Annotated in this window: 282 protein-coding genes, 2 pseudogenes, 1 riboswitch and 1 other annotated feature (2 of these 286 cut by a window edge); of the genes and pseudogenes, 59 read left to right on the top strand and 225 right to left on the bottom strand. The window is 46.0% G+C overall.

The annotated features are described in order from the left end of the window. The 13 genes from MKY66_RS14055 to MKY66_RS13995 form a co-directional block, all read right to left on the bottom strand. A protein-coding gene (locus tag MKY66_RS14055; RefSeq protein ID WP_076211906.1) for a class I SAM-dependent methyltransferase crosses the window boundary here: on the bottom strand, window positions 1-154 show its 5' portion. The gene continues 611 nt to the left of window position 1, outside the view; the window shows 154 of its 765 coding nt (coding positions 1-154); the start codon lies at window positions 152-154; its stop codon lies off the left edge, out of view. A gap of 704 nt (window positions 155-858) precedes the next feature. Further along, window positions 859-1,938 (bottom strand): low specificity L-threonine aldolase, encoded by a 1,080-nt coding sequence (locus MKY66_RS14050; protein ID WP_076211904.1) that lies wholly within the window; start codon window positions 1,936-1,938, stop codon window positions 859-861. Then, the gene (locus MKY66_RS14045; RefSeq protein ID WP_076211902.1) at window positions 1,935-2,357 is read right to left on the bottom strand and encodes a MarR family winged helix-turn-helix transcriptional regulator; all 423 of its coding nucleotides are present in this window, start codon (window positions 2,355-2,357) and stop codon (window positions 1,935-1,937) included. The genes MKY66_RS14050 and MKY66_RS14045 overlap by 4 nt, the downstream gene beginning before the upstream one ends. Before the next feature lie 417 nt (window positions 2,358-2,774). Beyond that, a complete protein-coding gene (locus tag MKY66_RS14040) occupies window positions 2,775-4,493 on the bottom strand; it encodes an ABC transporter ATP-binding protein (protein ID WP_076211900.1) in 1,719 nt (572 codons plus the stop codon). Between the two features lie 2 nt (window positions 4,494-4,495). After that, complete coding sequence (locus MKY66_RS14035; RefSeq protein ID WP_256704248.1) at window positions 4,496-4,870, bottom strand: hypothetical protein; 375 nt, start codon at window positions 4,868-4,870, stop codon at window positions 4,496-4,498. Between the two features lie 234 nt (window positions 4,871-5,104). After that, complete coding sequence (locus MKY66_RS14030; protein WP_076211898.1) at window positions 5,105-7,195, bottom strand: serine hydrolase domain-containing protein; 2,091 nt, start codon at window positions 7,193-7,195, stop codon at window positions 5,105-5,107. A 34-nt stretch (window positions 7,196-7,229) separates the two neighbouring features. Next, on the bottom strand, window positions 7,230-8,432 hold the full coding sequence (locus tag MKY66_RS14025; protein ID WP_339807164.1) for an alpha/beta fold hydrolase: 1,203 nt from the start codon (window positions 8,430-8,432) through the stop codon (window positions 7,230-7,232). A 291-nt stretch (window positions 8,433-8,723) separates the two neighbouring features. After that, window positions 8,724-9,707, bottom strand: coding sequence for an alpha/beta hydrolase (locus MKY66_RS14020; protein WP_076211886.1), 984 nt, complete (start codon window positions 9,705-9,707; stop codon window positions 8,724-8,726). 126 nt (window positions 9,708-9,833) lie between these two features. Beyond that, the gene (locus MKY66_RS14015) at window positions 9,834-10,820 is read right to left on the bottom strand and encodes an alpha/beta hydrolase (protein WP_076211884.1); all 987 of its coding nucleotides are present in this window, start codon (window positions 10,818-10,820) and stop codon (window positions 9,834-9,836) included. A 215-nt stretch (window positions 10,821-11,035) separates the two neighbouring features. Next, window positions 11,036-12,406 (bottom strand): HAMP domain-containing sensor histidine kinase, encoded by a 1,371-nt coding sequence (locus tag MKY66_RS14010; protein WP_076211881.1) that lies wholly within the window; start codon window positions 12,404-12,406, stop codon window positions 11,036-11,038. After that, window positions 12,403-13,077, bottom strand: coding sequence for a response regulator transcription factor (locus tag MKY66_RS14005; RefSeq protein WP_076211879.1), 675 nt, complete (start codon window positions 13,075-13,077; stop codon window positions 12,403-12,405). Before MKY66_RS14005 ends, MKY66_RS14010 begins: the two co-directional genes overlap by 4 nt. A gap of 28 nt (window positions 13,078-13,105) precedes the next feature. Beyond that, complete coding sequence (locus MKY66_RS14000) at window positions 13,106-13,639, bottom strand: GNAT family N-acetyltransferase (RefSeq protein ID WP_076211877.1); 534 nt, start codon at window positions 13,637-13,639, stop codon at window positions 13,106-13,108. 45 nt (window positions 13,640-13,684) lie between these two features. Then, entirely contained in the window at window positions 13,685-14,290 is a 606-nt protein-coding gene (locus MKY66_RS13995) for a TetR/AcrR family transcriptional regulator (RefSeq protein WP_076211875.1), read from the bottom strand. A 282-nt stretch (window positions 14,291-14,572) separates the two neighbouring features. Between MKY66_RS13995 and MKY66_RS13990 the strand changes: the two genes are divergently transcribed. Next, complete coding sequence (locus MKY66_RS13990; RefSeq protein WP_076212129.1) at window positions 14,573-16,012, top strand: DHA2 family efflux MFS transporter permease subunit; 1,440 nt, start codon at window positions 14,573-14,575, stop codon at window positions 16,010-16,012. Window positions 16,013-16,113: 101 nt separating this feature from the next. On the opposite strand, the gene MKY66_RS13985 is transcribed toward MKY66_RS13990, so the two are convergent. The 3 genes from MKY66_RS13985 to MKY66_RS13975 all read right to left on the bottom strand — a co-directional run bounded on the left by MKY66_RS13985 (window position 16,114) and on the right by MKY66_RS13975 (window position 18,988). After that, entirely contained in the window at window positions 16,114-17,346 is a 1,233-nt protein-coding gene (locus tag MKY66_RS13985) for a cytochrome P450 (RefSeq protein WP_076211873.1), read from the bottom strand. A gap of 215 nt (window positions 17,347-17,561) precedes the next feature. After that, window positions 17,562-17,849, bottom strand: coding sequence for a hypothetical protein (locus MKY66_RS13980; RefSeq protein ID WP_076211871.1), 288 nt, complete (start codon window positions 17,847-17,849; stop codon window positions 17,562-17,564). Further along, window positions 17,846-18,988, bottom strand: coding sequence for an FAD-binding oxidoreductase (locus tag MKY66_RS13975; protein ID WP_076211869.1), 1,143 nt, complete (start codon window positions 18,986-18,988; stop codon window positions 17,846-17,848). The genes MKY66_RS13980 and MKY66_RS13975 overlap by 4 nt, the downstream gene beginning before the upstream one ends. Before the next feature lie 296 nt (window positions 18,989-19,284). Here MKY66_RS13975 and MKY66_RS13970 point away from each other — a divergent pair, with 296 nt between their 5' ends. Beyond that, window positions 19,285-20,100 carry an AraC family transcriptional regulator gene (locus MKY66_RS13970; RefSeq protein WP_076211867.1) on the top strand — a complete coding sequence of 272 codons (816 nt, stop codon included), beginning with the start codon at window positions 19,285-19,287 and terminating at the stop codon, window positions 20,098-20,100. Here the strand turns inward: MKY66_RS13970 and MKY66_RS13965 are convergent. The 34 genes and pseudogenes from MKY66_RS13965 to MKY66_RS13800 form a co-directional block, all read right to left on the bottom strand. Continuing rightward, a complete protein-coding gene (locus MKY66_RS13965; RefSeq protein ID WP_076211865.1) occupies window positions 20,097-20,738 on the bottom strand; it encodes an HAD family hydrolase in 642 nt (213 codons plus the stop codon). The two genes, MKY66_RS13970 and MKY66_RS13965, sit on opposite strands and share 4 nt — an antisense overlap. 39 nt (window positions 20,739-20,777) lie before the next feature. Then, the gene (locus MKY66_RS13960) at window positions 20,778-21,371 is read right to left on the bottom strand and encodes a DUF1349 domain-containing protein (protein ID WP_076211863.1); all 594 of its coding nucleotides are present in this window, start codon (window positions 21,369-21,371) and stop codon (window positions 20,778-20,780) included. Between the two features lie 95 nt (window positions 21,372-21,466). Next, complete coding sequence (locus MKY66_RS13955) at window positions 21,467-22,693, bottom strand: MFS transporter (protein WP_339807163.1); 1,227 nt, start codon at window positions 22,691-22,693, stop codon at window positions 21,467-21,469. Window positions 22,694-22,803: 110 nt separating this feature from the next. Further along, window positions 22,804-23,835, bottom strand: coding sequence for an alcohol dehydrogenase catalytic domain-containing protein (locus MKY66_RS13950; protein ID WP_076211861.1), 1,032 nt, complete (start codon window positions 23,833-23,835; stop codon window positions 22,804-22,806). Window positions 23,836-23,877: 42 nt separating this feature from the next. Continuing rightward, on the bottom strand, window positions 23,878-25,185 hold the full coding sequence (locus MKY66_RS13945) for an aminotransferase class III-fold pyridoxal phosphate-dependent enzyme (protein WP_076211858.1): 1,308 nt from the start codon (window positions 25,183-25,185) through the stop codon (window positions 23,878-23,880). 37 nt (window positions 25,186-25,222) lie between these two features. Then, a complete protein-coding gene (locus MKY66_RS13940; RefSeq protein ID WP_017688647.1) occupies window positions 25,223-26,377 on the bottom strand; it encodes a glycosyltransferase in 1,155 nt (384 codons plus the stop codon). A gap of 352 nt (window positions 26,378-26,729) precedes the next feature. Further along, window positions 26,730-27,296 (bottom strand): helix-turn-helix domain-containing protein, encoded by a 567-nt coding sequence (locus MKY66_RS13935; protein WP_036608234.1) that lies wholly within the window; start codon window positions 27,294-27,296, stop codon window positions 26,730-26,732. A 150-nt stretch (window positions 27,297-27,446) separates the two neighbouring features. After that, a pseudogene (locus MKY66_RS13930) lies at window positions 27,447-28,160 on the bottom strand (ATP-binding cassette domain-containing protein); the annotation flags it as partial. Between the two features lie 84 nt (window positions 28,161-28,244). After that, the gene (locus MKY66_RS13925; protein ID WP_076211856.1) at window positions 28,245-28,628 is read right to left on the bottom strand and encodes a hypothetical protein; all 384 of its coding nucleotides are present in this window, start codon (window positions 28,626-28,628) and stop codon (window positions 28,245-28,247) included. Between the two features lie 137 nt (window positions 28,629-28,765). Beyond that, on the bottom strand, window positions 28,766-29,371 hold the full coding sequence (locus MKY66_RS13920) for a pentapeptide repeat-containing protein (protein WP_076211853.1): 606 nt from the start codon (window positions 29,369-29,371) through the stop codon (window positions 28,766-28,768). A gap of 252 nt (window positions 29,372-29,623) precedes the next feature. Continuing rightward, window positions 29,624-30,232 (bottom strand): N-acetyltransferase, encoded by a 609-nt coding sequence (locus MKY66_RS13915; RefSeq protein ID WP_076211851.1) that lies wholly within the window; start codon window positions 30,230-30,232, stop codon window positions 29,624-29,626. Window positions 30,233-30,264: 32 nt separating this feature from the next. Then, window positions 30,265-30,627, bottom strand: coding sequence for an Asp23/Gls24 family envelope stress response protein (locus tag MKY66_RS13910; protein ID WP_076211848.1), 363 nt, complete (start codon window positions 30,625-30,627; stop codon window positions 30,265-30,267). Between the two features lie 164 nt (window positions 30,628-30,791). Continuing rightward, on the bottom strand, window positions 30,792-31,265 hold the full coding sequence (locus MKY66_RS13905) for a hypothetical protein (RefSeq protein WP_076211846.1): 474 nt from the start codon (window positions 31,263-31,265) through the stop codon (window positions 30,792-30,794). Beyond that, the gene (locus MKY66_RS13900) at window positions 31,262-33,280 is read right to left on the bottom strand and encodes a S9 family peptidase (RefSeq protein ID WP_076211844.1); all 2,019 of its coding nucleotides are present in this window, start codon (window positions 33,278-33,280) and stop codon (window positions 31,262-31,264) included. The genes MKY66_RS13905 and MKY66_RS13900 overlap by 4 nt, the downstream gene beginning before the upstream one ends. 21 nt (window positions 33,281-33,301) lie before the next feature. Continuing rightward, window positions 33,302-34,207: an ABC transporter permease gene (locus tag MKY66_RS13895; RefSeq protein ID WP_076212125.1), complete on the bottom strand. Its 906-nt coding sequence runs from the start codon at window positions 34,205-34,207 to the stop codon at window positions 33,302-33,304. A gap of 34 nt (window positions 34,208-34,241) precedes the next feature. After that, window positions 34,242-35,159 carry an ABC transporter permease gene (locus tag MKY66_RS13890; RefSeq protein WP_017688654.1) on the bottom strand — a complete coding sequence of 306 codons (918 nt, stop codon included), beginning with the start codon at window positions 35,157-35,159 and terminating at the stop codon, window positions 34,242-34,244. Window positions 35,160-35,260: 101 nt separating this feature from the next. After that, window positions 35,261-36,826, bottom strand: coding sequence for an ABC transporter substrate-binding protein (locus MKY66_RS13885; RefSeq protein WP_076211842.1), 1,566 nt, complete (start codon window positions 36,824-36,826; stop codon window positions 35,261-35,263). After that, window positions 36,823-38,034 carry a M20 family metallopeptidase gene (locus tag MKY66_RS13880; protein WP_076211841.1) on the bottom strand — a complete coding sequence of 404 codons (1,212 nt, stop codon included), beginning with the start codon at window positions 38,032-38,034 and terminating at the stop codon, window positions 36,823-36,825. The genes MKY66_RS13885 and MKY66_RS13880 overlap by 4 nt, the downstream gene beginning before the upstream one ends. After that, window positions 38,031-38,783, bottom strand: coding sequence for an FCD domain-containing protein (locus MKY66_RS13875; protein ID WP_076211839.1), 753 nt, complete (start codon window positions 38,781-38,783; stop codon window positions 38,031-38,033). Before MKY66_RS13875 ends, MKY66_RS13880 begins: the two co-directional genes overlap by 4 nt. Before the next feature lie 285 nt (window positions 38,784-39,068). After that, a complete protein-coding gene (locus tag MKY66_RS13870; RefSeq protein ID WP_076211837.1) occupies window positions 39,069-40,496 on the bottom strand; it encodes a VanZ family protein in 1,428 nt (475 codons plus the stop codon). Between the two features lie 187 nt (window positions 40,497-40,683). Continuing rightward, window positions 40,684-41,781, bottom strand: coding sequence for a Gfo/Idh/MocA family oxidoreductase (locus MKY66_RS13865; RefSeq protein WP_076211835.1), 1,098 nt, complete (start codon window positions 41,779-41,781; stop codon window positions 40,684-40,686). Between the two features lie 12 nt (window positions 41,782-41,793). After that, window positions 41,794-42,717: a helix-turn-helix domain-containing protein gene (locus MKY66_RS13860; RefSeq protein ID WP_240767998.1), complete on the bottom strand. Its 924-nt coding sequence runs from the start codon at window positions 42,715-42,717 to the stop codon at window positions 41,794-41,796. A 231-nt stretch (window positions 42,718-42,948) separates the two neighbouring features. Continuing rightward, entirely contained in the window at window positions 42,949-43,953 is a 1,005-nt protein-coding gene (locus tag MKY66_RS13855) for a Gfo/Idh/MocA family oxidoreductase (protein WP_076211833.1), read from the bottom strand. A 253-nt stretch (window positions 43,954-44,206) separates the two neighbouring features. Next, the gene (locus tag MKY66_RS13850) at window positions 44,207-45,577 is read right to left on the bottom strand and encodes an MFS transporter (RefSeq protein ID WP_076211832.1); all 1,371 of its coding nucleotides are present in this window, start codon (window positions 45,575-45,577) and stop codon (window positions 44,207-44,209) included. Between the two features lie 82 nt (window positions 45,578-45,659). Further along, on the bottom strand, window positions 45,660-46,250 hold the full coding sequence (locus MKY66_RS13845) for a TetR/AcrR family transcriptional regulator (RefSeq protein WP_256704246.1): 591 nt from the start codon (window positions 46,248-46,250) through the stop codon (window positions 45,660-45,662). A gap of 441 nt (window positions 46,251-46,691) precedes the next feature. Continuing rightward, window positions 46,692-49,484 carry an alpha-mannosidase gene (locus tag MKY66_RS13840; RefSeq protein ID WP_076211827.1) on the bottom strand — a complete coding sequence of 931 codons (2,793 nt, stop codon included), beginning with the start codon at window positions 49,482-49,484 and terminating at the stop codon, window positions 46,692-46,694. Window positions 49,485-49,502: 18 nt separating this feature from the next. Beyond that, window positions 49,503-50,327 carry a carbohydrate ABC transporter permease gene (locus MKY66_RS13835; RefSeq protein ID WP_076211825.1) on the bottom strand — a complete coding sequence of 275 codons (825 nt, stop codon included), beginning with the start codon at window positions 50,325-50,327 and terminating at the stop codon, window positions 49,503-49,505. A 22-nt stretch (window positions 50,328-50,349) separates the two neighbouring features. Beyond that, window positions 50,350-51,216 carry a sugar ABC transporter permease gene (locus MKY66_RS13830; protein ID WP_036608294.1) on the bottom strand — a complete coding sequence of 289 codons (867 nt, stop codon included), beginning with the start codon at window positions 51,214-51,216 and terminating at the stop codon, window positions 50,350-50,352. 67 nt (window positions 51,217-51,283) lie between these two features. Continuing rightward, entirely contained in the window at window positions 51,284-52,663 is a 1,380-nt protein-coding gene (locus MKY66_RS13825) for an extracellular solute-binding protein (RefSeq protein ID WP_076211823.1), read from the bottom strand. Between the two features lie 79 nt (window positions 52,664-52,742). Then, window positions 52,743-54,044, bottom strand: a complete 1,302-nt coding sequence (locus tag MKY66_RS13820; RefSeq protein ID WP_076211821.1) for a glycoside hydrolase family 125 protein — start codon at window positions 54,042-54,044, stop codon at window positions 52,743-52,745. A gap of 222 nt (window positions 54,045-54,266) precedes the next feature. After that, on the bottom strand, window positions 54,267-55,439 hold the full coding sequence (locus MKY66_RS13815; protein ID WP_305956066.1) for a GntR family transcriptional regulator: 1,173 nt from the start codon (window positions 55,437-55,439) through the stop codon (window positions 54,267-54,269). 308 nt (window positions 55,440-55,747) lie between these two features. Further along, window positions 55,748-60,994, bottom strand: a complete 5,247-nt coding sequence (locus tag MKY66_RS13810; protein ID WP_076211817.1) for a S8 family peptidase — start codon at window positions 60,992-60,994, stop codon at window positions 55,748-55,750. 683 nt (window positions 60,995-61,677) lie between these two features. Further along, window positions 61,678-62,658 carry an exosporium glycoprotein BclB-related protein gene (locus MKY66_RS13805; RefSeq protein WP_339807177.1) on the bottom strand — a complete coding sequence of 327 codons (981 nt, stop codon included), beginning with the start codon at window positions 62,656-62,658 and terminating at the stop codon, window positions 61,678-61,680. Between the two features lie 6 nt (window positions 62,659-62,664). After that, a pseudogene (locus tag MKY66_RS13800) lies at window positions 62,665-62,982 on the bottom strand (collagen-like repeat preface domain-containing protein); the annotation flags it as partial. Between the two features lie 27 nt (window positions 62,983-63,009). Here MKY66_RS13800 and MKY66_RS13795 point away from each other — a divergent pair. Further along, window positions 63,010-63,180: a hypothetical protein gene (locus MKY66_RS13795; RefSeq protein ID WP_339807162.1), complete on the top strand. Its 171-nt coding sequence runs from the start codon at window positions 63,010-63,012 to the stop codon at window positions 63,178-63,180. Between the two features lie 182 nt (window positions 63,181-63,362). Here the strand turns inward: MKY66_RS13795 and MKY66_RS13790 are convergent, their stop codons facing one another. Continuing rightward, a complete protein-coding gene (locus MKY66_RS13790) occupies window positions 63,363-64,823 on the bottom strand; it encodes an alpha-L-fucosidase (RefSeq protein ID WP_076211815.1) in 1,461 nt (486 codons plus the stop codon). Window positions 64,824-64,945: 122 nt separating this feature from the next. Between MKY66_RS13790 and MKY66_RS13785 the strand changes: the two genes are divergently transcribed. Then, the gene (locus MKY66_RS13785) at window positions 64,946-65,791 is read left to right on the top strand and encodes an AraC family transcriptional regulator (RefSeq protein WP_076211813.1); all 846 of its coding nucleotides are present in this window, start codon (window positions 64,946-64,948) and stop codon (window positions 65,789-65,791) included. 32 nt (window positions 65,792-65,823) lie between these two features. Here MKY66_RS13785 and MKY66_RS13780 read toward each other — a convergent pair whose 3' ends face one another. Together MKY66_RS13780 and MKY66_RS13775 are read right to left on the bottom strand one after the other, a co-directional pair. Continuing rightward, the gene (locus MKY66_RS13780) at window positions 65,824-66,909 is read right to left on the bottom strand and encodes a glycoside hydrolase family 99-like domain-containing protein (protein ID WP_076211812.1); all 1,086 of its coding nucleotides are present in this window, start codon (window positions 66,907-66,909) and stop codon (window positions 65,824-65,826) included. A 61-nt stretch (window positions 66,910-66,970) separates the two neighbouring features. Beyond that, window positions 66,971-67,963: a hypothetical protein gene (locus MKY66_RS13775; protein ID WP_143760326.1), complete on the bottom strand. Its 993-nt coding sequence runs from the start codon at window positions 67,961-67,963 to the stop codon at window positions 66,971-66,973. 308 nt (window positions 67,964-68,271) lie between these two features. Here MKY66_RS13775 and MKY66_RS13770 point away from each other — a divergent pair, with 308 nt between their 5' ends. Then, window positions 68,272-68,679, top strand: a complete 408-nt coding sequence (locus MKY66_RS13770) for a hypothetical protein (protein ID WP_256704245.1) — start codon at window positions 68,272-68,274, stop codon at window positions 68,677-68,679. Between the two features lie 111 nt (window positions 68,680-68,790). Here the strand turns inward: MKY66_RS13770 and MKY66_RS13765 are convergent, their stop codons facing one another. From MKY66_RS13765 to MKY66_RS13740, 6 genes are all read right to left on the bottom strand, one after another. Further along, a complete protein-coding gene (locus MKY66_RS13765) occupies window positions 68,791-70,140 on the bottom strand; it encodes a glycoside hydrolase family 30 beta sandwich domain-containing protein (RefSeq protein ID WP_076211806.1) in 1,350 nt (449 codons plus the stop codon). A gap of 20 nt (window positions 70,141-70,160) precedes the next feature. Then, the gene (locus tag MKY66_RS13760; protein ID WP_076211804.1) at window positions 70,161-71,804 is read right to left on the bottom strand and encodes a sugar ABC transporter substrate-binding protein; all 1,644 of its coding nucleotides are present in this window, start codon (window positions 71,802-71,804) and stop codon (window positions 70,161-70,163) included. A gap of 37 nt (window positions 71,805-71,841) precedes the next feature. After that, a complete protein-coding gene (locus tag MKY66_RS13755; protein ID WP_076211802.1) occupies window positions 71,842-72,729 on the bottom strand; it encodes a carbohydrate ABC transporter permease in 888 nt (295 codons plus the stop codon). A gap of 15 nt (window positions 72,730-72,744) precedes the next feature. Beyond that, window positions 72,745-73,734: an ABC transporter permease subunit gene (locus tag MKY66_RS13750; RefSeq protein ID WP_200868492.1), complete on the bottom strand. Its 990-nt coding sequence runs from the start codon at window positions 73,732-73,734 to the stop codon at window positions 72,745-72,747. A gap of 117 nt (window positions 73,735-73,851) precedes the next feature. Beyond that, window positions 73,852-74,874: a LacI family DNA-binding transcriptional regulator gene (locus MKY66_RS13745; protein WP_076211800.1), complete on the bottom strand. Its 1,023-nt coding sequence runs from the start codon at window positions 74,872-74,874 to the stop codon at window positions 73,852-73,854. Window positions 74,875-75,054: 180 nt separating this feature from the next. After that, a complete protein-coding gene (locus MKY66_RS13740; protein WP_076211798.1) occupies window positions 75,055-75,399 on the bottom strand; it encodes a thioredoxin family protein in 345 nt (114 codons plus the stop codon). Window positions 75,400-75,517: 118 nt separating this feature from the next. Here MKY66_RS13740 and MKY66_RS13735 point away from each other — a divergent pair, with 118 nt between their 5' ends. Next, window positions 75,518-75,655, top strand: coding sequence for a hypothetical protein (locus MKY66_RS13735; protein ID WP_167350856.1), 138 nt, complete (start codon window positions 75,518-75,520; stop codon window positions 75,653-75,655). Window positions 75,656-75,734: 79 nt separating this feature from the next. Here MKY66_RS13735 and MKY66_RS13730 read toward each other — a convergent pair whose 3' ends face one another. After that, window positions 75,735-76,028: a DUF3817 domain-containing protein gene (locus tag MKY66_RS13730; RefSeq protein WP_076212121.1), complete on the bottom strand. Its 294-nt coding sequence runs from the start codon at window positions 76,026-76,028 to the stop codon at window positions 75,735-75,737. A gap of 205 nt (window positions 76,029-76,233) precedes the next feature. Continuing rightward, window positions 76,234-77,202, bottom strand: coding sequence for a LacI family DNA-binding transcriptional regulator (locus MKY66_RS13725; protein ID WP_076211796.1), 969 nt, complete (start codon window positions 77,200-77,202; stop codon window positions 76,234-76,236). A 156-nt stretch (window positions 77,203-77,358) separates the two neighbouring features. Here MKY66_RS13725 and MKY66_RS13720 point away from each other — a divergent pair, with 156 nt between their 5' ends. Further along, complete coding sequence (locus MKY66_RS13720) at window positions 77,359-78,792, top strand: glycoside hydrolase family 1 protein (protein ID WP_076211795.1); 1,434 nt, start codon at window positions 77,359-77,361, stop codon at window positions 78,790-78,792. A gap of 183 nt (window positions 78,793-78,975) precedes the next feature. Here MKY66_RS13720 and MKY66_RS13715 read toward each other — a convergent pair whose 3' ends face one another. The 3 genes from MKY66_RS13715 to MKY66_RS13705 form a co-directional block, all read right to left on the bottom strand. After that, on the bottom strand, window positions 78,976-79,539 hold the full coding sequence (locus MKY66_RS13715; protein ID WP_076212119.1) for a sugar O-acetyltransferase: 564 nt from the start codon (window positions 79,537-79,539) through the stop codon (window positions 78,976-78,978). A gap of 238 nt (window positions 79,540-79,777) precedes the next feature. Then, window positions 79,778-80,941 carry an MFS transporter gene (locus tag MKY66_RS13710; protein WP_076211793.1) on the bottom strand — a complete coding sequence of 388 codons (1,164 nt, stop codon included), beginning with the start codon at window positions 80,939-80,941 and terminating at the stop codon, window positions 79,778-79,780. A gap of 128 nt (window positions 80,942-81,069) precedes the next feature. Continuing rightward, a complete protein-coding gene (locus MKY66_RS13705; RefSeq protein WP_036670754.1) occupies window positions 81,070-81,822 on the bottom strand; it encodes a helix-turn-helix domain-containing protein in 753 nt (250 codons plus the stop codon). 206 nt (window positions 81,823-82,028) lie between these two features. Here MKY66_RS13705 and MKY66_RS13700 point away from each other — a divergent pair, with 206 nt between their 5' ends. The 4 genes from MKY66_RS13700 (at window position 82,029) to MKY66_RS13685 (ending at window position 84,808) form a co-directional block, all read left to right on the top strand. Then, a complete protein-coding gene (locus tag MKY66_RS13700) occupies window positions 82,029-82,157 on the top strand; it encodes a DUF4023 family protein (protein ID WP_076211791.1) in 129 nt (42 codons plus the stop codon). 95 nt (window positions 82,158-82,252) lie between these two features. Beyond that, window positions 82,253-82,513 carry a hypothetical protein gene (locus MKY66_RS13695; RefSeq protein WP_076211789.1) on the top strand — a complete coding sequence of 87 codons (261 nt, stop codon included), beginning with the start codon at window positions 82,253-82,255 and terminating at the stop codon, window positions 82,511-82,513. Window positions 82,514-82,761: 248 nt separating this feature from the next. Further along, window positions 82,762-83,427 (top strand): TrkA family potassium uptake protein, encoded by a 666-nt coding sequence (locus tag MKY66_RS13690; RefSeq protein ID WP_076211787.1) that lies wholly within the window; start codon window positions 82,762-82,764, stop codon window positions 83,425-83,427. Then, entirely contained in the window at window positions 83,411-84,808 is a 1,398-nt protein-coding gene (locus MKY66_RS13685; RefSeq protein ID WP_076211785.1) for a TrkH family potassium uptake protein, read from the top strand. The genes MKY66_RS13690 and MKY66_RS13685 overlap by 17 nt, the downstream gene beginning before the upstream one ends. A 134-nt stretch (window positions 84,809-84,942) precedes the next feature. Here the strand turns inward: MKY66_RS13685 and MKY66_RS13680 are convergent, their stop codons facing one another. Continuing rightward, the gene (locus tag MKY66_RS13680) at window positions 84,943-88,680 is read right to left on the bottom strand and encodes an alpha-L-arabinofuranosidase C-terminal domain-containing protein (protein ID WP_076211783.1); all 3,738 of its coding nucleotides are present in this window, start codon (window positions 88,678-88,680) and stop codon (window positions 84,943-84,945) included. Window positions 88,681-89,065: 385 nt separating this feature from the next. On the opposite strand from MKY66_RS13680, the gene MKY66_RS13675 reads away from it, so the two are divergent. Further along, a complete protein-coding gene (locus MKY66_RS13675) occupies window positions 89,066-91,483 on the top strand; it encodes a family 43 glycosylhydrolase (protein WP_076211781.1) in 2,418 nt (805 codons plus the stop codon). 135 nt (window positions 91,484-91,618) lie between these two features. On the opposite strand, the gene MKY66_RS13670 is transcribed toward MKY66_RS13675, so the two are convergent. After that, a complete protein-coding gene (locus MKY66_RS13670) occupies window positions 91,619-92,173 on the bottom strand; it encodes an XRE family transcriptional regulator (protein WP_076211779.1) in 555 nt (184 codons plus the stop codon). A gap of 130 nt (window positions 92,174-92,303) precedes the next feature. Here MKY66_RS13670 and MKY66_RS13665 point away from each other — a divergent pair, with 130 nt between their 5' ends. Continuing rightward, window positions 92,304-92,885: a LysE family transporter gene (locus MKY66_RS13665; protein WP_076211777.1), complete on the top strand. Its 582-nt coding sequence runs from the start codon at window positions 92,304-92,306 to the stop codon at window positions 92,883-92,885. Window positions 92,886-92,936: 51 nt separating this feature from the next. Here the strand turns inward: MKY66_RS13665 and MKY66_RS13660 are convergent, their stop codons facing one another. After that, a complete protein-coding gene (locus MKY66_RS13660; protein WP_076211775.1) occupies window positions 92,937-93,914 on the bottom strand; it encodes an MBL fold metallo-hydrolase in 978 nt (325 codons plus the stop codon). 394 nt (window positions 93,915-94,308) lie between these two features. On the opposite strand from MKY66_RS13660, the gene MKY66_RS13655 reads away from it, so the two are divergent. After that, window positions 94,309-95,286 (top strand): alpha/beta hydrolase, encoded by a 978-nt coding sequence (locus tag MKY66_RS13655; protein WP_076211773.1) that lies wholly within the window; start codon window positions 94,309-94,311, stop codon window positions 95,284-95,286. A gap of 80 nt (window positions 95,287-95,366) precedes the next feature. Here the strand turns inward: MKY66_RS13655 and MKY66_RS13650 are convergent, their stop codons facing one another. The 4 genes from MKY66_RS13650 to MKY66_RS13635 all read right to left on the bottom strand — a co-directional run bounded on the left by MKY66_RS13650 (window position 95,367) and on the right by MKY66_RS13635 (window position 99,511). Continuing rightward, complete coding sequence (locus MKY66_RS13650; RefSeq protein ID WP_076211771.1) at window positions 95,367-96,212, bottom strand: lipase family protein; 846 nt, start codon at window positions 96,210-96,212, stop codon at window positions 95,367-95,369. A gap of 37 nt (window positions 96,213-96,249) precedes the next feature. Continuing rightward, window positions 96,250-97,077 (bottom strand): lipase family protein, encoded by an 828-nt coding sequence (locus tag MKY66_RS13645; protein WP_076211769.1) that lies wholly within the window; start codon window positions 97,075-97,077, stop codon window positions 96,250-96,252. A gap of 296 nt (window positions 97,078-97,373) precedes the next feature. Then, on the bottom strand, window positions 97,374-98,855 hold the full coding sequence (locus MKY66_RS13640) for a DHA2 family efflux MFS transporter permease subunit (protein ID WP_076212118.1): 1,482 nt from the start codon (window positions 98,853-98,855) through the stop codon (window positions 97,374-97,376). A gap of 68 nt (window positions 98,856-98,923) precedes the next feature. Further along, window positions 98,924-99,511: a TetR/AcrR family transcriptional regulator gene (locus MKY66_RS13635; protein ID WP_076211768.1), complete on the bottom strand. Its 588-nt coding sequence runs from the start codon at window positions 99,509-99,511 to the stop codon at window positions 98,924-98,926. A 260-nt stretch (window positions 99,512-99,771) separates the two neighbouring features. Here MKY66_RS13635 and MKY66_RS13630 point away from each other — a divergent pair, with 260 nt between their 5' ends. Then, window positions 99,772-101,232 (top strand): hypothetical protein, encoded by a 1,461-nt coding sequence (locus tag MKY66_RS13630; RefSeq protein ID WP_076211766.1) that lies wholly within the window; start codon window positions 99,772-99,774, stop codon window positions 101,230-101,232. A gap of 205 nt (window positions 101,233-101,437) precedes the next feature. Here the strand turns inward: MKY66_RS13630 and MKY66_RS13625 are convergent, their stop codons facing one another. Next, on the bottom strand, window positions 101,438-104,677 hold the full coding sequence (locus MKY66_RS13625) for a bifunctional cytochrome P450/NADPH--P450 reductase (protein ID WP_076211764.1): 3,240 nt from the start codon (window positions 104,675-104,677) through the stop codon (window positions 101,438-101,440). Window positions 104,678-104,975: 298 nt separating this feature from the next. Further along, entirely contained in the window at window positions 104,976-105,896 is a 921-nt protein-coding gene (locus MKY66_RS13620; protein ID WP_076212117.1) for an NAD(P)/FAD-dependent oxidoreductase, read from the bottom strand. 463 nt (window positions 105,897-106,359) lie between these two features. On the opposite strand from MKY66_RS13620, the gene cyoE reads away from it, so the two are divergent. After that, entirely contained in the window at window positions 106,360-107,289 is a 930-nt protein-coding gene (gene cyoE, locus MKY66_RS13615) for a heme o synthase (RefSeq protein ID WP_036608378.1), read from the top strand. A gap of 116 nt (window positions 107,290-107,405) precedes the next feature. On the opposite strand, the gene MKY66_RS13610 is transcribed toward cyoE, so the two are convergent. From MKY66_RS13610 to MKY66_RS13600, 3 genes are all read right to left on the bottom strand, one after another. Beyond that, window positions 107,406-109,175 (bottom strand): ABC transporter ATP-binding protein, encoded by a 1,770-nt coding sequence (locus MKY66_RS13610; protein ID WP_076211762.1) that lies wholly within the window; start codon window positions 109,173-109,175, stop codon window positions 107,406-107,408. After that, complete coding sequence (locus tag MKY66_RS13605) at window positions 109,172-110,917, bottom strand: ABC transporter ATP-binding protein (RefSeq protein WP_076211760.1); 1,746 nt, start codon at window positions 110,915-110,917, stop codon at window positions 109,172-109,174. The genes MKY66_RS13610 and MKY66_RS13605 overlap by 4 nt, the downstream gene beginning before the upstream one ends. Before the next feature lie 601 nt (window positions 110,918-111,518). Beyond that, the gene (locus MKY66_RS13600) at window positions 111,519-112,754 is read right to left on the bottom strand and encodes an MFS transporter (protein WP_076211758.1); all 1,236 of its coding nucleotides are present in this window, start codon (window positions 112,752-112,754) and stop codon (window positions 111,519-111,521) included. Between the two features lie 145 nt (window positions 112,755-112,899). Between MKY66_RS13600 and MKY66_RS13595 the strand changes: the two genes are divergently transcribed. Next, the gene (locus MKY66_RS13595; protein WP_076211756.1) at window positions 112,900-114,666 is read left to right on the top strand and encodes an ABC transporter substrate-binding protein; all 1,767 of its coding nucleotides are present in this window, start codon (window positions 112,900-112,902) and stop codon (window positions 114,664-114,666) included. 78 nt (window positions 114,667-114,744) lie between these two features. On the opposite strand, the gene MKY66_RS13590 is transcribed toward MKY66_RS13595, so the two are convergent. From MKY66_RS13590 to MKY66_RS13570, 5 genes are all read right to left on the bottom strand, one after another. Next, window positions 114,745-117,372: a PAS domain S-box protein gene (locus tag MKY66_RS13590; protein ID WP_076211754.1), complete on the bottom strand. Its 2,628-nt coding sequence runs from the start codon at window positions 117,370-117,372 to the stop codon at window positions 114,745-114,747. 271 nt (window positions 117,373-117,643) lie between these two features. Continuing rightward, entirely contained in the window at window positions 117,644-120,025 is a 2,382-nt protein-coding gene (locus MKY66_RS13585; protein WP_076211751.1) for a polyprenyl synthetase family protein, read from the bottom strand. A 187-nt stretch (window positions 120,026-120,212) separates the two neighbouring features. Next, window positions 120,213-121,010, bottom strand: a complete 798-nt coding sequence (locus MKY66_RS13580) for a sulfite exporter TauE/SafE family protein (RefSeq protein WP_076211750.1) — start codon at window positions 121,008-121,010, stop codon at window positions 120,213-120,215. 488 nt (window positions 121,011-121,498) lie between these two features. Beyond that, window positions 121,499-122,254 (bottom strand): SDR family NAD(P)-dependent oxidoreductase, encoded by a 756-nt coding sequence (locus MKY66_RS13575; protein WP_076211740.1) that lies wholly within the window; start codon window positions 122,252-122,254, stop codon window positions 121,499-121,501. Window positions 122,255-122,580: 326 nt separating this feature from the next. Then, complete coding sequence (locus tag MKY66_RS13570; protein WP_339184736.1) at window positions 122,581-123,021, bottom strand: DUF6376 family protein; 441 nt, start codon at window positions 123,019-123,021, stop codon at window positions 122,581-122,583. Between the two features lie 171 nt (window positions 123,022-123,192). Here MKY66_RS13570 and MKY66_RS13565 point away from each other — a divergent pair, with 171 nt between their 5' ends. Beyond that, entirely contained in the window at window positions 123,193-124,161 is a 969-nt protein-coding gene (locus MKY66_RS13565) for a bile acid:sodium symporter family protein (protein ID WP_076211736.1), read from the top strand. Between the two features lie 262 nt (window positions 124,162-124,423). Here the strand turns inward: MKY66_RS13565 and asd are convergent, their stop codons facing one another. From asd to MKY66_RS13535, 6 genes are all read right to left on the bottom strand, one after another. Continuing rightward, window positions 124,424-125,509 (bottom strand): aspartate-semialdehyde dehydrogenase, encoded by a 1,086-nt coding sequence (gene asd, locus MKY66_RS13560; RefSeq protein ID WP_017688716.1) that lies wholly within the window; start codon window positions 125,507-125,509, stop codon window positions 124,424-124,426. Between the two features lie 170 nt (window positions 125,510-125,679). Then, window positions 125,680-125,956, bottom strand: a binding site (T-box leader). Between the two features lie 191 nt (window positions 125,957-126,147). Next, complete coding sequence (locus tag MKY66_RS13555; RefSeq protein WP_076211734.1) at window positions 126,148-126,993, bottom strand: class I SAM-dependent methyltransferase; 846 nt, start codon at window positions 126,991-126,993, stop codon at window positions 126,148-126,150. A gap of 148 nt (window positions 126,994-127,141) precedes the next feature. Beyond that, the gene (gene galU, locus MKY66_RS13550) at window positions 127,142-128,014 is read right to left on the bottom strand and encodes a UTP--glucose-1-phosphate uridylyltransferase GalU (RefSeq protein WP_076211733.1); all 873 of its coding nucleotides are present in this window, start codon (window positions 128,012-128,014) and stop codon (window positions 127,142-127,144) included. 17 nt (window positions 128,015-128,031) lie between these two features. Continuing rightward, entirely contained in the window at window positions 128,032-128,427 is a 396-nt protein-coding gene (locus MKY66_RS13545; RefSeq protein WP_076211731.1) for a GtrA family protein, read from the bottom strand. After that, the gene (locus MKY66_RS13540; RefSeq protein ID WP_076211729.1) at window positions 128,420-129,406 is read right to left on the bottom strand and encodes a glycosyltransferase family 2 protein; all 987 of its coding nucleotides are present in this window, start codon (window positions 129,404-129,406) and stop codon (window positions 128,420-128,422) included. The genes MKY66_RS13545 and MKY66_RS13540 overlap by 8 nt, the downstream gene beginning before the upstream one ends. Window positions 129,407-129,683: 277 nt before the next feature. After that, entirely contained in the window at window positions 129,684-131,849 is a 2,166-nt protein-coding gene (locus MKY66_RS13535) for a glycosyltransferase family 39 protein (RefSeq protein ID WP_256704309.1), read from the bottom strand. A gap of 225 nt (window positions 131,850-132,074) precedes the next feature. On the opposite strand from MKY66_RS13535, the gene MKY66_RS13530 reads away from it, so the two are divergent. Both MKY66_RS13530 and MKY66_RS13525 read left to right on the top strand, forming a co-directional pair. Further along, entirely contained in the window at window positions 132,075-132,758 is a 684-nt protein-coding gene (locus tag MKY66_RS13530; protein ID WP_076214890.1) for a response regulator transcription factor, read from the top strand. Then, window positions 132,758-134,275 carry a HAMP domain-containing sensor histidine kinase gene (locus MKY66_RS13525; protein WP_076214887.1) on the top strand — a complete coding sequence of 506 codons (1,518 nt, stop codon included), beginning with the start codon at window positions 132,758-132,760 and terminating at the stop codon, window positions 134,273-134,275. The genes MKY66_RS13530 and MKY66_RS13525 overlap by 1 nt, the downstream gene beginning before the upstream one ends. Window positions 134,276-134,554: 279 nt before the next feature. On the opposite strand, the gene MKY66_RS13520 is transcribed toward MKY66_RS13525, so the two are convergent. Both MKY66_RS13520 and MKY66_RS13515 read right to left on the bottom strand, forming a co-directional pair. Continuing rightward, window positions 134,555-135,025, bottom strand: coding sequence for a GNAT family N-acetyltransferase (locus MKY66_RS13520; RefSeq protein WP_076214885.1), 471 nt, complete (start codon window positions 135,023-135,025; stop codon window positions 134,555-134,557). A gap of 258 nt (window positions 135,026-135,283) precedes the next feature. Next, window positions 135,284-135,994, bottom strand: coding sequence for an SDR family NAD(P)-dependent oxidoreductase (locus MKY66_RS13515; protein WP_076214882.1), 711 nt, complete (start codon window positions 135,992-135,994; stop codon window positions 135,284-135,286). A 102-nt stretch (window positions 135,995-136,096) separates the two neighbouring features. Between MKY66_RS13515 and MKY66_RS13510 the strand changes: the two genes are divergently transcribed. Beyond that, complete coding sequence (locus MKY66_RS13510) at window positions 136,097-136,456, top strand: MerR family transcriptional regulator (protein ID WP_076214880.1); 360 nt, start codon at window positions 136,097-136,099, stop codon at window positions 136,454-136,456. A gap of 178 nt (window positions 136,457-136,634) precedes the next feature. On the opposite strand, the gene MKY66_RS13505 is transcribed toward MKY66_RS13510, so the two are convergent. The 6 genes from MKY66_RS13505 to MKY66_RS13480 all read right to left on the bottom strand — a co-directional run bounded on the left by MKY66_RS13505 (window position 136,635) and on the right by MKY66_RS13480 (window position 142,633). Next, entirely contained in the window at window positions 136,635-137,216 is a 582-nt protein-coding gene (locus MKY66_RS13505; RefSeq protein WP_076214877.1) for a GNAT family N-acetyltransferase, read from the bottom strand. A gap of 34 nt (window positions 137,217-137,250) precedes the next feature. After that, a complete protein-coding gene (locus tag MKY66_RS13500; RefSeq protein ID WP_076214875.1) occupies window positions 137,251-138,708 on the bottom strand; it encodes a S8 family serine peptidase in 1,458 nt (485 codons plus the stop codon). Window positions 138,709-138,829: 121 nt separating this feature from the next. Further along, on the bottom strand, window positions 138,830-139,405 hold the full coding sequence (locus tag MKY66_RS13495) for a GNAT family protein (protein WP_076214872.1): 576 nt from the start codon (window positions 139,403-139,405) through the stop codon (window positions 138,830-138,832). Window positions 139,406-139,571: 166 nt separating this feature from the next. Continuing rightward, window positions 139,572-139,871, bottom strand: a complete 300-nt coding sequence (locus MKY66_RS13490) for a hypothetical protein (RefSeq protein ID WP_076214871.1) — start codon at window positions 139,869-139,871, stop codon at window positions 139,572-139,574. Between the two features lie 159 nt (window positions 139,872-140,030). Then, the gene (locus tag MKY66_RS13485) at window positions 140,031-141,794 is read right to left on the bottom strand and encodes an ATP-binding cassette domain-containing protein (RefSeq protein WP_076214869.1); all 1,764 of its coding nucleotides are present in this window, start codon (window positions 141,792-141,794) and stop codon (window positions 140,031-140,033) included. After that, window positions 141,779-142,633, bottom strand: coding sequence for an ATP-binding cassette domain-containing protein (locus MKY66_RS13480; RefSeq protein ID WP_076214866.1), 855 nt, complete (start codon window positions 142,631-142,633; stop codon window positions 141,779-141,781). Before MKY66_RS13480 ends, MKY66_RS13485 begins: the two co-directional genes overlap by 16 nt. Before the next feature lie 112 nt (window positions 142,634-142,745). On the opposite strand from MKY66_RS13480, the gene MKY66_RS13475 reads away from it, so the two are divergent. After that, on the top strand, window positions 142,746-143,336 hold the full coding sequence (locus MKY66_RS13475; protein WP_076214865.1) for a biotin transporter BioY: 591 nt from the start codon (window positions 142,746-142,748) through the stop codon (window positions 143,334-143,336). Window positions 143,337-143,478: 142 nt separating this feature from the next. On the opposite strand, the gene abc-f is transcribed toward MKY66_RS13475, so the two are convergent. From abc-f to MKY66_RS13450, 5 genes are all read right to left on the bottom strand, one after another. Further along, complete coding sequence (gene abc-f, locus MKY66_RS13470; protein WP_076214862.1) at window positions 143,479-144,948, bottom strand: ABC-F type ribosomal protection protein; 1,470 nt, start codon at window positions 144,946-144,948, stop codon at window positions 143,479-143,481. 490 nt (window positions 144,949-145,438) lie between these two features. Next, window positions 145,439-147,328: a beta-glucoside-specific PTS transporter subunit IIABC gene (locus tag MKY66_RS13465; protein ID WP_076214859.1), complete on the bottom strand. Its 1,890-nt coding sequence runs from the start codon at window positions 147,326-147,328 to the stop codon at window positions 145,439-145,441. 211 nt (window positions 147,329-147,539) lie between these two features. After that, window positions 147,540-148,370: a PRD domain-containing protein gene (locus MKY66_RS13460; RefSeq protein ID WP_076214857.1), complete on the bottom strand. Its 831-nt coding sequence runs from the start codon at window positions 148,368-148,370 to the stop codon at window positions 147,540-147,542. A 424-nt stretch (window positions 148,371-148,794) separates the two neighbouring features. Beyond that, complete coding sequence (locus MKY66_RS13455) at window positions 148,795-150,237, bottom strand: 6-phospho-beta-glucosidase (RefSeq protein WP_076214854.1); 1,443 nt, start codon at window positions 150,235-150,237, stop codon at window positions 148,795-148,797. Window positions 150,238-150,602: 365 nt separating this feature from the next. Further along, window positions 150,603-151,433, bottom strand: a complete 831-nt coding sequence (locus MKY66_RS13450) for an amidohydrolase family protein (RefSeq protein ID WP_076214852.1) — start codon at window positions 151,431-151,433, stop codon at window positions 150,603-150,605. 321 nt (window positions 151,434-151,754) lie between these two features. Between MKY66_RS13450 and MKY66_RS13445 the strand changes: the two genes are divergently transcribed. After that, window positions 151,755-153,482, top strand: a complete 1,728-nt coding sequence (locus MKY66_RS13445) for a cellulase family glycosylhydrolase (RefSeq protein ID WP_076214849.1) — start codon at window positions 151,755-151,757, stop codon at window positions 153,480-153,482. Window positions 153,483-153,610: 128 nt separating this feature from the next. Further along, window positions 153,611-154,510, top strand: a complete 900-nt coding sequence (locus tag MKY66_RS13440) for a manganese catalase family protein (protein WP_076214846.1) — start codon at window positions 153,611-153,613, stop codon at window positions 154,508-154,510. A 188-nt stretch (window positions 154,511-154,698) separates the two neighbouring features. On the opposite strand, the gene MKY66_RS13435 is transcribed toward MKY66_RS13440, so the two are convergent. The 18 genes from MKY66_RS13435 to MKY66_RS13350 all read right to left on the bottom strand — a co-directional run bounded on the left by MKY66_RS13435 (window position 154,699) and on the right by MKY66_RS13350 (window position 190,171). After that, window positions 154,699-156,681, bottom strand: a complete 1,983-nt coding sequence (locus MKY66_RS13435) for a sucrose-specific PTS transporter subunit IIBC (protein ID WP_076214844.1) — start codon at window positions 156,679-156,681, stop codon at window positions 154,699-154,701. 26 nt (window positions 156,682-156,707) lie between these two features. After that, window positions 156,708-158,183 (bottom strand): sucrose-6-phosphate hydrolase, encoded by a 1,476-nt coding sequence (locus MKY66_RS13430; RefSeq protein ID WP_076214841.1) that lies wholly within the window; start codon window positions 158,181-158,183, stop codon window positions 156,708-156,710. Window positions 158,184-158,529: 346 nt separating this feature from the next. Then, entirely contained in the window at window positions 158,530-159,513 is a 984-nt protein-coding gene (locus tag MKY66_RS13425) for a LacI family DNA-binding transcriptional regulator (protein ID WP_076214838.1), read from the bottom strand. 244 nt (window positions 159,514-159,757) lie between these two features. Further along, window positions 159,758-161,437, bottom strand: coding sequence for a ribonuclease J (locus MKY66_RS13420; protein WP_179088567.1), 1,680 nt, complete (start codon window positions 161,435-161,437; stop codon window positions 159,758-159,760). Between the two features lie 152 nt (window positions 161,438-161,589). After that, on the bottom strand, window positions 161,590-162,861 hold the full coding sequence (gene rhaA, locus MKY66_RS13415) for an L-rhamnose isomerase (RefSeq protein WP_076214835.1): 1,272 nt from the start codon (window positions 162,859-162,861) through the stop codon (window positions 161,590-161,592). 19 nt (window positions 162,862-162,880) lie between these two features. Next, window positions 162,881-164,950, bottom strand: a complete 2,070-nt coding sequence (locus MKY66_RS13410; protein ID WP_076214833.1) for a bifunctional aldolase/short-chain dehydrogenase — start codon at window positions 164,948-164,950, stop codon at window positions 162,881-162,883. Window positions 164,951-165,129: 179 nt separating this feature from the next. Continuing rightward, entirely contained in the window at window positions 165,130-166,110 is a 981-nt protein-coding gene (locus tag MKY66_RS13405) for a glycoside hydrolase family 5 protein (RefSeq protein ID WP_076214831.1), read from the bottom strand. A 365-nt stretch (window positions 166,111-166,475) separates the two neighbouring features. Then, entirely contained in the window at window positions 166,476-168,815 is a 2,340-nt protein-coding gene (locus MKY66_RS13400; protein WP_076214828.1) for a beta-galactosidase, read from the bottom strand. Between the two features lie 51 nt (window positions 168,816-168,866). Beyond that, entirely contained in the window at window positions 168,867-172,205 is a 3,339-nt protein-coding gene (locus tag MKY66_RS13395) for a DUF5107 domain-containing protein (RefSeq protein ID WP_076214826.1), read from the bottom strand. Between the two features lie 173 nt (window positions 172,206-172,378). Then, window positions 172,379-173,089: a trehalose operon repressor gene (gene treR / locus MKY66_RS13390; protein WP_076214823.1), complete on the bottom strand. Its 711-nt coding sequence runs from the start codon at window positions 173,087-173,089 to the stop codon at window positions 172,379-172,381. Window positions 173,090-173,215: 126 nt separating this feature from the next. Further along, window positions 173,216-180,718: a fibronectin type III domain-containing protein gene (locus tag MKY66_RS13385; RefSeq protein WP_076214821.1), complete on the bottom strand. Its 7,503-nt coding sequence runs from the start codon at window positions 180,716-180,718 to the stop codon at window positions 173,216-173,218. Window positions 180,719-180,876: 158 nt separating this feature from the next. Further along, a complete protein-coding gene (locus tag MKY66_RS13380) occupies window positions 180,877-181,899 on the bottom strand; it encodes an SDR family oxidoreductase (protein WP_076214819.1) in 1,023 nt (340 codons plus the stop codon). Window positions 181,900-181,995: 96 nt separating this feature from the next. Beyond that, complete coding sequence (locus tag MKY66_RS13375; RefSeq protein WP_017688751.1) at window positions 181,996-182,421, bottom strand: cupredoxin domain-containing protein; 426 nt, start codon at window positions 182,419-182,421, stop codon at window positions 181,996-181,998. Between the two features lie 395 nt (window positions 182,422-182,816). Further along, entirely contained in the window at window positions 182,817-183,770 is a 954-nt protein-coding gene (locus tag MKY66_RS13370; protein WP_076214816.1) for a DMT family transporter, read from the bottom strand. A 106-nt stretch (window positions 183,771-183,876) separates the two neighbouring features. Beyond that, window positions 183,877-183,987, bottom strand: a riboswitch (purine riboswitch). Between the two features lie 77 nt (window positions 183,988-184,064). Continuing rightward, window positions 184,065-186,284 (bottom strand): DEAD/DEAH box helicase, encoded by a 2,220-nt coding sequence (locus MKY66_RS13365; protein WP_076214813.1) that lies wholly within the window; start codon window positions 186,282-186,284, stop codon window positions 184,065-184,067. Next, window positions 186,281-187,624, bottom strand: a complete 1,344-nt coding sequence (locus tag MKY66_RS13360; RefSeq protein ID WP_076214811.1) for an ATP-binding protein — start codon at window positions 187,622-187,624, stop codon at window positions 186,281-186,283. The genes MKY66_RS13365 and MKY66_RS13360 overlap by 4 nt, the downstream gene beginning before the upstream one ends. 6 nt (window positions 187,625-187,630) lie before the next feature. Next, window positions 187,631-189,208, bottom strand: coding sequence for a TerB N-terminal domain-containing protein (locus MKY66_RS13355; protein ID WP_076214808.1), 1,578 nt, complete (start codon window positions 189,206-189,208; stop codon window positions 187,631-187,633). Between the two features lie 372 nt (window positions 189,209-189,580). Beyond that, window positions 189,581-190,171: a biliverdin-producing heme oxygenase gene (locus MKY66_RS13350; protein ID WP_076214805.1), complete on the bottom strand. Its 591-nt coding sequence runs from the start codon at window positions 190,169-190,171 to the stop codon at window positions 189,581-189,583. Between the two features lie 346 nt (window positions 190,172-190,517). Between MKY66_RS13350 and MKY66_RS13345 the strand changes: the two genes are divergently transcribed. The 4 genes from MKY66_RS13345 (at window position 190,518) to MKY66_RS13330 (ending at window position 193,314) form a co-directional block, all read left to right on the top strand. After that, window positions 190,518-191,315, top strand: coding sequence for a Nif3-like dinuclear metal center hexameric protein (locus tag MKY66_RS13345; protein WP_076214804.1), 798 nt, complete (start codon window positions 190,518-190,520; stop codon window positions 191,313-191,315). Window positions 191,316-191,641: 326 nt separating this feature from the next. Beyond that, window positions 191,642-192,067, top strand: coding sequence for a DMT family transporter (locus tag MKY66_RS13340; protein WP_036608521.1), 426 nt, complete (start codon window positions 191,642-191,644; stop codon window positions 192,065-192,067). Window positions 192,068-192,112: 45 nt separating this feature from the next. Continuing rightward, a complete protein-coding gene (locus MKY66_RS13335) occupies window positions 192,113-192,811 on the top strand; it encodes a cyclic nucleotide-binding domain-containing protein (protein WP_076214801.1) in 699 nt (232 codons plus the stop codon). Window positions 192,812-192,825: 14 nt separating this feature from the next. Continuing rightward, window positions 192,826-193,314, top strand: a complete 489-nt coding sequence (locus MKY66_RS13330) for a DMT family transporter (RefSeq protein ID WP_062834134.1) — start codon at window positions 192,826-192,828, stop codon at window positions 193,312-193,314. An 85-nt stretch (window positions 193,315-193,399) separates the two neighbouring features. On the opposite strand, the gene MKY66_RS13325 is transcribed toward MKY66_RS13330, so the two are convergent. The 4 genes from MKY66_RS13325 to MKY66_RS13310 all read right to left on the bottom strand — a co-directional run bounded on the left by MKY66_RS13325 (window position 193,400) and on the right by MKY66_RS13310 (window position 198,614). Further along, entirely contained in the window at window positions 193,400-194,116 is a 717-nt protein-coding gene (locus MKY66_RS13325) for a YebC/PmpR family DNA-binding transcriptional regulator (protein WP_036608916.1), read from the bottom strand. Window positions 194,117-194,394: 278 nt separating this feature from the next. Beyond that, window positions 194,395-196,116, bottom strand: coding sequence for an assimilatory sulfite reductase (NADPH) hemoprotein subunit (gene cysI / locus MKY66_RS13320; protein WP_076214799.1), 1,722 nt, complete (start codon window positions 196,114-196,116; stop codon window positions 194,395-194,397). A 53-nt stretch (window positions 196,117-196,169) separates the two neighbouring features. After that, a complete protein-coding gene (locus tag MKY66_RS13315) occupies window positions 196,170-198,005 on the bottom strand; it encodes an assimilatory sulfite reductase (NADPH) flavoprotein subunit (protein ID WP_076214796.1) in 1,836 nt (611 codons plus the stop codon). Window positions 198,006-198,224: 219 nt separating this feature from the next. After that, complete coding sequence (locus MKY66_RS13310) at window positions 198,225-198,614, bottom strand: winged helix-turn-helix transcriptional regulator (RefSeq protein WP_305956075.1); 390 nt, start codon at window positions 198,612-198,614, stop codon at window positions 198,225-198,227. Window positions 198,615-198,791: 177 nt separating this feature from the next. Between MKY66_RS13310 and MKY66_RS13305 the strand changes: the two genes are divergently transcribed. Further along, entirely contained in the window at window positions 198,792-199,352 is a 561-nt protein-coding gene (locus tag MKY66_RS13305) for an NAD(P)H oxidoreductase (RefSeq protein WP_036608534.1), read from the top strand. Between the two features lie 192 nt (window positions 199,353-199,544). Here MKY66_RS13305 and MKY66_RS13300 read toward each other — a convergent pair whose 3' ends face one another. Both MKY66_RS13300 and MKY66_RS13295 read right to left on the bottom strand, forming a co-directional pair. After that, a complete protein-coding gene (locus MKY66_RS13300; RefSeq protein WP_339807161.1) occupies window positions 199,545-204,710 on the bottom strand; it encodes an S-layer homology domain-containing protein in 5,166 nt (1,721 codons plus the stop codon). Between the two features lie 447 nt (window positions 204,711-205,157). Then, entirely contained in the window at window positions 205,158-206,714 is a 1,557-nt protein-coding gene (locus MKY66_RS13295; protein ID WP_017688769.1) for an ABC-F family ATP-binding cassette domain-containing protein, read from the bottom strand. A gap of 196 nt (window positions 206,715-206,910) precedes the next feature. Between MKY66_RS13295 and MKY66_RS13290 the strand changes: the two genes are divergently transcribed. Beyond that, window positions 206,911-207,384, top strand: a complete 474-nt coding sequence (locus MKY66_RS13290; protein ID WP_076214791.1) for an SET domain-containing protein — start codon at window positions 206,911-206,913, stop codon at window positions 207,382-207,384. Window positions 207,385-207,614: 230 nt separating this feature from the next. On the opposite strand, the gene MKY66_RS13285 is transcribed toward MKY66_RS13290, so the two are convergent. The 7 genes from MKY66_RS13285 to MKY66_RS13255 all read right to left on the bottom strand — a co-directional run bounded on the left by MKY66_RS13285 (window position 207,615) and on the right by MKY66_RS13255 (window position 214,395). Further along, window positions 207,615-208,223, bottom strand: coding sequence for a DUF1349 domain-containing protein (locus MKY66_RS13285; RefSeq protein WP_036608539.1), 609 nt, complete (start codon window positions 208,221-208,223; stop codon window positions 207,615-207,617). Between the two features lie 57 nt (window positions 208,224-208,280). Further along, complete coding sequence (locus MKY66_RS13280; RefSeq protein ID WP_076214788.1) at window positions 208,281-209,627, bottom strand: NAD(P)/FAD-dependent oxidoreductase; 1,347 nt, start codon at window positions 209,625-209,627, stop codon at window positions 208,281-208,283. Between the two features lie 50 nt (window positions 209,628-209,677). Next, window positions 209,678-211,192 carry an osmoprotectant update ABC transporter permease/substrate-binding subunit OpuFB gene (gene opuFB / locus MKY66_RS13275; RefSeq protein WP_076214785.1) on the bottom strand — a complete coding sequence of 505 codons (1,515 nt, stop codon included), beginning with the start codon at window positions 211,190-211,192 and terminating at the stop codon, window positions 209,678-209,680. Beyond that, window positions 211,185-212,159, bottom strand: coding sequence for an ABC transporter ATP-binding protein (locus MKY66_RS13270; protein ID WP_076214783.1), 975 nt, complete (start codon window positions 212,157-212,159; stop codon window positions 211,185-211,187). Before MKY66_RS13270 ends, opuFB begins: the two co-directional genes overlap by 8 nt. Before the next feature lie 222 nt (window positions 212,160-212,381). Continuing rightward, a complete protein-coding gene (locus MKY66_RS13265) occupies window positions 212,382-213,242 on the bottom strand; it encodes an ergot alkaloid biosynthesis protein (RefSeq protein ID WP_076214780.1) in 861 nt (286 codons plus the stop codon). Beyond that, window positions 213,232-213,678, bottom strand: coding sequence for a nuclear transport factor 2 family protein (locus MKY66_RS13260; protein WP_076214777.1), 447 nt, complete (start codon window positions 213,676-213,678; stop codon window positions 213,232-213,234). The genes MKY66_RS13265 and MKY66_RS13260 overlap by 11 nt, the downstream gene beginning before the upstream one ends. Before the next feature lie 132 nt (window positions 213,679-213,810). Next, entirely contained in the window at window positions 213,811-214,395 is a 585-nt protein-coding gene (locus MKY66_RS13255; protein WP_076214775.1) for a TetR/AcrR family transcriptional regulator, read from the bottom strand. 167 nt (window positions 214,396-214,562) lie between these two features. Between MKY66_RS13255 and MKY66_RS13250 the strand changes: the two genes are divergently transcribed. After that, entirely contained in the window at window positions 214,563-214,925 is a 363-nt protein-coding gene (locus MKY66_RS13250; RefSeq protein WP_076214772.1) for an iron-sulfur cluster biosynthesis family protein, read from the top strand. Between the two features lie 463 nt (window positions 214,926-215,388). Further along, a complete protein-coding gene (locus tag MKY66_RS13245; protein ID WP_076214769.1) occupies window positions 215,389-216,162 on the top strand; it encodes a M15 family metallopeptidase in 774 nt (257 codons plus the stop codon). 134 nt (window positions 216,163-216,296) lie between these two features. Here the strand turns inward: MKY66_RS13245 and MKY66_RS13240 are convergent, their stop codons facing one another. Next, complete coding sequence (locus MKY66_RS13240) at window positions 216,297-216,536, bottom strand: hypothetical protein (RefSeq protein WP_017688780.1); 240 nt, start codon at window positions 216,534-216,536, stop codon at window positions 216,297-216,299. Between the two features lie 130 nt (window positions 216,537-216,666). Between MKY66_RS13240 and MKY66_RS13235 the strand changes: the two genes are divergently transcribed. Both MKY66_RS13235 and MKY66_RS13230 read left to right on the top strand, forming a co-directional pair. Continuing rightward, window positions 216,667-217,299: a nitroreductase family protein gene (locus tag MKY66_RS13235; protein ID WP_076214767.1), complete on the top strand. Its 633-nt coding sequence runs from the start codon at window positions 216,667-216,669 to the stop codon at window positions 217,297-217,299. 187 nt (window positions 217,300-217,486) lie between these two features. Then, a complete protein-coding gene (locus MKY66_RS13230; RefSeq protein WP_076214764.1) occupies window positions 217,487-218,590 on the top strand; it encodes an endospore germination permease in 1,104 nt (367 codons plus the stop codon). Between the two features lie 14 nt (window positions 218,591-218,604). On the opposite strand, the gene MKY66_RS13225 is transcribed toward MKY66_RS13230, so the two are convergent. After that, on the bottom strand, window positions 218,605-219,795 hold the full coding sequence (locus MKY66_RS13225; RefSeq protein WP_076214762.1) for a Ger(x)C family spore germination protein: 1,191 nt from the start codon (window positions 219,793-219,795) through the stop codon (window positions 218,605-218,607). 1 nt (window position 219,796) lies between these two features. Then, the gene (locus MKY66_RS13220; RefSeq protein WP_076214759.1) at window positions 219,797-221,377 is read right to left on the bottom strand and encodes a spore germination protein; all 1,581 of its coding nucleotides are present in this window, start codon (window positions 221,375-221,377) and stop codon (window positions 219,797-219,799) included. Between the two features lie 246 nt (window positions 221,378-221,623). On the opposite strand from MKY66_RS13220, the gene MKY66_RS13215 reads away from it, so the two are divergent. Then, window positions 221,624-222,082, top strand: coding sequence for a GyrI-like domain-containing protein (locus MKY66_RS13215; protein ID WP_076214757.1), 459 nt, complete (start codon window positions 221,624-221,626; stop codon window positions 222,080-222,082). A gap of 89 nt (window positions 222,083-222,171) precedes the next feature. On the opposite strand, the gene MKY66_RS13210 is transcribed toward MKY66_RS13215, so the two are convergent. From MKY66_RS13210 to MKY66_RS13200, 3 genes are all read right to left on the bottom strand, one after another. Beyond that, on the bottom strand, window positions 222,172-223,416 hold the full coding sequence (locus tag MKY66_RS13210; RefSeq protein WP_076214754.1) for an aminopeptidase: 1,245 nt from the start codon (window positions 223,414-223,416) through the stop codon (window positions 222,172-222,174). Between the two features lie 242 nt (window positions 223,417-223,658). Further along, window positions 223,659-225,251 (bottom strand): acyl--CoA ligase, encoded by a 1,593-nt coding sequence (locus tag MKY66_RS13205; protein WP_179088566.1) that lies wholly within the window; start codon window positions 225,249-225,251, stop codon window positions 223,659-223,661. A 265-nt stretch (window positions 225,252-225,516) separates the two neighbouring features. Continuing rightward, complete coding sequence (locus MKY66_RS13200) at window positions 225,517-226,521, bottom strand: aldo/keto reductase (RefSeq protein WP_076214752.1); 1,005 nt, start codon at window positions 226,519-226,521, stop codon at window positions 225,517-225,519. 201 nt (window positions 226,522-226,722) lie between these two features. Here MKY66_RS13200 and MKY66_RS13195 point away from each other — a divergent pair, with 201 nt between their 5' ends. After that, window positions 226,723-227,568 (top strand): AraC family transcriptional regulator, encoded by an 846-nt coding sequence (locus tag MKY66_RS13195; RefSeq protein WP_076214750.1) that lies wholly within the window; start codon window positions 226,723-226,725, stop codon window positions 227,566-227,568. Between the two features lie 69 nt (window positions 227,569-227,637). Here MKY66_RS13195 and MKY66_RS13190 read toward each other — a convergent pair whose 3' ends face one another. From MKY66_RS13190 to MKY66_RS13135, 12 genes are all read right to left on the bottom strand, one after another. Further along, window positions 227,638-228,036 carry an Asp23/Gls24 family envelope stress response protein gene (locus MKY66_RS13190; RefSeq protein WP_076214747.1) on the bottom strand — a complete coding sequence of 133 codons (399 nt, stop codon included), beginning with the start codon at window positions 228,034-228,036 and terminating at the stop codon, window positions 227,638-227,640. A 28-nt stretch (window positions 228,037-228,064) separates the two neighbouring features. Beyond that, complete coding sequence (locus MKY66_RS13185) at window positions 228,065-229,144, bottom strand: AI-2E family transporter (RefSeq protein ID WP_076214744.1); 1,080 nt, start codon at window positions 229,142-229,144, stop codon at window positions 228,065-228,067. A 35-nt stretch (window positions 229,145-229,179) separates the two neighbouring features. After that, entirely contained in the window at window positions 229,180-230,637 is a 1,458-nt protein-coding gene (locus MKY66_RS13180; protein ID WP_076214741.1) for a HAMP domain-containing sensor histidine kinase, read from the bottom strand. Next, window positions 230,615-231,322, bottom strand: coding sequence for a response regulator transcription factor (locus MKY66_RS13175; RefSeq protein WP_076214738.1), 708 nt, complete (start codon window positions 231,320-231,322; stop codon window positions 230,615-230,617). Before MKY66_RS13175 ends, MKY66_RS13180 begins: the two co-directional genes overlap by 23 nt. A 149-nt stretch (window positions 231,323-231,471) precedes the next feature. Beyond that, the gene (locus MKY66_RS13170; RefSeq protein ID WP_076214736.1) at window positions 231,472-233,430 is read right to left on the bottom strand and encodes an ABC transporter permease; all 1,959 of its coding nucleotides are present in this window, start codon (window positions 233,428-233,430) and stop codon (window positions 231,472-231,474) included. After that, window positions 233,405-234,175 (bottom strand): ABC transporter ATP-binding protein, encoded by a 771-nt coding sequence (locus MKY66_RS13165; protein WP_076214733.1) that lies wholly within the window; start codon window positions 234,173-234,175, stop codon window positions 233,405-233,407. Before MKY66_RS13165 ends, MKY66_RS13170 begins: the two co-directional genes overlap by 26 nt. 317 nt (window positions 234,176-234,492) lie before the next feature. Then, window positions 234,493-235,476 carry a sensor histidine kinase gene (locus MKY66_RS13160; protein ID WP_076214730.1) on the bottom strand — a complete coding sequence of 328 codons (984 nt, stop codon included), beginning with the start codon at window positions 235,474-235,476 and terminating at the stop codon, window positions 234,493-234,495. Then, window positions 235,473-236,177: a response regulator transcription factor gene (locus MKY66_RS13155; protein ID WP_076214728.1), complete on the bottom strand. Its 705-nt coding sequence runs from the start codon at window positions 236,175-236,177 to the stop codon at window positions 235,473-235,475. Before MKY66_RS13155 ends, MKY66_RS13160 begins: the two co-directional genes overlap by 4 nt. Window positions 236,178-236,218: 41 nt before the next feature. After that, a complete protein-coding gene (gene nagZ, locus MKY66_RS13150; RefSeq protein ID WP_256704307.1) occupies window positions 236,219-237,559 on the bottom strand; it encodes a beta-N-acetylhexosaminidase in 1,341 nt (446 codons plus the stop codon). Between the two features lie 398 nt (window positions 237,560-237,957). Further along, the gene (locus MKY66_RS13145) at window positions 237,958-239,061 is read right to left on the bottom strand and encodes an NADH:flavin oxidoreductase (protein WP_083657290.1); all 1,104 of its coding nucleotides are present in this window, start codon (window positions 239,059-239,061) and stop codon (window positions 237,958-237,960) included. A 233-nt stretch (window positions 239,062-239,294) separates the two neighbouring features. After that, the gene (locus tag MKY66_RS13140; RefSeq protein WP_076214723.1) at window positions 239,295-240,608 is read right to left on the bottom strand and encodes a hypothetical protein; all 1,314 of its coding nucleotides are present in this window, start codon (window positions 240,606-240,608) and stop codon (window positions 239,295-239,297) included. A gap of 181 nt (window positions 240,609-240,789) precedes the next feature. After that, the gene (locus MKY66_RS13135; protein WP_076214720.1) at window positions 240,790-241,839 is read right to left on the bottom strand and encodes a 2,3-butanediol dehydrogenase; all 1,050 of its coding nucleotides are present in this window, start codon (window positions 241,837-241,839) and stop codon (window positions 240,790-240,792) included. Between the two features lie 387 nt (window positions 241,840-242,226). On the opposite strand from MKY66_RS13135, the gene MKY66_RS13130 reads away from it, so the two are divergent. Beyond that, window positions 242,227-243,264: a LacI family DNA-binding transcriptional regulator gene (locus MKY66_RS13130; protein ID WP_076214718.1), complete on the top strand. Its 1,038-nt coding sequence runs from the start codon at window positions 242,227-242,229 to the stop codon at window positions 243,262-243,264. A gap of 181 nt (window positions 243,265-243,445) precedes the next feature. On the opposite strand, the gene MKY66_RS13125 is transcribed toward MKY66_RS13130, so the two are convergent. Both MKY66_RS13125 and MKY66_RS13120 read right to left on the bottom strand, forming a co-directional pair. After that, window positions 243,446-244,414, bottom strand: a complete 969-nt coding sequence (locus MKY66_RS13125) for a D-2-hydroxyacid dehydrogenase family protein (protein WP_076214715.1) — start codon at window positions 244,412-244,414, stop codon at window positions 243,446-243,448. 348 nt (window positions 244,415-244,762) lie between these two features. Then, window positions 244,763-245,344, bottom strand: a complete 582-nt coding sequence (locus tag MKY66_RS13120; protein WP_076214713.1) for a TetR/AcrR family transcriptional regulator — start codon at window positions 245,342-245,344, stop codon at window positions 244,763-244,765. Window positions 245,345-245,630: 286 nt separating this feature from the next. On the opposite strand from MKY66_RS13120, the gene MKY66_RS13115 reads away from it, so the two are divergent. Further along, the gene (locus tag MKY66_RS13115; protein ID WP_076214710.1) at window positions 245,631-246,854 is read left to right on the top strand and encodes an MFS transporter; all 1,224 of its coding nucleotides are present in this window, start codon (window positions 245,631-245,633) and stop codon (window positions 246,852-246,854) included. A gap of 1 nt (window position 246,855) precedes the next feature. On the opposite strand, the gene MKY66_RS13110 is transcribed toward MKY66_RS13115, so the two are convergent. The 13 genes from MKY66_RS13110 to MKY66_RS13050 form a co-directional block, all read right to left on the bottom strand. Then, window positions 246,856-247,017: a hypothetical protein gene (locus tag MKY66_RS13110; protein ID WP_155985038.1), complete on the bottom strand. Its 162-nt coding sequence runs from the start codon at window positions 247,015-247,017 to the stop codon at window positions 246,856-246,858. 32 nt (window positions 247,018-247,049) lie between these two features. Then, entirely contained in the window at window positions 247,050-247,505 is a 456-nt protein-coding gene (locus MKY66_RS13105; protein WP_076214708.1) for an SRPBCC family protein, read from the bottom strand. A gap of 160 nt (window positions 247,506-247,665) precedes the next feature. Next, window positions 247,666-248,751, bottom strand: coding sequence for an HD domain-containing protein (locus tag MKY66_RS13100; protein WP_076214705.1), 1,086 nt, complete (start codon window positions 248,749-248,751; stop codon window positions 247,666-247,668). 283 nt (window positions 248,752-249,034) lie between these two features. Further along, window positions 249,035-250,870: a UbiD family decarboxylase gene (locus MKY66_RS13095; protein ID WP_076214703.1), complete on the bottom strand. Its 1,836-nt coding sequence runs from the start codon at window positions 250,868-250,870 to the stop codon at window positions 249,035-249,037. A 213-nt stretch (window positions 250,871-251,083) separates the two neighbouring features. After that, complete coding sequence (locus MKY66_RS13090; protein ID WP_083657289.1) at window positions 251,084-252,427, bottom strand: HAMP domain-containing sensor histidine kinase; 1,344 nt, start codon at window positions 252,425-252,427, stop codon at window positions 251,084-251,086. Then, complete coding sequence (locus MKY66_RS13085) at window positions 252,424-253,092, bottom strand: response regulator transcription factor (protein WP_076214698.1); 669 nt, start codon at window positions 253,090-253,092, stop codon at window positions 252,424-252,426. Before MKY66_RS13085 ends, MKY66_RS13090 begins: the two co-directional genes overlap by 4 nt. A 28-nt stretch (window positions 253,093-253,120) precedes the next feature. Further along, window positions 253,121-255,085, bottom strand: a complete 1,965-nt coding sequence (locus MKY66_RS13080) for an ABC transporter ATP-binding protein/permease (protein ID WP_076214695.1) — start codon at window positions 255,083-255,085, stop codon at window positions 253,121-253,123. Between the two features lie 198 nt (window positions 255,086-255,283). Further along, a complete protein-coding gene (locus MKY66_RS13075; protein WP_076214693.1) occupies window positions 255,284-257,233 on the bottom strand; it encodes an S-layer homology domain-containing protein in 1,950 nt (649 codons plus the stop codon). Between the two features lie 91 nt (window positions 257,234-257,324). Further along, window positions 257,325-258,353 carry a dockerin type I domain-containing protein gene (locus MKY66_RS13070; RefSeq protein WP_076214690.1) on the bottom strand — a complete coding sequence of 343 codons (1,029 nt, stop codon included), beginning with the start codon at window positions 258,351-258,353 and terminating at the stop codon, window positions 257,325-257,327. Between the two features lie 192 nt (window positions 258,354-258,545). Further along, on the bottom strand, window positions 258,546-259,838 hold the full coding sequence (locus MKY66_RS13065) for an amidohydrolase (protein WP_076214688.1): 1,293 nt from the start codon (window positions 259,836-259,838) through the stop codon (window positions 258,546-258,548). A 78-nt stretch (window positions 259,839-259,916) separates the two neighbouring features. Beyond that, window positions 259,917-260,210, bottom strand: a complete 294-nt coding sequence (locus tag MKY66_RS13060) for a hypothetical protein (RefSeq protein WP_076214685.1) — start codon at window positions 260,208-260,210, stop codon at window positions 259,917-259,919. Window positions 260,211-260,284: 74 nt separating this feature from the next. Continuing rightward, window positions 260,285-261,382, bottom strand: coding sequence for a saccharopine dehydrogenase NADP-binding domain-containing protein (locus MKY66_RS13055; protein WP_076214682.1), 1,098 nt, complete (start codon window positions 261,380-261,382; stop codon window positions 260,285-260,287). Continuing rightward, complete coding sequence (locus MKY66_RS13050) at window positions 261,366-262,073, bottom strand: class I SAM-dependent methyltransferase (protein WP_076214680.1); 708 nt, start codon at window positions 262,071-262,073, stop codon at window positions 261,366-261,368. The genes MKY66_RS13055 and MKY66_RS13050 overlap by 17 nt, the downstream gene beginning before the upstream one ends. Before the next feature lie 129 nt (window positions 262,074-262,202). Between MKY66_RS13050 and MKY66_RS13045 the strand changes: the two genes are divergently transcribed. Beyond that, entirely contained in the window at window positions 262,203-263,312 is a 1,110-nt protein-coding gene (locus tag MKY66_RS13045) for a LuxR C-terminal-related transcriptional regulator (protein ID WP_256704306.1), read from the top strand. A 240-nt stretch (window positions 263,313-263,552) separates the two neighbouring features. Here the strand turns inward: MKY66_RS13045 and MKY66_RS13040 are convergent, their stop codons facing one another. The 10 genes from MKY66_RS13040 to MKY66_RS12995 form a co-directional block, all read right to left on the bottom strand. Beyond that, a complete protein-coding gene (locus MKY66_RS13040; protein WP_076214675.1) occupies window positions 263,553-264,566 on the bottom strand; it encodes an iron ABC transporter permease in 1,014 nt (337 codons plus the stop codon). After that, on the bottom strand, window positions 264,563-265,588 hold the full coding sequence (locus MKY66_RS13035; RefSeq protein WP_076214672.1) for an iron ABC transporter permease: 1,026 nt from the start codon (window positions 265,586-265,588) through the stop codon (window positions 264,563-264,565). The genes MKY66_RS13040 and MKY66_RS13035 overlap by 4 nt, the downstream gene beginning before the upstream one ends. Before the next feature lie 117 nt (window positions 265,589-265,705). Then, window positions 265,706-267,673 carry an AraC family transcriptional regulator gene (locus MKY66_RS13030; protein ID WP_076214670.1) on the bottom strand — a complete coding sequence of 656 codons (1,968 nt, stop codon included), beginning with the start codon at window positions 267,671-267,673 and terminating at the stop codon, window positions 265,706-265,708. 358 nt (window positions 267,674-268,031) lie between these two features. Next, window positions 268,032-268,769, bottom strand: a complete 738-nt coding sequence (locus MKY66_RS13025; RefSeq protein WP_076214667.1) for an ABC transporter permease — start codon at window positions 268,767-268,769, stop codon at window positions 268,032-268,034. After that, the gene (locus MKY66_RS13020) at window positions 268,762-269,679 is read right to left on the bottom strand and encodes an ABC transporter ATP-binding protein (protein WP_076214666.1); all 918 of its coding nucleotides are present in this window, start codon (window positions 269,677-269,679) and stop codon (window positions 268,762-268,764) included. Before MKY66_RS13020 ends, MKY66_RS13025 begins: the two co-directional genes overlap by 8 nt. Window positions 269,680-269,765: 86 nt before the next feature. Next, complete coding sequence (locus MKY66_RS13015) at window positions 269,766-270,806, bottom strand: HAMP domain-containing sensor histidine kinase (protein WP_076214663.1); 1,041 nt, start codon at window positions 270,804-270,806, stop codon at window positions 269,766-269,768. Beyond that, window positions 270,799-271,506, bottom strand: coding sequence for a response regulator transcription factor (locus tag MKY66_RS13010; protein ID WP_076214661.1), 708 nt, complete (start codon window positions 271,504-271,506; stop codon window positions 270,799-270,801). The genes MKY66_RS13015 and MKY66_RS13010 overlap by 8 nt, the downstream gene beginning before the upstream one ends. A 66-nt stretch (window positions 271,507-271,572) precedes the next feature. After that, a complete protein-coding gene (locus MKY66_RS13005; RefSeq protein WP_339807156.1) occupies window positions 271,573-290,805 on the bottom strand; it encodes a non-ribosomal peptide synthase/polyketide synthase in 19,233 nt (6,410 codons plus the stop codon). A 69-nt stretch (window positions 290,806-290,874) separates the two neighbouring features. Further along, window positions 290,875-298,695, bottom strand: coding sequence for an amino acid adenylation domain-containing protein (locus tag MKY66_RS13000; RefSeq protein ID WP_339807155.1), 7,821 nt, complete (start codon window positions 298,693-298,695; stop codon window positions 290,875-290,877). Between the two features lie 170 nt (window positions 298,696-298,865). Next, window positions 298,866-314,696, bottom strand: a complete 15,831-nt coding sequence (locus tag MKY66_RS12995) for a non-ribosomal peptide synthetase (protein WP_076217152.1) — start codon at window positions 314,694-314,696, stop codon at window positions 298,866-298,868. Between the two features lie 223 nt (window positions 314,697-314,919). On the opposite strand from MKY66_RS12995, the gene MKY66_RS12990 reads away from it, so the two are divergent. Further along, window positions 314,920-316,152: a cytochrome P450 gene (locus tag MKY66_RS12990; RefSeq protein ID WP_076217153.1), complete on the top strand. Its 1,233-nt coding sequence runs from the start codon at window positions 314,920-314,922 to the stop codon at window positions 316,150-316,152. Between the two features lie 76 nt (window positions 316,153-316,228). Here the strand turns inward: MKY66_RS12990 and MKY66_RS12985 are convergent, their stop codons facing one another. From MKY66_RS12985 to MKY66_RS12920, 14 genes are all read right to left on the bottom strand, one after another. After that, window positions 316,229-328,423 (bottom strand): SDR family NAD(P)-dependent oxidoreductase, encoded by a 12,195-nt coding sequence (locus MKY66_RS12985; RefSeq protein WP_076217154.1) that lies wholly within the window; start codon window positions 328,421-328,423, stop codon window positions 316,229-316,231. Window positions 328,424-328,433: 10 nt separating this feature from the next. Further along, entirely contained in the window at window positions 328,434-348,395 is a 19,962-nt protein-coding gene (locus MKY66_RS12980; protein ID WP_339807154.1) for an SDR family NAD(P)-dependent oxidoreductase, read from the bottom strand. 111 nt (window positions 348,396-348,506) lie between these two features. After that, window positions 348,507-358,526: an SDR family NAD(P)-dependent oxidoreductase gene (locus tag MKY66_RS12975; protein WP_339807153.1), complete on the bottom strand. Its 10,020-nt coding sequence runs from the start codon at window positions 358,524-358,526 to the stop codon at window positions 348,507-348,509. Next, the gene (locus tag MKY66_RS12970) at window positions 358,523-370,207 is read right to left on the bottom strand and encodes an SDR family NAD(P)-dependent oxidoreductase (protein ID WP_339807152.1); all 11,685 of its coding nucleotides are present in this window, start codon (window positions 370,205-370,207) and stop codon (window positions 358,523-358,525) included. The genes MKY66_RS12975 and MKY66_RS12970 overlap by 4 nt, the downstream gene beginning before the upstream one ends. A 13-nt stretch (window positions 370,208-370,220) precedes the next feature. Beyond that, window positions 370,221-376,913 carry a beta-ketoacyl synthase N-terminal-like domain-containing protein gene (locus tag MKY66_RS12965; protein WP_076217156.1) on the bottom strand — a complete coding sequence of 2,231 codons (6,693 nt, stop codon included), beginning with the start codon at window positions 376,911-376,913 and terminating at the stop codon, window positions 370,221-370,223. 47 nt (window positions 376,914-376,960) lie between these two features. Beyond that, window positions 376,961-383,176 carry a type I polyketide synthase gene (locus tag MKY66_RS12960; protein WP_076217157.1) on the bottom strand — a complete coding sequence of 2,072 codons (6,216 nt, stop codon included), beginning with the start codon at window positions 383,174-383,176 and terminating at the stop codon, window positions 376,961-376,963. Next, window positions 383,173-387,114 carry a beta-ketoacyl synthase N-terminal-like domain-containing protein gene (locus MKY66_RS12955; protein ID WP_083657442.1) on the bottom strand — a complete coding sequence of 1,314 codons (3,942 nt, stop codon included), beginning with the start codon at window positions 387,112-387,114 and terminating at the stop codon, window positions 383,173-383,175. The genes MKY66_RS12960 and MKY66_RS12955 overlap by 4 nt, the downstream gene beginning before the upstream one ends. Before the next feature lie 30 nt (window positions 387,115-387,144). Then, on the bottom strand, window positions 387,145-390,432 hold the full coding sequence (gene fabD / locus MKY66_RS12950; protein ID WP_076217159.1) for an ACP S-malonyltransferase: 3,288 nt from the start codon (window positions 390,430-390,432) through the stop codon (window positions 387,145-387,147). A 20-nt stretch (window positions 390,433-390,452) separates the two neighbouring features. After that, the gene (locus MKY66_RS12945; RefSeq protein ID WP_076217160.1) at window positions 390,453-391,133 is read right to left on the bottom strand and encodes an MBL fold metallo-hydrolase; all 681 of its coding nucleotides are present in this window, start codon (window positions 391,131-391,133) and stop codon (window positions 390,453-390,455) included. Between the two features lie 15 nt (window positions 391,134-391,148). Further along, window positions 391,149-391,892: a hypothetical protein gene (locus tag MKY66_RS12940; RefSeq protein ID WP_076217161.1), complete on the bottom strand. Its 744-nt coding sequence runs from the start codon at window positions 391,890-391,892 to the stop codon at window positions 391,149-391,151. A 170-nt stretch (window positions 391,893-392,062) separates the two neighbouring features. Further along, entirely contained in the window at window positions 392,063-392,899 is an 837-nt protein-coding gene (gene bacA, locus MKY66_RS12935) for an undecaprenyl-diphosphate phosphatase (RefSeq protein ID WP_256704411.1), read from the bottom strand. 370 nt (window positions 392,900-393,269) lie between these two features. Continuing rightward, window positions 393,270-394,151, bottom strand: coding sequence for a membrane protein insertase YidC (gene yidC, locus MKY66_RS12930; protein WP_076217163.1), 882 nt, complete (start codon window positions 394,149-394,151; stop codon window positions 393,270-393,272). Further along, window positions 394,088-394,438: a hypothetical protein gene (locus MKY66_RS12925; protein ID WP_256704410.1), complete on the bottom strand. Its 351-nt coding sequence runs from the start codon at window positions 394,436-394,438 to the stop codon at window positions 394,088-394,090. The genes yidC and MKY66_RS12925 overlap by 64 nt, the downstream gene beginning before the upstream one ends. Window positions 394,439-394,530: 92 nt before the next feature. Continuing rightward, window positions 394,531-396,150 carry a DUF4173 domain-containing protein gene (locus tag MKY66_RS12920; RefSeq protein WP_076217164.1) on the bottom strand — a complete coding sequence of 540 codons (1,620 nt, stop codon included), beginning with the start codon at window positions 396,148-396,150 and terminating at the stop codon, window positions 394,531-394,533. A gap of 134 nt (window positions 396,151-396,284) precedes the next feature. On the opposite strand from MKY66_RS12920, the gene MKY66_RS12915 reads away from it, so the two are divergent. Further along, complete coding sequence (locus MKY66_RS12915) at window positions 396,285-398,096, top strand: ABC transporter substrate-binding protein (RefSeq protein WP_076217165.1); 1,812 nt, start codon at window positions 396,285-396,287, stop codon at window positions 398,094-398,096. Between the two features lie 163 nt (window positions 398,097-398,259). On the opposite strand, the gene MKY66_RS12910 is transcribed toward MKY66_RS12915, so the two are convergent. Beyond that, window positions 398,260-399,489, bottom strand: a complete 1,230-nt coding sequence (locus MKY66_RS12910; protein WP_076217166.1) for a permease prefix domain 1-containing protein — start codon at window positions 399,487-399,489, stop codon at window positions 398,260-398,262. Next, a complete protein-coding gene (locus MKY66_RS12905) occupies window positions 399,486-399,821 on the bottom strand; it encodes a helix-turn-helix transcriptional regulator (RefSeq protein ID WP_017688825.1) in 336 nt (111 codons plus the stop codon). Before MKY66_RS12905 ends, MKY66_RS12910 begins: the two co-directional genes overlap by 4 nt. Before the next feature lie 284 nt (window positions 399,822-400,105). Between MKY66_RS12905 and MKY66_RS12900 the strand changes: the two genes are divergently transcribed. Then, a complete protein-coding gene (locus tag MKY66_RS12900; protein ID WP_076217167.1) occupies window positions 400,106-400,690 on the top strand; it encodes an AAA family ATPase in 585 nt (194 codons plus the stop codon). A 260-nt stretch (window positions 400,691-400,950) separates the two neighbouring features. After that, window positions 400,951-402,069, top strand: a complete 1,119-nt coding sequence (locus MKY66_RS12895) for an IS110 family transposase (RefSeq protein WP_076217270.1) — start codon at window positions 400,951-400,953, stop codon at window positions 402,067-402,069. Window positions 402,070-402,854: 785 nt separating this feature from the next. Here MKY66_RS12895 and MKY66_RS12890 read toward each other — a convergent pair. The 11 genes from MKY66_RS12890 to MKY66_RS12840 form a co-directional block, all read right to left on the bottom strand. Next, window positions 402,855-403,820: a TIM barrel protein gene (locus MKY66_RS12890; RefSeq protein WP_076217016.1), complete on the bottom strand. Its 966-nt coding sequence runs from the start codon at window positions 403,818-403,820 to the stop codon at window positions 402,855-402,857. Window positions 403,821-404,109: 289 nt separating this feature from the next. Next, window positions 404,110-405,828, bottom strand: coding sequence for a hypothetical protein (locus tag MKY66_RS12885; protein WP_076217017.1), 1,719 nt, complete (start codon window positions 405,826-405,828; stop codon window positions 404,110-404,112). A gap of 205 nt (window positions 405,829-406,033) precedes the next feature. Beyond that, on the bottom strand, window positions 406,034-406,906 hold the full coding sequence (locus MKY66_RS12880) for a carbohydrate ABC transporter permease (RefSeq protein WP_047842693.1): 873 nt from the start codon (window positions 406,904-406,906) through the stop codon (window positions 406,034-406,036). Between the two features lie 38 nt (window positions 406,907-406,944). Further along, window positions 406,945-407,847, bottom strand: a complete 903-nt coding sequence (locus MKY66_RS12875; RefSeq protein ID WP_062834078.1) for an ABC transporter permease subunit — start codon at window positions 407,845-407,847, stop codon at window positions 406,945-406,947. 112 nt (window positions 407,848-407,959) lie between these two features. Beyond that, on the bottom strand, window positions 407,960-409,561 hold the full coding sequence (locus MKY66_RS12870; RefSeq protein WP_076217018.1) for an extracellular solute-binding protein: 1,602 nt from the start codon (window positions 409,559-409,561) through the stop codon (window positions 407,960-407,962). A 395-nt stretch (window positions 409,562-409,956) separates the two neighbouring features. Next, on the bottom strand, window positions 409,957-410,106 hold the full coding sequence (locus MKY66_RS12865; protein WP_339807151.1) for a hypothetical protein: 150 nt from the start codon (window positions 410,104-410,106) through the stop codon (window positions 409,957-409,959). Window positions 410,107-410,426: 320 nt separating this feature from the next. After that, window positions 410,427-412,670, bottom strand: coding sequence for a helix-turn-helix domain-containing protein (locus MKY66_RS12860; RefSeq protein ID WP_083657422.1), 2,244 nt, complete (start codon window positions 412,668-412,670; stop codon window positions 410,427-410,429). Window positions 412,671-412,691: 21 nt separating this feature from the next. After that, window positions 412,692-413,915, bottom strand: a complete 1,224-nt coding sequence (locus MKY66_RS12855) for an MFS transporter (protein ID WP_256704398.1) — start codon at window positions 413,913-413,915, stop codon at window positions 412,692-412,694. A 49-nt stretch (window positions 413,916-413,964) separates the two neighbouring features. Then, window positions 413,965-415,017, bottom strand: coding sequence for an ROK family protein (locus MKY66_RS12850; protein ID WP_076217020.1), 1,053 nt, complete (start codon window positions 415,015-415,017; stop codon window positions 413,965-413,967). Window positions 415,018-415,053: 36 nt separating this feature from the next. Further along, entirely contained in the window at window positions 415,054-416,256 is a 1,203-nt protein-coding gene (locus MKY66_RS12845) for an ROK family protein (protein WP_076217021.1), read from the bottom strand. A 507-nt stretch (window positions 416,257-416,763) separates the two neighbouring features. Continuing rightward, window positions 416,764-417,603, bottom strand: coding sequence for a YitT family protein (locus MKY66_RS12840; RefSeq protein WP_017688839.1), 840 nt, complete (start codon window positions 417,601-417,603; stop codon window positions 416,764-416,766). Window positions 417,604-417,975: 372 nt separating this feature from the next. Between MKY66_RS12840 and MKY66_RS12835 the strand changes: the two genes are divergently transcribed. The 3 genes from MKY66_RS12835 (at window position 417,976) to MKY66_RS12825 (ending at window position 420,866) form a co-directional block, all read left to right on the top strand. Further along, entirely contained in the window at window positions 417,976-419,034 is a 1,059-nt protein-coding gene (locus MKY66_RS12835) for a fatty acid desaturase (RefSeq protein WP_076217022.1), read from the top strand. Window positions 419,035-419,121: 87 nt separating this feature from the next. After that, on the top strand, window positions 419,122-420,270 hold the full coding sequence (locus MKY66_RS12830; RefSeq protein WP_076217023.1) for a sensor histidine kinase: 1,149 nt from the start codon (window positions 419,122-419,124) through the stop codon (window positions 420,268-420,270). Further along, window positions 420,267-420,866, top strand: coding sequence for a response regulator transcription factor (locus MKY66_RS12825; protein ID WP_036608692.1), 600 nt, complete (start codon window positions 420,267-420,269; stop codon window positions 420,864-420,866). Before MKY66_RS12830 ends, MKY66_RS12825 begins: the two co-directional genes overlap by 4 nt. A gap of 187 nt (window positions 420,867-421,053) precedes the next feature. Here the strand turns inward: MKY66_RS12825 and MKY66_RS12820 are convergent, their stop codons facing one another. The 5 genes from MKY66_RS12820 to MKY66_RS12800 all read right to left on the bottom strand — a co-directional run bounded on the left by MKY66_RS12820 (window position 421,054) and on the right by MKY66_RS12800 (window position 424,353). Next, window positions 421,054-421,962 (bottom strand): hypothetical protein, encoded by a 909-nt coding sequence (locus MKY66_RS12820; protein ID WP_076217024.1) that lies wholly within the window; start codon window positions 421,960-421,962, stop codon window positions 421,054-421,056. 42 nt (window positions 421,963-422,004) lie between these two features. Beyond that, window positions 422,005-422,745: a polysaccharide deacetylase family protein gene (locus MKY66_RS12815; RefSeq protein ID WP_076217025.1), complete on the bottom strand. Its 741-nt coding sequence runs from the start codon at window positions 422,743-422,745 to the stop codon at window positions 422,005-422,007. A gap of 470 nt (window positions 422,746-423,215) precedes the next feature. After that, the gene (locus MKY66_RS12810; RefSeq protein ID WP_076217026.1) at window positions 423,216-423,719 is read right to left on the bottom strand and encodes a ferritin; all 504 of its coding nucleotides are present in this window, start codon (window positions 423,717-423,719) and stop codon (window positions 423,216-423,218) included. A gap of 156 nt (window positions 423,720-423,875) precedes the next feature. Then, on the bottom strand, window positions 423,876-423,995 hold the full coding sequence (locus MKY66_RS12805) for a hypothetical protein (RefSeq protein ID WP_017688846.1): 120 nt from the start codon (window positions 423,993-423,995) through the stop codon (window positions 423,876-423,878). 100 nt (window positions 423,996-424,095) lie between these two features. After that, window positions 424,096-424,353 (bottom strand): YolD-like family protein, encoded by a 258-nt coding sequence (locus MKY66_RS12800; RefSeq protein WP_036608707.1) that lies wholly within the window; start codon window positions 424,351-424,353, stop codon window positions 424,096-424,098. Window positions 424,354-424,695: 342 nt separating this feature from the next. Here MKY66_RS12800 and MKY66_RS12795 point away from each other — a divergent pair, with 342 nt between their 5' ends. Then, on the top strand, window positions 424,696-425,835 hold the full coding sequence (locus MKY66_RS12795; protein WP_076217027.1) for a GGDEF domain-containing protein: 1,140 nt from the start codon (window positions 424,696-424,698) through the stop codon (window positions 425,833-425,835). A 103-nt stretch (window positions 425,836-425,938) separates the two neighbouring features. On the opposite strand, the gene MKY66_RS12790 is transcribed toward MKY66_RS12795, so the two are convergent. Next, window positions 425,939-426,460, bottom strand: a complete 522-nt coding sequence (locus tag MKY66_RS12790) for a hypothetical protein (protein WP_076217028.1) — start codon at window positions 426,458-426,460, stop codon at window positions 425,939-425,941. A gap of 71 nt (window positions 426,461-426,531) precedes the next feature. Next, a complete protein-coding gene (locus MKY66_RS12785; RefSeq protein WP_076217029.1) occupies window positions 426,532-428,172 on the bottom strand; it encodes a diguanylate cyclase in 1,641 nt (546 codons plus the stop codon). A 301-nt stretch (window positions 428,173-428,473) separates the two neighbouring features. Between MKY66_RS12785 and MKY66_RS12780 the strand changes: the two genes are divergently transcribed. The 6 genes from MKY66_RS12780 to mnhG are packed head-to-tail and all read left to right on the top strand — an operon-like array spanning window position 428,474 to window position 434,382. Continuing rightward, window positions 428,474-431,428, top strand: a complete 2,955-nt coding sequence (locus MKY66_RS12780) for a Na+/H+ antiporter subunit A (RefSeq protein WP_076217047.1) — start codon at window positions 428,474-428,476, stop codon at window positions 431,426-431,428. A 1-nt stretch (window position 431,429) separates the two neighbouring features. Next, window positions 431,430-431,768 carry a Na(+)/H(+) antiporter subunit C gene (locus tag MKY66_RS12775; RefSeq protein WP_036608715.1) on the top strand — a complete coding sequence of 113 codons (339 nt, stop codon included), beginning with the start codon at window positions 431,430-431,432 and terminating at the stop codon, window positions 431,766-431,768. After that, complete coding sequence (locus MKY66_RS12770; RefSeq protein ID WP_076217030.1) at window positions 431,761-433,239, top strand: Na+/H+ antiporter subunit D; 1,479 nt, start codon at window positions 431,761-431,763, stop codon at window positions 433,237-433,239. The genes MKY66_RS12775 and MKY66_RS12770 overlap by 8 nt, the downstream gene beginning before the upstream one ends. A 6-nt stretch (window positions 433,240-433,245) precedes the next feature. Further along, complete coding sequence (locus MKY66_RS12765) at window positions 433,246-433,722, top strand: Na+/H+ antiporter subunit E (RefSeq protein WP_047842677.1); 477 nt, start codon at window positions 433,246-433,248, stop codon at window positions 433,720-433,722. After that, entirely contained in the window at window positions 433,722-434,006 is a 285-nt protein-coding gene (locus tag MKY66_RS12760) for a Na(+)/H(+) antiporter subunit F1 (RefSeq protein ID WP_017688855.1), read from the top strand. Before MKY66_RS12765 ends, MKY66_RS12760 begins: the two co-directional genes overlap by 1 nt. Then, window positions 433,990-434,382 (top strand): monovalent cation/H(+) antiporter subunit G, encoded by a 393-nt coding sequence (mnhG, locus tag MKY66_RS12755; protein WP_017688856.1) that lies wholly within the window; start codon window positions 433,990-433,992, stop codon window positions 434,380-434,382. The genes MKY66_RS12760 and mnhG overlap by 17 nt, the downstream gene beginning before the upstream one ends. Before the next feature lie 134 nt (window positions 434,383-434,516). Here mnhG and MKY66_RS12750 read toward each other — a convergent pair whose 3' ends face one another. From MKY66_RS12750 to MKY66_RS12725, 6 genes are all read right to left on the bottom strand, one after another. Next, window positions 434,517-435,635 carry a GDSL-type esterase/lipase family protein gene (locus MKY66_RS12750; protein WP_256704402.1) on the bottom strand — a complete coding sequence of 373 codons (1,119 nt, stop codon included), beginning with the start codon at window positions 435,633-435,635 and terminating at the stop codon, window positions 434,517-434,519. A 368-nt stretch (window positions 435,636-436,003) separates the two neighbouring features. Continuing rightward, window positions 436,004-437,098 (bottom strand): alpha/beta hydrolase family protein, encoded by a 1,095-nt coding sequence (locus tag MKY66_RS12745; RefSeq protein WP_256704399.1) that lies wholly within the window; start codon window positions 437,096-437,098, stop codon window positions 436,004-436,006. Between the two features lie 120 nt (window positions 437,099-437,218). Then, window positions 437,219-439,459 carry an MMPL family transporter gene (locus tag MKY66_RS12740; RefSeq protein WP_076217033.1) on the bottom strand — a complete coding sequence of 747 codons (2,241 nt, stop codon included), beginning with the start codon at window positions 439,457-439,459 and terminating at the stop codon, window positions 437,219-437,221. 108 nt (window positions 439,460-439,567) lie between these two features. Next, window positions 439,568-440,722, bottom strand: coding sequence for a type III polyketide synthase (locus MKY66_RS12735; RefSeq protein ID WP_076217034.1), 1,155 nt, complete (start codon window positions 440,720-440,722; stop codon window positions 439,568-439,570). A gap of 234 nt (window positions 440,723-440,956) precedes the next feature. Continuing rightward, on the bottom strand, window positions 440,957-441,577 hold the full coding sequence (locus MKY66_RS12730) for a flavin reductase family protein (RefSeq protein WP_076217035.1): 621 nt from the start codon (window positions 441,575-441,577) through the stop codon (window positions 440,957-440,959). Between the two features lie 169 nt (window positions 441,578-441,746). Then, window positions 441,747-442,739, bottom strand: a complete 993-nt coding sequence (locus MKY66_RS12725) for an iron-hydroxamate ABC transporter substrate-binding protein (protein ID WP_256704400.1) — start codon at window positions 442,737-442,739, stop codon at window positions 441,747-441,749. A gap of 233 nt (window positions 442,740-442,972) precedes the next feature. On the opposite strand from MKY66_RS12725, the gene MKY66_RS12720 reads away from it, so the two are divergent. Continuing rightward, on the top strand, window positions 442,973-443,623 hold the full coding sequence (locus MKY66_RS12720; RefSeq protein WP_076217037.1) for a hypothetical protein: 651 nt from the start codon (window positions 442,973-442,975) through the stop codon (window positions 443,621-443,623). A gap of 137 nt (window positions 443,624-443,760) precedes the next feature. Here MKY66_RS12720 and MKY66_RS12715 read toward each other — a convergent pair whose 3' ends face one another. After that, window positions 443,761-444,996 carry a multidrug effflux MFS transporter gene (locus MKY66_RS12715; protein ID WP_076217038.1) on the bottom strand — a complete coding sequence of 412 codons (1,236 nt, stop codon included), beginning with the start codon at window positions 444,994-444,996 and terminating at the stop codon, window positions 443,761-443,763. Between the two features lie 6 nt (window positions 444,997-445,002). Next, window positions 445,003-445,746: a GTP pyrophosphokinase family protein gene (locus tag MKY66_RS12710; RefSeq protein ID WP_036608962.1), complete on the bottom strand. Its 744-nt coding sequence runs from the start codon at window positions 445,744-445,746 to the stop codon at window positions 445,003-445,005. 244 nt (window positions 445,747-445,990) lie between these two features. Between MKY66_RS12710 and MKY66_RS12705 the strand changes: the two genes are divergently transcribed. Continuing rightward, on the top strand, window positions 445,991-446,869 hold the full coding sequence (locus MKY66_RS12705) for an alpha/beta fold hydrolase (RefSeq protein ID WP_083657423.1): 879 nt from the start codon (window positions 445,991-445,993) through the stop codon (window positions 446,867-446,869). Window positions 446,870-446,955: 86 nt separating this feature from the next. Continuing rightward, entirely contained in the window at window positions 446,956-447,672 is a 717-nt protein-coding gene (locus tag MKY66_RS12700) for a YoaK family protein (protein WP_076217040.1), read from the top strand. 117 nt (window positions 447,673-447,789) lie between these two features. Here MKY66_RS12700 and MKY66_RS12695 read toward each other — a convergent pair whose 3' ends face one another. After that, complete coding sequence (locus MKY66_RS12695; RefSeq protein WP_076217041.1) at window positions 447,790-448,686, bottom strand: LysR family transcriptional regulator; 897 nt, start codon at window positions 448,684-448,686, stop codon at window positions 447,790-447,792. Between the two features lie 137 nt (window positions 448,687-448,823). Between MKY66_RS12695 and MKY66_RS12690 the strand changes: the two genes are divergently transcribed. From MKY66_RS12690 to MKY66_RS12680, 3 genes are all read left to right on the top strand, one after another. After that, complete coding sequence (locus tag MKY66_RS12690) at window positions 448,824-449,528, top strand: O-methyltransferase (protein WP_076217042.1); 705 nt, start codon at window positions 448,824-448,826, stop codon at window positions 449,526-449,528. Between the two features lie 77 nt (window positions 449,529-449,605). Next, window positions 449,606-450,916, top strand: coding sequence for an MFS transporter (locus MKY66_RS12685; RefSeq protein ID WP_076217043.1), 1,311 nt, complete (start codon window positions 449,606-449,608; stop codon window positions 450,914-450,916). Between the two features lie 16 nt (window positions 450,917-450,932). Then, window positions 450,933-451,100, top strand: a complete 168-nt coding sequence (locus tag MKY66_RS12680; RefSeq protein ID WP_143760408.1) for an AbrB family transcriptional regulator — start codon at window positions 450,933-450,935, stop codon at window positions 451,098-451,100. A gap of 128 nt (window positions 451,101-451,228) precedes the next feature. Here the strand turns inward: MKY66_RS12680 and MKY66_RS12675 are convergent, their stop codons facing one another. The 8 genes from MKY66_RS12675 to dctA all read right to left on the bottom strand — a co-directional run. Beyond that, the gene (locus tag MKY66_RS12675) at window positions 451,229-451,432 is read right to left on the bottom strand and encodes a hypothetical protein (protein WP_076217044.1); all 204 of its coding nucleotides are present in this window, start codon (window positions 451,430-451,432) and stop codon (window positions 451,229-451,231) included. A gap of 77 nt (window positions 451,433-451,509) precedes the next feature. After that, on the bottom strand, window positions 451,510-451,773 hold the full coding sequence (locus MKY66_RS12670) for a YkgJ family cysteine cluster protein (RefSeq protein ID WP_076217045.1): 264 nt from the start codon (window positions 451,771-451,773) through the stop codon (window positions 451,510-451,512). Window positions 451,774-452,184: 411 nt separating this feature from the next. Next, window positions 452,185-453,471 (bottom strand): IS110 family transposase, encoded by a 1,287-nt coding sequence (locus MKY66_RS12665; RefSeq protein ID WP_339806924.1) that lies wholly within the window; start codon window positions 453,469-453,471, stop codon window positions 452,185-452,187. Window positions 453,472-453,681: 210 nt separating this feature from the next. Further along, window positions 453,682-454,530: a chemotaxis protein gene (locus tag MKY66_RS12660; protein ID WP_076217269.1), complete on the bottom strand. Its 849-nt coding sequence runs from the start codon at window positions 454,528-454,530 to the stop codon at window positions 453,682-453,684. A 228-nt stretch (window positions 454,531-454,758) separates the two neighbouring features. Then, on the bottom strand, window positions 454,759-456,777 hold the full coding sequence (treP, locus tag MKY66_RS12655; RefSeq protein ID WP_076217268.1) for a PTS system trehalose-specific EIIBC component: 2,019 nt from the start codon (window positions 456,775-456,777) through the stop codon (window positions 454,759-454,761). Between the two features lie 28 nt (window positions 456,778-456,805). Further along, a complete protein-coding gene (treC, locus tag MKY66_RS12650; RefSeq protein ID WP_076217267.1) occupies window positions 456,806-458,527 on the bottom strand; it encodes an alpha,alpha-phosphotrehalase in 1,722 nt (573 codons plus the stop codon). A gap of 327 nt (window positions 458,528-458,854) precedes the next feature. Further along, window positions 458,855-460,033 carry an IS110 family transposase gene (locus tag MKY66_RS12645; protein ID WP_076217271.1) on the bottom strand — a complete coding sequence of 393 codons (1,179 nt, stop codon included), beginning with the start codon at window positions 460,031-460,033 and terminating at the stop codon, window positions 458,855-458,857. Window positions 460,034-460,492: 459 nt separating this feature from the next. Then, a protein-coding gene (gene dctA / locus MKY66_RS12640; protein ID WP_036670619.1) for a C4-dicarboxylate transporter DctA crosses the window boundary here: on the bottom strand, window positions 460,493-461,373 show its 3' portion. The gene runs 475 nt beyond the window's last position; 881 of the gene's 1,356 nt are visible here — the last part of the coding sequence; its start codon lies off the right edge, out of view; the stop codon is at window positions 460,493-460,495.

Here is a 461,373-nt window from a genome sequence, read left to right as displayed (position 1 = left end):
TCAGATCGCCATTACCGCAACCTACATCAAGAATACGTTCACCTTGGGATGGCTGGAGCAATGATAAGATAGGTGTGCCCTGTAACGTAGCAAAAGGAGCGGAATGACCACTCGATGATTCGTTCACTTGACCGGATGAATGTCCGTTATTCATAGATTATAATCTCCTTCTCAATTAAGGATCTAATGTATCTATAATAACTTTAATATAAGAGAATTGTCAATTCACTCATCAGATCACTATAAAAAAAAGCCGCCGAATGGCGACTTTAACATTAAGAATTCGGATCAACTAAGATTTCTTGTTAGCCCACATATTCCATATTTCACACTCTCCTTGAATTTGTTCTGTAAATGGAAGTTGTCTCGACCTCTTCGGTAACTAGCTCTAACCAGCATGTGAAGTATATCTCTCGATGTACGGAATTTTCTTCATACTTGATCTGTGATACGAGCCTGTCAATCAAAATTTGCCTCACATGGTTCGATAACCACTTCATCACCCTGTTCACCCAACTTTTCGAATAAACTTTAATCACTTGGCTCTGTTAACATACTCTTAGTATGCCGAGTCATGGGCTGCAAGCGGTATATCAATCGTCTTAATTGATTGCCTGATCCTCTCAGGCCTCCTTTTGATTCTGTACGGTAAGCTTTATAATGTATGTAGGTTAAATCTGTGAGGAGGTAACCGAGTATGCACTCCCTATCTCACAAAAAGGCAAACCCAAAAAAGGACAACCACAATGGATTGTCCTCTTTTCAATATCAGAATTCTGCGTAATATCTTTTGGAATTTTCAAAATACTCGTATTTATGAAAGGAAATCGGAGCTGTTCTCCTTAATTTTGAACAAGATTAGACCAATGCTTCGACCCGTTCTGGCACGTGGATCTCTCCGTGCAATAATTGAGCGATATCACGAGTCAGTGCATCCACATTTTCCTGCTGAGTTGCCCAGCTGGTACAGAATCGTACCGCACTGTGTGTATCGTCAACCTTTTCCCAGAAGGAGAAGGTATAACCGCTGCGTAATTTCTCAAGCAAACGATCAGGCAGAATCGGAAACTGCTGGTTGGTTGGTGAATCGTACAGGAAGCGTACCCCCTGCTGTTCGAGTGAGTCATGAATTCTCAAGGCCATATCTACGGCATGGCGAGAAATATCGAGGTACAGACCATCTTCGAACAATGTTTCGAATTGGATTCCCAGCAATCTGCCTTTGGCAAGCAGGCCACCTTTTTGTTTGATCATATAACGAAAATCCGGTTTCAGCGCTTCATTCAGGATAACAACCGCCTCTCCCATCAATGCGCCAATCTTGGTTCCCCCGATGTAAAATACATCGCACAAGCGTGCAAGGTCAGCAAGTGTCATATCGCAATCGCGTGAAGCGAGTGCATATCCAAGACGTGCTCCATCCACGAAAAACGGAAGACCACATGCTCTGCTCACTGTATGCAATGCTTGCAGTTCTGCCTTGCTGTACATCGTTCCATTCTCCGTTGGTTGGGATATGTAGACCATTCCTGGTTGAACACAGTGTTCCGGTGACGACTCATTCATGTGCGCATCATAGACTGCTCTAACCTGCTCTGGCGTGATCTTTCCGTCCTCGCTTGGAACCGTGAGCACCTTATGTCCCGTAGCTTCAATAGCCCCCGTCTCATGAACTGCAATATGTCCAGAGATAGCAGCAATCACACCTTGATGCGGTCGCAAAATAGACGCAATCACTGTTGTATTCGTCTGTGTACCGCCAACCAAGAAATGAACATCAGCCTGCTCATTGTCGCAGGCCTGACGAATAAGCATTCTCGCCCGTTCGCAATGCTCATCCGTGCCATACCCGCTCGTCTGTTCCATATTGGTTTCCATCAGTCTTTGTAAAATTCGTTCATGCGCACCTTCATTATAATCACATTCAAATCGTATCATCGTGTGGTCTCTCCTGCCTTCTTGTTCAACTTCTCTTGTATGTTCATCATGGAGGTGTATACCTCTTGAATCTCTTCTTCATTCAATTCTTGCATTAACTTCAGGATCTGTTGGTCGGATCGAGCATTCAATTGGGCATACAGTTCCTCACCCTTGGCTGTCAGACGAATCAAACTGACCCGGCTGTCGGCAGCAGAATCCACTTTCACCAGCAGTCCTTTCTTGGACAGCTTGTTCACGATTCGGCTCATGTAACTGCGATCAATGGTCAGTGTATCTACCAGATTATTCGCAATGCTCTCTCCCCGAATTCCAATCTCAATAATGACTCGTACTTCTGCAAACGAATAGCCCGTTCCGAGAATATGCTTATCGAGTACACCAAGAATATTAGTATAAAAACGGTTAAAACGTCGCATGTCAGCGAGTATATCTGGATTTATGTATCGAGAGTCGATGTCAAACCCTCCTTTTTAGTGGACATTGTCAACATTATAATAATCACGTTAGTGGACGTTGTCAACATTATATGCTACATAGCATTTTATAACTTCATTTTTTAATCCAATCAATAAAAAAAGCCGCGCATATGCGCGGCAAGGTTTACTTGTTTTAGTACTTTATCCAGATACTTAGTCAACTGCTTAAGTTTCTATATAAATTGACTAAACATTTACACAAAACGGAGAGGACAGAAAGAACCTGAAGAAGCGGAGCGTTCGCCTTTATCCCCGGATTTCCCCTTTAGATAAGAGGAATAAAAAAATCTGGGGATAACAGCGATCGGAAGGTTGTTCTGTCATCGGAGTGGCTAGTGTAAATTCAATTTACATGGATTAAGAGTGACTATATTGCACCTGATGAAGACGGCTATATATCCCTCCAGCGGCGACCAATTCCTCATGGTTACCTTGTTCAGCGATACCATCTGTGTTCACCACGATGATTCGATCCGCATTCTTGATGGTTGTCAATCGGTGTGCAATCACAAGTGTTGTTCTACCCACCGACAATTCAGCGAGTGATTGCTGGATCAGCGCTTCCGTTTCCGTATCCAGCGCAGAGGTTGCCTCATCGAGAATAAGAATGGGTGGATTTTTCAAGAACATACGAGCAATGGATAACCGTTGCTTCTGTCCTCCGGATAGCTTGACGCCACGCTCGCCAATGACAGTATCCATACCGTCCGGCAACGTAAGAATCAATTCCTCCAATGAGGCACGGCGAGCGGCATCCCAGATCTGTTCGTCAGTTGCACTCAAATCACCATAAGCAATATTCTCCTTAATGGTACCCGAGAACAAAAATACATCCTGCTGAACGATTCCGATATGCTTGCGCAAGGATTGAAGCTTCACGTTACGAATGTCGACGCCATCTACAGTGATTCGTCCCTCTTCTACCTCATAGAATCGTGGGAGCAGGCTACAGATGGTTGTCTTGCCTGCACCCGAAGGACCAACAAAAGCAACGGTTTCGCCTGGTCGAACGGACAGACTGATATCATTCAGAATACGCCGACTGGATTCATATCCGAACGAGACGTTCTCGAAGCGAATATCACCCTTAACACTTTCGAATTCAACGGCGTTTTTGCTATCCGCAATCTCAGGTTCTGTATCAATGATCTCCAGATACCGCTTGAAACCAGCGATGCCCTTTGGATAACTTTCTATGACGGCATTGATTTTCTCAATCGGGCGGAAGAAGATATTGGACAGTAGCAGGAAGGCCATAAAGTCACCCATATTGATCCTGCCATCGATATAAAACCAGGCCCCGCTGATCATGACAAACACCGTAACCAGTCGCATCATCATATAACTGACCGAGATACTTTTTGCCATCGTTTTGTAGGCAAGCAGTTTGGTTTTACGGAAATTCGCATTGTCCACGGCGAAAAGTTCTTTCTCATGTTCTTCGTTAGCGAACGATTGCACCACACGCATACCACCAACGTTATCTTCAATGCGCGCATTGAAATTGCCTACGTCTCCGAAAAGTCGCCGATAGGTCTTTGTCATCCGGCCACCAAATACGATAATGACCCAAGCCATGATTGGGATAATGATAAAGGTAAGCAGCGCAAGCTCCAGATTAATGTTAGCCATCAGCCAGAACGAACCGATTAATGTCATTACTGCGATGAATACATCCTCAGGTCCATGGTGAGCGACCTCTCCGATGTCATTCAGATCATTCGTAAGATGACCAATTAAGTGGCCTGTTTTACGATTATCAAAGAACCGGAAGGACAGCTTCTGCAAGTGAGCGAACATCTTCTCACGCATGTTGGTCTCAATGTTAATGCCCAGCATATGTCCCCAGTATGTAACTACATAGTTCAATACCGTATTAAGTGCATAGATGGATAACAACACAATACAGGCAAGCATAATGAGAGGCCAATCCTGACCTGGCAACAACTCATTAATGAATTTGCTGACAGCAAGGGGGAAAGCCAACTCCAGAAGACCTGCGAGTACAGCGCATCCAAAATCAATCAAAAACAGTTTTTTATAGGGACGATAATACGAAAAAAAACGACGAATCATACTTATTCACTCTCACTCTCCAGATCCTTATTGGGGTTTACATCTTCATTTTGCAGCTCGAACAGATGGATATACTCGTCGATGACCTGATCAATAGCTTTTAACTCCCCACTGATCACCGGGCGAATATGTTCGTACTCCTCCTGTCCAAGTTGTCGGACAAGCGTTGTTCTTCGATTCTGCATTTGTTCCAGAAATACAAGAATCCGGCCGCGACGGAATGTTTGCGCACCATGGCCCCGTTTCCCCTGATGTTCACCATGTCCTCTGCCACGTCTGGAACGCTCTCCACGTTGCTCATTGTCACTCACATCACGTTTCGGACGTTCACCTTGACTTACACTTCCATCGATTGCATTCAGATCACGATCTCTCATCCTGCCACCTCCATTATGTGTATACGTTTGTATACAGTATATTCATGTATACGATTGTATACGTGATAATAATGGGTGTCAACCTAAATTTTCCATATGGCATATGCGTGTATATCCGTTTTATCTTTACGTTTTATTTTTAACAGAAAAAAAGCCGCATTTTTGCGGCTTTTTGTTCTTCACTGTTCTTACTTCTTCGAAAATCATCATCATCCATGTACTAAATTAATTTTACTATTTCAATGAAATTTCAAACTTTGAACCCACGTCACCTGCAAATACAATGCGGCCGTTTTCTGGTAAAACAACCTCATTCTGACCGCTGACTACGGTGTGATTAATACAAATACCCTTCTGATCATATACGGCAAAGCCGCCAGTTGCAGGCATTTTAACCGTCATGACTTTTCCTTTCACCGTTGCTGGTATCGAAAACCATCTGGCATATCCATCTGCTTGAATCGTTGCTAGAGATTGTTTACCCGAATAGAGTGGTTGTACCATTTCCTCATTGGCGTATATGCTACCAACCGCTGTAATGTACTCTACTCCGTTCTTTTTAGCAAAATAAATCTCCTTTGTATCACGTCCAGCCATGCCAGGGATTTGCAGCTCCGTGACTGCTTCGTTTGCTCCAATAATCTTAGTGTTGGATATATACCCCGGGGTCTCTTTGTCCAAATGAATCGGGAGAATTGGTGCTGAATTGAGATAAACCGTTGATGTGTAGTTCTCATTCACCAGGTAATATTTTTTAGCTTCACGCTGCCCCCATGAGGCCGTAATATCCTGGGATAATTCATTGACTTCCAGCTTCTCCGCTTTATATTCTGAGAAAGCCAACTGACCAAGTCCTGGCAAAGATACATAAGATCGAGACCACAGATAAGTCCTTCCATTCTTCTCCTTAACAAATTTCAACTTTTCCGTGCCTTCATCGTTAACAAAAGTACCATCCGCTGTATAGGTGTATGTTTGAGCCGGATTACTTGGAGCTGTGAGTGTGGATACAGTCAGTTGTCCAGCATGATTCATTTCGATCTTCTTAACCGAATTAGTGGCACCATATATACCGGCATACGTGGATATTTCTTCAGGCATATCGGCCTTCACTGGCACGCCAAATGATTTTTCCGGCTTCCGTTCTGTGATAATCCCCTTTTCCTCAAGTGCGCTGAGCAATAATTCACTCGCAATGAACTGATCTTTGGCACTTGTCCCACCAGATGAGGTAACGGCTGCAGCCAGTTTGTATTCCGGCAGTACCACTAATGATGAATGATACGATATCGTATCTCCACCTTTCGTCACGGCCTTGATGCCATATTCACTGAATGGGAACAAGTTCACACTATCCCACCCTAAACCGTAAGATATAGACGTATCGCCATCCTCTGGCCACATGCCTTTTTTGTACTCTTCTTGCGCCATGGCTTCTACAGACTTATCGGTAAGAATGCCTTGGACCTCTCCCGTGAAGATTTGTGAAAACTTCGCAAGATCTTCAGCGGTGGAATAAATGCCTCCAGTAGCGATGATATTATAATTCTCTTGTGGAAGCTGTCCCTCATACACAGGAGAATAGATTCCCGCCATTGCTGCCGGGTCAACGACATCCTGTGGTGTTTTGGTATGTTGCATGTCCAAAGGTTCCGTAAAATAGTGGTGTATGAAAGCCGTAAAAGTCATGCCGCTAACACGTTCAACCATAATCTCGGCCAACGTAAAACCGTCGTTACTATACACCGAGTAAGCTCCAGGATCTGCCTTCAGTTTTTGATTCGCCAATTGCTCCAGAAACGTATCGTGTGAATACGTGTCATTATCCCCGTACAATGTGGCATTGCTGCCAGTACTGCCCAGCAGACCGGAAGAATGATTCAACAGCATGCGTGGTGTGATTTGGGCGAAGCGCTGATCTTTCATCTTAAAATCGGGGATATAGTCCACAACAGGAAGATCCAAATCTACCTTTCCTTCGTCAACCAGCTTCATCACAGCCGCTGTAAGCATCATTTTGCTAGTTGATCCTACGCCATAAATCGTATTTGAAGTAAGCGGTACTTTACCCTCTAAATCGTTCTTGCCTGTCTGACCGGACACCACAATCTCGCCACCATCGATAAGGGCATATTGCAGGCTTGTGATTCCATGCTTCTCGGTGAGTAACTTGGCTTTATCCGCTACTATTTTCTCTGTTGGTTCATACTTCAGGTCGCTGCTGTTACCGGCAGTTGGTGCGGACATGACTGACATTGGAGCCAACAACGTTAACACCAGAGTTAAGGCGGTGATTGAAGTTCGTTTTCCCTTTTGTCGTCCCATTCACATCATCTCCTGAATTTTATATGTTTTGGTATTAGAGTTCTTCTGGGTTTACAAATTTCACCTCCGGATACTTGTCGCTCGGTCCCTGAATCAGATCTCCACCCGTTCCTTTCAGTTGCTTGTTAAAGAAATCGAGTACATATTGATTTACGATGTTTGATCCTCTTTTACCATTGATATCTCCTGTGATACCGGACAGTTTAACCAGCTCTGAATAGAACTGAAGGTCCGTAAAATTGAAGTGCTGGGTTCCTTCTACATAGATCACATTGCCCCCATGATTGATAACATTTTTCATAATGTGCAGCTCATCTGAAAGAGATTTAGTTACTTCATCATCCGAATTTCTATCCATCTCAAAATTGGCGAACCAGTCCTCAAAACTTCCCGATCGGATGAACATAAACGGCTTGTTTATATCATCTCTATTTTCCACTTCATATAGTGACCCATCCATATTAACTCCGGCCTTGATTCTCTGATCTAAATACGTTGCATTAAACGCGGTTGCCCCCCCAAAAGAATGCCCCATCGCGCCGATGTGATCAAGATCGATTTTTCCTTTAAACTGACTTTCGATTGCACCTGAATTCAGCTTTTCGATTTGATCGATTACAAACTCCACATCTTTCGTCCATATACTCCCTGTTTTTGTACGTTCATCTAGTGTAGTTGTACTTTTTTTATAATCCGTTACACGGCCATCTGGAAAAAGGGTAGCAAAGGTGCTATACGTGTGATCGATGGTGAACACGATATACCCATGACTGGCCAGATTCTCGGCCTGTGATACATGTAGAACTCTACTGGTTCCCATACCATGAGATAGTAGTACCACGGGATAAGGACTTGTAGAAGGTAATATTTCAACATTTTCATAAGAGTTGGTTTGACTATACTTCAAGTAGTCGAGCAAAAATTCGGGCAGTTTTAAAGAAGCAGAGAAGCTCTGAATATACTTTTTGAACATTTCTTTATCTTTTGGAAACAGCGTGTCACGCTTGTTATTATTGCTGTTTTCAGTTGGGTACCAAATTTGAACCATTAGTTCTCTCTTATCGCTTTGATCTTCAGTGAAGATTTCGTCTCTGTTCTGGTCTGTTAAATGAAATGTTTGAGTACCCACCTTCTCTGGACCATCAAGCTTCGGCAGATTAAAAACAGGTAAGTATACAGACAAGACGGTAGAACCAACCAGCAGAATGACAATTAGGGAAGATAAACTATATTTCAAGAACTTCCCTATTTTAAGATTCGCCATCTTATCGGAATGTCTGAATAAAACGATGATTATGAATAGAGCCGTCATGATATATACCAAAAGCAACTGCCATCTGTATCCCTCAACAAACAATTGAACTAATAATATAACGCTACTTCCTATACCCAAACCCAAGCCTATTTTCTTTGCACTTCTTTTAATAAATAGTAGGTCTATGAGTAACGCGAAACAGGATAGAACTAACAGTATCTCAAATAATCTCAATTGAATTCCTCTCTCTCATCACGGACTTTTACAGAATTGTTACTTCGCTTCGTTCATAAATGCTCTAACATCTTCAGCTATTTCTTTGAATAACGTATGGTGCAAATAATGTGAACCATCCATAGTGATGACTTTCCCATGTACGGAATCTTTGATCTGCCCTTCATGCAACGGAATCCATCCTTCAACACCTTCATTATTTGCTTGTACAAAGAGAAGAAGTGGAAGGTCTTTAGGGAAGGTTAAACCTTGAGCACCTTTGAAATTGGAATAAATATGCCCCATCTCATTTAATGACGTGGGATTATACATGTTTTTATTCGAGATCATTTTCATCTGCTCAACTGTGTGATCGTCAAATGCCAGTCCCTCATAGGGGTCTGCATTCACTTTCATCATTAATCTTAAGAGACCTGTATTTCTGAGAAGCGCAAACGTTTTTAATGGGAACTTCGCATCTGTAATACTCGGTTGAGTGGATACACTACTGTCAATACCGACAAAAGCAGTCACCTCATCCGGATATTTGTTCACATAATCAATGCCGTAAATGCCTGCAATAGAGTGACCCATGAGCATGTACTGATGAATATCAAGTTGTTGCAGAGCTTCATGAATTTCACTTACGATATTCTCTGTGGTTCTTTCTTTTTCAGTTTCATCACTTAATCCATAACCGAATGGCTCAACAGCAACCACTTTGTAATATGGAGATAATTCATCAATAAGCAACTTGAAATCAAGCGCAGGTGTTGCTGTTCCATAACCGGGCAGAAGCACAATCGTTTCCTTGCCTTCACCTTGAATGAGCACATTCATATTTTTCCCGTCTACAGATACATGCTGACCGTAGGGCTCTATCTTTTTCGCCTCTGAATTACTACTAATCACATTGGTGATATAAACAATCCCTAGAAATAGAATAATTGCAATTAGGATTGCGCCCAGTACTTTAAGGATAATATTTCGTACCTTCTTGAACCTGGTTCTGTTCTTGGCTTTTTTTCCTTCTGGTTGTGTCACTCTGATCTTCTCCTGTCTTGAACTGTTTGTTCAGTTGTCTTCTCTGCTGCTAATGAAATCTTATCCAATGAAAATGTACTCTCCGTGACGTCAATATGAACGGATTATGAACAAGCTTATTAATATTTACCGCTGCGTCATAAAACCCCTGAATTTTTCAGCGATTTCTTTGGCATGGGAACGGTACAAATAATGATTTGCTTCCAGCAGCACCATTTCACCATGTATAGAGTTCTCTATTAACTTCTCGTGTTCGGGAACCCAATTGTCCACTGCCGGATGATTCTTTTGAACAAAGAAAAGAACCGGGAGATCGACTGGGAACGTTAACTGTTCAGCTGCTTTAAAATTGGAATACATGCTTACAATCTCGTTTAATTGAGTTGAATTAAACATGTTCTTTTGTATCAAAATGTTCAATTGTTCTTTGGTTTGTTCATCATACGGTAGCCCAGCATATGGATCATCACTCATTTTCAATTGCAAACGTGGGAAACCCAAGTTACGGTACCATGTAATCGGTACGATTTCTGATGCTTCAACCTTCTGTTCACTAATCGCTGGAACACTGGTGTCCAGCCCAACGTATGCACTTACTTCATCTGCATATTTGTTCACATAGTCCAGACTATAAAGCCCTGAAATGGAATGACCCATTAAGATATACCGATCAATATGTAGACTTTGCAGCGCTTCGTGGATTTCACTTACGATATTTGCTGTGCTGCGTTCCTTTTCAGTTTGATCACTCAATCCATAACCAAAAGGTTCAACCACAACGACTTTATAATAGGGGGATAGTTCTGAAATGAGTGGCTTAAAATCAAGCGCTGGTGCCGCTGTTCCAAAACCAGGCAGAAGCACAATCGTTTCCTCGCCTTCGCCTTGAATGAACACATTCATATTTTTCCCGTCTACGGATACATGTTGACCATACGACTCCATTCTTTTTTGCTCCGAATAACTACTGATTTTATTGATGGTATATACGATAGCTACAAAAAGTAAGATTGTTATAATGATTGCGCATAGTACTTTAAACAAAATGCTTAATACTTTCTTTGTTTTGCTTTTACTCTGTACTTCTTTGTCTGCTTGTTGATTCACATTCATCTGCTCCTATCCTCATCTGTATATTGGCCTAACAGGCTGCTAATGCAATCCTAATCAACAAAGATGTACTCCCCATGACCGTAATATGAACGGAATATGAACAAGCAAAAAAATACCATGTGTAACATACAAGGAAACTTGCATGTTACACATGGCATGAACATTCGGTTTAGATAATCCGATGGATATTCTATTCATTGGCCTAACCTGTGAGCCTAACTATCCGTTGGTGGATGGATGGGCAACGTGATCATAAAGGTCGTGCCTTGACCAGGTTCGCTTTCCACTCGGATGTCACCCTGATGAAGCGATACGATCTGTTTAACGATTGCTAGTCCCATACCACTCCCGTCGTATTTACGACTGTGGGAACGATCTGCCTTGAAAAAGCGGTCGAATATACGCTTCTGGTCTTCCAGGGGAATTCCAATGCCCGTGTCGGATATTCGAACAGTCACATTTTTGAAATCCTCTTCAATACAGACTTTAATCATACCGCCATCCTTGGAAAACTTGATGCTATTTCCGATGATGTTTGTCCATACCTGATTTAACTGGTCGTGATCAGCCGTTACCTTCACGTTCTCCAAATCAAGCTCGAAATGAATGTTGCGCGCAGACCATTGCGGCTGAAGTGCCACGATGACCCGCCGGATCTGTTCATCAAGGCTTAACGTGGTGAGCCGTAGTTGCTGTGACTGCGATTCAAGCAAACTCAGCTTGAGCAGGCTATCGCTCATTTTGGACATTCGTTTTGCTTCAGAGATGATAATATCCAGGTAACGGTTTCGCTCTTGTTCTGAGAGGTTTACTTGCTTCAGTGCCGAAGCGTAACCGGATATCGAGGTGAGCGGAGACTGAACCTCGTGTGAAACATTGGTAACGAATTCCCTGCGCATCTGCTCCAACTGCTTCAAATCATGCATCATTTCTTCAAAGCTGCGAGCCAACGTACCAATCTCAGTCGTTTGTTTAATGTTCAACTTGACGTTGAAATCTCCAGCTGCAATTCGTTTGGTTGCTTGTGTCAACTTCTTGATCGGTCTCACCAGATATACAGAAGCAACCAGGATTAACAAACTTCCTGTCATCAACGAACTGATTGCAAAGATCAAGCCCCACTTGACCACAAACGTGGCTGAGGGAGGTGAGAGTGTTTCCAAAAACATCGCTTTCGTTCCCATCTCCGTTTTCAAAGGCAACCCTAAAATCACCGTAGCGATCCCATCCCTCGTATCTTGAACAACGCCACCAGCTAATACTTTCTTTAGTTGCTCACTCGTCACAGCAGCAGACTTATGTCCGTTAAGTTTTCCGTAAGACTCGAACTGACCGGAAGCTTCGTAAATTCGGATATGATAGGAATTGAGCTGCTTCATTCCACTTACGTACAAGTCCGCTTCACGTACTGGGAGGATCTTATAGATCTGCACAACGTCTTGGCCAAAATTACGCAAGTTAATTTGAGCGTTTTGGTTCAATTTGTCCTCAAATATCCAGGTAGACACAAAAAATGAAATGACCGTACCAGCGATGACAGACCCCAGAAAGGTCAGGACCACACGAATATATATGGATCGGATCATTCGTAGACCTCAAGTCTGTATCCTAGCCCACGCACCGTTTCAATTCGAAAATCAGGTGTAGTTGCAAATCGTTCGCGCAGACGTTTAATATGTACGTCTATCGTTCGATCATCTCCGGCGTAATCAATACCCCATATCTGATCGATTAATTGCTCACGTGTATAGACTTGGCCTGGTGTTCCAGCAAGCTTATACAGTAATTCGAACTCCTTAAGGGGCAACGTAAGCGACTCCGTACCTCTCATCACCTTATACGTCTGACGGTCCAGAATGACGTTGCCAAACTGGATTGTGTGTGTGGAGCCGATTTTGTATCGTTTCAGCAATGCTCGGACACGAGCGGTAAGCTCCAATGGATCAAACGGTTTGGTCAAATAATCATCCGTTCCCAATTCGAATCCTTTCACCTTCTCCCAAGTCTCTCCTCTCGCGGTCAACATGAGTAGCGGGAGGTCTGGATTGGCTCTTCGGAGTTCCTTACACAGTGCCCAACCGTCCATAACAGGCATCATAATATCAAGCACAACCAGATCCACTGGAGTTTCGCCATACACGGTGAGAGCTTCCTTACCGTCCGCAGCTTCCACTGTTGTGAATCCATCGTTTTTGAGAAATAGACAGACGAGTTCACGAATGTTCGCATCGTCGTCTGCAACGAGTATAGTAGCCATATGTTTTTTCTGTCCTCTCCGTTCTTGCTTATAGTATATCCACAGCAAACATCATATGTTCTTTCAACGTTCCCTGGATTGGCACAGGCTGTGACCCATTCTCCTTAAATCCTGCTTTTTGAAGGACACGGATGGAACCTGTATTATCGGGCACAGCGCCAGCTTCGATTCGATTAATTTCAGTTTCGTGTTTGGCAAATTCCATTACACATTGCAGGGCTTCGCTCATATATCCTTTTCCTTGATGCAGAGTATCCGTCACATAACCAACGATCCATTTTGGGGTAGAATCCAGTATGATCTCAAACAAAGAAATTTCACCGACGAGTTCATCCGTTGTATGTAGAAAAATACCAAAAGAATAGCGATTTCCTTCTTCTCTCTTCTTGTTCCAGCTCTCAATGAGTGACCTTTGCCCTTCCAAGCTGTAGAAAGACTCGTCCCGATCACTTGCTGATATGTTCTCGATTTCCGCACGGTTGCGAACCTGTAAATCCAGAAGCAATGAAGCATCATCCACATTCCAAAATCTCACATAGATACGTTCTGCACTATATTTCATCACATTATCCCTCCTCTATTAACGTTAGGTGCAATTGTAGCATGATTATATCAGGTCATTATAAGAGTACGAGCGAATCAACGAGAATTGTTTCGCCAGGAAATGTGGTGAATATGGCATATCATTACGCAACCAGGCAACGATGGTTCCAATAAGGGCCGAAGAACCGTACCAGATTGCAATCTCTTTGTGAATGCCGGATTCTTCGAGTTCATCTTCCATCTCTACCCGATCAATCTTAGCTTTGACCAGCGTACTTAACAATTTGAGCAGTCGTTCGGTAAAAATCGGTGTGCGTTTTGTAGCAAGAACCACCTGATAGAACGAGGCGTTCTCTGCAAAATGCTCCAGTAACTTGACTAGAACAGGCCAAGACTCTTCCGTTCTTTGTTTCTCAAAATGAGGGGCATATTCATCCACGATCCGTTCAATATGCTCAATCATCTCATCCGCCATCTTCTCCATCATATCCGTAATATCACGATAGTGCAGGTAGAAGGTTACCCGATTGATTGTCGCTCGTTCGGCAATTTTGTTGACTGACAACTTCTCAATATCCATTTCCTGCAGCAATTCAACAAATGCACCTCGAATTAACTGACGTGTTCGCAATATTCTTGGGTCCACGGCTGATTTCTTCTCGTCTTTCACGTGTATCCCTCCCATCAGATTTTAAACATTACAATTTTAAACAAACAGTCGTTTATTTTTGATTTACACAACAAATTCATTTTATTTGTAAAATAAACGACGAAAACACGTCATAACGTAAATTGTAATCTGTCCGAATATGTATATAATTCAATAAATACAATGTAAACTATACAACATGTTGTAAATTTAGTCACGTGTGGATTGAAAGGATGAAAAGGATTGAGTCAGGCTAGAGTACAAGAAGAATTATCCGTAAAGAAAGGCCCCATCCTGTTTATCATGATTTTGGGAGCCTTCCTTGCAACGTTGAATCAAACGATCATGAGTGTCGCTACACCGGAACTGATGGGTGATTTTAATATCTCCGCGGCAACAGCACAATGGTTAACGACAGGTTACATGCTGGTGAACGGGGTGCTTATCCCGATCACGGCCTACTTCATGCAACGCTTTTCAACCAAGCAATTATTCCAAGCTTCCATGTTTATTTTCCTGATTGGTACCATCGTATCTGCTCTTGCAGATAACTTTGGCACATTACTGACAGGACGTATGATTCAAGCAGCGGGTGCCGGCATTATCATGCCGCTCTTGATGCACGTTATTTTGACCTTGTTTGCTCCTGAAAAACGAGGATCTGCAATGGGTATGGTTGGTTTTGCCATCATTTTTGCCCCTGCAATCGGGCCTACCCTTGCCGGTTATATCCTCGAGAACTACTCTTGGCAAACGATGTTCTATGGCATGATTCCCTTAACTCTTATTGTCATTGCTTTTGCGTTTGTATACCTGAAGAATGTATCCGAACGGGTCAACACAAAGTTCGACACAATCAGTGTGGTGCTCTCCACGATCGGATTTGGCGCATTACTCTATGGTTTCAGCAGAGCAGGAAGTCTGGGATGGTCAAGTGCAGAAGTTCTTATCTGCATTGCGGCTGGAATCGTTTCGCTTGCCCTGTTTACATGGCGTCAGCTCGTGTCTGAAACTCCGCTGCTTGATCTGCGGGCTTTCAAGTACAATATGTTCTCCCTGACCACGGTCATCAGTATCGCGATTACAATGATCATGTATGCTGACATGATGTTGCTTCCCTTGTATCTCCAGAACGCACGTGGTTACACTGCACTGGAGTCCGGATTATTGCTTCTGCCAGGTGCGCTTGTCATGGGCTTCCTAATGCCAGTAGCTGGAAAATTGTTTGACCGATTTGGAGCGAAATGGCTCGCTGTTATCGGGATGGTGATCACCATCGTAACAACAATTGGTTTCATCGACTTAACGGATTCAACCAGTTATGGTTACCTGGTATTGATGTCTACCGGCCGCCGAATTGGTATGGCTCTGCTCATGATGCCGATTCAGACTGCGGGACTTAACCAACTGCCACCAAGACTTGGTGCACACGGTACAGCTATCTCCAACACCGTCAGACAAGTGGCTGGTGCTGTAGGTACTTCATTACTCGTAAGTGTCATGACCTCCCGTACAACGGCACACGTACAGGATATGATGGCGACTGGTGCAGCCAATGGTCTCAGTCAAAAACAGCTTGCTACAGAATCCATGATCCAGGGTATCAATGATGCTTATGTTGTTATCATCGGTATCGCTGTTGTGGGATTGGTCCTTTCCTTCTTTATCAAACGCACCAAACAAGCCAAAGAGGAAGAAATCAAACAGGTGGTAAGACAAAAAATTTCCATGAATTCATATTAAGGTGTCCAGCTTCATACTTGCCTGCATAACAAAGCGGCAGATCTAGACGTATACGTCTGATCTGCCGCTTTTCGTTTGTATCCTCCGTATGAACCTCTCTTCTACCCAACGATCTTCACTGGCAGATGGGTCAACGACTGCCCCGGAGCTGACGTGGCCAGATTATTCTCCAGATCAAAGGACTCCACCGGTTCAATCCGAGCAATCTTCTCCACAAATTCTGTCAAGGCAATGCTGAGTTCCATTCTTGCCAGCGGGGCCCCTAGACAAAAGTGTGGGCCATTACCAAAGGTAAGATGTCTTTTGTTATTACGACGATGAATATTCAGCTCAAAGGGGTCTTCAAACATCTGCTCATCCATATTGGCTGCACTCATCCAGGAGATGACAACATCTCCTTTTTTCAAATCCACTCCGAGCAGTTGATTATCCTGCTTTACTGTCCGATGCCGCTTGGCATTATGGAACCTATAACGAAGCATTTCTTCCACTGCGAGCGGAACCCATTCGGGGCTCTGCCTGAGTTGGCCATACAAGCTCGGGTCATCGTAGAGGAAGGAATAGAACGTATTTGAAACCATATGACTCGTTGTCTCTATGCCGGCTCCGAGCAGAAGCATGGTCGTGCGAACAACCTCATCCTCCGTGAACTTTTCACCTTCAACATCGACATTTAACAGATCGGTAATGATATCCTCACCAGGATGAGTCCGTTTATGAACCACAATAGGATACAGGAATTGATAATACTCTTGCGCGGCAGTTTGTTTTTTCAGTTCACTCTCTTCAGCCGTCTTTGGATTGGTGGGTTGAAACAGAATATCTACCCAGTTCTTGAAGCGATGGCTGTCTGTAAGAGGGATGCCGAGCAGATCCGCCATCACCATGGAAGGCAGCGGAGCAGCTAATGCTTGTACGATATCAATGGTCGTATTCGGCTCAATATCGGCTACCAGCTGCTCTGCAATGTTGCGAATTCGTGGCTCCCAGTTTTTCAGACTACGCGGTGTAAAAGCAGCCGATAACAACGAACGACTTTTTTGATGACGGGGAGGATCGATACTTGATATGTTTAATTTGTCTGGAGGTGTACCTTCATTGTTCTTTGCTCCAACGGCAATGGTTGTCCGGGTTCCTTCGGCTGAAAAATACTCATGATTACTGAGAACCTGCTTCACATCATCGTATCTGAACACATTCCAGGTGTCTGTATCTTCGTGATAGTACACAGGATGCTCGGACAGCATTTTTCGAAACCAGTGAAGTGGGAAAAACTCTTCAGATCTGGACTGAAACCCCGTGATGTCCTCAACACGTATCACTTCTTTATACATTTGGAATCCACCTCTCAGCATAGTTTCGTGATTGGTTACATGGGTACCTGAATTGACAGTTCAGCACCTGATTCCATTTTATACCATGAGTTCATTTATTGATATAAACCATTTGAACAAAATCAGAAAAACCCCTTAATATAAGGGGTTTTCGTTTTATACGTATCGTATATTATTTCTGTCGATGTCTCAGAGAGATAATCCATACGAGTCGATCAATCGCCTAGTTTCGCTAATGCTTCCTGTAGTTGCTCCAGTTGTTGAGACAGGGTTTCAATCAAGTTCTTCGTTTGGCTTGCCTTCTCCATTAAGACTTGCTCTTCAGAATTGTCTTCGGATACATTCCTGATTAGTGATGACTTCAATTCCGACAATTCGCTTTTGTATGTTTCTTGTTTCTCCAAAGCTATGCGCAGTTTTTCTTTTGTCGTACCGATCTGATGCTCCAGATATACGATATCGGACGAGTTCGCTCCAGCGGATACACGTTGTGAATATGTCATGACTCACCTCTTTCAATTTCATCCATTGCTTTGCCAACAGTGTAGGGCTCAATATCGATATCCAGCTCCATGCCGAGAGCTAGTTTCGCCAGTTGACTCCCGATAAAAGGACCCATGGTCAATCCAGAGGCTCCAAGTCCATTTGCGGTAATCAGACCTTGCCATCCTGGAACACCCCCCATTACTGGTAGAAAGCCAGGTGTGAACGGACGGAACCCAACCCTTACTTCTTGGAATGTGCTATTGGCTAGCCCCGGTGCCAGTTCCAGACCTTTATTCAAAACTTCCTGCATGCCCCCTGCAGTTACTCTTGTATCGTAACCTTCCACATCATTTTCATGAGTGGCACCAATCACAATCTTCTGTTGATCAAAGGCCAGCAGATATTGGTCAGAAGGTGGCATGATCACAGGCCAGCGGCCTGTATCCTCCCCATCCGTGACATGTAGATGCATAATTTGTGCCTTTTGATAATGCACTTTAAAGTGTATGCCGAGTGGCTTCAGCAGTTCGTTGGCCCATGCACCTGCACAGACAACGACTTCATCTGCCAGGAAACTCTGATCATTAACACTCACACCAATGACCCGATTTTCTTCGAATTGAAGCATGGCGTCTCCATGGATCACTTCCGCTCCATTTCGCTGTGCAGACCGGATCAAGGCATCGCGCAGCGCCCTTCCATCTATACGTGCAGCACCGCTGATATGTACCGATTGATAACGTTCATCCAGTAGAGGAAAACGATCACGGGTTTCTTTGGCATCAAGAGGTGTAATGTCACCAATCTCCGGTGCATCTGCTTTGCGTAGATGGGCCCGCTCTTCCATCTTGTTAATTTTGTCCACATCCGTATGAATACTAAGCGCACCCACTTGAGCATAACCAGTTTCCGTTTCTCCTTCGCCTTCAAGCTCCGCTATGATGCCAGGATAGAACCGCGCACCAGCCTTGGCAAGCTGATACCAGTCCTGATTACGTCGCTGTGACAGCCATGGACAGATGATACCGGCAGCTGCATCCGTAGCCTGCCCTATATCTTTTCGGTCTACGATGATTACCTCTGCGCCCCGCTTGGCTAATTGATAGGCTGTTGATGCCCCCAGAATACCCGATCCGACTACGATGACTTTCTTCATGTTTGCATCCCTTTCTTTAATCACTCATTCCTTATAGCGTATACCGTTTCGCATTCTGTTGGCAAGGCAGGCCATACTTTTAGATCCATAAATAGAGGATGATCAGACCACAGTTCATACTCATTCATCCAATTAATAATCGTTGAAGCATTTATATGAAAACGTTTTATATATTGCCCGTCATTCAATTAAAATTATTCCATTTATGTAATATAATTCTTTCTAGGTTTCTTTTAACGCTGTAACCACGCCACTTACGCACATGATCCTTTAACGAAAAGAGGAATAACACGACGATGCCGAAACCTAGTATGGGGAATCCGCTGGATACCGATATGCCGCTCATGATTACAGGGCAAAACCAGTTGACCGTTGATGAATTGATGAATTGGAGCGACCATTCACGGGATTACAGCATTGTACAGTGCATCGGAGGAACAGGGCGAATCGCAGCAAAGAATCATGAATTTTCGATCAAAAAAGGGACCGCTCTCATTTTGTTCCCGGAGGTAACCTACCGTTACCACAATCTGAGTGATTCATTACGATTTGATTGTCTGTCTTTCAATGGCTATTTGTTGCCACGGTTCTTGCATACCTTGCAGATCGGGGAGCTGCGCGCCTTCAAGCCGGATGGAATGCTTCATATCCTGTTGCGTGAAATTACGTTGGCGCTGCAGTCCCGGCACAAGGATCAGATCTGGCACGTATCCGCATTACTGTACATGCTTTTGGTCAGATTAACCATTGAAGGTGAACGCTATAGTGCTTACGAACGTTCTGATGCCCGATTAAGATTGGATGAACTCATTACTTTTATCAAACAAAATTATCATCAGGATATCTCTCTCCCCATGTTGGCTGAGCAGATGGACGTTACCGAACAGCACCTGAATCGGATATTCAAAAAAGAATTTCAAATGACTCCATTGGAGTATCTGATGCGATATCGGTTGTTGAAAGCCAAGGAAATGCTCATCGAAAATGCCGCTACTACCGCTCATGAAATAGCCAAAGCCGTTGGTTTCAACAGTGCCAGTTACTTTGGATCAGTGTTCAAAAAATACGAAGGGATCTCCCCTATCGAGCTACGCAAGCAGTATCTGGATTAAAGCGCCTCCATATCGATCTCGGCCAGCGAGGATAACCGCAGTTCATGCATGGCGAATTCCAGACCACGCGTTACCTCGTTAGGCACGATGATACAACGAATACCTGCTGCATTGGCTGCCTTCAAGCCATTAGGTGAGTCTTCGAACACAATCGCTTCGGAAGCCTCGATCCCAAGACTCTGGAGAGCAAGAAGGTACAGTTCAGGGTCCGGTTTCACTCGTTTCACATCCTCGGATGTATGAACGACTGTGAAATAATCGAAAATGCCCAATTTCTGCAAGTAACCATGCACCCAGTCCCGTGTAGAGCTGGAAGCAACCGCAAGCTGAATCCCCTTTTCCTTCGCAGACTGAAGCAATTCATACACCCCTGGAAGAATGGTGGCCTGTCCCAAATAGACTTCGTATTTTTGTTCAGAGAGCAGTTTGATATGATCATGATCTATCTTTTTTTGGAGCGCTTGCTCCAGATACAGAAATGGATGAAATTCCTCAAAGGATGTCCCCACATTTTTCGACCATAGCTCCAGACCAAGTTCAACTCCGTGCTCTTCATAAATATCCCGAAACGCATAATACCAAGGTGTCTCTGTATCCACAATGAGTCCATCAAAATCAAAGATAAATGCTTTTACCATGAACCTGTTCTCCCTCCAGTGATCGGCCAGGGGAGCGGATTAGAAACGTGCGGTCAAGTCCGGATGAGTAACGTTCACGGATAAAAAGTGACACGTACAGCCCGTTCCAGTCGGCGACTGAACAACTAATCCAGCTCGAAGTTCCCCTTGTAACGGCATGCCGAAATAACGAATTAGTTTCCACTCATCCCCATCGGGTGAATAAAAGAATGATATGCAGCCCTCTACTTTGCGTATACGCAGATAGGGATTAGGTACGGAGACTTCCACCGAATTGCAATCATCGGATGAACCATCACGTGTGACCACTGACACGATGGTAGGTGCTTTTCCATCATACTCAAAACAAATTTTGCACCAGTTACGATCATCCGCCATCACCATCAGACATCCGGAATCATATTGATTTTTCATATCCACGGTTAACTGGGTTGTGATCTCGAAGTCCTCAGGTACAGGCATGGACAGGAATGGTGCTGTTGCACGAATGTGCTTACCCGCAGGGTCCTGGAAAAAGTCGGTGTCCGCCTTCGCTTCCACCAGCACACCTCCCTGATCGGTATAGGACCAGGTTTCGGGCTCGTTCATCCAGCTCCATTGTTTCCGTGCTTCTGTTGTCATTACGTTAGTCATTTGTTAGCAGCCTCCCAAGTTAAATACTTTTTAGTTCATATGTTCTAGTTTTTTCTGTACTACATATTCGCTCCAAATACAGTAAACCCCTTTTTCTACATATTTTTGTAAGTCTCCAGCACTTGGGAGTGCTTTTGCGGATCTGGCAGGAAGAACATGATGACCATGAGTACGACATATAGACCAAGAATGACACTGAACAACAGTGTTGGATTGTGATGGTAGAGCAGGCCCGTCAGGTATCCGGATGGAATGGCTGTAAGCGTCATGACGGTCTGTACGGCCGAGAACATATCCGCTTTCTCATGCGTACCCAATCGGTTCATCAGCAGGGAATCCCGGTACGTCTGCAAAATGAAGTTACCCGCAGCGAGCACGATTAGCGTGAGAAACAACATGCCTATATTCCCCACAGGAATCAACAGAAACAGAATGGCTCCAGCCGTGCTAAGCACGATGGAAAAACCAACATACTTTTCTTCGGAACGCCGTTTCAGTCTCGGAATGATGACCAGATAGAGCAACATGACGGTTACCGCAGTCACTACTGGGATAAACGAAATGACACGGTCATCAAACTTTAACTGTTCCTTGAAGAAAATGACCTGAAAGAAATTCAGCTGCAAGATCAGATTGGATAACACCGTGATCAGAATAATCGGAAAAAGTCTTCGTTTGTAGAACGATTTGCCAAACAGGCGCAGACTGGAACCCAAGCTCTGAAGCACGCGGGTTTTACTATGCAATCCCATAAGTTCCTTGCCGACCTCGGTCTCATCCGTGTATCGGTTACGAATGAAGAACATGGCGGTCATGAGAATGCCTCCGACAAAGTAAATGCTGGCGAGTGTAGGCACAATACCATAATCAGCAATGACCACCCCGGCAATCGGCGTGAGTACCCCGGCCCCTGTAATAATCATGTTGAGAATGGCAAACACCTTGGATCGTTTGTGTTCCTCCACATCCTCTATGATCAGACAGTTAAAGGCGACCGTTACAAACTTGGATGTTGCATTCAGTAAATAAGCGATCAGAAACAGCCAGAAGTTCTGGGAGAAGGCCCAGATGAACATGGGAACACTCCAGGCAAGCAGATCAAAGATCAGTGTTGTTCGTTTCCGGCCCAGCTTATTCGTAATGGAACCCGCAAACAATTGAAAGATAAAGGCAAAATAAAGATTCACCGAATTGATTAAACCGATTTCTATGTCCGAAAGTCCGGCTTCCTTCATATATAAAGGAGCGTAAAAGAGAACGATCGTGCCCGGAATGGCCCATACCGGTTCAAGTAAAATGGAGTAGCGTGGATTCTTCGGCAAATCTTGAAGCAATTTCAATCGATATCCCTTCCTTCTGCGGTTTTCACCGCTGCGAATTCCAACTTCTCGCAGCGGCAAACCCGCTAATGTCTACATGCTTATAGTACCTCTTATAGGATAAGAGCTGTTTTGACCGAATTCATCGGTAACTTCTCTCCAGTATGCATGTCATAACCAATCGTTCCATTAAAGGCCTGTTCATAATCACTCAGCAGTTCCTTGGCTGTCACCATCTGTTCCAGTTCCGGGATGCTTTGGGCAAATTTTAGTGCCGTACTGATCATCGAGTGATTTGCCACCGCGCCAATGATACTAATGCCATCATTAATCACGGCTGTTGATTTGAACGTCACCTCATAGCTGTCGTCATATCCCATCGGAATAATTTTGCCGCCTTTGGCAATCAGCTCAAACCCTACATGAAGTTGGTTACCAACCGCGTCCACTACAATATCAAACTTTTTGTTATTATTGATCTCGTATACTTTATCCAGTGTCAGATCCTGAGGATAAAACACATGATCCGCGATCCCTGAAGCGAACTCTTTGCGGTATGGATCAACTTCCGTGCCTACGGTAAGCCTTGCCAATCGTTTGCTAACTAGCTGACACAGGGAACCGATTGCACCCGAACCGAGGACCAGTACAGAGTCACTTGGCTTAGTCCCTGCTTTCATGAACGTCTGAAGTACACATCCCAGTGGTTCGATCATCATGGCCGTTTCCCAGCTCATGGAATCCGGAATGGCATAGATATACTTTTCGTCCCCAACAAAATATTCAGCAAAGGTTCCGTGTGTCGTCATCCCTACTTGATAGTCATCAAAATTCTCGCAGTAGATGAACAGACCCTCGCGGCAGTATGAGCAGGTACCGCAAGATTGCGTGGGATCAACCAATACCCGATCACCGATCTTGAAACCACGAACTTCGTCGCCCACCTCAACCACTGTGCCTACGCCTTCATGACCAATGATCGTTCCTTTATTTGCCGGCACTTTGCCTTTGACAATATTCAGATCTGTCCCGCAGATGCCGGAACCATAGATTTTAATTTTTACCTGGTTTGGCTTTTGAATAGTTGGCTCATCAATCTCCTGGTAAGTCACCTGTTTGAGATCCTGATATACGAGTGCTTTCATTGAATAATTCCTCCTAGTCGATTGTCGATTATGATCTATGGATTAAGCTTCAAACGTTTTCGAAAGTTGCATCGCATGAAGATGTTCCTGCTTCTGAATCTCTTTCCAGTCTGACAGGATCTGCAACAGCGCTTCCTCGACCCACAGCAATTCTTCCCGTGTATGGGCATCGGAGAAAATAAAGTAACCTTTGGTGAAAATGCCGAAGTGAGCCATTCTCTTCACCATGAACTCGCGGAAAGGATCTGTCTGGAAGTTATCTTCAGCCAAGGATTGAATGCAGAAGCTTGCATACGTCCCCTTCACTTCCAATTGATCCGTCAATCCGAGCAACACAAGTTCAGATGCCAGACGATCCATGATCCGGGTTGCCGGATCTCGCCAAGTCGGCCATACTTTCGCATTTTTCATTAATCGTTCACAGGCGATAGCTGCCGCGAGCGCTGTCGTTTCGCTGGAATGGGCATTACTGAATCTGACCTGTCCTGACAAAGACATCAAGTGCTCCGGACCCATAACCGCTGCGAGCGGTAAACCGTTGGCCATACCTTTAGAGATACAGAGCAGATCAGGCCAGATGTCATATTCTCCTGCTGTAGCCTGCTTGCCCATTCGAATACCGGACGTTACCTCATCGAATATGATAATGATGTCCAGAGACCGACATAGGTTTACGGCTTGCTCCAGCGCGTCCTTTTTCCACTCGTTGGGGCATAGAACAATACATGCGATATCCTCGGGAGATGAGGTAATCTGAGCCTCAATTCGCTCCGTAGTTGGCTTGTTAACCCAGATCGTTGAACGCTCGATATCCACCGGTATGCCACGTTCTTTCGTCTGGCCACCATAATAGCCATAGGCAGACCAGTCGTGCCACCCATGATAAGCTGTCGCAATAACCTTGCTTTTGCCACTAGCGGCACGGGCCAGACGCACGGCCCCACTCACTGCATCGGCACCACTCTTGGTGAAGCGCAGCGATGGATAACGACCCTCGAACCGCTCCAAAATCAACTCCGCACATTCAAGCTCAATGTCGGCAGGCAAAGAAAAGCTTGTCCCTTTTTTCAACTGGTGAATGACGGTTAATTGGACTTCATGTCTGGCATGGCCCCATGGCGCCGTACCCATGGCCATCTCACAATCCAGCCATTCATTCCCGTCGATATCTGTAAATCGGGAATTATAAGCCTCTGCACAACATACGGGGGTATGGCCCGGAAATAAACGTTCAGGTGCTTTGGCTAAAGTGCTGCATCCGCTCGGAATTACCTTTTCGACTTGTTCCAACCACTCCAGATTACGGGTAAATCGTACGGCACGATCGAGCGTGCTCTCTTTTTCTTTCACCTTAAGTACCTCCCTGTTTTTTTTCGTTGTGAGTGAATTACCGAACTTTGGTTCCAGGCCAGCATCCATCGTAGATGCGATCCATCGTGATCACATTTCCATACAGGTCAATGATCAGATCCTTGGCTCGATGAGCATGTCTCATCTCAATCCAGTAGCGGTTCTCCAGCAAACGGGCGAAATTGTCCACCAAAAACAGTAACCGGTTCTCACTATGAATCAGTTCCTTGCCCAGTACCTGTGGCAGCCAGATGGCTCCGTTGGAATTAAAGCGGTTTGAATAGTCCCGTACTTCGGCTACATTTGCAAATTCGGCTTCCTCCAGCTTGGTCCAGAATGTATCGGCATCACTTCGGACCTCGGCAAGGTCAATCCCGACAATCGGCAGATGCTGGTATTCTTCTTGGCTTTCCAGCTGTGCTTTCAGATGACTGAAAACGAAAGGCCACACATCAGCCTCGATTTGACCGCCCCACTTTTTCCAGAAGCGTGCCAGATTGTTCTTGCGGTTGAAGTTGCGGTGAATGCCGCTGCTGCGTTCCCAGTGATATGCTTGAATATTCGGGTTAATAACCGTATCGTATCCGGCAGCTCGTGCCCGCATCTGATAATCAAAATCCTCGTACCCGTTAAAGAACTTCTCATCGAGGTTGCCGATCGTCTCGTACACCTCCCGCTTCATGCCAAACATGGCAAACACCACCAGTTGAACAGAGAAGGTTTCTTTTGGGATATCATCAGGAGATGCGTTCAGGAACAGGTGTCGGCCGATGGTGTCCGCAAAAGCAATGCCGCAATGCTGCACGCCTCCTGTTTGCGGATACAACAGAACGCCTCCAATCATGCCAATCGTAATATCGCTGTCCAGTGTCTCTTTCATCATCGGTTGCCAGTTCGGTTGAAGAATGGTGTCGGAATCCAGGAAGAAAATATACTCTCCCTTGGCAAGACTGAGTGCGCTATTAATCGACACGGCGCAACCGAGTGGAAAATCATGCTGAAGAATCTCGATGGTCACACCTTCTCTTACTTCTTGCTTCAGTTTATCCAGATGTTGAAAGACTGCTGAGCCGGAACCATCGTTGATGAAAATAATCTGAGTGGATGGGCTTACCGTCCGGAGTAGCGAATCTGTGAACAAGTTCAAAATGTTATAGTCCTGGTTGACTGGCACAATAATGGTGTAAAGCATGGAATCCCTCCTGATTTGGGTTGATGGAATGAGTACATAAGCTGATTCGAACTGCACAATTGCTGGTGTTTCTGTCCGGCCCCCTCACTTGAATATTTTGTCTTTATTTGGTAATGATTTGAATCTACTAGAAATTTATATCATTTTTTGTAAACTGGAAATCTTAAATTCTGAACGCTGTTAATATTTGAATATGTGAGAAAATCAAGTCTTTGCAGCTTGCGCACTGAGAAACGCTGGTGTGAACGCAAAAAAACACCCTCAACGAGTCTGTGTATCTACCGATACAGTTGACTTTTTTGGGGTGTCATTCGTATTAAAATCTATTGTTTTTCATTGGATAGGCCCTGACCTAACGCTGCTTAAATCCATGATAAAACGTATCCACCACAAGCGCGGGGGCTGCTTTTCTCGCGATATGACCACTTACAACCTGCTGCCACGTCAGGAACATGATGGAATACAGCACATCGACAATCCAGGTTTTATCAAGATCGGAGCGGAAATAACCTTTCTGTTGTAACAGACCGACCGCATGGAGTACAGGTTCTCTCAGTTTCAGATCCGCTCCCTCAATCTCGGGATTATAGTTAATGGTGGTGTCATGAGCCAGAAAATAAATTTTGTCGCCTAATGGAATCAGCGCCTCGATCAGCTCAGGTATGTACTTTTCACAGTGCTCCTCATCCAGTTGGATTTCTTTCATGGTCTCACTGACCACCTCGATTGCGCGTAATCCGAGATATACCATAAGCTGTTCGCGGCTTTCCACGTATCGATGTAACGTAGCGATCCCGATTTTTGCAGATTCTGCAATCTCATTCATAGAAGCATTCGGTTTTTCAATCAGCAATTTGGTGGCCTCGTCCAAAATGGAATGAAGCCTGGTTTGTTTGATTGTTGTCATTTCCTTTTTCATTGTATTACACCTCTTGGCGAATTAGTCTACAATTGATCTAGTCATCCATCAAATGATTGGATGAGATTATAAAATTATAGCATACTTCCTCACGAGTAATACTAAAAGCCGCCATTTGGCGGCTCTTAGCATCGTTATTTTTCCCGTTACTTACAGTTCGATGATTCTCGTTGCAATATTTGCACAAAATTCACGATCATGCTCTACAAAAAGCAGGGTTGGCGAGTATTCCAAGAGTAAGTCTTCGATCTGCATACGTGAAATGACATCTACAAAGTTGAGTGGTTCATCCCAAATATGCAGATGAGCTTTCTCACTAAGACTTTTGGCAATGAGCACTTTCTTTTTTTGACCTGCGCTAAACGTTGAGATATCTTTCTCCAATTGCAGTCTGGAAAAATCCAACTTTCGAAGTATCGATTTAAACAGGCTTTCATCAATCCCCTGTGTGGCCGCATACTCAGATAAATGCCCTCCGAGATCAGATGTGTCCTGCGATACATACGAGATTTTAAGCTGATGATCCTTACGGAAAAGACCTGTATATGAAATATCTTCACCACAGATCAGTTTAAGAATGCTTGATTTGCCAGATCCATTTTTACCGTACAGGGCAATACGATCCCCTTTTTCAACCGTGATACTGACATCCTTACACACCGTATTGGAGTCGTATGATATCGACACATGTTCCAATTCGACAAGTTCATGCTTGTGAAAATCCAGCTGATGAATCTGTAGACGTTCTGCACTCTCGATATTTTTGAGAAGTTTGGATTTTTCTTGAATCGCAGATTGCTGCCTTTGTTCAATATTTTTGGAACGTTTCATCATCTTGGCAGCCTTGTGCCCAATATATCCTTTACGACATGGGTCAAGGCAGCGCAGCCTCGATCTCATCTTCCATCCCCGTACCGTTAAACCACTGTGTTTTCTGGCTTACACACCTCACGGAACATAGGCATCCTGTACCTCAACTTTTCGTTCATTCCCCATCGCAATGTATCTTACGTTAATGACATTTCCTTTCTGAAAGTGGGGAATATGTGTGATTGGAATATAAGTCTCTACAATTGTTGGGAAGGTGCGGCCGTCAACTTGGGTTACAGTCAAATCCAATCGCACGCCAGGCCTTCCATCCATACTGGATGAAGTCTGTACAATATCATGAATTATTGCTTCTGCTGGAATTCCGTCCATCAGAATGCTCTTGCGAAGATGATGTTGCTCTTTATTGTTACGTAGCAGTCTAAATGCCATAATTGTAGTGATCGTGCCGGTTATAAGCCCAATGACAATAATAGCAACAATAAAAATTAATGTGACTGTCATGATAACCTCCTTTTAGTTGAAACTTATGTTAACTACTTCTTGTTTAGATCTCTTATTCCTGCCAATTTGTTTGAATTTGGAAAGCTTAACGTCAAAAAAGCCGCCTCAAGGGCGGCTTGCTGCTGTGTATGTTCAACTTAATCTACTTTCGCACCATACGAGCGTACAAACAGAACAGCTTGTTCGCGATCCAAACGTACGCCTTTGATATCCAGCGATTTCAGATCGATTCCTTCCAGATTAGCCCCTCTAAGATCGGCCCCTTGCAGCTTGGCTCTGCTTAATATAACTCTGGTAAGATCACAGTCTCTCAAATCCGCTTTGGTGAAATCCGTGTCCGTAAAGTCAGCCTCAAAGAAACGAATTCCTCGCAGATCCTGTTTCCCCAAACGTGTATGTCTCAGATTGGTATAGGACCAATCGCCGTGACTTAGGGTGATGCCATCCATTTGCGCACCTGAAAAGTCTGAGCCTGTCATCTTGCAGGAGCTGAATTTGGAAGCAAAGAGATTCGCACCACCGAAGGTGCAATTTTCAAAAGCCGATTCCGTATGAATCGAACCATTCATGGAAGCCCCTTTGAAGTCACACTCGATAAAACGACAGTTACTCGTTTCGATTTCTTCCATAGAAGCGTTCATAAATGTACACTGCTTGAAAACACAGCTTATGAGTTCTCCATAGCGCAGATCACGTCCCTCAAAATGTACTGCTTCATATTCCTGATCCTTATATTGATACACTGGTTACACCCCACATTGTATATTTCTCCGTCTTCTTCATTAAAAGAACTTTTTATACTATACCACACCCCTGTCAAGTACCTGCTTAATCACACACAAAAGTCAAGTTACTTTTTTTATGAGAAAAATCTGAAAACTAAAAAAAGGGACACATAAAGCGCCCCTCCAGCTCACACTTTTAACCGTTCCAATGTGGGCTTATATATGTGAAACTCTTCAGTTAGCTGCTTTTTCTATTCGTATCTGAAAACATTACACCAGTTTTTTGGACATTCTGTACAGGGATAACGAAGGTTTATTGATTTCCCCTACTCTCTGGTATCCCAAACGCTCGTAGAGTTTAATAGCTAGTATATTTTCCTTTTTAACCGTAAGTGAAGATTTGGACAGACCTTGTGTTATAGCTTGCTCCTCAGCAAATTGAATGAGTCGTGTCCCTACACCAAGTCCTCTGCTTTCAGGCAAGGTAGCTAATGTTCCAATGTGGTACTCGTCGTTCTCCGCTTCTTTTAATGTCACCATGGAGTAGAACTCTTTCCAGTGTTGGAGATTATACTTGATCAGGCTCCATTTACGAAGTTCAAACAGCTTGGAGAACGTTGGTAAAGCAAGTTTGTTCATGATAGTGGTCGGATAACATACGATCATGCCCAGCGTTTGGTTACCCATTTTAGCTTCATAAGCATATTGGTGACTGAATCGGTTCTGATTCGAACGCCATAACTTGTTAAATGTTTTCTCTATAATGCCTTTATCCTTGGTACCTGCAAGCGAATAGGCCATATATTCAAGTGCCATCTGATTTAGCTGCCCGCCGACTAATGATTGTGGACTGGCTTTTGTTATGGAAATCTTATTCATCGCTGTCACTCCTCTAGGTAGCTGAAATTGAATTAAAGCTGGGCAGCAGGTTGGTTGAATGATAACCCCTCAACGATCACATTCACCGTATCAATGGTTAATCCGGTCAGCTGTTCCACATGCAATCTCACATTGTTTTGCAATTCCCTGCAGACTTCATGCACTTTCGTTCCATAACACACGACAACCTTTACGTTTATCTCCAGTCTTGATTCTACCTTGCGGATAGCTATGCCATTTTGCAGACTTTTCCCGCTCCACTTTTTGGTGATGCCTTCTACAAGTCCTGTCGACATGGAGGAAATCTCACTGGTAGTATTTGCAATCTTGCCGACAATTTTGGAGATCACATCATCCGATATTTGAATTTTTCCCAAAACATTTTGAATGGACATCCTAGGTCCCCCTCTTTGCGCCCGTATTTTTGATAGATAATATTATCATTTAATACAAATATAAATCATACGAAGTCCGATTTCAACTTTTGAATTCAGTCATCCACATTTCTACCTGTACATAGCAAAAAAACCGCGATCATCGCGGCTTCTTCTGGTCCATATTAAGGGGATTTTAATTGAATACGGACAGGAATGCAGGAAGATAACTCCCTATCTGTTCTGCCCTCTTCTGCTTGCTCTGTTTCTGCTTGCACGAGCCATTGCCTGCCAATTAACGTTTGTAGCAATTCAATCTCTTCTACGGTCAGTTGAATATGCTTCAGTGACAGTTCATCTTGAACGTAATCCCGATCCACCTTACGGTCAAACCGGAAATCGAGCAATCGCTTCAACCCGTTAATATGCAAAAACTTGAACTCATAACCTTGACGTATCGCCTTTTCCCAATCGTCTCCGATATCAGCTGCTGTCTGTAGTCTTTCATCAAAATCCATCGTGGATTCCTTAACCAGAGGCAACAACCGGGAATAGTCTCGACGTTGCAAACATTCAATAATCACTTCTTTTGATTCCCCGCTTGTCAGAACATTTTCTACAAGGAGGCCTACAGGAATGGACAGCTGAGTCTGACTCATTGCTCGCCCTCCTCATTCCCGAGGTACTGATTGAACCAGGCATTCACCTGTTCGAAGCTATCAATCCGAAGTGAAGGTTTACCGCTTTTCAGCAAACTGTGGTTGGAACCTGGATAACGAATCAGTTTGGTCTTTTTGCCATATCGTTTTAGCGTAGTATATAATTCCTCCGCTTGCGCAATCGGTGTCCGATAGTCCTGCTCTCCGTGCATGATCAGAAGTGGCGTCTCAATGTGATGTGCATGGGCAAGAGGTGAACGGGACCACAGGAATTCAGCGTTTTCCGCCGGATTACCACCAATGACTCCCTCGACATAGGAAATTCCAATATCGCTCGTTCCATACATGGACAACCAGTTGGAGATGCAACGCTGGGTTACAGCAGCCTTGAAACGGTGGGTATGCGCTACAATCCAGTTGGTCATCACTCCGCCATAACTGCCACCCGCTACACCCAGACGTGATGCATCAAGGAAATCGTATGTAGCCAGGGCATAATCAACAGCTTCCATCAGATCCCGGTAATCCCCTCCGGCAAAGTCACCACGGCAAGCTCTGGCAAACTCCTGACCGTATCCCATACTTCCGCGAGGATTGATCCACAGCACAGCGTACCCTTGCGCAACGAGTGTCTGCATTTCATGACTGTATGTACCCGTATACATCGCGTGCGGTCCACCATGAATCTGCAAAATCAATGGTAATTTCCCATTGGAGTCACGTATTGCCGGTGTGGCTAACCAACCTTGAAGCGGCCATCCATCAGAGGACTTAAACTCTACACGGACTGGCACATTTACAGCCAATTCAGCCATGAATTCATCATTTCGCCGGGTGAGTCTGAACATTTCACCACTGTCGATATCCACGCGATATAACTCTCCAGGGTGTTCAGCAGTCAACGCAGCGATTACCAGCGATGAACCATCTGGTGTTAAGGTATACTGATACACATCCTTCTCACCATCGCCCGTAACGGATTTACACTCTCCATTATCTTGAATATGATACACATCCACATTCCCGTTCTGTGTCCCAAGTACAAATACACCAAGTTCCGAATGCTTATTATCCGTGAGCGGAGAAGGAGACGCACCTGCTGACTTCATATCACCAAGCGCCGCGTTACCCAGCTGCATATCTACTTGAGGTGCGATTGGCCTGGGTATACCTCGATGAACGGGGACAGCGTATAAGCTGTTGTGGCTCCCACTTCCATACTCACGATCACTGGCGATCAGGATCAGCTGCTGCCCGTCGGGCGAATAGGAGAACTGGCTTATCGCCAGACTGGAATCCGTCACTTTGAAGAGATCACGCTCTCCCAATCGAACGCTGTATATATCCGTAAAGTACAGTAGATCTGCATCAAGTTCCTCATCCTCTACTTGCTTCGAAATGAAAGAAAGCTGCTTGCTATCTGGCGACCACGCTGGAGCACTGATATTCCATAGCCCGGAAGTCACCTGCGTGATCTCCCCGCTTTTACTCTCATATACAAACAACTGGCTGTATTGACCATCCCACCAGCCAGCCCCTTCAGCCTTCGGCGTTGTACGCTCAAAGACTTTACCTCGCAGTGCAGGTGCAGGCTCCTGTTGGACGTCAGCTTTCTTCTGTTGGTCCTCCGGTTGTACTTTGCTGGTAAACGCAATGTACTGTCCGTTCGGAGACCAGATATAACTCAATATTTTACGTGCGGGAGATATCAGCATGACTGGCTCTTTTTGATCTGAATGGAGCGTCCATAGTCCTTTGCCCCCATCCACTGAGCGAATGAATGTGAGTTGTGTGCCATCAGGCGACCAAGCAGGTGAGGAATCCTTTGTTCCATCCGAAAGTGCAATATCTTTATCACCATCGAGCGAAATTCCTCGAATTTGTGTGTTATATTCGTTTTTATCCTGATCTATGGTCTGTTCCACATAAGCTACTTGTCCGTTAGGACTGATCACCGGCTGACTGATCCAACGGTAGTGACTCAGATCCTCCGGCATAATTGGTCTTTGATTCATATTGATAGCTCCCTTCTCCGTTTATTTATGGGTTGTCTCCGTACGTGGATCAAGCACATCACGCAGCCAATCTCCAAGGAAAATAACACCGAGTACGGTAAATGTAATGGCTAGCCCCGGAAATGTAGCAACCCACCAGCTTGTAGCAACATATTGTCTGCCATCACTGAGCATCCCTCCCCAGGACACATCGGGTGGTTTGATACCCAGACCCAGAAAACTGAGTGAAGCTTCCATAATAATCGTTGTGCCGACATTCATACCGCAGATGACGATAAAGGATGAAAGGATATTCGGCAGAATGTGTTTCAGAATCAATCTTCCATTTTTCGCGCCAATTGATCTGGCCGCATGAACAAAATCCCGCTCCTTGATACTAAGAACCTCACTTCTTACCACACGGGTGAATGGAACCCAGTTCGTTACACCGATGACAAAGATCAGCGTTGTAATACCCGGACCAACAATCGCCATCACAACAAGCATGAACAGAATGGTTGGAATGGCCATGAATGCATCACCTACACGCATGATGACAGCATCCAGCCATTTCCCGTAGAATCCGGATACCAGCCCCAGAATCGCGCCAATGATTCCTGATACAATCACGGCACCCATCCCCACGATTAAGGAAACTCGAGCACCATATACAATTCGACTCCACATGTCTCTGCCGAGATTATCGGTACCCAGCCAGTATTCGGCCGTTCCGCCCTCAAGCCATGCTGGTGGTTTAAGTCGGTTGAGCGGATTCACCGCTGCCGGATCATGACTCGTCAATAGAGGTGCACCTATGGCAATTAACACAACCAACAATACAAGCACAGCACCAAACATTCCGGTCTTGCTGATGATCAGTTGTTGCCAGATATAACGAAATCCCGTTGGTGCACGCCCATGTTCCTGTTCTTTACCCGGAATTGGCATTTCATTGCTGCCTGTCATATGATTGCACCTCCTTCTAGTCGTATTTGATGCGCGGATCAAGTAGCCTGTAAGCTACATCCGTCAAGATGTTGATTACCACAACGATAAAGGCAATGACAAACACCGCTGCCTGTACAATCGCCATATCATGTGTGTTGACTGCAACGACCAGCAATTGCCCCAGTCCAGGCCAGGAGAATACCGTTTCTGTAATCAAAGTCCCCCCGATCAGACTTGTAAACTGCAAACTCATAATCGTTACGACAGGAATCAATCCGTTCCGAAACGCATGTTTCACAATGACAACCATTCGGCCAAGCCCCTTGCTGCGAGCTGTTCGAATATAGTCCTGGTTGAGAATCTCCAGCATGCTGGAACGAATCAGTCGGGTCATCTGCGCAGCCAGTCCAACGCCAAGTGTAAATGCCGGCAAGATCAGATGTGACAATCCTCCGCGACCGGATACCGGCAATACGCCCAGCATGACGGAGAACAAGAGGATAAGCATAATCCCCATCCAGAAGTTTGGCATCGCCTTACCAATAACGGATATTCCTGAAATAATGAGATCGGTAAACGTATTGCGTTTCACAGCTGAAATGACACCAAGTGGAACAGCCATAAGTACGGCAAAAAACATGGCCGCTACCGCCAGTTCAAAGCTGGCAGGCAACCTCTCCAGCACAAGCTCCAATGCAGGCTGATTGTAGCGAAAAGATTGACCAAAGTCTCCCTGTATTGCACTGCCCAGAAACTTCACGTATTGCGTATATAAAGGCTGGTCCAAACCAAGTGCCTGCGTCAAGACAGCACGATCTTCAGCGGTAGCCGTTTCAGGCAACATTAGCGCAACCGGATCACCGGTGACTCGAACCAAAATGAACACAATTAATGAAACAATGAACAGTACCGGAATGATCTGCAGTAATGACTTAAGTACGTATTTGCCCATTCCTTGTTCACCTCCCTTATTAAAAAGAACGGCAGGAACATGGTTATCCAGTCCCTGCCGTTCACGGCCTATCTTTTCAATGACCGGTGTTATACCCGATGTTACTGTGCAACAGGTGCAATCTCGTCAGCATAGAACATCTCGTCACTGCGCGGCGCGAAGTTCACTTTATCATTTGTTCCGTATACACCTTCCATTTGGTACAGATATACGGCTGGACGCTCTTCAGAGAAAATCTGTTGTACTTGCTGATACTCTTTCTCACGAGACGCAGGGTCCATGTTCACCAATGCAGATTGAAGCAGTTTCTCTACTTCAGGATTGTTGTAATCCGACTCACCTTTCGCTTCTTCCAACATATAACGATTGTAGTTATTCGAAGCATCGAACAAGGAGTTACCAATACCAATCATGAAGATTTCTTTGAATGATTTGGAGCTGTAACGTTCACTGAATGCACTTGCTTCCAGGACATCCAGGTTGATTTTGAATCCGGCTTGTTCCAGCATCGCTGCGACAACTTCAGCCTGTTCTTTGTACTGTGCGGAAACGGAGATGGTCATCTCAGCTTCACCTTCCGCATAGCCAGCTTCTTGCAGGAGTTGTTTGGCTTTTTCCTGGTCATAGAGTGACGTTTTGTACAATGAAGGATCAGCACCGAAGTTGCCTGGTGTTACGGATGTGCGGGTTACGATACCTGCTCCGCCGGCAATGCTGTCCACAATGCCTTGTTTGTCGATAGCCAGGTCAATGGCTTCACGTACTTTTGGATCAGCTGTGATACTGCCTTCTGTCTGACGGAAGATCAACTGAAGAACACGCTGGATTGGCGCTTTGACAATCTTCTTATCTGCTTCGCCTTCGATCCGGGCAATGTCAGTAGACGGAATGGAAGACGCAACATCTACACCACCAGCAAGCAATTCGGATACACGTGTGGAGGCTTCAGGAATAACGCGGAATACCACTTCATTCCATTTTGGTTCACCGTCGAAGTAGTTCTCGTTTTTCACCAGTTCCACACGATCATCTTTGGTCCATTTACTGAACTTATAAGGGCCTGTGCCTACCGGTTGTTTCAGGAAAGCATCGAATCCTTTATCTGCAATATATTTTGCTGGCAGAATGCCTGCTCCCATTTTGGACAGACGATTCAGGAGCAACGGATCTGGACCATCCGTGATGATGTCTACGGTATAGTCATCCACCACTTTAACTTCTACGATATTTTTGAAATAACTGTTTTGTTTCAGTGTCTCGTCCTTGGCTACGCGCTCCAGCGTGTATTTTACATCTGCTGAAGTGAATGGATCGCCATTGTGGAAGGTAACACCTTCACGCAGCTTAAATCTCCACGTTGTATCATCAACCTGATCCCATGATGTCGCAAGTCCCGCAACTTTTTTCTGTTCACTGTCATTTTTGATCAGATAATCAAAAACGTTGACCAGAACCGCCTCACTGGAAGTGTTGTTGTTATTGTGCGGATCGAAACTCTCAATATCGGTTGCTGCAGCAACGGTCAGTGTTGTACTTGCGCTTCCACTGCCCGTTCCTTCTGTTGCGGAACCATCATTTGTGCTTGTCGATTTTCCTCCGCAAGCGCTGAGTACCATTACGACTGCCAGTAACGTGATCCACAAGCCTGTCCATTGTCTTTTTTTCATTGTGATTGCTCCCCCTCAGAAGATGTATTCCGTACCAAAAATTCAAGTGCTACTGCAGACAACATGCCAACACCATAAGGCATCGCTGTCTCATCAAGATCAAACATGGGATGGTGGAGTGGATAGCGAGTACGTTCCTCATCATTCCCAGATCCTAGTCTGAAAAACACACCCGGAACCTGTTCACAATAAAAAGCGAAATCCTCGCCCCCTGTGGAGGGTTTGATATAAGTCCATCCCTTCTCCGCATTAACCTGATCACAAGTCTCTGTTAGCAGGTCAACCATGCCGAGATCATTCACGACAACAGGGTATCCATCGCCGTAGACAACTTCGCATCCAGCTCCGAAAGAATCGCAGACCCCTTTAACAACCTGCTCGATCAAAGCTGGCATCCGTTCACGAATGGCAGGTGAGAGTGTACGAACCGTACCGATCATCTCCACTTCCGGGGCGATGGCTGTTCCCATATAACCTCCGGTGATTTTGCCAATCGTGACTACTGCCGGTTCAAGTGGATCAACCATCCGACTGACGATATTTTGCAATGCGGTGATGACCTGAGCGGATACCGCGATCGCATCAATACCCTCATGCGGACGAGCTGCGTGCCCACCCTTGCCAAACACCTTGATAATCAAGGGATCAGCCGAGGCAAACGCAACGCCTTGACTTACACCCAGGGTTCCCGTGTTCTGTCCAGGTGTCATGTGTAATCCTGCGATGGCATCAACCTTCGGATTCTCCAGAACACCGTCCTGGATCATGGCTCTTGCCCCTGCAAGTCCCTCTTCCGCTGGCTGGAAAATGAATTTGATGTTGCCTGATTTCGGTCTTCCAAGACCAGTAAGCAGTTGGGCAGCTCCCATCAGGATGGAGGTGTGAGCGTCATGTCCACACAGATGCGCTTTGCCTTCCACTTGCGAGCGATATTCCACCGCTTTCTGATCCTGGATGGGCAGAGCATCCATGTCTGCGCGCAAGGCAAAGGTTGGTCCATCGGTCTCTCCGCGAAGCAGGCCTGTAACCCCGGTCTTTCCGACATTGCGTGTAACTTCGAGTCCCAGGCTTTCCAGATGCTCGGCTACGATAGCAGATGTGCGATGTTCCTCATAGCCGATTTCAGGATGCTGATGTAAATCTCTGCGCCAAGCGCTTAACTGGGCTTGTAGTGGCTGAGCCAGCTGTATTAGTTCTGAACGATTCATTTGCTGTCATTCCCTTCATTTTCTTCCGATTCAGAAACCAAACGGGCATAGATCGCGTCAGCCGAGAATTCGATATGTCTTTTCATCGTCTCCTTGGACTTGATGCTATCATGGGCTTTCAATGCTTGAAGAATCTCCATATGTACACCGTGATTGACGGAACGTATCCGGTCATCATAAGGCATCAAGTCCAGCGCCGGATTAATTTTGGTCCGAATCTGTCTGACGGCTCTCTCGCAGTATGGATTCCCCGAAGCCTTGGCGATGGTCAGATGAAATTTTACATCCAGTGCCCTGAACCATTCCCTTGTACAGTCCGGTTCTATGCTTTGTGCCATATAGCCATCAAGCAACTCCAGTTCGCCTGCGGTGATCCGCTCAGCAGCGAGAAAAGCTCCCTCTGGCTCGATGATGGTTCGAAATTCAAACACCTTCAGCATCTGTGACCAATCCCGTTTAATTTCTTCTCTCGTGCGCTTATGCGAATTGGCTGTCAGAGGCAGTACAAATGTTCCACCTTTGGCACCCACCCTTTTCTCAATCAAGCCTTTCTCTTCCAGTGAAGAGAGTGCCTCACGAACGGTAATGCGGCTTACGTTAAAAATCGCTGCCAGATCTCGTTCGGCTGGAAGCTGTTCTTCACTCATTAATTCTTTCAGAATAATGGCTTCTTCCAATTGTTCCCTAATGAATTCACTAACCTTTTTGGTAGATACTTTCTCAAAACGAAATGAAAACGTACTGGACATCTAAACACTCCGATCTGTATATGGTCTAGACCTTATACCATTAATATAATTCCGACTAAACTTATATGCAATACTTTTTTTTCAAGTAAATTCATATTTTTTTCTAACCACCTCCAAATTGAAGCATTTTGGCACAAAAAAGACGCATCTACACGCAGTAGATGCGTCTTGCCCTTCATTATTTACTCAGGTCATTACGATGATAGTACAACCTTTATCAGTTCCATATCTTCATTGAAGCCGGAGCTGCTGTCCATGCTTCATCAAGGCACGTAGAAGCTGAAATCAATTCATTACTGCTGGGATCAAAGCATTCCAATTCACTCCATTGACCTCTCCTTCGAATTGATAAACTGGCTGATAATAGCCTTTCGAATCGTAGGTGTAAGTCAGTTCATACTTGTCTACATTCAGTTCGTCCCCTTTTTTTAAGTTGTTATAGATCGAAAAGTTCCCCTTGAGAATTTCTTCGTATGCCTCAGCTGGACTGATAATATCAACCACTCGTACATAAATATTTTTATTCATAAAATAAAATAAATTCTGCGGAATCATAGGTTCTGCTGATGGGACAATCATAATTAGTCCGGTATCATAATCGCTGTCACCCTTTGCGATATCTGTTACTGTTTTTCCGATATCCCATCGAACCGTGTCTCCATTTTGTGTGCTGAATATCGCTTTCTGAGGCAATAAGCCATTCTGAAACAACCAGCTGCCATACTCTTCTCCTTGTTTGATTAAATCATCCGGCTCTACAGGAGTGCTTGTTTCGATAGTAGATGACAGCGACCATGTACCACTATTCACGTCATAATTAAATATATATTCTTCCCCTGCATTGTCAACAAAACTCCAAACTCGGTTGTATCCATCAATAGATATGCTACCTTTCTGATGTAATTCAAAATAATCCTTCATTAAAGAGGAAACTCGTTTGGCATATTCCATGTTGTGAATTTCACTGCTGTGATAAAGAGACACTTTCTCGGCCTCATCCGGTAACTTTGTGTTGAGCGTTACTTCGACTTGATTCATATTTTGAGAAATAGCTGGACGGATGGAGAGATTACCAAGTTCTTTGTTGTAATAAATGATAAAAGCACTAGAAAAAAGCAGCGTAAAAACTAATGGTATGCAGAGTGCCTTCGATAGTGACCTTACGGTGATCTTTCTTTGCTCAATACTGTCGAGGATGGCTCTCATCAACAAATATCCTGCAATACTGCCGAGTGTATTATGTAGAATATCATCAAGTTCAAATATTCCCCTGCCGGTGATCATCTGAAAAATTTCGATACTCAGCGTTACCAACAGCGATATGAGTAACACAGGCTTAACGTGACGCGTTTTCATTCCGATATGCGGAAGTATGAAACCGAGTGGTGCGAACATCAACATGTTAAAAATGATGAGTTGGAATTCGCTCACCGACCATTTATTCCATGCGTTTATATAGCCACTGAATAGCTCTAAATTGATCCAACTCTCATAATTAGCTCCTCTGCTAAATGTGGTTAATGTCATGACAATGACAAACCAACCCAAGATCAAAAATGACGCTATAAATTGCCTACTGGTTATGCTTCTTTTACCCCCTCTTTTCCTGTATACAATGTATACTGAATAAGTAATACCGATTACAACAACTCCCGCGGCCAATGCAATAGCTAAGATAGGTAATAATCTGCCTATAACTTGTATTAAATCCATTTGTTACCCCTCCATTTGTTCATTATCAGCATCTTGTTTGTTTAAAGTATAATCACTGTTGGTTTTATCTCCTATTTATCTATCTTTCACGAATCTTTCAAAAATGTAAGATTGCATGAACAAAAAAAACCCTCTGTCCCCAAATAACAGGACAAAGGGTTCTGTAATCTATTGTTGTATATCTTTTCTATGCTTCGCTAGCGTTATTCAGGTATACAGCCTTGCCTGTGCGAGCAGATTCATAGAGTGCTTCCAGGATCTGAGATACAACCAGCGCTTGTTTTGGTGTAACAACTGGCTCCTGATCGTGCTCAATCGCTTCAATCCACTTTCTCATCTCGACATCCGGTGCGCTCTCGCTCTTACCGTCGTAGAAAGCTACCCCGCCTGCACTCAGTTCAATCTCATTGGTGTATAGACGGCTGAATTTCTCACCATTGATGCGCAGTCCGTTCTTCATGTCCGCACCCGCTTCGCTACCGCTCAAGCTACATTTCGCCTCATCCACATCCAGTGAGTTCAGTGCCCAACTGGATTCCAGCATGATCGTTGCCCCATTCTCCATCACAATCATGCCAAAGGCCGAGTCTTCTACGGAGAATTGTTTTGGGTCCCATGGGCCCCAGGCATTGGCCGCATTTTCACGTTGCGAAAGCTCATGATAGGTCGTACCCAGCACAACTTTTGGTTGATAGTTATCCATCATCCAGAGCGTCAGATCGAGTGCGTGCGTACCAATATCGATCAATGGACCGCCACCTTGTTTCTCCTCATCCAGGAAAACACCCCAAGTCGGTACTGCTCTACGTCTAATTGCATGTGCTTTGGCAAAATAAATATTACCCAGGTCACCAGCTTCGCACACCTTCTTCAAATACTGACTGTCTTCTCTGAAACGGTTGTTGTATCCGATGGTCAATTTCTTGCCGGTACGCTCCGCCGCTTCCAGCATGAGCTGTGCTTCAGCAGATGTCTTCGCCATTGGCTTTTCACACATCACGTGTTTGCCTGCCTCCAGAGCAGCAATAGAAATCTCGGCATGAGAAATATTCGGTGTAAGCACATGCACAATATCCAAAGACTCATCCTTGAGCAATTCCTGATAATCCGTGTAGACTTCGGCTTCAGTAGTGCCATATTTCTGTTTGGCTTCATCCGCACGTTCCTGAACGATATCACAGAAAGCCACCAGTTCAACATTATCTAATTTACTCAGACTCGGCAGATGTTTGCCATTCGCGATTCCACCACAGCCAATAATTCCGATACGATATACTTTACTCATATATATTCACCCTCACTTAAGTATTGGTTGTTTCATTTTACGAAAAGCCGACGGGGTCATCCCCAGACGTTTGCGAAATACAGCATGCAAATAGTTGGCATTATTGAATCCTGAAGCAAGAGCGATCTGTTCAATGGATACGTTACTTTCTTCCAGATTGCGGCACACGGCGCGCAGACGAATATCCTCCAGCACACGGCTGAACGGCATCTCCGGCTGTACTTGGTAGAAGATTCGCTGCAATTGTCTGCTGCTGATATGAAGTTTCTCAGCTACATGCTCCAGCGTGACCACTGTAGGGTGATTCGCTTCCATATACTGCACTGCATACTCATAACGATACACCGACATATCCCGCACAGGGGCTTCTGGTCGATTCCCCCCGGTGTCGTATGCTCGCACGGTTTTGAGTAATATGCTGATAACCAGTTGCTTGATCGACGTATAATAACCTAACAATTTCTGATCACATGCCTCATAGGCTTCCAAAAAACAATGCATCGCCCGATGATAATCATTCACCGGAGTAAGCGGAAGCGTTCTCAGCTTTTCAATCGTTTCCTCGGATTCTGCTGCTTCCCAGGGATCGACATGTTCTCTTGGCTTGTGAACGATATCCACATGAAGACATAGTTCATCCATGTCCTCTTTGGCATCCGCCTCCTGATAATGAACGACACCCGGTCCAGTCAAATACAGCATTCCTTCAGAGAGAGCATGTGTCTGATCATCGAGTATAACTTTGCCTTTACCTCTCGGGATAAAATGAAACTCAAACTCCGCATGATTATGGAAATCCACAACTCGGCCCGCTGGAAAAGAAGTCAGATGAAATCGCATCACGCGAATCTCATAATGTCCCCAAACCATTAGAATATCCAGTCTCTCCAGGAGATCCTGCCGTTCAAGCATTTTCTCATAAGGATACAGGCTCAAGATGCACACCTCCTTGTTTAACCTATATAAACTGAACTACAGAATATTTACACTTGCCACTACGATGACAGAATAACCTTCCAATCGCTGTTATCCCCAGATTTTTTGATTCCTTTTTTAAAGGGGGAAATCCGGGGATAAAGGCGACCGCTCCGCTTTTTCAGGTTATTTCTGTCCTCTCCGTTCATGTGTAATGTTTAGTTCAATTTATATAGTCTTTCAACATTGAACCTATCCCTTTAACTCACTTAGTGTAATTCTGCGCCCTTCCTTGGCCGAGAGATTTGCAGCTTCCATCAACCGGGTTAGCGCCATAGCGATCTGCACGTTTTCGGTTGCATCCGTATCATTCTGTATATGTGCAACCCATTGATTGAATGCGCTTTCTCTTTGATCTGCCAAAGGGAGTTCTGTCCACTCTTGATACTGTCCCTGTGCTGCTTTTGTACGAATCAATAACTTGTCATCAGGTGTTCCATACAGAAGTGTACCTTCCGTACCATGAACCTCAATCGTAAACGGAGAATGGCTGTTCACAAAACCAGCTTCAACAACGCCGACTGCTCCGGAATCCGTAAACAAGGTTGCAACTGCATTATCTTCCACTTCTTTGCCTGTAATATATCCGAAGTTCGCATTAACCGCTGTTACTTCCTGATCCAGAAACAATTTGGCAAGATACATGGGATGGCAACCCAGATCAATCAGTGCCCCGCCCTGACAATCCTTCAGATCATAAAAGTGTTCAGGCAACCAGTTGGAAATTGCTCCATCATGCGATAAACGCGCTCTAACATAAGTCACTTTGCCAAGTAATCCTTGGTTAAGTACATCCTGAATCGTTAACGTATACCCTGCATTCAGACGTGGTAAGGATACTGTCATTTTGACTTTGTTTGCCTTTACCACATTAAGGATTCTGTTGGATTCCGCCTGTGTTGGTGCAATAACCTTCTCCGTGAAAATGTGTTTACCTGCTTTTGCAGCAGCGGTGATCACTTCTTCATGAATGCGGGTTGGCGCATCTACAATAACGGCATCGATGTCATCCTTGGCCAGCATATCTTCGAGTGAAGCATAGAACGGTACGTTTAAATGTTCAGCCGCTTCCTGCCCCCGCTTGGCATCGTCATCCCACACAGCGGCGATGACTGTATCCTCATGTTCCTGTGCCTGCTTGATGTAATCCCATGCGTGAACATGCCACAAGCTAATTTTTCCAATTCGAATGGTCAATGTGTCTTACCTCCATACTATATAATATTCTGACATTTATCTATAAGTTATCACAGACTTAATCTATTTTTAATAGAAACTCACGACAATAAATGTATAAAATCACGACATGAATGTTATTAGATATTTATACATCGGAATCGTGTACATAAGCAGATCGCATGATAAATCTCGTTATTACACAGAATGGTATACTGGCCTGATCATTAGGGCCTAGTCCACAGAAGATATTCTTTCAATTCCAATAAGATGTTTATTTATTGTTGGATTTACGTCCAAATTGAAGAGCATAAAGTACTGCTATTACAACGACTATTAAAGCCAGCGCCAGCAATATGTTACTGTACACAAAAGCAACCTTATCATGAACAAACGGATTAAAGTGAACAGTAGTTGCTCCACCGTCAAGTAGCTTACCAATCGCAGTCGTGGATACTGCTGCTGCAATAAAGTTAAACATCGATAACAATCCCATACCGATTCCGACCTCATCTTTGGGCAAAGTTCGTGAGATGGTGTTTGACATAGCAATTTGTATATAAGATTGACCCAGTACACCTAAGGTAAGGAATATTTGAATATACGTAGGTGACATCCCCACGACTGACGATAGAATAATGAAACCTCCAGCAAGAAGTGTTGATGCGATATACAGTAGAAATGGATTCCCTTTCTCATCCGCTAATTTTCCACCCTTACGTCCAAGAATGGCGGTAATAAGAGCTGAAGGTAACATAATGAGCCCGATTGATGCAGGTGACAGACCATTAACATCCGACAACATGAGCGGTGTCAGGAATGGAATGCCGAATCCAACAGCGACTAATACAAATGCAATCGCCATCCCTATAGAATATTGTTTATTTTTAAAGATCGCTGGATTCACAAAGGGGACAGAAGCATAGCGAATTCGAATGATAAACAAAACTAGGATAACTAATCCAGTTACTAACAACCACATATTGGATTGTGTAAGTGCGAGTAAGAATGTAGCAACCGTTCCTGCCAATAAAATTCCGCCAATGTAATCAATCTTTTCGTTTGTCACTGGCTCATCATCCAGATACTTTCTATACAAGGGTAATGTGATAAGAGAAAGCAGAGGTATGACAAAGAGAAATTTCCAATTTAAAGCACTTGAGACAAATCCCGCGATAATTGGACCAAGTGCTGCTCCAAGAGCCGTACCTATTGCAGAGGTTCCCAAAGCGCGCCCACGCTTCTCAGGTGAAAAAAAACGAACAGGAATTATCATAGCCAACGCAGGTATCACAGCCGCACCAGCGGCTTGCAAGATACGTGCAACGATGATCATCCAATATTGTGTAGCAACTACTCCCACAAGAGATCCAACTGTCAGAAGTAACAGACCAAACGTAATTAAACTTTTAATACTAAATTTATCTGTCAGTTTCCCATAGGTAACTGTACCTATCGCATACACAATCAAATAGCCTGAAACAATCCAAGTTACTTGTGATGCAGTGAGTTGGAATTCTTTGCTGATTACTGGCAAGACCACATTAAACATGGTACCGTTCATAACTGAAATGATAAGTGTGAAGACTAGCACACGCAGTAAAAGTGGGCCTGTTTCATTTGTTGTAGCAGCTTTGGTGTTCATATCATTTTCCCCGATTCTTTGTATGCATTGAATGAATAATCAAATGACAGTCAGTACTTACTGTAATTTTGTTGAAAAAAAACTAGGGAGTTAACGCCCTAGAAAACATCCATACAGTCTCTTTAATTATATCTTCCAATGAGAGGGTTGGAAAATTAGATTGTTCATCTAGATGATTTATAAACGTACCATAATTCAGTGCCATGAAAGAAAAAGCTTGTAATTCAGGATTCGTTTCTATCAACTTCCCTTTGTCATACATAGCCTTAAAATAATCAGTTAATACCTCCATTAGTTGACGAGGATGTTTTATTGTTCGTTCTCTGAAACCAGGTAAATTATCTTCTTCTTTTAAGCTAATCATAATCATTTTTCGATTACGATTCATAATTTCATGATATGTTCTACAGATCAACAACAAGTCCGTTTGTAGATCCCATACTAACCTTTCATTAAATATCTTTGCCATTTCTTCTGAGTAGTGATAATGGTCAAAAGCTGTTTCTAATAAGTTTTGTTTCGTCCCAAATTGTCGAAATAATGTTTTCTCACTTAAACCAGCAGTAGTGGCAATTTCTTGAGTTGTTACAGAGCTATAACCTTTTCTCGAAATTAAATCGATAGCAGCCGTCATTAATTTCTCCTTGCTGCTTAATTTTGTATTGTTAGACAACTTGATTCCTCTTTTCATTGATTCCTCTTTTCAAAGAATGTCAGTGATCACTGTCGTTTATGCTATAGTATCTAAAGACAAAAAAATTGTCAAACAAAAATAGACCATATTATAATTAGTCCATACAAGGAGAGAAATTCGGTTGAACTCTAAAGAAATAAAGATTATCCGTTCACAGTTATTGGGAAACTCTTACCCAAATTAGAATGTGGGGTATGGAGTTATCAAGAAGAACTTTACGAGCAACTATATTGTTTTACTTAAAAAATAATTCTGAAATTGGTGCTGTAGATACAAAGTTATATTCGAATTCAAAATTCAAAGATGAAACTGCAATATTTTTTGATTTGATATCCCCAATTAGAAGAAAACATCCAAAAACCTCCTGTCCACACTACCGTGAACAGGAGATTTCTATAGTTATGATGTTCAAAAATCAACTCACCGTAACGCATACCCTTGTGTAACAATCTTGTACCCAGATACCGTCTGGCTTTGCCCCTCCAACGTGTTCTTAACCCGTTCCAGCACATCGCTCTCATAAACGGAGGCAGTTTCGAATCCAGTTTGCACGTTCAACTCAACGGGTTCGGAGTTTAGATTATACCAGCGAGCAATCAAATCTCCTGTTTCCTCTGCGATCTTCAGTGTGGAGAAAGCTAGTGACGAACCTTGTGCATTCCATGCCAGCCATTGCTTCGACAGAGGCAGTTCAACCTTTTTCCCATCAGTTCCGGCATGACTTTCTCGCTCAAACGTGCGTGCTAGTGCCCCTAGCTGTACAGTCGTCCACGGAATCGGATACACGTATGCGGATGCACATGCACCTGACTGTGCCGCATCACCTGCAAATGGAATAATCGCATATTCCACACTCTGAGGTCCCAGACATTGGGCTTCCGGTGTTTCAAACACACCCCAATCTCCCAGTTCCGAAGAGGCACGCAGCAGCGTAACCGCAATCGTACTGCCCTCTTCATGCTGTAAAATCTCGTACTCATTCAGCCCTTTGTTTGCAATCATCAAGCCATGATCACCATCGGTCACATGTACAAACGCTTGCTGATGCTGCGCATTACTCGGATTCACCCATTCTTTGGCTGGTGTATTGGAACGTTTCGCAATTTCAAAGATGGAATCTGCATAATGATCCTCTGTCACCAGTCCTGATGGAAAGAGTGCGCGCAGTCGATGATCCTTGGCCAGATTGTTAAAGTCAGATTTTACCTTGACCATATTACTGCCCGCTTCCAACGTATACGTTGTCGTGATCACCAACGGAACAGTGTTCTTGACTCGCTGTGCCTTCCGTTCTGTAAAAGGAACCATTTGGCGCTTCTCCAGCTCGAACAGTTCATCTGCTCCAGCAGGAATATCCCAGCGTAATACACTTTCCATGACCACCCGATACGGAGACTGCTCCACAATCCGCAGGTCTGCCTTCAGATGCTCCGTGGTCAGCGTTGTCTCTCCATCAGGCTGACGATAGACATATTCATTGCCGATATCACCAGTATTCTCATATGAATTCAATCCCCTGTATACAGCACCTGAGACCTTATCTTCAATTGTTGCCGTTCCATTCTCTTCAACCGTCACCCGCAATCGACCGTTCTCCATCATCATTCCCTGAACCTGGATGAGTTCGCTCATATCGGGCACTTCAGCAATCTCTGCTTGCTTCTCGACTGGAATGAGAGCATACGTCTTATAACCTAGAGAAGGTACATCCGCCTCTTGGAAAGTCACTCTTACTTTACGAGCCATATAGGGCTGTCGGAAACGATCCTTCGGAAGTTCATAGCCAAAATGCGCCCCCAGATCCTTGATTTCTGCCGAATATGTGCGTCCATCCGAATCGACCAGCTGATACACTGGCAGTGCATCTTTTTCCACTTTCTGCGCAAGTGCCTGAGGGTTAGGACCCTCTGGGAAAAATGCTTTGTCCACAATCAGGTCCATCTCAATGATTCCATTTCGATTCCAACCACTCGTGTTAAACACAGTGAACGGCACCGCTTCCTCTCCCCAAGCCTCAGCAGGTTGGACATGAATGGACTCAGCAATCGCTTGCGCGCTCTGGAAAACCAATTTTTCTGCAAGCTGTCTGCTCTTAGCAAAGCGGGTAACCATCTCACGGTGAACCTCATCCACACTGCATCCGCAGATGCTATCATGTGGGTGGTTCTGCATCAGCATCTTCCATGCATGTGTCAATAGATGATGCGGATAATCTTTTACCCCAGCTATATGGGCCATGGCGGCGAGTGGTTCGGCTACTTTTTCAAGCAACATCTGCCCCTGCTGATTCAACTGTTTCAGATAAACCCGTGCGGATGCCGTATTCACCAGTGTTCCCCAACCATCCGTGTGCTGACTGCGAAGCTCGCCTTCAATGGTCGCCAGATGCTCAGGCACATCCTTCGTAACCGCTTCAATGTAATCGTCAAAATTGGAGTGGATAAATTCTACATCAGGATACAACGCAGCCGCCGTACGTAAAGCCTCGGGCAGATCCGTCTGGATCGGCTGATGATCACAACCATTCATGAACAACAGATGTGGAGTCGAGGCAAACTTCTCGGCATCCGCCAGATTTTTATCCCAATAGGCTCGGGCTTTCTCCGAATCAACCGGAACCTCCATCCCATTGCAGTACCAATTCGCGAACAAAATGCCGAGCACTTCCGAGCCATCCGGCGAACGCCAGATCATCTCGGAATAGGGAGATTCGTAACTATCCGCATCAACCACGGCATTATTGAATCCGGTAGGCTTTACCCCGCGCCCGAAGATTGCGTTATGAATGTCCGCCTGTTGCAGAATCTGCGGTGCCTGTCCCATATTGCCGAACGAGTCTGGGAAGTATCCCGTCTTGGATATCACGCCCAAAGGTCGAGCATCACGATGACCGATGAGCAGATTACGCAAGTTGGCCTCGCTGCTGGTCAGAAACTCATCCTGTAACACATACCATGGACCAAAATGTATGCGTCCTTCACGAATATAACGGTCGAGCCTCTCCTGCTGTTCGGGACGAACCTGCAAATAATCTTCACGAATAATCGTCTGCCCATCCAGATGGAAATAGCGATATTCCGGGTCCTGATCAAGCGTGTCCAGCAGTTTATCCATCAGCTCAATGAGCAGTACATGATGGTGTTCATAAGGCATATACCATTCGCGGTCCCAATGGGTATGCGAGATGAGATGTGCCGTCTTTTTGGTTGTCATGTTGCGTACCTCCTGTCATTAACCTTTGGTTGCCCCGCCCATGCTGAATCCTTTGGACATGTAACGCTGGGAGAAGATATATAGCACAACCGAAGGCATTGTATAAAGTAGTGAAAATGCAGCCAACCTGCCGTATTCAACCATACCGTGGCTGCCGAAGAATTGATAAATCGTGACCGATGCCGGAAGTTTCTCCGGTGTCTGGAGCAGGATGTATGGCACGAAGAAGTTGCCCCAACTTCCCGAAAAGGTAAATATCGCTATCGTTGCAATACCAGGCAACATCAATGGAGCCACGATTCGCCTCAATCCGTTCCACACGGATGCACCGTCGATCCATGCCGATTCTTCCAGATCAATAGGCACTGAATCCATGAAGTTTTTCATCATCCAGATGCCGTAAGGAAGTGAAGATGCAGTCAGGAACAGCATCGTGGCAATGATGCTATTTTGCATTTTGAAGAACAGAAACATTTGAAATACCGGAACCATCACGGCAGTAATCGGAAGAGCTGTCATGAACAGAATCGATAACAGGAAGCTTTTTTTAAATCTCATTTCATAACGGGATAAAGGATAAGCAGCAAGAACAGATACCAGTACAACCAATATCGCTTGCCCTCCCGACAGAATCAGGCCTACACCGAATGAACGAAGATTGCTCGAATCCCCGAGTACATCCTTGAAATTTTGAATGGTCCAGGTACTGGGCATTTTGATACCTTGTTGCGCGTTCGGGTCAAATGAAGCCAGAATGATCCAGAGCAGCGGCAATAAAAAACAGAGCCCTAGAAAAACTAGAATCCCGTACTGGATTTTGCGTTGAAGCCCATGTTTGACCATAGGGATCGAACCTCCTTCATGGTTACACTTTCACTTTCATGGATCGCATGTAGAACAGGCTGGCGATAATACCGATGAACAACAGAACCAGAGATATGGCTGTGCCGTATCCAAATTGATAGTTCACAAAGGCCTGGTTGTACATGAAGATCGGCAAGGTTTGTGTTGAAGTACCCGGGCCACCACCGGTCATCGTATAGATCAGCGTGAACACGCCCAGTGTCTGTAGGGTAACCAACATCATGTTGGTCACGATGGACCCTTTTACCATTGGAATCGTAATGTGTCTGACAATCTGGAACCCGGTGGCACTGTCAATAATCGCAGCTTCTTCAACTTCCTTCGGGATATCATCCAGTGCCGACTGATAGACCATCATTGAAAAGGCTGTGCCGTGCCAGATATTTGCGATAATGACACTCACCATAGGGAAACTGAACAACCAGGAGACTGGATTCGCTCCAAACCAGCCGAGGATCTGATTCAATGAACCATTGTCACTGAAAAAGGCGACCATACAGAATGCCACAACAATCTCGGGTGTCACCCAACCGGCAATGACGATGATGCCAATGACCCGGCGGAAGGTCACATTTTTCTCCTTCATTAGAAGAGCCAGAATGAACCCAAGCAATACCTGACCAATCACTGCGGAGAAGATGAGAAAAACCAGCGTGCGCCAAACACTAATGCGGAAATCCGGATCATGGAACATATTAATGAAATTCTGGAATCCGACAAACTCCAAACTCTTGGCTGCCGCCCCGGTCAGAGCCATATTCGTAAAGGCAAAACAGATCGTCAGAATGATGGGAACAATGAAAAACACAAGTAATAACAGTACGGAAGGCATTAGAAACAGAAATGAACCTGGTGCTTTCCTTTTCATAAGTCACTCTCCATTCGAACCGGAAAAAGGGGAGATTGTGCCTCCCCCTCCGAATATATCGATATCCTTATTTCTCTTCGATGCTGTCCGCGCCAAGGGAACGGGATACGTTGTCCTTCAATTGCGTAACTCCCTCTTCCGGCGTCAGCTTGCCAGAGGCAATACTCTCAACAATGCTTTGCAATTGTGCGGATACCGCTGCATATTGATCGTTCGCTGGACGGAAGTGGGCCACATTCAAGAGTTCCTGTGCTTCTTTGGTATAAGGACGATCCGTATAACCTTCAACTTCTGTGGAATCATTACGTGGGCTGAGGCTGCCTTCCGCTACTACGCGTGCAGTCGCATTTTCCTTATTCATCAGAAACTCGATAAATTTCCAAGCTGCTTCCTTGTTCTTCGCTTGTGCAGGAACAGACCAAGCCCATCCTCCAGACATCGTAGTTGCTCCAGGTTCTTCCCCATTTTGTGTTGGGAATGGTGCAAAGCCTATTTTCTCTTCAACGTTGGCGATTGGAGCAGCACCGTTCTCGGCCCATGTCGAACCTGCCCAGCTACCATCTACAGCCATCGCCAATTTGTCTTGCGGGAACTGTTGCTGGAATGCAATACTGCCAGCTTGTCCATTCAAGGCAACCTGCATGGTTGGACCTGTTTTATCCGTGTTAAACACTTGATCTATGAATTTGAAGGAATCCAGCAGCCCCGGGCTGTTAACAACCCATTTCTTGCTGGTGTCGTTATATAGCGTATCCGCCGTACCATAGAGCAGCATTTCCAGCGTTTGCATGGTTACACCTTCACCGTTTGCTTTGCCCACGATCATATTAAGCGGCGTCACACCCGGCAGCTTTTGCTTGATGGTACGTGCTGCTTCGAGTACTTCTGCCCAGCTTGCAGGTTTGAACGGAACTTCAAGTCCCGCCTGTTGAAACAGTTCCTTGTTGTACCAGATTCCGCGTGTATCCGAGGTAGCCGGAACGCCGTACACTTTGCCGTCTTCTCCGGTAACCCCTGCCTTCAGGTTGTCGATGATGTGATCTGCCCAATCAGACCATCCCTGAACCTGTGTATCCAGCGGCTCCAAATATCCCGCAGCAGCATCGGATTTGATGATGGATGTATCTTCGGCAATAACATCAGGTGCCGTATCCGGGGATTTCATCTGCAGAACCATTTTGGACGTATAATCACCCTCACTTGCCAAGACAGGCGCAATGTTGATTTTGATATCCGGATTTTCTTTCTCAAATTGATCCACCAAGCCTGATTGGAAGAATTTCGTAAGTGTATCTTCAGATCCTGAAGAACGGAATGATACGGTTACTTCCTTCTTGCCATCACTGGTTGTGCCTGTACTTGAACTTCCACCTGAACAGGCTGTAGTAAGAATGAGCAAGGATGTCATAACTGCTGCTACCGGCATTTTCAATGATATTTTTCTCATGATTCGCTCTCCTCTTGTCGGAATTCAATGAACTCCGAACGTTATGATGTACTCGCAGGTTATCTCTTGCTTTCCTATCCTATTTCTGTACGCGGAATCCGCAATAATCCATCATCAGTTCACTAAAGAGCATGTTGGACCATGAAAACCATGGACGTGTATATTCGTGTGGATTGTTGGCCGAAAAACCTTCATGGGTCAGTCCGGTATCCGCATCCGTCTTATGGATGAGCTGAAGCAATCGTAGTTTTTCATTGCGATCCTCCGTAGTCAGCCCCTGCATCGATAAAGCGATATGCCAGATGTACCCTTCCGGTGTATGCGGACTACCAATTCCCGCTGCTGCTGTTCCCTCATAAAAATACGGGTTGTGCGAGGATAGAATGAAACGGCGTGTATTCTGATACACCTCGTCGTTCTCCTCCACATATCCGAGATAAGGTAAAGACAGCAGGCTCGGCACATTGGCATCATCCATCAGATTGTAATTGCCTTTCCCATCCGTTTCGTATGCATATATGGTTCCATATTCCGGATGTTCAACGGTGCCATAATCCTGAATACCTTTGTTGATCTGTTCCTCCAACTGCTGAGCAGTCGCTGCCAGCGTTTCATCTTCGAACACCGCTTCAGCAATTTCCTTTAGATATCGAAGCGCCACCACGGCGAACATATTGGATGGAATCAGATATCCATATTCACAGCGATCGTCGCTGGGACGGAATCCCGACCAAGTCATGCCTGTGTATACCGTTTCAGTACCTCGTCCCTCTCGGGTGAGCGTATCGGTCTCAGGAGCATCCAGACGTTGGAACGTGTAGGGTGATTTCGTCTCATGATGCTGTTCCACTTGCCATAACTGCATGATGATCTGGGCTGCTTTACGGAACGTATCATTGAATTGAGTTGTTCTTCCCGTGTTCTTCCACAAGAGATAACTGAGCTGAATCGGATAAGCCAGTGAGTCGATCTCATACTTCCGTTCCCAGATCCAATCATTCATCTGCGTCAGGTCTTCCTGATGTCCTTTTCCACTCTCCGTCTCATTAAAAGCGTTTGCATAAGGGTCCAGGAGAATATAATTCAGTTGACGTTCAACCAGTCCAGCGATCATGTCGGCAATATCTTCATCCTCTGAAGCGAGAACCAGATAAGGTCTGACCTGAGCAGCAGAATCACGTAACCACATGGCAGGGATATCTCCTGTAATCACAAAAGTTGTGCCATCTTCTTTGCGCTGAATTGTGGTCGCCATTGTATTGGTAAAACAATTTTTGAACATTTGGTTAAGTTCCGGATAATCCGGCATACGTTTGTTAACCCGATCAATCATGTCGTATATCGAGGGAGAAATTTCTTGATCATCTCTGGGTGCCAGCATGTTGTCCTCCTTATGTAATCCAGTTTGTTAACCGCTTTCATCATCCTAAAACGAATATAATGTTATGTCAATATATTTATTTGTATATTAGCATGTTATTTTAATTCAATAACACTAATTAACATACCATTTAAAGCAATTCTCCCCATTTTATCCACACAAAAAGAGGCCTCGTTTATACGAAGCCCCTGATTGAACACAATGAATATTAAGTTGCTATAATTAACCCTTTTGTTTCACCATACTCGTTGACTTACCCTTCACCAATCGGGCAGGCAAAATAACCCTGTTCACTGCCATTTCGTTGTTCTGCATACTTTGAAGCACCATCTCAAATGCCTGTTTTCCCATATCAAACTGGCTTTGTCTCATATGGGTTACACGGCTTCCTTCGGCAGCGTTTGGACTGTCAAAGCAAATGATGGACAAATCCTCCGGAATCTTCAATCCAAGCTGATCGGCTGCCTGTTCTGCAAGTAAAGCAATGTGATACTCCGCAGCAAAAAGTGCAGTAATCTGAGGGTATTTCTGTAAATGTTCCACCAGTGTCTCCACATCACGGACCTCGACTTGAGGATCAAACACACTTGGCAGTGTCGAAAGAAAAGATTCTAACCACAGTTCCCTGTTCACCAGAACTCCTTGATCATGATGAGCCTCAATGATTCCTTCAATTCGTTCTTCAATCGGTGTGGTGTTCGCCGGAGGCTGCGTCAGAAAAGCGATATGTCGGTGACCGAGATCGAACAGATAATTCATCCCTTCTCGCGCCGCGCCTACGTTATCCGTACTGACAGATGAAGCTGGAATACCTTTCAGGTACCGGTCAATCAGAACAAACGGGAATTTGTTAACGACCAGTTTAAGAATCTCATCGCTGAAATATTCACCCTGTGCCGGGAAAATAATCAATCCGTCCACCCCCAGTTCCAGCAGTTCCTGAATGCTTTGTTCCTCCTGCTCAGGAATCCCGAAGGAGCGTCTAAGTACGAGAAAACAATCATGCTCTCGCGAAGCTTCTTCCATCCCATATAACAGTTCTGTACCATACATATCGCTGAAATTAGTAATGACCAGACCAATGAGCAGCTTCTTCTCTGGATCTTTGATCGCAGAACGCGGAGCAGGTCTGTTAGATCTTTCCTGTAACACATCTGCTGTGTCGGCTACAAAAGAACCCCGTCCCGGCTGACGAACAATTAATTGTTCACTCGCCAGCATCTCAAGCGCTTTTTTAGTTGTAATCCGGCTCACTCCGAATTCATCACATAATTCTTTCTCCGAAGGAACACGCTCACCCACTTGATATTGATGAAGCTGTATCCGTTCGCGCAAGGATTCAAAGATCTGTTCATACATCGGCTTGGATGCCGAATCTTTCCCCAATACAAGCACCTCCATAAATACCCATACTTCTCATGTTCTACATCCTAATATATCATGTTATATCATTAATGTGAAGAAAGGAGACAACTCACCTGCTTTCATGTGTGCGCAAAAAAAAAGCACCCCCCGATGGATGCTTCATTTTCAAAAGTTCATAATTAGATTTATTTGGTGAAAATAACCATAGCGGATTAATCTTAGGCGTCAGATGTGAATCGAGATACAACAAAAAGCCGACAAGCCCTGATACGTCGGCTTATCGGCTTCTTGCTTAGATGGTCAAAACGTGGTTATCCTCCATGTCACACTTTGCATAATTAAGGTTGCAGACTCTCAGCGGACGGTGGACCTACTTCTGTTTCAGTCTCTTCAGGGCTCGAATCTGGTTCTGGAACGGATTGTTCTTGTGCTGCGCTGACGAACAATCGTCCAGCTGCTTCCGCCTCTACTTTGTTGCCTGCTGCATCCTGAGCACGAATCACAATGACTCCACCATCCAGAACAAGGGATGAAGGTGTTGTGTACGTACCCGTGTAACGACCAGGTTCAGTCTCCAGCAATGGAATCTCTCCTGCGCCTTGGGCATTCAGATTCAAAGGTAACTGAATACGGAAAGATGCTTGCAGACCAGGTTTACTGTCAAATGAAACGGTAACACTCTCCCCTGATGTGATTCGAACATCCTCAGCCGGAGTAATATTCGTAAGTTCTGGCAACGCCGTTTCCACATAGACGGTGCGGGTTACGGTTGTTTTGTTACCAGCGATATCGGTTGCTGTAATGGTAATTGTGTTCTCGCCTTCATTGACCAATACACGGTGACTGAAGCTTCTGTCTTTACCCACTTGTACGGTTTGTCCGTTAACGGTTACCTTATCGAGGAATTGTTCCACGACATTACCCGTTACGTGAACCACTTCTGCATTGATGCGATCCCCTTGAGCTGGCGTGAGAATCGTTAACTCTGGTTTGGTCTGATCCAGAATAATGACTATGGGGAGTGAACGGTCCGTTGTTTTACCGTCTACCACTGCCTCCGCAGTAATCGCATTAATGCCAGAACGGAGCTTCACACCGTATGAGAACTTCCCATTTGCCACTGTTGTGGTGCCAGCCAGATCCTTGCCGTTGTAGATCTTGATCTGAGCTCCAGATGCCGGAGACGTTCCCGACACAGTAAAGGTCGATTGATTCGTATACGTGTTTGCAGGTACTGTGAGCACAGGTGCATTTACCGGATATCTCACGACTGCACGAATCATGTAATTGCCTTCTTCTACCGGTGAAGTACTCCATGCTCCGCTTACACGCTGCCAGCTTCGACCAGCATTCGTACCATTCTCATCGGTAGCGAGTCCCGGAGCACTTGTTCCGGCTACGCTTTGTACATACACGATATAGAAGTCACCCGTTACAATGACCGGTTCTGGGAATTCAACGGTTGTCCATTGATCGTTACGAAGTGCAGTACCGTCGAATGGTCCAGCCAGCTGTCGTCCTGGAGCTCCACCCGCACCCGATGCATCATATACGGCATATTGGAACGTTGTACCTCCAGGCACAGGCCACTCTGTGTTCCAGAATCGGAACGATGCACCTGTCAGTTGAGCGGTCTCCAGCTCTGGTGTCATTCGAACTGCCCAAGCGTTATCCGCAGCGTTAAAAGCTCGTGCGTTCTCTGCTGATCCATCATCATAAGCAATTTCCCCTGGGAAACCGATGAATGGTTTCAAGGCAACATTTGCCTCTGCTGTCCCATTACCAGGTACAGTTACAGTTACGGTTTTACTGTAATAATCCGCAGCCCGGATGGACAGGGTATAACTTCCTTCCAATACCTGAATATTGAAGCTGCCATCTGAACCTGTGCGAACTTCACCTATATTGGCATCTTCCACCACGAGGACGGAAGCATCAGCCAATGGTTGGCCTGTCCGCTCATCGGTTACTACACCTTCAATCTGCCCATGAGGGATTTCCTCCAGATTAAAGTTGGCTTTGGCACCATTGCCATCCGTGATCGTTACCTGCTGAGTTTGAGGATAATATCCATATGCTTCAGCTTTTAACGTGTAATCACCTGCTACGTGTGTGAAATTATACTTGCCTGTAGCTGGATCTGTCTTCACCGAACGTCCGGTTTCCAGTACGGTAACCGTTGCACTTGCAGGCAGGCTTTGTGGATTAACCGAACCTGTTTCTGGTTTTTCAACTTCCGGTTGTTGCTGTTTCGTTTTGTTAAATTCCGCTTTGTCTGTCCGCGAAATTTTGTACCATGGATTATCATAGGACGGTTTTGGTTTGTCATTGTTAAGCACAACCGCACTGTCCTCCGTTACCGTCTCCGCAGCAACTCCCAGTACACGGAAATCATCAATGAACCAGCCTGTCTTCACAACACTGTTGTCTGAGGTCAGGCGGAACCGGAATTGAACTTCATTACCGGTAAGTGCATCCAGATCATAAAATACGGGTGTCCATTGTTTACCGTTTGTAGTATGAGAGAATTTGCCCAGTTCTGACCATGTGGTCCCACCATCCTTGGTGACTTCCACATATCCGTAGTCGTATCCACTCTCAATCTCGTACCAATGATTAAACGTAAGTGTTCCTTCGGATACATCCGTCAAATCAATGACCGGAGATACGAGTGAATAGTTGGAACCACTCTCGTACGTATTGTCGAGATCGGTCGCCCAGACATTCGGTGGAGAAACCGCGCTGGCAGGACCCGTTACCGGAATACCGCGTTCCCACTCATCTTTGGTTCCTGAATGAGTCCAGCCATTATCATCACTGCCATCGAAATGATCGATGTAGATATCCTGAGGCACCTCTACTGTAATGGAGACCTCATTCGATTTGTCGCTTTCATTGCCACTATAATCAAGTGCGGAAACGGTATAATAATACGTCGAATCTGTCACCGTAGCCGTATCTGTAAACGTTGTTCCTGTTGCAGTTCCAATGGATTCATAACCTGAACCTGCGGTTGTGGAGCGATATACGATATAGGATTCGAGATCCTCATCACTCGGACCCGTCCAGCTCAAGGCTACATTACCAAGAATATCGGCCGTCGCAGACAATCCGGCAGGTGCGCCCGGAGCAATCTCATCCAGCTCTTCTACAGCGAAATCATCAATGTACCAGCCAGCTTTTTGCAATGAATTATCGCTCGTCAGATTGAACTTGATGAACACCTGCTGTCCCGCGTATTCGCGAAGATCAACATATTGTGTCTTCCAATTGCCACCTGTACCCGTGAAGGTTAACAGCTCTTCGAACACATAATCGCTATCCTCGGAAGCGATGTATACCTTGCCGAAGTCGATGTTATTCTCCAAGTCATACCAGTGCTTGAAGGATAACAATGCCCCTTCCGGACTCTCGGTGAGATCAATTGGCGGCGCAAGCAAATATGCATTGCTATTCGCCACATAAGTTCCTTGCAGATTGGTTGCAATCACCTTGTCACCGGAGTATGCACTTCCAGGACCACTGGTTGGTGCTCCCCATACCCAAGTACTTCCGGTTCCGCCAGTCGTGAAGCCCAGCTGATCTTCTTCAAAATCCTGAAGGTACCCTGGCTGAACACCATTGGACACAGCCACTTTATATACCTGACTTTCGAATCCGTTGTTGCCGTAATCATTTACGCGGATATAATACTCTACACCTTGTGGCTCAATGAGAAAAGCAGGGATTGTCGCTGTATATGTCCCATCTTTGTTATCCCCAGCAATCCGGTTCATCGGTAGATAAACGTACTGGTTGGTACCTGTCGTTTTGGCAAAAGCCTCGACGGAGACTACTGCGACGTTATCTGTCACATGAGCGGTTAATGGTATATCAATGCCTGTAAAGGCTGAATTAACAGGGGTATGTACCAGTACTGGCTCTTCCAGATCATCTCCGGCTGTAACCACTCTGCCGGATACTGTGCCGATCCCTTCGAGTACAGAACCCACAGCATCAAGGGCATTAATAATGCCGTGACCGTAGCCGTTATTAGGAGAGGTCGGATACTGACTATCCGTTCTCGGCGTGGCTGTATCTGTAATGATCTGCTCCAGCTGATCCACCGTAAGGGAATGATTGGCCTGAAGCAGCAGTGCAGCAAGTGCAGTTGTATGCGGGCCTGCCATGGATGTTCCGTTCCAGCCTCCCTCATATACTCCGCCCGGAACTGATGAACGGATATTCACCCCAGGGGCAGATACTTCCGGTTTGATCTCATCATACGGGGATGGGCCCAGCAGGGAGAAGGAACCCAGATTACCATTGATATCTGTGGCTCCCGTTGCGAAGCTTTCGGGATAATTGGCCGGGTTCGCAACGGAGCCGGGACCACCCGGATTCGTCAGTGTTACATTTCCCGCAGAGAATTCGGGAAAAATCTGCGCATCACGCCAGGCTTGAACCATAGGTCGGAACCATTCATCAAGTCCCGGGCCGCCGCCCCATGAGTTGTTGACGACATCCGGTGCAAGTTCAGGATGCAGATTGCCTTCCGCATCAACCGGAGCGATCAACCACTGTCCGCCATCCAGAATGATGGCATCTGTTGTCTCCGGATTGAATATCCGCACACCAATCCACTTCGCACCGGGAGCAACCCCGATCTGGTTGGTGCCATCTGCTTCAGAGCCAACCATCGTACCCATCGTGTGCGTACCATGCCCGTCTCCGTCCGCAGGGAGGGAAGCATTACTGTGCGGATCATACCAGCTCAGTTCGGGATCAACGATATTGCCTGAAGCATCCAGTCCCCGCCATTTGCTGCGAAGCGCCGGATGGGTATAATCTACACCACTGTCCAGATTGGCAACAACAATCCCTGTTCCATCGATGCCCCGATCCCACACGGCTGGCGCATTGATGTAATCCAGGTTCCATTCCACGTTTTCTGTCGCAAGCTTGTCTTTTGCAGCAGGCTCTTTGTCTTTGACTCCGACTGAAGAGTCTTTAGCTGGCGTTTGGACAGCATCTTTGCCTGATACCGCATTCGCCGGTTCTTTACTCACTTCGGCTTTCTGTAAGTATCGTGTCTCATTCGGTAGAATCTTCTCCACCTCAGGCAGCAGCGCAATCTGTTCCATGACTTCTTTGGTACTCGTTACTGCCAGTGAATTGACAATAAAATAGCTTTTATATTCTTTGACCTTGCCCAGGTCAACTTCCTTTTCCAGATAAGTTTCCAATGGATATTGTGTACGTGAGGCCGTTTCCCGCAGAGAGCTGACGACCGAATTCCGGACGGACAGCTTCGTTGCTGAAGCCGTTTGTTTGGCGATAGTCGCCTTTTCCAGGGCCTGTTTGGAGACTGCTGCTGTATCCACCTGTTCCTTCATTTTCACCAGATAGGTAACATATTCACTACCATCAAATTCTTTGGTCAACTTGGCGTTTACTTTGGACTCCGTAACTTTGGCAAGTCCAGATTTCATATCCAATTTGGATGATGTGGAGTTTTCAGCTGAAACCGGATGAATGATCGAAAATGCAAGGAGAAGCGAGAGCCCCATGGAGATGGGCTTGCGTAACCGATTAATCTTTATCAAACTTTTCCACTCCTTTTACCCGGTTTTTTAATTTAGTCTGGTACATATGCCCTTCTCTGCAGAATAAAACGGTAAAATAACCTTTATTGCGGACGAAATAGATACCCTGGATTTCACATAAAGCCTCACCTCCTTTACAGGTCTGGTTAGGAATCAATATGAGTCAGAAGAGATAACAGATCAGTCTATGTTTTTTTACTTGGAAGTTTAGGAGATTGAATGAATCGGACCATGTGAGTGAATAGTTTGGGTGTTTGAATAATGCAATGTGAGTGAATGTCTATAAGCATTCATGTGGAAGGGTAATCTGGAGCGTTAGCAGAACGCTTGCTAAGGAGTGGTGGATATGAATTTCGATCGTGATTCGAGTGAGTAGTCCAACATTTTAATTACATATAATAGTCGATTAGGAATTTAATTGGATTTTATTGGTATAGTATAAAATCATTATTCGATATATACAAGCATTTTATTGAAAAATATAGAAAATAAGTCTATTTAATGCTTTTATGTGTCTCATGTCGCTTACACATTTCAGCTTATTTTTCGTATTCATGCATCTTTTTGATGAATAATAGTTTGTAGTAGTTCGATATAACCAAGACCTGATACGCAAAATTTCAAATCAAGAAAAAGAACGACATGAGAACTCTCATGTCGTTCATCTCAAAATTTATATCTCATCATGTAATGTTCACGCCGCCACTTGCATAACCAACAACGGTATTCACAAGAGAAAGTCCAGTTGCCGTTGCGGAGAATACAAGCAGAAGACGTGTCTGTGCACTCACAGGTATAGCCAATCCGGTTGTTATGCCATTGGAAATACTACCCAATGCAATAATACCGGTGAGTGGAGGTGCCAGTGTAACGACCGCCCCCGGAACCGCAGTAAATGCATTATCAGGAGTAGGTGAACTGAATAATTGCGCAGTGATGGTCACCGTTGAACCGACCAAAGCCAAGGCTGCTGTTGTACTAAAATAAGCAGCAATGGAAGTTATAACGCCATCCCGTGGAACAGAGAACGCAAAGTTAATGAGTGGTCCAACAATCGTCCCCGTTAAATCAATGGTGCCACCCAGAATGCTGACTCCGGTTGCCGAGCTTCCGAAACCAATGAGACTTGTGGTTCCTACCAGTCCACCAGCAATGGTTGTCAATATGGCAGGTCCGCCAGAAGCAAACGGTATAATGGCGCCAGAACCCGTAGCTCCTGTAACACCAGTGCTGCCAGTTACTCCCGCAATCCCAGTTGCGCCGGTAGCCCCGGTTACCCCTGCAATTCCGGCTGCACCCGTATCTCCTGTCACACCCGTTGCCCCGGTAGCCCCGGTGGCTCCTGCTACGCCAGGATCACCTGTTGCTCCTGTAACGCCCGCTGCCCCAACAGCTCCTGTACTCCCCGTTGCACCTGTGGCTCCTGTTGCGCCACCTGCTGGGCCTGCCGCACCCGTAGCGCCAGTAGCACCTGTCGTACCTGCTGGTCCCTGAGCACCAGCAGCTCCCGGTGTACCCGCTGGACCTACACCACCCTGAGAACCAGCAACGCCTGCCGGGCCTTGTGGACCAGGTACGCCCTGAGGACCTGCTGGTCCTGCTGGTCCTGCTGGTCCTGCCGGACCTTGACTCCCTACGTTTCTAAGCCCTGTTGTGATAGCCAATTCGGTCGCCCGGATCAAAATGACCAGTTGATCTTTCTCAGCCGAATCGATATTCCCCTGTAAAATGACAGATAGAAGCACATCCAGCAATTGCTGCAAATTGGTTCCCACACTGATCGGAGAAAATGGAACGGCCTCTGCAGATACAATGGTAAGCTCCAAGACCGCTTCGAGGTCTGCCTTGGTTCCCTTTTTCAAATCCGAATGATGAACCAGAGCCAGTAATTTACGCAGTACCTCAATCAGCAGTGAAACATTGTGAGGCGAGGGATTCGCAAAAACCTGTACAATTGCTCCTTTCAACTCACCAATTAATTTGAGAAGGAATTCGGCTTCTTTGTCAAAACACTTATGATGGTGGTTATTGTGGTGATGATTGTGGTGGTTATGATGGTGCTCGTGGTGGTGTTCTTTGTGCTGCTCTTGGGGAAGGTCACAGTCCTCAGGTTTTTTTTCTTAAATCCGCTCCAACCATATCTGATGCGTTTCTTTGGTTTCATCTTTTTTGCAGATCCTCCTTAGTGAGTCTCAATCGTTCCATTACAGGCGAACATCACTGGTTTGATGATATCAGTATATTAGCAAGTAAGAATTTCGTGATTATTATATGAGTAGTAGCACAACCAAAAGAGCGCTATCCGATGAGTACAATACTCCTGGATGCGCCCTTTTTATATTTACAGTATTCAATTTATCTTTGTTGATTAGTCCAATTTAATTTTGAAAACGATAGGCGCATTACTTTTCACAGTTGTCGTTGTGATCATCAGTGCGTCCGCTGTTCTCTCCCATTGCGGTTGTTCTTCATAGCCAAGTACTTGAATATCTTGAATGACCCCTTGAAAATGATGAGAATTTTCCTTCAGGGATTTAATCTGCACCACCCCGTTATCTGGATAGGCAAGAACCGTGGCATACAGACTGCTTTCTTTTAACGTAAACCGTATATCTTCACTCGTAAATATCTTCGTATCCCCATCCGTGAATTGCCCTTCCTTCACCTCTGTCGGACCCTCGCCAAACGTACGCCAGAATGACGTGTCATAGATCGCTTCTCCATTCACTTCCAGCCACTTGCCAATGCTCAGTAAAATCTCACGATCTTCTTCCGGTATGCTGCCGTCTGCTTTGGGACCAATGTTCAGCAGTAAATTTCCGTTTTTGCTTACAATATCGACGAGATCCCGAATGATCTCCTCAGCCGTTTTATAGTTATTATTTTCCGTATAACACCATGAGTTTTTAGCGACAGCTGTATCCGTTTGCCAAAAATAGGGCTTAAGCTCAGCGAACTGTCCCCGCTCCACATCCGGAACGGCACTACCAAACATGTAGGCCTCATGTTTATAATTGATAGCTACAGGCACACCCCATTCTTCACCTTTGTTATAATAATAGGCAGCAAATTTTTTAAGATAGGGTTTGAACGCAACCGTTTGAATCCACCAATCGAAATAAAAGACCTTTGGCTGGTATTGATCAACCAGTTCACAGCAGCGAATCAACCAGTCCTCCAGATACTCCTCGGTTGGAGGGGAGTCATACAAGTCGAAGTGATCCTTGGGTTCAGGCATGGCAGGCCAATAGAAATCCCCACGCTCCAGTGGTTCCTTAATATCTGAATCAAACTCCTTCCCATGAGACATGAAGAACCAGTGCTCGGCGCGGTGAGACGACACACATAAGGTCAGCCCCTGCTTCTCGTATGCAACCTTCATCTCACCCAGAAGATCCCGTTTGGGGCCCATTTCATATGTGTTATAGTGAGAGATAGAGCTTTTGTACATCTGAAAACCATCATGGTGCTCAGCCACAGGCATAACATATCTGGCTCCAGCCTGTTTGAATAACGTTGCCCATTCGTCTGCATCAAACTTCTCTGCACGAAACATCGGAATGAAGTCTTTATATCCAAAGTCCTTATGAGGTCCATATACCTCAAGGTGATGTTCATAAGCTTTGGTGCCTTGTATGTACATATTTCGCGAATACCATTCGCTATCATAGGCCGGTACAGAATATAGCCCCCAGTGAATGAATATGCCGAATTTCGCTTTTGGGTACCATTCGGGAACTTGGAAGGCGCTAAGCGAACTCCAGTTGTCCTTGAATTTACCGCGCTCAATCGTTGCTTCAATATGTTGCAAATATTCGTTTTTGTCCATGAGATGTTCTCATCCCTTCTGTTATTGTCTGTAGTTGTATTGTAGTGCTACGGCCGAAAGATAGACATGCAGAACACTAACTTTTAGATGGACAATAATAACCTTGTATGGAGATGAAAAGTATGAATCACCAAACTTTGCTTACGAACTACCTGTCCAATCTCCAAGTCGAATTATTCATGGTCAATTACAATCGGTGCGATACGGATTGGCGGGATCTGGATTACACGCCCGATTACAGCAAGTTTTATTTCATATGCGAAGGTGAAGGTTGGCTCAAAATTGGGGATGAGGAGTATTATCCTGCGCCTAATCAGCTTATTTTAATGCCAGAGGGGATCCAACAGTCCTACTCTGCCATTAATGACCGTCCTTTTCTCAAATATTGGTGTCACTTTAGCGCAAAGGTTGGGGGAATCAATTTGTTCCAAATTCTGAAATTCCCACACATCTGTACGATAGATCAACCTGAGTTGATTCAAGCAATCTTCAGCAGTATCCTTACATATGCAAAATCCGATGAAGTCTATGCCCATATGATGGCCAAGAGCAAACTGACTGAGCTACTATCCCACTATCTAATGAATCTGGATCTGGATCAGATCTCTTTTATTAACGTTCCTGTCATGGAGAAACTGTCTACCATCCTGGCTTATATTGATTCCAACATCGAAGAGAATATTTCGGTTCAGGATCTGGCCCAGATCGCCTACATGCATCCAAATTATTTCATTCGATTCTTCAAGCAGCAGATCGGAGTTCCTCCGATCCTCTATATTACTGGCAAAAAAATCGATAAGGCCAAGGAATTGCTGGCCTGCACCCCGAACACAATAACTGCCATCGCCGAGCATCTCGGTTTCAGTGATTTGTATTATTTCTCCAGACAGTTCAAAAAGCATACAGGGTTAACTCCAACGGAGTACCGCAAACAAAAAACGGTACTTACAACGAAACATGGTTTATAAATAAACTCAAAGCAGAGAGAGAGAGAGTTCCCTCATTCGGAACTCCCTCCTACAGACTTGTTTCTGTTCGATTCATGCTGAGTTACTTTCTTGAGTTCGCTCAAATAAGCATAACCATAGTTTTGATCCGGCTCAAGATATGCCCCTTCCGCCCACTCGTTCCAGGCATTAACAAAAAGATATTCACTTTTGTACAGCGTCCTCGCTCGTTCCATCTGTCTGGATAGATACAGCCCAAACTTCTCTGGTGTGGACCCAAGCGTACTCTGTCCATCAACGCCTCTCCGCGGTGTATTATCCCAATTGACAAAAGCACCTGGATAGACAATTTCTCCGTTACGGTGTGGTGTTCGTTCGAGAATGGAGGACCATACTTTGTCGTAATTCACAGCAATATGCTGCTGTCCCTTGATGTTCATTTCGATCCAGATTCCATTCATATGTCCATGTGCAAACGTATAATGTGGTTCAAATTCCATACTCGCATCAAAGATCTGACGATTAAATGTAGGGAATCCACCAATGGTCTGCACAACATGGATCCCTTGCAGGCCGTGCTTCAAAGCCAATTCACGCCAAAACTGAATCATTTCCTCACATTGCGGAATACTGGCTGGCCGATAGATCAGAAATAATGGCTTACCTTCCACTCGAATATATCGTTTGTCCTTAAATACCTTTACCAGATAATTAAAATGTTCTTCCCAATCCTCTCGCTCCCCGTAGTTCTGGGCCATGAGAATATCGGATTCTTGCCCATCCCATTTTCTTGTCCATGTCTCATTGGCCCAAGACAAACAAAAAGGAAAATCAGGCTCCCCACTATCCAAAATTTCATTCACCGGTTTTTCCAGCAAACGCTTGCCTTTGAACCAATAATGATAATAACAAAATCCATAAATGCCATGCTGTTTAGCCGTTTCCGCTTGCCACTTTCGTACATCTGGATCGGAAAGATCATAATATTTCCCCTGAAATGGCTGCTTAGGCTGATGATGACCCGAATATAAAGGCGTGGCTTTTTTTACATTCGTCCATTCGGTAAAACCGTCCCCCCACCATCGGTCGTTCTCCTCAATCCGATGAAATTGGGGCAGATGCAGAGCAATTACCTTCAATCAGAACTCCTCCAATGCAGCAACATGATGCAGCCTACGCTCCTGTGATTTTTGGGATGATTTATATGAAAATGATATCCAGCAGTCGCAATGTTTTTTGTAGATGGGATTGATTATATTTCATGTATGCCAGAGCATGGCTAGCGGCCAGTCTCCTTGCATCAACACTCTGCCAGTAATGTTCAAACTTCTGAGTGAGTTCTTCACAAGAGTTGTATTGTTGAAAGTTACTAAGGTCAATCCCGTTGCTCTGATTCACAGATGGCCCTATGAGTTGAAACGTCCCACATGCGGCAATTTCCATCACGTTTTTGATTGATTCGGCACTATGAATAACCAGTTTGCTTCCGTTATATAACATCTGACGAGCTTCATTTGTATGAACAGGATTGAAATCCCCGATCTGTGCCCAACCCTTTCCATCTACCCGAACCTTTTTGTTATCCAAAAGACCCGATTTGGCAATAGCGGTGACCATGCCATCCGGTTCTGCATCCCCGATGATATAAACATCCGATTCGTACTCCAGAGGAACAGCTTGCGGACAGAATATATGTGGATCAGGCGGCATTAACAGTTCATGACTAACCGTGCTTCCCATATGATGCTGATCATCGCTTATTTGGGCTGAATGTTGTGTAAACACGTGATCAAAAATCGATAGAATAGTTTCGCTTTGATTCCCATGTTGATCGGCAGACAACCAGATTACCTTCTTCACGGTGGATGTCCTTAATGCTGCAATATTCTCATCCGTCAAGTTTTCTTCGCTTCCGATGACCATAATTAGATCAACATCATAGGAAGACAAACAGGCTGACACAGATTCGATATATTTAATCTCATTCACATTTCTCACGAGATGTTTCAGACTCTGTTCAATCAGGACGCAATGTGATGACATTTCTCGGTCATTACAAGGAGTAATCAGAAGCACATTTAACTCCTTATAGATCACTTTTGGCACTTCGCGGGTAGGTATGCTTCCCACCTGCATCATTTTCAGCCATTGCTGATTCAGTTCCAATTGCTGTACTTCCATATGTTTACGCATGGATTTGAGTTTCCTGTTCAGCACAACATTCATCTGTCTCAGGAATAACCGGTTCGCATCATGAACTGAACGTTTCTTTTTCGCGGACTTAACCTGCGCTCTTGACTTCTTTCGGATAACAAACCCTCCTGTTCCATGCGAAAACATTCTCTGCCTACAATATGCTCGAAATAGTGGCGTGGTTTCTTCTATTGAGCTTTTCTCTAACTCTCTTTTGCAAAAAGGGCTTTATGCCAGACATATAATGTGTGGTCACCCGGGTCATTCCAGATCTTGTCCCCATAGAATATATGAATACTATATAGGAGATGATATCTTTGCCAACTTTTGATAGCATCCTTGTCACCGGTAATCAGACCATTAACCAAGATCTGCAAGTTAATGGTAATCAAACCGTTGGTGTCGACCTAAACGTCAATGGCAGTCAGACCATAACAGGCAGCCTTCAAATCAACGCCAGCTCCTCGATTGTCAACCATTTGGGTGTAGGCGGAGTGATTGAAGCTGGAGATAGCATTAAGGCCGCTACACAATTAATGGCACTTAATCAACCTACTCTTCCACTCTCCCTACCCGTTTTGCAACAACTCAGATATTACAATCCTGGTGTTGCAGGTCAACCCGGTCTGGTCTTAACAGGGACTGCTGGCAATCAATATATACTGTTCGTTGATGAAAGTAGCGGGACACCCCATCTCGCCATTCAACCCGTATAATATAACCCTGAACTAGATGAATTTCACCAAAAGAAGCGATATCCGAGTACATTCCGGATATCGCTTCTTTTGGTTTCTTTTCTGATGAAGCCTGGTTATAACTCCATCCTTTTATAAATCTGTGATCAATACGGACAAGACACTCTTGCTTTCCAGCTGGAACTTCATCAATACATCGTCGCGCAGCTTAACCTGTATGTTGCCCGTCTCCTCCCCATCATTGAAGAGGACTAATGCTACGGAACCATCGGCATTTTTAAAAGCCACAGAACAAATTCCATCATCACTGGATGTTGATTCGATCCGAACAGCCTTCGGGCGGATCACAGCACTGAAATGAGCCAGAGCATAATAATCAAGTGTATACGTAAGTTCCTTTGTTTGCTGATTCACTTGCACGATACCACGACACGTACTGCGACCAAAACCAGGAACCGTAGGCCCATTATTCTCATCTAGTGCCATATTCCAAAGTACAAAGGACTTGCTATAATTGCGAAGAATCTGAATTCCCGTTCGCATCACATTTGAAAAAGCCTGCTCAAACGGCGGAATCCACTCTCCACCTGAACCTTCAGTGAAATGCACTTCTTTTCCTGCAAAAGCTTCATAAACCTTCGTTTGAGCAGAAGCATCGCCCCCGTACCAATGCCAGGCTACGCCGTCCACTTCTTCTCCCGCTTGTTCCAACACGGTCAGCGGATAGTCCGGTTGATCCCAGTTGTGATCGTAACAGAGAATCTTGGTTTGAATATCGTTTTGCACAAAGGCTGGTTTAAGATGGTTTTTGATAAAATCTGCTTGGGCCTCGGCTGGCATCAGCATACCAGGATAGTGCCCTGGTTCATACAGCGCCTCATTCTGCGGTGTGATGGCATGGATCGGTAATTCATGTTTGGCATAGGCTTGAATGTATCTCACAAAATATTGCGCATAAACCGGATACCATTCCGCCTTCAACTGTCCGGTAATCATCGATCCGCTTGTTTTCATCCATCCCGGTGCACTCCATGGTGAAGCAAACAGTTTCATTTCAGGATTCAATGCCAAAGCCTGTTGCGTCAAAGGAATAACATCCTCTTCATCATGTGAAATGCTGAATTGGGTTAATTCTGCGTCTATCTGTTGTTCGGGCATATCGTTATAACTGTACACTTTTCTCGCATAGTCCGAAGCCCCCATTGGATTACGGATGACTGACAGCCCAATCCCTTTCTCCGGATGGAATAGACGGGTCATGACCTCCTCCCGTTGCTCATTATTCAAGATTTGGTTAATCAAATAGGCAGATGAATCGGTAAAAGAAGCACCAAATCCGTCCATCTCCTGATACGTTAGCTGATCATCCAGAAGGATGGTCGTTGTCTCCTTATCAGCATCCAGAGGCTTTAATTGCTCTTGGGATAGAGATACGAATAAATCTTCTTCACCCGTGGATTTGTACATTTTGAATGTAGTCATAGGATTCTCCTTTGTATTTATTATTGAATGCCTAGTTTCTCTTTGTTCAATTTCATCTTTTCACTGCGTACCTTAACAATCTCTTCCCAACGGTTCTCACCTAAAAATGACTTGTAAGAAGCCAGTGCATTGTCATACGAGGCATCATCCTTGGACCGTACCATACTGACCAGCGTTGTATTCCACTTCGTATTGATTGCTGACAACGCACGAGCTTCAGGTGTACCTTGATCCGGGCTAATGTTCTCCAGAATAAAGTGTGGTTTCAGCTTGCCTTTGCCCCACTCCTGCATCTGTTTAATCGCTTCGGGAAAAGCATCTGCACTGAGTGCTTTGTGGCGGTCATGACCGAAGAACATAAACTCACCCATCCGATAATCCTTTTTGAATTGATCCGCGTTATTGAGTTGCAGGTCTTTCACGGCTGGCAGTAATTCTACACTACCGTCGGCTTTGGTTTGGTAGGTTTCCCCCTCGATCCCGTAATTCATAAGCGTCTGTCCTTCTTCACTCAGCAAGTATGTGAATATCTGAATGGCCTTGGCCGGATCTTTACAGTCCTTGGAAATGAAATTGATCATCCACCCGGTTATTCCGGATTGATTCAATGTTGGTGCATTGCCTTTGGTACTCTGCGGTCCATCGATAGCAACATATTCTTTGCCTGGATTCGCACTCATGTAGATTTGCAAGTTTCCTCCTTGTTGAGGTGTACCGTCAAGCAGCATGGTTGCATATTTACCGGACTTCACTTTTTCCTCAAAAGCGGTTCCATCATCGGCAAAACTGTCATCACTGATATTGCCGTCTCTGTAAACGGTGTTCAATGTTTTCAACCACGTGAGGTAATCTTCATCCAGATTGCGATCATAGAATTCTCCTGATTCGGTCTCCAACGGAACACCGATGAAATCTTGCAACGTATCCCCCAGTGAACCTGTTCCTTCACCAATGGAGTTGAATCCAAACGGGATCAGCGCAGGGAACTCTTGCTTAATTCGTTTCATCACACTCTGGAATTCTTCTGGCGTTCCAATGACCGGACTACCCAAAGCTTCGTACACATCTTTACGAATGATAAATGCCGTTTTGGCAGGAATGTTACCGCTATCATAATCCTCTTGCGTATTGGAATAGTTCGGGTAACCATAGGTTTTACCATCCGCCAATTGGAACCAGTTCAATGTATCGGCAGCCGCAACTTTATTAAAGTAAGGATCATATTTTTCCGCCAGATCGTTCAGCGGCATCGCCCAGGTTGCAGCTTTTTGTACCACAGGAGAATTGGAGTCAAATACGGTCAGCAAGTCAGGCATATCTCCACCAGCGAAAAAGGTGTTTAACTTGGTATCATCACCCGTGATGAATTTAATATTGATGTTCAGATCCTCTTTGATTTTCTTGGTAACAATATCCTTACCAAAATCAGTGTTCCACCAGTCTGCATTGACGTACCACGTCAGGTCAGTAGCCTCTTCCTTTTTATCCAACTGCCAAGCCGGCTTTTCCGGGTCAACCGTATAACGATCTTCAATGGATACCCAATTCCCTTCACTGGAGCCCCCCGATCCACCGCTGCAACCTGTAATCATAAGTACGGCTGTGAGCAGTGTTGCGAGCAATTTAATCCCTTTTTTGCCTGATGCCTTATTCAACTTCAACATATTTTTGTTCCTCCTCAAAATGGGGTATTGGTTGCTCCTATTCCTTGACCGCTCCGAGCATCATTCCCGAGATAAAGTATCTCTGAACGATGGGATAGATCAGCACGATAGGTAGTGTCGTAATGACAATGGTGGCTAGCTGCACGCCTTTGGTCGTTGTTTCAATGACAGCTGAACCTCCGACATTTTGCATGGATTGTGTCTGTGACTGAACGATAATCTCGTACAACATCATCTGGAGTGGATACAGTGACTGATCGGTAATGTATAACTTGGTTGTCATAAAGTCGTTCCATTGCCCCACCCCATTAAATAGCGCAATTGTAGCCATAGCCGGCATAGAGAGTGGGATGAATATTTTCAGGAAAATATGCCAATCCCCTGCGCCGTCAATCTTGGCCGATTCTTCCAGAGAATCCGGGACATTCCGGAAGAAATTCATCAGAATCACGACATCATAAAAGCTGAATAACGCCGGGATAATGTACACCCAGAAGCTGTTAAGCAAGCCAAGTGATTTGATTAACAGATACGTCGGGATCATACCGCCCGAGAAGAACATTGTAATAACACCCATGGCAACGTATAATTTACGGCCTCTTATGTACTTTTTGCTCAGACCGTAACCAACCATGGCACAGAAGAACACATGTGTAACAACGCCAATCGTTGTTTTGGAGACCGATATGAAGAAGGCCTGCCAGATTCCCTGATCGTTGAATACAGCTCTGTAATTCTCCAGCGAGAATTCCGGTGACCAGAAGATGAATCCACCTTCCGCCAGCGCTTTGCCTGAACTAAAGGAAGAGATGATGACATTCCAGAGCGGAACGAGAATAACGACCGTACAGATGATTAGCAAAATCATATTTAAGGTATCAAAGATCCGACTATCGAGATCTTCTTTTGCCACCTTTCCATTCACGCGGGCTACCTCCTTCTACAACACAGATTGATTATCGTTTAATTTGCTTGTAATTTTGTTTGCCGTGACGAGTAGAATGACAGAAATGATGGAGACACCCAAGCCAACGGCCGTTGCATATGAAAAGTCACCCTGAGACATACCCATACGGTACACGTACGAATTGATGACTTCCGCTTTGTCGCGGTTCTGGGAGTTCATGAGCACCAAGGTCTGATCCAGATTCGACCCTAATAAACCGCTTACAGTTAGAATCAGATTTAGGCTGATGATGGATTTCATGTTGGGCAATGTGATATTCCAGATCTGTCTCAGACGGCTTGCACCATCAATTTTGGCAGCTTCATAGTATGTTGGATCAATCTTTGCCATGATCGCCAGATACAGAATCGTTCCCCAACCTGCTTCTTTCCAAATATCAGATAACGTAGCAATCCACCAGTACTTGCCTGCATCCAGCAAGATGTTCTGCGGTTGGGAGATCACTCCCAGGCTAAGTAACAACTGATTAAATAACCCCGTTGTTGAAAACCAGGTGATCAGCATTCCCCCAAGTACAATCCAGGACAAAAAGTGAGGTAAATATGAAACCGTTTGCACAAACTTTTTGAAGCGTCCGCTGTTTAACTCGTAGATCATGATTGCAAGAATGATCGGAATGACGAACCCGATTCCCAGTTTCAAAAAACTGATCCCCAGTGTATTCACGACTGCATCCCAGAAATATTTGTCTGATAAAATGATTCTGAAATTATCCAGCCCTACCCATGGAGCGGTAGCCAGCGTATCAATGACCGTGTAATTTTTGAAGGCAATCGTCAAACCGTAAATCGGGATATAACAGAAAATAATCATAAAGATAATGCCTGGGATAATCATCGATTGAATCTCCCATTGTCTCCGATAATCGACTATGAATTCTTTAATCCGTTGTCCGATGGGTTTCTTCCCATTGGGACTGATCGCATTTTTACCGGTTGATGTCTCTACGGCTAATTTATCCACGTTTTTTTACTCCCCTCCATCATGCATGCATGTTTATAAAAACGTTTTTATTTTTCGACATAAAAAACCCCTTTGTTTATGTTTATGTAAAAAAAAGACCGGAGAAGATGAGTCAGCTTATGTACGATAATCTTTCCGGTCGATCTTCACATGGCTTGAACCTCTCACCACCAGCTCACCCGCCAATTTTTGTGCAGCCCCTTGTTCTTTCTCCTTGATCATACCCACCAGTTGATTAATTGCCAGGATACCCTGTCTTGCAATTTGATTTCTTACCGTTGTGAGCGGTGGAGAAAAATACTGTGCGATATCAATATCGTCGAAACCCACGACACTAACATCTTGAGGTACTTCAAAACCCTCAGACTTCAACGCATGCATACAGCCAATTGCACTCAAGTCATTCCCTGCAAGAAATGCATCAGGCCGCTTGCCGGGGTGCAAATGAAGAAAAGATTTTATCGCACTATACGTGCTCTCCTCCTCAAAATATCCTTGTATAATGTAATCTTCATCGATTGGAAGCTGGTATTCACGCAAGGCAGCCAAGTAGCCATCTCTCCGTTGCACACTGTCAAACATCGTGTCCACGCCCGAAATATAAGCAATGTTCTTGTGCCCCAGCCCAATTAAATACTTGGTTGCTTCATAAGCCGCCACGTAAGAGTCAAAAATGACACTTCCCATCGTATCGCTCTGATAGACCCGGTCCAGAAAAACCGCCTTGATCTTGTCTTTCTCCATAGCGATAATATCTTGCTCATCGATCCGAAGTTCTTCGTAAATAATGACACCATCCACCCGCCGACCCAGAATATTACTCATAATTACGTGTTTATCCTTGGTCACAAATACATTCAAACCATACCCAAGACGATCACATTCGCGAGACATCGACTCAACCAGCTTATAGAAATACGGACCCGATACACTTGTGGTAAAAAAACCGAGCATTTTGGTTTGACCGGACTTCAACAGCTTGCCATTCAGATTGGGCACATAATTTAAACGCTCTGCTACCTTTAGAACATGTGATTTCGTCTCCGGGTTCAAGACATCTACACCATTCAAAGCGTTGGAGACCGTCGATATGGATACGCCCGCTTCCCTTGCTACATCTTTAATCGTTATCTTTGCCATAAGTTTTGTTCCTTTACTATAAAAACGTTTTTATAATGTTTAAATTATCATAAAACCGTTTTCATGGCAACACTTTAATTTGTGAGTTCAGGCATCATGTACTTTATTCATAGCTATACGCTACTGCTGGCGCAAAAAAACGGCTCATGTATGAGCCGCCGTTCATGAAGCTTTAGCTTTCTATTCCTCATCTTGGATATACATGGAGTGAATCTGTTGCAGCTGCTCCTCCAGACGTTCCAAGCGAACAAAACGATCCGCTCGAATATATTCCTTCTGCTCCACAAGCATGATCATTGTTGGAACGGTAAAAATAAGAAACTTGGACGCAACCTCTTCCACTTCATTAGCATTAATGTGACCCAGGTATATTGATGGATAAGGTTCAAGCAACGTCCTGATCTTGGGGAGTAAGGCGTGACATACACTGCACTCTGGCCGAGATACATACAAAAAAACCAATTCATGTTGTTGAATAACTTCTTCAACCATTTCTATGGATGTTAACTCATGAATATCTTTCATAGAAGCTCAACCCTTTCAGTTATTCAATAGCTTGCTCATTTAAACTTTTTCTTTTCAAGTATAGCCTATGTGGGTTAGAATCAAATGGAATATATCCCCATATGAAAGAGGTTATGGTATGAAAAAATCATTCCTATTTCTGTTCACTGCCCTGGTTGTTGTTACTTCCTTCTCGGCGTATGCACCTGTGTCGAATGCCTCTGGCGATATTGGAGTCAGCTTGTTGTCCGATCGTCAACAAGGTACAGTAAAGTAGTACTTGTACAGAAAGTAACAGGCGACAATTCGGATAACATCTGAATTAGTCGCCTGCTTTCATTTATTCTTATTGATTTTTATTTCCAATTTCTTTTCCGAAGATAAGATTCAAATACAAAAGTTCCAAACGGCAATAGACCGGCCAGTCCACCCATCAGCCAACGTGTTATCTTCCATTTTTTGACCAAAGCCAAATGCACTAGCGCAATAAGGTACAAAGGAAACAAAATACCATGAATCATGCCCATTACGGCTACAGCGGAAGAGATATCTGCAAAATATTTCAGAGGCATAGCAATAAAAATCAATAGAAGTAAGGATACGCCCTCCCATATGCCCGCAATTCTGAATCGGCCTGTCACTGTCTTCATAAAGTTCATTCTCACCTTTCCCGCAGATCGTTTGTGAAATATGTAACTTGTAACATGCTACAAAAACTTCACGCCACATCTCCGTACAGATATGTCGTTCTGAAGCTCATCTTCAGTATAACGTATGAGTTTGAGTCGAAGATGCTTCAAATTTGAATAATTATTGAATCCATTAAACCTTATTCCCACATCGGGTCTTACGAATTCAAGTCGTCTCACGCTCAATCAGCTGGTATGTCAGCTGTTCGGTCCGCAACTCTGTTTTACCCAATACAGCCCACAAGTGATGGAAAGCCTGGGTGGCTTGCTCCGCAATCGGATTGTGTATGGTCGTGATTCCAAGAACGCGGGAAAGCTCGATATCATCAAACCCCACAATGGCGAGTTGTTCCGGTACCTGAATATTCCGTCTACGTGCTTCACTCAGAATGCCGATGGCTGCATAATCATTGGAACATAATACGGCCTGTGGAAGTTCTGGCCCCTCAGCCATTCTTCCCATCGCTTCTTCGCCATCGGAGGAGCTAAATACGGAATATTGATATGCTTCAGTCCACACATGCAACCCTCTGCTCTTCATGAAAGATTCATAGGCTTCTCGGCGGCTCTGGGTATTCAAACTTTCAGCCCTGCCAAATGCATTCGCAATTCGGGTGTATCCTCTTGATACCAGATGCTCCAGAGCTAACTTATACCCTTCTGCCTGATCCATCGCAACAGACGGAATCTCGTCATTCCCCATTCGCTGCCAGGAGACAATCGGACCGTATTCCATATACGCCTTTAATTTCCGAGGATCATTGACACAAGCAATAATAACTAGCCCATCGACTCGTTTACTGCGCAGATCTTCGAACGCCTGCAATTCAATCTCCGGATCTCCACGGGATGTATAGATAATCGTCTGAAACCCAAAATCCATGGCTGTATCAATGAATTGATTCATGAATGTAAGAATGATCTCACCTGTGGTAGAGGTCACAATTCCAATCTGTTTTGTCTGCCCTGTAGATAACGATACCGCATTCCGGTTGGGAATATAATTCAACTGTTTCATAATATCCGTTATGATCTGTCTTGCTTCATCACTAACATGCGGAGAATGATTAATCACGCGTGACACTGTCGCTTTTGAGTAACCGGACCGCTTCATAATTTCATCAAACTTGGACATCGGAGACTCCCTTCTTGCTAACGAACTATAGAATAATAGTATGCCTCAGATCTGGGTCAAAAGTAAAACTTGACGTGTAACCCGTTACAACGTTTAAGCTTTTTTTATGTCATATATGAATCATCTTAATATAATTTGATGAATGGAGCGATACACATGAGTAACTCTCAAAATCACACCTATCAATTCCCGGAAAATTTCCTGTGGGGTGGCGCAATTGCAGCCAACCAGGCTGAAGGTGCATACAATCAAGGCGGCAAAGGATTATCTACTCAGGATGTAGCTCCCAAAGGCATCATGGGGCCAATCACGGAAGAGCCAACCGAAGATAACATGAAACTAATCGGTATCGATTTGTATCATCGCTACAAGGAAGATGTGAAACTGTTTGCCGAGATGGGCTTCAAGGTATTCCGTACTTCCATTGCCTGGTCCCGGATTTTCCCAAAAGGGGACGAGCTGGAGCCAAATGAAGAAGGATTGCAGTTCTACGACGATCTGTTTGACGAGTGTCACAAATACGGGATCGAACCACTGGTTACGCTTTCCCACTATGAGACACCTCTTCACCTTTCCAAAGAATACGACGGCTGGGTTAACCGGAAAATGGTTGGATTCTATGAGCGTTATGTAACTGCCGTATTTAAACGTTATAAAAACAAAGTAAAATACTGGCTTACCTTTAACGAAATCAATTCGATTCTTGAAGCACCCTTCATGAGTGGAGGCATCTACACGCCTAAGGAAAAGCTTAGCAAGCAAGATCTCTATCAGGCGATCCATCATGAGTTTGTAGCCAGTGCTTCCGCTGTGAAGCTCTGTCATGAGATCATTCCTACGGCACAGATTGGTTGTATGATGCTCAGTATGCCTACCTACCCGCTGACACCAAATCCGGACGATATGATTAAAGTCATGGAATTCGAACATAGCAACTATTTCTTCGGCGATGTACACGTAAGAGGTCGCTACCCTGGTTATATGAAACGTTACTTCCGTGAAAATGGAATCGAGATTCAGATGGAAGCTGGCGACGAGGAAATGTTGCTGAATACGGTAGACTTTATCTCTTTCAGTTATTACATGAGTATCTGTCAAACAGCAGACCCGGAGAAGCAAATCGCAGGTGAAGGTAACCTTCTTGGGGGTGTACCTAACCCTTATCTGCCAGCAAGTGAATGGGGATGGCAGATTGACCCGCAAGGATTGCGTTATGTGCTTAACATGTTCTATGACCGCTATCAAAAACCACTGTTTATTGTAGAGAATGGTCTTGGTGCTGTTGATGAATTGATCACGGGTGCGGACGGCGAGAAAACAGTTGAAGATGACTACCGAATCCAGTATCTGAATGATCATCTGGTTCAAGTTGGTGAAGCGATTGAAGATGGCGTTGAAATTATGGGTTATACTTCATGGGGTTGCATTGATGTTGTCAGTGCGTCTTCTGCCCAGTTGAAAAAACGTTATGGCTATATCTATGTGGATCGTCATGACGATGGATCAGGAACACTCGAACGTTATCGCAAGAAATCCTTCCATTGGTACAAAGAAGTGATCAGCAGTAACGGGAAAAGTTTGCAGCGTTAAGGTTTTTTAAGCAAATGTAACAGAACCATTCTTCTAGCCCTCAGACAAATCACATGAAAAAGTGTCGGTCATACGATACCTTGGCATGTTTTCTGTCTGGGGATTTTATTTTAATTTTCAAAAAGAAACACCCGATGTTACGCATCGGGCATTCTCATTAGCTACTATCACATTGTTCACTATTTATTCTTCCGTTATCTTGCGAAGGACCCTGCAAGGATTACCCGCAGCAATCACACCAGACGGTATACTCTTGGTCACTACACTCCCTGCGCCGATGATCGTATTATCTCCAATCGTCACTCCGGCAAGAACCGTCACACCGCCACCGATCCACACATTATTGCCCACCGTGATGGGTCCAACGATCTCCAGACCTTCATTGCGCTGCTCAACATCATAAGGGTGGCCTGCGGTATAAAATCCACAATTGGGAGCAACAAAAACGTTATCTCCAAAACTGATTTTCCCTCCATCCAGCATGATAATATTATGATTGCTATAGAAGTTCTCACCAATTTCAATATTATAGCCGTAATCACATACAAATGGCTGTTCAATCAGGAAACGATCCGTCGTTTTCCCCAGCAGTTTCTTGATTAACGCTTCTCTTTCATTGATCTTGGCTGGATGAAGCTGGTTATAATCGTAACAAAGTCCTTTGGCATGTAAACGCTCTTCAATTAACTCTTGATCATAATTGGCATTATATAAAAGCCCTAATTGAGATTTCTCTTTTTCAGTCATCATTTAGTAAGCACTTCCCATCTTCTATCTATAAATAAGTTAAAGCTCAATCTCTCTAAAAACACTTTTTAAAACTCTTTTAATTATATAGATTACCATGAATAAAGCAAGTTTTGCTCGATATGAAAATGGTTTATTCTACTGACGCATACTCTAGCGTATCAACAATAAAAAAACCTCTACACCCATTAGACTATGGGAATGCAGAGGTTCAAGCTTTTTGTCTAATTTCTTTATTCTAAGCAACCGCCTGAACGGTTTTTTCCTTAACGCTAATGGCATAGATGGCAGTCACCAAACCAAGCAGAATCAGAACAGAACCAACCCATCCGGTGTTCAGAATCGATGAATGATCGATCACCATGCCGCCGATATAGGTACCCAGTGCAATACCTGCATGTGCAATACCTGAGTTGGTGCTGATTAGCGTTTCGGCTGTTTCCGGCGAAGTTTTGATAATGAGACTATTCTGCACAGGCGTAACGGTCCAACTCAGTGCACTCCAGATGCTTAACAATAACAAGAAGGCGATCAAAGGCAATCCCACACTGAACGGAATGACAGCCATACTCACGATAAAGGGAATCAGCACAATGATAATGGCTTTAGCAGGATGCAGACGATCGGATAACATGCCCCCGATTCCTCCCCCTGCAACAGCGGCGATCCCAAACATCATATAGATAAAGGTGACCATCGTCGCACTGGCACCCAGCGTTTCTTGCAAGAATGGCGTGAAATACGCATATAAAGTCAAATGACCCGCAAGCACAAGCAAAGTTGTAGCATGGATTGCCAACATTTTTGGATTCCACAGTGCCGTAAGCTGTTTCTTCAGGGATACAGCAGGAATAGGCTGTACACGATCCATCGCAATCCAGATGGCCACCATAACCACTGCTGTGAGAATAGCGATCAACATAAACACCTCACGCCAGCCTGCCAAGTTACCTACAAAGATTCCAAGAGGTACACCCAAGATAAGTGATGCACTGCCTCCCATGGTAATAATCCCCACGGCGCGTCCTTTATATTGTGGTTCCACAATACGTGCTGCAAGGGTCAGGGAGAGCACAAAAATAAGTGAACCCGTGGCGGCTCCGAGTGCTCTGCCTGCCATCAGCATATAAAAACTGGAACTAAATGCAGAGATCAGGTTACTGATCAGAAAAACAAACAGCGTACACATATATACCTTTTTACGCTCGAATCTGGCCGTCATATTTAATAAAATCGGTGCAGACAACGCATAGACAAGTGAGAAAATAGAGATTAAATACCCCGCTTTGGCCAGGGAAAGATGAAGATCCGTAGCAATCAGGTCCAGAATTCCGCCCAAGATCAGTTCAACGGTTCCGACCACAAATGCTGCGATAGCGAGCACATATACTTTCTTATTCATTTTTGAATCCTCCTCAAAAAGTTACAACTACGATAGTAACCCATAAGAATGAAAGTTTCAATAGTTATTTTCATGATTGTTTTCAAACAAAGATATAACAAAAAAAACTATCCTCCGAGAGAATAGTTTTAATAGATCAACCTGGTGAGCAGTTTCTCGATTTCAGCATCCTGTAACAGTTGGTCACCGTATTTTTTGGTAATCTGAGTAAGGGCAACATCATGGTAGAAATAATCCGTCATCGCTTTGACAATCGGTTTGGACATCGTCTTGATCGCTCGCCATGAATCGTGCTCCACACCGGCAAACAGCAAATACGCATGATCCACAATAAGCAGCTGTGAAGGTTCTGGCGCATCAAGCAATGGAATCAACGAGTATATCCGGTTTAAGGATGTCTCCATTCCCCCAACGGCAAGCACTTCAACGTACACGCCCTGCTTTTCCTTCTGCTCCAGCAGTTCACGATATTTCTCCATTCGCTCATTCCAGGCCAGAAAAAGAATTGATGAATCTGCTTCCTCGATCAGCTGTTCGATATTTGATGCGATGGAAGACTCATCTTTTAACGTCCAGATATGTTCATCGGTGAATGTACGTTTGATTTTGTAACTCTTCAATTCCTCAATATCTTTCTCAAAATCAGCTTTAATCTTATGAATAATGGACTGAAGATCCACAGCCATATATAGTTTCTTCTTCCCATCCATCGTTGTCAGCACCGTTCCCTTGTCGATCAGACGGTTGAGCACTTCATAGATTTTGGCTTTGGGAACGTTGGAGTAATTTACAATCGATGTGGCATCAAGCGGTTCATCCTGCGCGAATATAGCCTCGTATACCTGACTTTCATATTGTGTAAACCCGAATTTCTGCAACATGGTATGGATCGGCGCATCCCTTCTTAGTGTGTCTGATCTATCTAGTTTAGATGCATGAACCTCCCATGTCCAGTATGTCCCAACTGACCTAGGCAGGTGGAATCAGAATTAAATTTAGCGATGTCACCAAAATAAAATCACTTTCCAGTGGTTATATTAACAATCGGGAATACACATTTTGCTTGTGAAAGGAGCTGTAATTTAAAATGGAAAGTACTCAAGATTTTGTGAAAAAAATTAACGAAAATGCCGAAAAAGCGCGTCACAATAAAAACAACGGCAAGGGAACGCCAGGGGACAAGCTACCATCCAAACAGCACTCAACGAATAAGTAGAGTCTATTTATTAAACAGCATGACTTCCGTCTAACACCCTTTCCTCTACTTTTCATCTACTATTAAGAACCTTTAATAGAAAAGAGATGATTAGTATGGCTCGTGTCAATGCTGTTCGACAACCAGATCTGGTGTTAATCTACTGGTCTAGAAATCCGCTCATTCCCGGTTCTGCGCGCAGAATCCAAAGTGTACGTGTGATTGGTAATACGTCTCCATGTACATTCACACTGGTTCCTGGTGCACGGTTGATCAATGCATTAAACTGTTTGCTGGACAATGATATTGGATTCAAAGTGGTCTACCGCTACAAAACGTCAGCAATCAGCGGGGTTCTGTTATTGAAACGAAAATAATTTGCCCCAAAGAATGGTGCCTCTCCTTATGGGAGCGCACCATTTTTCATTTTGGAATTAATTTGTTGCAATTCTATTCTTGAGCCATTAGAATGAACTCTTTTGAAGATATGCATAGACATAGACATGTTGGACCAAGGTTTGCTAACTACGATATGAAACCTTGCAATCCTGAATACGTAAAGTAATATTTACCTATTAAGATATAGAGAAAACCATTATTTATTTTGATTACAATGAGGGATATTATGAAAAAACAGTTTATGGTACTTGGTCTTGGACGATTCGGTTCAAGCTTGACACACACACTCATTAAAAACGGGCATGAAGTGCTCGCAGTAGACAAAAGCGAAACTCTTGTTCAGGAAATTTCAACGGTGGCAACCCATGCCGTACAAGCAGACTGTACTGACAAATCAGTCCTTATGGAGCTTGGGGCAAGTAACTTTTCACACGCCATTGTTGCGATCGGCGAAGATCTGCAAGCAAGTATACTGACCACTCTATTGTTGAAAGAACTTAATGTGCCCAAAGTAACAGCCAAGGCCAAAAATGATAATCACGGTAGTGTGCTTAGCAAGATCGGTGCGGATCAGATTGTTTACCCTGAACGTGACATGGCCACGAGACTGGGGAATCAGCTTAGTTCAGACAACATCATTGATTCCATTGAATTGTCTTCAGATTATAATCTGGTCGAGATCAGAGCTCCCTTAAGCATGAATCAAAAGACATTGCTAGAACTCAATATTCGAGCTGAATATGGATGTACCGTTATCGCCATCAAAACGGGGAATAACTTAAATATCTCACCCATGGCAGAAGACATAGTCCGTGCGGGAGATATGCTCCTGTTAATAGGCAGTAACGATGACATTCGGAATCTGGAGAGTGATTATGAACCAAAGAAATAAACGTGTAATGAAAACTTCGGCCCTAATGAACATTGAATCAATTGTGAACAAGTTAAAAAATAATATGAGCCCTCCTCAACTTATCATGATGATCTTCTTCACTCTCATCTGGATCGGAGCTATATTGCTTGCACTGCCGATATCTTCACGTACCGGGACTTCCATCGGTTTACTTGATGCCTTGTTCACAGCAACCTCTGCTATATGTGTAAATGGGCTGATTGTCTTGGATACAGGGAGTGTCTTTTCAACATTCGGACAGGTCATTATCATGATTTTGATTCAGGTTGGTGGACTAGGGTTCATGACACTAGGTGTAATGGTAGCTATTATTCTGGGGAAACGGATTGGCTTGAAACAGAGGCTTCTTATTCAACAAGCCACCAATACCTCCTCAGCTCAAGGTCTGGTTAAGCTATCCATGTATATTGTACTTATAGCCTTTGCTTTTGAAGCGCTGGCTACAGTGGTTCTTACATTGCGCTGGCAGAGCGATTTGGGATGGGGACAAGCTTTCTATTACGCCATATTCCATTCCATCTCTGCCTTCAATAATGCGGGTTTCTCTCTTTGGAGTGATAGCCTTACCCCATTTGTTGGTGACCCGATTGTTAATCTTACGGTCATTACGCTCTTTATCATTGGCGGCTTGGGTTATATTGTGGTTGTGGATGTATTCCGCAAACGTTCATGGAGAAAGCTCTCCTTGCATTCAAAGATAGTATTAATCGGCAGTTTTTCTCTATACTTGTTCGGATTCATCACCATCTTCTTAATCGAGAGTTGGAATCCTGCTACGTTCGCTGATTTATCTTTCGGTGAACGTATATGGGCTTCTCTATTTCAGGGTACTGCTCCTCGAAGCTCCGGATTCAACACCATTGACATTGGAAGTATGTTGGCCACATCCCAATTTTTCATTATTATTCTAATGTTCATTGGGGCTTCTTCCGGCGGAACAGGTGGAGGAATTAAAATCAATACTTTTGTGGTTCTTGTTCTTGCGACCATTCAAACATTTCGAGGCGGCGGACAAATTCATGCTTTTGAGCGTAAAATTGCAGAAGAAACAGTGATGCGCGCACTCGCTGTTGTCTTAAGTGCCCTTGCCTTTGTACTTGGGATCTCCATTTTGTTATCCATATCCGAAGGCATTCTTGAAAATCATTTTCTGGATGTTCTGTTTGAAGCCACTTCGGCTTTTAGCACTACAGGACTATCGATGGGTCTGACAAGTGAGTTGAGTGTTGCGGGTAAAATTATAGTCACCATTACGATGTTTGCAGGACGATTGGGACCACTAACTCTGGCTTTTGCATTGGCGCAGAAGAAACGTACATCCAAAATCGGTTATGCAGAGGATCATGTCCTCATTGGTTAACATACGACGAAGAACATGTTATCCTATTGCGGAACAATGATTGCTTTTTATTTCCCAACCATGTTTCCTAGCAAAACGCCCCCTTAAGCAAACGACAGTTGTCTGCTTAAAGGGGCATTATTTATATATTTTTCTTACAGAAGATTCATAATAAGTACATTTACCGAATGAGCAGGCAAACATACAATCGCTGATTCACCATTCAACTTAATCTCCTGTTCTTGGGGAACCACTTTCTCATCATTCTTCTGATTCACATTCGGAATATGCACCAGATGATCTTCTCCAGTAAGTGTGATCAGCCTGGCTGAAGTATCCACCTTCAGATCCTGAAGGCAAATCCGGGTTGATTTATCCACACCATCTGCATTGACCAGTTTCACATACACATGCCGTGCGTCTTTTGTAACAGAGTGGAACACTTCCCGGTTGTAAGCTTCCAGCTTGTAATCCAGAACCTTGCTGGTATTACGTCCGTCTGTATAGGAGCAGATCAGATTCTTTCCTGTATCCCCACCATAGTTAACCGTGATTGTATAATTAGTCCCATTCTCCAGTGGTTCATAGTTGGCCGCTCTCAGGTTACCGGCTGCCGAACTGGATGAATAGTCTCCCAAGGTGTAACCCTCAATCCCTTGTTTGTACACCTTTACGCCTGTTGCGTTCCCGCCATAACTGATTGCGTACTCAATAACATCCTTGTTCTCAGGTGAGATATCCGTCAGTCCCACGCCAATGTAAAAACCATCCTCACCTGAAATTCTTTCAGCCTCAACGTGAACTTGGTAGTTGGTCCATTCGTCATTTAGCAGATACAATCCATTCAATCCACTTGATTGTGCCTTCAAAATGAGTCCTTTTCCTGCGGTTAATGTGTATCCTTCCGATCCGGGAATCTGTCTCCATGCGTCACTTGGCTCTGTACGTTCCCTGAAATCTTCATCTAGCAGTATCGTTCCATCCACATTGGACGTCACTGTGACTCGTTTCACCACGATGTCTGCATGACCTGTTGCAATCTCGATGCCTCCACGAGGAATGAGATTCAACGGTTTGCCTTTGCTATAGGTGGAGAATGAAGTCTCAAGCACCTGATCCCCTACATATTTTGCAAAAAGCTGCTGTACATAATAATTCGGTGTATACCATACTGTTTCATCATCAAACCAGATGCAGTCTGGCGTCCAGCGGTAAGTACCATCCGTTAGTACTTTGTTGAACAATGGCGCATAGGCAGCCAAACGAACAACGTCCGCGTTATTTTCAAATCCAGTCATGATCGCAGCTTCTGCTACCGCTCCTGCCAGCGTGTTTTTGTCCGTGGAAGCATATTCTCCCACAAATACTTTGGATGTTTCTTTCCAATCGATACTTCCGTCTTCAAGATAGGCCCGGTCATAGTAGTTGTACCGATCTACGTTATTCAGCAAATATTCATTGGAGCGGTAGTAGTGCTCATCTGCAATGGTGTCCATGTAATTGTCCTGATTCTCATACCAAGTTACGGTCTCCTCAATCACCTCAGTGCCATCTGCAAAAGCAACCTGAGCTGACCCGGTCAGATTCCCGCTGAGGAATTTCCATCCTTCCTGGTACGCATCATCATCCGCCTGAGCTCCAACCGTCGAGATAATGTGCAGCTCATGATCAGGATAGTTCTGTTTCATGTACTCATCTATTGAACGTTTGAATACTTCGAAGTTGGCAAAAAATTCAGTGCCCCAGTTCTCATTGCCTACGCCCAGATAACGAAGATCAAACGGTTCAGGATGTCCCATCTGGCTTCGTACCGCCGCCCATTCGTTGTGTTCAAAGTCTGTACTGAGCGCAAAGTCAATCAGGTCTGTAAAGTTGCGGATATAATAATCCCTTAAAGCGCCACCCGCAGGGTGAGCATAATCCGAGCGTGCCTGACACAACACACCACAAGCCATGACTGGAACTGGAGCGGCATTCAGATCTTCCGCCAGTTGGAAGTACTCCATATAACCAAGGCCCATCGTCATCATGTAACCCCAGACATTATAATTCTCTTTGCGGAGCTCAACCGGACCCACAGAATCCTTCCAGTCATATACGTTATCCCAGATAAAAGATCCCTCCGAGATACATCCTCCCGGAAAACGCAAGAACTTCGGATGCAGATCTGCAAGTGCCTGGATTAGATCTTTTCTCAATCGATAGTTCGGGTTACCTGTGTAGTTGGCATGTGCTGTAGCCGATATCCCTTCTTCTGTCGGATCAGCTCCCCATACATTTTGAGGGACTAAGGACACCATATCGATGGAGATGTCACCTGCAAACGTAAGTGCCAGTTGACCAAGTACAGTCTCCGTTCCGGTTAGAGACAGACCGTATTTCTTCCATGTGTTCCCACCTTCAACATGCAGCGTTACCGAATCACTGATGGAAGTGTCTCTTCCATCCTGCAATTGAACAGTGATCGTTCCTGCCGATTCTGCTTTTGCCCATACGGTAAAGTCATATGATTCGCCCTGCTTGATGGACATGGCACAATGCTGGTTGGAGTCGGAGAATCCACGATTCCGAATCGTAGCCCCATCCTGAACCGTGACATAATAAGCATTTACTTCAGGGTCTTCCACGTTAAAGTGAACGTTCAGTCCGTCCGTATGCTGTACGAGCATTTTCTCGGTATCGCCTGACCAGGCAAACAAAGGTTCACGATTTCGACCTGTCGAACAACCACATTCTCCAGAGTCATGCGAGTACGTATCAAATGCAAAAGACTCAAATGATCGATTCTGAACAAGCTCTGCATAGATTCCGCCATCTGCCGCGTTGTTAATATCCTCGTAAAAAAGTCCATACATGACTTCACTGATGTCAGCCACCTTCTGATCTCCATGGATGGTCACCGTATAAGGCGGGAGATGCGCTGGCACAACAGACACGTTAAAGCTTTGGCTTATCTTACGATCACCTCTGTTCAAAAGCGCACGGAGCGTAACCTCCTGTGCCGATGTGATTGCCTGAACCCCTCCGTTCTCAGACAGAACTTCTGGAGCACTGGAGCTCCATTCAACAGACACTTTACCACCCAGCAAGTCTGCAGGTAATGATACATCCTTGGTGATGATTTGGTTGGGGAAGGACAAGTACTTGTCCGCCGCAAGCTTCACAATCGCTTCATCGGTCAGTGACTCACACATCACTTCAATGACTTCATCCATGGTGAGCGCTGCCCCATAGATCCGGAAGTCGGATAACGAACCTGCAAAATCCACATCCGCTGCATACTGGGAACGTCCAATATAATTCTGGCTATAATTCTCAGGATCGGTGAACGAATCAAACCATTCGCGCAATTTGGCATAATTGCCGCTCGACGTCTGACTGATCGAACCGTCTGCGGCCTTCTCCCCATTTACATACACAATTGGTCCCGCACTGCTCAAAGTCCCCCCTTGGCTGCCTGCCACGGAGAGTGCAATGTGCATCCACTCTCCACTTACAACTCCCCGGCTTGGGTGGACAACCAGATTATCACCAGCATATAACGTACCCAGAAGCTGACGTGTCAGAAATAAATACGGCCCCTTCTCCCCTTTGCCAAAGTCAAAAATGCGTTCCCACACATTAGACCCCTTGCCCAGAAACACCCAAGTGGCAATCGTAATTCCCGTGTTATCGCTTACATCACGAAGCAGATTCGAGGGTAATTGCAGATAAGAAGTTCCATTCGCTCCACCGTTGAAACTCACCGCCGTTCTGCCTTTTAACTCGGATATCACAGGTAGAATCTCACCTTTGGCTATACCATCATGTCCCTTACCGGAACTGTCCTTCCCGATCTGAACGGTATCTTCGAACGTGTATTGTGCGATTAATTGATTTTGATATGTGCCCATGTTCTTACCTCCTATGTAGTTGGAAATTGTCAGTTCACGCTTTTTGTTCGTATTAATATAAAATGATTGATAAATAGTTAAACACATTTCTTAAACGTAATAATAGCGCATCATCGATCCCCATTTCAATCCTAAATTTGAGAAAGACAACTGGTTTATTAGAATGTGATGAGCCTTATCAGTTCTTCCCGTCTCTCTTTATTTATTCATTTTAGTCTTATAAGCATTATATTTATGGTTTACAAACATATAAACCAATTGATAATATAACAAATGAAAGCGCTTGATATAATGAAATACCCAAAGGAGGTCTGTCGAACCTTATATCGTGTGTTGCCAAGTATCGGGTTATTTTTCATTCCGGGAAATAGGAAAGGGGAAACGTATGAAACGTTATTGGGTACGCGTACTTAACATTTCTGTACTAAGCACCACATTACTTACTGCAACAACTTTGGCACCGGTCTCGGTGTTCGCAAATGGTTCAGAGGCACCCGTGGGTAACTCGCAGACTTCCACCACAACTATCGCAACTCCTGCTCCATCATTCAAAAATGTTTCTGTGCATGACCCTTCCGTCATTAAGGTGGATGATACGTTTTATATTTTTGGTTCACACCTGCAAGTAGCTAAGTCCAAAGACTTTTTGAACTGGGATCTGGTCGCCTCCGGCGTTACGGATAACAACCCTGTTGTCCCCAATGTAACCCAGGAATTCGCTGAAGCGTTGGAGTGGGCGCAGACGGATACGTTATGGGCGGCAGATGTCATTCAGCTCGCGGACGGCAAATTTTATATGTACTACAATGCTTGTAAAGGGGACTCCCCGCGATCAGCGCTCGGCATTGCTGTCGCAGACAATATCGAAGGCCCTTATAAGGATCAAGGCATTCTGTTAAAATCCGGCATGTGGGATCAGATCAGTGAGGATGGTACCATTTACGATGCAACGATTCATCCCAATGTGGTTGATCCTGATGTCTTCTATGATAAAAACGGCAAGTTATGGATGGTGTATGGCTCGTATTCCGGAGGGATTTTCATTCTGGAGATGGACGCAACGACAGGCAAACCACTGCCAAATCAAGGGTATGGCAAAAAGCTGACCGGAGGCAATCATAGTCGTATTGAAGCCCCTTATATGCTCTACAGTCCAGAAACCGATTATTATTATCTGTACCTGTCTTACGGTGGACTAGGTGCTGATGGAGGATACAACATTCGTGTTGCTCGCTCCCAATCACCGGATGGGCCTTTCCTCGATGCGGAAGGAAACGATATGATCAACGTTAAAGCGGACAAGGATAAACCATTGTTTGATGATCGTTCTATTGAGCCTTTTGGAGTCAAATTGATGGGGAACTTCCTGTTCGAGAGACAGATCGGTGATCCGGGCACAGGCCTAGGTAGCGGCTATGTATCGCCAGGACATAACTCTGCTTATGTTGATCCGGAGACTGGCAAACAATTTCTCATCTTCCATACTCGCTTTCCAGGGCGTGGCGAAGAGCATGAAGTTCGCGTACACGAGATGCATATGAATGCAGATGGTTGGCCCGTTGTTTCTCCATATCGCTATGCGGCTTTGGGAGAAGATACCACGCAACTGACAACTCAGGATATCGCCGGTCAGTACCAATGGGTGAATCATGGTAAGGACATCACGGCGGACATCAAGCCATCCCAGACCGTTCAGTTCACGGCAGATGGGCAGATTCATGGTGCCGTGACAGGAACGTGGAGTCTTGGTGCAGACAACAAGATTCAGATCACTTCGAATAATGTTGTGTACAAAGGCGTTTTCACAGATGAATGGAATTCGGAATCTCAGAGTACAGTTCTGACCTTTAGCGCCCTCTCCTCCTCCGGGATTGCCATCTGGGGAACTCAAGGTGTTGAACGGAGTGATCAGGACATTGTAGATGCGGTGAAAAAGGACCTGAGCATTAGCAATACGGATCAAGTGTTCTTTAATCTGTCTCTGCCTACCAAGGGAACAAGTGATGCAGACATTACGTGGAAAAGCTCCAATGCTTCGGCTCTATCCACTACAGGTGTAGTGCAGCGACCACGCGCTGGTAAGGGCGATGCCAAAGTGAAATTAACCGCAACGATTCGTAAAGGAACTGCGGTAAGCTCCAAAACGTTTAACGTTATCATTCCACAGCAAGCGGTAAGCCCATTGCTCGGGGAGTATACTTTTGAACACAAGAAAATTGGCAAAGTCGCACAGGATTACAGCAAAAACGAATATCACGGACAAGCCTTTAACGTGGTCAGTTCTGCTGCAAGTGGCAAAAATCAGGCTGCTGCATTCAATGGGACAGACAGTTTCATCCAGTTACCTGGACTCATTACAGATACAACGGATTTCACGTTTAGCGCTTGGGTCAATTGGGACGGCGGCGGGTCCTGGCAGCGTATTTTCGACTTTGGAAATGGTTTGACGAGACATATGTTCCTCACACCCTCCCAGCATAATGGAGCATTACAATTCACCATTCATAATGAGGGACGGGATCAGAGCCTGATTGCAGCAAATCCACTGCCTTCTAAAGAGTGGGTTCATGTCGCTGTAACCCTTCAGGGTGATGTGGGCACTATGTATGTGAATGGTACATCGGTTGCAAGTAGCTCTGAAATTACTTTTAACCCGAAAGATCTCCAGGTAACGGAAGCTTATGTAGGCAAGAGTCGTTTTACGGCTGATCCGTTCTACAAAGGAAGCCTCGATAATGTAAAAGTATATGATAAAGCTTTAACAGCCAAGGAAATCCAGCGTCAGGCCAAAGAAAAGCCTTAACTTAAGGTCTCCTATCGCAAGCAGTTGGGCTCCATAGTGCACACATCAATAAAGCAGCCAATGTATTGAACTGAACCCTTTGTGAGACATGACTAACAAGGGAGTTGCAGTTCATTACATCAGGCTGCTTTATTGTCACTTCGAATAATGAATAACCATGTTTAATCTGTTCGTCTTAGCACCGGGATTAATATAGGCATGGGGCCTGTCTGCTCGGAAACGTATCGACTCCCCTTGGTTCACCATATATTCTTCCGTCCCTACCCGAATCGTAACTTCCCCTTCAAAGACCGTGATAAATTCTTCCGTACCTTCGATATGCGGTTCAGCATTCAACTCAGACTTAGAGTCCATCTCCATCATATATATTTCAAAACGACGACCCTCTTCAAAAGGAAAATGCGGATATATTCGAATCCTGCCCTCGTCTTCCATCAATACTTGAATATCATCGCACGTTACAACGGTAGTATCTGACTTCGGCTCGTGAATCAAAGTAGTAAATGAGGTTTTCAGGCCATTAGCAATCTTCCATACGGTTGCAATCGATGGATTGGATTCACCACGTTCAATCTGACCAAGCATGGTCTTGCTAATACCAGACATTTCGGCGACCTTGTCCAGACTGAGTTTTCTTTGTTCCCTAAGCTGTTTCAGGTTCTGAGCGAGAATACTATTAATGTTTTTCAAAAATCCATCCTCCTCGTTTTATAATTATGTTGTGCTATATAACGCACATGTTGTACAATAATAAAGACCGTACGTTATAACGTACATTTCCGGTCATTATATCACACAACCAAGAAAACGTGGAGGAACCATGAACATTATACCTTTAGTGACCTATGCAATTATTGCTTCATTTACACCCGGACCCAACAATATCATTTCCATGACGCATGCCAGAAATCAGGGGTTCCGCAAGACCCTTCCGTTTATTAGTGGAGTCGCAGCCGGCTGCCTGCTTATTATGTTTCTGTCCAGTTATTTCAACCTTATTCTTCATCAATATATTCCCAGGATCACACCCGTCTTAAACGTGTTAGGATGTGTGTATATGCTCTATCTGGCGCTCAAAATCATGCGAAGTAAACCTGCAGATGGGCAAGAAAACAAGGTCAATCATTATTCATTTCTATTTGGGTTCACCCTGCAATTCATCAATCCCAAAGTCATTCTGTATGGGCTTACTGCCATATCTGTTTTTGTTCTGCCTCTTGGGCAGTCCCATGTTCATTTAATTGTATTTTCCTTGCTGCTCACCTTCATCGGTATTAGTGCCAATATGACCTGGGCGTTCGGTGGCATGTTATTCCAGAGCTTTCTATTAAGATACGAGCGTCCTGTTAATATCGTCATGGGTATGTTGTTAATTTACAGTGCACTATCAATCCTGATGTAAAATGCAATAGAAAAAGCGTCCACTCATTCGATGAGCTGAACGCTTTTATTTTTATCCTAATTCCGGTCTCCACCATGGATGTGTAGGGTAATCCTCCGTATGAAGAACAACCTTCTCGCCGATTTTGGGAGTTGCAATCTTAACGTTCAAAGCATGTGCAGCCTTCGTAATCCGTTCAACCGGTTCATTCCAGGCATGATAGGCCAGCGTGAATGCGGCCCAATGAATCGGGATGAGCAACTTACCCCCTACATCCAAATGCGCTTGCACCGTTTCTTCCGGCATCATGTGAATGTTGGACCACCGCTCGTCATATTGCCCACATTCCATCATGGTGAGGTCAAATGGACCGTATTTACTGCCAATTTCCTTGAAATGAGGACCATATCCGCTGTCACCACTAAAGAATACCTTTGTATGTTGTCCAGCGATGACCCACGAACACCATAAGGTAGAATTACGGTCAAATAAACCTCTGCCTGAGAAATGTCGCGCTGGCGTGCAAGCGAATGTTAAACCTTTGAACGATAACTCATCCCACCAGTCATGCTCGGTAATCTGTTCCGAAGGCACACCCAGTTGAATCAGCCGTCGACGTACCCCAAGCGGTACGATAAATCGCTTTGTTTTATCCTTCAATCTGCGGATGGAGTCATAATCCAGATGGTCATAATGATCATGCGATATAATGATTGCATCCAGCGTTGGGAAATCTTCCGGTTGAATCGGTAGATTGGTGCTGTAACGTTTGGTACCCACCCAGGATACAGGTGATGGACGATTGCCCAGCATCGGATCAAAGAGTAACCTATGCCCTTCGATTTCAAGTAAAAAAGCCGAATGTCCGAACCATGTAACCTGTGGATTATCGGATGCACTGAAGGTTTCAGCAGGTTCACATATCTCCATAGGCATCGTGCCAGATGGCCTCCGCTCGACATTGCCACGCATGGAATCTCTCAATATACTGATCAGGGACTTGAAGTTCATGCCTGCCGATGTCGGGAGCTGATTTTCGTATTTTGTCATTATACATACCTTCTGTTCTATATAATCATTCTGTGTCTCAACATTTGAATAATATAAATTCAACTATATCAGGTGAACTACACATTAACACTAGAACGCAGAGGACAGAAATAGCCCTGAAGAAGCGGAGCGTTCGCCTTTATCACCAGATTTTCACCTTTATAAAAGTGAATCAAAAAAAATCTGGGGATAACAGCGATCGGAAGGATATTCTGTCATCGGAGTGAGTAGTGTAAATATTCTTTAGTTCAACTTATATCGTAGCTATATCTTAATTCATTAGCCGTTGATATACAATTTTCGGTTAATTAAGATAGAATTAAGACTCTGTTTTCTATCCTATAAGATTGGGCATATATGATAGAGAAAATACATGGAGAGTATGTGAGAAAACATGAAGAAATGGCGCAAAAGATTAGTTAAATTTTTGATATTCGACCTGGCGGTAATTCTGTTGCTTCTAGGTACTGGTGTGATTTACCAACAAGTGGGTTTAAGGCAGGATGCCAAAATACTCGTACCCCCTGGAAAACTGTACAACGTACATGGTGACAATATGCATCTATATACTGGTGGAGAAGGCGATGTAACAGTCGTGCTCGCCTCCGGCTGGGGTACCGCTAATCCCTATGTAGATTATTATCCATTATATGAAAAGCTTGCTCCCAACACAAAATTCGCTGTATATGACCGATTCGGCTATGGATATAGCGATCAGACCGATAAGAAACGTGATGTCGATACCGTAGCTGAAGAATTACACGAGTTGTTGCAGGTATCTGGACAGAAGCCACCTTATGTATTAGTTGGACATTCACTCGGCTCGCTGGAAACCATCCGTTTCGCACAAAAATACCCGGATCTCGTCAAGGGTATCGTCATGATTGATGGCGGAAGCCCCGAATATTATTCGAATGACGATGACACTTTGGCAGACACAATCGGTGGTTTTGCGAATAAATTACGTATCCAAACCGGACTATTCCGCCTCTCGATGCAATCTGACTTGGTTGTCGAAACCTCCAATGCCAATCGTAATGAACTGAAACTTGTACCCGATGATCTGAAAAAATTGGATACAACAGCGCTGTTGCACAACTATGGTAATGTGAACACGTTGGATGAATTACGTGAAATAGCTGCCAATGCCAAAGTGGTTGTAGATCACAAGCAAACCTTACCGTTTCCACTCACCATACTGACGGCTGATTACCTTGGTGCAAGTGAACCCGAATGGGATAAATCCCAATTAGAATTCAAATCTTGGTCAGATGAATCTAAACAGGTAACCATTAAAGATACCGATCACTACATCCATCAATATCGCCCTGACCTCGTTGCGGACGAGATATTGGCCCTGGTGAAGAAGTAACGTACACCCAATTAAAGTACAACTGCTCTATATCAAGAAAGAAACCCCAAAGAGTCTCCAATATCTTTGGGGTTTTGGACTTATTCCTCGTCTTCTTCCTGCGCACTGCATATCCCTATAAATGGAACACATAATCCCGTATCAGGACAAAACCCCGGGTTATCCGTACATAACGCTTTTGTATAACCAGGATTCTGCCGGCTGAGGAATTTGAAATAACAGACAATCTCATGATTGCGAACGGGCAAACTGTTCAGCTGGAAAGAGAGCGGAACCTTTGTATTCACATGCCGATAAAATAGTCCGTTCTTTGTAAGTGGAGGCGGATAGGTCTTAGCTGGCAAAGTCGGAATGATGTCGTGCACATTCACTATACGAAAACTGTTTTTTACCGTTTCGTTGAAAGAGGATGCAAATTCCGGGTCTGCGACACGTGGGCTGCCATATGTATACACGACCGGATGTTTAAACCTGGTGTTCACCGCAATATCCAAAGCAGTCAATACGGCTAAAGCTCCTCCCAAGCTGTGGCCTGCAACAAACAGTCGTTTGTTCGTAGAAAGCTTGTTCAATTCCTCGATCATTTTTTCTCTTGCTGATTGGTAAATACATGTAAATCCGCGATGAGTCTTTCCAACATTTCTGACAAAAGGATACGGAATCTGAAAAAGGTCTTGATCTGACTCATTGTCCTTAAAGGTTCGGGTTCCTCTATAAATAATTACAACCTTGTCTTTCGACTCCGCGATGAAGCCGAATACTTCTAGTTCGGGCTCCTCGACACCGGCCAGTGCGAGAATGTTGAATCGAAGAGTATAGCCTTGTGGCAGAATAACCTTTTCCTTCTCAAAAAGTCGGTACGCCTGATTGAGCATTGCCGCAAGCAAAATCGCATCCTCGCTACTGTACTTGCCTGGAAGTTCCATAAATGTAGCTCCTCCTTATATTTCAAGGCTTCAAACTCTAGCATCCCTGATACGGAAAGCACATACCGGTATCGGGACAGAAGCCCGGGTTTTTGTGGCATAGCGCTTTGGCAAATTCGAGATTCTTTTGGCTGAGCTTGTTAAAATAGCAAGCAATCGAGTCGTTGCGCGACACATTGTTCAGTTGAAAAGAGATGGGTACCTTCGTTTTTACATGCTGATAAGTAATCCCTCTCTTTGTAAAGGGAGGCGGATACCTGCGGGCCGGGAACGTCGGGAAAGTGTCATGAATGTTGACGATTCGCGCACTGTGTTTAACTGTACTGTTAAAGCGGGAAACGAATTTGGGATCTCCGATGCGCGGACTGCCGTACGTATAAACGAACGGATGTTTAAACCCGGTGTTTACCGAAATATCCAAAGCGGCAAGCGTGGCCAAAGCTCCGCCGTAGTTGTGGCCGGTAATATACAGCCTTTTAGCTGTCGAGAACTTTTTTAATTCACGGATCAAGTCGTTTCGGGTTGAGCGATACAAGCATGTAAAGCCACGCGAGGTTTTCCCTCCGTTTTGGACGAAAGGATACGCGATCTGAAAGATATCATACGAAGCAAGAAGGTCCGCCGGATACGAAGCGTACCCTCTAAACGCAACAACGATTTGATCCCGTGACTCGGCAATAAATCCGAATACAAGCTCCGTAGGATTCTCGACGTCGGCAGAAGCGCGAATCGTAGATCGAAGCTTAAATCCTTTCGGTAAGACCAGCTTTCCCTCAAAAAATAACGGGTACGTCTGATAGCTCATTGCGGCCAGGAATATGGCCGTTTTGCTGTTAAAAACAGTTGTTTTATAAGCTATACCCATCTGTACAACTCCTTTCCCCATGAGAGCTTATTCTTCGTTTTCTTCCTCTGCTTGAACAATCCGTGACGTATCGACAGTTGTAAAACATTTGTGCTGGGAGCTGTTCCTTGATTATTAATATGAAACTCATGCCTAGATGATGTCGCAGACTGGCGAGAAGCGAGTATATCAGCATAGCAAGTGTTACAGAACAGTAGAACCGCAGGATGAATAAATACAAAAAAAGCGATGCGTCCTTAAAGTTAGGGGACACATCGCTCTTATACAATATCTAATTATTATTGTTAGTTAATGGATTAATGCATAGGACCTTGTTGTCCTGGCGTTGATCCTACTTTGACCCGTTTCACAAAGAGTGAAGTAATCAGACCGATAATCGACAGAACTAATGCGAATACAAACGCATTCTGTACACCTGACGTGAAACCTGCCAGTTGATTCTCAGGACTTTCCGGGTTCGCCACTCCGCTCAAGAAGCGGGATTGACCTGCGCTCAGTATACTTACCGCAACAGCCGTACCGATCGCTCCGGAAACCTGTTGCAACGTATTCATGATGGCAGTACCGTGAGGATAGTACTCACGTGGCAATTGGTTCAGACCATTCGTCTGTGCAGGCATCATAATCATCGAGATTCCAACCATCATGAACACATGCAGCGTAATAATTTTGGCCAGTGTCGTTGTTGGTGTAATTCCAGTGTACATGAAGAGTACCACCGTTACGACAGCCAGACCAATAATCACAAGCCACTTCGGACCGAACTTGTCAAACAGTCGGCCCATGACCGGAGACAGTAAACCATTCAGCAAACTGCCCGGCAATAGAACCAGTCCGGCAGTTAACGCTGTAACGGCCATACCTTGTTGCAGATACATTGGCAGGATCAGCATGGATGACAGCATCATCATCATACAGATGAATATCAGGATCAAGCCAATCGTAAACATCGGATATTTGAACGCTCGCAGATCCATCATTGGCTGTTTCATTCTCAACTGACGGATACTGAATAACAGCAAGGACAACACACCAATAACGAGAGTGGCAACAACGACCGGACTCGTCCAGCCTCCGCCAGTTTCCCCGTGTCCCCCTGCACTACTGAAGCCGTATACGATACCACCAAAACCAAGGGTAGAAAGGATAATGGACAGTATGTCAATTTTGGGCTTGGTCAATTTCGAAATATTCGGCAAGAACAACAAGCCGCATACCAGTGAGATCAGGAAGAACGGCAAGGAGATCCAGAAGATCCAATGCCAGCTCAGATTAGCCAGGATCAGACCGGAGATACTCGGACCACTTGCTGGCGCAAACATGATAACCAAACCGATCAATCCCATGGCCGCACCACGTTTTTCAATCGGGAAAATAACCAATATAGTGTTAAACATCAGTGGCAACAATAGCGCTGTACCTATCGCCTGCAGCACCCGTGCCACCAACAAAATTTCGAAGCTAGGTGCAAGTGCAGCAACAAATGTTCCTGCAATCGAGAAAATCAAAGATGTTGTAAACAACTGTCTTGTGGTAAACCACTGCAACAGCATACCGGATACCGGTACCAGGATTCCCAACACAAGCAAGTAACCTGTAGTTAACCATTGAATCGTTGTAGGACCTACTTCCAGTAGAGCCATAAGTGGCGTCAATGCCACGTTTAATGCCGTTTCTCCAAACAGACCAATAAAGCCGCTCAGCAGCATCGCGAACAAAATCGGAAATACCTTGTATTGCTTTGTTTCTTGTTGATTCTGTGCAGAACCAGCCTTCATGGAAACCTCCACGATCCCATCCTCCTCAAACGTATCGAACTTTCTTTTTCTCTGTCTCTTGGTATAAATTATTGAATCTGTTTGGCGTTCTTCGTCACAACCGACAAATACTCAGCAGCCGTCAGCAGAGGCTGTTTATCCTGATTCGTCAGGCTGATAATCAGTGCTCCCTCCATCAAAGAAATGATCAGAAGTGCTGTCTCCCGCGCCTTCTCTTCACCAACACCATCCAGAATCAGATGTTTCTTAATGACATCCTGCCAATCTGCAAATACACCCTGACATGCAATACGCAACTGCTGACTAATACACGAGGTCTCCACCGCTGCCCAGAAGCTGAATGGCAGAAATCCGGTAAACCCGGCTGCTTCTGTTTCATGAGCCAAATCATGAATAAATCTCTGAATGGCGTCCCCCGTATTATCATGGGCTGCAAATGTTTTCTCAAATGTCAGCAGGATATGTTCATTGGCTTTTTGAATACACTCGTGCGCGAGCTCTTCCTTGCCTTGCGGGAAATAATGATACAACGACCCTTTCGGCGTACTACTCTCTTTGATGATCTGATTCAGACCGGTCGCATGATATCCTTGTGAAAAAAACAGTCTCGCTGCTGTGCTGACAATAGACTCTCTAGCATTAGACTTTTCACTCAACGAAAGCCACTTCCTTCAAATAATTATAACAATCGGTCTATATAATTAAACCCGTTCAGATCAGTACTGTCAATCATAATATTTCACTTTTTATTTGAAAGCATTTTCATATCAGAGTCATCATAACAACCTCTTTTTTAATTATTACCTTATATACATTTGATTCTGAGAAAGTAGGGAACTTTTCCCTGTCTCCGAATAAACATAACATCAGTGTGAATCACACTTAATTTCAATTTTTGAGAAAAGGAGTGAAAAACTTGGCAATACTGCTAACTGGCCCTATTGATAATAACCTCGTAAATGGGGTAAGGCCAACTCAGATCGTTTCCATTAAAGTTGAAAATCAGAGTGCCGTTAACGCCGCAACTATACTCATTCAAGGATATTCATTAATTACAACCAGAGCTTTATACGTAAGTGAACAATTCACAATCTTACCCGGTGCAGTAGCTACACGAACTTATTTTGCCGATCTTAACAGTTTCGAATACGTTATTACAGTTACAGGAGCAACCCCTGAGGACATTTTGGCTTCTTTTTGGGGGAAAAATAGTACCGGCTCTTTGGTTGCTGCTCACCGACTCGTTTATTCCGAATTATTTGGCAGCGAGAATTTTAATGGAGCTACGGGGACGACAGGTAGCACTGGCTCCACAGGTTCCACAGGATTCACCGGTGCTACGGGAACAACAGGCGCTACCGGAATTACAGGGGCGACGGGTGCCACTGGTGACACTGGCGCGACAGGTCCTACCGGGGCTACAGGCATTACCGGCTCCACTGGACTTACCGGAGTCACAGGCGTGACAGGAACCACAGGTGCCACGGGTGACACAGGACCATCTGGCGGTCCAGAGGGCGCTACCGGAGCGACAGGTGCGACGGGGGCTACGGGCGATACAGGTGCCACTGGAGCAACTGGCCTCGCTGGAGCAACTGGAGCGACAGGTGTTACTGGCACCACGGGGGCAACCGGGGCAACCGGGGCAACCGGGGCCACGGGCACAGTCCAGCCCAATCCCTTTGATGTATATGTTTTGCAAGGCGCAGTTGGCGGCGACGGAACACAGGCCAGTCCTTTTGGAACGATTCAACAAGGTGTAACCGCGGTATCTCCAACAGGAACCGTTCATATTCTTGGTGGCACATACCCAATCACTGCGAACATTACCATTAATAAAGCAGGAATAACTCTAAAAGGATATCCTAGTACAATCATCCTGTTACAAGCTGCTGTTATCCCTTTCACCATCATTGGAAGCGGAGTAACTGTAGACGGATTAACGATCACGAGTGATAACCCTTATGCTGTTGAATTTATTCAATTAGGCGGAACCAATCATACCGTAATAAATAATACGATATTCGGTCCTCCTCAAGCTGGCCCTTCTTCAGGTTGGGTTGTCAATCGTGGTCTCGTGAGCCAGATCGGTAATATGACCGGCTTGCTTGTACAAAATAATATTTTTTATTCCTTACGTCAACCAGCCTACTTTAACCCTAATACGACCGGAGAAGTTATTAGCAATGTTGTTTATAATACGAGAGGATTTGTTAATGACCAGGCCGTTATGGTCTTCTCTGGAAATTCATGGGGCAGTCCGGTCAATGCGGTGGATATTGCACTGCTCGTAGGTACAATAACAGGCCCCCCTTTCGATCCGATTTCCGCCTTGAGCGCCAACAACAGTACAGCAACGATTCAGGATTCCAGATAAGAATCATTACTCGTTCTTACAAAACGCCTAATCAAAACAGCCGCCGATTTGGATGTGAAACTCCAGATGGAACGGCTGTTTTTGGATGATTAGTATTATTTCATTATTAATTAATAGGTTACATAACCTCCGTAGGTCACGGTCCATGTATAACCTGTCTGACCATCAACGGATTGAAGTTGAAACTACTCTTTCATTTTAAGTTTTAATAGATAAGTTGAGAGGATTCAACCGTTCGTTTACCTGCCCACACGTCTTGCACATAGCGTCCTTCGGCCTGAAGCTGAATGAGCCAGTCTTTCGCTTGCTGCATCGTTGTTCCCTGCACCTCCTGATATGCTTGCTGTAAAGTCTCTTCTACCGCAGGAGCCATCTGGCTTCCATCCCCGCATACGTAGAGTTTTCCTTTGTTCATCAGCATGTGAATCAACTGCTCGGAATCCTCCTTCATCAGATGCTGTACATACGTTTTGGGCTTGCCATCCGCACGAGAAAAAGCAGTGTGTAGCTTAATGATCCCTTCCCTTTCGTATTGCTCAAGCTCCTGACGATATATGAAATCTGATTCATTCCTGCACCCAAAGAACAAATGTGCCTCACTCAGTGGCAAACCTCTCTGTTTCATGACAGCTCTCGCCTGGAGGAAACCTCTGAAAGGTGCAACCCCCGTCCCCGGTCCCACCATGATCATCGGAACATCAACCTCTTCCGACAGATGAAATTTGGATTCAGGTTTACTTACAAACATCAGAATACGTGCTCCGGATGGACAATCGGCGAGATACGATGAAGCAACTCCCTGGTATTCGCCTTTGCCACTCCATGCAGGCTCTCTTACTACCGATACGGTTATGCTCGCTTGCTTGGAATTCTGGCTTGGCGAGCTGGATATTGAATAATATCTGGGCTTGAGTGGCGGCAATAGTTCAAGGAATCTTTCGAATGGCAGTTCACACGCCTCATACTTTTCTAGCAGGTCCAACATGGTGATTCGATTGGCAAGAATATAATCCCTGTAGCTGTTTTCGTCCAACATGCCTTCCAGTTCACGCTTATGAGGTGGACATACCGTATGATTAGCTAACTCCTGCAATTGTGTTCTGGTAACAGGTGTCTGCAATTCCACACAGTGAGTGAGCAACTCATGAATCTTGACGGGTCTGTTCAGTGGTAGGTGTGTAAGATGGTTGACGTCCGAAGTTAATTGGATCGGAGTATCGCCACTTAGTCCGAACCGACTGAGTATCCGATCCACATTCTGCTTCTGATTGCCAGGTAACACGCCGAGATGGTCACCTTCTCTATAACTCATGCCTTCAGGCAGTAACACTTCGATGTGACGTGTGCTTCTTCCACTTCCCAGCGTCTGAAGCTCTTTATTGACTACAACCGTGGCATAGCTGGCATCATAAGTTCGTGCAAGTGGCATATCCGTTTTCTCGCGGACAAACTCCATTTGAAGTCTGCTGGTGCTTGGTATGGATTCCTTTACCACTTCCTCGTTGATCCCCAAGACACTCAACACCTGAGGCCACAACATATGTTGCCACGCCTCGACTTGTTTCTCCATATCACCTCCGGCATCGGCTTCACCGCGGGATAACAGTCTTTTACCTCCCCATTCTTCAAGCTTCTCATCTATCCATCGAGGAATGCTCTGGTACGTCCCGGACCAACTCCGATCTCCACAGCCCAGAACGGCATAGTTCACATCCTGAGCTTCCTCTGGCTCTGCTCCCTTCAACCAGTCTACAAATGCCGTAGCATTTTGCGGAGGTTTACCGTTATACGAAGCAGTGACGATGAGAACGACACCATGTCGAGGTATCCGGCCAACCCACTCATCCAGAGGGGCTACTTCACTTGGGATTCCATAAGAACGGCCTTTCTCCGCAAGCTCTCGGGCAATGCCTTCTGCCGTTCCCAGATTGGAACCATATAACACCAGGAGCGAAGGTTTACCATCTGCTTCAACGGCCAGGATTTCTCCCCTCTGGCTGTCACTTGTTATATTTTTATAAACAACAGGAGCAGGTTTCTCTTTCGCAGATACGGTCGACTTATTCCTTGTTTGCGAAGCCGCGCGCGCTTTCACTTGAATCCGGAAGTCCCCCGGTTTCAACGTTAGTGTCTGTTTAACATCTAACTCATAATTGCTATAATCGATCAGCTCAAAATGTTTAAGGACCATGCCAAGCACAAGTGTTGCTTCATATAAAGCAAACTGCATGCCGATACACGCTCTCTCCCCATTACCAAAAGGTTTATACGCATGATGAGGCACTTTCGCCGTATCTTCAAATCGCTCCGGACGGAAAAGCTCCGCATCCTCTCCCCATGCCTCTCTGTCACGGTGAAGCTGGGGCAGGAGAATACTGCAACTTTCCCCTTTCTTCAAGGGATATTTGCCACCTATGACGGTGTCTTCTTTGGCATATACATCAAATCCCGGGGCTGTTGGCCAGAGACGAAGCGATTCACTCAGAATCATGCGAATATAGGAAAGCTGAAGAACTTCCTCGTACTGTGGTGAGTCACTGACCAATATCTGATCCACCTCGTCATACGCCTTTTGAAGCGATTCCGGATTTTTCAGTAGAAAGTAAAGAGCAAAAGATAACAAACCACTCGTGGTTTCATGTCCTGCAATGAGAAACGTAATAATCTGATACCGTATGTTCTCATCATCCAGCATTTCTCCAGTCTCCGGATCTTTGCCATTCAACATACGTGCGAGCAAGTCGACCTCTTCAGATGCTGAACTCGCTTTACGTTCCTCTATAATCTGATCTACCAGAGAGAACATCGTCTGTATATCCTCCTGGAACTGTCGTTTGGTTTTCACCATAAGCAGATTCTGAATTTTCAAACGTGAGCTCTTCTGCATTGCTTCATTTAATGCCCGAACCATGCTTTCAATAAAAGGACTGTGGTCCTGTCTGTAAAAACTGTTAAACCGATAATTGAATCCACATAGTCCAATGGTATCCAACGTAAGGCGTGTCATATCATCCGCAACATCAATCGTATCGTTGGAATTGAGGCGTGCCCATTTGTTGATCAACTGTTCGGCAATATCAACCATCATGGGATGATAACCTTTCATGGCCTGTTTGCTGAAGGTGGGAAGCAGAATGTTATGGGCCTTTTTCCAATTGGGCTCCGATGTTCTGCTTGTAAATAAACCATCGCCTCCAAAGGCACGTACATTTTCGAGTTCATTGTATACATATTTGTCAAACCGGGACACATCGCACAACTCAGCCACAAGATCTGGTCCAGATACGATTAAACCGGAATAACCGGGAACGGTAAGTCGATATATTGGTCCATGCTGTTCAGCCAGCACACCTAGCGACAACGTTGGTTTATCTTTATCTATCAAAGGCAGGTTGCCAAGTGGTCCATACATTTTGGGCTGTGGAATGTAAGCTGCATCACTCATGATGATCACCTCTTATCTGTACGCCGTGAAGCAAGGTATTCGTTAGCCATATGATGGCTGTTCTGCTTTCATTCATAAGTGATCTCTCCTTTGATGATTTTATAAATGATAGTAATATATATCATTTGATAATACAATAAACCATAATTGATTTAATATCAAATTTTCTTCCGGCTGAATAACTTTCAATTGAACCGGTCAACGTTTAAGTTGAATAACAGCAAATAGAGGATTGCATATGCAATCCCCTACTGTATGAAGCAATGACGCTATGATTCTATGAAACTTTTAATTTATTCTAATGATGACTTGGCCCATCCCAGTTCTCGAAATTCAATTCATTATTAATGCTTACCGCAGACAATGCCCCCAGAGACGCAGCCGTGATTGCCTGATATATCTCGGATGCTGCATCACCAGCACTGTATACACCCGCTACGGATGTTTTGCCTGAAGCATCAACAATAACCGTTCCTGATTCTGTAATTTCACAACCGATGGCCTTTGGCAGTTCTGATCCGGTAAACAGTTTAGGTTGGAAGAAAACTCCTGTGCAAGGAATCGCTGTACCGTCATTTAGTACAACTTGCTGTACCATCCCTTCTTCAGAGTCAATGGATTGAATCGGTGCATCGAATACAGTAACATGATGCTGCTTCAGCTCTTCACGGTGCTCATCGGTTAAGGAATCTGATCCATTCGTACAGATCGTATAACGTTCTGTCCAGCCGGATATGACTTTTGCCATATGTAATGCGTTAACTCCACTAACGATGATGACCAGCGCTTGGTCTCTTAACTCCCATCCATCACAATATGGACACACAAACGCACTTTTACCGTAAACTTCTGTTAATCCGTTAATATCCAAGGGAAGGTCTTTCTTGCCTACCGCAAACAAAATCTTTTTCGTGCGATAACTTGCCCCCTGAGTAGTCTTAACTACAAAATCACCATCGCTACCTGTTATTACAGTTGCCGTATCGGATGCAAATTGAACTGAAGGATACGCTGCAATCTGTTCTTTGGCAGCTTTCCGGAATTCACGTGGACTTGCCCCATCTCTTGTCACAAACCCATGAGTCTCCCTTGTAACCCAGTTACGTGGTGTCTCATCATCAATGACCACAACGTTCTTGCGGGCCCTGCCAAGTACTAGGGCTGCATTAAGCCCCGCTGGTCCTCCACCAATAATAAGTACATCCAAGAGTTGATCCATATTACTCATATTATTCACCCTTTCCAGACATTTAATATCTCTAATTGAGTTTTAAAAATAACCTCCGTTTTCTCTTAAGAAAGTAATTTCGGAGATTTACAAGAACACACCTTAAACAAGACTATTAAAGATATCTTATATCTACAATAAACAAAACCTAACCATTTTGCAACATATATCTTTAACTACCTTCTTCAATCCAGCCTGTGTGAGTTGAATAAAAGATTATTTACACTTACACTACAATGACAGAACAAACTTTGAATCACTGTTATACCCGGATTTTTCGATTTTCTCCTGTAACACAGAAATTATTATTTAACAATTAAAAACAACCTTGTTTTTAAATTGTTCACAATCAAATGACATTATTTTAAATACTAAAACGTTAATTAAATCACATAGTGTATTGAGTGGTATAATAGCAACATAATATATAAGTATAGATATAGGAAGTGAGTTCTTGAAAACATTGAATAATGGTTCACAGACCAATATCAGCCTGGAGTACAGCTCGATTCCGAAAGTATTCTTTGATACGATCAAAATCGGAATCATCAAGTCCAACCTGATCGCCATGTTTGCGGGTTTAAGTTTGGCTTTATATGTATTTGATGCTTCAATCTTAGCTAATATTGTACCAATCATCCTTTCCTTTATTGGGTCTTCTCTCATTATTGGAGCTGCAGGGGTGTTTAACAACTTGTATGATCGTGATATCGATGCGATCATGGAACGTACGAAGAAACGTCCTACCGTTACGGGACGCGTAGATACCAAGTCGGGTCTAATTCTCGGTATTGCAATTACCATCATCGGGGGCATCATGCTGTATATCGCTTCCCCATCCGCTGCTGTATTTGGTATTTTGGGTCTGTTGCTTTACGTGTTCCCTTACACGATGTGGACCAAACGTACAACGATCTACAACACGGAAGTGGGAAGTCTTTCGGGTGCTGTTCCTCCGCTCATCGGTTGGGCAGCCATTTCACCGGAACTGGGTCATTTTGAGATCTGGGCATTGGTTGTTACGATGCTCTTATGGCAAATGCCTCACTTCTACGGGATTGCGATTCGTCGTTTTGACGAATACAAAGCTGCTGGTGTTCCCATGCTGCCCGTTGTTAAAGGCATCAGACGGACATACATTCAGACAAATGTGTATCTGGTACTGTTACTGATCTCCAGCTTTTTATTCTGGCCGATGAGTCCATTTGTCGCTATTGTGGCATTTCTGGTTAGCTTGGCTTGGCTCATTCTTAGTGTGGCTACCTTTGATAAGAAAGAAACAGAGAAATGGTCCAAACGGATGTTTATCTTCTCCATTAACCATATCACTATTATCTTCCTGGTCATCATTGCGTATTCCTTGATTGCTCAAATGATGAGATAAAAACATTCAATCTTTCCACTCGTTATAACGATAAAAAGCCTTACAGACTGTACTCTTTCAAGGAGTCGTCTGTAAGGCTTTTTTGTTTTCTTATTATCTTTTCTAAATTTTTAAAGCTATCCAACTTTGGCGGGGGTTTGTTCCCCTTGCCACAACAGCTGCATCTCTTCATTGGTGGCAAGCAATTCGGCCAAACTTCCCTCGGCTTCAATGCGTCCATCTTTCATCACGATAATGTGATCTGCTTTGGAAAGTGCTGCCCTGCGGTGAGAAACTGCAATGCAGGTGACATCCGGCTCTTGGAACAGCCCTTCCCATACTTGTTGTTCTGTCTCCACATCCAGTGCACTCGACAGGTCATCAAAGATAAACAGGTCCGCCTCCGTCATTAACATGCGTCCTGTGGCCGCGCGCTGAATCTGCCCGCCTGAAAGCATGACTCCTCTTGGACCAACCGAGGTCTCAAGCCCCTGATCCAAATGTTTGATATCCTTCTCCATCACAGCCAGACGAATGGCTTTTTCAAGGGCTTGCTCGGTGTTACCCTGTTTGCCTTGGACGATATTTTCTTTCAACGTATCACTGAACAATCTTGGCACTTGAGGGGTATACGCGGCTCTAGGCGGCATCAGGAATGTGGCTGGATCAACAGCCGCTCCATTCCAGTGAATGTCCCCTTTTTGTTTGGGTAACAGTCCAAGAAGTGTTCGTACCAGCGTTGATTTACCTGATCCGATCCGTCCCGTAATCACAAGAAATTGTCCACGTTTCAGACGGAAACTGATCTCTTCTATGCCATTTGCAGAATTCGGATACTGATAAGTCAGCTTATTCACCTCAAGAGATTGCAACTTCTCCTTAGGGTCCCTCTGTTCACTTACAAGCTCCGGCGGATCTTCATACAGATAGATTTCCCTCGAATCCATGATCTGGTCTTCTTCCCCTGGGCGAAATAGCTTACGCATACGATCATAGGATACCTTGAGCCTTTTGTGCTGAAACACCATATAACCAAACAGTGAAATGCTAAATCCGATATTGGCCAGATAACTGGTGAATAAGGCAAAATCACCTACGGTAAAGTTCCCTGCTTTCATCTCAGCTGCACACATCAGTAGAATCAATCCGGTACAGATACTTAGAACATGCTGATTCATCGATCTCATCCACTGCTTGAACAGATTGTCTCGAAGTGCAGCCTGGCGACGATCTTCATTCAACTGGTTAAAACGTGTAGAGACATTCTCTTCGGCCTGACCCAGTTTCAGGGCTTGCACTGCTCCAAACGTTTCCGCAATAAAACTGGTAATTCGCCCAGTCGATTCGCGATTAACCTGTGCATATTTCCGAGCCCGATTTCCGGACAGATTGTTAAGTAAGGTCACGACCACCAATGGCAGCACAGCAACCAACGTGATCTGCCAATTAATGTTCGCCATAATGACGATGGACACAACAGCAAAAACAAGCCGTCCCCAGAAGTCTACCCATGATTCTACATACTCGACGACTTCATCCACATCATCCCGAAAACGACTCATCGCCTCCCCTGGTGAAGCCGGAAGATTACGCCCAGGCCAGCGCATGATCGCTGCGAGCATGTTGGTTCGCAAAATCGCCTGAACATGATACAGATACGTAACCCATGCATAGAAGGCTACAAAAAATGTGCCCACCCGTGCCATTCTGACCAAAGCAATAAAGATAAGTGGCACAGCAAGCCACATGTAGTCATTTGACCCCACTGTTGTGCGATCAAAAAACCACTGCATCCCAATACCAATAGCTAACGGCAAGGAATGAAATATACACCATAACAATCCGTTGATTATAAACAACAAAGGCCTGAATCGAAACAAACGGCCTATAAATCCTGCTACAGTCATGCCAATTCCTCCTCTCTGCCTGTAATCAGCAGTCTGGCATAGTGAGATGCAGGGTTACTGGCAAGTTCTTCTCTCGCTCCAAACTCCAGTACCTTCCCATCACCGAGCACCATAATCCGGTCCACTTTCTCCAGCGTAGCCAGTCGGTGAGCAATAATCACTCCTGTGGATTGTTTCATTAACTGGTCAATTGCAGATTGCAGCATACCTTCGGTCGCAGCATCTAGACGCGATGAAGGCTCATCCAGAATAACCAGACTCGGTTCGGTCAGGAATACGCGGGTTAAGGCAAATAACTGTGCTTCCCCTGCCGACAATGAAGCTCCGCCTGCAGCCAAATACGTATTAAGTCCTTCTGGTTGTGAATTAATCCATTGGCTAAGTCCAAGGCGATCCGTCGTCTCCTTGATCATCTGATCCGATACATCCCCATTAAACAGGGTCAGGTTATCACGCAGCGTGCCATCAAACAACTGCACATCCTGTGTCACCATTCCCACCCGGCGATAGAGCGCTTGTAATGAAAGTTTTGTGATATCCGTTCCACCCACACGGATCGTACCCCGATCCAGATTGTACAGTCGGAGAAGAACACGACTAAGACTCGATTTACCGCTACCTGTGCGACCGATGATTCCCAGACGTTCTCCAGGTTTAATAGCAAAAGTAATATCCTGCAATACCGGTTTATCCTGGTTATAACTGAAGTGCACCTGACTGAATTCCAGACCAAGAGGTCCTTCCGGCAATTGCTCCTCTGTACCCTCTTCAATCACACTATGCATGGACAACAGCTCTCTGGAGCGCAGCATGCCTGATTTTGCTTTTTGGAACTCCTGCACCTGATCTCCAAGCATCTCAATCGGATCATTCAGCATCTGCGTATATTGGTAGATCAGAAATAATGTTCCGATACTAATTAGACCTTCCATATAATAATGCACACCCAGCAAAAGCACCGCAGTGACCGCCAGTGCGAACAGAACTACTGTGGTATTCCACGGAATAACCCGTAGCAGCCAGGCTTTTCTCCCCTTAAGGAATACCGTGCGCATTGTGCGGTAAAAGCGGTTCATCACATACGGCACATGACCATTCGCTTGCACATCTTCAATCCCAGCAATACGTTCTTCAATTAATCCGAACAGAGAGGCACTTGCCGCACGTTCATTTTTGGAAGAGTCCACGCCTAGATTTCGGATAAAGACCATGAAAAGGATCGATAATAATGTGAACACGGTCATCACCAAAGCAATGGGCACATTAACACTGAACATGAATCCGAGAATTCCGGCCAGCAGCACAAAACTCCCGATCACTTGCACAATGAACATCGCGAAAAAATTGGAGATACTCGTTACGTCACCATCTACACGTTCAATCATCTCTCCAGGTGTTTTCACATTATGAAAACGCATATCAAGACGCAGGCAGTGCTTCAGCAGATCTCCGCGCAGTTGATTCGTGGCCCGCCAGGCCACGTCGTTCCCCAAATAACTGACCGCTACCGTGATGAGTTGATTAAACACGGCAACAACCAGAAATATTCCTGCGAGCTGAACAAGATTGGTGAGGACTCCCCCACTTGCTGCTGTATCAATAAATCGTTTAATAATCTGTGGATTCAAGAGCTGAAGCCCCGTTGATGTGAGCAACATGATTAAAAGTAAGGCCAGCCGTCCTTTAACTGGTTTTAGATAACGCAGCAGCCATGACATGGAGATTTTCTCTGTTTTGGGCACAGGTCCCACCTCTTTATCGGTTTATTTAATTGTTCTTGGCTATTCATATTTGTTGATGATCTTAACGACAGCAAATTTGCGATCACTAGGATGAGTCATACATAATAACATTAAAATCGGGATTTCCCGCCCATAATTGATATGTAGAACGTAAGTTGACCATTGTACATTCTCCTTTTAACAAGTTAGTTTTTTATAAAATAACGCTCCAAACGCTCCTTTCCATGTGAACAAATTGGGTGGAATGCATGCAAAAAAGCCATAGATGAACTAATGTTCATCTACAGCTTGTAGCCAAAAGAGATCGAATGAAATGCAAAGCATTTCCCGTATCTCCTCTGCATCGCAATAATGATGAGCGTCCACGACAGAGGTGCACAAACATGACTGTCCCAACGCGATCATTGCAAAAAAATTGGATTAATGTCACTATGCTCATGCGTATTCAGTTATCGATTTGAAATCTGTATAGGCATAAACATAATCATCATCCCACCCGTTTCACATATTTGTTGTTTATTGTATTCGCTGGACTAACATCCGTCAAGATAATTTTAACTGAATTGTTATTTAATTCATGTCATTACCTTTTCTATTCTCGCTACATACTTAATGATGTGGACTCGGTTTGCTTCTCTCTAACAACAAGACGCCTATGTGCGATCAGAAGAAAAGGTACTCCCAGGGCAGTCGTCAGTGCAATCGGTAGAAAGACAGCAAGCCCATTCTCCGCTCCAAATTGACTTAACAACACACCTCCCATGACAGGAGCAATGACACTACCGATATTATTGAAGCCGATAGTCCCGAAATACGTCCCTTTCCATTCCGGCTTTGCAATCCGGTCAATGAGCATATCCATCATGGTGAACAACAACACTTCCCCAATGGTAAATAGTATGACACTCATCATCATCATGAGTACACCTTCAGCGATTCCAACCATCATTAGACTGGTTGCGACCAGCAGGTTACCCACAATCAGAGGAACAAGCGGTGGGAAGTTTCGGAAGGTTCGCACAAGAGGATACTGAATAATCAGTACCGTCACGGCATTCAGGGAAAGCATGTACGAGAACATCTGACTTCCGTTCTCAAAGATCGGGCTCCTCGCCAAGTACTGTGCCAACGTAGAACTGAAGTGTCCGTAACCCAGCACACAAAATGTGGTACCGATTAATACCGGCAGAAATACCCGGTCGCGACCGGTGGTCATGAGTGCTTCACGCAAACGTGGGGCGGTAGTCTGGTGACGCTCCGGCAGATTGCCATGCTGTAGCTTGAATTGCAGAAATAATACAAATCCATAGGCTATGTATACCAAGCCGGAAATCACAAACGGAAACGTCGATTCAGATGATCCCAGCTGAAATCCGATAATTGGTCCAAAGACCACACCGAGATTAATTGCAGCATATCTGAGGTTGAACACCAACAATTTGTTCTCCGGAGAAGTAATATCCGATAACAGTGCTCTGGAGGTGGGCTCAAATACTGCGCGGCATAATCCGTTTAACGTATTGGCAACAAAGAACACCCATAGATGCTCTGCTGCTGAAAAAATGAAAAACACACCTGCCCAGCTAAATACCGAGATTAACATCACGATTTTGCGCCCGATCCGGTCCGAAATATAACCTCCATAAAAGCTGACCATGACACCTGCCAGCGAGCTAACGGCCACAGTAATACCGGTCTGGGTCGGTGTAGCATCTAGTACACGTGTCAGATAGATGGATAGAAACGGGATACTCATTGACGTCACAAGACGTCCAAACATGGTTCCGATAATGATCGTCCATGCCAAGGGGTGAATTTGCCTTAAATATTGCTTCATGCGAACTTCTCCTATTCTTTCTAAGTGCTTCAAAAGCGGACTTTTTGAACTACCTCTACTAATGTATAATTGTAAGGATAAAAGGGGGAAGTAAAAGTGTAAACATATGATCACACTTTTCACCTTTAATAGAGGAGTCATGGCCATGGATACCCTGCATACACACTTTATAAGGCTCGCCGGGGCGGAACAACTTTCATTCAAACTTCATGAACCTGTAGCGGTAACGATTGACAGCCTGTCCGCTGCCTTGTGCTGCACCCCTCGCAATGTGAAATTCATTCTCAGAAAATTGGAGGAACAAGGCTTTATTCATTGGCAGCCTGGGCGTGGTCGTGGACATCATTCGGCGTTAACGATGCTTCGTAGCATGAATGAAGCGCTGGAAGCGAGTTTTACCGAACTTCTAGCTAAAGGCAAAATGAAAGATGCCATTGAACTCATCGGAACCGTTCAGATGGATGATACATTGCGAGAACAGCTCATGCTCTCCCTTCATCAACAGATGGGATTTCATAGCCACGATGAAACTGCCTCTGGTCAGGATATCCTGCGCATCATGAGGTCACGCCAGTTAGGTGATTTGGACCCAGCCTTTGTGTATACTGCATTTGAAACCTACCTATTAAGCCAGGTCTGTAATACGTTGATCACTTATGATGCCAAGACGGAATTATTCCTGCCAGCACTGGCTCACATGTGGGAGTGCAGCGAGGACCATCGCTTATGGACCTTTTATCTCCGAAAAGGTGTACGTTTCCACAACGGCCGTGTCATGACGTCCCGGGATGTGCAAGCGACGTTGCAACGATTGATTGATGTACATAGTCCGTCCATCTGGTTATATCGGGATATTCAACGTTCGGAAGTAGCTGGTGATTACTGCATCAAGTTTGTTCTACATCGTCCTAATCGGTTTTTCTTGCATCTGTTCAGTTGTATTCGGATGACAATCCTGCCCTACGATTACAATGTAGCCAATACATTGATAGGTACCGGTCCTTTTCAGATCTCTGAGCTGAATGAAGATGTGCTGGAGCTTACCGCTTTTGATGCTTACTACGGCATCCGGCCACATCTGGACCAAGTCCATTTCTGGTTTGTGCCTGAGCTGAGTCCAAATGATCGCTATTATGAGCTACCAGGTACAGATCGATTGAGTCTCGCAACAGGCTGTGATCAGACGAACAGCATCAATTATCCGGCGCTAGGTTGTCAGTATATGCTGTTCAATTTTCACAAGGAAGGCATCCATCATCATCCCCTATTTCGACAAGCCCTGCGTATCGTCTATGATTCGGTCGCGCTTGTCCGAGATCTCGGTGGGAATCGGATCACACCGGCCAGCAGCTTTCTGCCGTGGAAAAGTGCAGCCCAAGACTGGACCGTTGCCTCTCTTGAGCATGCTCGTGAATTGCTGTACAACTGTGGGTACCAGGGTGAGACGGTAACATTATCGTATAAACATAATAAGGATGCAGACGTTGCGCAGTGGTTCCAGTGTCGGGCAGCGTCCATCGGTCTGAACATCAGCATGCAGGCCGTTGTGGATTATTTCAACTCAGAGGAAACCACGAACGCGCAATTGATCCTCGCTGAAGAGATACTGGAGGAAGATTGGCAGTACGGCATGATTCACTTTTTCAAAAACCTGTCCAACCATTTTCATATGTGCATGTCTCCTGCATTCCAGTCTCTACTGGATGACAAACTGGATCATTTCGCAACGCTTCATCGGGCAGACCGTACTGTGCTCCTGGATGAAGCTGAAGCCTTGCTACGTGATCACTGCTGGATCTTGCATGGCTGTCACATGAACAAGCAGGCTGAACTGGATCAGAGCATCTTCGGCATGCAGATAGCAGAATTCGGTTATCTGGACATCTCCAAATTGTGGATCAAAAATCCTTAGAGATTTGTGCACAAAAAAGCTGCTAGCCTATTTACGATAAGCTAGCAGCTTTTGCTCATGAATCCATTTTCAGGACACTCAGAGATTATTTTTGATGTAATAGGTCTCCAATGCTTGCATAATAGATTCGATTTTAATCGGTTTGCTGACATACGCATCCATGCCTGCCTTCAAGCATTTATCCATGTCACCTCTTAACGCATTTGCAGTTACCGCAATAATGTATGGACAACTCTCGGGGTGCAAAGCATTTTTAATCGCTTTTGTCGCTTCGAATCCATTAAGCCTTGGCATATGCACATCCATGAAGACAATATCATATGAAGTGTGTTTGACCGCCTCGACTGCCTCAACACCGTCCGCCACACGATCCACGAAGTGCCCTTTTTTCTCAACGATTCTGCTAAGGACGAGTTGATTCACCTCATTGTCTTCTGCAATTAAAATTCGTAAGGCTGATGTTCTGCTCTTCTGCTGCTGTTGATCCAACCTGTTGCTCTCTTCACCGTTATTTAATTTAAATTGGGCGGTAAATATAAATATTGTACCCGGTTCATCCGATTCCTCGATCCAGATCTCACCCTGCATAAGCTCCACCAGTTTCTTGCTAATGGCAAGGCCAAGACCGGTACCTTGAGGTTTGCGGGTCATAGAATTCTCCAGTTGGTAGAAAGGTTCAAATAATTGTTGTTTCCTCTCAGCCGGAATGCCAATGCCCGAATCTTTTACCTGAAAATAAAGCTGCACGTTTTTGCCGCACTGCTCCTTAACTCCCACTTTAACTTCCACGCCGCCTTCTGAAGTGAATTTGACTGCGTTGCCAATGATATTGGTAAGTACCTGTTTAAGACGATAAGCATCACCATACACCGGAGTTGGAATAGCATCTTCTACGCACATACGAACATCCAGCTTCTTTTCACGAGCCAGTGGTTTTACGATCTGCACCGTCTCGGTCACGATTTCTACGAGATCAAAAGGATCATCTACCAGATCGGTTTTGCCTGATTCGATTTTGGAAAAATCAAGTATATCATTAATGATGGCCAGCAAAGAATCTCCACTCTTCTGGATGATTTCGATATATTCCTTCTGTTCCCCGCTAAGTCCAGGAGTATCCAGAAGCAAATCCGTCATCCCAATTACACCATTCATAGGTGTGCGGATTTCATGGCTCATCATCGCCAAAAATTCACTTTTGGCCTTATTCATTCTCTCCGCTGTTTCTTTGGCTACCAGCAGTTTTTTCTGCTCCGTAATATCCTTCGCAATCAGGTAAAACCCGACATTGGATGTATTAATAATAATTGGAGCAAGCGTAGCCAAGACTTCTGTCTCAGATCCATCCGTGTGCCGAACAGCATTGATTTCCTTTTCAGCCATCTCATAATTACTGCCCAGAATCAGAGCCAGATTACTGGCTCCGATAAATCTGCTTATGCTTGTACCAATCATTTCAGCCACGGGACAACCCGTCATTTTCACCGCTACTGGATTTGCATTCATAATATTACCGTCCATGTTAAACGAGATAATGGCGTCATGATTGTATTTCTTAAGCGAAGTGTATCGCTCCACAGATTCCTGCAATTTAAATTCGATACGTTTGCGTTCAGTGATATCCTGAAGTGTTCCGTTCAGCTGAACTGGCTGCTGATATTCATCGAGCGTGATCAGCCCGCGTAAGTGAAGATACTTCTCACTTCCATCAGAACTGATGTGTTTGTATTCAAAATCAAGCGATTTTCCTTGTTTTACCCATTCCATTTGTTCTTGTAAAGAAGCTCTGTCTGCAGCATTCATAACTTTAAAAACATCATTTGCACAGTATGATTTACGGGTGCGTTCAAGTTCAAAAATCTCAAAAATCTGATCGGAAAGTGCGATCTGGTCTTTGACCATATCCCACTCCCAACTGCCAATTAAAGCGATGCGTTCAGCCTCTGCACTGATGTCTTTATGTTTTTTTCGTTCGGATACATCTCGTCCAATCGAAAGAATCTGCTGTCCAAGCTCAGCATCACCAAAGACCTTGTATGTGGTCTCGAACCACAGATAATGTCCCTCTTTATGACGGACCCTGATATTCAACAGATTTCCTTTAGTCAAGTCCATCTGTGAGATCCGTTCCACATCTTGTGGGTGGAAATATGCATCATTATTTTGACCAATCACTTCTTCTGGCGAATAACCCAATAAATGTTGGACTGAGGGAGAGCAGAATCGACAAACGCCCTCCTGATCAGCAATATAGATGATCTCCTGAGCGTGATCTGTAATCAGTTTGAACATCTCTTCACTATGCAGAAGTTTTTGTTCAGACATTTTGCGGTCAGTTATATCAACAATATGGCAAATGAAGTAAAGAGGTTCATCCGTAATTTCGCTACGAACCAATGAAACATGCAATGAAATCCATAAGATGTTACCATTTTTATGGATATAACGCTTTTCATATTGATACTCTTTAGATTTACCTTCGAATAGCTCACAATTATAGATCACATCTTGTGGTGAGTCATCCGGATGCGTAATATCCTGGTAGGTGAGCTTCGTTAATTCCTCATACGTAAAACCCAGCATACAGCAAAATGCGGGGTTCACTTTTCTCCATTCTCCTGTCGGAGCAACGAGTGCAATTCCAATAGGTGCTTGGTTGTATATCTGCTCGAACAATTCGTGATGGTCGACCTTTTGAACCTGCATTGTAAACTCTCCTTTTGGCATATAAACTCATGTTATAAATAGTCGAAAGTTAATTTTAATTGGAAGGAAGTTGTTCCACAAAGGATCGGTTCGTTTTAAAACCACAGTACCAGCTTAGTACCCAAAAATTGAGTTATTGAAACATATCTTTTCAAAAGTTTGGTGTCTACAAAGTCAAACAAGGCCTGGAATCCATCCATATGGAATCCCGACCTTTGTCATCATATATCATTATAAGTCATATGCAGTAAGGCATCGCGAGAAAAATGGATTAGCGCTCGCGGCCAACAAGATAATCCAATAAATGTCTCAAAAATGGAATAGGTTTCGGCATCTCGTTCAATGCATCTGTAGCAAGACAATAATGCTCCCACATCGCTTTCTTCGCGCCTTCATCACCCAGAATAGACACAAAGGTTGAATTGTTGTTCCGCACATCCTGACCTGCAGGTTTCCCAAGAATGAGGTGATTCCCCTCGAAATCCAGCAAGTCGTCCTTGATCTGGAAGGCGATCCCTGCATGATAAGCGAACTTTTTCAGCGCAGCCATCTCCGGTTCCTTCACTTGGGCAAGTATCGCTGGCATGACCAGGGCAGCTTCGAAGGCAATGCCTGTTTTGTAAAAACAGATCATGTTCAACTGCTCCAGCGTCAATGCCTTACCTTTGGAGTTCAGATCCATGGCCTGCCCCATACACATATCCTCTGCTTTTTCAGCCGAATACTGAATGAGTCTGAGCACGGTTGCCGCATTAAAACGATCCAATGAGGATTGCTCTCCAATCGCCTTCTGAATGAGAAACAGACCCGTAAGCTCTGCTGTGGCACTATTGTGCACATGGTGCAGAGTGGAACGTCCACGCCTTGTCGAAGCATTATCCTGCGTTGGCAGATCATCAAAGATCAGGGAAGCGGTATGCATGTACTCTAATGATCTCAGCAGCGGAACGATGGATGATTCATGAAGACCATACTCGCGCACGCCCATAACCCAAGTTAATATCGGACGTAGCCTTTTTCCGTCTCCCTGCAAGCTGTAATTGGCCGCATCGATCAGCGTTTCTTTCATCTCATGAAGGCCACCAGGCTTCGCAATCTGCAACTCCACATTAATCTGTTCGCGAACTGTTCGAATGGTCTGCTTGAACTCGTCTTTCTCCTGCTTGTCTTTTTTCAATTGAAGCACGACCTGATCCCGTAACAATTTATCAAGGAAATCAACGTCATCTGCTTTTCGCACCATCTGTTGAACCAGTTGATTAAATTCAGGCTGCCCGGAGGCAAAGATCGTCATCACTTCATCATATTTTTGCTGTCCCAACCGTTCTTTACAACGCTTCAGCCCGTTGATGGCACGATCCAGTATGACCTCACGGGTCTTGGCATCCGAGTTGTACACATCATGGATTAGATGAGAGATGACTGCCCAATACAATTCATATGGATTAATCAAGTCGGGACGCAAATCTCGATACTTCAAATAGTACGTATACGGAGTTACTGCCCCTTCTTCCATATCGTCAAACATATCGGCAAAATCATCGGCCAACTGATTATATATCCCGTAATAGAACGTCCGCAGATCAAATCCTTCATCCACTGGTGCACTGAGAACAGACCGGACGATTAATCGGGAAGAAGAAGATTTGATAATAATCGGAATGTACAATTCTTCATTCGTATAATTCGCATTGGCTAATTTCTTGTTGCGATCGATCTCCTGAGACTGAAAGAATACATAGGATTGCTCTAAGAACGTGCGCTGTTTCTCTGGATGCTGATAGTCCTTAATGTACTCAAATGCTTCCCGAAGCTCGGAATGTACATATTCGATCACTTCCAGATTGCTACCTTTCCACTCTCCCAGATCAGGTACAACCCCAGTAAGAAGTGCATCACGTATCATCAGGGAATATTGTTCTTTTTCCTGAACAGTCAAAGCTTGAGAATCCAGCAGATCATCCACAAATGGATATGTCAAACCGTACGAATAACCAAGTCGGATCGCCGCATCAAATCTCCGGGCGCGTTCTTCAGGTGGTGTCTGCTCATTCATCTCATCGTCCACATGAAGGACCACGCCGAGAATGATCTTGATGAGCTTCCGTTGCGCCTGCTCTGCATCCAGCTCCTTCGGGATGTTGGATGCTACATTCTTTAATTTGTTCATCACCCAGATGACAGCCGTTTCAATATGTTCCTTCTGTCCCCATCGGTACAACGCAGCCAGACTGATATAATCAGGCTGGCCTTTGCGCCCAGTAGCGGAGCCCATAAAGTATTTTTTGGTATTCTGGACAACGTGCTGAATTCGGGCCTGCGTACCCGGAGAATCAAGGGCTTGCCCCAGATCCCGCATATAAATATAGGAGATACTCCGATCCAGGTAATCCTCCAGCTTTCCTGTAGTATTCAGCCAGTGGATATATCTATGAACATCCCGGGGATCCGGTTTTCTTTTGCTAGGTGATAAAAGAGAAAGCCAGGCAAAACGATGAATATGTTTTTTTTGCCATACATGAATATCTTGGGTAAGTGCTGTTGTATACGTATTATCCATAAGTTGCTTCCTAAGAGAAGTAAAATACTGAGATGCTTTCTGCTCAGCTAGCCGATATCCTGCATCAGCCTGTTCTGTAAGTACGTTATTCATAGGGTGGATACCTCAACTTCTATTAATGTTAAACATGTATCCATGAAAGGAGATGAGGTGCTCCATGGACGAAAACTGAACTCATTTGATGATGTATCTAACGCTTCAGCTCATGTTCATAACCTTTATACGGCGATCCAACCGTTTGGTTACGAAATCGTCACTGTTCATTCCCATATACGTGGTTTTACAGAATGGATGACCAGACTTTAACCGCTGTGATGGCGATAAGTACGATTAATGCATATCGAAGTACCCTCACATTGATCATCGAACTAACCCGTGAACCAAGGGATGCCCCTAGCAGACTGCCGATCACCGTATAGATGATGGGTTCCATCGGAATGTCTCCACCCGTAATTTTCCCTATAACGCCGCCGATTGCGGAGATAAATACAATCGCCAGTGAAGAAGCAATCGTCGTTCGTACGGGGATGTTAAGAATCGTCAGCATGATAGGAATAAGGATAAAGGCACCACCCGCACCAACAATTCCTGATACAATGCCTACTGCAAAAGCAGTGCCTGCTGCAAACCATCGGTTAAACACCAGTGGAGCTGAGGTATCAAGCTTTCCCTTTCCGGGAATCAGCATAAGCACAATCGCCATGATCGCCAGAATGCCATAGATCAGATTAATAACCCTTCCGTCCAGATGACCGGATATGAACCCGCCGATCAGACTGCCAGCAAGAATGCTGGAGCCCATGTATAGCACCAATCCGCGGTGAACGATCGCCCCACCACTTCTACCCGTTTTTACTTTTCTGCGGAATGCAATCACACCGGCAAGTGAAGCAAAAAATACTTGAAACATACTAATCGACGATACCTGATGTGCTGAGAATGGCTCCAGTCCCATCCAGGATGGAACATATAACAGCAGCGGATAATTGATAATGGCCCCACCAATACCCAACAAACCGGAGAAAAATGAACCGACCAGACCCAGTATAAACATGATGACAAAAAGCAGAACATCCATCGGTTATGCGCTTCCTTTCGTGCAATATAAATCTCATCTCGATACCACTTAAAAGTGCTATACAAGGAGAATATTATCCGTTATAATAAAAACCAAGTAAATTAATCCGAAATGAGTGATTAAGCATGTTTAACGTGTTGAAGACTCTTTTTGAAAATAAATGTCCACAGTGCAACGAAAAATTACAAGTTCATAACGATGCGTTATGTTCGACCAAAACCTGTTCTCAATGTCATTACAAAGAAGAGAGTTATGGCTCTCTTGGCGTTCGAATTGTATATGACACCACAAAATGATAAAAAGCTATAGCCTTGTTAATTGTATCACGATCTCTGAATTTTCGGGATAATTCGACAAACTTATTTCCATCTCAAATGCCACGATTACTTTATAACGAAAATACAAAAACGGTGCAAAACGAATAAATCGTTCTGCACCGTTTTTTTTCTGTTTTTTTGAGTTGAGTTCTCTTAATTTTAGAAGGTTACTTATTTGGTTTTGAAGCTGAGGAATCCATCATCTACGGCTACGGTTGTACCGTTCACTGCGCTGGCTGCATCACTGAACAAGAATGTAACCACACTGGCTACTTTCTCCGGTTGAATGAGCTCTCCACGCATATGTTGAGTAGCAAGCGCATCTTTCATGGCTTGGTCATCACCCAGAATCGGTGTCTCGATAAAGCCAGGTGCTACACCAACTACACGAATTCCATGCTCAGCAAGTTCCAATGCACCGGATTTGGACATCATAACAACCGCTGCCTTGGCAGCGTTGTAGTTGAAGCTGCCTACTGCAGCAACACTTCCATAGATCGAAGCTGTATTTACAATAGTACCTTGTACATTTAATTCAACCATTTTTTTCGCACCATAATACATACCGTAGTATACGCTGTGCTGATCTACATCAATGACTCTATGATAGGATTCCGGGTCCATCTCCAGAAATGGCTTCACAAGTCCAATGCCGGCGTTATTGAAAATACCGCTTAATGTACCATATTGCTCTACGGTCCAGTCGATCAGGGCTTTGATCTCGTCCCCTTTGGATACATCCACTTTGTACGCGCCCGCTGTTCCGCCAGCTGCTTCAATCTCTGCCGCAAGCTTCTTCGCTCCGTCTTCATTATAGTCAGCGACAACAATAGTCGCACCTTGATCCGAAAGTTGAAGTGCTGTCTCTTTGCCAATACCACTCGCTCCACCTGTAATAATGATTACTTTTCCATTGTGCTCCGTCATGACTCCGTTCTCCTTTGGCAAAATATATTAAGGTACAGTTAAAAACTTATAGTTAGTAACTATATTTTATTAACTCATATACTTTATCATACGCCTCTGTCCCAACCTTGTCAAACCATAGTTCATCTTCACATAAATATGAGATAAATGTCATATACATCTCCTATTTACATGATATAGTCTAGCTCCTGTGGTATTAAATATGCATCCCGTTTCGGAAAATAAAAAAAGCGAGCATAACGGTAATTCAATCATTCCGATATCTCGCCCTTCTCAAGTATTCGATTCCAAACTGGATTGTCTTAATGTGGTAAGATCAATTCAACTTATTCACCCTGAAGTCCGCTAAGCGGATCTTTCAAATTATTGATGTTGGTGATCAGTTCAGGAATGCCCGTCTTCTCCCAATTTTCTGCCGTAAAACCTTGCTCTGCAATTGTATTCTCAAAATTGTCTACAACTTCTGTTAATTGAGTATTGTAACTAACCAGATTTTCATGAATGCTCTCTCCTATTGCAGGAGCAGTCAACTGAGAAAATTCACTTGCTTCTGCTTGGATCAGATCGATTTTCTCCTGAATCTGCGTTGTAATCTCCGGATTATTCACAGCACTTGATGCGAGCTCTTGCAGATCAGCCCCGGCGTTTGATACCTGTTCTATATAATCAGTAGCCCCACTCACATAATTTAAACTTTGATTGGCTTGTTCCACGACAGAACAGGCTGAAATCAGCAGAATACTTGATGCAATAAGGCCTGTCATCATTAATGTGTGCTTTCTTTTTCTTATAAACATGATCATCTCCCCTTCTCCTAATCGGAATCCTTGTTCCAAGTCCATGATACCTGTTGAGACTGCTTCATTGCAAATGGGTCTGCAGCCAACGTTATTAAGATGTATAATAGTAAAATCACACGGTAAAGGGATGTCATGATTATGCTTCAAGCCTTGAACCAACGCTTGAACCGCATCATGCCACTGATTACCCCAATCAGCATTATTATTGGCGTGTTATGCGGGAGTTTTCTTTCTTCTTATACCTTTTTATCTCCTTGGCTTTTTGCGTTCATGACGTTCGCTGGAAGTATCAGTCTGGGGATACGGGATTTTGTGAACGTGCTGAAGAAGCCGTTCCCCCTGTTTGTATGTCTGTTTATTTTGCATTTGGCGATGCCTCTAATTGCTCTTGGTATGGGTCATCTGGTTTTCCCTACAGATGCGTATACCATAACGGGCCTGGTTCTGGCAGCCGTGATTCCGACAGGAATCAGCAGCTTCATCTGGGTCAGTATCTATCGGGGCAATATCGCACTTACGCTTTCCATCATCCTGATTGATACCATGCTTGCTCCTTTTGTAGTGCCCGGCGTGTTATCCCTGTTAATCGGAACCAGTGTCACACTGGACACAGCAGCCATGATGAGCAGTCTGTTCTGGATGATTGTGGTGCCTTCCCTGCTCGGTATGCTGCTGAATGAGTGGACCAAAGGCGCCATTGTCCCGGTATGGGGACCAAGGTTGAATCCGTTGTCCAAATTGTTCATGGCATCAGTCGTTGCGATTAACGGGTCTGTCGTTGCGCCCTACTTGGCTGATTTCAACTGGAAGTTGGCTGGTCTTGCAGTCATCATTATTTTCCTGGCATCATTCGGTTATGCGCTAAGTTACTTCATCGCCCGATTGTTGGGCTGGAATGAGGCTGATCAGGTCGCTCTGGTGTTCAATGGAGGTATGCGTAATATCAGCGCAGGCGCAGTACTGGCTGTTTCTTATTTTCCGCCACCTGTTGCTGTCCCGGTTGTGCTTGGCATGGTATTTCAACAGATGCTCGCTTCCCTGACAGGTTATCTGCTCGGTCGTCGCTCTCAGCTTCCGCATAAGTCGGATAAGACATCTGCGGCATAACAAAATACTGGAATGTAAAAAAACGCTGACATGATTGTCGGCGTTTTGATTTGTGTTGCTATTATTACTATTATTGCCAAGATACTGCTACGTTTCGTAAACCTAGTAATTTGTTTGTGAAAACATTGCTGTTAGACCTGTAGCTACGATAAGAATGTAGATTTACCAATGCTTGTCCACAATAGAAAAACCATCAACGAGTGATGGTTTTTCATGAAATATCCTGTTCAGAAATCTGATACTGCTCATGATGCATTGATGCTTATTTCGGTTGAATATATCCTTCAGCTTTAAGCAGTTCTGCGATCAGAACCGCACCACCTGCCGCTCCACGGAGCGTGTTGTGGGACAATCCCACGAATTTGTAGTCATAGAGTGAGTCTTCGCGCAGTCTGCCTGTGGAGACACCCATTCCGCGTTCGATGTCACGATCCAGTTTTGTCTGCGGTCTGTTCTCTTCTTCAAAATACGTAATGAATTGTTTTGGCGCACTTGGCAGAGCCAGTTCCTGCGGACGGCCTTTGAACTGCAACCAACGCTCCAAAATTTCGTCTTTACTTGGTTTTTTCTCGAAGTTTACAAACACGGTCGCCAGATGTCCATCCGTTACTGGAACACGAATACATTGGGTTGTAATTAATGGAGCCGATGCTTTGACGATCTCATTATTTTCGATGCTACCCCAGATCCGCAGTGGTTCCTGCTCACTCTTCTCTTCTTCGCCACCGATGTATGGAATGACATTATCAAGCATATCAGGCCAGTCCGTAAAGTTTTTACCTGCTCCGGAGATTGCTTGATACGTGGAAGCAACAACCTGAGTCGGGTTGAACTCACGCAAGGCGTGCAGTGCAGGCACATAGCTCTGAATCGAGCAGTTTGGTTTTACAGCAATAAATCCTGTTTTTGTACCCAGACGTTTGCGTTGAGCTTCAATCACGTCCAGATGTCCCGGGTTAATCTCAGGGATTACCATAGGTACATCTGCTGTCCAGCGGTGAGCGGAGTTGTTGGACACGACAGGTGTGCCTGTTCTAGCATAAGCTTCTTCGAGCGCTTGAATTTCATTCTTTTTCATATCAACCGCACAGAAAATAAAATCAACCTGACTGGCAAAAGCTTCAACTTGGGAAGCATCCTGAACAACGATTTTCTTCACAGCTTCCGGAATAGGAACTGCGAGTTTCCATCTGCCTTGTACGGATTCTTCATATGTTTTACCTGCCGAATTGGCGCTTGCAGAAATAGCTGTTACTTCAAACCATGGATGTTGATCGAGCAGGTCCACAAAACGCTGACCCACCATTCCTGTTCCTCCGACGATACCAACTTTCAATTTTGCTGACATTCAATCATCATTTCCTTTCGGTTTAAGTCATTCTTCTCTTCAAATCAATGTCATAACTCACTAAAAACGTATCATGAAATTGACTTCCTAATTAACACTATTCAGGCAATTCCAAAGCGTGTAGTCACAGCCCCGGAAAAACCAAAAAATCCCATCCCCAAGACAATAGTCTCAGGGACGAGATTGAACTCTCGTGGTACCACCCAGATTCGCTGATATGTCACCATATCCGCCTCTTCAAGTAAAGGAATACAACCATGTTGCTAGCTGTAGACCGTTCATACTCTAGCTCTGTAACAGGAGCTCCTGTCACACCATCCCTTAATGCTAAGTTCCGATGTGCTGCTCTGAGTCTTTATTCAATAAAAAGTTCTTTACTCCTTTTCAGCTACCGGAGCTCTCTTTGAAAGAATGATTTTTATCTACTCGTCTCTTCGTCGCATTTGATATTGCGATTATAATATCAAAATTACCGTGATGAAGTAAACACATTTTTTTAGATCATGGAATTTATATGTTTCCAGCGGAGCTGAACCATTCAATTATCGCAAGAAAAACTTCAGCTACATGCGGTCAATCTTCTGTGATAGCACGTCGATAGACATTTTTATTATAACATACTACAAATAGCTATTTCCTTACTTCTTTTTGGCAACAATCGCATACGTTCCCAGTGGGCTCCCAGGCCCCGAGACATGAAGTGTCTTAAGTAATTTCAGTTCGGAAAGAAGAAGTGTTTTTACTTTGTCCGGGATCGGAAGCAGTTTCAGTTCCACAGGCGCTTCTGCCAGTGTCATTTCGGTTTCCCAGTGACCGTCCTGTAGCTCGGGAGAATAGATCGAAGTCTCTTCCTTAATCTTCCAGCCTGCTGCAGAGACAAGCTCTTGGATATCTTCCGGTGTAAAAAGCGTGCGCACATTGGAGAAGCTGTTCTCCTTGTAACATTCGACCTGAGACTGAATCAGAACGGATAACCAATGTGAGAGCTGGCTCACATCTGTAACTCGTGCATCCCATTCGGCAAAACATAACTGATGTCCCCACACCCTAACCTTGCTAAGAATCTGGGCGAGTTCGTCAAATGATTTCAAGTACCAAGAACAATGGGATAGCACAATCACATCAAACTCATTCTCAGAGAATTGGGCTTGATCACTTAGAATGTCGAAATCATAATCCATTCGAATCCGATCACCCAGTGGAGATCTCCGCAGCTTGGCTGCCGCTTCGCCTACGGTCAGCGGTGTACCATAATCCTCTGGTGCAATATCAACACCATGAACGTACCCGTGCTCCCCCACCAGATGTGCAAGCACGGCCGTTGTATCTCCCTGACCACACCCGATTTCCAGAACCCGGCTACCTTCCTGTATCCCCCAAAAGAGTCCCAGTTTCATCCGATGCTCTGTCTGAATGTATTGAATGGCGGCGTTGTCCTCCACGTCCATATACTTAATAAGGTCCCTGATGATAGATTCATTCATGATTCCTCACTCCTCAAGAGCAACTTGAACTTCTTGCTAATTGTAGCGTTACTGGAATAATTGTACAACACTAGAGTCTATGACAGAACCACGGCACGGAGGAGAACCCGTCCTACAGCAGATCTAAACCTCAGCTATATATCAATTCCTATGCCCACTGGGTTGCAAGCTTCTGAAGATAGGGTGTCAGCATGGGCTGTAATTCCTTGCGCATCAGTCCGATCTCCAAGATCGCCTGAATATATCCGAATTGATCACCAATATCGTAGCGGCGCCCCTCCAGTTCAAGGGCCAACAGTTCCTCCACCTGACTCACTTCTTTCAAGGCATCCGTTAACTGATATTCCCCTCCAGCCCCTCTCTCGATCTGATCCAGAATGGGAAAGATAGAAGGTTTCAATATGTATCGTCCCATTACTGCTGTAAGGGATGGCGCTTCCGCAAGAGAAGGTTTTTCGACCAGATTGGTGACCCGGTGAACCCGGTCCTCTGCACCCTTCGAATCAATGATGCCATATTTGCTCACATTTGCCGCGTCTACCTGACGGACACCAATGATCTGGTTGCCTGTCTTTTCATAGAGATGGACCATCTGTGCAAGTGCAGGCGGATCAGACACCATAATGTCATCTCCCAGCAATACAGCGAAGGCATCATCTCCTACAAATTGCCGTGCACACCCAATGGCATGCCCCAGACCCAGCGGTTCTTTTTGACGAATAAAATGAATATTTGCCATCTCGCTGATGGCCTGCACCTCTTCCAGTAAAGACTGTTTGCCCTTGGCATATAAAGAGTGTTCAAGTTCAACCGATTTATCAAAATGGTCCTCTATGGATTTTTTGTTGCGTCCAGTCACAATGAGGATATTCTCAATGCCTGATTGCACTGCTTCTTCAACAATGTATTGGATGGCCGGTTTGTCTACAATCGGTAACATCTCTTTGGGCTGTGCTTTGGTCGCTGGCAGGAAACGGGTTCCGAGACCCGCTGCCGGAATAACTGCTTTTTTAATTTGCATATCATCATAGACTCCTTTCATATGTTCGTTGTACGAAACACCCAATATCTGCTGGCCATATAGTTCAGAACCATCCCCATCAAGGTCGCCAGGATTTTACTCATCACGAGACTCCAACCCAGCATGTCTTGCAAAGTCATCAGAATGAGAGCGGATATAGCAAGAACGATAAGATTGGTGATTAAAAAATGAACAAGTTTCGCTCTATCGCCGCCCCCTCGTGCCGTATCTCGAAAAGTCCACCTGCCGTTCAGCCAATAACTGTTCGCAACACCGCAGCTGTACGAGATTACTTGTGCCATCAGAACCGGTACACCGACCACTGCAAGCAAAGCAAACACCACTGCATCCACTGCCGTATTTGCAACACCCACAATACCGAACTTAAAGAGTGTCACCAGACGCTTAGTCATGATGAGCAACTCGGGCTGTCAATCGGGATTGTGCTTGCTGGCCCTCGGCATGAACCACATCTCTCACAATGTATAGTGGACGCGCCTTGGTCTCATCATAGATGCGGCCCACGTATTCGCCCAGAATGCCCAGCATGATCAGGATGAATCCGTTAAACATCAGCATGATACTCACAATAGATGGCCATCCCTTAATGGTTGAATCCGTAAAGATGGCCGAAATAATAACCGTTAACATATAGATAAATCCGCCAACCGACAGGATCGCACCTACATAACCTGCGAGTTTGAGCGGTTTATACGAAAATGAAGTAATGCCATCCAGGCTCAGTTTCAACATGCGTTTCAGCGGATATTTTGTTTCGCCTGCCAGACGTTCATCGCGTTCATATTCAATCGCAGTCTGACGGAATCCGACCCAACTGACCAACCCCCGCACAAATCGGTTTTTCTCCGGAAGACGTTTCATCTCATCACATACTTTGCGGTCAATCAGGCGAAAATCTCCGGTGTCTACCGGGATATCCGTATCCGTTGAAGCACGAAGTACACGATAGAACAGACTCGCCGACCATTTCTTAAAGCGAGTTTCCCCACTTCGTCTGGTGCGACGGGCATATACGACTTCATAGCCCTCTTTCCATTTGGCGATCATATCCAGTATCAGTTCGGGAGGGTCCTGCAGATCCGCATCAATAATAACCACCGCATCCCCCACTGCATAATCCATACCAGCTGTTATCGCAATTTGATGTCCGAAGTTACGGGCAAAATCTATCAGCTTCACACTCTCGTCCCAACGGGCGTAATCACGGATCATCTGTGCACTTCGATCCACGCTGCCATCATTAACAAACAACAGTTCATAACTCTCTCCTGTGCTGCCCATGACCTTCTTCAGACGCCGATAAGTCTCCTCGATCACCGCTTCCTCGTTATACATGGGAATAATAATGCTGTATCGGTACGCGTGAGCCATGTTTGTCCCCTCCCTTTTCCCATAGATTTCGTTCGTTTGAGATTTTTCCTATCAAATTGAACTAATGAATATACACTGCACACTTCGATGACAGAACAACCTTCCAATCGCTGTTATCCCCAGATTTTTTTGATTCCCTTTATAAAGGGAAAATCCGGGGATAGCGTATGCTTCCGATGTAGCTTTCTTGCAGAAAGCTTGTAGGCGAACGCTTCGCTTTTTCAGGTTTTTTCTGTCCTCTCCGTTATCGTTGAAATGATAAGTTCAATTTATATAGCTACGATTTCACTTCGTACAAGGTCGTCTGTCCGCCGAATCCAAATCCAGCTCTGTTTCCGGTGTCTCCGTTATCCGTAGATCCGCTGTCGGTGCCTGTCTGCCATTCTGAGGCTGGAATTTCGGTTCCGTGCTCTTTGATCCAATCGCTAATGTCCGAGTTTCCTCCGCGGCCACCCATGCCACCAACCATGAAGTATTTCACTTGCCCGCTCTTGACGAGTTGCTCAAGTTCCTCTGTTGTGTACACCGGGTCTGATCCGGAAAAACCTCCAAGCGTAATGACCGCTGCTTTCTCATCGATAATATAAGGTGCTGCCTGATTATAGTCCGTAGTAGCGAAGAGATACGTTTCGCCTGTATTGTGCTCCTTCAGATAATTCAGTGTGGCTGTATCCACTCCTTCGTTACGGTTGCCCATTCCGCCACGGCCACCCATTGTAGGCATTTCTGTGTCTCCTGCACCGTTACCCATCGGCATGCCCATTCCTGCTCCACCAAACATACCATTGGAACCAGTAGGTCCTGCTGCCGGAATCATGCTGTTGCCACCATAAGTTATTGGGGTGAATGCCCAGTAGATTGGACCAATCAGCATCACTATGAATCCCGCGATAATGAAGCCCTGTTTCCAACGATGTGTGCGATGAAGCATAACGACAAGGATGACCGTGACCAGAATGCCTGCGATCAATTCACTAATGGACCAGCCTGCACCAATCGTATCGTTATACACCTGCATGATATACCAGCCAAACAGGGTCGTCAGTAGCACGGACACCGGAAGCAACCAGGCCAGCCAGCCATTGCGATCACGATATAACTTCCACATCGCTACAAAGCCTGCGCCAGTCAGCGCCGCAATTGGAGGTGCAAGCATAATCAGATAATACTGATGGAAGAAACCTGCCACACTGAAAAAGGCAGCAACGGGAATCAACCATGCCAGCCAGAACAAGGCTTCCTTGTGTTTTTTCGTAATATTTCTCCGTCTTAACCCTGCAAACATGGCAATGCATCCAAGCAATACAACTGGCAGAAGCCAGCTGGCTTGACCTGAAAGTTCCGTCTGGAACAGACGCAAAGGACCTTTCTCCCCTGTACCAAACATTCCTCCCATGCCTCCGCCACCATTACCGCCGAAATTTCTTCCATTTGGCATTTCCATATCATTTGGCATCTGCCCGTTCGGGAAATTGCCATTCGGCTCATTCATGCCGCCCATGGCGTTCAAGCCGTTCGAACCATTCATATTATCGTTATCCGGTGCATTGACATCTTGCCCAGCGCCAGGGACACCACTGTCTGTCTGATTAGGGCCTGAAGACAAGTCTCCTCGATTGCCCCGATTATTTCCCTGTCCCATACCATTTGGCATACCTGCGCTACCTGCAGTATTCTGCTGACCCGTTAGGCGAGCCAGACCATTGTATCCAAAGGCGAGTTCCATGACCGAGTTTGTTTCACTGCTGCCAATATAAGGCCGCTCGTCTTCAGGGATAGAATCCACAGTGACCGCCCAGGATAAGGAAACGACCGCCAGAACCGCCGTGCTGCCGATCAGCAGGATGATCTTCCTTCTCCATTTCGCCTGAAATGCAAGCAGATAGAACAAGTAAAAAGCCGGGAGAATCATGTAGGCTTGAAGCATTTTCATATTAAAGGCTACGCCTATTAACCCAAAGGCAACCAGAATGCGCCAAGTACTGCCTTGTTTGCTGCCTTTGAACAAAAACCATGAACCCAGCAGTAGTGTAAACACCAGCATGCTGTCAATATTGTTGGTCCGACTGACTGCCGCCACGACAGGCACAGTCGCCATCGTAAGTGCCGAGATTCGTGCTGCTGCAAGACCATATGTAGGTTTCACCATGAAATAGATCAGGAGCACCGAACCGATTCCCGCTAATACCTGCGGCAAAATTACGCTCCATCCGTGCAATCCAAAGACATAGGCAAAGGCCGTCTGGATCCAGAAGACAACAGGTGGTTTATCTACAGTGACCGAGCCTGCCGAGTCTAGTGAAGCATAGAAAAAGTTATGGAAGTTGCTGAGCATACTCCCAACGGCAGTCGTATAATAGGAATTGGCATATTGATCGTTCCAGATGCCGTACCCATTCAGAAATGCCGTCAGTAATACAATCGGCAGAAGGACAAGATCCATCCTTCTTTTGGTGTTATTCAATGTTAATCACTCCTTCAAAGTTCTTCATGTCTAGTATTGTGACATGCCAAAATAAAGCTGGGATGAGTGCCCGCTGAATGTTGTCTGAGGATAATTCACAATCCTTTCAGCTAAATTTCAGTTTGGCAAGCGATAATACTACATACAGTCCCTCCGAAGTGAGGGAGAAGTCTAGATGAAACGGGCAGGGAGAGAAAGCACATTATGAAGCTTAGCAGCGGAATTAAAATACTATTGGCTGATGATGAACCACATATTTTGCAATTTCTAGAGCTTGGATTAAGCAATGAGGGCTTTGATGTGCGCACCGCACCGGATGGAGCGGCTGCGCTTGAGTTGGCGCTTGAATTCAAGCCGCATATGGCTATTCTGGATGTCATGATGCCAGAGATGGATGGATTCGAAGTGGTCGAGCGTCTGCGTAAGACCGGTGCCGAGGTTGGCGTGATTATGCTGACAGCGAAGGACGAAGTCGAGAATCGGGTTAAGGGCCTTTGGTTAGGTGCTGACGATTACATGATCAAACCCTTTGCCTTTGATGAGCTGCTCGCCCGGATTCAGGCCAGACTGCGTAATCAATTTCCTTTATTAATAGGAGCCGTCACCCACGGTCCCTTCCGAATTAATGATCAGCGCAAAGAAATCACCTATCAGAATCAGGTTCTGGAGCTATCTCCTACCGAATACGAATTGCTAAAATTCATTGTGCTTAATCATGGGATTGTACTGAGTAAAGCGACCATTCTAAGCCGGGTGTGGGGGTATGATTTTGGCGGGGAAGAAAATATTGTGGAGGTATACGTTCGCTCCTTGCGCGACAAACTCGGGGATAAACAGCATAAACTCATTCGAACACTTCGAGGTGTCGGGTACAGGGTGGATCTCTGATGAACTCGCTACCTAAGAAAAATAAACTTCGTTTAAGACGTCTGCACCAATGGATATGGCCTCGTTCATTACGTTCTCAATTGCTCTCACGTTCACTGTTCGTGCTTGCTGGGTTACTATTGTTAATCGGTATCCTGCAATTCTGGATCATGGAAAGCTTTCTCTACCGGAATCAGGCAAAAACCATGGAAGAACAGCTCATGTCCATGCCCCCGGTTTGGCTCGGAATCCAGTCACGTAGCGGCTCTTCCAACAATCCTTTCGGTGGACAGGCAGGAAACGGTTCTGGTAATCGGGTGTTGTTTATTCCTGACCGTTCACTGGCCCTGTTTGATAACGAAGGTACGTTCGTGGATGTTTTTGGAGAAGATGGTCTGAAAGCCCCTCAACTATCAACCCCTGAATATCAGGACATTACAGATGAGTTGAAAGAACAAAAACACATTCCCTACCGGATCGTCACGGATAGCCAAGGGAATGAGCAATTGATTGTATTCGCTTCACCCGGTCCACGCAATCGTGGCTTACCGATGGTCCAGATGGGTACGGCTACGAAACCACTGAGAGATCTCATTATCAAACAGCTTCTGATCTTCCTCATGTTATCGCTGTTGGCCATGGTAGCCGGTCTGATTCTATACACTAAGGTATTACGCCGGACGCTGGTTCCCCTGTCCAATATGGTGAATAAAGTACAGCAGATCGATGCAGGCAGCCTCGCAGATCGCCTTCCCGTCGTTCAGGGACAAGAGGAAGTGGATCAGCTCGCAGTTTCCTTCAATGGCATGCTTGAAAGGCTGGAGAACTCGTTTGAAGCGGAGCGGGAATCGAAAGAGCAGATGCAGCGTTTCTTGTCCGATGCTTCCCATGAGCTTCGTACCCCGCTCACCTCCATTCACGGCTTCATTGAAGTTCTGCAGCGGGGTGCAGCGACCAATCAAGATCAATTGTATAAAGCATTAGACAGCATGCACGGCGAATCCGTCCGAATTAACAAGCTGGTTGAAGATTTGCTGTTACTAACCAAGCTGGATCAGGCTCCAAAGCAGGAGCGGGAGGTCATTCAGCTAGACAGTCTCCTGCTCGAAATGCAACCACAACTTGCCATGATGGCTCAGCAAAGATCCATTCATCTCGACCTGACGGCTGAGGTACATGTACTGGCTGACCCTTACAAGGTGAAGCAGGTTGTGCTGAATCTGTTCCATAACGCGGTGCAGCACACCGATCCTGAACATGGAGCTATCTCCATAACGTTATATGCCACGCATCATAAGGCTGAATTATCAGTGAAAGATAACGGAACAGGCATTGAACCTGAACATCTGCCCCATATCTTTGAGCGATTTTACCGCACAAGCAGTTCTCGTTCGCGCAAACAAGGTGGCGCAGGTCTCGGTCTCGCCATTACCCGCTCGATTGTGGAGTCGCATAGTGGGAAAATTACCGTACAAAGTCAGGTAGGCTTGGGAACTGACTTTATGATTTTGCTGCCGCTGTCTAAGGCAGATGTCTAAGTTAAGCGTCGGCTCTACGTAAGATAAGTTGGCTATAAGCAGCTCTACGTAAGATCTACTTGATCATTACGCAAGCTCTAGGCAGGCTCTCCAAACGATGCTCATCTTCCATTTTAATTCCGGCTTTTCATTGCATGACGAATCCCCCCTCTCATTTCGGTTAAGAAATGAAAGGGGGATTCGTTTTTGTATCCAATGGTAGAGTGGTAGCCCATTTGGTTGAGGCTTTCGGACTTTCAGGCTAACAAATCTGAGGCGTCTTATTCAAGGGTTTGAAGCTTATATATGCTTTTCATAAAATACCATTGTCATTTTGTCGTTAATTGCTTTTGTTACACCCGTTTTTTTGTAGCCTATCTTTTCATACAAATAACAGTTCCCTTTCTCTTGTAAGATGGTACCCAATTTCCATGACTTTGCATCATCATATATCTGCTCAACCATTGTAAAGACTTTTTGTGCAATTCCTTTTCCTTGATGTTCTGGCAGTATAAAAATTGGGCTAATACTATAGATTTGATAATCTTTTTCCACGACTCTAATCCCACCAACAGCAACCTCAAGATGATGAATTATGAAATAATCTGTGAAAGATTGATTGATTTGAGTAATAATGCTTTCTACGGTCTCATTGGCAGGGCTTGTTGCAAAATCCTGATATTTTTCCAACAAGGACATAAATGCTTTGACTTTCATTTCATGAATAGTCACTGCATCTTTTAAATCGGCTTTATATAGTGAAACCTCCATTAAATATATACCTCCGATTGATACGCTTGTTAGAAATATAATTTATAGTACATGCTCTGTTAACTTAGTACAAGAAAGATGTTCGTCTACGTTTGGTGTTTGTTTCATTTACAGCATACAAACAAGATAAACTATCATTTTTTTATTCGACGTTGTATTCTCATATTCCTTGATATCTAAGTAACGGAACCACGCCAATACTTCATCTAACTTTCCGCTATCATCCGGGGGACAAGATCATCCAGTACGAACGTTGGATTACCAAGGGTACACGCCATTCTCATCTAGGAACTCCCCATTATGGCGTTTACCATCCGTCGCATAGCGCACGATAATCGCAGCACCTGCTTCTTTTGATTTACCGCCTTCGGCATTGCCATTAAGATCTGTTGATGTGAATCCGGGCGTTACCGCAAAGACTTGAGCCCTGCTGTTTTTGACTTCATAAGCCATCGAAAGTGTCATGGCGCTGTTGGCCGTTTTGGATGAATTATAGTCGAAGGCATTTAAAGTAGATTCCTCATTTTGCATATGGTCTAGAGAAGCCATGTCGGTTGATACATTAATGATTGTGCCTTCATTATCTTTGATTAACGGGAACAATCGCTGATTCAAACGGAAGGTGCCGAAAAAGTTCACTTCAAAGGCGTTCCGCAGATCTTCCTCTTTTGTATCCGTGAAGGAATGAGAGAAAGCACCCGGCATACCCGCGTTATTGATCAGAAGGTTTATTGCGGGATAAGTCTTCTGAATCGTATCGGCTGCCTGCTCAATGCTCTTCAAGTCGCACATGTCGATCTGTACAAACTCTACATCTAACCCCTTGGAAGTTAACTCGGAAATAGCTGCTTCCCCCCGTTCAACACTACGAGCACCAAGGATAACTTTCCAACCTGCTTCACCTAACTGCTTGACGATTTCATATCCAATTCCTTTATTTGCTCCGGTTACAAAAACAGTCTTTTTCATGCGAATCCTTCTTTCCATAATTTGATTTATATTTAACAATGTATAAGTTACTATGCTACACTTAGTGTAGGTCAAATTATTTTTATAAAAAGAGGGATTAACATGTTAACGATTGGAGAAGTAGCGAAAAAAGTTAAAATCTCCATTGGAGCCATCCGCTTTTATGAGAGAAAGGGATTGCTGAAACCTGCTGCACGAAATGAGCAGAATAACCGTCTTTATTTGGAGGATGATCTGAACTGGCTGGTTTTTATCAAATGCCTTCGCGAAACCGGGATGAGTGTGGAAGACATCAAAAAGTATTATGATCAGGTCAATGAAGGAACTTCCACGCTGAAGGAAAGAACCAAGCTGATTGAGGATCAAAAGCAAAAGTTGCTGAATGATATCGAGGAGAAAAAAGCGCAGCTTGTTCATTTGGACAACAAACTGGAGCGCTATTATCGCGGAGAAAATTATTAACATAAGCCTTGTCCAATAGGCCAATTTTTTGCGTTTTATGTAAGAGAACACGTATCCTAACAAGGTTTCCTCAGTAGCTTCTTAAAATAAATACAAAAAAATCAGGCAGCCAGCATTAACTGTCTAACCTGATCCGAAACTTTCATTTTATAGCCCTTCACTATGGGACTACGTTCTATTAAAATTGGCCTTGTTGCTTACGCAGGTGGTAATGGTTATACTTTTCATCCTCGATCTCGATCAAATTTAACCGTTCAAAATTACATTTCTGTATCACCTTATTGGATGCATGATTGGTAGTCAAAGCGATGGCATTTAACACTTCTACGTTTGTATGTTCAAATAAATAATCTGTCATTCCTTTGAGCGCCTGCGTTGTGTAACCACGATTTCTGAAATGCTTGGAAATACCATACATAATCTCCCGATTGGGCGCTGGCAGTTCGTCCTTGATCCCTGAGCAACACCATCCTATGAACTCGTCATTTTCTTTGAGTACGATAGCCATACGTAAGTATAACTCTCCGATATCTCCTCCCGCCACCACAGCTTGTTTAAAACGCTGATTCTCAGGAATTTCATATTCGGTGAGCCACAGGCTCCTATCTTCAATCGTAGCGTTCCATCCCGGTAGGAATTCATACACCTCAGGTTGCCACGTAATTTCTTGCAGTTTCTCCAAATCTTCAATTCGATACTCACGCAAATAAATATCCTTGCAATCGATTATTAACTCATCACTAGAATTGGTTTGTTTCATAAGTTGCCTCCACATACTGATTTACGTTACATCATTATAGAGCCGTGTACCATTGCCTTAAAGGCAATGCCTTGATATGTATAGCGTCAGGATCTTGGGTTTTTTCAAGTTGGGGAAAACACTCTGGATATTGAGCCAAATATTCGCTAACACACCATCGGACCGACCAGTTAATATCTGTTGACCAATTTATCCAATGGTGTATTTCTTCCTTTGGAGCATTCTGCAATAATCCATGCATATACCATCCACGCACTCCTCCTTCTGTTTCATGCAGTAATGACACCCAATACAACTTTCGCTCTTGTTCGTTCATCGGTTCTCCGAGGGTCGATACTGCAATTTTACGAACAATAGCGGATAAATCCTTCGTGAAGTTCCATAACTCTTCACGTGATAATTCGCCCCTCTCAACTAAAACAGTTAAAGAGAGCGCTCTTTCGATATCATCCATTGAATGAATTGCGCTGTATGGATTTTGATTTTTTATACTTATCATGGGTAGAGTTTTTGATATGTACCTTGGCTTATCTGCCCTGTTCATACAACGAATTGTATTCTCAACGTTAATTCGAGGAGCAAGGTTATCATCACCCTCAAGCGGTTCTCCATACTCGACTAATAAGTTTCTCAGCATCTCGGAACTTAAACTCGGAAATTGGGAGAACAGATGGGCCGCAACACCAGCCACAAGCGCAGCTGCTCCAGAGGTGCCCCCATAAAAAGATACGCGCTGACCAGAATCTTCAGTTTCATAAGAGGGGATTGTAAGGTGTAGTCTGGGCGCTAATATATCTGGCCTAAAGTGGCCATCTCCATTTCTACCATAAGGTTCATCAGGGAAAGGAACGTGTAATGAACGATCGTCCTTTCCACGATCAACGTAGCCTCCTACTGCTAGATATTGTATTGGAGGCATGATGTTATTTAAACGTGTATTTCCATTCGAACAAATAACCAAAATGCCCTGTTGCACAGCTGTCGCCAATGCTTTAACCGTTGAGTTTTCACTCGTATTTTTAAGATAAACTTCATTATCTAATGCCTGCCAACCAGTACTTAAAATAATTTTTATATTCCATTCGACCCCATGTTCAAGAATCCATTCCATTCCTTTTTTCAGACGTTCTCCTTCTCCAGTTGTAAATGCGCCATGATCTAAAACTATAAATGTTGCTGCTGGTGCAATCCCGACGTGAATTTGTTCCTTTAACAGAATAGGTTCATGGGCTAAAGCCAGTACACTCATAAGGCCATGTTCACCTTTCCGATTATCTCCCTCGCTGTTCATAGATGAGATGTCTCGCATGGTGACAGTCATATTTTCATGTACGGCAACACATTTGATTCGTGTATTTAAGTGATTTAAGAGATGATGTGGTTTAATTGAATCGATAATTACAATCCCCACACCCAGACCAGAAGTATGAAAATCAGGTTGTTCAGCAAAACCTAACCTTTTCCATGTCGGATCGGGTATTGCTCTATCCACACGATCACCTCAGATTTTGATATCATTAGAATACTATCGCCTTCCGCTTAATGTACATTATCATTCATCCAACTAAAATTGGCAGATTTCGAGCTCTCTGGCGATCTTATTTATACTAGAATCATACAAGGCCCTCTTTTTCCATAAACTCGTCTTTGGTTAATCCAAAGAGGATCAGATCCTGGTATTTTCCATCCGTATAGATCACTTGGCGACGCACACCTTCCTGAACACATCCGAGTTTTCTCATCATGGCTGCGGAAGGTTCATTTCCCTCGAGTACATAATCATTAAATTTATTGAGCCTGCGCTCGAAGAAGGCATAGTTCAGCAAGATTCGAACGGCTCTGGTTCCGTATCCTTTTCCTCGATGATTCCTGTCAATTTGAATGCCAATGCTAAAGGTACCGTTTCTCTCATCAATGCTGTTCAGATTCACACCTCCGACATTTTCACCATCCATGTTTACAATTGTAAACATGATCCGTCCTTTGCCTAAAGAAAAATCAGAGAAGTTTTCCGTGAAATTCTTAGCCTCAACATGAGTTGGCGGCAACTCTACTGCACACTCCAATAACCGACGGGCAGGTGTATCAAAGCGGTTATAATAATGATCTTCCCAATCTTCCTCACGCAAAGCACGCAATCTAACCTTGTCATCCTGCCAGAAATATTGACTATAATCGATCTCTCTCATTCCAAGTCCCCCCGCATATACCACCAAATTTTTACTTAGAGCTACAAATATGATAACCCATAATGTGGAATTGGAGGAGATTTGTTTTCATTAAACACAACGAAAATAACCCCCGAACAGGACAAAACCTGTTGGAGGCTACGCTCTACTTCATATCAAAATCTAACTACGATTCTTCCGTATATTGAGGCTTGGACACGTTATCCGGAATCGTTTCGTCAAAAACATCCTGACCCGGATAATCCCGTACTTCTCCCTCGTGAAGCTCATGATTTTCATAATCAAAACGATGTGCAGACCTCTGATCCACCCGCCACGGAGAACTTTTCCCGAGAGACTCCGATATTAAAGATGAACCGTAAGGACCCTCCGGGAATTCCTCGAGTGTGATATCGTTTCGCTGCGACTCCACCGTAGACACATCGGTATATTCTTGCCGTTCTTCACGTAAAAACTTATCTTTCATCGTTTATCCCTCCTGATCCACTTCAGATGACCAACGTCCACTTATTGTGAGCGAGGACAAACGCATTTATGCATGATCTTTGGAAAACACTGCGTTTATTGTTCTAATCCATCGTCTTATTCATCACCGGATTAATCACGTTAATCATCGCCATCACAATTAGCGAATCCATATTAATAGTACAAAAACAATGAGGCCAGCCATGCTAAACCAGGTATCACGTTTGGACCATACCAATAACGATGAACGTCCTCCGAGCGTAGAGTGCTCTCTAACTTTACGCATTTCCATCGCAATGGTCATATCCTCTGCACGTTGGAACAGTGCCATTAACAAGGGAATCACCATCGGACCCAGGTCACGAATTCGAACGGTATTGGGTCTCAAAGCTGCCTTTCCACGTGCCCGTACGATCAGTGAGAATCGCTGCCACTCACTCCAGATCATCGGGATAAACCGAAAGATTAACGATACAGCAAGAGCAAACGAAGCTACGGGCAACCTGATCTTTTTACCGATACCGAGTACCCAATTAAGCCCCTCTACCATTCGCCCATAAGGTGTCGTCAACGAAAACCAAAGGCTTGCCAATGTGACGATAAACAAACGATACACATTCAGCAAAGTGCCCTCCGCCTGCATCAGGGAAAAACCAAAGTGCAGACCTCCTCCCTCTGTTGAAAGGGTTGTTCCAGATAACGCCGTCGATATGATGAAAAAGAATAATAATGGCTTCATTAACTTCATACATCCAGCCAAAGTCTGACGCGGGAGCACGGCAAGTGCTGCTACTACCGGCACCAGTGTTAACGTCAATCCCAGCCAGCGCTGTTGAAGCATAGCTGCGGTGACCAGCAAAATATACAAAATCCATTTCAGACGCGGGTCCATGACGCCATATAATCCCCCCGAATGAGTCAAGGTGTTCGGAAGAAGCTTTGGATCATCCTCCGTTTTAATGGACGATAGCATCAGTGCTTCTTTTTCATACTTCATTGCATCACTCTTGACTTCCATCGTTACCGTCCCTAATGCTTCTTTCGATCCGTTCTGTATCTGTATTTCAACTAACGTAGACTGAACAATGCATTCAGCCATCTCCTCTGGCGTCATCGCGGTCAAAGGCAGCTCAAGACCCGCTGCTCTGAATTGCTGTGCCAGTCTCATCGATGGTGGCAGTCCAATCCCTGTTTGCTCCAGCAGTTCAGGTCTTTTGTGAAGTTCTCTCGGCGTAAGATCAGCGATTAGGCGGCCTTCCTGCAACAACAATACTCGATCCGCACAAGGCAAAAATGTATCCAGATCATGGGTTGCTACCACACCCCCACCACCTGCCAGACGATGTTGCTCCAGTACATCCAGCAAAAGCCCGACACTTTGCGCTTCCAACCCGGCGCTCGGCTCATCCAGCAGAAGCCAGTGTGGGTTGGTCACACTTCCGAGAGCAAGTCCAAGCCTGCGCTTCTCTCCCCCACTTAGAGCAAATGGCGACCTGTCCAGATGAAAACGCCGGTCCAACTCCGAGGATACTGGCGGGTCCCATTGGTTCAGTGCTTTTGTGATCTGCTCTTGTTGCTGTTTCTCTGAAAGTCGATAGGGATGCAGAGAATATGTGAATTCACGCTGAATACTTCGGCCAAACAGTTGTTGTTCCGGAAATTGAAACAATAGTCCCGTTTGCAATAAAATCGACTGCGGCACTTTTCCTTCTTTCCAGAAAGGTGTGCCATCCAATGTGATACTTCCTGCATCGGGCGGTCTCAGACCAGCCAACGTCTGTAGTAAAGTCGTTTTTCCTGAACCCGTACAGCCCAACAGCAAGGTGATTTCCCCACTGTTCAACTGTACGCTCACATCTTCGAGCAGTGCACGTTTGCTCGATTCCGATGCTTCTATACGTATATTGGTTAGCTCGATCTCCAACGTGCGACCTCCTTAGCCAGTTGCTCAGGTCGCAGTGGCATGGCTTCTGGCATCATACCTTTTTGCTTGAGCAATAACGCAGTTTTTACAGTAAAAGGAGGGTCCAATCCTAACCGTTCACAGGGGGATAGCTGTACATTTTCCCGTGTAGCCTTCTCATTCAGCTCTGTTTCATAGAAAAAGGACTCCGGCGTCCCGTTGTACACACAACGTCCCCTCTCCATAGCAATGATTCGATCACACAGGGTTGCTTCCTCCAGATGGTGTGTAATCCAGATCACCGTTGTCCCCCGCTGGGTAATCTTCTGAACGATGGCCTCGATACGGTCTCTTGCTCCCGGATCAAGCATGGCTGTTGGCTCATCCAGAATCAATATATCCGGTTTGGCTGCGAGCGCTACAGCAATATTAAGCAGTTGTTTCTGTCCACCGGATAATTGTGAGACAGCCTTCTCCGGGGGATATTGAAGTCCTACGGTATGTAATGTATCCTGCCTGCGCTCCAATTGCTCTTCTACAGATTCCATCAATGGTGACAGCGCAAAATGAAACTCCTCTTCAATCGTATCGCCTAGTACCTGTGCATCCGGTTGCTGCAGTACACCCCGAACGGTAAGTTCATCCGAGATATCCCGTACCCCTCCAGATAGTGGAATGAATCCAATCAGTAGTCCAGCGAGTGTGCTTTTTCCACTGCCATTCGCCCCTACAATACTAATCCATTCTCCTTGGTGCAGCGTAAGTGAGACCCCATCCAGTGCTTTTCTCACCTGACTACCTTCGGAAGCATAATGCACTCGAACATCTTCTAATGTAATTATAGGCAGGTTGCCTTGCATCGTAAATTAGTCCTTTCCCTTTCTATTATTCTGTGGTACGATCCTAATCGTTAACCACATTCAATTAATTGGTTAACAATTATATTACCAAAATGGAGAGGATTGTTCAAACATGAAATTATCTTTGCGAGGCATTGTATTCAGCGCACTTATGGCCGCAATTTTAGTACTTTTTGGTTACATAAGCATTCCCATTGGCTTCTCCCCAGTACCGATAACATTACAAACCTTGGCTGTTATGCTGGCTGGAGGATTGCTTGGTCCGTTGTATGGGTTTTTAAGTGTCACGATGGTTGTTCTGCTCACCGCTCTAGGATTCCCCTTGCTACACGGGACCGGAGGACTTGCAGTACTTCTTGGACCTACCGGAGGATATGTGATGATGTGGCCAATCTCCGCATTATTAATTGGACTGTTGCTTGCACGAATCAACATCAAAGGTGTAACAGGATTCATGCTCGCTTTTGTTGTATTTGAACTATTTGGCTCACTGCTCGTGTATGTCTCGGGTGTCCCTTGGCTTGCCTATGCATACAAAATGGACTTACCTGAGGCCATGATTCAAGGGTTCTATCCTTACATTATTGGTGATCTGATCAAAGCTGTATTTGCTGCCATCATCATTGCGCCCGTGCGCATGGTATTCCCACCTCAACGTCTCACAGGTAACATGCATTCCACGGTTATAAAAGCGGATTCTTAATAGAAGCTACATAAGGTAACTGATCTGCCTATCTTTGAAAACGACGAAACCGCCAAAATCACTTTGGCGGTTTTCGTTACTTCTCTTCCTCTAAGGTTGTTCTGTCATCGGAGTGATCCGTGTAAATCTTCTTTAGTTCAACTTATATATTCACCTGAATTAATTGACGCTCTGTAATCTTAAATTGTTGATCCGCTGTATTTTCAATAAACCTCTGATCATGAGATACATACAGAATCGTTCCTTCATACGCCTTGATAAAACGCTCCAACGCTTCCAGTGCATGCATATCAAGGAAATTCGTCGGCTCATCCAACAATAGAATGTTGTATTGTCCAAGAAACAAGTGACATAATTGAAGACGAATCGCCTCTCCTCCACTTAATGTCCCCACATTCTTCAGCAAGTCATTACCTGTAAACTGCATCGCATGCAACGCACTTCTGAGCTCTGATTCCTCATAATCTGAACGATTTTTCAGGAATTGTAATACGGTCTCTTTTGTTGTGAAACGATAGCTCATTTGCTGAAAATAACCGAGCTTTGCTTTTGGAGACATTGTGATGTGATCCCCAGCATGGAAAACATGGTTAAGCAATTTACTTTTCCCGCTGCCATTGGCTCCGGTTATCGCTATTTTTTGTTTTAATGGAATTTGAAAACTTACATCCTCCAACAATATGTTTCCATCCACCTCAAGTGTAAGGCGATCTGCCATAATCGGAAATCGATTGTGCAGCTCCAGTGTCTTTGGCTGACGAAAGATCATTGGCCGTTCCTCTTGCACTGCTTTTACCTCATGAAGTTGTTGCATCCGCTGTTCAATCGCTTTGGCTGCGCGGTGGACCGCTTTTTGACTAGTGCCTTTGGATTTTGTTTCAACCATACGATTTGCTTTTGCTTTGGATTCTTTTTTGGACATGCTTCCGGCCTGCGTTATTTTTTCAGCTTTCTTCATCTTTTCCCGAGCGGCCAGCTCCAATCGTCTTTTCTCTTTGGAAAACTGCTCATGCGCCTGGTTTTGTTGTTCACGCTCCAGCCTCTTCTGTGCCTGATAATCACTATAGTTACCGGAATATACGCGAACCTCACCTTGATGGATTTCCCAGATCGTGGTTACCAGCTCATCCAGTACCGCACGATCATGACTGATCAGTACAAGCGCCCCATAGTAATAACGCAATTCATCCAGCAAAAATGTAATGCCCTCTTGATCCAGGTGTGTTGTTGGTTCATCAAGTAATAGTACTTCATGATAATGAGTGAACATTTGAGCCAGTTTTAAACGGGTCTGTTCTCCACCACTCCATGGCTGATCGTGTTGAGGTATGGCTAATTTACTGAGTAAAGCCCCGTCAACTTCGATATTTTCGTTAGGCTGGGGAGGTTCCACTTGTTCCAAATAACCAAACTCTGCAAAACGTTTTACCTTTCCGGCTGTTGGCTGGATCTGCCCCGCAATGAGTTTCAACAATGTACTTTTACCCTGACCATTACCACCTACTACACCGATGCGATCCAGTTGATGCACAGCCAGTCGCTCAATGTTCAGTATTACTTTATCCATATAGGTCATCTCAACCTGTTCTAATTCAAAACATATCTTTTCCATATTCGCTACCTCCGAAATAAGATTTATTTCGTATCGATAGCGAAGCACGCTTCTATCGATACGAGCTTATCGTGCTAGCTCGTATCAATAGAACAGTAACGTCATCATAGCGGTTACCTCCAGTAGTCTGTATTGAGCGCCTTTACCTAATTATTTAACTGATATAGATAATCAGAAGAAAAACAAAGAATCACAGGCCACGGCCTGTGATTCAACGTAAACGAGAAAGCGAGTATAACACTTATTTTAAGGTGGTCAGGATGATTGAAAATGACAGACTGATCCCGTTTACTCTGAACCAATAGTCAGAGCCTTTGAACGTATTCAATTACCGATTCAAAGGAAGGAAGCGCAGTCTCATCGCATGTGTCATGTTCAATAATCCACCTTTCATTAACATGTATAGATGTACAACTCCAATTATAATTTTCCAATTCCACCATGTCAACGGAACGATGAAAATACTATACCATCAGATTAGTACATCAATCTACTTTTGTTCCTGGCCATTTCCGCTACTTAATTTCAATAGAAGTTCCTGGCTATGAACCTGACCTGTAGCCTGTGGAATCACTTCTTCGTAGTTGGCTGAGTTGGTTACTATAATTGGCGTTACCGTATGATAACCAGCAGCCTTAATCTGTGCAATATCGAATTCAAGCAACAGATCTCCCGCTTGGACGCGATCGCCTTCTTTGATATGGGAGACAAAATGCTGCCCATCCAATTTAACGGTATCCACGCCAACGTGAACCAATATTTCAGCACCGGTGTCTGATACTACAGCCAAGGCATGTTTTTTCTTGAATGCAACGGTAACTGTACCGTCAAAAGGTGCTACGACTCTGCCCACAGCTGGCTCAATCGCAATCCCTTTACCCATGGCTCCCGATGCAAAGGCCGGATCTGGAACTTCCGACAATTCAACAATCGTTCCCTCGATTGGGCTAAATACAACCTCGTCTGAAGCATTCGTTGTACGGGCAGGTTGCTCAGCAGATACAGTAGGTTCAGTTTTTGTTTCTTCTTCTACCGGATCTTTGAAGCCCATGATGTACGTCAGTGCAGCCGAAACAACAAACGATACTACGATACCCAGAATCAATCCAGGGAAACCTTGTCCACCTGGTCCGTAGAAGATTGGCAAGGTCAGTAACCCTGGTGCACCGGATGCAAATGCCAATGTACCCGCTTGACCAATGATAGCTCCACCAACAGCACCACCGATTACCCCTGCAATGAATGGACGTTTTAGTGGTAATGTTACCCCATAGATGGCCGGTTCAGTAATACCGAATAATGCAGTCAACGTGGATGATCCAGCCAGCGTTTTCAGTTTTTTGTTCTTGGTTTTTAGCATAACCCCAAAAGCAGCACCCGTTTGAGCAAAGATCGAAGCTGTCGCAGCCGGTTTAACGCCATCCTGTCCATACACGGCAACGTTGTTGATAAATACCGGAATCAGACCCCAGTGTATTCCGAAGATAACGAGCAGCTGCCAGCTTGCACCCATAACGGCTCCAGCGAGCAATGGACTGAATCCAAATGCGGCAACCAGTCCAGCTGCAATTCCATTACCAACGTATACGCCAAATGGTCCGAATACAAGCAATGTCAGAGGTACCATAATCACTAGCAAAAACAATGGCGTAACAAAGTTTTTCACACTATCGTGAAGTGTCTTATTAAAGAATTTCTCCAACTTGCTCATAACAATGACAGCTAAAATGATAGGAATAACTGTAGATGAATAGTTCATCAAGATGACAGGGATACCGAAGAAATCCGTTGGTGTTCCTTCTGATTTCAACGTGACGATGGACGGATAGATCAGCGCTCCTGCAATCGTCATCGCTACAAACATATTTCCCTGGAATTTACGGGCTGTTGTAACCGCTAACAACAGAGGCAGGAAGTAGAAGAGACTATCTGCTGCTGCATACAGGATCGTATATGTTGTTTCTGTCGTTTCCAGCCATCCGATATTGCTTGCAATCAACAATAACCCTTTTAGAATACCAGCTCCCGCCATAACACCCAGAAGTGGTGCAAAGATGCTGGATATGATATCGATAATACCCCCGAGCCCTTTGGCTGCTTTGCGAGGTTTTTCTTTATCTGACGAATCTTCCAGAATGTTACTGATCTGTCCAATGGCACTATAGACTTCAGGCACCTTGTTACCAACAACCACCTGGAACTGTCCTCCATTTTCTTTGACTGCGATGATGCCTTCTGTTTTCTCCAGTTTGGCTTTGTCTGCCTTGGCATCGTCCTTCAATACAAACCGTAATCGTGTTGCACAATGAACCAGTGATTCCACATTTTTCTCACCGCCAACCAATTCTACAATCTCTTTGGCCAGTTTCTCTTGACTCATAATCTGCACCCCCACTTTTTCTCAAACAGGCCTCTTACCGATTTTTTTGCACGCAAAAAACCTAAGCCTTGAGCAAGGGGACACAATGGTCCTGTCCTTCTCATGACTTAGGTTTTGCCTGCATAACCAGTAACAATCCCAGTTAAATCGTATTTAATTCCTGTTAATCACATATTATTATAATTAAACCATTTTTGTCAACATTTAAATATTATCGATTAACCACTCGTTCGATATGAACCGTCAGATACAATTTTTCTTCATTGGTCAACTCATGGTTGTATTCCTTTTTGACAAACAACTCAATTTTCTCCGTGCACGCTGCGGCATCCGGATGTTTCTCCTTGATCATGTCATAGAAATGATCATAGTTGTTGTCGTAATGCGTGCCACTGAGCACACGCTGGGAGAAGAACTTCAGATGTGTGATAAAGCGAAAATAACTGAGAGAGTCCTCATCAAATTCCATTTTGAAATGATATTTCGCTATATTAATAATCTGCTGGATAAACTTCGTAATGTTCATCGTTGTAATAACTTCTTCGTTCATCTCTGCGTTGACAATATGAAGGGCAATAAAAGCGGCTTCATCGGGTGGAAGGTCAATATTCATACGGGTGTTGATCTGTTCCAGCGTCCTCAGGCCCAGTTCGAATTCGGGCTTGTACAACTGTTTGATCTCCCACATTAATGCATTCTTGATCTCCACGCCTTCCCGATAGCGTTCAATCGCGAAGTTAATATGATCCGTAAGGGATACATAGATGTTCTCATTCAGCTTTCGGCCCAAATTCTCACTTGCATACGTGATGATCTCTTCCACAATTTCAATCAGTTCCATCGGAACTTCGCGCAACAGCATTTTGAAATTATCGGATGTTTGTTTGTTTTTCAATGCAAATACTTTCTGGATGCGGGTCTCGTCTACTTTATCCCCCGGCTTTTTCTTAAAGGCAATCCCACGTCCCATCACCACAAGCTCTGCTCCATCCGCCTGATAGATGCTAATGACGTTATTGTTGATAACCTTTGCTATTTTCACTTCAATCCCCCCGTCACGTTCCACTCTCTTGGCAGTTATACATCGTCTTTTGGGCATACAAAAAAAACCTGAAGCATCACAAAATAAACAAGACATGGTGGTCTGCTTTTTTTGGTGCTTAGGTTTTGCCTACTTCGAGTAGTAACAATCCCAGAAACGATATAATTGCGTCAAGTATAGCGCGAACCTGACTATATGTCAACGCTTTCAATGTGGGGACAAACGGAAGTCCCATGGTTATATAAATTGAACTAGATAATATTTACACTAGCTACTCCGATGACAGAACAACCTTCCGATCGCTGTTATCCCCAGCTTTTTTCTGTCCTCTCCGTTTTGTGTAAATGTTTAGTTCAATTTATATAGATGAAACTTCCGATGTTTTATTGCCGTAAAAGACCATTTTAATTCAGAAAAATATAAATTACGCGTCACCCAGGTTTGTTCCGTTGGATTCGATCACATTTTTGTACCACTCAAAACTCTTCTTCTTCAGTCGTGTCAGCTCACCTTGACCTTCATTATTACGATCCACGTAAATGTAGCCATAACGTTTTCTCATCTCACCTGAGGAGGCACTTACAATATCAATAGGTCCCCAGCTGGTGTAACCGATGATGTTCACCCCATCCTGAATGGCCTCACCCATTTCAGCTACATGTCGTTTCAAGTAGTCAATCCGGTACGCATCATCCACTTCACCTTCCGGTGTAACCTCGTCATGGGCACCAAATCCATTCTCAACAACAAACAGCGGCTTCTGATAACGATCATGTAGTTGATTGGCGGTAATACGGAATCCTTTAGGATCAATCGTCCAGCCCCACTCGGACTTCGCCAGATATGGATTGGCTACCGAGCCAAATACATTACCACTGGTCATATTTTTGATAACTTCCGGATCGGTACTGGTTGTACGACTTGAATAATAACTGAATCCGATATAATCTACGGTATGATTCTTCAAGATTTCCGCATCACCCGGCTGCATAACAATGTTCAACTCGTGATCTTTGAAGAAACGTTTGGCATAACCCGGATATTCACCACGTGACTGCACATCGATGAAGAAATAGGACTCTCTATCTTTTTCCATGCCCTGGAACACATCTTCCGGATTACAAGTATACGGATAGAAGCTTCCTGCGGCGAGCATACACCCAATCATGGCACCAGGAATAATCTCATGACATGCCTTGACTGCCAGTGCACTTGCAACCAGTTGATGGTGAGCAGCCTGATATTGAATTTCCTTGATATTATCCCCTTCATTAAACGCCAGTCCCGCCCCAAGGAATGGAAGATGTAACAGCATGTTGATCTCATTAAATGTCATCCAGTATTTCACCTTGTCCTTGTACCGTGTGAATACCGTTGTAGCGTAAGTCTCGAAAAGCGTTACCAGTTCACGACTTCTCCAGCTGCCATACTTCTCGATCAGATGCACAGGCACATCAAAGTGAGCCAATGTAACCACAGGTTCAATGCCGTTTTTCAACAATTCATCAAATAGGTTATCGTAAAATTGTAATCCGGCTTCATTTGGCTGTGCATCTTCTCCTGTCGGGAAAATCCGTGCCCAGGCAATGGAGACACGCAGTGCTTTGAATCCCATTTCGGCAAATAGAGCAATATCTTCAGGGTAACGGTGATAAAAATCGATTGCTTCATGCGAAGGATAGAACTCGGTAGCAAGCGGCGTAAAAGCTGGAACATTGCCTTTCATAATACTTCTGCGGTTCTCTCCTGTCGGAAGCAAGTCAACAATACTCAGCCCTTTGCCATCTTCCAGATACGCGCCCTCCGCCTGATTGGCAGCAATGGCTCCACCCCACAGAAAATCTTTAGGAAATTTAAAATTCGTCATCATCATTCTCCTTCCAAATATGTAATTCAGCTATCCGCTCAAATCCTGAAAAATATTAAAAAGACAAAATATTTAAGTTGAACTACACAATTACACATAAACGGAGAGGACAGAAAAAATCTGGGGATAACAGCGATTGGAAGATTGTTCTGGCCGCGCAGTCGTCTCGTGTAAAATCGGTTGTTCAACTTAAATAGAAAAAACCCGAACCAGCCTGGGTACACGATTACGTGTAAACAAGCCAGCTCAGGTTATGCCCATATCGGTAACATTCCCAGATCATGATTATGCGGATTGGATAAAACTTTAGCAAGAATCAGAACAGTTGTCAACTTCTTGAAACTGGTTTAGCTTCGGATTGCTCACTACGATATTTGATAGAACGCAGCACATGTGCCGCCAAGAATCATCTGTTGTTCTGATATAGGTAGGGCATTAATGTGACTTACAATGAGACCGTATACTTCAGAATATGGAGCTGAAACGTTGCACACGGGCCAGTCGGACCCGAACATTAACCGTTCCGCACCAAAGGCTTCTATGGCGATATTCAGATAGGCTGTAAAGTCGCTAGCAGTCCAATTTGCCCAATCTGCTTCCGTCACCATCCCTGAAAGTTTACAATACGCATTAGGTTGTGCGGCCAATGACTCAAGTGCTTCTTTCCAGGGTGAGATTATACCTGATTTTATATCGGGTTTGGCTAGATGATCAAGGACAAATTTCTGTTCAGGAAACGTCTTAACCAATTCAACGGCATAAGGCAGTTGCTCCTTGGATACCAACAGATCGTATGCCAAATCATACTCCTTAAGCAATGAAATTCCGCGCTGAAAGTCTTCTCTCAATACATACTTCAGATCAGGTTCATCCTGTATGACATGTCGTACGCCCTTCAGATACGGATTAGACGCGAACAATTCAAGCTGATTCCGAACTTCATCCGAACAAAGGTCCACCCATCCGACAACACCTTTGATACATTCATGCCGATCTGCCAGCTGCAGAAGCCACTCGGTTTCTATCAGTGATTGTCTGGCTTGTACCGCAATACATCCCTCCAGTCCGGATTGGATCAATAAAGGTTTAAGATCTTCCGGAAGAAAAGATTGACGAATAGCTTTCATCTCTTCGCCAATCCATCCGTACTCGGCGACATTGTATTCCCAGAAATGTTGATGTGCATCCAGTTTCATATTAGATCCCTCCCAGGGTATTTAAATCTAATTATCATTAAAAAGCAACCACATGATTTTTATTTCAATGAAATAAACGCTTACTACACAATCTATCAATATGACAAAATCACTGATTTTTACATGATTTTTATTCCAATTGTGCAGGTATTGTCCAATATTAAATCATGATATAGTAAATTACGAAAACGCTTTCAGTACATAAATCGGTGGTGATTCCAGTATTACACAAGTGAATTTTTGTTTGCGTTGAGCTCTATTTCCACCCTGCTTAACCGCTATTCACGTTTAACCATTCTCTATTCGAAGGAGACTATATTAATGAAAAAAAACCGCAAATCAGTCCTTTCTCTTACGCTTGTGACTGCCATGATTCTATCTCTATTCTCCTCCGCTATGGCTTCAGCTGCAACTGACAACAGCGAACAGGCCAGTGCATCACCCGCTCCAAGCAAAATGCAGACCTACGTAAACGCCATGGAGCCTGGCTGGAATCTGGGTAACTCTCTGGACGCCGTTGGTGAGGATGAGACAGCCTGGGGCAACCCGCGCATTACAAAGGAACTAATTCAATCGATCGCAGCTGAGGGCTACAACAGTATCCGTATCCCTGTGACCTGGGAAGCCCATATCGGTGACGCACCCGACTACACAATTGATTCCGCTTACATGAATCGGGTTCAAGAAGTGGTAAACTGGGCCCTTGATGCGGATCTCTACGTCATGATCAATCTTCACCATGATTCCTGGCGTTGGATCAGTTACATGGAGAAAGACCATGACAACGTGCTTGCACGTTACAACGCTGCTTGGACTCAGATTGCGGACAAATTCAAAGATGCATCCGATAAACTCATGTTTGAAAGTGTTAACGAACCACGTTTCTCCGAAGGCGGCACAACGGATGCAGCGATTGGATATCGCATGCTGGACGAGTTGAATACTTCTTTTCACAAGATCGTAAGAACTTCGGGTGGAAACAACGAGACACGTCCACTTGTGCTTCCAACGATGCATACCTCTTCCGCTCAACCTGATCTGGATGAACTGAATAAGACCATTCAAAAATTGAATGACACCAATATTATTGCAACCGTTCACTACTACGGGTTCTGGCCATTCAGTGTGAACATCGCAGGTTACACCAAGTATAACGAGGAAGTACAAAAAGACGTTACCGACACATTTGATCGAGTATACAATGCTTTTACAGCGAAAGGCATTCCGGTTATCGTCGGTGAGTATGGCTTGCTTGGTTTTGACCAGCACACAGGTGTCATTGAGCAAGGCGAAAAACTGAAATTCTTCGAATTTGTTGGACAATATCTGCGTCAAAAACAGATGACAACGATGTTGTGGGATAACGGACAACACTTCGGTCGCACAAGTTTTACTTGGTCTGATCAGGAACTTTTCGATACCATGAAAGCCAGCTGGACAGGTCGCTCATCCACAGCCGAAACGGACCTCGTATATCTTAAACAAAATGAAGCCATTCAAGATAAAAAGGTAAAGCTCAATCTGAATGGGAACAAATTCAATTCGTTGAAAAATGGCACTACCCCTCTTGTAAGAGGTAAAGACTATACGATCAAAAAAGATGTACTTACGTTAAAATCCAATCTGTTAACCAAATTGACAGCCTCTGGTGATTTGGGCGTAAATGCCACACTCACGGCTGGATTCAATGAAGGTGCTGACTGGAACTTTAATATCATTAAATATGACACACCTAAGCTGAACGACGCAACTGGTACAACCAGTGCATTTGCCATTCCGACTACGTTTAACGGCAATCAGCTCGCCACGATGGAAGCAACATATGCAAACGGAGAGAACGCCGGCCCACAGAACTGGACTCCATTCAAAGAATTCTCCTACACATTTAGCCCAGATTACGAACGTAATGTGATTGAACTGAAACCTAACTTCTTCAATGAAACCAATGATGGCGAAGTCACGCTTAAGTTCCATTTCTGGAACGGAGATGTGCTGACGTACAAAATCACGAAAAATGGAACAAGCGTTGTTGGCGTAACTTCCAAATAAGAACTCATCTAACGTTCTGTTCAGAGCTTTAAGCTCTGGCAGAACGTTTTTTTGTTTCACCAACGACCGAATAACGTACAAGTAACCCTTCATACTTTTACAATAACTAGGACTGAGGGGGAAATGTCATGTTTAAGCGTGTAGACCGTCTTGCCATCGAATTACCCATATCCAATAATCCGGATCCTAATGGAGCTAGTGCAGTTCAGGAGTTGTTGGGTGGAAAGTTCGGGGAAATGTCAACATTGAACAATTATATGTTTCAGTCATTCAATTTCAGAGGCAGATCCAAGCTGCGTCCATTTTATGACATTGTTGCAAGTATTACCGCGGAGGAATTCGGCCATGTCGAACTTGTCGCCAATACGATTAACCTCATGCTTGAAGGTTCAACTTCACCAGGCGCCCCGGACTCTACCCCGCTACGTGTAGGCAAAGACGCACGGATGACTTCACATTTTATCGAATCGGCTCAGACAGCGCTCCCGTATGACTCCATGGGAAGACCCTGGAATGGTTCATATGTTGTGAGCAGTGGCAATCTGATCTTCGATCTGCTGCATAATTTCTTTCTTGAGTGCGGAGCCAGGACCCACAAAATGAGAGTCTACGAAATGACCGACAACAAAACAGCCCGAGAAATGACAGGATACTTGCTTGTACGCGGCGGTGTGCACGTTCTTGCGTATGCCAAGGCACTGGAAATTGCAACGGGTGTGGATGTAACGAAGATGTTCCCTATTCCACGACTGGATAACAAAGCTTTTGAAACGACACGTAAGTGGGAAGCGATGGGAGAACATCGCAGGCTGTACACGTTCAGCGACAAGGATTATCAGGGCATTGCACAGATCTGGAAAGGGACACACCCAACCGATGGCGGTAAACTGGAGGCTTTTGCCGGCTTGCCGGGTTATGGAGGGCCGGTACCTGAGCTGCCTGATCTGCCGGAAGAATTTGCGCCAGGGATATCCGCGGAAGATCTAATGCAGATTGCAGAGCGACTGAAACGGCATGCTGGTCTGTAGGCCGACGATTGCCATTTGTTTATTCATAGGGCGTCGATTGGATAACTGTAAAATGGTGCTCTCTTGCGTGCTAACTCACTTGGATTACTCAGATCACCGATGATCTGTTTCTTTAATTTCATACGATTGTACACAAAAAAGGGAAACGGGTGAGATGAATCTCTCCCCGCTTCCCACTTCACACGCCTCTATTGTGGCTCAGTAAATTTCACTACAAGTACCACTTCCCCATTGGCTTGCACACGACCGGTTGAGGTTGCTGTAACCGTTGCTATGGTTTCATTCCCGCTCGGAATCAGCACAGGTGTAATCACTGGCAGACCCGCAGCCTGAATGACATCCATGTCAAATTCAATCAACAACTGTCCTGCAGTTACACGATCTCCGCTATTCACATGCGCGGTAAAACCGTTTCCTTTCAGTCCAACCGTATTAATTCCGATATGAACCAGCATCTGTACACCTGTCTCATGCTCCAGAATCACCGCATGTTTACTCTTGTTCATGACATGTGCGATGACACCATCAAACGGTGCATACACTTTGCCTTCTGATGGCTCAATGGCGATACCCTCACCCATGTGTTTTTCCGAGAACGCCGGGTCAGGAACCTGCTCCAGAGCAACGACGGTACCATTCATCGGCGAAGCTATTTCGAGCAGTTCTACCTTAGGACGATTGCTTGTAACGGCATCCGTAACTGAATTAATATGCGGATTAGATTGCTCTGCTTTAACTTCAGTTGATGTTACTCCACTGTTTTCATGGCTCACCGCTTCTTCTGCAACCGGTTGATCCTTATATCCGAAGAACCAGGTAAGTGCAAATGCAATCGCCATGGCAACCACGTTGGACAAGATATACAACGGCAGTTGGCTGTTCAGATAAAGCAATGTTCCTGGAATAACCGTTACAGCCATACCTGTACCTTGCAGATGGAACAAGGAAGCGATGAAACCACCTACACCACCACCAACCAGTCCCATAATAAATGGTTTCATATAACGCAAGTTAACTCCGAAGATGGCTGGCTCGGTAATGCCCAGAAATGCGGACAAGGAAGAAGGTAATGCGAGTGCTTTGAGTTTCATATTTTTGGTCTTCAGACCAACTGCGAGACAAGCCGCTCCTTGTGCTGCCATGGCACAGGTAATGATGGCGTTGAACGGATTGAATCCCGTTTTCTCCAGTAGCTGAATCTCCAGGAAATTAAAGATGTGATGTACACCGGTAACAACAATAATCTGATGGAAGAATCCAATGATAATACCTGCGATGCCAAACGGAAGATCCAATACAGCAGTTGTTCCATGCAGCACCCACTCTTCTAGGGAATGGAATACGGGACCAATGGCGAAAAGGCCAAGCGTAATCATGACTGTCAACGTAATAAAAGGAGTCAGAATTAAATCCAATGCCTCTGGTACCCGTCTTCTTAATACCTTTTCAAACTTGGCTCCAATCAAACCTACAAAGAACGCAGGCAGAACCGATCCTTGATAACCCACGACAGGTATAAAACCGAACATATGCAGCGGCTGTGCTGATCCATCTGCCACCGCGTAAGCATTGGGTAATGCGGGATTGACCAGCATTAGCCCCAGTACAATACCTAGTACCGGACTTCCGCCGAATACACGGAACGCAGACCACGCTACAAGCGCAGGCAGGAATGCAAAGGCCGTATCCGTCAGGATTTGAGTGAACAACAGGAAATTGGCCGAGATATCATCCGGTGTTGCACCGAATAACGCCAGAATTTCATTCTGGGTAAGTAATCCGCGCAATCCCATGAACAGTCCTGTAGCTACCAGAACGGGAATGATGGGTACAAATACGTCACCAAACGTGCGGATCGCCCGTTGAAAAGCATTTCCTTCTTTTTTCCCCTGGCTCTTCACATCATCCTTGGACGTTCCTTCGATTCCCAGCTTCTCAACCTCTTCAAAGATTCGATTCACTGTTCCCGTACCAAAGATAATCTGGTATTGACCTGAGTTGAAAAAAGCTCCTTTCACCTTCTCGATGTTCTCGACCGTTTTCTGATCAATCTTTTCTTTATCTTTCACCATGATGCGAAGACGTGTTGCACAATGTGCAAATGATGCGATATTCTCTTTGCCCCCGATGGCATGAATGACTTCCTGGGCAATGCGTTGATTCTCCGACATGTTGTCTCATTCCTCTCACGTAATACTTAAAAACGCCATTTTGTTGCTTCAAAATCAGCTTTGCCGCCGTGTGCAAAAAAACGAATGTCCACGCTGTCCCGGTTTGGGAAAATGCGGCTGGTAAAGACCTCTTCCCCATCGTTCACAAAGATCTCGACGGAAGATGCATCTATGAACAGATGGAACTTAATCACTTCCGCAGTAAGTGTGCACTGTCGTACAACTCCGTTCTGTTCTGCCAACTTGGCACCAGACATCGTCCGATCCAAGACAACTTTCTGCTGAATCCGATCATACAGAATCACCGTCTTTTCAGTTCCATTTGCCCGGAATTCGATGCCTACAACCTCTGCTTCTACATTGCTTATCTCACATATCAGTTCATAGGTAATCCCATTAAAACCAGTGAAAGATCGGCTTTCATTGTTAATCGTTGCGCGAATATGAGTCCCTTCCTCTTGCAGACGCAATTGCATCATCTCTGTAACAGGTAACTGGATTAACTTGCTGTCTCGGAGTGACAATTGCCGAGGAATGGTCAGACAATGAGCCCAGCCACTATCGTCTGTCGGATATTCCAGATCGGGAAGTCCCATCCATCCAACCAGAATACGTCTTCCGTCCGGAGCCAGCATCGTCTGCGGAGCATAGAAGTCGAATCCACGATCCAACTCCTGAAATTCACCATGATTGAACTCTCTTGTCTGTAGATTGAGCGGCTCACCGATCAGATAACCGGATTGAAAAATATTCTGATAATGATCTCCCGCAGCGTCTATTCCTTGTGGGGAAAAGACAAGCACACCTTTCCCGTCCATCTCCATATAATCCGGGCATTCCCACATGTAACCAAAGGAGGTTAATTGCGTACGAATTTCACCAAGAAACTCCCAGTTTCTCAGATCAATGGAGCGATACAGCACCGTACATCCCGTCTCGTCTGTTCTCTGCGCACCAATTACACCATAATACGTGTCTCCTTGTTGCCACACCTTGGGATCTCTGAAGTGTTCCGTGTATCCGTCTGGCACAGATGAGATCACTGGATCATTCAGTTTGGATACTGAACCGCTTTCATCCATAACTGCCAAGCATTGATACGGATGTCTGACCCAAGCCTCATCCCTCGTATTGCCCGTGTACAGCAAGTGCAGCTTGCCGTCTTTTTCAATCGCGCTACCGGAATAAGCTCCGTGTGAGTCATACCTGCCACCCGGTTCGATTCCAATCCCGACATTTTCCCAGTTCACCAGATTCTTCGAGCGGGTATGATACCAGTATTTCATGCCATGTTCTGTCCCAAGTGGAAACCACTGATAGAACAGATGATAATAGCCTTGATAATATGCAAAGCCGTTAGGATCATTAAGCAGACCTGTTATCGGCTGAATGTGATAACTCTGTCGCCAAGGACATACGGATATCTGTGCTTCAAGCTTCGCAATCTCTCCAGGCTCCGCTTGCTCAATTCGTCTGTAGCGTTGCTCTCTAGTCATTTTCATAGCTGTTCTCCATTCTTGCTTATATAAGTTAGACCAAGAAATTTCACACTGGGACTACGATGGCAGAACAATCCTCCGATCGCTGTTATCCCCAGATTTCCTGATCCCTTTTCTAAAGGGTGAAATCCGGTGCTAAAGGCGAACACTACGTTTCTTCAGATTTTTTCTGCCCTCTCCGTAAATGTTTATTTCTTATTTAACTTATACGAAAATCAAATATAGGAACCGGTTCCGTTGAATGCAAAAAAAATAATTCCATATGGCATTAGTGCCTGCCCGTGTTCGCAAATCCGCATTGGATACTCATAGTGGAACCGGTTCGATGGAATTATCATAAAGGATGTTTTTATAATTTGTCAACGCTTTCTCGAGGAATTAGTTCTACGTCCAGTGTTGTTCGTTCCTCCACCGACTCGCCTTTGACCAGACGAATAATGTGATTAGCCGCTACTTTGCCCGCCTGCAAATAATGATATTTCACAGTCGTCAGCGTGGGGTGAATCATCTCCGTAATATCGTATCCGCCAAATCCGGTAACAGACAAATCTTGCGGTATGCGGATTTTATTGGAGAACGCAATCTTCATCACACCCAGTGCAATATTATCCGTAGCCCCGACAATGATCGTTGGTGTGATTTCTTTCAGAATGGCTTCAGCGGTAATGATGGCTTCCGACATCTTGAAGCTTGTCTCATAATACTTCACATCACATCCACCACACTCGGCGATTGCTCGCTGGAATCCTTGTTTACGATAGATCCCTACCGCCCGATCCTTCTCGCTAACTCCGATATACACGATCTTGCGATGACCCTGTTCGACGACATATCTGCCCATCTCATAACCTGCCTGGTCATCATTGTGAACCAGACTATGTAGTTGCTCATGCTGCTGCCCCACCAACAACACGGGGATACGTATGTCCTCCACTGCTTTCAGATGTGCTTCAGTCACTTCAGCAGCCAACAGAATAATACCCGATACCTTCTGTCGTGCAAAATCATAGATGGCATCAATCTCGCGTTGCATGTCCTGACTTGTATTTGCGATCAGCATCTGATACTGATTACTCCGCAGTTCTTCATCAATTCCGATCAATGTCTGTGATGTTGCAAAAGAATCCAGTCGCGGCACTACCGTACCGATAATACTGGTCTTCTTAGCCTTCAGACTCTGTGCAAATGTGTTGGGAACATAATTGTATTGTTTGATGATGCGCTCAATCTTCTGGCGTGTATCTTCACTAACCGATCCGCCGTTCAGGAAGCGAGAGACCGTGCTTTTTGCCACGCCTGCCATCTGAGCGATATCAGAAATCGTTTTATTCATAAAGACTCCTCTTATTTTCATTAGCTAGTTTACCTTATATTATACTTCGAATCGCAAACCCATGGCGAATTTGATTCAACTCCATTTATCGTACATCTATTGTACATTCCCGATGTAATAGCAAAAGCCCGATGGCAATGTGACGTTCATACCGAAGTATGATCCACATTCATCAGGCTGTTAAGCTTCCATATACACGTTTGCACAGACCATTAAGGCAAGGATAATCCCTATCCCTGCTGACTCAGACCTCAATAATAATTGGCAAGATCATAGGTCTTCTCTTTGTTTGCGCGTAAATATAGTGACCGATCTCGTCTTTCAGCTTTCTTTTGATCACATTCCACTGATTCACCCCAGCCCCGGTCAACTCATCCATCCGGTTTAGAACAAGCTCATGGATCTCATGCATGAATTCTTCCGAATCCTTAACAAATACAAACCCTCTGGAGATGATTTCGGGTGAGGCAACCATTTGTTTCTCCGTTTTGCTCAATGTGGTTACGATCACCAGCATGCCATCGGAGGACAGTTGCCTGCGGTCGCGAAGTACAATATTGCCGACATCACCCATGATCAGACCGTCTACGAGACTATTTCCTGATGCAATTTTTGGACCCAGCGAAGCAATGCCGTCTTTGTACTGGACCATATCCCCATTATTCACGATAAACACATGATCACGTTCTATGCCTACGGATTCAGCAAGCAGTCTGTGTTGATACAACATGCGAAATTCACCGTGGATCGGAATCAGATAATCCGGTTTCATCAGGGTAAGCATCAATTTGAGTTCTTCCTGACTGCCGTGCCCGGATACATGCATCCCAGCAGCACCACTTGAACCATATATCACACGTGCTCCGAGAACATACAGGTTATCAATTACATGTGCAAGATTCCGTTCATTACCCGGAATGGCACCGGCAGCAATAATGACCGTGTCCCCTGCGTTTATTCTTACGTGAGGATGTTTACCGGATGCCAAACGTGACAATGCTGCCATCGCTTCACCCTGGCTACCAGTGCATAATACAACAACTTGTTCAGGTGGAAACTGATCCGAATCGATAGCTTCAATCAGCAATCCGTCAGGAACTTGCAAATACCCCAATTCACTGGCCACCGATACCACATTCACCATACTTCTGCCCAACAGTGCCAGTTTGCGGCCCGTCTCGAATGCTGCATTCACAATCTGCTGTACCCTGCTGACATTCGACGCAAAGGTCGAGATGAATACTTTTTGTTTTGCACGGATAAAGGCATCCAGAATGTGGTCTCCCACAACACGCTCGGAAGGTGTAAATCCGGGTCTTTCTGCATTGGTACTCTCGGAGAGCAAAATATGGACACCCTGTTTGCCAATCTCGGCCATACGGTGCAGATCTGGGAAAGGTCCATGTACAGGCGACATATCAAATTTGAAATCTCCGGTATGCACAACATTGCCTGCTGGGGTCTGAAAAAAGATACCAAGACAATCCGGTATACTATGGCTGGTTGCGAAAAAGGAAACCTCGATTCCTCCCAGCGTAATGCTGGAGTGAGCATCGATCGTATGCAGATCCGCCTTGCGCAGCAGCCCATGCTCCTTCAGTTTTAGTTCGATCAGCCCACGAGTGAGCCTGGAGGCATACACCGGGATGTTCATTTGTTTTAACAAATAGGGAATGCCACCAATGTGATCTTCATGTCCATGGGTAACCACAAGACCCCTTACTTTATCCAGATTGTCCAGCAGATACGCTACATCCGGAATGATTAGATCAATACCAGGCAATGTCTCATCGGGAAACTTCGAACCACAGTCAATCACGATGATGTCCTGATTGTACTGGATGAAATACATATTCTTCCCTATTTCATTCACGCCGCCAAGTGCAGCGATATACAGTTTGTTGTGGGATAGATTCAACTCCATTATTCCTCCTCTGCGTGGCAATCGTATACGATACAGATCCATATTCCTAGTATGGAAGCAATCGCCTTACTTATGCATTTCAATGTGATTATGCAAAAAAAACCACCACGGAATTTTCATTCCATAGTGGTTTATACGAAACTTAAATACAGTTACACCAATGATTTATCACGCTGTAGTAATACGTCTTGTTCATAGGATTTGATATCGGTGATCCACTTTTCACGAACTGGAACGCCTTGCTGAGCACAATAGTAGTCCCAGATCGCGCCAAACGGATAGGATTTGAACTCTTCCGTTAAGGCAAGGCGCAACGTGTAATCCCCTTCCAACTCGGCTTGTTTCAAAGCTTCCACCGGTTCGAGCATCGCTCGGAGAAGGGCTTTGATCGTGTTGCGAGTACCCACAACCCATGCAGCTACACGGTTAATACTTGCATCAAAGAAATCCAGTCCAATATGTGTGGTCGCAAGCAGATCATGTCGAACCAGTTCACGGGCAATTTCCAGCAGCTCATCGTCCATAATTACCACATGGTCACTATCCCAACGCATCGGGCGGCTTACGTGAAGCAGAATGCCACTTGTAAACAATGACAAGGAAGACAGTTTATTGGAAATAACCTCTGTTGGATGGAAATGACCCGCATCAAGACAGATCAACGTATCATTTTGCAAACCGTAACCCATATAGAACTCATGAGAACCCACCACATATGCTTCTGAACCCAGACCAAACAGCTTACTCTCTACCGCGTCTAAGTTGTGCTCTGGGTTAAGTGGTTCGCCAAATACTTCATCCAGCGATTCTTTGAGACGTTTACGTGGTGTCAACCGGTCAACTGGATTATCCTTGAATCCATCCGGGACCCATACATTGGTTACACAAGTCTGACCAAGCTGTTCCCCGAAATAAGCACCAATCCGGCGGGATGCCTTGCAGTGATCAATCCAGAACTTGCGAATCTCAGGGTCTGGATGACTGAGCGTGAACCCGTCACTTGATTTTTCATGGGAAAAGCATGTTGGGTTGAAGTCCAGACCGAGTCCTTGTTCTTTGGCCCACTTCACCCAGTTCTCATAATGCTTTGGCTCAATCTGATCCAGTTCAACCTGCTCGTCTGTATCCGTGTAGATCGCGTGCAGATTGACCTTATGTTTGCCGGGAATCAGAGCAAAAGCTTGCTCCAGATCGTTACGAAGTTCTGCCGGGGTTGTCGCAGCGCCCGGATATTGACCTGTAACGGAAATACCACCTGTTAACTCCCCATCTTTATTCAGAAATCCTTTGACATCGTCGCCTTGCCAGCAGTGTACGGAAACTTTGATCTCCGCGAGTTTGTTCAGTACCTCGTCCGTATCAATTCCGTGCTGGGCATACAATGCCTTGGCTGCTTCATACGCTTGCTTGACTTGGTTATCCATCCGCAAGAACCCTCCTATTTTAACGTGTAAATGCTGCCGGTACACCGCCATCAATGGTCATCATACAACCGGTTGTTTTTTCGGATTTCGAAGAAGCAAAGAATGCAATTCCTTCCGCAATATCTCTTGGATAGATATTCACGAGCAATGTCGTCCGTTTGCGATAATACTCTTCCAATTGATCCGGTTCAATCCCATATGCCGCTGCACGTTCGTTTCTCCAGGAACCGTTCCAGATCGCTGAACCCTGTAGAATGGCATCTGGAAGAATCGTGTTGACACGAATGCCATACTCTCCACCTTCTGCTGCAATACAACGTGCCAGATGTGCTTCCAGCGCTTTCGCTGAGCTGTAAGCCGAGGCGCTTTTACCTGCATACACCGAGTTCTTGGACCCGATAAATACCATGCTTCCACCAATACCCTGCTGTTTCATCAGCTTGAACGCTTCACGAGCCACGAGGAAATACCCTGTACCCAGTACATTCATGTTCAGGTTCCATTCCTTCAGGGACGTTTCGTCAAATGGGCTGGATGTCGCCAATCCGGCATTGTTCACGATGATATCCACTCCGCCATATTGCACTGCAACATCTGCATACGCAGATTGAACGGCTTCCTCATCGGTTACGTCCATTTTCAGCGCATAAGCACGATTTGCACCGTACTGATCATTGATTTCCTGCGCTACCTTCTGTGCGCCCTCCAGGTTGAGATCAGCAAGCACCACATGTGCGCCTTCTGATACCAATCTACGTGCTGTTTCACTTCCGATCCCGCCTGCTCCACCTGTGATAAACGCCACTTTGCGGGAGAATTCGGTTTCTGCCGGAGCCAGTGACAATTTGTACAATTCCAACGGCCAGTACTCCACATTGTAAGATTCATTTGCACTGAGTGATACGAATTGACCCAGGCTAGTAGCTCCACGCATAACGGCAATCGCTCTGTGATACAACGCTCCGCTTACTTGGGAAAGCGCCCAGCTCTTACCTGTGTTGATCATGCCCACACCTGGAATGAGGATTACGCGAGGTGCTGCTTCGAACATGACATCACCTTCGTTTTTGTTGCTCTCAAAATACTGCTGATATTGCTCTTTGTAGGCAGCCACACCTTCCACCAGCTTGGCTTTTAAGCCTTCGATATCTTCGGCATCTGGTGTCCAATCAATGAACAGAGGTACCACTTTGGTATGTACCAGATGATCCGGGCAAGCTGCGCCCACCTGAGACAATTCCGGGGAATCTGCTCCGCCCACAAAAGCAAGTACGTCCTCTTGATCATCAAAGGACAAAATCATTTTTTTGCTATCGGATACCGCTCCACGAATCGTTGGCATCACGCGTGATACGATCTGACGACGAACATCAGCGGCAAGTGCCGGGTGTTTCACACCACCGAACAAACTTCCTTCGTCCACCCGTGCTTCGATGAATGCTTCTGCTTCATTGATAATTTTGATGGTCTGAGCGTAACATTCCTCGGATGTTTCTCCCCAAGTGACAAGTCCGTGTTTTTCCATCAGTACGAGTTCGGCATTGGGATTCGAGAATACGCTTTCAGCAATCATTTTAGATAACGTAAAACCTGGACGTACGTAAGGCACCCATACAAAACGATCACCGTAGATCTCTTTCGCTAATTCCTTGCCGTTATCCGCACAACACAGGCTGATAATGGCATCCGGGTGCGTATGATCCACATGTTTATATGGAAGGAACGCATGCAGCAGAGTCTCGATGGAGGCACGCGGGTGTTTGGCATCAATCATGCAATGTCCCAGATATTCAACCATCTCTTCATCCGACATGGATTCACGTTCAATTAATGGTCGAATGTCTTCAAGCCCAAGTCCGGTAAAATGTTTTGCTTCCATGGAACCGAGGTCAGAGCCGCTTCCCTTCACATACATTACTTCTACATCACGACCACGAAAATCCTTCACTGTCGTTTTGGTAGACGTATTGCCACCGTAGATGTTACATACGCTGCGATCAGATCCAATCAGATTGGATCGGTAAACCAACTGCTCAAGTCCTGTTGTTTTCTCAGAAGCCTGCGATGCATCCCATAAACTCTGTACCATTTGTTTCCCTCCGATAATGTTTGTTTTATTCCTAATCCGAGTTTAACATCTTTGTTTTATTTTGAAAACAAAATATTTTAAAACCAAACGGAAATATTCAAAAGTCATTATAGATTGAACTGTTTTATTAAAAAAACACCCTGACGTGAACGTCAGAGTGTTCCTGTTTCATCCGCGGATTAGAAAATCCCCGCTTTTTGGGAAGTGTTTTTAATACCATAGGTATCATTAACTACGGTGTTGCCAAAACTCGTTAAGCTTCCGTTCGGACCTGTGGCCATGTCCAGATAGTTCAGACCGGAGCTGTTTCCGTACCAAGACCAGGCAAGCCAGCCTACCCCTTTTTCCTGACCATATCTCATGATGGCATATTCGTCCACATCACCGTTTGTGTGATATCCCCCGAATTCACCAATGATCAGAGCCAATCCTTTGTTCAGCACATTTTCCATATTGGCTTTGACCGTTGCAGCATCTTTGCCAGCATACTCATACATATGAATGGAGAAGACCGTATTTTTCTGAGAATCGGCTGCAAATACACTTTGTCCATAATCCACGATGGATTGAGGGAACTGTCCCCATCCGGCTGCATCTACAATTAGCGTATTTTTAATTCCCGCATTTCGGAGTTTCGGAATGGCTTTTTTGTAACCATCAGCCCACGCACTTCCATTCCACGTTCCATACCATTCATTGGCGATGTTGACGATGACCCGATCTTCTTTGCCAATCAAAGCTTCCTTAATACTAATCCAGTAGTTTACTGCCGCATCCAACGAATTATAGTCATCTTTCCCTGTGGCGTCATGGACCTCGAGTACAGCTATCATTTTATTTTGGTTAACCACATTAATAATATTTTTAACAGCGTTCAGATCATCTTTGGTGTACAGGCTACCATTCGAAAGAACAATGCGTACCGTATTGGCACCTGTTTTGGCGATTGAAGGGATAGCGGTATTCAAATCATTTTTGAACCAGGAATGGCCGTGATTAACACCTCTCATGACAAAAGCCTTGCCTGTGGAATCGTACAACTTGTTACCGCTTACATAAAAACCTGTAGCAGCAGAAGCTTTGGGGGCTGCACTCCCTAATACCATGAACATAAGAGCAGCAATAACCGTGAAGATTGTACACTTTTTCAGATTAACCATTCGTTTGGAACCTCCTGTATTTGTTTTTTTTATTTCAATTAACCCTGCTCCAGGCAATAAGTTAATTAAAATCGTTGGTAATAGAAGTTCTTTTGTTAGCAAACAAACAACAAATAACTTTGTTATAGTTACGTTATTTAGTTTAAATAAACTTTATCGTTAAGGTTATGAAGTTATAATAAATTGAAAACGCTTACCAGTCAAGATCTTTTTACCATGATTAGGAATGATTTGTTTTTACATAACACAGCAAAAAAAAGGCTCTCTCCCCTCACAATCGTTCGGAGAAAGAACCCTCTGTATTATAAACGTCAGTTAACTCTTGTTTAAGTCTTGTTTAACTGTTGTTTAATCCCTGCTTTAGACTAAGTGTCTTCTCTAAGTCCCGCCAATACCAACCCAACCCGGTACTGTGGTCTCACCCGAATCTCATTAAACTTTCCAATCTCCACACCCTCAAACCGCTCCACATAAGCCTGATTCACATAACTCTCAGTCGTCCCTTTTCGAATTGGGGTTATAGACAGACGAAGCGCGTAATCAGCCAACAAATGACGGGATTGCTTCAAACCAAGCATCCAGCTGCGTCCATAGTTAATATGATCCGTTAACATCTGATGATGAATATGTGCTGCTGCAACGTCTCCTTCATAATCAATCTCAACCCACACGTCATCTACTTGTTCCGGCCACGCTGTGTCCAATCTCAGTGTTGCTGCATACTCTTTCGGATAATCAACCTCTACAGCAGGTTCGTAAGGCGAAACTTGGAATGTATACGTATCGAATACTCCTTGCTTAGACTGGGTTAAGACGGCATATTCAGAAGCTGAAACATGCTCTGGAGCCGGATAGAAGGATACCTCCATCTCTGGTTGCTCCACAGATGTACATAGGAGCATCTCATTCTGTACATACAGATGACTGCTGCTAATTACAAGCCTTTCTTCTCCGCCCACACGGAAACGGTAGGCATGTAATGCCTCTTCACGGGTCAATGTAATGATTCGTATGACCATACCGTCCGATGTTGTGATTTGCAGATGATGGTCCTTGCCGGCAATCGGATGTATCACAACTTCATTCCCCTGCTCCGATACTGTACCTTCAGGCATCTCCACATTTGTAACAGATGATGCATCAACAACATACTCAGGCGCCATGCCTTCATGGGCATAAAAGACAGCCGTAAGCTCCTGATTTACCATAAATCGGGTCAGTGGCTGAACGGTAGCACTAATGATCTTCATTCCACTCAGATTCATATGGAAAGGCAGAATGGCCGGCATGCCGGATTTCAGCTGCATCGTTCCTTCTCTTGGATAAAAAGCAGTCCCTTTGCTGGTATGCAGTTCCAATTGTATATCTCGATCAGGCATCGCCACATGATCCTGATAATTATTCATGAACAGGAATCCTGAGCCATCTTGTTGGCGAACAGACCAACGCAGATCCATCGTGTTCTCCGGTGTTATCGCATGTTGACCATCCGGTACAACACAGCCCATCGGTGCAAGCAACTCACCGTATGCTTCCAGGAACATGGACAAGCTTCGAATGCGGTCATACGATTCACCAATACGCCCAAATTCCCCGAGTGGCGATTGGTAATCATACGTCATTTTCGGCAATGCCTGCTCATTCATATATGAATTTTTGCCTATCGGATTGGTCCCCCCGTGATACATATAATACCCAACCAGATTGCTGCCGTTCGCAAGTTTCACAATGGTCATCGCCTCAACACTGTCCGCATCAACAACCGGACGAGCGTGATAACTGACCTGCATGCCTCCAGCAAGCTCGCAATACGCAGCAGGGTACTCCAGACTGTCATAATCCACTTCTTCCACAGGATTCATATGCAGATCCCGGAACAAATACTCCCGGCTTGGAGGCTGATTGGGAATCCATGGTGTGTACGCATACCCCGCTAGCATCGGTAATGTTCCTTCTTCAGGCACCGCAGCATTACCCCAGGCCGTGGCAGTATAGAACATCGGCTTCATACCGACTTCTTCGGCAATATGGCGAAGCATCTTCAGATGTTCTCGCCCGTCCCGGCCGGAGGTAATGTATTTTTCGCGGGTATATCCCCAGGCATCCATGGGTGCGCCAGCGTGCATATACTCATTTTCTAACTGTACCCCGATAACAGGGCCACCCTCCTGATAAAAGCAGCCGTTGAGCTGACGGGCAATCTCCTGATATAATCGCTTAGCGTAATACAGATATCCTTCATCGTTCGACCTGACTTCGAATGGATAACTGAATAACCAATCCGGCATCCCACCATTACGAACTTCCCCATGACAGAATGGACCAATCCGCACAATCAGAGGCAGCTCATGTTTGCCACACAGATCCACAAAGTGCCGCAAATTCAGATTTCCTGACCAATTAAATTCGCTTTCCTGCTCCTCGTGAAAATTCCAGAAAACATAGGAAGCGACAATGCTCACCCCGCCTGCCTTCATCTTCAGTAATTCTTCTTCCCACTGCAAGTAAGCGAATCTGGAGAAATGAAACTCACCTACCACGGGAATATGGGGTTTAGCATTACGAGTCATATAATAGTTGGTAAAATCATACGATTCCCCTCGTGGGCTTTTGCCGCCACTGCCAGTCATGCGACCCGCACGAATGTCCTTATCTTCCGCGTCCAATATAAAGCGAATCTGGCTACCTGCTATATTATCATTCATGGATTATATAACTCCTTCGATATAAATGGGATGGGTTGAAACGATTATCAATTATCGATGGATGATTGCCCCTTGATGATTCGGGTTTTTCTCCAATACCCGGTCCAACTCAAGTTTGGCTTCACTTATCCGCCCCAGCCCCAGAAGACCCAATGCCCGCATATACCGGCAATGTTCTTTATTTCGTTGATTGAGATCGTCGTCGAATACTAGAAAATCGGGCAGAGATACCGCAAAATAATCCATTCGGATATGATCATGCATATGTCTTTCCGCATAGTCAATGAGTTTGTTAAAGCGTCGGTTTGCTTCCTTCACATTGCCAAGCTTCTGCCAGGCCAGACCCTGATAATAGATGGATTCCGGCGGTTGGTCATTATAAAACATCGCGCTTGCCGGTTCATTCAAACCGATGGATGCTCTGTGGAAATTCTCCTCTGCCGCCTGATCATTCTTCAGTTGCTGGTAGGCACAGCCAAGATAAAAGTAAACGGGGTTGTCTCCGGCTCCCTCCAATTTACCTTCACCTAAGTTCTCCGGGTAAACCAAAGCCTTCTGCAACAGCTCCATTGCTAGTTCAGGTTGTTGTTTCTCCAGTTTTCGCTTTGCCAGTTCTGTCAGTGCCGTAACATATTGTCCTGTTACCTTACCTTCTCCACCCTCCCATGGATGAAACCGCCGGGTCTGAAGGGCATTCCATGCTTCTTGATGACTACCTTGCATATTCAGTAAAGTCACCCACTCGATATACAGATCATCACGGTGGTGAACCAACTCCATATGTTGTTCCAGCAATTTGATTCGATGCTCGCAGGAATACCCTATTTTCTTGTGCAATTGATCCAACTCGTAGAAGATTCGGGCATCCTGCGAATCCAACTGGAATGCTTCCTCTAATGATGCCAGTGCAAGATCGGGACGATTCAGCTTGTTATAATAAGCCAGTCCCAGATTCCGATGTACAGTGGAATATGCAGCATCCACCTCGCGTGAAGTTTCCCAATGGGTAATTGCTTCCTCGTAGCGTTTATGATCATATAACCAATTTCCCAGGTAATAGTGAGCACGCGCATCATTCGAATCCACTGCCAATGCATCCTGAAGCACCATGAATTCAAATAACGTATTAGGAAAACAATAATCCGTTGGAGCAGCTTTCCCCTGCTTTTGACATTCCCGGGCCTGCTCCACATCCCCCAGCTGACGATACAAGTAAGCCTGAGCATAACCAACCATAGGATACGGCTGTGCAATTTCGGATTCAACATAAGAGAGTACCGTCAGTGCTTCTTCCCACAATCCACAATCCGCGTAGTCTGCGGCTAGATTCAGATAATTATAAACGTCTCCTCGCATCAGACGATGGAAATGCTCACGTGTTTGCCGCGCTTGTTCTCTCTCTGAAGGTGCAGTTGCTCCACTGTAGATCAGGACTAACTCATGTGCGGCTCCAAATTCAACGGGGTCCAGTTCCAATGTCTCACGCGCATATTGGATCGCCTGTTTATCTTGACCCAATCTACGTAACAGAGCCACCTTCAGATGGCGAGCCTTATAATTTCTGGTGTTACGAATCAGCGAACGTTCGATGTGATCCAAAGCTTCGATGTCCCGTTGTAACGCCGTATCGATCTGAGCAAGCATGTAATAACCTGTATCCTGATACTGTGCAGACCATACGGCTTTATACAGTGCTGCGTAGGCTTCTTCCTGTTTCCCCTGTAATTTCAAACTCAGACCGAGTTGGTAAAAAGCTTCACTATCATATGGATTCGTATTTTTCAATGTCAGCGATTGAATGGCCTGTCTGAAATGCTTCTCTGCATCTTGGAACAATCCTCTACGCAGCAGCAATGTGCCATACGCAATGTTTAGACGAATATCCGTTGCATCACGCTTCAAACCTTCCAGATAATAAGGTTCCGGTTCATACGTGGCATGCCGATATTGCTCCAAATGAAGACCCGCCAGATATAGTTGTTCATTCGTACGAATCTCGGATGGTAGCGGGAGTGGTGTGGCCGGATCTGGAACTTCCTGAATCTCAGAACGTTCAGGTTGATAGGCTACAAGTACTCTTCCTTCCGCAGTTCGAACACTTAACTTCAACTGATGCCATTCATCTTGTCCGCTCCACGGGAATGAAGATTTATATAGTTCCGTAGGTGAGATATTACATCTCTCATGGAGATATACCGTGGTTGGACCTATCGCTTCAACGGTCACTTGTTCAAAAACCGACGTCGCATATACCATTACGGTTACCATTCCGGTCGTTTCGTCCATTTCCAGATTAACCGCTGCATCAATCGTTGCATTTTTGACCATACCAATTCCTTTATACGGCATAAAATACTGCGAGAATGATTTCGCTTCATAGGGCTGTAACCATGTAAAATCAGGCTGATTATCGGTATAGATCCCGGTCATTAATTCAATATAAGGTCCATCCTCGTCCGTTAACTGACGATCCCAGGCTTGCCCGAATTCCCCGTTCCCCCAGGTCCATTGCTTCTTGCCCGGAGAAATATGATGATTGGCTACATGCAACAAACCTGCCTGAATCCCATGGTCATAACCCCCTACAAAATTATAATTCGACTTATACGCCATATAGGATGTTGGAACCGGTATGTTTTTGTATCGGGAGATATCTACACCTTCGGAATAGTCCATCTTGTAATAGGTGCCAGTTGCGATGGGAAAGCGGGATACATCCCGTTTTCCATGGTCCAGCACAGCCGTTACATCAGGTGGAAAAACGGATTGTGTATGATCGTTAACAGCTACAGCCGGGTTGGCCCACCATAGAAAAGTTTGAGGTGCGCTGGTGCGATTGTATACCTCGGCATGGATTTCAAGATAGGCTCTGCCGGGATGTAATGTGAAGCCAGCGGTCATTTTGGTACCATACATGCGATCAATCTCACCCACCCACACGGTAGCGCTTCCATCTTCATTACTGCCAAATGTATAATCGACTGGACCAAACGTGTTGGGCCGATGATGCTGTGGCCAGTTGAATTCAATTCCTCCGGAAATCCATGGCCCTGCCAGACCCACGAGCGCAGGTTTAATCACCCGGTTATAATATACAAAATCGTAGTTGTTGGTCCGATCCAGCGCACGATAGATCCGTCCACCGAGTTCGGGCATCATCTCGATACGTACATATTCATTTTCGAGAATAACTAATCGATAAGACTTCATTTTGGCCTCATCTTCAATGCTGTCGATCACGGGATGCGGGTACACCTTACCCGAACTTCCCTGGTAGATTCTCTTTTCAAGAAACATCGGATTTTTGTCCGGTTTACCTGTACCATAGGTTGGAATATCTCTGGTTTCTTCCCATATGCGAACATTTGATTTCGCTGTCACGTGATTCAATTCCCTCACTCCTCGGCCTCGTATATATTGTGATCATACGCTCCGACATGCAGGAAGAACATTGACATTAAGCGGTTCTTGATGGACGATCTTCGGATTCCCCCATAACCAAAGAGAGCACCGATCCACTGAATAATGCAGTGAAAGGTACTCTCTGATTGATCTTGATTAACTTATCTACGACGTGCAAAATCCACAAATCTGAACTTATCCGGCCGATGCCTCGACTCCGTATACTGAAATTGACTGGCATCCTCCAGGTACACCTGGCTCCTCACCACAACCACATTATGGAACCCTTCAAGATCAAGTAGTTCCCTGTCCTCGGCGGTGGGTTCTTCCACCAAAATCTCTTTTTTGGCAAACGAAATGGAAAGTCCCAGCTCTTGCTCAATGTACTGATAAATGGAATCATTACAGATCTCTTTGCTGAGCCCAGGAACAAGCCGCTGGCTAATGTAATCTTTGTCCAGTATGACATGCTCTCCATCCACTTTGCGCACACGTCTGATCTCCCAGACCTGTTCATTCAGACCAAAGTTAATCTTCTTGTGCAACACCTGATCCACCTGCTGCTCCTCGAAAACCTTCACATACGTTTGAGCACGATGTCCCATTTTTTTGGCCAATTCCTTGAAGCTAACCAGACCTGAGATGGGAAAATCGATCTTGCGTATATCCAGTACAATCGAGCCCTTGCCTTGAATCTTCTGAATATAACCTTCTTCGTACAACATTTTCAATGCTTTGCGAATAGTCTCTCGAGACGTTTGATAACTTTCCGATAGATCCAGTTCCGATTGAAGCAGCGTCCCTGCCTCTATCTCTCCGGTCCGAATACGATCTGCAATATCTTCATATATCCGGATAAATTTATTATTCATTATTCATCACCATTGTTCATTACCCTTTTTTATCATATTGGCAACTATTATAACATTAAAAACCAATCAAGCGGTAATGTCGTTACTGCCAATGATTGCAGTATCACATGTAAGAATCAATTCAATCTAGATATGACGATCAAGCGCTGACGCTTTCTCCACTTGATCTGTACGGTTCTCATCCATAACTTGAATCAGCTTATTTAAACGGAAGATCAGCGCTGCAGCTTCGGATCTGCTTAAGTGCTGCATGGGACGGAAGCTGCCGTCTTCATATCCGGTAATCATGTACAAACCTGCAAGTTCCTGAACTTCTTCTTTGGCCCAATTAGATACATCAGTCTGGTCGGTAAACGCTCTTGGGGAAGTCAGCGGTTCCGGTCTGATTTTACGAACAACATTTGCTATAATCTTGGATGCCTGTTCCCGTGTCACCAGCGCATGTGGAGCGAATTTGCCGTTTCCCATGCCTTGAACCATCTCATGATGAACGGCTGCCTTAATCTCAGGAGCAAACCAATCCTCATCGTTCACATCCTGAAATCCATGTTGTTCATTAACCGTTGTGTCCACACCCATCAGACGCACGATTAATGCGGTAAATTCTGCACGCGTGATCGGACGACGTGGCTCGAAGCGAGTTTCACTCACACCTTGAATGATATTTTGTTCCGCCAGCCAGGTGATCTGATCTTTATTGAATGTTTGGCTGATATCAATAAATTTGATAATTTTTTTCACAGGTACATCAGGCTGCTCAGACGGTTCTGGTTGTGAACTCACCTCATCGGCTTGTTCCGATGTACCGTTTGGACTCGGGGTTGCACCGCCACCGCTCCAGGCGGATGGTGGATACGGAAAAGTCATGGCTGCGGCCCGTTTGCTTTCACTTTTCTCACCCGCTGAATTCTCCGTCCATACTTCCACCTCATAATGCTGCTCGGCATTCAGTCCTGTCCATACATAACTGCGCTGCGTGCCACGGTAGATCTCACGATCTTTATGGGTGATCACAATCACCTCATTTATTGAATCCAGTTCCCAAGTGAGCTTAATCGCACTTGTGCCTTGCGCTACGGCTGCAACTGTCAGATCCTCGGAAGGCAACGTCTCGAATTCCGGAACCTGGAGCGCTTCACCCTCCCCTGCCTCATTAAATGGAATGATTGCAAAGTCAGTATAACGCTCTGCACTATTTAATTGAGATACATGTATGGATGTCTCCGTTGTCGTTCCCACAAGCTCCTCATTTCGATAAACTCGATAACCCGCAGCACCAGGAATCAGTTCCCATACAATGTCTGCACCATACATGGAACGCCCCTCTACTACAGGAGGAGAAGAAGCACTACCGGGCAAAGTCATTGCTGGAAGGTAATAACCACCATCACTACTGCCCGAGGCATTCATGGTCTTCACTGTATAAATATAATTCACGCCCGGTTCGAGTTCCTTGTCGTCATAGAACAGTTCGTCTGCAGGAACACGAGCAATCTCCACACCGTCACGCTCAATGATAAACAACTCGGCACCTTCGACCCGGCTCTGTTCCAATATAAGACGAATGTGGTCCTTCGCCGAATGATACTCCACTTCGACAGGAGCTGCTGGTTTGGTCAGGACAGAATACACGAGCTTCTCCGATGAATCTCCCTGGTCATTCTCTGTGTAGATTTCAATCGGGTACTGCTTTCCTGCATCCAGTTGATCAATAATAAACTCTTTTTGTTTGCCTCGGTATACTTCTGTACCATCCAGTAATATAACGAAAGTTTCGTTCCCATAAGGGAAGTCCCATTCTAGTTTGGCGTGATCTGTCTCTGGGAGTATCATCATTTCCAGTGAATCAACATGAGGCAAGGTGTAAAAAGGAGTCACGATCATTGGGCTTCCTGAACCAGCCGTATTATAAGGAATAATCTGTACCTGATCATATTGGGTTGCACTCTCCAGATGAGTTAATCTCACCTCTGTGATATCCCCTTCTTCAATCGTGGTGATGATCTGATCTCCGATACGTATGGTATATCCCTCCGCACCTTGTACCTTTGGCCAAGAGATCCATCCCTCCTTTTCCCCAATCTTGCTTGCATGTAAAGGTTCGTTAATGGTCGCAGGCAACGTTCGCAAGTGAACTTCGAAACCGGAATCACTCTCTCCCGTTGCATTGGATGTTTTGATCGTATACGTGTAATGCGCTCCTGGTGTCAGTCCATCATCTTCAAATGAAGCTTGATCTGCTGGAACCTTAGCGACTTCAACACCATCCCGCATAATGATGAATTGCTCTGCTCCCCGTGTTGAGCTTCCAGTCAGGTCCAATACCGCAGTCTGATCTGTGATGTGTGTTATGCCTGCCGTCTGAGGTGATATGGGTTTCGTTAAAACCTGAATCTGAGTAGGCTCTGACCGATGACCATCTTCATTAATCGCAACAAGTTCGAATTCATATGCTGTGCCATCCAGCATGCTATTGAGATGTACAGAGGGTTCAGACACGCTCTGCACATCTCCCGTTACCCGATTACGAATCTCATATGCAGCCGCTCCCTTAACAAAATCCCAAGCCAGATCCACCGCATGTGTTCCGGCTTTCACTGTTATACTTTCTGCAACCAATGGCAACGTTTGAGTCATTACACTGAAAGTAAGCGGCGCACTCGTTCCACTCGTATTGACTGCCCGAATCACATAAGTGTATTTCGTTCCTGGCAACAGATCCTTGTCTACGAAATGGGTTTCACTTGAATCCATCTGAGTGATCTCTCTTCCATCCCTTTCAATGACATAATGATCTGCCCCTTGGACACCAGTGTTACTGAAATCCAGACCCAGGCTGTTTTTTGCCACATCATATACCGCAATCTTAACGGGTTTCTCAGGCAAAGTCAGCAGAGATACATCCGTCGCTTCAGAACGAGTTCCCTGTCTGTTGACCGCCCATAGTTGATAGCGATGCCACGTTCCATCCTTGAGTCCTGTAATCGTTGCTTCATTCTCCATTCCTCTATAGATCTCCTTACCATTCTGCTCAATCACGTATTCAGCGGTACCTTCCACGACAGACCAGGAAACTTTTGCATGATGTACTCCTGAATCAACAAGTACTTCGGCAGGCGACACAGGTTTGGACAATCGGATGAGCTGAGCTGTTTCACCTGATCCAGAAGCATTCACAGCCTGAACTTCCAAAGCGTACTCTGTACCTGGCAACAATCCCTCAAGCATGTAGGCCAGTTCTGATGTTCTGCCCATTTCTGTTCCATTGATTTTCACAATATAGAGATTCGCCGTATCTACAGCTTGCCATGCAAGTCCCATACTTGTCTCACCAGTCGATGTGACATTAAGTCCTTCCGGCCTGCTAGGTAGCGTAAGAATTGTACTACTGGTAGATACACCGTACCCGGCAGCATTGCCCGCCTGTACTTCATAGGTATACTCATGACTGCTTGACAGGTGGTGAACAGCGAGTTGTGTATCTGATATCTCATGGCTCTGTCCATCGATGATCACCCGATATTTCGTTGCCCCAGCTACAGGCTCCCAGCTCAATATCGCTCCCTGTTCTGTTACTTGAACGACGTGAAGTCCCGAAGGGCTATCTGGTAGCGTTGTTCCTGATACCGAACTGCGCATCCCCTGTCCACTTCCGTTCACTGCTTGTATATCCAGTTGATAAGATGTTCCTGAACTCAGTCCCGCAAAGACCCATTCTTGGGTTCCAGCAGGAACCGTTCCCGCCTTCTCTCCATTCAACCATAACTCATAACGATCGGCTCCTCGTACTGCCTCCCAATTCAGACGAAGGCTCGCGGTGGAAGCATCTGATACCTGTAAGCCGGACACCTGTCCAGGTAACGTCTTGAGCAAAGGTAATTCTGCCAACGGTCCTGGTCCTGTCTCATTTCCGGCAATTAACGCATAGCTGTACTCCATTCCGCTATCCAGACCCGAGTCCAGATACTCCGTCTGCTCTCCTTCATATATGGCTGTTCCATCGCGTGAAAGACCATAATACGTTGCAGAAGTTACTGTCTCCCATTCTAATGAAATATCATGCTCCTGAATTTGAACGGCCATAAACTCACCGGGCATTGCCGGCAGTGTGAGAAATCCGGTCCTACTGCTACCACCTGCGCCACTTTCATTCATTGCCGTTACCGAGATGTTATGAATGGTTCCTGGAACGAGGTTGCTGACATAGGGAAGGCTACCAGGATCAGATACCGTCTGATCAAATACGGTGGCACCGTCCGAAGTAGTCACGATGATGCGGTAAGCATCTGCTCCTCGTACTGAATCAAATTGAATTTCGGCTAAATTGGGCTGTGAATCTACTTTTCGAACGTGCAACGTTCCGGGATCTGCCGGGGTAGTTAATACTTGAACACTTACTGCATCACTTACTCCGGTATGGTTTCTCACTCTAACTTCATATTCATAGACCTGACCACCGCTTAGGGAGTGATCGATTATACTGTGGTTAGGATAATCGAGTGTCCATGACTGCCCTGTAGTTTTGTTCGTTATCTCATACTGATATCCATCGGTAAACCTTTCCCCCGTTGGCAAATCCACTGTAAGTTCAGCTGAAGTCTCAGCGATCTGTGTCGTTTTCATATGACTCGGTTGCTGGGGCTTGCGTTGAATATGGTAAGGTGATGATGTTGTCTCATATGTATTCCCTGCTCTGTCCATGGTTTTCGCATGGATGTACCATATACCTTCCGATTCGATGGATATTTTATGCTGGTCAGAGCGGGCTTCAAGCCAATGCTCCGGTGATTCTGCACTGTTCGTAACTTGATAGAATCGTTCCAATTCCTGAATGCCTGAGTGGGAGTCGGCATACTGAATGGTAGTGGATATGTCCGTGTCCGTCCAGCCATGCCCGTTCGGTGCAAATGTAATCGTTGGTGCCATCTGATCCACATAGGCGATTCGACTCACTTCCTTGCTTACATTGCCAACAGTATCCCTTGCTCTAGCCCGAATGGTGGTAGCGCCATTTGTGCTTACTGTACCGCTATTTCCTGTCATATACGGGGCATCATTCATGCTGTATTCATAGGATATCGCTCGTTCATCCACACTTCCTGCGATAGTGAATTGCACATGTTCTTTACTCCATCCAGAAGGACTTAAACTAATCACCGGCTCGGTTGGAGCTGTCTTGTCAATTCGAACTGTAGCCTGAGCGGACGTGCTTATGTTCCCTACACGGTCAATTGAGCGTGCATATACGATCGTTTCTCCCTCGTCGGCAACCGTCACTTCGCCCTTGTAATCGATCCAAGGACCTTCTTTGTTAAGTCGATATTGGCTCTTGGCAAGCCCACTGCCCGCATCTTCACCACTGTTTATCGCAAAAGTTACATCCTGATTCGTCCAATCCTCTTCACTTAACGTAATCGTTGGTTGCTCAGGCCCGGTCTTGTCGATTCTGGCTGTTGCCGAAGTGGAAGCACTGACATTGGCGGCCCGATCAACACTACGTGCGTAAATCTCGGTTATCCCTTCTTCATTCAGTGTAAAAGGATTCTTGTAATCGATCCATTCTCCCTCACTTCTCAGCTTGTACTGTGTCAGACTAATGCCACTTGCTTCGTCCGTACCCTCCGTTAATGTCACGATTACCGCCGCTTTTGTCCATTCTGGCGGATTCAGCGAGATGACGGGAGGCGTTGGTGCCGTCCGATCTACCCTGGCTGTCACAGCCGTTTCCTGTCCCGTATTACCAAACGCATCAATACTGCGTGCCACAACAGTTGTGTTGCCTTCACTGTTTACGGTAAACGGATCGCTATATTCACGCCATTCTCCTGCCGGACCGACTTTCACTTCAGTCTTCTGAGTTCCGCTCAAAGCATCCTTGCCTTCTTCAACCGTGACCAGAACACCTTCTTTGGTCCAAGTGGATGGAGTGACTGTAACGGAAGGAGCAGTTGGACCCGTTGTATCTTTAATCATCTCTCCAGCGGATATAAATGGGGTCTGTATCCCTTCTCCATTCAGTGCCGCCACAAATACTTCATATTTTCCATCCGCGAGTCCGGTCAGGGCGAATTCTGTACGTGTGGAAGCTGTTGTTCCCGTTGCGAGGACTTGCCCACCTGGACTGCGTATTTCCGTTTTGTAATGGGTGCCCGCAGGATTTCCATTATTATTCCAGCTCGCTGTAACAGAGTTGCCTGATTGTGTCACAGCCGCAGCAGCCGGTGGATTCGCCAATGTATATTTGGTGGATGGACTGGAGTACCCCGTGTAGGAACCACTTGAATTTTTTGCTCGTACAGCAAAAGAATAACTCGTATTCGGAGTGAGCCCAGTCACCTGCAGACTGTTTGATGCACCTGTATCCACGATCTGATTCGTCGTCATATTTTTCAGTTCATACGTTACGGATGCATCATTAGCTTTCTTATCCCAGTTGACCGTCAAGTTATTAGAATTAACCAATGTGTATGTCGGTGTTCCGGGCACAACAAAACTTCTTACTGTAAAGTTAACGGTTCCTGCCGAGGATACTCCACCTTTGTCATCCATGACCCATACTTGCAACGTGTGTGTGCCATCTGGCAGGGTGTCAGGCAATGTGTAATTGGTGTTGAAAGACTGATTTGAACCCGTTGCGGTCATCTGGGTCAAAATGTTCTCAGACCCACCATCGATGGACCATTTCACGGTCAACAGGTCACCTATATCCGTATCCCGCGTTGTACCAGAGATCTGAAGTTGCTCACCTTTGTAATAGGTTTGACCCGAAGAGGGTGCTGTTAAGGTAAATGAAGGTGGAGCATTTTTGGGGCCAATCCCCACGATCGTTGAAAATTTGCGTGAAGCCTGATTCGCTGTTGCTTTGGCATTCCACCAGAATTGCGCTGCTGTATCACTCGCCGTAACGGTCTGGCCTGGAGTGAATGACGAAGGTGAAGAACCCCCTGTTAGCTGCGCATTGTCCGGACCGCTGTACTGTCCCATGTATATGCGATCTGCATTCACAACATTGTACGTATTCGCATAAAAAGCCGTGACCTGAACGCCGCCGCTGTAATTGCGCCATCCATTCTCGATGACTTCAAACGGAGATGCATCATTGCCATTCACCATCGTATCCCAATAAAATGTTCCACCCAAATTCAGTGCCGATCCACTACGGTTGATGGCTTCCAGTTCAACCTTCATGTATCCACCTTGTGAGGTAGCATTAACGATAGATACACGCAAAATATATTCGACATTGTCCTTTTGCCGGGACATTTCAATCACATTATTGTTAATTCGGTAATAATTAAGCGGCAATGTTTTGAAGTTCACGGGTGATCCATTATGGTCGATAATCGTAGATACATTCCCTGTATCACCACCGTAAAATACATTTGTGTTTGGTAGTAATACGATTCTGTATTTACCGTCACTGTTCATCTCCACTTTCACCTTGGAGGACTGTACAGCCTTCATGCTGGACGTATCGGATACAATTCCGATGGTTTCAACCGTTTCAGCCATTACCGTCGTTGCGCCCCATTCAAGCAACAGGGCTTGAGGTGATAATAACGCAAATGCCAGTACCACTTTGGTTAACTGTTCCGCTTGTTTCTTCACACGTTTTCCTGATTTCTTCAACGTCTACTCTCCTTTTTGGCACACACAAAAAAAAGGAGGCACCCCAACAAAGGAACGATGTCCTAAGTTGGGGTGCCTCCCCTAACAAGTGTCATTTTTTCTTGATTATAACGATTAAGCGCATGAATGTAAACACTTGATCATGAACGCCTTACTTCTCATTTCTCATCTCTGATCTTTAATAACGCTTCATCCAATGCACCAACGACCTTGTCAGACCATACATCAAATTCCGGATCTTCGGTCTGTAACTCAGGATGCGCCAGAATGTGCTCAATCGTACGTCGAATGCCCTGATCGGCTCTTGTCGTTGCTACAAATTCCGGAACAAGCCGCTTCAGCTTGCTGTTATCAAAGACAACGGTATTGGCTTTGTCACCCAGCAATCCGCCGCGAAGATCCTGATCACTGCATGCGGCCAAGAACTCAGAGGGTACATGTACCGCATGAAGCTTAACTCCCAACACACCAGCTATAATCTCATGAATCTGATTCCAGGTGACGGATTCATCTGAGGTGATATGTACCGATTCACCAATGGCATGGATATTTCCCATCAGCCCGATAAACCCTTTGGCAAAATCAGTATTGTGCGTGATGGTCCACAGTGAGGTGCCATCTCCGTGGATGATAACGGGTTTGCCTTCACGGATACGCTTGAGAACCTGCCAGCTGCCTTGAGTACCATGAACACCGAGAGGTACCGATTTGTCGCCATACGTATGGCTCGGACGCACAATGGTCACCGGGAATCCATGCTCGCGGTATTGTTTCATCAGATAGTCTTCACAGGCAATCTTGTTGCGTGAATACTCCCAATATGGATTCGATAAGGGCGTCCCTTCCGTGATCCGGTAATCAGCCAAAGGTGTCTGATATGCAGATGCCGAACTTATAAAAATAAACTGCTTGGTTTTATCCTTGAACAAACGGTAATCTCGCTCCAATTGAGACGGTACAAAAGCGATAAAGTCTGCCACAACATCAAATTCCAGATCAGCTATCAGTTCCGCTACACGTGCCTCGTCATTAATATCAGCTTGAAGTACCTTAACTTCTGCTGGCAACTCATCGTTCCGATTGCCGCGATTAATTAAATACAGTTCACAGCCTTGCTGTGCAAGCATCTCCGTAATGGCCGTACTGATGGTGCCTGTCCCTCCAATAAATAGCGCTTTCATTTCGCCACCTCCTGATCGATTTTACCCACTTTCCCATGATATCACGCACCAAAAAAAGGAGCAAAGCTCGGTGACCCGAAACCTTGCTCCTTCTGCTTATACGACCTTAATCGTTGCATATATCATGTACATGCCGCAGTGAATCTCGTATTCGCCCTTCGGCAGATCTTTGTCGACCGTATAATAATTAGGCCCCTTTTGCATGTATAGATCCATGCCTAGCTTTTGTGATCCCACTGATTTCACATGTGTCACCGACCGGGTCAGAATAAAGTTGATTTTGGTCGGTACGCCAGCTTTCACCTCGATGACGTCTGGTCCAAAACCATCGTTGCTCACGTCCACATCAATGACTTCATATCCCTTCAAATCCTCCGGAGTCTCGGCTTGTGCTGTTACCGCACTTCCCGATCCGGGGGATACGTCTTTGCCCATAAAATAAACCAAAAATGATCCAAGCAGTACAACAACGGTCAGACCCAGCGTTAACCAAGGCCATGTTTTTCCAAACCAGCTTTTCATATAAACACTCCTCATTCGATGTCCCATCAATATTCAATCAACAGACGGATGTATTCTTTAAGCATATCTGATTCGCATGACAATGAAAATGACCCCTCTGGGCTATTGCGATTGAGCTATATAAGTGGAACTAAAGAATATTTACACTGGACACTCCGATGACAGAACAACCTTTCGATCGCTGTTATCCCCAGATTTTTTTGATTTCCTTTTTCAAAGGGTAAAATCCGGGAATAAAGGCGCACGCTTCGCTTCTTCAGGTTATTTCTGTCCTCTCCGTTTTGTGTAAATGTTAGTTCAATTTATATACAATATTTCAATCAAAAAAGCCTGATTTCTCAGGCTTATCTACGGGTATTCCCGTTCATGCTTCGCAATATTCCTTTTCGTATTAATCAGGAATATATCGGTGTATTCCGACTTCGTCTCATGCGTAATTTATACAACTCTGGCAGGGCTACACCAATGAGCACAATAATAACTCCGAACCATTGCAATCCGCTGACATGCTCATGGAGCACGATTGAGGATAACAGTACTGCAATTGGAAGCTCAACTGCACCCAGGATTCCGGCCATGTCACCACCAATATGCGGAACGCCGATAGCGAACAGTACTGGTGGAATGAATGCCCCGAAGAATCCAAGCAGCAATCCAAATACAAGCAACTGGCTCCAGATCAATCCGTTAAAGAGGAATGTCGGTGGGAACAAAATGCACAGCAGGATCAATCCGCCTGTAACCATCCACGCACTGCGGAAGGCTGGATGTGCTGAAGGAACCGCTTTGCCGCTGAACAAGACAAACAGGGAATAACTTACGGCTGCCATTAGTCCAAGAGCAATACCCAGACCGTTGAACTCACCCAATCCTTGTTCTAGGAAACCCGCTGCCAGCAAGGTTCCACCAAACAGAATGATCAACGTCAGGAACGTGACTTTGTCTGGACGTTGACGTTTGCTTATCGCCTGAATCAATACGCTAATCCAAGTGAACTGGAACAACAGGATAATGGCAAGTGAAGCCGGGATATAACGTAAAGACTGATAATACACGAGACCTGTAATTACCGTTGGTGTTCCAGCAGCCATCAATATCAGACGTTGTTTCCACGTCAACCGCTTGAATACCTGTACCACGGTTCCTGATGCTTTGCCATTTGCCTGTGACTTACGTTTTGTTCTAAATTTTGTGTATAGCGCCAGCATCCAGGATAGAAGAAAACCCGTGATCAGCTGTGCTCCCACAACCTCTCCAAGTTTATATCCTTCGCCGTACGCCAGAACCACAATCGTGGATAATATGCCATAGCTCATCGCTCCCGCGAGAACGGACAGATAATATTTCATTGTGAATAAACCTCCTGATGATAAGAAAAATACGCCCGCATGTTGGTTCATGCCAAGGTCACAGACACCATCTAAATGCAAAAAATCCTAACTACGAGCAAGGAATACATTGATTCCTTGGCATCGTAGTTAGGAAGTATAGGCTTCCCGTAGAGACCCTCGCCCTGTGTACACTTTCGGCCTGCGAGGTTATACGAAATGATATATGCAATTTGATGTAATTCGTGTGTGACGACTTTTCATATATTACATGGGAGGTGAGATGGTGTCAACCCTATTCAGTATAAAAAAACGTCATGTCCGATTGGAGCCTGAGGAGTCCCACTCCAATGTTTGCTGTAAACCTGCCTTCAATCCATCCAGATCCAGCCCATCCACAGCAAAAGCCTCACGGATCAAAGGCGGCGCGACAAATTCATCATACTTGCCCAGATAAGGCGCTTCATCTTCAGCCAGTAACGCAGATGCGTCTTCAGCCGTTCGACACTCACTCATGATCTCGGCTAACAATGTTCGTTCGTCGACCTTGCCGGACACTACAAAATAATATGGCTCCATGGGTACAACTGAACGCAAGGCAAGTTTCTTGGACAGATTATGCTTCATCAGGCGCTCCAATGTACGGAATGATTTACTTCCCACCCAAGGAAGAACATACATCGAATCTCCCCCTGCCGGAATCACGACCTGCTTCAACAGTCCGCTTTCACGAGCTAGGCGGCGCGCCCGTTCAAGTCGATTGACGGCTTGTGGTGACAGATAGGGATAGATGGTCGAGTCGGACAACACTTCACGCATTTTCTGTACTACCGACGTATGAATATCTCCTCCCGCTCCAAGCCATAACGTATCCACCTTACCTTTTGCAGACTTCACATACACAGCCTTGTGCTTGTGATCAACCTCTTCCACTTTCCACAGTTTGCCTGCGAGCGAGAAGCAATAGCCAGGTGGGGGCACGGTTGTAATTGAACCAATCTCTTCAGAGCCGTTCAGTACTTTATGTTCCTCATCGTCCTTAAACACGGCGTAGAAGCGATAATTATTCACAATTTTCTCACCTGTCAGACCGATGATCAATGTTCGATCCTCTGTCCATTGCAGATGATCCGTCTCAATGAGGTAATTCAGGAATACCTGATATTGATCAGGTCTAATCAACGCAAATGGAGCCAGCGAAAGGATGGCTTCTGCAAGATCTCTCGGCTCCGCCTCCCCCATACTTTTCAACATGCTCATCGTCTGATGATAGAGCACACCTATGGGCATTTTGCGGGCTTCAAGCGGCTCGACCCATTTCGTTTTTACATATAGTTCAATAACAGCAATCGCACGCATCAACGTCCACGGCATGCGCGCTGGCAATTGCGCTTCCTCATCCTCTTCCTCTGGACATACAAAAAGCATCTCTGATGCCATGTCCTCTCGTCTCCCTGAACGTCCCAGACGCTGTACAAAGCTGGACGCACTATACGGTGCACCGAGCTGAACCACACGTTCCAGTTCGCCCAGGTCGATGCCCAGTTCAAGAGTGACCGTTGCCGCAGCAACCGCGGGCCCCGATCCTTTGCGTAGGGCAGCTTCCGTCTCTTCCCTCAGCATGGCCGAGATACTTCCATGATGCACATGGAACACATCACGCTCTTGCCTGCGAGCCGCGACCCGCCGCATCTCAAGAATGGTGACTTCTGCATCGGTACGGCTGTTGGTGAAGATCAGCGCTTTTTTGCGATGTGTACTCTCATAGATGAAGTCATAGTATGCTTTACGTGCGTTATGAAGCTGCTCCGCCTGCTCCTCGTCCTGTGCATCCGGAAAAGAGAAATGTTCCACCCGCAGTCGCAGCTTGCGACCGCCCGGGGAAGAGACCACATCCACTCCCTGCTGCGTTCCCGCAGCAAGCCAAGATGTAGCCGTATCATAGTCACTAAGTGTAGCGGACAAGCCCACTCTTCGCGGTGCACAGCCAGCCATACGCTCGATTCTGGCAAGTTCGCTGAGTACTTGAATGCCCCGATCCGCTCCCATGAAAGCATGCACCTCATCGATGATGACATATCGCAAGTCATGAAACAGCGCCGGGATTGCATTCGGTCGATTCATGAGCAGACCTTCCAGCGATTCTGGCGTTATCTGGAGCACACCGGACGGATTTTTCATCAGTTTTGTTTTCTCCGCCTGAGGTACGTCCCCGTGCCAATGCCAAACCGGAATATTTCCTTCGGATAACAGATCCTTAAGACGTACGAATTGATCATTAATCAGGGCTTTCAGAGGTCCAATGTACAAAATACCAACCGACTTGGAAGGCCGTTCATACAGCTCGGTCAATGCAGGAAAAAAAGCCGCCTCCGTTTTGCCGGAGGCCGTTCCCGCCGCAATCAGCATATGATGCGGGGTATGGAAACAGATATTGCAGGCCTCAATCTGGGCAGGACGAAGCGATTCCCATCTTTTTTTATATATAAATTCCTGAACAAACGGAGCCAGCCGATAGAACGGATTATCACTCATAATTCAAACTCCGCCAGGAAATCGTCCAGATCATCTGTATTTGCGGAAGCATCTGCCCCTTTACCCGTTTCCTGAGGTTTGGCAACCCGCTCGCCAAGTAATTCAGTATAAGTCACTTCAGGATTCTGGTGTAACGTATGCAGTACATCCATAAAGTCGCGTACCACTTCACGCGTGGTCAGCAATTCATCCGCACCCAGTCGGTTCACCGCCGTTTGCATAAAATCAACCAATTGTTCATCCGTCAGACTTGCACTGTATCCAAAATGCAGAGCATGAATCTGCCGCAGCTTCTGGAGCAGAATCAGAATCTCTTCATGCGATAACATCGCCAGCTTCAGGATCGGACCTGTGTAATTCGCATACGCTTTGGCTGCATAACGACCATCAATAAGCCTGGAGCGAAGTGCTTCATAGCTGTATAATCCGCGCCGTTCATCCTCCACAAACTGTGGCGTACCGCCTACAAATATGCCCAGGTGCTCTGCCTTGCCCTGCATCGTATCATTGAACATGGTCAGCAATTTCTCATAGTTGCTTTGACGGGAGACACTGTTTGTAATTTTGTACAGATTCACCGCTTCATCAATGAACAACAGCAACCCTCTGTAACCAATGCGCGCTGTGAATTCAGACCATAGTTTGAAGTAGTCATACCAGTTGTCATCGTCAATGATAACGCCAACAGCCAGTTCTTTTTTCGCTTCCGTTTTGGTTGCAAATTCTCCTCGAAGCCAGCGAAGGGCCGCCTGTTTGCGATCATCATCAGCCAGCTTGTACCCGTTCCAGTACGACGCCAGTACTTTGGCAAAATCAAAGCCGTGAACCAGATTCTGCATCTCCCCCGTCACCGCATAGATCTGCTTCTCTACTTCCAGCGGCAAAGCGGGATCATCCGGGCGCAAGTTCTGACTCTGCATCGTGGACTGTTGCAACCCTGCGATCCATTTTTGCAAAATCGGCTCCAACGCTCCCCCATCCGGGCGTGTGCGTGTAGACAGACGAGTCATCAGTTCGCGGTATGTCGCAAGTCCCTGCCCTTTGGTTCCCACCAATCGACGCTCTGGTGAGAGATCGGCGTCTGCCACAACGAAATCCCGATCCATCGCATAATTACGAATCATTTGCAAAAGAAAGCTTTTACCGCTGCCGTAACGACCCGTAATGAGTTTAAACGCTGCGCCTCCCTCGGCGATATTGTCCATATCCCGCAGAATGGCCTCCACTTCCGGTTTCCGACCGACAGCAATCTGCTCCAGCCCAATTCGTGGGACAACACCAGCTGTCAACGAATTTACAAGTGCGGTGGTCAGCCGCTTTGGTATTTTAAGTTCTGTCACTGCGTATCACCTCTTCACATGTTCGAACACATCTATATAATCAGGAACAATCCGATCACCATCAATCAGAAGATCACCGATCGTTTCCATAGCCACATCATTAATTTCATCCAGCAGAAGCGTAGGCATCGTTCCATATTGCTCAGCCAGACGCATCAGCTCCATATCTGGACTTGCCCCAAGTAGAACATGAATCGTTTGCACCTGCTGAGTGGAGAGTTCATTGGCAAAGAGCAGCCATTCTTCATCCAGATCAGCCTCAGCAGACTCGTCCCACTGCAACTCAATCGATTCTATTTGCGCTCCTGTTGCAATCTCTACTGTGAATGGCTCCGACTCCGTGGAACCTTCAGTTGGAGTGATCTCGTCCCTTACTTCCAGTACATCGAATGGATTACTTGTAACAATTGCGTTGTTAACCTCTTCATCCTTCACTTCACAAGGGTGATCATCCTCAATTGTAAGCGCCAATCGCACGTACTCACTTTCCTGCTGTAACGAAGCCAATTTCTCTGTATCAATACGAATCATTGGTTGCTCCACAGTCTCAGCCTGCTCGATCGCATAAGCCTTGTCCAGGTAACGTTCAATCAGATTTGCAAGTTCGGGTTCAAGAGTCTGTCCTCGCAATCGGCCTCTGAATCCAAGCAGTTCACGAAGTTTATTTTCAGTACATCGATAGATCCGCGTAACCATCTGCACAAATTCAGCCTGTTCACCTATGGGCATATATCTGAACGATACCGATCTTCCATAGATCGAATCATCATAGACTGCTTTGCGAAACAGAATGCGCTCCATCGTGCGTTCATCGTTAGGATCACACTCAGGCAACAGTCCAACTTGTCGCGTACGTTCCAGGTACGAATCAACCAAGGCCATGACCCGCGGGATGTACTGCTCCATCACTTCTTTGCCGCCATCTCTATAGAATTTACTGAGTGTAATATCGTAATCATAATATCTTTGCAGCATATTCAGCGAGATATCCGATACCTTATCCTGTAAAATACGTTGCAGTTCCCTATCCAGCATCTCTGCTGGCAGGTATCCGCCTGAAAGGATCATAACCTCGGATAAGGACATCTCCAGCTGATGGACCAGCACATAATCGACCATCCACTCTTGCATATATATATTTAATTGGGGCAGCCGTTCACAGTAGTTCACCCATAGCTGCTTCAATTGATCATAACCATCCTGAGGATTCTGCCAGCCAATGCCGTTAATTAACTCGTAGATATGAACAAATAGATAGGACAGATCGGTATCCGGGTATCTCCCCTGACGTACTTCCTTCCTCCAAAACATATACCACTTGCGCTGGGCTTCATTCATCACGCCATACGTTGGCCAGTAACTCATAAAGGGAACCCACGGGGATACATCCCCCTCCATCTCTGCCCACTGCTTTCCTTCCTCTACAAAACGTTTCTCTGAGGACAATATGCCTCCACGATGCTGCATCGTATCATGTGCAGACTGCACAATGGTTGAACGATCAGGAACTGGCACTGCTGCTGTTTCAGGTTCTTCACTCAGATCTATCTCCATAAATTCCAATTGTCTTGAGTTGTCTTTCATAGAACGTTATCTCACCCTCCTCCAAGACAGAATACGAACAAGTGTATCCATAGGGATCATTATATCACTTGTCCTGTGTCTGCGGTGACGAAATTTAGACATTCCTGGACACAAAAAAGAAGGCATTTCTGCCCTCTTCTCATCATGATGTTATATAAGTTGAAATAATGATTTTCACATTGCACTACGATGACAGAATAACCTTCCAATCGCTGTTATCCCCAGATTTTACCGATTCCCTTTTCTAAAGGGAAAAATCCGGTTATAAATGCGAACGCTTCGCTTTTCCAGCTTTTTTCTGTCCTCTCCGTTAGGTGTAAATGTATTATTTCAACTTATATAGATACCTTTTAAATATGAAAAAAGTCCGCCCTACGTATTAATCCATTGATCCAGTAGTCGGAATGTCTCTGATGCACTGTGTACCATGTTGTCATGATCTTCTGGAGTGCTGATGGACTGCTGCAGCAAACCCGTAAACTCGCTCCATCTTGTTCTTGTCTCTGAGCCGTAAGCATTGAAATATTCCAAACCACGATCGGCCTTAATGGGTAGGAACTGCGACAAACGCTTGGTCATGATTTGGCCACCGTTCGTGGACCCCTCAATTACATACAGATATCCGAACAAACGCGCAGGTGTTGAAATATCCGGCAGTTCTTCACAGAGCGGAAGTTGAGTGATCTCTTCTTCACCGGCACCCAGATTTCGTAAATCTTTTTCCAACAGTCCAGCCTTGCCTCTAATCTCGATATCCAATCCCGTACTTCCCCAGAAAGGCTGTTGTACAGCCTGATCTTCCAGCGGTTTCAGGAATCCATAAAATTTCTCTAAATATGTTCTATATTCTTCTATAGTCACGGTTTGATTCATAATGGCTTTTGCATAAGGGTTCTGTTCTACTTGTCTGTGATAATGAGCTGTCTCGCTCTTCAGACGTTCCATAATAGTTGTTGCTGTCATCGTAGTTATCCCCTTTCACAATCTGTTCTATTGTTGCAAATGAACGCTTATCCTCAACTGATTCTCAGTATATTGAAATGGAAACTGCTTTCCTTGCACTCAGCTCCATTTAATACAAGCAAAGACTCTATGTAAGTATACTTATTCTTGTTTGAGAAAACTATATGAATCCAACGTCCATGTACAGCCAATACATTTCTCCGTTGTTATCTTAACCGACTGTAATCTGTATGTTTAAGTATTAACCGAAAACAATAAAAACGACCCTATAATCTGGTAGGCAGTAGATTTCAAATGTCAACATGGTACACTAACTTTATATCCTGTCATTGGAGGAATGCATTCTATGGATCTTACAGTTCAAGACGTTGTACTTCATCTCACAGATAACATTCAATTGCCGGAAAACACGGTAGATCAGCTCATTACGGGCTCACTTGATCGTAAGGTCACAGGGATTATCATTGCTTTTATGCCCACACATTATGTTATTGAACAAGCCATACAGCAAGGTGCTAACTTAATCATCGCGCATGAATCTCCGTTCTATAACCATCACAGTCATACGGATTGGCTTGCAAATGATTCGGTTTATATGGACAAAAGAAAGTTGATCGACGAAGCAGGCATTTCCATCTATCGATGTCATGATATCATCCACCACTTCCAACCGGATGGCATTACCGAAGGACTGATTCAGGCCTTGGGGTGGTCCTCTTATGTAGAGCAACGAATACCAGAAGCAGACATCCTTTCTTTTCCAGAAGGAAGCACCGCCCAAGCTATTGCTCACCATGTGAAAAGTTCCCTAGGCATCGATTATGTACGCGTTGCAGGCCATGCGGAAATAGTCTGTAGACGCGCAGCGGTACTGGTAGGTTTTCGTGGTAATGGACATGTGACGATTCCCTTGATTCAGAACGAGCAAGTGGACCTCATCATTGCTGGAGAAGGATTCGAATGGGAGACACCGGAATATATCCGTGATGCCGTGCAACAGGGCAAGTCCAAGGCACTAATCATGATGGGACATGCCGAGAGCGAGGCTCCGGGCATGAAACTATTGGCAGACAGGTTGGCAGAACGTTTTCCCGAGTTGTCTGTTCGTTTTGTAGGCGAGAAGCCTTTGTATACAGTCATCTAATGATATGAATTTGATGTGTACGGAGAGGATCTAGCTGATTGGTTCTAATCTCATTGCCTATCCTACCCCGGAGCTTTGGATACTTTCTATGCTCCGGGGTACGCTGGGCAGACTCTCGTTACATTTCTTGGATAGCTAGCTATGATGAAAAATGAGTACTGAGCACATATGCCACGCATCTCTTCATGCCCCATCTGGATTTTCCGAGTTCTTTTATTGTACTCTAAATGCTGTGACTTCAAAGCTCAGGACATTTGTCCTTGGCGTTCAGAGTTAATTTATCATTTAATAATAGAAGTCGAAGTGATTGAATAAGGAGCGTACATATGAGAGGAATTATTTTTGCATTACTGGGCGGCGCGTGTATCACACTCCAAGGGGTTGCCAATACTCGGATTAGCACCGACATGGGCACATGGCAGGCCGCTACGATCACACAACTGACAGGATTCATCTTAGCGGCGCTGATCCTAATGTTTGTTAGAGACACCAACCTTCAAGGACTCAAACAAGTAAAACCTATGTACCTGGCGGGAGGTGCTTTTGGCGCCGTCATTATTTTCAGCGAAGTGACAGCAATTCAGCAAATTGGGGTTACATTCACGATCTCGGCTCTGCTCATTGCTCAGCTGTTCCTGACTTTTCTGGTGGATAGTAACGGATGGTTCGGCGTGGTGAAACAAAAGATGAAACTGCCGCAATTTCTAGGCATTGCCTTAATGGTGACTGGTGTCATTATTATGAAACTATAGTTTTTGAAGAAGGATTGAAATATATCGTCGGGGGTGAATCACAGCGTGCAAGAGATCCATAACGAGCAACAATTAATGCAATATCTGAAGCAATATCAACTCGAAACTGTATTTCACGAGCCCCTGCGTGCACATATGACGTTATGCCACTTTGAGAAGTGTGAACTGATCTGTCGTGAAGGGGAAGTTTCCGAATATTTGTACGTACTGGTTGAGGGGAAAATCAAGATTTTCACCACATCCGCACAGGACAAAACGCTGGTGCTTTGTTTCAAAACACCGCTTGAAGTGGTCGGTGACATAGAGTATGTCCGTGAAAGCGATATTGTTAATACGGTTCAGGCCGTGTCACCTGTGGTGATGCTTCGCATTCATTATCAATGGCTCGCTGAGCTTGCCAGCGATTATGCACCTTTACTTAAATTTTTGCTCAAAATCATCTCACACAAATTCTACATTGACTCGAACTTTTCCAATTTCAACCTGATGTATCCCGTTGAGGTTCGTCTAGTCAGCTACCTGCTCTCCATCTCAACAGAAGAAGCGGGTAACGTCGTTCACGAAGAGTTGGACGCGTTCAATCTGACCGACATCGCGAATCTGATCGGCACCAGTTACCGACACCTGAACCGGGTCATCCAGAAGCTCTGTGCAGACGGATTAATCGAGCGACATCAGGGATTAATTATGATCAAGGACCGGGCGGGTCTACGTGAAATAACAGGTCACAACATTTATGAATAAGGAGTTCGACAACCATGTTAATCACAGGTATTTCGCTTGCACTACTGGCAGGTGCACTTGTCAGTCTGCAAACGATTTTTAATAGCAAAGTCAATGAACGCACCGGTTCATGGTCCACAACAACGATGGTGCTTTTCACGGGATTCATTGCTTCTTTCCTCATCTCTCTGCTGGTAGAGGGCAAAAATACATTCAGCTTCCAGCATATGCAACCCTGGTACTGGCTCAGTGGAGCCATCGGCGTTGGCGTGGTCTTCTGTCTCGTGCAAGGGATGAAGCTACTTGGTCCCACATATGCCATCTCAATCGTGCTAACATCCCAACTGAGTTTTGCGCTACTATTTGATTCCATGGGATGGCTCGGTCTGGAGCAAATTCCTTTTTCGTGGAATCAGCTGCTCGGTGTACTTGTCATTGTTGGTGGAATTGTGTTATTCAAGTTCGGTGGGGGTAAATCGGAAAAATCAGAGCAGTCCCCTGGAACGTTGCAGTCTGACTCATAAACGAACAAAAAAGAGTGTCTGTCCAATCCCGCAGATTGGTCAGACACTCTTTTTATGCAATCAAACCACGTAACGCCTCGTTTTCTTACACGAACTCTACGTTATGGTAGACCTGCTGAACATCTTCAAGATCCTCAAGCGCATCGATCAGTTTCTCGAACTGAGCTTGTGCATCCTCTGGAAGTTCAATATGGTTTTGCGCAAGCATCGTCAGCTCGGCTACTGTGAACTCGGTAATACCCGCAGCTTTGAATGCTTCTTGTACAGCGTGGAATTGATCCGGTTCTGCATATACAATCACAGCGTCGTCTTCGTCCACAATATCACGTACATCCACGTCTGCTTCAAGCAAAAGTTCAAGTACTTCTTCGGAATTCTTGCCTTCTATACCGATAACCGCTGTAGGATCAAACATGTAAGCAACAGAACCACTGACACCCATGTTGCCAGCGTTTTTGTTAAACGCAGAGCGCACTTCCGGCGCTGTACGATTCACATTGTTAGTGAGTGCATCAACGATGACCATCGCACCATTCGGTCCGAAGCCTTCATAACGCAGCTCTTCATAGTTCTCATCCCCGCTGCCTTTAGCTTTTTCCATCGCACGATCAATGATGGCTTTGGGTACATTATACGTTTTGGCACGTTCCAGCACGACTTTCAGTGCACGGTTCGCTTCCGGGTCCGGTTCGCCCTTCTTGGCAGCTACATAGATCTCAACGCCGAATTTAGCGTAGACCCGGCTCGTGTTTGCATCTTTTGAAGCTTTCTTTTCCTTGATATTATTCCACTTACGACCCATATCGTTTCCGCTCACTTTCAACATGTAATCTGCTTTCTACTATGCCATTATATCTTGTTGAGCGTACTTCAACAAGTTAATACACACGAAATAATGGGAATAACTGCGGTGATTATCCCTCTCCATTTGAAGATTAGCTTCAGTTTATCCTCTCATAAATCTCTCAGCAGCAACTAACGTTACCTCTATTCACTCCATATATAACAAACAAGAAGCACCCCATAAGGAATGCTTCCGTCCCTAAATCTGTCCTAACTTCGTTCATCTGACCCGGTCAATTAAGCGTGGAATTGTCGACCATCCAACACTTCAGGAACATAGCCTGCACGAATGACAAAGTCTCCGAAATGTTCACCTTCATTGCGCTCTTTGGCATACTGATTCACCATTGGAGTTAACGTGTCCAGAATCTCAGTTTCACCAATGTTTTCTTTGTACAGCTTATTCAAGCGATGTCCAGTGAAGCTGCCACCGAGATACATATTGTATTTCCCTGGTGCTTTACCGATAAATGAAATCTCTGCCAGCATAGGTCTTGCGCATCCGTTCGGGCAGCCGGTCATCCGAATGACAATTTCTTCGTCTCTCAGCCCGGCTTCGTCGAGTACAGGCTCCAGTTTGTCGATCAGGGACGGCAAGTAACGTTCGGACTCAGCCATCGCAAGGCCGCAAGTCGGAAGCGCAACACAAGCCATCGAACTTCTGCGTAGTGCAGAGTAATGTGCACCATCGGTCAGATTGTACTGCTGAATCAGCGCTTCAATCTTTTTCTTTTTCTGGCTGCTAATATTACCGATGATTAGATTTTGGTTCGCAGTGAGACGGAAATCACCCGTATGCACTTTGGCAATTTCACGTAAACCCGTCATGAGAGGATATCCATCAACATCCTTTACACGACCATTCTGAATGAACAGCGTGTAGTGCCATCTGCCATTATTACCTTTTACCCAACCATATCGATCTCCGTTAGTCTCAAAATGATACGGACGTGCCACATCCAGTTTCCATCCCAGACGGCTGGTCAGCTCTTCGACAAACCACTCCACACCACGATCATCCAGCGTATATTTGAAACGAGCATGTTTACGAACTGCACGATCTCCATAATCACGCTGAATCATAACTGTTTTCTCTGCAACATCAATCATTTGCTCCGGAGTACAGAAACCAATGACTTTAGACACCTGAGGATAGGTTTTGGCGTCACCATGAGACATTCCCATGCCGCCACCAACGGAAACGTTGAAGCCTTGCAGCTTGCCGTTCTCCACAATAGCAATAAAGCCAAGATCTTGTGAATAGACGTCCACATCATTGGATGGTGGTACAGCAATACCGATCTTGAACTTCCGTGGCAAATACACTTTGCCATAGATTGGTTCAACTTCTTCGTCGGAGTCCTGGGAATCAATCACTTTCTCTCCGTCCAGCCACAGCTCATGATAAGCCCGGGTGCGAGGGTCCAGATGATTGCTCACCTGACATGCCCACTCATACACTTCAGCATGCACATCAGATTGATTCGGATTCGGGTTACACATCACGTTACGGTTTACGTCACCACATGCAGCCAGTGTGCTTAGCAACGAATCGTTCACTTCGCGAATGGTGTTCTTAAGATCCCACTTCAGTACGCCGTGCAGTTGGAAAGACTGACGTGTGGTCAGACGAATCGTCTCATTCGCATATTTATGCGCTACCCTATCCATCATCAACCACTGCTCCGGGGTTACAATCCCACCGGAAGCACGTACACGCAACATGAATTGGTACGCAGGCTCCAGCTTGGATTTGTGACGCTCATTACGCAGGTCGCGATCGTCCTGCATATAACTGCCGTGGTGTTTCATCAGACGGTTGTCGTCCTCTGGAATAGCCCCCGTGATACGATCAGCCAACGTCTCGGTCAGACTTCCGCGCAAGTAATCACTTTTGATCTTTATATCTTCCACATCGCTATTCGTGCGCTGTGGGTTAAGTAAGTTATTATAAACCATGCTGCTTTCTCCTCTCGTCTCTGCGGGATGGTGCAATCCGGCTGGGCCGGTAATTAATAGACGTCCCGCTGATAACGTTTCTCCTGCTGTAACCGTGTCAGATATTCCGATGCCTGCTCAGGCGATAAACCGCCTTCTTGTTCAAGAATCGTGGTGAGCGCAGCATGCACATCATGTGCCATTTTTTTCTCGTCACCACAGATATATACGCTTGCACCTTCCTGAAGCCACTGGTACAGTTCTTTGCTGTGTTCCAGCATGCGATGTTGTACATACACTTTCTGTTCCGTATCACGTGAGAAGGCTACATCCATCTTCGTGAGCACACCATCTTTGAGCCAACGTTGCCATTCCGTCTGGTACAAGAAGTCAGTGGCGAAATGCTGATCTCCGTAAAACAGCCATGTCTTGCCCTCTGCTCCTGTTTCTTCACGCTCACCAAGGAAAGATCTGAACGGCGCCACACCTGTACCTGGGCCAACCATGATGATTGGTGTATCCGGGTTCTCAGGCAGCTTGAAATTCGGGTTATGCTGTATATATACAGGCAGGGTGTCGCCAGCTTCGATTCGTTCAGCCAGATGTACCGAGCATACACCGTAACGTTCTCTGCCACGCGCTTCATAACGTACCGAGCGAACAGTAAGATGAACTTCATCCGGGAAAGACTTCGAACTACTCGCTATGGAGTACAGACGTGCCGGAATTTTGCGAAGAGCAGCTACAAATTCTCCGGCAGGAATCCCTTTCAGATTATAATCCTGAACCAGATCCAGCAGATCACAGCTATTCATGACTGTACGGAATTCGGAATCATCTGCGAGTAACGCCGTCAGGCCACTCCCAGGATTCAGTTTCGCAAGTTGCTCCACGACCGGTTTCGTCACAGCTGTAATTTCAAAATAACGCAGCAACGCTTCATGCACAGATGCCTGATCCCCGTTTTTATTCACGGTCACGCGTTCATCGGCATTCCATCCCATGGCTGCAATCAATTCATCCACAAGGCGCGGATGATTCTCAGGGAATACCCCGAGGCTGTCTCCCGGCTCATAATCCAGGTTGGAACCTTCCAAAGACAACTCAATATGGCGTGTTTCACGGTCCGATCCTCTGCCATTCAGATTGAGATTCTCCAACACTTCAGCTTTGAATGGGTTCGTGCGATCATATTCGGACTCCCCGCCGCTCACCGCAGCTGTAACAGCCTCAGTGGTTACCGTACTCGCACCAGCAGATGTACTGCTTAAGGATGCCAGTACTTCATTCATCCACTCCGCAGCTGCTTCATCAAAATCAACATCACAATCCACACGCGGTACAAGAGCTGTACCACCCAACTCCTGCAACCGATTATCGAAGTCCTTACCTGTCTGACAAAAGAACTCATAGGAGGTATCTCCCAGAGCCAACACCGAGTAACGAAGTCCTTCAAGCTTCGGAGCCCGTTTGCTGTTCAGGAATTCATGCAGCGGAATCGCATTATCCGGTGGTTCGCCTTCGCCATGCGTACTGACGATGATGAGGAGATTTTCAATTTTCTTAAGTCCGTTCGGTTTGAAATCTCCCATCGATGACAACGTGACCTGAAGACCTTGCTCTTCAAGTTTCTTGGCCAGCTTCTTCGATAGGCCACTGGAATTCCCGGTTTGTGAACCAAAAAGCACGGTAACTTCCCGGGATACTGGCGGAGCACTGACAGGTGCAATACCTGTAGTTGGTGCAGCCTGTACCAGGTTAGCTGGAGCTGTTATTGTCGCGCTTGTCTGAATTGCTGCAATATATCCGCTCAACCAAGTACGTTGTCCATCGGTCAATGTAGGAATAAGACGATTAAGCAGTTCAACTTGTTCTTGATTAAAAGGGCTGTTTGTCACTTGAAGTTCCACTGTTTGCCACCTCGCGCATTGCTTCGATTTTAATTCCGACTAAAATCATCACATTAATTTAATTTCTTCTCTCTAAAACCTAACACACCGGGTGTTGAGGGTCAATTTCAATGATTTTATAGCATTTATCAGTTTCGCTGATAAAGGACAAAAAACAACAAAAACCCTCCTTTTCAAATCAAGGACGGTTTTGGTTTATTTTTAAATTTGGCGGCCAGCTTAAGTTGAAGTTGAAAGTGGAATATAGTCACTAAAATGATTTCCCAGCACTCTGCTTTTATCTCCGTATACTCTGTCCAAATGATTTTCTCCCCACAGACATATGCGGTCAATGATGTCCTGTAGTGTCAAGCCGTACTCTGTCAGCTCATACTCTACCTTGGGCGGAATCTGGGGATGAATGATCCGATGGATGATTTCATTCTTTTCCAGTTCACGCAGCTGCTGGGTTAAGACCTTCTGGGTAATGCCAGGAATGGCTCTGCGAAGTTCGCTTGTTCGTTTTTTACCTGATATCAGCTGATGCAGAATAAGAATCCTCCATTTTCCACCGACCAGTTCCAGCATCGCCTGCACGCCACTCTCATATTTTTTCATTTCTTGTTCCACTTGTACTCCCCCATAATTCACATATATGTATATCCATTATTAAAAGTAACCGAAGAACCCCAAAGTATCTACAGCACTCTCAGGTGCGTACTTCTCAAGAAGATGTCATGAAACTTATAATAACATTGGTCAGAATGTTTAACCAAAATAAAAAGAAAAAAGGATGGTTACTCCTACATGAAAGTTAAACTGGTCGTTACTCACCCAAGACAGGATTCCCTAACATTTGCCGTGATGAATCGTTTTATAGAAGGTATGCAGGAGAATTCCCATGAAATCGATATCCTCGATCTATATCATGACGGATTCGATCCCCTATATCGTGTAGAAGATGAGCGAGACTGGCAAAATCCCGACAAACAGCATGCCCCTGTGATTCGCAAAGAGCTGGATCGTGTGCTTGCGGCTGATGCCATTGTATTTGTTTTCCCGATCTGGTGGTACAACGTTCCCTCCATGCTCAAAGCTTATCTGGACAAGGTATGGAACATGGGGCTGCTGAACAAGGCAAACTCCAAAAAGGCACTCTGGATTGCACTAGCTGGAGGAACGGAGGCTTCATTCCATAAATACGACTATTACAACATGATTTCGAATTATTTGAATAATGGGATCGCGGGTTATGCAAGAATGCAGGAATCCCGAGTCGAATTCCTCTATGAAACCATCTCAGAATCCAAAGAACATATCGAAGGTTTGTTGGAGCAAGCGTATCAAATCGGCAAACATTACAATTAACAATTTGCAGACATTACAATTAATAAATCGCATTCATTACAGATAACAACTGCAAAACAACATTCAATTACTCTTTCTTTGAGTAACTGACTTTTAGCCCATGACGGGCGTGCAATCAAGAAGGCTTACTCCAACCTGGGTTCCAGGTCAAAGTAAGCCTTCTTTTTCACACGTTACGATTCTGGTGTATCATCATTTCTGCCATACCAGTTTGCTCATCATCGCATATAACAACGTAGCCGATTCGGCTCGGGTTGCTTCGGCAAGTGGTTTCACCTGACCGTTGTACCCGTTGGCGATGCCCAGATCCACAAGTAATGCCACACTATCCCGGGCATAAGAGCGAATCTCGGAAGCATCACGGAAACGAGTAAGCTTATCTGTTCCAGCCTTCTCGGAGTCAACCAGTCCAGCCGCTGCAAGTGCCCGAACTGTCAATGTCATCATCTCCTGACGAGTGATCGTCGACTCTGGCAAGAAGCGCCCGTCACCGGTACCACTGGTGATACCTAGCGAACGAGCAGCTGTAACTGCTTGGTAATACGGAGCCATTTCGTTTACATCAGAGAACGCATTCACGGAAGTAACATTCAAACCCAGTGCAGTCATCAACCATTGCATGTATTGGCCGCGGGTCATCTCCTGTTTTGGATGTAACTGCGTGGAATCACCGCTTGCCTCAGCATCAATTACACCTCGGACAGCCAAAGCCTCCATTGCTTTCTTGGCCCACTGCACTTCTGCAAGATCTGCGAATGTCTGCTCCACAGGCACAACAGCATAATTTCCTGTGAGTGATGTTACGGAAAATACAAGCTGCCCGCTTTTTTGATCGTAGTAACTTTGCGGCAACGGGGTTGCCACACCGTTCGCACCAATGGCAAATGCTACAATCCGATCCTGCTGAGCATTTTGTGATGATTGGAAAGGCAGACGAAGTATTAACTGGCTTTCCGATGGCCATGGTTGACCATCCAGTTGAAGCTCAAGCTGGACTCCATATGGCGTGCCAAGCTGATCTGCGACTGTTTTTGGCAGCTCCGTTCTGACCAATCGGATTGATGCAATCCCATCAACAACTATATCCTTTGTTAACAGTGTCGCAGGAAGCTCCAACGTTCCCAGCTCTGTAACAATGTTGAACACATGTGACTCTCCCTGATCTATCAACGCAGAGGTAGGCAGAGATACTTCATATGCCGTTGCTCCCGAAACCGGCTTCAGCCGAAGTTCGACCAAGCGCTGACCCGCATCCGTTGAGGGAGAAACTTGAAAAGCCTTTTTAATCGTTGAAGCATCCACGTTGGACTGCACTACACCCTTCTGATCGGACTGTCCCTGCAACTCCAGAACAGAACGGTCCTTCTCCGGTTTAGGTTGTGGTACCGCATTCTCTGCACTTGGGTTACCATTTCCTGAATTTCCACCGGAATTGCCGCCTGGATTGCCGCCCGAACCAGGGTCCGTGCCTCCAGGGGAAGGAACAGATACCGGCACCTTCACTGTCAACGGTACAGTCAAGGCTTTACTGTCGTCAGAAGTTCGAGTAATTTCCAACTCCAGGGTTACTGTTGTTTCCTTAAATGGTGGGACAATCGTTCCATCAGTTTGAATGACCGACGGTACCGAACTGGAAGCGATCTTCACCGTGAAACCTTGTGGCACGGATGGGAACTTCAGTTTTTTTGCACCTGCGGAAGGCTGTTCCAAAGCTGTAATGCTTGTAGCTACATCAGCAGCGCTCTGCTGAGCCGTGTGAACCTGATAAGCAGAAGATACACCTCTTAAGGATTGCCCCGTGGCATCCAAAGCTTCCACTTTGTAATAATATTCCGTGCCGGGGTTCAGTTCACTGTCCGTGTACTCCCGCCCATTGCCACTGTAGACCACCTTGTACTCACCTTGCTCACGATCTGAGCGGTATAGCTTGTAGCTTGCTGCACCAAGATGAGCATCCCAGTGAAGCGTTGCGCTCGTTGAATCCAACGTATCAGCATTAAGGCCAGCACTATCATTTGCAGGTGGCGCGGCGTCAGGATTAACGATCATAATCCAACTAATCATCGGGTCCTGCGATGCCGTATTGCGCACGGTCAACTCCAGCTTGTTGTCCGACACGCTGATGCCTTTATGGGCTCTAACACTGGCAGGAGTAAAAGTAACTGCTCCGGTATTGGTGCCATTGATGATTAAATTCGCTCTGCGCGATGTATTGGTCCACGGATCGTTGAATCCGGCGTACACATCGTATGTCCCGTTTGGCACATCAAATCTATAGGTTAAGTCCGTGCCTTTAGGGGAATTGCTGACATTGCCACCGTTCAGATAACGTACGGTCGAGAATATATCCCCGCCATTCGAACCGGATGCCAGTGCATCTGCACTGACATAACCCCAATTACGTCCCTCAGCCGGAGCGTACATCTGGTCCGCCGTTCCCGGGTTCGCAAGCGTTCCTTTCATATAAGCACCCATGAGACTATAATCAGCCGTTTCGTAACCTCCGCTATTCACGAAATATAGTGTATTCTCCGGAATGACGTTTACGCGAACTGCCTGCTTTTTGTTGTTATATTCCGGTGTCGTTACCTGTAATGTGAGCGGTCCTGGCTTAGCAAAATCTTCTGCCGTCATCTCCCGGTTATCAATCGTCCATACTGCTGGCGTTGATACCAGTGCTCCACCCTCGCGCACATTCAATGTTGTTGGCAGGGATGGTACTTTGCCTAGCGCCACGGCTTCTGGCAACGGATCAGCAATATCTACCTTGCCCATCGAATTCAGCAGATCAGGTGTCCAGCTGTTATACCACTTGATCGCGATGTCGGAGCCTATTCCAAACTCAATTGGCAAGAACACGTATTTTGCAGCATCATTCGAGAAATTGCCACCATTCCACATATCCCCCACGTAAATGAATTTGCCTTTTTCCGGATCGACCGGAATGACGGAAGTGGTCTGTGTGCCAAATGCCTTGCCTGGATCAGGATCGGTTGGCAACGTACGCACGAACGGATTGGTCTGCGTTGACCACGGGCCAAAAATGTTATCCGCCACCGTCACTTTGTTTTCGTTAGGGGCCCAACCGGAAGCTCCGGAAGTCAAAATATAATATTTCCCCTGATACTTGAACATCGCCGGTGCTTCACGTTGCCCTCCCGGGAACACTCGCACGTAATCTACGCCGTATTCCGCCTGATAGGTGGAATCTCGTACCGGATTGCCTTTGTCATCCGTTCGTCCTTCCTTATGCCACCCTGTTACGTCACTGTAGTCTTCATTCAGTTTGGAGATATACAGCGTCAGGTTTTCCTCACTGGAATAGATCAGATACCCAGTGCCGTCATCGTCCTTGAACAACGTCATATCACGTGCCATACCCCGGTCGCTTGGGAAGAAATCTTTCTCCCCTTCGGGAGCTCTGTCCATCCGGTAACTCTTCTGATACACAAAAGGCCCTGTTGGAGAGTCGCTGATCGCATAACCAGCCCGTGCCTTACCATAATTCGCATTATCGTTATAGGGATCTTTGTCGCCGTCCATGTGGGCCCACATCACGTATTTCTTTGTTTTGTCGTTGTAGATGACCTTTGGTCGTTCAATAATCCGTCCTTTGCGGATATCTCCCCAGATATCCACACGGTCTTCACGCCCCGCATACAATTTGGAGATCAACGGGTCATGGTCAAAATCATCCATGGATTGAAGTGTCGTTAGAGCCATGCCTCGGTCCGTCCAGTTCATTAGATCCTTGGATGAATACACACGCACACCAACAGCTGGCCATCCGCCCGTGTGGTATTCACCATACCAGTAATACATCTCCGTCTGTTCATCATAGAAAAAACCTGCCCCATGCGCATCAATCGGCTTACCGTCCAGATCCGGCCACAATTGCCCCGGTGTAATGCTTGTACGAATCGTCGTAACACCCAACGGTGCGGATGCTGGAGAAGTTACGCCGTCCACGGTCGCCTGGATGATGTAAAAATATCCTGTGCCCATCGTCAGACCGCTATCGTTATACGTGCTTTCATTGCCGCTGTAGACCTGCTGATACGTACCCGTAGCACTGGTTGCACGGGACACGGTATACGTTACATCAGATCCAGGCAGGACATTCCACCCCAGAGAGATTGATGTGTCCGTCACAGCTGTCGCAGCGAACTCTGCTGGAGAGTCAATGGAGTATGTCGTGGCTTCTGCAACAGTGAATGCTGACTCTCCAGCTGCGTTAAAGGCTGTTACGCGATAGTTGTAGCTGTTGCCAGGCTCAAGCTCCAGATCTGTAAAAGTAAGCCCTTTCCCTTCGTATATCTGCTCATACTGGTCACTGCCAGCTTTGGCCCGAACCACGCGATAACCAGTTGACTTGTCCACGGCGGACCAAGATAGCTTCACGCTTGTGGCATTGAGTGCTTCAGCCTTTAATTCGCCAGGAGCCTGTGGTGCCGCCGCAGTTGTCCGAACTTCCAGCGGAGCAGTCCATAATGATTCGGTTAGGCCTCCGTATTCATAAGCGAGCTTGTAATAATACACCGTATCTCCGCTTAATCCTTCATCCGTGTGTCCCAAAGTCCCGGTATTGGTTACCAGGGAATAACCGCCTTCAGGCGAAGAGGAACGATACAAGCGATAGGCTGATGCACCTGCGATTTCAGACCATTGCAGTGAAACCGAAGACGCCGTCTGCTCAGCAATGGAGAGCTGAATATCGTTCCCAGGCGGCTGCTCGGCAATGATTACGTCATCTGCATGTACCGACTGCCACTTATTCCGAATGCCCACGGTCCCTGACCCGTATGTAGTATCGACCAGATCAAATACCAACTGATCGGAGCCGTTTTCCGCGATATACCCGCGAATGGTGCTATCTGATAACACCACTTTGAGTGTGTACCATGTATCTTTGGCAAACGCATAGTCCACCGTTTTCAGAGGTGTATCTGTCCCGTTCACCCTTTTCGAGAAAACGAGTTTATTGTTGGGTACCTGCATTTGAAAATAGTAAAAATTGCTCTTATCTTGGAACCGCGGCAAAATGCCCGGATATCCTTTACCTTCTCCTGTATAAAAGCGCATGGACACGGTCATGTCCGAGATGGATTCTCCAGTAGAGATGATGCCTTCATTGGTATCGCTCTGGAAAAGCGTGGAATTGGACGCATCTGTCGGGTCAGCGAACACTTCCCAGTTGCCTGAGCTTACGTTCCACACGGGTGATTCCGTGTAATTCCCATCCGAAAAATCGTCCTGCAACAACGTGGCGGGTATACTGTTCAGATCGGCATACGCCTTACTCGGCAGCATCAACGGTCCGGAAGACAGCGCAAGTGTTGCAGATAACATAAATATCATGGGTTTCCTGAGTTTATCCAATGTTCATTCTCTCCTTTGGCATGAAAGATGAAAGCATGGTTCATGTATACGCGGTGTTGTTGTTCAGCCTATCCTCAGCAACCAGTTGTCAGTAACGAGCGTTTGTCCACCTCCTCATTTTAATGAAACCGGTTTCATTGGAGTGCAAAAAAAAGACCCGTCTTCCCTTCTAAGTGCAATGATACCCATACGGAATACCATGTCTTACTTGCCCCTATGCAGTGAAACAGGTTTTTAATATATAAATGTAATCGCTTTCCTGAATTATATTATTGCCTTATTCAAGCTGTCAACTGTGAATTGAGCTCAAACATTTTTCGTTAAAACCACGCAAAAAAGGCGCGAGTTCTGCTTGTTTTGCAAGCAAAATTCGCGCCTTTTCTCACGCTTCGAGCTTGTTCGCAAGCTCGCACGTATTGTATTACCTTAGAATACTTTTGTTGTCCACGACTCACAGTTCCACGTCTCCGTAACGACATCACGGTAGAATTCCGGTTCGTGGGAAATCAGAAGAATACTGCCTTTGTAAGCCTTGAGCGCACGTTTCAACTCTTCCTTGGCATCAACGTCCAGATGGTTCGTCGGCTCATCGAGCACAAGCAGGTTGGTTTCATTATTGATCAGCTTACAGAGACGGACTTTGGCTTTCTCGCCACCACTTAGTACAGCTACCTTGCTCTCAATGTGTTTTGTAGTCAAACCACACTTTGCAAGTGCAGCACGCACCTCGAATTGGGTATAGGAAGGGAATTCCTGCCAGATCTCTTCAATACATGTATTGTAGTTGGCATCCTTCATCTCTTGCTGGAAGTAACCAATCTCCAGATGTTCACCACGTTGAACGGTTCCTTCCAGAGCTTGAATTTCACCCAGAATACTGCGCATCAGGGTTGTTTTACCGATTCCGTTCGCACCAACAAGGGCAATCTTCTGTCCGCGCTCCATACGCAGGTCCAGTGGTCTGGACAACGGTTCGTTGTATCCAATTACAAGACCTTTGGTTTCGAAAATTAGCTTGCCAGATGTTCTTGCATCACGGAAGTTGAACTGCGGTTTCGGTTTCTCCTTGGCGATCTCGATGACATCCATCTTGTCGAGTTTCTTCTGTCTGGACATCGCCATATTACGTGTAGCTACACTTGCTTTGTTACGCGCTACAAAATCCTTGAGGTCAGCAATCTCTTGTTGTTGGCGTTTGTAAGCCGACTCCAACTGCTGTTTTCTCATCTCATGCACTTCCTGGAAATGATCATAATCGCCCACATAACGAGTTAGATTCTGGTTCTCCATGTGATAGATCAAGTTGATTACACTGTTCAGGAACGGAATATCATGAGAAATCAGAATAAAAGCATTCTCATATTCCTGCAAATAACGTTTCAGCCATTCGATATGCAATTCATCCAAATAGTTCGTAGGCTCATCGAGCAGCAAAATATCGGGTTTTTCCAGCAGCAGCTTGGCAAGCAGGACTTTGGTACGCTGTCCACCACTCAGGTCATTGACGTCTTTATCCAGACCGATATCCGTCAGACCCAGACCACGTGCGGTTTCATCCACTTTGGCGTCAATCATGTAGAAATCCTGGTTTGTCAGTGTATCCTGAATCGTACCCACATCTTCAAGAAGTTGTTCAAGCTCCTCAGGAGTCACATCTCCCATTTTGCCATACATATCATTCATTTCCTGCTCCATGTCAAACAAATACTGGAACGCGCCGCGAAGTACGTCACGGATTGATTGGCCTTTGTTCAATACAGCATGCTGGTCCAGATAACCAACACGCATCCGTTTGGACCACTCTACCTTGCCTTCATCCGGCTGAAGTTTTCCTGTAATAATGTTCATGAAGGTGGATTTCCCTTCACCATTGGCCCCGATCAGACCAATATGTTCGCCCTTCAAGAGGCGGAATGAAACGTCGTTAAAGATAGCACGGTCACCAAAACCGTGACTTAATTTTTCTACATTTAATATGCTCATTCATGACACCTTTTCTATATAGACTTAATTCTTTGTATATTATAAGCGTTATATCCTGCACAACTCAACGCCATATTAAAAATATTGCACCTTTTTGTCTGAAATTTGCCTTATATGAAAGTATGGGTTAAAATTTTGCCTTAACGAATTACTATTATATAGAACGGAGCTCTTCGAAGAGCATCAGGTGAACAATATGATTGAAGTGAAACAATCCAAGTTGGGTGATGGTGGTGAGTTTAACCGCGGGGTATTTGCTACCGTTGATATTGCCAAAGGAACGCTTATCCATCAGGCACCCGTTGTGCCTTACCCAAATGAAGATCATGAGCATGTGGAAAAAACGATTCTGGAAGATTACGTGTTCGAATATGGGGCGAATCATACCGCTATTTTGCTCGGTTACGGCAGTCTGATCAACCACTCCTATGAACCCAACGCTACCTATGATATCAATTTTGATAACCACACCTTTGACTTCTACGCGTATACAGACATCAAGGCTGGCGAAGAAATCGTCATCAATTACAACGGTGAGGAAGACAGCATGGACCCGTTATGGTTCCTGGACGATTACGAGGAGCGTATGCTGGAGTTCAATAAGTCCAATGATGATGAGGGTGAAAAAGAGACTGAACCCCATTCCCTGGATACGGACACGAGTAAATAAACGTTAAACTCAAGTAAAGTTCGCAAGCACTCTGTTGTATGTGCGAAAAGAACTCACTGTACCCGGTGAATGATGAAATGAGTAACTGGAGACTTTTCACAGTCCAAAGTTTAAACACACAAATAAGCAAGTCCTCCGTTAATGGAAGACTTGCTTATTTGTGTTGTCTTGCTTTCTAAGCCAGATACACCTGTTCATGTTTCATTGTTTATCGTGCATCTGAACTTGTTTTAATCTGTAATCGGCGGATCTGTATGCAAGTCTTGATCGGGTGTCGTGGATCTCCACTTGGTAAAGGCTACCTCGAACCCTGCACGCTTTGGTGAACACAAAAATGGACCTGCGTGTTTGTTCGTCGGATAGGCAAACCGTGCAACCCGAATCGTACGCCAAGGATGCTCATCTGTGCGAGCACGAATGACAACAGCCTCATTGCTGTAGGAGGCTCTGATTGTTACGATTCGTCCACCCCACTCTGGCACAGGAGAGAGTGACCAATCCGAATACGTATCCGTCACGACGGCTCCAACATGTGCCACGCCATCATTGACCTCAACTCCGGCCTTGATCCATTGGTCTTCTCCGTACCATAACATTAGTCCCGCCTGATCATATAACTCGGTGAATGAGCTTAGATCAAACGATACCTCAATCGCTTCCGTTCCGTCCCATGGAGCAAGCATGGCGTGTCCATCCCGATGACAGAACCCGTAGAATGTGTTCTCCCAAAAGTCACTGCCTTCCCGAGCTTCCACAACGAAACGATCCCCATCCATCCGTGCAGCAACGGGTTCCTTAGTCCACTTGCCTTCATGAAGCCCAATAAAATCCGATGACATCGTTATTTTCATCCTTTCTTCCGTCCCAAAGGGGGGTTCATCCTCACTTCATCACTTCTAAATTAAAGAACCCAGATCCGATGCAGCAGTAGGATATGCAAAATTCATGGTGTTTAACTGATCGATAGTCAGATTGAACTGAATCGCCATTGCAAAAAGGTTGATCAATTCTTCTGTTTTGCTCCCGAGCACATGCGCACCCACAATACGTCCGGTTGATTTGTCGATCACCACTTTGGCCATGGCAAATTTTTCATGAGTTCGCTTGTAAGTATACCATTTCGACATATCATTTACCTGCACCTCGTAGCCATCCTTCTTGGCTTGTTCCGTGCTCATACCTACAGCTCCAAGGGCAGGGACAGTAAACACAATGGACGGCATCACTTTATAATTTGGTTTGTGTTGATTTCCCTCCAACAAATTGAACGATACAGCCCGGGATTCCTGACCTGCTAACGGGGTTAAAGGTAACCCTTTTGTATCGGTCACATCGCCAGCAGCATACACTCTCGGATTACTTTCACTTTGCAAGTACTCGTTCACCGTAATCCCCTTTTTGCTGTAGCTGACGTTACCTTTCTCCAATTCCAGCCCATCCACATTGGGAATGCGCCCTGCTCCATGCACCACAAGTCCGCACTGCCACTGGTGGTCTGCACCATTACGTGTGCCATGAACGACGTAGGTGTTCCCTTCTTGCCGTATGGACTTCACCTCCGCGTTCAAGTGAACATGAATACCGATCTCTTTCGATTTTTGCAACAAAGATTCTACCAGATCCGCATCAAACGATTTCAGAGGCTGTTCACTCCGATGCAGGATATGGACTTCCGTCCCGGCTCTGGCCGCAATATGCGCAAACTCAAATGCAATGTATCCACCGCCTACCAGAACTAAACGATCCGGCAACCGTTCCAGATCCAGAAAGTCATCACTATATATGAGATGCTCTGAGCCCTCAATCTCAAGTGGTGCTGGTCTTGCACCAGTAGCAATCAGGATGTGTTTGCCATGAAGGATTTCTTCTCCCACTTGAATATGATTTTCATCGACAAATGAAGCTTTACCATGGAACGTATCCATTCCGGCCTGTTTGAATTGATCTTCACTTGCTCTAGGTATGCTTTCGGTAAAGGTGCGTTTAAAGGCCATAAGTTCAGACCAGTTGATGGTCGCCTGTCCCTGAATTCCTTTCCCTTGCATCCGTTCATTCCAGTCAATCAGCTCAGCCGCTCCAGCTAGCACTTTCTTGGGATCACAGCCACGTAGTGCACACGTTCCGCCGAACTCACGTTCATCAATTACAGCAACTCTCCAGCCAGCTTCAGCGCAACGGGTGATTACAGAGCTTGCCGCGCTTCCTGTGCCAATCGCAATCAAGTCATAGGTTTCTTGTGTCATCATGGTTCCTCCTCGTCCTTTTGGTACATCTATTGCAGGGATACCTGAAGTTACAGCAATCCAGCTTGTTTAAGGTATTCTCTTGCCACCTGTTCAGGATTCTCTCCCTCTACGTTCACGTCATAGTTCATCTGACGCATCTCGTCATCCGTAATTTTGCCAGCCAGCTGATTCAGCACCTCAACCAGTTGTGGATATTGATCTGCCGTTTCTTGACGAAGCATCGGCGCGCCTTGATACGGTGGGAATAACTCCTGATCATCCTCCAGCACAACGAGTTCATACTGTCTCAACTCACTGTCTGTGGAGTAAGCATCAACGAGATTGATATCTCCGCGCTGAAGAGCACCATAGCGAAGCTTGGGTTCCATTGTTGCAACGTTCGGGAATTCAATCCCATACTTCTTCTGAATGCCAAGGTATCCGTCTTCCCGATCCGAGAATTCAAGTGTGAATCCTGCTTTGATCTGCTGCTCAACCGGTTTGAGATCCGAAATGGTCTTGAGATTGTATTGATCTGCGATGCTCTTTGGAACAGCCAACGTATACGTATTGTTGTAATCCATAGGGTTTAGAAGCACCATGTTGAACTGGCTCAGCATTCCATCTCTTGCCTGTTCGTACACCTCTGTCCGATCGGTGCTGACTGCTGTTTCCTTCATGAATTCGGAGATCGCTGTCCCGGTGAATTCGGGATAGATGTCAATATCACCTGAGTTGAGTGCATTGAAAAGGAATGGCGTTTTGCCTAATCCGGGTTTTAGTTCAACCGTCAGGTCTGTGTCTTTTTCGATTAACAATTTGTACATATTAATGAGAATTTCGGGTTCCGCCCCCAATTTCCCGGAAATGACGAGATCCTTCTGTCCACCACGTGCCACGAAGGGAATGGTAATCACAAGTATTGCGATTATTGCCAGCGAACCAAGGGTAACCAATGTTTTCTTAAAGGATAACCGCTGGAACTGACGCAATAGTACATCAAACAAAATAGCCAGCAAGGCGGCCGGAATGGCTCCAAGGATGATCAGTGCCGTATCGTTCCGATCAATGCCCAGCAAGATTAATGCCCCCAAACCTCCTGCGCCAATCAAAGCAGCAAGTGTCGCCGTTCCTACAATCAGGACCATCGCGGTCCGAATTCCGGCCATAATGACAGGCATCGCCAGTGGCAGTTCCACTTTGATTAGACGTTGCCAACTATTCATGCCCATCGCATTTGCCGCTTCGACCATGGATGGATCAACTTCGGATATGCCTGTGTACGTGTTGCGAAGTACGGGAAGCAGCGCATACACCACCAATGCAATAATTGCAGGAAGTGTTCCTATGCCGAATAACGGGATGAGCAATCCGAGAAGCGCCAAGGAAGGTATCGTCTGCAACACAGCCGTAACCCCTATAATTGGTTCAGCCACTCTTGGTTTGCGTGTAAGGTATATACCAAGCGGAATAGCGATGAGGACAGCAAAGAACAAGGCGATAAATGAGATCTGAATATGTTCCAGCAGAGCAGACAACAACTGACCTTTGCGCTCACTGAACACCTCCGTGAATCTATTCATGTCCTTCACCTCGTTCCTGTAACTGACCAGACCAGTATTTCATCAGATCAACTCGACTGATCTCGCCAATAATCTGGCGGTTATTTTCAACCAGCAGATGGTCATGGGAAGCCATGATATCAACTAACTCCATCAACGTAATGGATACAGGAACGGCAGTTTTGGCTGATTTTGGCACATGACCCGGTGAGAGTGGTGACATGATGGATTCGAGATCAAAATCAGATTGTGAACTCGTATCCGCGTTAGGACTTCCAACAAATTCACGTACGAAGTCATTAGCTGGCTGTCGGATCAGTTCTTCCGGAGTGCCTACCTGCATAACCTGTCCATCCTTCATAATGCAGATGCGATCCCCCAGCTTCATCGCTTCCTGAATATCATGGGTGACAAACACAATTGTTTTTTTCATCTGACGCTGGATATCCAGAATATCGTCCTGCAATTTCTCCCGACTCATTGGGTCGAGTGCACTGAACGGTTCATCCATCAAAACAATCTCGGGATCGGCAGCGAGTGCACGCAATACACCAATTCTCTGCTGTTGTCCTCCGGATAACTCGGACGGTTTACGCTCACTGTACGTATCTCCGTGCAAACCCACCATGTCCAGTAACGTATGTACACGCTCCTTGATTTGATCTGACTTCCATTTTCGCAGTTCAGGAACAACTGCAATATTTTCGGCAATGGTCATATGCGGGAATAGTGCAATCTGTTGCAGCACATATCCGATATTCCAGCGCAATTCGTGAATGTTGTATTCATCGATTGGGCGTTCATTAATGCGCACGGTTCCATCTGTTCGTTCAATCAGGCGATTGATCATTTTGAGCATGGTGGTTTTGCCACATCCACTCGGACCAATCATGACAAACAATTCTCCCTTGTTAATGTTGAGGTTAACCTGACGCAAAGCCGTTGTTCCATCAGGATATTGTTTCGATACATTTTCGAACTGAATCATTCGCTCTCTTCGCCCCTTTATCTAGGGCGTGTTTCAGACACGCCCTAACATTCATTCTCATCTATTTCCCCAAAAGTGTGTTCGTATAATCACTGCTTTCCGTAGTGACCCTGGTTAGAGAGAGATCCATATTCGAATCAACGATGTCAACATGCTGGTAGACATGCAAAAAGACGGGCACTAGGCACCGTCTTCTCATTGAATATGAAAATATTTCTTCCATTATTCCCATACTCCCATATGATTTAGAATAAATTGCTCGAATGAAATCGGGTTATTCCCCGTTAATTTTTTCACCGTATTCGTCCTTTGATCTTCTCTCCCCTCCTCCCGGATAGGCACATCCAGTCCTGCGAGGGCAGCAGCGTATTCTTCTGACATTCCTGCGCGAATCATGCTGTTCCTCAATTCATTATCGGACAAAGATTCATGCTGAATGGACTGACCCAGTACACGGCTCAAGACGTCTGCAACCTGTCCATAGGACAACGTCTCTGGCCCTGTAATGATATGCTCCGTATTATGAGGGACAACATCTGTCAGAGCATGGAAGGCCACCGCTGCGATATCATCTGCACTAACAAATCCAATTTTCCCGTCACCCGTAGCACTGTATATTTTCCCGAGTTGCTTCGTCGTCTCCCGATGCGGTCCCTCCGTAAAGTTCTCCATAAAATAGGAAGGCTGCAATACAGCCCACTCAGGAGCATAGGCTTTTATATACTGATGTACTTTGCCAAATATAGGACCATCTTCATCAATTGAAGCACTGCCAAGTAAAACGAATCGCTTAACGCCGTTCCACAATGCTTCCTTGATGAACGGAATGATGACGTCTTCTGGGTTCATATCCATGACTGGCATGACAAGGTACACCTGATTCACATTTTTCAGCGCCGGCGCATATGTCTCGGAATCATACCAATCAAAATAGACATAATGATCGGCAGAACCAGAAAGAGATGGTTTAGTTCTTCCTGCCAAACACACCGGATATTGATGCTTTTGAAGTATGGCCGCAACACGGCTTCCTGTCTTTCCATTAGCTCCCGTAATAAGTGTCAACGGTTTATCATTGATCATGCTTGCTTCCTCCTAAGTCCGATTCGAGTACGACCATCGGATTCCAATAGTCTTTATAATGTGTAATTTTCCCATTAGAGTGGCTCACTACAGAGATGTAAGTTTGGTTGTATGGCTTGCCTGTAACTAATGAACGCCCTTTACAAGTAAATTCAGCCACAAACTGTTGTTTCGTGGAATCAGCCAAGATCACCGGTTCAGAAAACTGCTGAATTTCAATCATCCCCAGCAGATTATGAAGATGATTCGTAATTGCGGCTTTGCCTTCCAGTTTCTGAGGATATCCTGCTGGTGCATATGGGAATTCGAAAATAGCGTCAGATGTATATAGCTCCAACCATTGTTCCAGTTTTCCCTCCAGTAGCAATTGAGTAAATCCATGCATGATCCGATACGGTATACTATTGCCCGCTTCCAACTGTTGAGATTGTGTCATCCTTATTTCCTCCTTCAGTTTGTTTGGCGTTCTTTTTCCAGACCAATCGGTCTATAATAGTCAAAAAATAAACGCCCTAAGCGTTCATTTTCAAGAAAACGTAAAGAATTCTTACTCGAATCATGCAAAACGTTAATCCATAGCCCTTAGGGTCATCTGTACAAAATCCCGCAGCACTTCTGTGCTTGCACCGCTCTTCGCCGTAAAGGTCAATGAGAGTCGGGAATAATTCAGAAAACGGGCAAGCCCGGGCAATTCTTCCTCTGCGTGCCTCAGTTCGCCACTCCTCTGGCCTCGTAACAGCGCAGTATGAAAAACATCTTCCATTTGTTGGTTAGTGGTTTGAATAAAGGCCGCGATTTCGTGATTTTGTGGTGCCTGTTCAACCGCGCTATTAATGATGAAACATTCATTACGACGTTCGTTGTCTGTCAACACGTTAACCGCTTCGTTGAACAACTCCGTCACGCCTTGCCTCACACTTGTGCATTCGTTTAATAGTTTGATCCCCGCCTCTGTCTTCTGCTGAATATAGAATTTAAGAGCAGAGACAAATAAATCATGTTTAGTTCCGTAGGTGTCATACAGGCTTTGCCGCGCAATGCCAAGTTCACTCAGCAGTAAGCTCAAAGATGTACCTTCATAACCGTACGCTCCAAATACAGACGTTGCTTTTCTTAGAACAGTCTCCGTGTCAAACTCCTTGGCTCTTCCCAATTTAAGACCTCACCTCCCTATTCATTAACTAAAGAATACCTTTTCCAGACTGATCAGTCAAGAAAATAAATGCTTTGATTTTTGCCAAAGTGGTATAATGTGAATAGAAGCTGAATGAATTCTTTTACCACTTACAACCATGACCACATATAAAGGAGTGTACCTATATGTATATTCAAATTACAGATTTGGCTGCAAAACGATTGACGGAAAGCTTGAATGACCAACCCGGATATTTCAAAGTGATCTATGACTTGGAAGGTTGCGGATGTAACGGAGTTATCGCTATTATCATTGTTGATGAACTTGCGGCTCTCGATGCGCAGATTGAAACCAATCTGGTTCCGTTCTATGTTGATCCGAAGCAGCAGCTGAACCTAGAGCAACACATGAAGCTGGATACAGAAGAGAATTATCCTTCTTTCAAATTAAGCAGTGATTCTGGTGTGCTCAGCGCCAACGTTCGCGTTCGTGACACCCGTGCAGTAACTGCGGGAAGCTCCGGTGGATCCGACGCCTGCATGCTATAACACAGTCTCCAGCATACTTGAAGTAATCTAGCATTATCTCTCTTCACATCAAAAGCCGTTGCATCTAATGCAACGGCTTTTTTAACGTGCTTTTCTTTATATGCCTCTATCAGAGTTGCAAAAAAGACTCTATAAAAGATGAACTAAACATTTACACGAAACGGAGAGGACAGAAAAAAACCTGAAGAAACGAAGTGTTCGCCTAAAAGCTTTCTGAAAGAAAGCTGCATCGGAAGCATACGCTATCCCAAGATTTTCACCATTATAAAATTGAATCAAAAAAATCAGGGGATAACAGCGATCGGAAGGTTGTTCTGTCATCGAAGTGGCAAGGTAAATATCCTCTAGACAGATTTTATAGCAAACTTTGTTTACAACTCGGAAACAATTGGAGAACCTATGGATATAATCCTCTAGTATACTCGGTATATAGATTCATATATTCCGAGGAGGAACACACATCATGAAACCTTTTACTCGTAAATCCATCATATCTACAATTCTCATAGGTTCTGTTGTAGCAGGTTCTGCTTTTACTACGTTTCCCATCACTTCAAGCCTGAATCCCGTCGCGTCTGCGGCAAGCTCTAGCTTCACTCAATTTCTGCATGATAATGCACCTGGTCGTACGATCAAAACGATTAAAAATGTGGCAACCGTGACCAATGTGTCCAGTACAGTTGTACTTGTCAATAAAAAGAGAAATCTGCCTTCAACTTATGCACCACAAGATTTGGTTGTACCAAATATTCCTTTTAGCTTCTCAGGTTCAAGTCCGAAGAAACAAATGCGTAAAGTGGCTGCAACCGCGATTGAAAAATTATTTGCGGCTGCCAAAAAAGACGGCATCGATATCAAAGCCGTGTCGGGCTATCGCTCTTATGCGACCCAAAAATCGATCTTTGACCGTAATGCCAGCATCAAAGGTGAAGCTGTTGCCAATAAAACAAGTGCTCGGCCAGGACAAAGCGAACATCAAACGGGTCTAGCCATGGATATATCAAGCGCTTCGGCCGGTTATGATCTTCAGCAAAGCTTTGGCAACACCAAAGAAGGCAAATGGCTGAAAGCCAATGCCCACAAGTATGGATTCATCATCCGTTATGGCAAAGATCAGGAGAAATTGACTGGTTACTCCTATGAGCCATGGCATGTACGTTATGTAGGGGTATATATTGCTGGTGAGATTACCAACCAGAAACTTACGCTCGAGCAGTATTTGGAACGTGCCAAATAAGGCAGGTTTGAACCCAAAGCTTAGACAGTTATTAGATCAGATAAAAGATGCGTGACTATAGATAACATGGCTGAAGGAGAAGATGGGGCCGCAACTGGCCCTCTTCTGCTTTAATTTCTCATTTACACACTTCATCATGTCCCAACGATTTTTCTAAAGACCAGTGGCAGTCTCTTCAGACCTTCTGTTCCAGCCCAAGAGCCTACTCCAGCAAGTATTGCATTATGGCACAAATAAAGTGCGACATTGTACACGATAGGGCCTAGAATAATCTCCACGACTACAAAACGTTTTAACGTCGAAGATTGGATCACATATACCCGAAATTCATGAGGGTCATGTCCTCCCATATACCTTGCGATCAATGCTTTCATGAATCACCTCTAGTGTTTTATTTTAGCGTATGGCAGACAATCCTTGTCTTATTCTAAAATTATACTTACATAAAGTAACTAAGTGTGTTATAGTCAGTTTATAAATCATACATAAGCGAGGGAAACTACCATGAGTGAGTTGGAGAATCTAGTCAAAAACCGTAGATCGGCCGTTATTTTTGAAGAAGGAATTGAAATTTCAGATTCGGAACTGCAAGAGATGTTTGCCCTTAACAAATTTGCACCATCTGCCTTTAACCTACAACACACGCACTATCTTGTGATTAAAGACGAGGAACAGAAAGAGAAAGTCTATGAAGCTTCCCAGCAATATAAGGTAAAAACAGCTTCTGCGGTCATCGTGGTACTGGGCGACGTCAACGCCCATCATCATATCCGCACGATTAACGAAGGCTTGCTGAACCTGGGCGCGCTTACTCCATTCCAATACGAGCAGGAATCCCAAAGTGTCACTGAATTTTACGAATCCCGCGGCAGATTCTTCCAACGTGAGGATGCGATTCGCAATGCCAGCCTGTCTGCCATGCAATTGATGCTGATCGCTCAGGATCGCGGTTGGGACACTTGTCCAATGATTGGCTTTGACTCGGAAGAACTGCAACGGAGTTTGGAAATCCCTAACCATTACGTACCCGTTATGCTGATCACCATCGGCAAAAAGTCGGAAGCCAAACAGCGCCCACGCGGTTACCGTAAACCGATTAACGAATATGTTAGCTTCAACAAAATGCACGCTGAATAACATAAAAGTAGTTAAATGACACAGCAAAAAAGCCACGTTCTCGTGGCTTTAATACGTTTCATAGATCAACGTATCCAACGTGTATCCTGTGCATGACCAAAAGTTATAACCGTAGTTTACCCTTCCTCTTACTTGTCGATAATGAGAGAGAGATCTCGAAGATCAACAAGAACAGGAGATTTTAGCAATGATCAAGTTATCCGGTTATCAGCTATTTTGCCTTACGTTTTTATTTCAACTCGGTACAACCGTTATCTTTGGCTTTGCCGCCAGTGCGGGACGAGATGCATGGATTGTCGGTTTGATATCGGCTACCTCCGGTATTCTTCTGATTCGGGTATACATCTCAATTATGAACATGAACCCGGGGCTTACACTTGTCGAGTGGTATCCCAAACAATTCGGTAAATGGATTGGCTTGCCCATTGCCTGGCTATATCCACTGTTGTTTTTGTTTGATGCAGGGCGTATCCTCGCTGATCTGAGAGACCTGATTCCGACAACGATTCTCCCGGACACCCCACCAATGGTCATCATGCTGTTATTCCTCGTTATCATCGTGTATGGCCTTTACCTGGGTCTGAGTAATGTTGCTAAGGTGGGGGAATTGCTTGTTCCGTTTATTATTGTTCTGTTTGTTTTGGAAATCACTTTACTTCTGTTTTCCAATATTGTTTCTCCCAAGCTGCTTAAACCGATCCTGTGGAATGGCTGGGCGCCTGTGCTGAAGGCCACTTTTCCAGAAGGCATTTCACAAACCTATGGAGAAACGCTGGCAATGGCGATGATTTGGACCCAGGTTGCACGACCGGAAAAGATATGGAAATATACTTTGCTGGCAACCATAATCGCTTCAATCAGCTTTCTTTCGTTCGACCTGCTGGCAGTTACCATCTTTGGTGGTGTCTTGTTTGAGAAAAGCTTGTACCCGTTCTATTCCCTAACCGGTATGGTGAATATCGGTGGATTTATAACAAATCTGAATCCGTTCGCTGTAATCTATTTCATCATTACTGCATATTTCAAGCTCTTTCTTAAAATGTATACCGCCCTGGCCGCACTTCAAATCCTTCTCCCGTTTGTTGGTAAACGCGTGTTGATCTGGGCAGGTGCGCTCATTGTTTTTGTGTTAGGTTTTATTGTTTCAGATAACATCGCAGAACATATATATGTGTTGGCTATCAAACAGATTACCCCCTATGTCTGGGTGCCTTTGTTTATATACCTGCCGCTCATGCTCTACCTCGTTTCACATATCAGATTATGGATGGAGGCAAGGCGGAAGCTTTGAGGCTGTTTTTGCAGTCACAGGGGATCTTTGACCTCCTCTTTTTTGAGATATCCCGATGCTCCGGTTAACCCAAAACGTGTGAACTTCAGACGAACACTACAAGAGAAATCAATAGCAGGAAACGTGTTCTGCCATTCATCCATGACCGTTCTCCAATGTTGGGGATGATTACGATAGAGGTATTCACCAACACCGATGGCATCAATGTGGAGATCATGCTGAAATTTGCGGATGAGTAGCTTCATCTGCCGTTCTATTTCTTGCTCCAGTTCCTTTTTGATTGCGTCCAAATTTTCAGTATTAAGTAAATCGAGATTGGATGTGTTCTCAACCAGAGTAATGTTCGCACTCATATTCAGTTGCATATTCTTTATGTCATTTTTCTTCATTTTCCACTTGCTTTTCGTCCCCCTTAACTGAATAGTAATTGTTCCAGTTCCATCTGGCGTAGTAACCGTGATTAGATGTCGATGGGGCCAATTAACGATCCACAGACTGTTATTCGTCTCCTCCAGATTCAAGTACCCCAGTAGTTTCGCATCATTATCCAAAACAGCAGAACCGGCAAACCGGTATACAGCCTGTTTCGGATCATCTATCTTTTCGGATCCTTTTTTTGATACCTTTTCCATTGCAGGCATGAAATTCCCTGAATGAGACAGCTCATTCATCATTCTGATCATATCTGTAAAAGTAACATCGACTGCGCCATAGTTGGCTTGATGCAGCTTGTAATATTCCCGCAGGGATTGGCCGCCAAATGGTGTTGAGCTTTTAAGCAAATCGGATGCATCCCCTTTTTTTACAATAAACAGATCCACACGCATAGGAGATTCAGCATTACGCAAAATAAAGTCCAAAATATCCTTGAATCCTCTTCGTGCAAGCTTATCCCCGATGACTAAACTGCGTCGCTGGCCCCGGTTAATTATCCGCGTGACCTTGGATTGCATGGCAGCAAGTGCAGCCATTGGAGTCTTACCTTCAGCGATTTCAGTGTAAAACCCGGTTTGCGATTTCATATCGCTCTGACCGGCTTCCGGATTTCGGGCAAACTGATTACTCACTATATACGTTTGATCCTCAGTCCAGTCCAGGCCCGCTGCCAATTGTATCGCCTGATCATTCAATTCGCGGTTGTCCCAGCATCCGGAGATCAGAGCCATGACCAGACAACAGGCTAGCATTTTTTTTGCCTTTCCCATGTTACGCCTCTCCCTCCCCTTTCTCTCTCGAACCGGGTGCCTGCCCCCGGGGTGTGCGAAGTGATCCGGCAGCCGCCGTTTCTTCCGGACGACTATACATCCTCCATCGCGGGGAACGCCATATCGCATCTTTAAGATCCGACCTGACCAGAGGAGCGATGGGACTAAAGTAAGGAACACCGAACGAACGCAGTGAAGTGATATGGAGTAATGTTGCCAACGTCACAATTGCAATACCGTATAAGCCTAATATACCCGCGAAAATGAGCAAAACAAAGCGCAACATCCGCAAGGGATGACTCAAGTTCAAGCGTGCAATCGTAAAAGATGCAATGCCTGTTCCTGCAACTACAATGACAATGGGAGCAGATACAATACCAGCCTCCACCGCAGCCTGACCAATAACCAGTGCGCCAACAATGCTTACCGCAGATCCAACTTGCTTGGGTAATCGGATGCCCGCCTCTCTCAATCCTTCAAACAAGATCTCCATCAGAATGGTCTCAATCACGGTAGGAAACGGGCTATTCTCTCGGGCTGCCGCAAAATTCAAGGCCAGACTGGTTGGAATCATCTGGGAGTGAAAATTAACGATGGCTACGAACAAAGAGGGCAAGAACAGCGAGATGAAAATGAAAATAATTCGAATGAAACGAACCGCAGAAGAATACAAGCTCGGATTATAATAATCTTCGGCGGACTGCATTCCCGTCCAGAATGTAAAGGGCACAATTAATACAAACGGCGTACCGTCGGTGATTATGGCTACCTTTCCTTCCAGCAAGCTGGCCGCTACTGTATCCGGACGTTCCGTATTTTGAATAGTAGGAAAGGGCGAAGGGATCTTATCTTGTATAAATTCCTCAATGTATCCCGACTCCAAAATACTGTCTGTTTTTATGTTTTTCAAGCGGGTCCGGACCTCATCAAGGATCGATTCCTTCGCAATCCCCTGAATATAAGTGATCACCACTTCGGTCTGTGTCACATCTCCAATTGTAATCGACTCTGTTTTCAGTGCATCCGACTTGATTTTCCGTCTGATCATGCTGGTATTAACGCGTAAGGATTCGTTAAACCCTTCCCGGGGACCTCGAATAACCGCCTCTGAGGCAGGCTCTTCCACGCTTCGAGTCTTCGCACCTTCCACATTGGCTACCATGGCTGTATCATGTCCATCCATGATAACTACAACAGATGAATTAAGCACACCCTGAATCACGTCAGAGAGCGTGGAGACCTTACGGGTGCGAACCATGGCTAGACGCTCGCTCTGGATCAGCTGACTGGCATGCTCTTCTTCCAAATCCTCCTCATTCTGCGCTTCAAAGAGAGGTTTGAGAATGGCTAAGTCTATAATATTTGTGTCTACCAAGCCATCCATAAAGAGCAACAATACGTTGTTTCCTTTTGCGAGCGTCACTGGTCTGAACACCACATCGGAACACTGATCAAAACGTTCTCTCAGCATCTGTTCATTCACGTTCAATTGAGTTGATAAAGGGACATTTGGTTTTCGGTTCAGGAGGAACTCTGAGCGTTTGAATTGTTCCTGTTGTACTTGTTCAGCGTTCTTTTTCATTAATTGAACCTCACCATTCTGATTTTGGGAGACTGGTCTCACATGAATGCCAACGCTTGTCATTCTTTGAAATTGTTCCCGACAACCCTTGAGTCTATTCGGCAAACTTCCTAGCTTAGTATATAGATTCTTCTGCATCAGCCAAAACTAATTGTTCTACATCTCTTCAAAAAACTTATGAAATATTTTTTATACCATGTTAGCATCCAATATGTAAGAGAAAACCATAATGAGAGGAAGAATTCCATGCAAATGTATATCGAAAACCTCCCGGCGTGTCGCCTTGCCTATGTTCGACAAGTGGGGCCTTACGGTCCAGCCAATGCACAAGCGATGAATACACTAAAACAATGGGCAGACAAACACCAATTGCTTCATGAATCAGCAACTTTACTGGGTATTCCCCAAGATGACCCGGCTACCACACCACCCGAGAAATGTAGATATGATGCATGTATTGTTATTACTGAACCTGAACGACTGGAAGATGATTTCATTGAGTTTGGCGAGCTTTCAGGCGGAGATTATCTCATCTGTAAAGTGAAGCACACGGCAGAAGCTATTCAGCAGGCATGGAATATGATCATCCCTCATTTGCAAACAAGTGGTTATCGGATGGACAACAAACCAGTTATAGAACGATATCGTTGGGAACTGCTCAATCAGCATTGGTGTGAAATATGTGTGCCTGTAAGACCTGTGTAATCCGCGTTACAAAGAAACGAAAAAAAGTGACTTCAAGTTGAAGTCACTTTCTCGTTCAGTAATATTACTGCTACTAGCTAGATTAGAAATTAAAATGCCCAGTTGCCTTTACGGAATACCGGCTCGATTGTACCGTCTTGTAACTCACCATCGATATCCAGTTCTGCGGAACCGATCATGAAATCAACGTGAGTCAAGCTCACATTGCACTCATGCTTCAGTAACTCTTCATTCGACATGGTTGTGCCATCTTTCATGTTGAACGGATACGCACTTCCCACAGCCAAGTGGCAAGATGCATTTTCATCAATACCTGTATTGTAGAAAATACGATTCAGGTTGGAGATTGGGGAGTCATGTGGTACGAGTGCGACCTCACCCAGATAACGTGCTCCTTCATCGGTGGCAAACAGGTTCTTCAAATGCTCTTCACCGGATGCTGCCGTAAACGCTACAACCTGTCCATCCTTGAATGTAATTCTCATCTGGTCTACCAGTTGCCCGTTCAGGTTCAAAGGCATGGTGCTGCTAACATACCCATTCACTCCGCTACGCTTAGGCATGGTGAATACTTCTTCAGTCGGCATATTGGCGACGGTGTATACACCTTGTTTATTTTCGCTACCACCGCCACCCCAGATGTGGTTGTGGACCAATTCAATTTTCAAGTCTGTACCTGGCGCACGGTAATGCAGGCTCTTATAGTTCTTTTTATTCAACAAGTCTCCCATTGCAGTTAAGGTATCCAGATGCTTTCTCCAATTTTGCACGGCGTCTCCGCCATCTACACGGTTCATTTTAAAGATGGTTTCCCACATCACGTTGATTCGGTCTTCTTCCGGGATGTCGGCGAATACTTTGTTCGCCCAAGCCTTGGTTGGGGCCTTGATCAGACACCAGCTAATTTCATGGTTGCGTGTGTATTTGGCATAACCGCGACGTGCGTGTGCAGCTGCCTTGGTAGCACGGGAAACGCTGTCGGAGTCAATTCCGTTATACAGTTCAGGATCTGGAACTTTGATCGTCAGGGTGGCGCCGCCTGCTTCTGCAAATTTCTCCATCATATCCGCTTTCCACGCTGGATAATAATCAAAGCTGTCATTGGAACCATGCTCAAAACGACTGCGGGTAATGTTGTCGTCATCAAAGTCCACTTGTACATAGTTTGCACCAGCCGCATAGGCTTTTTGCACAATCAGACGTGTGAATTCAAGCGTTTCAATGGGAGCAGTGACGAGCAGATCCTGTCCTTTTTGGATATTCACGCCGACTTTAACAACCAGCTCTGCGTATTGTTCCAATGACTTTTCAAAGGTTTGTTCAAATTGACTCATGGTTGTGTTCACTCCTGCTTCATATATTATGACATGGATTGCAAATGACTTGGATTCTGTTGAGTGGCCGTTACAGCGAAGGATCGTTCTTTAGATCGTCGTTGTCTCCAAATTTTCTTCATCGTATTTTTCAAAGGTTAAAATTAGGAGACAAATACGAACGCTATCGCTTCTGCAGAATCGATTCCTTCTCTTTCACTACTTATACTATTATTTTTCAATCATTCGTTACCTAATCTCATTTAACCATTACGTTTTTCTTGTTCGCGTAACTCAATCCGGCGGATTTTACCAGAGTTGGTCTTTGGCAGATCCGTAACAAATTCGATCTTACGTGGATATTTGTAAGGTGCTGTGATTTCCTTGACGTGATGTTGCAATTCACGCATTAATTCTGGTGAAGCAAGTGAATCATCTCTCAGCACGACAAAGGCTTTAACAATATTTCCACGGATCTCATCCGGACTTGCAACCACCGCACATTCCTTCACACTGGCGTGTTTCATGAGTGCTTCTTCCACTTCGAATGGTCCAATCGTGTAACCCGAACTAATGATAATATCGTCACTGCGGCCTTCAAACCAGAAGTAACCTTCTTCGTCTTTGCGTGCACGGTCCCCAGTTACAAAATAATCGCCACGCTGACTCGCTTCCTTACGTCCCTCATCCTGATAATAGGACCGGAACAAAGCTGGCATCTCTTTGTGTACCGCGATATCTCCTACTTCACCCGGAGGCACAGGTTGTCCCTCATCGTCAATAATTTCAATCAACCCAGGTGTAATCGACTGACCCATCGAGCCAATACGTACAGGCGCATCTTTGAGACTGCCGATTAACAACGTGCTCTCGGTCTGTCCATATCCGTCTCGAATAGTCAGGTCAAAGTGACGCTGGAAGATTTCAATGACTTCCTGATTGAGCGGTTCACCCGCTGATACAGCACTGCGCAGATGAGACAGGTCATAATGTCCAAGATCATCGGCTTTGGCCATCAACCGATATTCCGTTGGTGTGCAGCAAAGGACATTAATATGATGTTCCTGCATCAGTTCCAGATAACGCTTGGGCTGGAATGATCCATTGTAGACCAGTCCAGTCGCGCCTCTTCCCAGTACGGACAGGAACGGGCTCCAGATCCATTTTTGCCAGCCAGGTGCAGCCGTTGCCCATACGGTATCTGAAGGTTGAATATCCAGCCATAATGAAGAAGCGATCCGCAGGTGGGCATATCCCCAACCGTGGCTATGTACAACTCCTTTGGGATTACCTGTTGTGCCCGAAGTATAAGCAAGGATAGCCGTATCATCACGATGAGTCTCCACCGCAGCCATCTCTTCGGGTTGATTCTGCATTAACTGATGCACATTGACCCAACCTTCAGCAGGTACGCTAAATTCCCCATTCGGTGATGCCACGATTCGATGTGCCAGTGACTGCAGATCCGCGTCCATCTTTTCTACCTCTGAGGTCGTCTCGGACCATACAATAACAGCCCGCGCCTCAGAGTGACGCAGACGATATTCCAGATCTTTTGCCCGTAACATCTCGGAGGAAGGAATAACGGCAATCCCCAGTTTCAGACAAGCAATATAAATGACATAGGCAATAATACGGCGTGGTACCATGACCAACACCCGATCACCCTTCTCTAGTCCAAGTTCACGCAAACCTCCAGCAAGACGATTCGCCTGCTTGAACAAATCACCATACGTAATCTCTTCCAATTCTCGTTGATCGCTGAGCCATCTAAGTGCAATCCGGTCTGATGGATGATTCTCCATCTCGGATGTCAGGTTATAGCTTTCAGGCGAAATCCACTGTTCAAAGTTCAAATGGAGCCTCTCCTTCGTAGTTCAATTGTAAAGCTTCTATATATTATACCCTAAATCCTAGGACCAGGTGCTATGAACTAGGTTCATTCTGAAAAAATAAACATAGGTCAATTAATGAACTATTATAATAGATCTTATCCTATAAAGAAAATGACATATACAAAATGGCGCCTTCCTGATTGATCAGGTAGGCGCCATTTCATTCTTCATTTACATTACATTAGTCTTACCTAACTATAATTTTCACACAGCTATACTGTGTATGTTACCACGGATAATTACCCATTCCGTCCAAAATGCTTTCGATCTCATTCAACTCTTCCGTTGTCAGATCCGGTGCCTGGAGGGCAGCCACGTTTTCTTCAATCTGGGACACACGGCTTGCACCAATCAATGCAGAAGTTACACGGTTACCGCGCAAGATCCAGTTCAGAGCTAGTTGGGAGATCGTCTGCCCTCTTCGCTCCGCTACCGCCTGAAGTGCATCGAACTTGGCAATCCGTTTGTCTGTGTAAGCTTCTTTTTTCAAATTGCCTGTTGGATTGGCGCGTTCTTCCTTGATCTTATCGACATATTTATTCGTCAACTGACCGCGGCCGAGTGGACAGAACGCAATGGAACCTACGCCTTGCTCATCCAGTACGTCCTGCAAACCGTCTTCAATCCAGCGATTCAACATCGAGTAGTTTGGCTGATGAACCAGACATGGCGTACCCAGACGACGCAGAATGGTTACCGCTTCTTGTGTCTGTTCTGCATTATAATTGGACAAGCCCACATACAGCGCTTTACCTTGCCGCACGATATGATCCAGCGCCGTCATCGTTTCTTCCAATGGCGTGTCCGGATCTGGACGGTGATGATAGAAAATGTCTACATAATCCAGTCCCATCCGACCAAGACTTTGATCCAGACTGGCAATCAGGTTTTTGCGGGAACCCCACTCGCCATAAGGTCCACTCCACATATGGTAGCCTGCCTTCGATGAGATGAGCAGTTCATCCCGGTAAGGACGCAGATGTTTTTTGTAAATCACACCAAAGTTCTCTTCCGCTGATCCTGGAGGTGGACCATAGTTATTCGCCAGATCGAAATGGTTAATTCCGAGGTCGAAGGCACGTAAAATCATTTCTTCCTGAATATCCAATGTGCGGTTGCCACCAAAGTTCTGCCATAAACCCAGCGCAATTTGCGGCAGTCTGATTCCGGATTTGCCGGAACGTACATATTTCATCTCATCATATCGTTGTTCACTCGCAGTATAGGGCATCGTTATTCTCACTTTCCTGTAAGGTTTGTTGAATTCCTTTTCATCTTAGACATTTTCCTGGATAAACGATATGGCATTTCACTTTGAACATATGGAATAATGATTGTTATCCATATATACTAATGTTAAATAATTAATCTTTTCAGCTATTTAGTATGTTAAAATGCAAGATGAGACGAAATCGTACAGGAGTGAATACCCTTGATTACGTATATGTTCAAAAACAATCATTTTCAGGAGCTTCAGTTCCTTCATTATGGAACCGAAGCCTGTACACCAGGTCATCACTTTGGCCCTGCCATGCGAGACTATTATAAAATTCATTATATTCTGAATGGCAAAGGCACCTTCGAAGTTGGTGGCAAAACGTATACCCTGCATAAAGGTCAAGGTTTTCTAATTGTTCCGCACTCTGTTGTTCATTACGAAGCAGATCAGGATGACCCTTGGGAATACAGCTGGGTTGCTTTCCAAGGCAGCAATAGCCAATCCTTTTTACAGCAAGCATGTCTGTCCGAGCATCACCCGATTTTTGAGCTGGGCAATGAGGATGACGAGATGCGATCCTGCCTGCACCGAATGATCAATTCCCGCAATACTCACAAAGGCTGGGAGATTAGCATGACTGGTTTGCTGTATCAATTCTTCTCCATTTTGATTGATCAGGCCAATTCAGAGCATCTTCAACCCATGCAGGATTATTCGAAGGAAACGTACGTAACGCAGGTAATGGACTTCATTGAAATGAACTATGCCAATGCCATTACCGTTCAATCCATCGCGGCCCATGTCGGTTTGCAGCGCAGTTATCTGTGCTCTCTGTTCAAGGACCAGATGGGAAGCAGTATTCAGTCGTATCTTGTTCATTACCGGATGCGCAGGGCAGCCGAATTGACCCTTGATCCCGGTCTGACCATTGGTGATATTGCCCGTTCTGTGGGCTACACCGATCAATTGCTTTTCTCCAAAATGTTCAAAAAAGTGATGGGCGAAGCGCCCACCTATTATCGCAAACATAAAACAGCACCCTCCCAGTTAAGTTGTTAATCGGGAAGGTGCTGTTTTTGCCAATCGTTTATCTTTACAATTGTTATTCCTTACATTCTTTTCATTGGTTTATACCATCTCCGGCATGGATATGCCAACAACTTGCACTTTGATTTCATCGACCATGACGCCGGCTAATTGTTCTACAGCCTGTTGAACATTATGTTGAAGTTCACGGCAAACCTCGTGCATCTTGTTGCCATATTGGATATTAATTCGCAGCTGGATGGTTGCCTGATCGTCTTTGACGTGTACGTCAATCCCTTTTTGCAGACTCTTGCCGCTAATACTCTTGGCAATCCCTTCAGTCAGTCCAACGGACATGGAGGATACACCAGCCGTTGATTGAGCGGCCATCCCCACGATCTTGGATAACACATCGTTCGAGATGTGAATGGTACCCATTTGAACAGATTGAGGTGCGATATATTCAGGTTCATTGTATTGTTTTTCGATAATTTCAGACATGTGCTCCACTCCTTCGAATAATTAAATTCTATGCATTCTGCCATTTGTCCTTGAAGAACATGTTATAGATTCGAACCAAAAGAATTTTAACGATCATATAAACCGGGATAATAATCAGGATGGCAATAATTCCACCCAGGTCCCCTGCACCCAACACCAGAATGATGGTCGTGAGCGGGTGAATATCCAGCTTTTTGCCGAATACGTACGGTGCAACCAGGTTGTCCTGAATCTGCTGAGCGACAAGAATAATAATCAGAGACCAGATGGCAACCGATGGTGATACCACGAGACCCATGATCACAATAGGCACGGACGACACAATCGCTCCGATAAACGGAACAAAGTTCATGATGACCGCAATTACCGTGAGCAGTAATGCGTACGGCAGTCCAATGATCAAGAAACCGATATACATCAGTACCCCCAGTGCCAGATTCACCAAAACTCTTCCCACGATAAAACCACTCAATGCCTGATCAATCTCAATTACAACTTCACGGCTGTCCTTTTGGAAACGTTTTGGAGCGATATGTGCCAATTTACGACCAAATTTCTCGCCTTGTAACAGCATATAGAACAAAAGGATCGGTAGTGTAAACAAGATGATCGCAAAACTGGAAACGAGTGAGAAAAATCCACTTACGTAGTTGGTCACAAAGTTAAATCCTTTGTTGATATACTCCGTGATCTGGGAGAAAGGTGTCGAGCCCTCAGGGAACAAGGCCTGAATGGCACCATTCTGCTCCAGCTCTCTCAGCTGTTCACTTAATGAATTGATCAGATTCGGCGCGTTATCAACCAGATTGATCAGTTGCTCACGTAACGATGGCCATAAGCCAATGATGAAGAACACTCCCAGAATAGCAATAACCAGATAGATTAGCAAAATACTTAGCGTGCGATTTATTTTCTTCTTCTCCATATAATTCACAAGCGGCCTTAGCAGATAATAAAAGAACACCGACAACATCATCGGCACGGTAATAACCGTGATCATGGTGACGAGCGGCTGAAAGATGAAGCTTACACGTGATAATAAATAGATATTAACCAATATCAGCGCCAGTGCAATACTGAACCGGACAAACGTATTTACTTTGAACAAAATATTTCCCTCCACATGGACATTTCTTCTCTTATTTAATTTGGAATTTCAATGGTAAACACGGTGGTCTCTCGCCCACGCCGGGAAAGGATCAGCCGTCCGCCCATTTTCTCCGTATTACGTCGTGCGATGGACAAACCAAGTCCGGTGCCTCCGGTCGCTGTCCGCGCCTCATCCCCTCGTACAAACGGGTCAAAGATCGTTGACCACAGTTCTTGTGGTATGCCCACTCCGTTATCTGCCACCTCTATCACCACATGGGTATGAAGCGGAATGAGTTCGACGCGCAGTTCGGTCCCGATTGGATTATAAGACAGAGCATTGGTAATCAGGTTCTGGATGACTCTGGATAACAGCTCCGGATCATACCTCGCGTAGATCACCTCATCAGGAACAAGTACATGAAGGACAAACTGTTTCTGTTCAATCTCCCCATAGGTATCTGCCATAATCTCGCGCACGAATTCTCCAATCTCTCTTCTCTGAATATGCATGCGAAAATCGGGCGAATCCACCTTAAGCAACTCCAACATATTCTGTATCATGCGTGCAACTTGAACGGACTTGTTATAGATGTATCCCAGATATCTTTGCTGCCTGTCCTTGTCCTCCCCACGTCCTTCCACCAATGCCTGCGCATATCCCTGTATGGATGTTATCGGTGTCTTCAGATCATGTGATAAATCTACAATCAGTCGCTGTTTGCTCTCTTCGGCGTAACGTTTCTCTGCAGAGGTGTTCTCAATGACATCCGCCATGTAGTTAAAGGTCTCACCAATCTGGACAAATTCCCTCTCGGCCGAGATCGACATCCGTGTACTATAATTCCCTTGTATCATCTGCGTAAGACCCGAGGAGAGGATACTAAGTGGTTTTTTGATTCTCCGTGCGACCCAATAGCTGTAGACAAAGATCAATAATAAAACCAAACCGATGCCAATCATAATGTAAAAGGATAATGGATGTTTCAGATTGGTAATCAACTGATTATCATTAATTCGCACGCTGACCAGATCACGCGGGATTTTGAGCAATACATACGCTGCCGCTCCTTCTGTCGAGAGAGGAGTGATCGAATAATAGTATTCCTGGTCACTCCGATTTTCCAGTCCATCATACAGATCGGCTTCACTGTATTGCGTGAACGCATCTTGCTTGTCTCCCACATGACGAATGATTTTGCGATTCGCATCCAATATTTCAATCCAGCCACCGCTATCCTTGAGACGTTGAATCTCTGTGTCTTGGCCTTTCGACACCGAACCTCCACCGGAGTAAAATTCGTTCTCCAGCTCTGCTACATACACGTGGGCTTCAACATTCAGATCCGGATCAACCACCTGATCCGAAATGCGAAAATCCACGACATCCAGTGAAACCATAAGGTACACAATCAATACCAGTAACAGCAAAAAGAAGTTGAACAGCAAGAAGTCCAGTGTCAGGGATGTCTGCAACAGTCGCTTTTCTCTAGCTTTCCATGGGCGCTTCAATTTTGTATCCCAGTCCCCTTATCGTTTTGAGATATTCCGGTTGTCTGGAGTCACGCTCGATCTTCTCCCGAATGTTGCTGATATGTACCATAATCGTGCTGTCCTCGTGCGCATAATAATCGTCCCAGACCGCTTCGTATATTTTTTTACGGGTGAACACTCGGCCAGGTTGATCAAGCAACAATTCCATAATTTTATACTCTGTAGAGGTTAATGTTACAGGACTTCCTGAACGAAAAAGGATACATTGGGATCGATCCAGCATCAGATCACCTAAAACCAGATTCTGTTCTTTCGCTGCGGGGATCTCCGCTGCATCAAAATGATTGACTCTTCTGAGCAACGCCTCTACCCTGGCGACAATCTCAAGCGGGTTGAATGGCTTTGCTATATAATCATCTGCCCCAAGTCCTAATCCAAGGATTTTATCGTGATCCTGACTTTTGGCGGATAGGAACAATACAGGCATGTGATGTGTAGCTCTGATCTGTTTGATCAACTGCAATCCATCCATTACAGGCATCATGATGTCCAGTATGACCAGATCGATCTGTGTTGAACGTATGGTTTGTAGCGCCTCGGCTCCATTCACCGCAGTTTTAATGGTATAGTCCTTCTCCAGATATAGTTGAAGCAGTTCAACAATCTCTGGTTCGTCATCTGCAATTAATACGGTGTATCTCATGTTATTCCTCTCATTTCCTATACTCTATGCCTATCTCTACATTATTACTATATACTACGTCTCTTAATTCAACCTAAATCATTTCTAAAGATAATCTAAATAAATAGAAATAGAGCCCTGGCTCTCAGGCCAAGGCATTAAGAAAGGTTCTAAACTAATTTGGAATACATGTGACGTAGATACCGCCAGCGCACAAGTGCAAAATACAGAATCTGCATGGAAGCAAACACCAAGAAAATGCGCAGGCTGTATCCGAAGACCGAGAAGTCAACCAGTTGCTGTAACGCTACAAAGGCAACCGAACTGTGGATGACCGCCACCAGAATTGGCAGGAAAAACATAAGCAATAGCTGCCTTGTTACGATCTTACGGAGTTCGGGACGACTCAGTCCCATTTTGCCAATCATGCGATACTGCGCTTCATCCCGTTCTAGATCTGCGTAAAGTCTGAAATACGTGAAACTTGCTGCAAAGGTGAAGAAAACAATGCCAATCAGGCCGCTCAAAATTAGAATGATGCCATTGGTCTGCTTGGAATTAAGCCAATCCACCACAAGCGCGCTGACCTCGTAATAACCTCTGTCGGAATGATCATCTTGAATGGATTTGATCAATTCAGGAGCAAAGCTGCGTGTACCCATCCAATCTTTCACGATAAATTGTATCGTTCGACTCGAATAGAAACCTTCAGGCATGCCAACTTCCTCGTTATACGCCGGGCTCAACTTCTCAAACAATTCGTTGGTTACAACGTAGAGATTAATTTCATTTTGAAAAGGAATCACAATATCGGTACCAGGTGTCACTAGCCGAATCTGTTCCGACCGATTATCAATCTCCAGATCGACCTCCGTCCCTGAGAATCCTTGTTCAGCCTGATCACGGTACTTCTTACGAACCGCCAAATTGCTAGGTGTCATAAATGACTCATCGACCTGTTTCAACGTACGTTCTTCGTACCCAAGTGCCTTCGCCAGACGGTTATAATCACTCAGTTTGATAATCCTTCCATTATTATTTTCAGGTATATGAGCATAACTGCCCTTCACGTAGGGAACTTGATGATCAATCAACGTTTCTTCAATCTTCCGAATATGTCGCTCGGAGTTGGGAGTATCCCAGTTATTCATATAACTGAATGCGTACGGATTCGACATGGACGACAACCCCGGGTCAGCAATAGCAAGCATGGTGCCAATTCCCGTAAATGAAGAAGCTGAAATGATACTTACCATGAAAAACATGATGGCGTTATCTTTCATTCGATAGGTAAGTTCAGATAAAAAGAGCAGATTAGTTTTACGGAAAAACAACCTTGGATTTCTTTTCAGTGCCCGAATGATATATACACTGAGCTGTGTGAACAAAAAGTACGTACCTGCAATAACAACAACGACACTTGCGAGTAATAACGGAAAGGAGAAGCTTATCCATACAAAAGTAAATACTCCTGCATAACCCCCGCCAATTAACAATACCGATAACAAGGCGAGCAGACGTGATGCTTTGGGTTCCGGTTTCGGTTTCTCCTCTGATTTCACAAGGTCTATGAGAGTTCCTTTACGAATGAGCAAGGATGATGACATCGCGATCACAACAAACAGCAGCAGAAATGCACCAGCCGTCAGGGCAATGCCTTTCAGTGGAAAATAGAATCGAAGGCTGTTCTCAACAGCCAGCATGGAGCCACAGATCAGCAGAATCAATTTGCCGAAAATAATTCCGAGTCCGATACCGGTAATAATGGAAGCTAATCCGATACACATGTTCTCCATAAACAGAAGCCTGTTCATCTGTTTACGTGTCATACCAATGATCAGGAAAATACCAAATTCCTTCTTGCGTGTCTTCAGGAATGAACCAACGGAATAGAGCAGGAACAGGAATGAAAAAATGAATATAATGATCTCTGCAATCATAAACCCCTGATTCGCAAGCAACGTAACCGTACCACTTGATCCCTTTAACCCCGCTTTCAAATCAGGATGGAACAGGAGCAATGCGTAAGTAAAAAAGATCATAACGGAAAATGTACTGCTCAGAAAATGAGCCAGATAAATTCGTTTGTTGCGAACAACGTTATTAATGGCGAACTGGCGAAAATTCATGTCCTGACCCTCCCATTAGGGATAATACATTAATAATCTTCTGGTAAAAAGCTGCACGATTATCGCCGTAGTGAATTTCATTGTACAGTTTGCCATCCTTGATAAAGACAACCCGACTGCAATAACTTGCGGCTACTGCATCATGGGTGACCAATAGCATCGTAGCCTGATCCTCCTGATTGCGGGTTTCGAGAATCTCCATCACATCTCTTGCCGCCTTCGAATCCAGGTTGCCTGTTGGCTCATCAGCCAGAATCAGCTTCGGGGAATGGATAAGCGCTCTGGCAATGGCCGTACGCTGTGCCTGTCCTCCTGATATCTCATATGTCCGTTTGTTCAGAATACTTTCGATCCCGAGCTTGCTTGCCAGTTGTTCCACACGTGTGTTCATCTCTGCTAGCGAAACACCGTCAAGAGTCAGTGGCAGCACAATGTTTTCCTTGACTGTCAGTGTATTTAACAGATTGAACGATTGAAAAACGAAACCAAGCTCTTTGCGCCGGAACAGCGCGAGTTCATCCTGATCCAATTCAAACGGATTCTTCCCTGCAATTCGCAGTTCTCCTGATGTTGGATGATCAATGGTTGAGATCATGTTCAGCAGCGTTGTTTTTCCACTACCCGATGGTCCCATGATGCCAACAAACTCACCTTCCTGAATACTGAGGTCAATACCTGATAACGCTTCATAAGATACGATGCCTTTGTAGATTTTACTGATCTGTTTCACAGAACAAATCTCCATGGTTACAACTCCTTAGTGATGTATGAATTCAAAATCAAGTTACATTCATGCTGTGTGCATGCGTATTGTGCGTAGCCTTTCCTGTGATCTTCTGACTACAGTCTATCGAAGTTTCGGCCATTCTCCTATGGTTTAACCTTTCATCAACATGACAATGTTGTAAGGTTACATCATGGTAACCAAAAAAGACGTCTCTGCCCCGACCAGGCAATAGACGTCTACACTTACACTTACACTTACACTGTAATTCATACTCCACTGACACTTCTTCAACAAAAATACACAGCTCACGTCCAATCTTATCTTCAACCTGCCTCTCAGGAGTTGAATGTAATTCGGACGATCGTTCCTTCACCGTACACGGATTCAAGATCAATCCGATGATTCATCCGTGTTAACACTTCTTTGGCAATATACAGCCCCATGCCTGTGGACTCTTTGAAATGTCGCCCGTTCTCCCCGGTGAAGAAAGGTTGGAATACCCGGTTAAGATCAGACTTCGGAATCCCGATGCCTTGATCCTGTACTTCCAGCATGATGGAGCGTTCCGCTTCATACGCACGCACATAGATCTTTTGCCCGCTGCCCGCGGAGTATTTGATTGCGTTCGACAGTAACTGTACCAATACAAAACGAATCCACTTGGTATCGGATTGCACAACCAGCGCAGAATCGATATGCATCTCTGGATAGACGTGATTGCGAATAAAGAATCGCTTGAGTTCATGGATCGCTTCTTCCCCAGCGGTCTTCAGTATCACAGGTTCCACACTGAAATCCTGCTCGAAGGTATCCAACCGCGCTACATACAGCACAGTCTCCAAACCTCGCCTCATCTGGTCCGCTTCCTCCCGAATGCTTATGAACCGAGGATCGTCATCCTCCTGATCTTCCACGGTCAACTCAATGACGGATAACGGTGTCTTCATCTGATGGACCCACTGGTTCATGAATGTCAGATATTCTTGCTGCCGTTGTTCCAGCCGATGGAGATGAGCATGGTACTGTCCGTATTGTGAATCCAGCAGCTTTTCCAGCGCCAGTGATAAAGGACTTGTTTCGTTCAATGGTACAAATTCCTTCAGCGAATCCATTGATCGTGACATCCGGGTATAAAAGGAGCGATGTGAATAATAACGATACACCAAATATCCGATGTATAAAAATAATCCCAACGCTACGGCATAACCAGCCGTGATCCAATCGTTATAGCCGTCATACCAGAACACTGCAACAACGGTGAACAAGATAGCAACAACCCAGCACGTTAAAGCGAGATGTTCTCGTATAAACAATCTCATGATGGTGAAGAGGCCTTCCAGGTATTGTTCAATCGGTAACCAGAACCTCTGACCGTTTCCAGTGCATCCGTAATACCAAGCTCAGCTAATCGTTTACGCACCCGAGTAACGTTAACGCTGAGAGTATTGTCATCCACAAAAGAGTCATCCCACAGCTTCTCCAAGATAGTCTCTCTGCTCACCAGCTTGGGACTGCGGCGCAGTAACGTTTCCAGCAGAATCGTTTCCTTCTTTGTCAGCTGCACTTTGCGATCACCAAGCTGAATCTCCAGTCTTTCCAAGTACACGACCAAGCCGTCCAGTTCCACCTTGCGCTCTTCATCACGTGTAGCATAGTCCCCATATACCCGGCGTAGCTGACTTCGAATTTTCGCTATAACAATCTCATGCTCAAATGGCTTCGTGATATAATCATCTGCCCCGTTCTCCAGTGCCATGACCTGATCCATTTTTCCGCTCCGCGCGGAGATAAACAAAATGGGGCATGTGGACAGCGTACGAATCTGGCGGCACCAATAGAAACCATCGTAACTGGGCAAGTTGATATCCAGAAGTACCACATGTGGCTGTACCTGCTCAAACTGTTGTACAATCATCTCAAAATCCTCGACCAGAACGGCACGGTCCCCGTAGCGTTCAATATGAGATTTCAATAACCCCGCAATCTTGGGATCGTCCTCTATTATCATAATGGTATACATTATTGGATCTCACCTCTGGCAAAATCATAACACAGGATTTATTATCTAGCATCGATTTGCTTACGCCAATCCACAATATCTGCATTCAATTGCTTCAGGTCTCCGGAAGCTTTCTGATCATCCGATAACTTGTATTGTTGCTTCAATGCCAGGATACGATATACACTTTCATCAATTCGGGACTCGGTGATCTTGCCTGACTTAACTGCACTTATTAGCGTATCAAAAATTGTCTTGGCACTCTCATAACTGTGAGCTACCAACAGAATGTCACTTCCTGCTTTAACAGTTGCCAGGGCTGCCTGGTCCAACTTGAAGTTCTTCGCGATTGCACCCATACTCAGGTCATCTGTGATGACCACACCATCATACTTGAACTTCCCACGCAAATGTTCACCAATTATGACATCGGATAAGGATGCCGGATGATCCGGGTCCAGCTTCGGGAACAAAATGTGTGCAACCATGACCGCCTCTACCTGCTCCTTCACTGCGGCCTGGAATGGAATCCATTCAAGCTCGGCCAGTTGTTTTTCCGTTTTGTTCACAACAGGCAGATCGAGATGGGAGTCCACGGACGTATCACCATGACCCGGAAAATGTTTCACTACCGGAATAATGCCTTCATTACGTAATCCCTTCATCTCTGCAATCCCCATACGTGACACCAGTTCTGCCGAGCTGCCGAATGAACGATCTCCAATCACCGGGTTCTTCGGGTTACTGTTCACATCCAGCACAGGAGCAAAGTCCACATTAAAACCCGCAAGCTGAACTTGTCTGGCCAGCAATTCGCCCATCGTTTCAGCAAGCGCGCTGTCTTTCGTCTCGCCTACTTTTCTACTGGAAGGAATGGATTCCACCGTCTCCGGCATACGACTGACTTTGCCGCCCTCCTGATCTACACTCATGAAGATCGGTATCGGGTTGGACTGATTCGCTTCCTTGATGGATTGCACAAACTTGGCTGTTCCCTCAAGTGTCGAAACATTGTTGGCATAGAAAATAATGCCCCCTACCTTTTGATTCGTAATCATCTGTTTGGCTTGATCATCCAACGTTGTCCCTTGAACACCGGCCAGTATCATCTGTCCAATCTTCTCTTCTAACGTTAATGAATTGAGCTGCTCCTGCACCGGATCGACTTCTTCTTGCGGTTCCTCTGGTACTTCTTCCTGCGGTGGAGCGGTATTCTGCTCCGGCGATGAGGAAGATTGCCCTGAGTTGGAGCTAGCGTTCGATCCGGTATTCGAGTCCGTTGCGGAGGAAGGTTTCTGTGCTTGGCCACATGCCGATAAAAGCAGAACGATCCCCAGCAGAAGACACATCATATGCAGTGGTTTTCTCCATTTATTGTTCGAGGTGTACCTATAGTTGTACAAGGATATTCATCCTCCTTATGTAATGTCATCTTGGTAATCTAAAGGTTCAGGCCTAACCTTATCACAAGGTGAATGATTTTCAAAATGAGCGCTTCTGAAGATCGAATCGTTGTTCAGACACTTAAGTGGTAAAAAAAGTGGTTGCACTGGAACCTGAGATGTGGAACTTAATGGTGTTGTGACTAGGCGCGTGTGCGAGGTATGTGGAGAGTAAAAAGGAGTAACGGTGCAGGAAATGATTTTCTATTATGAATTTTTCATATGTTGAAATTATTAGTATAGGTAGATCAAAAAGCCGCCCAAAGGCGGCCTATTTGTTGGTTTTTGTTTTACTTTTCGTTGTAAATCGTTGCCGTTCAGTGTTAGTTCACCTTTCACCAAACGTTCTTAGGCTTCTATTAATGGAGTGTTTGCAACACTTCCGTTGTAAATGGAATGATTTCGGATATGCGACCTTCACGAACTTTGGCAGGCCATTCGGGATCACTAAGCAGAACACGACCCAAGGCGATCAGGTCAAATTCATTGTTCTCCAGCTTCTCATTTAATAGATCCAGATGGGCATCCCCTGTTCCCTGGTTCTCGGTTGCTCTATCTACAAATTCAGCTTCAAGACCTACCGATCCAACGGAAATAGCTGGTTTACCCGTTATTTTTTGCGTCCAACCCGCGAGATTCAGCTCAGATCCTTCGAATTCCGGTAACCAGAACCGGCGTGTAGAGCAATGGAATATATCCACGCCAGCAGCACTGAGTGGGGCCAGGAATTGCTCCAATTGTTCTGGCGTCTCCACCAGACGTGCCTCATAATTCCCCATCTTCCATTGGGAGAACCGGAGCACAATTGGGAAATCAGGACCAACCGCCGCACGACAAGCTTTAATCACTTCAACCGCAAATTGAGTTCGCCGTACCAAATCACCACCATAATTGTCGGCCCGTCGATTCGTCTGCTCCCAGAAGAATTGGTCAATCAGGTATCCATGGGCGCCATGCAGTTCAATGCCGTCAAACCCGATTCGCTGTGCATCCGCTGCCGCTTGGGCAAATGCCTGTACAAGCCCTTGAATCTCCTCTTCCGTTAATGGTTCACGTGATGGTTCACCCGCCATGCTAACCCCTGACGGACTTACAGGCTCAGCTTCTGCGTTAGGCAAGTCACCGGAACGACGTGCTGTACCCACATGCCACAATTGTGGCATGATTTTGCCACCCGCTTCATGTACTGCTTTCACTACATTAGCCCATCCTTGCAACGAATCTTCACCATGGAATAATGGAATACTCACTCCACTAACCGAAGATGGATGATTAATGCCTGTACCTTCTGTTATGATGAGCCCCACTCCACCTGCTGCTCTGCGACGATAGTATTCAGCAACTTCCGGTCCAGGTACGCCCTCTGGTGAGAATCCGCGAGTCATGGGTGCCATAACGATTCGATTAGACAATGTTAGCTTGTCCGAGGTGAAAGGTTTGAATAATGCTGAAGGTACGTTCATAGTACATTGCTCCTTTGCAATTGGAAGTGTGGAACTCCGCATCCACATGAAATGCGACATGCTTTTGTATATTGTAACACGTGTAATCCAGTTGACTGGTTTAGGATTATTTCTCTATCCATTTTATAGTTTCTTAATTTTATTTTCAAATTTTTGAAGTTGGGCGTTCAAACTTACCGGTCACCAATAATGTGGATGTAGCATAGTATATAATCCATAATCTTCCTTCGAATTTAATTAGCATTCACGGGGATATCACTGCGGTTCACTCGAAGCAATTTCCCTGATGAAGTCGATAACACATCCGGATCGGTACCCAGACCAAAGTAAAAGTCACCCTCGTTCTCTTCGAAAGACTTGGCATAGGTGTCCTGGTTAAAACGTAAAATCTCATTCCATGTGGTCAGATCCGTGGATTGGTAGACCCGATTGATATACAGATTGGCACTTTGGCGAGTGTACGTAAGCACATACACCTTGCCATCACGCAACAGCACATCGGTTGGGAGCGCCTTGGCATCCGGGAGATTAACTCGCCTTGCCTGATTAATGTCGGTCATGACATTCAAAGATTTGGGCAGCAGCTGCCCATCATTAAACACACCACCTGCTATATAGAGCAACTTGTTATTGAAGTTAACATTTTTGCCTATTTTATTATAAGGAATCGTGCCCGTTTGATAGGTTAGTCCTGGCAGCATTTTGCTACCATAGATGACAACATCGCGTTTCTCAAGCTTTTCGTTTATTTCCAGAATATTAGTTTTGTCATTCCATATTTTATTGGCAGGATACATCATGCCAGATGCATATAATTTGCCATTAAGATGGAACATGGTGTAGGCCCGGAAACCAAACGTATTGATCGTCGCATATTTCTGCCAAGTTTCACCTCCATTATGAGAGATTAATATGGTTGGTTTGGACTCCGTACCCAGCGCGGCAAACATCTTGCCCTGATAAGATGCCAAATCGTATACGTGTACACCCAGCGGCAGATTGCGATATTTGGTCCACACCTCTCCATCCAAACGATAAAAATTGCCGAGTTCCCATTTCTCACTATCCGAATCATTGCCAGGAATATATAACTTGTCGTTTAGTACTCTGTAGATATCAATCTGTTCCTCATCCACATACATCTTCGTTGACGGCAAGATGCCCGGGTTGCTGTTAGTCACCGACTGGGTCTTGAATTTCGCATTTGCTGTATCATAATAAATGACTGGAATAGGGCCTGAATTCGGCGCTACACCCAGATTACTACTGTTCCCGTGGCCCAAATAAATCTTGCCGTTGTACAGTTGCATGTCCCAGACGTTATTGGCATATGGTGTTTTGGTAAAAGGTCTGCCTAACAGTTCGATCTTCGATGTTACATCAGCTGAATTGATCCGTGCATTCGACACCTTGGCAAGCCCACGTTCCGTCGCAGGGGGTTGACTCGTTGAGGTGGCGTTTTTCGGCTTGGAGTTCCCCATAAGCATCCAGCTCATTCCTGCGACAATGGTCAAAATTACGGCTGTCCATTTGGTATGTCTCTGCATGTCCGCTTCCTCCTTCATTTTTTCATCATCATTACCTTCACACCAAAATGATACAATTTGTATCTTTTTATACTATGTAAAACTACCTGTACATGCAACAAATTCCGCCCTATTTATACAAAAAAAGTAGACAATCACATCTGTTGATGTGCTGTCTACTTTTTGTTACTATCTGTGATTTCTATTCAGCTTTTACCAATATCTTAACCTGATTTTTCTCTTTCAACAGTGCTTCAAATCCCTGCTCTACCACTTCATCCAACGAAATTCGTTTGGTCACCAGCTTGTCAGCCGGGAAGAAACCTTTATCCATCAGACTGATCACCGCCGGGAACACATCGCGATAACCAATAATGCCATTAACTGTACGTTCTTTCATGACAATTGAGTTCGGGTAAATCGGTGCTTCCTGTTCAAAAATACTGACGATCATCAACTCTCCACCAATACGTGTCGAATCGATGGCTTGTTGCAGAACACGTGGAACACCGGTTACTTCATAGGCTACGTTAACGCCGCCTTGTGTACGTTGATGGATCTCTTCCACGACATTAAACTGCATTGGATCAATCACAATGGCACCGAGCTCTTCGGCTTTTGCTTTCCGTTCATCTGATAACTCCACTACATAAATATCCGACGCTCCCGAAGCTTTAAGCGCTTCGATGACCAGTAGTCCAATCGGGCCTGCACCAAACACGGCTGCCGTATCTCCCACTTTCAGTTTACTTTGACGCACAGCGTGGAGTGCTACAGCTGAAGGTTCAACCAACGCACCTTGCTCATACGAGATTGAATCCGGAATGGCATGTACCATGTTTTCTGCAGCAGTTACATACTCGGAGAATCCTCCTCCGCCTCCAGCGAGTCCGAGGAAACCCATCTGATCGCACAGATTGTATCTGCCCTGTTTACAAGCTTCGCAGTGTCCACATGCATAGATGGGTTCTACCACAACACGATCGCCCGCCTTGAAACGCGTAACACCTTCCCCTACTTCAACCACCTGTCCTGAGAATTCATGCCCCATAACTATAGGCGCTTGTTCCCCTGTTAGCGGATGCGGTGCTTGAGCGGGAATGAAGATTGGACCTGCTGTGTACTCGTGCAAATCACTGCCGCAGATACCGCACCATTCCACTTTTATTTTGACCTTTCCTTCTTCAGGCTGAGGTTCATTAATATTTTCGAGACGTAAATCTTTGACTCCATGCCAACGTAATGCTTTCATTCATTTCATCTCCCAGATCATAATTTGTGATATAATCGGAAACGTTTCCGTAAATTAAATATGTCACATTTTAGATACGCTGTCAAACATATTTCTCCACTAATATGTCTATTTCGTGATCATATCGAGTTCACTTTAAGAATGCTTATACTATAATTCAAGTGATTTTAGCAGTATTACAAACGATGTAATCCTTGTCATTAACATATATTATGGAAAATATTATTGTAGTCCTATTGAAATTTAATCAGGCCTCGCTATAAATCTGGTCCTTTCATGGGATACTTCATTGTTCAAATGTTATAATCAAGTTATATACCTATCGTGAAGTTCTTACATATTCCTAATAATTCGGAATCGTTTCCGATAAAGTGAGGTAACTGTACATTGAAGAAAGAACAGAAACTTACGATCAAGGACGTTGCAGAGCGTGCCGGCGTGGGCATCGCTACCGTATCCCGGGCCATCAACAATTCAGAAGGCATCAGCAGTAAAACACGGGATAAAGTGATGCAGGCCATTGAAGAACTGGGGTTTGTACCCAACACCTCGGCACAGAGTCTGAAAATCCGGCAAACGCACCAGATCGCTCTTGTTGTACCCGACATACGAAACGCCATCATTCCGGAAATCTCCTGGTCTGTAGAGCAAACGGCGAAGCAGCATGGGTACCATGTCGTGCAGATCAATACGGCAGGCAATGCCAGAACGGAGCTTGAAACCATTCGTAATGTCAAAAAATTGCATGTGGACGGACTGATCTTCATGCCTCTGGCGTACCCCAAAACGTTACCCGGACTGATTGATAAAGCGCCGCTCCCTATCTCCATGATTAATTACGGCAAAAAACTGGAACCGGGCATAAAGGCAGATATCGTCTCTCTTTCTCAACCCGAAGGCAAACTGGTGATGGAGCATCTGTTCAAAATCGGCCGGACTCGAATCGCATACGCCGGTGCACCGAAGGACATTATTGAAGAACGCTTTCGTGCGTATGAGCAAGCTGTAGGCCATGTGGACATTTCTCTCGTCTACTTTGGTGAGGACTTTTCATTGAATACAGGTGCCAATGCTGCAGATTATTTCTATGGACTTACGCATATGCCAGATGCCGTCTATGCCATTAATGATATGGTTGCCATCGGATTGGTTAATCGGTTCAAGGAGTTAGGGGTTCGTGTACCTGAAGATGTGGCTGTTGTGGGTGTCGATAACAATCAATGGACAACCGTCACGTCTCCGCAGATTAGTTCCGTGTCCATTATGGGCGAAGAAGTCGCCAGACTTGCTACCGAGCTGTTGTTAAAACGAATTCGGGAGATGAGCACGACCGATTACGAACACATCCAATTTGAACCGCGCTTAATCGTTCGTGAATCAAGCGTTGCCATGATTCATTCTTCCCAGCGAGGGCCACACCGTTAAATTTGGTGAGGGGATGGGTCATTAGGATAGAATATATTTTACGGCTATCCCTTCATTTGTTCTGTTACACAGATATACTAAAAAGGTGTTGCTCAGGTCTAACTTTTTCCTGGCATCACCTTATTTATCGTTGATTCTGTATAACTATAGCAGAGTCATACTCCGTCCGCATACGTTCATTCTAAGAAAGCAGTTGCCTGATCGGCGTTCCCTTCAGGAACATCGCTATATTCTCTACGGTATGATTATAATAGATCTCATAATTGCCACGAGTCACATAACCCAGATGCGGTGTGGCCAGGACGTTGGGCAATGTTCGCATCACATGGTTAACGGGTAGCGGTTCCTGCTCATATACATCCAGACCTGCACCAGCAATCACACCACTCTGCAATGCCTCCACCATGGCTTCCTGATCAACAATGCCCGCTCGCGACGTATTGATGAGTAGCGCACTCGATTTCATTAGTTGAAAATCGGCTTGTCCGATCAGATTCCGCGTACGATCACTTAATACCAGATGTATGGATACGATGTCGCTCTCTGCAAGCAATTGCTCCTTGGTCTCGGCCCAGATCACACCATGTTTTTCGGCTTTCTCTTGTGTTAGATTCTCGCTCCAGGCCATCACATTCATGCCAAATGCTTGTGCGATCTCAGCCATGCGAGTACCTATCTTGCCCAAACCAAGCAATCCCAGTGTTCTCCCATGCAGATCCAACCCGACTGTGCTCTGCCAGTTACGATTGGAGCGAAGTGCATTATTTTCCGTAACCAGTTGTCTGGACAGCCCCAGAATCAGTGCCCATGTAAGCTCCGTCGGCGGATTAGAGCTGCCCTCGGTTCCACACACAATAATCCCGTTCTTCTCTGCAGCCTTGAGATCTATCGACGCGTTGCGCATACCACTTGTAATCAGAAGTTTTAGCTTAGGGAGTTGCGAAATGACCTTCTCCGGGAACGGTGTACGTTCCCGCATCAGAACCACAATATCAAAATCCTGCAATTCTTGAATGACTTTTTCTTCCGAGCCCATATAGTTGTTGAATGTCTGAATCTCCACCTGATCCATCAACGGACTCCAATCCGCCGACGTCAGCGCAACGTTCTGATAGTCATCCAAAACGGCACAGCGCAACTTTGTATTCATTCCTGATCTCCTCCTATATCTGCTCACTTCTTAAATATATAAATTAAACTAAAGAATATTTACACTAGTCACTCCAATGACAGAACAACCTTCTGATCGCTGTTATCCCCAGATTTTCTACGATTCCTTTTTATAAAGGAAAAATCCGGGGATAAAGGCGAACGCTCCGCTTCCTCAGCTTATTTCTGTCCTCTCCGTTTTGTGTAAATGTTAAGTTCAATTTATATATATTGTAGCAACTATGGTTTGATCTGCCCAATGCCATCAGACACATAAGAGCAGGGAAACAACTTACATAATCCTTGTAAAATAAGGTATTCCGCATCACTTTCAAAAGTATCATTCCGATTACTGTAACAAAGACAACGTAACCTGGATGCTCTGTTCTACAAATAAGCGGTCCGGTCCTGATTTCATCAGAACAGTCAATCCAATCATGGATACCACCAAAGACTGTGCGACCGCACTCGCGTTCATGTCAGTGGACAACTCCCCGCTCTGTTGCCCTCGTTCTATCGTTTCTTTGAAAAGAACACCCAGGTACATCTGATGCTCCCGTGTAAGGACAGCGAATTTGGGATCATGTGGAGCTAGCTCAACCATCGTATTAATGCAAAAACAGCCGTGACTAGGTTCGGTCACACTCCCCTCTGCTCCAATATGTTCAAACAATCCACGAAAGGCTTCCCGCACGGAGGAGCTCTGTTGAAGTCTGGCTCTGACTTGAGCCGCATGCTGAGTGGTATACCTGCGAAGTGCTGTTTCGAATAATTCCTTTTTATCGCCAAAAGCCGCATACAGACTGGGACGTTGTATGCCCATTGCGGTCGTCAAGTCATTTAAAGATGACGCTTCAAACCCTTTGTCCCAAAACGTGTGCATCGCTGCATCGAGTGCTTTATCCGTATCAAATTCCCGTTGTCTAACCATACAATTCACCTCTTTATGTATCGATCAGTATATTTATATATTTTAACCTCACTCTTATTACAAAGTCAAAACCTAATAACAGGAAAGGAGTTTTTAGCTATAAATGAATCGAAAAATCTGGAGTAGAAGCGATCACATGGTTATTTTGTCGTCATATTCTCTGGGTAAATAATCTTTAGTTTAACCCTCAACTAAATCTCTGTTGACAGAATTCACGCAAATAAAGTATGGTTATTCCGAAACATAACATACCGATCAGTACATAATAGAAAGGTGATAAATACTCATGCAAACTTCTTCTTCTTCAGATGCACAATTATCCAATAAGGATCGTCCAGCCATGTCACGGTTAGTTGCTCTACTCTTTGCCGTGTGCAGCGGACTTGCGGTCGCCAATATCTATTATGCTCAGCCTTTGCTGGACTCCATCGCTCAAGAATTCAGCCTCTCTCCATCATCCATAGGGATTGTCATCACAGTGACTCAAATATGTTATGCCTTGGGGCTGTTCCTTCTCGTTCCCCTTGGTGACCTCTTAAATCGTCGCAAGCTGATCATCATTCAAATGCTCTTATCCGTGCTTGCACTGGTTCTCGTAGGAACCGCACAATCCAGCTCACTTTTATTCACGGGCATGGCTGTCGTAGGTCTACTCGCGGTCATTACGCAAACGCTCGTTGCCTTTGCTGCACACTTGGCAGCCCCTTCCGAACGTGGTCGCATTGTCGGGTTGGTAACCAGCGGAATCGTCATTGGCATTTTACTTGCACGAACGGTTGCAGGTACGCTGAACGATTGGCTCGGGTGGAGATCGGTGTATCTCTTCTCCGCCAGCCTTACATTACTCGGAATTGTTGCCTTATTTTTTGTTCTCCCAAGGCAACAATCACCACAAGTAAAACAAAGCTATACCCAATTACTCGGTTCCGTCTTGCAACTGTACCGTGAGTTGCGTGTGTTACGAGTACGAGGTGTGCTGGCCATGCTGATTTTTACAGCCTTCAGCATCTTATGGACTTCCATGGTACTGCCACTAAGTAGCCCCCCACTGTCCCTGTCTCATACAGTCATAGGTGCATTCGGTCTCGCAGGAGCGGCGGGAGCATTGGCTGCTGCCCGTGCAGGTAAACTTGCCGACCGGGGCCTTGGGCAGAAAACAACCGGTGTCGCCCTTGTCATTCTGCTCTTGTCCTGGCTGCCCATCGGTTATGTCCATCATTCTCTCTGGTTTCTGATCCTGGGTGTTATCCTGCTCGATCTCGCCGTGCAGGCCGTACATGTTACCAACCAGAGCCTGATCTACGAAGTTCGTCCCGAAGCGCAGAGCCGCCTGACGGCAGCTTATATGATCTTTTATTCCATCGGCAGTGCAACCGGCTCCATCGTTTCTACCCAAGTGTATGCATGGGCGGGCTGGACAGCCGTATGCTGGTTAGGTGCTGGCGTTAGTGCAGCAGCCCTTGTGTTTTGGATAATCGATCGTTATATGCATCGGAATCTCGATCGTTGAATTAGTCCAGTTTATTCCACACCACAATAAAGAGGGTTGCCAACGGACCAAATAACAGGGAAATCAGAAACCAGTTCCGACCACTTCTGTTTTTTCCCTGAGCCAGTCCGGCATTAATCAAGGCAAGTGTGCCCCAACCTACAAAATATTCATTATCCATCAAATGTCTTCTCTCCTCTATCCCTTCAATTCTGGCTACTGCTCAAGCATATCTTTGAGCTTACGATTACGATCCTCCAGAAATGCCTGCATGTATCTCTTCAGCACAAATCGCTCCGTTGCCCATCCCAGTAATCCAAGTGGAGCTTCGAATCGAAGTGTGTCTCTCATGCAAGTCATCTGATCCCCAATTACGCTGAAATGATGTTCATGTCGCATGCTCTTGAAAGCCCCTTTCTCCATCTGATCCACAAAAAGGAAAGGTTGTTCAAACTGTACGATCCGGGACTTCAACTTCTGTCTGACCCCAAAATGAGTAGCCTGAAATGTAACGGTATCCCCTGCTCCAATTCTTCCTGTTGTTACCCCTGCAACTGCTCGCTCTCTCGTATGTTGCCAGACGGTCTGAGTATGTACATCAATATCCCGGGCATAGTCAAAGCACCGTTCAATCGAGGCATGTATCGTAATCTCGGTTGAAACTTCAATCATGGCGATCGCTCCTTGGCAGGAAAAATAAGGTCTTTGCAAAGTATACGCTTGCTTCCTTGGTCGAACAACACATCTAGATGATATAACAAAAAACGGGTCCCCTGTCTTCGTACAGGAGGCCCGTTCTCAATATAAATAAGGAATACAGATCATATTTAGATTAAATAAGCAATTCATCAATGGCAAGCGTACGCTCTTTGGAGAGATCGCGATATTCTTCAGACTCCACTTTGATCAGTGGTTTGAAGATATCAGATGTATTGTTCATGACAATCACACCTTTTTCTCCATTGCTGAGCAGAACCTGTTTCCCGATGAAATTAGGAAGCAAATGCTGCATCAATGCCTGAACGGGTTTTTCATTCAATTTACCAAATCCCATTCCATAGATATCTCTAAGGTTGTTGATCAGATTTGGATTGCTTCCTCCGTGGTTCCCGGATCTCATACCTATATAGATATCCGCTACAGATACAATCTGGGTATAGGGATGAATTTCACTTTTCTCCAGTTGCATCGGATAACCCGATCCATCTTCCCGCTCGTGATGCTGCAGAGCAACCAGTGCTGTCACTTCATCCGTCATCGAATTTTTGATAATTTCATGGCCATATATGGTGTGACGCTGCATTTCAAGCTGCTCATCCACCGTCAACGGTTCTGTTTTGTTCCGAATCCGGTGGGATACTTTGCACTTTCCAATGTCATGCAGATAACCACCGCGACTAATCTGATAACTCTCCTTCTGAGAATATCCAAGCCAGTTCGCAAGGTAGAAGGACAACAATCCTACCTGGATTGAATGTGTATAGTTATTGACGTCATCCCGCTCCAGCATCATCAGGAGATGAACGACATCTTTTTGCTCATCCAGTCCCTCAACCATCGGTTGCAGTGCATCATCCACCATGGTGGCGTTGAACTTGCCAACGGTCAGAGCTTCGAGAAAAGCATTTTGATAATTATGTACAGTCTGAATAAATTGGGACTTCAGCTCTTCTTCAGGCGGTTCTTCCTTCGTAGTTATCCCGGAAGCATGTTTTGCCGCTGCAGCAAAAAATTCTGCTTCAGTGATTTCTTCTTCGCGTGATTCAATATCTACATAATCTACACGGTGCTGCATAAGCAAGGTGATATCCTCACCTTTGATCACAGTTCCCTTCCCGAGAACGTGTAATCCTGCATCGCTGAATGTATCCGCAGTTAGACGGTCTCCGTCTTGCAGGTTCATAATATGGATTCTCAAATCGGTATTCCCCCTGAACAATTCATTATAGTAACAGCACCCAACGGAACGGGGCCACAAAAATACCTATACTTCTTTATATCGTTATAATTCTTCATTTCATACATAGTTCAAACGACCTTAATCACAATGGTAAATACGAACGCCTAAGACTTTATCCTCATTCCAATATCCAAATTAGTCCCGGTTTTAAACTTTTACACACTTTTGTGCCTCATTGCCGTATCAGAGTAAGCCAAAGAAGTTCAAACGCTCCGTTTGAACTTCTTCAAAACATCTCAAATTAGATTTTGATCGAACCCAGACTAGCACCTTTAACAAAAAATCGTTCAATGCTCTTCTCGACCGAAGCATCGGGAATCAGCGGCGGTGCCTGATGGGGTTTGGTACGTGCATCAATAATCACCTGATCACAGCCCCAATGCTTGTGGTCATATCCGCTATTAACCCCATACATATCATGTGAAGGGTTGCTGCGAGTAAAGGTTTCCCATAAGAAGTTGCTGAGGTTAGCACTCAGGAACGAACTGTCGTCACATAGAATGATCATCGGACACGAGTCCAGGCCTCCCTGTTCTTTCAATAGAGACGTGAATGCTTGCATCTCCTGTGCTGTATCCGCATAACTCGTGAAGGCCGATGTCTGGATCGAAACGATACCCGGCATGATGAGCTGTGGATTCTCATAACCACGAATGTTTTTCAAAGACTCCGGCACTTCCGTGCACAGATCACGAACCTTGTCGCCATATGCTGCAAAAACGACCTTGCTGCCGCTGTTCAGCCCTGTACCCGAATAATCGAGTGTATCAATCGTTGTATGGGTATGGAAATGAATATCCCGCTGCATATCCATACGCTCCAAGATATAGGTCAGGAATTCAACTTCCTTGTGGGTATCCAGAGGTTGCTGATCCTCAGCAGTAATAAACAGGTACTTCGCCAGACTGAGCTGACCCGTACCCAAAATACGATTGGCAATCGTAAGCAACTCTGTCGGCTGCTTCACCGCCTGATACGGCGTGTAACGTTCACTGCCGATTGCAAACAGTAATGGATGGACCCCTGCCGCATCGACCGCATGCACTTCTTTGACACCTGGAATCTCCTGTTTGATCGCGTCTCCCGTAATCTCATGAATCAAATCGCCAAACGCCGTATCCTCTTGCGGCGGACGACCAACAACCGTAAACGGCCAGATGGCATTAGGTTTGGCATAGACTTTATGCACACGCATTAACGGGAATTCATGTGTCAGACTGTAATAACCCAGATGATCACCGAACGGCCCTTCGGGTTTTGTCTCGCCTGGGTAAATATCACCTGTGATGACAAAATCGGCATCATTGCTAATGCAATACCCATCTTTGTAACTGTACCGGAAACGACGTCCAGCGAGCAAACCGGCAAATGTCATCTCACTTAGTCCTTCAGGCAAAGGCATAACCGCTGAAAGTGTATGTGCAGGTGGACCACCAATGAAAATACTCACTTTAAGCGGTTCTCCCTTTTTGACAGCTTTGGCTTGATGTATACCGATTCCGCGATGAATCTGATAGTGTAATCCAATTTCCTTGTTCATTTCAAAATCATTGCCATCCAGTTGAACCCGGTACATCCCCAAGTTTGAATTCATGATACCTGGCTTATCTGGATCTTCGGAATACACCTGCGGCAACGTCACAAATGCCCCACCGTCCATAGGCCAGTGTTTGATGAGTGGCAAGTCCGAGATTTGAATCTCTTGCGCCGACACCGGCAGGCTAATAGACTTCTGTTTTGGCAGTGCCTGCCATGCAGCTAGACCTGTTTGGACATGCTGAAATGGCGTCTTAAGCGCCTTCATGGGATCGTCACGAACAGCCATGACCCGTTGTACGCCTTCCAGCGTACCGCGGAACATGAACTTGCTTCGTTCCACCGTGCCGAACAGATTCGATACGGCCTGGAACTTTGAGCCTTTTACATTTTCGAATAACAATGCCGGGCCTTTAGCCTCGTGCACTTTCATGTGGATCGCTGCCATCTCCAGATGAGGATCAACCTCTTCTTTGACCCGAATCAAATGACCGTGCTGCTCCAGATCGTTAATACAATCTTCCATGTTGCGATATTTCATTGGATGGCTCCATTCTGTGTATGATAAATTGATTAAGTTCATAGATTCACATAACGTCTCTTCTATTTTAACAAATGATCCTCTGCTAAACAAAACTATATGTGAAATTTTGTCGCGAATACAGATATCAAAAAAAGCAATCTGGCAGCAATCTGAATCCTGAACGCACAGGGACCGATTGTTTCCATATTGCTCTCTCTGTTCTGGCTTGCCTTAAGGTGTAGGTGTAATGGTCGATCTGGGAATCGTGACAATAAACTGCGTTCCTTTTCCTACTTCGCTCTCTACATCAATTGTACATTGATGCAACTTCAATATTTTAATCACAATGGACAACCCTAATCCATTCCCTCGAAGCGAGCTGCTCCGTGCTTTGTCCACCATGTAGAATCGATCAAAGATATACGGAAGGGCGTCCTCAGGTATACCTTGTCCTGAATCTCTAATCAATATCTTCACATGTGTAGAAGACGTCTCAATTTCGACATGAATGGTACCTTTAGGACCTGTGTATTTGATCGCATTGTTTATTAAATTTTGCCAGACCTGATCAAACAAATCTTTGTCCACTGTGATCTCGCAGGGCAACAAATCCAGTTCGATCTGTATGTCCTTCTGTGACCACTGCGGCTCTGCCAGTAAAATCGCCCTTCTTAATTGTTCATCCAACTGGAATGTGGTGAAATGAACCGGATGATGCTCCGAATCCAGCGAGGCTAGCCGAAGCAGATTATCACTGAGCCTCGATAAGCGCAGCGTTTCCTCATAGATGATATCCAGATGCTCTTTCTGCTCTTCTAGTGGAATAACGCCGTCTTGCAGCGCTCTGGTAAACCCTCTAATCGATGTCAGTGGAGACTGCATTTCATGAGAAACGTTACTGACAAAGTCATCACGAACCGAATCGATTTTTTGCAACTCACTGGCCATATGATTAAAGCTCTCCATCAGTTCGCCGAACTCATCCTGGTTATTATGTTTTAACCGCACCGAAAGATCCCCTGATGACATCTCCTTCGCAGCAACGGTTAACCTCTTAATCGGTTTCACAATGAACCCTGACATGAACAGGATTAATAAACTCCCAATGATCAGAACCGTTAACAATGAGGTTAAGAGCGTGTTTCGCAGCGTATGAAAAAGAGAGGAAAAATCGCTTTGAATCAGAAATGTGCCTATCCCCTCGTTTGTTCCGGGAACACCTATGGTCGCGATGCCATCTTTACTCGATAGAAACATAGCATCGGTTGTACCCGAATCAAATAACGAATGAACTTTGTCCTCTGGCAAGGAAGATAACACTTCACTTTGTTCATTCACGGGAGTGATATTTAAGCCGTAGCGAGCAAAAATATCCAAGCTTGATTTCACTTTTTCCGGATCATCGATCAGGTTAATCAGTGTAGCGAGGTCTTCAGCAAAAGTAACCATAAAACGATTCGGTGTCTTTTCCTGGGACCCGTTATTTATCATAAAGGAAAGAATTAAACTAACCAGAACAATCCCGATAAACGTAGCTACGATGCGAAGTCGCAGGCTCTTCCTAAACATTTTCATGCCCGCTCCAGGCGATAACCGAGTCCTCTGATAGTTGAGATCACTAACTCAGGTACAGGTTCAAGTCGCTCCCTTAACCGCTTGATATGTACATCAACCGTACGCTCATCTCCTTCGTAATCGATGCCCCATATGTCATCTATAAGCTGTGTACGTGTGAATATTTTCCCTGGCGAACTCGCCAGAGAAAATAACAATTCACATTCCTTCTTTTTCAATTCGATAGTTTGTCCGTCCGCAATGACCATCAGATTGCCCAAATCAATCGTTACACCGCTGACCTGAATCATGTTTGATGAACTTTTGTTATATCGTTTCAGTAATGATTTTACACGCAGGATTAACTCCACAGGATCAAACGGTTTAACCAGGTAATCGTCTGACCCGGCATTAAATCCTCTGACTTTGTCCTTGGATTCTCCCTTGGCAGTCACCATCAGAATTGGGATATCCAGATAAGACCGAATATCTTCCGTCAGTTCAATACCGTCTATTCGTGGCATCATCACATCCACAATCGCCAGATCAACTTTCGTATGCGAGAGGATATCTAACGCCTCTTGACCGTCTGGTGCTTCCAGCACGGAGAATTGATTCTTTTCAAGATAGATTCGGATTAATTTGCGGATATGGGAATCATCGTCCACCACCAGAATTGTGTTCATGTAGCCATTATCCTTTCCGCAATTGGTTTTATTCGTATCGTAAGGATTCCATCGGGTCCAGCTTCGCCGCTTTTGATGATGGCATCAAACCCGCAACAATACTAATCGCTGTACTTACCACGATACCAAACAAGATATAATATCCCGAGAGATTAATGAGTTTGGCTCCAAACGCATTGTCCAAAAGAATGTTTAATACATAACTGATGATCACTGCAAAGATTACCGCAATAATACCACTAAATACGCCTAATAAGGCAGATTCGGAGAAGAATATTCGCTTGATATCTTTTTTTCTTGCTCCAATCGCCCGGAGAATTCCGATCTCCTTTGTCCGTTCCACGACACTAATATAGAGTACAACCAATATCATAATACCGGATACGATCAACGAAATGCCTGCAATACCCGCGAGTACAATGGAAGCCATACTTACATATGTCGTGATATTCTCCATGACCTTGGCCATTTGGGAGCCTGCGAAACCAGCGTCAACAGCAGCTTCATTGATATCATTTACATATTTCATATCGGTTGCATAGGCGTTAACCTGAATCGGCCCGATTGTTATTCCCTTGTCTGTATACATTTGCTCCAGCGTCTCTGATGAAATGTACCCCGGGGATTGTTGCATTGGAGATTGCGGATCTGCCGCTTCGTAGATCCCTGAGATCGTTACTTCTTTCTCCAAAGTCACTGGTTTATTATTGCCATCCATCTCATTGATATATAGAAACACGGACTTGCCGATCATGGATTCAGCTTGGTCATTTCCGCTTAATTGTTTCGCCGTATCGAGAGGTAACAGCATCTGATTTTCTAACGGCAGAACACCAGTTGTCATCAGTGCTGGATCAAAAGCATCCGTTAACGTTGTTAACTGTGTGAGTCCTACACTTTGTTTTTCATTCACCATCGTGGATTTGCCTGTAATGGTCGTGATCGTCTCTACATAATCCACATTGGGAAAATTGCGAATCGTCTCAATATCAGCTTCGGTGAACGGTTCACCAGGTGCCATCAAGGCCTCAGGACCTTGCATGTCCTTGGCTTCTTCACTGGGCTTTGTTATATCCACGAGCAAAGGGTCCATACTTGAATTGATTTCGTCATTCATATACGTCGTTATTCCATTCCCCAAGGAGAGCATCAGGAGTACACTTAATATACCTATAGATCCACCTAAAGCGACCAATACATTACGCTTGCCGTTGAGTTTCATATTTTTAAGTGCCATCTTGAATGAAGCAAGCAGGCTCAGGCTCCGGGAAGAATCCTGACCACTCTCGTAAACAGCCGCAGAAGGATCTTTCAGGTGAATATCGTCACTAATGCGCCCCTCTTCAACCTTCACAATACGTGTACCGGAGTCAGCGACTTTCTGCGAGTGAGTTACGGCAATCACCAGCATTCCCTTTTTAGCAATGCTATCGAGCAGAGCGAGGATTTGATCTCCGTTCTCCCTATCCAGAGCACCCGTCGGTTCATCCGCGAGAATAATATCCGGATTGTTGGACAAAGCCCGTGCGATGGAAACCCGTTGCTTCTGCCCCCCGGATAACTGGTTGGGACGTTTGTTCAGATGATCTTTCAGTCCGACTTCTGTTAATATATCAACTGCACGTTTATTGCGATCCTTCTCATTGGTATCTGTCATTTGCATCGCAATCGTCACATTTTCGAGGACAGACAGATGCGGGATCAGATTGAAATTTTGAAAGACAAAGCCGATATTATTCTTCCGATAATCATCCATTTCCTTCTCCGTCATGGAACTTAAGTTCTTGCCACGAACAAGGACGTCCCCTTCATAGTCGGAGTCCATGCCACCAATGATATTCATCAGGGTCGACTTACCGCACCCAGATTCGCCAAGGATCGAGACAAACTCTCCCGTCTCAAAACTCAGATTCAAACCGTGGAGTACCGGAACTTTTTCTTTTCCATATAACGTGTATGATTTCTTCACATTTTTAACTTCAAGTATTTTCATATGGATCTCTTCCTCTCCTGATCATGCACAATATCTATCTATTTGATGTTCATATTGTAACAAATCAGTATGAACTGATAATGAACTGGACCATTGTACCTATAAGAGGAAGTTCGAACACAAGTTATATGTAAAAAAACACCTACAGCTTGCTTGAAATAAATCATTTCAAGTAAGTGTAGGTGTCCAGAAATTTGATTAGATTAGTCCAGCTTTTGCAAGTAACCTTTTCACAATCGCCGCCGACTGTGCACGACTAATGTCTGCATCTGACATCAGTTTGCCATCAGCACCTTGTACCAGCTCTTGTTTAATCGCCGATGCAACCGGCTCTGCTGCCCATGCCTGTACTTTAGCGCTATCGCTGTATGTGCTCAGCAGACTTGTTGTCTCTGACGCGTCGGCCTGTGCCAGACCGACCAGTTTCATCGCACGTGACACAATGGTCAGCGCTTCAGCACGAGAAATTTCGCTGTTCGGACGGAAGCTCTCGTCAGTATAACCTGAGATCAATCCGTAGGACACTGCCGTCTCAACCTCATCCTCATACCAGCTGCCTGTCTTCACATCCGTGAACGATGCCGATTCTGCACTGCGCGGTGCGTGCAGACCCAAGCCTCTTAACAAAACAGCCGTAAACTCCGCCCGCGTAATACTCCGGTCTGGCGCAAACACGTTCTCACCAGTACCTTGTACGATCAGACGGGATGCCAGATCCTGTACGTCATCACGACTCCAGTGACTTGATACGTCACTGAATGTTGCCGGATGATAGATCAGCGCATAAGTACTGTTCGTCAAGCTGTTAATAATAGCAGAATCTTGCACGTTACCTTTGATAACCTTGGTCGGTACATGCAGAAGGCTGCCATCTGGCTGAAGCACAACCCCTGTCGTGATCTTTGAACCATCGACACCCTCTGGCAAAGTAATGGAGCGCTCTACATAAGAGTTGAAACGATCTACATTAACTTGCTGTCCATTCCAGATCGCTTTTACCTCAAAATCAATCGGAGCTGCGATCACCGTTGTGTTCTCCAGCTTATCCGCTGCGGCCTGAATTGCTGTTTGCTTGGATGTGGCACTAGGCGCAATAGCGATTTGGAATGTGATATCTTCCAATGGAACCGTGCTTCCGAATTGGTTCAGAATCTGATCCACTTGAATCTGGTTAGCTGGAAGTGTGTACGTACCGCTATCAGTCTGAATGACAACTTCGGCATTACTTCCTTCCATCGTTTTGACCAACTTGCCGTTCAGTTCACCAACAACTGCACCTTTACCAGTACCTGTAATAGGCAACAGTAACGTTTTTAGTCCACTTCCAATCTGATTGATGACTTTGTCATTATCCACATGAACCGTGGTGGTAACCTGATTGTTTACCGTTGATGTGGTGGCCGTTGCAGATTGTTCCTGTTTCTGACCGTTCACATAGATGTCTACACCTTTGGTTACCGCCGGAGTCGATGGAACTGGGGTAACCACGGGTGTAGTTGGAGATACACTTCCCCCTCCACCTGAAGAGTTACCAGGATTCGGTGTAGGTGTCGAGCCAGAATTGTCGCCACCTGAGTTTGCTGCTGTAATTGTGATGGTTCCACCGGACAACTGAGCACCACTATTGTGTTCTACATTTGTAAAAAGCCAATGTTCTGAATCGCTTTGTACCACAGTGAGCTGTTTTGTTCCAGGAGAAGCATTACTTTTGGCTTTGACCTCAATATCAAATAATTGCTGTTCGTCTGAAATCAGACGTTCACCTGCATTAAAATCAACCCAGATGATCCGTACCCAGCCTTCTTCGTTATTAATTACGTACTGGAAGTCCCCTGTACCGGTTTCTTCTGGGGATGTGCTAATGGTACTGACAGATTTAGGCGTGATACGGATAACTTCCAGTGCAGATGTATCATAATCAATCTGCATATTATAAGCGCTAACCTGAGAATAGGACTGCTTTAATGTAACAGGGACATGAACCGTCTGCCCCGCCTGTACACTTACATTTGCAAATTGAACCTGTGATGGTTCTGCCGGCTCTGCCCCAGCAATACTCGGGAATACGAGAGACGAGAGTAGCGTCAGTGCGATGAGACCTGACATTGTTCTTCTGATTCTTGGACGTTTCTTTTTCGGTTGAAACATGTATTAGCCTCCATGTCTGTATCAATTGATAGATCGTTTGGTAACGATAGAAAAAATATTGTTATTCGTTATCTAAATTAAGAAATATGAATTAATCAGGGCGTTGTATTTTTTCTTTTCCAACAATGTATACTCGTCTAGGTTTCGTATTCGCGTCCGAAGTGGAATGAGCAGTCACTTCGAGCACAAGATAATGATCCTCGTCCTCAGATGTAACGGTATGCTGTTCTAGTGTCTCCCCTTCTATTGGAACCATATCTTCTCCTGAAGGGTCTGTTGCGCGATACCACTGATAAGAAGGAGTAGCAATAACATCACCATCAACATCCATTAAATCATAATCTGTGGCAATTGCGTTCTCCATGTAATTCTTCAATTGACCATTCAGCACATACGGTGCATCGTCCACTTGTTGAAAGGTCAACACATAGTCATTGTTTTTTGCGCCAAGTGTTTTATTGGCATATCCGTTTAACAACGCATTCATATCCCCCAAAGTGGGTTCCGCATTACGATCCACGTCCATTCGGTTCATCTCTACATAAGAATAACCGCGGCGACTGACCATATTACGAAGATAAGTCAAAAGTTCTGCTGCATCCGCAGAATTCACTTTTCCGTCTGCATTTACATCCCCTTTTTTACTAATGTTAAGTTCAAAGTTATCCGTAACCGTTTCCGGTACATCAGATACAGTATATTGAGCTTTCAATTCGATGTTGATTTTGCCGCTCTTGTAAGGAATAACAACCAATATATTTTCATTTTCTATCGTTTCTACATACACCCTAGCTATACTGTTATCACTTGAGTTGGCTGTGAGCATACTAAACTCATCAGATCGTAAATGGGTACTCAAATCAATTCTAACTCTATTGTTCGTTACCTCGATGGGTACACCGGACACAAAAGAAGGATCGTTTTGTTCCGATGAATAATTTAACCAATGGATGCCGTCGTTGAGCACAGGCCGTGAAATGTTAATCTCTGGGCCAATTTCTCCTGCGTTAGCTTGAGGAAGCGCTCCACCTATAGGCAACGCAATGCCCAACCCGAGTGCAGTCAACATGCTTTTTTTCAATATCGGCTTAAGCCGTTTTTTGTTTTGTTTCCCCTTCAATTCATGTTCCTCCTCGTGTACATTTCAAATTTGAACAACTACATGCTCAGTATAACGAGCCATTCTGAACCGATTCTGAACAGGACCGTGGAACTATTCCCAGTTGTAATTCGACAAAAAACGCCATGGAGTATGCCTCCATAGCGTTTTGAACACAAATCATTTTCCAGTTTGGATCAAATTCAGCTAAAATTAAATTCCTTCTACAATTCGTTTGGCTCTAACCTTCACCTCACGGTAAAGTTCATCCTCATCGATCGTGAGCAGCTTTCTGCCTCTCATGAGGATCTGACCATTCACGATCGTGGTGTCCACATCCGCCCCATTTACACTGTAGGCCAATAAGGATTCCACCTCATGTACCGGTTGAAGATGTGGTTTCGCCAGATCGATCAGGATCAGATCAGCTTTGCGCCCCACCTCAAGCATCCCTACTTCATCCTGTAGACCAAGCAGACTGGCACTTCCGCGTGTAGCCATGCTTAGTACGTCCTTGGCTGGCAAGCGAGTGGGATCGCCATAATCCAGCTTTTGCAGCCAGGTCGCGGCTTTGATCTCCTCGAACATATCGACGGTTGTGGCACTTCCCGCTCCATCCGTTCCGATTCCCACATTAATTCCCTGAGCCAACATCTCGGTAATTGGAGCAATTCCACACCCCAGCTTCAGATTACTGACCGGATTGTGTGCTACACCGCCGCGCATGCCCTTCAATCTGCCGATGTCCCTGCGATTGAGGTGTACACCATGCGCAAGCAACACATGTGCCTGTTCGAACATCCCCGCCTCTTCCAGATACTCTGTCGGTGTCATGTCATAGCGCTCACCAATCTTCACAACTTCTTCCTTTGTCTCAGCCAGATGAATATGTAGCGGAATATCCTCCGTGACAGCCAGAGCAATGACTTCACGTAGCGGCTCCATGGGACAAGTGTAGGGTGAGTGGGGTCCATACATCGTTGTAATCCGCCCATCGGCCGCTCCAGACCAGCGTTGCACAAGATCGATCGCCTCTTGCAACCTGCGTCCCCCATCATCCTCCATGAATACCATCCCACGTGTAAGCGATGCCCGCATACCTGTTTGCTTAACCGCTTCTGCTATCTCATTCATATGGATATACATATCCGCAAAAGCAGTGGTACCCGAACGGATCATCTCGGCGATGGATAACTTGGCACCCCAATAGATGTCTTCCGGGTTCATTCGTGCTTCGGCAGGCAGCATTTTACGTTCGAGCCAGTCCATCAGCTTCAGATCATCCGAGAATCCCCGGAGCAGGCTCATTGGTGTATGTTGGTGTGCATTGATTAGGCCCGGCATGGCAACCTTATTGCGGCCATCGATAATCTCATCTTCAGGTTGAGGAGGAATGTGGTTCGCAATCTGTACAATGCGATCTCCCTCAACACGAATATCCCCCATAAAGGGGGCATCGGCATCTTTCATCGTTAGAATCGTAGCTTGCTGAATCAATATACTCATGACGTTCACGGCTCCTCTGAATTGGTTGTCGTTCTTTCCATATCCGAGGGTAAGCCTTTACGTAACGGCAAGGTCAAGTCATTTTAATTTTTGGATCGTCATCTTTCTGAAACTTTGTATAAACGGTTTAGGATCGATTTCGACCATATAGGGATATACTCCTGTGCTTGTGTGCAGATAGAAAAATCCACCTTCATCACCCATACGGCGAAATGACATATCAAACACTTCCGTGATGTTGAACTCGCGGTATTTGGTCACGATTTTATCGGAATACAGAATCATGGAACGGGCATTCATCTCAATCTCTTGGGCGAGACCCGTCACTTCTCTCTGCACTTTGTAATAAGGTAATACAGCAACGCAGTTCATGATCTCCCTCCATTCATGCCATGATTATTGTTCCATCATAGCAGATCGGAGGTTCCCAGCAAAAGAACATGAAACTAGGTGATCTTGGTCGTCACCTTTAGTGGCGTATGAAGTGCATCCTGAATGTCCTGCAAAGAGAGACACTGTTCAATATGAAATACACCATGAGGCAACTCTGTTTTATACACACGTTCTGCCACGGCTGCAGCTACCGCTGCTGTTGCATCTGCTTCCTTTGCGCCGACCAGTAGTTGTTCGACGCGGATTTGCTCACCATTTTCCCATCCTGCGGCATCGACCTTGACCGCATACATTGGCTCTCCCCCAGGAATAAGGCCAAATGCCTTAACCGTTCCATTCCGAATAGACGGGATACGCAGCAAGGAAAACAATCCTATACTTTTGGAAAGCGCCATGGATCCTGTGATCCAGCGGGAGTCCAGACAGAGTCTGGTAGATACGGTTGGAATACGTAACGTCCGAGCAACCACATGCTGATCCGAAAAGTTAAATCGATAGGCCTTCCGCTGCCCAAGTTTTGCTCCAAAATCAATCCTTTTGCCATCACCGAAACTTTGTACCTCAGCAGGTTTGCCCTTTTGCATCACTTGGTAAGTGGCATTCATCTGATCAACGGTCCACTCCACGGCAGCTTTTCCGTGCTTCTCACCAAGTCCCAGCATGACGGTAATGTCTGCTTCCTCCACCTGATCCATATGCATGGTCGCTTCGCGTACAAGCAAATTAGTCACTCCGGGTGATAAGCCAACGCTGAGGATCGCGGTCGATTGGGAACGTTGCATTTTGGTGTGCAGCTGTTCAACCTGAGCGAGAAAATCATATTTTGCAGAAATATCAATATAATCCGTTCCGGCTTGTGCGCAAGCTTCAACAAACCGTGTATCGCTCTGATCCACACACATAATGACCAGCTTCACAGGCCTTAACATGGATGGCTCTACAGGTCGTGTTACATCCAGTTGAAGTGGCAGCACAGCACCACCAGTAGACCTGCTGAATTCTTCCGCACGGTTCATGCGTGTACCCGCAGCCCATACTTTACCCGGGAACAATTTCCCAAGTTGAGTACATATCATCTGCCCCACTTGACCATAACCGCCAACCACCCAGATCTGATCTTTCATAGGCTTCACGTTAGTTTCGAATTGCATAATACCCCTCCACCCAGAACGCCCCGAAGTAACGTGTAATATGTGAGAAACCGCATTCGGTCAGTAGCTGAGTCATCTCTTCAGAGGATATTGGATCGGATTCACGGCCCAGGGAAGCAGCAAAGCGCTCCCACTCTTCAGGAAGGACGCCCACACTCAACATGTGATCCTTCCAAGCTTGCATCATGATTGGATGTGCAGGTGAACGAAGATCGGCATTCACAGCCGCAATGATCAGTGGTGCACCCGGTTTAAGTCTCGTTGCGAGGCTGGTCAGAAACGTTCTCTTGGCCTCCATACCCTGAAGGAAATGTAACATGAGCATGCTTGTCGCCCCATCATATACAATATCCTCCGGCAATTCTTCAACCGTGACAGGTTGCAGCTTCACTCTGGAACCGATGCCTGCTTCCGCGACTCGTTTCTCAGCAAGTTGCAGCATGGGCTGTGAAGGATCTACTCCAGTCAATGTCCAACCGGCATGACGTGATCCGAGCAGAGCAATCTCTTTTCCCCCTCCCGCTCCGGCAACAAGGATATGAATATCGTTGTTATTCGCAAAAGATGCTGCAAGCAGCCGTTCCATTAGATCATGCATATGAGAATAACCCGGAATTTTCAGGGCTATCGATTGTTCGTAACGATGAACATCTGCTGTTTCCCAGCTCATCGGTGATAGATTGTGATTCATGGACACCGCACTCCTCTTGAATTGAAGTTAGACTTGACTCGTTGTTCGTCTAATTTCATTATAGAAGGATACGGCGAGCCTACAATCCCAGAACATTGGGATATGCGCACAGAGAGAGGAGTAATCTTGTTGACATCACGTATTGATCGGAACCACAGACTTATCACTTCTCTTGAAAAAGGAACCTGGACCTCACGTACCTATCGGGAAGCTGTTCTCAAGCAGATCCATACGGTTATACCTTACGACGCATACTGTTTCACTACCGTTGATCCTCTGACTCTTCTCTCCACAGGAGCTGTGACAGAAGATGGCATTGAGGCCATTCATGATCGGTTATTCATCAATGAATATATGGAAGAAGATATACATAAATACGCTGAATTAGTTCGCAGCGGTGAACATACAGCTACACTCCACACATCCGTAAACGCACAGCCTGAACAAAGCCCACGTTATATCAACATTCTTCAGCCAGCGGGGTTCGGTGATGAACTACGTGCTGTATTGGTCAATGGAGACGCTTGCTGGGGATATCTGACCCTATATCGTAAGACAGAATGTGCTGTCTTTACAGAAGAGGAGCGGATGATGATTCAGTCCTGGACCGCTTCTATTGCATCGATGCTGCGGTCCACGAGCTTGACACTGATCGATGAGATCACGAGTGAAAGTCCCGAGGAACCCGGAATTTTGATCACCTCAGACACGTTCCAGCTCTTATCCCTGAACGCCTCCGCTCAATATTGGCTGTCCCAATTGCGCATGCTGGAACATGTAGGGCCAGACATTCTGCCCCGTCCGGTACGTGCAGTGAGTTCCCACTTGCAGCGCAAGAATCGGGCAGAACTGGTCGTGGGTGCTCAGATTGCAACCGACTCACCCTCCAAAGTTTGTATCCAACTTCCGGATGGGCGTTACCTCATACTTCATGCCAGTATTATGCAACAGCTTACAGGGCCGGATCAGATTGCTATCCGTTTGGAGCAGGCGATGCCACAGGATTTACTGCCCTTGCTCGCTGAAAGCCATGGATTATCCAGTCGAGAGCGGGAACTGCTCGGATATGTGCTCCGCAGTTATTCGTCCAAGGAAATTGCTGCTGCGATGCATATTTCTGTCTACACGGTTCAGGATCATTTAAAATCCATTTTTGCCAAAACTAAGGTATCCTCACGTCGCGAGCTCATCTGGTATTTCGTTTCCCGGTTCCAGCTATCGGATGAACCTGCCATATAATCCCCAGTAATTTCCTAGTAATCCACTTGACTATCAAATAATGAGAAAAAATCAAAAGATGCCAATACGATATCCTCGTAATGGCATCTTTTTCTATAGCTATTGCTTAAGAAGCATAACGGTAACACAGCGTAACTTCGATGTTTGAACTTTTGATATCGTGCATTCTGCTTTAAAATGCAGCGCACAGTCCTGCCAAGCCGTTTTCCACAAAAAATTCAGACTATATCATTGATTGTGTTATTTGGCTTTTGCTAGTAAATAAAGAAAATACGGAACACTAATGACTGTAATTACGATTCCTGTCGGCACATCTCCTGCGAGGCTAACCGTGCGCGTAATCGTGTCTGCCAACACCACGACTAGTCCTCCGGCCAAGCTGGCAGCCGGAATGAGCAATTTGTGATCGGGACCGACCAGTTTTCTGGCCATATGCGGAGCGATCAATCCAACGAAAAAGAAGCTGCCTCCCACGGCCACACTTCCAGAGGATAAAGCAACAGCAGCGATTGACAACCCCAAGAACTGTCGTTTCACGGAAACACCAAGCCCCTGTGCTGTCTGATTGCCCAGATGGAGGGCATTCAGTATGCGAGCCTTGTAAAAAATATAGCCGAGTAAGATCAAGACCCATGGTGTCAGTATGGAAATATAGCCCCAATCATCGCCCCATAGGCTCCCCGCCAGCCAATACAGCATGAAGTTCATCTGTGAATCATCCAGCTTCAGTGTCAAGAAGGTCGTCAGCGCCCCATATCCGCTTCCTAGCGCGACCCCGGTCAAAATCAAACCGATTGGTGAGATGTCTCGTCCGCGGCGATACGATAATAAGAAGATCAAACCCGCCGCCAATAGTCCGCCAACAAAAGCCAACAGAGGCAGAGCAATGAAGGAACTCTTGCCTGTGGATGCAAAGAATACAACGAAGAACAGGACAAACAAACCCGATCCCGAACTAATTCCCAGTGTCCCCGGACTAGCCATGTCATTACGCAGCAAACTCTGCATCACGACCCCCGCCGCTCCCATTCCCAGACCTACCAAAATCGAAAGTACAATTCGTGGCAAACGAAAATCAAACACAATCAGATTTTGCTTATCGGTACCGTTTCCTATGAGAACGTTCAGCACTTCCAGCGGTGAAAGATTCATTTTGCCAGAATTCATGCTAATGATCGCAAACACAAGGATGAGCACCATAAGCACTACATTGATGATAATGCCTCGTTTCATCGTATAACGCCGCTTGATCATTCGTATTCCCTCCTTTGTCTTCGAGCCAAGAAGAGAAAATACGGCACACCAATGATAGAAAATATAATGGCAATCGGCGTTTCAAACGGTTTATTGATCAAACGTCCAGCCAAATCGGCCGATACGGTCAGCAACGCACCATATAACGCAGCTGCCGGAATAATGTATCGATAGTCGACACCTACCATATATCGCACAATATGCGGAGTGATCAGACCCACAAAACCAACCGGGCCAACCACAACAACAGCCAATCCAGTCAGCACAAGTACAATAATTGTCGACAAAATCTTGACCAGTCCGCTACGAATGCCGAGTCCACTTGCCACATCATCTCCCAAACTGAGCAATGTAACGGAAGGGGACAGCGCTAGGGACAGCAGTATACCACCAACAAAGAGCGGTGAGATAATCAGCAATTCTCCCCATTTGACCCCCGCTGTGCTACCCGCCGTCCAGAATGTCAACGCTCGCCCCAAATCATAATTGATCGCCAAGTACTGACTGAGTGCGCCAAACAACATTGAAATAGACAGACCTGCCAGTACAAGTCGCTGAGGCGTCATTCCACGATTGCCCAGTGATGCGGTAAAGTAAGTCATACCGGTAGCGATCGCTGCTCCCAGACATGCAAACAACATCATCTGCCAATACGAATAACCCGGCAGAAAGGCCAGGCAAAGTGCAATTGCAAATGCTGCGCCAGAGCTAATCCCCATGAGCCCGGAGTCGGCCAGCGGATTGCGCGTTGTCCCCTGCATGATAGCGCCACATACCGCAAGGCTGCACCCAACGATCAGATCAGCTACGGTACGCGGAAGACGCATGGTTTGAATAATTTGATGTTCAGTGCGCATTGGATCAAATCGGAAAATAGCCTCCCATACCGTCGCTAACCTCATATCAGCAGCACCAAACATAATAGATGCCGCCGACATGAGAACCGTTAATCCAAGCCCTACTAGCATGTACATGGTGAAGTTCATCGCCCCACGGCGTTTTTGTTCAGGCTTGCTTTTCATCTCGTTTCCCTTTCATCACCTATTTACAATCCAAACGCATATGGATATTAACGTCCATAAATTCGACTGGTCATGTTTGAAAATTTGGAGTTCTCAATTAAAACTTCGTTCCAACTCTTATTTAGCTAATGCCAGCAATTGACTAACAATATAATCAATCAATGCACTGGAAGTCATTACGTCCGTAGACCAAGATAGCGAAGAATCCACCTTCACGATCCGATCATGTTGCACAGCAGGTATGGAGTTCCACACTGCATTATCAGCAGCAACTTTTCCATCTCCTAAGAAGATCATATAATCCCCAGAGTAAGCGGGTAATACTTCCATGGAGACATCGCCCCAATATTTATCTGCATCGATAATATCCGTTTGGACTTTTGAAGGTGCCTGCAATTGAAGTTCATCATAAACAAGCTCGCCAACGGCATGCTTGGCTCCAGCTATGTAGTTACTTTTATCACTGAATTCTCCAACCGTAATCGTTACATCGGATAGGCCCGCATTCTGAAAGGCTAACTTTGCTTCTTCGATTTTTCCGTTATACGCATTCAAAACATCCTTAGCCTCTTCCTGTTTGTTCAAAACATCGCTAATAAATTGTATCCGCTCTTCTGTAGTCATATCACCATAGGGAACATAAATGGTCGGGGCAATTTTGGATAAATCATCATACGACTCATCACTCCATGCCAAAATGATAAGATCCGGCTCAAGCGTCATGATATCTTCCGGCTCCATGGCTACTTTTATGGAGTCTGTAATCTGGTTAGCATAAACAGGCTCTGTCTCTCCCCGTGCAGCTCTAGCCACACCTAAAGGAGTTACACCTAGGGCTACCACATCACCAACCAAATAATCAACTACAACTCGCTGAGGGTTGTTAGGTACCTCAACATCACCCTTAACTGTGGATATCGTTCTGGTCTGCGAGACTGCTTCTGAAGCTTTTGTCTCCGACCCTTCCTGTTGTGTCGTTTGCTGTGTCTGCGCAGGTGTTGTATTTGCCGTTCCCCCATTATTCGCTGGCGTCTCTGACGTACATGCCGTTAATAACAGCATCATGCTTATCGCCGCCGCCAAAATCATTTCTTTACTTCTTAATGTTCCAAACATCATTGATTCCCCATCTCTATAAGACTTGACTAGACTCGCTAGTTCCCTCTCATCGTAAGGGAGATGAGAATCATTATCAATACCATCAACCTGCATGGATAGTGCGTTTATTTTCCGATAATCACTTGGCGTCATCTTGTAATGCTTCTTAAACATGCGGAACAGGTTTTTCTCATCTGTGAAACCAGCTCCAGTTGCGATTTCTTTAACCGTCGCCTCTGTATGTTTCAAGTCATGACAGGCTGCTTCAATCCTTCTCTGAATGAGATACTCCTGTAAGTTCATCCCTTCCCTTTTTTTGAACAACCGCGTCAATTGTCCACCACTGATCCCAAACATATCAGCAATTTGCTGAAACATGATCGGCTCCCTGTAATGTTTATCGAGATATACCTTGGCAGAACAGGCTGGATCTGGCTGGAGATACCGAATCTCACCACCCTCCAAATCCCTGAACACCTCATGAATCAATTGATATAGAAAACTTTTGGCCTGTAGCTGATCCATCGCTTTGCCACGTTTCCAGCCATTCATCAGCCGTTGGAACCAATCGCGTAGCAAGATGGGATTACTTGGCGTATAACCAAACTGTTGAACAAATGGATTTACTTGCTCTAGTAATTGCTGCAGATGTTTCTTGAAAAAGAGAGGTGATTCTGCTCTATAAAACACCATAAAGGTTTTCACAATCTCCCCTTTAGGCGTAATACTGAGCAGGCTCCCCTTCCCGCCGTGAACTAAACCGAAACGTTCCATTGCAAATGTAGTTTCATTCAGTTGAATTTGCGCTTCTCCCCCATATGCATAGATAAACATGCTACTAGGCATTTTGTAATGCTCCAACGGGTATTGTGACGCTATATTCTGTAAGCGTACATCTATTAATGTAATGATCGAACGTGTCCAGATACTGGCCATTGTATCAATCATCTCCGGTGTAAATCCTTGTGTCGCTTCTTTCTCTTGCATCTATACGCGCCCCTCGTTTCACTTTTTCCAATGTATACATCACTCAATAATTGATATTGATAATCAATATCATATTCCATCAGGTAAGTATATATCATTAAGTGATATTGGGGAACAGGCAGTGGACGTTATGCTTTCCATCCGCTTTCGTAAAACGAGAACAAAAAAGGCCAACCCGTAACTACGGGTTAACCTGATCATTGAAAAAGAAGCCCTGATCCATACTGATCATTGAAAAAGAAGCCCTGATCCATACTGATCAGGGCTTCTCCATTATGTTTTTCGCAGTCATATGCGACCGACTTGATTAGGATTTTGTATGTTTCGGAGAAGGTTTGGATAAGTTTGAAGACAAGATCTAATGAATATCTATTTTCTTAAAATAACCAATGGCCAGTCCAAGACAGATGATGAACGTCGCAGCGATCGAAATATAAGAATACTCTGGAGGATATTTGGCTTCCAGTGTTCCATTCGCGATATCCAGTGCTGCGGTCCATGGAAATAGTCCGCGATGTTCACTTGTAGCCAGCATCACATTCACCAGTGTAATAATAATGGTTACGATAATCGCTGGCACAAAACTTTTTAATACGAGCGTAATCAGAATGATCGGGGTGGACAACAGAAACAACAGCAGTCCTGCCACTACATAATTGCTGAGCGAGTTAAGCACAAACTGTGGAGTAAGACCTGCAAATTGACCCAGTGAACCAAAAATGATCGCCAGCGCCCACGCTGATAATGTAAGCAACATAATCCATCCCAGCAACATAATCCATTTGGACATTAGCAGAGCGACTCTGGAAACCGGAATGGTCAGCAGATTCTTCATTGTATCCTCCGCATATTCCCTGTTATACAGATAAGCGGTAATGACACCATACAACGGAACTCCAATGACCAGTACAGCATATATGCTTGTGTTGGACATAAGCACACTGAATTGTGCGACAAGATAAGGCTCCTTTGTTTTCATTTGTACAAACATGGCAGCAGCTACCATCAAAGGGGCAACGGCCGCTCCGATGATACTAAGCAGAAACATTTTGGAGCGTTTCAGCTTGAGAAGTTCAGTGTAAAGCAAATTAACCAATGGTTCCACCTCCAACCAGCTTGGTGAAATAATCTTCCAAACGATCCTCACTCACCATAATTTTGGTTACATTGATGTCATTCTCCATAAAGATTCTGTTTAACTTACCTTGTTGTCCCAAATGGGAATACACCCGGATATTGCGTTCATCATGAATTTCATATTCAGCCTGATCCAAACCGTCGAGAATGACCGCAGCCTTATTATCATCTGAAACTTGAAATTCGGTGTATTTACGGTTCCTTTTCCGAAGCTGCTCAAATGAAATTTCCTCCAGCAGGTTCCCTTCATGAATAATGCCCATGTAATCAACCAGTTGTTCAATTTCCGATAAAATATGGCTTGAGATCAAGATGGTAATATTTCTCTCCGTGGCCAAATTTTTAATCAGCCTGCGAATTTCTTTGATCCCAATCGGATCAAGTCCATTGGTAGGTTCATCAAGAATCAGTAATTCTGGATAGTGCAACAGGGCTCGGGCAATGCCTAACCTTTGTTTCATTCCCAAAGAATATTTGCCAACCAATTTTTTGGTTTCATTTTGCAGACCTACGATTTCGAGCGAGTCCTCAATTGCATTCTTTTTGTATATCCCCATAATTCGAGCGTTGATGGATAAATTTTCGCGGGCAGTCAGGTTCTCATAAAACCCGGGTACTTCTACAATCGAGCCGGTTCTTCTTAATATTTCTTTTTGATTGGTAAATAGGTTCTCTCCAAATATCTCAATCTCACCATGCGTTGGTTTGATTAGACCGAGCAGCATACGGATTGTCGTCGTTTTCCCTGCCCCGTTGCGTCCAAGAAAGCCGTATATCCCACCTTGTTGAACGGTCATGTTCAGTGAATTAACTGATTTTTGAGTCCCGTATTGTTTGGTAAGATTTGTTGTTTTGATAATTACACTCACGTCTAGCGCACCTTCCTTCCAAGAACTGATAATTTCATTCTAGGTTTCAGATTTTAAATAGCGCTTATCCAAATCTTAACTATCTCTTAATTGTGCTGTGACTTTGACAGCCGCTTATACTTGGGGATTGTGAATATAAAGGATGTTTTCACGCCAGGTTTGCTCTCTGCCTGCAAATACCCCTCATTTTTCTCAGCCAATGTCCGGGCAATTGAAAGCCCAAGCCCGCTTGCCCCAAAGACAGGGCTACGTGAGTGGTCACTGCGATACATACGTTCAAACACCAGATTTAGCTCTTTCTCTGATATCCCTGGTCCCTGATCCCATACGGTTAATTGGAAATTAAGATGATAACATGTTATCTCAATTCCCAGAACGCCCCCTTCATGTCCATACTGGATAGAATTTTGAATCAGATTACTGATGAGGCGATTGATACTCAGCCTGTCTGCCATAACGAAACAAGGATAATCCGGGATCTGAATTTTTAGATCCATCTCTGCTTTTTTGAGACTGGGTATAAATTCAATCAAAATCTCCCTGGTCAATTCGGCCAGATCCAACGGCTCAGCCTGCATGGGCATCTCGTCTGCATCCAGTTTGGCCATGGTGAACATCTCATCTATCATTTTTTTCAAGTCCTTCGATTTTCGCGACAAAATATCCATATAGTCTCTTCTCTCTTCTTCTGTCGAAGCAATGTCATCCTTGAGCGCATCCACATAACCAATCATCGAAGTTAGAGGTGTGCGAATATCATGAGAAATGCTGGAAAGCAGACTCTTTCTTACTGCCTGAGAGCGCTGGGCCTCGATATTTACGCTTTCAAGCTGCTCCATCAGGTCATTTGCTGCAAAAACGATCTCATCCAGCAGTACATTCCCTTTGCTTAATATTCTTCTTTTTCCTTCTCCATTGACCGCCCGATGCAGTTCAGAAGCAATCGATTGCTGCTTGCTTCGAATCTGATATTGATTAACGAGTACGCAGATGCTGGTGAAAACAAACGCTGCAAACAACCACATTCGTGAACCATGCGTCAAGCTCGTGTAGTATTCCAGAGCAAGTGCCCCAGCTCCGATGATCAACTGTAGACCGGATAAAATCAAGATGGCATCTCTATTCATCCCGTTCACCTACAAATTTATAACCGATACCCCAAACGGTTTTTATAAACTGTGGATTCGAAGGATCGGATTCAATCTTCATTCGTAGCTTTCGGATATGTACCATGACGGTATTGTCATCATCCAAATACCCATTATCCCATACATTCCTGAATAATTGGGCTTTGGTGAACACCTGGCCAGGATTGGACATCATAAATTTGAGCAATTCTGTTTCTTTGCCAGTCAGATCGGTCTCTTTTCCCTGGACATCAACTGTGTATGTTTTCAAATTCATCATCAATCCTTTGAAGCGAATGACCTCACTATGGTCAGGAACCTCCGTCCCAAGAACCATAAATCTACGCATGAGTGCCTTAATTCTAGCAACCAGTTCATGAATGCTAAATGGTTTGGTAATGTAATCATCTGCACCGATGCCAAGACCTATAATTTTATCTGTTTCGTGGTCTTTGGCTGTCACCATCATGATGGGTACATTACTGATACTGCGAATTCTTCGACAAGCCTCCATACCGTCCATCTGAGGCATCATCAGGTCAAGAATGACCATATTATATTTGTGCTGTTGAAACAGCTGCAGCGCTTGTTCACCATCTGCGGCAGTATCTACGGTGTACATCTCCCGCTCCAGGTATTTTCGGATCAGGTCTCGAATCTCCTTATCGTCATCCGCAATGAGTACACGAATATTTTGCATGATTTCAACCTTCTTTCTAAAAAAAAGGTTGGCGTTTCTGACTCACGAAACGCCAACCTTGAAATATTATTTAGTGCTTGTCAGCAAGAGTTCGTTGATGAGCGTTGCATTCTGTTTCACAATCTCCGGATAATTTTTGTCAATCATCTCCATATGTTTGCCGTAACCTTTCACTTGTCTGAATTGTCCTGTGGTGGATTGGGCCCACAATGCAATCGAAGCATTGGCATCCAAAAGTCCTGAAGTCACATAACTGATGTTACCATCAATCGTACCAAAGGTTATGGCTTCATGAACATACAGGTAAGACTTCGTAATCAGCTCCAGCAAATAGTCATTCGCCAATTTCTCAAGGTCCTGATATTGACTCATGTTGAACTTTTGCTGAATCTCCTGCCTGATTTCTTCTTCAGTCAGACGATGCTCTTCCACTTCTGTTCGGTATTTTGAGTCCAGTATAATCAGGTCACGCACTTCATATCCTCTGCGGTTAAGCTCTTTGGCTACATCGAAGGCCAGCACTCCACCCGAGGAGTAACCCATCAGCGTGAATGGGCCCTCCTTTTGAATATCAATCATCATTTGAGCGTAACGAGCAATCCGATCTTCTGAAGTGATGAAATTAAAGCTGTAAACTCCGAACGAGTCCAGATGCTGAGCAAGTGTCATGTAGGCAATCCCCATGGAAGCAGCGGGAGGAAAACAGAAAACGATCCGATTATTCTCGCTTGTCCGGGTTAGCTGCATGCAATCTTCGGTGTAGTCCTCCAGCAGATCTTTGGCTTTCTCAACAAAGGCCGCCAGATCAGCAATGGTCGGTTTTTCAAAAATATCCTTAAACGGAATTCTAAAATTCAACAGACTGTACAATCGGGATACAAAAGACATCACATTTAACGAATTCGCACCCAGTTCAAACAGATTTGCATGTATGCTAATCGGCTTCACTGGAAGAACGTCCTCCCAAATATCTGTCATGTGTCGTTCCAGTTCCGTTTCCGGTGGTGTGTAGGATTGCAGAGCTGTCACACTACCCTCAGGCTCAGGCAATGCCTTCAAGTCCACTTTTCCGTTCACCGTCAATGGGAGCTGATCCATCACAACAAAGAATGCAGGTATCATATATGCGGGAAGCTCGTCAAGCAATCCCTGTTTCAGTTGAACGATGTCCATCTTTTTACTCAGGTCCACAGGTACGATGTACGCACAGAGATAGCTTTGCTGAGAATCGTCTTGCCGCGAGGTCACAATTGCATCCTTAACTTCCGGTTGTTGCAGCAAACGATGTTCAATCTCTCCCGGCTCAATACGGTATCCCCTAATTTTCACCTGATGATCAATTCGACCGAGGAACTCCATGTCTCCGTTTGGCAACCATTGCACCAGATCACCTGTCCGGTATAGGATAGTCCCTTCTTTGAACGGATTGGGTACAAACTTCTGCATCGTTAGTTCCGGACGTCCGAAGTATCCTCGGGATACTCCGTCACCTCCAATGTATAGTTCCCCTGGCGAACCAGCCGGAAGCAGTTGCTGATGTTTATTCAGCACATATAACTGCACATTTGCAGCAGGTTTCCCAATAGGTACTGAGATTCTCGTGTCCGTCTCGGGATTATACGGATGGATCATGCAGCCTACAACTGTTTCCGTTGGCCCGTATTCATTAAAGATCTGAACCTTGCCTCCAAAACTCTCATATACTTCCCGAGCCAATTCCGATTTCAGGTCCTCACCGCCTACAATCAGGCACTTGATACTAGATCGAGTGTTGTCCATATCCTTAATTAGATTCAGATGTGATGGTGTCAATTTAACTACGCCTGCTTGCCGATCCCTGAATACATTCAGGATCACTGGTTCATCTCCGCTGGTTGGATATACCACTATTTTATTTCCAGTAACCAGCGGTGTAAAGATGGAAGTGATCGTCAAATCAAACGCAAACGAGGAGTACAGGGCAAAATCAAGCTCCCGATTCTGCAAATAAACGTCCTTCGCCCAGAAAATATAGTTGATCAGACCGCTGTGCGGAATCATTGTGCCTTTTGGTTTCCCGGTCGATCCTGAGGTATAGATCACATACGCTACATCCTCTGGTCCAGCATGCTGCTCCAATGGTTCTGCTGAATAATGGCTATAATCCGCATCAATCGCTACGGATGTTCTGCCCGACACGGTATGGCCTTCTTCCCTTTCCAATATGATCGATGAACCGCTATCCTCCAGAATAAATGCAATCCGTTCTGCGGGATATTCCGGGTCAATGGGCACATACGCTCCGCCCGCCTTCATAATAGCCAGAATGCCAACAATCATCTCGGGTGAGCGTTCAACCATAATGCCCACCATGGAATTGTAACCAACACCGATAGCTTTTAAATGTCTTGCCAACTGATTCGATTTTATTTCAAGATGTCTGTAGGTCAGCACATCTGAGCCCAACGCTACGGCGACATGTTCAGGGGTTTTGAGGACTTGTTCACTGACCAACTGATGCATCGTTTTGCCCTTCGGATAGGCTGAACCCGTATCGTTGTACTGATCCAACAGGATGATCTGCTCTTGTTTCGTCATGATTTGAATGTCATCGACCCGCATGTTTTCATCTGTCACTATTCGTTTCAACAGAGTCAGCATATGGTTTTCCATGACTTTCATCAAGGATTCATCATACTTGCCGGAATCATAGGCAAACTTGATTACTAGCTCTTCACCAGGTATTGCAATCAGATTGAATCCATAATTCGTCTGTTCCTGACTATGGACGTCCTCAATGACAAACCCAATATCATTCGCGCCTTGTTCAACGAGACTTGAATCCACCGAGTAATTTTCAAAAACCATGATATGATCGATCAAATCTCTTTTTAGACTGCTCAAAGATGCAATTTCAGCCAGACCCAGATGGTGATGCTGACTTCCTTCAATCGATAAGGCCTGCATATCTCCAACCAGTTGTTTGAAGGTATGTCCCTCATCCCATTGAATCCGTGCAGGAATGGTGTTGATAAATAAACCAACCATGTTTTCGATCCCGCTTACCTGCGCTTCTCTCCCGGATACCACCGTTCCAAATACGACATCGGAAGTATCGTTGTACTTGGCAAGCATGATTCCCCAGACACACTGCATAACCGTATAAAATGTGACATGGTTCCGGTTGGCAAGGTCATTCATTTGCTTCGTGAGCTGTCTGGAAATGCGGAATTGATGCTCCTGTGGAGTGACCCCATCGTTCAATGAACGAGAAATTCCTGCTGGCAACTGAACCTTGTTCTCATATCCGCCCAGAACATTCTTCCAGTACGAGATGGCTTCATCCTTGTTCAACGCCTGCAACCATTCCACATATTCACTGTAAGGTACAGGCTCGTGGAGCTGAATGTTTTTCCCAGTACGTTTGCATTCATACAGATGGACCAGCTCTGCAAGAATGATGCCTCTTGCCCAGCCATCAAGCAAGATATGATGGTTACTCCAGATTAACGAGTATTGCTCCTCATTGGTCTGCAACAATTCAAATCGAACCAGTGTATCTTTTCCAAGATCAAAACCTTTTCTTTTGTCCTCCATAGCAATTGACAATACACGAGTGTCTCTGTCCTGTTCTGGTAATCCTCGAAGATCCCGGTATACAAAAGCAGCCCCTCGGTTTTGACAAATAATATTCCGTGGCTCTTCCGTAACTTGGTATTCAATGGAAGCACGAAGCATTTCGTGACGTTGCATCAACAGGTTCAGACTCTCCTGAAACCGATCAATGTCAAGATTTCCTCTGATGTTCATGATCAGCTGCTCAAAATAAACCCTGTCTCCGCGATTCTCAAGTGCATGGTACAGCATCCCGCGCTGCATGTTGGCCAAAGGATATATTTTCTCAATTCGCTCTGGGCCGAACTTTTGCGTAATCACTTTCAAATTTTGCAGCGTTACATATGGATCTCCATAATCGGATGGCGTTTTTTCGGCCTGCTGTTGCTGCGCGCAATGTTCAATGATCAGCTGGAGCATTTTTTGGTAGGATGTCGCAAAGTTCTCTACGATGGAGTTATCAAACAACTTGTGGTTATAGGTGATGTTAATCATCAATTGACCTTCAGCCACATAGGCAATAACTTCCATTGGATTGGCACGAATGACATCATCACCAACCGAATTGCCCGCTGGCAACCAGGACGAACGAAACAGACCACTGTTAATATCCTGATCCATTTGTCCCAAATAATTAAACAACAGGAGTGGTGTCTGCTCTTTCAACTTTGGCAATTCAGTAGTCATATATTTCAATATTCCGTAACCAATTCCTTTCGCAGGAACCCTTCTTAGCTGCTCTTTTACCTCCTTGATCGTTGTACCAAGCCCTTCCTCATTCCCGAGATGGATACATACCGGATATTTGCTTGTAAACCAGCCAACCGTACGACTGATATCCAATTCGTCTCCCATAAGCTCGCGACCGTGACCTTCCATCGTTACCTTAACTTTGCTCGCTCCTGCACATTCCTTGATGGAGAGAGCTAGAGCAGCCAGCAGAATGTCATTAATTTCAGTATAGTAGGCCTGGTTTGTCTCTCTCAAAAGCTGAGTTGTCATCTCTCGGTCCAGCGATACGCTGCTCATTCGATTGTCTCCGTATCGATATTCGCTCAGATGAACTTCATTCCGAGGAAGAAAGCCGGCTTCTTCTTGATCCGTCTTGATCCAATACGCACGCTCCTTGGCGAGACGACCTCCCTTCGCATAGTCGCTCAGGAAAGCTGCATAGTAGGGGTACGAATCTGTAACCGGATAAAAAGAAAGATCTTGTCCTTCCAGAAGCTGCTGGTATCCTATGGCCAAGTCTTCCAATAGAATTTTCCAAGATACCCCATCAATCAGCATATGATGGATTACAATGACCAGATGATCTCCCTGATCGGTCCTGAAAATGACGGCTCGCACCAGAGGTCCCTCGAAAATTTCGATGGATTCTTGTATCTTGGAGGCTGCCTGCTGCACCCTTGTGTACAGTTCCTGCTCATCAAGAGCGTTCATGTCCTGTACATCCAACTGGAAAAGACCTGCTTCATAATCGAGATGGGTCTGCACCACCTTACCTTGTTCCTCACGATAGGACATCCGCAAGACATCGTGATGCATCATTAACCCTTCCATGATCTGCCGGACTATCTCTGGATTGAATCCCTCCTCGCGGTACAACATCAAGGACTGATTAAAGTGGTTCATTCCTGTACGTTGATGCTGCAAGAAATAAGACTTCTGGATGGGTGTAAGATCAACCGGACCCGTCACACGCTGCTTCATCCGGTCTACATGGGAATCTTCTCTAACATAACGCCCCAGCAACTTGATCTGTGGATTAGCAAATAGCTCTTTCATGGTCAGCTTTTTGCCAGCTCTGGACAGTCTGGATATAATTTGCAATGCTTTAATGGAATCACCACCGGAAGCAAAGAAGTGATGGTTGATGCCGATTGGCTTGAAGCCAAGCACCTCTTCCCAGATGGAAACGAGCAGGCTCTCTGCCTCGTTTCTCGGGGGCTCATAGACCATCTCTCCACCCATGCTTGCATCCGGTTCGGGAAGTGCACGTACATCCAATTTCCCATTGCCGGTCAGCGGCAGGGTATCCAATTGCATAAAATGCGTAGGAATCATATATTCAGGCAATTCGACACCTAGATGAACGCGAATTTCGTCCAATGGTATCGATCTGTTTGCGGTGAAATAGGCACAGAGCACGGTAGCCCGTTCCTGGTTTGCTCCAGGTACGATAACGGCCTCCCGTACACCTTCCAGAAGCAGCATTTGTTTTTTGATTTCATCCAGCTCAATCCGATAACCACGCACTTTCACCTGATTATCCTTCCGACCTGCCAGTTCCAGCTCATCATCATGTGTCCAACGGGCAAGATCTCCTGTTTTGTACATGATCTGCCCCGGCTGGAATGGATCTTCAACAAACTTCTCCCGGGTCATTTCAACCTGATTGAAATACCCGCTAGACACTGCTTCACCCGAAACACAAATTTCACCGAATACACCCCGGGGCACCAGATGGTTATGCTTATCTAGCACGTATACCACAGTGTTATCAATCGGTCTGCCAATAACCGGATGATCTATAAAGGAACGAACATTCACAGACGATATGTTATGAAAAACTACACCAATCGTCGTTTCAGTTGGACCATAATGATTCATGATCCGGCTGTTTGGAAACTCTTGAAGGTACTTTTCCACATCCGTTGTATTTGTCTTCTCCCCACCAAGCACAACCAGCCTCAGCACAGGCTGCCATTCTGCAAATGCAGCATCATGGAGCAGCAGATTGAATAATGAAGGGGTCAGTTTGATGAATGTGATACGCTGTTGAGCCATTATTTGTAATATTCTAGCCGGATTGGTGTAGTCTTCCTTGCTTGGAACGTGAAGCTCACCGCCTTGCAACAAGGATGAAAATACACCTGTGTATCCCAGATCAAAAGCACTGGAAGACATCAACATCGTTCGATCTGCCGCAGAAACTCCCGCTTCGCGGATGAACCATTGTGTGTAATTAACAATATTTCGGTTGCGAACCATTACCCCTTTCGGAGTACCTGTCGAACCTGAAGTATAGATCATATAGACCTGCTGTTCAGGCGAAATCGGCAGAGATAGATCCGTGTAGTCAAAGCTTTCGATACTGCTGTCGTTAACCTGACACACATCCCCACTGAAAGATAACTCCTTGGACAACGGATGATCCGTCAACACAAGGATAGCCTGGCTATCATTCAAAATAACATTGGTCCTGTTCACAGTCTGCTCAGGATCAATCGGTAAATAGATGGCTCCCGTTTTAAGAACGGCCAGCATGCTTATAATCAAGTCCACAGATGGATTCATGCTTACTGCGATAACCGAATTCGGTGCAGCCCCTCTTGATCTTAGCGAGCGAGCCAGTTGATTAGCTCTACGATTCAACTCTTCATAAGATAATTCGTTTTCCCCTGACACCACTGCCCGTTGCCCGGATGACTTCCTTACTTGCTCCTCGAACAGTTCGATCAGGGCTGCATCTGTTCTGAATTGCACAGGCTGACCACAGGATACCTGCATAATGGACTTTGTCTCTTCTGATGTGATGAATTGAATATCCTGCAACCGCAACGCGGCATCGTTACTGATATTATCCAGCAACTCCGTCAGGTGGCCTGCCATACGCTCTATTGTTTCAGGCTTAAACAACTCCGTAGAGTACGTAAACACACATTTGATCCGGCCCTCAGCTTCCATTGCGGTTAAAGTGATATCAAATTTGGATCGGATGTTGCTTGGAGGAAGTGAACTGAATTGCACACCCTCTATTGCAAGCTCCTCACTGTCATAATTCTGGAATACCAGCATCGTATCAAACAAGGCACTTCGGCTCATATCTCTTGTCAAGGCAAGCTGTTCAACCAGTTCATCAAATGCATAATCCTGGTTTTCATAGGCCTGAAGTGTATTCTCTTTGATCTCGTTAAGATACTCCTTGAACGTAAACGTGCCTACCGGACGATTCCGAAGTGCCAGTGTATTAATGAACAAACCGATTACATTTTCCAGTTCCGGCTGTGAATTACCTGCTACCGGTGTCCCCACGATGATATCCTCTTGCCCGGTGTATCGATGTAACAGTGTTGTATAACCAGCAAGCAGAAGCATAAATAAGGTTACGCCCTCTTGATGAGCCAATTGAGACAGCCGTTGCGACACACCCTCAGATAACTCGAACGGAAACAGTTCGCCTTCATAATTACGGTGTTGTGGTCTTGCATAATCGATAGGCAGATCCAGGAGCGGGACTTCCTCTTGATAAGCACTGAGCCAGTAGTCCTTCTGTGCCTGCATCACTTCCGTTGTTCTGGATAGTGCCTGCCACTCGGCATAATCTCTGTATTGCAATTGGAGTGGTTCAAGCGTTTGTCCTTCATACAGGGCGCTCAGCTCCCTGGTCAAGACGCCCATGGATGCACCGTCCGCAATAATGTGATGCATATCCATAATCAGACTGTATTCAGCCGGTCCCATTTGCACAAGTTCCACCCGCAGTAACGGAGCCTGAGTCAGATTGAATGGACGTACAAATCTCGCCTGCCACGCTCCTAAAGTCTGGTCACCCAGCTCGAGAGATGTGATCCTGAATTCCACCTGTTGATCAATTCGTTGAACAGGCTGTCCATCAACCATATGGAAGGAAGTCCTGAATGATTCATGACGCTTGATCAGATCCTGAAAGGCTCTTTCCAATTGGCGTACATCCAGATTGCCAGATATTTTCATAGCATAAGGCATATTGTAGGCCAAGCTCGAATCTTCCAGCTGATGCATAATAAAAAGTCTTTTTTGTGCTGACGAGAGCGGGTAGTACTCCTTGCTTTCCGCTTTGGTTATGGTCACATATTTGCTGGAACGAGCGGAATCGATCCACTTGGACAAGGCTCTGACCGTAGGCGTTGCAAATACTTGTCTCAATGGTATGGCCACACCGAATGCCTTGTGGACGCGAGATACGAGAGCCGAAGCCTTCAGCGAGTGTCCTCCAACTTCAAAGAAATTGTGGTTTACGCCAATACGGTCATTATTTAGAAGCTGATGCCAGAGTGCAAGTAATTCCGCTTCCACCCTGCTTCCCGGAGCTTCATAACCCCCAAGTGCAGACATGCCCGCTTCCGGGGCTGGTAGCGCTTTACGATCCACTTTCCCGTTGGAGGTCAGTGGCAATTGATCCATCTTTACAATGTAGGCTGGCATCATATAATCCGGCAATTGAAGAGACAACTGTTGTCTGATCTGTTGCGTAACCGCATCATCTGCTGCCTCATTCAGGGTGATATATGCACATATAAATTGTGTATGCTCTTCATCCGCCCTGGCTACAACGAATGCATCCTTTACGATATAAAGCTGAAGCAATTGATGTTCGATTTCACCCAATTCAATTCGATATCCCCGAATTTTGACCTGATGATCCATTCGGCCCAAGTACTCCATGTTGCCATCTGCACGCCATCTGGCCAAGTCGCCTGAACGATACATTTTCTCACCAGGATAGAACGGATCTTCGACAAATCGTTCTTCCGTAAGACTGGATCGATTGAGGTATCCTCTGGCAAGCCCTTCTCCTGCAACGTATAGCTCACCTGCACATCCTACAGGCTGCAATTGGCGATACTGGTTCAGAATATATGCCCTGAGTGTAGGGATAGGCTGACCTATATTACTTCTGCCCATTTGCATATCAGACAGGGTAATCTCCTTATAGGTAACATGAACCGTAGTCTCCGTAATGCCGTACATATTAATTAATTTTGTAGATGGATAACGCTTATGCCATGCTGTCAATAATGACGGACTTAACGCTTCTCCGCCAAAAATGACTTTTCGCAAACTCAATTCCTTCCTCGGACGTTTTGCCTCCTCATGCATCAATCGGTAGAAGTAAGATGGCGTCTGATTCAGAATGGTTACCTTTTCACGGATTAATAATTGCAGGAATTCTCCAGGCTGTTGGGCGACCAGATGTGGAACGATAAGTAAGGTCCCTCCGTACAACAGTGCTCCATACATCTCCCACACCGAAAAATCAAAACAGAAGGAATGGAACATCGTCCATACATCATTCTCGCTGAAATTAAATCGATTACGGTCATTGATCAACAAACGCACGACATTTTTATGCTCAATCAGCGTTCCCTTCGGATTCCCAGTCGTACCTGAGGTATAAATGACATAGGCGAGATCATGTGACTGAACGGATATCTCCAGATTTCCTGCATCCAGGTGATACGAGTTCTCTTCCTCCAAGACAACGCATAAACCCCGGTGAAGTCCGCGATCCATTCCTTTTTCAGAAACCACCAGCAGGCGGATGCCCGAATCCTCCAGCATATAGCTAATACGGTCATCCGGATAGGTGGGATCAACAGGTATATATGCGGCTCCCGCTTTTAACACTGCCATAATGCCAACGATCATATCGACTGACCGATCCGCCATAATCCCAATGAATTGCTCTGTTCCTCCTGTAAGAGAAAACAACGTACGGGCCAGTTGATTGGAACGCTCATTCAGCTCCATGTACGTCATATGACGATGCTCATCCCGGACAGCAATTCGATCAGGCGTACGTCGAACTTGCTGCTGGAACAGCTCATGAATGGTCATATTTCGCGGGTAATCCGCATCAGAGTTATTGAAAGAATTCAGGAGCACCTCACACTCTTGACCACCCACAAGTTGAATGTCAGCAAGCTGATGATGATCCGCTGAAGTAACTTGTTCTGCCACACTCCTAAAATGTTGATCCATACGCTCGATGATGGATGAATCATATTTATTACCATCATACGTAATCACAAGGGTCAGGCTGTCACCAGGTGTTGCCGAAATCAGGAATCCGTAGTTGCTCTGTTCCTCCGCATGCAGTCCGGTAATTTCAAAACCAACCCCAGTACTGGATTGTTGAACGGCTCCATGATCCAGGGCATAGTTCTCAAATACAAAGACATGATCCATTAATTCCTTATTGAGATCACTCAATGCCTGAACCTCAGCCAGATTCAAATAATTGAATCGCTGACTTTCAACGGCTTGTTTCTGAACGGCCTGGAGTACGTCGCCAAAATGCTTTTGATGCTGGTAACCAATCCGAACGGGAATCGTATTGATGAACAACCCTATCATCTCTTCTATGCCTTCAACTGGCGCTTCTCTGCCAGAGACTACGGTTCCAAATATGACGTCCTCCGTATCATTGTATCTGGCCAGCACCAGACCCCAGATACATTGAATGACGGTATTCAACGTCACCCCATTACGAGCACCTATTTCATTTAATTGGCGGGTTAACTCCTGACCCAAAGATATCGTCTGTTCTTTTCGCAAATACGGAACATCATGCTCTGTAAGAAGCAAACCTGGAACACTCGACTGTGTATCATAATTCTCCAGATAACGTCTCCAATACGCTTGGGCCTCATCCTTGTCCTGACGAATGAGCCATTCAATGTAATGATGATATCGTTTCGGCTCCTTCAGGTTGTGCGCTTTATTCTCAAGTTTGGCCTTATAGATCTGGAACAGCTCCGATAATATAATTCCCAGACACCATCCATCCAGCAAAATATGATGATGGCTCCATACAAGGGTGTAGGATTCATCTGTGGTGCGAAACAGAGCTGCACGCATAAGCGGCTGTGTATCCAGACGGAAACTGCGAGCCTTATCCTGCTGAGTAAAAGTTTCCAACTGAGCTGCTGAATGATGTGCTTCCAAAGCTGTCCAGTCTTGAAATTCAAATTCAATGGTGAGGTTTTGCATAATGACCTGTCTCGGTTCTTCCAAATCATGATGCATAAATGAAGCTCTCAATGCTTCATGTCTGTTCATGAGCTCATTGAAACTGGATTGCAAGTAATCCGGGTTCACTTCCCCGCGAATCTCCATGACCGTTTGCTGAAAATACGCAGTTGATGTCTCATCTTCCATTGCGTGAAAGAGCATGCCTTGCTGCATATTGGTTAACGGATAAATCCTTTCAATGATCACGCCCGGACAGGCAGATTTGATAAGATCCAGCTCCTCAAGTGCCAGACTTGGATCACCATAGTCGGAAGGCGTATATGTCGTTTCACGCTGACACAAGCAATGGTCCACAATTTCCGTTAATTGCTTCAAAAACGTCTCTGCAAATCGACTTACAAGCGGCATGTCCACCGCAGTTTGGTTTGCTGTTACGTTGAGATGTAACTTCCCACCAGATACGAAGGTGTTCAGTTCAATCGGGTTATTTCGGGCGATATGGCCACCAATCGTTTGTCCCGTGGAGAAACGGGACTCCCGGAACATGGCTTCCCCAATCATGCCTCCATCCATCTCACCGAGATAGTTAAACGAAATGGATGCTGGACGCTCCGCCTGCAACTCTGGCATCCGGGCCACATATTTCAGCGCTCCATAGCTAAAGCCTTTATGCGGTACCTTTCTTAATCCCTCTTTCACCCGTTTGATGGTCGTCGAAAGTTCGTCCTCCGCTTCTCCCTCCAACAGAACAGGGTACAGGGTCGTAAACCAGCCCACGGTGCGGCTGAGATCGATGCCTTCCAGCACATCCTCCCGTCCATGGCCTTCCAGGTTCACCTTCAGCTTCAGCTCACCCGTCAGCTTACGCACGGAGAGGTACAGCGCACTAAGCAGCAGATCATTGATCTCCGTCTGGTATGCCCGGTTGCTCTCCCGCAGCAAATGCCGGGTGACCTCCGCACTCAGGGTGTTTTGCACGGTATGGCTGTCCGCAAATCGATCCGGGCCTGCCGCTTCCTCCCGTTCTCCCAGGTTCAGTCCAGCCCCCTCCGCTGCAAGCCTACTCCAGTAGGCTCGCTCCTTCGCGGCCTGCGGGCTGTTTGCGTAATCCTGCACAGCTTCTGCGAAGTGCTGGTAAGAGTCGGTCTTCTCGCCCGCATCCAGCGCTTCTCCCCGCTCCGCCTGCTGATACAGCACTTCCAGGTCCTCCAGCAGGATTCGCCAGGACACCCCGTCCACGACCAAGTGATGAATCGCCAGCAGCAGATGGTCTCCGTCCTCGGCTTCAAACCACCCGACCTGCACCAGCTTGCCCTCTTCCAGGTTACATGCCTGCTGCACCCGGGTAGCCGCCTCATAGACCTGACGCTCCGGTTCATCCCAGCCCCGTGTATCAAATCGGTGCAGGGTATACATCCGCTCTCCAGTGTGAACCGGACGGTTGAATTGGCGGATGCTACCGTCTGGTTGTATCTCATACCTCATGCGCAGCGCATCATGATGCTCCAGCAACCGATCCAGCACCTGTTCCAGCACGTCCGGCTTGAACCCGGCCGCCCGATGCAGCATGAAGGACTGCGTGAAGTGATTTCGTTCCGTCGTGTTGTTCGCAAAAAACCACTGCTGAATCGGGGTCAGTCGCACTTCTCCTTCCACAGGCTCCTGGCTCCGGCGCTCACGCTGATCCCATTTCACATACGGGGAGAGATCCCGAATCTTTGGATAGGCAAACAAATCCCGGACCTCCATCCGCAGTCCCGCTCGGGCCAGACGTGATCCGATCTGGAGTGCCTTGATGGAGTCTCCCCCGGAGACAAAGAACTGGTGATTGATGCCCAGCTCCTCCATGTTTAACACGTCACGCCAAACTTCCACCAGTAGGCGCTCCACCTCGTTGCGCGGTGCTTCCGTCTCCGGCCCGGCAGGCAGATGGTGGTCCGGCTCTGGCAACGCCTTGCGGTCCAGCTTGCCATGGGACGTCAGCGGCAGCTGATCCAGCTGCACCACATAGGCCGGGATCATATAATCCGGCAGTTCCGCTTCCAGCCAGTCCCGAACAGTAGCAGCTGTCCACACTGCTTCGCCTTCGGCTACAACATAGGCGCATAACGCCCCATTTCCCTGCGGGTCCTGATGAGCCAGAACCGCTGTTTCCCGGATGACCGGATGTTTCAGCAGTTGTTGCTCGATCTCGCCAAGCTCAATCCGGTATCCACGGATTTTCACCTGTTGATCGGTACGCCCCATAAATTGCAGGTTGCCACCAGGCAGCCAGCGCACCAGATCACCTGTCCGGTACATTTTGCCGCCGGGTTCATGCGGGTTGTCTACAAATTTCTCGGCTGTCAGTTCTGGATTATTCAAATAACCCCGTGCCAGACTTTGACCGGTAATGTACATCTCCCCGGTCACACCTGTCGGACAGAATTGAAGATGATCATTCAGAATAAAAATTCTTGTATTCGTGAAAGGTTTCCCTATAGGAATGACACCGTCTATGGAATCAACTTCATGCAGAGTGGTAACCACCGTATTTTCCGTTGGCCCGTATGCATTGATCAGCCTGTAATTCGGAAGGGCATGAAGTTTAAGCTGCTCTCCCCCCGAAACTAGCAAACGCAAAGAGGAATTTGGCAGTTCAACAAATGATTCACATACTTTGGAAGAGAACGTTGCAGCCGTTATTCCATACTCCGATAAGTATTCATTTAGCCTCGATACATCCAATCTCAGCTCGGTCGGAATGATATGAAGTGTAGCCCCTGACATTAGTGCAGGGAAAATTTCACTAATCGAAGCGTCAAAGGTCATTTGGAGATAGTTTGCCACCCGGTCTCTCTCTGTTAACTGTAGAGCATCTATATATCCACAACAGAAGTTGGTCAAGGCGCATTGCTCAACCTGTACCCCCTTTGGCATACCTGTAGAGCCTGACGTGTAGATGATATAGGCCAAATCATCAGGGTTTGTTGTCATCGTTGCCGAATCAGCCACAGACGGAATTAGGAGTGATGCCGCAGCATTCCAATCCTTCAATGCTGCCTCATCCAGTATGAGTGTCACACATTCGGAATCAGCAGCCCTGAGCCGATCTGACCAATGGTTCTGGGTCACTATCAACCTTGCTCCGCTGTCCCGAAGCATATACCGGATTCGCTCAACCGGAGTTGATGGGTCCAGTGGTAAATAAGCCCCTCCTGATTTCATAATACCGAGAATGCCCGCAATCATTTCTACAGACCGATCCATCATAATACCAACGACCATTTCTCTGGTTACACCACGCTGACGCAGACGAGCTGCGAGTAAATCCGCCGCTTCATTCAGCTCATGATAGCTCATGCTTCTGCCGTTATGCACAACAGCAACCTGATCAGGTGTCCGCAGAGCATTTTGCTCAATCCACTCGTATACCCGCTGGTGCAGCGGATAAGAGCAGGTGTTATCATTATAGACATACTGCAGCGTCTGCTTCTCTTCCTCAGATACGACTTCAAACTCACCCAGCTTGCCTTGGGGATTGCTTAATATCCCTTTTAATAATTGAATAAAGTGATTGCCCATGTTTTCAACCGTTTGAAGGGAAAATAGATCACTGCAATATTCCAGTTCAAACTCAAGTTGGCCATTCTGTTCAACAGCAGCAAGAGTCAGATCAAATTTGGCAATGGGTAGCTCCGTCTCATAAGGCTCAACGTGTAAATCACCCCATTGTTGTCCGTATGCACGCTCAAGCTCCAGATTTTGCAACACAAACATCGTATCCACCAATGCGTTTCTGCTTCTGTCTCTTGAAACATGAAGTTTGTTGATGAGCTCATCAAGGGGATAATCCTGATTTTCGTAAGCCTGTAATGCATTCTCCTTCACTTCTCCAAGGAAATCATTAAAGGACCGTTCCGCTACAGGATAATTCCGCATGGCAAGTGTATTAACAAACATACCGATCACCTGTTGGAGATCTGCGTGTTTGCGCCCCGCAATCGGAGATCCCACGACAATGTCATCTTGTCCTGAATATCTGGAAAGTAAAGTTGTATAAGCCGCCAGCAGTACCATATATAATGTCGCTTCATGATCTCTGGCCAATTGATGCAGTTCATGTGTGAGCTGTTCGTCACAAACAAATCGCACCCGGTTTCCTTTAAAAGAGTACACTTGCGGTCTTGGCCAGTCTGTTGGCAATTGAAGAACCGGAATTTCTCCCTCAAATCGATTAAGCCAGTAGGTTTCCTGTGTCTTCAGTCCTTCGCTATTAAACCAATCCTTTTGCCACTCGGAGTAATCCTTGTACTGTAACTTCAGCTCAGGCAGAGATTTCCCCGCATACAATTCATGAAACTCCTGAACAAGCACACCTGTTGACACACCATCTGCGATAATATGGTGCATGTCCATCACGACTACATGTTCCTGTTCACTGATTTTCACAAGTTCGATCCGCATTAATGGGGCCTTGCCCAGCTCAAATGGACGAATTCGATCCGAAAGCGTTTCTTCCAATGATCGGCTTCCCGGTTCAATATGTTCAACAGCAAACGGAACATGTGAATGAATCCGTTGGACGGGTTCGCCATCCACAATGACAAAGGACGTCCTGAATGACTCATGTCTCTGTACCAATTGCCGGAATGCCTCTTCAAATCGCGCCACGTCCAGTTTTCCAGATACTCTCATCACTGCAGGCATATTGTATGAAGTTCCGGTATCCGAAATCTGATGCAGCATATGAAGTCTGCGTTGAGCAGACGAAAGTGCATAATAGGGCTTTGATTCGGCCGGTTGGATGGAAAGATAGTCCTCTTTGGCAGCAGATTCAATGTAATTGGCAATACCTCGGATGGTTGGAGCAAGGAAAAGCTGTCGGATCGGCACCATCACCTGAATCTCTTTGTGAATTCGTGATGTCAGTGCTGTCGCTTTGAGTGAATGACCGCCGGACTCAAAGAAGTGATCATGAACCCCCGCAATCTGCACTCCCAAAATTTCTTTCCATATGGTGCAAATGCGATTCTCCAGCACCGTACTTGGTGCTTCATATTGGTCATGCTTCAAATGTTCTATGCATTCTGCCGGTTCAGGCAGCGCCCTGCGATCAACCTTCCCATTTCCTGTTAAGGGAAGCTCATTGAGCAGGATAAAATAGGAAGGAACCATGTAGTCCGGCAGGCGCTCCGATACATACGTACGAATTCCAGTGATTGTCAGCGCTGGATCAGCCTTTAGATATGCAATCAATATGTCCTGATCGGCTGCATCTTTTCTCGTCACTACGACCCCTTCACGAATCCCTTCATGCTCCAGCAGAACATGCTCAATCTCTCCCAGCTCAATGCGGTAACCGCGCAATTTAACCTGGTGGTCCAAGCGTTCGAGAAACTCAATATCTCCGTTTGGGAGCCGGCGTACCCGATCACCTGTTCGATACATCCGTGTTCCCTCAAGCAAGGGATGTGGAACGAATCGGGAATCGGTTAGTTCCTTGTTATTCAAATACCCCAAGCTCAAACCATCTCCGGAGATACATAACTCTCCTGGAATACCAGCTGGAACGGGATTCTGGTACCGGTCCATAACCCAGACCGAAGTATTGGCAATTGGTTTTCCGATGGGAAGATTGGTAACCGCTGCTTCGATGGACCTGATGGGATAAGCTGTAGCAAAAACCGTGCTTTCTGTGGGTCCGTATACGTGAATCAGGCGATCCGCTCCGAGAATATCCAGTCCTTTCCTGGCCTGGGCCACGGATGCCCGCTCGCCCCCAAACAATATTTTGCGGAAGCCACGGAGACATTCAGGCTCACGATCAACAAGCAGATTAAACAGTGCGGTCGTCATGAAAGAAACCGTGACTTTCTCACGAACGATAACTTCGGCGAGCGCTTGGGTGTCCAGAACCGTATCCTGCTTGAGCAGAACCAGACTGGCTCCGTTCAATAGTGCGCCAAAAATATCAAAGACAGATCCGTCAAACGCATAATTCGAAAGCTGCAAAATCCGGTCTTCCGGGCAAATATCGATGTAATCCGTCTCACATACAACCCGAATTACGTTTGCATGAGAGATCATCACTCCTTTGGGCAATCCGGTAGAACCAGAAGTGTAGATCATGTAGGCCAGATCATCCATGCGGCTCTCCTTGTCAGGTTTCACTTCCATTACCTGTGTGGCAGCCGCCATCTCCATGACCGCAGGCATATGATCCATGTAGTCCACATACAGCGGTAACATTGGAAAATTCAGCGGTGCCTGGCTGATCCATTCGGGCTGTGTCAAGAGCACCGCAGCCCTGCTATCCTGAAGCATATGACTTATTCTTTCTTCCGGCCAACCCGGGTCCATGGGAAGATAAGCCGCCCCTGCTTTCAGAATCCCGAGTATGCCCGCAATCATCTCTATCGAGCGGTCTGCCAGCAGTCCTACCACTGCCTGCTTGGGTAGCCCAAATTCGTATAACCGGGATGCCATTTGATCCGCTTTTTCCTGCAATTCACGGTAGGTGATATGCACGTCATCCATAATAAGGGCGGTGGCATGAGGCGTTTTCTGGACTTGTTCATCAAAAAGCTGGGATATGGTTTTCCATTGAGGATAATTAGTCACAACCCCCATGGAATGCTGCTCAAGTATCGGAAGTTCATCGTTCAAGACGAGAGTAATATCCTGAATATGAATCCTCTCATCTGACGTAATTTGATGGATAATCGCTTTCATATGCATCTCAATCTGATCCATCAGAGCCGGTTCATAAACATGTTCATCATAAATGAGCAGCAGCGTCAATTTCTCTCCAAGTCCAGCAGCCATTGTAAACGGATAGTTGGTTCGTTCCTCTCCAGTAATCTCGTTGATTTCAAAACCCAGATTGGACCGCTCTGCCATCTTCCTCGTATCCAGAGCATAATTTTCGAAAACAACGACATGATCAAGCAGATCATGTTTGAGTTCAGTGCGGGCCTGCACCTCAGCCAGACTTAAATATTGATACGCCTGACTGTTCAATGCGTCCGACTGAATCTTTTTCATAAGCTCCACAAATGGCTGCTCTCCACAAAAGGTAACACGTGTAGGAATGGTATTGATAAACAAACCAACCATATTTTCAATGCCATCAACGGCTGCATCCCTCCCGGATACAACGGTCCCAAAGACAGCATCTTCGTTATCATTATATTTAGCGAGCAGAAACCCCCATATCGCTTGAATGACGGTGTGGAGTGTCACGGCATGTTTCTGCGCCATCTCTTTTATTTTTGTGGTGAGAGCTTGAGAAAACTCTATTTTCTTCTCTCTTCTGGAGAACGACATCTCACTTGTTGATCGGTTTATCGAAGGCAAGCCGGTCTTCTCACTGTATCCTGACAGATAATGCTCCCAGTACCCAAGGCCCGATTCCTGTTCCTGCTGCTGGAGCCACTTCATGTAATTGCTATAAGGACGGGTATCTGCCATTTTAGACGGTAGGCCATTGGATCTATCAGCATATATATCCAGCAATTCATTGAAGAGAATGCCCATGCTCCACCCATCCAGTATCATATGGTGAAACGTCCAGATCATCTGGAAATGCTGTTCACCATTACAAACAAGAGCGATTCGAAGCAGGTTATCCTTGGACAAATTAAACCCTTTTGCACGATCCTTCTCCATAAAATCTTGCATTAAGGCAGCGACTTCATCGTCTGACCTGCCCCTCAGATCGTGAAAGGTAAACCCGATCGTCCGCCTCGCAAGAACAACATGAACGGGTTCCTCCAATTTGGTATGAACCGAGGCTCTCAATATTTCATGTCGTTCAAGCAACTGATTGAAGCTTTGCTCCAGAATTTCGGGATCAATCTCCCCGCGTATATCCAGTACCGTTTGTTCAAAATAGGCATCTTCAGACGGATTTTGGAGCGCATGAAACAGCATTCCTTTTTGCATCGGGGATAATGGGTATATTTTCTCGACTTTTGCCTTCATGGACCGATATCATCTCCTTATTGGATCGTACCTAAGCTGTCCTAAACATGGGATGAAAATAGACAAATATTAATCCTCAATCAGCTCATATTCGCTTAATAAATCTTCAAGATCCTCTAATGACAAGTCACTAAATCCATAGTCGGTAGATGTCTTCTCCGTATGTTCTTTGCTGATACAGTGATTAATCACTTGTTCAATTGCTTCGATATAATAATGGTTTAAATTAAGAATCATTTCTTCTGAAAACGCAGACTTGGTATAGGTTGTGCTAAGGGCCAGGCTTCCGTTATAGATGGCTACATTCAGCTCAATCGGGTTCATGCGTGCAATGTGCTCGCCCATGCTTTCTCCCGGTTTAAAATGCGAAGCATGAACCCACCCGGAATTTGCGGATGCTCCGATCTCTCCCAAATAGTTAAATAGAATTGGAGCCTTCTTCTCCGCCTGTAACTCCGGTATCTGGGCCACATATTTCAGCGCTCCATAGCTAAAGCCTTTATGCGGTACCTTCCTTAATCCCTCTTTCACCCGTTTGATGGTGGTCGAAAGTTCGTCCTCCGCTTCTCCCTCCAACAGAACCGGGTACAGGGTCGTAAACCAGCCCACGGTGCGGCTGAGATCGATACCCTCCAGCACATCCTCCCGGCCATGGCCTTCCAGGTTCACCTTCAGCTTCAGCTCACCCGTCAGCTTACGCACCGCAAGGTACAGCGCACTGAGTAACAGATCATTGATCTCCGTCTGGTAGGCCCGATTGCTCTCCCGCAGCAACTGTTGGGTGACTTCCGCACTCAGGGTGCTTTGCAGGGTATGGCTGTCCGCAAATCGATCCGGTTCCGCCGCTTCCTCTCGCTCTCCCAGGTTCAGTCCAGCCCCTTCCGCTGCAAGTCTACCCCAGTAGGCTCGCTCCTTGGCGGCATGCGGGCTCTTCGCGTAATCCTGCACGGCTTCTGCGAAACGCTGGTAAGAGTCAGTCTTCTCGCCCACATCCAGCGCTTCTCCCCGCTCCGCTTGCTGATACAGCACTTCCAGGTCTTCCAGCAGGATTCGCCAGGACACCCCGTCCACGACCAGGTGATGAATCGCCAGCAACAGATGGTCTCCGTCCTCGGCTTCAAACCACCCGACCTGCACCAGCTTGCCCTCTTCCAGGTTACATGCCTGCTGCACCCGGGTAGCCGCCTCATAGACCTGACGCTCCGATTCATTCCAGTCCCGTATATCAAATCGGTGCAAGGTATACATCCGCTCTCCAGTGTGAACCGGACGGTTGAATTGGCGGATACTCCCATCTGGTTGTAGCTCATATCTCATGCGCAGCGCATCATGATGCTCCAGCAACCGATCCAGCACCTGTTCCAGCACGTCCGGCTTGAACCCGGTCGCCCGATGCAGCATGAAGGACTGCGTGAAGTGATTTCGTTCCGTCGTGTTGTTCGCAAAAAACCACTGCTGAATCGGGGTCAGCTGCACTTCTCCTTCCACAGGCTCCTGGCTCTGGCGCTCACGTTGATCCCATTTCACATACGGGGAGAGATCCCGAATCTTTGGATAGGCAAACAAATCCCGAACCTCCATCCGCAGTCCCGCTCGGGCCAGACGTGATCCGATCTGGAGTGCCTTGATGGAGTCTCCCCCGGAGACAAAGAACTGGTGATTGATGCCCAGCTCCTCCATGTTCAGCACATCACGCCAAACTTCCACCAGTATGCGCTCCACCTCGCTACGCGGTGCTTCCGTCTCCGGCCCGGCAGGCAGGTGGTGGTCCGGCTCCGGCAACGCCTTACGGTCCAGCTTGCCATGGGACGTCAACGGCAGCTGATCCAGTTGCACCACATAGGCCGGGATCATATAATCCGGCAGTTCCGCTTCCAGCCAATCCCGAACAGTAGCAGCTGTCCACACTGTTTCACCTTCGGCTACAACATAGGCGCACAGTGCCCCATTTCCCTGCGGGTCCTGATGAGCCAGAACCGCTGTTTCCCGGATGGCCGGATGTTTCAGCAGTTGTTGCTCGATCTCGCCAAGCTCAATCCGGTATCCACGGATTTTCACCTGTTGATCGGTACGCCCCATAAATTGCAGGTTGCCACCAGGCAGCCAGCGTACCAGATCACCTGTCCGGTACATTTTGCTGCCAGGTTCATGCGGGTTGTCCACAAATTTCTCCGAAGTCATGTCCGGATTATTAAGGTAGCCCCGGGCTACACTGTTGCCGGCAATGTATAACTCTCCTGCTACACCAACTGGACATAGTTGATGATCACTATTCATCACGTACGTCCAAATGTTGGGGAGCGGCTTGCCGATCGGTATATTGCCGTGAACCTGATCTACCCGTTGGTAGGTGGTAGCGACTGTGTTCTCGGTAGGCCCATATGCATTAATCAGCGGGTAGTCAGGAAGAAACGAAAGTTTCAGCTGTTCTCCTCCAGCAATTAGCAAACGCAATGAGGTATTAGGTTGATGGATAAAAACTTCACACACCTTAGGCGGCAACGTGATCAATGTAATGGAGTGTGCATTCAAATATGCATTTAGCCGTGACATATCCAGGCGCAGCTGAGATGGGATGATGTGCAGCTCGGCCCCCACCACCAATGTCGGAAAAATATCGATAATAGACCCATCAAAAGTAATTTGCAAATAATTAGCTGCACGATCTCGTTCCGTGATCTGCTGAGCTTCAATGAAGCCATAACAGAAATTGGCGAATGATCCATGCTCAATCAATACACCTTTGGGCAATCCGGTTGAGCCTGAGGTATAGATGATATAGGCCAGATCATGTTCATCATGTTTTATTTTTGACACGCCATGCCGAGCCAATCTTCCACCCTTCTCCCGAATGCTCTGTATTGGGGAGCAATGATCGTCAACCACCAAGGTTTCACAGGAAACCCCGACTCTGTTCACTTGGGATAACAAGTGTGCTTGAGTTACAACCACGCTGGCACCGCTATCCTCCAGCATGTAGCGAATACGTTCCTCGGGAAAGGCAGGGTCCAAAGGCATATATGCCCCACCCGATTTGAGAATACCGAGTAAACCAACCATCATTTCCAATGAACGATCCATCATAATGCCTACAGGCATTTCTTTATGCAATCCAAGATCCAGCAGAGCTTCCGCAACATCGGTAGCCCGTTCATTCAGTTCGCTATAGGTTAGTTGTTGCCCGTCATATACAACAGCTACTTTATTGGGAAAATGAATTGCATGGTCTGCAATCTGTTCCGGAACGGACTTTCGTTGGGCGTAGTCCCGAACATTGTTGTTGAACTGGTACAGCAGCAGCTCCCTTTCCTTTTCCGTCACCAGGTTGATCTCACCAATGGTGCGTTGAGTATCTTTTACAATCTCTTTCAAAATTTCGTTATAATGCCCGGCCAGTTTCTCAATGGTCTCTTCTTTGAACAGCCTGGAGGCATACCCGTAAAACATCTCTATACCCTCCGCTGTCTCCAACGCGGTTACGCTCAGATCAAACTTGGCTGTGGGATGACTGAACGGATAGTATTCAACCAGCAAATCATTAGCGTCCATTCCCGTTGTCTGCTCAGCCTGAAGAGTAAACAGTGTATCGAATAGCGCACTCCGGCTTGCATCCCTGTTCACTTCAAGTTTGCTTACCAGTTCATCAAACGGATAGTCCTGATGGGCAAAGCCCTCAAGCGTAGTATCCTTAATATGATGAAGCAACTGCTGCAAGGACATATCGGGTTCAGGATAGAAGCGTAATGCCAGCGTATTAACAAACATACCCACCATATCTTCCAATTCCGGATGCTCTCGTCCTGCCACCGTAGTCCCTATAATGATGTCATCCTGGGAAGTGTACCTGGCAAGAAGTATCGTATATGCGGTTAACAGCAAAACAAACAGCGTTACACCGTTTTCGGCAGCCAGCAAACGCAGTTTTTGTGTCAGTTCGGAATCCACTGCAAATTGAAGCCGGTTTCCTTCATGACTCTGAATCGCAGGTCGTGAGAAATCGAGCGGCAAATTTAACACGGGCAATTCACCTTTAAGCATGTCTGTCCAGTATTGCTGGTGCTCTTGCCTTTGTTCTTGTTGTTCCGGGGCCAGAGACCATTCAGCATAATCTTTATATTGAAGGGTTAATGGTGCCAATTGTTTATGTTCATAGATTTGCCCTATTTCCTGGATAAGGTTATCCATGGACACCGCGTCTGAAATCAAATGATGCATATCAAGACATAAATATTGGCTGGTCTCTGTTCGCCATAATGCAGCTCTGAACAAAGGGGCTTTCTCCAGATCAAAGGGTTGGATAAATGAATGTATGAACGGATCGAAATCCTTTTGCAACCCGTTACCTACAAGAAGATTGAAGTTCACTTGGGCATGAATACGCTGCACGGGCTCACCATCGATTTCTGTAAAAGAAGTTCTCAGCCCTTCATGTCTATGAATCATTTCAAGCAATGTCTGCTCCATTCGTACCTGTTCAGCTTCTTTGGACAAACGGATAATAAGTGGCATGTTATACATCAAACCCGTTTGCTGCACCCGATCCAGAATGTAAAGTCTGCGCTGTGCTGCGGACAATGGATAATACGGCTTTTCGTTTGCCTTTTGGATTGGGCAAGTGCGCTGTGTCTCCACTGTTAGAAGCCATGCAGCCAGCTGCCTGATTGTAGGCATGTTAAAGATATCCTTGAGTGTAATCCGAAGCTCTAACTTTCTCTGAATGGCTGACATCATCGCAAATGCTCTCAAAGACTGACCACCCAGTTCAAAAAAGCTATGATCTACACCAATCGGCCGAAGTTCCAATATCTCTTCCCAGATGGATGCCAATATACATTCCAGCTCATTGCTTGGGGCCACATACGTCGTATTGGTCATGCTGTCCACATCGGGATGGGGCAAAACGTTAAGGTCTGCTTTACCATTGAGGGTACGCGGAATTTGCTCCAAGCTCATAAACCATGAAGGAATCATGTAAGCTGGCAATCGTTCTCTCGCATGTGTTTTCAGTTCATCAAAGCCATGCCCATGTTCTGGCGAATTCCAGACAATATACGCGCATAGGCAGAGCTGACCCTGTTGGTCTTTTTGAGTTATAACCACAGCGTCGCTTACATCGGGATGATCTGCCAGATGATGCTCCACTTCCCGAATTTCAACGCGATATCCTCTGATTTTAATCTGTTCATCATTTCTTCCAAGAAACTCGATATTTCCATCCGGAAGCCATCTCCCCATATCCCCGGTACGGTACATTTTGTTCCCCGATGCAAGCAGATGATCTACAAAACGGGATTGTGTGAGCTCGGCAAGGTTGAGATATCCCTTAGCGACCCCTGCTCCGCCGATATATAATTCCCCTGCTACACCAATCGGAACGGGTTGTTGATGTTCATCAAGTATAAACACCTCATAGTTACCAAGAGGACTGCCAATGGGAATTGATACTCTTCCTTCGTCCTGTGGCATCACACGATAATATGTAGCACATACCGTTGCTTCGGTAGGTCCATATGAATTGTACACCTGAGCCGAACCGACCATATTCCGGATATATTCGTATTTCAGGACATCCCCGCCACTGATAAATTTCATGTTGGCATGTGGACGCAGATGCCTGTTTTTGTCCAACTCGTTTAGAAGGAGCGGGGAACAGCTTAAGACAGTGATGTTCTCTTTTTCAATCTGCATAACCAGGTCATCCACATGCGTTTCGTTTAACTTGTCACTCAGGACAATACGCCCGGATACAGCCAGCAACGGAAATACTTCCTCAGTGAACGCATCGAAAGAAAAGGACACCACCTGAAGAACCGCATCCTCCTCTGTTAGCGGTACTCTGTCCAAAAATGTAGAGATATAGTTCAATACATTTCCATGAGTCGTCATAACTCCCTTCGGCGCACCTGTCGAACCTGAAGTATAGATCACGTAGGCCAAATCACCTTGGTGATTCACTCGTTCCGGGTTGCCTGGCTCCATATGTTCAATCTCCGGATTGTCCATCGCCAGCTCGGATGTGACGTGGAGCTTGTCTCTCAAAGGACACCCGTTCAAAAGCAACACAGCCCCGCTATCCCTGAGCATGTATGATACCCGGTCATCAGGCAATTCAGGATCAATGGGCAGATAAGCAGCCCCTGCCTTGAGAACTGCCAGTATTCCAACAATCATGTCCAAGGATCGCTCCACCATAACACCGATGATCGAATTGGGCTTTACCCCTCTCATTCGAAGCAGGCGTGCCAGCTTGTTTACTCGTTCATTAAGATGCTTATACGACATGGATTTTTCCCCGTGGACTACTGCGATCCGTTCAGGTGTAGATGCAGCGCGTTCTTCAAACCAATCATTTAAGGTACCCTGGTACGAATCCACTCGCTTGCTGTTAAACTGAACCAGCACCTGATCCTCTTCCTGACTGGACAACATGCGAAGCTGACTTACCTTTTGCGTGACGTTCAACGCAATCTCATTCAATACATTCATCAAGTGACTTAAAAAACGTTCCATGCTATTTTTGGCAAACAATTCGGAAGCATACTGCAGATCCAGTTTCATGTGACTTCCGTAATGAATTACGGTGAGACTGAGATCAAATTTGGAGACCGGTAGATCGAATTCACACATTTCCGCTTGAAGCTGACCAAGTTGGAACACATAATCCTCGGCGTGCTGCAAATCAAACATTGTATCAAACAGTGTGTGTCTGCTCCGATCCATAGGTAAGTTCAGTTTTTCAATCAGTTCATCAAAAGGATAATCCTGATTCTCATATGCAGATAAGGTATGCCTTCTCACCTGATTCAAAAACGCGACGAATGTCTGCTCCGGGTCGATGTTATGTCTTGTTGCTATTGTATTGGTGAACAAACCGATTACTGATTTGAGATGATCATGCGACCTGCCTGCGATCGGGGTACCCACGATAATGTCTTTCTGTCCAGTATATTTAGATAAAAGGACTGCGTAGGCTGATAAAAGCATCATGTACATCGTTACGTCATGCTCATCGGCAAGCCGCTGCAAATTTCTCGTTAATGCCTGATCCAATTCGGTAACCAATCGTTGACCGGCGTAATTTTGCTCTGGGGGGCGAGCATAATCCAGAGGCATTTGAAGTTGTGGCAGTTCCCCACTCAGCGTATCCAGCCAATAGGTCTCCTGCTTCTTCAGATCACCTGAACGTTCTTTGGTTTTCTCCCATGCTACATAGTCCTTGTACTGGATGGAAACAGGTGTCAACGGTTTTCCACTGTATAGTTCAGCCAGTTCATTCAAAAACAACGCAAATGACATCCCATCGGATACAATATGATGCATATCCATGAGCAGTACATGCTGATCTTGATCCAAGCGAACCAGTTCCGCCCGCAGCAGCGGAGCCTGCGTTAGATCAAAAGGTCGAATAAATTGTTTGATCTTGACCAAAATATCTAAATCATTCCGTTCACTGAAATCAAGCTTAAACCGAATTTTAGGGTGAATCTTCTGAGCAGGCTCACCCCGATCATCCACAAATGACGTTCGAAATGCTTCATGTCTCTCCATCACGCGCCCAATCGCTTCTTCAAGTAAATCCAGTTCGAGATGACCCGTCAGCTTCACCGCCATTGGAATGTTATAAGCAATTCCCTGATCGTCCATTTGATGCAGAATATACATTCTTTTCTGAGCTCTGGACAGGGGGTACATCTCGTTGGTCGATTCTTGAGCCTTTGGAATAGGCGCATTCCATACTTCTTCCTGATGGACCAGAAACTGAATTAGAGCCTGTTTGTGTTCTTTAATCTGTGATTTAAGATCAGCATTGATTTCCTCACGCGGTCCAATCATTTTGATTTTCCCGTCTTGATGGTACAATTTCACATTTCTTCTCTGTAAAAGATTCATAAACTCCGCAATGTTCATAGGAATTCACCATTCCTTTCAGTATGACGCCTAAGACATGGAATTCCGGGAGAAACTGCACCTTTACATCTCGTCTAATTAAGGGGCAATCAATACGTGATGCAGTCTCTCTCGGATCATTGAGTCATTTATTGAACTTAAAGAACGAACTGTTAAATCTCTTCTTCCACATATTCATTCACATCAGGGCCAGCTGTACTACCGCTCAATATATGAATGGCCTGTTGTTTAATCGTTGGATATTCAAAAAATTGGCTGATTTTCAATTCCATTTGGAACTTTCGGTTAGTCAGCTGAACTGCATGCATCACTTTCAGGGAATTCCCACCGCATTCAAAGAAATGGTGGGCGGTGCCAATTGGCTTCACATTCAGTACCTCTTCCCATATGTTTATTAACTGTTCCTCCACATAATTGGAAGGCGCTTCATACGTTGTCTCTGATTTGACTGCTATCTCAGGTCGAGGCAACGCTTGGCGATCTATTTTCCCGTTTGGCGTAAGCGGAAACTGCTCCAATACCTTGAAATAGGATGGGACCATATAACCAGGCAAACGGGCTTCCATAAAGGATTGCATATCCATCCGGCTGACTTCCTGCAGGACGGTAAGGTAAGCACACAATGCATCCTGCCCACCCGAATCTTTGACAGCTACAACCATGGCTTCACGGACATGCTCATGTGAAATCAGGACCTGTTCGATCTCCCCAAGTTCGATCCGATAACCTCTCAGTTTCACCTGATGATCCATCCGCTCCAGGAATTCAATCGTTCCGTCAGACCGTCGACGCACCCGATCTCCAGTGCGGTACATTCGTCCATGGAGCTGATAGGGGTTGTTGACAAATTTGGCTTCGGTCAGCTCTGCATTGTTCAGATAACCGAGACTTAATCCATCACCTGAGAGATAGAGCTCTCCAGGTACTCCATTTGGAACAAACTGTTGTTTGTCGTCCAGAATCCATGCAGATGTGTTCGCAATGGGCTTGCCAATCGGAAGAATTCCATCATTGTCACCTATAGCTTGTACAGGGTAACTTGTTGCAAATACTGTACTTTCCGTAGGACCATATACGTGGATCAGTTTATCTGCTCCCATATGGGAAAGAGCTCTCTGAGCATGGGAGACAGAAGCCCGCTCCCCTCCAAACAGGAGTTTCCGAAGTCCCAGCAAACAATGAGGCGCACGATCAACCAGCAAGTTAAACAATGCAGTCGTCATGAAACAGACCGTAATTCTCTCCTCTGTCATCACTTTAGACAATTGGTTGATATCCAGCAGGGTCTCCTGTTCAATCATGACCAGCCTCGCGCCGTTTAATAGCGCTCCAAAGATGTCAAATATCGAGCCATCAAAAGCATAATTTGAGATCTGCAGTATTGAATCAGAGGAAGAGATCTGAATATAATTCGTATCTTTCACTACCCGAATGGCATTGGCATGGGAGATCATTACACCTTTTGGTTTCCCCGTAGAGCCCGAGGTGTAGATAATATATGCCAGATCGTCTCCCTCCTTATCCTCGGATGCCAAGGTTGGTGCTGATTCCTTCATGCCTAAGTTCTCTAATCGGATGGTTTCTTCAACATCTGCACGTACATTCATGACTTCAATGACGTCTGTGAAATCCTCCATCCATTGTTTTTCCGTAAGCAACAAGGCGGCACCGCTGTCATGCAGCATGTGCACAATTCGTGCTCTTGGCCATTCGGGATCGATCGGTAAATAGGCTGCTCCGGATTTGAGAATTCCAAGAATACTTATAATCATCTCGGAAGAGCGTTGTACCATCAGTCCTACGATGGATGAATTTTGAATACCTCGCATGCGTAAACGTTCTGACATCTGATTGGATTTCTCCTGCAGCTCCAGGTAGGTGAACTGTTTTTCTTGCATTACCAGTGCAACTGCATCTGGAGTTCGCTCTGCCTGTTCGTCGAATAGCTGAGATAATGTCTTTTCTTTGGGAAATGGTGTCATCGGGCCATGGGATAACAACTCCATCTTATGGCGGGCCTGCTCGCCAATAAGAGCAATTTCGCTTACACGAATATTCTGGTTTGCACTAATTTGCTCCGCCACATAGAGAACATGATTACCCAGACCATTCATCAGATCTGAATCCAGTACGTTACTGTTATAAGACCATTTAAGTCTGAATGTATCGTCCAGAACAGCAGTCACACTCAAATCATAGTGTGTATGCTCATTGCCATAAACTCGCTCCAGCGTGACTCCTGTCCCTTGTTCCACCACTAGACCCGCAGCCTGTTCATTCCCAAAGTTTTGGAACACCAATACATGGTCAAGCAAATCGGCTTTTAATTCACTTTGATCCTGTATATCTGCCAGGTTTACGTAGCCATACTTTTGGCCTTCCATCCCTTCCTGTTGAACCCTGCGGAGAGCATCGGCAAAAAGTTCTTCCGGTTCAAGCTTAATCCGGGTAGGAATGGTATTAATAAATAGCCCCACCATGTTCTCTATTCCTTCAACGTCAGCGTCTCGCCCGGAAATGACTGTGCCGTATATGACATCTTCTGTACCACTGTATCTGCACAAAACCATGCCCCATATCGCCTGAATCAACGCATTAAATGTAACCTGATTGTTCACAGCGAATTGTTTCAGCCGACTTGTGAGTTCACGCGGGAATTGAATTTCCTGCTCCCGCAACGTTGGCGCTGCTGTATCCAGGTTAGTCCCTGTTTTGGGCAAAGAGACTCGTTCATAGTAGCCTTGGAGATACTGTTTCCAATACGCCAGTGCTTCCTCCTTGTTCTGTTGATCAAGCCAGTCGAGGTAGTCCCCCAGCGGCCTGGTTTCTTCCAACATTTCAGGCTGCCCAGCCTGCTGACTGGCATAAATCTCAAACATTTCACGAATCAGGATATCCAGACACCAGCCGTCCAGCAAAATATGATGATGACTGATGACCAGCGTGAACGCATCCGCCCCTCTGGAGATCAGACAAAATCTAATTAATAACTCCCGGCTGAGATCAAACCCTCTTTCCTGATCATCAGTCATGAACTGCTCCATCCGTTGAAGCTGTTCATGCTGGCTCTTTCCGCTCCAATCCAGCATCAACCATTCAACCTGTTGCTCGTCAATAATAAGCTGGCGAGGTCGCTCTACAAGTTGATATTCAAATATGGAACGAAGCCCTTCGTGGCGCTGTACCACCCGTCCTAAACTGTATTTCAATATCTCCAAATCAACGTTACCCTTTAATTCCACAAATACCTGCTCAAAATAGGCGTGTGATGTTTCTTGCTCCAGCGAATGGTACAACATGCCGGATTGCATAAGGGTCAACGGATAAATTTTGCTGATCACAAGTGGATCAACTCTATTTTGTATGGCTTCCAACTCCGCTATGGATACAGGATGCTTCCCATAATCAGATGGGGTTCTCTCTGCGCCCTGCTTGTTCCGGCAGTGTTGAACGATTTGATACAAGTTATACATGAACAACCGATTAAGCTTTTCAGCAATCCCAGCTTCGTATACTCCATCACTGTAAGTCGTATGAATGGTGAACTTCCCATCTATTACAACTACATTTATTTCAAAATCATGCGCTCTGATGAGTTGCCCACCCACCGTTTGTCCTACCGGGATATATGACGAACTGAACAAGCTCCGTTCCAGACTGCTGTCCAGTTCACCCATATAATTGAACAAAATAGGTGCTTCCTTTTCATCTGCAAAACCATGCTGATCAGCCATATGCTTGAGAATTCCGTACCCGATGCCTTTATTAGGGATGGTTCTCAGTGTTTCCTTGACTGTTTTAATTGCTTTAGGCAATTCCAGCTCTTGACACAGGTCAAATACTACCGGATATACCGATGTAAACCATCCGACCGTTCTGCTGACATCCAGCTCGGTTTCAAGTCCTTGTCGGCCATGCCCCTCCAGCATGATTTTGAATCGGGATTGACCGGTCATTTCGGTTACACTTAGCATAAGTGCAGTCAACAGAATGTCATTAATCTCCGTTTGGTAGGCTCTGTTTGTCTGTTGAAGAAGCCAGCCGGTTTGTTCACGATCAAGCTCAGATACAAGGGTAGCGCTATGACCATGGTCATGGACTGTGTCCGTTGTTTGGCGCTGAGAATCCAGGAATGGCGTATACACACTGGACACGTTTTTCCAGAACGCCTGCTCCTTTTGCAAAAGGTGATGTTTGGAATACGACTTTAATGCAGCAGCAAATTGCTGGTAAGAGACGGTTTTGTGTCCCACATCAAACGGCTTTTGTTCAACCCCTTGCATGTATAACCATTCAAAATCTTCGAGCAAAATTCTCCAGGACACACCATCCATGACCAAATGATGAATAGTAATTAACAGGTGTTCTCCTTCATCAAGCCTGAAGAGCCGGAGTTTAACAAGTTGTCCCTCATGAATCCGCATTTTCTTTTGCAACAACGATGCCTGCTCTTCAATGAATACTTCCGGTTGTGCTACGCCTCTGGCATCCACAACGCTGAACTCAAACATACCCTCTCTATAACTCCGAATGGTCTGTGTCATTTCTCCAGAAGAGTTGTATTCATAAACCATTCTTAAACCGTCATGATGCTCCATCAGTTTCTCGAAACTAAGTCGAATGGTGTTCTCATCAAACCCTTCCTGCCTGAATAACATAAAAGCCTGATTGTAATGGTTATGCTCTGTATGATTTCTCGCAAAAAAGCGCTGCTGAATAGGTGTTAGGAAAACCTCACCTGTCACCTCAACATTCCCAGTAGAATGGAACTGTGACTGTTTGACATATGGACTAAGCTGCCGGATGGTCGGATTGGCAAAAAGATCCTTCATCTCTACTTTTAAACCCAGTTTGGACAATCCCGAAATCGTCTGGAGTGCCTTAATGGAGTCTCCACCCATGACAAAAAAGTTATGATGAATTCCAATACAATCCAGATTCAAGATGTTCTCCCATATCTGAACAAGCTTTTGCTCTTTGTCATTCCTCGGCGATTCATACTTCGAGTCATCCAGTATGCTGTTGCCCGGTTCAGGGAGACGGGAGCGATCCACTTTTCCGCTTACCGTTCTCGGCAAGTGGTCCATTTTGACAAAATGGGCTGGTATCATATATGAAGGAACCTGTAGCTCAAGTTTCTCACGCACGTCCATAATGGAGATCCCCGGATCAGTAATCACAATATAAGCACAGAGATAATCGTTACCGCTGTCATCCTGACCTGCGTTAACAAACGCCTCTTGAATTACCTCCAGACGGGTTAACTGATATTCCACTTCCCCAAGCTCGATTCGATAACCACGGATTTTAACCTGATCATCCTGTCTGCCAACAAATTCAATGGTTCCATCCGGCAGCCATTTGGCGGTATCCCCTGTACGATACATTTTTCGGTCACTTTCTACAGGTGAATCCACAAACTTCTCTCCCGTAAGATCCGGTTGATTCAAGTACCCGCGTGCCACTCCCTCACCCGAAATGCACAACTCACCCGGTACACCAACCGGCTGTGGACGATTGTAACGATCCATAATCAGGATGCTTGTATTTCGAATCGGTCTGCCGATCGGAATCGTTCCTGATCGCTCGCCTGTCCCATACATGATTCTGTTCCAAGCCGCGTCCACCGTGCATTCCGTCGGTCCATATACGTTTGTAACGTTTGCTCTCATTCCAGGGAGCGTGGTATATACTTCATCGAGAAGGTCAAAGGTCAGCACGTCGCCACCGATAATCAGCTCTTGCAGTTCATACTGCTGTTTGCATCCGGCCGAGGCCAGGGTGAGCAATTTCAGATGAGCAGGCGTACCATCGGACACATGAATATGATGATGAGCATAATAATTCAGCAAAAGATCTGCTTCCCAGACTGTGCTCTTAGGCACGATATGCAGTGCATGTCCGAGCAGTAAAGCAGCAAAAATCTGCTTTACGGATGCATCAAAGATATATGGAGCAATTAATGCAATATTCAAAGGGGTCTCATAGTGCTGATATATCGCCTCCACCAATCCGTCCACCAGATTGTGAACATTGTAATGTTCAACAACGACTCCTTTGGGTCTGCCAGTAGAACCCGAAGTATAAATGACATAAGCCGCATCGTTGGAATGGTTGATCATGTCCGGTTCACGTACTGGTTCACGTACCCCTGAACGATCCAATCCATCCAATAAAATAACTGTACCTTCAAACACAAGGTCATCCACCATGGAATGATCTGCTGTACATAATAAACGCGCACCACTGTCAGTCAGCATATAACGCTTACGCTCAGTAGGAAGTTCAGGATCGATCGGCATGTAAGCCGCACCTGATTTGAGCACACCTACAATCGCAACGATCATATTTATGGAGCGCTCCACCATCACAGCTACAATGTGATTTGGTCCTGCTCCTTCCTGACGTAACTCGCAAGCCAGGACATTCGCCCTCTCATTCAACATACGGTAGGTCAGCTGTTCATTCTCGAAAACTAAAGCGATGTTGTCCGGATTGTGTTCAACCTGCTCCATAAACATCTGGATCAATGTTTTGTCCCGTTCATAAGCCTGTCTCGGCGGGTTGAACCCTGTCAGAACGGTTTTCTCAGGTTGCGTCAGAATATCCAATTGATCCAGTCGTACTTCTGGAGCAGCAGCGATCTGTCTCAATATCTCGACAAAATGTTTAGCAAAGCGCTGAATACGCTCCGCCCGGAACACATCCGTGTTATATTCCAGTTCGAGATTCCAGCTCAGGTTGGTTTTGTTCATTCTGGCCGTCATATCAAATTTGGAACGTTGGATGCCATCTTCAAGCAAAACGGCCTCTACATCGTTCATCTGGAGATCAAGATGATCTGTATTTTGAACAAGCATGACGTCAAACAGTGGATTGCGTGAAGGATCACGCTTCACATCAACCTGTTCCACCAAACGTTCAAATGGATATTCCTGATGCTCATAGGCCTGAAGTATGTTCTCCTTCACCTGTTCCAGATATTGCCGGAAGGTATAATGGCCCAGCGGCGCATTTCTGAGAACTATTGTGTTTACAAACATGCCGACAACACGGTTGAGATCATCATGATTCCGACCTGATACCGGCGTACCAATCAGGATATCTTCCTGTCCGGTATATCTGGAGAGCAGTGTTGTAAATGCAGAGACAAACAGCATATACATGGTGGCTCCCTGATCATTGGCCAGCTGCTCAAGCGCAACCGTCAGTGTTTCATCCAGATGCAAACGAATCTGATCACCATTAAACGTCTTAGTCTTCGGCCGTGGAAAATCCAAAGGCAGGTCAAGAACCGGAACCTCTTCCTTCAACACATCAGACCAATAATTTGCATGCCGGACCGAGTCACTGCTTGTTTGCCGTTCATGTGCCCAGAGGGAATAATCCTTGTACTGCACAGCTACAGGTGGCAATTTTTTGCCATTATAGAACTCGGCCAGGTCATGTAACAGAATTCCGATCGAGATCCCATCTGAAATCATATGATGCATGTCAAACAAAAGGACATGTTCATCTGCTTTGATTTGCACAAGTTCAGCCCGCATCAATGGGGCTTGTTCCAATGAGAAAGGTTGTACCCACTTGGATAGAACAGGTGGTTCCCCTGCGGTATGGAGGGAACTGTAATGAACTTCAAAGTCGACACTTGGCATAACTCTTTGAGCAGGCTTACCCTGATTCATGACAAATGAAGTTCGAAGGGATTCATGTCTTGCAATCAGGCGGGAGAACGCCTCATTCAATTGTTTTTTATTTATGCTCCCCTTCAATTTCATAGCAAGAGGCATATTATAGGCTGTACCCGTAGGGTCCAGATTGCTCAAAATATAAATTCTTTGCTGCGCTGCTGATAAATCATACAAGGACTGCAATGGCGCATGGGGAATAGATGTATATTTGCTTTTTTTATGATCCAGAATGAATTGGGCCATGCCCCGGATTGTAGGCGTACGGAATATCTGTACCAATGGCATTTCTACCTGCATCTCCTTGTGTAATCTGGAGATTAGTATGGTGGCCAGCAGGGAGTGTCCGCCAATATCAAAGAACCGTTCATGGACACCCAAATTGCCAACCTTTAGAATATCCTGCCAAAGAGTGACCAGTGCAACTTCAACCGGATTCCTTGGTGGTGCATACCCGATAGCTGCCCGGTTGTCCGATAATGTCGGAATCGGCAATGCTTTGCGGTTCACTTTACCGTTAGCTGTTAAAGGCAAGCGATCCATCGTCACGAAATGGGCAGGCACCATATACGAAGGCAAACGCCGAATCAATTCTTCTTTGATCTCATCGATAACTTCCACAGGATACCCCTCATGACAAACGACATAACCACAAAGAAACGTCGAGTCTGTCGGGTCCATTTGCGCTACAACTGCCGCCTCTAACACCCTTGGGTCCTGCAACAGCAGATGTTCAATTTCTCCAAGCTCAATACGGAATCCGCGTATTTTCACCTGATCATCCATGCGACCCAAATATTCAATATTCCCATCCGGTAGCCAGCGCACCCAATCTCCGGTCCGATACATCCGTTGTTCTGGATTAAACGGATGTTGAACAAACTTCTCTGCCGTTAACTGGGGCCTGTTCAAATACCCTTTTGCAAGTCCGGCTCCACTTATGCACAATTCACCCGGAACCCCTATGGGCGACAGCTGGTCACTGGCACTCAGAATAAACACGTTGGTATTCGGCAGTGGTCGACCTATAGGAATATTGGAATACATCTGATCGATGGTAAAACTGGTAGTGACGACGGTATTTTCAGTAGGGCCATAATTGTTCACAATTTCATACTTTCGGGATTCGAAATAATTCAGCTTGTCTCCCCCCGTCAGCAATGTTCGAAGGGAACGATTCTCCTGCCGGATAAACTGCTCGCAAATCGCTGTAGGCAGGAACGCAATACTAATCTGATGCTGATGGAAGTAATCATTGATGCGCATCACATCCAGCCTGATTTCATCCTGAATCAGATGTACGGAAGCTCCTGACAACAGGTATGGGAACAATTCCCACACAAAAGCATCAAAGCTCAAGCTTGCATAGCTGGCACTGCGATCAGCATCGGTGATCTGATACCGTTTACGATGCCATGTACACAAATGAACAAGCGATTGGTGTGAAACCATCACTCCCTTGGGCTGACCTGTGGAACCTGATGTGTAAATGACATAAGCCAGATCCCGGCTTTGTCCCCGTATTGGTTGCAAGGAAGAGGAGACCCGAAATTCGTCCGTTTGCAAAAGTTCAGTCTGCAAATCAATGAGATGGACCGAGCTTTCTTTTCCCTGAACGACATGTTCAAACCGTTCCTTCGGTGTTAATACCCATTGGGTCTGACTGTCTTCAAGCATGTAATGGATACGATCATTTGGATAGGCCGGGTCAATGGGCAAATATGCTCCGCCTGCTTTTAGAACCGCCAGCATTCCGATCACCGCATCGATTGAACGCTCTGCGAGGACCCCGACGATGTTGTTATCACGCACTCCTTTTTTCCGTAGTAGATCAGCAAGCTGTTCACTTCGTTGGTTCAACTCGCGATAGGTTACATGATTTTCGCCCATCACCAGAGCAACATGATCCGGTGTACGTCTCACTTGCTGTTCAAAGAGCTCATCCACAGTTTGATGCAACGGATACTCCATGGATGGTGGATTAAAGGTATGAATCAACTGATCTCTTTCTCTCGGAGACACACTTTCAATCTCGCTAAGCGGCTGTTCCAGACCGGATATCATGTTGCCTACTAAGGCAATATAGTTGTCACTCATGCGCTGAATGGTTTCCTGACCAAACAAATCGGTGGAGTACTCCACGTTAAGCACGATTTCATTTTCAAACTCAAGGATGTTGAATGTCAGATCAAATTTTGCATTATCCAGATTAAACATGACAGGCGACACCTGGATACCCTCTTTTTCACGAGTAAACAGCGAAGCGTTCTCCAGCGAAAACATCGTGTCAAACAACGGATTACGATTGACCTCACGCTGCGCACCTGTTTTTCGCACCAGTTCATCAAATGCATACTCTGAATGTTCAAAGGCTGCTACGGTTGATTGTTTGATTTGCTCAATAAACTGTCTGACCGTATCCGATTCGTTCATCTGGTTTCGCAATGCAATGGTGTTCACAAATACTCCAAACATATGTTGTAACGGCTCATGCAGACGGCCAGAGGCAGCCGTACCCACAACCAGGTCTTTCTCATGTGTATACCGGTGCAGTAAGAGGAAATAGGCACTAAGCATCACCATATACAACGTTGATCCGGTATCCTTGGCAAGCTGCCTGATGTCGCGGGTCAGGCTCTCGCCCAAGTGATTGTAAATGTTGTTTCCCTCATACCTGTTAACTTCAGGTCGTTTGAAGTCGTACGGAAGCTCAGGCGTTGGCGGGGTACTACTATAGATATCCAGCCAGTAAGCCTCCTGTTTCGCCATCTCATCCGAATGACTGTACTGTTCCTGCCATGCCGTATAATCCTGATAATGCACATCAACGTCTGGCAGAATTGAGCCACTGTAGAGCTCCAGCAATTCGTTCATCAATATGCCTTGAGATGTACCGTCAGCCACAATATGGTGGAAATTTATAATAAACAAATGACGTCCATGGCCAATTCTCACCAGTTTTGCCCTCATTAAAGGAGGCTGGCGGAGATCAAAAGCTTGAGTGGACTGTTTGCACAGGTTACTTGTCAAACGAACGAGTTCATGGTCATCTGTATCGAGTTCTCCGAGATCATCATATTCAAGTTCAAAGGCTACGTTTGTTTGAACCGTCTGGACAAGCTCATCCTCTATCACTTCAAATCCAGTTCTCAGTATTTCATGCCTCTCAATAAACGTTTGAAGCGCTCTCTCAAGCCGTACGAAGTGTACTTCTCCTTCCATAAGCAGCGCCATGGGAATGTGATAAGCGCCCCTATTATTTTCAAGCAGCGAGAGGGTATACATGCTTCTCTGGGCTGCAGAAGCCTTATACCGGTCACGGCGACTTAACTTCTCAATGATCACAGCAGGTTTGACATGTGCTTTGGTAACCAAGTATTGTTCCAGGCTGTATATCGTATCATTTCGGAACATTTCGCCAATGGGAACTTCAACATGAAGACGCTTCTTCACTTCAGCCACCATTGCCATAATTTTCAGCGAATCTCCGCCGAGATCAAAACAGCTTACGTTCAGGCCAATCTGCTTCAAGCCAAACACATCACTCCAGATCTGAAGCAGCTGTTCCTGAATGGAATTGACAGGCTCTGTATCCACTACAGCATGTTCACGAACAGTGAGTTGATGCTGCCTTGCCACTTGTTCAAGTGTCGCTTTGTTGACCTTGCCATTGGCAGTAAGCGGAACTTCATCTACATTCAGGAACATGGACGGAACCATGTAATTTGGTAATTTACTTTGCAAAAGAGCTTTCAGTGGCAGTGTGTCCACATCCTGATCTGTAACAACAAAGGCAAAGAGGCTTTTGACTCCGTTCTCGTCAGCAACATCAATTACGGCTGTCTTTTGCACATCTTCAGCTTGCAAAAGTACGTTCTCAATTTCACCAAGTTCTACCCGATAACCTTTGATTTTGACCTGGCTATCTTTTCTGCCCAGGAACTCCACATAACCTTCGGATCGAAGGACACCAAAATCTCCTGTCTTGTAGATGTACCCGAACTGTGGATGAACAATGAATGACTGTCTTGTTTTTTCCTCGTCATGAAGATAACCGCTTGCTACACCGCTTCCACCAATGTACAATTCCCCCTCAACATCTAGAGGGCATGGTTGAAGTTGTCTGTTCAGCACATGAATTTGTTGATTGGCTAGTGGTCTACCATAAGGGATACTCTTCCATTGCTCAGACACTGCCGTGATTGGGTAATAGATGGACCATATCGATGCTTCAGTGGCTCCTCCCAAACTAACCACCTCAGATTCAGGAAATACGTCAACTATTTTCTGAGGAAGCCGTAGAGATATCCAGTCACCACTAAGCAATACCAGACGAAGGTCGTTGTTCTTTTCTCCCGGTGAATACAGATCAACACACATGTCCATAAGAGCAGGAACCGAATTCCAAATGGTGATTTTTTCTTGTTCCATCACGTTCTTGAGCTGAAACATGTCACGCTGATCATCAATAAGAACCAGACAAGCCCCGCAGCTGACTGCGCCGAAAATATCATAGACGGATAAGTCAAAACATAATGAAGATATGCCCATCATTCGATCACTGGAGGTTACGTTGAATCTTTCATTCATATCCAGGATCGTATTGGCTGCTGCGCCGTGCTTGATCTGCACACCTTTGGGCTTGCCCGTGCTGCCAGAAGTAAAAATAACATAGGCCATATCATCATTCGTCACTCCGCTGTTTATGGATTCCGCAGAGTAGGTTTCTAACGATTCCGTCTCATATAGCTCTGGCATGATGAAAAATTTACAGTTGGCCTTTTCGCGAATATATTGCTTACGTTCCTCCGGATAGTCCGGATCAAGCGGAATATAAGCTGCTCCCGCTTTGAGCACACCAAATATATTCACAATGGTGTCAATGCATCTCTTGCCATACACACCAATATAATCGCCCCGCTGTACTCCCTGATCGATCAAATACCTGGCAATCTGATTCGATCTGCGTTCCAACTCTATGTAACAAATGGAACGTTCATGATGCTGAATCGCCACCCGATCTCCTAATCTGATCGCTGTTGCAGTTAACAGGTCATGCAGAGGCTTCAGAGTAAACGGCTTGCTTGTATCGTTATACTGTTTGATGAGTTGCCTGCTCGCTTGACTCAACTCAAGCTTGGTAACTTGTGTTGCAGAGATCACTTGGTTCAGAATGTTCAGATACTGCTGGAACATAGATTCAATCACTTCTTTTTCAAACAATTGATCCACAAAGTCCCATGTGATATACAAACCGCCATTGATTTCATAGACCTGATTATCAATATAAACCTGTGAGGTTCTTGTACTGAAATACTTGATCTGGTCAAAGTTAAACAAAGCGTCAAATGAATCTTCCACATTTTCATTTAAGACACTTGTAAATACAATTGGCATGACTGCTCTCTTGTGCATATCATGTTTTTTGCCCAATTGTCTTATAAAATCAACGCCATCATAATGTCTGTGATCCAATGCATCCAGCAATGAATGTTGCACCGACTCTGTAAATGTCCAGAACGAATTCAGAGATTTTTGGGCATCAATATCCAGCAACATCAGCGTTGTAAAGTCTCCCGCCATCCTCTTCACATCTTCATGAAACGGAATCCGATTAAATACGGTCAGGTTGACCCCAAATCTCTCCTGGTTTGACCAATGCGCAAGTACATAGGCATAGGCTGCGCATAAAATGGAAGTTGGGGTAACGTTATGCTGCCTTGCCTGCTGTTTAAGCTTGTTCCAATGTTCACCCGTTATAAAGTTCGAGAATTTGCTGAATTGGGGAACGTTTATGTCTGCCGGATTACATTTGAGCGGCAAAGCCGGAGAACCCGGAAAGTCTCCCAGCTTGTCCATCCAGTAGCGCTGATCCTTGAAATAACGTGCAGACTGTTTGAAACGTGCCATTGCCTGAACGTAGTCCCTGAAATTATATTGAAGCTCCGGCAGCTCCTGATCCCCGTTTGCATAGAGCCATTTGAATTCCTTGATGAGCAGTTTCAAGCTGCTGTCATCACAGATGAGCGGGTCCAGATTCAGATAAAAATAATATTGATTCTCTGACATTCGGTAAGCTTTCATTTCAAATAATGGCCACTCGCTTGGAACAATCACTTTTGTCATCATTCGTTGTCTCTCTGCTTCCATTTGCGAGCTACGATATGTCGTATCCCATTCTGACACGTCTATCACTTCTACCGTGTATAACGGTGGACTTTTCAATATTTGCTGTGTCCCGTTCTCGTACACAACTGTTCGTAATATAGGATGCCTATTGATCAATTTCTGCAAAGTTGCATTAACCAAATCCATATCCGCCTCGGCCTCGAATTCGACCGTAAAATTCGTTGCAGCTCCACCCATCTCAAATGCAGGGTCACGTCCAATCAAATAAGCCAGCTGAATACCCGTAAGACCAAATGGCTCAAGCATATTGGCAGGATCACCTTGATCCGTAAAATAAGCCTCCGTGTTATCCTCATCATTATTTTCTTCCAAAAATGTTGCTATATTTTGGATCGTTCCAAGACGAAAAAGCTGGTTTAATGGCAGACTTGCACTTAAATCCTCATTAATCCGTGCAATCACTTCAATGGCATTAAGGGAATGACCCCCCAGATGTGCAAAACTGTCATTTACACTCAATTGCTCGATTTGTAGTACATCCTTCCAAATCAAGGACAGGTGTTGTTCCAACTCTGTTGTCGGAGCAACGTATTCCCTGCCTGAATGGATGCTGCTATCCGGCTCGGGTAATTCACTTTTGTTAATCTTGCCATTAGCAGTCAGCGGAAGCAGCTCCAGTTTGACATAATAGCTTGGCACCATATACTCCGGTATTCTCTGTTCCAGGAAAAGACGCAGCTCCTCAATTGAGGTTTCTTGGGTCAACACCATATATGCACACAGATAGGCATGGCCTGCATCGTTTGTTCGCATCATGACAAATGCCTCTGCTACCGCATCATGCCGGGACAAATGGGTTTCAATTTCACCCAGCTCGATCCGAAAACCACGAAGCTTCACCTGTTGATCCATTCGATCCAAAAATTCAAGGGTATGCTCAGGCGTCCAGCGAACCAAATCACCCGTGCGGTACATCCGTTCTGATGTAAAGAAGGGATGCGGAATGAATTTTTGTTCTGTGAGTTCATCGTTATTCAAATAACCGAGCGCAAGTCCATCACCGGATATGCATAATTCCCCGGCTGTTCCAACAGGGACGGGATGATCATGCTCATCCAATACCAGAACGGAGGTATTAGCGACTGGAATGCCAATTGGTACTGTAAGCGCTTCCTTTTTGATTTCATTTACAGGATAATATGTGGCAAAAACCGTGCTTTCCGTAGGTCCATAAACATGAATAAGCTTATCGCTCCCCATACAATCAAGCGCTTTTTTTACATGTGTTAACGAAACTCTTTCTCCGCCAAAGAGCACTTTGCGAACCGATTGGAAGCAGGATATTTCACGTTCCACGATAGCATTAAAAAAAGCAGTTGTGATGAACATAACGGTAATCCCATTTTTTTCAATGGACCGGGCCAGGCTGGGCATGTGAAGTGCCTCTTCCTTCTGAATAATGACCAAACTTGCTCCGTTCAGTAGGGCTCCAAATATTTCAAACACCGATGCATCAAATGAATAGTTGGACATCTGAAGCATGCGGTCCTGTTCCGTAATGGTGATGTAATTGGTACTACATACAACACGAATGGCTGATCGATGAGAGATAACCACTCCTTTGGGGAGACCCGTTGATCCCGATGTATAAATGATGTAAGCCGGATCTTCTGCCTGATTAATATCCGTCAATGCATCGGATGGAAGGTCACAATAATCCTCAATGGTGGGATGAATAACCTCCAAACCGATACATTCTATGTAATTCTCTTCAGGATGAGATGTCAGTAGCATACATGCCCCACTATCCTTGAGCATATAATTCACTCGTTCCCCAGGTGTTTCGGAATCAATCGGTAAATAAGAAGCCCCTGATTTGAGAACGGCTATTAAAGCAATTATCATTTCAGGGGATCTCTCTAACATAATACCGATTATTTTGTCGCGGTCTGCTCCCTTCTGACGAAGAAGTGCGGCAATCTGGTTTGAATACTGATCTACTTCCTTGTACGTATATTGAATGGTGTCTGAGGCTACCGCAATGGCATCGGGATGCAAGCGGGCCTGTTCTTGAAATAACTGATGGATGGTATGATTGCGGGGATAGTCTGTTCTATTCTCATTCACTGTCGGATTCTCTCTGATATTGGAATGTCCAGTAATCATAACGATATCCTTCCTTTGCAAGCAGAATACTTTTATTATATTATCCTAAAATTTCCATGTCAATCTATTTACTTATTTGCTTTATTAAGTAAAATGAAAGTAAAATTTGGCGAATATTCTGAGCATAACTCGACAGATTCTAGTATACATGCTACTCTATTTTTGTATAATTTCCTTTATTTTTCAAAAAAAGCGAGTGATAAAAGGAGGAAAACACTTGTCAATGCCTGTCATTGATGTAAATGATCCAACCACATTCTATAATGAGAACTTCTTCGGTAATCCGTATGACGTGTATCGACAGCTGGTTCAGCAAGGCGAAATTCACAAAGTGAATCTGTATGGAGGACTTTGGTACATCGGTGGATATGAAACCGTAAACAAGTACATTGCAGACCCACGCATTTCCCATAACACGGCACAACAATATTGGGCAGTCCAGTTTTCGGAGCAACAGCTCTATGGAATTCTGGAGTTTATTCGTCTGTTCTCAATGTGGATGTCCCTTCAGGATGGCACTTCTCACATCAGATATCGCAAAATGTTAACCCAGGCCTTCTCCGTGTCGGTCAAAAATCTGGCTCCCTACATTATGGATCTGATCGACGACTCTCTTGATGAAATGGAAGGAAAAGAAGAGGTGGATTTGATTCGGGATTATGCTTACCCGCTTCCCACCAAAGTCATTATGAAACTGCTGGGTCTGCCTGAGGAACAGTATGAACGTGTGGCCGAATGTGCAGATAGTCTCGTTCACTTGTTCGGTTCCATGACGGTTACATATGAGGATGTCACGCGTGCACAAAATCTTTTGGTTCTGTTGACTGCCTATTTGACAGATGTGATTGAAGAACGAAGAATACATCCTCAGGAAGATTTTATTACTTATCTTATAGAAGCAACTGATGATGATGGTGTGCACCTGACAATTGAAGAAATTCATGCGCAATGTGCCATGCTGCTCTTCGCCGGACATGAGACCACACGTAATCTGATTGGGAATGGCATGTTTACACTGATGAAACATCCGGAACAACTTCAGAAATTGAAAGACTCTCCAGGTCTGATTAAAAGCACCATCCAGGAAGTCCTTCGCTATGAAAGCCCTGCACAGATTACCGTAAGAACCGCCCTTGAAGACATGGAAATTCTGGATCAGCAGATTAAAAAGGGAGAATTAATCATGTTCTGCTTCGGTTCAGCCAATCATGATCCGCGAAAATTTACCGATCCTCATCTATTTGATATTGAACGCAATGAAGCGCGAAATCTGGCCTTTGGTGTAGGAATTCATTCTTGCATCGGTGCCCAGTTGGCGATGATGGAAACAGAGATTGCCATGAGCCGCCTAATCGCAAGGTATCCCCATATGGAATGGATTCAGGATGAGCCCGAATGGCTTCCCAATGTAGGCTTTCGTGGTCTTCAACGACTGCTTGTCCGCTTGAAACAATAGACGACCATTATGTAAGATCGTAAGATCATCAAAAAAAAGCGTCGCTCATTCATGAGCAGCGCTTTTTTTGATGATCTTATTTAATCTGGTTTTTGGAACTCTTGCGTGGGACTCTTGCCTTGGTACTTTTTTTGAAGGATTGAATGTCTTTTTCCGTAACCCCTTCACTTGAATACAACTGCTTGCAGAAAGCACCTATTCGATCAGAGCTTGCGGGATTGGACAACAGTAACATATGGTTGGAAACATCGATGTCAAACAAATTAAAATTCGGAATGTTCTCCGCCCATATGCTCCAATAGGTTGAGTTGTTCAGTTCGATGCAATCTTCCTCCGTGACAAAGTAAGGCTCAAGTTCACCAAAGAAATGTCCGCTTTGATTGCGGAAATAATAACATGCCACAGCATCTCGATCTGCAAGCGATTGAACTTGGTACTGATCTGCCTGATATGCCTGCTGAACCTTGACACATTGCTCAATGAGCTGCTGTAGATGCTTCTCATTTTTGAAAAGCCCTCTGGATTTCGCAATTTCTGTTAAGTGTTTAAGAAAATCCTCATTACTTAGTTCCATATTGATTTCATCGCGGTGAATTAACGTGTCTGCAATTTTCTCCGGTTGATGAAGAATCGAAGACATTAGCGACATATTCACGGATTGTAAAATATAACCTTTGTCCGACGAAGTCATTTCGTCTTCATCAGAGAGATGGATGGAATCGAGCATCACCACGCTGTTTACCTGGTCACCCTGATTCTGAAGTAACCTGCACACCTCATATGCAATCAGGCCGCCAAGAGAATAACCGCCAAGATCATACGGCCCTTCCGGCTGAACGGTTTTTATGACATGCACATAATACATTGCCATGCCTTCGATCCCGTATAACGGAGAGCGGTCAGTCATCCAGCCTCTTGCCTGGATACCGTAGAAGGGCCGCGTACACCGGGATGCAATAACCTGATAACCTTCCACCCCACCCATTGCGGCGTGAAACCAGAAGATGGGTCGACCTTCAGAAGCATGATTCAGCCGAACAAGTTCGGGGAATTGTGACCATGACTTAACAATCGAATTCAAAGAGCCATTTGTCTTCTCCTCCGGTCGGGTGACGCTAAAACTTGTTGGCTTGCCCTGAAGCATAGGGGTCTGATTTATTCTGTCTGTCAGACTTGCTATGATGTCTGCCAAAGTCAAACAATGTTGCAAATCTGCTGCATTGATTTCAGGATTCAGCTCGGTTTGCAATCGTTGAATCAACTGAATAAACACGATGGAGTCCATTCCATATTGCACAAGAGGTGTTGATTCCTGAATCTCACCGCTTTCCAAACCAAGCAGATTCAGGATGATGGCTGTGATCCTGTGTTCCAGTAATGTATTCCCGGCTACATCTATACTGGAATCAGGAGCTCCTTCCTCCAGGCTGGAAACGACTACAGATTTAGCATGAGTAAGGTCAACCCAGCATCTTCTCTTTTCAAATGGATACCCAGGCAATGAAATGATTTGAGCAGGCTTTCCTTCATGCAGACCTTCCCATGAAACGTTGCCTCCTTTGGACCAATAAAGTGCAATTTTATCAAGGCTGCCATCAGCCATGAAAGCTCTCAATATTTTTTCGCCAGCCCTTCCTGACAACAGCTCCTTCACTGCCGAATCTTCTTCTGCCCTTCCAGTAAACATCGGACAAGAATCAACCCAGTTTTTATTTGGCTTTTCCGCTTTCAAAAACTTCTTCAGCCCGGTAATGAGCTCTTTTTTATGACTCACAATTAGAGCCAAGCGATCCGGCATCGCTTCTCTGCCCACTTGTAGCGTGTACGCAACATCCCTCAGGCTCATCTCGTTATTTAATATGACTGTATTCAGGAGTTGCTGCGCAGCGGCCTGCAAGCGTTCCTTGTTCAACGCCGATAGAATGACAACTTGGGCCACCGAATCTTCGCTCACTGCATCATTTTGCTCTGTTTCAGCGGCAACGTACTCTTCGATAACCACATGTGCATTTGTCCCGCTGATGCCTGTGGTGCTAATCGCTCCTATTCTTGATGCATTCAACGGCGTTCTCCACGGTCTGTTTTCTTTATTGATATTGAGGTTGCTGCCCATGCTCATGTTGATATGCCGATTAGGCTCTTCATAGGAATGCAAAGCCGGAATTGTTCTATGCCTCATGGCCATCAACATCGTTATGAGGCTAACCAAACCGGATGCCGCAAAGGTATGTCCGATTAAAGGTTTGACGGAGCCAATCGCCACGGATATGTCCTGATCGTTGTAAGAACCATATACGTTGGATAATGCCTGCATCTCAATTGCATCTCCTATCGGTGATCCCACACTTTGCGACATGATGAACTGCACCCTGCGTGGATCAATCCGATACCGTTTGTACACCATTTTCATCAACTCTGCCTGTGACTCAGGATCAGGCGAAGTCAATCCATTGGTTCGTCCGCTGTAATTAACACCACTGCCTCTAATTGTGCCATAAATATGGTCTCCGTCCCGAATGGCCTGTTTCAAAGGTTTGAGCATCAACGCGGTCACAGCCTCACCAGGCACCATTCCGTTAGCATGTTCGTCAAATACGCGGCACTGGCCGTCGGGGGATAACATGCCTGCCCGATGGAGAGCTGTGTGCAGCATGGGAGACAGTATCAGACTCACAGCCCCGGCCAATGCTGTGTCGCACTCTCCGCTTCTTAACGCCTGACACGCCTGATGTAGAGCTACCAGCCCTGAAGAACATGCGGCGGTGATCGCCATATTGGGCCCTTTCAGATCCAGAACATATGCAATACGGGCCGCAAGTGTGGCATTTTGATTACCGTTAATCGATCCTTTCTCTGCTGTCAAATAACCATATTCACCTTCTTCAACCCCAACGTATACCCCACAATTCTGGCCACGAATACGATCCCCCATATAACCGGCATCCTCCAGAGCATGCCACGCCTCTTCCAGAAACAGACGTTGTCTGGGGTCCATCATCGCTGCTTCGTTCGGTGAAATCTGGAAAAACATCGGATCAAAACGATCGATATCCGCCAAATAACCTCCCCATGCAGGAATATCAGCATCATCATTGGTTATATCCTTCCCGCCTTTTGCGGTCCAACGACTGCGGGGCAATCTCGATATACATGAAGAACCTGATTCAACATTTGTCCACAAATCCTCGATGTTGCCTGCCTGCGGAAACCTTCCGCTCATGCCGATGATGGCTATGGGTTCTTCCCTGTGAAGTTCAGTAGGTTCAGGGACAGGATGATCCATAGATCCGTCAAGCTCCTCCATTACAGATGGATTGGTGTTTCTGTCTGTATAGGAGTGATCCTGTATTTGTGTTGGATATGCGGTTGACATCATGCTGTACCTTGCTTCCATTTCTTCGGAAAAGGACGTGATCAGATGCTGCGAAAGTTTGTTCAGGGTTGCATGTGCAAAAAAGACGGTCGGTGACAATTCAAGCTTGAATTGCTGGCTCATAAGCTCAGCGAATTCTGCCAGACTGATCGAATCAAAACCATAATCCGCCAGATTCCGGTCCGGGTCCAGCTTGGTTGCTTCCATTTTCAACAGTTGGGCAGCCCAGCCTCTCAGTTCTTGCCCTACACATTCCTGTAAAGTCTTCCCTAATGGAGAATGTGAATTCCTTATTTGGGCCTGATCCTGATTTCTCGCTTTTGTGCGCAATCCAGGGGAAGACTGCTTGAAAGCCGGCATGTCCAAACCTAAAAAACGCTGTATGCGGCTTGGCCTTCCCGCCAGAGCAAGCTGATGTGTACCGGATTGTCTGATCACCTGATCAAAAAAAGCGATCCCCTCATCTTTTTCCAGAAAACGCAATCCACTTGTTCTAAGATACATGTCCGTACCTTCTGACGTCCTGGAGCCCATTCCACCTTCTCTCCAAAGTGGCCATAAAATGGCGATTGTACGAATATTCTGATCCTGCATCTGGGCGTACGCCATCTGAAAACGATTGGCCACAGCGTAGTCACAGGAACCAAAGTCCCCCAGCAGCGCCGACGAGGATGAAAAATAACAGCGAAAAGCCAGAGGTTCGTTTTGCAAAGCTTCATCCATCACAAGTAATCCTTTAACTTTGGGACGTAACACTTGATCGAACTCTTTTATGCTTTTGGACAGCAAGGTTCCCTGACTTTCCATTCCGGCGGCATGGACCCATCCGTGGATATCGCCACATTGCATTTTTGCGGATTCCAGAGCCGATGTTACTTCCGCCGCTTCACTCACATCTGCCTGAACATATATGACCTTACTTCCATTTTTTCCAAGGTCCTTGAGCAATTGCCTGTTCATCTCATCCAGCGGAGATCGCCCCATCAAAACAAGATTGATTCCCTTTGAAGCCCAGACTTTTGCGAAAATAACACCCAATCCGCCAAGTCCACCTGTAATCAATACAGTCTGTCCAGGCTTCGGATAACCGGTATACTCATCAGCATGTTCCGTTAAATCTACTTGCTTCATTCGACTTACCAAACGACGTCCATGCTCAAAACGAACATTTTGTGGCGATCCCGATAAAAGTTCATCCCACAGCAGGTTCGACCAGTCCGCAAATGCCAACATATCCGAGTTCTGTCGTGCCTGCGAGCTGCATACGGTTAATTTCGTCTTCTTCATACTCAGACTTATTGAACGTTCAAAGCCAATCCATGAGTCGAGGTAACACTGATCCAGCGCAGTGGCATGTTCTCCAGCCAATAAAATACGTTTGGGTTGTATATTCTCCATAACCATCGCTTGGATCATGTGTACAATCGGACTTGTATCACGTAAATATTGGGCATCATCAAACGGCCACAGATACAGAACCGCATCAATATGATCTCCTTGCTTGGCGATCATGCGAAATTGTTGACAGTATACTTCCCGATCCATTTCCCCGGCCTCCAGGCCTGCCTTTTCAACAAAATAGACCTCGGTATCTGGACTGCGGCGAGCCAACATTTCGCGAATGATAGACTGTTTGTTTTTATCCGATAACAGACATATCAGTCCCCTGACATTTTCTCTGGCCAGCTTGGCCGAATCTGAGTCAAGGTGAGCGGATTCTTCCCAAATTTCCTGGAAAGAAAAAAGTTCCGTTGCTTCTTCCGATGGTACGTGCTGACTCTCAGAACCAAATTGTTGTCTTTCGGCCGGGGAACCCGATTCGAATTTATGGGCGAACTGATACGGCACCCAATACTTTTCCTTGGCAAATGGATACGTGGGCAAGCTTAACCTGGAAGGTTTATCTTGATCATCTTTATATAAATGCTCCCAACGAACCGGATATCCCTTGGTCCACAGATCCAGCACCTTTCCATAGGAACCGTTTTGCAGCCATTGGTTTACGATTTCCTCTGTGCCTTCGTCCATGTTAAACAATAATGCTTCTTTGCCACCTTGCAGTCCCGCTTGGTACATTAAACCTTCTGGTAGTTGTTCCATGCCTCCACCCAGTGCTGCGCTCAACTTTTCCTTCAGATCGGCGATGCCGGAAGTCAGCACACCCAACCGCTCCTCCATCGCATTACGTCCCACTTGTAACGTATAGGCCAGATCGCGGAGATCAGTATCCATATATGAATCGTACTGCAATCTCTTCAGCAACAAACGAACCTGCTCCTGAAGCTCACCTTTATTCCGTGCAGACAGAACAATCATTGTCGGATATTCAGGTGCCGCTGAGTGATTCGCCTCTTTTTTATCCAATTTTCCCGTATACTCTTCAAGAATGACGTGAGCATTGGAACCGCCAAAACCAAACGAACTGACCCCCGCTCGTCTTGGCATGGCCTTTCCGTCCGCGTTTGTAATCGGCTTCCATTCTTGCAGATCACGAACAAGGTAGAACGGACTGTCCTCCAGTTCCACGTAAGGATTCACTTCATCCAGATGAAGATTTGGAGCCAGTTTTTGATGTTTTAATTGCAGCAGCACTTTGATTACACCTGCAATACCAGCAGCCATCTCCAAATGTCCTATATTGCTTTTTACCGAGCCTAGTCCGCAATGCGCCTCACCCATTTGTCTATCCCCTGTGTGTTCATACAGATTCCTAAACGTCGCTTTAAGCGCATTAACCTCGATCGGATCGCCCAAAGGAGTGCCTGTGCCGTGTGTTTCAATATAACCTACCGTTCTCGGATCAATTCCCGCTTTTTTGTACGCTTCGAATAACAATTCCGTCTGAGCTTTGGGGTTGGGTGCCGTTAATGAATTGGCGCGGCCTCCATGGTTTTCGTTTGTTCCACGGATAACGGCATAGATATGATCTCCTGCTTCCTCGGCATCCTTGAGAGGTTTGATCATCAACATGCCGACCCCTTCACTTCGAACATATCCATCAGCCTGAGCGGAGAACGTTTTACACCGACCATCACTGCTCAACATACCTGCCTTAGTTAAGCTAATATATCCTTCGGGTGTCAAAATGGTATTAATACCGCCTACAACGGCTGCATTGCAATCCCCGTTCCTCATCGCCGTGACTGCGCGATGGATCGCAACCAGCGAACTGGAGCATGCGGTTTCAATCGGCTCGCTCGGGCCATGGACGTTAAGAAAATAACTCATCCGGTTCGGTCCAACCGAAGGTACAATTCCCGTGGACGTATAGCTATCCATAGCCATGCCTGAAGACGCGATGAGATTGCTGTATCCCGTACCAGCCGTTCCCACAAATATGCCAAGCTTGCTGCCAGAAAGGCTTTGCGGAGCATATCCGGCGTCTTCAATCGCTTTCCACACATACAGCATTAGAAGCCGCTGCTGCGGGTCCATAAGTTCCGCCTCACGGGGAGAAATACCAAAGAATCCGGGATCAAATTGATCCACACCCTCAATAAACCCTCCCCAGATCATGTCGAGTTCCCCAGCCTCGTTAAAAGAGTCCTTTTGATAAGCATACTTTTCCCGCCGAGACCGAGGAATTTCCGTAATGCAATCCCGCTGGGCTGCCAGATTGTCCCACAGCTCATCCGGGTCAGCAGCCATCGGGAAAATACCACTCATGCCTACGATTGCAATGCCTTGATCCTCCATGACATTTGTTGGCTTCACCCTTCCCACGTCCGAGGCATGTTTACTTGTAAATTGTCGGAAAACAAGAGGTTCAGCTCGTTCAGTCCCACTCTTTGCTTGTATAGGAAGCATTTTGGATGAGAATCTAGTCAAAAATTGTTGTTGATAGGTACGTGTTACATATTGCGAGAAGGCTTGCAGCGTCGAATATTCAAAAAACAGTGCCGGGGTGAGACTCATGTTGAAATTCTCGTTAAGTGTGTTGGTCAGTTCCGTCAGCATGATGGAATCAAGTCCATACTCCCCAAGTTCAACCTCGGGATCAATGTGTGTAACCTGCACCTTAAGAAGTGACGAAATCATGGAAGCCATCGCTTCCCTGACCTTATGTTCAAGCCAGGCTGTATCCTTCTGTTCCTCTGGGATTACTGGCTGCCCAGAATTCCGTGAGCCAAGAGCATCGGGGGAAGACAAAAACTTCTGTCTCAATCGAGTCACTTCACCTGCCGCAACCAGCACCTGACTTCTTCCACTTGCCAGTGCCTGATACAAGGCTGCGGTTCCTTCTTCCTCGCTCAGAGGATGCATGCCTGTCTGTTTTTTCAAGTTACGTAATTGCTGTTCATTAATCTGCATACCTCCCGATTTCCAAAGAGGCCAGTTCACCGATAACGTTTGTCCAACCCGCTCTCCTCTCTGGACAAGCGTATTGCGATAAGCAGCATAACGATCCATGAATGCATTGGCAGCCGCATAGTCTGCCTGTCCAATGTTACCCGTCACACCTGTACCGGAAGAAAATAAAATCATGACATCCAGGTCATCCATCCGTGTTGCTTCATCCAGATAAACCGTCCCTGCAACTTTGGATGCCAGCACCTCTCTGCACTCTGCACCTGTTTTATTTTCAAGCAGACGGTCCCGGGTAATGCCGGCTCCATGCAGAACGCCGTTTACTTTCCCATAAGTATGACGAACCATCGCCAGCACTGTCTGAACATTCTCTTCATGAGTTACATCCATAGTCATGTATTGAATATTGGCGGGCAGTTCCTGAACCCTCTGTCTGGCAGCAGTTGATAATGCTGGAGCCCGGCCTGTCAAAATGATTGTTGTCCCGGTCGCCTTAAGTGCGATATCCTGCGCAAAAATGGTTCCAAGACCACCGCCTCCTCCAGTGATAACGTACACGCCCCCATCCTGCCAAGGATGAGCTGGCAGATGCTTATGGCCTTCCCGATTAGAACGCTCCCCGATGGAACTCACTACCTCGGTGGACACGTCCTGAACAAGTTCCTTCCATGATGCACAATACAGTTGGTTCTCCATATATCGCAAGTGATCCTCATTCTGCATATTTGCACAGGACTTAAGCCGTTCCACCCATTGTTCCAGTGACGTATCACGCTGCATTTCAACAAGCTGGCAGCGTACCTGCGGATGTTCAAGCTGAACGGTACGGAGCAGGCCAGACAGCCCTGTCCACAGTCTGGATTGTTCTGCATCGTCAGGTATGACAACCTGAATGAATTTGCTTCCTTCATGACGAAGGCTCTCACTATCTTTGAACTGCTCCAGCAGGGCAAGCACATATGCTTCGTAACGTTGTGCAAGGGTTCCTGCTGAACCGAGTCGTATCAGGGAAACCCCTGGCATTTCTTGTTTCAACCTTTCGGTCATCGTAAAATCTGCCAACTCACCACACAGGATAATCCGGTGTTCGCTGTATGAAAACGGTACGGAAGAAGACATGCGGTTTGGGGCCGTTTCCCAGTATGGCTCCAGAAGGATTACGCCTTCTACCTCGGGCATACTCACGGTGACTTGTTCCATCCAGATCAGAACCTGACCAGCGTCATTGGCTATGGCTACATCCAGTCTAAGATCGGATCTAACCGCTCCAGTCGAATCATGATATGGCGGCGTGCCCAGGCGAATCCATACCCAAACAGGTTGTCCATCCTGCAAAACCTCCAAGGAATGGACTGATTTTATGGTAAAGGCTCCCCCGAGGTTCACTTGACCCTGTTGCCCACAAAGTTCACATAATCCAACTTGAATGACGTCTTTCAGCATTTCTGGATCAATGAACATGTTGGTAGATCTTGTAGTTTCTTCGGAACTGGAGATGTGTAGCAGTACTTCTCCATTCCCCTTATAACTTTGTTTCACACGGCCCGTCGTCTGTCCGCCAGACCATGCATTATACGCGTCCGATTTAGCTGAGTTGGAATCCAACTCACACCGCTTGCGTATAACTTTCAGGTCAAACCTTGTCTCGTCATAGGTGGAGCTTTCCAGTTGGGAAACTGTTCCCGTTGTTAATAGCTGCCGTTCCTTATTGTTGCTTACACTACAAATTTCGAAAAGAAGAACATCCTGATCTTCTTCAGGGTAAATTTCAATTTGAATCTGTAATGGAAACTCCGTGTTCAGGATGTTTGTGTCATGCTGCACCCACTTCACATCGGATAATCTGAGCTTCATCACCGATTGCCCATCCCCGTCTGACGACTCCATGGCATGCTGCGCCGCCACACGAGCCATTTCCATACAGGCTACATCGGGAAAAGTCCGTTTGCCCGATGTAGCAGAAGTTTGCAAAAATGACTCGGTTCCAGTAAAAATGGAGCTATAGCGCTGTGAGTATAAATTAGAAATGTTACTGTGTAGAAGGGGATGCAGAACCCCTGCCGAGTTCGAATATTCATCTTCGAATGGCCGCGGCATTCGGGAATCCGGGATCGGAACCCAATACTTCTCTTGGGCAAACGGATACGTTGGCAGACTGATTCTGACTGGTTTCTTCCCATCATACAGTGCTGACCATTGGACAATGAACCCTCTTGTCCAGATCTCTGCGACCTTGCCCAGCTTGCCACGCAGGTACCATTTATGGACCAGATCCTGCATTTCCTCATCTTCTGTTAGTGACAGGAGTGTATCCTTGCGTTTGGCTTGCCCTCTGTACATTTCAATCCCGTCATGACCTGTGACTGCTCCTTCATGCATGTAATGAGTCAGGCCAGTCGCCAATTCAGCCATAGTCCCCACAATCAGTGCCAATCGCTCCTCCATAGGCTCGCGTCCGATCTGTAACGTATAGGCCATATTAGCCAAATCGTTCTCTGCATACTTTCCTTCACGCAAGGCCTGAAGCAATAGATTCACTTGTTCACGCAATCGTGCTTCGTTTCTGGCGGACAACACTACGATCGCAGGGTGTTGTCCGGAGATTGCTGTTGTATTTTTTTCATGATTCTCCCGATTCGGAATATACTCTTCCAAAATAATATGTGCGTTCACGCCGCCAAAACCAAAGGAGCTCACTCCCGCACGTCTAGGCATTTCCCTGCCATCGCTATCTCTCGAGGCAGCCCACTCTCTTGTTTCCCGCACAATATAAAACGGGCTGTTGTCCAATTGGACATAAGGGTTAATCTGATCCAGATGCAAGCCTGGCACGAGTTTACGATGCTTCATCTGAAGCAATACCTTCATGACACCCGCCACACCAGCAGCCATCTCAAGGTGTCCAATATGAGACTTTACAGAACCCAAACCGCAATGCGGTGTTCCAAGCGGTTCATCTCCTGATTGACGAGCCAGCTCTTTAAAAGCGGCCTTCAGCCCATTCACTTCAATTGGGTCACCCAGAGGTGTCCCCGTTCCATGGGTTTCGATATAACCGACGGTTCTTGGATCAATATCGGCTTTGCGATAGGCCTGGATCAATAGGTCAGCCTGTGCTTTCGGATTAGGTGCCGTTAAGGAGTTGGCCCGTCCACCATGGTTCTGGCTTGTACCACGAATCAGCCCATAGATGTGATCTCCCGCTTGTTCTGCATCTTTCACCCTCTTTAACATCAGCATGCCGACACCTTCACCGCGAACATACCCATTAGCCTGTTCGGAAAAGGTTTTGCAGCGTCCGTCTTCACTCAGCATCCCTGCACGGTTAAAGCTGATATGCCCTTCCGGGGTCAGGATGGTATTAATACCGCCAACGATGGCTGCATCACAATCCCCATTTCTCATCGCTGTTACTGCCCGATGGATAGCAACTAGCGAGCTTGAACAAGCCGTCTCTATCGGTTCACTAGGACCATGCACATTCAGAAAATAGCTCATTCGATTGGGTCCTACGGATGGAACAATTCCGGTTGAGCTATACCCCTCAATAGCCATTCCGGAACGGGAAATCAGACTGCTGTATCCCGTTCCGGAGGTGCCCACGAATATACCCAGGTTACTTCCAGACAAGCTTTGAGCAGCATAGCCCGCATCCTCAATGGTCTTCCATACATAGAGCATCAGCAGACGCTGCTGTGGGTCCATAAGTTCCGCTTCCCGCGGGGAGATGCCAAAAAATGAAGGATCAAATTCATCCACCCCATCTATAAATCCGCCCCATTTAATGTTGGTTTTATTCGATTCCTTTAGGGGATCACCATAAATGGACTTCCAATCCCAGCGTGACAATGGAATTTCGGTGATACAGTCTCTTCCTTCGATTAAATTTTCCCACAGCGCATCCGTATCCTGTGCCATCGGAAACCTTCCTGTCATGCCTACGATCGCAACAGGTTCAAACGTTGTTATCGCCTTGTCTGCTCGCTGAAAGGTTGGAGAGTTTCTTTTCTGAGCTTGATGAAAGCTTTCATCATTTACGGAAGTTCCAGCATTCTCAGCGTTCTCATACTGGTGAGCCATTTCAAAATTTTCGGCTGACTTAAATCTGTTCTTCATTGTGGATTCAGACGAAATATGTGTTTTCTGGACATCTCCTGCCGAGGCAGGAGATGTCCAGATTTCTGCAAATTGATCAACATAAGTTTCCAAAGCATAGTCTGTAAATTGCGCTAAAGTTGAATGTTCAAAAAAAACGGCCGGGGTTAGATTCAGTCTGTAGTTCTTGTTCAGGGAGTTACTCAGTTCGGTTAACATAATGGAATCAAATCCATACTCACTGAGCTCCACATCGGCTTCAATTTCCTCCGGTCGTACCTTCAATTGATCAGCCACAGCCTTAGTCAACAATCTGCGTGTCTTTTCATGTAACTCGGTATCAGCCTGATGCGTGTTCCCGGATTCCTGAGACTCGCCGGAAGTCTGGGTGTGTTGATTTTGCGCCATTAAAGAGGTTAGTTGATTGGCAGCATCTTGCGGATTTAGTTTACGTGTTCTGATATCATTGTATATTTGATACAAGTCGTCTTTCATCCGATCACTCCTATTCCTTCATGAACGCTTCAACAAATTGTGACTCCGTTAGTTCCCCGTCCAGAACACGATTAACCAGTTCCGAATAGCGGTCGTCCCTGGGCTTATCCCCTTTGGGAGAAGCTGTATACATTGGGGAGGAAATACCTAGTGTTTGTGATTTTACAGTTCTGATCTTGCCCCGAATTCGTTCAGGGTTCCCTGCCATGACCATCACTCTGGAAGAAGTGGATGATAGTGCAAGGGTTAATGCCTCTATTCCCTGATTCGAATGCAGAGGTCTCATTCCCATTTGCCGCCACATCATTTGTTTGACAGATGAGTCCACCTTCATGCCGCCATTTTCCCATAGTGGCCAGTTTAAGGACAGTGTCCTGCCGCTTCGTTTGCCCTGACTCACCATCGTTTCCCGGTATGTTGCGTATAGGTCCATGAATGCATTCGCTGTAGCGTAATCACTCTGCCCCATATTGCCGAGCACGGCAGTTCCAGAGGAGAACAGAATGAAGAAATCCAATGCTTCCTTATGTGTAGAACGATCCAGGTGTATAGTGCCCGCCACTTTAGGTTTCATAACCTGACGCCATTCTTCCTCTGTCTTGGCAAGAAACAAACTGTCTCTGATTAATCCTGCTCCATGAATAACGCCGTGGATAGCGCCATAGACTTGTTTGATGCTACCAACAAGGTTCTCCACGGCTTCACCATCCGCTACATCAACCTGCAAATAGTCCACCCGTGCTCCCTGCTCTCGCAATACTTCAAGGGATTGTTCCATCAGACCGTCCATCGGTGATCTGCCCACGAGAACAAGTGTTGGATGCTTGGCTTGTGTGGCGATCTCTTGCGCAAATACAAGTCCAAGCCCTCCCATACCACCTGTAATGAGGTAAACACCATGATCACGCCAAAACCGTTTTTCAAGAACAGTGGACGGTTCAATCTCTTGCCAGTCTGCCAATTCCCGTCGACGACCCGTATAACGAATCCAGTTATCTTTAGGCTCGCAAACGTCCAACTTCAATAGCTGTAAAATATCTGCGTTATCCAACTGTTCGTCCATTTCAATCAACTGTCCCGCAACAGCCGGATATTCGAGTTTAATACTTTGCAACATACCCGACAGCGCAGCATACAAACGCTGCTCTCCATCATTAGGCACGACGGCCTGTATAATTCGCGGTTTATTCGATTCACTGGACAGTATCGTTTGAAGTTTACCAAACACCTGCAAGGCACCATCCTCAAACCACTTTTCGGCTGTGGCCATTCCCTGATCCAACCCAATCGGTATAAACGATGCTGACGGAAATTCAAGCTGCATCTCACTCAACCTGCAAGCGAGTGCACCACATAAAATAACGATATGCTCAGCGTCTGGAGTCTTCCAGCTCCGACCGGCTCCTTCCACCTCCATCTCCCGCCAATACGGCTTTAACAGCAGCATTTCAGACCGAGCGGTTGTGTCAGCACCTGGCGCTGTGGATTCTGGATCGGGAAGCTGTCTGGAGGAAAAGCCAATTAAACGAACACAGACATTTCCTTCTTGATCAAACAAATCAATATCAAACGTCATTCCTTTCCCATCCGAACTGGAATCGGAGCTGTAGCGCACCCATGCCCACATGTCCTGAGCACAAGCTTTATAGATCCGAACTTTCTTTAACGCAAAAGGAACCGAAGGCTGTGGTCCACCTGAACCATGTCCCGCCTTTTTCCCATCCACTTCAGGATGCTCCAGCATCATGCCAATAGAGGCCTGCAACGCGGAGTCCAATATACAGGGATGAAGGACATATGAGTTCATTTCCGCCAACAAATGCTCAGGCAGCTTCAGTTGAGCCAAAACTTCCCTTTCACCGATGAACAATTGCTGTATTCCCTCAAATGCAGGTCCGTACTGGATACCGGCTTGCCTAAATACCTCATAACAGGCTTCACCCGTCCAGGTCGATCGGCTGCATGCAGCCATGAGTTCGTTCAGGTCATGAATTGGAGGGGATTCAGCTTCTTCATTCCATCCAAGCTGTCCTTGACTGTATACATGACGTTTACCCTCAACCTGCTGGTCTTGCCGGTATATCTCATAACTTATAAGTTGAGGATTTTCTGTGACAGGATGTAATCCGATTCCTACCTGAATGCTGTTAGGGATTGCTGCATCTCCATCCATGACTACGGGACTGATCCACACCACATTTTGCAGAAAAACAGGTCTTGTGCCGGCAACGGTAAGCTGCAATGCAGCCCGAGCCATTTCCAATTGGGCCACCCCTGGAAGTACGGAGACTCCATGAATAATATGATCCTTAAGGAAGAATTCTCTTCCATTGAAGACCGAGCTGAACCTTTGCTCAGTGAAATCAGACGTATTTTGTTGCACCAGGGGGTGAAGAGAAGCCCATGAGCGCTCCCGCGATGGCTGCTCTTCCTCTTGCTCTCTTTCCTTTGACGCCATCCAATATTCCTCTCGGGCAAAAGGATACGTTGGCAGGCTGATGCGTGATGGTGGTACATCGCCATACATCTGTCCCCAGTTCAGATCATAGCCCTGGGCATACAGATCAGCCAGTACATGGAGTATATCCCTCTGTTTCTCCGAGGACAAACTTCTTTCGGTGCTTTTGATAATCCATTCATCCCCATGTTCCTGTAACAGCTTTTGTCCAGTAAACCTTCTTGGCACCACGCCCTCAAACAAAACCCCTGACTTGGATTGCCCCCGCTGTTTCAACATGTATACGGCATCTTCCCTGGACTGCACAACCACCGCACAACGGTGTCGGAAATGCTGTCGTCCCTCCAGCAGCGTGTAGCTCATTGCCGTCAGATCCGGCATCTCTTCCCGTTCCAGTACAGCGATCATGTCCTCCACCTTGCGTTGTAGTGCTGCTTCCGTTTTGGCCGACAGTGCCAGCAAATAATAAGGTGACGCATAACCAGCCGTTCGTTTTTGTCCGCTGCCTTCATAACTTTCCACCACGACATGCACGTTGGTTCCGCTCATGCCAAAGGCACTTACCGCTCCCAGTCTCGCCTGCTCTGTTCGTGGCCAAGGGCGATTGCTTTTGTTCACATAAAACGGCCCCTCCGACCACCGGATATATTCACTTTCCTCTTCACAGTGCAGACTTGCCGGGATCGTCTCATGACGCATCGCCTGTACCAGGCTAATCAGGCTCACCACTCCCGAAGCGGCGAGGGTATGACCCAAATTCGTTTTTACCGACGTCAGCGCACAGGAGCCTGGCTCCATATTTCTTGATTTGTAGGCTTCCTGCAAAGCATTGATTTCGACTGGGTCTCCCAGACGTGTTCCCGTCCCGTGGGTCACAATGTACTGCATGTTCTCCGCCCGAATGCCGTACCGTGTATACACCTCATTCATTAGTGCTGTCTGTGCCACACCACTCGGCGCGGTGATTCCATTCGTTTTGCCATCATAGTTCATGCCGCTGCCCCGAATGACCCCGTAGATCGAGTCTCCATCCGCCTCAGCCTGAGATAAGGTCTTTAATACAACAACCGCTATCGCTTCTCCCGGAACCATGCCATTGGCACGCTGGTCAAACGCATAACAGCGCCCATTCTCAGACAGCATGCCCGCCTGGGACATCGCTTCGAGTCCCTGCTCGGTAAGTAGCAGGCTCACCCCTGCCGCAAGAGCCGTGTCGCACTCTCCGGCTCGCAGGCTGGCACAAGCTTGATGAACAGCCGCCAGCCCCGAAGAACAAGCCGTATTAATCGCCATGTTGGGACCATTGAGGTCCAGCAGATAGGCTAATCTGGCGGCCAGAATGGCATTGTGGTTGGATGTAAGCGGCCCGTCCAGACCGACAACTTGCAAATACTCGTTATTCTCCACCCCGACAAACATACCTACCCGGCCGGAGGAAAGCTGTCTTTTCCCATAAGCGGCATCTTCAAGCGCTCTCCAGGATTCCTGCAATAGCAATCGCTGACGCGGGTCCATGCTCTCGGCTTCACGCGGAGAAATTTCGAAGAAGCGTGGATCAAACTCCCGTACTCCTGGTACAAGACCGCATTTCCAAGGCTCACGCCCATTGTGGGTGGAAAACCGGTCCTCCGGTGCCCTTCTTATCGCTTCCTGACCCTGACTGATCATGGACCACATCTCGTCCACATCTCGTGCTTCGGGGAACCGTCCGCTAATACCAATAATGGCAACAGGTTCCGTGAATTGATCCATTTTATCCAGATTACGTGCAGTTGGACGAAGATCGGATGCAGGGAAGGATTTACCGCCAGCCCATCTTCCGGAACGTCCAGATCGGTAACCTCGGTCCGTGACATTGGATTTCATGTCGGTCACGGCCTTCCTTTCCTCGTACATGCCAACTAGAACATCCCGATGTTCATTTTCCAGATATTCAGCCAATCCTTTCAATGTGGAATGTCCAAAGAAAATGGATGGTGTCAATTCTGCTCCGTAATGACGGCTCAACCGTGCTGCATACTCTGTCAAGCTGATGGAATCAAATCCAAACTCTGCGAGATTGGCTTGAGGGTCCAATTCTTCATGAGGTATCTTTAATAGCTCGCTTGCTATTTCTCCTAGCTCCCATTGAGCGCACTCAGCTACCGTTTTACCACGCAACTCCACACGCAGCCCTAACGCAGGGGCCGCCTCATTCAAGACTGGATTCCCGACCTCATACGAAGTATAAGATGTGCTGGCCGGCTCCTCAGGTGTGAATTCAACACCCAGAAAACGATGTATGCGTTCCGGTTTCCCCGCCATAACGAGTTGGTGAGCATAAGGTTCATTTAGAATTTTTGGAAATAATGCCACCCCTTCGTCTTTTTCCAGAAAACGTTGACCGCTGGTTTTGAGATACATAGCCGAAGCATTCTTTTCGCCTGTGCCCATTCCGCCCTCTCTCCAAAGCGGCCAGTTGATGGATACCGTGTGAATAGGACCCGTGCGATGCTGTTCTTGAGCATAGGCCATCTGGAATCGATTCGCCACAGCATAATCACAGGAGCCGAAGTCACCCAAAATAGCCGATGAAGAAGAGAAATAACTGCGGAACTCCAGCGATTCATTACCCAGTGCTTTGTCCAATGCCAATGTTCCACGAATTTTGGGAGCAAGCACACGTTCAAAATCAGCTGCTGATTTATCCAGCACACTTACCCGACTTTCAATCCCGGCGGCGTGGATCAGTCCGTGAATTTCGCCAAATTTGTTTTTGACAGCCCGCACCGCTTCTTCGACTTGTTCCAGTACGGCAACATCAGCCTGAACATACATAGCCTGACTTCCCGCCTCGATCAATTCATCGAGCCTATGCTGCTTCACGGAATCCAGAGAAGATCGGCCCATCAACACCAGATTTACTCCCAGCGGAGCCCATGCTCTGGCAAAAGCGAGGCCAATTCCTCCCAATCCGCCCGTAATCAAATATGTCTTTCCTGGCAACACGTATTCTGTCCCCTGTTTGTAATGCTCGGCAGGCGGGATTGGTCTGATACGGCTTACTTTGCGCAGATCATTCTCATACCGCACGCTACACCGCTGGTTCGACCTTAATTCTTGCCACAGCCGTTCACTCCACCTTTTCCAGTTCACTTCGTTACTGGATGGTTTATCGCTGCTGATCACTTGTAATTTCGTATGGGGCATAACAAGCCCAAGTGAACGCTCAAAACCAATCCATGCATCCAGGTAACAACGTTCGATTCCTGTTCTATATTCCCCGGCGAGCAGAATTCGGCCAGGCTTGATCTTCTCTGCTGCCAATGCCTGAAGCAAAAGTAAAATCGGCTTCGTGTCTTGCAGCAGTAGTGGCTCCTCCAGTGCCGACAAATGTAGTACCGTATCCACATTCCCATATTGCTGGCTGATCTCCTGAAGCGCTTCCCTGTACTTCGCATGATGATCAAGATCCGTCTCTTTTTCCCACATTCCCGGATCGATGAAGACCAGCTGGATCTCAGGATTGTGATGTTTCATCAGTGAAACGAACCTCTCCTGATTCTCCTGACGGGAAAGTACACATAATATGGTCTGTGGGTTCTCTTCATGATGAAGTTCTGGCTTCGATTCTTCCCAGATTTCCTCAAAAGCCATCAGAAGGCTATCAGCGACCTCACGTTCTATCTCCTTTCTTTCCATGTCCTCCGGCATATCTTTTGTCATCAAATTCTTTTGGACCTGTAATCCCGCCATGTGTGCAACTACCTGTTCTTTCTCATCACAGAAAGTAACATCCAGCCCGGAATCCAACTCCCTGATCCACATCCACAGCGGATGCTGCCAGTGATCTGCCGTAAACTCCATGGATTCCATAGAGAGCCAAGTATGTTTTTGTTGTTCATTCAGCACTTCATGTACACTCGACTCGCCGGCCTCTCTTGTTGGCATGGCCTCGTTAAGATAATCTGCTGCCTTTACTGATCTTGTCTCAAAGATGTTAGCTGCCAGTGATACAGCTTCAGTCAGTAACTTTGGAGTATATAACAAAGTCCGATCCTGAGCATTAATTTCAGCTGAAAGCTTTATTAACACTTCATTTTCACCGGTATAACAACAAACAATGGATGATCCTTTAAGTTTTGAAGAGAGGTTTGCAGTCTCCAAATGTGTGCATCTTTCAGTGATGGACTGCATGTCCATAGGCGGACTCACGAATTCCTGTGATTCATATTCAATACGGCCCCTGCTCCACAACTCTTCATCACCGTCAGCTCGTTCACTGAATATTTCATAGATTAAAGATTGATCTGATTCCGGAATAATGGCCAAATGAACTTCCAGCGCCTGCTCTGTCACCACAACCGGATTGACCCATTGATGCTCGGTCAGCTTCATCCGGACCGGGGCCTGGTTCATCTCGCCCGCTCCCTTTAACGCATATTGCGCAGCAGCCCGGACCATCTCCAAGTGGGCTGAATCCGGCAAACATTGGTAACCCGATTCCATAGGGTCATGTAACAACGGATCTTCCTGTGCAAAAATAGAGCTATAACGCTGTTCGCGCAGCGTTGACGTATTCCCGTGTACAAGCGGGTGGAGCTTTGCTGTAAGAAGCTGCTCGTTCAACCGGCTTGCTTCAGGTGATGACTGGGTCACCCAGTATTCTTCCTGGGCAAACGGATATGAAGGCAAATGAATGCGTTCAGGAACAGACTCACCGTACATATTCATCCAATCCAATGCGTAACCCTGACAGTATAAATCCGCCAGCACATGAAGAATGTCACGGTATGCCCCGGTTGCGATCGCTTGAGTTCCATGCTGAAGTTGATGCAAAAGCTCATGACCGTGTTCCCGAACAATGCGCTGTTCAGTGAACTCCCGGCCCACTGTCCCGCGAAACATCTTCCCGTTATTTTCTTTCGTACCGAACTTTTTCCAGACATGCACAGCATCCGCCCGGGACTGTACAACCACCGCACAACGGTGACGGAAATGCTGTCGTCCCTCCAGGAGCGTGTAACTGATTGCCGCCAGATCCGGCTCATCTTCCCGTTCCAGCACGGCGATCATGTCCTCCACCTTGCGATGTAGTGCCTCTTCCGTTTTGGCGGACAGTGCCAGCAAATAATAAGGCGCTGTATTTCCAGCCATTTGTTTTTGCCCGTTGCCTTCATAACTTTCCACCACGACATGCACGTTGGTTCCACTCATGCCAAAAGCACTTACCGCGCCCAACCTGCCCTGCTCCGTTCGTGGCCAAGGCCGTTTGCTTTTGTTTACATAAAACGGCCCATCCGACCACCGGATATATTCACTCTCTTCCTCACAGTGCAGACTTGCCGGGATCGTCTCATAACGCATCGCCTGTACCAGACTAATCAGGCTCACCACACCGGATGCAGCGAGGGTATGACCCAAATTCGTTTTTACCGACGTTAACGCACAGGAACCTGGCGCCATATTCCGTCCTTTATAGGCTTCCTGCAAAGCCTTGATTTCGACCGGGTCTCCGAGGCGTGTTCCCGTCCCGTGGGTCACAATGTACTGCATGTCCTCCGCCTGAACGCCATACCGGGCATATACCTCATTCATTAACGCCGTCTGTGCCACACCACTTGGCGCGGTGATTCCATTCGTTTTGCCATCATAGTTCATGCCACTGCCCCGAATGACCCCGTAGATCGAATCTCCATCCGCCTCAGCCTGTGATAAAGTCTTTAATACAACAACCGCGATCGCTTCTCCCGGCACCATGCCTTTGGCACGCTGATCGAACGCATAACAGCGACCGTCCTCAGACAACATGCCTGCTTGGGACATCGCTTCGAACCCCTGTTCAGTAAGCAGCAGGCTTACTCCTGCCGCAAGAGCTGTGTCGCACTCTCCCGCCCGCAGGCTGGCACAAGCTTGATGAACAGCCGCCAGACCCGAAGAACAAGCAGTATTGATCGCCATATTCGGGCCATTCAGGTCCAACAGATACGCCAACCGGGCGGCCAGAATGGCATTGTGATTGGACGTAAGCGGTCCATCCAGGCCGACAAACTGCAAATATTCATTATTCTCCACTCCTACAAACATGCCGACCCGACCGGAGGAAAGTTGTTTTTTGCCATAAGCGGCATCCTCAAGCGCTCTCCAGGATTCTTGCAATAGCAATCGCTGACGCGGGTCCATGCTCTCGGCTTCACGCGGAGAGATTTCGAAGAAGCGGGGATCAAACTCTCGTATCCCTGGCACAAGACCGCATTTCCAAGTAGCATCCTTTTTACTGCTGGTGAATCGATCCGAGGGAACGGTCTTAACAGCCGTTTGTCCATTTACGAGAATCGACCACATCTCATCTACATTGCGCGCTTCAGGAAATCGTCCGCTGATACCAATAATGGCAACAGGTTCATCGGCCGCTTGCATTCGTCGTGTATCTCCCAAACGCCAGTACTTGCCAGATGCTTGTCTCTGGGCGTTAGGCTTTCGGGCTTTGGAACGATGCTGTGCCACTTTGCTTTTTAACGGTGCGGCTTGCTCTGTATGTTTTTCTCCCGTTTGAATATCGTGATCTGCATATTGATCCGTGATGGTCTGCTCGAATTCTCGCTCCATATAATGAGCCAATTCATGGAGTGTGGTGTGATCGAAAAATATGGATGGTGCCAAATCCACTCCAAAATGCTGATTAAGAACCGTTGCATATTCAGTCAGGCTAATGGAATCAAATCCATATTCGGCAAGATTTTCATTGCCATCAATCAGTTCCCTTGGAATTTTCAACGTTTGGCCTGCCAGTTCCTTTAACTCCCACCTTACACACTCAGACGTTGTTAGGCCCAAGAGCTCCGGTCTCCGGCGAGAAGCCATGGAAGCAGATGAAGCTTCTTTGGAGAGGATCACGGTTTCTTTCTCGGATTCACCGAATGAAGATTCAAGTACAAATGCACCTGCACTTGTAGTTGCAGCATTCGAATGTACCGCTATTCCGTCGTTTTCTGTCCCCTGCGACATGGCTGTAAAGCCTGCTTCTAATCCCTGAATCTTCAACACTGCGCGTCCTTCTGATGAATACAAACGAATGTCCAACACTTCAAGTCCTGACGCCCCATTCATCCGTTCTCTTCTGTCTACTCTCGCCCAAGAAATATTTGATGCGCCTATTGCATCAAGTCTTTGAAGGGATTGAATGTAAACAGGACGTGAAGCAGGCATATCCAACTGCTGCTTTGCTTCATTTTCAATTTCTGTCCAGCCTAGCCCCCCATAAACGGCAAGGTGAATTGCATCTACTGGCAGTTTGTACACTGGTGGTATAGATAGCACATCCGTTACATGTTCAAACTTGATCAGAACATGGTCTTCCCCCACATATATACGTTCTACCGCATAAGGAGATGAGGACAAGGCTGACTTTGAAGCATGGTTCGCAAAAGCAGTGATTGACGAATCCAGCTCAGCGGTGTAGAGCATATCGATAGAATCAATCTCCAGAGCATCTGATCCTGTGAACTCTGAAGCCACCTTTTTGGCCATTCCGCTACTATATACGGGTTGAAATCCCCCTACATTTTCACCATATATGACGTATCCCACTGTTAAATGTGATTCGGATTGCAATGAGATGTGTAACGGAAGTGTCTGATCAGACACGTAAACAGAGCTGTCCCATACCACATCCTGCAATTGGATCGATAATGCTGATTCTGCTGAATCATGATTATCAGGTATGGCCAAATCCAGAGCTGCATAGGCGATTTCCAGATGAAGCAAGTCGGGCAATAATTTTGTTGTTTGCTCTTTATTGATATCCATAAGCATAGGCGAGTCCATTGTAAAGAGTGAAGTGTACCGCTGCTCTTGAAGATCCGAAGTATTGCTATGCAAAAGTGGATGGAGCATGGCTGATCCGTTCGTACCCACCGCGCTGGACGATACCAACTCGGTTTTCTTTGGAGCCCAGTAGCGATTTCGTGCAAACGGATACGCCGGTAGACTGACTGGGCGCGGGTGCTGCTGTCTGTTGTCCCCGTATAGCTCCATCCACTGAATCACTGCCCCTCGTGACCACGCGTCCAGTACATGCTCATAACGACCCTGGGACAGCCAGCGTTTCACATTCTCTTTCATGTCTTCCTCATCGGTTAACCAACCCGGATGCTCCTGCCCTTGCTTCACATGCCCCTGATAATACAAGCTTCCTTTGCCTGCTGGTTCCGCCTGACCCACCTGTTCCACATAGCTGTCCAGCTTGGCAAGCAGCTCCTCCATCGTTTGCGCCAGCACACCCAGCCGTGCCTCCATTGCTTCACGTCCGGTTTGCAGTGTATAGGCGACCTCCCTCACTTTCCAGCTGCTCTGCCCGGTACGGAGTGCATCTCGCAGCTGACAGGCCTGCACGACCAGCCGTTCCTCGTTCTTCGCTGACAGCACGATCATCCCTGGCACTTCATTTTGCTCGTTTTGCTCATTCATCTTTTCACGCGTCAGGTCGGGTTCCCGGTATTCCTCCAAAATGAGATGAGCATTCGCTCCACCTGCACCAAACGAGGAAATTCCCGCCCGTCGCGGTACAATCTGACCGTCCACCCTTGGACGTTCCCAAACATCTAACTCTCGCTGGACCGTGAATGGGGTTTGACTAAAGTCAATATGCGGGTTGGTCTGCTTCACATGCAGGGACGGCGCCAGCTCTCCATGCTGTAATTGCAGCAGCACCTTGGTGACTCCCGCGATGCCTGCTGCGCTCTCTGCATGTCCGATATTGGATTTCGCTGAACCAATCGCACAGTAGGCCTCTTCCGAAGGTTCTTGCTGAAAAGCTTTACTCAGCCCCGCAATCTCGATCGGGTCGCCCAGCGACGTGCCTGTGCCATGGGCTTCCACATAACTGATCGTCCGCGGGTCAACGCCCGCCTCACGCAAGGCCCGGCCGATGACGTCCGCCTGGGCGTTGGGATTCGGCACGGTATATCCGTTTGTTTTTCCACCGTGATTCAAGGCCGACCCTTTGATCACGCCGTAAATCCGGTCCCCGTCTGCAACGGCTCGTGCAAGCGGTTTTAACAGGACCGCGCCCACGCCTTCCCCCGGCACATACCCGTCGCCCCCTTCACCAAAGCTCTCACAGCGGCCTTTGCTGGACAGGAATCGTCCTTGAGACAACATGATATATTTGTTCGGGTGGACCGACACATTCACCCCGCCTGCGACCGCAACCTGACACTCATTCTGTCTTAAACTCTGGCACGCCAGATGAATGGAAGTCAGCGAAGATGAACACATCGTATCCACCGCCAGACTCGGTCCGCGGAAATTACAGAAATACGACACCCGGTTGGCGATGGACGCCGGATTACCGGAGAGCGCAATTGAGGACTCGGCCCCATACAATTGATATTCCTCGTACATGACGCCGACGTACACACCCACGATGTCAGCAGCCAAACGCTCCCGCGTATACCCCGCATCCTCAATCGTCTCGTACACACACTGCATGAACAATCGTTCCTGCGGGTCCATCATCTCGGCTTCCCGAGGAGAAATCTGGAAGAACAACGGATCGAATTCGTCCACACCATCCAGAAATCCGCCCCAACGTCCATAGGTCTTGCCCGGTGTGCCCGGCGCTGAATCATATACCTTCTCCTGGTCCCAGCGTTCAGATGGAATCTCGGTAATGCTGTCCGTTCCACTGCGCAGATTCTCCCAAAACTCATGGATGTTCCGCGCTCCCGGGTACCTTCCCGCCACACCAATAATGGCAATATCCTGCTTCTCCTCATCCTCTTGAACCCGATTGGATGATTCAATGGGATTCAAAGATTTCAATGAACCAACGTTCTTCGACTCTGGATTAGTAGCTTGTTGATTCTTTAACGTCCTCTTTTGGCTTAAAATGCCCTTGGATTTAATGTCCTCTATTTCTGGCTTCTGTACAGCAACCGAGGTCGGAGATATACTAACGGACTCCTCAGAACGTCCTCCCCCTACAATGAGTCGCAGTTGTTCATGATGGTGCTCAAGAAAATATTCGCTCAGAGCCCGAAGGGTCTGATACTCGAAAAAAAGTGTTTTGGGCAAGAGACCAAACTGTTCTTCCAAATTGGTAGTCATCTGCATAATAAGCAGCGAATCTATACCGTATCGATCCATGGCTGTATCTACGTCAATCCTTGATTTCGGAAGACCGATGACACGGGCTAAACGCTCTTGTAGAAATTGAACTGTTTTTACTCGCAAATCAGCATCATTCTTCTGAATAAGGCCAAGGTTCTCTTCTTTTTTATGCAGGTCCATTCGCTCCTTCCCCATCGGGTGGATCTGACCGGTAACTTGCTGGACAGTTTGACTCATGTTCAAGTGTTCCAAGAGTGTCTCTGCAGAAATGTCCCATCCATGCCGGGCCAGCAGTCTGCGGGAAAGTTCACTCCATTGCACCGGGTCCAAACCATATTCACTCCAGTCCATGTCCGGGTCCACGTCCTGCTCCCCTACGTTCAACAAAGCGGCCACTTCCAACGTGAGCACCGCTATAGCTTCCTGCCGAGTCATGCCTCCCGCCAGAGGGGCTCCAAGCTTGGTGGATACCCATTCCGACACCGGTTCAAGCTTGTCTGCCTTTACCGGCTCGATCGGTTCAGATGACCCCGAATCTCCCGGCTCCAGCAGGCTTCTGCGCAGCACCAACAGATTGCCTTCCGCCACTGCTACCTGACTGCTTCCACTCGCCCAGGCCTGATACAGCGCCTTCACACCCGACGCGGTTCCCAGCGGTCTTAACCCATGCTGTTTCCACAGACGTGCCTTCCCCTCTTCCTCCAGCTGCATCCCGCCTTCTTCCCACAACGGCCAGTTGATGGATAAGGTTCGCCCTTGACACTCCCCGCGTTTCATCCGCGCATTTCGGCTCACCGCATACGCATCCATATACCCATTCGCGGCGGCATAATCGCCCTGCCCTGCATTCCCCGTCACCGCTGCACCCGAGGAGAACAGCAGCAGTACATCCAGCGCCTCTGTCCCGATCGCTTCTTCCAGGTTCCGTGTGCCATTTACTTTCGGGGCCAGCACCGCCTGCCAGTCGGGTTCCGTTTTGTAGCGAATCAGACTGTCCCGGATCTCTCCAGCACAATGCAGCACTCCGTTCACCCGACCGTATTGCTGACGAAGACGCCGAAACAGTGCATTGACCGCCTCTCTGTTGGTGACGTCCACCGTTTCATAAAGTACCCGGGCCGGAAGCTGCGCCATCTCTCGCTGTACCGTCTCTGGCATCGCCGGAGATCGGCCAGTCAAAATGAGCGTACTGCCTTCTGTTCGAGCTGCAATTTCCCGGGCCCAGATCCGCCCCAGTCCACCGGCTCCACCTGTAATGACGTACACGCCTTCGTCCCTCCAGGGAGACAACCGTGGGACACCGGTCTTCGGCTTCATCTCCGTTTCCGCATGTACATTTCGAATCCAATTTTCATCCATGTCCACGTTGAGCGCCTGCCAGCCCGTTCGCTTCAGCTCACCTGCTTCCCAACGCAGATGAGTTTCCTCCGCATGGAGCGCACACTGATACAGCTGCTCGGTCAACATTGCGGCGGATGTCTCTGGCTGGACTTCGACCAGCTGTGCCAGACTGCCCGGATACTCCAGCCGGACCGTCCGCAGCAGCCCACTCACGCCAGCGAACCGTCTTCCTTCTTCAGATCCCGCCACGACAATTTGCAAGGCCATTCGGCCTCTTTGATGTTTTGTAAGTTGCTGCTGCACATGATGCAGGATGGCCTGAACAGCCTGTCCGTACCGCGCCTCCAACGACCCCGTTAACGTCATCCGCTCCCAGGACACCTCCGCATCCGCGAAGTCTTGCGGGGCCCAATCACACAACAGCACCGCGGGTTCAACCCCCACAGCTTCAGCCGGTAGGGAGCGCTTCGGCAGCTCCTGCCACTCGGGCTGCACCAGCAGCACACCTTCCCGGCTTTCGGGTACACGCGAGGTCACGCCCCGCAGTCGAATGCAAACCTGTCCCTCTGAATCGCACAGCATCAGATCCAGTTTACGGACTCTCGCCTCCGCAGCGGAAGATGCCGCTGGCTCGGGGCGAACACGCACCACCGCCCACATGTGCGCCTGGCAAGGGGATATCACTTCCGCCTCCTCCAGCGCAAAAGGCAGCGGTGGGTTCCCATACCGTTCTGTTGCGCTCGCAAGGGGCGCGCTCTCCAAGCTTACTGCACCCTCCAGAGCAGTGAATCTCAGCACTTCCGCGATCTGATCTCCGGCCAGCAGGGCGATGGATGCTTGCAAGGCCCCATCCACCATACCGGGATGCAGCACGGTGTCACCTTGCCCTTCGAAGAGCACTTGTGGCAGACGCAGCTGCGCCAAGGCCTCGTTTGCCCCCCATTGCAATTCGGCAATGGTCTGATGGGACGGACCGTACTCCAGACCCAGTTTTCGGAATGCTTCATAACAAACTGCTCCACTGGCCTGTCCCTCTGTACACCGGCTGCGCACAGCCTGCAAATCCAAGGTTTGCACGGCTTCTACGAGAGGTCTTCCCACACTTACACGCCCTTGACTATACACCGCTTCGCTGGACTCAATTGATGACGCTGCCGATATTTTATAGGACAAGCTCTCATCTGCCTCGGCCTCAAGCACGAGATGAACCTCCAGAGGCTCCTCTCCAACAACGAGCGGCCTGCTCCACATTACATGCCGCAGCAGCAGACTGTGTGTGAGCGGAGGCCAATTCGCTGCATGCGCCGCTGCTGCCCGGGCCATCTCCAGCTGAACAACAGCTGGAAGCAGCTTGTGCCCCTGTACCACATGATCGCTTAGGAAAGGCTCATTGCCATTGAACTGACTACTGTACCACTGGCCCCGCAGCAGATCCGAACGGTTGTGGTGCAGCATGGAGTGCAGTAATATGCTCTCATTTGATGGTTTAACTATTGTTGGTTTTTCTATTAATGGTGAGCAATTCATTTCTTCGTGCTCCACCCAATACCGCTCTCTGGCAAATGGATAGGTGGGTAAGGATATGGTCCAATAGTGACCCTGCTCAAACAACAGATCATAATCAAGTTCATATCCCTGGATATACAGATCCGCTGCAGTACCCAGATGTTCTAAATATTCGCTTGCATGTGTCGTCTTCTGACAACTCCGCAAACATTCATTCCCATATCGCTGTAATGAGGAGTGCTCATGTGAAGTGTCCGGTGTTCCTTGTGAAACCCGAACCTGTGGTGCACTTCCCTTATCCAACCAGCGTTGAAGTATAGTCATCGCTTCATTCAGACTTCGGGTCACACAGGCGAGGCGGAAATCCATATGTTTGCGTCCCAATAACAGCGTGTAGCTCAAGTTACCGCAATCCTGTTCCGGCAATTGTCTTCCGTAGGCGGTGAGTTGTTCAACCTGCTGACGCAATTGTTCGGCGGTACGGGCTGAAAGTGCAATCAAATATCCCGGCATCGGCTCTGACGCTCTGGATTGCAGAGGTCCCTCCTCAATGACCATATGTGCATTCGTACCACTGAAACCAAATGAACTGATTGCAGCACATCTTTTGCCACTTGACCCGGCTTTCCATTCCATCGTGTCTGTAGGGATATAGAACGGGCTGTCATTTAAGACAATCTGGCTGTTGGCTTGATGAAAATGAATGGAGGGGGCTATTTTTTGATGACGCATCCCCAGCATAATTTTAAACAAACCCGCTACTCCAGCTGCCGTGGCCGTATGACCGATATTGCTTTTTACCGAGCCGATCGCACAGAACTGCTTTTCGTCCGTATGTTTTCTAAACGCCTGCGCCAATGCATTGAACTCAATCGGGTCTCCCAGCCTGGTCCCTGTCCCATGAGCCTCGACCAGCTGGATGTGTTCAGGATTAATATTAAAAGTCTCATATACGTTCTGCTCAAGCCGTTCCTGGGATTTCGCACTGGGAGCCGTAATTCCATTGGTGGACCCATCCTGGTTTATTCCGCTCCCTCGAATGACTCCGTAAATCTGGTCACCGTCATCCAGCGCCTCGCTAAGCCTTTTCAGGATAACAACCCCTGCGCCTTCTCCTGGAACAAAACCATCTGCAGCTTCATCAAAGGTATGACACCGTCCTGTTGGAGACAGCATTCCCGCTCGATTGGAGGCAATGTAGAATCCAGGGGTGGACTGGATGAATACACCTCCGGCAAGAGCCATATTCGTCTCGCCTGACCATAATCCTTGACATGCCAGATGAATGGCCACCAATGAACTGGAACAGGCTGTATCCACTGTAATGGCCGGACCGTGCAGATTCAGGTTATAGGCTATGCGAGCAGGCACAATAGAATTGGCGTTCCCCCAGAAAGCCTGCGGAGGGCCCTCATGTCCAAATATGCTTTGATAATCCATGCCGCTGCAGCCTACATAGATACCACATTGAAGGCCCTCGGCCTTTTTGCCAGCATAACCGCCATCTTCAAGCGCCTTCCAGGACTCCTCCAAAAAAATGCGCTGCTGCGGGTCCATATAGGTGGCTTCCACGCCGGATATATTAAAAAACAGAGGATCGAAACGATCAAAATCCTCTATAAAGCTGCCATGTCGACAATAGGACTGCTGATCCGCGTAATAAGCGTCCAGATCCCAACGTTTTACCTCTCCAATCAGATCATTCCCGGCTTGCAAATGTTGCCATAACTCCTCAGGATTGCGACTTTTTGCAAATCGGCCACTGATTCCAATAATCGCTATTTCCTCCCTGACGGGCGGTGTTTCTTGATTCATTATGGCCTCTTCTACCACAACGTTTTGCTCCCATGGCTTAGCAGAATACGGCTTAAAACGTTGTTCTTCAGGGATATGTACCACAATTTTGCCGATATTACTGCGGTTTCCCATAGCCTTATATGCTTCTTTCACTTGCTGAAAAGGATAAGTGGCATATATCGTCGGACGAACGATGTTCTGGTCAATTAGGATCGCCATTTCCTTCATATAGGTTCGAATTATAGAAGGATCACGGAAGGCCATGCGTCGTAAATCTACCGAATAAAATGCCTGATTGTTCGATAACAAGGATAAATCAATATTTTTGGCTGATTTGAGGGCAGTCATAGCAATTTCAATATATCTGCCACCGGGAGCAAGACAAGCCATCCCCTTTTGAATCGCATCACCTGATAAAGTATTGATAACAATATCTACACCTTGCCCGTTCGTAAGACGGTGGATCTCCTCGGCAAAATCCTGCTCCACATACTGAATGGTATGGTGCACACCCTGTTGTTGCAGATAGTTCAGTTTCACATCTGAACCCGCTGTGGCATAGATTTCCAGACCATAATGCTGCGCCAGCTGTACGGCAATAAGACCCGTCCCTCCGGCCGCCGTCTGAATCAATATTTTTTCACCTGGCTGCGGTTTGGCTTTGTGGAACACATCAAGCATGGTCATAGTGACGGCCGGCAGTGAGCAGGCTTCTTCAAATGTTAACTTTTTCGGTTTGGTTACTGCATGAGCTGCCGGACAGATCACCATATTGGCATGACCACCCATCTGCTCACCCATCATGGCCACCACTTCTTCACCACGTCGAAGGTCTGTAACCTCGGAACCTGTTTGAACAACGACCCCGCTGACTTCGAAGCCAGGGGTAAACGGATATGCGGGCATGGTTGGATACAGTCCTCTTACACATAACAGGTCTCCAAAATTAAGTGAAAAAGCATGTACAGCAATTTGCACTTCGTTTGACTGGAGTGAACGCGATTGATCCTGAATCAGTTTAAGTTCATCGGATTCTCCAGGTTTCTCCAGCAGCAATCGATAATATGAACCTTCCAAAATGGATCCCAGCTTTTCGTTATTAACCATTGTGCTTGTCCAAGTCGCATTAGGATTACTCCTCTCATCCCGAACTGGCAACCGATCCTCATTCCTATGCACAGCAGGCTTATCAGCCTTACGATTATCGTTGCTCATGTCCAAAATGATGGCTTGTTCGTCTTTCCTCTGTGGAGATGTAGCAGGGTCAGGCAGCATGTACGCCACAATCTCTTGTCGATATTGCTCCAGCATGTGCTTGCTTAAGGCATGGACCGTGTTATGATCGAACAGCACTGTAGTCTGCATCACTATTCCACATTGCTCGTTAATAAGATTGACCAGATTGACGGCAACAATCGAATCGACGCCATATTCAGAGAAACTTTGATGATTATCGATCCGGTTCTGACTCATCTTAAGTGAAGTTTCTATGCTGTCCCGGATGACCGTAATAATATGATCCCGGATCAGGTGGTCAGGAATATCTGCTGTAGGTTGAATGTTTCTAGTCTCCATAACCGGGGATGAATTGGGTCTCCATTCCACGTCAGGAATCGCTCTGGTTTGTGTCTGTACAGGATGAGATACAGGACTCTGTTTTATTTCATGTATAATGATGCCGTCACTTTGAGATACAACGATTTGTTGTCCCCACTCTTCAGCATTTAATGCCGGAAAACGAACATTTCTGAACCCCTCTTTGGCGAGCACCTTTTTCCATGTATTAGGTGTAAGTCCTGGGCAGCCCGGAATACGCAGTGCCTCATCTTCGTATAACCACCAGCCCTCCAACAAACCAAACGTAATATGGGCAAAAAGTGTATTATCGGTTATCTCGTTCAGGAGCAAATGCCCCTGTTTTTTGATCGCTGCCTTGATATGTCCGAGGGTTTGACGGATATTGGGTGTAGCATGCAGCACATTGGACGCGATTGCTATATCATAGACAGCTTCATTAATGGATTGACCCTGCAGTTGTTTGGTCACATCTATTTTTCTGTAGGTTAAATATGGGTGTTCATTTCCATAGCGCTGCTCTGCCTGCAATAGAAAAGAGGAAGAGATATCCGTATAACAATATTCCTCAATGTACTGCTCATACGGTCTGAGCTTATCAAGCATAGGAGTACTGGTTCCGCCAGTACCCGCGCCAAATTCAATGATTCTCAACCGAATGGTTGCATTCTTTTTTATTTTTTCTTCAATAATTGTTATAAGTTGCGATCCCATAACCTCATTGAAATAGTCGGCGATGGGATTGTTTTGGTATATGCCTTCGACAAGTGTCATGCTTGAATTGGGGAAAAGAACATCCGTTGCCTGCTTGTATCCCCGAAGAATATCAGGCAGGTGTTTTAATGCCGTTTCTGCCAAAAGGACCTGGGATCGAAGGTGGCCCTTTTGCAGCCATTGCTGTTTAACTTCATCCCATTTCTGCCACACATTCTCGAAGGTAGTAGCGGTTTGCCCGCCCTCAGCGCCATTCCCCTCTTCTTTGGCTAACACAGCAAGTGTCTCTTCCATCCAGCGATGAAACAAAACGGGTATCCCGTTTTTCTCTAACCATTCCCTGGTGTTGGAATAGCTTTTTTCAAATAACCCCATTGCCTTTAATTCCGCTGACAATAATGCGACAAGCCACCCGTGTAACTGATCTGTCTCACTGCGAAGTCCCTCGGGAATATGTTTTGTAATCGGAATATACACCTGATCATCCATTGTTTTAACCTCCCTGTGGTGGCAGATGCCCATTCATTGGAAACATTTATGTTCCGCTGCTCTCCCGTACCGTGCAAAACGGTTCATGCACCCTGTCAACACATCGTTCTGTTAACCATTCAGGGATGCAACTTTGTTCAAGTTCAGCTCTTGCATAAAAAGAGGTCTGGTCGTTCTGACAAGCCCCAGTTGATCCAGTGATCCTGTCAAAAGGATTTCCAGTGCTTTCATCGCTTCAGCTACTTCAATAGAACCGATACCGGCATTGCTCATAAGGGTGTTGTATTCTTCCGAGGCTACACTTCCCACACTTCCCCAATAACCCCAATTTATGACTTTGACATCATAGGAACGCTCCATCGCAAGCTGATGAGCAAACGCATCCTTGAAAGTGCAGCCAGCCGCATAATTGCTTTGCCCAGGAGACCTGGTAAACGAATTAAAGGACGAGAAAAACAGCATGAAGTCGAGGTCATCCTGTCCAAATACCTGAGCCATGCGTGCACTTACAGCGACTTTTGCAGATAAGACAGCTTGAAAACGATCCTCCTCCATATTGGCGATACTCTGATCCTGCAATACAATCGCAGAATGAATTACACCTTGAATATGGGGATGTCTTCGCTTGATCTGTTCATAGGCCTTCTGGAGGGAATCTGCATTTGTCGCATCTGCCACAATGTACTCGGGAGCACTGCCCAGGGACTCCAAACGTTCTATACAACGTTGAATGCTTGAATCAGGTTCCCTGCGCCCGATCCAGATAATGCGTGCATTGTACTGCCGGATCATGTATTCGCTCCACACCTGTCCAATGCCACCTGCCCCACCAATGACCACATATACTCCCTCTTGGCGATAAGCATCCTTAATTGCATGTTCATTGTGCACATTTACCGGGATCAACTCCTGGCGTAACCACTCGTTATCCCTATACAGATAGGCGTTCCCTTGCCCATTCCAAGGAAGTTCTTGCATTTGGGTCTCCGCCCATTCAACCTCATGCTCCAGATCGAGCAGTTTTATGCTCCACCGGGAGTATTCTTTGGCCAAAGAGCCCGCAAAACCATGAATGCTTGCATGGGTAGGATTAATTTCGTCCATTGGAGAGGATGGGATCGCATTTGTCGTAATGAGGGTCAAACTCAAGCTTCGATTACCGTATCCAAGCTCTAGTAGACTCTTGATCATTCTGAACAGTTGAAGAACCCCCTGCTCCTGTCCCTCAACAATCGAATCATCTGCCATGCAAACATTACCGGGGGAAGGAGCGTGCCATATGATATGATCCAGAATGACAAACTCCGACAGGTTGTCCTTCCAACCAAGTACGCTGTTATGGGGCAACATGTGCATTGCGCCCGGATATAGTTTCAGAGCTTGCTTATGACTTGTATCGTTGTCACTAATGATGAGCACCTTGTTACCAACGGATAGCGGAAGCGCTATCTCCTCCGGCGTAAATACACTCCATATGGGTGTCATCAGAACATGTCCAACAGGAGGTATCCCCCCGGTCGTCAACGGATTTTGAAATAAAGGAAGCTTATCCGCTGTGGGAGCTTTACATGCCAATTCTGTCATCCGAATGCATAACTTTCCGTCCGGACTATACATCTCAATCTGAAACTTGATCAGCCCCTGTGCCCCAGAAGAGTGATCCATCCGTTGGACACGCACCCACATCTCTTCTGTGCAAGGATACAGGAGTTCCAGCTGATCTAGTGTAAACGGCAGTGGCACTGAATCAGGACTTCGGCCCCCCTCCACATGTTGCTTCAGCAAAAGACCCATGGAGGCCTGGAACGCCGCATCAAGCAAATATGGATTCATTACATATTGCTCTGTATGTCCGACTGCCGGAGACAACCGCAACTGTGCCCAAACCTGATGATCCTGGATGAACAGCTGTGTAAGTCCCTGAAAGGCGGACCCGTAGGATAGACCCAATCCGTCAAACAAGGAATAACACTCCTTACCTGCTAGGACACGTTCTGCCTTCTCAACCAGCCAAGGTTTGTTTCCGTTTGGTTGAACGGATGCCTGTATTCCCCCCAGCAGAACGGAACCCTTGCAATGTGTTCGTTTGAGTTGCTCAGATCCATGAGTGAAGCTATAGATCTCAAAACCTACGATTCCATCATTCTGCTGTTTAAGTTCGATGAGAACATCAACCGGCTGATCCACCTGTAGAGGTGTCATCCATGTGACTTTCTGAATACACCGTACCTGCAACGAATCATCGAAAAGTCCAACAGCTTGCTGAACCGCCGCTCTGGCCATTTCCAGATAGGCTGTACCCGGAAGCCATTTCTCTCCATGGACCTGATGATGGGCCAAAATCGTTTCCTCGCCCGTAAACGTACTGGCATATCGTTGCAAACCAAAGCTGGATGTATTGCGATGTACGAGCGGATGTAAAATAGGTACGCTTGTATGTTGTATTACTTTGCTCCTCTGTTCTCTTGAGACAAGGGGTTCAGGTACCCAGTAACGTTCAGCTGCAAACGGATACGCGGGCAGACTGATTCGGCGCGGGTGCTGCTGTCTGTTGTCCCCGTATAGCTCCATCCACTGAATCACTGCCCCTCGTGACCACGCGTCCAGTACATGCTCATAACGACCCTGGGACAGCCAGCGTTTCACATTCTCTTTCATGTCTTCCTCATCGGTTAACCAACCCGGATGCTCCTGCCCTTGCTTCACATGCCCCTGATAGTACAAGTTTCCTTTGCCTGCTGGTTCCGCCTGACCCACCTGTTCCACATAGCTGTCCAGCTTGGCAAGCAGCTCCTCCATCGTTTGCGCCAGCACACCCAGCCGTACCTCCATTGCTTCACGTCCGGTTTGCAGTGTATAGGCGATCTCCCTCACTTTCCAGCTGCTCTGCCCGGTACGGAGTGCATCTCGCAGCTGACAGGCCTGCACAACCAGCCGTTCCTCGTTCTTCGCTGACAGCACGATCATCCCTGGCACTTCATTTTGCCCGTTTTGCTCGTTGGGCTCATTCATCTTTTCACGCGTCAGGTCGGGTTCCCGGTATTCCTCCAAAATGAGATGAGCATTCGCTCCACCTGCACCAAACGAGGAAATTCCCGCCCGTCGCGGCACAATCTGACCGTCCACTCTCGGACGTTCCCAAACATCTAACTCCCGCTGGACCGTGAATGGGGTTTGGCTAAAGTCAATATGCGGGTTGGTCTGCTGCACATGCAGGGACGGCGCCAGCTCTCCATGCTGTAATTGCAGCAGCACCTTGGTGACTCCCGCGATGCCTGCTGCGCTCTCTGCATGTCCGATATTGGATTTCGCTGAACCAATCGCACAGTAGGCCTCTTCCGACGGATCTTGCTGAAAAGCTTTACTCAGCCCCGCAATCTCGATGGGATCACCGAGCGACGTACCCGTGCCATGGGCTTCCACATAACTGATGGTCCGCGGGTCAACGCCCGCCTCACGCAAGGCCCGGCCGATGACGTCCGCCTGGGCGTTGGGATTCGGCACGGTATATCCGTTTGTTTTTCCACCGTGATTCAAGGCCGACCCTTTGATCACGCCGTAAATCCGGTCCCCGTCTGCAACGGCTCGTGCAAGCGGTTTTAACAGGACCGCGCCCACGCCTTCCCCCGGCACATACCCGTCGCCCCCTTCACCAAAGCTCTCACAGCGACCTTTGCTGGACAGGAATCGTCCCTGGGACAACATGATATATTTGTTCGGGTGGACCGACACATTCACCCCGCCCGCGACTGCAACCTGACACTCATTCTGTCTTAAACTCTGGCACGCCAGATGAATGGAAGTCAGCGAAGACGAACACATCGTATCCACCGCCAGACTCGGTCCGCGGAAATTACAGAAATACGACACCCGGTTGGCGATGGACGCCGGATTACCGGAGAGCGCAATTGAGGACTCGGCCCCGTACAGCTGGTATTCCTCGTACATCACACCCACGTACACACCCACGATATCGGCAGCCAAACGCTCCCGCGTATACCCCGCATCCTCAAGCGTCTCGTACACACACTGCATGAACAATCGTTCCTGCGGGTCCATCATCTCGGCTTCCCGAGGAGAAATCTGAAAGAACAACGGATCGAATTCGTCCACACCATCCAGAAATCCGCCCCAGCGTCCATAGGTCTTGCCCGGTGTGCCCGGCGCTGAATCATATACCTGCTCCTGGTCCCAGCGTTCAGATGGAACCTCGGTAATGCTGTCCGTTCCACTGCGCAGATTCTCCCAAAACTCATGGATGTTCCGTGCTCCCGGGTACCTTCCCGCCATACCAATAATGGCGATATCCTGCTGCGTATCGACAGGTGTGTCCTGTCTGGAGACATTAGTCTGTGATTCATTCATCCGTGGTGCAGTTGTTTGAGTCTGTCCAAAAGTTAGATAGGGCGATCTGGTCTCTCCAGGGATGGATAAGACAGATTGCACTAAGGTCTGCTGTACTTTGACATGCTTGGCTTCCAAAGGTATGGATGCTGCATCTGAAGTTGTGTCGGGATCTCCCTCCCTTAGCAACCTGTCCAGTTTTTCGCCTTGCTCCTGTAGAAAGTAACTGCTCAAATCCCCGATCGTCTGGTATTCAAAAAATAATGTTTTGGGCAGTGGTCCAAATAAACTTTCCAGTTTGTTTGTCATCTGCATGATCAGGATTGAATCGATTCCATACTGCTCCAGAGGTGCATTCGCTCGAACGCGAGACTCGGGCAGTCCAATAACTTCGGCAAGAGTTTGGATCAAAAATTGAACCGTTCGTTTGGGTTTGTCAGCTGCCTGTGATCGGTTTGATTCCCCCACAGGAGAATTTATTTCTTTCATCGTTTCCAGTCTTTCGCTCTCACCATTAAAAGCCAGGAATCCCTGTTGGTTTTTGGAATGTAGAAGCCTCCTGATCCGGGTCATATCACCCGACAAAACAGCAATCTGTCCAGCTTCTGTTGCCAAAGCCCGATAGAAGGCCTGTATGCCGCTTGACGTTTCCATTCCCGCCAAACCGTAACGATGGAACATCCTTAGCTGAACGGTTTCAGGTATCGTCATACCCCCTTCAGTCCACAGCGGCCAGTTTATGGACAAGGTCCGCCCGTACCGCTCACCCTTCTGCACTCGCTGGTGCCGTTCAGATGCAAAAGAATCCATAAAAGCGTTGGCTGCCGCATAGTCGGCTTGTCCAGGGTTGCCAAACATCGCGGCAACAGCCGAACAAACGATGAACAGATCCAGTTTCTCCTCCCGAGTGGCTTCGTCCAAATGAACAATACCGGACACCTTCGGTGCAAAAACGTTGCGAAGATCGTCCTCTCTTTTTGCAAAAATGGGGTCATCCTGTATAATTCCTGCACAATGAATGATCCCGTTCAACTTACCAAACTCCATCTTGAATGAACTCACTAATTCTTGCACGGTCTGTCGATCCGAAATATCCCCTTGTCTATAAAAAAGGTTTATTCCTTTCTCACGTAAAGCATCCAATGGCATCCGAATGGTTGACAAGGATGCTCTCCCTACAGCAACAATGGTGCAGGAGGGTGCATGAAGCGCTATTTCTTCAGCCATGATAATCCCGAGAGCACCTGCTCCCCCGGTAATTACGTATACCCCTTCGGGTTTCCACGGGATGTCGAATGCACTTTCAAATGGATCATGTTCAATCATTTTCCAGTCCTGAACATGACGAAGCCCAAAACCTGATTGCCCTGGTATACTCTTATAACGGATTAAACCATGCTCCGGGTAGGCCCGATTATCTACGAGCATGTTTGCCAGCATCTCCGATTCCGTTTCATTCAAAATCTCAATAACCTGACCATGAAAGAATGGATTCTCCAGCTCGGCCGTTCTTAACATAGCGGCAATTCCGCGATACAACGACAACTCGCCAGGAATGACAATTTGCAGCCATTTTTCATCGTTAACATGGGACACTGCCTGCATCAGAAGAAGCTGGATCTCTTCAAGTACCCGCAATGCGCCGTTGGTAAATAATTCGTCCCAAGACTGGTTGAAATCCGTTGACGGAATACGTACACTTTGAATGGAAAATCGCTGTAAATATTTCTCGATTCCTGGATACCTGTGATTGCTATCTTCGAATAAAAGCACCACATGATTGTCCACGGTTATGGTCTCATTCCCGGAAACACCTCCGGCAAATGTGTCAGCAGGTGCCACTTTCCAATAGGGTTCAGCCAGCAAAGTCCCTTCATCCCCATGCTCTACCTGTCTAGGAAGCTCGCGGAACGTCAGCCCCTTGATTCGAAGGACAAGCTGTTCCTTATCATCATATCCATCAATATCAACCTTTTTCGTTTCAACTAGAGGGTCATTCGGAGTACAGACGTGAATATGCGACCACATTAATGATGCACTGTTTCCCCATATCTCCACTTGCTCCATGGCAAACGGAACCGGTGTTGTAACAGGTGGACCTCCTGCTGCCATCAACAGAAGCCCAATGGATGCCTGTAAGGCACTGTCTGTAAGACCAGGGTGAAGCTGACCTTCACCATATTCATGGGACAACCCTTCTGCAAGGCTCAGTTTGGCAAGCGCCTGATTGGTCCCGATGTACAACTCTTCAATTCCCTGATAATAATCCCCGTATTGCAGACCCATTTGTTTAAACTGGTTGTAACAACCCTCTCTTGTATAAAACCCTTCGGTGCATTGGGCTCTGATCTGTGTCAGATCTGTCTGTCCAGCTTCCCGAGGCTGCATCATGACCGCTTGCCCAAGACAGTGAACTACAGCCTCTTTCGCACCATGGCTCTGTATCCGAAACTCGATCGTTCCCCGTTCAAGCGGATGAAGCAAGACGTCAACCTGAACAGGCTCTTTGTTCACCTGTAGTGGTCCATACCAGCCGATATGGCTCAGACTTATCCATGTCTGTTCTAGATCATCATGCGTATGAGCCATTTCCACTGCAGCACGAGCCATCTCCAGATAGGCTGCACCCGGAAATACACTTTCCCCTTGCACGACATGATCCTTCAGGAAATGCTCCCCGCCATCAAAGGTGGAACTGAATTGGAGAGCAGCCAAATTCGAGGTATTACGATGCAGCAATGGATGAAGCAACTGGTACTGGTTTGAATCCTCTCTGACCTGGTCAGCATGCTGACGAATCGCATGGTCATGGGTTGGTGCATAACCAGCATTAATCCAATACTTTTCTTTGGCAAACGGATACACGGGCAGTGAGATTCGTCCTGCGGGCGCATGCTTAAACAACAATTCAAAATCAAGATGATATCCTTGCATATATAAGCTTGCTGCTGCTGCTAATTTTTCCGTAAATTCGGCCGAATTCGGTGATTCCGAACAATGCTGCAAACATTCATTTCCATAACGCATTAATGAAGACTGCGGGCGCAGTGTATGTGACAGTTCCACCACCTGAACTTCTGCTGCGGCTCCCTTTTCAAGCCACTTCTCCAATATTCTGATTAACTCTTGCTCATTACGGACAACACAGCTCAATCGGGTGTTCAGATGTTTTCGTCCCATGAGCAATGTATAACTCATATCCCAGCAGCTCACATCGGATTGTTCTTTGCAGAAGCTAACCAGTTGCTTGACTTGAACTTGCAATTGTTCCTGTGACTGAGCCGATAAAACAATCAGGTTCCCGGGACGATTGACCTTCTGACTTCCCATGACAGGTGCTTGTTCAATGACCATATGCGCATTCGTTCCACTGAAGCCAAAAGCGCTGATTGCGGCCATCCTTTTAACACCTGGCGGTGTGATCCAATCGATTGTCTCTGTATTGATGTAAAAAGGACTGCTTGCAAACGGAATGTGTTCGTTGCCTTCCTGAAAATGAAGGGAAGCTGGAATTTTTGCATGTTTTAAGGAAAGTAAAATTTTGATCAGTCCAGCCACACCGGCAGCGGCCGCAGCATGTCCAATATTCGTTTTGATTGAACCAAGAGCACAGTAATTTTCCTCTTCGGTGTACGACCGGAACGCTTTCACAAGCGCACTGTATTCAATGGGATCTCCCAATTTAGTTCCCGTTCCATGGGCTTCAACCAGTTGGATATTTCCAGGATGGATGTCAAAACGATTGTAGACCTCACTCATGAGCTGCTCCTGAGACTTCGCACTCGGCGCGGTGAGCCCGTTCGAGGCTCCATCCTGGTTAATGGCTGTACCGCGAATAACCCCATGGATGTTGTCCCTGTCACGCAAAGCGTCACTTAAACGCTTCAGCACTACAACTCCTGCACCTTCTCCAGGCACAAATCCGTCTGCCCGCTGGTCAAACGTATGACATTTTCCTGTCGTTGAGAGCATGCCGGCCCGGTTGGATGCAATGAAAAAACCTGGGGTGGACTGTATAAAGACTCCTCCGGCAAGCGCCATTTCCGTCTCTCCAGACCATAATCCCTGACAAGCCAGATGAACCGATACGAGTGAGCTTGAACATGCCGTATCCACTGCAATAGCAGGGCCCTGCAAATTCAGATAATATGCAATTCGAGCAGGAATGACTGAACCCGAGTTACCCCAGAATGCCTGCGGAACAGGATTCGTTCCAAGCAGTGTCCGGTAATCAAGCTCATTAAATCCCGCGTATACACCACACTTCAGCCCGGCAACTGCCTGCCCTGCATATCCAGCATCCTCCAGCGCCTTCCAACATTCCTCAAGAAAAATTCGCTGATGCGGGTCCATATGAGCAGCTTCCGTACCTGAAATGTTAAAAAATTGAGGATCAAATTCATCTATGTTTTCCAAAAATCCACCATGGCTGCAATAGGAAGTATCCTTTTCAAAATAAGATGATAGATCCCAACGCGTAACTCTCCCGACCAGATTCTTTCCTGTGACTAAATTCCCCCATAAGGAATGAATATCATCTGACTGCGGAAATCGCCCGCTCATCCCAACAATAGCGATATCTCCCCGCTCCACCTTTAAGGGACTATAAGAATCTGGGAACACAGAATGCTGGTCATGATTGTGTTCGGATGAACCTTCTGTTTTGTATCCATGCGGGGCAGCAGCTTCAGAGCTCAACTCCACCGGATCTACAGATTTGGAAGTCTTTTCGATGGTTTGCACAAGGCCGTCCCTATACTTTTCAACGATATGGTTGGATAACAACTCAATGGAGCTATAATCAAACAGGCTGGAGACCTGCAAAGATATGGATAACGCCTCGTTGATCGACTGAATAAGCCGCACGCCTGTAATGGAGTCCACACCATATTCGGAGAAGAGTTCCTCTGAATCAATCATGGTGGTGTTCACTTTAAGCGAAGCAGACAGCATATCTGTAACGATCTCTCTTACATGTGCTTTCAATGTGGTTGCTGAAGTGCTCTCCAAACCAAGAGATGACTTGCTCGGCTTCTTTTCTTGCAGTTCAGGACGGCTTCCTGGAGAGAACGAATCATTGGACTGTAATTCAGACCGTGCCTGATTGGATGATCCAACTGGAGTAACTTCCGCGTCGATCTGCCTTACTATGCCGTCACTGTATGCCACAATGACCTGCTGCCCTTCCTCGTGCCAATCTTGTGCAGGAAATTCGATAGAATGAAAACCCGCTTCCAGTAACAGCTGTTCCCATACATGAGGTGCTACTCCGGGAGAATCGGTTAGACGAAGCTCGGGGTCCTCATACAGCCACCATCCATCCAACAAACCAAAGGTAAGGTGAGTAAAAAGGGAATTGCTGCTAATCTCGTTAATTAACAGCATTCCGCCTTGTTTTAGCAGAGCCTTCACATTACGCAGTGTTGTCCGCAAATCGGGAGTTGCGTGCAGCACATTGGCTGCGATGACCACATCATAGGCACCGGTGTCTATCTGTTGGGCAGACGGAGCATAACGAACATCAAACATACGATAATTCAGGAATGACCTGCCTGCTCCATACTTCTGTTCACCATGCAAAAGGAATGCTTGGGATACATCCGTATATGCATACTCTTGAATATGTTGTTCCACCGGTTTCAGTCTGTGCAAAACGGCTGCGCTTGTTCCTCCGGTTCCCGCCCCAATCTCCATCATGCGGAGAGCAGAGCTGTCCAACTGGATTTTATGCTGCACATAATGTAGTGCTGTTTCAGCAAGCACTTCGTTATAACGGTTTATTTTCACGTGTATATCCCCCCGACCAATTCCATAGAGGAATCTGGAAACATAATCTCGGTTGCTAGGCATTTTCCGCCGATAATATCTGGCAGCGCCTTCAGCATCGTTTCAACCAATCTGATTTGTGATTCCGCGCCGTGGTGTTTGATCCAACCGGGTTTGTTATGCTCCCATTCCTGCCAAGCCGTTTCGGCATTCGGCGCATCGTAATTGCATACCCTGTAACCAAAATCGGTTTTCATCAGATAGCCGTAACGGACTAGCGCGGTCAAACTTCCTCTGATCCAATGCGCATAGGTGTCCGATAAATTCTGTGTTAATTCAGTCAGAGTGCCGGAGCTAACATCGGATTCAAACCAACCGGAAGCTTGCAGCTGCACCCACATCAGTTTTGCAAGCAAAGGCTCCATCTCTTGGAGCAAATGGCCTGTATTCTTGTCTGGATGAGAGGTATGCACGAGGTCACGATTCACTGGGCTGCTTGCCTTTAGAGGCTGATCCGACTTATAGACTTGTACAGATTTTTGCATATTGATTCCAGGAATCGAATATATTTTTGTTTTTAACAAGGCAGCCTGTGTAAGATCTATGCTCATGAGCATCTCCAAGGCTTCCATCGCTTCTGGCGCCTCAATTGAACTCACACCCATCCGGTTCATGCGTTCCCTGTATTCCAATGAAGCCACACGGCCTACACTCCCCCAGAAACCCCAGTTCATAATTTTGACCGGACATGTCCAGGATTGTCGCAACCAATGCGCAAACGAATCTTTAAACATACAGCCCGCCGAGTAATTGCTCTGGCCTGGTTGTCTGGTAAAAGAGTTCATAGATGAGAAAAAAAGGACAAAGTCCAGATTTTCTTTCGCAAATATGTTTGCCATCACAACACTTACATCCAGTTTGGCGACAAATACATGTTGAAACTGTTCCTCTGTCATCTGCTCCAGACTGCCATCTTGCAAAACAATTGCTGAATGCACAATACCATTTATGGTCTTGAACCGGCTTTTGATCGTTTCATACGCACTCATTAATTCCTCTTCACTGGCTGCATTGGCCGAAATATATTCGGGAGCAGCCCCCAGAGCTGACAAACGATTCTGTTTATGCCGTATCTCGTCGTTGTATTCACTTCTCCCGATCCATATCACTCTCGCCTGATAGGTCCGAATCATATATTCACTCCATACTTCTCCGATCCCGCCGGCTCCGCCAATGACAACATATATTCCACCATAACGATAATTGTTGTTGTCCTGAGGGGTATTGCTCTCCAGGCGAACAAGTTCCTGACTGTACCAGCGGTTGTTTCGATGGACCTGGAAATCCCCTTTACTTTTCGGTTCCAGTGAGAGCGCTCCACGAATGGAACGTTCATTGATGTTACCAGCTTGCAAATCCACAAGACGCACAGACCATTGTGGAAACTCCTGCGCCATTGAGCTGGCAAGACCATGAACTCCGGCATCCGCAGGATTAACCGGGTCGCTAGACCATACGGATTGTGTCTGACAGGTTAAGAATGACCATTCCAACGGACGATGACCATATCCCAATTGAATCATGGCTTTAATGATTCGAAACACATTTTTCACGCCCATATTCTGTGCCAATATCATATGATTCAGTGACGTTGGAGGGAGAGACATATGATTGGATAACCAAATGATATGATCAATCGTATCGACCTTTTTCAAGGCATTCATCAGACTGACGGGATCTACAGCCGTTTCCGCATCCATACGGATTGATTTTGCATGGATCTGATGAACCATCTCCCATTGCTCCGTTGTACCTCCAATCACCAGCCATCGTTTATTTCCAGGATTGAATTCGGACTTTTCAGTCTTTTCGACTACTTCCCATATTGGGGTCAGCATAAGATTATGGTCCGATGGCTCCGATGGGTTTGCAAGAGGAGGTTCCTCCTCCTCAACCTTTGATTCACTTATCATGTTGGCCTGAGCTTGCTGCGGAATCCAGTACCTTTCTCTTGCAAAAGGATAGGTTGGGAGACCGATCCGTTGGGGTTTACCCTCAGCAACATATAATGTATTCCAGTCCAGGTTCAGACCCTGTACCCATAATTCCAATAATTTCTCATGCTGGCCCTTCTGAATCCACCGATTCACCATTTCTTCCATGTCCTCATCCCGACTAAGGATGGAAAGCATCTCTCTACCCTTTTTCACATGACCGGTATAGAACAAATTCTGGGAAGCTTGTGTTTCCATATCGTTTGCCGGGTCAATATACTCTTTTAGTTTCGTAATGAGTTCCTCTATGGACGCCGCTAGCAAGCCCAGACGCTCCTCCATCGATTCACGTCCAACTTGCAAAGTATAGGACAGGTTCCTCATATCCGAATCCTCATATATTCCGGTACATAACACCTCAAGCAAGTCTTTGGCCTTTGCCAAGAGTCGTTCCTGATTTCTTGCGGACAGCACAACGATAACAGGAGATTTAGGGTGATCTTTGCCAACTGTTATCTGTTCCGGATACATACCTGTCGGGGTATACTCTTCAATGATGATATGTGCATTGGCACCCCCAGCTCCAAATGAAGATACGCCTGCACGTCTTGGGATCTGCACTCCATCTATTTCCGGACGCTTCCATGGTTCGAGCACCCTCTGAACCACAAATGGACTCTGGGTAAAATCAATGTTTGGATTGGTCTCTTCCGCGTGCAAGGATGGCGCGAGTTCCCCATGCTGCAGCTGCAGCAACACTTTGGTTACCGCCGCAATGCCTGCTGCGCTCTCGCAGTGACCAATGTTGGATTTGGCTGAACCGATGGCACACTTGAAGTTGGATTGGACCGTCCGCTGAAATGCTTTTGTTAAACCGGCCACTTCAATAGGGTCCCCGAGCGAGGTTCCTGTTCCATGCGCCTCCACGTAACTGATCGTTCGCGGATCGATCCCTGCTTCAAGCAGGGCGTCACCGATAACCTCAGCCTGTGCGTTGGGATTTGGCACGGTATATCCATTGGTTTTGCCTCCGTGATTCAGCGCTGATCCTTTGATCACACCGTGAATCCGGTCGCCATCCGCTATGGCTCTCGCCAACGGTTTCAACAGAACCGCGCCGACGCCTTCACCCGGAACATAGCCGTCCCCACCTTGGCCAAAACTCTCACACCGTCCTTTGCTGGACAGAAACTTCCCTTGAGACAAAAGAATATATTTGTTGGGATGAACCGACACATTCACACCGCCAGCTACAGCTACCTGGCACTCGTTCTGTCTCAGGCTTTGACAGGCCAAATGAATGGATGTTAATGACGACGAACACATTGTATCCACGGCCATGCTTGGTCCGCGAAAATTACAGAAATACGAAACCCGATTGGCAATGGAAGAAGGATTACCGTTGAATGCCATGGAATTCTGGGCCCCATAGAGCTGATACTCCTCATACATCACACCTACATAGACGCCCACTTTCTCCGTGCTCAAGCTTTGTCTTGTGTATCCCGAATCTTCCAGTGTTTCATATACACACTGCAAAAAAAGTCGTTCTTGAGGGTCCATTGTTTCGGCTTCACGAGGAGACACCTTGAAAAACAACGGGTCAAACTCATCTACACCATCCAAAAAACCACCCCAACGGCCATAGGTTTTGCCTGGAATTCCTGGCTCTGGGTTATACACCTGCCCGTGATCCCAACGTTCCGATAGAATCTCGGTAATACTGTCCACACCATTTCGCAGGTTATGCCAAAATTCCCCGGTATTACGGGCACCTGGATATCTGCCAGCCATTCCAATAATCGCAATATCCTGATGCTCATTATTCGAGTCTTTTCCACCACCAGAGGGTGAGTCCATATGAATGGACAGGTCCAAATCCGTTTTTTTCAAAATAGGTTCGGCTTCGGCTTCGAATGGGGTTCCTGTCAGCAGCTTTCGCTTCAACATCATGGTGTGCGTTGGTGCGTGCGTTCGAGAGTCCGACACATTCTGTACATTCGCTAACACATTCTTCTGCGACGTTCCGGCTGGTTTCATCCCTTGTTGTTGAAGCAGCTTATCCAAACGCACCTGATGCATGTTCATAAAGTAATGACATAGTTCCCTCAGGGTCTGATATTCAAAGAACAGCGTTTTGGAAAGGGAACCCAATTCATTCTCCAGTACGTCCGTCATCTTCATAATGAGCAGCGAATCGATACCATATTGCTCCAGTGGGGCATCCGGCTCAATCCTTGATTCTGGCAAGCCAATCACGGGTGCCAATTTTTCAATTAACCAAAGGATCGTTCTATCCTCACGATTGCCTTCAAGTTCGGTGAATTCTTCCGTATTCTCAATACTCGCAGATATATCTGCTGTTGAACTCTTGGCAAGGTTTAATTGACCCACGAACTGCTCAGCGGTTGCGTGGAGGCTCATTTGTTCCAACAGTGTCTCTGCAGAAATATCCCATCCATGCCGAGTTAGCAGTCTGCGGGAAAGTTCACTCCATTGCACCGGGTCCAAACCATATTCACTCCAGTCCATGTCCGGATCAATCTCCTGCTCCCTTACGTTCAACAAAGCGGCCACTTCCAACGTGAGCACAGATACAGCTTCCTGTTGGGTCATGCCTCCCGCCAGAGGGGCTCCAAGCTTGATGGATAACGATTCCGGGGAAGGTCTATGCCCGTTAGCGTTAGTGTTTACGTTAGTGTTTGCTGACTCCATCGGTTCAGTTGACCACGAATCTATCGGCTCCAGCAGGCTTCTGCGCAGCGCCAACAGATTGCCTTCCGCCACCGCAACCTGACTGCTTCCACTCGCCCAAGCCTGATACAGCGCCTTCACACCCGACGTGGTTCCCAGCGGTCTTAGTCCATGCTGGTTCCACAGACGCGCCTTCCCCTCTTCCTCCAGCTGCATCCCGCCTTCTTCCCACAGCGGCCAGTTAATGGACAAGGTTCGACCCTGACACTCCCCGCGTTTCATCCGCGCATTTCGGCTCACCGCATACGCATCCATATACCCATTCGCGGCGGCATAATCACCCTGCCCTGCATTCCCCGTCACCGCTGCACCCGAGGAGAACAGCAGCAGCACATCCAGCGCTTCTGTCCCGATCGCTTCTTCCAGATTCCGTATGCCGACTACTTTCGGAGCCAGCACGGCCTGCCAGTCGCTTTCCGTTTTGTACCGTATCAGACTGTCCCGGATCTCTCCGGCACAATGCAGCACCCCGTTCACCCGGCCATACTGCTGACGAAGACGCCGAAACAGTGCATTGACCGCCTCTCTGTTGGTGACGTCCACCGTTTCATAAAGTACCCGGGCAGGAAGTTGCGCCATCTCTCGCTGTACCGTCTCTGGCATCGTTGGGGATCGACCAGTCAATATAAGCGTACTGCCTTCCGTTTGGACTGAAATCTCCCGGGCCCAGATCCGTCCCAGGCCACCGGCTCCGCCTGTAATGACGTACACGCCTCCGTCTCTCCAAGGGGACAACCGTGGAACACTGGTCTTCCGCTTTGTCTTCACCTCTGTCTCTGCATTCCCATTCGTCATCTCATTCGTGTCCACGTTCTCATCTCTGTCCACGTCAACCGCCTGCCAGCCCGCTCGCTTCAGCTCACCCGCTTCCCAACGCAGGTGGCTCTCCTCCGCATGCAGCGCACACTGGTGCAGCTGCTCGATCAACATAGCGGCAGATGTCTCTGGCTGGACTTCGACAAGCTGTGCCAGACAGCCCGGATGCTCCAGCCTCACCGTCCGCAGCAGCCCGCTCAAACCAGCGAACCGTCTTCCTTGTTCATCTCCCGCCACGACGACCTGCACAGCCATCCGGTGGCTTCGCTGCATCGCAAGCTGCTGCTGCACATGGTGCAGAATGGCCTGAACAGCCTGTCCGTACCGCGCCTCCAACGCCCCCGTTAACACCATCTGCTTCCAGGACACATCCGCAGCCGCGAAGTCTTGCGGGGCCCAATTACACAGCAGCACCGCGGGTTCAACCCCCACAGCTTCAGCCGGTAGAGAGCGCTTCGGCAGCTCCTGCCACTCGGGCTGCACCAGCAGCACACCTTCCCGGCTTTCGGGTACACGCGAGGTCACGCCCCGCAGTCGAATGCAAACCTGTCCCTCTGAATCGCACAGCTCCAGATCCAGTTTACGGACGCTAGCCTCCGCAGCGGAAGATGCCGCAGACTCGGGGCGAACACGCACCACCGCCCACATGTGCGCCTGACAAGGAGATATCACTTCCGCCTCCTCCAGCGCAAAAGGCAACGGAGCGGAAGCGGGCGGGTTCCCATGTCGTTCTGTTGTGCTCGCAAGGGCCGTGCTCTCCAAGCTTACTGCACCCTCCAGAGTAGTGGATCTCACCACTTCCGCGATCTGATCTCCGGCCAGCAGGGCGATGGATGCTTGCAAGGCCCCATCCACCATACCGGGATGCAGCATGGTGTCCGCTTGCCCTTCGAAGAGCGCTTGTGGCAGACGCAGCTGCGCCAAGGCCTCGTTTGCCCCCCATTGCAATTCGGCAATGGTCTGATGGGACGGACCGTACTTCAGACCCAGTTTTCGGAATGCTTCATAACAAACTGCCCCACTGGCCTGTCCATCTGTACACCGGCTGCGTACAGCGTGCAAATCCAAGGTTTGCACGGCTTCTGCGAGAGGTCGTCCCACACTTACACGCCCTTGACTATACACCGCTTCTCCAGATTCAATTGATGACGCTGCCGATATTTTATAGGACAGACTTCCATCTGCCTCGGCCTCCAGCACGAGATGAACCTCCAGAGGCTCCTCTCCAACAACGAGCGGCCTGCTCCACATTACATGCCGCAGCAGCAGACTGTGTGTGAGCGGAGGCCAATTCGCTGCATGCGCTGCTGCTGCCCGGGCCATTTCCAGCTGAACAACAGCTGGAAGCAGCTTATGCCCCTGCACCACATGATCGCTTAGGAAAGGCTCATTGCCATTGAACTGACTACTGTACCACTGGCCCCGCAGCAGATCCGAACGGTTGTGGTGCAGCATGGAGTGCAGAACTGTAACCTTTTTGCCGAAACCTGCAGTCCCGCTCTCCCTTTTTGCATGGACCATGGGGACCCAATAGCGTTCTCTTTGAAATGAATAGGTAGGGAGACTGATTCGAGTAGGCCTGCTGTCCTTCTGGTACATGCTGTTCCAAACAATGGTTATTCCTTTGGCCCATACTTCAGCGATTGAAGCCATCTTTCTTTTGTTCATCCATATTTCGATTGCTGTCCGAATGTCTTCATCTGATTGAAACAGTTCTGTGATCGCATCTTCTTGAAGCCTGACTTCTCCCTCATAACCAACCCGACTGTTCAAAGATCCAATCCGCTGGCCTTGGTCTTTGCTTTGCACATACTCTGTACATTTCCTTCTCAGCTCTTCAAGAGAACTGACAACAAAGGCAACCCTGTATCGCATATGCTCTCTGCCCACCTGCAGCGTGTATGCTAGATTGGATAGCTTGATTCCCAGTGTGGCGGCGGAATTTTGATGTTCCTTACTGGTGGAGAGATAATTCATCATGTCGCGCACATGATCAAGCAGACTTGTTTGACTTTTGGCAGATAACGGAACAATGACTGGAAGCTCGGACTCCAAATCTGAAGTGGAATTTACTGCTGTTGGTGCATATTCTTCAACAATCAAATGGGCGTTACTGCCGTTTGCTCCGAAGGAGCTAATACCCGCTCGCAAAGGATGGGTTTCTGGAGTGTTACGATCTGCCTTCATAGTTCTCCAGTCCTTTCCTTCCCTCTCCACATAAAAAGGAGTGTTCTGAAAAGGAATGTACGGATTCAGACGTTCCGCATGTAAGGAAGGAAAAATCCGATTGTGTTTCATCTGTAACAGTACCTTGGTTAACGCAGCCACACCCGCAGCCGCTTCCAAATGCCCGATATTGGACTTCAGTGAACCAATTGCACAACTCTGTTCCGGCAGTGACCAGTCCGCCAATGCTTTGTTCAGTCCCTGTACCTCGATCGGATCTCCGAGGGACGTTCCTGTGCCGTGTGTCTCAATATAACTGACCGTTCGAGGATCAACCCCTGAACGTTTGAATGCATGTTTAATAACTTCCGACTGTGCTGTTGAGTCTGGTACCGTTGGGCCTGATGTTTTTCCTCCATGATTGATTGCAGACCCTTTAATAACACCATAGATGGAATAACCTTGCTCTTCGGCATGACTCAGACTGGTCAGCAACACCGTTCCGGCTCCCTCACCCGGCACATATCCGTCTCCGCCCTCTCCGAAACTGCGGCATCGTCCATCGGATGATAATAGCTGTGCCTCTTTCAAAAACATGTATCGATGTGGATGCGTAATGACGTTGACTCCGCCAGCAAGAGCATACTCACATTCCTCATTTCGAATGCTTTCGCAGGCCAGATGAATGGCCGTTAATGCGGAGGAACACATGGTATCTACCGCAAGAGAAGGACCATGGAAATTCATGCAATACGATACCATGTTTGCAACGGATGCTGCGCTGACCCCCAAGGATGTAGGTACACCGCGATCTGTCAGTTCCGATGCAAACAGCTCATAATGATTCCAGAATACGCCGGCAAATACACCCACACTCCGGGTACCTGTTGAAGTATCCTGGTGCTGACTGCGTTCAACGCGAAATCCCGCATCTTCACAGGCTTCCCATGCCGTCTCCAGAAAAAGTCTTGCCTGGGGGTCCATCATCTCCGCCTGACGGGGAGATAAATTAAAAAATAGTGGATCGAACTCATCAATCTTATCGATGAATCCCCCAAACTGATAATATGAATCCGGCGTATACGAAAACCGCCCCTGTTCCCAACGATCTCTGGGAAAACCTGTAATGCAATCCTTACCTGATAACAGATTGGCAGCAAATTCATCCACATTCCGAGCCATCGGATAGCGGCCAGCCACACCAATAATGGCTATATCTTCTGTATGCATTTCCGATGGTCGCTTTTCTTTTCGAGGAACCTCATGATTTAAAACTTTTGCTGCAGAAAGGCCCTCCACATGGATAGTAGTTTGTGCAAAATTTCGGATAAACGAAGGTTTACCATACATCACAACAGTCTGCGTTGATGCATTCATCATAAGCGAATCGAACAGTTGCATTCCTTCGTCTTGAGGCAGCGGGGCCAATCCCGTTTTGGCTTCCAACTGCTGCTGGTAAACTGGATCGATTGACATGCCTCCATTCGCCCATAAAGGCCAATTAATTGAAAGGGTTCTGCCTGATCGCTGTCCTGCCACAACCTGTTGCTGACGCCGCTCTGCAAACCGATCCATAAAAGCGTTACCACAAGCATAATCTGCTTGTCCCATATTCCCGAGCACAGCCGATAGTGAAGAGAATAAAATAAAAAAGTCCAGTGGTTGATCACGAGTATATTCATCCAGGTACCAAAGTCCGCTCACTTTAGGGCCTAGCACTTCCGAAATATTCTCTTTTGTTTTCTGTAAAATGAATTGGTCCCGGGTAACTCCTGCACAATGTATGATTCCCCGAATAACTCCCAGACTGGTCCGAATCTGCTGGATGACATGACTCGTCTGCTCGCTATGCGTTAGATCTGCCTGAAAATAATGAACATCCGCTCCCAGACTCTTCAACTCCGATATCTTATTGGACTCTTTTTTGCCAAGAGAAGAACGCCCCACCAGCGCCAATGTAATCCTCCCTTGCTGAGCCAAATGTCGACCCACCATCAAGCCTAATCCACCCAATCCACCTGTAATCAGATAAACACCATCTTTTGCAACATACTGGCTTTTCTGCAGCATCGGTATCGGCTTCTCACGGTATTTTTTCACCATCCGCACGCGAGATTTACCGGTGTAATACACTTCACTGACTCCCGAGGAATGTGTTACTCGCTCTTTATCCAACCAGTCCGCCCATTGAGTTCTTGTAACGTTATGAATATCATTCACCGTGATGATCTGTCCATGCAGATGAGGGTTCTCTGCATGAGCTGTTCTTAATAGGGCTACCATCGCGCCTGAAAAATCAGTGCCCGTTCCTGACGGACCAATTATTTGAATATGGGTCTCCGCTTTGGGAAACTGCTGCATGTAATTCTGAAGCCAGACTATACATTGCTCGCACATTTGTTCAAATGACTGTGGCATGGTACGTTCACTGGTTAGTGTGACAACCTCTGATTGCGGAAAACATTCCTTGATCATTTGATCATGTCCAATTGCCTGCTCGCAAAGAATAACAACGTGGCTCCGCACTGTGTTTGAGGTGTTACGCATATGCAGCGTGACCTCTTCCCAGAAGGGTTCGAGCATGATAGATGAGTAATCATCACTCTTTCCCCGATCATGATTGAGTTCTGAAGTTTTGATGCTTGCCTTGCTGGCCGAAGCTTTGCTCTCCGTGTACTGATTTTCAGTAAATGCCTCAGGCCAATGTTGGTGCAGGTATACAGCAAGAGACTTAATATTGGAATATTCAAATAACAGCGTGGGGTAAAGCTGTTCCTTCACTTTGTTCTCCAGCGTCCTTGAAAGGTTGATAAGCTGCAAGGAATCCAGTCCCATCTGATAAAATCCCAGCTCTGTGTCCAAATTCGCTTCAGATGTTCCAAGCACTTTGCCTATCTCTACCTTTAAGTAGTCCGCAACCTGCTTCGTGTTCCCTTCTGGAACACCTCTTCGCTGATTCGATAGTTCGGATATATCATCTATACTGAGAGGTGAATCTTGTATATTGACCTGTGTGGCCAGCTCAGGTACAGATGCATCCTCTGAACCTGAGCCTTCTACCCCATTTGGATTCTGATGTACTTCGGCCCATTTCTGTATCAAATGAGGATTACGAATACGTTTAGCGGTTAAACGCTCAAATTCAACCAAGGACTTGCCAGCAGAATCAACCACTCTAATATCTGTAGAAATCAGATCTGGTGATGAGACAGAATTATCGTTTATCAATGGTCGAGCGAGCGAGTGCACACCAATGGTGTCAGGTAACGGACCATAAATACAGAAGCGTTCAATCATAAAAGGAATATAGGGAGTCTGATCATCAAACATCCCCTGTGCTTTTTCCTTTAAACGAAATGAGGAGCCCGCAAAAGTTGCCCCATCCAAAAAAGCTGCATGTGCATAAAAATCATTGGAGTAAACGGAAGCCTGCTCACTGAGATTCAGACACATAAGCTCCTGATTCTCATATTGGTAGACGACCCCTGAAGTTTGCATAAATGGCCCATGCTCGATGTTGACCTGCCTTGCCAATTGATAAACCTCATCCATGCTCCACTGATCTCGGGATTGAGTTTTCAGATCCTGAACATGGCTCACGGGTGGATTAAACTCAGGATCAACAAGAAACATCGTACATTGCATATGTTGTTCTTCACTGCCCTGATCGATGGTACCATTCATCACTTTGTTGCTTGTAATGGTTACCCTCCATTGCAACTCTGAAGGTACAGGTGAGAACGTCACAGCAATCTCGCGGTCAAATTGCTCTGATGTCACAATGGGCGTTGTAAACAAAATCTGCCGCAATTCGACACAGTGTGTCTCTAAATATAAAGCCGACAAACGATAGATCATATCCAGTAGGGTGACCCCGGGTAACGTACAAATTCCGTGTACACGATGATCCTGAACGATGGCGTTGCTGTGGCTTAAACGTTGCACGTATGTTTCTTGATTGCGACCTATCAACGACAGTTCCCCCTTACTGCAATTTTTTCGGTGTGAAGAAAGACAGCATATGCTCAGGCTTACGATGGGTTTGTCCTGAAGACGATCCGAACACCAAGTTTTTCTCCTCAACCTCATCAGGCCAAAACCGGGCTCTGTTCCAGATAATGCGATTGAAACGAGGTTCCAGTGTTGCTTTATTTGGGTCTGGTACACCTTCATTGCTGACAAGGATATGAGCGTTATTTCCTCCGAGTCCAAACGCGCTGACACCCGCACGCAACACTTTATTGGTCCAAGGTGTAAGTTCTTGAACAAGGAATAACGGACTTTCTTCAAACCGAAATCTTGGATTCGGATGCGGACAATTTAAACTGGGCGGGATCTGACCATGTACCATACTTAGCAAAACCTTGATCATACTAACTGCCCCTGCTGCACTCAACAGATGTCCCACATTGCTTTTGACACTTCCCACACCGCAAAGATCCCCCTTTTTCATACTGGTTCCCAGCACTTGGGTTAACGCTTTAAGCTCAATGGGATCTCCAATGACCGTGCCTGTTCCATGTGTTTCTACATAATTGATTGAAGCCGGATCAATATTTGCATCCTTGATGGCACGTTCGATTAACGACTGCTGAGCCTGGGGGTTCGGTGTGGTGACGCCCATTGTATGACCATCATTGTTAATCGCAGAGCCATCAATCACTCCGTAGATTTTGTCACCGTCCGTTATGGCCTGTTCCAATCGTTTCATGACGATTACTCCACAGCCCTCCCCAACCCCAATTCCATTAGCGGAGGCATCAAAGGTTTTACATTGTCCATCTGGTGACAGCACCTTTGATGCAGTCAGGGAAAGATAAGGGGTCTCATCCAATAAAACTTCAACCCCACCGGCGATCACCAGATCTGCTTCCCCATTCTGCAAACTCCGGGCACCCAGATGGATGGCTGTTAGGGAACTGGAACAAGCGGTGTCCACGACCATGTTGGGACCTCTGAGGTTATATAAATGAGCCAAATGTGCCGTAATAAAATTTTGACCTGTACCAATAATGGTTTGTTTGTTGTCCCGACGTATTTTGCTCATGAAATGACCTGTTCTTGCCCCTGCAAACACACCAACCTCAAGCGACTCAAGCTGACTCTTTCCATATCCTGCATCTGCAAGTGCTTCAGCGCTAACCTCAAGCCACTGCCTTTGCAAAGGGTCCAGATGAGTTGCCAGGGAATGATCCATTCCGAAAAAATCGGGATCAAACCATTCCAACTTATCGAGAAAAGCCCCCCATTTACTCATACTTTTCCCGGCTTTGCCATCAGGATGGTAGTACGTTCTCCAATCCCACCGGGATGACGGAATTTCACGTATACTGTTTTTGCCTGCTTTTAGATTGTTCCAAAATTGTTCCGGGTTCACCGCATCCGGGAAATGACAGGCCATTCCAATGATGGCCACTCGGGATCGAGAACGATCTTTGGGCGGCTGGAGAATCTGTCGAGCCTCATGTCTGTTGATCTGTTCGGGAGATGTACGTGGACTTGTTGCGTATTTTTGCAGCAAAGCCCCTGTCAGTCCTGCAATCGTTGGATAGTCCAAAAAAAGACCAGGTTCCACCACAGGAATTTGAAGTTCGCGTTCCATCCGGCGTGCCAGCTGAGCAATCAAGATTGAATCCATCCCGAAATGTTCGAAGGATCGGTCCGGGTTCATTTTCTCGGGTTCAATACACAATTCCTCGGCGAATATGGAACTTAATTTCATCTGTAATATCTCGAATGTATCAGAAAAAGGAACACCACTTGTCATAGGTATTTCGGACATCGTTTCTGCTTTCACCACTCTGGAAATTCCCGATTTCCCCTCAGTGTCAATGAATTCGCTGCTCACGATTGCCGGAAGCATGACTGCACCTGGTTGAGTGATTAGTGCCCAGTCCAGCAGCTTCAATCCTTCTTCATCCGTGATGCTAAGCAGACCGGTTTCGTTATAAGCTTGACTTGGAAACTCACCCATCCCGGATTCCTTCCAGTTCGGCCATTGGATACTGATAAGTGGACTGGTATGGGCATTCGCTGCGGCATAATAATCCATGTAGGTGTTAGCCATAGCGTAATCGCTTTGTCCGACACCAAGTTTCGAAATGGCTCCAGCCACAGAAGAGAACAGGACAAAAAATTGCAAAGGATCGTGACGGAAGCATTCATAGAGTGCTACAGTGCCTAATATTTTGGGAGACAATACGTTCCGAATCGACTCCAGCGGTTTACGAATAAAGGCGGGATTCTCCATGTCGGCTATGCCAGCTGCGTGAATTACTCCTCCGGCTGCGCCCATCGTTGAACGTATATGTTTTGCAGCCTCCAGAAGTTTCTCCTTATTACCTACATCAAGAGACAACACTTCAATCTGTACGCCCTGTTTCTCCAATTCCAGGATATCTCTTATTTTGCTGCCAATCTCGTCTTTGTCCCTGCGTCGCGCCTCCCATTCATGTCGAGATGGAAATGGGGTCTGACCGATCAGAACAAGTTTACGGACCCCGTAGTGTCGGACGGCATGCTGCGCACACAGCATGCCGAGACCCCGTGTGCCCCCAGTTACCCAAAGAACATGATTGGATGAAAAAGGAAGTCGGGTTTGATTCAACTGCTGTATATTCATGTTATCGAGTGTATCCAGATAAGCACTGTACCGCTGTCCTTCACGATAACAGACCTCCTGTTCCTTCCCTGCATGAGTTAACTCCTGAACGATCTGTGCTGCGATATCAAGCTCACTGTCCCTCGGGTCCACATCGATATGCCGCGAAATAATATGACTGTACTCACTTTGGAGTATCCTGTAGAGCCCAGCCCGTTCTGCTCCACCCAGATGAATCGATTGGTTCTGGAAAGACTCTAGGCCCATGGTGACTCCAAGCAGTTTTAATTCTTTGTGACCACGGGTATCAATCATTTGTTGGAGCCGTGCTATCCAGTAGATCAGTTTGTCCAGCATCATTTCTTCTGCTTCCATCTTTCGGCCACAGCCTGACAGATCTATAAAAGCATCACAATTCATCAAAACATCGAGCAAACATCCAGAGTCCTGCTCCTCCTCACTCAGAAGCACAACCTGGCTGCCCTGTATCATTTGTGAAAGTTTATTGGCAAGCCCAACGGTTTCCAGTGTAGATCCAACCATAACTTTTCCATGCCCAGGATCAGGATTTGTAACTGCCGAATGCTTCCATTGCTTCAAAAGAAGCTTTGCTATTCTCTCGTCTTTTTTGTCAGAAGCAACATTCGAAATCTCACTTTTTACATCTGTTTCAATGGACCTCGTCACTATCCCAGACCTCACCCAATATTTTTCCCGTGCAAAAGGATACGTTGGCAGAGGTATTCTTTTATACTTTTCTGTCAAATAAAGCCGGTTATAATCCAATTCATACCCTTGTACATACAGTTCTGCAATAGTATGCAGGTTTTCAACATATCGCGAATCATCTAATGATTCGGTAGCTATTTGTTGGATACATTCATTGCCAAAACGTCGAAGAACGGATTGCTCTTGGGATGGCTGGCCTGATAAATCCGTCGTGTAGATCTGTGATGAACCTCCGGTGTCAAGCCATTGTTCCAAAATGGAGGCCAGATCGTCCGAATGCTGGACTACACAGGCTGCCCGATGCTCCAAATGCCTTCTCCCCGTCATCAAAGTAAAGCTTGTGCTTGCGTAATCAAGCTGGGCTCCCACTTTCCTGTAATGCTGAGCAATTCGTCTCACTTGTTCCCTCAACTGTCCTGTCGATTGTGCAGACCACACCAATAGATAACCCGGTTTATGTATTAAAGGAGACAACTCTCCGGGAGGCTCCTCAATGGCAAGGTGAGCATTGGTTCCACTAAAGCCAAATGAGCTTACAAGTGCAGCCCTTTTTTGTGCGGGGGGTGTATGCCATGGAATTAATTGAGTATTGACATAGAATGGACTTTTCGAAAAATCAATATCGGGATTCGCTTTGGAATAATGAATGGATGGCGGAATCTGTTGATGTTTCAAGGCCAATAATAATTTGATCACACCGGCTATGCCCGCTGCTGCAATGGAATGTCCCATATTGGACTTGATCGAACCTAGTGCAGCATATTGTGAACGACTTGTATACTTCCGGAAACTTCGATTCAGCGCATCGAATTCAATGGGATCACCCAACTTCGTTCCAGTACCATGTGCTTCAACCAATTGGATCTGATCCGGATTAACACCGAACTGGTCGTATAACTGGCGTTCCAGTCTTTCCTGCGAAGCTCTACTAGGGGCTGTGATACCATTGGTACTCCCATCCTGATTGATACAGCTGCCTTTGATGATCCCGTGTACATGATCGCCATCTTGGATGGCATCCTCCAGCCGTTTGAGCAACACGGCCCCAACACCCTCACCCGGTACAAAACCGTCTGCACGTTCATCAAAGCTATGACACCTTCCAGCAGGGGACAACATGCCCGCCCGACTAGCAGAATTATAAAAATCAGGCGTGGATTGCACAAACACTCCACCTGCCAGAGCAAGCTCCACTTCCCCTGACCATAGAGCTTGACAAGCCAGATGAATGGCAACCAACGAACTAGAACATGCGGTATCCACTGCGATTGCTGGCCCCTGTAAATTCAGAAAATAGGATACCCGGGCAGGTACGATGGATGCAGCATTACCCCAAAAAGCTTGTGCAGGTGCCTGTTCACCGATCAACTTCTCATAGTCTCCTCCGCAATATCCGGTGTAGACTCCGCATTTGCGGCCATGAATCAGTTCCCCTGCATATCCAGCGTGTTCAAGGGTTTTCCACGATTCCTCCAGAAACAATCGCTGCTGCGGGTCCATATGCATTGCTTCAACATTGGAGATTTTGAAAAACAAGGGGTCAAAAGAGTCGCTATTTTCCAAAAAAGCTCCATGATTATTTTCCGTTTTCTCTAAGGATGATCCTGTCTGTTCCGAAGTCCACCGCGCCCCACGCTGAATCAAGTCATGACCTGCGGCCAAATGCTCCCATAATTCATCCACATTATCCGATTGCGGGAATCTGCCGCTGTAGCCAATGATCGCAATATCCTTGTGTCTGTTGTTGGAACCGGGGGATGTTATATCGCCATCGGAATGACTCTCCATGGCATCATCCAACGTGAACTCTCGCTCTTCACTAATCCGTTCAGTTCGTTGAACGTCGGGCTTCTCGGCACTGCAACCTCCATGAAACTCCATTTGTTGTTCTGGCTCCAGCGGTTTCTCCTGATACATAGGGGCAATATACTGTGCAAGCTGGTTGACACAAGGAAAATCAAAAATATCAGTGGTGAACAGCTCCGTTCCCAATCGTTCATTAATCGAATGAATTAATCGAACACCCGTTATGGAGTCAACCCCATAATCGGAAAAAGCCTCCTCATGGTCGATAAGCTGTGCCTCAACTTTCAAAGATTCGCATAGTGTCCGAACAAGCACTTCCTTTATGTACTTCAGTTTTTCTGCGGATGAACGTGAACTCTCCAATTCAGGTAACCGGATTTCTGACGGTTTTTCCTGCATATTCTGCGAATTACGGCTCGTTTGACTTTGGACCTGATGTTTTACCGTTTGCTCATGTTTCAAGGTTTGCTGACGTACCACGCCATTGCTTGTCCCCATTATCACTTGCTGGCCCTTGAATTCGTCAGTGTGAGCCAGTAACTGAACTTCCCCGAACCCCTCGGATAACAATACGTTTTTCCAAGTTTCCTGTTCAAGCAAAGGTCCTCCGGAAATACGCAGAGCAGGGTCCACATAGCTCCACCACCCATCCAATAACCCAAACGTAAGGTGATTCATAAGCGTATTTTCGGTAATTTCATTAATCAAAAAGACACCCTTACAACGGAGCAATGCCTTAACATTCCTTAAGGCAAGGCGAATATTAGGAGCAGCATGCATGACATTAGTTGCTATCGCTATATCATAGGTCCCCGCTTGCAAAGATTGGGTGGACACCGGTTTGGACAAATCAAACGTTCCGTATGTAAGGTACGGATAACGCGGGCCATATACCTTTTGGGCATGACTTAAAAAAGCCTGGGAAAGATCCGTATAACAGTATTCCAGAATATGGGGATAAAAATCATTCAGACGGTTAAAAACCGCCTGGCTCGTGCCTCCTGTTCCAGCTCCGATCTCCACAATGCGAATATGTGCACTCGGCTCCCGCACAAGTTGCTGTTTTATAATAGCTGCAACCCGATCTGCCAAAACGGCATTGAAATAATCGGCAGCAGGATTGTTCATGTAAATGTTCTTCACCAGTTGCATGGAACTATTCGGAAAAATAATGTCGGTTGCGGACTTCTGACCAGTCAAAATGTCCGGCAGTGCTCGGAGCGTGGCATCCAGCAGTGGAATGTAGGAAGACACATTTGGATCGGATAGCCACAGCAATTTTTTCCTATCCCATTCCTTCCATGCATGAGCCAGGTCCGTATCGTTGGTCTGAATCAAGGGATTTACAGCGTCAGTAGAGGTGCAATAACCGTATTTTCGCAAATAAAGAAAACTCTCCCTCCACCATCTTTCGTAACGCTCGATCAATGAATCAGGTATTTCTGCTACAGCTGCATCTTCACCCCGGAAATTGCTCAAAAGTCCTGCAGCATGCAGTCTGCCCCATAATAATTGACCCAACAACTCTTTCAGTTCTGTCATTACACGTTCCCCCCACCGTCTGATAATCCCCGCTCTTCAGACCCCTGTTATATAACCTGAGACGGTACAGCCCCCTGATAGACCATAATGGATTCTTCTTCATCTAAGATCTGTATATCTACCAAAGACTGTTTCTTTATCAATGCAATCTGATCCAGCACACCATTCATCAGTACATCTAGAGCCTCCATCGCTTCAGGAGCTTCGATTGAACCTTGTCCTGCTTTCGCCATGCGTGTCTTATAATATTCAGAACGTACCGAACCCACACTTCCCCAATATCCCCAGTTCATCACTTTGATAGGAAAATCACAGCACTGTCTCAAAAATTGGGCAAATACATCTTTGAACGTACAGCCGGCTACGTAATTCGCCTGCCCGGCCGAATTCAAAAAGGAATTCATGGACGAAAAAAAGAGTACAAAGTCAGGCGACTCTCCGATACACGCTTTGGCTATATTGATGCTGATGTCTACCTTGGTGGAATAAGCTTTCCGAAAAGAAGCTTCGTCCATATATTCCAGACTGCGATCCTCCAACACGATGGCAGAATGAATAAAACCATTAATGGCTTGATGATTCCGCCTAATATTTATACATGCCTGACGCATTGCTTCCGAATCCGTTGCATTAACAGCCATGTAACAGGGCGCGGGGCCAAGCTCGCCCAGCCTTTGCAATTTCGCTTGAATATCAGCATCCAGCTCCCTTCTTCCCAGCCAGATGATCTGGGCTTTGTAATGCCGGATCATATATTCACTCCATGCCTCTCCGATTCCGCCTGCTCCTCCAATAACAACGTATACACCCCCATGGCGATAGGAATGAGACTGCCCGGAACTCACAGGAGAATATGTAACGGGCACAAGTTGTTGACGAAACCATTCGCCTTGTCGGTTTAGATATGGGAATCCATAGGAATCAGCAGACAACGAAAACAACTCGTACATATTCTTATCGTTCAACTGATCCAAATCCACCTGTCTAACCTTCCATCCAGGTCGTTCTTTGCACAATACCCCTATAAGACCATGTATCCCGGCATGAGTGGGATCAACTGAATCAAGTGTATGAATGGCGTTTGCCCGCATTGTGATTACAGTCCATTCCATGCTGCGATTCCCATATCTGTCCTGAAGAAGTGCCTTAATCAGTCTGTACAGAAGAAACACGCCTTCTTCCTGAGCCTCAATCATTCCCTCGACATCAGGTGAGTTTCCGGCGGTTATCGGAGATATCCACACCATATGTCGAAGGTTCATAATTGGGGTCAGTTGTTCCGAGATCCGCATGATGGAATCCTGTGGATTCAAAACGATCACTTCGGCGTGAGGCAGATGTTTAAGCAGCTGAGTCAAGTACGAGCTCTTCGTACCTACCAAGCATATTTCTCCTGGGAGATCGTTGAGTACACGTTCATATTCATGTTCATGCAAGCCGATTGTCTGCTCTTTCCATACAGGGGCCAGCATTTGTAACTCGTATGTCTCCATCCCTTTAGTCTCTTCGAGGCCAGAAGCTTTCGCCTCAGATCTTCTAAAACGCATTGCCCTAACGGATACCCGTACATCACCCTTCACACTAAACAAATCTATGTCATATTCGGTATCCGCGTGCACAGCAGCGCTGCCACTCTCCTGATGGACTCGGACATGAGCCCACATCTCGGCTTCGCAGGAGCCAAATATTTGAATTTGTTGTATAGAGAAGGGCAACAAAGGCGTATCTTGCTGCTCGTCCTGAATACTTCCCGAAGTACTTAGCCAGATCCCGATTGCAGCCTGAAAAGCGTTATCCAGAAGTCCGGGATGAATGGTGCCGTCCTGATATCCATCCATAATACCCGGAGGCAAGGCAATTCTGGCCAGAGCTTGATCATGACCCACTGCTACAGATTTCAGACCCTGGAAGTCTGGACCATACTGCATACCCCTGGCTGAAAAAAAGGAATAACATTGCTCTGATGTAAAATTTCCCAGACTACAGTTGCTCAGGATAGTCTCCACTTCGCTAGTCTTGCGTACTCCACGCTTGGTAATCACAGCAGTCCCCTGGCTAAAAACTATGGTCTCTGTCTCATCCCCCTGGGACTCACTTGGAGATTGAACGGTCACCTCAATATCTCCATTAGAGGATGGATTAAGAAGGATTCGAAGCCTTCCCATACCTTGTTGAGCTACAACAGGTTTGAGCCATATCAGCTTTTGGAGGTTGATTTGTTCATCCTCTCTGGGTTGAGCAGCCATCATGACAGCGGCCCTGATCAACTCAATATGTGCTGAGGCAGGCAATACATTATATCCGTTTATTTCGTGATCCCGAAAAAAGGATTCCTGACCCGTAAATTCAAATTCGTAGCTGTATGCCCGAAAATCCGATCTGTTTTCCAGCTTCATCATGAATCTGTTATCCATTCCCGACCGATGAATCTCTTGGCTTTCTATCCGTTTGACTGGATTAGGAAGCCAGTGCCGTGTCTCTGCAAACGGATAAGTCGGGATGGAAATTTTCCGTTTCCGTTCTCTTTTATCCATTGAAGACCAATCAATCCGGTTGCCAGTTACCCAGAGCTGAGCAAGTTTATGGAGCTCTGCTTCAACCATGAAATCCTGATCTGTGGAAGGCTGATGGTAAGCTATAGCCTGTTCATCTTGTGAGGGCTTGCGCTTGGTTACGCTCCCTTGCCAACATGGAGATAGATTTTCTGTCTCATCTGCAATAAACCGATTAAGCATTTCCACGGTGTCATCGATGCTTGAACTCACCAATGCAAGTCTTTCCTCCAGCTCTTCCCTGCCCGTTTGCATTGTAAATGCAACATCAGCCAGGGTAATCCCATCCGTTTGACTTAGAAATTCAACGAGTCGCCTCGCATATGCTTTCAATCGATCCCTGTTCTTTGCAGAAACGATGAGTAACTGGGGGCGATTGGATATATTTTGGGAACTATTGTGCTTGGTCACATATTCGCGGATGACGATATGAGCATTGACACCTCCAAAGCCAAATGAACTTACGCCCGCACTTCTTGGGACAGTGTCATGTTTGCGATTCCACGTCTGTCCTTCCTTTACGATATAAAATGGACTGTTCTTCAACTGGATGTACGGGTTAACTTCATTTAACTGCAGATTTGGCAGCAATCGGTTATGCTTCATACTGAGTAACACATTTAGTACTCCCGCTACTCCTGCTGCTGCCTCCAGGTGCCCAATATACGTTTTTATAGTTCCCACTGCACAGTGCGGAACAGTGGAATCCGGGGATGAGCCGCTCTGCGTGCCATGCAACTCATCCCAGTTTTGAACCAGCTGAGAGAATGCTTTTTTTAGCGCATTTATCTCGATCGGATCACCCAATGGCGTCCCCGTACCATGTGCTTCAATATAATCTGCTGTCCTTGGATCAATTCCGGATCTGGACCACGCTTCAACAATGAGTTCTGCCTGTGCGTTAGGATTTGGAGACGTCAAAGTGTTGGCATGTCCCCCATGATTTATAGCCGTTGCCTGAATTACTCCATAGATATGGTCTCCATCCGCTTCCGCTTTGGACAATGGTTTGAGCAGCAATGCCCCACTACCTTCGCCACGAACGTACCCATCAGCACCTTGATCAAAGGTTTTACAGCGACCATCCACACTGAGCATACCTGCCTGATTAAAGGCAATCATCAGCTGTGGACTTGCGATAACACTGATGCCTCCTGCAACTGCCAGTTCACATTCTCCGTTGTGTATCGACTCCACTGCCCGATGAATGGCGACCAGCGAACCGGAACAGGCTGTATCCACAGGCTCACTGGGTCCATGCAGATTTAGAAGATATGAAATTCGGTTAGCCAGAATGGAATGAAATATGCCCAAAGCTGTATGTGCCTCGGTAGGAATGCCTGATTGATGCATCAAATCATAATAATCTGAACTAACCACCCCAACAAACATGCCTGTTTTACTCCCGGACAAATCGGATGGCCTGTAACCAGCATCTTCAATGGCTTCCCATACGGTTTGCAAATAAATGCGCTGTCTCGGGTCCATCAACCCAGCTTCATGAGGCGAAATTCCAAAAAACGAAGCATCAAATTGATCAATGGCTTTCATAAATCCGCCCCATTTGATGTTGGTTTTATTAACTTCCTTTATTGGATCCCCATAATATTGATGCCAATCCCAGCGTTCAGGGGGGATTTCGGAAATAAAGGTTTTTCCGGAAACCAAGTTCTCCCATAGTTCATCCATACTCTCGGATTGAGGCATATGAGCGCCTATTCCAATAATGGCAATGGGTTCTTTATTGCTCCTATGGACATCGACAGACTCACTTGCGTTCTCATTTGTTTCATCATCACTGACCGTATGTGAAGTCTGCATTACGGGTTCATCGTGTCCCCCACTCATTCCATGATATCGGGCAATGTCTTCGCCATAAGCTCCGATCAGGTAGGTTGCAAAGCTCCTTAAAGTCGCATATTCAAACACAACAGGAGGCGTCAGATCAATGTTATACGTTGCGTTGATTCGATTGACAAAATCAGTCGTCGAAATGGAATCAAATCCATAGTCGCTCTTATCCGCATCCAGATCCAGTTCCTGTATGTCAACACTAAGAATCTTTGAGGATATGGTCAAAATGACCTCTGAAACCCTTTCTAGTAGAACTTCTTCATTTATGCTGTTCTGCAACAACACATCCTTTTTCGACGGGTCCACATCCGCAAACGATGTTTTCTCGTGTACCTTCTGAAATTTGACCGCATCTCCGCCAACAATTACCAGCTGATTTTCCTTACAATGAAAAGCATCCTCAAAAGCCTGTATAGCATGTTCGCTGGATATCGATGAAACCCCGAGCGTATTTTCCAAAAAAAGACGATGGGTTGAATCTACTCCCATCCCTCCTTCCAACCACAAAGGCCAATTCAGAGAGAGCGTTTGACCCGAACGCATCCCCTCTTTGTTCAAACGATCCCGTTGACGGCAAAAACCGTCCATAAAGCCATTGGCAAAGGCATAGTCACATTGTCCAGCGTTGCCCAGAACGGACATGACGGAAGAGCAAACGATGAAAAAGTCCAACTGTTCATGACAAGAAGCTTCGTCCAGCCAAACCGTTCCGTATACTTTAGGAGCGATAACAGCATCCATGTCCACTTTATTTTTGGATTGAAGCATTGAGTCTCTCAATACACCAGCGCAATGAATCACACCATGAATGCCTCTAAATCTGGCTTTGCACTCACGGATGAGATTAAAAGCGGACTCACGTTCCGATACATCCACCGGGATATACACTATTTCAGCTCCAAACTTCCCTAGATCATGCAATTGTTGTTCCTGATCCCTACTCAGCATGGAGCGTCCAGATAAAACAATGACACGAGCGGATTGGGCAAGCAAGGAGGCAAACTTTAGACCGATGCCGCCCATCCCACCTGTGATCAAATACACGCCTTCTTTGTTCCACTCCACTTGTGAATATTCTCTTTTCGGCAGCGATACCAATCTTTTTACATAACGCCGATTGTCCCGATAACGAACCTCCACCGCTTGGTCCCGAGCTTCCAGCTCCTGTTTGATGAGTTGGAACATATCGATTGGTTCATTTCCCATGTCCAATGTACGGCATGTCCATTGCGGGTGTTCCCATTTCACACTGCGCATGAAACTGCTTACAGCTTCATTTGCCGGTTCTTCTTTACGATCGCTGGAATAAGCATATAAAAGATGTACTTTCTTTTTGTCAGCACATTTCGCTAGCCATTGGCATGTATAAAATAAAGCGTACACGCCCTGGGCAAGCTGTTTACTCAGCAGCGTCCCTCCATCTTCAGAAAGCACGGCACCACTCCATCCATGAACGACAGTATCAGGAATCCACTGTAATTCGGACAGTCGGTTGAATAAACGCTCGTAATCCTCTTCATGTTCCGGACGGACTACGAATGTACCAGCATCCTGCTCGATGAATTGATTTCCTTGTAACACACGAATGATGGAAGCACTCTCATCCCATTGCCCCATGTTTTCTTCACCAGTAACAAATAACAGAAGTCTCTCACTTTTGAAAACGGTACATTGAAGGTCTTGAATTTCCCAGGATGGATACAGATACGTATTCTGCTGTATGTTTTTTTCATTGGAAGCCGAATTATCATGCCGCTCTATTTCCTGTATAAGCTGGTAGGCTATCTCTGATGAGAGACGTCGTCCCTTCACCATTTCAAGAATCTGATCCAGTGATAACATCTGATCTTTTCTCATCGTTCCTCCATATAAGTTAAGACATCAATGGGTTCAACCTCTCCGGCTTCCAATCTTTGCAAAAGTGTTTTCAGTGAGTCCTTCGCATGGCGCTTTTTGTCCTGAACCTGTCTTACCGTAAAATCACGCATCTCCATGCATATTAGTTCCTGTTCATCAAGCAAGACAATATCAAACTTGAACGCTTTTCCCCCTTGTGTACTCTGCTGCCTAACATACACACTCCCCTTGTCGGGAAGCCGATTCCACCATTTGACGGTACCTATAGAATAGGGCATACAAAGACTAGAGCTTACCTTTTGGACAAGTAACATCGCTGTCTGCAAAGCACTGTCCATCGTTACAGGATGAAGCGTATATGCATGTGACTGTTCATCACAAGGGAGTGGGAGCGCAAAGCTGGCAATAGCCTCACCTTCACTCACCCAACAATCCGTTATGGATTGAAAGGACGGACCGTAGACGAGAAGACTCTTTTCAAGTGTGCGATATACTCCTGGAACAGGGTCACCACATCTTCTTCTAATCGCATCCATATCACGTTTAACTTCGTATTCAGTGCCTTGTCGCAAGGCTTGTTTATTGCCTTCTGTTTTTATTTCATACAACGTTCCTTGCCCGTGAATTCGTCTGGAGTTTGAATCATCGCCGGTCCATACGTGAAATTGAACTTTTTCCTCAGCTCTCGACAAAGAAATATTTACTTCAACAGGATGCTCCATAACCGTCAGGGGTCTTGACCACACCACTTCACCAAAACCAGTAACCTCCTGGATTCCTGCCTTCTGCGCAGCAGCCAATGCCATTTCCAAATAAGCCACACCTGGTAAAGTCCGTTTACCATCTACGATATGATCATTCAGAAAAAATTCTTTGCCAGTAAACAGCTTTTGGTACTTGAATTCATCCAAGGTTGAGGTATTCCAGCCAATCATCGGGTGCAAAGCTGGATCTATCCCCTTCCCCTGTGGACGCGGAAGCTTATGTACATCCATAACCGATTGATTAGCCAGGGTATTGTTATTGTCATGTAATCGATGTATTACAGACTCGAAACGCTGAGTCGGCAAAGCACACTTGTTAAATGTTCCTGAAGGGAACCATAGGTCCCACCTCATATTCACGCCATGGAGCCATAATTGATCGAGGATATTCCAGACGTCATATCCCGCTTCATCCTCTTTTAAAGCAAGTTTCAGCGTATCAGGCGCGGCCGATTGAACTACTCCGATGTCGATGATCTTGATGTCTGACGAAATTTTTTCCAGATCAACTTGGCTTTCTTGTGTTTGATGCAGCCATTGCTCAACATTTCCAATTTCGGGCAGGTTATCGTTTCGGTCATGTAATGGGTTTTCGTTTTGATCCGTATGCATCTGTTGCTGTTTCAGGTTCATGGATTGGGCAATCGCCTTATAATCCGCATTGGAATCCAAAACAAGCTGGGCGACCATTTCAGGAAGTAAGATGTGATCGTCCATCAGATCCAATATTTGTTCGAATCGTGGATCGGGCTCAGTCATTATCGTCAAATCCCATTTGCGATTCAACCTCCGCAGTGAATGAGCCACAGCCGTAACGATAATGAACAACTGTTGAGTGGAAAGCTCCGTAAACATCAAGACAGCAACAGGCTTCCCAAGCAACTCCTCCAAATTCCAATCGTCCCCACTTACTTTACCTAGAAGATTCGACCATTCATCTATATACTTTCTGAAGGTGAACTGATGAGAGATGAGTGATTGACCCTTAGTTAGATAATATTGAACCCGTTCGTGATCACTGACCATTGGATATTCCAATCGATCATCTTGTCTGTTCCCAGAGCCCACACTTTCAACTAGTGTGCCACCCAACAAGTGACGAAGATAGGCCTCGTTAAAAGAAACCGGATACAAAATATCTTGCAGTGTTGGATCATAATAGGGAATACACGGACGATGAAGTTTAATGATGTCAGCTTCATTTCCCCCTGCAAGCCTCGAAAGAATTTGTTCTGGCACAATCATCTGGTTTACCCCAAGAACTGCCCACATTCCTGTACGTTCCCCTGTCATCCATTCCACTTTTAAGCCCGCATCAAGTAAACATCGAAGAACGGCATATCCCGCAATGAACTGACAGCAAGGAATTGTCTCTTTCCCCCATGGTTCATTGTAGAACATCCGCCGATAATGATCGGCAAGTGGACGATCAGCAATTTGATCCAGTAAGGATTGAACGATGTCCTCCATATGCGGTAAATCACGGGTTAACATGCTAAATTGCTCATAGTTTATATAGGAAAAGTGTCCCACTCTTATTGCCCACTTTTGCTGCTTTGGCATGAAAGGATGACTTGATTCCGAATGCAACTCTTCCTTCAACTGCTGTAAGTTGTCTGCCATCACAGCATAACGATAAGGAAAAGCCACTCTTCCCGTGAACAATGTTCCACTAATATCACGCAGCGTACACTCATCAAACTCGGGTGTGAGCGAGAATGCCCTCCACGATTCAAGCTGTTTTTCCAAATGCCATTTTGATTTGCCTGATAGCGTGAACAGCTGAGAACGGCCTGCTGCTGCATCCTTCTGTTTGTTCGAGGGTGCAGTGCACCACTGTTCAATCACCAGATGTGCGTTGACTCCACCAAAACCGAAAGAGCTTATGCCCGCTCTTAAAGGCAAACCTTCGCCAGCACTGTTCCAATCAGTTAGAGCCCCTGCCACTTCAAAAGGAGTATTCTTAAAATCTATGATCGGATTAGGATCGTTAAAATGAAGGTTGGCAGGTATTTTACCATGTTTCATCATCATGATCACTTTCACAATACCAGCCATGCCCGCAGCACTCTCCAAGTGGCCAATATTGGTTTTTACCGAGCCAATCCGACAGAATTGGGTTCGGGAAGTATAGGCAGCAAATGCATTTTTAAGCGCTTCAATTTCAATCGGATCTCCCAATGACGTTCCCGTTCCATGTGCCTCAATATACGTGACCATTTCCGGGGAAATATCTGCATCCTGATAAGCAGCCAAGATGACGTCTTGTTGTGCCTTCATGCTCGGAGCAGTTATGGATGCGCTTCTTCCACCATGATTGCAGGCAGATCCTTTGATAATCCCGTAGATATGATTACCTTCCGCTAAAGCATCTTCAAGCCTTTGAAGCAATAACACGCCTGCTCCATCCCCTGGTACATAACCATTGGCTTCCTTATCAAAGGTTTTACAACGTCCATCCGGACTTAACATTCTTGACTTGGAAAATGAAATAAACTTCCAGGGATGCAAATTTAGATTTACACATGCAGCTAAGGCGTAATTGCACTCATTTCGTTGCAGGGCTTGTTTGGCTTCATGCACGGCTACTAATGAAGATGCACAAGCTGCATTTACTGATATACTCGCGCCCTTGAAGTCCATAACGTAAGAAATTCGATTGGCAAGAATACTTTCATAATTTCCAAGACAAGCGTAGCTATCTATCTCCAATTCGGGAAGGCACGCCATTTGGCGGTGATCTACCGTCATTACTCCGGCATAAACGGAAGTGACCTGATTCTGTAACCTTTGAAGTGAAATCCCGGAATCTTCAATGCATTGCCAGGAAACTTCAAGTATCATTCGTTGCTGTGGGTCCATATTTTTGGCCTCTCGGGGAGAGATACTGAAAAAGCGGTGATCAAAAGAATACACATCATCCAGCAGACCGCACCATTTTCCAATACTCTTATTCGGGGCGTCAATATCTTGAGAATAGAACCTTGATACATCCCATCGATCTGGGGTAACCTCCCTGACGGAATCCACACCATTCGCAAGATTATCCCAAAACGTCGTATAATGATTAGCCTGCGGAAACCTGCACGCCATACCAACGATCACAATATCCGTAAGGCTCATTTCCGGATTACTATCGGATGTTGACTTCGTGCCCTTCTTTTGTCGCATCATCACACCCCCTGTCCCTAACAATGCTAAAAGTTAGTTCGTCTCAACCTGCCCAGCCAATTGCTTCAATCGTTCCTGTAAAACCAAAGCCGTATCTTCCATCAACTTTATGCCCACTTCAGCTACACGACGGTTTCTCCAATCCTCGAGATTTGTACCTTTCACCCATTGATTAAACGCTCCCAAGGCTGGACCACAGTGGATCTGATAATCGACCTGATGACCTGCTGTTCCTTCCATTGCAAGCTTTGTACTGTGGGCAAAATACCACTTAAACACCAAGGCCATTTTGTATTTGGGATTCTGCTCGGCTTTCTGTATTTCCTCGGAAGATCTATATTGAACAACCTGGCGGTATACTTCATCAAAGGTTTTTTTGAAATATTTGTTTTCCAGCTGCTGTTTGTTTTTTTCGCTAATGTCATTCAAAGAATCATGCTGCCGATATAAATCATAAAGCTTGTTCGCTCTGGCGGGGAAAAATACACCTTTGCGAAGAACCTGTATCTTGGCTCCAATCTCAAACATGTCTCCAGCGGGGGCATATTCCGTGTCGTGAATGTTCATATCCTGTAGTAAATCCTTGGCAGCATCGCTAGTAGCTGCTTCAACCGTGCATTGATTGATTGAACCTGTTACAATAAAATCCGCTCCGAGCAAAAATGCTGCTGCTGCTGCTTCAGGTGTACCAATACCACCGGCAGCACCAATGCGGACTTCTTTCGAATAACCGTACTTTTCCATCATTGTATTGCGAAGACGAACCATGGCAGGCAGCATGACATATGCCACACCCGCATCTGTATGTCCACCCGAATCAGCCTCAAGGCACAGATCCTCTGCAATGGGTACTTTTTTCAGGAGTTCTGCCTGAACAGATGTAATCTTGTTTTCCTTCAACATCTTCTCAACCATGAATTCCGGAGCGGGGCTTAAAAATGCTTCAGCCACTTCAGGTCTAGATACTTTGGCAATAATGCGATTGGTTGCGGATACCCGCCCGTCTGAAGAACGCTTCAGTCCATGGGCACGGTACTTGATTAATGCCGGAGTAACACCCATGAAGGCAGAAGCCTCTACTGTATTTACACCTTTACGTAGTAATAAGTTAACTTGTTCTTCTTCACGTTCAGGATGTGTCATTTGATGAAGAAGATTTAACCCATATGCCTGTCCATCCTGCAAATGGTGTTGTATATAATCGATTCCTTCTTCGATCTGCTTCAGGCTTAACCCCCCTGTGCCCAAAAAGCCCATCATTCCCGATTGCCCCACCTTAACAACCATCTCCGCCGAAGCAATGCCTCTGTACATTGCACCTGTCAAATAGGCCAATTTCAAATTATAGTCCTTTTTGAAGGGTTTCGAGCCAAGAGACTCGGCCAGTCGAGTTTCTTGGCTGCCAGGCTGTACAACGGATGATATTGGAGTATCGGGGTGGACTGCTGACGATAACGGTTTGACAGACATGTCATCAGGACGATATACGATGGGTTCGCACTCTGTCTGAATCTTTGTAACCAGCTTAGTCAGCACGTTGCCTGGACCGATCTCTTCTATTGTGTTTACGCCCATGCCCATCAGAACCCTTACCGTTTCAGACCAGCGAACCGGATGTGTAATTTGGCGGACCAAATTGGCATGAATTTCATTTGTACGATAGGGTCGTGCTGTATAATTTGAGATGACGGTCATCGTAGGAGCGGAAAATGTATAACGCTGGAGGTGCTGATCGAATTGTTTGGCTGATTCTTCCATATAACGGGAATGAAATGCCCCGCTGACCCTGAGAGGGATATACATCTGTGCACCGTTTTGCTCAAAAATTGGTTTGGCCTGATCAATGATTTCTTGAGGCCCTGCCAGAACAATTTGGGTCGGGGAGTTCAGATTGGCGATATCCAGTTGATGCAGTCCAAATCGTTGAAGGATTGTCTTCAACGCACTCTCGGTTAAACCGATAACCGCAGCCATCCCCCCTTTAGGGGCCATGCTCATGATTTCTCCTCTTTTATGTACAAGCTTCAATCCTGTAGCAAAATCAAATACGTCTGCGGCAAAAAGTGCATTGTATTCTCCCAGACTGTGGCCCGAAACCAAACTTGGCTTTCTGCCCGTTTCCTTGATTTTATGTAGATACATCATGGCATTAACAACAAACAAAGCCGGCTGCGTATATTCTGTCAGGCTCAATTGCTGAGACCGATCGTACAAGCACAGTTCCTGAATGGAAAATCCAAGAATATCATCCGCCTGCCGGGTCAACTCTGGAAACTGTTCAAATAATCCTTCACCCATGCCCAACTTCTGTGATCCCTGCCCTGGAAATACATATGCCCACAAAGGTTCATCCCCTCCAGTTTCATTCGAATTGGCGTAACGACTAATGATCTCTTCCACATGTTTTGCATCCTGATGGAAGGGAGTCATGGTTATATATGTTCGTTCCTTCCTGTGGCTAATCTGATTTATGAGGCTGGAAAGTGTACCCGAAGGCCCCAAATCCAGAAATATACTATCCGGTTTCTCTTCTCCTATATGAGATATCGCCTGAGAGAAAAGAATCGGTTCCTTGACAACTCGCCAAAAATGATCGGTTGATACCTTGGTGACAGCTTGTCCGGTCAAGCTAGAGACAAGCGGAATCTGGGGTGCATCGTAAGACAGCTTGTCCAGATAGGCTAAATACTCTTTGGCCGCAGGATTGATACATGCTGAATGGAAGCCATGAGTAACAGACAGTCTGACATGAGAAATCCCTTCGCCTTTTAGCCAATTCTCCGCTATTGTAAGCCCTTTCAACTCCCCCGAGATGACTAGATGATTTGACGAGTTCACAGCAACAAGCTCACACTCCGCATGTAGCTCCGGATTAGTGTCATAGATGTCACGACTATGCAATACAACCAGCATGCCTCCCGGAATACAAGTCCTGTGTATAATTTCAGCTTGTCTATACACTGCTTCCAGTCCCGCCTTGGGAGTTATTACGTTGGATACAGCCGCTGCAGCGAACTCCCCCAAACTGGTACCAACAACGGTTGTGGGTATAACCCCGTTCTCCATTAATGTCCTTGCAAGCGCATATTCCAGCATATAAATGGCGGGATGTGTAATTAGAGTTTCTTCGAAACTATCAGAATAAGGCCGATTTGAATCATATAATTCCTGTATAATGGATCTGCCGCCGATGTCTTGAACCCAACGATCCATCTGCTGCATCCATCGGCGAAATACCGAATAACTCCGGTATAATTCTTTTCCCGCTTGAAGATATTGTGAACCCTGACCGGAGAACATAAAAACAACGTTTTCTTTCATATGCCACTCCTCTTGTTCCTTCACACAAAGCTTTTGGCATCCGGTTGATTCCTTCTCATCCGGAAAGCAATAAACTGTTCTTCATCGAAAATATTAAAATATATGTTTCTCTCAAGCAGCATCTGAAGTGTCTGACCCGGTTCAATGCCAAATGAATGTGCAGGGTATACCCTGACGGAAGGGTGTATTTGCTGCCGTATTTTTTGCAAACTCTGATACATCGCACCTGGATCCCCTCCGCGTTCGGAGCATATGCCACATCCCTCTGCAAACAGAGTATCTCCTGTAAAAATATGATTTGTTAATGAATAGCATATAGAGCCCGGCGTATGTCCTGGGGTGTTTATACAGGATATTAGTGTATTGCCCATCAAAACGGCATCTCGATCCTTTACAGGCTTCAAATTCTTACAGTGGTACCTAAAAAAATCAATTTCGGCACCCCCCATATAAACCTGAGGATTAAAACGGTCGAGCAATGCCCCCACAAGATGTACATGATCCGTATGGGAATGTGTCAACAGGATGTGTGTGAGTTTGGCCTGCTCAGCTTCCAGAGAATCCAGAATGGCTTCGAGGTCCCAGGAAGGATCAATAACGGCTGCCTCCCGGGTCGTTTCATCAACGACAATATAGCTATAATTAATGAATGCTTCATAACTGGATTTAATAGAAATCACCTTGTATTCACTGGTTGTCATATGAAGTTCTCCTTGTTAAACAAATGAAATGATCATGTACAAACACGCAAAACCAACGATAAGTATAAACGGTGTATCTACAGTATGGGGTGAGAATGCCTCAGCTAGAGTTACAGCTATAGGAAGAACCAGCAGTGCAACAACTAATTGTGGAACTGTAAAACTGCTTGCAAACACCAAAAGGATCAATACTGCGGATAGGAACACACATAAACTGCCTTCGATACTTCTCGTAAACTTTTTCTTTGAAAATAAGGCATGAACACGATATTTATGTTTTCCAAAGCGAATACCGATCGGTTCGGCAAGCCCGTCTCCTAGTCCATTGATGATAACGGGAATAAAGGCCAGCGTACCATAACCTATGCTTTGAAAATACAGAAAGCAGGGTGCCAGAACGACGTAGCCGGCAATTAATTGCGTATTCATCCACAGCAAAGTATGAGGACGATCTTCCGGACGATCAAAAGAAGCAAACATGCGTTGAACCAATACACTTTTCTCGCGAATTGGCTTAATATAAATGAGCATAATAACGCAGTTCATCAGCATTCCGACGATAAAAATGGGCCCGGTATATCCTGTACTGGAACTCACGATCAATTCAATAACCATTGGTGTAATAAAAGACATGAAATGAACAATTTTACGAGCGTAATTCACACGCAACTGATATTTGAGTACAATCGTACCGATCAAAAATTGGATTCCATACAGTATGACAAACATGATGCTTTGCTTTATGATGAATACTGTCATATTTTGCGCTCCCACCCCAGTAGATGAATCTCCCTTGATAACTACCTATTTCCAAAAAAAAAGCAAAAGGGAATCTTTCCTTTTCAATGTGAGTTGATAAAAACACTGATCATGGATAAGACTCCCGGCGACGGTTAATTTATTCACATGTAATAGATAATAAGAATGCTCTAGTTTAGCAAAAAGATCCAAAAAGCGGCTGCCAATACAAAACGATAGATTGCAAAAGGAATCAGTTTAATCCGGTTAATCAACTTCAGGAAAAATTTAACTGCAATCATGGCTACAATAAAAGCAGTCACAAACCCCGTAATAAATAAGGGAAGATCATCAACCGACAGATAATCCCAGCTCTCGTATAAATCCTTCAGTGAAGCACCGAACATAATAGGAAGTGCCATTATAAACGTAAATTCCGAGGCTGTTTTGTGACTCATGCCTGCTAGCAAACCTCCCGATAGCGTAGCACCCATTCTCGAAAAACCGGGAACAAGTGCAAAGCACTGGAACAGACCTACGATTAAAGCCTGCCGGTAAGTGACTTGATCCAATGTTTCTGCAGCCGGCTTTTTTGGTTTGAATATTTCGGCTGCAATCATCAGAATCCCGCCAAGGATTAACGTTACAACAACCGTTTGAGCACTGAACAAAACCTCTTTTATGTAATCGTAAAAAAATACGCCCCCAACACCAAAAGGGATAACACCAATAATGATATGAATAAGTGTTAACTTTTCCGTAGACTTTGTCGCTTTCCGATCTTCTCCAACATGGATACCGAGGATGCTGAGAATTCGTTTCCAGAACAGAAAAGCCACAGCCAGGATTGAACCGAGTTGGATTACAATCTCAAATGTCGAAGCACGCACAGTACCCTCGAAACCTAGCAAATGTCCCACCAAAATCAAATGACCTGTAGATGACACTGGGGCGAACTCCGTAAGTCCTTCCACTATACCTAGTATAAGCCCGATAATAATATCCACTAATTTTCCTCCAGATCCAATGAATTAAATTTATCGTGGTATGAATTCACAAAATACGTTATATTTTGATAAGCATTTACACTAGATTCGCTCCTCCCCAAAACTCTTAAACAAAATGGTAATGGATGCATCAAATTTTGTCAATAAATCCAATGAATAAATTTTATTTGTTTTTATTCCATATATCTACCTCATCATGTTCAAACTGGACTTGACCTGAAAACCCCTTATACAATAAATATGTCAACCCCTTACCTTATATACTAAAACCTGTTGAGTGATGAGAATTGTTCTTTGATCACTCGTTTCCACTCTCACGAAAACACCCTATAAAGTAGACGACGTGTCTGCTCCATAGGGTGAAATAGCGTAGTTGTGATGTCGCCTCAAGTCACTGTGACTTGGCGTGTTTTCTGGACTTGTTATGTTGCACAGACTTGATCTTTTTCACCTCAATCGTAGCAGGCTCCTGCGGATGTTCCACCGGGTACATTTTACGGAACAATAACGTCTGTAGTACCAGGAACGAGCCCCCAACTGTCCAGTAGAGCGGCATTGCTGCCGGAGCTGTAAGAGAAAAGAATGCCATCATCAATGGGGAGAGATAACCCATAATGGCGAACTGTTTTCGCTGCTCAGGCGCCATATTGGCTTGTGATACCTTGGCTTGAATCAGATATATGACCGCAACCACCACAGCGAGTACGTAGTCCGGCGCTCCCAGTTTGAACCACAGGAACGAGTGGGAGGACAACTCCGGTGTAAGTCGGATGGCTGTGTAAATACCTGAAAGTATAGGCAACTGAATGAGCATCGGCAAGCAACCAATGTTCAACGGATTGAACTTATGTTTCTTGTATAGCTCCATCGTTTCCTGAGACAGCTTTTGCTTATCAGCAGGATCATTTTTGCCTTCATATTTTTTCTTGAGCGCATCCATCTCGGGTTTCATGGCGTTCATAATGACTCGTGTTCCCTGCTGGGACTTGGCTTGTCGCATCATCAAGGGTAACAGCGCTAAACGAATGACCAGCGTAATCACGATAATCGCGACCCCGTAGCTTCCGTTAAATATGGTGGCAATGTGCTGAATCAGGTACGACAGTGGAAATACGATATAGTGATTAAAAAATCCCGGTGTCGACGAAGTAATCTCCGACACGTTGTTGCTGCATCCGGCAAGCAGCATGACTGCAAACAAAATGGCAATCAGGCCATAGATCCGTCCCTTGCCCGAAGTAAAAGTGAATCCCTTGTTAGTCTTATGTTCCATATATATCCTCCTCGTTGATTTGTTGACCAATCGTTCAACGAGGAATGACAATCTGGTTCATCTTCATCGGGCGCTTCTCTTCGTCTAATCATGCGACTCCAGTCTTCCTGTCTATGCTGTCTGTCCAAACACAAGGCGGGAAGTACAGGTTCAAGTCCACCACCGGCGCCACCTTCCACCCAGTACTCGGTCATGCCACAGTGAAGATGGGCAATATAGGCATAACTGACGGTGAAGATGAGTCCAATCGAGAATAAATATGGTAATAACTCCTGCAGTTCAAACAAGGGATTCACCCCCTTTATAGGTTAGTTTTTATATTATAACACTTACATATTGTTTTTGCATAAATCCGTACGTGAAAACAACGACTATTCAGCTATTCCGTTCTCAATTTGGACATTTCTAGCTCAGCTCGGTGTCTTGCCACGTTATAAGAAGGCCAGGAACGATCTGATGTATCCATATCCAGATATGCTTGACGTTCCAGCATTTCCCTCTTGAGATCCGGGTACTCCTTCAGAGCAAACTCTCGAAGTAGCGGAGTTGCATCTGCTGACAGACTCGCCAGATAGATTGCATCAATATTGCCAGTCTGATGATAACGTTCTATGTTCAGCTCGGCAATCCGTTTATCCATGCCCACATAGTTGACTGCAACATAAGCTGTGAGCGCCAGCACGATATACCAGCGGATCAGCGGTATTGATGTGTACCGTATACGAAGGCCAGCAATCAGCAACAGGAGTGCGAGGAAGATCATGAATGCGTGTACCAGGAAGCGAATGTACGTATAGCCATATGCCTGCTCATATAGATTTAGGCGCATAAACGCGGAATACAACATAATTGCTGAACAACTGACCAGAATCAGGAGCAGTACCTGATGCACGATGGAACCCACTTTGCCACTCGAACGGGTATACTGCAAAGCAACAATAAGAATAAAGAAGTTAATACCTGTGACGAGAATTAACTCCGCGAATCCACTTCTCGCATAGTCTGCGTAAGACAGATCTACCGGAAGATGCCCCTCACCTGCACCAAACAGATACGAAAACTGTACAAGTACAAACAAAACGTACACACAGTTAATGACAATCAGCATCGTCCCCACAATGATGGGGTCCAATCTGAATGGTTCCCGCTGAACTAGAGTGCTTTCGGGCTCGGGTGTAATCTTATTGGTAACCCGACCTTCAGTGGCCGGGCCCACAGGAGAGAATATATAGGTGTGATCACGCTTATCAACCGTGGATGCCGCTCCATTTTTCCAATGTGCGTTCGCTCTCTTCTCTGCCTCATATTGCATTGGCTGTACAAATCCCCATACATAACCGAACAGCAATACACCTGCGATGACAATCCAGATGATTCTCGGTATCCCTGGAGTAAAAGCCAATTGATTCAGCCACTCCGGAAAACCGGCTAAATACTGATCAAAGACCCCGTCAGCAGAGGACAGTAATGCAACGACTACAATGAGGATAGGCAAGGACGCCACAAGACCAATGAGTACTTTGAAAACAACTGTTTTCTGGGATTTGCCCATGCCATGCCCGCCTGCTCTCACAGCAATGGCAGCAACAGTCCCCCAATGACGTATGGCTTGAGGCAGCATGTGGTCAATAGCCGTACCAATCAAACCAATCTCCCACCACTGCTTCTGTTTTCTGCCCATCAGATACGTCATATGTAAGATAACTACGCCGGGTATAACCAGAAAATTAAGAATATACAGCAGTTCATTGTCGTATAACAGGAACGTTAGCGACAACAATAGCACTACAGCCGCCACAAAAGCATCAATGAACTTGAAAGACCTCATGCGATCCCGTGCAAACAGATACATGAACACATAAAAGAGAATTACAAAGACAGGATACGATACGCCAATCTCATTACCATAGAATAAATACTGGTGAATGATCGCCAGCACCCATGCAGACAGTAGCGTGATTAGAGCGCGTTGCGGTGAAGCCATTATTTTATCAATCATGGGAAAAACCTCCATTAACCTTTCTATGCTATATTCTAGATGATAAAATAGGAATATAAATAGAAATTTAAATCGACAAAACTTCTTATTTTAGAGGAATACGTCAGAGTTCACCTCCAGGAGGGAATCAACACTTGAAACTACATCAGCAATATCTGCTGTTGCATCGTCATTACGGTCACCATACAGAACATGAACTTACACTCGCCGATCTCGCTGAGTTGCTAAATTGTACACACCGCAATACGTTAACGATTGTCAAAAAGATGGTTGCCCATGATTGGATTCGTTGGGTTTCCCAGCGTGGCCGGGGTCGGCGTTCTTCACTGACTTTGCTTGTTTCGGCTGATCAAATCGCCGCAGAATATATGATGCACGCCATGAATCGCCGGGAGTTACAGGAAGCTGCCGAGCAGGTGAGCGCATTCTCCAGTTCAACAATCATGCAGGATCATCTAAACCAGTGGTTGCTTGGATATTCAGGACATCATACGGAAGCCGGCACCAATAATGAGCAGATTGATACGCTTCGGTTGCCCCTGCGCCAACACCTTCATGCGCTTGATCCGCTGTACATTAATCTATTAGCTGAATCCTTTGTTACCAGCCATGTCTTTGACGGGTTGGTTCAGCGGGGTGAACAGGGAGAGATTCTCCCATGTCTCGCTCATACCTGGGATGTCAGTGCAGACCGAAAGACCTGGATCTTTTATTTGCGAAAAGGGATTACATTTCACGATGGCCAGTTGTTGACGGCCCATGATATTGTTCATACGTTTGAACGGCTGCAATCTACAGATCGCCGGACACTGTACCGTGATGTAAGTAAACAGATTCTATCTATTGAAGCGGTCGATTCCTTAACCGTGTGTTTCCAGCTTAAAAATCCTCATGAATTGTTTTTGTCCTTCCTGACAACAAGTCGTGCGGCGATTGTACCCTCACCAGGAACAAACGAACATAAGATGAAGCATTCGGGTGATGTGCATGGGATGCAAAAACCTGTTGGGACGGGGCCATTTAAGGTCACTGCCTGGGATGATCACTTGTGCAGACTTGAAGCCTTTTCATCGTATTTTCAGGGTAGAGCACATATGGACCGGGTAGATATCCTGCAAATTCCGTGGAGTGCCTCGGCAAAAATGGACGATAGCCAAGATATCGAAACTCCGTTCTTTCATCTTGTTCATAATCCTTCTTCGTCTGCGGGTGCAGACTGGACACAGATTAGTGCAGGTGTGATGGTTCATAAATTACTCACGTGTAATACACAAAAAACCGGACCGTTAAACGATCCGGAAGTAAGAGCACACCTTCAGTCATGCCTTGCTGGAATGTATAGAGATGACGGACAAGCAGATGACTCTGAAGTCATGGAGACTGATTTTAGTGCGGTGAATACCGGGATGGTTGACCCGGAGGGATTTAGTGATATTACTAAACGACTTACTTCGTCTACTCCCATCTCCCTGCACATTGCAACCATCCCACAATATCGCAGGGATGCCCAACATCTGGCGTCCATACTGGAGCAGTGCGGTTTCTCATGTACCGTCCGAACCGCTACGATGGAGCAGTTCAAAGGAAATCTGCGGCTGGAATCTGATCTGATCCTCTTCTCTCTCATTCGGGACAGGGACGAAGAACTGCGAAGGTATGATCTCTACTCTACGTTATCTGAGCATCTGGAAGATTCTACTCGTATAACGATCTATGAGATCTTGCAAACCATCGTAGCCTCTCCCATCGCTGCGGATCGAACTCGTGAATTAGACCGCATTGAGCAATTTTTGGTTGGTCAGAATTTACTGTTCCATTTATCCGAAAAACCGGTAGAAACCGCTTATCTGCCTTCGGTACGTGGTCTATCTTTCAACAGCCAGGGCTGGGTGAACCTGCGTCATATCTGGTTTCCTTCTGACGCGCGAGCACATCAGTTTGATTAGACATCGTATTATATAACTTTATATACTGGTACCATCCGATCGCGCGTCTTTTAATTTTATTTTGACATGGTCGTGATCGGCTCTCCCTGTTTGCTTCTCAATAAAATGGTATCTTTACGACGATATACTCCAAGCAGTAAACCCATCATGGCGTATTCTAATATTATATGAATGCCGCGCCCGATAAAAGGAAAGTTGACACTGACAATTGGAACCTCCCGGTAGTCATCGCAAGAGAATATAACATTTGCAAAGCGAACGTGATTGTAATACTGAAAATAATCATTCGACCAAAATCATCCCTAATACAAGGCAACGTCTTTAACATACTGGCAATAAACCATACGATTCCAAGCAATAGCAAAATACCTGCTGACCAGCCAAACACATCAATAAGCATCACACCGGGATAGTCCATATAAAACCTTTGGGAAATTCCAAAGGTTATGTCCAAACCGTTGCCCCACCATCCGGCGGACTGAAGGATACTTATAATTGAACGGTTATACTCGAAGTTCCCCAGCAGATCATTCTGAAGATTCAAAACGACAGAGAGTCTCTCAAAGCGCTTGTATTCACCTGTCAAAAACAACTGCAACATAATAACACTTCCGGTTATTGTAGCTCCGATGAAAGTATAGAGCCATTTTCGTGTAATCCAGGCAAGCATGATTAGCGTTGCCGTTCCGAACAGAAACAATCGTACCCAATCTGAAGCTTGAAATAGGCTATAAGACGGCAAAGCCACAAGAAGCATATATGTTGAGACGGATTTTACATCACACTTGGTGCTCAACTTATCCAGCATAATTGCACCTATGGCGAGAGGCAACACCCACATCGATGTCGTTGTAAGATCAATTGTAAAACCGAATATGCTCCAAAACCGTTGTACACCGTAATCAAACGGTGATACCAGCGGATTAATCCACAACATACCACTTAACAAAATATAGATCCACCAGGCAGCTTTTTTCCATTTTTGATAATCAAAATACATCAAAAACACCATCAGTATTAAACCAAAAATGGTATACATCAAATGACTCATATATATCAACTGATAGTTTTCATCTGAAATATTTGTCGTATAAATCCACATCAGCAGCAGGCTTATTATTAGCAAACTGGCAATTCCCGTTAACAGCGCCCAATGCATACGATGGCGATGCAACCGGTGCATACTCTTGCCTACGACAGTAGGATCGCCCATCTGTTCAATGGCATATGCAATTGCTTCTTCCTCTGTATAACCTTCTTGTTCTTTATCCAAAATCATCTCTTCCATGTGGTTTCCCAACTCATCACGTAGGTCGTTATGTACTTCGCGAGCTTTAACCTGAACACACATGTGATCAAGATAATGCTGAATTCGCTCATGTCGATTCGTCATGTCAGGCCTCCTTCCCCAAGCACCCGATCCACAGCTCTACGGAATAAATTCCACTCTGCTTTTTTACTTTGTAAGGCCTCCATGCCCTTGTCACGAATCGAATAATATTTCCGTTTACGACCTTCAACCTCCATCCAGTACGACTCTACCCAACCTTCAATCTCCATAGCATGCAAAATAGGATATAACGTGCCCTCTTTCAGATTAAACACACCCTCGGATTGACGATGTAGTTCCTTGATTAATTCATATCCGTACAACGGTCGTTCCTGAAGCAGGGTCAGAATCAATGTTTCGGTACTGCCCTTAATCATTTGTTTGTTAACCTGCAACGCGCTCACTCCTTCCTTTTCAATTCATTTAGCAAGAATTTTAGATTTTGAAAAATAACACTTTCAAATCTCTGCTTTTCACATACATCGGAAACCTATGCATAGAACAACTAGGTATGATTTTACCTTATCCTTCCTTTTCTGTCTAGCCAACAAGCTTCTTTATTTATGTTAAAATAAACAAGTCCTTTCATTCACGAACTCTAATGATAAATCTATATACTCGTGTATTTTTCAATTACATATCCTATTTTTTGAATCTAATTAAAGGAGGCATTACATTCATGAGCAAACTAATTTTCTTTCTCGGCGGGGCCGGAAGTGGCAAGACCACCCTTGCCAAAGCCCTTTCCCATAAACATAAAGCGGCTTTCTTTGATATGGATATTCTGCTTCGTCCCGCGGCTGAGGCAATCATGACCCTTCAGGGACTTGATCCATCCGACCGAGATTCGCCTGAATACAAAAGGTTGTGCCGTGATCTTGGGTACCGCATTACGATGGACGCCGCTCTGGATAACGTTCAGTTAGGTATCGATACGATCGTTGTGGGGCCATTTACCAAAGAAATTGGTACCCCGGATTGGATCGAGCAGGAACTTGCACGAATCGGACATACCCTGGATGATACGGATGTGCGTGTAACCTATATTTATCTTGAGAATGAAGCGTTGTATCACAAACGGATCACAGCGAGACAATCCCCACTAGATGAATGGAAGTTATCTAACTGGGATGCCTTCACAGCTTCTCTCGTCCGTAAAGAAATAGCCTGGCCCCTCCCTGCTTCATCCGTCGCTTATATTGATAATTCCAGTGATGATCCTGCGATTGCCTATGCTGAACTTGAACGATGGATGTACGAGTAAAAAGAAATCACTCGCTCACTCACCTAATCTGTGATGATAGATAGTATCAACGCTACTCTCGCCAAATTGTTGTAACTCACTTCTTGAACTCTAATGAATCTCAGGCACCTTATTGCCTTGTTTTGACTAATAGGAAAATTCTAGCTATGATGAACGTAACCGCAAAAAAATAGCCCTCCATATTGCTGCACATCGTAGGTTAAAATGGACAGTAAGAAGACCACCATTTCAGAGCTACACAGCAAAGGAGAGCTATCCCTATGAAGTCTACCACAAAATTCATCGGTTTAGATGTATCCAAAGAAAAAATTTCTGTCGCTATTGCTGACGAGGGTCACGACAAGCCCCGGTATTACGGTACCATTGCTCATACGGCTGCTGCCTTACGCAAACTCATCAAAGAACTGGGCCCGGCAAGCACCCTGTCGTTTTGTTATGAGGCCGGTCCTACAGGTTACGAAACCTACCGCTGGATCGAATCGATGGGAGCTGCCTGTGTCGTCATTGCCCCTTCACTCATTCCGAAACGCTCCGGCGATCATGTGAAAACAGATCGACGGGATGCCGAGCAACTGGCACGTCTGTTCCGTGCAGGCGAGCTTACACCGATTTACGTTCCAGCACGTGAAGATGAGGCGCTTCGTGAATTGGTTCGGGCACGCGAATCGGCAAAAGAAGATGCTCACCGGGCTCGTCAACGCGTACTCAAATTTTTATTGCGCCACCAGATCCATCCGCCGGAACATATCAAACGTCGCTGGACGAAAAAATATCGCGTATGGCTTGGACAACTGACCTTCCCGAATGTGCCCATGCAGATTGCGTTTACGGAGTACCTTCATGCCATGGACGAGATCGAGCAACGCATCGGTCGACTGGAAAAAGCCTTGATTGAAGAGGCGGCGACCAGTTCCAAAGCCGATTTGATTCAAATTTTACAGTCTTTGCGTGGCATTGGATTTCTTACGGCCGTCACGCTTGCTGCGGAGATCGGTTCCTTTGCCCGGTTCCGTTCTCCTGCCCAGCTCATGGCTTACTTGGGCCTGGTTCCACGCGAGCATTCGTCTGGAATCCGTACCCAACGAGGCTCGCTCACCAAAGCGGGAAATGGACGATTGCGTCGAACCTTGATTGAATCGGCATGGAGTTACCGTCATCGGCCTGCGATTAAAGGGGACTTGGCCCGCCGTTTGGAAGGTCTGCCTGCGGACATACAGCTTATTTCATGGAAAGCCCAGGAAAGGCTGCATCGAAAATTCCGCCGTTTAGTTTATGGATTAAACAAACATAAAAATGTCGCAGTTACCGCCGTAGCCAGGGAACTGACCGGGTTCATTTGGGCGGTCGCCCGAACGTTGGAGCTACCGAACGCTCAGTGATCTGTTTTTCATCTTGAAGAGACGGATGGTTTAAAAGGAAAAAGGGAAAACCCGGAGCCTTAGGCCCGGGAGTTCATGGAAGGTTCAGGAGAGAATATACGAGGTTCGTTTGCACTAGGCTTTTATTGGGCTGAACGTGCGTGGCTAGCTTGTAACAGCTCTCCTTGACGAAGGCATACCATGTGGTAACCAACCCACGGATAGCAGCGTGCCAACCGTCGCTCGCATATGGACTCCCGCGCTTAGGGCTTCGGAGAAAAGCAGCATGTGGTGCTGGGTTTGACAAAAACGTTCATAGCAACGAATCTCAGCAATGCTAAACGGGAGCAGACGAGTGGAAATGGGCAAAAACCAGCTAAAAACGAAGAGTTAAGACGTCTCAGATTCGTTGCGATTTCAATATGGTTCATATACTTGAAATAGGGTGTGGCAGGTTCGTTAGCGTTCCAAAAAGTGCCAACTGATGAGCGAAGTGTACGCCAAAACGCTATCTGAATGTGATCTGGATGAAAGCTTTACACTGATCATATATATATCAAAAAAGGATCGGTCTCACCAAGCCCCCAGGCTGATGAAACCGATCCTTTTTTCCATTAAATATCTTCGCATAGTACATAAAATAGACGATATCTTCTACCCCAATTGGACGTCAAACGTCAGACATCAGCTGATAAGTACGCTTCACATTCGTCCATTGCCCTATCATTCACCCATCTATGCGCTTAGCAGGACAAGTACATACAACTGCCCGAAGATATCTGTGGTGATTGAAAATATACCAATCCCTATCCGCGCTGACGCGCAGCATGACGTTCAGCAATACGAGATGTAATTAATCCGTGAGTTTCATCGATCTCTTCCGGTGTACACGCGGCTTTTAATTCATATACTTTCACTGGCGAACGATCAATAATATCCAAAAACGAATCAAAAAAGGTCATGTCTTTACTATGGATGTATGGACACCAATGATCTGCCAACCCTACGGTTTCATGAATATGCACGCCAACCACGTGATCAATCAACGCGTTGGCTTCACGTACATTATCGTACAGCCCCATTCGATCCATCATCATGCCGTGACCAATATCATACCAGAGACCAAGCGGCGCGCCCTTCATTTGTCCAATAATCGTTCCGGCTTCGTGCAAAGTCGGCATCTGATAACAGCGTGAACGGGTTTCAATACCAAAATTCACCCCGTATCCCCGCTGCTCAGACAAGTCACATACCTCTTCCAGACTCTCCTGAATCCGGCTCAGGTAATGTGCGCTGCCATCTTTCCGTTTCTTCAGCATCTCTTGCCATAAAGATTGATATGCCGGTGAATCCCGTCCTTGATCGTGGTATATCTTTTTCAACGCTTCATCTATATTGTATTCAAACGGAACCTCACCGGGATGTACAACAACAGCCTTGGCACCATAACGATGTGCGTACTCGGCTGAGCGAAGTAACAGTTCAATCGCCCGTTTGCGGCGCGGCTCATCATCGAATCCAAGCAGGACGGAATCCGTCCCGTAATCAGGGTCAGCCACATGCGGGAATGTATTATGCACACTGGATACACCGATCTCGCCCCGTTCAATCATCGGTTCTATCGTCTGCAGCATCTCTTCCGTAACGTTATAATTCAGCTCAACTTGTTTGAATCCAAGAGACTTGATCTCCTCGATCATGCCTTGTCCGGTCGTATGACGTTTGATATTCCAACATGTTGAGAACGAATATTCCTGTTTGTCCGTATACATCATTGGTCCTCCTGTCTCTCATTCTATCGCCCATTCATATTCCATTTATCTCTATCTATATAAGTTGAACCAATACACTTTATACTAGATCACTCCAATTGCAGTACCATCTTCTGATCGCTGTTATCCCCAGATTTTTTTGATCCCCTTCTCCAAAGGGAAAAATCCGGTGATAGCTTATGCTTCCGATGCAGCTTTCTTGCAGAAAGCTTTCAGGCGAACGCTCCGCTTCTTCAGATCGATTCTGCACTCTTCGTTCTCGTGTAAATGTTCAGTTCATCTTATATACCTATTTATTCCTCAAACCGTTGTCTTCACGGAGAGTCAATTCAAATCTCATCTTGTTTGCCGTCTTCCCAGGCACATAACGATAGATGATCTCCGCATGATTCACGTACATTAACACAGATGGTTCAGGCGCTTCAGCCTTCACGGCACACGCAAGTCCAGGGAACTGCCATAATGCTGGTGTAATATCCTGCTGACAAAGGGATGGCCCCCTGATTTCAAAATAAACATCGATCTCTTCCGCCGTATCCAGCTCCACATCAATGGTTAACGAATCAGGTGTGAGATCCGCATCGAACGATACTCCGCGCAGATGACTGTTCCACCCCTCGCCTACCTCACGGCGGATCAAGCGAAGATAATAACGCTCCCCCGTCTCTGTCTGCCAGTGGATCGTAGCTGGATGCATCTGTCCATTCGTATTCACACTTCCCGACATGGCCCCGATCATCCGATGCTCACCGATCCAAGCTTTGGCTGTACACAAATTCCGATTGGACGTTGGATCATTGCGCTCACACAGTTCCACGAACTGTTTCTGCACAAGCCGATCTTCTTGATGAGCCTTGAAATACGGCACGGCTTCAGCGGGCACATCCACCCCAAGGAGCGCAATCATGGGATCATGACCAGATTCACAGTTGATTCCTGCCAGATATTCATACCCTTCTCCAAGCAAGAGATAGATAAATACACCGATCGAACTATGCTCTCGCATCTCCATGTCGTACGCCCGAGAGAATGGGCCGGAGAGATTCTCCAAGTTGGCATTGTAATATAGCGCAATGTTATTCCACAGCCCATGTTCAATCCGGTGTCCAATTTCGATCAAACGTTCGGTGAGTCCATACTTTCGATACATGCCAAGCACGGACAGATCCACCCCATAATACGTTGTCGTATTGAACTCCGCGAATGTACCGTTGTATTGTTCAAACTCCTTCATTAACCCTTCCGCCTGTTCATCCGAATGCTGAATCCAATCTGTTCGGTTCAAGCGATGCCCGTAGTAGTGAGTGATGAAAATATGCATCAACTCAATATTGGTGTTCATCGGGATTACGTCGGATAACCTGCGTTCTATTGATCCTTGAACAGCCAGTTCCATCGCATAATCCATCCGTTTCACGAGTGTCTCCGGCAGTAGATCGGCGAATTCAGCAGTTACAACCACACAGACACAAGCGATAAACTCACGCCAGTTGGGATCATAGCTGATCCAGACTGGTGGCAGAACCTGATTCACTGCCGAATAAAAAAGGTTTTTCAGTTGTTTGGGGTCTGCTTCCTCTGTTAGCAGAGAACCCTCTTCCTGTAGTTTATGGATAAACTGCGCAGACACCTTCTCAAAGGTGCGTTCCAGGAAATAGGCCGTGCCTGGCGCAAAAGATTTCCAAGCATAGTGACCCGCTGGTGGATGCACATCATTGGGTCGGGTCGCGAAGGTTCCGTGATAGATCTCATCCGGAGCGTCATATTGAACATCGAGCACCTTGTGGAACACTCGTATCGCGCGTTCCACATCACCAGGCTCATTTCGAATTAACAATCCGAGCGCATAATGTGCACTGGCTCGTGTGCTGTGCTGCGATGAATCCTCTTCTTCGAAACTCCGAATCAGATCCACTTTCTCGTCATAAAAGCTATCCATCATCAACATGGACTGATTTATAAGATACTTTTGCTCTTTCGACATCTTCTCTACCATTCGTTGTGTCATGTCATGCGACCTCCCGAGACTATAGGTGCGTGTTCAAAAAGATCAGTTTTCAGTACCAAGAAGATGGAATTAAGCTAGAAATGGAGTAGCGGAGCGTAGGACAACTACGTGAGCAACGGACATTTCGGCTAAATTTCATATTCGATGCTGATGATGCCACTAGGCATCATTCGTAATCAAAAGTGAACTTTTTGAACAACCTCTATTAACCTTTTACAGCACCTACCATTACGCCACTGATAAAGTACCGCTGCAACCACGGGTACACAAGCAGAATCGGTAACGTTGAGAATATAACGCTGGCTGCTTTCAGACTCTCAGGCAGTACTTGAACAGCACCGATGCCTTCGTTCTGCATCAGTTCTGTAATCTGGTTTTGCTGAATCATCTGATACAATTTTAATTGCAAAGGGTATAGCTCAGGCTTGGTAATATACATGAGTGCATCCTGGAAACCATTCCAGCGTCCTACCGCGTAGAATAAGCTCAGTGTCGCCATAACCGGAAGGGACAGCGGCAAGATAATGCGCATAAGTGTTCCGAAGTGGCTGCTTCCATCAATGCCTGCTGCTTCTTCCAGACTTTCAGGAATACCTCTGAAGAAGGTAATGAGGATAATCATGTAGAACGGACTAATCAATCCAGGCAGAATAAGTCCCCATGTGCTATCGAGTAAATGTAGATTTTTGATCAGAATGTACTCTGGGATAATGCCCCCACTGAAGAACATCGTCACCACAATAACGAGCATGAACCACTTGCGCCCTTTTAGATTACTCTTCGCCAGTGGATACGCTGCTGCGATAGTCATCACCATGCTTAGCACAGTACTAAGGACGGTCAGCCAAATGGTATAGATGAGGGAACGAATCATTGATCCATCTGCAAATACTTTGGTGTAAGCCTCAAAGGACAACTCTTTGGGGAAAAAGGAAACTTCTCCTGAACCGATCGCCCGGTTTGAACTGAGCGAGATCGCAATAATATGAATGAATGGTGCAAGACACAGCACCATCGTAATGACAATAAGAATGACGTTTACCGTGTTGAATATTCGATTCGCCGTGTTTTCAGACATCTCACTCACTCCTTACAGATCATATGTGATTCAATCCACTACATAATGCTCTCATCGGTTAATTTCTTGGACGTATAATTCGCTCCGAGTATGAAGACAAGTCCAACTAAAGCCTGGAACAAACCTACAGCTGTTGCGAGCGTAACCTGACCAGACTGTAAACCGACACGATACACAAACGTGCTAAGTACATCCGAGTATTCACGTACAGCCACGTTTCCGATAATAAATGGTCGGTCAAAGCCGATGGAGATCATATTGCCGACATTGATGATCAATAAGGTAACAATCGTTGTTTTGATGCCTGGCAAGGAGATGTGCCAAATTCTGCGTAGCCGACTTGCTCCATCCACTTCTGCCGCTTCGTAGAGTTCCCGGTTAATGCCCGTGAGAGATGCCAGATACAGAATCGTACCCCAGCCTGCACTCTGCCACACGCCTACCGCAAGATACGTAAAGAGCCAATAGTTTTTGTCTGAAAGGAAAGGTAATGGATCAAATCCCATGCTCATCAAGATATTGTTAATAAAACCGGATTGTGTACCAAATACCTGAAGTACGATCCCTCCAATAATGACCCACGAAATAAAGTGAGGAATGTACAGTAAAGTCTGTGCCAACTTTTTGAACCAGGCCTTCTTCAGCTCGAACAATAAGATGGCCAGTATAAGTGGTGCCGGGAAGGAAACCAGTAAATCCAGCATGTTTAGCACTAACGTGTTGCGTAATGCAGTGTAGAACCCCTGATTTTGAAACACTTCTCTGAATGCATCCAAACCAATCCACTCACTACCAGAGATCCCTTGAAAGAAGTTAAAATCCTTGAACGCAATCTGCACGCCATACATTGGCCCATACTTGAAAATAATGAAGTAGATCATGGGCAGTAGGAGCAACGCATATAGTTGCCAGTTTCTGCGGAAATAGATGCTTGTTTTCATAAACCTTCCCCCCATGTCATTCAGGATTCTTCATCAAGGCGATGTTGCCATCGCCCTAATGAAATCCCTGTTCTTTGTTGTCATACACATTTAGATGTGATCTCTACTCTACTTATTTCATTGCTTTGTAAGCTTCTGTACGTTCATCCAGGATCGCTTGACCACCGCTCGCCATATAGTCCTTCATCATGCTGTCATACGTGGCTTCAAAATCAGCGGGTTTGGAAATGGTTGTTTTCACGAAAAACTCCATGAACTTGTCTTTCAGACCGTTACCGTAACGTGCTTCTGCATCAATCGGTTTGGAGAAACGTACCGGTTGAATGGTGTCCGTGTTAGAGATCGCTACCGACTTGCGCATATCATCCCGATACTTCGACTCTACCTGAACGACGTAGGCCTCTTCATTTTTCTTGTCATCCCCAACGTATTTACCGTTCACGATGATGGCAATGTCACCGGAATTATAGATACGGCCTGCGATTTCAGGAGAAGCATCATCTTTGATCAGTGGTACCCCATCCACAAGTTCATAGTTCTCGTTTTCAACACCGAATTGCAGATCGAACAGGTTATTGCCCGAAGCCATCCAATCCAGATACTTCATCGCTGCTTCCGCATTTTTGCTCGATTTCGGGATCATGACATACATCGCATTGGGTGCATATGCCGGTTTGGCGAATTTGCCTTCCGAGTTTTTGAATGCATCAATGGGTGTAATCACTGCACCCGGTTGATTGGTTTGCAGGTTTTTGTACGTACCGGAGATATAAATCTCCCCTGCATCCTCTGTGTAGAATCCAACTTTCCCGTTAGATACATCTTCCCATAGCTTTTTCTTGTCTTTGTCGAGTCCAAAGTCCTTGCTCATTAATCCTTCATTATAAAGTGTGTTCATATATTTCAGAGCGTCCTTGAAACCAGGCAACAACGTTGGATAGTCATTGGAACCCAGTTGCTGCGTTAATGTATATTTCTGTTCTTCCGTCAGCGGTTCAATGAATGACCAGATCAGTGGTTCATATTGAGCCGAGGCAATGGACATCCCCATCGGAATAAGTCCTGTACCGACTTTACCCGGATCTTTTTCCTTGAAGGCCTTCAGTGTTGTATGCAGCTCCTCAGCTGTCTCAGGGGAAGGCAATCCGAGTGCATCCAGCCAGTCCTGACGAACATAGGATGCGTACTTGCCAAGTACAAGACGTTTACCCGGAACCGCGAACTGTTGTCCATCGTATTGACCGTAGGCCAGCGTTTCATCTCCCAGGAACTTCTTCAGGTTAGGACCACTTTGATTGATCAGATCCGTAAGTTCGGTCAGACCTCCTTGCTCTGCATACCGGTTGAATGTTCCCGAATCGTAGGTAAAGACGATATCAGGTACTTCAGAGCCACTCGCCATCAGAACGTTAAGTTTCTGTACTTCCTCCGAGCGTGGTACCGGAACAAATTGAACGTCGATGTTGTTTGGATCGCCAAACTTCTCTTGAATGAAGCGAGTCAGATAACTGTCCGAAATGGTGTAGCCCGCCGGAGTATTTCCCCGATCGAAGATTTCTACTTTCAAAGTTGTCTTTTCCCCCGAATCCGACTCTCCAGATGAAGATGTTGATTCGCTTCCTGACGAACATGCAGATAATAATAGAGTGAATGCCGTTACCACTGCGAGGATTGAACTTGCCTTGCCTGCCTTACGTCTTTGAAATAATCTCATTTGACCTTTCCCCTTTCGCACACTCTCTGAATGGATTCACATGATTGCCACTCCACTTTGTTCATCCCATTTTGTTGCACCTGTGAATGTCACTAATCATTACATATGATCTGATATTTAGACAATAAACTATTTTCAAAATGTAAATTCACGTTTTTTTACGTTAAATACCGCGATATATAAACATATTTCCTGACAATATACAATTTTCACGACACTAATGTTAACTATATTAACATAATATGTTGTGTTAAGGTCGATTTCTCATACCCAATCTGGCATCACCCATCTTGCAATAATCCTTTTTCCATAGAATTTCTCTTCAAAAAATGAAAAAGAGACCACATCTTATGTGATCTCCTTGTTTAGCAACACGTGTAGAACGACTCGACGCACTAATTCCTCGGCGGAAGATTAAACTTCACTTGACCAAACAACGTATCGATGGCATTTCCCGCAAATTGATCCATCACATGTTCGTTGCTTGTGTCCGTATGTTCCAAAATCAATACATTATACTTCTCATCATAGTGCATTCCGCCCAAAATAAATCGTACAGGAATGTTCTGAGCCGCTCCTGCCTTAGAAATGGCCTGAATAAGTTCGGATTCATGCCTTTGTACACCATCTTCAACTCCTGCCCTATTATCTATAAATTGTCATACTGCTAGTATAGGACATTCGTAAAATTCCTTAACAATATACCAGCTAGACTGGCCTAAGATCGTGGTTGAACAGCCAAAAAATCTCCTGCAAAGGACGATAAGGGACGAAACCTTATTGCCTCATACAGGAGATTTCATTGATATCTCTAAGATTATTGGATTTCACCCGATACTCGGATGTTCTAACACGTGCAATTCCGTTATTGATCCCCTTGTTTTCCACTCCGCTTGCGATAGTCCCCTGGTGTCACGCCCATAATCCGTTTAAATACTCTGCCGAAAGAGATGGCATTGGCATAACCCACTTGCAGAGCAATATCCTGAACTGCCATATCGGATGCAGACAACAGACGGCAGGCCTTTTCGACCCTCAGTTTTACCAGAAAATCAACAAACTTCATCTCAAACTCTTCCTTGAACAGATAACTTGCATATTTGCCCGAGATCTGGAACCGATCACTCAGATGTTTCAGCGACAGATCCGGATCATCAAAATGCTCTTCAATATATATCCGCAGCTCGTTGATCATCGCGCGATGACTTTTCGTTTCATTCACAGATACATAATTGCGATAAACCTCTTTAAGCCACTCCTGCAAAATCTCTTGAATGTCCTCCAGTGTCTCCACCTGCTGGATATCACTACGAAGACGAGTCAGGATTTCCTCGGCAAATTGGCTTTGCAACCGCTCAGACAGCTCCCCGAATTCACGGGACAACATCTGGATTAATGCCTGCAGCAACATGCGAATATCGTTATCTGTAATCTGATCTTCGTTAAACGCAACAAACATCTGATCCAGCTGCGTTCGCCAACCATCACCGGTTAGTCTGAATTCACGGACAAAGTCTGCAAGCATCTGCAAATACTTGTACGATTGCAGCTCAATACGATCCGGCAGTTGCTCACTGAGAACGATGGCATCTTTACCAAGGGTAAGTCTATGCTGCAAACCCGCATCTGCACTCGCATAGGAACGAGTAATCTCCTCCCAGCCCGATACGGTTCGTCCAATCCCGAACGTAAACCGTAGGCGGAAGTTTTCCGCAATCCACATATGCATCTGCTTAGCCAGATCCATAAGTAATTCACGGTCCAGTCCTTCCTGCTCATCCGATGCAATCACTACAATAAGCCTGCGGTTCCCAAACCATTCAGCCCAACCTCCGAACTGGGTCTCATTCTGCACAAGTTCTTCCACTACGTTCATAAGCGCCATCTTCAGAATATTCTGATTGGTCGAGAGATCGTCACCATTCATCTCCGCAATGAGGACGGCAACACTCTTCGGTTCCATGAATCGTTCCTCTAGCGGTTGCAGATGGCGAAGTCGCTGACGGAACGAATCCATTCGCTCTCCTTCCATCAGATCAACAAGCAACTGTCTGCGATGAATCAGCAAGTTTTCATGATGCTGTTTCTCATAGTCAACCGTTTGAGCAATCAGATGTTCCAGTGCTCGATCGATGAGTGCCAGTTCATCTTTGACGGATGGAGTTGCTTCATCCTCCTCGGCACGTGGCTGTAACGCCTGGATTCGATTCATGATCAGCTGGATGGGGCGTGTATTTCTTCGAGTAATGTAGATTAGTCCCGCCACCGCACCAACAATCGTTAATAAACCAATACCGATCCACACATATGAAACAAGGGATACCCATGAATACAGCTGTCCGGATTGAATACCACTCTCGAAGATCAGACCAAGTTTGTCCGCAGTCACACGATTAAGGATTTCACCTGCTGAAGGGTCCATTTGATGCGCGGTATAGATCAGATTGTCGCTCTTATCCCGAACCTGAAGAACTGATAACTTTTCATTGGTCATGTTATCAATCTGCCGTTCCACTGCATACATGCGGATGGTAATGACGAGCAGTCCTTCACCGCCCCACGGTAACGGAAGCCACTTATTCATGCTAATCACCTGTGTAGGTACGTCGAAGGAACGTTCCTTATAATCACGTGGCAGATTCCAACCGAGGTTCTCCCGATCTTTCAAAGCTTGCTCAATATAGGCACGATCTTCGAAATCTTCCAAACGCATCATGCCTCTGGGCGTAAGAATCTGGGAATCGGACATACGATAGAGATAAATGGATTGAATCATATCCTGCTGATCCAGCATACGTCCCAGTCCACTTGCCGCATCATAGATGAACTGACTCGATAATTGTCCCTGTCCAGCTTCCAGAAAGCGACTATATGTCTTGTTTGCACCAATGTCTTCAAGCAACCGAAGTTCAATGTCACTTAGCGAGCGCTCCAGTGTATCCACGATATAGCGGGTGGAGATCATGTCGGCTTTTTGTGTTTCGTTACGTGAGAGTTCGTTGACAATCAGGAAGGAGAGAAAGATCAGAATGGAAATCGTAAGCAGAAAAATAGGAAAATACGAATACATCAACTTGGTGTGCCAATTCCGCTTCAGATTTACTTTCATAGGCTCCAACTCCTTCCATCTCTATTCTAATGAGTATGCTCTTCTCTGTTCTTTGGCCTGCCTGCTGACGATATACAGAATCACTGATCCTAGTGCCGCACTGATCGTGCAAGCCAGATACATCAGTGATGGACCGCCGGAATCGAGTAAATATCCGTTAAGCATATTACCAACAATTCCGCCCAGGCCAGCAAACACCATGTTAAATAAACTTTGACCTGTGGCCTGCATTTCCCGTCCCGTAACGGAAGCCACATATTCCACTGCTGCGATATAGAAGAATCCAAAGGATAACCCGTGCAGCACCTGGACACCAATCATCACCTCAGGTGTCGGCCATAACCATTGTATCCCCCAACGTAACATATACGCCCCCGCTGCAAGCAGCATCGTCCGTTCATGTCCCCATTTTCGGAGTATGAATGCCGCTGCCAACATGGATGGAACATTAGTAATTGACGCCAGCAACAGCGCTGTACCTGTCATGGTCACAGAACCGCCAGCCATCTGAAATGAAATAACAAAAAAGGAGTTAAACGCAGTGAGCGTTTGGTTAACCAGGAAACAACCTGTTAGAAATAGAAGGAATGTCCGGTTTCGGAGCAATCTTGCCAAACCTACGGAGAAGGTTACCGAGGACGAGGATATGCTCGTCTGCCGGGGAAGTGTACTTGCCAGTATAGCGCTCAGAATGTTAAACAGGAGAAATGGCAGCCATAACATGTGAATGGAAAACTGGGAGAGATACATCCCTGCGGCAAATCCCCCAACTCCCGTTCCTATGCTGCCGAAGAGTCGGATCATGCCATATGAGGTGTTCGCGGCTCTCGCAGCTGTAACCGCATAGGAGTCAGCAACGGGTATTTGAGTCACTTGGAATATAGTGCATAAAGTATAAATCAATATTAATATAATGTACACTTGAATATTGTAGAAGTACGCTAACGATGCAGGAACAAGCAGGCTGATCACCAGTACGAATCGTGTCTTTTTAAACTTATCTACCAAAATTCCCCATATAGGTTGAAGGATAATAGATACAAGTGTGCCAAACGCCATAATAAATCCGGTTTCTTTACTTGAAAAACCTTGTGCAACCAATATGGGATTAATGTACGGGTTAAACATCCCCCCGGCAAGTCCCATAAACAGATATAGGCCCTGTAATTGGAGTAAAACACGTTTTGCATCATTGGAATCGGCTTTTGTTTTCTCTGTGTAAGCCTTCATATGTCTACTTCTCATCCGGATCTCCATCCTTTATTTCTGTAGTGGCTTCGCCTATTCTCTATTTTTATGTGCGTGTCAGACTCGACTTGATTGCAGCCAATGCCCCGATTGCTCCTGCTTTGTTTCCCAGTTCAGCTACAGCTAAAAGTGTAGGCAGAACAGTGTAACGTTGGAGGCGTGTGCGCACTTCATTTAGATAATAGGATGGGTTGGATGCAGCCACGCCACCACCGATCACTATAATGGAAGGATTGAGTAAAGCCGTAATATTCGCCAGACCTCTCGCCATATAACGCATGGGTAGCTCCAGAATCTCCAGGGCAGCAAGATCACCCGACTCCGCTGCTTTGAATACATGCCTGGCTTCAATCTGTTCCGCTTCCCCTCCTGCCAGACTCATGATCAGGGATAAGGAACTTCCCTTTCCAGCAGCAAAATAACGCCTCGCCTGTTCGGTAATTCCCGTACCTGAAGTCACTTGCTCAAATACGCCAAAGGAATCCGCATCCGCAACGTAACCGGTATGAAGCCCTTCGTCTCCTGCAATGAAATGCCCAATCTCACCTGCTGCTCCATTCTGGCCGCTATAGAGCTGTCCATTCAGGATAAGAGCAGATCCAATGCCTGTTCCAACCGTGACCATTACACAGTGTTGATGTCCCTGTGCTGCCCCTTGATCATACTCTCCCATTGCGGCCATATTCACATCATTATCCAACATGATATTCCCGCTGTAGTACTTCGCAATAACAGGGCGAATATCTAGCTCAGGCCACTGAAAAGCGGGAGCATTTCGCAGTATCCCCTCCTCTTGCAGAATCACACCAGGGAATCCCAAGCCTGCACCTTTAAGTTGATCCAGACTGCATCCAACTTCGCGGCAGAATGTTTCCAATTCAACGAATAACCATCGGAAGAACTCATCCGGCTGATCACTGGCAAGCGTAGGCAAGATACGTTCATGAACTTCATTTCCAGCCTGTTGTGATGACAAGAGCATTAATGTTTTGGTGCCTCCAATGTCAATACCTGCAATCCAGCCGGATGGATCACCTCCAACCGTACCATTCTGATTGGTCTGATAATTATTACTTACGTTTTTCACGAATTCTGTCATCCCTTTTCCCTCCTCACATGTTGTATATCCAATCTCTTATTCCATGGCCTGCTGAAGGTTCAGCATCGTTTGTTGTACGGCTACCTGAACCGCGCCAGTGACAACAGCTTGCTCACCAAGCTTGGAACAGATTAACTGTGGTTGCACAGGAAATTGCTCAGAGATGATCTGCCTCAGTAAAGGCAATAACACATCACCGTTCCCTCCTACACCTCCGCCAAGCACAATGAGATCTGGAGCAAGCACAACGCTAATCTGACGCAGAGCTGAAGCAATCTTCTGGCTGTATTGTTGTAAAATCTCTACCGCCTCTACTTCTCCACTGCGTGCAGCTTCAAATAACTTCTCAGGAGTCAGGTGTCTGTGAAGATCATCTGCACCCGAATGAGCAGCCTCCAATAATAGTTCATCATGCTGTTCCAGATAATCTTTTGCCAGTTGCATCAGACCATCAGCGGACAGCACTTCCTCCAGACGTCGACCATCATCCACCAGCATCTCTGCGATCTCTCCAGCTAAGCCTCCTAAACCTCGAAGCAGTTGTCCATGTACCATGATGCCAGCACCCGTCCCTGTACCGATGGAGAAAAAAACAAACAAGGAATACCCTGCTGCTGCACCACTCCGATACTCCCCAAGCGCCGCAAGATTCACATCATTTTCCAGGATTACTTCACAGGGAAACGCTCCTGACAACGACTCTAGAGAGAAAGCTTCTTCCAGACCCGCTAACGGATCCACAATACGATTGATACGCCCTGAATCAGGTAGCACTACGCCTGGTATACCGAACCCGATGCACTGAATCTGACTCCAGTTCAGATGATTCTCCTCAAGCAGTTCGTTCATATGGCTTCGGAGAAGCTCCAACATCGTCGCTTCTGCTCGCTCATAAGCCTCTTGAACAACCATGGGATATGTTCGATAGGCAATGATCTCTCCATTCAGATCGGATAACGCAATCCGAATACGTGTTGCCCCGATATCTATACCACAGACATAATAAGCCGTTTCATTGAAACGAATGAGGGTTGCTTTTCGACCCTGAGCGTTGTCAGCTGGCCCCATTTCCCTCACCAGATTACGGTCAATCAGATGTTCGACCGCCAAAGACACCGTTGGTTTACTAAGTCCGGTCTGACGACTGATATCCGCTCTCGACATGGTTCCCTGAGTTATGAGGGCATCCATGATGAGATTTTCATTCAGATTGCGGATATACTGCGGTGTGCCAGCCATGTTATCGCCTCCTCTAATAGTTAGTTAGGTTTATTAACAAATTGATTAAATTCAATATATCATCGTGCTTGGTCGGTGTACAGCTTTTTGTCATTGCACTCTTGTACTAGAAAGAACCACATCTTCACCTGTAACACAAAAGCCTAATAAAGGAATTATTATACAATAATAGACGTTTATACATTTCCGAAACAGTGACGCGGTCATAGAATACCTTATCACGATCAGGGAGGTTTTAATATGTACAGAAAGCATCATAAATGTCATCATCCAAGACCAAAGTGTTTTTACAAAAAAATTACGAAAACTTGTGTTACCAAAATCAAATATGTCCCTACAAAGTGTAAAAAACATTGTTGTGTCACTGTTGAATATTGTCCAGTCAAAAAAAGAAAACATTATTAATATTCTTTTGGAACTAGATTAATACCGCATACCATTAACCTATCAAAAAAAGTTGCGGTGATATTCACCGCAACTTTTTTCTTCCTTATATACATATATTCATCAAGTTTTGGAGAGCTCAATAAATCCTTCACCGAAAACATCACGCACGTCATGAATGGTGATAAAAGCAATCTCATCTTCTGCTCGTACAATCTTCTTCAGCATAGAAACTTCCTGCTTGCTAATCACAATGTATAGAATTTCTTTCTTATTTTTTGTGTAATAGCCATGACCGGACAGGACGGTTACTCCGCGATCCATCTTCTCAATGACTTGCTTTGCGATTTCATCCTGTTTGGAAGAGATAATCATGACTGCTTTTTTCGGATTGAGCCCTTCAATAATGAACTCCATTGTTTTGGTTCCAACAAACAGCAAGACAATTGTACACATTAATCCTTGTGGTCCAATGATGAAGTATGAGGAGAAAGCCACAATCAGATCGAAGAACAGAAGTCCGTAACTGATATTCCAATCCAGATATTTGTTGGCAAGTCGGGCCAAGATCACTGTTCCCGCCGTTGTGCCTCCCACTCTAACAATCAAGCCAATACCAAGACCGGCAAATAATCCGGCAAAAATGGTATTGATCCAGAGTTCATCCGATGCAATCGTCCAACTCTCCGTCAGATGCAGGAACAACGAGTTGAATACCACTGCAATAATTGTATATACCGTAGTCGTTTTATCAAGAAACCGATATCCCACAATTAACAAAATACCGTTCAGGATCAAGTTCATCAGTCCAGGGGACCATTCAAACAGGTAATACAAAATAATCGTGATACCCGTGACGCCGCCTTCAGCCAAATCGTTCGGGATGACAAACAGGTTCACCGCCAGTGCAAACAGAAATGCACCTGCCATAATAAATAGGATATCCGTAATTCGTTTCTTCATTATGCATTCCATCCAATCCATCAGAAATCAACCTAATCGACCCGTCTCATAAGTTGTCATAACCACTCAAGGATAGATTTTACCATGCTCCCAACAAAATTTGTATACATAATACAAATTGTTGCGTAATTTGTGCAAAGGAATTAGTAAACCTGCTCTTCTGTCTTCGCAGAGCTATTGAGCATCATACACCCATGACAAATGTCATGGTCCGTCATTGATATTCATCATTACAGAAGGCTGACGTTTATGACTTACTGTCATGTTCGGATTGTTTTACAATGATAAAAACGCTTCCTACAGGAAAGTCTAGCGGGAAACGCCAAGTTGTAGCTGATTACAGTTATAACGATTGAAGGAGGACACAATTTTATGAACAGATCAAAAGAAATGGCCTTAAAAAAAGAAGTTACCCCTTACGAAAAAAATGATCTCAGACTAAGTATCCGCCAGTTAATCAATACATTGCTCCCGCTCTTCTTGTTATGGGCTGCAGCTTACTTTAGCTTATCGGTTTCCTACTGGCTGACCTTCCCGATTGCCTTGGTGGCATCCGGATTTGTACTACGGACCTTTATTATTTTCCATGACTGCTGTCATGGTTCATTCTTCAAGAGCAAACGCGCCAATGATATTCTCGGTACCATTACTGGTGTTTTAACAGTTACACCCTATCAGCAGTGGAAAAACGAGCATTCTATCCATCACGCAACAAGCAGTAATCTTGACAAACGTGGTGTAGGTGATATCTGGGTTATGACGGTTGACGAATATAAAGAAGCTTCTCCTTGGGGACGTCTCTTCTATCGGATTTATCGTAACCCGTTTGTATTGTTTTGTATCGGACCCATTTACGTGTTTCTGTTGGCTTACCGTTTTAATCGCAAAGGTGCTAGACGTAAAGAACGTATCAATACACACCTGACTACCGTATTGATCGTAGTGCTCTATGCATTCATGTCCTGGTTAGTCGGATGGCAGGCTTTTGTAATGGTGCAGGCACCTATCTTCTTCTTCTCCGGTTTCTTTGGGATCTGGTTGTTCTACGTCCAACATCAGTTCGAAGAGACGTATTTTGAACATGAAGATGAGTGGAGTTATGTAAAAGCAGCTGTTGAAGGCAGTTCTTATTACAAATTGCCAAAATTATTGCAATGGATCAGTGGTAATATCGGGTTTCACCATGTGCATCACTTGAGCCCACGTGTACCTAACTATTTCTTGGAAGAAGCACATAACGCAACACCACCCTTGCAAAAAGCAACAACTATTACACTACGTTCCAGTCTGGTTGCCCTGCGCTTCCGTCTGTGGGATGAAGATTCCAAACAGTTTATTAGCTTCAGACAGCTCAAAAGCTTATCCCGCAAGCCGTATGTTCAACCGCCTATCCGAGTAACCAATCCAGCGGGTCTGACAGAGAAGCCTTAACTCTGTCGGATTCGTTTTCTTGTGTTCAAGCCATAGTCATGCTACAGTCATGCTAAAGTTGAGTACAAGTGCAAGGAGGAGAATTACATTCAAAAGTGGATGCAAAATTTTTATAAAAAAACAGGGTTGAACCTTTATGTATGGCTCGCCTTTTTCATCCTGCCATTCTATTTTATATCGCAATATTCTAAATTATGGACGATGGTAACCGGCATCATCATTATCCTCGTTTTCTTCGTCTGTTACCTGCTCGCCTTCATCACCAAGGGCTGGCAGGTGTACATGTGGATTGGAATGCTTATTGCCATATCCATTACGATGACGATCGCCTATGATTATGCGTATTTCTCATTGTTTCTTGCTTTTTTTATTGGGAATATTAAAAATAAAGCCGGTTTCTTTACCCTCTACTCGGTGAACCTGGGAGCCAGTTTCGTAACCATTAATTACGGTTTCATTAATCAGAGTTCTCTGTTGGTGAGCCAACTCCCGTTTGTATTCATCAGCTTAATGGCCTCCATCCTGCTCCCAATCAGTACGTATAACAAAAACAAAACCGAACAATTGGAAGGCCAATTGGAGAATGCGAACAAGCGACTTGATGATCTCGTAAAAATGGAAGAACGCCAGCGTATCGCTCGTGACCTGCACGATACACTTGGACAGAAGCTCTCTCTGATCGGTCTGAAAACTGATCTGGCGAGACGGCTGCTCCGCAATAATCCCGATCAGGCCGAGATTGAATTGAACGACCTCAGACAAACGGCAAGTACAGCTCTGAAGGAAGTCCGGGAAATGGTCACCACCATGCGTGGTACACAATTGGTTGATGAACTGTTCCGGGCGGAGCAGATTCTGAAGGCCGCTTCGATTGAATTTGTGCTGGAAGGCAATCCGAAGTTACAGGATACGTCACAATTGAATGAAAATGTGCTCGGTATGTGTTTGAAAGAAGCCGTCACCAATGTCGTCAAACACAGTCAGGCAACAGCCTGTACCATCATTATTAAGGAGACCCTGGCGGATAATGTATTAACCGTACAAGATAACGGTATTGGAATAGAGCGAACTCGCAAACAGGATCGGCGCGGAACAGGAATTTTGGGCATGAAGGAACGACTTGAATTTGTGAATGGTTGTCTGGATATTCGCTCTGCAACAGACATCCAGGGCACAGCGATCATTATTCATGTTCCGAAACTCGTTCGCAAACCGATAAAGGAGGCAGAATCATGATTAGAATTGTAATCGCGGAAGATCAGCGCATGATGCTCGGCGCCTTGTCTTCCCTCCTCAATCTGGAGGAAGATATGGAAGTCGTCGGACGTGCCAGCAACGGCCAGGAAGCCCTTGCCCTTGTCCAGGAGCTTGCACCAGACATCTGTCTGATGGATATAGAAATGCCTGTGAAAAGCGGCCTTGAAGCCGCAGAAGAACTCAAAGGAATGAGCTGTAAGGTCATTATCCTGACTACTTTTGCCCGGACCGGATATTTCGAACGTGCCCTAAAGGGCGGTGTCCGTGGTTACCTGCTCAAAGACAGTCCAATTGAAGAACTTGCCGAGTCGATCCGCCAAGTTATGAATGGCAGACGCATCTTCGCTCCGGACTTGGTAGATGAAGCTTATGTAGAAGAAAACCCTCTGACAGAACGGGAGAATGCCGTACTAGGCCTCATGGCAGATGGGAAGAACACCAAGGAAATCGCCGGGCATCTGTTCATCACAACGGGCACGGTACGTAACTATATCTCCATTATTCTCAACAAGTTAAATGCCAGTAATCGCATTGAGGCCATCACTCGCTCCAAGGAAAAAGGGTGGTTCAAATGAAAGTACCGCTTTAACCCATTGAAACAAAAATAAGCATGTATCAGGCTGCACAAGCTGCGATAACATGCTCAAAATAAAAAGCTTGGCCCAGCAATTTCTTCCTGGGCCAAGCTTTTTTTTAGGTGTATCGTAACAATCCCATACTCATCTCTTTTTCATTGCAGAATATCCGTAAAACACTCAAGATTTATTTCACAGATACAGCCATGCCAAGAGCCTCTAGTGGCACTTGATCGGTCTTAAGCTGATGAATTTGGTTACCGTCCTGCCATGAGATCGTTACATGAACAGACTTTCCACCACTTGGATATTCAACTTTGATATATCCTTTATCTTTGGGTACAGGCAAGGTATGTGACTCCAGGTACTCCACCATTTTCTTCGCTATGCCCGCATTATTCATTTCATCTTCCGAAACCGAACGAATTTCCAGCGTCCATCTACCTTCCTGCCAAGTCAGATATTGACTGCCTGCGGCACCTTCACTCATGCCTTCGATGCCATGTCCCAGATCCACAGCAATATCTGCTGGAATATCTTTCAGGTTCGTCTCAGGGAAAATTTCTGACTGATTCGGGTCATTATAGGTCTTCACTTCAAAGGAAGCCAGTACAGGTATCTTACTGTCGGATGCAGTTAAAGACTGATCATTAATGGCAACAGACTGAGCGGTAGCGTAGAAATTTACTTTAAATGCATCCGCAGTATTGGACAGTATTGCCACACCCAAAGACGTACCCTTGTCCAATGTGAATGAAGTGGGTAACGCTGCATCCTTCATCTTCAACTGGTTGCGAACTTGCTTGATCACATCATTCACACCTGAATGACCAGTGGCAACTTGGTTGTCATTTGCCTTCGATTCTGATGTGTCTTCATTATCTGTTGTGTCCGTATTCTCTTTGGTTCCTGTTTCATTTTCATTAGAGAAATCAGCACCACCACTGCCGGTCTCGGTCTGTTCACCCACGGTTGTCGTTGGTGAAGAACTATTCTCTGATGATGCTGCATTTGAATCCGGTCCACCACATCCTGCCAGAGCAAGTAAAACGGCTGTCGTTACTGGAATGGTGATCCATAATGGTTGTTTCTTCATGATGTGAACCTCCTTCGTTGTAGCCAATCGAAAAATTAAAGATTAACGCTTGTCGTTCCAGAAGTTAACCGGCTGCACTTTTTTACTTAATACTTCAAAACGATACCCTTCTGCCTTCAATGTTTTTAATACTTGCGGTAATACTTTTAGCGTTGCTTCCTGGTCGTGCATAAGCACAACAGGTGTTGTTCCGCTCTTTTGCACATTGTGGATCTGCTTCATTACACTGTTATAGACTTTCTGGTGATCTTTCTTGTATTTCCAATCTTCCGAATCGACATTCCAGTCCCATAGATGGAATCCACCCTGACCCAGCAGTACATTACGGAATGCCGGTTTGAGATAAGGTTTACTACCATATGGCGTTCGAACGAGACTTGTTTTAACTCCGGCAACCTTGTTCAGACTTGCATTGGCCTGTTGCATCTCTTTCAATCCGGTATATGCAGATTTATAGAATTTGCCTGGAACGTGAGTCACACCATGCAGACCCAATCCATGCCCGTCAGCTACGATTCGTTTGGTAGCCTTCTGAAATTGCTCCATCCGAGGACCCAGCATGAAAAACGTTGCCTTCGCATGATACTGATCCAGAATATCCAGTAACTGACCCGTATGAGCGGTTGGCCCATCATCAAACGTCAGGTATATGATTTTGGAATTTGTTTTGCTTGCTCCATCCTTGGATGCAGCTGATTCGGCAGATACCGACTGCGGCAATAATAGTGGAATGATTAGTAAAATAGCAAGTGTGACCATGATAGATTTACGAATATGTAGCATAATTAAAAGTCTCCCTTATGTGTTATATTTCCCCGGGTGTCCATGTTTTTCTACCTTCATCCCTTGGCGATTAATCCTAATACTATCAAAGATAGTGGCTCCTGTTCTCGCTCCAAAGGCTACGGTAGAGTTACACTTTTGTCAGATAAACCTAAAATTTAATACGAATTTGATAGATTTGCGCAAAATAAGATCCCGCCAGGATAGATCAATTGTGACATATCCTCTATTACCCATATTTAGAATTTTGATAGACCTTTACTCCAATTCAAGTAAATCAATACAATCATTAAATATCGTTGCATGCAAAAAAACCTGCACAAGTGCAGGCTTCTTTGTCTTCAATCAGCATATGGCATCAAACCATCATCCCTTGCAAGGGGATTGCCCCATTGCATTCAGGATCATTACCTCATGCTGTATGTAAATGGTGTTTTGACGCTGGAATCTTTTTGACTCCCTACGTGCATTTATTCAGCAGGAGCTGTGAACGAACGTTTGCCAAACTCGGCATCCAGCATGTAGAAGGCATTGCTGTCTTTTTCAATGCGGCGCAGCTTCTGAATAATGTTGTCAAACAATGCTTCCTCTTCAACCTGCTCATCAATGAACCATTTCAGGAAATACATCGTTGCATGTTCACGTTCATTCAGAGCGATGTCAGCCAGATTGTAGAATTTTTTCGTGTTTTGCTGTTCATGAGCATAACCATGTTCAAATACATCCAGCATCGAAGCATATTCATTCTTCGGTTCTGGCAAAGCCGCAAGTGTGGCACGTTGTCCACGATCATTCAGGAATTTGTATATTTTCATGCCATGGAATCGCTCTTCTTCCGCTTGCACGATGAAGAAGTTCGCAAATCCATCCAGACTTTTGCTGGAACAATAAGCTGCCATAGCCAGATATACATGAGCGGAATAAAACTCAAAGTTCATCTGTTCATTTAAAGATTCTGTTAACGTTTGGCTCATAATCAAAACACCTCTTTCTTTCTCTAGGGATGGTTATATTCTAACATAACGTAAGCAGGACTTACACCGATTTTCTACAAAATTCGCCAAGGACTGAACGATCAAAAAAGCTCTGCCGCGATGGCAGAGCTTCTTTCATTCTTTAGAGATATGCAATTATACCAAGAACGCTTTGGAGATGATAACCAACAGGATGAACAGAACCAGAATGGCACCTACAGAAGTGAAACCTCCGTATCCGTAGCCTCTTGTTTCTCCACCTAATACTTCGCTCATTGACCGTACCTCCTCTGCAACAGGTATGGGTTATCTTATGCAGGAAGAACAACTTTGACAGGGCGGATGCCCTAATTATTCAGATTGCTGTTTTTTTCGTTCAGTACCGGGGAGATTGCACACGCATGATATCCAGAAAAGGCACCTTCGCCGTGAACTCTTCTTCGGTATACTCTACATGCACGAGTCGTGTACGGGAGTCCATTTTGACGATAACTCCTTGCACCTGATCTTCTTTGCCCCATACCGTCAACAGTACTTCCGAACGTTCCCGAAAGGCTTCAACCAGTTGGTTTCCCAACTCTTCAAGTTCAAACTCATCCCGTGTAGGTCTTTTTGCTACTTTTGCTTTTGCCAATGTGGCTGCCTCCTCTACTCCGACGTCCCGATTCCACGGGTTGATTGCCGAGTTCATATTCAATTAGTATACCATTCATTTACGTTCGTGTAATCTCATGGCATCCAGAATGAGCAAATTCCTCAGGCAAGTTACCGTTAACCGTGATACCTCCTATTCTTCTCCATACTCCACAATGATGCTGTACTCATTTGATCGGGTTTCGCCAGCCCGTTTTTGCCCAATGTAATCTTAGCTCTCATGCTTAAAATATAATCATTTGCGTTTTGTTCATTGTAATTTATAATCATCATATACGAGAGTAATTCTGTCGTACCATTATGATGCAGTCAGCGGTGATATATGAAAGGTTTCCATACGCACAATAGCCACATTCCAACAGAGTACGAGTTCAAACATTCCAAATGGATTCAAAAAATGCTCCATGCCTACTGGATTGTTATCATCGCACATTTCGCCATTCAGATTGGCTGTTTCCTGGTTCTGGAGTATGATCGCACACCTACCGATTTCTTGATGAATGTCCTGTTCTGGCCTACGACCGTCAGCAGTTCATGCATTTTGTTCGCAAGTTGGGTTGATCGGCGCTTCAGTTCATATTCCTTTTACACCATGTCTATAGCCAGCACGGTTATCGCCTGGACGATTATTCATGTCAATTATGACATTCGGATTATATTAGCAATCTGTCTGTTGCCCATCTTCGCTTCAGTGCTGTTCTTCAGTAAAAAGAGAGTCTGGATTGTCTTTCTGATGCAGATGACTGGTTACTTTCTAGTTTTGTTCGACCCGGCTTACCGGTTGTACCTGTCTTCATTTGACATGGTATCCATTCCTGCTTTTCTAATCCTAGGTACATATGTAGCACAGGTTATCGTAACCAGCGGCGTTGAGGTGCTCGATGATCTTCAGGCCAGCATGCTTGCCAAGCAGGACCTTATTGTGCGAAATGCCATTATGACCAAACAGTCCAAAACAGACGGTTTAACCAACCTTTATAATCAAAGCTCATTCAAGGATTATTATGAAAAAGCATTTGAGTATGCCAACAGTGGCATGAGTCTGCATCTTTCCCTGATCGATATTGATGACTTCAAATCCATTAATGATACGTATGGTCATCGGGTTGGAGATATCATTCTGGAGAAAGTGTCCCTGATCATTCAGGAAACCATTACATCAAGTGATATTGCAGCACGGTACGGGGGCGAAGAGTTCGCCTTATTGATGTTTGAGCAATCTTTCAAGCAGGCCTATGCCTTGGTGGAACAGATTCGTCAGAAGATTGCCCTGATGGGGCATCTGGAACTTGAAGGAGCTTCCATCACGGTGAGTATCGGTCTCAAAAGCTACAGTCCCAATCTAACCAAAGACAAATTGTTCGAGGAAGTGGATGCCTGTCTGTATGCCGCCAAACGAACAGGTAAAAATAAAACCGTAACATCACTTGATCTGACTTCGTCCTTGGCAGAGAAAATGTAAATAAAAAAGTTGTGCTGTACACCGGAATTCCGGTTTGGACAACACAACTTTTTTGGGGTTTGAATACGATCAGCAGGCCGATCTTTTTCATACGTCTATGTTTTCATTCCGCCCATTCCCAGCGATGACGATTTTGCTCCAGCATCGGATGCAGGTATTCGGACGATCCGTCAATGATGAGACGCAACTCTTTGATCCAATCCTTGAAGGAATCAAATGAAGCAAACATATTCGCCATCTCTATCGTCAAATACAGAAAGTGAGGGGCTGGATATTCCGCAGTGATATGCCGCAGCGCGCTATCCACAGGTGTATATTTTTTTCTCTTGCCCTCAAGCCCCTCCACACGTATACGTGAAGTTGGATGTTCCCGCCGCCAATCATGCAGGCGATCTTCTCTTTTGTAATATGCCCGTATCGGTTCCTTGCTCATTCGTTTAAACGTGCTCTCGTGTAAAGGATACAGCACAAGCTGTGTGAATGAGCGGGTACCCACCGTTGCAGCGGCTCGCTCGAGTTGCTCATCAGTCACATGTTCAAACGAGTCATAAAAAGTCAGTGTACCTTTGTGGCTGGCCGCAGGTGGCTCATAACCATAAGGTACAGATGTATATTTTCCAGACATTTCACCCCTCCTTGTCTATACGCATATTCGCACAAAGATGATTGGGATAACCCCGCTAATGTTATTATACGCTAAGGATCCTGCTTCAACTCGGAATAAAATGTCATTCTGTTCTTGCCTGCACGTTTGGACTCATATAGAGCTTCGTCCGCCATCCGAATAATCTCACTTGGGTTGTCGCTGTTGGTTGGATATTCAGCACCTCCAATACTACATCCAATTCGAATTCGCTCGTAATCGATAATAAACGGCTTGTTCAGACTTTGAATGATGGCTTCTGCATAAGCCATGGCTTCTTCCCTCGGATGACTTCCAATCGACTGAAGTACAATGAGGAATTCATCTCCACCCAATCGGACCGTTATCCCCTTCTCCTGACCAAGAGCAGACAGTCGCTGAGCCACTTTCTGTAACAATACATCTCCCGTCTGATGTCCAAGTGTATCGTTGACCCGTTTGAATCCATCGAGATCCAGATAGAGAAAAGTTAGCGTGTGATTTTCACTTTCGGTCTCCAGAGACTCCTCCAGATACACTTCTAGGGCAGTGCGGTTCGGCAGTCTAGTCAACTGATCAAAATGCGCCAGATTCTGCATCACAACCAGCTCTGAGTTTTTATTCATAAGAGAGGTCAGCATATCCCGAAGCGAACGGGACAACACTTCAATCTCCTTAATCCCCTTAATCGCAGGAATCTCAAGCTCTTCCCCTGCACGCAGTCGATTGGCTACTCTGGTAAGACGCACAAGTGGGGCAGAGATCAGACGTGAGACAAACCAGCCAATCAGTGCAAACAGCACGGTAACGGCAAGTCCAGACCACACATTAAACCACATCAGGTCAAACACAGAAGCAAAAGCAGATGACTTGACTTGACGAATGACTACGGTCCAGCCTAATCCGGGATAATCCAGATGACCCTGGCTGTAGGCAAACCCTGTCACATATTCATTCCCGTCAGGCCACTTTTCAATGGACCAACTGCTTTTGTTGCGCTGGGCCTCTTCAATGCCGGGCAATACCATCGGTTTACCGACCCATTCCTTCGGACCGAGCAGCACGGTATGTTCCTTTTTGCTCACGATAAAAAACTCAATGTCCTTTTCTTCCCTTTTCAATGGGGCAAGTACAGATTCCTCAACTTCCTTCGCCCACTCCCAGCTTAAATGTGCAGCGAGCACACCTTGAATCATTCCTTTGCTATCTTTCAGCGGAAAACTGATATCGACAAATTGCAACGGCTCTCCCGTTGGATTCGGAAGCAGCTTGGCTAGAAGAACTGCATTATGCACATCTCCAATGAATTTACCCCTGATTCCCTCCTGATACACAGGTCGCTCTGATAAATTTTCCCCAAGCAAAATACCATCCGTGGCAGCTAATACTTTTCCCTTCGGGTCCATGAATCCAACCCATGAGAATGAGGGAAAGCTGTCTTGTAACTGATCCAGCAGCATCTGAATCTCATCAGGTTGGAATCCATCTTCCAACGAAGCCATTCGGCCCAACAGGTCCAGTTCACCCGCGCGAGCAGACATGAAACGATCCAGCTTGTCCGAAGCCTGTGAGGCCGTGCCTGTAAGCGAGTGACCAATCTCAGTCTCTACAGCAACAAATGACTTTTGGCTAAAAATAGACCCAATCGTCAGGGTAACCAGCAAGGATAACATAGCACAGATGACTGTGAGCACAGTTCTAATTTTGAATGACATTACTTCCTCCATTACACGGTGAAACCATCTTGCTTTTCAACATAACTATGCTGCAAAGAGTACACGGAATGTCACCTAATCGTTTTCATATTTATCGGAACTTGTATGTTTTTTTATTATACGTGTACATACAATATTATACTGAAATCTTCACCGTGTTTCTTCCATTCAAAGAATAGACACGATTCTGTATATACATACTTGGGTTATGAATATAGAGAGCAAGCATATCCTTCAAAGGATCATGTGCCTGTATGTCACAGAGAGAGAAATCGAAATACTAAACATTGGGGGTGTAATGTTGAGCCTGCTTCATGTTGCTATTATTCTGCCTTTTGCCGCTGGCATATTTCTTGCCATGCTGCATCGTTTCTTCCGTAAAAAACATTTGGGATGGCCGGTTCTCCTTGTCCCGGCACTATTATTTGTATACTTTGCGAGTCTCATACCCGCTGTGTCACAGCGCAATACCGTATCTGGAAATATCCCGTGGATTCCTTCACTGGACATTGGATTTAATCTGTATCTGGACGGTCTGAGCCTCATGTTGACACTGCTAATCACCGGAATTGGTGTCCTCGTTGTTCTCTACTCCATCTTCTACATGGATATGAAAGAAGCGCTGAACCGTTTCTACCTGTATCTGTTGATGTTCATGGGAGCCATGCTGGGCGTGGTGCTGTCTGATAATATGATCGTGCTCTACGGATTCTGGGAATTGACCAGTATTACGTCATTCCTGTTGATTGCATTCCATTACAAACGTAAAGCCTCGACTTCAGGAGCACAAAAATCATTCCTGATTACAGTATTTGGCGGTTTTGCCATGCTTACCGGATTCATGATGATGTATCTCATTACCGGAACATTCAGTATTCGTGCAACTATTACAGGATTGGGTCAGTTTCAGGAAAGCGCACTATTTCTACCCGCACTTGTCTTGATCCTGATTGGAGCTTTCACCAAGTCAGCTCAGTTCCCATTTCATATCTGGCTGCCGGATGCCATGGAAGCTCCGACACCTGTCAGTGCCTATCTTCACTCAGCCACCATGGTCAAGGCCGGACTGTACGTTGTAGCCCGGTTTACACCAATCTTCGGTGGACAGGGACTCTGGTTCTGGCTCGTTACCGGCGTTGGTCTTCTGACTTTGTGTTATGGATCATTCCTGGCGGTGAAAAAAAACGATCTCAAAGCAATTCTCGCCTATTCGACCATCTCTCAACTTGGTCTGATCATGTCCCTCTTAGGGGTTGGATCTGCAGCTCTCTACTTCGGATATGGCGAGTCCTCTGCAATGTACACCGTAGCGATAACCGCTGCGCTGCTTCACCTGTTTAATCATGCGACATTCAAAGCCGCTCTGTTTATGGTCGTAGGCATTGTCGATCATGAAACGGGCACTCGTGACATTCGGAAGCTCGGTGGACTTGCTTCGTTCATGCCAATTACATTCACCGTAGCATTGGTCGGCTCACTTGCCATGGCAGGTATTCCACCATTCAACGGATTCCTGAGCAAAGAGCTATTCTTCCAAGCCATGGTCGAAGTCACGCATCTGCGAATCTTTGGACTTGGATCCTGGAGTGTTCTATTGCCGGTATTTGCTTGGCTTGCAAGTGTGTTCACTCTGATCTATGCACTTATTATCGTGTTCAAAACATTCCTCGGTCGTAGCCAAAGCGAAATCCCTGCCGAGAAGTTACACGAAGCACACGCCGGTATGCTCATTCCGCCCGTTGTACTCGGTGTTCTTGTCATCGTCTTCGGAGTCTTTCCGAACCTGTTGGCCGGATCACTGATCGAACCGGCAATGGCCGCTGTGCTTCCTTCCCTATTGAATGGGAACGAACGCTTCGATGTACATTTCTCTCTGTGGCATGGATGGACTCCGGAACTGATTATGACGATCGGAGTCGTGATTCTGGGAATCACTCTCTATAAGCTGTTGCCACGATGGAGGAATATTTATGAGCACTATCCGCAAGGATTAACGATTAACAATATGTACCATGTCGTACTGGATAATCTCCAGCATTATGCACGCAAATGGACGGAAGCCTATATGAATGGCTCGGTTCGTAATTATCTTGTGTATATATTTTCATTCACGGTTGCGCTACTGGTCTATGCCTTCTTCCGTTCAGGCGAAAATATCACATGGAATCTGCAGGGCAATGCGCCCTACTCATTCTATGAGGTTGTACTGTTAGTCACACTCATTGGTGCTGCAGTTTCGATTCCTTTTGCCAAGAACAGACTCTCGGCAGTCATTATGACCGGAGCAGTTGGTTACCTTGTAACTCTGCTGTTTGTACTCTTCCGGGCGCCGGATCTGGCGTTGACGCAGATGATTGTTGAGACGGTATCGGTTGCACTGTTCCTGCTCTGCTTCTACCATCTGCCTGAACTGCAACGTGGCAAATCGAGCCGCCGTTATCTCACGGTCAATATGATCGTAGCGATCGCAGTAGGTGTCGTGATGACTTTTGTTGCACTGGCTGCAAGCGGCACCGCATCACTCGACAGCATATCTACTTTCTTCCTTCAGGAAGCCTATGATTCGGCCGGTGGTAAAAATGTCGTGAACGTGTTGTTGGTAGATTTCCGTGGCTTCGATACGTTATTGGAGATTATGGTGCTTGGTGTTGCTTCCTTGTCCATCTACTCCATGATTAATCTGAACCTCGAAGCAAAGGATCTCGGAGCCCGATTGAAATTCCGCAAGAAGGACGAACCTCAGGATTCCGAGCCTGATCTGGATGATGAAGCGGACAATACGAAAAAGTATGGTAACCGCGAACGCAGCTCATCCTCGTGGGACACTGTCCCTTTGCAAAGTAATGATGTATTGCTGCAAACGACCACCAAGGTCGTTGTGTTCATTATTCTCACGTTCGCCATGCATCTGTTCTTCGCAGGACATCACAATCCGGGCGGAGGCTTCATCGGCGGCTTGGTAACCGCAGCAGCGCTCGTATTGATTGCCCTGGCATTCAGTACGGATACAATACGCAAAGCGTTACCCGTAGATTTCCGTATTCTAACAGGAATCGGTTTGGGTATAGCCCTACTGACGGGCGCGGGTTCATTTATATTCGGAGTCCCGTTCCTCAGCCAAACCTTCGGCTATTTCGAACTTCCTTTGCTGGGAGAGACCGAACTCGCCACGGCCATGCTGTTTGATCTTGGCGTGTATCTCGCTGTCCTAGGTGTCACCATGACCATCATTCTACAGATCGGGGAGGATCGTTGATATGGAAATATTGATGTGTGTGGCCGTTGGCATTCTGTTTGCGGTTGCCGTCTTTTTAATCTTGTCGCGGAGCCTGCTCCGCATCGTTCTTGGCATGTCCATACTGACCCATGGTGTGCATCTGTTGTTGATTACCATGTCACGTCTCAAAACCGGGGCACCACCGCTGCTTGGGGAGATGGCTGAACGCTATGTCGATCCTCTTCCTCAGGCGTTGATATTAACATCAATTGTTATTAATTTCGGGCTCACTGCCTTCTTCTTCGTTCTCTCCTATCGCTCCTATCTGAAGCTGAGAACAGACGATATGGAAGAAGTAAGGGGGCGCCCATATGAATAATCTCGTCGTTCTGCCGATTCTCTTGCCATTGATTACAGGTGTTCTGGCTCTTCTGTTTTTCCGGAAAACGAACATCCAGCGGATCATTAGTGTCTTCGGACTTTTGTTCACCGCAGCGGTCTCAACGATACTCATAACGCGAGTAGCCCAAAGCGGAGTTCTCACGCTGAATATGGGAGGATGGGCACCTCCATATGGTATTGTGCTTGTTGCAGACATGGTCTCGGCACTACTTGTCGTTGCCGCTTCCATCATTGCGCTGGCCTGCCTGCTGTATGCGTTCCGCAGTGTGAACCAGGAACGGGAAGAGCATCACTTCTATCCGTTCTTTCATTTCCTGATCGCCGGCGTTAACGGTTCATTCCTAACCGGTGATTTGTTCAATTTGTTCGTCTGCTTTGAACTGATGCTCATCTCTTCCTATGCACTGATCGTATTGGGAGGTACGGAAAGACAGCTTCGGGAAACGATCAAATATGTCTTGATTAACATCGTTTCTTCAGCACTGTTTGTCGCTTCCATCGGCTTCCTCTACTCGATTACTGGCACACTGAACATGGCAGACTTGTCTGTAAAGATTGCTGAAGTGGGACAGAGCGGGGTCATTACCCTGATTGCCGTACTCTTCCTGATTGTATTTAGCATCAAAGCCGGATTGTTCCTGTTCTTCTGGTTATCCGGCTCTTATGCCGCGCCACCTGCTGTTGTCACTGCACTGTTCGCAGGGTTGTTGACCAAGGTTGGCCTGTACGCCATTGTGCGAACATTCACACTGATCTTCTATCATGATCCAGATTTCTTCCATGCTCTAATCGGATGGATGGCTGGTGCAACGATGGTCCTTGGTGTCATCGGTGCGATCTCATACCGCGATGTGAACAAGATTCTCATCTACAACGTGGTCGCAGGTGTTGGCTTTGTCGCTTTCGGTATGGCTTCGGCCAGTCGCCCTGCACTGGAAGGTCTGCTTTTCTATATGCTGCATGATATGTTGATCAAAACATTGCTCTTCCTGCTCGGCGGCGCCTTGATCGCTGTTGCCGGAACACCAAAACTTGACAACATGGGTGGCCTGATACACCGCTATCCGTTACTCGGCTGGATGTTCTTCATTAGTGCACTTGCCTTGGCAGGCTTGCCTCCATTCAGTGGGTTCCCGGGCAAGTTGCTTCTCTTCGAAGGCGGCTTGCAAGCAGGCTTGTATGGCCTGACCGGCATTGCCGTACTGTCCAGCTTGCTAATGTTATATTCGGTACTACGCATCTTCATACAAGCGTTCTGGGGCGAACCACCTGCCGGGGTTATAAGACGCCCTTACGCGGTGAACGGCCTGCTGATTCCAGCCGGAATTCTGTTTGTATTCATCATCGTAATGGGTGTGGGGGCTGAAGGCATGTTCCAATTGACCTCCCGCGCAGGCGATATTTTACTGCATCCCAATATTTATATTGATGCCGTATTGAAGGAGTAGATGTCTATGGCCTTTCAGATTGTACTGAATCTTATCATTGCTTTTGTATGGATGTTTCTGAACAATGCCTGGAATGGTGTTGGTTTTCTCATAGGTTACCTGCTCGGACTGCTTCTCATCGGGGGGATGCGCAGATTCTTCCCCCAGCGCTTCTATGTTGTGCGAGTCTGGGCCATCTTCAAACTGATTACTCTGCTGTTCAAGGAACTGGTGCGAGCCAGCATTGAGGTTATACGCCAGATTATCAAGCCAAAGTTAGATATAAGGCCCGGTATTTTTACGTATAAAACTCAATTGTCCTCGGATTGGGAAGTTACTCTGCTCTGCTTACTCATCTCATTGACACCAGGTTCTCTGCCGCTTGAGATCTCGGGTAACCAACGCAAACTGTTTATTCACGCACTGGATATCAAGGATGAACAGAAAATGAGAGATGATATCCAAAATACATTTGAAAAAGCAATTATGGAGGTGACGCGTTAATGTTATCCTCACTGTTGTTCATCTCATTGCTCATTCTCTCCTTAGCCATTCTGGGTTGCTTGTACAGGGTGCTGCGGGGACCATCCATGGCTGACCGGATCACGGCACTGGATACCATCGGTATCAATGTGATTGCCATCGTTGCCGTTCTGTCGATGATGCTGCAAACCCAAGCCTATCTGGATATTATCTTGCTGATTGGCATTTTGGCCTTTTTAAGTACAGTGGCATTTGCACGTTATATTGAACGGGGGGCGGTATTCAAAAATGATGGAGATCGTTAAAGTAGCCGCTGAAACCGCTATAGGTCTACTCGTACTGCTCGGTGCACTACTCAGTGCACTCAGCGCATTCGGACTTATTCGTCTGCCTGATGTATATCTACGTGCCCATGCCGCAACCAAAAGTATGACACTTGGTGTGTTCTGTGTATTAAGTGCTACATTTTTCTACTTCTGGTACTTCGATAACTATATCAGTGCCCGCTTGTTGTTAGGTATCCTGTTTGTATTCATCACAGCTCCGGTCGCCGGACATCTGAATGGTCGGGCCGCCTATCGCACAGATGTACCCCTGTGGGAGCAGAGCGTGCAAGATGAACTGGAACCCTTGTTAAAAGGGAAAAAAGTGAACCATGAAGCCAAGGACATGATGGAGTAATCCCCAGCCTGGGCATAACGAATACCCCCGAGGATCAGCTGCCCGTTTCGCGGCATGTTCCCGGGGGTATTTGTTTACTTTTTCATACACGGATCCTATCAGCCGTGATTATGCAGACTGATTAAGTAGTAAAGTCAGAATCCATTCAGTCCCTGTCTTCTCAGATCCGCAGCCACAATACGTGCAAGCTCGGCAGCCCCTTGACGATTCGGATGCAGACTATCCCCTGTCATATACAGAGCAAGTGTTGCCGCAGGACCAATGGACGTGAAATAGGCAGAACTCAGCTTGTTCAGTTCAACAAGGGTAACCCCCTCTTCCTGAGCAAGAGCACGAGTGGATGGATTGTACCAGCGGTTCTCCGCTTGATGTACGTTGGCTGAATTAAAGTCCGTTGCCCGACCCTGAGGCGTGGAGAGGATAACCGTCGCTCCTTTGTTCTTCGCCTGACGAACCATATCCCGCATAATCTCTTTGAACTGAGCCTCCGTTGTATTGTTCTTGGCATTGGTATCATTAATTCCGAGTTGCAAAATAAAATAATCTCCTGGTTTGATATACTTCAGAATGGCCTCCATCTGACCATCATCACGGAACCCTCTCGCAAACTGACCACTTGCCGCCATATTGCGAACCTGGAACGTAGCATTGTTCACATAGGACGGAAACAGTTGCCCCCAACCTCCTTGTACACTGCTGCCAAGCGGATAGTAATTGCAGACTGTTGAATCGCCACCAATGTAGATCGTGCGGTTGGTTACAGTCTGATTGGATATTTTTCGGATTTCTAGAGCACTAAGTGTGAACGCGGTACCTGTCTTCCCTTCCGTAACCAGCAGGTTTAATTGTCCATCAGTCACCGGAATCTGGAACTGATCCGCTGCTCCGTTGCCCGTCATATTGATGATCTGGTAGACACCTTCTGCAGCCACGCTGGCTCTGGCAGTATTGCCCAGGACTACTTTAACTTCATATAGGCCATTGGACAGATTCACATTGAAGGTATTGGTGCTCTTGGTGCCGTACGTCAGAAACTGTACAGCGTCACTCTTAACCCCGCTTCCCGAGGCAGACACATTCCTCATCTGTGCAGGTGTGTTGAAGCCATAGCCTTTCGTAGGCGTATAAGCATCTCCTGCAGAAACACCTGTGTAACCGCTCTCAACTAGACCCGAGCCAAAATCAAATCTGTAGTTGTCCGTTGCAGCCTCAGCAACCTGCCCCCCGCTGCTTCCCAGACCTCCCCCGATCATACTTGCAAACAGAATAAGACACAGTAGATATTTTACGGATGTTGACCATTTCATTACTGAATTCTCCTCTCGAATCAGAATTAAATTAGTTGAACTAAAAATTATTTACACAGACACTACGAAGACAGAATAATCTTCCAATCGCTGTTATCCCCAGATTTTTCGATTTCCTTTTCTCAAGGGAAAATCCGGTGATAGCGTATGCTTCCGATGTAGCTTTCTTTCAGAAAGCTTTTAGGCGAAGTGTATGCTTTCGAAGTAGCTTTCTTGCAGAAAGCTTGTAGCTTCGCTTTTTCATTTTTTTCTATCTTCTCCGTTATCGTGTAAATGATTAGTTCAACTTATATAGATGGTAATAAGCCTCAGCTTCACAGCACTTGATCAAGCCATTCATATGCTTTTGCTCCACTAATCTCATGTCCACCTGTAAAGAAATCCGCATCCAGCGATTCTTCTGCTCCCGCCTGTTCGTAGATGTGTGTCAATCGCTTATAGGCCTCTCTTGCTGCATGGAGCGGAAATACCTGGTCATTACTTCCTGCTTCAATAAAAAGTGGCCTAGGGACAATCAGACCGATGATGTCCGGCAAATCCGCTTCACGCAGAATTCCTGGCACATAGTTGTCCAGACAATGGTTCCGATCCAGTATGCTGCCATGGAATGTACTTGCATAGCCACTCACTACAACTGCACGGAAACGTTCATCCAGCGCAGCTGTAAATGCGGTAACGAGTCCACCGCCAGAAATCCCCATACTTCCAACTCGCTGCGAATCCACATCAGGCCGAGTCGATAAATAATCCAGTACTCGCGTTGTTTCATATACCCGATGTCCGGCAAGGGTCTGCCCCACCATGAGCAGATGCGAAGCAATTTTCGTACAGGAGCTTGCACCTGGTGGCGCTTCACGATCTTCCTCCAGTCTGCGATCACCAAATCCGAGCAACTCTGGAGCCGCAACCACGTAACCCCGCTTCACTAGAGCAACTGCAAAATCCTTGTGTAATCCAGGCTCTCCTGTCCGTGGCGAACCATCCGGTTCCATACCAGAGATCTCCCGGCTGCCATACCCGTGCCCGTGACATGCTACGATAGCAGGTCTTTTCGCATCGGTAACACTTATATCACTTGGAATCAACACATATATAGGCATGCGAAGTCCTGCATAAGTCGTGATCTCGATCCGCTCCCGTATATATCCATCACATGTGTTTCGTTCCAGTAATACAGGATGAAGTGCTGCCGCCATCGTTGGAAAACCACCCAGTCGTTCTTTTACGCGTGTACGCAACTGACTTCGCCATAACTCAAGGGGTTGATCTGCATGATAAGCGGAACGGCCACGAAGATTCGTTTGTTGTTGCAGGTAGGCTTCAATATCCGACATGGGCCTGTGTCCCTCCTGTTTTCGTAGGATAACTAAATGATCGACCGACCGAAATATTTGATTAATCCAGTCCATTATAGAACATCTATGTCACTTATGAATTGAACATGTTTGCCTGTTTTAAATGGAATCACACGATTGCTAGCCAAAAAAGGATATCTCCAACCTGATGACAGGTTTCGGAAATACCCTTCATTATAACTGACCTGGTAACCACCAGTTCCATCTGCCCATTAACTTCATCAGGGCAGGGACCAATATTAGGCGGATCAGCGTAACGTCAATCAGTACTGCTGCCGTGATTCCGATCCCCAACTGCCTTACACCTGCGATTTCTGCAAAAGCAAACGGTACGGTCACCGCAAGCAGTATGGCTGCGGCGGAGGTAATTAGACGGCCTGTAGAGGCCAATCCCTGTTGAACTGCCATGTCACTGTCTCCGGTTCGTCTATAGACTTCCTGAATACGACTCAGCATAAATACCCCATAATCCATGGATATGCCGAACACCAATCCCGCAATGAATACAGGAATCATAATGGCAATGGCTGACGGTTCCATCCCCAGATGTCCTTGATTGAACACCCATACCAATATGCCAAATGAAGCGGCTAAGCTGAGCAGATTCATCAGAATTGCCTTGATTGGAATGAGCATCGATCGGAATGCCGCCAGTAACACAAGATAATTGGTGACCACTACAAATACCAGCACTTTGGGCAGTTGACTTGTGACTTCCTGCATTATTTCATACTGCTTGGCAGCTTCCCCACCATAACGTAGTTTTACGTTGTTGGAACCTGGTGCATGATCGTTGTTCCTCATTCGTTCAAGCCAATCTGCCACCTGTTCCGAACCAGGCTCCCCGTGCACAGTGGCTATCAATCGTATGGAATGATCAGAGACCGTTGAACGCAGCCATGCCGTCCTTGTTGACTTTTTGCCTTCTATGGAAGGAGTTAGCGACGGTGGAACTTGAAAAAGGCTCTGCGAGTCAGTTTGATTCGGCTGTAATAGTCCCCATGGTGAAACAATGCTCAATACGCCTGAGTCCTGCAGTACTTGACGGGCTTTGTTGTGGGCCAACTGCCAGTGAGAGGCAGTCAACAGTTCCTGCTGTCCGCCAATCACGATCTCGATGGCGGAGGTATTCTTTTGCCCAAAATCATGTTGCAACTGCTCTGCTGCCTGGCGGGATTCCATTCTCTCTGGCAGTGAAGAGGCATCCGGGACGGACAGTTCCAGCCGGGTCACTGGATAAACACACAGGAGCAGCACAACCGTACCTCCAATGGCCATACTGACTGGTCGTTTCATGACCCTTGCTGACCATCTATGCCAGACCGAGCTTCTGGGTAACGAATGGACTAACTTTCGCCTGAAGACCCGACCCGCAGACAATGACAGCAGAGCTGGCAGCAGCGTAACATTTAACAGTAGCGATAGAAGCAGAACAATAATGGCCCCCAAGGAGACACTCAGAAACATCGGCAGTCTGATCCAGAGCAGACCCAGCAACCCAAGGAGCACGCAAGCTGCCGAGAACAACACCGCTCTGCCTGCTGTACGTAATGTTCGCTGAAGAATCTCGCTCCGCAATACCTCGCTCTGCATATCTATGCTGCTGCCCGTAACGTTAGCTTTGCCTTCATCTTCGTAGACCCGCTGAAGTTCTTCCCTGTACCTGCTCAGGATGATCAGGGCAAAGTCTATACTCAGTGCCATGCCCACCATGGGAATCACATTAATGATAAAGTTGGACAATTCCAGATGATAACCAAGGAGTGACGTGACTCCCATAGCGGTAATCACAGCACTGATCCCCATCATGACAGCAATCAACGCGGCATGTAGCCCCCTGAATGCAAAACACAAAATGATCAGGGCAATCGGCAGTCCCACCATCTCTGCCCGTTCCAGATCACGAAAACTCAGATGATTGACATCCTGCTGGACGACTGCCTTTCCCGTCAATTGCACCGTACCTGGACCGTCTGTTGCCAGCACGGAGCGCAACTGCTCCAGCGGAGGACCCATCTGATGCGCAGGCACATCCATTTTCATAAGGGCATATGCCCTATGGTCTTGAAGCGTCACCCTTTCGCTAGCATCCAGAGGGGAAGTGATAGAGGTTACTGCAGGCAGCCCTCGAACCTGTGTCAAACGATCCTTGATCCACTGCCGGAACTGTAACGGCGAGGTATTTTCCTTTTTCTCAAAAACCAGAATAACCGGATCAGCAGGAGAACTGAATTCGTCCTCCAGTACAAGTTCAACCGCTTGCGCATCCCCGTGAACCCGTTTTAAGCCGTGATCCTGAACAATGTCAGGTAACTTCCACGCCCAGACCGCTGACATCCCGATGATAAATACCCAGCAGAGAATAATGAACCGCGGATATCGGCTGATGAGGACAGCAAGTCTGCGATAACCCATACCTAAGCTCCTCTGCGATCAGATTAATCATTCGATTATGTTCATCGGTAAGATCATAAGCACATTCATACACTTGCGGTGTATGTCTCCTTCACTCGGGTTCGCGAACTATTGGATGCCATGATTCACAGGTGTTCTGTTCGCTATGGGCGCAGGGATGTATGTAAAAGGAAGTAACTCTGCTGTCAGTCCCGGGCCAAAGGCCAGCGCTATCCCACTGGTATGCTCTTCCTTCTGTCTGTAATCCTCGCGGATGCCTTGAAGAACAAAAAGAATCGTCACGGAAGACAGGTTGCCATAATCCCGCAGGATGTTTCGGCTGTAGGAGACCTGCTCATCTGTCAACTGATACAACTTCTGAACCGCATCCACGATACCTCTGCCTCCCGGATGGATTGCCCATATGTCCGGTAAACTGCTCCCCTCCAGCAACCGCTCTACCTCTGGACCAAGATGTAAACCAAGCAGCTTCGGGATCTGTGGTGACAGGTAGAGATCAAAGCCTGTATTGCCCACTTCCCAGATCATTTCTTCTGCACAATCCGGGAGCAGCGTTGAGTGCCCGCGACCTAATCGAAAATATTCATTGCGGCCTGTTCCAGACGCACCAATAATACAGGCAGAGGCACCGTCTCCGAAGAACGATGCGGCATACAGGTCGTCCCATTTGGAAGATGGTTGGAAGTGAAGTGTGCATAGTTCCACACACACGATGAGAACCGTAGCCTTCTGATCTGTCGTTACAATGGAATTCGCCAGTTGGATCGCCTTCAGACCGGCTGCACATCCTTGAAACACCAGTGGAATCCGGTTGATCTGCGGTGACAGTTCAAGCTGTTGGATCAGCCGAACATCAAGTCCGGGCAGGAATTGTCCTGTGCAACTTACCGTAATGAGATGTGTAATTTCCGAGGAGGTTACGTCTGCATCCTGAAGGGCCTGTCCGGCCGCTTCCAGACCAAGTGGAACAGCAGCAGCTTTGTATTTGCCCATACGCTCGGATGTAGTCGGAACCTCCTCCGCATTGGTAAAGGGTAAATATCGACAAGAATCAACAGGCTCAAGCAGATTCGGTTCACACGTATACCGGGTCTCCACACCGCACTGATTAAAGATCCGTTTGGCCCACCTTCTCGCATCCGGCTCATGTTCCAGCGCTTGCGCGAGACGGGCAGATACATCCTTTTGCTCAATACGGTGGGCAGGGCAGGCCGTTCCTATTCCCATAATACTTGCCCCAGTAGTTGCCTCAAGCTGGTTCATCGGCTTAACCTCCTATATCGTACGTGTTCAAAAGTTGGCTTTTTAAACAACCTATATATAAAATAGGTTCATATGACATGTGTGCAAGATATAGTACAAGTCTATTCACTACCTGTCCTGTTTATGTTCATATTAACAAGCAAAGGCGGACAACATATGCGATTTTCGCACGTGCTGTCCGCCTTTGCTACCGGATTAAACCCGTTCCTATATTACATATTCGATCAGTCAGAACTATTCAGGTCGAATCACTGTGAATCTCTCTCCAAGTTTGGCATAATCATTACCCGCCAGTCGACTGACTGGTTTCAAATGATCCATCAGGATATAGCCCTTGTCCGGATTGTAGACTTGTTCGCTGAAATGATACTGTACAATGCGTACCAGCAGCAGGTCACTCACCGGTTTGCCCTCATCATTCGTGATGGGAATGTGCTGATACAGCTCACACTCCATCCGAATGAGTGCTTCCTGAATTCCTGGCACAGCAACCTTGGTACTTGGCACTGTAGTCAGTTTTGTCCGCTCAAGCTCACTTTCGTGGGGTTCCAGTATGGCTGCTGTCTCATTGACTTCTGTTATGATTGCTTCATCACAGATATGCACAACCAGTTCTTGATGAGCAAGCACATTACGTGCAGTATCTTTCATAATGCCGTCTTTACGTGCAATGGATATGGATAACAGCGGTGGGTCCGAACTAACCACATTAAAGAAACTAAAAGGCGCTGCATTAATTACACCATTTTCATCTGAAAGTGTCGTCACAAAAGCAATTGGACGTGGCACCACCGAACCACTCATCAGTTTATAGTTGTCTCTTCCCGTTATTTCACGTGGATCCAATGTATACATATGTAAATATCCCCTTCCTTGCTCGTGAAGCAAATGACAACTCTACTTCATGATACGACAATGTTTCTACTTCTTTATTATATATCGTAAAATGCTGAATTAACAAAAAAACTCCCTGGTGCCCACTGCACCAAGGAGTTTGAACATGCCATTTCGTATTGGCTATTTCTTATTTAACGATGCTGTTCTGAATGTCTTCCATAATTTGAAGGTTAGCTTGAACTCCACTATACAGCCAGCTACTAGAACGGGTAAATTCGAACAAATTACCATTTTTCACAGCCGGGATGCTTTGCCATACCGGATCTTTCAGTGCTTCTGACCCTGTACCTTCATCACTATTCACAAAGAACAAGTAGTCTACATCCATTTCCGCCAATTTCTCCATAGAGATCGAAGACCAGTTACCTGTTGCATTGGCAGAGATTTCTTTTACAACTTCAGGCTCTAGAAGTCCAAGCTCTTTGTACATTACTTCTCCACTTGATACGTTATCACTTACAATAAAGAACTTGCCGCTAACCAACCAAATGGCCGCTGCTGATTTTGTTCCACCTGTAACGTTGTTGATCTTTTCCTTGATTTCTGTAGCTTTAACTTCGTAATCATCCAGCGCTTTTTGCGCTTCATCACTCTTATTCAAAATCTCACCGATTTTCAGCAACGTTTTGCGCCAGTCGCTATTAATCTCATCGCCGAGTACGAAAGTCGGTGCAATCTTACTGTATTGTTCGTATTTCTCACCTTCAACCACACTTTCGGAACCGATAATAATCAGATCCGGGTTAAAACTCGTTACCCCTTCGAAAGGCAGATCGAAGGCAATCGTTGGAATACCATTCAGATCTTTTTGTAGATATTCCTGAATTCCGTTGGCTACAGACCATTGGGCAACTGGCTTAACACCTAGTGTTACCAGATTGTCTTCCAGATAAGAAGCGATAATGCGCTCCGGATTTGCGGGAATTGTTACTTCGTGTCCCATTGCATCTGTTAATGTGCGCTCTGTCGGGGCTTCTGTTTGTGTCTCTGTCTCCGTTGTTGTATCGTTCTCTCCTGCTGCTCCGTTCTCTGCAGGCTTCGCTCCACACGCGGCCAACCAGATGGACATAACCATCACCGTAATTAGAATCATGATCATCTTTTTATTTCTCTTAAACACTTGATATATCCCCTTTCAATTCATTATGAAAACCTTATTCGGCGTTATTGTGACAGATATCAACGTTCAAAAATATTGACACTATTATTGATACATATAATATCCGTATGTACATTTGTCCGATTCCATTGACAATGATAATTGTTATCAGTTCAGTTGTCAATCCGATTATGTGGCGAGGCGATCATATAAAATCTTCTTGGCGGCACTCACATATAGGCGGATGCCGCCATATGCTGAGTGCAGAATACGACGACAGGAAGGATGTTCTGTACATGTATTACGAATATAACCCTTATCTAAGTTATGGAGAAGACCGTTCCTTTCAATTGCCTCCCCTATTCCCAGGAGGTGGCGGTGGCGGCACCCCGGGTGGTCCGACGTTTCCGGGTATACCTGGCGGTCAAGGCTCCTATCCTCCATACATTCCAGGCGGAGGACCCGGTCCATATATCCCCGGAGGCATTCCAGGTACAATCCCGGGTACAGCACCGGGTGTACCTGCGCAACTGACTCAAGGCAACCTGCCCACCCTGCTTAGTGCCTATCCTCGTCCGGTAGGTCAGCCTCCGGCAGAGATGCTTTTTCTGTATAACCTGATCAAAAGCAGCCCGGGTCTGCTTCCGCTCTTCCTCCAGCAACAGCCGCAAAATCTCACTCAAGCTGTGCAATTTGCACAGACTGGTGCAGCAGCACCACGAGATAACGAAGAACGTGCGCTGCCCAACTTTTGTTATAACCGGTGGTCCCTTGTATTCACATACAATGATGTCTACCTGATGTGGCCTGCGATTAATCTGTTTGGTTTTGTGGTGGGGTATTTCTATCCATTCCTCACGCCAGGTATACTGTCCAATACACAGATTTTGTTTGCGCTTTGCTAAACCTGTCCTTACCTACAGCAAGAGCCTCACTTGGAAGCATAATTCCTTCCAAGTGAGGCTCTTGTTCGTTCTTTTATCCAGATGTACCATTACATTACTAAGACTCCATAAACGCAAGGTGTACAGATTCAGTACATTTAACTCAACACTTGATCGTTCTGGCGCTTCCTGCCTCTACTGACCATTAGGAAATAAATCACCAAGGCACCGAGATCAGCACATGCAATAACGATCCCCATTGGCACAGCTGTTCCTTCTCCCCCGAGACCTACGAGGGGAGCGACAATACCACCGAACAGGAACGTCATCACACCAATAAGCGCAGACGCACTGCCTGCCGATTTCTCCTGATTGGCCATCGCCAAGGCAAAGGACGCGGTATTGACCAACCCAACACTGGATACCACCAGAAATAACGGAATCAGTACAGAGATTAGATTACCTCCGGCCAGAATGGCGATGAGCAGAGATGTTCCTCCGAGCGCCGCGGTTAGCAGCCCCGCGATTAACAGGCGAGTCTCTGATACCTTTCCTGCAAGTTTGCCGGCAATCTGACTGGCCAGAATAATGCCTAACCCGTTAATGGCGAAGCAAACACTGAACATTTGCGGGGATACCCCGTATATTTTCTGAAGCACAAACGGTGAACCTGATATGTACGCAAACATGCCAGCAGCTACAAACCCTTGGGTTAACGCATAACCCATAAACTGACGATCCCCTGCGATTTGGCGAAACGTAAGTAATGTCTGTTTCAATCCACCACTTGATCTGCGATTGGAAGGTAATGTCTCCCCGAGACCGAAAATGACAGACAACAGCGTCATTATTCCGATAAGGCTGAGCAAAATAAATACGCCGCGCCACGATGTATACGTCAACAATTGTCCACCAATGATTGGTGCAGCAATCGGGGCTACGCCGTTAATCAGCATTAACAGGGAGAAGAACCGTGTCAGTTCAGGGCCCGAATATACGTCTCTGACGATTGCGCGCGAGATGACAATCCCTGCCGCTCCAGCTACACCCTGAATGAACCGCAGCACAACAAAAGAGCCCATCGTAGGGCTGACCAGGCAAAGTATGGAGGCGATCGTGTAGAGCACAAGCCCTGCAATGAGCGGTGTTCGCCGACCACGCACATCACTTAGAGGTCCGGCAAGCAACTGTCCAACCGCAAGTCCAATCATACACGCCGTCAGACTGAGTTGAGCATACGAAGTAGATGAACCAAACTCATCAGCCAGCGTGGGCAATGCGGGTAAATACATATCCAGGGACAACGGCCCAAAGGCCGACAGTGTCCCCAGAATTAAAGCCATCCGTACACGAGATGTGGAGTTTGTGTTCAATGAAGCTGTTGTACTTTTCATCAAATACTACTCCCCGCTACCCAGCAGCTTGAGCAGATTGGACGGCAGTGTGAACTGTTGATTGTTAATAATAATACGGCGTAATTCTTCTTCATCCCGCTCGTTATCCGCGTCCTTGATCTCCTGAATTTCCCGGTGAAGTCGCTCCATCTGTTGATCCAGCGCATTTGCGGAATCTGCCGCACTCTTTAACTCTCTTGTCAAATGCTCGGGAACATCCTTATTGTATTTATAAAAAATCTTATGCTCCAGACTCGCCCAGAAATCCATCGCGATTGTACGGATCTGAATCTCCACACATGCTCGTTCCTCACCATTGGACATGTACACAGGCACTTCCACCAGAAGGTGAAGGCTTTGGTAACCATTTGGCTTTGGATTCTCGATGTAGTCTTTGACCTCCAGTACACGCAGATCACTCTGGTTGCACAGCATATCTTTAATGCGATAGATATCCGAGATAAAGGAACATGTAATCCGTACCCCGGCGATATCCTTGATATTTTGCTTGATGCTCTCAAACGTTAACTCATGATTTTTGCGGAACATCTTGTTCATAATGCTCTCAGGTGATTTCAGTCTGGACTTTGTATGCTCAATTGGACTGTAATCATGCAAAGACTGGAATTCTTCCTTCAGGACTTCAATCTTGGTCTCCATTTGATCCAGAGCAAATTTATAGATCATCATAAATCTGGTAATTTCATATTTGAATTTCTTGAATTGATCGATTGGATGTGGAGCGTTCATCATGGCTTTCTCCCTTTCTTTCTGCACACTAAAATTAGTTTTATGAATATGAGAACAAGCGGTCAATCCACATGTCTCATGACCCATTATAAATCATATGGAGCCAATAAACGAATTTCTCACATTTGGGCTGGCGATTCAGCCTGGAAGGTATGGGAACTTATTTTACGTACATCCTATAGAAATATCCCTGTCATTTGGCCCGCAATTATTATAAAAGAGGTGGATTTTCCTGCTCTATCAAGTGACGTATTCATCCGATACACTTCGGGTTAAAGCTTATTTATACCTGCCACAAGGTTGCTCATTACCTGATATCACGACATTTGAAACTTCTCATGCCGGCTCTGTCTCCTCTGCCTTTCCGGAATTCGCTTCCATACATACATCTCTACATCTGCAACCACTCGCCAGCCACTACCCTTCTGCCAGAATGCATGATATCGCACACACACAGGAACAATGGCCTGTGCTGATCTATTGTCGCGGCGGACTTGGCAGCTATGGCGGGGTAAATACCGTTTGGCTTGAGCAATTTGTACATAAAGGTTATATCGTGTTCGCCCCATCCTATCGTGGCAACGAAGGCGGTGAAGGTCGTGACGAGTATGGCGGGAAAGATGCCGAAGATGTGCATGCCGCTTACCGGTTGATACAGCGTTTACCCTTTGTTGACCCGACTCGCATTTCTTTATTGGGGTTCTCCCGTGGAGCCATTAATGCTGTACATACCGCAACTGCCTATAATGAGGGACCGGACAAAGTACATAAGTTAGTTCTTTGGAGCGGTGTCGCCGATGTGGAACGCACTTACCATGAGCGAACCGACCTGAGGCGCACATTGAAACGGGTGCTAGGTGGTTCCCCACGCACGGTTCCAGAAGCTTATCTCGCCCGTTCTCCCTTGTCGAAAGCGAACAAACTATCTTGTCCCGTGCTAATCATGCATGGTACATCAGATACACAGGTGAATTATAGTCACGGAACCCGAATGTATCACTGGCTTAAGCGCCGAGGTGCGGATGTCACATTTCATGCTTATGGCGGGCAGGATCATCATTTTCACGAGAAAATACATGAGTCAGCGGTTAACAATATGTTTGATTGGCTCGCTGCACCTTAAGTCTTGCGCGATGAATTTCATTTTGAAGATGCATGGGTTATGGCTGTATACTGGAGGGGCTACGTTTTTTTGAAAGGACGGATAGGATGAATCAAAGCACCCTCCAAAAATACGCCATGTTGCTTCTCTGTATGTCTGCCGGAATGGTGGACCTGATCGGATATCTGGGACTGGGGCATGTGCTCACAGCCAATATGACGGGAAATATTGTTTTGTTGGGTATTGCCATCGCCCGTGCTCAGGAATTTGTCGTGCTGCGGTCATTGCTTGCTCTCATTGGTTTTATTGCCGGCAATGCCATTGCAGCACATATGGTTGGACCTGTGCAGACCAAAAATGGCTGGTCTTCCAGGGTCACAGCCGTGTTCACTGTTGAAAGCATATTGCTGCTGCTGTTTGCCATCGCCATGATTAGTCCATTTTCAGAACAACTGTCTTATCTGTTAATTGTCATCCTAGCCGTTGCAATGGGGATGCAAACAACTGCGGCACGCCGCATTGGCATTGCTGGCATCTCAACAACCGTGCTCACCAATAATTTGGCCGCTGTGGTTGAGGATACCGTAAGCATCCTCAAAAAGCTGCGACATGCCAATGTTCGATCGTTAACCAAAGCCTTGTCCACAGACGCCTACCTTCGTGCAGGTGCTGTTGTCATCTATTTGATCGGCGTCATTGCAGCCGCATTGTTATTCCACCGTGTGCCCATGATTGCAGTCTGGATTCCTGTCCTGATTATTGGCGGCGTAACCCTATACGCCCGATTCCATGCATGGGGAACTTCACAACAAAGCAAAAGTTAATAGTTGAAGAAGCAACCTGTTCATTTTCAAGAGGCTGTTCAAAAGTCCGCTTTAGGATACTGAAAACTGGTCTTTTTGAACACGTACTTTAAATTGTTTTAAGTACAATCACACTATTTATTTCATCAAAGCAGCTTCTTGTCGGATAAGCTTGACCAGATGCTGTGCAGCAGGTGATAATACCTCGCCGGCTCGTGTACATACGGCAACCGTATTTCTCAGCAGTACACCTCGAACAAATACACGTGCCAGCCTGCCTTGCTGCACATCTTCGTTCACAACCAAAGAAGATATAAAGTTGGCCCCATAACCTGCCTTCACCGCACTAATCGTTTCGTTCAGCCCGTTGAACTGAAGCGCAATGCGGGGAGCGGCCAGGTTATTTGTTGTGCAAAGGGAAACGAGTCGCTCACGCGTGGCACTGCCTTCTTCGCGCATGATGAACGGTTCTGCCACCATCTCATGCAGCTCGATTTCTTTCCCCGCATACGGATGGTCAGGGTGCACAACAAACCACATCTCATCGTCAAACAATTCATCCCATTGGACACCTGCATGTGTAATACCACTTCCACCATACACTGCAATCTCTGCCTCATAACGAAGTAATTGGTCAAAAGCCATCCGGGTGTTGGTTGTGCTCACAACAATCTCCACATCCTCGTGCATTTGCTTAAACCGCGCAATCCAGCCCGGCAACAGAAAATTCGAAGGCAAGTAGGTTGCCGTAAGACGGATCAGTCCTTTCTTGCCCTCCCGAAAATCCTGCACAAAATTCTCGACATCCTGCTCCAGCATGAACAGACGTTCCGCATAACCTGTTAACTGTATCCCCGCATCCGTAAGCACCAGTCTTCTTCCCTCCGAAACAAAAAGCTGGATTCCTAATTCACGTTCAAATTTCTTCACCTGAGAAGATACCGCAGGCTGACTAATATTTAGTTCCTCTGCGGCACGAGTGACCCCGCCATATCTCACGATGGCATGAAATAATCGTAATCCATGCAGATTCATGTTTACACCTCTTCCACGTCAAATACATAACCTAAAGTTATATTAACATACATAATATATATTTTATTTATATATCAATTCCATCTATAGTTGAAATATGAAATCCAATACAAGAAACAAGGAAGGAACATGTGAACATGAAAAATATAAATACAACCGACCTACAGCATACCTGGACTCAAGTCGACGACTACATGAATGATCTGCTAATTCCCTCGGATGCCCTGCTGGAACAAACCCTGCAAAGCAATGCCGAAGCTGGACTCCCTGCTCATGACGTAACACCGAATCAAGGAAAGTTACTTCAGCTCCTGCTGCAAATCCAAGGAGCATCCCGTGTACTTGAAATTGGCACACTGGGTGGATACAGTACCATCTGGATGGCAAGAGCGCTGCCTGAACAGGGACGCATCGTCTCACTGGAATCCGAATCACACCATGCAGACTTGGCCCGAGCCAATCTCACACGAGCAGGACTGATGCACAAGGTTGACCTGAGAGTTGGTCCTGCCCTAACCACCCTTCCCGATGTTCAGGAAGAATACAGGGAACCGTTTGATATGATCTTCATCGATGCTGACAAACCGAGTAATCCCGATTATCTGAGATGGGCCCTGCGACTGACTCGGCCGGGGAGTCTTATTATTGGTGATAATATCGTCAGGGACGGTGAAGTGATCCGCACAGACAGCACAGACCCCAGAGTTCAAGGCGTTCGATCATTCCTGCAGTTGATCGCGGATCACCCTCGGCTTGAAGCTACAGCACTGCAAACCGTCGGTAGCAAAGGTTACGATGGATTCGTCATTGCTCGTGTGATTGATGCCCCTGAACCAAAATAAACAGTGGTCAATTCTTCCGCAAATTCCCCTTTCCTGTTAAACTGGAATCACTGCACAGGCAGACTGGGGGGAACCACTTGAGAGTTTTACAACATATTCATGATGAAATTCGCGGCTGGTCCCGCAATATTCAACTGTTTTTCCTGGCTAGCATTCTGTATCAGATCGGAAATGGCATGTTTTCTGTCTTGTACAATCTGTACATTCAGGGTCTGGGCTATAATGATACAATGAACGGCCAGATTGTAAGTATTCAATCACTCGCAACAGCCATTATGTTTGTTCCTATCGGTCTATGCGGTGATCTGTTCAGCCGCAAGCGATTACTCATTACCGGGGCGTTATTCAGCGGAATCTTTCTGATCGGACGCTCCTTCGATTATTCGGCTACAGGACTGATCTGGTTCGCGGTATTCTCTGGCCTTTTCGCTGGGGTATTCCAAGTACTGGCCATTCCTTATCTGGCGGAAAACGTCAAAAAAAGCCAGCGGCTGAAAATGTTCAGTTATTATTCATCCCTTGTGCTCGCTTCCCAGGTGCTTGGTAGCCTGGGTGGCGGTGTATTCGCAGATTTGTTACATACGGCAGGACTCGCCAAAGTGACCGGATTGCAGACGGTTTTATTTGTCGGTGGTGCAGCAACACTAGCTGCATTTATTCCACTGTTATTTGTAACCGAAGGCAAGGCTGCTCCGCAGACCACGATTACGGCGCAACCCGTTCTTCAACCCGATTCGGGTCTAGAAGGAAATTCAACGAATACCCCAAGCACGGACGATTCGATCACGAAGAAAAAAGATTCCCGACTGATTGGTCAGTTTATAGTGACTCAGTTGTTAATTGGATTAGGTTCCGGACTGGTTGTACCGTATCTGAATCTGTATTTCACCAATCGGTTCTCGGTTTCTCTGAGTGGCATGAGCTTACTGATTGCACTTGGTCAGATTATGACGATTGTATCCATGCTGATTGGTCCTACCCTGGCGGCAAAGGTCGGAAGCGTAAGAGCCGTTGTCATTTTCCAGGTCATGTCGCTGCCCTTCCTTCTATTAACAGGCTTCACCAATCTGTTGTTCATCGCTTCGCTCAGTTTCTTATTCAGACAAGCATTGATGAACGCAGCCAATCCCATTCATTCAGCCATACTGGTGGATCGGATCTCGGACAAACGCCGCGGGATTGCCAATTCATTGATGCAGACCTCGTTCATGATTGGTTGGGCGACCATGGGGCCTGTCCAATCCTATCTGGTCACCACGTACGGAACGTATTGGGGTTATGCGATCACTTTCAGCATCACAGGCTGTCTATACGTTATTTCATCACTGATGTACTTTGTCATGTTCAGAGAACCCAAACCTTCCGCTACGGCTCTCGCAGGATCTTAACCGGTAGGCTAAACGGATGGATCAGATGAGTATCATGGCACATGAAGTGAATGCCGATCTTTCGGTTGTATCCGGGTATCAATTGTTTCGAATTCTGTTTATTTTCTTTATCGTCTCTTCCGTACTGAAGATGATTCTTGTACATATGTTGAAAGAAAAGAAAGTTAAGCCCTATCTTCAATGATCATATTTTGTCTGATCCCATGCCAAAGAGAGTATCCATTTGATGTCACATCCTGCGGATACTCTCTTTTATTTGTACAGACTCATCTTCAACATTTGGCCTCATTCAATTTTAAGCATAATGACTACTTATGAATAAATTCGGTTGTACATCCAGCCTACAATGCCCACCGTAACCACTGTTGCCCCAATAATAAATGCATAATAGCCAATCTTACTTTTGGACTCCGAAGTCTGATGGTCATAATAATCCGAGTTACGTCGGTAAAACCCCATCCATAAATCTCCGATCATATTCACTACAACCAATACAAAACGTTTAACAAGCCCCATTGTATTCGCGTCTCCTCTCTCTGATCGACCTTCTTCCCTATTAAGTATAATTATCCCAATTCATTAAAACAACCTACTCATATTACCTTTGGTGCAGTTTCTTGCTCCAACCAGGTTAGAATATCAAATGCTTCCTGATCGGTGCTACCACACATCTCTTCCTCAGCTTGCAATCCACTGCATACCGCAGGACGCTCTTTTTGGCCAAAAATTCCGCAGCGATTATCATCCGTAAGCTGCACACAACGTACACCTGCCGGCTTGCCATGAGCCATACCCGGTATCGGTGATGATATGGAAATCGCGATACAACATGCGGCACAGCCTGTCCTGCATTCCATACATATTCCCTCCCACTATAAAGTAATGTTTTCGCCTGTTTTCTCGTCCATTCGTAGATTTACAACCTCGACATCTTGGCTTGATGGGGGAATATTGGTTCAGAACCAGATTTTGCTGTAATGACCGGTGACGGGAACAGAGCTTGGACTCCATTTTTTATCCAAACTGTGGTCATGCTTATGATCGCACAGTGGATCTCCACATCTCCCTCGGGGTTCACCCTCCCATGTCACGCGGGGTCATTGCCCTTACATTCCTTCGTTCTACCTGCCAAGGGGTGGAGGCCGATTCTTGCTCCTAAACGGGGTCGTTGCCCTTATGGAATGGTATTCTTCGGCTTCTCCGGTGCTTCAATTGTCTCGTTATACATCTGTGAACGAGTGGAGATTTCAGACTATTGATTCTTTGAACTAAGCTGCAATCTGTTGTAACTGCGCTTGTCGTACAGGACCAAGAACTTCGTTTGCGTTGTACTCTATTTCCTTCGTCCCCAGCGTGTGCAGGACGCGTATCAGTTTGCCGCAGAGCGCGATGAGCGACTGTTTTTTCTTCAGCGGATTTTGACTTCGTGTTGTGAAATACTTGTGAAGGGCCTTGAACTCCTCATTCTTAGCTACCATTGGCATGACGCAACGGAACAATAGGGCTCTTAGTCGAGATCGTCCACGCTTGGTAATGCCAGTTTTACCCTTACGCTTACCAGAACTATTTTCTTTTAGATTCAAGCCCGCCAATCGGATGATTTGTTGTCCGTGGTCGTAATGACTCAAATCGCCAACCTCAGCCAGAAATCCTGCAACGGTAACCGCGCCAACGCCTGGGATATTCAACATCTGCGTTGTTCCCGGTATCTCACTTAAGATGTCCATGACCTGTTTCATGGTCGTTTCCACCTGTTTAGAGAAAAGCTCATACTGGTCGAGCAAGCTCAGAAGCTCCAGTCTCGCAGCTCGTAACCCTTCGGTAAGCCCGATGGATATCCCGGCTGTCGCAAAGAGCTTTTCCGCTCTCTTGATACCGACTCCGCGCTTCACTTCCGTTTTCCAGTGTGCGAGAACGCCTCTGGCGCCTGTAGAGACGATCTCTTCCGGTGTCGGAAACTGGCGCATGGTCATCAAGGAAGTTTTGCCTTCCCAATCTTTAAACACGCTCAAATACTCTGGAAAATAGCGGTCGAACCAATTATGCACACGTGCCTTGACTTGGTTTAAACTCACCATAACCTTCTCACGGAAATTCATGAGGATGCGTAGTTCGGCATATTCCATTGCCGGCAATTTGGGCTCCGAGTACTTCCCGTTTCGAATGAGATCTGCAATGACTTTGGCATCCTTATAGTCACTCTTCGTCGGCGAGTTATCCTCAAGTTCCTTGCTCTTGTTTACGTGATGCGGGTTCACAATGACGATCTTGATATCTCGAGCTTCCAGAAAAGCGGCTAGCGGAAACCAGTAGTGCCCGGTAGGCTCGATTCCGAAAACAATGTCCGTTTTCAGATGAACCTCCTGAAGTTCTTTCATCCATGTTACTAGCTTCGTTAACCCTTCCTGATCGTTGTGGAACACGCAGTCTTTTCCTAATTCAATGCCACGGAAATCTACCGCTCTAGCTACGTGAATCTTTTTAGCAATGTCTGCTCCAATGACTAGCGTTTCTTCCGTAATTCGCGTAATCCGTTGATTCTGTTTCTGTTTCATCTTATACTTCATTATGTGCGCCTCTTTTCGTATGTGGGTATTGTTCTTGTCCGGAACAACGATTCCCAGTATACTAGAGGCGCATTTTTCATTCAAAGCTCAAATTACTTCATTACAGGAATGGCTCCTAATTTCAATACACTTACAATACATGTTCAAAAAGACCGGTTTTCAGTACCAAGAAGATGGGATGAAGCTAGAACCTCTTAATTATGAACGATTTACCCAGGTCCAGGTTCGAGCAAGCCCCTGAGCCATTCTCCGATTCATGCTTCGATTGGAAAAATACCCCCCATGACTTAGCGGATTCCAACTCATAGCCACGCCGCCAGAGTTCACTTCGATGTCTTCTTTGACCGCTTTCTCATAAGCAGGATCAATGGGACGTAACGGATAACCCAGAATATCATCCCGATCGTAGAAGTTCACCCATTCCCCTTCCAGCCCGGCATAATACTGATTCACATGGGAAGAGGGCACCTGAATTGGGCAACTAAAGTCATGGTAACGCAAACTCCATAAGGGCAGGGTTGTACCAAACGAGTAAAAATGGGTCAGCGTGTCCCCCCGCTCCAGAGCCGAGTTCACATCCACAATCTCAGGAACACGACTGGACGGATATTGCAGATCGTAGAAGAAGTTACTCGCGATTACGGCACCCAAACTATGGGCAACCACACAGAGCGGAGCTTCCGGTCCATTACGCTGTGCAAGGGTATGCATCGCCTGATTCAACGTTCGATGTACGGCATCATAGTTATGGCCTTGATTTTCCACCGGTTGATAAGCAACCGCATCAGCCAGGTAATGGATGACAAATCGACGCAACGCCTGAAAGTTCAATCCCGGAGAGCTGACGAGCTGTTGAAAGAGCGCCTCTTCCCGCTCCTCAAATACATCCGCCCAATATACAGGTTCGATATCCAGCATCTGTTTGGAGGCTCCAGGCAAGACCATCACCTTGTCCAATTCCTTATGCAAACAAGCAATCAGCTTGTCCGCGTACCCATCCTTCCGCATACCCAGCCCATGAATGACCATCACCGCAATACGTGTCATGGCTCTCCTCCTCATCGATTGACTAGGATCTCTTTCTCCACCATATGAATTCCACGACTCGAACATGCCTGAAGCTTGCTTTGTCAGAAGAACCTTTCCAACCACCATTATTTTAAAAATCTGATTCTTCCATTTTATATACAGTTTACCATGATCGTCATGAAAATAACGATTATACAGCAAAAAGGAGCTGCACATCACGCAGCCCCTTCTTGTTGTTGTATTCAATTAACCTTTCAGATGAACCTTCAACACACCATTTTGATTAGATGTAACATCACCTGTCGTGACTTCCACCCGTTCAACCATATCCTGACCATCTGGAATGATAATCGGTGTAATCAGTGGGTATCCCGCATCTTCAATGACCTTACGGTCGAATTCCAACAGCTTTTGCCCAGCCTTTACATGTTCGCCAGCTTCCACGTGCATGTTGAAGCCTTCACCCTTGAGGGATACTGTATTAATCCCGACATGAATCAGAACTTGTAATCCACTCGCGTGTTCAATTATTACCGCATGTTTACTTTTGATCACATGAGCTACTTGAGCATCAAACGGGGCAACAACCAGGTTGCCGGAAGGTTCAATCGCTACACCTTCACCCATCTGTTTCTCGGCAAAAGCCGGATCAGGTACTTGCTCCAGTGACACGGCCTGGCCTGTTAATGGCGCCATGATTTCCAGTGTATTCACGGCTTCGTCCCTTACTTGAGCTGCACTACGTGTGCGCTGGTTTGGATCTGTTTTTGCAGTTGAAGAGGTAACACCCGAAGCAGACTGCGATGTAGCCGCTTTAGGCTCAGCAACGGTTTCATTACTTTCATTACGATCTTCTTTTCTCAGTTTGGCTCTGCCAAAAAGGACGGTCAGTACAAATGGTACAACCAGGACAATCGCCATGCCGATGAAGAAGACGCCCCATTTGTCAGGGAAAATCGACAGGAACCCCGGTACGCCACCTACACCGATGGAGGTTGCCTGAACATTATTCATCGTCAGCAACACACCACCAATCGCGGAACCGATCATACCAAAGATAAACGGATAACGGTAACGGATGTTAACACCAAAGATCGCCGGCTCGGTTACCCCGAGGAAGGCCGACACCGAGGACGTTGCCGCAAGTCCTCTCATTTTCTTCTCACGCAGGACAAGCATCATCGCAAGTGCCGCCGAACCTTGTGCGATGTTGGACAATGCCAGCATCGGCCACAGGAACGTACCACCCTGACTACCAATGAGCTGAACATCGACCGCGAGGAATGTGTGATGCATACCGGTGATAACAAGCAAAGCGTATAGACCACCGTAGATCAGACCACCCAGCGCCGCGTATGAATCGTAAACATAGATCAAGCCGGAAGTAATTGCATTCGCAATGGCAAATGTAACTGGTCCAATGATCGTGAAGGCCAGGAATCCGGTAATCAGCAACGTGACCGGTGCAACGACCAGCAGTTTAATTGAATCATGTACCCTTTTGTTCAGGAAAATCTCCATCTTCGCAAGCAGATACGCCGATACCAGTACTGGCAGAACCTGCCCTTGATAACCGATCTTCTCAATCTCCCAACCGAACAGATTCCATGTTGGCACCGTGCCATTATTCACGGCATCAGCGTAACCATATGCACTCAGCAGATCGGGATGTACCAGAATGAGACCCAGCACGATCCCGAGCAGCGGACTGCCGCCAAACCTTTTTACAGCTGCCCAACCAATTAGCGCCGGCAGGAACGTAAAGGCTGTACTCGCGATTGTATTAATAATGGATGCAAGATCCTTCCAGGCTGGATAAACATCCACTAGTGATTTTCCATCAAAGAAAATGCCTGGACCTGTCAGAATATTGTTAATTCCGAGCAAAAGACCTGCCGTAATAATCGCTGGCAAGATTGGAATGAAAATATCCGAGAGTGTTTTGATCGCTCGCTGGATTGGATTTTGCTTTTTACCAGCAACCGCCTTCACATCATCCTTGGAAGAACGATCTCCCCCAGTAATCTGAATCATCTCATCATAGACTTTATCCACCAGACCAGGCCCAATAACGACCTGGAATTGTCCTTGGGAAGAGAACTGACCTTTAACCAGATCATTCTGATCCAGACTTTCAGTATCCACTTTACTCTCATCGTACAAGGCAAACCGGAGTCGTGTAACACAGTGCGTAGCAGCTTCAATATTCTCTTTGCCACCGACTGCCCGGACGATCTCCTCAACCTGTTTTTTATCGATTGCCATAGTGTCACTTCCTATTTATAAAATGTGATTAGTCCTGTTGTGGCACAAGCCACATATAGGATGCATACGGACTGAGAGAGATTTCCTGCGTCAGCGCAGGGGCTGACTCCGTATTTCCTATGAGTAACTCTGCTGATTTGCCTGCAATGTGATCATTCCAGACCGCTGCCGGAAGCGAGAACGTGACGTCTCGTTTGCTGAAGTTGGATACAACAATCAGGGTTTCACTTCCATTGGTCCGTGCGTACGCGAATACATCCGGGTGTGCATCATCCAATCGTTCATAGAGACCGTCGATCAGCACGTTAACCTGTTTACGCAGGGCAATCAATTTGCGGTAGTGATAGTAGATCGAATCTGGATCAGCCAGTTGCTGTTCCACGTGAATGGAAGGATACCGCTCATCCACCTTCAGCCAAGGTGTTCCCGTAGTGAAGCCTGCATTCTGACTTCCATTCCACTGCATCGGTGTTCGGGAGTTGTCCCGGGAACGCTCTTTTACGATTTTGAAAGCTTCTTCAGCGGATTTGCCTCGTTCTTCCTGAAGCAATCGGTACATGTTCGTTGATTCGATATCGCGGAACTCACTAACGTCATTCCAGACTGGATTCGGCATTCCGATCTCTTCACCCTGGTAGACATAAGGTGTACCTTGCATGCCGTGTATCGTTGTTGCAAGCATCTTCGCACTCTCGGCACGATAATCACCATCATCGGCGAATCGGGATAATGCCCGCGGCTGATCATGGTTATTAAGGAACAGCGCGTTCCAACCTCCACCGGCTTGCATGCCTGTCTGCCACTCACTGAAGAGCTGCTTCATCGCTTCGAAATCATACGGCATCAGTTCCCATTTCTGACCATTTGGATAATCCACTTTCAGGTGATGGAAGTTAAACGTCATCGAAAACTCCCGGGAAGCCGGGTTCGAATATTGGATACAATGTTCCAGTGTTGTGGAGGACATTTCCCCTACAGTCACCATGTTGTGAGGCCCGAATACTTCATCGTACATCTCGGTGATGTACTCATGCACACGTGGTCCATCCGTGTAGTATTTGCGTCCATCACCCGGTGACACGCTACCATCATCATCAGGGAACCGCTGGTCTTTGGAGATCAGGTTAATCACGTCCATACGGAAACCGTCCACACCTTTTTCGGCCCAGAACTTGATCATATCCCGTACAGCTTTGCGTACTTCTTCATTCTCCCAATTCAGATCTGCCTGCGTTTTATCAAATAAAGTCAGGAAATATTGTCCCGTCTGTTCATCTAACTGCCAAGCAGGTCCACCAAACTTCGATTGCCAGTTGTTTGGCACACCGCCATCCGGGGCAGGATCTTTCCAAATATAATAATCCCGATACGGATTATCCTTGGAAGAACGGGATTGCTGGAACCACTCATGATCGGTCGAGGAGTGATTCACCACGATATCAATCATCAGTTTCATATCACGAGCCTTCAGACCTTTCAGCAGTTCGTCAAAATCCTCCATCGTCCCATAATCCGGATTAATTCGGTAATAGTCCGCTACGTCATATCCATTATCATGCTGCGGGGATACATATACCGGCTGCAACCACACAATATCGATACCCAGATGCTGCAAATAATCAAGCTTCTCGGTTAATCCACGAATATCTCCAGTCCCCGATCCAGTTGTATCATTAAAACTCTTCGGATATACCTGATACACCGTTGATGTCTTCCACCAAGATGACGGAGTTGTGTTATTAGAACTCATGTTAACGCCTCCAATAAATTGTAATGCTCTCATGTGATGTTCTCGGTTAACTTCATATCTATATTACATAAGTAAACATGTATATACAAGTTGAAACTATAATATGTATATTCTTCGCCTCTTCTACACATTCCCCATAAATCTTTCCTCTGTAACATTTATTTTGGAACCTGCGTTCGTGAACCCAATGATATCTGTATTGGGACAACAAAAACCAGCTAATGTTTGTCAAGCATTTCAGGTTGGATGAGTTTTCTTTTCATGTTATACTTTTTTCGACCAATGCAAATAACCTCCACTGCAATGGAGGTTTTGGTTAAATATGGATTAAACTTGGTAGGGCTGGCCCTTCTGCAAGATGGCGAAAATGTGATGCAACAGCTTGTTTGCGCAGGCGATCACAGCCACCTTGTAGGGCTTGCCCTCGTTTCTTTTTTTCTCGTAGTACGAACGGATTCTTGCATTCGCATTCTTTCGCATTCCACATTGCACCGCTAAATATAGCGAACGTCTGAGCCTTTTAGAACCTCGTTTCGTGATTCGTGTACTTGTCGCTGTGAACTTTCCTGAACTGAAAATCCCGGGGTCAAGGCCCGCAAACGCCACAAGTTGCTTCGCATCACTAAACTGTTTCACATCACCTAGTTCAGCTACAATGGCTGCGGCCAGTTTCGTTCCAATTCCCGGGATACTTCTCACCAGTTCGACTTCGGGCAGATTTTCTGCGAGTTCCTCCATTTGTTTTTCGAGTTCCTCCAGTTGCTGAATCATCGTCAACAATAAAGAGACCATTCCGAGCAGTGCCTTGCTTTGAGCGGGGCTACGCCGAATTCCTCTCCATTCATCCAGTACTTCCTCCAGTTTTCTCGCTTTTTCATGGGCCCATCGCTTGGAATGGGATCGTCCCGAATTACCCTGAATGACTTCATTCCAATTCGCCACACTTCCCTCCAAACAATGAGACAGCACCGTCAATGATGTGGTTGAAAACACATTGTAAAATATCTGCTCATACGCCGGAAACACTTGCTCCAGCAAGGCTCTGCTGTTCAGCTTCGCCTGCACAAAGATTCCCGTGACAAACTCATGCTGCCGAGTCAAATGCTGTAGCTCTGTAAACGTCTCATCCCAATTTCGATGTGGCTTCACGTCGCCGCGATAGTACATCTCTGCCAGATGCCAAGCATCTGCAGCATCTGTTTTAACTTTGCGTAACTGCGTTCCCTTGGCTCGCTTGGATTGCAAGGGATTCACAATGTAGTAGGTGTAGCCACTCCGATTCAGACAGGACACCAAGGCACGATGGTAATGCCCAGTCGCTTCCAAAACAACCACAGGAGCAACACCCGTTTCGGCTTGAAGGGCCCCTAACATCTCCGTGAATTGTTCGAATCCACTCGCAGCATGCTCAATGACGATAGCTTTGCCAACGGGTTCATTTCGTTTTTGAAACGCCTGTATCACACTTGAACCTTTAGCGACATCTACACCAACAACAGGTTCCATATGCTCACTCCTTATCTTTTGTTTCGCCGGTCCTTTCCACGATGGTTCCAAACCCATAGCTTCGCTTGTTATACGGGGTCAACTGCCCCTACCAGCCCAAACATGGTCTTTTGGAGGTCGTGGGAGAACTGTTTTTGTTACGAGGTCCTAGCCCCTAAAACCGCCACGTTCTCCCGGCTTCCCCCATCGTAAAACGACCACATAAAAAGGCCAACCAGTAATTACTGGCTAACCTGATAATACGAAAACCGTCTGTTCTTCCCACCATTGGTGCGGGCTACAGACGGTCTAATTTGGTTGAACTTGGTTGAACTTGGTTGAACTTGGTTGAACTTGGTTGAACTTGGTTGAACTTGGTTGAACTTTTTAAATGTATTCTACTGTTTTTTACTGTTGTAATGGATTGTTATTATTGGGTTGCTGTCAATTGACTTCATCACCACAGCGGAGCCAAGCCTCTTACGACATCTCCGGTGAAACTACGGCTTTCCCTTGTTTTTCCTGCATATTCAACTTCAATAGAGATAGTGCAGCTTGCTCTTCCCTTTCCAGTTCAGCAGCACTGATCTCACCAGAGAGTACGGCACGCATTCGCTTCTGATCCAGCAGACCTTCCCATTTTGCCACCACAAATGCTGCGACACAGTTGCCCATCAGGTTGGTGAATACACGCATTGTATCCATGAATCGATCTGCACCAAGCAGCAGAGCAACCGCTGCTACCGGAAAAGCATTGACAGCCACTGCCGTTGCGGACAGGGCCAAGAATGCGGAGCCAGGTACTCCTGCCATGCCTTTGGAACTTAACATCAACACCAGTAAAATCGTAATTTGCTGCATCAATGTCAGTTCAATCCCTACAGCCTGAGCAACAAAAACTGTAGCCAAGGATAAATAGATCGAAGCGCCATCCAGATTAAACGAGTACCCCGTCGGCACCACAAGACCCACAACCGCACGATCACAACCCGCCTTGGTTAGTTTGTCCATCATGCGTGGCATCACTACTTCTGATGATCCGGTTCCAATCGCCAGCATCACTTCAGAACGGGTATACTTCACAAATTGCAGGAAATTTAGCCCGGTAATCCACCAGGCAGCCAATGCCAGCATGACCAAAAACAGCAGCGCTGCGCCGTAACAGGCCAGAATTAGCAGACCAAAGGATGATAATGTGGAAGCTCCATAGGCACCTACCGTGTAGGCCATGGCTCCAAATGCACCAATCGGCGCGAGTTTCATGATATAACCGATGATGCGGAACACAATGCCGAGCAAGTTCTCAATCAGCGTAAGTACATTCTCTTTTGCCTTACTCTCGGTTGCTGCCAGTGCAACCC

Origin of the sequence: Paenibacillus sp. FSL R5-0766, from assembly GCF_037971845.1 — a bacterium.
Lineage (GTDB): Bacteria > Bacillota > Bacilli > Paenibacillales > Paenibacillaceae > Paenibacillus.
Note: the sequence above shows the minus strand (reverse complement) of the source record. Positions and strands in the feature narration are given on the sequence as shown.

Bases quoted from the DNA above. Each gene is read 5' to 3' on its own strand.
- MKY66_RS14050 (WP_076211904.1), bottom strand. From the start codon at position 1,938: ATGATACGATTTGAATGTGATTATAATGAAGGTGCGCATGAACGAATT.
- MKY66_RS14045 (WP_076211902.1), bottom strand. From the start codon at position 2,357: ATGCGACGTTTTAACCGTTTTTATACTAATATTCTTGGTGTACTCGAT.
- MKY66_RS14040 (WP_076211900.1), bottom strand. From the start codon at position 4,493: ATGATTCGTCGTTTTTTTTCGTATTATCGTCCCTATAAAAAACTGTTT.
- MKY66_RS14035 (WP_256704248.1), bottom strand. From the start codon at position 4,870: ATGAGAGATCGTGATCTGAATGCAATCGATGGAAGTGTAAGTCAAGGT.
- MKY66_RS14030 (WP_076211898.1), bottom strand. From the start codon at position 7,195: ATGGGACGACAAAAGGGAAAACGAACTTCAATCACCGCCTTAACTCTG.
- MKY66_RS14015 (WP_076211884.1), bottom strand. From the start codon at position 10,820: ATGAATGTGAATCAACAAGCAGACAAAGAAGTACAGAGTAAAAGCAAA.
- MKY66_RS14010 (WP_076211881.1), bottom strand. From the start codon at position 12,406: ATGATCCGATCCATATATATTCGTGTGGTCCTGACCTTTCTGGGGTCT.
- MKY66_RS14005 (WP_076211879.1), bottom strand. From the start codon at position 13,077: ATGGCTACTATACTCGTTGCAGACGACGATGCGAACATTCGTGAACTC.
- MKY66_RS14000 (WP_076211877.1), bottom strand. From the start codon at position 13,639: ATGAAATATAGTGCAGAACGTATCTATGTGAGATTTTGGAATGTGGAT.
- MKY66_RS13990 (WP_076212129.1), top strand. From the start codon at position 14,573: ATGATTTTGGGAGCCTTCCTTGCAACGTTGAATCAAACGATCATGAGT.
- MKY66_RS13985 (WP_076211873.1), bottom strand. From the start codon at position 17,346: ATGTATAAAGAAGTGATACGTGTTGAGGACATCACGGGGTTTCAGTCC.
- MKY66_RS13980 (WP_076211871.1), bottom strand. From the start codon at position 17,849: ATGACATATTCACAACGTGTATCCGCTGGAGCGAACTCGTCCGATATC.
- MKY66_RS13975 (WP_076211869.1), bottom strand. From the start codon at position 18,988: ATGAAGAAAGTCATCGTAGTCGGATCGGGTATTCTGGGGGCATCAACA.
- MKY66_RS13970 (WP_076211867.1), top strand. From the start codon at position 19,285: ATGCCGAAACCTAGTATGGGGAATCCGCTGGATACCGATATGCCGCTC.
- MKY66_RS13965 (WP_076211865.1), bottom strand. From the start codon at position 20,738: ATGGTAAAAGCATTTATCTTTGATTTTGATGGACTCATTGTGGATACA.
- MKY66_RS13960 (WP_076211863.1), bottom strand. From the start codon at position 21,371: ATGACTAACGTAATGACAACAGAAGCACGGAAACAATGGAGCTGGATG.
- MKY66_RS13950 (WP_076211861.1), bottom strand. From the start codon at position 23,835: ATGAAAGCACTCGTATATCAGGATCTCAAACAGGTGACTTACCAGGAG.
- MKY66_RS13940 (WP_017688647.1), bottom strand. From the start codon at position 26,377: ATGCTTTACACCATTATTGTGCCAGTCAACCAGGACTATAACATTTTG.
- MKY66_RS13935 (WP_036608234.1), bottom strand. From the start codon at position 27,296: ATGAAAAAGGAAATGACAACAATCAAACAAACCAGGCTTCATTCCATT.
- MKY66_RS13925 (WP_076211856.1), bottom strand. From the start codon at position 28,628: ATGACAGTCACATTAATTTTTATTGTTGCTATTATTGTCATTGGGCTT.
- MKY66_RS13915 (WP_076211851.1), bottom strand. From the start codon at position 30,232: ATGAATAAGATTTCCATAACAAAAGCCAGTCCACAATCATTAGTCGGC.
- MKY66_RS13910 (WP_076211848.1), bottom strand. From the start codon at position 30,627: ATGTCCATTCAAAATGTTTTGGGAAAAATTCAAATATCGGATGATGTG.
- MKY66_RS13905 (WP_076211846.1), bottom strand. From the start codon at position 31,265: ATGAGTCAGACTCAGCTGTCCATTCCTGTAGGCCTCCTTGTAGAAAAT.
- MKY66_RS13900 (WP_076211844.1), bottom strand. From the start codon at position 33,280: ATGAATCAAAGACCAATTATGCCGGAGGATCTGAGTCACTACCGTTGG.
- MKY66_RS13895 (WP_076212125.1), bottom strand. From the start codon at position 34,207: ATGCCAATTCCGGGTAAAGAACAGGAACATGGGCGTGCACCAACGGGA.
- MKY66_RS13890 (WP_017688654.1), bottom strand. From the start codon at position 35,159: ATGGGCAAATACGTACTTAAGTCATTACTGCAGATCATTCCGGTACTG.
- MKY66_RS13885 (WP_076211842.1), bottom strand. From the start codon at position 36,826: ATGAAAAAAAGACAATGGACAGGCTTGTGGATCACGTTACTGGCAGTC.
- MKY66_RS13880 (WP_076211841.1), bottom strand. From the start codon at position 38,034: ATGAATCGTTCAGAACTAATACAGCTGGCTCAGCCACTACAAGCCCAG.
- MKY66_RS13875 (WP_076211839.1), bottom strand. From the start codon at position 38,783: ATGTCCAGTACGTTTTCATTTCGTTTTGAGAAAGTATCTACCAAAAAG.
- MKY66_RS13870 (WP_076211837.1), bottom strand. From the start codon at position 40,496: ATGGATTTAATACAAGTTATAGGCAGATTATTACCTATCTTAGCTATT.
- MKY66_RS13865 (WP_076211835.1), bottom strand. From the start codon at position 41,781: ATGAGTAAAGTATATCGTATCGGAATTATTGGCTGTGGTGGAATCGCG.
- MKY66_RS13850 (WP_076211832.1), bottom strand. From the start codon at position 45,577: ATGAACACCAAAGCTGCTACAACAAATGAAACAGGCCCACTTTTACTG.
- MKY66_RS13840 (WP_076211827.1), bottom strand. From the start codon at position 49,484: ATGACAACCAAAAAGACGGCACATCTCATCTCGCATACCCATTGGGAC.
- MKY66_RS13835 (WP_076211825.1), bottom strand. From the start codon at position 50,327: ATGGTCAAACATGGGCTTCAACGCAAAATCCAGTACGGGATTCTAGTT.
- MKY66_RS13830 (WP_036608294.1), bottom strand. From the start codon at position 51,216: ATGAAAAGGAAAGCACCAGGTTCATTTCTGTTTCTAATGCCTTCCGTA.
- MKY66_RS13825 (WP_076211823.1), bottom strand. From the start codon at position 52,663: ATGAGAAAAATATCATTGAAAATGCCGGTAGCAGCAGTTATGACATCC.
- MKY66_RS13820 (WP_076211821.1), bottom strand. From the start codon at position 54,044: ATGCTGGCACCCAGAGATGATCAAGAAATTTCTCCCTCGATATACGAC.
- MKY66_RS13795 (WP_339807162.1), top strand. From the start codon at position 63,010: ATGATGGTGGTTATTGTGGTGATGATTGTGGTGGTTATGATGGTGCTC.
- MKY66_RS13790 (WP_076211815.1), bottom strand. From the start codon at position 64,823: ATGGACAAAAACGAATATTTGCAACATATTGAAGCAACGATTGAGCGC.
- MKY66_RS13785 (WP_076211813.1), top strand. From the start codon at position 64,946: ATGAATCACCAAACTTTGCTTACGAACTACCTGTCCAATCTCCAAGTC.
- MKY66_RS13775 (WP_143760326.1), bottom strand. From the start codon at position 67,963: ATGCGTAAACATATGGAAGTACAGCAATTGGAACTGAATCAGCAATGG.
- MKY66_RS13770 (WP_256704245.1), top strand. From the start codon at position 68,272: ATGATATCTTTGCCAACTTTTGATAGCATCCTTGTCACCGGTAATCAG.
- MKY66_RS13765 (WP_076211806.1), bottom strand. From the start codon at position 70,140: ATGACTACATTCAAAATGTACAAATCCACGGGTGAAGAAGATTTATTC.
- MKY66_RS13760 (WP_076211804.1), bottom strand. From the start codon at position 71,804: ATGTTGAAGTTGAATAAGGCATCAGGCAAAAAAGGGATTAAATTGCTC.
- MKY66_RS13745 (WP_076211800.1), bottom strand. From the start codon at position 74,874: ATGGCAAAGATAACGATTAAAGATGTAGCAAGGGAAGCGGGCGTATCC.
- MKY66_RS13740 (WP_076211798.1), bottom strand. From the start codon at position 75,399: ATGAAAGATATTCATGAGTTAACATCCATAGAAATGGTTGAAGAAGTT.
- MKY66_RS13735 (WP_167350856.1), top strand. From the start codon at position 75,518: ATGAAAAAATCATTCCTATTTCTGTTCACTGCCCTGGTTGTTGTTACT.
- MKY66_RS13730 (WP_076212121.1), bottom strand. From the start codon at position 76,028: ATGAAGACAGTGACAGGCCGATTCAGAATTGCGGGCATATGGGAGGGC.
- MKY66_RS13725 (WP_076211796.1), bottom strand. From the start codon at position 77,202: ATGTCCAAGTTTGATGAAATTATGAAGCGGTCCGGTTACTCAAAAGCG.
- MKY66_RS13720 (WP_076211795.1), top strand. From the start codon at position 77,359: ATGAGTAACTCTCAAAATCACACCTATCAATTCCCGGAAAATTTCCTG.
- MKY66_RS13715 (WP_076212119.1), bottom strand. From the start codon at position 79,539: ATGACTGAAAAAGAGAAATCTCAATTAGGGCTTTTATATAATGCCAAT.
- MKY66_RS13710 (WP_076211793.1), bottom strand. From the start codon at position 80,941: ATGAATAAGAAAGTATATGTGCTCGCTATCGCAGCATTTGTGGTCGGA.
- MKY66_RS13705 (WP_036670754.1), bottom strand. From the start codon at position 81,822: ATGTTGCAGAAATTCGGGTTTACACAATATGAAAGTCAGGTATACGAG.
- MKY66_RS13700 (WP_076211791.1), top strand. From the start codon at position 82,029: ATGGAAAGTACTCAAGATTTTGTGAAAAAAATTAACGAAAATGCCGAA.
- MKY66_RS13695 (WP_076211789.1), top strand. From the start codon at position 82,253: ATGGCTCGTGTCAATGCTGTTCGACAACCAGATCTGGTGTTAATCTAC.
- MKY66_RS13690 (WP_076211787.1), top strand. From the start codon at position 82,762: ATGAAAAAACAGTTTATGGTACTTGGTCTTGGACGATTCGGTTCAAGC.
- MKY66_RS13685 (WP_076211785.1), top strand. From the start codon at position 83,411: ATGAACCAAAGAAATAAACGTGTAATGAAAACTTCGGCCCTAATGAAC.
- MKY66_RS13680 (WP_076211783.1), bottom strand. From the start codon at position 88,680: ATGGGCACATATCAAAATCAATTAATCGCACAATACACGTTCGAAGAT.
- MKY66_RS13675 (WP_076211781.1), top strand. From the start codon at position 89,066: ATGAAACGTTATTGGGTACGCGTACTTAACATTTCTGTACTAAGCACC.
- MKY66_RS13665 (WP_076211777.1), top strand. From the start codon at position 92,304: ATGAACATTATACCTTTAGTGACCTATGCAATTATTGCTTCATTTACA.
- MKY66_RS13660 (WP_076211775.1), bottom strand. From the start codon at position 93,914: ATGACAAAATACGAAAATCAGCTCCCGACATCGGCAGGCATGAACTTC.
- MKY66_RS13655 (WP_076211773.1), top strand. From the start codon at position 94,309: ATGAAGAAATGGCGCAAAAGATTAGTTAAATTTTTGATATTCGACCTG.
- MKY66_RS13650 (WP_076211771.1), bottom strand. From the start codon at position 96,212: ATGGAACTTCCAGGCAAGTACAGTAGCGAGGATGCGATTTTGCTTGCG.
- MKY66_RS13645 (WP_076211769.1), bottom strand. From the start codon at position 97,077: ATGGGTATAGCTTATAAAACAACTGTTTTTAACAGCAAAACGGCCATA.
- MKY66_RS13640 (WP_076212118.1), bottom strand. From the start codon at position 98,855: ATGAAGGCTGGTTCTGCACAGAATCAACAAGAAACAAAGCAATACAAG.
- MKY66_RS13625 (WP_076211764.1), bottom strand. From the start codon at position 104,677: ATGAGTGATGCAGCTTACATTCCACAGCCCAAAATGTATGGACCACTT.
- MKY66_RS13620 (WP_076212117.1), bottom strand. From the start codon at position 105,896: ATGGATCAACTCTTGGATGTACTTATTATTGGTGGAGGACCAGCGGGG.
- MKY66_RS13610 (WP_076211762.1), bottom strand. From the start codon at position 109,175: ATGACTGTAGCAGGATTTATAGGCCGTTTGTTTCGATTCAGGCCTTTG.
- MKY66_RS13600 (WP_076211758.1), bottom strand. From the start codon at position 112,754: ATGAAGCAATATTTAAGGCAAATTCACCCCTTGGCATGGACGATCATT.
- MKY66_RS13595 (WP_076211756.1), top strand. From the start codon at position 112,900: ATGGATACCCTGCATACACACTTTATAAGGCTCGCCGGGGCGGAACAA.
- MKY66_RS13590 (WP_076211754.1), bottom strand. From the start codon at position 117,372: ATGCAGGTTCAAAAGGTCGACCATCACGAATTGTTCGAGCAGATATAC.
- MKY66_RS13585 (WP_076211751.1), bottom strand. From the start codon at position 120,025: ATGAATAACGTACTTACAGAACAGGCTGATGCAGGATATCGGCTAGCT.
- MKY66_RS13580 (WP_076211750.1), bottom strand. From the start codon at position 121,010: ATGGATGTTCTGCTTTTTGTCATCATGTTTATACTGGGTCTGGTCGGT.
- MKY66_RS13575 (WP_076211740.1), bottom strand. From the start codon at position 122,254: ATGACGGAGCACAATGGAAAAGTAATCATTATTACAGGTGGAGCGAGT.
- MKY66_RS13570 (WP_339184736.1), bottom strand. From the start codon at position 123,021: ATGATGACAGGCCTTATTGCATCAAGTATTCTGCTGATTTCAGCCTGT.
- MKY66_RS13565 (WP_076211736.1), top strand. From the start codon at position 123,193: ATGCTTCAAGCCTTGAACCAACGCTTGAACCGCATCATGCCACTGATT.
- asd (WP_017688716.1), bottom strand. From the start codon at position 125,509: ATGTCAGCAAAATTGAAAGTTGGTATCGTCGGAGGAACAGGAATGGTG.
- MKY66_RS13555 (WP_076211734.1), bottom strand. From the start codon at position 126,993: ATGAATGAATCTATCATCAGGGACCTTATTAAGTATATGGACGTGGAG.
- galU (WP_076211733.1), bottom strand. From the start codon at position 128,014: ATGCAAATTAAAAAAGCAGTTATTCCGGCAGCGGGTCTCGGAACCCGT.
- MKY66_RS13545 (WP_076211731.1), bottom strand. From the start codon at position 128,427: ATGACTAAGCGTCTGGTGACACTCTTTAAGTTCGGTATTGTGGGTGTT.
- MKY66_RS13540 (WP_076211729.1), bottom strand. From the start codon at position 129,406: ATGGCTCACGCGTACCGATACAGCATTATTATTCCCATGTATAACGAG.
- MKY66_RS13535 (WP_256704309.1), bottom strand. From the start codon at position 131,849: ATGGATCTTGTCCTTCTGCCGATTGTATTACTGACGGCATTTCTGAAT.
- MKY66_RS13530 (WP_076214890.1), top strand. From the start codon at position 132,075: ATGAAGCTTAGCAGCGGAATTAAAATACTATTGGCTGATGATGAACCA.
- MKY66_RS13525 (WP_076214887.1), top strand. From the start codon at position 132,758: ATGAACTCGCTACCTAAGAAAAATAAACTTCGTTTAAGACGTCTGCAC.
- MKY66_RS13520 (WP_076214885.1), bottom strand. From the start codon at position 135,025: ATGGAGGTTTCACTATATAAAGCCGATTTAAAAGATGCAGTGACTATT.
- MKY66_RS13515 (WP_076214882.1), bottom strand. From the start codon at position 135,994: ATGAAAAAGACTGTTTTTGTAACCGGAGCAAATAAAGGAATTGGATAT.
- MKY66_RS13510 (WP_076214880.1), top strand. From the start codon at position 136,097: ATGTTAACGATTGGAGAAGTAGCGAAAAAAGTTAAAATCTCCATTGGA.
- MKY66_RS13505 (WP_076214877.1), bottom strand. From the start codon at position 137,216: ATGAAACAAACCAATTCTAGTGATGAGTTAATAATCGATTGCAAGGAT.
- MKY66_RS13495 (WP_076214872.1), bottom strand. From the start codon at position 139,405: ATGAGAGAGATCGATTATAGTCAATATTTCTGGCAGGATGACAAGGTT.
- MKY66_RS13490 (WP_076214871.1), bottom strand. From the start codon at position 139,871: ATGAAAGATAAGTTTTTACGTGAAGAACGGCAAGAATATACCGATGTG.
- MKY66_RS13480 (WP_076214866.1), bottom strand. From the start codon at position 142,633: ATGCAAGGCAACCTGCCTATAATTACATTAGAAGATGTTCGAGTGCAT.
- MKY66_RS13475 (WP_076214865.1), top strand. From the start codon at position 142,746: ATGAAATTATCTTTGCGAGGCATTGTATTCAGCGCACTTATGGCCGCA.
- abc-f (WP_076214862.1), bottom strand. From the start codon at position 144,948: ATGGAAAAGATATGTTTTGAATTAGAACAGGTTGAGATGACCTATATG.
- MKY66_RS13465 (WP_076214859.1), bottom strand. From the start codon at position 147,328: ATGAGTCAAGAGAAACTGGCCAAAGAGATTGTAGAATTGGTTGGCGGT.
- MKY66_RS13455 (WP_076214854.1), bottom strand. From the start codon at position 150,237: ATGACGAATTTTAAATTTCCTAAAGATTTTCTGTGGGGTGGAGCCATT.
- MKY66_RS13450 (WP_076214852.1), bottom strand. From the start codon at position 151,433: ATGAAACTGGATGCACATCAACATTTCTGGGAATACAATGTCGCCGAG.
- MKY66_RS13445 (WP_076214849.1), top strand. From the start codon at position 151,755: ATGAAAAAAAACCGCAAATCAGTCCTTTCTCTTACGCTTGTGACTGCC.
- MKY66_RS13440 (WP_076214846.1), top strand. From the start codon at position 153,611: ATGTTTAAGCGTGTAGACCGTCTTGCCATCGAATTACCCATATCCAAT.
- MKY66_RS13435 (WP_076214844.1), bottom strand. From the start codon at position 156,681: ATGTCGGAGAATCAACGCATTGCCCAGGAAGTCATTCATGCCATCGGG.
- MKY66_RS13430 (WP_076214841.1), bottom strand. From the start codon at position 158,183: ATGAAAATGACTAGAGAGCAACGCTACAGACGAATTGAGCAAGCGGAG.
- MKY66_RS13425 (WP_076214838.1), bottom strand. From the start codon at position 159,513: ATGAATAAAACGATTTCTGATATCGCTCAGATGGCAGGCGTGGCAAAA.
- MKY66_RS13420 (WP_179088567.1), bottom strand. From the start codon at position 161,437: ATGGAGTTGAATCTATCCCACAACAAACTGTATATCGCTGCACTTGGC.
- rhaA (WP_076214835.1), bottom strand. From the start codon at position 162,861: ATGGATAACCAAGTCAAGCAAGCGTATGAAGCAGCCAAGGCATTGTAT.
- MKY66_RS13410 (WP_076214833.1), bottom strand. From the start codon at position 164,950: ATGGTACAGAGTTTATGGGATGCATCGCAGGCTTCTGAGAAAACAACA.
- MKY66_RS13405 (WP_076214831.1), bottom strand. From the start codon at position 166,110: ATGGTTAATCTGAAAAAGTGTACAATCTTCACGGTTATTGCTGCTCTT.
- MKY66_RS13400 (WP_076214828.1), bottom strand. From the start codon at position 168,815: ATGAATGATAATATAGCAGGTAGCCAGATTCGCTTTATATTGGACGCG.
- treR (WP_076214823.1), bottom strand. From the start codon at position 173,089: ATGAATAATAAATTTATCCGGATATATGAAGATATTGCAGATCGTATT.
- MKY66_RS13380 (WP_076214819.1), bottom strand. From the start codon at position 181,899: ATGAAAGCGCTATTTATTGGAGGGACAGGCACCATCAGTACGGCCATT.
- MKY66_RS13375 (WP_017688751.1), bottom strand. From the start codon at position 182,421: ATGAAAAGCTGGTTTGGAAAAACATGGCCTTGGTTAACGCTGGGTCTG.
- MKY66_RS13370 (WP_076214816.1), bottom strand. From the start codon at position 183,770: ATGAAATATTATCTGTCCGTTCTCGCGGGAGCGATGAGCTATGGCATA.
- MKY66_RS13365 (WP_076214813.1), bottom strand. From the start codon at position 186,284: ATGAGTGATAATCCGTTCTATCGGCTGGCTCCGTTTGTTCAGGAATTT.
- MKY66_RS13355 (WP_076214808.1), bottom strand. From the start codon at position 189,208: ATGAAAGACAACTCAAGACAATTGGAATTTATGGAGATAGATCTGAGT.
- MKY66_RS13350 (WP_076214805.1), bottom strand. From the start codon at position 190,171: ATGACAGCAACAACTATTATGGAACGTCTGAAGAGCGAGACAGCTCAT.
- MKY66_RS13345 (WP_076214804.1), top strand. From the start codon at position 190,518: ATGGATCTTACAGTTCAAGACGTTGTACTTCATCTCACAGATAACATT.
- MKY66_RS13340 (WP_036608521.1), top strand. From the start codon at position 191,642: ATGAGAGGAATTATTTTTGCATTACTGGGCGGCGCGTGTATCACACTC.
- MKY66_RS13330 (WP_062834134.1), top strand. From the start codon at position 192,826: ATGTTAATCACAGGTATTTCGCTTGCACTACTGGCAGGTGCACTTGTC.
- MKY66_RS13325 (WP_036608916.1), bottom strand. From the start codon at position 194,116: ATGGGTCGTAAGTGGAATAATATCAAGGAAAAGAAAGCTTCAAAAGAT.
- cysI (WP_076214799.1), bottom strand. From the start codon at position 196,116: ATGGTTTATAATAACTTACTTAACCCACAGCGCACGAATAGCGATGTG.
- MKY66_RS13305 (WP_036608534.1), top strand. From the start codon at position 198,792: ATGAAAGTTAAACTGGTCGTTACTCACCCAAGACAGGATTCCCTAACA.
- MKY66_RS13300 (WP_339807161.1), bottom strand. From the start codon at position 204,710: ATGATATTTATGTTATCTGCAACACTTGCGCTGTCTTCCGGACCGTTG.
- MKY66_RS13295 (WP_017688769.1), bottom strand. From the start codon at position 206,714: ATGAGCATATTAAATGTAGAAAAATTAAGTCACGGTTTTGGTGACCGT.
- MKY66_RS13290 (WP_076214791.1), top strand. From the start codon at position 206,911: ATGATTGAAGTGAAACAATCCAAGTTGGGTGATGGTGGTGAGTTTAAC.
- MKY66_RS13285 (WP_036608539.1), bottom strand. From the start codon at position 208,223: ATGTCATCGGATTTTATTGGGCTTCATGAAGGCAAGTGGACTAAGGAA.
- MKY66_RS13280 (WP_076214788.1), bottom strand. From the start codon at position 209,627: ATGACACAAGAAACCTATGACTTGATTGCGATTGGCACAGGAAGCGCG.
- opuFB (WP_076214785.1), bottom strand. From the start codon at position 211,192: ATGAATAGATTCACGGAGGTGTTCAGTGAGCGCAAAGGTCAGTTGTTG.
- MKY66_RS13270 (WP_076214783.1), bottom strand. From the start codon at position 212,159: ATGATTCAGTTCGAAAATGTATCGAAACAATATCCTGATGGAACAACG.
- MKY66_RS13265 (WP_076214780.1), bottom strand. From the start codon at position 213,242: ATGATCAATGATAAACCGTTGACACTTATTACGGGAGCTAATGGAAAG.
- MKY66_RS13260 (WP_076214777.1), bottom strand. From the start codon at position 213,678: ATGACACAATCTCAACAGTTGGAAGCGGGCAATAGTATACCGTATCGG.
- MKY66_RS13250 (WP_076214772.1), top strand. From the start codon at position 214,563: ATGTATATTCAAATTACAGATTTGGCTGCAAAACGATTGACGGAAAGC.
- MKY66_RS13245 (WP_076214769.1), top strand. From the start codon at position 215,389: ATGAAACCTTTTACTCGTAAATCCATCATATCTACAATTCTCATAGGT.
- MKY66_RS13240 (WP_017688780.1), bottom strand. From the start codon at position 216,536: ATGAAAGCATTGATCGCAAGGTATATGGGAGGACATGACCCTCATGAA.
- MKY66_RS13235 (WP_076214767.1), top strand. From the start codon at position 216,667: ATGAGTGAGTTGGAGAATCTAGTCAAAAACCGTAGATCGGCCGTTATT.
- MKY66_RS13230 (WP_076214764.1), top strand. From the start codon at position 217,487: ATGATCAAGTTATCCGGTTATCAGCTATTTTGCCTTACGTTTTTATTT.
- MKY66_RS13225 (WP_076214762.1), bottom strand. From the start codon at position 219,795: ATGGGAAAGGCAAAAAAAATGCTAGCCTGTTGTCTGGTCATGGCTCTG.
- MKY66_RS13220 (WP_076214759.1), bottom strand. From the start codon at position 221,377: ATGAAAAAGAACGCTGAACAAGTACAACAGGAACAATTCAAACGCTCA.
- MKY66_RS13215 (WP_076214757.1), top strand. From the start codon at position 221,624: ATGCAAATGTATATCGAAAACCTCCCGGCGTGTCGCCTTGCCTATGTT.
- MKY66_RS13210 (WP_076214754.1), bottom strand. From the start codon at position 223,416: ATGAGTCAATTTGAACAAACCTTTGAAAAGTCATTGGAACAATACGCA.
- MKY66_RS13200 (WP_076214752.1), bottom strand. From the start codon at position 226,521: ATGCCCTATACTGCGAGTGAACAACGATATGATGAGATGAAATATGTA.
- MKY66_RS13190 (WP_076214747.1), bottom strand. From the start codon at position 228,036: ATGTCTGAAATTATCGAAAAACAATACAATGAACCTGAATATATCGCA.
- MKY66_RS13175 (WP_076214738.1), bottom strand. From the start codon at position 231,322: ATGAGATACACCGTATTAATTGCAGATGACGAACCAGAGATTGTTGAA.
- MKY66_RS13170 (WP_076214736.1), bottom strand. From the start codon at position 233,430: ATGAATTTTCGCCAGTTCGCCATTAATAACGTTGTTCGCAACAAACGA.
- MKY66_RS13165 (WP_076214733.1), bottom strand. From the start codon at position 234,175: ATGGAGATTTGTTCTGTGAAACAGATCAGTAAAATCTACAAAGGCATC.
- MKY66_RS13160 (WP_076214730.1), bottom strand. From the start codon at position 235,476: ATGAGATTGTTTATACGAGAACATCTCGCTTTAACGTGCTGGGTTGTT.
- MKY66_RS13155 (WP_076214728.1), bottom strand. From the start codon at position 236,177: ATGTATACCATTATGATAATAGAGGACGATCCCAAGATTGCGGGGTTA.
- MKY66_RS13145 (WP_083657290.1), bottom strand. From the start codon at position 239,061: ATGAACGTACCTTCAGCATTATTCAAACCTTTCACCTCGGACAAGCTA.
- MKY66_RS13140 (WP_076214723.1), bottom strand. From the start codon at position 240,608: ATGCAGAGACATACCAAATGGACAGCCGTAATTTTGACCATTGTCGCA.
- MKY66_RS13135 (WP_076214720.1), bottom strand. From the start codon at position 241,839: ATGAAAGCATTACGTTGGCATGGAGTCAAAGATTTACGTCTCGAAAAT.
- MKY66_RS13125 (WP_076214715.1), bottom strand. From the start codon at position 244,414: ATGAATACAAAGTTGCGCTGTGCCGTTTTGGATGACTATCAGAACGTT.
- MKY66_RS13120 (WP_076214713.1), bottom strand. From the start codon at position 245,344: ATGGTTAGACAACGGGAATTTGATACGGATAAAGCACTCGATGCAGCG.
- MKY66_RS13115 (WP_076214710.1), top strand. From the start codon at position 245,631: ATGCAAACTTCTTCTTCTTCAGATGCACAATTATCCAATAAGGATCGT.
- MKY66_RS13105 (WP_076214708.1), bottom strand. From the start codon at position 247,505: ATGATTGAAGTTTCAACCGAGATTACGATACATGCCTCGATTGAACGG.
- MKY66_RS13095 (WP_076214703.1), bottom strand. From the start codon at position 250,870: ATGAAATATCGCAACATGGAAGATTGTATTAACGATCTGGAGCAGCAC.
- MKY66_RS13090 (WP_083657289.1), bottom strand. From the start codon at position 252,427: ATGAAAATGTTTAGGAAGAGCCTGCGACTTCGCATCGTAGCTACGTTT.
- MKY66_RS13085 (WP_076214698.1), bottom strand. From the start codon at position 253,092: ATGAACACAATTCTGGTGGTGGACGATGATTCCCATATCCGCAAATTA.
- MKY66_RS13080 (WP_076214695.1), bottom strand. From the start codon at position 255,085: ATGAAAATACTTGAAGTTAAAAATGTGAAGAAATCATACACGTTATAT.
- MKY66_RS13075 (WP_076214693.1), bottom strand. From the start codon at position 257,233: ATGTTTCAACCGAAAAAGAAACGTCCAAGAATCAGAAGAACAATGTCA.
- MKY66_RS13065 (WP_076214688.1), bottom strand. From the start codon at position 259,838: ATGAGTATATTGATTCAGCAAGCTACGATTCTAACGATGAAAGATGCC.
- MKY66_RS13060 (WP_076214685.1), bottom strand. From the start codon at position 260,210: ATGAACTGCGTTGCTGTATTACCTTATTACAAAGTGCAGAGAGAAGTG.
- MKY66_RS13055 (WP_076214682.1), bottom strand. From the start codon at position 261,382: ATGCAATTCGAAACTAACGTGAAGCCTATGAAAGATCAGATCTGGGTG.
- MKY66_RS13050 (WP_076214680.1), bottom strand. From the start codon at position 262,073: ATGAATCACAATCTATCACCGATGAGCTGGGAAACAGCAGATGTTCAT.
- MKY66_RS13040 (WP_076214675.1), bottom strand. From the start codon at position 264,566: ATGATCAAGCGGCGTTATACGATGAAACGAGGCATTATCATCAATGTA.
- MKY66_RS13035 (WP_076214672.1), bottom strand. From the start codon at position 265,588: ATGAAAAGCAAGCCTGAACAAAAACGCCGTGGGGCGATGAACTTCACC.
- MKY66_RS13030 (WP_076214670.1), bottom strand. From the start codon at position 267,673: ATGCAAGAGAAAGAAGCGACACAAGGATTTACACCGGAGATGATTGAT.
- MKY66_RS13015 (WP_076214663.1), bottom strand. From the start codon at position 270,806: ATGAATAGAGATGCCATCTTGATTTTATCCGGTCTACAGTTGATCATC.
- MKY66_RS13010 (WP_076214661.1), bottom strand. From the start codon at position 271,506: ATGCAAAATATTCGTGTACTCATTGCGGATGACGATAAGGAGATTCGA.
- MKY66_RS13005 (WP_339807156.1), bottom strand. From the start codon at position 290,805: ATGAAGGCAAAAGTCGAGAAAATATACCCATTATCCCCGATGCAAAAA.
- MKY66_RS13000 (WP_339807155.1), bottom strand. From the start codon at position 298,695: ATGAATCTTTTACAGAGAAGAAATGTGAAATTGTACCATCAAGACGGG.
- MKY66_RS12995 (WP_076217152.1), bottom strand. From the start codon at position 314,696: ATGATTACTGGACATTCCAATATCAGAGAGAATCCGACAGTGAATGAG.
- MKY66_RS12990 (WP_076217153.1), top strand. From the start codon at position 314,920: ATGCCTGTCATTGATGTAAATGATCCAACCACATTCTATAATGAGAAC.
- MKY66_RS12985 (WP_076217154.1), bottom strand. From the start codon at position 328,423: ATGAAAGACGACTTGTATCAAATATACAATGATATCAGAACACGTAAA.
- MKY66_RS12980 (WP_339807154.1), bottom strand. From the start codon at position 348,395: ATGGATGATCAGGTGTATATTCCGATTACAAAACATATTCCCGAGGGA.
- MKY66_RS12965 (WP_076217156.1), bottom strand. From the start codon at position 376,913: ATGACAGAACTGAAAGAGTTGTTGGGTCAATTATTATGGGGCAGACTG.
- MKY66_RS12960 (WP_076217157.1), bottom strand. From the start codon at position 383,176: ATGAGAAAAGATCAGATGTTATCACTGGATCAGATTCTTGAAATGGTG.
- MKY66_RS12955 (WP_083657442.1), bottom strand. From the start codon at position 387,114: ATGATGCGACAAAAGAAGGGCACGAAGTCAACATCCGATAGTAATCCG.
- fabD (WP_076217159.1), bottom strand. From the start codon at position 390,432: ATGAAAGAAAACGTTGTTTTTATGTTCTCCGGTCAGGGTTCACAATAT.
- MKY66_RS12945 (WP_076217160.1), bottom strand. From the start codon at position 391,133: ATGACAACCAGTGAATACAAGGTGATTTCTATTAAATCCAGTTATGAA.
- MKY66_RS12940 (WP_076217161.1), bottom strand. From the start codon at position 391,892: ATGACAGTATTCATCATAAAGCAAAGCATCATGTTTGTCATACTGTAT.
- yidC (WP_076217163.1), bottom strand. From the start codon at position 394,151: ATGGAACATAAGACTAACAAGGGATTCACTTTTACTTCGGGCAAGGGA.
- MKY66_RS12920 (WP_076217164.1), bottom strand. From the start codon at position 396,150: ATGATTGATAAAATAATGGCTTCACCGCAACGCGCTCTAATCACGCTA.
- MKY66_RS12910 (WP_076217166.1), bottom strand. From the start codon at position 399,489: ATGACGAATCGACATGAGCGAATTCAGCATTATCTTGATCACATGTGT.
- MKY66_RS12900 (WP_076217167.1), top strand. From the start codon at position 400,106: ATGAGCAAACTAATTTTCTTTCTCGGCGGGGCCGGAAGTGGCAAGACC.
- MKY66_RS12895 (WP_076217270.1), top strand. From the start codon at position 400,951: ATGAAGTCTACCACAAAATTCATCGGTTTAGATGTATCCAAAGAAAAA.
- MKY66_RS12890 (WP_076217016.1), bottom strand. From the start codon at position 403,820: ATGTATACGGACAAACAGGAATATTCGTTCTCAACATGTTGGAATATC.
- MKY66_RS12885 (WP_076217017.1), bottom strand. From the start codon at position 405,828: ATGACACAACGAATGGTAGAGAAGATGTCGAAAGAGCAAAAGTATCTT.
- MKY66_RS12880 (WP_047842693.1), bottom strand. From the start codon at position 406,906: ATGTCTGAAAACACGGCGAATCGAATATTCAACACGGTAAACGTCATT.
- MKY66_RS12875 (WP_062834078.1), bottom strand. From the start codon at position 407,847: ATGAAAACAAGCATCTATTTCCGCAGAAACTGGCAACTATATGCGTTG.
- MKY66_RS12870 (WP_076217018.1), bottom strand. From the start codon at position 409,561: ATGAGATTATTTCAAAGACGTAAGGCAGGCAAGGCAAGTTCAATCCTC.
- MKY66_RS12860 (WP_083657422.1), bottom strand. From the start codon at position 412,670: ATGAAAGTAAATCTGAAGCGGAATTGGCACACCAAGTTGATGTATTCG.
- MKY66_RS12855 (WP_256704398.1), bottom strand. From the start codon at position 413,915: ATGAGAAGTAGACATATGAAGGCTTACACAGAGAAAACAAAAGCCGAT.
- MKY66_RS12850 (WP_076217020.1), bottom strand. From the start codon at position 415,017: ATGACAGAATTCGTGAAAAACGTAAGTAATAATTATCAGACCAATCAG.
- MKY66_RS12845 (WP_076217021.1), bottom strand. From the start codon at position 416,256: ATGGCTGGCACACCGCAGTATATCCGCAATCTGAATGAAAATCTCATC.
- MKY66_RS12840 (WP_017688839.1), bottom strand. From the start codon at position 417,603: ATGAAGAAACGAATTACGGATATCCTATTTATTATGGCAGGTGCATTT.
- MKY66_RS12835 (WP_076217022.1), top strand. From the start codon at position 417,976: ATGAACAGATCAAAAGAAATGGCCTTAAAAAAAGAAGTTACCCCTTAC.
- MKY66_RS12825 (WP_036608692.1), top strand. From the start codon at position 420,267: ATGATTAGAATTGTAATCGCGGAAGATCAGCGCATGATGCTCGGCGCC.
- MKY66_RS12820 (WP_076217024.1), bottom strand. From the start codon at position 421,962: ATGAAGAAACAACCATTATGGATCACCATTCCAGTAACGACAGCCGTT.
- MKY66_RS12815 (WP_076217025.1), bottom strand. From the start codon at position 422,745: ATGCTACATATTCGTAAATCTATCATGGTCACACTTGCTATTTTACTA.
- MKY66_RS12810 (WP_076217026.1), bottom strand. From the start codon at position 423,719: ATGAGCCAAACGTTAACAGAATCTTTAAATGAACAGATGAACTTTGAG.
- MKY66_RS12805 (WP_017688846.1), bottom strand. From the start codon at position 423,995: ATGAGCGAAGTATTAGGTGGAGAAACAAGAGGCTACGGATACGGAGGT.
- MKY66_RS12795 (WP_076217027.1), top strand. From the start codon at position 424,696: ATGAAAGGTTTCCATACGCACAATAGCCACATTCCAACAGAGTACGAG.
- MKY66_RS12790 (WP_076217028.1), bottom strand. From the start codon at position 426,460: ATGTCTGGAAAATATACATCTGTACCTTATGGTTATGAGCCACCTGCG.
- MKY66_RS12785 (WP_076217029.1), bottom strand. From the start codon at position 428,172: ATGTCATTCAAAATTAGAACTGTGCTCACAGTCATCTGTGCTATGTTA.
- MKY66_RS12775 (WP_036608715.1), top strand. From the start codon at position 431,430: ATGGAAATATTGATGTGTGTGGCCGTTGGCATTCTGTTTGCGGTTGCC.
- MKY66_RS12770 (WP_076217030.1), top strand. From the start codon at position 431,761: ATGAATAATCTCGTCGTTCTGCCGATTCTCTTGCCATTGATTACAGGT.
- MKY66_RS12765 (WP_047842677.1), top strand. From the start codon at position 433,246: ATGGCCTTTCAGATTGTACTGAATCTTATCATTGCTTTTGTATGGATG.
- MKY66_RS12760 (WP_017688855.1), top strand. From the start codon at position 433,722: ATGTTATCCTCACTGTTGTTCATCTCATTGCTCATTCTCTCCTTAGCC.
- mnhG (WP_017688856.1), top strand. From the start codon at position 433,990: ATGATGGAGATCGTTAAAGTAGCCGCTGAAACCGCTATAGGTCTACTC.
- MKY66_RS12750 (WP_256704402.1), bottom strand. From the start codon at position 435,635: ATGATCGGGGGAGGTCTGGGAAGCAGCGGGGGGCAGGTTGCTGAGGCT.
- MKY66_RS12745 (WP_256704399.1), bottom strand. From the start codon at position 437,098: ATGGACTGGATTAATCAAATATTTCGGTCGGTCGATCATTTAGTTATC.
- MKY66_RS12740 (WP_076217033.1), bottom strand. From the start codon at position 439,459: ATGGGTTATCGCAGACTTGCTGTCCTCATCAGCCGATATCCGCGGTTC.
- MKY66_RS12735 (WP_076217034.1), bottom strand. From the start codon at position 440,722: ATGAACCAGCTTGAGGCAACTACTGGGGCAAGTATTATGGGAATAGGA.
- MKY66_RS12730 (WP_076217035.1), bottom strand. From the start codon at position 441,577: ATGTATACATTGGATCCACGTGAAATAACGGGAAGAGACAACTATAAA.
- MKY66_RS12720 (WP_076217037.1), top strand. From the start codon at position 442,973: ATGCTGAGTGCAGAATACGACGACAGGAAGGATGTTCTGTACATGTAT.
- MKY66_RS12715 (WP_076217038.1), bottom strand. From the start codon at position 444,996: ATGAAAAGTACAACAGCTTCATTGAACACAAACTCCACATCTCGTGTA.
- MKY66_RS12710 (WP_036608962.1), bottom strand. From the start codon at position 445,746: ATGAACGCTCCACATCCAATCGATCAATTCAAGAAATTCAAATATGAA.
- MKY66_RS12700 (WP_076217040.1), top strand. From the start codon at position 446,956: ATGAATCAAAGCACCCTCCAAAAATACGCCATGTTGCTTCTCTGTATG.
- MKY66_RS12695 (WP_076217041.1), bottom strand. From the start codon at position 448,686: ATGAATCTGCATGGATTACGATTATTTCATGCCATCGTGAGATATGGC.
- MKY66_RS12690 (WP_076217042.1), top strand. From the start codon at position 448,824: ATGAAAAATATAAATACAACCGACCTACAGCATACCTGGACTCAAGTC.
- MKY66_RS12680 (WP_143760408.1), top strand. From the start codon at position 450,933: ATGGATCAGATGAGTATCATGGCACATGAAGTGAATGCCGATCTTTCG.
- MKY66_RS12675 (WP_076217044.1), bottom strand. From the start codon at position 451,432: ATGGGGCTTGTTAAACGTTTTGTATTGGTTGTAGTGAATATGATCGGA.
- MKY66_RS12670 (WP_076217045.1), bottom strand. From the start codon at position 451,773: ATGGAATGCAGGACAGGCTGTGCCGCATGTTGTATCGCGATTTCCATA.
- MKY66_RS12665 (WP_339806924.1), bottom strand. From the start codon at position 453,471: ATGAAACAGAAACAGAATCAACGGATTACGCGAATTACGGAAGAAACG.
- MKY66_RS12660 (WP_076217269.1), bottom strand. From the start codon at position 454,530: ATGACACGTATTGCGGTGATGGTCATTCATGGGCTGGGTATGCGGAAG.
- treP (WP_076217268.1), bottom strand. From the start codon at position 456,777: ATGGCAATCGATAAAAAACAGGTTGAGGAGATCGTCCGGGCAGTCGGT.
- treC (WP_076217267.1), bottom strand. From the start codon at position 458,527: ATGAGTTCTAATAACACAACTCCGTCATCTTGGTGGAAGACATCAACG.
- MKY66_RS12645 (WP_076217271.1), bottom strand. From the start codon at position 460,033: ATGGAACCTGTTGTTGGTGTAGATGTCGCTAAAGGTTCAAGTGTGATA.